General features: G+C 69.9%; 418 protein-coding genes, 6 tRNA genes and 11 pseudogenes (2 of these 435 only partly in view). 227 read left to right on the forward strand and 208 right to left on the reverse strand.

The genetic code is table 11. The features are described from left to right. Positions 1-547, reverse strand: the 5' portion of a protein-coding gene (locus ACYVF7_RS55790; protein WP_460356192.1) for a 3-oxoacyl-ACP synthase III family protein. Its footprint begins 434 nt before the window's first position; only the first 547 of its 981 coding nucleotides appear in the window; its start codon is at positions 545-547; its stop codon lies off the left edge, out of view. 545 nt (positions 548-1,092) lie between these two features. Between ACYVF7_RS55790 and ACYVF7_RS55795 the strand changes: the two genes are divergently transcribed. Both ACYVF7_RS55795 and ACYVF7_RS55800 read left to right on the forward strand, forming a co-directional pair. Further along, the gene (locus tag ACYVF7_RS55795; RefSeq protein WP_460356194.1) at positions 1,093-1,707 is read left to right on the forward strand and encodes a helix-turn-helix transcriptional regulator; all 615 of its coding nucleotides are present in this window, start codon (positions 1,093-1,095) and stop codon (positions 1,705-1,707) included. 17 nt (positions 1,708-1,724) lie between these two features. Next, a complete protein-coding gene (locus ACYVF7_RS55800) occupies positions 1,725-3,389 on the forward strand; it encodes a condensation domain-containing protein (protein ID WP_460356196.1) in 1,665 nt (554 codons plus the stop codon). Positions 3,390-3,519: 130 nt separating this feature from the next. Here ACYVF7_RS55800 and ACYVF7_RS55805 read toward each other — a convergent pair whose 3' ends face one another. Next, positions 3,520-8,835, reverse strand: a complete 5,316-nt coding sequence (locus ACYVF7_RS55805) for an SDR family NAD(P)-dependent oxidoreductase (protein WP_460356198.1) — start codon at positions 8,833-8,835, stop codon at positions 3,520-3,522. A 9-nt stretch (positions 8,836-8,844) separates the two neighbouring features. Beyond that, the gene (locus tag ACYVF7_RS55810; RefSeq protein ID WP_460356201.1) at positions 8,845-14,001 is read right to left on the reverse strand and encodes an amino acid adenylation domain-containing protein; all 5,157 of its coding nucleotides are present in this window, start codon (positions 13,999-14,001) and stop codon (positions 8,845-8,847) included. A 349-nt stretch (positions 14,002-14,350) separates the two neighbouring features. Here ACYVF7_RS55810 and ACYVF7_RS55815 point away from each other — a divergent pair, with 349 nt between their 5' ends. Genes ACYVF7_RS55815 through ACYVF7_RS55830 form a run of 4 tightly spaced genes read left to right on the forward strand, consistent with a single transcriptional unit; the run spans position 14,351 to position 24,506 of the window. Next, positions 14,351-17,422, forward strand: a complete 3,072-nt coding sequence (locus tag ACYVF7_RS55815) for a non-ribosomal peptide synthetase (RefSeq protein ID WP_460356203.1) — start codon at positions 14,351-14,353, stop codon at positions 17,420-17,422. After that, positions 17,419-18,177, forward strand: a complete 759-nt coding sequence (locus ACYVF7_RS55820) for a thioesterase II family protein (RefSeq protein ID WP_460356205.1) — start codon at positions 17,419-17,421, stop codon at positions 18,175-18,177. Before ACYVF7_RS55815 ends, ACYVF7_RS55820 begins: the two co-directional genes overlap by 4 nt. Further along, entirely contained in the window at positions 18,170-19,057 is an 888-nt protein-coding gene (locus ACYVF7_RS55825; protein WP_460356208.1) for a condensation domain-containing protein, read from the forward strand. The genes ACYVF7_RS55820 and ACYVF7_RS55825 overlap by 8 nt, the downstream gene beginning before the upstream one ends. Next, on the forward strand, positions 19,050-24,506 hold the full coding sequence (locus ACYVF7_RS55830; protein ID WP_460356211.1) for an SDR family NAD(P)-dependent oxidoreductase: 5,457 nt from the start codon (positions 19,050-19,052) through the stop codon (positions 24,504-24,506). The genes ACYVF7_RS55825 and ACYVF7_RS55830 overlap by 8 nt, the downstream gene beginning before the upstream one ends. Before the next feature lie 105 nt (positions 24,507-24,611). Here the strand turns inward: ACYVF7_RS55830 and ACYVF7_RS55835 are convergent, their stop codons facing one another. The 8 genes from ACYVF7_RS55835 to ACYVF7_RS55870 form a co-directional block, all read right to left on the reverse strand. Further along, entirely contained in the window at positions 24,612-25,424 is an 813-nt protein-coding gene (locus tag ACYVF7_RS55835; protein WP_460356213.1) for an ABC transporter permease, read from the reverse strand. Further along, on the reverse strand, positions 25,421-26,188 hold the full coding sequence (locus ACYVF7_RS55840; RefSeq protein ID WP_460356216.1) for an ABC transporter permease: 768 nt from the start codon (positions 26,186-26,188) through the stop codon (positions 25,421-25,423). Before ACYVF7_RS55840 ends, ACYVF7_RS55835 begins: the two co-directional genes overlap by 4 nt. After that, positions 26,185-27,153: an ABC transporter ATP-binding protein gene (locus tag ACYVF7_RS55845; RefSeq protein WP_460356219.1), complete on the reverse strand. Its 969-nt coding sequence runs from the start codon at positions 27,151-27,153 to the stop codon at positions 26,185-26,187. Before ACYVF7_RS55845 ends, ACYVF7_RS55840 begins: the two co-directional genes overlap by 4 nt. A 33-nt stretch (positions 27,154-27,186) precedes the next feature. Then, positions 27,187-28,377: a GNAT family N-acetyltransferase gene (locus ACYVF7_RS55850; protein ID WP_460356221.1), complete on the reverse strand. Its 1,191-nt coding sequence runs from the start codon at positions 28,375-28,377 to the stop codon at positions 27,187-27,189. 2 nt (positions 28,378-28,379) lie between these two features. Continuing rightward, on the reverse strand, positions 28,380-30,686 hold the full coding sequence (locus ACYVF7_RS55855) for a lantibiotic dehydratase (protein ID WP_460356224.1): 2,307 nt from the start codon (positions 30,684-30,686) through the stop codon (positions 28,380-28,382). A 48-nt stretch (positions 30,687-30,734) separates the two neighbouring features. Next, entirely contained in the window at positions 30,735-31,379 is a 645-nt protein-coding gene (locus ACYVF7_RS55860) for a helix-turn-helix transcriptional regulator (RefSeq protein ID WP_460356226.1), read from the reverse strand. A gap of 297 nt (positions 31,380-31,676) precedes the next feature. After that, on the reverse strand, positions 31,677-34,001 hold the full coding sequence (locus ACYVF7_RS55865) for a lantibiotic dehydratase (protein WP_460356229.1): 2,325 nt from the start codon (positions 33,999-34,001) through the stop codon (positions 31,677-31,679). A gap of 144 nt (positions 34,002-34,145) precedes the next feature. Then, positions 34,146-34,382: a hypothetical protein gene (locus ACYVF7_RS55870; RefSeq protein WP_460356231.1), complete on the reverse strand. Its 237-nt coding sequence runs from the start codon at positions 34,380-34,382 to the stop codon at positions 34,146-34,148. 606 nt (positions 34,383-34,988) lie between these two features. Here ACYVF7_RS55870 and ACYVF7_RS55875 point away from each other — a divergent pair. Together ACYVF7_RS55875 and ACYVF7_RS55880 are read left to right on the forward strand one after the other, a co-directional pair. Further along, a complete protein-coding gene (locus tag ACYVF7_RS55875) occupies positions 34,989-36,269 on the forward strand; it encodes a cytochrome P450 (protein WP_460356234.1) in 1,281 nt (426 codons plus the stop codon). Positions 36,270-36,332: 63 nt separating this feature from the next. Next, the gene (locus tag ACYVF7_RS55880; protein WP_460356236.1) at positions 36,333-36,761 is read left to right on the forward strand and encodes an aldo/keto reductase; all 429 of its coding nucleotides are present in this window, start codon (positions 36,333-36,335) and stop codon (positions 36,759-36,761) included. Between the two features lie 146 nt (positions 36,762-36,907). On the opposite strand, the gene ACYVF7_RS55885 is transcribed toward ACYVF7_RS55880, so the two are convergent. The 4 genes from ACYVF7_RS55885 to ACYVF7_RS55900 form a co-directional block, all read right to left on the reverse strand. After that, complete coding sequence (locus tag ACYVF7_RS55885; RefSeq protein WP_460356239.1) at positions 36,908-37,102, reverse strand: hypothetical protein; 195 nt, start codon at positions 37,100-37,102, stop codon at positions 36,908-36,910. 313 nt (positions 37,103-37,415) lie between these two features. Further along, the gene (locus ACYVF7_RS55890; RefSeq protein ID WP_460356242.1) at positions 37,416-38,369 is read right to left on the reverse strand and encodes a peptidase inhibitor family I36 protein; all 954 of its coding nucleotides are present in this window, start codon (positions 38,367-38,369) and stop codon (positions 37,416-37,418) included. A 148-nt stretch (positions 38,370-38,517) separates the two neighbouring features. Continuing rightward, on the reverse strand, positions 38,518-39,354 hold the full coding sequence (locus ACYVF7_RS55895) for a peptidase inhibitor family I36 protein (RefSeq protein WP_460356245.1): 837 nt from the start codon (positions 39,352-39,354) through the stop codon (positions 38,518-38,520). 41 nt (positions 39,355-39,395) lie between these two features. After that, positions 39,396-40,235: a peptidoglycan-binding domain-containing protein gene (locus tag ACYVF7_RS55900; protein ID WP_460356246.1), complete on the reverse strand. Its 840-nt coding sequence runs from the start codon at positions 40,233-40,235 to the stop codon at positions 39,396-39,398. A gap of 286 nt (positions 40,236-40,521) precedes the next feature. Between ACYVF7_RS55900 and ACYVF7_RS55905 the strand changes: the two genes are divergently transcribed. Beyond that, positions 40,522-40,947, forward strand: a complete 426-nt coding sequence (locus ACYVF7_RS55905) for a hypothetical protein (protein WP_460356248.1) — start codon at positions 40,522-40,524, stop codon at positions 40,945-40,947. Positions 40,948-41,016: 69 nt separating this feature from the next. After that, on the forward strand, positions 41,017-42,021 hold the full coding sequence (locus tag ACYVF7_RS55910; protein WP_460356250.1) for a helix-turn-helix domain-containing protein: 1,005 nt from the start codon (positions 41,017-41,019) through the stop codon (positions 42,019-42,021). On the opposite strand, the gene ACYVF7_RS55915 is transcribed toward ACYVF7_RS55910, so the two are convergent. Both ACYVF7_RS55915 and ACYVF7_RS55920 read right to left on the reverse strand, forming a co-directional pair. After that, complete coding sequence (locus ACYVF7_RS55915; RefSeq protein ID WP_460356253.1) at positions 41,961-42,296, reverse strand: helix-turn-helix domain-containing protein; 336 nt, start codon at positions 42,294-42,296, stop codon at positions 41,961-41,963. The two genes, ACYVF7_RS55910 and ACYVF7_RS55915, sit on opposite strands and share 61 nt — an antisense overlap. Before the next feature lie 89 nt (positions 42,297-42,385). Continuing rightward, entirely contained in the window at positions 42,386-42,865 is a 480-nt protein-coding gene (locus tag ACYVF7_RS55920) for a hypothetical protein (RefSeq protein WP_460356255.1), read from the reverse strand. 523 nt (positions 42,866-43,388) lie between these two features. On the opposite strand from ACYVF7_RS55920, the gene ACYVF7_RS55925 reads away from it, so the two are divergent. Both ACYVF7_RS55925 and ACYVF7_RS55930 read left to right on the forward strand, forming a co-directional pair. Beyond that, positions 43,389-43,517: a hypothetical protein gene (locus tag ACYVF7_RS55925; RefSeq protein WP_460356257.1), complete on the forward strand. Its 129-nt coding sequence runs from the start codon at positions 43,389-43,391 to the stop codon at positions 43,515-43,517. A gap of 90 nt (positions 43,518-43,607) precedes the next feature. Beyond that, positions 43,608-43,805, forward strand: a pseudogene (locus tag ACYVF7_RS55930) (hypothetical protein); the annotation flags it as partial. Between the two features lie 22 nt (positions 43,806-43,827). Here ACYVF7_RS55930 and ACYVF7_RS55935 read toward each other — a convergent pair. Then, on the reverse strand, positions 43,828-44,451 hold the full coding sequence (locus tag ACYVF7_RS55935; protein WP_460356259.1) for a TetR/AcrR family transcriptional regulator: 624 nt from the start codon (positions 44,449-44,451) through the stop codon (positions 43,828-43,830). 101 nt (positions 44,452-44,552) lie between these two features. On the opposite strand from ACYVF7_RS55935, the gene ACYVF7_RS55940 reads away from it, so the two are divergent. From ACYVF7_RS55940 to ACYVF7_RS55950, 3 genes are all read left to right on the forward strand, one after another. Then, positions 44,553-46,052, forward strand: a complete 1,500-nt coding sequence (locus ACYVF7_RS55940) for an MFS transporter (RefSeq protein WP_460356262.1) — start codon at positions 44,553-44,555, stop codon at positions 46,050-46,052. Then, positions 46,052-46,435: a VOC family protein gene (locus tag ACYVF7_RS55945; protein ID WP_460356265.1), complete on the forward strand. Its 384-nt coding sequence runs from the start codon at positions 46,052-46,054 to the stop codon at positions 46,433-46,435. Before ACYVF7_RS55940 ends, ACYVF7_RS55945 begins: the two co-directional genes overlap by 1 nt. A 212-nt stretch (positions 46,436-46,647) precedes the next feature. After that, positions 46,648-47,394, forward strand: coding sequence for a hypothetical protein (locus tag ACYVF7_RS55950; RefSeq protein WP_460356268.1), 747 nt, complete (start codon positions 46,648-46,650; stop codon positions 47,392-47,394). Positions 47,395-47,800: 406 nt separating this feature from the next. On the opposite strand, the gene ACYVF7_RS55955 is transcribed toward ACYVF7_RS55950, so the two are convergent. The 5 genes from ACYVF7_RS55955 to ACYVF7_RS55975 form a co-directional block, all read right to left on the reverse strand. Next, positions 47,801-48,109 (reverse strand): DUF4235 domain-containing protein, encoded by a 309-nt coding sequence (locus ACYVF7_RS55955; protein ID WP_460356271.1) that lies wholly within the window; start codon positions 48,107-48,109, stop codon positions 47,801-47,803. Continuing rightward, entirely contained in the window at positions 48,109-48,573 is a 465-nt protein-coding gene (locus ACYVF7_RS55960; protein ID WP_460356273.1) for a DUF3618 domain-containing protein, read from the reverse strand. The genes ACYVF7_RS55955 and ACYVF7_RS55960 overlap by 1 nt, the downstream gene beginning before the upstream one ends. 47 nt (positions 48,574-48,620) lie before the next feature. Next, positions 48,621-48,887 carry a phage holin family protein gene (locus ACYVF7_RS55965; RefSeq protein WP_460358598.1) on the reverse strand — a complete coding sequence of 89 codons (267 nt, stop codon included), beginning with the start codon at positions 48,885-48,887 and terminating at the stop codon, positions 48,621-48,623. A gap of 1,318 nt (positions 48,888-50,205) precedes the next feature. Next, a complete protein-coding gene (locus tag ACYVF7_RS55970; RefSeq protein WP_460356274.1) occupies positions 50,206-51,384 on the reverse strand; it encodes an outer membrane protein assembly factor BamB family protein in 1,179 nt (392 codons plus the stop codon). A gap of 20 nt (positions 51,385-51,404) precedes the next feature. Continuing rightward, positions 51,405-51,968: a helix-turn-helix domain-containing protein gene (locus ACYVF7_RS55975; RefSeq protein WP_460356276.1), complete on the reverse strand. Its 564-nt coding sequence runs from the start codon at positions 51,966-51,968 to the stop codon at positions 51,405-51,407. A 60-nt stretch (positions 51,969-52,028) separates the two neighbouring features. On the opposite strand from ACYVF7_RS55975, the gene ACYVF7_RS55980 reads away from it, so the two are divergent. From ACYVF7_RS55980 to ACYVF7_RS56000, 5 genes are all read left to right on the forward strand, one after another. Continuing rightward, the gene (locus ACYVF7_RS55980; RefSeq protein WP_460356278.1) at positions 52,029-53,489 is read left to right on the forward strand and encodes an aldehyde dehydrogenase family protein; all 1,461 of its coding nucleotides are present in this window, start codon (positions 52,029-52,031) and stop codon (positions 53,487-53,489) included. A 19-nt stretch (positions 53,490-53,508) separates the two neighbouring features. Further along, complete coding sequence (locus tag ACYVF7_RS55985; RefSeq protein ID WP_460356280.1) at positions 53,509-54,465, forward strand: threonine ammonia-lyase; 957 nt, start codon at positions 53,509-53,511, stop codon at positions 54,463-54,465. Between the two features lie 50 nt (positions 54,466-54,515). Then, on the forward strand, positions 54,516-54,917 hold the full coding sequence (locus ACYVF7_RS55990) for an NUDIX hydrolase (RefSeq protein ID WP_460356283.1): 402 nt from the start codon (positions 54,516-54,518) through the stop codon (positions 54,915-54,917). A 1,342-nt stretch (positions 54,918-56,259) separates the two neighbouring features. Further along, positions 56,260-57,210: an ATP-binding cassette domain-containing protein gene (locus tag ACYVF7_RS55995; RefSeq protein WP_460356285.1), complete on the forward strand. Its 951-nt coding sequence runs from the start codon at positions 56,260-56,262 to the stop codon at positions 57,208-57,210. Positions 57,211-57,248: 38 nt separating this feature from the next. Then, a complete protein-coding gene (locus ACYVF7_RS56000; RefSeq protein ID WP_460356287.1) occupies positions 57,249-58,070 on the forward strand; it encodes an ABC transporter permease in 822 nt (273 codons plus the stop codon). A gap of 88 nt (positions 58,071-58,158) precedes the next feature. On the opposite strand, the gene ACYVF7_RS56005 is transcribed toward ACYVF7_RS56000, so the two are convergent. From ACYVF7_RS56005 to ACYVF7_RS56025, 5 genes are all read right to left on the reverse strand, one after another. Then, positions 58,159-61,239, reverse strand: a complete 3,081-nt coding sequence (locus ACYVF7_RS56005; protein WP_460356289.1) for a BTAD domain-containing putative transcriptional regulator — start codon at positions 61,237-61,239, stop codon at positions 58,159-58,161. Between the two features lie 129 nt (positions 61,240-61,368). Beyond that, positions 61,369-62,238, reverse strand: a complete 870-nt coding sequence (locus ACYVF7_RS56010) for a GNAT family N-acetyltransferase (protein ID WP_460356292.1) — start codon at positions 62,236-62,238, stop codon at positions 61,369-61,371. Positions 62,239-62,330: 92 nt separating this feature from the next. Then, the gene (locus ACYVF7_RS56015) at positions 62,331-63,062 is read right to left on the reverse strand and encodes a maleylpyruvate isomerase family mycothiol-dependent enzyme (protein ID WP_460356294.1); all 732 of its coding nucleotides are present in this window, start codon (positions 63,060-63,062) and stop codon (positions 62,331-62,333) included. 355 nt (positions 63,063-63,417) lie between these two features. Beyond that, entirely contained in the window at positions 63,418-63,768 is a 351-nt protein-coding gene (locus ACYVF7_RS56020) for a serine hydrolase (RefSeq protein ID WP_460356296.1), read from the reverse strand. Positions 63,769-63,884: 116 nt separating this feature from the next. Further along, complete coding sequence (locus ACYVF7_RS56025) at positions 63,885-65,345, reverse strand: EamA family transporter (RefSeq protein ID WP_460356298.1); 1,461 nt, start codon at positions 65,343-65,345, stop codon at positions 63,885-63,887. 125 nt (positions 65,346-65,470) lie between these two features. Here ACYVF7_RS56025 and ACYVF7_RS56030 point away from each other — a divergent pair, with 125 nt between their 5' ends. Further along, positions 65,471-65,626 carry a hypothetical protein gene (locus ACYVF7_RS56030; RefSeq protein WP_460356300.1) on the forward strand — a complete coding sequence of 52 codons (156 nt, stop codon included), beginning with the start codon at positions 65,471-65,473 and terminating at the stop codon, positions 65,624-65,626. A 43-nt stretch (positions 65,627-65,669) separates the two neighbouring features. Then, positions 65,670-65,873 (forward strand): annotated as a pseudogene (locus ACYVF7_RS56035) (transposase); the annotation flags it as partial. Between the two features lie 234 nt (positions 65,874-66,107). Here ACYVF7_RS56035 and ACYVF7_RS56040 read toward each other — a convergent pair. From ACYVF7_RS56040 to ACYVF7_RS56060, 5 genes are all read right to left on the reverse strand, one after another. Continuing rightward, positions 66,108-67,172 carry an integrase core domain-containing protein gene (locus ACYVF7_RS56040; RefSeq protein WP_460356303.1) on the reverse strand — a complete coding sequence of 355 codons (1,065 nt, stop codon included), beginning with the start codon at positions 67,170-67,172 and terminating at the stop codon, positions 66,108-66,110. A gap of 240 nt (positions 67,173-67,412) precedes the next feature. Beyond that, positions 67,413-68,840, reverse strand: coding sequence for a site-specific integrase (locus tag ACYVF7_RS56045; RefSeq protein WP_460356305.1), 1,428 nt, complete (start codon positions 68,838-68,840; stop codon positions 67,413-67,415). Continuing rightward, on the reverse strand, positions 68,837-69,436 hold the full coding sequence (locus ACYVF7_RS56050) for a GNAT family N-acetyltransferase (protein WP_460356307.1): 600 nt from the start codon (positions 69,434-69,436) through the stop codon (positions 68,837-68,839). Before ACYVF7_RS56050 ends, ACYVF7_RS56045 begins: the two co-directional genes overlap by 4 nt. Before the next feature lie 528 nt (positions 69,437-69,964). Continuing rightward, positions 69,965-70,441, reverse strand: coding sequence for a hypothetical protein (locus ACYVF7_RS56055; RefSeq protein ID WP_460356310.1), 477 nt, complete (start codon positions 70,439-70,441; stop codon positions 69,965-69,967). A 74-nt stretch (positions 70,442-70,515) separates the two neighbouring features. Continuing rightward, positions 70,516-71,181 (reverse strand): TetR/AcrR family transcriptional regulator, encoded by a 666-nt coding sequence (locus tag ACYVF7_RS56060; RefSeq protein WP_460356313.1) that lies wholly within the window; start codon positions 71,179-71,181, stop codon positions 70,516-70,518. Between the two features lie 194 nt (positions 71,182-71,375). Between ACYVF7_RS56060 and ACYVF7_RS56065 the strand changes: the two genes are divergently transcribed. The 4 genes and pseudogenes from ACYVF7_RS56065 (at position 71,376) to ACYVF7_RS56080 (ending at position 76,272) form a co-directional block, all read left to right on the forward strand. Beyond that, positions 71,376-74,588 carry a bifunctional cytochrome P450/NADPH--P450 reductase gene (locus ACYVF7_RS56065; RefSeq protein WP_460356316.1) on the forward strand — a complete coding sequence of 1,071 codons (3,213 nt, stop codon included), beginning with the start codon at positions 71,376-71,378 and terminating at the stop codon, positions 74,586-74,588. A gap of 143 nt (positions 74,589-74,731) precedes the next feature. Next, positions 74,732-75,406 (forward strand): annotated as a pseudogene (locus tag ACYVF7_RS56070) (alcohol dehydrogenase catalytic domain-containing protein); the annotation flags it as partial. A gap of 226 nt (positions 75,407-75,632) precedes the next feature. Further along, positions 75,633-75,770: a hypothetical protein gene (locus ACYVF7_RS56075; RefSeq protein WP_460358667.1), complete on the forward strand. Its 138-nt coding sequence runs from the start codon at positions 75,633-75,635 to the stop codon at positions 75,768-75,770. Positions 75,771-75,909: 139 nt separating this feature from the next. Further along, entirely contained in the window at positions 75,910-76,272 is a 363-nt protein-coding gene (locus ACYVF7_RS56080) for a hypothetical protein (protein ID WP_460358668.1), read from the forward strand. Here the strand turns inward: ACYVF7_RS56080 and ACYVF7_RS56085 are convergent. After that, positions 76,223-78,340: an ATP-binding protein gene (locus tag ACYVF7_RS56085; RefSeq protein ID WP_460356318.1), complete on the reverse strand. Its 2,118-nt coding sequence runs from the start codon at positions 78,338-78,340 to the stop codon at positions 76,223-76,225. The genes ACYVF7_RS56080 and ACYVF7_RS56085 overlap by 50 nt on opposite strands. A 406-nt stretch (positions 78,341-78,746) precedes the next feature. On the opposite strand from ACYVF7_RS56085, the gene ACYVF7_RS56090 reads away from it, so the two are divergent. The 5 genes and pseudogenes from ACYVF7_RS56090 to ACYVF7_RS56110 all read left to right on the forward strand — a co-directional run bounded on the left by ACYVF7_RS56090 (position 78,747) and on the right by ACYVF7_RS56110 (position 82,156). Next, positions 78,747-78,837 (forward strand) — tRNA-Lys (locus ACYVF7_RS56090). Between the two features lie 32 nt (positions 78,838-78,869). Continuing rightward, positions 78,870-79,028: pseudogene (locus tag ACYVF7_RS56095) on the forward strand (response regulator transcription factor); the annotation flags it as partial. A 141-nt stretch (positions 79,029-79,169) separates the two neighbouring features. Beyond that, positions 79,170-79,778: an RNA polymerase sigma factor gene (locus ACYVF7_RS56100; RefSeq protein ID WP_460356319.1), complete on the forward strand. Its 609-nt coding sequence runs from the start codon at positions 79,170-79,172 to the stop codon at positions 79,776-79,778. Continuing rightward, the gene (locus ACYVF7_RS56105) at positions 79,775-80,872 is read left to right on the forward strand and encodes a CU044_5270 family protein (protein ID WP_460356320.1); all 1,098 of its coding nucleotides are present in this window, start codon (positions 79,775-79,777) and stop codon (positions 80,870-80,872) included. The genes ACYVF7_RS56100 and ACYVF7_RS56105 overlap by 4 nt, the downstream gene beginning before the upstream one ends. Before the next feature lie 144 nt (positions 80,873-81,016). Further along, on the forward strand, positions 81,017-82,156 hold the full coding sequence (locus ACYVF7_RS56110) for a L,D-transpeptidase (protein WP_460356322.1): 1,140 nt from the start codon (positions 81,017-81,019) through the stop codon (positions 82,154-82,156). A 306-nt stretch (positions 82,157-82,462) separates the two neighbouring features. On the opposite strand, the gene ACYVF7_RS56115 is transcribed toward ACYVF7_RS56110, so the two are convergent. The 3 genes from ACYVF7_RS56115 to ACYVF7_RS56125 form a co-directional block, all read right to left on the reverse strand. Then, positions 82,463-83,050: a dihydrofolate reductase family protein gene (locus ACYVF7_RS56115; RefSeq protein ID WP_460356324.1), complete on the reverse strand. Its 588-nt coding sequence runs from the start codon at positions 83,048-83,050 to the stop codon at positions 82,463-82,465. 4 nt (positions 83,051-83,054) lie between these two features. Next, positions 83,055-83,657, reverse strand: coding sequence for a dihydrofolate reductase family protein (locus ACYVF7_RS56120; protein ID WP_460356326.1), 603 nt, complete (start codon positions 83,655-83,657; stop codon positions 83,055-83,057). Between the two features lie 239 nt (positions 83,658-83,896). Then, positions 83,897-84,721, reverse strand: a complete 825-nt coding sequence (locus tag ACYVF7_RS56125) for an SCO6745 family protein (protein WP_460356328.1) — start codon at positions 84,719-84,721, stop codon at positions 83,897-83,899. A gap of 431 nt (positions 84,722-85,152) precedes the next feature. Here ACYVF7_RS56125 and ACYVF7_RS56130 point away from each other — a divergent pair, with 431 nt between their 5' ends. After that, positions 85,153-86,526, forward strand: coding sequence for a serine/threonine-protein kinase (locus tag ACYVF7_RS56130; protein ID WP_460356330.1), 1,374 nt, complete (start codon positions 85,153-85,155; stop codon positions 86,524-86,526). A gap of 197 nt (positions 86,527-86,723) precedes the next feature. Here ACYVF7_RS56130 and ACYVF7_RS56135 read toward each other — a convergent pair whose 3' ends face one another. The 12 genes from ACYVF7_RS56135 to ACYVF7_RS56190 all read right to left on the reverse strand — a co-directional run bounded on the left by ACYVF7_RS56135 (position 86,724) and on the right by ACYVF7_RS56190 (position 100,695). After that, positions 86,724-87,401, reverse strand: a complete 678-nt coding sequence (locus tag ACYVF7_RS56135; protein ID WP_460356333.1) for a DUF1963 domain-containing protein — start codon at positions 87,399-87,401, stop codon at positions 86,724-86,726. A gap of 168 nt (positions 87,402-87,569) precedes the next feature. Next, positions 87,570-87,788, reverse strand: coding sequence for a hypothetical protein (locus ACYVF7_RS56140; RefSeq protein ID WP_460356336.1), 219 nt, complete (start codon positions 87,786-87,788; stop codon positions 87,570-87,572). A gap of 230 nt (positions 87,789-88,018) precedes the next feature. Beyond that, positions 88,019-89,350, reverse strand: a complete 1,332-nt coding sequence (locus tag ACYVF7_RS56145) for a lipase family protein (protein WP_460356338.1) — start codon at positions 89,348-89,350, stop codon at positions 88,019-88,021. A 267-nt stretch (positions 89,351-89,617) separates the two neighbouring features. Next, the gene (locus tag ACYVF7_RS56150; protein WP_460356340.1) at positions 89,618-91,978 is read right to left on the reverse strand and encodes a CHAT domain-containing protein; all 2,361 of its coding nucleotides are present in this window, start codon (positions 91,976-91,978) and stop codon (positions 89,618-89,620) included. Beyond that, positions 91,978-93,477, reverse strand: coding sequence for a CATRA conflict system CASPASE/TPR repeat-associated protein (locus ACYVF7_RS56155; RefSeq protein ID WP_460358600.1), 1,500 nt, complete (start codon positions 93,475-93,477; stop codon positions 91,978-91,980). Before ACYVF7_RS56155 ends, ACYVF7_RS56150 begins: the two co-directional genes overlap by 1 nt. After that, positions 93,470-93,838, reverse strand: coding sequence for a hypothetical protein (locus tag ACYVF7_RS56160; protein WP_460356342.1), 369 nt, complete (start codon positions 93,836-93,838; stop codon positions 93,470-93,472). The genes ACYVF7_RS56155 and ACYVF7_RS56160 overlap by 8 nt, the downstream gene beginning before the upstream one ends. 6 nt (positions 93,839-93,844) lie before the next feature. Further along, positions 93,845-95,155 (reverse strand): DUF697 domain-containing protein, encoded by a 1,311-nt coding sequence (locus ACYVF7_RS56165; RefSeq protein ID WP_460356345.1) that lies wholly within the window; start codon positions 95,153-95,155, stop codon positions 93,845-93,847. Position 95,156: 1 nt separating this feature from the next. Next, the gene (locus tag ACYVF7_RS56170; protein ID WP_460356346.1) at positions 95,157-96,950 is read right to left on the reverse strand and encodes a ThiF family adenylyltransferase; all 1,794 of its coding nucleotides are present in this window, start codon (positions 96,948-96,950) and stop codon (positions 95,157-95,159) included. Then, positions 96,947-97,849 carry a hypothetical protein gene (locus ACYVF7_RS56175; protein ID WP_460356349.1) on the reverse strand — a complete coding sequence of 301 codons (903 nt, stop codon included), beginning with the start codon at positions 97,847-97,849 and terminating at the stop codon, positions 96,947-96,949. The genes ACYVF7_RS56170 and ACYVF7_RS56175 overlap by 4 nt, the downstream gene beginning before the upstream one ends. A gap of 122 nt (positions 97,850-97,971) precedes the next feature. Continuing rightward, a complete protein-coding gene (locus ACYVF7_RS56180; protein WP_460356351.1) occupies positions 97,972-98,841 on the reverse strand; it encodes a response regulator in 870 nt (289 codons plus the stop codon). Continuing rightward, on the reverse strand, positions 98,829-100,067 hold the full coding sequence (locus tag ACYVF7_RS56185; RefSeq protein WP_460356353.1) for a sensor histidine kinase: 1,239 nt from the start codon (positions 100,065-100,067) through the stop codon (positions 98,829-98,831). The genes ACYVF7_RS56180 and ACYVF7_RS56185 overlap by 13 nt, the downstream gene beginning before the upstream one ends. A 169-nt stretch (positions 100,068-100,236) precedes the next feature. Beyond that, the gene (locus ACYVF7_RS56190) at positions 100,237-100,695 is read right to left on the reverse strand and encodes a hypothetical protein (RefSeq protein WP_460356355.1); all 459 of its coding nucleotides are present in this window, start codon (positions 100,693-100,695) and stop codon (positions 100,237-100,239) included. Between the two features lie 39 nt (positions 100,696-100,734). Here ACYVF7_RS56190 and ACYVF7_RS56195 point away from each other — a divergent pair, with 39 nt between their 5' ends. Beyond that, complete coding sequence (locus ACYVF7_RS56195; protein WP_460356358.1) at positions 100,735-101,463, forward strand: hypothetical protein; 729 nt, start codon at positions 100,735-100,737, stop codon at positions 101,461-101,463. A 346-nt stretch (positions 101,464-101,809) separates the two neighbouring features. Further along, positions 101,810-102,400 carry a DUF4232 domain-containing protein gene (locus ACYVF7_RS56200; protein ID WP_460356361.1) on the forward strand — a complete coding sequence of 197 codons (591 nt, stop codon included), beginning with the start codon at positions 101,810-101,812 and terminating at the stop codon, positions 102,398-102,400. A 124-nt stretch (positions 102,401-102,524) separates the two neighbouring features. Here ACYVF7_RS56200 and ACYVF7_RS56205 read toward each other — a convergent pair whose 3' ends face one another. From ACYVF7_RS56205 to ACYVF7_RS56225, 5 genes are read right to left on the reverse strand one after another with little or no spacing between them, the layout of a single operon-like run. Continuing rightward, complete coding sequence (locus ACYVF7_RS56205; protein ID WP_460356363.1) at positions 102,525-103,709, reverse strand: ABC transporter permease; 1,185 nt, start codon at positions 103,707-103,709, stop codon at positions 102,525-102,527. Then, a complete protein-coding gene (locus ACYVF7_RS56210; protein ID WP_460356366.1) occupies positions 103,706-104,377 on the reverse strand; it encodes an ABC transporter ATP-binding protein in 672 nt (223 codons plus the stop codon). Before ACYVF7_RS56210 ends, ACYVF7_RS56205 begins: the two co-directional genes overlap by 4 nt. Then, positions 104,374-105,498, reverse strand: a complete 1,125-nt coding sequence (locus tag ACYVF7_RS56215; protein ID WP_460356367.1) for a peptidoglycan-binding protein — start codon at positions 105,496-105,498, stop codon at positions 104,374-104,376. The genes ACYVF7_RS56210 and ACYVF7_RS56215 overlap by 4 nt, the downstream gene beginning before the upstream one ends. 2 nt (positions 105,499-105,500) lie before the next feature. Beyond that, positions 105,501-106,028, reverse strand: coding sequence for a hypothetical protein (locus ACYVF7_RS56220; protein ID WP_460356369.1), 528 nt, complete (start codon positions 106,026-106,028; stop codon positions 105,501-105,503). Positions 106,029-106,063: 35 nt separating this feature from the next. Further along, the gene (locus ACYVF7_RS56225) at positions 106,064-107,497 is read right to left on the reverse strand and encodes a sensor histidine kinase (protein WP_460356371.1); all 1,434 of its coding nucleotides are present in this window, start codon (positions 107,495-107,497) and stop codon (positions 106,064-106,066) included. A gap of 78 nt (positions 107,498-107,575) precedes the next feature. Here ACYVF7_RS56225 and ACYVF7_RS56230 point away from each other — a divergent pair, with 78 nt between their 5' ends. Then, complete coding sequence (locus ACYVF7_RS56230; protein ID WP_460356373.1) at positions 107,576-108,268, forward strand: response regulator transcription factor; 693 nt, start codon at positions 107,576-107,578, stop codon at positions 108,266-108,268. On the opposite strand, the gene ACYVF7_RS56235 is transcribed toward ACYVF7_RS56230, so the two are convergent. Next, the gene (locus tag ACYVF7_RS56235) at positions 108,244-109,692 is read right to left on the reverse strand and encodes a hypothetical protein (protein WP_460356374.1); all 1,449 of its coding nucleotides are present in this window, start codon (positions 109,690-109,692) and stop codon (positions 108,244-108,246) included. The genes ACYVF7_RS56230 and ACYVF7_RS56235 overlap by 25 nt on opposite strands. Before the next feature lie 517 nt (positions 109,693-110,209). Here ACYVF7_RS56235 and ACYVF7_RS56240 point away from each other — a divergent pair. Next, complete coding sequence (locus ACYVF7_RS56240; RefSeq protein WP_460356376.1) at positions 110,210-110,941, forward strand: S1 family peptidase; 732 nt, start codon at positions 110,210-110,212, stop codon at positions 110,939-110,941. A 476-nt stretch (positions 110,942-111,417) separates the two neighbouring features. Then, positions 111,418-112,818 carry a cytochrome P450 family protein gene (locus tag ACYVF7_RS56245; protein WP_460356379.1) on the forward strand — a complete coding sequence of 467 codons (1,401 nt, stop codon included), beginning with the start codon at positions 111,418-111,420 and terminating at the stop codon, positions 112,816-112,818. A gap of 46 nt (positions 112,819-112,864) precedes the next feature. On the opposite strand, the gene ACYVF7_RS56250 is transcribed toward ACYVF7_RS56245, so the two are convergent. Continuing rightward, a complete protein-coding gene (locus ACYVF7_RS56250) occupies positions 112,865-113,362 on the reverse strand; it encodes a helix-turn-helix transcriptional regulator (RefSeq protein WP_460356381.1) in 498 nt (165 codons plus the stop codon). Between the two features lie 39 nt (positions 113,363-113,401). Then, positions 113,402-114,016, reverse strand: a complete 615-nt coding sequence (locus tag ACYVF7_RS56255) for a glyoxalase (RefSeq protein WP_460356384.1) — start codon at positions 114,014-114,016, stop codon at positions 113,402-113,404. A gap of 380 nt (positions 114,017-114,396) precedes the next feature. Between ACYVF7_RS56255 and ACYVF7_RS56260 the strand changes: the two genes are divergently transcribed. Then, complete coding sequence (locus ACYVF7_RS56260) at positions 114,397-115,677, forward strand: cytochrome P450 (protein ID WP_460356386.1); 1,281 nt, start codon at positions 114,397-114,399, stop codon at positions 115,675-115,677. 1 nt (position 115,678) lies between these two features. Here ACYVF7_RS56260 and ACYVF7_RS56265 read toward each other — a convergent pair whose 3' ends face one another. Beyond that, entirely contained in the window at positions 115,679-117,172 is a 1,494-nt protein-coding gene (locus ACYVF7_RS56265) for an FAD-dependent monooxygenase (protein WP_460356388.1), read from the reverse strand. Positions 117,173-117,278: 106 nt separating this feature from the next. Between ACYVF7_RS56265 and ACYVF7_RS56270 the strand changes: the two genes are divergently transcribed. After that, positions 117,279-118,010, forward strand: coding sequence for a TetR/AcrR family transcriptional regulator (locus ACYVF7_RS56270; protein WP_460356390.1), 732 nt, complete (start codon positions 117,279-117,281; stop codon positions 118,008-118,010). A gap of 46 nt (positions 118,011-118,056) precedes the next feature. Here ACYVF7_RS56270 and ACYVF7_RS56275 read toward each other — a convergent pair whose 3' ends face one another. The 6 genes from ACYVF7_RS56275 to ACYVF7_RS56300 form a co-directional block, all read right to left on the reverse strand. Next, positions 118,057-119,292: an RNA polymerase sigma factor gene (locus tag ACYVF7_RS56275; RefSeq protein ID WP_460356392.1), complete on the reverse strand. Its 1,236-nt coding sequence runs from the start codon at positions 119,290-119,292 to the stop codon at positions 118,057-118,059. Next, positions 119,289-119,612 carry a YciI family protein gene (locus tag ACYVF7_RS56280; RefSeq protein ID WP_460356393.1) on the reverse strand — a complete coding sequence of 108 codons (324 nt, stop codon included), beginning with the start codon at positions 119,610-119,612 and terminating at the stop codon, positions 119,289-119,291. The genes ACYVF7_RS56275 and ACYVF7_RS56280 overlap by 4 nt, the downstream gene beginning before the upstream one ends. 53 nt (positions 119,613-119,665) lie before the next feature. Further along, the gene (locus ACYVF7_RS56285; RefSeq protein WP_460356395.1) at positions 119,666-120,031 is read right to left on the reverse strand and encodes a dihydrofolate reductase family protein; all 366 of its coding nucleotides are present in this window, start codon (positions 120,029-120,031) and stop codon (positions 119,666-119,668) included. Positions 120,032-120,076: 45 nt separating this feature from the next. Beyond that, entirely contained in the window at positions 120,077-120,439 is a 363-nt protein-coding gene (locus ACYVF7_RS56290) for a hypothetical protein (RefSeq protein WP_460356397.1), read from the reverse strand. A gap of 78 nt (positions 120,440-120,517) precedes the next feature. Next, entirely contained in the window at positions 120,518-120,922 is a 405-nt protein-coding gene (locus ACYVF7_RS56295; RefSeq protein WP_460356400.1) for a cupin domain-containing protein, read from the reverse strand. Positions 120,923-121,016: 94 nt separating this feature from the next. Beyond that, positions 121,017-122,321: an FAD-binding oxidoreductase gene (locus tag ACYVF7_RS56300; protein WP_460356402.1), complete on the reverse strand. Its 1,305-nt coding sequence runs from the start codon at positions 122,319-122,321 to the stop codon at positions 121,017-121,019. 116 nt (positions 122,322-122,437) lie between these two features. On the opposite strand from ACYVF7_RS56300, the gene ACYVF7_RS56305 reads away from it, so the two are divergent. The 3 genes from ACYVF7_RS56305 to ACYVF7_RS56315 all read left to right on the forward strand — a co-directional run bounded on the left by ACYVF7_RS56305 (position 122,438) and on the right by ACYVF7_RS56315 (position 127,067). Then, entirely contained in the window at positions 122,438-124,657 is a 2,220-nt protein-coding gene (locus ACYVF7_RS56305) for a BTAD domain-containing putative transcriptional regulator (RefSeq protein ID WP_460356405.1), read from the forward strand. Further along, a complete protein-coding gene (locus ACYVF7_RS56310) occupies positions 124,632-125,744 on the forward strand; it encodes a hypothetical protein (protein WP_460356407.1) in 1,113 nt (370 codons plus the stop codon). The genes ACYVF7_RS56305 and ACYVF7_RS56310 overlap by 26 nt, the downstream gene beginning before the upstream one ends. Positions 125,745-125,840: 96 nt before the next feature. Beyond that, the gene (locus tag ACYVF7_RS56315) at positions 125,841-127,067 is read left to right on the forward strand and encodes an amidohydrolase family protein (RefSeq protein WP_460356409.1); all 1,227 of its coding nucleotides are present in this window, start codon (positions 125,841-125,843) and stop codon (positions 127,065-127,067) included. Here the strand turns inward: ACYVF7_RS56315 and ACYVF7_RS56320 are convergent. Further along, a complete protein-coding gene (locus tag ACYVF7_RS56320) occupies positions 127,046-127,825 on the reverse strand; it encodes a hypothetical protein (protein WP_460356411.1) in 780 nt (259 codons plus the stop codon). The genes ACYVF7_RS56315 and ACYVF7_RS56320 overlap by 22 nt on opposite strands. 860 nt (positions 127,826-128,685) lie before the next feature. Between ACYVF7_RS56320 and ACYVF7_RS56325 the strand changes: the two genes are divergently transcribed. From ACYVF7_RS56325 to ACYVF7_RS56335, 3 genes are all read left to right on the forward strand, one after another. Continuing rightward, the gene (locus ACYVF7_RS56325; protein WP_460356413.1) at positions 128,686-129,276 is read left to right on the forward strand and encodes a TetR/AcrR family transcriptional regulator; all 591 of its coding nucleotides are present in this window, start codon (positions 128,686-128,688) and stop codon (positions 129,274-129,276) included. 97 nt (positions 129,277-129,373) lie between these two features. Then, the gene (locus ACYVF7_RS56330; protein ID WP_460356416.1) at positions 129,374-132,463 is read left to right on the forward strand and encodes an MMPL family transporter; all 3,090 of its coding nucleotides are present in this window, start codon (positions 129,374-129,376) and stop codon (positions 132,461-132,463) included. Between the two features lie 231 nt (positions 132,464-132,694). Continuing rightward, the gene (locus ACYVF7_RS56335) at positions 132,695-133,534 is read left to right on the forward strand and encodes a YceI family protein (RefSeq protein ID WP_460356419.1); all 840 of its coding nucleotides are present in this window, start codon (positions 132,695-132,697) and stop codon (positions 133,532-133,534) included. A 98-nt stretch (positions 133,535-133,632) separates the two neighbouring features. Here ACYVF7_RS56335 and ACYVF7_RS56340 read toward each other — a convergent pair whose 3' ends face one another. Next, positions 133,633-135,972 carry an MFS transporter gene (locus ACYVF7_RS56340; RefSeq protein ID WP_460356421.1) on the reverse strand — a complete coding sequence of 780 codons (2,340 nt, stop codon included), beginning with the start codon at positions 135,970-135,972 and terminating at the stop codon, positions 133,633-133,635. A 333-nt stretch (positions 135,973-136,305) separates the two neighbouring features. On the opposite strand from ACYVF7_RS56340, the gene ACYVF7_RS56345 reads away from it, so the two are divergent. Continuing rightward, positions 136,306-137,145, forward strand: coding sequence for a GH25 family lysozyme (locus tag ACYVF7_RS56345; protein ID WP_460356424.1), 840 nt, complete (start codon positions 136,306-136,308; stop codon positions 137,143-137,145). 95 nt (positions 137,146-137,240) lie between these two features. On the opposite strand, the gene ACYVF7_RS56350 is transcribed toward ACYVF7_RS56345, so the two are convergent. Together ACYVF7_RS56350 and ACYVF7_RS56355 are read right to left on the reverse strand one after the other, a co-directional pair. Next, positions 137,241-138,002 carry an isocitrate lyase/PEP mutase family protein gene (locus ACYVF7_RS56350; protein WP_460356425.1) on the reverse strand — a complete coding sequence of 254 codons (762 nt, stop codon included), beginning with the start codon at positions 138,000-138,002 and terminating at the stop codon, positions 137,241-137,243. Between the two features lie 64 nt (positions 138,003-138,066). Continuing rightward, the gene (locus ACYVF7_RS56355) at positions 138,067-139,488 is read right to left on the reverse strand and encodes an MFS transporter (protein WP_460356428.1); all 1,422 of its coding nucleotides are present in this window, start codon (positions 139,486-139,488) and stop codon (positions 138,067-138,069) included. A gap of 167 nt (positions 139,489-139,655) precedes the next feature. Here ACYVF7_RS56355 and ACYVF7_RS56360 point away from each other — a divergent pair, with 167 nt between their 5' ends. The 5 genes from ACYVF7_RS56360 to ACYVF7_RS56380 all read left to right on the forward strand — a co-directional run bounded on the left by ACYVF7_RS56360 (position 139,656) and on the right by ACYVF7_RS56380 (position 146,288). Continuing rightward, the gene (locus ACYVF7_RS56360) at positions 139,656-140,654 is read left to right on the forward strand and encodes a sigma-70 family RNA polymerase sigma factor (protein ID WP_460356431.1); all 999 of its coding nucleotides are present in this window, start codon (positions 139,656-139,658) and stop codon (positions 140,652-140,654) included. Between the two features lie 152 nt (positions 140,655-140,806). Next, a complete protein-coding gene (locus ACYVF7_RS56365; RefSeq protein WP_460356433.1) occupies positions 140,807-141,910 on the forward strand; it encodes a hypothetical protein in 1,104 nt (367 codons plus the stop codon). A gap of 139 nt (positions 141,911-142,049) precedes the next feature. Next, positions 142,050-144,239, forward strand: coding sequence for an MMPL family transporter (locus tag ACYVF7_RS56370; RefSeq protein WP_460356436.1), 2,190 nt, complete (start codon positions 142,050-142,052; stop codon positions 144,237-144,239). Positions 144,240-144,366: 127 nt separating this feature from the next. After that, positions 144,367-145,614: a sensor histidine kinase gene (locus ACYVF7_RS56375; RefSeq protein WP_460356438.1), complete on the forward strand. Its 1,248-nt coding sequence runs from the start codon at positions 144,367-144,369 to the stop codon at positions 145,612-145,614. Continuing rightward, positions 145,611-146,288, forward strand: a complete 678-nt coding sequence (locus ACYVF7_RS56380; RefSeq protein WP_460356440.1) for a response regulator transcription factor — start codon at positions 145,611-145,613, stop codon at positions 146,286-146,288. Before ACYVF7_RS56375 ends, ACYVF7_RS56380 begins: the two co-directional genes overlap by 4 nt. A 66-nt stretch (positions 146,289-146,354) precedes the next feature. On the opposite strand, the gene ACYVF7_RS56385 is transcribed toward ACYVF7_RS56380, so the two are convergent. From ACYVF7_RS56385 to cseB, 4 genes and pseudogenes are all read right to left on the reverse strand, one after another. Then, a complete protein-coding gene (locus tag ACYVF7_RS56385; protein ID WP_460356444.1) occupies positions 146,355-147,512 on the reverse strand; it encodes a trypsin-like serine protease in 1,158 nt (385 codons plus the stop codon). A gap of 124 nt (positions 147,513-147,636) precedes the next feature. Further along, a pseudogene (locus ACYVF7_RS56390) lies at positions 147,637-147,933 on the reverse strand (trypsin-like serine protease); the annotation flags it as partial. Positions 147,934-148,218: 285 nt separating this feature from the next. Further along, positions 148,219-149,487, reverse strand: a complete 1,269-nt coding sequence (locus ACYVF7_RS56395) for an ATP-binding protein (RefSeq protein WP_460356447.1) — start codon at positions 149,485-149,487, stop codon at positions 148,219-148,221. 1 nt (position 149,488) lies between these two features. Beyond that, the gene (gene cseB, locus ACYVF7_RS56400) at positions 149,489-150,205 is read right to left on the reverse strand and encodes a two-component system response regulator CseB (RefSeq protein ID WP_460356450.1); all 717 of its coding nucleotides are present in this window, start codon (positions 150,203-150,205) and stop codon (positions 149,489-149,491) included. 128 nt (positions 150,206-150,333) lie between these two features. On the opposite strand from cseB, the gene ACYVF7_RS56405 reads away from it, so the two are divergent. After that, positions 150,334-151,089 (forward strand): hypothetical protein, encoded by a 756-nt coding sequence (locus ACYVF7_RS56405; protein WP_460356453.1) that lies wholly within the window; start codon positions 150,334-150,336, stop codon positions 151,087-151,089. An 18-nt stretch (positions 151,090-151,107) separates the two neighbouring features. Here ACYVF7_RS56405 and ACYVF7_RS56410 read toward each other — a convergent pair whose 3' ends face one another. The 4 genes from ACYVF7_RS56410 to ACYVF7_RS56425 are packed head-to-tail and all read right to left on the reverse strand — an operon-like array spanning position 151,108 to position 154,780. Beyond that, positions 151,108-151,698: an O-methyltransferase gene (locus ACYVF7_RS56410; RefSeq protein WP_460356456.1), complete on the reverse strand. Its 591-nt coding sequence runs from the start codon at positions 151,696-151,698 to the stop codon at positions 151,108-151,110. 33 nt (positions 151,699-151,731) lie between these two features. Beyond that, a complete protein-coding gene (locus tag ACYVF7_RS56415; RefSeq protein ID WP_460356457.1) occupies positions 151,732-152,655 on the reverse strand; it encodes an SMP-30/gluconolactonase/LRE family protein in 924 nt (307 codons plus the stop codon). Beyond that, entirely contained in the window at positions 152,655-153,533 is an 879-nt protein-coding gene (locus ACYVF7_RS56420; RefSeq protein ID WP_460356459.1) for an NmrA family NAD(P)-binding protein, read from the reverse strand. Before ACYVF7_RS56420 ends, ACYVF7_RS56415 begins: the two co-directional genes overlap by 1 nt. 2 nt (positions 153,534-153,535) lie before the next feature. Then, positions 153,536-154,780 (reverse strand): MFS transporter, encoded by a 1,245-nt coding sequence (locus ACYVF7_RS56425; protein WP_460356462.1) that lies wholly within the window; start codon positions 154,778-154,780, stop codon positions 153,536-153,538. Positions 154,781-154,868: 88 nt separating this feature from the next. On the opposite strand from ACYVF7_RS56425, the gene ACYVF7_RS56430 reads away from it, so the two are divergent. The 4 genes from ACYVF7_RS56430 (at position 154,869) to ACYVF7_RS56445 (ending at position 157,893) form a co-directional block, all read left to right on the forward strand. Beyond that, positions 154,869-155,768 carry a LysR family transcriptional regulator gene (locus ACYVF7_RS56430; RefSeq protein ID WP_460356464.1) on the forward strand — a complete coding sequence of 300 codons (900 nt, stop codon included), beginning with the start codon at positions 154,869-154,871 and terminating at the stop codon, positions 155,766-155,768. Between the two features lie 69 nt (positions 155,769-155,837). Then, on the forward strand, positions 155,838-156,290 hold the full coding sequence (locus ACYVF7_RS56435) for a TetR/AcrR family transcriptional regulator (RefSeq protein ID WP_460356468.1): 453 nt from the start codon (positions 155,838-155,840) through the stop codon (positions 156,288-156,290). Then, on the forward strand, positions 156,287-156,454 hold the full coding sequence (locus ACYVF7_RS56440) for a hypothetical protein (protein WP_460356471.1): 168 nt from the start codon (positions 156,287-156,289) through the stop codon (positions 156,452-156,454). Before ACYVF7_RS56435 ends, ACYVF7_RS56440 begins: the two co-directional genes overlap by 4 nt. Beyond that, positions 156,451-157,893, forward strand: a complete 1,443-nt coding sequence (locus tag ACYVF7_RS56445; protein WP_460356473.1) for an MFS transporter — start codon at positions 156,451-156,453, stop codon at positions 157,891-157,893. The genes ACYVF7_RS56440 and ACYVF7_RS56445 overlap by 4 nt, the downstream gene beginning before the upstream one ends. Before the next feature lie 63 nt (positions 157,894-157,956). On the opposite strand, the gene ACYVF7_RS56450 is transcribed toward ACYVF7_RS56445, so the two are convergent. Then, a complete protein-coding gene (locus tag ACYVF7_RS56450) occupies positions 157,957-158,619 on the reverse strand; it encodes a DUF4232 domain-containing protein (RefSeq protein ID WP_460356476.1) in 663 nt (220 codons plus the stop codon). 386 nt (positions 158,620-159,005) lie between these two features. Here ACYVF7_RS56450 and ACYVF7_RS56455 point away from each other — a divergent pair, with 386 nt between their 5' ends. After that, positions 159,006-159,623: a DUF4189 domain-containing protein gene (locus ACYVF7_RS56455; RefSeq protein WP_460356479.1), complete on the forward strand. Its 618-nt coding sequence runs from the start codon at positions 159,006-159,008 to the stop codon at positions 159,621-159,623. 47 nt (positions 159,624-159,670) lie between these two features. Here the strand turns inward: ACYVF7_RS56455 and ACYVF7_RS56460 are convergent, their stop codons facing one another. Next, positions 159,671-160,342, reverse strand: coding sequence for a response regulator (locus ACYVF7_RS56460; RefSeq protein ID WP_460356481.1), 672 nt, complete (start codon positions 160,340-160,342; stop codon positions 159,671-159,673). Positions 160,343-160,346: 4 nt separating this feature from the next. Further along, positions 160,347-161,465, reverse strand: a complete 1,119-nt coding sequence (locus ACYVF7_RS56465) for a sensor histidine kinase (RefSeq protein ID WP_460356483.1) — start codon at positions 161,463-161,465, stop codon at positions 160,347-160,349. 197 nt (positions 161,466-161,662) lie between these two features. Here ACYVF7_RS56465 and ACYVF7_RS56470 point away from each other — a divergent pair, with 197 nt between their 5' ends. Continuing rightward, positions 161,663-163,153 carry a nitrilase-related carbon-nitrogen hydrolase gene (locus ACYVF7_RS56470; RefSeq protein ID WP_460356485.1) on the forward strand — a complete coding sequence of 497 codons (1,491 nt, stop codon included), beginning with the start codon at positions 161,663-161,665 and terminating at the stop codon, positions 163,151-163,153. Between the two features lie 65 nt (positions 163,154-163,218). Here ACYVF7_RS56470 and ACYVF7_RS56475 read toward each other — a convergent pair whose 3' ends face one another. Next, positions 163,219-164,946 (reverse strand): serine/threonine-protein kinase, encoded by a 1,728-nt coding sequence (locus tag ACYVF7_RS56475; RefSeq protein ID WP_460356487.1) that lies wholly within the window; start codon positions 164,944-164,946, stop codon positions 163,219-163,221. Between the two features lie 153 nt (positions 164,947-165,099). Here ACYVF7_RS56475 and ACYVF7_RS56480 point away from each other — a divergent pair, with 153 nt between their 5' ends. From ACYVF7_RS56480 to ACYVF7_RS56490, 3 genes are read left to right on the forward strand one after another with little or no spacing between them, the layout of a single operon-like run. Continuing rightward, positions 165,100-166,047, forward strand: a complete 948-nt coding sequence (locus ACYVF7_RS56480) for an SMP-30/gluconolactonase/LRE family protein (RefSeq protein WP_460356490.1) — start codon at positions 165,100-165,102, stop codon at positions 166,045-166,047. Continuing rightward, a complete protein-coding gene (locus ACYVF7_RS56485; protein ID WP_460356493.1) occupies positions 166,044-168,086 on the forward strand; it encodes an NAD(+) synthase in 2,043 nt (680 codons plus the stop codon). The genes ACYVF7_RS56480 and ACYVF7_RS56485 overlap by 4 nt, the downstream gene beginning before the upstream one ends. Positions 168,087-168,115: 29 nt before the next feature. Continuing rightward, the gene (locus ACYVF7_RS56490; protein ID WP_460356495.1) at positions 168,116-168,547 is read left to right on the forward strand and encodes a nitroreductase family deazaflavin-dependent oxidoreductase; all 432 of its coding nucleotides are present in this window, start codon (positions 168,116-168,118) and stop codon (positions 168,545-168,547) included. 67 nt (positions 168,548-168,614) lie between these two features. Here the strand turns inward: ACYVF7_RS56490 and ACYVF7_RS56495 are convergent, their stop codons facing one another. Continuing rightward, on the reverse strand, positions 168,615-169,058 hold the full coding sequence (locus ACYVF7_RS56495; protein WP_460356498.1) for a GNAT family N-acetyltransferase: 444 nt from the start codon (positions 169,056-169,058) through the stop codon (positions 168,615-168,617). Between the two features lie 46 nt (positions 169,059-169,104). Between ACYVF7_RS56495 and ACYVF7_RS56500 the strand changes: the two genes are divergently transcribed. Then, the gene (locus tag ACYVF7_RS56500) at positions 169,105-169,686 is read left to right on the forward strand and encodes a helix-turn-helix domain-containing protein (RefSeq protein WP_460356501.1); all 582 of its coding nucleotides are present in this window, start codon (positions 169,105-169,107) and stop codon (positions 169,684-169,686) included. 3 nt (positions 169,687-169,689) lie between these two features. Here the strand turns inward: ACYVF7_RS56500 and ACYVF7_RS56505 are convergent, their stop codons facing one another. Together ACYVF7_RS56505 and ACYVF7_RS56510 are read right to left on the reverse strand one after the other, a co-directional pair. After that, a complete protein-coding gene (locus tag ACYVF7_RS56505) occupies positions 169,690-171,309 on the reverse strand; it encodes a serine/threonine-protein kinase (protein WP_460356503.1) in 1,620 nt (539 codons plus the stop codon). Between the two features lie 210 nt (positions 171,310-171,519). Continuing rightward, positions 171,520-172,464 carry a helix-turn-helix transcriptional regulator gene (locus tag ACYVF7_RS56510; RefSeq protein ID WP_460356506.1) on the reverse strand — a complete coding sequence of 315 codons (945 nt, stop codon included), beginning with the start codon at positions 172,462-172,464 and terminating at the stop codon, positions 171,520-171,522. A gap of 89 nt (positions 172,465-172,553) precedes the next feature. Between ACYVF7_RS56510 and ACYVF7_RS56515 the strand changes: the two genes are divergently transcribed. Further along, the gene (locus ACYVF7_RS56515) at positions 172,554-172,958 is read left to right on the forward strand and encodes a VOC family protein (RefSeq protein WP_460356508.1); all 405 of its coding nucleotides are present in this window, start codon (positions 172,554-172,556) and stop codon (positions 172,956-172,958) included. A gap of 160 nt (positions 172,959-173,118) precedes the next feature. Here the strand turns inward: ACYVF7_RS56515 and ACYVF7_RS56520 are convergent, their stop codons facing one another. Then, positions 173,119-173,463: a DUF7144 family membrane protein gene (locus ACYVF7_RS56520; RefSeq protein ID WP_460358602.1), complete on the reverse strand. Its 345-nt coding sequence runs from the start codon at positions 173,461-173,463 to the stop codon at positions 173,119-173,121. A 210-nt stretch (positions 173,464-173,673) separates the two neighbouring features. Beyond that, complete coding sequence (locus ACYVF7_RS56525; protein WP_460356510.1) at positions 173,674-174,825, reverse strand: acyl-CoA dehydrogenase family protein; 1,152 nt, start codon at positions 174,823-174,825, stop codon at positions 173,674-173,676. 158 nt (positions 174,826-174,983) lie between these two features. Between ACYVF7_RS56525 and ACYVF7_RS56530 the strand changes: the two genes are divergently transcribed. Next, positions 174,984-175,253 (forward strand): PspC domain-containing protein, encoded by a 270-nt coding sequence (locus ACYVF7_RS56530; protein ID WP_460356512.1) that lies wholly within the window; start codon positions 174,984-174,986, stop codon positions 175,251-175,253. Between the two features lie 4 nt (positions 175,254-175,257). Here ACYVF7_RS56530 and ACYVF7_RS56535 read toward each other — a convergent pair whose 3' ends face one another. Both ACYVF7_RS56535 and ACYVF7_RS56540 read right to left on the reverse strand, forming a co-directional pair. Then, positions 175,258-176,523: an MFS transporter gene (locus tag ACYVF7_RS56535; protein ID WP_460356514.1), complete on the reverse strand. Its 1,266-nt coding sequence runs from the start codon at positions 176,521-176,523 to the stop codon at positions 175,258-175,260. A gap of 110 nt (positions 176,524-176,633) precedes the next feature. After that, on the reverse strand, positions 176,634-176,975 hold the full coding sequence (locus tag ACYVF7_RS56540; protein WP_460356517.1) for a metallopeptidase family protein: 342 nt from the start codon (positions 176,973-176,975) through the stop codon (positions 176,634-176,636). A 28-nt stretch (positions 176,976-177,003) separates the two neighbouring features. On the opposite strand from ACYVF7_RS56540, the gene ACYVF7_RS56545 reads away from it, so the two are divergent. From ACYVF7_RS56545 to ACYVF7_RS56585, 9 genes are all read left to right on the forward strand, one after another. Continuing rightward, the gene (locus tag ACYVF7_RS56545; RefSeq protein ID WP_460356519.1) at positions 177,004-178,566 is read left to right on the forward strand and encodes a metallophosphoesterase family protein; all 1,563 of its coding nucleotides are present in this window, start codon (positions 177,004-177,006) and stop codon (positions 178,564-178,566) included. Positions 178,567-178,662: 96 nt separating this feature from the next. Continuing rightward, positions 178,663-178,735 (forward strand) — tRNA-Glu (locus ACYVF7_RS56550). A 34-nt stretch (positions 178,736-178,769) separates the two neighbouring features. After that, a tRNA-Asp gene (locus tag ACYVF7_RS56555) sits at positions 178,770-178,844 on the forward strand. Positions 178,845-178,868: 24 nt separating this feature from the next. Then, positions 178,869-178,945: transfer RNA gene (locus ACYVF7_RS56560), tRNA-Phe, on the forward strand. A gap of 295 nt (positions 178,946-179,240) precedes the next feature. Continuing rightward, complete coding sequence (locus tag ACYVF7_RS56565; RefSeq protein ID WP_460356522.1) at positions 179,241-179,573, forward strand: DUF6247 family protein; 333 nt, start codon at positions 179,241-179,243, stop codon at positions 179,571-179,573. Next, a complete protein-coding gene (locus tag ACYVF7_RS56570) occupies positions 179,574-180,146 on the forward strand; it encodes a tetratricopeptide repeat protein (RefSeq protein ID WP_460356525.1) in 573 nt (190 codons plus the stop codon). A gap of 110 nt (positions 180,147-180,256) precedes the next feature. Further along, entirely contained in the window at positions 180,257-180,724 is a 468-nt protein-coding gene (locus ACYVF7_RS56575) for a hypothetical protein (protein ID WP_460356528.1), read from the forward strand. After that, entirely contained in the window at positions 180,721-181,077 is a 357-nt protein-coding gene (locus tag ACYVF7_RS56580) for a hypothetical protein (RefSeq protein WP_460356530.1), read from the forward strand. Before ACYVF7_RS56575 ends, ACYVF7_RS56580 begins: the two co-directional genes overlap by 4 nt. An 82-nt stretch (positions 181,078-181,159) precedes the next feature. Further along, positions 181,160-181,221, forward strand: a tRNA-Ser gene (locus tag ACYVF7_RS56585). A 174-nt stretch (positions 181,222-181,395) separates the two neighbouring features. On the opposite strand, the gene ACYVF7_RS56590 is transcribed toward ACYVF7_RS56585, so the two are convergent. Beyond that, positions 181,396-182,280 (reverse strand): helix-turn-helix transcriptional regulator, encoded by an 885-nt coding sequence (locus tag ACYVF7_RS56590; protein WP_460356533.1) that lies wholly within the window; start codon positions 182,278-182,280, stop codon positions 181,396-181,398. Positions 182,281-182,500: 220 nt separating this feature from the next. Here ACYVF7_RS56590 and ACYVF7_RS56595 point away from each other — a divergent pair, with 220 nt between their 5' ends. Beyond that, entirely contained in the window at positions 182,501-183,295 is a 795-nt protein-coding gene (locus ACYVF7_RS56595) for an SDR family oxidoreductase (protein ID WP_460356536.1), read from the forward strand. A gap of 542 nt (positions 183,296-183,837) precedes the next feature. Next, the gene (locus ACYVF7_RS56600; RefSeq protein ID WP_460356538.1) at positions 183,838-185,121 is read left to right on the forward strand and encodes a M48 family metalloprotease; all 1,284 of its coding nucleotides are present in this window, start codon (positions 183,838-183,840) and stop codon (positions 185,119-185,121) included. Positions 185,122-185,376: 255 nt separating this feature from the next. Here the strand turns inward: ACYVF7_RS56600 and ACYVF7_RS56605 are convergent, their stop codons facing one another. The 3 genes from ACYVF7_RS56605 to ACYVF7_RS56615 all read right to left on the reverse strand — a co-directional run bounded on the left by ACYVF7_RS56605 (position 185,377) and on the right by ACYVF7_RS56615 (position 187,893). Beyond that, on the reverse strand, positions 185,377-186,081 hold the full coding sequence (locus ACYVF7_RS56605) for an SDR family oxidoreductase (protein ID WP_460356540.1): 705 nt from the start codon (positions 186,079-186,081) through the stop codon (positions 185,377-185,379). Between the two features lie 228 nt (positions 186,082-186,309). Beyond that, the gene (locus ACYVF7_RS56610) at positions 186,310-186,651 is read right to left on the reverse strand and encodes a hypothetical protein (RefSeq protein WP_460356542.1); all 342 of its coding nucleotides are present in this window, start codon (positions 186,649-186,651) and stop codon (positions 186,310-186,312) included. Between the two features lie 312 nt (positions 186,652-186,963). Then, positions 186,964-187,893 carry a LysR family transcriptional regulator gene (locus ACYVF7_RS56615; RefSeq protein WP_460356545.1) on the reverse strand — a complete coding sequence of 310 codons (930 nt, stop codon included), beginning with the start codon at positions 187,891-187,893 and terminating at the stop codon, positions 186,964-186,966. Positions 187,894-187,994: 101 nt separating this feature from the next. Here ACYVF7_RS56615 and ACYVF7_RS56620 point away from each other — a divergent pair, with 101 nt between their 5' ends. Both ACYVF7_RS56620 and ACYVF7_RS56625 read left to right on the forward strand, forming a co-directional pair. After that, positions 187,995-188,207 carry a hypothetical protein gene (locus tag ACYVF7_RS56620; RefSeq protein WP_460356547.1) on the forward strand — a complete coding sequence of 71 codons (213 nt, stop codon included), beginning with the start codon at positions 187,995-187,997 and terminating at the stop codon, positions 188,205-188,207. Positions 188,208-188,562: 355 nt separating this feature from the next. Beyond that, on the forward strand, positions 188,563-189,870 hold the full coding sequence (locus ACYVF7_RS56625) for a M20 metallopeptidase family protein (RefSeq protein WP_460356550.1): 1,308 nt from the start codon (positions 188,563-188,565) through the stop codon (positions 189,868-189,870). A 311-nt stretch (positions 189,871-190,181) separates the two neighbouring features. Here the strand turns inward: ACYVF7_RS56625 and ACYVF7_RS56630 are convergent, their stop codons facing one another. Continuing rightward, complete coding sequence (locus tag ACYVF7_RS56630; protein WP_460356552.1) at positions 190,182-192,419, reverse strand: DEAD/DEAH box helicase; 2,238 nt, start codon at positions 192,417-192,419, stop codon at positions 190,182-190,184. Between the two features lie 51 nt (positions 192,420-192,470). Here ACYVF7_RS56630 and ACYVF7_RS56635 point away from each other — a divergent pair, with 51 nt between their 5' ends. Further along, complete coding sequence (locus ACYVF7_RS56635; RefSeq protein ID WP_460356554.1) at positions 192,471-192,935, forward strand: hypothetical protein; 465 nt, start codon at positions 192,471-192,473, stop codon at positions 192,933-192,935. Positions 192,936-193,002: 67 nt separating this feature from the next. Continuing rightward, positions 193,003-194,067 carry an LLM class flavin-dependent oxidoreductase gene (locus ACYVF7_RS56640; protein ID WP_460356557.1) on the forward strand — a complete coding sequence of 355 codons (1,065 nt, stop codon included), beginning with the start codon at positions 193,003-193,005 and terminating at the stop codon, positions 194,065-194,067. 99 nt (positions 194,068-194,166) lie between these two features. On the opposite strand, the gene ACYVF7_RS56645 is transcribed toward ACYVF7_RS56640, so the two are convergent. Beyond that, the gene (locus tag ACYVF7_RS56645) at positions 194,167-194,931 is read right to left on the reverse strand and encodes a hypothetical protein (protein WP_460356558.1); all 765 of its coding nucleotides are present in this window, start codon (positions 194,929-194,931) and stop codon (positions 194,167-194,169) included. A gap of 289 nt (positions 194,932-195,220) precedes the next feature. On the opposite strand from ACYVF7_RS56645, the gene ACYVF7_RS56650 reads away from it, so the two are divergent. The 3 genes from ACYVF7_RS56650 to ACYVF7_RS56660 are packed head-to-tail and all read left to right on the forward strand — an operon-like array spanning position 195,221 to position 197,227. Further along, positions 195,221-195,424, forward strand: coding sequence for a hypothetical protein (locus tag ACYVF7_RS56650; protein ID WP_460356560.1), 204 nt, complete (start codon positions 195,221-195,223; stop codon positions 195,422-195,424). Positions 195,425-195,470: 46 nt separating this feature from the next. Further along, positions 195,471-197,087: a trypsin-like serine peptidase gene (locus ACYVF7_RS56655; protein ID WP_460358603.1), complete on the forward strand. Its 1,617-nt coding sequence runs from the start codon at positions 195,471-195,473 to the stop codon at positions 197,085-197,087. Then, positions 197,084-197,227 (forward strand): hypothetical protein, encoded by a 144-nt coding sequence (locus tag ACYVF7_RS56660; protein ID WP_460356562.1) that lies wholly within the window; start codon positions 197,084-197,086, stop codon positions 197,225-197,227. Before ACYVF7_RS56655 ends, ACYVF7_RS56660 begins: the two co-directional genes overlap by 4 nt. 255 nt (positions 197,228-197,482) lie before the next feature. Here the strand turns inward: ACYVF7_RS56660 and ACYVF7_RS56665 are convergent, their stop codons facing one another. Next, the gene (locus ACYVF7_RS56665) at positions 197,483-198,502 is read right to left on the reverse strand and encodes an AraC family transcriptional regulator (protein WP_460356565.1); all 1,020 of its coding nucleotides are present in this window, start codon (positions 198,500-198,502) and stop codon (positions 197,483-197,485) included. Between the two features lie 208 nt (positions 198,503-198,710). Between ACYVF7_RS56665 and ACYVF7_RS56670 the strand changes: the two genes are divergently transcribed. Next, positions 198,711-199,025 (forward strand): EthD family reductase, encoded by a 315-nt coding sequence (locus tag ACYVF7_RS56670; RefSeq protein WP_460356567.1) that lies wholly within the window; start codon positions 198,711-198,713, stop codon positions 199,023-199,025. A 164-nt stretch (positions 199,026-199,189) separates the two neighbouring features. On the opposite strand, the gene ACYVF7_RS56675 is transcribed toward ACYVF7_RS56670, so the two are convergent. Together ACYVF7_RS56675 and ACYVF7_RS56680 are read right to left on the reverse strand one after the other, a co-directional pair. Next, entirely contained in the window at positions 199,190-199,951 is a 762-nt protein-coding gene (locus tag ACYVF7_RS56675) for an ABC transporter permease (RefSeq protein ID WP_460356569.1), read from the reverse strand. 16 nt (positions 199,952-199,967) lie between these two features. After that, positions 199,968-200,951, reverse strand: a complete 984-nt coding sequence (locus ACYVF7_RS56680; RefSeq protein ID WP_460356570.1) for an ATP-binding cassette domain-containing protein — start codon at positions 200,949-200,951, stop codon at positions 199,968-199,970. Between the two features lie 61 nt (positions 200,952-201,012). Here ACYVF7_RS56680 and ACYVF7_RS56685 point away from each other — a divergent pair, with 61 nt between their 5' ends. Next, a complete protein-coding gene (locus ACYVF7_RS56685; protein ID WP_460356572.1) occupies positions 201,013-201,648 on the forward strand; it encodes a TetR/AcrR family transcriptional regulator in 636 nt (211 codons plus the stop codon). A gap of 9 nt (positions 201,649-201,657) precedes the next feature. Here the strand turns inward: ACYVF7_RS56685 and ACYVF7_RS56690 are convergent, their stop codons facing one another. Then, the gene (locus ACYVF7_RS56690; protein ID WP_460356573.1) at positions 201,658-201,975 is read right to left on the reverse strand and encodes a N,N-dimethylformamidase beta subunit family domain-containing protein; all 318 of its coding nucleotides are present in this window, start codon (positions 201,973-201,975) and stop codon (positions 201,658-201,660) included. A 182-nt stretch (positions 201,976-202,157) separates the two neighbouring features. Here ACYVF7_RS56690 and ACYVF7_RS56695 point away from each other — a divergent pair, with 182 nt between their 5' ends. After that, a complete protein-coding gene (locus tag ACYVF7_RS56695) occupies positions 202,158-203,885 on the forward strand; it encodes a DUF4082 domain-containing protein (RefSeq protein ID WP_460356575.1) in 1,728 nt (575 codons plus the stop codon). On the opposite strand, the gene ACYVF7_RS56700 is transcribed toward ACYVF7_RS56695, so the two are convergent. Next, positions 203,882-205,021: a cytochrome P450 gene (locus ACYVF7_RS56700; protein ID WP_460356577.1), complete on the reverse strand. Its 1,140-nt coding sequence runs from the start codon at positions 205,019-205,021 to the stop codon at positions 203,882-203,884. The genes ACYVF7_RS56695 and ACYVF7_RS56700 overlap by 4 nt on opposite strands. Positions 205,022-205,224: 203 nt before the next feature. Beyond that, a complete protein-coding gene (locus ACYVF7_RS56705) occupies positions 205,225-206,775 on the reverse strand; it encodes an alpha/beta fold hydrolase (RefSeq protein ID WP_460356578.1) in 1,551 nt (516 codons plus the stop codon). 133 nt (positions 206,776-206,908) lie between these two features. On the opposite strand from ACYVF7_RS56705, the gene ACYVF7_RS56710 reads away from it, so the two are divergent. The 6 genes from ACYVF7_RS56710 to ACYVF7_RS56735 all read left to right on the forward strand — a co-directional run bounded on the left by ACYVF7_RS56710 (position 206,909) and on the right by ACYVF7_RS56735 (position 211,165). Continuing rightward, on the forward strand, positions 206,909-207,979 hold the full coding sequence (locus ACYVF7_RS56710) for an acyl-CoA dehydrogenase family protein (protein WP_460356581.1): 1,071 nt from the start codon (positions 206,909-206,911) through the stop codon (positions 207,977-207,979). Positions 207,980-208,167: 188 nt separating this feature from the next. Beyond that, a complete protein-coding gene (locus ACYVF7_RS56715) occupies positions 208,168-208,302 on the forward strand; it encodes a hypothetical protein (protein ID WP_460356582.1) in 135 nt (44 codons plus the stop codon). Then, a complete protein-coding gene (locus tag ACYVF7_RS56720; RefSeq protein WP_460356585.1) occupies positions 208,299-208,529 on the forward strand; it encodes a hypothetical protein in 231 nt (76 codons plus the stop codon). The genes ACYVF7_RS56715 and ACYVF7_RS56720 overlap by 4 nt, the downstream gene beginning before the upstream one ends. 196 nt (positions 208,530-208,725) lie before the next feature. Then, positions 208,726-209,292, forward strand: coding sequence for a hypothetical protein (locus ACYVF7_RS56725; RefSeq protein WP_460356587.1), 567 nt, complete (start codon positions 208,726-208,728; stop codon positions 209,290-209,292). A gap of 32 nt (positions 209,293-209,324) precedes the next feature. Continuing rightward, on the forward strand, positions 209,325-210,518 hold the full coding sequence (locus ACYVF7_RS56730) for a sensor histidine kinase (RefSeq protein ID WP_460356589.1): 1,194 nt from the start codon (positions 209,325-209,327) through the stop codon (positions 210,516-210,518). Beyond that, positions 210,515-211,165 carry a response regulator gene (locus tag ACYVF7_RS56735; protein WP_460356591.1) on the forward strand — a complete coding sequence of 217 codons (651 nt, stop codon included), beginning with the start codon at positions 210,515-210,517 and terminating at the stop codon, positions 211,163-211,165. Before ACYVF7_RS56730 ends, ACYVF7_RS56735 begins: the two co-directional genes overlap by 4 nt. A gap of 243 nt (positions 211,166-211,408) precedes the next feature. On the opposite strand, the gene ACYVF7_RS56740 is transcribed toward ACYVF7_RS56735, so the two are convergent. Continuing rightward, positions 211,409-211,531, reverse strand: a complete 123-nt coding sequence (locus ACYVF7_RS56740; RefSeq protein ID WP_460356594.1) for a hypothetical protein — start codon at positions 211,529-211,531, stop codon at positions 211,409-211,411. Positions 211,532-212,075: 544 nt separating this feature from the next. Here ACYVF7_RS56740 and ACYVF7_RS56745 point away from each other — a divergent pair. Beyond that, a complete protein-coding gene (locus ACYVF7_RS56745; protein WP_460356597.1) occupies positions 212,076-213,107 on the forward strand; it encodes a hypothetical protein in 1,032 nt (343 codons plus the stop codon). Positions 213,108-213,186: 79 nt separating this feature from the next. Here ACYVF7_RS56745 and ACYVF7_RS56750 read toward each other — a convergent pair whose 3' ends face one another. From ACYVF7_RS56750 to ACYVF7_RS56765, 4 genes are all read right to left on the reverse strand, one after another. After that, a complete protein-coding gene (locus ACYVF7_RS56750) occupies positions 213,187-213,771 on the reverse strand; it encodes a dihydrofolate reductase family protein (protein WP_460356598.1) in 585 nt (194 codons plus the stop codon). 114 nt (positions 213,772-213,885) lie between these two features. Continuing rightward, entirely contained in the window at positions 213,886-214,506 is a 621-nt protein-coding gene (locus ACYVF7_RS56755) for a methyltransferase family protein (RefSeq protein ID WP_460356600.1), read from the reverse strand. Between the two features lie 113 nt (positions 214,507-214,619). Further along, positions 214,620-215,522 (reverse strand): fructosamine kinase family protein, encoded by a 903-nt coding sequence (locus tag ACYVF7_RS56760; protein ID WP_460356601.1) that lies wholly within the window; start codon positions 215,520-215,522, stop codon positions 214,620-214,622. 2 nt (positions 215,523-215,524) lie between these two features. Further along, entirely contained in the window at positions 215,525-216,178 is a 654-nt protein-coding gene (locus ACYVF7_RS56765; protein WP_460356603.1) for a class I SAM-dependent methyltransferase, read from the reverse strand. A gap of 284 nt (positions 216,179-216,462) precedes the next feature. Between ACYVF7_RS56765 and ACYVF7_RS56770 the strand changes: the two genes are divergently transcribed. From ACYVF7_RS56770 to ACYVF7_RS56780, 3 genes are all read left to right on the forward strand, one after another. Continuing rightward, positions 216,463-216,882, forward strand: coding sequence for a hypothetical protein (locus ACYVF7_RS56770; protein WP_460356605.1), 420 nt, complete (start codon positions 216,463-216,465; stop codon positions 216,880-216,882). 179 nt (positions 216,883-217,061) lie between these two features. Further along, a complete protein-coding gene (locus tag ACYVF7_RS56775) occupies positions 217,062-217,886 on the forward strand; it encodes a patatin-like phospholipase family protein (RefSeq protein ID WP_460356608.1) in 825 nt (274 codons plus the stop codon). Between the two features lie 6 nt (positions 217,887-217,892). Next, complete coding sequence (locus ACYVF7_RS56780; RefSeq protein ID WP_460356610.1) at positions 217,893-218,939, forward strand: 1-acyl-sn-glycerol-3-phosphate acyltransferase; 1,047 nt, start codon at positions 217,893-217,895, stop codon at positions 218,937-218,939. Here the strand turns inward: ACYVF7_RS56780 and ACYVF7_RS56785 are convergent. Continuing rightward, complete coding sequence (locus tag ACYVF7_RS56785) at positions 218,901-219,338, reverse strand: MarR family winged helix-turn-helix transcriptional regulator (protein WP_460356611.1); 438 nt, start codon at positions 219,336-219,338, stop codon at positions 218,901-218,903. The two genes, ACYVF7_RS56780 and ACYVF7_RS56785, sit on opposite strands and share 39 nt — an antisense overlap. A 101-nt stretch (positions 219,339-219,439) precedes the next feature. Here ACYVF7_RS56785 and ACYVF7_RS56790 point away from each other — a divergent pair, with 101 nt between their 5' ends. Both ACYVF7_RS56790 and ACYVF7_RS56795 read left to right on the forward strand, forming a co-directional pair. Continuing rightward, positions 219,440-220,306: a CE1 family esterase gene (locus ACYVF7_RS56790; RefSeq protein ID WP_460356613.1), complete on the forward strand. Its 867-nt coding sequence runs from the start codon at positions 219,440-219,442 to the stop codon at positions 220,304-220,306. A gap of 36 nt (positions 220,307-220,342) precedes the next feature. Then, positions 220,343-220,915 (forward strand): YbhB/YbcL family Raf kinase inhibitor-like protein, encoded by a 573-nt coding sequence (locus ACYVF7_RS56795; protein WP_460356616.1) that lies wholly within the window; start codon positions 220,343-220,345, stop codon positions 220,913-220,915. A gap of 34 nt (positions 220,916-220,949) precedes the next feature. Here ACYVF7_RS56795 and ACYVF7_RS56800 read toward each other — a convergent pair whose 3' ends face one another. After that, the gene (locus tag ACYVF7_RS56800; protein ID WP_460356618.1) at positions 220,950-222,170 is read right to left on the reverse strand and encodes a hypothetical protein; all 1,221 of its coding nucleotides are present in this window, start codon (positions 222,168-222,170) and stop codon (positions 220,950-220,952) included. 422 nt (positions 222,171-222,592) lie between these two features. Between ACYVF7_RS56800 and ACYVF7_RS56805 the strand changes: the two genes are divergently transcribed. Further along, entirely contained in the window at positions 222,593-223,534 is a 942-nt protein-coding gene (locus tag ACYVF7_RS56805) for a CPBP family intramembrane glutamic endopeptidase (protein ID WP_460356620.1), read from the forward strand. A 133-nt stretch (positions 223,535-223,667) separates the two neighbouring features. Beyond that, positions 223,668-226,415: an alpha-amylase family glycosyl hydrolase gene (locus ACYVF7_RS56810; protein WP_460356623.1), complete on the forward strand. Its 2,748-nt coding sequence runs from the start codon at positions 223,668-223,670 to the stop codon at positions 226,413-226,415. Positions 226,416-226,536: 121 nt separating this feature from the next. On the opposite strand, the gene ACYVF7_RS56815 is transcribed toward ACYVF7_RS56810, so the two are convergent. Next, positions 226,537-227,508, reverse strand: coding sequence for an ArsR/SmtB family transcription factor (locus ACYVF7_RS56815; RefSeq protein WP_460356626.1), 972 nt, complete (start codon positions 227,506-227,508; stop codon positions 226,537-226,539). A 70-nt stretch (positions 227,509-227,578) separates the two neighbouring features. Here ACYVF7_RS56815 and ACYVF7_RS56820 point away from each other — a divergent pair, with 70 nt between their 5' ends. Continuing rightward, positions 227,579-228,814 carry an MFS transporter gene (locus ACYVF7_RS56820; protein ID WP_460356628.1) on the forward strand — a complete coding sequence of 412 codons (1,236 nt, stop codon included), beginning with the start codon at positions 227,579-227,581 and terminating at the stop codon, positions 228,812-228,814. Here the strand turns inward: ACYVF7_RS56820 and ACYVF7_RS56825 are convergent. Then, the gene (locus tag ACYVF7_RS56825; protein ID WP_460356631.1) at positions 228,748-229,770 is read right to left on the reverse strand and encodes an RCC1 domain-containing protein; all 1,023 of its coding nucleotides are present in this window, start codon (positions 229,768-229,770) and stop codon (positions 228,748-228,750) included. The genes ACYVF7_RS56820 and ACYVF7_RS56825 overlap by 67 nt on opposite strands. 298 nt (positions 229,771-230,068) lie before the next feature. Beyond that, positions 230,069-230,929: an RCC1 domain-containing protein gene (locus tag ACYVF7_RS56830; protein WP_460356633.1), complete on the reverse strand. Its 861-nt coding sequence runs from the start codon at positions 230,927-230,929 to the stop codon at positions 230,069-230,071. Positions 230,930-231,324: 395 nt separating this feature from the next. Between ACYVF7_RS56830 and ACYVF7_RS56835 the strand changes: the two genes are divergently transcribed. Beyond that, positions 231,325-232,839, forward strand: a complete 1,515-nt coding sequence (locus ACYVF7_RS56835) for an alpha/beta hydrolase (protein WP_460358604.1) — start codon at positions 231,325-231,327, stop codon at positions 232,837-232,839. 65 nt (positions 232,840-232,904) lie between these two features. Here the strand turns inward: ACYVF7_RS56835 and ACYVF7_RS56840 are convergent, their stop codons facing one another. Together ACYVF7_RS56840 and ACYVF7_RS56845 are read right to left on the reverse strand one after the other, a co-directional pair. Next, positions 232,905-233,687 carry a phosphatase PAP2 family protein gene (locus ACYVF7_RS56840; RefSeq protein WP_460356635.1) on the reverse strand — a complete coding sequence of 261 codons (783 nt, stop codon included), beginning with the start codon at positions 233,685-233,687 and terminating at the stop codon, positions 232,905-232,907. Between the two features lie 204 nt (positions 233,688-233,891). Next, positions 233,892-234,581: a phosphatase PAP2 family protein gene (locus tag ACYVF7_RS56845; RefSeq protein ID WP_460356637.1), complete on the reverse strand. Its 690-nt coding sequence runs from the start codon at positions 234,579-234,581 to the stop codon at positions 233,892-233,894. A 200-nt stretch (positions 234,582-234,781) separates the two neighbouring features. On the opposite strand from ACYVF7_RS56845, the gene ACYVF7_RS56850 reads away from it, so the two are divergent. From ACYVF7_RS56850 to rodA, 4 genes are all read left to right on the forward strand, one after another. Beyond that, positions 234,782-235,489 (forward strand): hypothetical protein, encoded by a 708-nt coding sequence (locus ACYVF7_RS56850; RefSeq protein WP_460356639.1) that lies wholly within the window; start codon positions 234,782-234,784, stop codon positions 235,487-235,489. Positions 235,490-235,717: 228 nt separating this feature from the next. Next, positions 235,718-236,110 (forward strand): hypothetical protein, encoded by a 393-nt coding sequence (locus tag ACYVF7_RS56855; RefSeq protein ID WP_460356641.1) that lies wholly within the window; start codon positions 235,718-235,720, stop codon positions 236,108-236,110. A 105-nt stretch (positions 236,111-236,215) separates the two neighbouring features. Then, positions 236,216-236,800, forward strand: coding sequence for a carbonic anhydrase (locus tag ACYVF7_RS56860; protein WP_460356644.1), 585 nt, complete (start codon positions 236,216-236,218; stop codon positions 236,798-236,800). 243 nt (positions 236,801-237,043) lie between these two features. Further along, positions 237,044-238,231: a rod shape-determining protein RodA gene (rodA, locus tag ACYVF7_RS56865; RefSeq protein WP_460356647.1), complete on the forward strand. Its 1,188-nt coding sequence runs from the start codon at positions 237,044-237,046 to the stop codon at positions 238,229-238,231. Between the two features lie 57 nt (positions 238,232-238,288). Here rodA and ACYVF7_RS56870 read toward each other — a convergent pair whose 3' ends face one another. After that, positions 238,289-239,944, reverse strand: a complete 1,656-nt coding sequence (locus tag ACYVF7_RS56870; protein WP_460356649.1) for a carboxylesterase/lipase family protein — start codon at positions 239,942-239,944, stop codon at positions 238,289-238,291. A gap of 150 nt (positions 239,945-240,094) precedes the next feature. Between ACYVF7_RS56870 and ACYVF7_RS56875 the strand changes: the two genes are divergently transcribed. Beyond that, positions 240,095-240,574: an SRPBCC family protein gene (locus ACYVF7_RS56875; RefSeq protein WP_460356651.1), complete on the forward strand. Its 480-nt coding sequence runs from the start codon at positions 240,095-240,097 to the stop codon at positions 240,572-240,574. Here ACYVF7_RS56875 and ACYVF7_RS56880 read toward each other — a convergent pair. After that, entirely contained in the window at positions 240,555-241,322 is a 768-nt protein-coding gene (locus ACYVF7_RS56880) for an arylamine N-acetyltransferase family protein (RefSeq protein WP_460356653.1), read from the reverse strand. The genes ACYVF7_RS56875 and ACYVF7_RS56880 overlap by 20 nt on opposite strands. A 58-nt stretch (positions 241,323-241,380) precedes the next feature. After that, positions 241,381-242,097: a L,D-transpeptidase family protein gene (locus ACYVF7_RS56885; RefSeq protein WP_460356655.1), complete on the reverse strand. Its 717-nt coding sequence runs from the start codon at positions 242,095-242,097 to the stop codon at positions 241,381-241,383. Positions 242,098-242,167: 70 nt separating this feature from the next. Between ACYVF7_RS56885 and ACYVF7_RS56890 the strand changes: the two genes are divergently transcribed. After that, a complete protein-coding gene (locus ACYVF7_RS56890; RefSeq protein WP_460356658.1) occupies positions 242,168-242,806 on the forward strand; it encodes a DUF1707 SHOCT-like domain-containing protein in 639 nt (212 codons plus the stop codon). A 131-nt stretch (positions 242,807-242,937) separates the two neighbouring features. On the opposite strand, the gene ACYVF7_RS56895 is transcribed toward ACYVF7_RS56890, so the two are convergent. Further along, complete coding sequence (locus tag ACYVF7_RS56895; RefSeq protein ID WP_460356660.1) at positions 242,938-244,605, reverse strand: MFS transporter; 1,668 nt, start codon at positions 244,603-244,605, stop codon at positions 242,938-242,940. Positions 244,606-244,761: 156 nt separating this feature from the next. Further along, positions 244,762-245,403, reverse strand: coding sequence for a TetR/AcrR family transcriptional regulator (locus ACYVF7_RS56900; protein WP_460356662.1), 642 nt, complete (start codon positions 245,401-245,403; stop codon positions 244,762-244,764). Positions 245,404-245,482: 79 nt separating this feature from the next. Here ACYVF7_RS56900 and ACYVF7_RS56905 point away from each other — a divergent pair, with 79 nt between their 5' ends. Further along, a complete protein-coding gene (locus ACYVF7_RS56905; RefSeq protein WP_460356664.1) occupies positions 245,483-246,223 on the forward strand; it encodes a rhomboid family intramembrane serine protease in 741 nt (246 codons plus the stop codon). A 35-nt stretch (positions 246,224-246,258) separates the two neighbouring features. Here ACYVF7_RS56905 and ACYVF7_RS56910 read toward each other — a convergent pair whose 3' ends face one another. Continuing rightward, positions 246,259-246,750: a 2-thiouracil desulfurase family protein gene (locus ACYVF7_RS56910; protein ID WP_460356667.1), complete on the reverse strand. Its 492-nt coding sequence runs from the start codon at positions 246,748-246,750 to the stop codon at positions 246,259-246,261. Positions 246,751-246,838: 88 nt separating this feature from the next. On the opposite strand from ACYVF7_RS56910, the gene ACYVF7_RS56915 reads away from it, so the two are divergent. Continuing rightward, positions 246,839-247,729, forward strand: coding sequence for an alpha/beta fold hydrolase (locus ACYVF7_RS56915; protein ID WP_460356670.1), 891 nt, complete (start codon positions 246,839-246,841; stop codon positions 247,727-247,729). A gap of 4 nt (positions 247,730-247,733) precedes the next feature. Here the strand turns inward: ACYVF7_RS56915 and ACYVF7_RS56920 are convergent, their stop codons facing one another. From ACYVF7_RS56920 to ACYVF7_RS56940, 5 genes are all read right to left on the reverse strand, one after another. Beyond that, positions 247,734-248,837, reverse strand: a complete 1,104-nt coding sequence (locus ACYVF7_RS56920) for a DUF711 family protein (protein WP_460356673.1) — start codon at positions 248,835-248,837, stop codon at positions 247,734-247,736. Positions 248,838-248,839: 2 nt separating this feature from the next. Beyond that, complete coding sequence (locus ACYVF7_RS56925; RefSeq protein ID WP_460356676.1) at positions 248,840-250,279, reverse strand: DUF7059 domain-containing protein; 1,440 nt, start codon at positions 250,277-250,279, stop codon at positions 248,840-248,842. Positions 250,280-250,281: 2 nt separating this feature from the next. Then, positions 250,282-251,145 carry an N-acetylmuramoyl-L-alanine amidase gene (locus ACYVF7_RS56930; protein ID WP_460356679.1) on the reverse strand — a complete coding sequence of 288 codons (864 nt, stop codon included), beginning with the start codon at positions 251,143-251,145 and terminating at the stop codon, positions 250,282-250,284. A 114-nt stretch (positions 251,146-251,259) separates the two neighbouring features. Then, positions 251,260-251,496: a hypothetical protein gene (locus ACYVF7_RS56935; protein WP_360888543.1), complete on the reverse strand. Its 237-nt coding sequence runs from the start codon at positions 251,494-251,496 to the stop codon at positions 251,260-251,262. A gap of 340 nt (positions 251,497-251,836) precedes the next feature. Further along, positions 251,837-252,874, reverse strand: coding sequence for a LacI family DNA-binding transcriptional regulator (locus ACYVF7_RS56940; RefSeq protein ID WP_460356682.1), 1,038 nt, complete (start codon positions 252,872-252,874; stop codon positions 251,837-251,839). A 226-nt stretch (positions 252,875-253,100) separates the two neighbouring features. On the opposite strand from ACYVF7_RS56940, the gene ACYVF7_RS56945 reads away from it, so the two are divergent. Next, positions 253,101-253,802, forward strand: a complete 702-nt coding sequence (locus ACYVF7_RS56945; RefSeq protein WP_433179525.1) for a TetR/AcrR family transcriptional regulator — start codon at positions 253,101-253,103, stop codon at positions 253,800-253,802. A 327-nt stretch (positions 253,803-254,129) separates the two neighbouring features. Here the strand turns inward: ACYVF7_RS56945 and bldC are convergent, their stop codons facing one another. Together bldC and ACYVF7_RS56955 are read right to left on the reverse strand one after the other, a co-directional pair. Then, positions 254,130-254,333 (reverse strand): developmental transcriptional regulator BldC, encoded by a 204-nt coding sequence (gene bldC, locus ACYVF7_RS56950; RefSeq protein ID WP_141956617.1) that lies wholly within the window; start codon positions 254,331-254,333, stop codon positions 254,130-254,132. A 306-nt stretch (positions 254,334-254,639) separates the two neighbouring features. Continuing rightward, complete coding sequence (locus ACYVF7_RS56955) at positions 254,640-255,506, reverse strand: hypothetical protein (protein WP_460356686.1); 867 nt, start codon at positions 255,504-255,506, stop codon at positions 254,640-254,642. Positions 255,507-255,837: 331 nt separating this feature from the next. On the opposite strand from ACYVF7_RS56955, the gene ACYVF7_RS56960 reads away from it, so the two are divergent. From ACYVF7_RS56960 to ACYVF7_RS56985, 6 genes and pseudogenes are all read left to right on the forward strand, one after another. Continuing rightward, the gene (locus ACYVF7_RS56960) at positions 255,838-256,905 is read left to right on the forward strand and encodes a Glu/Leu/Phe/Val dehydrogenase dimerization domain-containing protein (protein WP_460356688.1); all 1,068 of its coding nucleotides are present in this window, start codon (positions 255,838-255,840) and stop codon (positions 256,903-256,905) included. 236 nt (positions 256,906-257,141) lie between these two features. After that, the gene (locus ACYVF7_RS56965) at positions 257,142-257,369 is read left to right on the forward strand and encodes a DUF3073 domain-containing protein (protein WP_360888558.1); all 228 of its coding nucleotides are present in this window, start codon (positions 257,142-257,144) and stop codon (positions 257,367-257,369) included. Positions 257,370-257,955: 586 nt separating this feature from the next. Further along, positions 257,956-262,065 carry a carboxypeptidase regulatory-like domain-containing protein gene (locus ACYVF7_RS56970; protein ID WP_460356691.1) on the forward strand — a complete coding sequence of 1,370 codons (4,110 nt, stop codon included), beginning with the start codon at positions 257,956-257,958 and terminating at the stop codon, positions 262,063-262,065. 321 nt (positions 262,066-262,386) lie between these two features. Then, the gene (locus ACYVF7_RS56975; RefSeq protein ID WP_460356694.1) at positions 262,387-262,725 is read left to right on the forward strand and encodes a hypothetical protein; all 339 of its coding nucleotides are present in this window, start codon (positions 262,387-262,389) and stop codon (positions 262,723-262,725) included. A gap of 186 nt (positions 262,726-262,911) precedes the next feature. Beyond that, positions 262,912-263,517: a carbonic anhydrase gene (locus tag ACYVF7_RS56980; protein WP_460356696.1), complete on the forward strand. Its 606-nt coding sequence runs from the start codon at positions 262,912-262,914 to the stop codon at positions 263,515-263,517. A gap of 28 nt (positions 263,518-263,545) precedes the next feature. Continuing rightward, positions 263,546-265,022, forward strand: a pseudogene (locus tag ACYVF7_RS56985) (SulP family inorganic anion transporter). Positions 265,023-265,139: 117 nt separating this feature from the next. Here the strand turns inward: ACYVF7_RS56985 and ACYVF7_RS56990 are convergent. Then, positions 265,140-266,669, reverse strand: coding sequence for an MFS transporter (locus ACYVF7_RS56990; RefSeq protein ID WP_460356698.1), 1,530 nt, complete (start codon positions 266,667-266,669; stop codon positions 265,140-265,142). 243 nt (positions 266,670-266,912) lie between these two features. On the opposite strand from ACYVF7_RS56990, the gene ACYVF7_RS56995 reads away from it, so the two are divergent. After that, positions 266,913-267,848, forward strand: a complete 936-nt coding sequence (locus ACYVF7_RS56995; RefSeq protein WP_460356701.1) for an RNA polymerase sigma-70 factor — start codon at positions 266,913-266,915, stop codon at positions 267,846-267,848. 34 nt (positions 267,849-267,882) lie between these two features. Here ACYVF7_RS56995 and ACYVF7_RS57000 read toward each other — a convergent pair whose 3' ends face one another. The 5 genes and pseudogenes from ACYVF7_RS57000 to purF form a co-directional block, all read right to left on the reverse strand. Beyond that, positions 267,883-268,299 (reverse strand): NAD(P)-dependent oxidoreductase, encoded by a 417-nt coding sequence (locus tag ACYVF7_RS57000; RefSeq protein WP_460356703.1) that lies wholly within the window; start codon positions 268,297-268,299, stop codon positions 267,883-267,885. Between the two features lie 112 nt (positions 268,300-268,411). Then, positions 268,412-268,579: pseudogene (locus ACYVF7_RS57005) on the reverse strand (NAD(P)H-binding protein); the annotation flags it as partial. Positions 268,580-268,705: 126 nt separating this feature from the next. Then, complete coding sequence (locus ACYVF7_RS57010; RefSeq protein ID WP_460356706.1) at positions 268,706-269,383, reverse strand: SanA/YdcF family protein; 678 nt, start codon at positions 269,381-269,383, stop codon at positions 268,706-268,708. 164 nt (positions 269,384-269,547) lie between these two features. Next, on the reverse strand, positions 269,548-270,591 hold the full coding sequence (purM, locus tag ACYVF7_RS57015) for a phosphoribosylformylglycinamidine cyclo-ligase (RefSeq protein ID WP_460356708.1): 1,044 nt from the start codon (positions 270,589-270,591) through the stop codon (positions 269,548-269,550). Then, positions 270,588-272,024, reverse strand: coding sequence for an amidophosphoribosyltransferase (gene purF / locus ACYVF7_RS57020; RefSeq protein WP_460356710.1), 1,437 nt, complete (start codon positions 272,022-272,024; stop codon positions 270,588-270,590). The genes purM and purF overlap by 4 nt, the downstream gene beginning before the upstream one ends. A gap of 200 nt (positions 272,025-272,224) precedes the next feature. Here purF and ACYVF7_RS57025 point away from each other — a divergent pair, with 200 nt between their 5' ends. Next, the gene (locus ACYVF7_RS57025) at positions 272,225-272,581 is read left to right on the forward strand and encodes a DUF4190 domain-containing protein (RefSeq protein ID WP_460356713.1); all 357 of its coding nucleotides are present in this window, start codon (positions 272,225-272,227) and stop codon (positions 272,579-272,581) included. Between the two features lie 206 nt (positions 272,582-272,787). Beyond that, positions 272,788-273,360, forward strand: a complete 573-nt coding sequence (locus tag ACYVF7_RS57030) for a hypothetical protein (RefSeq protein WP_460356715.1) — start codon at positions 272,788-272,790, stop codon at positions 273,358-273,360. 33 nt (positions 273,361-273,393) lie between these two features. Here ACYVF7_RS57030 and ACYVF7_RS57035 read toward each other — a convergent pair whose 3' ends face one another. Continuing rightward, entirely contained in the window at positions 273,394-273,843 is a 450-nt protein-coding gene (locus ACYVF7_RS57035; RefSeq protein WP_460356718.1) for a sterol carrier family protein, read from the reverse strand. A 184-nt stretch (positions 273,844-274,027) separates the two neighbouring features. Here ACYVF7_RS57035 and ACYVF7_RS57040 point away from each other — a divergent pair, with 184 nt between their 5' ends. Continuing rightward, positions 274,028-275,170, forward strand: a complete 1,143-nt coding sequence (locus ACYVF7_RS57040) for a S8 family peptidase (protein ID WP_460356721.1) — start codon at positions 274,028-274,030, stop codon at positions 275,168-275,170. Positions 275,171-275,464: 294 nt separating this feature from the next. Continuing rightward, entirely contained in the window at positions 275,465-276,313 is an 849-nt protein-coding gene (locus ACYVF7_RS57045; protein ID WP_460356723.1) for a hypothetical protein, read from the forward strand. A 6-nt stretch (positions 276,314-276,319) separates the two neighbouring features. On the opposite strand, the gene ACYVF7_RS57050 is transcribed toward ACYVF7_RS57045, so the two are convergent. Further along, positions 276,320-276,463 (reverse strand): hypothetical protein, encoded by a 144-nt coding sequence (locus tag ACYVF7_RS57050; protein ID WP_460356726.1) that lies wholly within the window; start codon positions 276,461-276,463, stop codon positions 276,320-276,322. Positions 276,464-276,485: 22 nt separating this feature from the next. On the opposite strand from ACYVF7_RS57050, the gene ACYVF7_RS57055 reads away from it, so the two are divergent. Beyond that, the gene (locus ACYVF7_RS57055; protein ID WP_460356728.1) at positions 276,486-277,328 is read left to right on the forward strand and encodes a helix-turn-helix transcriptional regulator; all 843 of its coding nucleotides are present in this window, start codon (positions 276,486-276,488) and stop codon (positions 277,326-277,328) included. Positions 277,329-277,373: 45 nt separating this feature from the next. Here the strand turns inward: ACYVF7_RS57055 and ACYVF7_RS57060 are convergent, their stop codons facing one another. Further along, positions 277,374-278,801, reverse strand: a complete 1,428-nt coding sequence (locus ACYVF7_RS57060; RefSeq protein WP_460356730.1) for an MFS transporter — start codon at positions 278,799-278,801, stop codon at positions 277,374-277,376. An 83-nt stretch (positions 278,802-278,884) separates the two neighbouring features. On the opposite strand from ACYVF7_RS57060, the gene ACYVF7_RS57065 reads away from it, so the two are divergent. Next, positions 278,885-279,553, forward strand: coding sequence for a TetR family transcriptional regulator (locus tag ACYVF7_RS57065; protein ID WP_460356732.1), 669 nt, complete (start codon positions 278,885-278,887; stop codon positions 279,551-279,553). A gap of 43 nt (positions 279,554-279,596) precedes the next feature. Here the strand turns inward: ACYVF7_RS57065 and purL are convergent, their stop codons facing one another. The 4 genes from purL to purS all read right to left on the reverse strand — a co-directional run bounded on the left by purL (position 279,597) and on the right by purS (position 283,507). Beyond that, positions 279,597-281,882 carry a phosphoribosylformylglycinamidine synthase subunit PurL gene (purL, locus tag ACYVF7_RS57070; RefSeq protein ID WP_460358605.1) on the reverse strand — a complete coding sequence of 762 codons (2,286 nt, stop codon included), beginning with the start codon at positions 281,880-281,882 and terminating at the stop codon, positions 279,597-279,599. Positions 281,883-281,959: 77 nt separating this feature from the next. Further along, positions 281,960-282,637 (reverse strand): phosphoribosylformylglycinamidine synthase subunit PurQ, encoded by a 678-nt coding sequence (purQ, locus tag ACYVF7_RS57075; RefSeq protein WP_460356735.1) that lies wholly within the window; start codon positions 282,635-282,637, stop codon positions 281,960-281,962. A 53-nt stretch (positions 282,638-282,690) separates the two neighbouring features. Next, entirely contained in the window at positions 282,691-283,134 is a 444-nt protein-coding gene (locus ACYVF7_RS57080; protein WP_460356737.1) for an ATP-binding protein, read from the reverse strand. A 130-nt stretch (positions 283,135-283,264) separates the two neighbouring features. Continuing rightward, a complete protein-coding gene (purS, locus tag ACYVF7_RS57085) occupies positions 283,265-283,507 on the reverse strand; it encodes a phosphoribosylformylglycinamidine synthase subunit PurS (RefSeq protein WP_252845398.1) in 243 nt (80 codons plus the stop codon). 121 nt (positions 283,508-283,628) lie between these two features. Here purS and ACYVF7_RS57090 point away from each other — a divergent pair, with 121 nt between their 5' ends. The 11 genes from ACYVF7_RS57090 (at position 283,629) to ACYVF7_RS57140 (ending at position 293,863) form a co-directional block, all read left to right on the forward strand. Next, on the forward strand, positions 283,629-285,476 hold the full coding sequence (locus ACYVF7_RS57090) for a pentapeptide repeat-containing protein (RefSeq protein ID WP_460356738.1): 1,848 nt from the start codon (positions 283,629-283,631) through the stop codon (positions 285,474-285,476). 40 nt (positions 285,477-285,516) lie between these two features. After that, positions 285,517-285,801 carry a hypothetical protein gene (locus tag ACYVF7_RS57095; RefSeq protein WP_460356740.1) on the forward strand — a complete coding sequence of 95 codons (285 nt, stop codon included), beginning with the start codon at positions 285,517-285,519 and terminating at the stop codon, positions 285,799-285,801. Continuing rightward, a complete protein-coding gene (locus tag ACYVF7_RS57100) occupies positions 285,783-286,196 on the forward strand; it encodes a DNA-binding protein (protein WP_460356742.1) in 414 nt (137 codons plus the stop codon). The genes ACYVF7_RS57095 and ACYVF7_RS57100 overlap by 19 nt, the downstream gene beginning before the upstream one ends. A gap of 71 nt (positions 286,197-286,267) precedes the next feature. Next, complete coding sequence (locus tag ACYVF7_RS57105) at positions 286,268-287,878, forward strand: hypothetical protein (protein ID WP_460356743.1); 1,611 nt, start codon at positions 286,268-286,270, stop codon at positions 287,876-287,878. A gap of 217 nt (positions 287,879-288,095) precedes the next feature. Continuing rightward, positions 288,096-289,217 carry a pyruvate dehydrogenase (acetyl-transferring) E1 component subunit alpha gene (gene pdhA, locus ACYVF7_RS57110; RefSeq protein WP_460356745.1) on the forward strand — a complete coding sequence of 374 codons (1,122 nt, stop codon included), beginning with the start codon at positions 288,096-288,098 and terminating at the stop codon, positions 289,215-289,217. Positions 289,218-289,265: 48 nt separating this feature from the next. Further along, positions 289,266-290,243, forward strand: a complete 978-nt coding sequence (locus ACYVF7_RS57115) for an alpha-ketoacid dehydrogenase subunit beta (protein ID WP_460356746.1) — start codon at positions 289,266-289,268, stop codon at positions 290,241-290,243. A gap of 2 nt (positions 290,244-290,245) precedes the next feature. Beyond that, positions 290,246-291,646, forward strand: coding sequence for a dihydrolipoamide acetyltransferase family protein (locus ACYVF7_RS57120; protein WP_460356748.1), 1,401 nt, complete (start codon positions 290,246-290,248; stop codon positions 291,644-291,646). 152 nt (positions 291,647-291,798) lie between these two features. Continuing rightward, positions 291,799-292,215: a prevent-host-death protein gene (locus ACYVF7_RS57125; protein ID WP_460356751.1), complete on the forward strand. Its 417-nt coding sequence runs from the start codon at positions 291,799-291,801 to the stop codon at positions 292,213-292,215. A 218-nt stretch (positions 292,216-292,433) separates the two neighbouring features. Beyond that, positions 292,434-292,637 carry a hypothetical protein gene (locus tag ACYVF7_RS57130; RefSeq protein WP_460356754.1) on the forward strand — a complete coding sequence of 68 codons (204 nt, stop codon included), beginning with the start codon at positions 292,434-292,436 and terminating at the stop codon, positions 292,635-292,637. A gap of 153 nt (positions 292,638-292,790) precedes the next feature. Further along, on the forward strand, positions 292,791-293,294 hold the full coding sequence (locus ACYVF7_RS57135) for a SigE family RNA polymerase sigma factor (RefSeq protein WP_460356756.1): 504 nt from the start codon (positions 292,791-292,793) through the stop codon (positions 293,292-293,294). Then, positions 293,291-293,863 (forward strand): permease-like cell division protein FtsX, encoded by a 573-nt coding sequence (locus ACYVF7_RS57140; RefSeq protein ID WP_460356759.1) that lies wholly within the window; start codon positions 293,291-293,293, stop codon positions 293,861-293,863. The genes ACYVF7_RS57135 and ACYVF7_RS57140 overlap by 4 nt, the downstream gene beginning before the upstream one ends. Positions 293,864-293,999: 136 nt before the next feature. Here the strand turns inward: ACYVF7_RS57140 and ACYVF7_RS57145 are convergent, their stop codons facing one another. The 3 genes from ACYVF7_RS57145 to ACYVF7_RS57155 all read right to left on the reverse strand — a co-directional run bounded on the left by ACYVF7_RS57145 (position 294,000) and on the right by ACYVF7_RS57155 (position 295,995). After that, complete coding sequence (locus tag ACYVF7_RS57145) at positions 294,000-294,509, reverse strand: RICIN domain-containing protein (RefSeq protein WP_460356762.1); 510 nt, start codon at positions 294,507-294,509, stop codon at positions 294,000-294,002. 55 nt (positions 294,510-294,564) lie between these two features. Beyond that, positions 294,565-295,002, reverse strand: a complete 438-nt coding sequence (locus tag ACYVF7_RS57150; RefSeq protein ID WP_460356764.1) for a hypothetical protein — start codon at positions 295,000-295,002, stop codon at positions 294,565-294,567. A 171-nt stretch (positions 295,003-295,173) separates the two neighbouring features. After that, on the reverse strand, positions 295,174-295,995 hold the full coding sequence (locus ACYVF7_RS57155; RefSeq protein WP_460356767.1) for an endo alpha-1,4 polygalactosaminidase: 822 nt from the start codon (positions 295,993-295,995) through the stop codon (positions 295,174-295,176). A gap of 70 nt (positions 295,996-296,065) precedes the next feature. Between ACYVF7_RS57155 and ACYVF7_RS57160 the strand changes: the two genes are divergently transcribed. From ACYVF7_RS57160 to ACYVF7_RS57170, 3 genes are all read left to right on the forward strand, one after another. Then, positions 296,066-296,671 carry a hypothetical protein gene (locus ACYVF7_RS57160; RefSeq protein WP_460356770.1) on the forward strand — a complete coding sequence of 202 codons (606 nt, stop codon included), beginning with the start codon at positions 296,066-296,068 and terminating at the stop codon, positions 296,669-296,671. Positions 296,672-296,824: 153 nt separating this feature from the next. Continuing rightward, positions 296,825-297,916, forward strand: a complete 1,092-nt coding sequence (locus tag ACYVF7_RS57165; protein WP_460356772.1) for an ABC transporter ATP-binding protein — start codon at positions 296,825-296,827, stop codon at positions 297,914-297,916. Beyond that, the gene (locus ACYVF7_RS57170) at positions 297,913-298,095 is read left to right on the forward strand and encodes a hypothetical protein (protein ID WP_460356773.1); all 183 of its coding nucleotides are present in this window, start codon (positions 297,913-297,915) and stop codon (positions 298,093-298,095) included. The genes ACYVF7_RS57165 and ACYVF7_RS57170 overlap by 4 nt, the downstream gene beginning before the upstream one ends. 46 nt (positions 298,096-298,141) lie before the next feature. On the opposite strand, the gene ACYVF7_RS57175 is transcribed toward ACYVF7_RS57170, so the two are convergent. Genes ACYVF7_RS57175 through ACYVF7_RS57190 form a run of 4 tightly spaced genes read right to left on the reverse strand, consistent with a single transcriptional unit; the run spans position 298,142 to position 301,997 of the window. Continuing rightward, on the reverse strand, positions 298,142-298,912 hold the full coding sequence (locus ACYVF7_RS57175) for an alpha/beta fold hydrolase (RefSeq protein WP_460356775.1): 771 nt from the start codon (positions 298,910-298,912) through the stop codon (positions 298,142-298,144). Positions 298,913-298,965: 53 nt separating this feature from the next. Then, the gene (locus ACYVF7_RS57180) at positions 298,966-300,210 is read right to left on the reverse strand and encodes an RNA polymerase sigma factor (protein ID WP_460356777.1); all 1,245 of its coding nucleotides are present in this window, start codon (positions 300,208-300,210) and stop codon (positions 298,966-298,968) included. Then, complete coding sequence (locus ACYVF7_RS57185) at positions 300,207-300,539, reverse strand: YciI family protein (protein ID WP_460356779.1); 333 nt, start codon at positions 300,537-300,539, stop codon at positions 300,207-300,209. Before ACYVF7_RS57185 ends, ACYVF7_RS57180 begins: the two co-directional genes overlap by 4 nt. Positions 300,540-300,548: 9 nt before the next feature. Continuing rightward, complete coding sequence (locus ACYVF7_RS57190; RefSeq protein ID WP_460356781.1) at positions 300,549-301,997, reverse strand: MFS transporter; 1,449 nt, start codon at positions 301,995-301,997, stop codon at positions 300,549-300,551. A 152-nt stretch (positions 301,998-302,149) separates the two neighbouring features. Between ACYVF7_RS57190 and ACYVF7_RS57195 the strand changes: the two genes are divergently transcribed. Further along, complete coding sequence (locus ACYVF7_RS57195; RefSeq protein ID WP_460356783.1) at positions 302,150-303,217, forward strand: sigma-70 family RNA polymerase sigma factor; 1,068 nt, start codon at positions 302,150-302,152, stop codon at positions 303,215-303,217. On the opposite strand, the gene ACYVF7_RS57200 is transcribed toward ACYVF7_RS57195, so the two are convergent. After that, on the reverse strand, positions 303,204-304,229 hold the full coding sequence (locus ACYVF7_RS57200; RefSeq protein ID WP_460356786.1) for a LacI family DNA-binding transcriptional regulator: 1,026 nt from the start codon (positions 304,227-304,229) through the stop codon (positions 303,204-303,206). The two genes, ACYVF7_RS57195 and ACYVF7_RS57200, sit on opposite strands and share 14 nt — an antisense overlap. Positions 304,230-304,387: 158 nt before the next feature. Between ACYVF7_RS57200 and ACYVF7_RS57205 the strand changes: the two genes are divergently transcribed. From ACYVF7_RS57205 to ACYVF7_RS57215, 3 genes are all read left to right on the forward strand, one after another. After that, positions 304,388-305,296: a nitrilase family protein gene (locus tag ACYVF7_RS57205; protein WP_460356789.1), complete on the forward strand. Its 909-nt coding sequence runs from the start codon at positions 304,388-304,390 to the stop codon at positions 305,294-305,296. 152 nt (positions 305,297-305,448) lie between these two features. Beyond that, positions 305,449-306,789, forward strand: a complete 1,341-nt coding sequence (locus tag ACYVF7_RS57210; protein ID WP_460356793.1) for an amidase — start codon at positions 305,449-305,451, stop codon at positions 306,787-306,789. Further along, the gene (locus ACYVF7_RS57215; RefSeq protein WP_460356796.1) at positions 306,779-307,789 is read left to right on the forward strand and encodes an alpha/beta fold hydrolase; all 1,011 of its coding nucleotides are present in this window, start codon (positions 306,779-306,781) and stop codon (positions 307,787-307,789) included. The genes ACYVF7_RS57210 and ACYVF7_RS57215 overlap by 11 nt, the downstream gene beginning before the upstream one ends. A gap of 52 nt (positions 307,790-307,841) precedes the next feature. Here ACYVF7_RS57215 and ACYVF7_RS57220 read toward each other — a convergent pair whose 3' ends face one another. Next, on the reverse strand, positions 307,842-308,834 hold the full coding sequence (locus ACYVF7_RS57220; RefSeq protein WP_460356798.1) for an MBL fold metallo-hydrolase: 993 nt from the start codon (positions 308,832-308,834) through the stop codon (positions 307,842-307,844). 147 nt (positions 308,835-308,981) lie between these two features. Then, complete coding sequence (locus ACYVF7_RS57225) at positions 308,982-309,869, reverse strand: serine hydrolase (protein ID WP_460356800.1); 888 nt, start codon at positions 309,867-309,869, stop codon at positions 308,982-308,984. A 50-nt stretch (positions 309,870-309,919) separates the two neighbouring features. Here ACYVF7_RS57225 and ACYVF7_RS57230 point away from each other — a divergent pair. Then, positions 309,920-310,045, forward strand: a pseudogene (locus ACYVF7_RS57230) (LysR family transcriptional regulator); the annotation flags it as partial. A gap of 118 nt (positions 310,046-310,163) precedes the next feature. Further along, positions 310,164-310,874 carry a LysR family substrate-binding domain-containing protein gene (locus tag ACYVF7_RS57235; RefSeq protein WP_460356802.1) on the forward strand — a complete coding sequence of 237 codons (711 nt, stop codon included), beginning with the start codon at positions 310,164-310,166 and terminating at the stop codon, positions 310,872-310,874. A 28-nt stretch (positions 310,875-310,902) separates the two neighbouring features. Here ACYVF7_RS57235 and ACYVF7_RS57240 read toward each other — a convergent pair whose 3' ends face one another. The 3 genes from ACYVF7_RS57240 to ACYVF7_RS57250 form a co-directional block, all read right to left on the reverse strand. Continuing rightward, positions 310,903-311,136, reverse strand: coding sequence for a DUF6458 family protein (locus ACYVF7_RS57240; protein WP_460356804.1), 234 nt, complete (start codon positions 311,134-311,136; stop codon positions 310,903-310,905). 292 nt (positions 311,137-311,428) lie between these two features. Further along, a complete protein-coding gene (locus tag ACYVF7_RS57245; protein WP_460356806.1) occupies positions 311,429-312,256 on the reverse strand; it encodes a hypothetical protein in 828 nt (275 codons plus the stop codon). Between the two features lie 8 nt (positions 312,257-312,264). Continuing rightward, a complete protein-coding gene (locus ACYVF7_RS57250) occupies positions 312,265-314,097 on the reverse strand; it encodes an acyl-CoA dehydrogenase (RefSeq protein ID WP_460356809.1) in 1,833 nt (610 codons plus the stop codon). A gap of 260 nt (positions 314,098-314,357) precedes the next feature. On the opposite strand from ACYVF7_RS57250, the gene ACYVF7_RS57255 reads away from it, so the two are divergent. The 4 genes from ACYVF7_RS57255 (at position 314,358) to ACYVF7_RS57270 (ending at position 318,800) form a co-directional block, all read left to right on the forward strand. Further along, positions 314,358-316,016, forward strand: coding sequence for an APC family permease (locus tag ACYVF7_RS57255; RefSeq protein ID WP_460356811.1), 1,659 nt, complete (start codon positions 314,358-314,360; stop codon positions 316,014-316,016). 28 nt (positions 316,017-316,044) lie between these two features. Continuing rightward, positions 316,045-316,227, forward strand: coding sequence for a hypothetical protein (locus tag ACYVF7_RS57260; protein WP_460356813.1), 183 nt, complete (start codon positions 316,045-316,047; stop codon positions 316,225-316,227). A 96-nt stretch (positions 316,228-316,323) separates the two neighbouring features. Next, positions 316,324-317,811, forward strand: coding sequence for a hypothetical protein (locus ACYVF7_RS57265; protein WP_460356816.1), 1,488 nt, complete (start codon positions 316,324-316,326; stop codon positions 317,809-317,811). 23 nt (positions 317,812-317,834) lie between these two features. Beyond that, entirely contained in the window at positions 317,835-318,800 is a 966-nt protein-coding gene (locus ACYVF7_RS57270; protein WP_460356819.1) for an SDR family oxidoreductase, read from the forward strand. A gap of 14 nt (positions 318,801-318,814) precedes the next feature. On the opposite strand, the gene ACYVF7_RS57275 is transcribed toward ACYVF7_RS57270, so the two are convergent. The 4 genes from ACYVF7_RS57275 to ACYVF7_RS57290 all read right to left on the reverse strand — a co-directional run bounded on the left by ACYVF7_RS57275 (position 318,815) and on the right by ACYVF7_RS57290 (position 320,982). Further along, positions 318,815-319,687 carry a maleylpyruvate isomerase family mycothiol-dependent enzyme gene (locus ACYVF7_RS57275; RefSeq protein ID WP_460356822.1) on the reverse strand — a complete coding sequence of 291 codons (873 nt, stop codon included), beginning with the start codon at positions 319,685-319,687 and terminating at the stop codon, positions 318,815-318,817. Positions 319,688-319,737: 50 nt separating this feature from the next. Then, positions 319,738-320,337: a rhomboid family intramembrane serine protease gene (locus tag ACYVF7_RS57280; protein ID WP_460356825.1), complete on the reverse strand. Its 600-nt coding sequence runs from the start codon at positions 320,335-320,337 to the stop codon at positions 319,738-319,740. A 151-nt stretch (positions 320,338-320,488) separates the two neighbouring features. Next, positions 320,489-320,746, reverse strand: a complete 258-nt coding sequence (locus ACYVF7_RS57285) for a WhiB family transcriptional regulator (protein ID WP_433179453.1) — start codon at positions 320,744-320,746, stop codon at positions 320,489-320,491. Beyond that, complete coding sequence (locus ACYVF7_RS57290; RefSeq protein ID WP_460356828.1) at positions 320,746-320,982, reverse strand: hypothetical protein; 237 nt, start codon at positions 320,980-320,982, stop codon at positions 320,746-320,748. Before ACYVF7_RS57290 ends, ACYVF7_RS57285 begins: the two co-directional genes overlap by 1 nt. Positions 320,983-321,071: 89 nt before the next feature. On the opposite strand from ACYVF7_RS57290, the gene ACYVF7_RS57295 reads away from it, so the two are divergent. From ACYVF7_RS57295 to ACYVF7_RS57320, 6 genes are all read left to right on the forward strand, one after another. Next, positions 321,072-321,521 carry a GNAT family N-acetyltransferase gene (locus tag ACYVF7_RS57295; RefSeq protein ID WP_460356830.1) on the forward strand — a complete coding sequence of 150 codons (450 nt, stop codon included), beginning with the start codon at positions 321,072-321,074 and terminating at the stop codon, positions 321,519-321,521. Between the two features lie 130 nt (positions 321,522-321,651). After that, the gene (locus ACYVF7_RS57300) at positions 321,652-322,392 is read left to right on the forward strand and encodes a hypothetical protein (RefSeq protein ID WP_460356832.1); all 741 of its coding nucleotides are present in this window, start codon (positions 321,652-321,654) and stop codon (positions 322,390-322,392) included. Further along, complete coding sequence (locus ACYVF7_RS57305; protein ID WP_460356834.1) at positions 322,389-323,036, forward strand: glycosyltransferase; 648 nt, start codon at positions 322,389-322,391, stop codon at positions 323,034-323,036. The genes ACYVF7_RS57300 and ACYVF7_RS57305 overlap by 4 nt, the downstream gene beginning before the upstream one ends. Further along, the gene (locus ACYVF7_RS57310) at positions 323,033-323,536 is read left to right on the forward strand and encodes a glycosyltransferase (RefSeq protein ID WP_460356836.1); all 504 of its coding nucleotides are present in this window, start codon (positions 323,033-323,035) and stop codon (positions 323,534-323,536) included. Before ACYVF7_RS57305 ends, ACYVF7_RS57310 begins: the two co-directional genes overlap by 4 nt. A gap of 124 nt (positions 323,537-323,660) precedes the next feature. Next, the gene (locus ACYVF7_RS57315) at positions 323,661-324,248 is read left to right on the forward strand and encodes an SLATT domain-containing protein (protein WP_460356839.1); all 588 of its coding nucleotides are present in this window, start codon (positions 323,661-323,663) and stop codon (positions 324,246-324,248) included. Between the two features lie 238 nt (positions 324,249-324,486). Then, positions 324,487-326,805, forward strand: coding sequence for a WD40/YVTN/BNR-like repeat-containing protein (locus ACYVF7_RS57320; RefSeq protein ID WP_460356841.1), 2,319 nt, complete (start codon positions 324,487-324,489; stop codon positions 326,803-326,805). Between the two features lie 105 nt (positions 326,806-326,910). Here ACYVF7_RS57320 and ACYVF7_RS57325 read toward each other — a convergent pair whose 3' ends face one another. From ACYVF7_RS57325 to ACYVF7_RS57340, 4 genes are read right to left on the reverse strand one after another with little or no spacing between them, the layout of a single operon-like run. Continuing rightward, positions 326,911-328,137, reverse strand: coding sequence for an ABC transporter permease (locus ACYVF7_RS57325; RefSeq protein ID WP_460356843.1), 1,227 nt, complete (start codon positions 328,135-328,137; stop codon positions 326,911-326,913). Next, positions 328,134-328,865, reverse strand: coding sequence for an ABC transporter ATP-binding protein (locus tag ACYVF7_RS57330; protein ID WP_460356845.1), 732 nt, complete (start codon positions 328,863-328,865; stop codon positions 328,134-328,136). The genes ACYVF7_RS57325 and ACYVF7_RS57330 overlap by 4 nt, the downstream gene beginning before the upstream one ends. A gap of 20 nt (positions 328,866-328,885) precedes the next feature. After that, positions 328,886-330,091 (reverse strand): efflux RND transporter periplasmic adaptor subunit, encoded by a 1,206-nt coding sequence (locus ACYVF7_RS57335; RefSeq protein ID WP_460356847.1) that lies wholly within the window; start codon positions 330,089-330,091, stop codon positions 328,886-328,888. Positions 330,092-330,105: 14 nt separating this feature from the next. Further along, on the reverse strand, positions 330,106-330,651 hold the full coding sequence (locus ACYVF7_RS57340) for a hypothetical protein (RefSeq protein WP_460356849.1): 546 nt from the start codon (positions 330,649-330,651) through the stop codon (positions 330,106-330,108). A 158-nt stretch (positions 330,652-330,809) separates the two neighbouring features. On the opposite strand from ACYVF7_RS57340, the gene ACYVF7_RS57345 reads away from it, so the two are divergent. The 3 genes from ACYVF7_RS57345 (at position 330,810) to ACYVF7_RS57355 (ending at position 334,400) form a co-directional block, all read left to right on the forward strand. After that, complete coding sequence (locus tag ACYVF7_RS57345) at positions 330,810-331,463, forward strand: response regulator transcription factor (RefSeq protein ID WP_460356852.1); 654 nt, start codon at positions 330,810-330,812, stop codon at positions 331,461-331,463. A 5-nt stretch (positions 331,464-331,468) separates the two neighbouring features. Beyond that, positions 331,469-332,716, forward strand: a complete 1,248-nt coding sequence (locus ACYVF7_RS57350; RefSeq protein WP_460356854.1) for a sensor histidine kinase — start codon at positions 331,469-331,471, stop codon at positions 332,714-332,716. A gap of 265 nt (positions 332,717-332,981) precedes the next feature. Next, positions 332,982-334,400 (forward strand): amidase, encoded by a 1,419-nt coding sequence (locus tag ACYVF7_RS57355; protein WP_460356856.1) that lies wholly within the window; start codon positions 332,982-332,984, stop codon positions 334,398-334,400. 77 nt (positions 334,401-334,477) lie between these two features. On the opposite strand, the gene ACYVF7_RS57360 is transcribed toward ACYVF7_RS57355, so the two are convergent. Then, a complete protein-coding gene (locus ACYVF7_RS57360) occupies positions 334,478-335,311 on the reverse strand; it encodes an alpha/beta fold hydrolase (RefSeq protein ID WP_460356858.1) in 834 nt (277 codons plus the stop codon). Positions 335,312-335,428: 117 nt separating this feature from the next. On the opposite strand from ACYVF7_RS57360, the gene ACYVF7_RS57365 reads away from it, so the two are divergent. Further along, positions 335,429-336,229: an MmyB family transcriptional regulator gene (locus ACYVF7_RS57365; RefSeq protein ID WP_460356860.1), complete on the forward strand. Its 801-nt coding sequence runs from the start codon at positions 335,429-335,431 to the stop codon at positions 336,227-336,229. Positions 336,230-336,236: 7 nt separating this feature from the next. On the opposite strand, the gene ACYVF7_RS57370 is transcribed toward ACYVF7_RS57365, so the two are convergent. From ACYVF7_RS57370 to ACYVF7_RS57380, 3 genes are all read right to left on the reverse strand, one after another. After that, the gene (locus ACYVF7_RS57370) at positions 336,237-337,679 is read right to left on the reverse strand and encodes a hypothetical protein (protein ID WP_460356862.1); all 1,443 of its coding nucleotides are present in this window, start codon (positions 337,677-337,679) and stop codon (positions 336,237-336,239) included. Positions 337,680-338,451: 772 nt separating this feature from the next. Continuing rightward, positions 338,452-339,129 (reverse strand): tyrosine-protein phosphatase, encoded by a 678-nt coding sequence (locus ACYVF7_RS57375; protein WP_460356864.1) that lies wholly within the window; start codon positions 339,127-339,129, stop codon positions 338,452-338,454. Between the two features lie 63 nt (positions 339,130-339,192). Beyond that, the gene (locus ACYVF7_RS57380; protein WP_460356866.1) at positions 339,193-340,740 is read right to left on the reverse strand and encodes an AMP-binding protein; all 1,548 of its coding nucleotides are present in this window, start codon (positions 340,738-340,740) and stop codon (positions 339,193-339,195) included. A gap of 90 nt (positions 340,741-340,830) precedes the next feature. Between ACYVF7_RS57380 and ACYVF7_RS57385 the strand changes: the two genes are divergently transcribed. The 3 genes from ACYVF7_RS57385 to ACYVF7_RS57395 all read left to right on the forward strand — a co-directional run bounded on the left by ACYVF7_RS57385 (position 340,831) and on the right by ACYVF7_RS57395 (position 343,142). Continuing rightward, complete coding sequence (locus tag ACYVF7_RS57385) at positions 340,831-341,517, forward strand: TetR/AcrR family transcriptional regulator (RefSeq protein ID WP_460356868.1); 687 nt, start codon at positions 340,831-340,833, stop codon at positions 341,515-341,517. A gap of 66 nt (positions 341,518-341,583) precedes the next feature. Further along, complete coding sequence (locus tag ACYVF7_RS57390; protein WP_460356870.1) at positions 341,584-342,105, forward strand: SigE family RNA polymerase sigma factor; 522 nt, start codon at positions 341,584-341,586, stop codon at positions 342,103-342,105. Continuing rightward, positions 342,102-343,142 carry a hypothetical protein gene (locus tag ACYVF7_RS57395; protein ID WP_460356873.1) on the forward strand — a complete coding sequence of 347 codons (1,041 nt, stop codon included), beginning with the start codon at positions 342,102-342,104 and terminating at the stop codon, positions 343,140-343,142. The genes ACYVF7_RS57390 and ACYVF7_RS57395 overlap by 4 nt, the downstream gene beginning before the upstream one ends. Before the next feature lie 84 nt (positions 343,143-343,226). Here the strand turns inward: ACYVF7_RS57395 and ACYVF7_RS57400 are convergent, their stop codons facing one another. The 8 genes and pseudogenes from ACYVF7_RS57400 to ACYVF7_RS57435 form a co-directional block, all read right to left on the reverse strand. Continuing rightward, a complete protein-coding gene (locus ACYVF7_RS57400; protein ID WP_460356876.1) occupies positions 343,227-344,615 on the reverse strand; it encodes an endo-1,4-beta-xylanase in 1,389 nt (462 codons plus the stop codon). An 85-nt stretch (positions 344,616-344,700) separates the two neighbouring features. After that, positions 344,701-345,729, reverse strand: a complete 1,029-nt coding sequence (locus ACYVF7_RS57405; RefSeq protein WP_460356878.1) for a lytic polysaccharide monooxygenase auxiliary activity family 9 protein — start codon at positions 345,727-345,729, stop codon at positions 344,701-344,703. Between the two features lie 176 nt (positions 345,730-345,905). Then, positions 345,906-346,601, reverse strand: coding sequence for a cupin domain-containing protein (locus ACYVF7_RS57410; protein WP_460356880.1), 696 nt, complete (start codon positions 346,599-346,601; stop codon positions 345,906-345,908). Then, positions 346,598-348,540, reverse strand: a pseudogene (locus ACYVF7_RS57415) (DUF6807 family protein). The gene ACYVF7_RS57410 and the pseudogene ACYVF7_RS57415 overlap by 4 nt, the downstream one beginning before the upstream one ends. Next, positions 348,537-350,804, reverse strand: a complete 2,268-nt coding sequence (locus ACYVF7_RS57420) for an ABC transporter permease subunit (protein WP_460356882.1) — start codon at positions 350,802-350,804, stop codon at positions 348,537-348,539. The pseudogene ACYVF7_RS57415 and the gene ACYVF7_RS57420 overlap by 4 nt, the downstream one beginning before the upstream one ends. Before the next feature lie 31 nt (positions 350,805-350,835). Beyond that, the gene (locus ACYVF7_RS57425; RefSeq protein WP_460356883.1) at positions 350,836-351,744 is read right to left on the reverse strand and encodes a carbohydrate ABC transporter permease; all 909 of its coding nucleotides are present in this window, start codon (positions 351,742-351,744) and stop codon (positions 350,836-350,838) included. After that, positions 351,741-352,934, reverse strand: coding sequence for an ABC transporter substrate-binding protein (locus ACYVF7_RS57430; RefSeq protein WP_460358607.1), 1,194 nt, complete (start codon positions 352,932-352,934; stop codon positions 351,741-351,743). Before ACYVF7_RS57430 ends, ACYVF7_RS57425 begins: the two co-directional genes overlap by 4 nt. Beyond that, positions 352,859-353,092: a twin-arginine translocation signal domain-containing protein gene (locus ACYVF7_RS57435; protein WP_460356884.1), complete on the reverse strand. Its 234-nt coding sequence runs from the start codon at positions 353,090-353,092 to the stop codon at positions 352,859-352,861. The genes ACYVF7_RS57430 and ACYVF7_RS57435 overlap by 76 nt, the downstream gene beginning before the upstream one ends. A gap of 263 nt (positions 353,093-353,355) precedes the next feature. Here ACYVF7_RS57435 and ACYVF7_RS57440 point away from each other — a divergent pair, with 263 nt between their 5' ends. The 4 genes from ACYVF7_RS57440 to ACYVF7_RS57455 all read left to right on the forward strand — a co-directional run bounded on the left by ACYVF7_RS57440 (position 353,356) and on the right by ACYVF7_RS57455 (position 359,536). Beyond that, positions 353,356-354,375, forward strand: coding sequence for a LacI family DNA-binding transcriptional regulator (locus ACYVF7_RS57440; protein ID WP_460356887.1), 1,020 nt, complete (start codon positions 353,356-353,358; stop codon positions 354,373-354,375). 176 nt (positions 354,376-354,551) lie between these two features. After that, a complete protein-coding gene (locus ACYVF7_RS57445; protein WP_460356889.1) occupies positions 354,552-356,972 on the forward strand; it encodes a beta-xylosidase/alpha-l-arabinosidase in 2,421 nt (806 codons plus the stop codon). Beyond that, positions 356,966-358,981, forward strand: a complete 2,016-nt coding sequence (locus tag ACYVF7_RS57450; protein WP_460356891.1) for a beta-galactosidase — start codon at positions 356,966-356,968, stop codon at positions 358,979-358,981. Before ACYVF7_RS57445 ends, ACYVF7_RS57450 begins: the two co-directional genes overlap by 7 nt. Before the next feature lie 114 nt (positions 358,982-359,095). Continuing rightward, positions 359,096-359,536 (forward strand): peptidase inhibitor family I36 protein, encoded by a 441-nt coding sequence (locus ACYVF7_RS57455; RefSeq protein ID WP_460356894.1) that lies wholly within the window; start codon positions 359,096-359,098, stop codon positions 359,534-359,536. 68 nt (positions 359,537-359,604) lie between these two features. Here the strand turns inward: ACYVF7_RS57455 and ACYVF7_RS57460 are convergent, their stop codons facing one another. Next, positions 359,605-360,993: a hypothetical protein gene (locus tag ACYVF7_RS57460; protein WP_460356895.1), complete on the reverse strand. Its 1,389-nt coding sequence runs from the start codon at positions 360,991-360,993 to the stop codon at positions 359,605-359,607. Positions 360,994-361,143: 150 nt separating this feature from the next. Between ACYVF7_RS57460 and ACYVF7_RS57465 the strand changes: the two genes are divergently transcribed. The 3 genes from ACYVF7_RS57465 (at position 361,144) to ACYVF7_RS57475 (ending at position 362,811) form a co-directional block, all read left to right on the forward strand. Then, positions 361,144-361,683: a SigE family RNA polymerase sigma factor gene (locus ACYVF7_RS57465; RefSeq protein WP_460356897.1), complete on the forward strand. Its 540-nt coding sequence runs from the start codon at positions 361,144-361,146 to the stop codon at positions 361,681-361,683. Next, the gene (locus tag ACYVF7_RS57470; RefSeq protein ID WP_460356898.1) at positions 361,680-362,414 is read left to right on the forward strand and encodes a hypothetical protein; all 735 of its coding nucleotides are present in this window, start codon (positions 361,680-361,682) and stop codon (positions 362,412-362,414) included. Before ACYVF7_RS57465 ends, ACYVF7_RS57470 begins: the two co-directional genes overlap by 4 nt. Before the next feature lie 115 nt (positions 362,415-362,529). Next, complete coding sequence (locus ACYVF7_RS57475; RefSeq protein WP_460356899.1) at positions 362,530-362,811, forward strand: hypothetical protein; 282 nt, start codon at positions 362,530-362,532, stop codon at positions 362,809-362,811. Positions 362,812-362,832: 21 nt separating this feature from the next. Here the strand turns inward: ACYVF7_RS57475 and ACYVF7_RS57480 are convergent, their stop codons facing one another. Beyond that, positions 362,833-363,246: an organic hydroperoxide resistance protein gene (locus tag ACYVF7_RS57480; RefSeq protein ID WP_460356902.1), complete on the reverse strand. Its 414-nt coding sequence runs from the start codon at positions 363,244-363,246 to the stop codon at positions 362,833-362,835. A gap of 81 nt (positions 363,247-363,327) precedes the next feature. Here ACYVF7_RS57480 and ACYVF7_RS57485 point away from each other — a divergent pair, with 81 nt between their 5' ends. The 4 genes from ACYVF7_RS57485 to ACYVF7_RS57500 all read left to right on the forward strand — a co-directional run bounded on the left by ACYVF7_RS57485 (position 363,328) and on the right by ACYVF7_RS57500 (position 366,305). Further along, on the forward strand, positions 363,328-363,897 hold the full coding sequence (locus ACYVF7_RS57485) for a TetR/AcrR family transcriptional regulator (RefSeq protein ID WP_460356905.1): 570 nt from the start codon (positions 363,328-363,330) through the stop codon (positions 363,895-363,897). A 27-nt stretch (positions 363,898-363,924) separates the two neighbouring features. Continuing rightward, the gene (locus ACYVF7_RS57490; protein ID WP_460356906.1) at positions 363,925-364,413 is read left to right on the forward strand and encodes a hypothetical protein; all 489 of its coding nucleotides are present in this window, start codon (positions 363,925-363,927) and stop codon (positions 364,411-364,413) included. Positions 364,414-364,506: 93 nt separating this feature from the next. Beyond that, positions 364,507-365,055, forward strand: coding sequence for an RNA polymerase sigma factor (locus ACYVF7_RS57495; protein WP_460356909.1), 549 nt, complete (start codon positions 364,507-364,509; stop codon positions 365,053-365,055). Further along, the gene (locus ACYVF7_RS57500; protein ID WP_460356912.1) at positions 365,055-366,305 is read left to right on the forward strand and encodes a hypothetical protein; all 1,251 of its coding nucleotides are present in this window, start codon (positions 365,055-365,057) and stop codon (positions 366,303-366,305) included. The genes ACYVF7_RS57495 and ACYVF7_RS57500 overlap by 1 nt, the downstream gene beginning before the upstream one ends. 60 nt (positions 366,306-366,365) lie before the next feature. Here the strand turns inward: ACYVF7_RS57500 and ACYVF7_RS57505 are convergent, their stop codons facing one another. Next, the gene (locus ACYVF7_RS57505) at positions 366,366-368,093 is read right to left on the reverse strand and encodes an immunity 49 family protein (RefSeq protein ID WP_460356914.1); all 1,728 of its coding nucleotides are present in this window, start codon (positions 368,091-368,093) and stop codon (positions 366,366-366,368) included. A 126-nt stretch (positions 368,094-368,219) separates the two neighbouring features. On the opposite strand from ACYVF7_RS57505, the gene ACYVF7_RS57510 reads away from it, so the two are divergent. Together ACYVF7_RS57510 and ACYVF7_RS57515 are read left to right on the forward strand one after the other, a co-directional pair. Continuing rightward, a complete protein-coding gene (locus tag ACYVF7_RS57510; protein WP_460356917.1) occupies positions 368,220-368,756 on the forward strand; it encodes a SigE family RNA polymerase sigma factor in 537 nt (178 codons plus the stop codon). Next, on the forward strand, positions 368,753-369,922 hold the full coding sequence (locus ACYVF7_RS57515; RefSeq protein ID WP_460356919.1) for a hypothetical protein: 1,170 nt from the start codon (positions 368,753-368,755) through the stop codon (positions 369,920-369,922). The genes ACYVF7_RS57510 and ACYVF7_RS57515 overlap by 4 nt, the downstream gene beginning before the upstream one ends. A 60-nt stretch (positions 369,923-369,982) precedes the next feature. On the opposite strand, the gene ACYVF7_RS57520 is transcribed toward ACYVF7_RS57515, so the two are convergent. After that, the gene (locus tag ACYVF7_RS57520; protein WP_460356921.1) at positions 369,983-371,872 is read right to left on the reverse strand and encodes a bifunctional metallophosphatase/5'-nucleotidase; all 1,890 of its coding nucleotides are present in this window, start codon (positions 371,870-371,872) and stop codon (positions 369,983-369,985) included. Between the two features lie 159 nt (positions 371,873-372,031). Between ACYVF7_RS57520 and ACYVF7_RS57525 the strand changes: the two genes are divergently transcribed. Then, entirely contained in the window at positions 372,032-373,039 is a 1,008-nt protein-coding gene (locus tag ACYVF7_RS57525) for a permease (protein ID WP_460356922.1), read from the forward strand. Further along, a complete protein-coding gene (locus tag ACYVF7_RS57530; protein ID WP_460356925.1) occupies positions 373,036-373,761 on the forward strand; it encodes a TIGR03943 family putative permease subunit in 726 nt (241 codons plus the stop codon). Before ACYVF7_RS57525 ends, ACYVF7_RS57530 begins: the two co-directional genes overlap by 4 nt. An 82-nt stretch (positions 373,762-373,843) precedes the next feature. Here ACYVF7_RS57530 and ACYVF7_RS57535 read toward each other — a convergent pair whose 3' ends face one another. From ACYVF7_RS57535 to ACYVF7_RS57550, 4 genes are all read right to left on the reverse strand, one after another. Continuing rightward, positions 373,844-374,563 carry a YoaK family protein gene (locus tag ACYVF7_RS57535; protein ID WP_460356927.1) on the reverse strand — a complete coding sequence of 240 codons (720 nt, stop codon included), beginning with the start codon at positions 374,561-374,563 and terminating at the stop codon, positions 373,844-373,846. Further along, positions 374,560-376,485, reverse strand: a complete 1,926-nt coding sequence (locus tag ACYVF7_RS57540; RefSeq protein WP_460356929.1) for an acyclic terpene utilization AtuA family protein — start codon at positions 376,483-376,485, stop codon at positions 374,560-374,562. The genes ACYVF7_RS57535 and ACYVF7_RS57540 overlap by 4 nt, the downstream gene beginning before the upstream one ends. A 195-nt stretch (positions 376,486-376,680) precedes the next feature. Beyond that, complete coding sequence (locus ACYVF7_RS57545) at positions 376,681-377,652, reverse strand: threonine ammonia-lyase (RefSeq protein ID WP_460356932.1); 972 nt, start codon at positions 377,650-377,652, stop codon at positions 376,681-376,683. A gap of 373 nt (positions 377,653-378,025) precedes the next feature. Next, positions 378,026-378,181, reverse strand: a complete 156-nt coding sequence (locus ACYVF7_RS57550; RefSeq protein ID WP_460356934.1) for a hypothetical protein — start codon at positions 378,179-378,181, stop codon at positions 378,026-378,028. 155 nt (positions 378,182-378,336) lie between these two features. Here ACYVF7_RS57550 and ACYVF7_RS57555 point away from each other — a divergent pair, with 155 nt between their 5' ends. The 7 genes from ACYVF7_RS57555 (at position 378,337) to ACYVF7_RS57585 (ending at position 385,727) form a co-directional block, all read left to right on the forward strand. Then, complete coding sequence (locus ACYVF7_RS57555) at positions 378,337-380,106, forward strand: HSP90 family protein (RefSeq protein WP_460356937.1); 1,770 nt, start codon at positions 378,337-378,339, stop codon at positions 380,104-380,106. A 96-nt stretch (positions 380,107-380,202) separates the two neighbouring features. Next, positions 380,203-381,291, forward strand: coding sequence for a hypothetical protein (locus ACYVF7_RS57560; RefSeq protein WP_460356938.1), 1,089 nt, complete (start codon positions 380,203-380,205; stop codon positions 381,289-381,291). A gap of 254 nt (positions 381,292-381,545) precedes the next feature. Further along, the gene (locus ACYVF7_RS57565; protein WP_460356941.1) at positions 381,546-382,883 is read left to right on the forward strand and encodes a hypothetical protein; all 1,338 of its coding nucleotides are present in this window, start codon (positions 381,546-381,548) and stop codon (positions 382,881-382,883) included. Between the two features lie 36 nt (positions 382,884-382,919). Beyond that, on the forward strand, positions 382,920-383,222 hold the full coding sequence (locus ACYVF7_RS57570; protein ID WP_460356943.1) for a hypothetical protein: 303 nt from the start codon (positions 382,920-382,922) through the stop codon (positions 383,220-383,222). 108 nt (positions 383,223-383,330) lie between these two features. Further along, positions 383,331-383,846, forward strand: coding sequence for a UTRA domain-containing protein (locus ACYVF7_RS57575; protein WP_460356945.1), 516 nt, complete (start codon positions 383,331-383,333; stop codon positions 383,844-383,846). A 27-nt stretch (positions 383,847-383,873) separates the two neighbouring features. Continuing rightward, positions 383,874-384,239: a cupin domain-containing protein gene (locus ACYVF7_RS57580; protein ID WP_460358609.1), complete on the forward strand. Its 366-nt coding sequence runs from the start codon at positions 383,874-383,876 to the stop codon at positions 384,237-384,239. A gap of 132 nt (positions 384,240-384,371) precedes the next feature. Next, positions 384,372-385,727 carry a pentapeptide repeat-containing protein gene (locus tag ACYVF7_RS57585; protein ID WP_460356947.1) on the forward strand — a complete coding sequence of 452 codons (1,356 nt, stop codon included), beginning with the start codon at positions 384,372-384,374 and terminating at the stop codon, positions 385,725-385,727. 30 nt (positions 385,728-385,757) lie between these two features. On the opposite strand, the gene ACYVF7_RS57590 is transcribed toward ACYVF7_RS57585, so the two are convergent. Then, the gene (locus ACYVF7_RS57590) at positions 385,758-387,347 is read right to left on the reverse strand and encodes an nSTAND1 domain-containing NTPase (protein ID WP_460356949.1); all 1,590 of its coding nucleotides are present in this window, start codon (positions 387,345-387,347) and stop codon (positions 385,758-385,760) included. Between the two features lie 510 nt (positions 387,348-387,857). On the opposite strand from ACYVF7_RS57590, the gene fxsT reads away from it, so the two are divergent. Then, entirely contained in the window at positions 387,858-390,359 is a 2,502-nt protein-coding gene (gene fxsT, locus ACYVF7_RS57595; protein ID WP_460356952.1) for an FxSxx-COOH system tetratricopeptide repeat protein, read from the forward strand. Positions 390,360-390,400: 41 nt separating this feature from the next. Here the strand turns inward: fxsT and ACYVF7_RS57600 are convergent, their stop codons facing one another. The 3 genes from ACYVF7_RS57600 to ACYVF7_RS57610 form a co-directional block, all read right to left on the reverse strand. Continuing rightward, on the reverse strand, positions 390,401-391,768 hold the full coding sequence (locus ACYVF7_RS57600) for an HEXXH motif domain-containing protein (protein ID WP_460356955.1): 1,368 nt from the start codon (positions 391,766-391,768) through the stop codon (positions 390,401-390,403). Between the two features lie 248 nt (positions 391,769-392,016). Next, the gene (locus ACYVF7_RS57605) at positions 392,017-393,240 is read right to left on the reverse strand and encodes a cytochrome P450 (protein ID WP_460356957.1); all 1,224 of its coding nucleotides are present in this window, start codon (positions 393,238-393,240) and stop codon (positions 392,017-392,019) included. After that, complete coding sequence (locus ACYVF7_RS57610) at positions 393,182-393,655, reverse strand: hypothetical protein (RefSeq protein WP_460356958.1); 474 nt, start codon at positions 393,653-393,655, stop codon at positions 393,182-393,184. The genes ACYVF7_RS57605 and ACYVF7_RS57610 overlap by 59 nt, the downstream gene beginning before the upstream one ends. 59 nt (positions 393,656-393,714) lie before the next feature. On the opposite strand from ACYVF7_RS57610, the gene ACYVF7_RS57615 reads away from it, so the two are divergent. After that, positions 393,715-394,323 (forward strand): TetR/AcrR family transcriptional regulator, encoded by a 609-nt coding sequence (locus tag ACYVF7_RS57615; RefSeq protein ID WP_460356960.1) that lies wholly within the window; start codon positions 393,715-393,717, stop codon positions 394,321-394,323. Between the two features lie 3 nt (positions 394,324-394,326). Here ACYVF7_RS57615 and ACYVF7_RS57620 read toward each other — a convergent pair whose 3' ends face one another. Both ACYVF7_RS57620 and ACYVF7_RS57625 read right to left on the reverse strand, forming a co-directional pair. After that, positions 394,327-394,842, reverse strand: coding sequence for a hypothetical protein (locus ACYVF7_RS57620; RefSeq protein ID WP_460356962.1), 516 nt, complete (start codon positions 394,840-394,842; stop codon positions 394,327-394,329). Positions 394,843-395,032: 190 nt separating this feature from the next. After that, positions 395,033-395,734 carry a choice-of-anchor P family protein gene (locus ACYVF7_RS57625; RefSeq protein WP_460356965.1) on the reverse strand — a complete coding sequence of 234 codons (702 nt, stop codon included), beginning with the start codon at positions 395,732-395,734 and terminating at the stop codon, positions 395,033-395,035. Positions 395,735-396,055: 321 nt separating this feature from the next. On the opposite strand from ACYVF7_RS57625, the gene ACYVF7_RS57630 reads away from it, so the two are divergent. Continuing rightward, positions 396,056-396,505: a group II truncated hemoglobin gene (locus ACYVF7_RS57630; protein ID WP_460356967.1), complete on the forward strand. Its 450-nt coding sequence runs from the start codon at positions 396,056-396,058 to the stop codon at positions 396,503-396,505. A 14-nt stretch (positions 396,506-396,519) separates the two neighbouring features. On the opposite strand, the gene ACYVF7_RS57635 is transcribed toward ACYVF7_RS57630, so the two are convergent. From ACYVF7_RS57635 to ACYVF7_RS57645, 3 genes are all read right to left on the reverse strand, one after another. After that, positions 396,520-397,035 carry an FBP domain-containing protein gene (locus ACYVF7_RS57635; RefSeq protein WP_460356968.1) on the reverse strand — a complete coding sequence of 172 codons (516 nt, stop codon included), beginning with the start codon at positions 397,033-397,035 and terminating at the stop codon, positions 396,520-396,522. Positions 397,036-397,423: 388 nt separating this feature from the next. Beyond that, positions 397,424-398,191 (reverse strand): glycosyltransferase family 2 protein, encoded by a 768-nt coding sequence (locus ACYVF7_RS57640; protein WP_460356970.1) that lies wholly within the window; start codon positions 398,189-398,191, stop codon positions 397,424-397,426. An 89-nt stretch (positions 398,192-398,280) separates the two neighbouring features. Continuing rightward, positions 398,281-398,553 carry a hypothetical protein gene (locus ACYVF7_RS57645; RefSeq protein WP_460358610.1) on the reverse strand — a complete coding sequence of 91 codons (273 nt, stop codon included), beginning with the start codon at positions 398,551-398,553 and terminating at the stop codon, positions 398,281-398,283. On the opposite strand from ACYVF7_RS57645, the gene ACYVF7_RS57650 reads away from it, so the two are divergent. Continuing rightward, positions 398,468-398,653: a hypothetical protein gene (locus ACYVF7_RS57650; protein WP_460358670.1), complete on the forward strand. Its 186-nt coding sequence runs from the start codon at positions 398,468-398,470 to the stop codon at positions 398,651-398,653. The two genes, ACYVF7_RS57645 and ACYVF7_RS57650, sit on opposite strands and share 86 nt — an antisense overlap. A 447-nt stretch (positions 398,654-399,100) precedes the next feature. Here ACYVF7_RS57650 and ACYVF7_RS57655 read toward each other — a convergent pair whose 3' ends face one another. Genes ACYVF7_RS57655 through ACYVF7_RS57665 form a run of 3 tightly spaced genes read right to left on the reverse strand, consistent with a single transcriptional unit; the run spans position 399,101 to position 400,494 of the window. Next, positions 399,101-399,589, reverse strand: a complete 489-nt coding sequence (locus ACYVF7_RS57655) for a hypothetical protein (RefSeq protein WP_460356972.1) — start codon at positions 399,587-399,589, stop codon at positions 399,101-399,103. Beyond that, the gene (locus tag ACYVF7_RS57660) at positions 399,586-399,966 is read right to left on the reverse strand and encodes a hypothetical protein (protein WP_460356974.1); all 381 of its coding nucleotides are present in this window, start codon (positions 399,964-399,966) and stop codon (positions 399,586-399,588) included. The genes ACYVF7_RS57655 and ACYVF7_RS57660 overlap by 4 nt, the downstream gene beginning before the upstream one ends. Before the next feature lie 27 nt (positions 399,967-399,993). After that, positions 399,994-400,494 carry a hypothetical protein gene (locus tag ACYVF7_RS57665; RefSeq protein ID WP_460356976.1) on the reverse strand — a complete coding sequence of 167 codons (501 nt, stop codon included), beginning with the start codon at positions 400,492-400,494 and terminating at the stop codon, positions 399,994-399,996. Between the two features lie 385 nt (positions 400,495-400,879). Between ACYVF7_RS57665 and ACYVF7_RS57670 the strand changes: the two genes are divergently transcribed. Continuing rightward, positions 400,880-401,194, forward strand: coding sequence for a hypothetical protein (locus ACYVF7_RS57670; protein ID WP_460356978.1), 315 nt, complete (start codon positions 400,880-400,882; stop codon positions 401,192-401,194). Between the two features lie 68 nt (positions 401,195-401,262). Here ACYVF7_RS57670 and ACYVF7_RS57675 read toward each other — a convergent pair whose 3' ends face one another. Further along, entirely contained in the window at positions 401,263-401,553 is a 291-nt protein-coding gene (locus tag ACYVF7_RS57675; RefSeq protein ID WP_460356980.1) for a hypothetical protein, read from the reverse strand. Positions 401,554-401,686: 133 nt separating this feature from the next. On the opposite strand from ACYVF7_RS57675, the gene ACYVF7_RS57680 reads away from it, so the two are divergent. The 5 genes from ACYVF7_RS57680 (at position 401,687) to ACYVF7_RS57700 (ending at position 406,722) form a co-directional block, all read left to right on the forward strand. After that, entirely contained in the window at positions 401,687-402,289 is a 603-nt protein-coding gene (locus tag ACYVF7_RS57680; RefSeq protein WP_460356981.1) for an RNA polymerase sigma factor, read from the forward strand. Positions 402,290-402,325: 36 nt separating this feature from the next. Then, entirely contained in the window at positions 402,326-402,796 is a 471-nt protein-coding gene (locus ACYVF7_RS57685; protein ID WP_460356984.1) for a peroxiredoxin family protein, read from the forward strand. A gap of 179 nt (positions 402,797-402,975) precedes the next feature. Further along, entirely contained in the window at positions 402,976-404,157 is a 1,182-nt protein-coding gene (locus ACYVF7_RS57690) for a tyrosine-type recombinase/integrase (RefSeq protein ID WP_460344262.1), read from the forward strand. A gap of 610 nt (positions 404,158-404,767) precedes the next feature. Then, positions 404,768-406,300, forward strand: coding sequence for a tyrosine-type recombinase/integrase (locus tag ACYVF7_RS57695; RefSeq protein WP_460344265.1), 1,533 nt, complete (start codon positions 404,768-404,770; stop codon positions 406,298-406,300). Beyond that, positions 406,297-406,722, forward strand: a complete 426-nt coding sequence (locus ACYVF7_RS57700) for a DUF6262 family protein (RefSeq protein ID WP_460344268.1) — start codon at positions 406,297-406,299, stop codon at positions 406,720-406,722. Before ACYVF7_RS57695 ends, ACYVF7_RS57700 begins: the two co-directional genes overlap by 4 nt. On the opposite strand, the gene ACYVF7_RS57705 is transcribed toward ACYVF7_RS57700, so the two are convergent. Next, positions 406,715-407,167: an nSTAND1 domain-containing NTPase gene (locus ACYVF7_RS57705; protein ID WP_460344271.1), complete on the reverse strand. Its 453-nt coding sequence runs from the start codon at positions 407,165-407,167 to the stop codon at positions 406,715-406,717. The genes ACYVF7_RS57700 and ACYVF7_RS57705 overlap by 8 nt on opposite strands. Positions 407,168-407,326: 159 nt before the next feature. On the opposite strand from ACYVF7_RS57705, the gene ACYVF7_RS57710 reads away from it, so the two are divergent. Genes ACYVF7_RS57710 through ACYVF7_RS57720 form a run of 3 tightly spaced genes read left to right on the forward strand, consistent with a single transcriptional unit; the run spans position 407,327 to position 408,106 of the window. Then, positions 407,327-407,560, forward strand: a complete 234-nt coding sequence (locus tag ACYVF7_RS57710) for a hypothetical protein (protein ID WP_460344274.1) — start codon at positions 407,327-407,329, stop codon at positions 407,558-407,560. Next, positions 407,557-407,742, forward strand: coding sequence for a hypothetical protein (locus ACYVF7_RS57715; protein WP_460344277.1), 186 nt, complete (start codon positions 407,557-407,559; stop codon positions 407,740-407,742). Before ACYVF7_RS57710 ends, ACYVF7_RS57715 begins: the two co-directional genes overlap by 4 nt. Next, complete coding sequence (locus ACYVF7_RS57720) at positions 407,729-408,106, forward strand: hypothetical protein (protein WP_460344280.1); 378 nt, start codon at positions 407,729-407,731, stop codon at positions 408,104-408,106. The genes ACYVF7_RS57715 and ACYVF7_RS57720 overlap by 14 nt, the downstream gene beginning before the upstream one ends. A gap of 251 nt (positions 408,107-408,357) precedes the next feature. On the opposite strand, the gene ACYVF7_RS57725 is transcribed toward ACYVF7_RS57720, so the two are convergent. The 3 genes from ACYVF7_RS57725 to ACYVF7_RS57735 all read right to left on the reverse strand — a co-directional run bounded on the left by ACYVF7_RS57725 (position 408,358) and on the right by ACYVF7_RS57735 (position 411,694). Next, positions 408,358-408,924 carry a hypothetical protein gene (locus tag ACYVF7_RS57725; protein WP_460344283.1) on the reverse strand — a complete coding sequence of 189 codons (567 nt, stop codon included), beginning with the start codon at positions 408,922-408,924 and terminating at the stop codon, positions 408,358-408,360. A 144-nt stretch (positions 408,925-409,068) separates the two neighbouring features. Then, a complete protein-coding gene (locus ACYVF7_RS57730; protein ID WP_460344286.1) occupies positions 409,069-410,520 on the reverse strand; it encodes a serine/threonine-protein kinase in 1,452 nt (483 codons plus the stop codon). A 97-nt stretch (positions 410,521-410,617) separates the two neighbouring features. Next, on the reverse strand, positions 410,618-411,694 hold the full coding sequence (locus ACYVF7_RS57735) for an IS110 family RNA-guided transposase (RefSeq protein WP_460344289.1): 1,077 nt from the start codon (positions 411,692-411,694) through the stop codon (positions 410,618-410,620). Between the two features lie 968 nt (positions 411,695-412,662). On the opposite strand from ACYVF7_RS57735, the gene ACYVF7_RS57740 reads away from it, so the two are divergent. After that, complete coding sequence (locus tag ACYVF7_RS57740) at positions 412,663-414,273, forward strand: serine/threonine-protein kinase (protein ID WP_460356987.1); 1,611 nt, start codon at positions 412,663-412,665, stop codon at positions 414,271-414,273. Positions 414,274-414,398: 125 nt separating this feature from the next. Here ACYVF7_RS57740 and ACYVF7_RS57745 read toward each other — a convergent pair whose 3' ends face one another. The 3 genes from ACYVF7_RS57745 to ACYVF7_RS57755 form a co-directional block, all read right to left on the reverse strand. Further along, positions 414,399-415,661 (reverse strand): NAD(P)/FAD-dependent oxidoreductase, encoded by a 1,263-nt coding sequence (locus tag ACYVF7_RS57745; RefSeq protein ID WP_460356989.1) that lies wholly within the window; start codon positions 415,659-415,661, stop codon positions 414,399-414,401. A gap of 123 nt (positions 415,662-415,784) precedes the next feature. Beyond that, positions 415,785-416,987, reverse strand: coding sequence for a PucR family transcriptional regulator (locus ACYVF7_RS57750; RefSeq protein WP_460356991.1), 1,203 nt, complete (start codon positions 416,985-416,987; stop codon positions 415,785-415,787). Positions 416,988-417,103: 116 nt separating this feature from the next. Beyond that, the gene (locus tag ACYVF7_RS57755; protein WP_460356992.1) at positions 417,104-417,640 is read right to left on the reverse strand and encodes a helix-turn-helix domain-containing protein; all 537 of its coding nucleotides are present in this window, start codon (positions 417,638-417,640) and stop codon (positions 417,104-417,106) included. A 265-nt stretch (positions 417,641-417,905) separates the two neighbouring features. Between ACYVF7_RS57755 and ACYVF7_RS57760 the strand changes: the two genes are divergently transcribed. The 10 genes from ACYVF7_RS57760 to ACYVF7_RS57805 all read left to right on the forward strand — a co-directional run bounded on the left by ACYVF7_RS57760 (position 417,906) and on the right by ACYVF7_RS57805 (position 425,840). After that, complete coding sequence (locus ACYVF7_RS57760; RefSeq protein WP_460356994.1) at positions 417,906-418,211, forward strand: DUF3311 domain-containing protein; 306 nt, start codon at positions 417,906-417,908, stop codon at positions 418,209-418,211. Further along, on the forward strand, positions 418,208-419,704 hold the full coding sequence (locus tag ACYVF7_RS57765; protein WP_460356996.1) for a sodium:solute symporter family protein: 1,497 nt from the start codon (positions 418,208-418,210) through the stop codon (positions 419,702-419,704). The genes ACYVF7_RS57760 and ACYVF7_RS57765 overlap by 4 nt, the downstream gene beginning before the upstream one ends. Next, the gene (locus ACYVF7_RS57770) at positions 419,701-420,063 is read left to right on the forward strand and encodes a TIGR04076 family protein (RefSeq protein ID WP_460356997.1); all 363 of its coding nucleotides are present in this window, start codon (positions 419,701-419,703) and stop codon (positions 420,061-420,063) included. The genes ACYVF7_RS57765 and ACYVF7_RS57770 overlap by 4 nt, the downstream gene beginning before the upstream one ends. After that, positions 420,060-421,073, forward strand: a complete 1,014-nt coding sequence (locus tag ACYVF7_RS57775; protein WP_460356998.1) for an LLM class flavin-dependent oxidoreductase — start codon at positions 420,060-420,062, stop codon at positions 421,071-421,073. Before ACYVF7_RS57770 ends, ACYVF7_RS57775 begins: the two co-directional genes overlap by 4 nt. 185 nt (positions 421,074-421,258) lie before the next feature. Further along, entirely contained in the window at positions 421,259-421,495 is a 237-nt protein-coding gene (locus ACYVF7_RS57780; protein WP_460356999.1) for a hypothetical protein, read from the forward strand. Continuing rightward, positions 421,492-422,919: a sodium:solute symporter family protein gene (locus ACYVF7_RS57785; protein WP_460357001.1), complete on the forward strand. Its 1,428-nt coding sequence runs from the start codon at positions 421,492-421,494 to the stop codon at positions 422,917-422,919. Before ACYVF7_RS57780 ends, ACYVF7_RS57785 begins: the two co-directional genes overlap by 4 nt. Next, entirely contained in the window at positions 422,916-424,355 is a 1,440-nt protein-coding gene (locus tag ACYVF7_RS57790; RefSeq protein ID WP_460357002.1) for an amidase, read from the forward strand. The genes ACYVF7_RS57785 and ACYVF7_RS57790 overlap by 4 nt, the downstream gene beginning before the upstream one ends. 30 nt (positions 424,356-424,385) lie before the next feature. Continuing rightward, positions 424,386-424,832 carry a hypothetical protein gene (locus ACYVF7_RS57795; RefSeq protein WP_460357003.1) on the forward strand — a complete coding sequence of 149 codons (447 nt, stop codon included), beginning with the start codon at positions 424,386-424,388 and terminating at the stop codon, positions 424,830-424,832. A gap of 129 nt (positions 424,833-424,961) precedes the next feature. Continuing rightward, a complete protein-coding gene (locus ACYVF7_RS57800) occupies positions 424,962-425,411 on the forward strand; it encodes a nuclear transport factor 2 family protein (RefSeq protein ID WP_460357006.1) in 450 nt (149 codons plus the stop codon). 84 nt (positions 425,412-425,495) lie between these two features. Next, positions 425,496-425,840 carry a hypothetical protein gene (locus ACYVF7_RS57805; RefSeq protein WP_460357009.1) on the forward strand — a complete coding sequence of 115 codons (345 nt, stop codon included), beginning with the start codon at positions 425,496-425,498 and terminating at the stop codon, positions 425,838-425,840. Between the two features lie 31 nt (positions 425,841-425,871). Here the strand turns inward: ACYVF7_RS57805 and ACYVF7_RS57810 are convergent, their stop codons facing one another. Further along, complete coding sequence (locus ACYVF7_RS57810) at positions 425,872-426,291, reverse strand: hypothetical protein (RefSeq protein WP_460357011.1); 420 nt, start codon at positions 426,289-426,291, stop codon at positions 425,872-425,874. A 134-nt stretch (positions 426,292-426,425) separates the two neighbouring features. Between ACYVF7_RS57810 and ACYVF7_RS57815 the strand changes: the two genes are divergently transcribed. Beyond that, positions 426,426-426,551, forward strand: coding sequence for a DUF6210 family protein (locus ACYVF7_RS57815; protein WP_460358611.1), 126 nt, complete (start codon positions 426,426-426,428; stop codon positions 426,549-426,551). Positions 426,552-426,887: 336 nt separating this feature from the next. Here the strand turns inward: ACYVF7_RS57815 and ACYVF7_RS57820 are convergent, their stop codons facing one another. Further along, positions 426,888-427,370: a hypothetical protein gene (locus ACYVF7_RS57820; RefSeq protein ID WP_460357014.1), complete on the reverse strand. Its 483-nt coding sequence runs from the start codon at positions 427,368-427,370 to the stop codon at positions 426,888-426,890. Between the two features lie 500 nt (positions 427,371-427,870). Here ACYVF7_RS57820 and ACYVF7_RS57825 point away from each other — a divergent pair, with 500 nt between their 5' ends. Continuing rightward, positions 427,871-428,305 (forward strand): hypothetical protein, encoded by a 435-nt coding sequence (locus ACYVF7_RS57825; protein ID WP_460357016.1) that lies wholly within the window; start codon positions 427,871-427,873, stop codon positions 428,303-428,305. A 308-nt stretch (positions 428,306-428,613) separates the two neighbouring features. Here the strand turns inward: ACYVF7_RS57825 and ACYVF7_RS57830 are convergent, their stop codons facing one another. Together ACYVF7_RS57830 and ACYVF7_RS57835 are read right to left on the reverse strand one after the other, a co-directional pair. Further along, the gene (locus ACYVF7_RS57830; protein WP_460357018.1) at positions 428,614-428,892 is read right to left on the reverse strand and encodes a hypothetical protein; all 279 of its coding nucleotides are present in this window, start codon (positions 428,890-428,892) and stop codon (positions 428,614-428,616) included. Positions 428,893-429,329: 437 nt separating this feature from the next. Beyond that, positions 429,330-430,037: a hypothetical protein gene (locus ACYVF7_RS57835; protein ID WP_460357019.1), complete on the reverse strand. Its 708-nt coding sequence runs from the start codon at positions 430,035-430,037 to the stop codon at positions 429,330-429,332. An 18-nt stretch (positions 430,038-430,055) separates the two neighbouring features. Between ACYVF7_RS57835 and ACYVF7_RS57840 the strand changes: the two genes are divergently transcribed. Beyond that, positions 430,056-431,294: a serine hydrolase domain-containing protein gene (locus ACYVF7_RS57840; protein WP_460357020.1), complete on the forward strand. Its 1,239-nt coding sequence runs from the start codon at positions 430,056-430,058 to the stop codon at positions 431,292-431,294. Positions 431,295-431,607: 313 nt separating this feature from the next. Here the strand turns inward: ACYVF7_RS57840 and ACYVF7_RS57845 are convergent, their stop codons facing one another. After that, a complete protein-coding gene (locus ACYVF7_RS57845; protein WP_460357023.1) occupies positions 431,608-432,126 on the reverse strand; it encodes a hypothetical protein in 519 nt (172 codons plus the stop codon). A gap of 170 nt (positions 432,127-432,296) precedes the next feature. Here ACYVF7_RS57845 and ACYVF7_RS57850 point away from each other — a divergent pair, with 170 nt between their 5' ends. Continuing rightward, positions 432,297-432,602, forward strand: a complete 306-nt coding sequence (locus ACYVF7_RS57850; protein WP_460357025.1) for a hypothetical protein — start codon at positions 432,297-432,299, stop codon at positions 432,600-432,602. 533 nt (positions 432,603-433,135) lie between these two features. Here ACYVF7_RS57850 and ACYVF7_RS57855 read toward each other — a convergent pair. Further along, positions 433,136-433,378 carry a hypothetical protein gene (locus ACYVF7_RS57855; protein ID WP_460357028.1) on the reverse strand — a complete coding sequence of 81 codons (243 nt, stop codon included), beginning with the start codon at positions 433,376-433,378 and terminating at the stop codon, positions 433,136-433,138. Between the two features lie 540 nt (positions 433,379-433,918). Next, positions 433,919-434,943: pseudogene (locus ACYVF7_RS57860) on the reverse strand (IS256 family transposase); the annotation flags it as partial. A gap of 73 nt (positions 434,944-435,016) precedes the next feature. Between ACYVF7_RS57860 and ACYVF7_RS57865 the strand changes: the two are divergent. Then, the gene (locus ACYVF7_RS57865) at positions 435,017-436,828 is read left to right on the forward strand and encodes a transposase (RefSeq protein ID WP_460348116.1); all 1,812 of its coding nucleotides are present in this window, start codon (positions 435,017-435,019) and stop codon (positions 436,826-436,828) included. A gap of 132 nt (positions 436,829-436,960) precedes the next feature. On the opposite strand, the pseudogene ACYVF7_RS57870 reads toward ACYVF7_RS57865, so the two are convergent. Both ACYVF7_RS57870 and ACYVF7_RS57875 read right to left on the reverse strand, forming a co-directional pair. Continuing rightward, positions 436,961-437,197 (reverse strand): annotated as a pseudogene (locus tag ACYVF7_RS57870) (transposase); the annotation flags it as partial. Between the two features lie 2,000 nt (positions 437,198-439,197). Then, positions 439,198-439,983, reverse strand: coding sequence for an HAD family hydrolase (locus tag ACYVF7_RS57875; RefSeq protein ID WP_460357031.1), 786 nt, complete (start codon positions 439,981-439,983; stop codon positions 439,198-439,200). 32 nt (positions 439,984-440,015) lie between these two features. Here ACYVF7_RS57875 and ACYVF7_RS57880 point away from each other — a divergent pair, with 32 nt between their 5' ends. From ACYVF7_RS57880 to ACYVF7_RS57935, 12 genes are all read left to right on the forward strand, one after another. Next, positions 440,016-441,224, forward strand: a complete 1,209-nt coding sequence (locus ACYVF7_RS57880; protein WP_460357033.1) for a helix-turn-helix domain-containing protein — start codon at positions 440,016-440,018, stop codon at positions 441,222-441,224. Positions 441,225-441,360: 136 nt separating this feature from the next. Next, positions 441,361-441,897 carry a hypothetical protein gene (locus ACYVF7_RS57885; RefSeq protein WP_460357035.1) on the forward strand — a complete coding sequence of 179 codons (537 nt, stop codon included), beginning with the start codon at positions 441,361-441,363 and terminating at the stop codon, positions 441,895-441,897. Next, entirely contained in the window at positions 441,894-442,118 is a 225-nt protein-coding gene (locus ACYVF7_RS57890; protein ID WP_460357037.1) for a hypothetical protein, read from the forward strand. Before ACYVF7_RS57885 ends, ACYVF7_RS57890 begins: the two co-directional genes overlap by 4 nt. A 44-nt stretch (positions 442,119-442,162) precedes the next feature. After that, positions 442,163-442,882 carry a GntR family transcriptional regulator gene (locus ACYVF7_RS57895; protein WP_460357039.1) on the forward strand — a complete coding sequence of 240 codons (720 nt, stop codon included), beginning with the start codon at positions 442,163-442,165 and terminating at the stop codon, positions 442,880-442,882. 135 nt (positions 442,883-443,017) lie between these two features. Beyond that, the gene (locus ACYVF7_RS57900; RefSeq protein WP_460357042.1) at positions 443,018-443,431 is read left to right on the forward strand and encodes a plasmid replication, integration and excision activator; all 414 of its coding nucleotides are present in this window, start codon (positions 443,018-443,020) and stop codon (positions 443,429-443,431) included. Continuing rightward, positions 443,431-443,685 carry a hypothetical protein gene (locus tag ACYVF7_RS57905; protein ID WP_460357044.1) on the forward strand — a complete coding sequence of 85 codons (255 nt, stop codon included), beginning with the start codon at positions 443,431-443,433 and terminating at the stop codon, positions 443,683-443,685. Before ACYVF7_RS57900 ends, ACYVF7_RS57905 begins: the two co-directional genes overlap by 1 nt. Beyond that, positions 443,685-443,984 (forward strand): hypothetical protein, encoded by a 300-nt coding sequence (locus tag ACYVF7_RS57910; RefSeq protein ID WP_460357046.1) that lies wholly within the window; start codon positions 443,685-443,687, stop codon positions 443,982-443,984. Before ACYVF7_RS57905 ends, ACYVF7_RS57910 begins: the two co-directional genes overlap by 1 nt. 90 nt (positions 443,985-444,074) lie before the next feature. Continuing rightward, positions 444,075-444,233 carry a hypothetical protein gene (locus tag ACYVF7_RS57915; RefSeq protein WP_460357048.1) on the forward strand — a complete coding sequence of 53 codons (159 nt, stop codon included), beginning with the start codon at positions 444,075-444,077 and terminating at the stop codon, positions 444,231-444,233. After that, complete coding sequence (locus ACYVF7_RS57920) at positions 444,233-445,678, forward strand: FtsK/SpoIIIE domain-containing protein (RefSeq protein WP_460357051.1); 1,446 nt, start codon at positions 444,233-444,235, stop codon at positions 445,676-445,678. The genes ACYVF7_RS57915 and ACYVF7_RS57920 overlap by 1 nt, the downstream gene beginning before the upstream one ends. Positions 445,679-445,800: 122 nt before the next feature. Next, positions 445,801-447,426, forward strand: coding sequence for a replication initiator (locus ACYVF7_RS57925; protein WP_460357054.1), 1,626 nt, complete (start codon positions 445,801-445,803; stop codon positions 447,424-447,426). Further along, entirely contained in the window at positions 447,426-447,641 is a 216-nt protein-coding gene (locus tag ACYVF7_RS57930; protein WP_460357056.1) for an excisionase family DNA-binding protein, read from the forward strand. Before ACYVF7_RS57925 ends, ACYVF7_RS57930 begins: the two co-directional genes overlap by 1 nt. Next, the gene (locus tag ACYVF7_RS57935; RefSeq protein WP_460357058.1) at positions 447,641-448,852 is read left to right on the forward strand and encodes a tyrosine-type recombinase/integrase; all 1,212 of its coding nucleotides are present in this window, start codon (positions 447,641-447,643) and stop codon (positions 448,850-448,852) included. The genes ACYVF7_RS57930 and ACYVF7_RS57935 overlap by 1 nt, the downstream gene beginning before the upstream one ends. A gap of 53 nt (positions 448,853-448,905) precedes the next feature. On the opposite strand, the gene ACYVF7_RS57940 is transcribed toward ACYVF7_RS57935, so the two are convergent. Further along, positions 448,906-448,979, reverse strand: a tRNA-Gly gene (locus ACYVF7_RS57940). Positions 448,980-449,176: 197 nt separating this feature from the next. On the opposite strand from ACYVF7_RS57940, the gene dcd reads away from it, so the two are divergent. The 4 genes from dcd to ACYVF7_RS57960 form a co-directional block, all read left to right on the forward strand. After that, positions 449,177-449,752: a dCTP deaminase gene (gene dcd / locus ACYVF7_RS57945; protein ID WP_460357060.1), complete on the forward strand. Its 576-nt coding sequence runs from the start codon at positions 449,177-449,179 to the stop codon at positions 449,750-449,752. A 41-nt stretch (positions 449,753-449,793) separates the two neighbouring features. Then, positions 449,794-450,468 carry a hypothetical protein gene (locus ACYVF7_RS57950; protein ID WP_460357063.1) on the forward strand — a complete coding sequence of 225 codons (675 nt, stop codon included), beginning with the start codon at positions 449,794-449,796 and terminating at the stop codon, positions 450,466-450,468. 397 nt (positions 450,469-450,865) lie between these two features. Beyond that, the gene (locus tag ACYVF7_RS57955) at positions 450,866-452,014 is read left to right on the forward strand and encodes a quaternary amine ABC transporter ATP-binding protein (protein WP_460357066.1); all 1,149 of its coding nucleotides are present in this window, start codon (positions 450,866-450,868) and stop codon (positions 452,012-452,014) included. Continuing rightward, on the forward strand, positions 452,007-452,260 hold the beginning of the coding sequence (locus tag ACYVF7_RS57960) for an ABC transporter permease/substrate binding protein (protein ID WP_460357068.1). The gene runs 1,507 nt beyond the window's last position; only the first 254 of its 1,761 coding nucleotides appear in the window; its start codon is at positions 452,007-452,009; the stop codon falls past the right edge of the window. Before ACYVF7_RS57955 ends, ACYVF7_RS57960 begins: the two co-directional genes overlap by 8 nt.

Consider the following 452,260-nt stretch of genomic DNA (forward strand, 5'->3'; position numbering starts at 1 on the left):
CGGCCTCCATACGCATGAAATCCGCGTACCGGCCGTCGCTGATGGCCTCCGTGACCAGCCACCGGCAGGAGCCGTGGCCGCGCCTGGCGACAGCGGCGGCCGCGCCGTCGGAGCCGAGCGACGTGGTGGATTTCCAGCGGTCCCAGTACTGCTCGCAGACGCGGTTGGTGCCGATCAGCAATGCCATGCCGTAGTCGGGGTGGGTGGCGAACTTTCCCGCGACCGCGTCGAAGCTCATCACGCCTCCGCCGCACGCCTGGCTGATGAGCATCGTCTCCGCTCGGTGGGCGCGCAACCGGGCCTGGACCGACGCGGCGGCGTCCCAGTAGAGATATTCGGGGATGTCCGAGAGCGCGAGGACGAGCAGATCGACGTCGTCGGGATCGGTCCGCGCGTTCCGCAGGGCCTGCTCGCCCGCCTCCACCGCGAGATCCGTGGCGCCGACCCCGGGATCGGCGCGATGGTATGAGCGGTAGCCGTGCGCTGTTCCGTCGATGGGCACGGTCGCGGGAAGGGCGTGGCCGAACGCCGTCAATCCGAATGACATGTGAATCCCACCGCGAAGTGCTCGCGGTCGGTGCGGGGCGTCACGAACCCTCCCACCTCCCGGGCCGCCTGATCTCCTGAGCACGCGGTGCATCACCGCGAGATCATTATTGGGGTGCCACCCCGCGGATGCGGCGTCACGATTTCGCGTGACGTGCCGCAGCGCCCCGCCAAAAGCAGAATCCGGCTGCCGCTGGCGCCGCCCGCACCATCGCGCCGAGCACCACCGGGCGCGCACCGGGTCGCGACAGGGGACCGAGTCACCCGGCCGGCCTTCTTCGCGTCCCGGCAACGGAGCCCTTTTCTACGTGAGGTTGATTTTTCAAGCGTCTCGCAAAAAGGTTCTCCCTTGTCCCCTAAACAGGTTCCCCTTGTCCCCTGAACAGGGGATGAGTGACATGGAGATCGCATTGCCCTCCGGAGATCGCGTTGCTATGTTGATGATCATCATCTCCCGGTGATGAATGGAGGGTGCGTGGTCCCGCTCACGAGACTTCACTGGCGCACGCGGGGGAATGCTCGAAGCGCGCACACGCGGTGCGACAAATGAAAATCGGAATTATCGATTCTGCTCCTATCTATCGCCACGGGATCGCACAGATCCTGGGGCAACACGGATTCGCCGTGTCGAGCGCCATGTCACCGGAGGATATTTCCCTCGACACGGTCGACCTCCTCATCCTGGGCAACTGCGTCATAGACTCGAGGATGACGGAGACGATGGAGGAGTTCCGCCGCGACTCGATGGACGGGGTCACGGTCCTGCTCATCGTCGACGAGACGCGGCCGAACCCGCTCCCACTGGATTTGCAGTCCGATGTTTACGGGATGATAAACAGGGAGGCCGATATGGACCTTTTGGTCCAGGCGGTCCGTGTCATCTCGAAAGGGGATCGGTTTTTTCCGGATATGACAAGGCCGATGGCCGAACGTGAGGACCGGGGCGCATGCGACCCGCTTTCCCCGCGCGAGCGCGAAGTCCTGTTCCGGATAGCGCGCGGATTCACCCACGGGCAGATCGCCAGGGGTCTCGGCATCAGCCCGCACACCGTGGACACTTATGTCCGACGCATCCGCACGAAACTCGGTGTCGGCAACAAGGCCGAACTCACCCGAGCGGCCCTGCTGTCGAATTTCACATCGATACAGCACGTGTCGTGAATCGGCCCGAGGAAGCAATGGGCACACTCCCGCTGAGCCGGCAGCAGTACGGCATCTGGATCCTTCAGCAGGCCGCTCCCGAGAGCGCCGTCGCGAACATCACCTTCGCCTTCCGGACCGCAACGGCGCTGCGGTGGTGGCCGCTGAACGAGGCCGTGACAGGGCTGTTCGCCCGGCACCGCGCGTTGCGCACGAGGATCCCCCTCGTCGACGGGGTACCGGTCCAGGACGTGGCCGGACCCGACGCGCCGGATCTAGCGTTGGAGGTCCGCTCCGTGACCGAGCCCGACCTCCTCGGCGAGCTGCAGGCGTTCGCCCGTAAGCCGTTTGATCTGGCCACTGAATTCCCATTCCGGGTCTGCCATTTCGTACTGGATCCGGGGGGCAGCGCGGTCGGCTTCGTGCTGCATCACATCGTCGGCGACGCGTTCTCGGGCGAGATGCTCATGGAAGAGTTGACCCGGATGTACGACGGGATCGCCCGGCACAACGCGATCCCCGACGACTTGGGCCGCCCCTTTCCCGGGATCACCGCTCCCGCGAAGTCCGAGTCCTCGCTGCGATACTGGCGCGAACGCCTGGAGGGGGTTCGGCCGGGAGCGATGACCCTTCCGGGCAGCCGTCCCCGTTCGGCCCGCCTTTCGTTCGCGGGCGACACCTACCGGACGGAGTTGTCGGACGAAGCGCGGGAGTCGCTCGACATGCTCTCCCGCCGCTTCCACGTCACCCCGAACATGGTGATGATGGCGGTCTTCCTCATCACGCTGATGCGCGAGGGGCTGGGGCCCGACCTGACAATCGGCGTCCCGGTGAACACTCGTGACCCGCGCAGGTACGGCGTCGGACTCGGGGTGAACACCCTGGCGCTGCGTGTCCGGGCCGAGCCCCAGAACACCCTCGGCGAGGTGATCCTGCGCACGCGGGAGACGTTCCTGGAGGGGCTGGCGCATTCCGACGTCTCGGTGGAGAGCGTCCTCGACGATCTCGGCCATCGTTCGGGCGACTGGCGGTCGCCGCTATTCCGGCAGGTCTTCAACTGGCGGTCGTTCCAGCCCGCCTCGGTGATCGAGGGCGATGCGCCGGAATTCCTGGAAGTGCCGAGCAAGGAGAGCCAGTTCGACCTGCAACTGGTGGTCGTGGCCGACGAGACGGCGGTGCAGATCAACGTCATCTACAGCACCGACGTGCACGAGCAGCGGCAGATCTCGGCGCTGACCGGGCGGCTGGACGCGCTTCTGGTGGCGGGCGCCGCCACCCCGGACACGGCGGTGGGCGGCCTCGACACGGGCGCTGCCACCCCGGACACGGCAGTGGGCGGCCTCGACATCGGCGCCACCCCGGGAATCGAGGACGGTGGCCCTGAGGCGGCCGCGGACACGCCCTCCCCCGATGGCGAGCCGGCGGACACCGGGGACCGTGGCCCTGTGGCCGGGGGACCCAGCGAGGAGATCACCAGCTGGCTGCTCGCGTGGGTCGAGGAGTTCCTCGGCCGCCGGATCGACCCGGGGCTGCACATGTTCGACCAGGGGCTCACCTCGTCCCGTGCCGTCGAGCTGGTCGGTGCCGTCAGCGAGAAGTACGCCGTGGAACTGGGCATCCGCCCGATCTTCGAGGCGGGTACGGTCATCGCGCTGGCCGAGGCCGTCACGGTCGCGCTGGGCGATCGGTCCCCCGCCTCGTAACCGGCCGCGGACGACCCCACCCTGCCCGTCCTTTGTGACGTGGCGGATGGCGGTCGCCATCACGCAGGCCCGTGGGCCTCCCTGTCCGGCGGCCTCGGCCGAACACGGCCGCCGGACGGGTGCACTCCGATCAGGACGTCTCCTCCTGGAGCACCGCGGCGAGTTCCCCGAAGGTCGGGTTGTCGAACAGGACGGCGACGCTCAGTTCCCGCCCGAACTCGGAACGGATTCGGTCCGTGAGGTCGATCGCGCTGAGCGAGTTGCCGCCGACCTCGAAGAAGTCGTCGTCGGCCGCGATGTCCTGCCGTCCCAGCACGGCGGCCCACACCTCGCGAAGCCGGTCCTGGACGGCATCCCCTGGTCCGGCGACACGGTCGGCCACCGGACGCGGCCCGGGCGACGGCACCGGGCTGAGAACCGGCGCCGACGGAACCGGGTCCGGTACCGCGCTCGGTTCGGGCCGGGTGACGGACGCCGGGACGACGGCGAGCGCGACCGGGGCGCCCTCGCGGAAGGGGCGGACGACTACCTGCCGTGGCACGGGTGTGCCGAGCAGGTCGAAGAGGATCCGCAGTCCGGCTTGCGGCTCGATGCCCGCGCCGGCGGCGGGCCCGCGCGCCGGGCTCGCCGTGGAATCGTCCGCCTGGCCGGCCGCGGAGTCCTCGATGTTCATCAAGCGGTCGCGGTCGATGCGCCGCATCGTGAAGCCCTCGAACTCGGCCACCACCCGGCCGTCCGGGGCGATGAGCCGGATGTCCGCGAGGATCAGGCCTTCGGCGGCGGGCCTGCGCGTGATGTGGCTGTCGAAGGTCGCCGGCAGCGGGCCGTACAGCACGGCCGAGCGATACATGAAGGGCAGGGCGGCCTCGTCGCGCTCGGGGTCACGAGCGGACGACAGGGCCGTGTCGAGCAGCGCGGGATGCAGCCGGTGTTCGGTCAGATCGGAGAGAAACGCCTCGGACAGCGACAGCGAGACGAGCTTCTCCATCCGGTCGTCGCCCGACGGGTAGGCCAGGCCCGTGGCGTGGTCCCAGCGAGGGCCGAAGCTGAAGATCCGGCCGCTCAGCGGCACCGGCGGGCATCGTTCGGCCATCCGCGTGCGCAGCGCGTCGAGGTCGGTCGTCGGGGCGGGCCGGTCATCCGCTCCGATCTCACCGATGACGTGCAGGACCTCCGCGCCACCGGCCACCGGCGCGGACCGCAGTTCGAACCTCCAGCCGTCGCCCTTCGGTATCAGCGTGACCCGCACCCGGCGGGGCGCGCTCACCGTGAGCGGACTGGCGATGGTCACCTCGCGCATCCGTACCGCACCCGTCTCGGCCTGCGGGAAGCGGTCGAGGAACGCCGTCAGCGCCAGCTCCAGCAGGCCTGTGCCGGGCATCACCGGCACGCCGTTCACCCGGTGCTCGTCGAGGAACGGGTTGTCCGCGGCGCTCAGCGTGGTCTCCCAGTCCTGGGACGACTCTCCGAGATCTCCTCGCCCGGCGGGCGATGCCGCGGCCATTCCGACCTCGGCCCACGCGGGCCAGGCGATGCTGAGCACCTTGGTCCGGCCGATGCCCGCGGTCTGCGCGTAGGCGTCCAGGAAGGCGTTCGCGGCGGCGTAGTCGCCGCTGCCGACCAGCCCGTCGACCCCGGCGCGGCTGGCGAACGCCACGAAGAAGTCCAGTGGCGGACGGTCGGCGAAAAGGTCGGTCAGCACGACCGTACCCATGACCTTGGGCCGCAGCACCTCGCGCACCGCGGCGGGCTCCCGGAACAGCATCATCCCGTCGCCCGCGACGCCGGCCAGGTGGAACACTCCGGTGACCGGGCCGAAGTGCGCGGTGGCCGTATCCAGGACCCGCCGCATCGCCCGTGGGTCGGCCACGTCCGCGGCGAAGGTGCGCACCTCGGCGCCGACGGACCTGAGCTCGGCCAGATCGGCCTCGCGGGCCTCGCCGGACCTGCCCACCAGAATCAGCCGCGGGCCCCGGCCGGTGCGGGCCAGCCCCTTGGCCAGGGCGAGCCCGAGACCGCCCAGCCCACCGGTGATCAGATAGACCCCGCCGGGAGGGAACGGTGAGGGGCGTTCCGGAGCCGACGGGGTATAGGGACGCTCGGTCCTGACCCAGCGGCGGTCCCGGCGGAGCGCGACCACGCCGGTGTCCCGGACGCGGAGTTCGCGCACCAGCTCGTCCTCGCTCACACCGGACGCGAGATCGATCAGGCGGCAGGACTGACGCGGCATCTCCTGGGCCAGGGTGCGGACCGCCCCGTGCAGGCACGCCTTGACGGGGTCCAGGAGCTCGCCGCCCGAGACGTCGACGGACCGGTCCGTGAGCACCAGGAGATCCGGGGCGGGACCGCTCCCCGCGGCCCGATGGCCCTGCTGCACGAGATCGAACAGGCTGAGCACGGTCAGGTCGAGCTGCTCCGGCGCCGACTCGGCCGTGGGTGGCGCCCACCCGCCGACGGCCCAGGCGTGGACGAGCAGGTCCACCGGACGGCCGTTGCCGGCCACGGTCCGCAGGACGCGGGCCAGATCCTCGCTCTCACCCTGCCGCACCCTGAACTCCACGCCCAGGTGCTCGAACGTCTTGCCGGGCCGTACCGGGATCACGTGCAGGCCCGCCTGCTGGAGTGCGAGCAGCAACGGCAGCGCGTCCTCCTGCCGAGCGGGGAGCAGCGCCACCGCGGTCGTGTCCTGGTAGGGCCCGACCTTTTCCGGAAGGCGCTCGGTCCACTGCAGCGTCGACAGCGGCGACACCGGCTCGGCCTGGTCCATCACCGGAGCCTTCTGCGGTTGCGGGGTGGTCGTCTCCGGCTGCGTGGGAACCGCCCAGTAGCGGCTGCGCTGGTACTGGTATCCGGGCACGGGAACCCGCTGGTGCGGCTCGCCCTGCCGGAGCGCGGGCCATTCCAGGTCATGCCCCCGGATCCACAGCGACCCGGCGGTGGTCAGCGCCTCTCGCATATCCGCTTCGGGTTCCGCGCCGCGCCTCGGCAGCGTGGCGAAGACCGTGTGCCGGCCGTCCGACACGTCGGAACGACCGCGCATGGCCGCGCCGAGCGTCCGCTCCGGCCCGACCTCGAGAAGGGTCCAGTCCTGGTCCCGCAGCAAGGTGTCCAGGGCCTGGTCGAAGACCACCGGCGCGGTGAGCTGGTCCGTCCAGAAGGACGGGCGGGCCGCCTCCTCCTCGGTGAGCAGGGCCCCGGTGGCGGCCGAGTACAGCGGCACCGTCGCCGGGCTGGTGGTGATGCCGTCGAAGGATTCGGCGAACTCGGCCGCGGCCGGCCCCATCATCGGGGTGTGGAAGGCGTGCGCGGTCGCCACCCGCCGCGCGCTGAGGCCCCGCCCGGCCAGCATCTGCGCCGCCACGTCGATCGCCTCGACGGTGCCGCCCAGGACCGTCTGCTCCGGGCTGTTGACCACCGCCACGCTGACTCCGTCCGGGAGGATCCCGGTGAGCTGTTCCGCCGAGGCACGGACGGCCAGCATCGCCCCGCCGGGCATCGTGCTCATGGCCGCGGCCCGGGCCGCCACCAGCCGGGCGGCGTCGGGAAGGGTGAACACGCCGGCCACCGTGGCGGCGACGATCTCCCCGACGCTGTGCCCGACCACTGCGGCCGGCCGGACGCCCCACGACGACCACATCTGCGCGAGCGCGTACTCCACCGCGAAGAGCAGGGGCTGCGCGACACCGGTGTCCTGGAGGGTGCCGTCGTCTCCATCCAGCCAGGCAGCGCGGAGGGTGCCCCCGGCGTCCAGCAGGTCCATGCAGCGGTCGAAGGCTTCGGTGAAGGCCGGGTCGGTCCGGTAGAGACCGGCGGCCATCCGGGCATGCTGGGCGCCCTGCCCCGGAAACACGAAGGCCAGCGGACGCGGTGCTCCGGCGACGTTGTACTGGACGTCACCGGCCCCGCCGTTCAGCGCGGCGACCGCGGCGTCCGCCGAGTCGCAGACCGTCGCGGCGCGGACGGGGAAAGCGGTCCGGCCTGACTGGAGGGTGGCGACGGTATCGGCGAACGACTCCTGGTCGGCGCCGGCGAGATGGCCGGCGAGCTTGGCCTGGTAGGCGCGCGCGGCGTCTTCGGTGCGCGCCGACCACACCAGCAACCGGGGCCGTGGCCGACGGTCGAGGACCGTACGCGGCGGCGCCTCCTCCAGGACGGCGTGGACGTTGGTGCCACCGAAGCCCAGCGAGTTGATGCAGGCCCGGCGTGGCCTGCCCTCGTCACGCGGCCACGGCCGGGGCTCGGTCACCAGATAGAAGGGCGAGCCGTCCAGTTCCAGCTTGGGGTTCGGCTCCCGGACGTGCAGGGTCGAGGGAAGGAGCTCCTGCTCCAGCGACATCGCGACCTTGATGAGCGAGGCCACTCCGGCGGCATGGCCGAGGTGGCCGACGCTGCTCTTGACCGACCCGACCCCGCAGTAGCCGATCGGCAGGTCGCGGCCGGCGGCCGACCGGCGGAAGGCCTCCCGGAGCGCCATGAACTCGATCGGGTCGCCCAGCGGGGTGGCCGTTCCGTGCGCCTCGACGTAGTCGATCGACTCCGGCTCGACCCGGGCGATGCCCAGCGCCTCGACGACCGCCGCCATCTGGCCTGACACGCTGGGGGCCGAGAAGCCCACCTTGTCCGCCCCGTCGTTGGTGACCGCCGTGCCGCGGATGACCGCGCGGATGTGGTCGCCGTCCTCCAGGGCGTCCGACAGCCGCCGCAGCACCACGGCTCCCGCTCCGGTGGAGAAGACCGTTCCGGTGGCCTCGCTGTCGAAGGAACGGCAGTGCCCGTCCCGGCTCAGCGGCCCGCCGGACGACCACAGGTAGCCCTGGTCCTTGGTCTCCACCTCCGTGCCGCCCGCGAGCGCCATGTCGCACTCGCCGTTCTGCAGGGCCTGGACCGCCAGATGGACGGTCAGCAGCGAACTGGAGCAGGCCGTGAGAACGGTCATGCTCGGCCCGGTCAGGTCCAGCTTGTACGAGACGAGCGTGGACACGTAGTCGGGGTAGTTGAACACGCCGGCCTGCAGGTCCCTGCTGCCGGCCGAGACGGACTCGTTCTTCCCCAGGTTGTGTGACAGGTACTGGCTGTGACCGGTCGCCGCGAAGACCCCTACATCGCGGACCGCCGTCGGGTCGTGCCCGGCGTTCTCCAGTGCGGAGTGGGCGCACTCCAGGAACATTCGCAGCTGCGGGTCGCACAGCAGCGCCTCACGCGGCGTCATACCGAAGAACTCGGCGTCGAACATGTCCATGTCTGGCGCGTCGCCGTTGACCTTGACGTAGCGGGAGTCGCGCACCGACTCGGGAGAGACCCCGGCGGCAAGGAGCTCCTCGTCGGACATCGTCCGCAGCCCTTCCCGGCCATCGTGGAGGTTGTCCCAGAACTCCTCGACGTTCCGCGCCCCAGGGAACCGCCCGGCAAGGCCGACGATCGCTATGGGCTCCACGAAATCGCTCACCTGAACGCCTCACTCTCTGTAAACGAAACGGACGGCCGTGCTGGTGCGCCCCTCCCGGCGGCTGGGGTGGACGCGGGCACCCCCGTGTTCACTCGCTCTCCCCCGCTTCCCTGACCGACCTGCGCAGGCGGCGCCGCGCGATGGCCGCCTGTTGGCGCCGGCACGGACGGCATCGGGCGGGACCGCGGAGCCGGTGTCCGCGTCGCCGGCGAGGTGCCGGGCGAGGGCGTCGAGATTGGGGTAGGCGAACAGCGCCGTCACCGGGAACGACCAGGCCAGCCCGGCGGTGCTCCTGCGGTACAGCTCCAGCAGCGTCATCGAGTTCAGGCCCGCCTCGAAGAAGTTCTCCCCGGGGCCCAGGGGCCGGCCGATGACGGCGGCCGCGGCCTCCGCCATCCGCGGCACCGCCGGATGCGACGTTCCGGTCCGCACGCCAGGTACCCGCTGTCCTTGGATAACGGCCCGCGGCCGGGCCTTGTGGGTGACTCCGAGAATGAAGTTCCCTACCACGGAGATCGAGACCGGCACCGCGTGCGCGGGCAGCCGGCCGATCAGGAACGTGCGCAGTTCGTCCTCACCGATCGGCGAGCCGGCCGTCGCCTGAAGCGTGAGGACTTCGATGCCCTGCCGATCTTCGAGGACCGCGATGGCGTCGCGGACGGCAGGATGGCGCCTGGTCATCGCCTCGACCTCTCCCAGATCGAGGCGATGACCGCCGATCGAGACCTGCCGGTCCTTCCTTCCGTCCAGGACGACGAGCCCGGACGGGTCGTACCGGCCCAGATCACCCGTACGGAACTTCCGCACACCCGGCTGCGGATCGGCCTGGAACCCATCGGGACGGGCGTCGGCGACGAGAAGGCCCTCCGCAAGGTTCCGGCTCCGCACCACCACCTCCCCGCGCTGGCCGATTCCGGCGGGCCGGCCGGTCTCGGTCATGACGAGCAGACGGCCGCCCGCGCAGCCGGCGCCGACGGGCACCTGTCCGTCCCCGGTGACCGGCGCATCGGACGGCAGTCGGTGGCACGACACGAGCTGCGGGGTCTCGGTCGTGCCGTAGGCGTTGACGATCTCGGCGTCGGTCACCGCCCGCAGCCGCCGCACCAGCCGTCCGTCCAGCGGAGCACCGCCGAGGACCAGGAGGCGCAGCGCGTCCAGCCGGAGGCCGGACCGCGCGCCGCTCAGGAGCAGTTCCATCAGGGCCGGGGTGGCGTGCAGGACCGTGATCCCGGAACCGGCCAGCCACTCGGCCAGGAGCCCGGGATCGGCCGTGATCTCGCGCGGCGGCACGTACAGGCGGGCTCCGGCGATGAGTGGGGCGAACATGTCCCGCAGAATCGGATCGTGCGCGGGCCCGGCGACGAGGGCGAATCGGTCGGTGGTCTCGATGCCGAAGCTCGCCCGATACCAGCGCAGGAAATCCCGCAGCGGCCCATGCCCTACGGCCACGGGTACGGGATCGCCCGTGCTGCCCGAGGTGAACAGGACGTGACTCGGCCCGCCCGCGGCTGCCTCGTCCGCCGCCGGCGCGCCGGGACCCTGCAGGTCGGCGAGCGACACCGTGCCCGGACCGGCCGGACCGGTGAGCGACACCGTCAGCCGTGGTGCCAGTGACCGTTCGCTCGCGGCCTTCCGCACGGCGGGGAGAGCGTCGTCCACCAACGCGACCCGGGCGCCGGCCAGCCAGCCGGCGAGCAGCGCGATCGGCAGGCCGGGGCTGCGGACGGCCCGCACCACCACGGTGTCCCCGCTGCCGACGCCGGCCCGGCGCAGGCCGCCGGCGACCTCCCGGGCGCGCCGCCACAGATCGCCGTAGCTCAGCGTCTCCCCTTCGGCCGGGCCGACGACCGCGACGGCATCGGGCGCCGCGGCGGCGACGGCGGCCACGTCGGCCGTGACGGCGCGGCGCTCTCCCGCCTCGGGCACGGTCTCGTCCGGGCGGGGAAGGCGGGCGGCGGCCCGATCGGTCACCAGGTCGATGGCGGCCAGGTCGATGTCCGGTGCGGCGAGGATCTGGCGGGCCACGGACGTGCACTGGGCGAGGATCTCGGCCGTGACCTCGTCCGGGCACCGGTCCGCCGCGCCGATCAAGTGCAGGCTCAGGCCGTTCGCACCACGGCTCAGGTAGAGGTTGAGGTCGAACAGCGCCGAGCGTGGCGGCCCGGTGACGTCTTCGGTGACGAGGCCGGCCAGATGCGGGGGCGGCGCAGCGTCGGTCAGGTCGTTCAGCCAGACCTGGAAGATCGGGTTCCGTCCGAGGACACGAGGCGGGCGGACCGCGTCGACGATGGTGTCGAAGGTGACGGCCGAATGGTCCATCGCCTCGGTGAAGCGCGACCGGGAGTGCGCCAGCAGATCGCCGAAGGTGCGCAGGCCGTCCAGGTCGAGGCGGATGGGCAGGCTCTCCACGAAGAACCCGGCGGTGTTGAATTCGGCCTCGGTGCGACGGCGTGAACTCGGCACGCCGACGAGGACGGTGCGCTGTGCGGTCCAGGCCGACAGGATATGGCCGAGCACCGCGAGGAAGAACGTCGCGGGCGTGGCCGCCCGGCCCCGCAGGTAGTCGGTGAGGCGGTCGGTGAACGCCGCTCCGAGCCGCTCGGTGACCGGCGCACCGGCCGTGCCGGAGCGTACGGCCGACGGGCGGCGGAAGGGCAGAGCCAGTTCGGGCGGCGCGCCGGTCAGCCTCCGCCGCCAATGATCCAGGTCAGCGGTCCATCGGGAATTCCCGACCTGACGAGCCGCACTGCGGGCGTAGTCCGCGTAACGGTCAGCGGGTCGCAACTCGGGATGGGCGCCGGATACGGCCTGCGAGTAGTCGGCTCCCAGCCGTTCCAGGAGGATGTCCACCGTGCGCTGGTCGGCGATGAGGTGATTGAGGACCAGCACAAGACACGACCGGGGCTCGGCGGTTGAGCGCAGCAGACTGACCCTGGCCATCGGGGCCCGCCCGTCGTCGATCACGGTGCTCCCGGCCTCCCGGACGAACCCGTCCACGGCCTCGTCCGACAGGATCCCGGCCGTCTCGGCGACCGCCACCTCGATCGGTGCGGCCGCGTCGTAGACCAGCGTGGCGTCCTCGGTGATCCGCGCGCGGAGCACGTCGTGCCGGTCGGCCATCGCGCGCACGGCACAACCGAGCGCCTCGATGTCGACCTCGCCGGTGAGTCGCAGGGCCGCGACCACGTTGTAGGCCGCCGGATCATCGTGCACCTGCCCGAGCAGCCACAGCCGGCGCTGCTCGGGCGCGAGCGGCGACCGCCGCGGCGATCCGGCAGGAGCCGCCGGTGGGCGGGCCGGGGTCGGCTCCGCGTCGGCGGCCGGGAGGTCGGTCGGGGTCGGTTGGTCGGTCGGGGTCGGTCGGCCGGGGGGACATGATTCCCGCAGCCCGGCCAGCGAGATGTTGCGGTCCAGCAGCCGGGACAGGGGGATCTCCACGCCGAACTCGGCTCGGATGGCGGCCAGCAGCCGGATCGCCCGCAGCGAGGTGCCGCCCGCGCTGAGAAAACCGGTCGTCTCGTCCACCGGCCCGGTCAGATCGAGGGCCTCGGCCCAGGCCCTGCCGACGGCGTCCCCGGTGGCCGCGCACGCCGCCCGGCCGGACCACCACCGGTGCGCCTGTTCTACGAGGCGGCGCCGATCAAGCTTGCCGCTGCTGGTGACCGGGAAACGGTCGAGCCGGTACACCGCGGACGGGCGGAACGCGGCGGGCAGGCGCTCGGTCAGATGCCCTCGCACGCGGTCGTCGGAGACTGTGGCCTCCGCCGACAGCGCGGCCACCAACACCGGTCCGGCGCTGCCGGGGACGGCGACGACGGCGGCCCCGCCCGTCAGCTCCCCGAGGACCCTCTCGGTCTCCAGCGGCTCGACCCGGACCCCGCCGATCTTGACCTGCTCGTCCAGCCGGCCCAGGTAGAGAAGCCCGTCCTCGGTTCGGCGGACCCTGTCGCCGGTGCGGTACCAGCGCTCTCCCGCCACCGTCGGGAACGCGGCGGCGGTGAGTTCCGGCCGGCCGGCATAGCCCAGGGCCAATTGGACGCCCGCGATCCACAGCTCGCCCGGCTCCCCGGCCGCGACCGGCCGCCCGTCCCGGTCCATCACGCCGAGGCGGGTGTTGTCGACCGGGAAGCCGATGGGCACGGGATCGGAAGCCGTCAGGTCGGCGGGAACGTCCCAGTACGTGACGTCGATGGCCGCTTCGGTCGGCCCGTAGAGGTTGTGCAGCGCCGCCCCGGGCCAGCGGTCGAGGGCCCGGCGGGCCACGGGCGCGGTGAGCGCCTCGCCGCTGCAGAAGATATGCCGCAGCGTCCGTACGCCGCCGCAGGCGGTCCCGTTCAGCATTTCCGCCAGCATGGACGGGACGAAGTGGCAGACGGTGATCTCGCGTTCCGCCATGATCGCGGCCAGCCGTTCCGGGTCGCGGTGCGCCCCGGGCGGCGCGAACTCGCAGCGCGCACCGGCGATCAGCGGCCAGAACACCTCCCACCCCGACGGGTCGAAGGTGAAGGGAGTCTTCTGCAGCACCCGGTCCCGGGCGTCCAGCGGATAGCGCCCCTGCATCCAGCGCAGCCGGCTGCACAGGGCCTCGCTGCCGAGCACGACCCCCTTGGGCTCACCGGTCGACCCGGACGTGAAGATCACGTAGACCGGCCGGCCGGGAGGCACGGGAGCCAGGGACGCCGGGTCGGCGTCCCGGTCGAAGGCCAGTGGAATCTCCACGGTGGGGAGTTCATGGTCACCGGGGAGCCGGCCGACCTCGTCGGCGACGGTGGCCACCGGGGCGACCCGCCGTACCATGGCGGCGATCCGAGCGGCCGGCTCATCGGGATCGACGGGCACGTAGGCGCACCCGGCCTTGAGTATGCCCAGCAGAACGGCCGCGGCCCACACACTCCGCCGCGACGGCACCAGCACCGGCCCCGGCTCGCGGATCACTTCGCGGAGAGCCGCGGCGATGGCGTCACTCGCCAGTTCGAGTTCACGTCCCGTGAAGGAGAGCTCACCGTCAGCGCAGACCACACGGTCCCTGGTCTCCGCGTAACGCGAACGGATCAGGCCGGGCAGCCCGCTGGGCGCGTCGACGGACACGGCCGGCCCGTCCATGGGGAGCGGGCTCACCGACGGCCGGCGGCCCGGTTCACCACTCGCCGCAATTTCATTGTTCATCGGCCGCCAATCCCGGCAAGCATTCCTGAGGTGCATCCGCCGCCACGTTTCGCCCCGGGAATGTATTTGAGCGTCGCGGGTCGGCACGAGTCCCCGGTTCACGCGACTCGGCCGGAAATCCGTGCAGGCCTGGCACCTGTCCCCAGAAATCGCGACAGGCATCCGGAGCGGCGGACCCCTACAGTGCGATCCTGGCCTTTACGCCGCAATTCCCCCCATATGAATGCCATGGTTCGTCGTCACAAGTTTCTGGAGTGGGGAACCGATTTGTCGACTCCTGAATATGCCGCCGGACGGCCGCGCCTCGGCCGGTTCGTCACGATGACCCGTCCCCGCCCGGAACGCTGACGTGGCCGATCCGACGGTCTCCACCCAGGAACGGGCACTGTGGACGCTGCACCGGCTGGCCGACGGGCGAGGCATCTGCAACGTCGGATTCGCGCTGCGGGTGGACGCCCGCCTGCGCTGGTGGCCGCTGCGTGAGGCGCTCAACCACCTGGTTCGCCGGCATCCCGCGCTCCGCACGGTGATCCGTGGCGACGGCTCGCAGTTGTACCGGCGGTCGCTCTCGCCGGACGAGGCGGCCATCCCGCTGGAGACTCTGGCGTGCACCGAGGAGGAACTCGCCGAGAAGATCCGGCTGCTGACCGGCGAGCCCCTCGATCTCGACGACGGGCCGCTGGCCCGGGCGTACATGATCATGCTGCCCGAGGGGGCCGTGGTCTGCTTCGTCCTGCACCACCTCATCGCGGACTGGACCACGGTCCTGGCCGTCATCGGCGAGACGGCCCGGCTGTACGACGCGTTCGCCATGGACGAGCCGATCCCGCCGGATCTCGCAGAACCCGTTCTCCAACGGCACCGTCCCGAGCCCACCCAGGCGGATCTGGACTACTGGGTCGGCCACCTCACCGGCGTTGACGCGTCCCGGCAGGTGCTGGGCTGCGCGCGGCAGGTTCCGAGCCGGCCGACCTTCGCGGGTGGCAGGGTCGACCGGAAGCTCGGGCCCGAGGCGGTCGCGGCCGTCTCCCGGCTGCGCGCCCGGACCCGGTCGACCCACAACATCGTCATGCTCGCCGCCTTCTACCTGCTCCTCGCCCGGCACGGAGCGGGCCCCGACCTGGTGGTGGGCGTCCCGGTGGACGCCCGGAGGGCCGACGCGGCGCAGGCCCTCGGCTATCACGTCAGCACGCTGCCGATCAGGCTGCCGGTCGACCTGGACGCCGACTTCGCAGCTCTCGTCACCGCGACCCGTTGGTCGTTCCTCGAAGGACTCGACCACGGCAGAGCCTCCTTCGAGCAGATCCAGCACCTGCTGCCCGCGCGGTCGCCGGACTGGCGCACACCGCTGTTCCGGCACTCCTTCAACTACCGGCCGGTGTCGGCCGCGGACGAGATGACGATGGCCGGCCTGCCCGTCCGACAGCTGGAGGTCGATCACGGCCTGAGCCGGCTCGATCTGGAGCTGGTCGTCTTCGCCGACGGCGACTCGCTCCAGCTGGCCGCCGTCTACAGCACCGAGGCCCACACCGAGGAGGAGATCGCGGCGTTCCTGGCCCGCTACGAGAGCCTGCTCGTGGCCGTCGACGCCGCGGGAGCCGTCCCCGTGGGCGACATCGATCCGGCGAGCGAGGCAGACCGCGACGTCCTCGCGACGGTGAACGCGACCGGCCGCCGGTGGTCCGCCGAGCATGGGGACGGGCTCCTCGGAGAGATCCTCGCCCAGGCCGACCGCGATCCGGAGGCGCTCGCGGTCGGCGACTGGAGCTATCGCAGGCTGCTCGCGACCGTGTGGGGTCTGGCGTCGGATCTGCGACGGTGCGGAACGGGCGCCGGTGATGTCGTCGGCCTCTGCCTGCCCCGCGGCCCCGCCCTCGCGGCATCGGTCCTGGCGGTGTGGACGGTGGGCGCCGCCTACCTTCCGCTCGACCCGGCGCTTCCCATCGAGCGCGGCGCGTACGAACTCGACAACGCCGGCGTCGGGGTGCTGATGGCCGATGCCGACCGGCCCGACCGCTACGCCGCGGACCGCACCGTGCTCCTCGTGGACGACGTCCGCGCCGGCGACCCGATCCCACCGGTGCCTTCAGGCCCGCTCGCCTACGTCATCCACACCTCCGGTTCGACGGGCCGTCCCAAGGCCGTGGAGGTCACGCACGACGGCCTCGCCAACGTCGTCCGGCACTTCGCCGAGGTGTTGAAGGTGACGCCCGGCGACCGCGTCCTGTGGATGACCACGTTCTCGTTCGACATCTCGGCGCTCGAGCTGCTCATCCCGTTGATCACTGGCGCCCGGATCGTTCCCGTGTCCGACCACGCCCGGCTGGCGAGCGGCGAACTGGCCACCCTCATCGAGGCGGAGGACGTCACCGTCGCGCAGGCGACACCGACGATGTGGCGGCACCTCGGCCCTGCGCTCGGCGAACGGCTGCACGGCATGCGGGTGGTGTGCGGGGGCGAGCCGCTCACCCCCGCGCTCGCCGAGACGCTGCTGTCGTACGGCTGCCGGCTCTTCAACGCCTACGGACCGACAGAGACGACGATCTGGTCCACTGCGGTGGAGCTGTCGCGTCCGGTGCCCGCGCGCGTCCCGCTCGGCGGCCCCATCGCCAACACCTCGCTGATCGTTCGCGACGAGGCCGGGCGGCCCGCCCCTCTCGGCACACCCGGCGAGCTGTGCATCGGTGGCACCGGCGTCGCGGCGGGATACCGCGGAGACCCCGACCGCACCGCCGACCGATTCCGGGTGGACGCCGTCCAAGGCCGCTACTACCGCACCGGCGACCTCGCGACGATGCGGATCGACGGGACGCTGGAGTTCCTCGGCCGGAACGACCGCCAGGTCAAGATCCGCGGCAGCAGGATCGAGCTGGGCGAGGTCGAGGCCGTGCTGGAACGGCACCCGGACGTGGCAGAGGCGGCGGCCTTCACCCAGGCCGACGCCACTGGCGAGCTGCGGCTGCTGGTGGCCTGCCGCCCCGCCACCGACCTCAACGGGCAGGCCGCCGACCTGGCGGACCGGCTACGCGAGCACGCGAGCCGGTTCCTCGGGGCCGCCGCCGTACCGTCACGGTTCCTCACCTTCGACCGGCTTCCGCTCACCGGCAACGGCAAGATCGACTATTCCGCCGTCGCCCGGGCCGCGGACGCCGACCCCGGGCAGCCGCCCGAGCTGCCCGAGTTGCCCGACGACGCGATCCTGCGGACGCTCGTGGAGGCGTGGCGCGAGGTTCTCGGCGACCACCGCGTCGGCGCGGACACCCATTTCTTCCTCCACGGCGGGCACTCTCTCGACGCCGTACGGCTCGCCGAGCGAATCCATGCGGACCTCGGGGTCGACGTCGAATTCGACGCGGTGTTCACCGCGCCGACGCCGGTACAGCTCGCGGCGCTGCTGACTGAGGGCGGAGACACGGCATGACCAACGACGACCCGGCCTGGTTCGTCCCGCTCACACCCGATGACGGGCAGCCGCTGTTCGCTTTCCCGCACGCTGGTGCGGGGTGCGCCCAGTTGGCCGACTTCGCCAAGCAGGTGGCCGGACACGGCCTGACCGTAATGGCGGCGAACCTCCCCGGACGGCAGGCCCGCCTCGCCGAAGCGCCCCCGACCGATATCGCCGGCCTCGCCGACACGCTCGCGGACGCGCTCGCCGCCGAGGTCGGCGACCGGCCCTACGCCCTGTTCGGATACTGCGGCGGCGCCCTGCTCGCCTACGAGACGGCGCGCCGGCTCCAGGCCCGTTCCGTCCCGATGCCCACTCGGCTGATCGTCGTGTCGTTCGAAGCGCCTGACATCGGCCTGCGTCCCCGCAGGGTCTCCCGGCTGCCTTCGCACGTGCTGTGGACATACCTGCTGGACAGCGGGGCCGTCCAAGAGGACCACGGTCAGAATGCCGCGCTGCGGCGGGTCGCCGAGCCCGCGATCCGCGCCGACTACGCGATGCTCGGCACTTACCACCACCAACCCGGCCCCCCGCTGACGATCCCCGTGACGGTCTGCTACGGCGAGCGGGACACCGGCACGCCACGCGGCGCGCTGCTCGGCTGGCGTCGCCTCACCACCGGTCCGGTGGACCTTCGCGGGCTGGACGCCGGTCACTGGCTGCTGACCGACACCGGCGAGCGACTCGCGGAGATCACTGCGGAGGCCGTACGGCAGCATGGCGATGGATAGGCAGGGGCCGCGGCCTCCCGAGCCGGTCCAGGCGACGGCTCCGCAGCCCTCTCAGCGACCCATCCGCGACACCGGGGCGTCGAACGCCGCCATCGCGATCGAGTTGATCGGTCCGGTCCGCTGGTGGCCGTTGCAGGAAGCGGTGAACTGGCTGGTCGCCCGCCATCGTGCCCTGCGTTCGGAACTCGGTCTGGACGGGACGGCGGTGCGACGCAGGGTGCGCCCCGCCGACAGCCTGAATCTGGAACTGGACGTCCTCGCTGGCGACCCGGTCGCCATCGAAGCCGACCTGCGGGAGTACGCCCGGACGCCGTTCCGGCTCGACCGGCCTCCGCTCTGCAGAATCGGCCTGTTCACGCTCGCTCCGGATCGGAGCGTGATCTGCCTGGCCGTGCCGCGCGCCGCCGTCGGCGTCGCGAGCCTCGGCGCGCTCGCGGCGGAGCTGGCCGAAGGGTATCTGGAGATCGCCGAGCACGGTGAGCCGAAACCGCGGCCCGAGCCGACCGACCCGGAACCGGACGAATCCGCCATGACGATCTGGCGCCGGCAGGCCGGGGGTGGCTCCCCCGCCGCTGAGCCCGTGGACGGCGGTCAGGAAGCGGGCGAGGTCGTGATACCCGCGCCGGAACGGGATCCGCGCACCAGGACGACCGAGGCCGTCGTCGCCGACGTCGTCCGGGAAACGGTCGGCTTCGATATTCCGACCGAGGCGAACTTCTTCGAGGCGGGCATGAACTCGGAGCTGGCGGTCGCGGTCTACATACGGCTCCAGCAGGAGCTCCGCCACGAGTTCCCCGTCACCGACCTCTTCAAATATTCGACCCGCCGGGAACTCGCCGCCTACCTGGAACGATCACGAAGGGACCATGGTGATGGCTGAGGCCGCCACAGCGATGGCGATCATCGGACTGGCCTGCCGGCTGCCCGGTGCACCCGACCTGGAGAGCTTCTGGCGCAACCTGGTCGCCGGCGAGGAGTCGATCACCTTCTTCGACGCCGCCGAGCTCGAGGCGGCGGGGGTGCCCAAGGACGATCGCGAGAACCCCGACTACGTGCCGGCCGCACCGCAGATGCCCGACGCCGACCGCTTCGACGCCGGCCTGTTCGGGATGACAGCCGCCGAGGCGCGGATCTGCGACCCGCAGCTGCGGGCGTTCCTCGAGATCTCCCACTCGGCGCTGGAGAACGCGGGATTCGACGCGTTCCACGTCGCCGGCAGGGTCGGGGTGTTCGGCACCACGGGCGTCAACGACTACCTCCGGCGCGCGGCGGAAGCACAGCCCGGCCTGTTCCAGGACAGTCCCGGCATCTCGCTGTACACCCTCAACAACGCCGACTACCTGGCGACACTCACCTCCTACAAACTCAACCTGAGCGGCCCCAGCATGACCGTGCTCACGGCCTGCTCTAGCTCGCTGGTCGCCGTGCATCTCGCGGCGCAGGCCCTGCGCGCGGGCGAGTGCGATGTGGCGATCGCCGGCGGCGCCTCCATCGAACTGCCCCTCGGGCACGGGCACCGCTGGTCACCGGGCAGCGTGCTCACCAGGGACGGGCACTGCAGGCCGTTCGACGCGTCGGCGTCCGGCACCATCTTCGGCAGTGGCGCGGGAGCCGTCGTGCTCAAGCGACTCGAGGACGCGATCACCGACGGCGACCGCATCGCCGCGGTGATCCTCGGCAGCGCCGTCAACAACGACGGCGCCGGGAAGGTCTCCTTCAGCGCGCCCAGTGTCACCGGGCAGGCGACGGCGATCGCCGATGCCATGCGGAACGCGAACGTACGGCCGAGCGAGGTCGACTACGTCGAGGCGCACGCCACCGGCACCGACCTCGGCGACCCGATCGAGGTCGCCGCGCTCACCGAGGCCTACACCGAGCTCGGCGATGAGGCGCTGCTCCCGGGCTCGACCGCGCTCGGCTCGGTCAAGTCGAACATCGGCCACATGAACGTCTCCGCCGGCGTGGCCGGTCTCATCAAGACCGTCCTCATGCTGGAGCGGGAGTACCTGGTACCGACCATCAACGTCAGCGAGCCCAACCCCAAGCTGGCGCTGGACAAGACCCCGTTCCGGCTGGCGACCGAACTGGAGGCATGGCCGCGCCACGATGGCCGGCCCCGGGTGGCGGCCGTCAGCTCGCTGGGCATCGGCGGCACCAACGCGCACGTCCTGCTCACCGAGGGGCCCGTCGCCGAACCGGCACCGGGCGACGGCCGACCCAGAATCATCCCCTGGTCCGCCAGGACGCCGGCGGGTGTGGCCCGCCTCGGCCGCGACATCGCGGACTTCCTGCTGGCCCACGGCGAGCCGGTGTTCACCGACGCGGTCGCCACGCTGCAGCACGGCCGTACCGCCCACCCCGAGCGGGCGGCGGTCGTCTCCTCGTCGGCCGCCGACGGCGCGGCGGCGATCAGTCGCGGCACCCCCGCCGTGATCACCGGGCGGGACCGGGGCGCGGTGCGGCGGACGTTCCTGTTCCCCGGGCAGGGCGCGCACCGGCCGCGAATGGCCATGGGACTCTACGGCCGGGTGCGACCCTTCAGCGTGGCGATGGACGAGTGTCTCGAACTCTTCGAAGCCCTCGGCGTCAGCCTCAGCGGGCCGTGGTCGGCCGAGACGCCGGACCACCGCACGGAGCTCGTCCAGCCGCTGCTGTTCTCGGTGGAGTACGCGCTCGCCGCGATGTGGCGCGCCTGGGCCGGCGAGCCGGACGCCGTCCTCGGCCACAGCCTCGGGGAACTCACCGCCGCCACCGTCGCGGGCGTGTTCGAGCTGTCCGACGCGGTGCACCTCGTGGCCGCCCGGGCCGAGGCCATGGCGGCGGCTCCGGTGGATGGAGCCATGGTGGCCGTGTCCGCGCCGCCGGAGGAGATCGCGGGCATGCTGCCCGACGGGCTGTCCACGGCGGCGGTCAACGGGGCGGCACAGACCGTCGTCAGCGGCCCCGGCGAGCTGGTCGACGAGCTGATCGCCACGCTCGGCGACGCGGGCATGGCCACGCGGCGGCTCTCCGTCTCGCACGCCTTCCACCATCCCGGATGGGCGGACGCGGCAGAGCGATTCGGGCGGGCCTTCGAGACCGTGAACGTTCGCCCTCCGGCGGTCCCGCTCTACTCCGGCCGTACCGGGCTCGCCGTGACCGACGAGCAGGTGAACGATCCGGAGTTCTGGACCGGTCAGCTCATGGCCCCAGTGCTCTTCTGGCCCGCCCTCGGCGCACTGCTCGAGACCGGCGACCACACTCTCCTCGAAGTGGGGCCGGGCACGACGCTCACCTCGCTCGCCCGCAGCCACCCCTCGGTGGCGGACGGCCGGACGGTCGCGATCGCCGGGTTCGGTGACGCCGACGGCGACGAGGCCGGCGCGTTCAAGGCCGCTGCCGAGCTTTGGGTCGGCGGGACGGCCATCGACTGGGAGGCTGCCCAGCAGCCGCCACCGCTGTGCAAGGTGCCGGTCCCCGGATACCCCTACGAGCGGGAGCGCCACTGGGTCGACCCGATCGCGCCCGCCGAGCTCGCCGAGCCTCCCGCGCCCACGGAAACGGTCGCGTCCACGGCGGCCGCCGAGCCCGTCACGGAGCCGGCCACGCCCGTCATCGAGGAGGCCATGCCGACCGCAGAGACACCGGACCCGGTCACCTCACCGCTGAGCGTCGTCGAATGGCTCCCCGCCGACCAGACCGAACGGCCGCCCCGCGGTGAGGGTCTCGCGTTCGTGGTGCTGCCCGCCGATCCCGATCTCGCCCTGACGGTCGTGCTGGCGGTGGAACGCGCCGGATACCGGACCGTGCGCGTACGACCCGGCGACGCGCCCGGTGAACGCGACCACGAATTCCGGATCCGGCTGGGCGAACCGGACGACCTGCTCGCCGTCGTCGGCGACCTCGCCGAGCGCGGCGTACACCCGGACCTGCTCGTGCACGCGGTCGGCGTCGACCCGGCGCCGGCGCTGTCCGCCGCGGCGCTCGGCGACGCACTCGACGTGAGCGTCCACAGTCTGATGGCGCTCATGCGCGCAGCGCTACGCCTTCCCGCCGGGCGCCCCCTGCCTCGGCTGGCCGTCCTCACCCGCGGAGCGGCGAACGTTTCGGGTGGCGATCCGATCGATCCAGCGAACGCGGCCGTGCCGAGCCTCGTGCGCACCGTGCTCGCCGAGACCCCGAGCATGCGGGGCGGCGTCATCGACATCGGTGCGCGCGTGGGCGCGGCCGAGATCGCGGCGGAGCTGGCGACCCCGTCCCCAGCCGAGTTCGTGGCGCTGCGAGGCCACCGCCGGTGGGTACCCGCCGAGGTCCCGCTCCCTCTACCGGAGCCGGGGCCGGAACCGACGCGGCAGCGCGGTGTCTACCTGATCACCGGTGGGTTCGGTGGGCTCGGGCTCGCGCTGGCCCGCCAGCTCGTCGGCACGGGCATCCGGCCCCGCCTGGTGCTGCTGGGCAGACGCGATCCCACCGTCCCCGACGCCGACCAAGGCGATCCTTTCGTGACTCGCGGCAGGGCCGCCGTGGCCGAGCTGATCGCGCTGGGCGCCGAGGTCCTCACCATCGCCTGCGACGTCGCGGAGCCAGGGGCCGCCGAGCAGGCCATCCAGGCGGCGGAGAAGCGGTTCGGGCCGGTCAACGGCCTGTTCCATCTCGCCGGCGTCGCCGGGGACAAGATGATCGCGTTCCGGGATCCGGCCGACGTCGCCGCCGTGCTCGCGCCGAAGACCGCGGGCACGCTGCTGCTGACCGAGGCGTTCGCGCGCCGGGCCCCGCTGGACTTCGCGGTGTTCTTCGGCAGCCGGGCCGGCACCGACGGGCTGGTCGGCAGTGGTGACTATGCCGCCGCCAACGGGTTCCTCGATGCCGCCGCAGAGGTGTCGCCGCTGGCCGAGGGCCGCGTGCTGAGCATCGGATGGCCGATCTGGCAGGGCGAGGGCATGGCCGACCGCGACGGCGTCGACCTCATGGGGCTCGCGCGCATGGTGGCCGGCCTCGCTGAGGACAACGCCCCCGCATTGGAGTGGGAGGCGGAGTACGGCGCGGCCTCCACCTGGCTGCTGGACGAGCACCGCTTCGGCCGGACCCCGCTGTTGCCGGGAACCGGATATGTGGATCTCGTGACCGGGCTGTTCCTGGACAAGCTGTCCGCACCAGGCCAGGCGGTAGAGCTGTCGGACGTCGTCTTCCGCTCTCCGTTCCTCGACGCGGCACCACGCACCCTGCGGGTCGTCTTCACCCCCGCCGGGGACGGGTACGACTTCGCCGTCTCCTCCCGGCCTGCCGGCGAATCGGAGGCCCCCTGGAAGGACCACGCCACCGGCCACGCGGCATCGACGTCGGAGCCGCAGCCCCAGGTGGACCTGAGCGCACTCCAGCAGCGGATCGCCACCGGGGGCGCGCGGACGGCCGAGAAGGCCCCCGCGAACACGAGCATCACCATCGGTCCCCGCTGGAGGAACATTCCGGAGTCCTGGCAGTCGGGCCAGGAGAAGCTGCTGCGGCTCGCCCTCTTCCCCGGCTTCCTGCACGACCTGTCCGAGCATCGCCTGCACCCCGCTCTGCTCGACACCGCGACCGCGGCGGTGCGCGCCTCGGACGAAGGCGCCTACCTGCCGTTCCTCTACCAACGCCTCGTCATTCACGCCGACCTGCCCGCGGAGTTCTACAGCCACGTCCGGCGACGGTCGTCGGCGGAGGGCACCGCGTCCGGGGACATCGACCTCATCGCGCCGGACGGCTCGGTCCTCGTCCGCATCGAGGGCTTCTCCATGCGCCCGGCCACGTTCGAGGACGAGGACGAGGACGAGGGCGGAACCGATGACCGCCCCGCGAGTCCGCCGGCGGCGGAGCAGCGCCACGGTATCGAGCCCGAAACGGGGATGCGCCTGCTCATGTCGCTCCTGTCGGCGCACGGGCCCAGAAGCTTCCTGGTCCGTCCACATGAGGACGGCGAACCGGTCCCGCTCCAGGTCCGGCAGCCCGCCAGGGTAACGGTGACGGTGGCGGAAAGCGTGACCGCTGCGGCAGCGGTGACCGCCGGAGCAGTGGTGACCGCCGGAGCAGTGGTGACGGCCCCGCAGCCGCCGGCACCCGTCGCGGCGGCCAACGGGGAACGCGGTACGGTGAGTGACCGACTGGCGAAGCTGTGGGAGCGCACCATCGGCGTCGCGCCGTCGGGCGACGACGACGACTTCTTCGACGCCGGCGGCAACTCGCTGTCCGCCGTGGAACTCGCGGGGCTCCTCAGGGCCGAGTTCGGGACCGAGGTCGGGATCGGCCTGCTGCTCGACGTCCGTACGTTCGGCGGCCTCCGGGAGATCGTGACATCACCGGACGCGGTGGCCTGACCCCGAATCGCTCATCCTTCGTCCAGCGAGCCCACACCGACGCCGGCGTGGGCTCGTCGGCTTGGCGGGAGCAGTGGATCGGGCGTTCGATGGCCTCGCGGGCCCTCAGCCCAGATCGAGCCGGCCCGCGTGGCGATCGCGATCGATCCAGCGGGCGAGCAGGACGTACGCGACGGCGAACCAGGCGGCGCCCGTCAGCAGTTCCAGGCCGACCTGCAGGAACACCGTGGTCCAGGAGCCTCTGGCGACGATCTCGCGCACGGCGTGCAGGCCATGTGTGATCGGCAGGCAGTCGCTCACCACCCGCACCGGCCGGGGCCAGAACGAGATGGGGACGTTGACGCCCGCGAAGACGATCACCGACAGGTAGCCGAGGCTCACCGCCCCGGTCTCGAGGAAGGAGAAGCGGTACACCATGGTCGCGACAAAACAGCCGTAGCAGTACGCGGTCATCGACACGATGACGAGCACGGGGAAGATGGCCAGCGAACTGGGCCACGGCACGGGCACCCGCAGGGTGAGGATCAACGCGAGAAAGACCAGGGTCGAACTGCATGTCGCCATGACGATGCGCATCATCGGCCGGCTGAACAGACAGAGCACGTGGTTGCCGGGAGTGCCGACGAGCAGCCCCAGCACGCCGAGATAACGTTCCGTGGCCGCCGTATTCGCGATCACGGAACCCTCCAGCGCGATGACGCCGAGCACGTTGCCGATGAGCATGAAGTCGACCAGCCGCTGTCCCTCGACGTATTTGCCGACGAGGCTGAAGAACAGAACCTGGAAGGCGAGGCGGACGACCCATCCCGTGAGCCAGACCCGCAGCTGGAACGTCTCGGCGAACTCCTCGTATCCCGACCGGGCCGACGCGGCGACGACGGCGAGCGCATTCGGATGGAAGATGCGGTGGACGCTCATGTGCTCAACCGCCCTGTGGTCCGGAGATTGCGCAGGATGCGGGCGAGCAGCAGTGCGCTGAGGGGGAACATGACGAGATCCAGCCCCAGTTCGGCGAGCAGTTGCGGGCCCGCGGACGACAGCGGCCCGGGCCTCAGGCTCCCGCGCGTGAGGTCGGCCCCCCACGACAGGTACACGCACCGCGACAGCGGCCGAAGCCAGAACGGCAAAAGGGACACCGGCGTGAAGAATCCCGCGAGGACGAACAGCGGATAGTTCATGTAATTGGGCAGCGTCGCCGCGTTGCGTGAGAGGCCGATGACCGCGGCGACGACCGCCCCGGCAGAGACGCTCCCCAGCGCGGTGGCGAAAAGCGCCGCGGCGAACCACATCGGGTGGTAAACCGTCGGGCGCGCCTGGAACACGACGATCCCGACGCCCCAGGCTTCGCCGTAGGCGAGCAGGCCGATGAGTGTCGACATCGTCAGCCGGCCCCACAGGTATCCCGAGAAGGACGCTGGTGCGGCGAGCAGCAGCTCGAGCATCCCGACGCCCTTGTCACCGGCGAGGGACATCCCGCCGAGGGTGAGCGTCACCGACCACAGACCGGACAGGGCCGGGGCGAGGAGCGCGGCGCCGACCAGGTCGTGGCGGTCGGCCACCGCGACGACCGTGAGGAACACCGCGGTGGTGAACGGGATGGCGACCAGCACGCCGACCTCGCTCGGCCGGGCCAGGAAGATGCGGAGCTGGTAGGAGAACCCGGCGAGGTAGCCGCGGATCACGCGTCCAGCATCCTTCGCTCGGTCAGGTGCAGGTACACCGACTCCAGCGGGACGGCGACCGTTCGTACCCGAACGGCGCCGTGTGCGAGCAGCGTCTCGATCACCGGCCGGATCGTGTCCGCTCCGGTCAGCCGGATATGCGCGCAACCGCCGGCGTCGCGGTTGACCTCGGCCACCCCGTTCAGCCGCGACACCGCGTCGAGCGCGGCGTCGGTCGCGTCGTCCACGTCCACCTGAAGGACCTCGGCGATCAGGGACGACAGCGCCGCCGGAGAGTCGGTGACGAGGATACGCCCGCGGTCCATGAGCGTGACGCGGTCGCAGATCTGCTCGGCCTCGGAGGTGTCGTGGGTGGTGACGACGATCGTCTTCCCCTCGGCGGACAGTTCGGCCACCAGCGCGCGGAAGTCGCGCCGCGCGGCGGGATCGACGCCGTCGGTCGGTTCGTCGAGGAAGAGCACGTCGGGATCGGGCAGCAACGCGCGAGCGAGGTGCAGCCGCTGCCGCATTCCGCGCGAGAAAGTGCGCACGGGTGAATCGGCGCGGTCCAGCAGGGCGAAACGCGCCAGCACGGCGTCGCATCGGTCCTTGACGTCGGCCCGCGGAATGCCGAGCATCGCCGCCCAGAAACGCAGGGTCTGCTGGGCGGTGAGGAAAACATGGAATCCGCGCTCGCCGCCGAGCGCGACCCCGATCCGGGCGCGGACCCGCGCCGCATCGGCGACGACGTCGTGACCGAGCACGCGCGCCGTGCCGGAGGTCGGCAACAGGGCCGTCGACAGGATTTTCACCAGCGTGGTCTTGCCGGCCCCGTTCGGCCCGAGGATGCCGTGCACCTCGCCTCGACGGACGGACAGCGAGATGCCGTCCAGCGCGACCCGTGGCGGCTTTTTCGACTCGCGCCTGCCTTGGCCGGAATAAACTCGGCGTAGGTCCCGTACCTCGATGGCGGGCGCGTCCACCATTTCTGAACCGTGCGCGAAAGCCACCCTCGCAGCCTACCGGAATTCTCCGGCCGCGGCGATTGCCGCAGCATATCCGAGCGCCTTTTCTCGCATTGCCGCGAGTTCCTCGGCGGGTGCGTATTCGCCGCAGTCGGCGGCGATAATGCGCAATACCTCGTCGGTGGCGTGGCGGACGCCGTCGGGACGCAGCACTTCCCGGCCGTTGCACACGCTCACATGCCACAGCGGCTCCAGACGGGCGCCGCGGCGGAGCTTGGCCGCGAGATTGCTCGGACCGAGGTGAACTCCGTCCAGTCCGCGCTCGTAGCACAATTCCAGCGCGTGCCGGAACATGAGGTGGAACAGGATGGGGGTGGCGGTGGTGCGGAGTCGGTCCACGAGCGCGATGTTGCGCCCCCAGAGCCGGCCGCCCCACTCGTACCAGAGGGCGAAGCCCACCGGCAGCCCGTCCTCCTCGACCACCACGAGCATCTCGAAGTCGGCGGCGTGGCGGCCCAATGCGCCGAGTTCGGCCGTCACGTCGTCCATGGTGCGTTGCGAGCCGTGGCGCGCGACCGCGTGCTTCAACAGCGGCGCGAGTGTCGCCGCCTCGTCGGCGAGACACCCGGGACGGAACCGGATGCCGGGCGCGCGGAGGGCCCGCCGGCTCTCGGCGGCGAACTTGGCCCGCCGGGACGACCCCACGGTGGCGAGGTAGTCCTCGATGCCGTCGCCCGGTGCCGGGAGGAAGCAGTCGGGCATGGCCGACAGTAGCGGCACGATTGGAGCACCGTCGCCGGCCGCACCTGCCGCCAGGAGGTCGGCCGCCGCTGACGTCAGATGCAGCGCGTACACCCAGGGCCTGCCGTGCTCGGCGGCGAGCCGGGCGGCCTCGCGGAGGACGGCCCCGGCCGCCGCCGCGTCCGGTTCGCCCGCCAACTGCGTACGGTACCCGCGGCGCTGGCCGAGGAGCAGATACGGCTCGGGCGGCCGGAACGGGTACATCACGTCCGGCCGGTACACGGTGTTCGGCTCGTGTGAGGGAAGGGCGAAGGGGACCGTGATCGCCGGGCGCCCCGCACTTCTGGCGACGAAGTGCCGTTGCGGGTCATTGCCGAGGTCAGAGCAGACGGCGAGCCATGGCGGCGACGAATAGAACCCGTTCGCAGGCCGGTCGAGCAGTCCCGCCGCGTCACCCAGGTCGGCCAGGCCGTCCGCCACCGTGATCCGATTTGCCGGCGCCATGGTCACCTTCCGATCGGATCATGCGGGCTGCCGTCCACGGCGACCAAGCGGATCTCGCTGGTGTACCGCTCTCCCGCCGCGTCGGTCAGCCAGAGTTCGTCGGCTCGCGGAAGCATCTCGCTGACGCTCACCCTGGTGCCGGGGTCACGGGCCACCGCGGCATTCAGCGACCGCCGCAACTGCTGATGCAACGGGACCGGGGGCGCGTCCGCGAGGTCGATCAGGAACGGTTTCGGCTCGCCGGCCACCCGGACGAACGCGTACCGGGGGACGCCGAGCGCGCGCAGGGTATCGACCGGGGCGGCGGCGAGTTCGGCGGCGGTGGTGCGCCAGGTCTCACGCTGCATGACGCACCGCCCGATGGTCACGCGTGGCAGATGGTCCCGGTCGGCGGGCAGGAGCGCGAACCGTTCGGCCACCGACCATGACAGGAACTCGCCGAAGAACTCGACGGCGTCGACGTCCATCCGGCCGTCCGAGGAGATGGCGCGCAGGCTGGATGTGTCGCGCCCGCCGACCCGCCGGATCACAATGTCCGCACCGGGAACGGGCGGCTCGCCGGCTGGCAGGGTGTCGGCCGGTTGCAGGCCCCAGAAGAGGTACTTGCCCGGTGGATCCAGCGTCGTCGGCGGATACGAGCGCTGGTTCACCGTGGGCCACCAGCGCGGCCAGGCGGGCAGGACGCGGCCGTCCGCGTAGTCCTCCGCCACTGCGGCCAGCAGTTCGTCGCGTACGGGCACCCCGCCGTTGAAGGTCCGGTTCTCCAGCGTGTTGATCGCGACATGCAACTCGCCCAGGACCCAGTACGGCGGACGTCCGTCGGACGGGACGGCGAGCAGGGTGTCGGGCGAGTGGTGACGGGCGGCGCTCCATCCGAAGCCGCGCGCCGGGAACGCCGACGCGACCGCGTCCTCGAGTTCGTCGGCACTCCGCTGCACCTGACGCTCCGTGGTGCCGACATCAAGCACCGCGGCCCACGATTCCCGCATGCGGCGCAGCAGGCCGCCAAGGCCGTCCTCGGCGGTGGGTTCGAGAGTCGGTCGCAGGGCCTCCAGGCAATCGAACGCCGGGAGTTCGCCGACGCCACGCCGGTCGAGTTCGCCGTCCAGGTGGCGTCGTACCTGGTCGGCCAGGCACGCGGTGAGCCATCGGACACTGTCGAGCACCAGCCGCAGCGGCCCGGCCAGTTCGTGGAACAGGTCCATTCCGATGCGGACGTCGGCGTCCCGGGTGCTGTCGGAGTAGACGATCCGCCTGCCCCGTGCGAGGGGGTCCTTCGCTACCGAGCGACGGGGCCGGCCCGCGGTGAGCTCGCCGAAGGAGGCGTCGAGATCGTCCAGCGCCGTCAGCAGCCGCGGCACGATGTCGCCGTCGCCGGAGGCGAAGCGGGGGACGGGAATCCGGTCGAGCGCGGCGCAACCGCGTTCGAGTGCGTCGAGGTCGCCGGTCATGCGCTGCCGCGCCGCGGTGTCCTCGACGCGGTCGAGGACGTCACGCACCCCGCGTTCCGGTCGATCGTCCAGGCTGGTGATAATGCCCCAGTCGAGCACGTAGTCGGCGTTCAGGCGCTCGATCCGGGCGCTGCCCTCGACCCGGTCGAGCCCGAGCCGCTCGACGAGCCGTGCCGCGGACCGCCGTCCGTCCGCTCCGGCGAACAGGGCCGCGTCGACATCGTCCAGGAGCACGGTTCCCCCCTGCCGGTGCAGAGCGTTGCCGCGCAGTACGGCACTGCGGTCGCGCGTCACCGGCAGGTGCCAGCGCAGCTCCGGGTCGCTCACCCATGTGCCGACGAGCCGCTGAATCGCCCACGGTTCGAGTCGCACGCGCAGCCGCGTGACGACCTCGGGGCCGGGACGGTACTGCAGACCGCATTCGTCGGTCGACCAGCGCGCCAGCCCGGTGGGGCCGAAGAAGCCGATCGTGTCGTTCTTCGCGGCGTAGCGCTGGAGGTAGGCGGCGAGCGTGCGGCGGTGGCTGGACTTCAGCTTCGTCGCCTGGCCATGAAGCGCTTCGGCATGCTTGCGGCCGAGCCATTTTCGCACGATGTCGGGATTCTGCCAGGTCACCGCCGCCACGAAGGCCGGTTCGCGCAGCGCGGCGAGAAGCCGGTCGTGTTGTTGCCCAGGCGGGCCGATGGTCGTGCCGCCGTCCTGTGCGGACTCCGCGCTCGCGGCTCCATCCAGGACGAGACGCGCGGGCAAACCGGCACCGCGCAGCCCCGAAAAGCCCCAGATGCTCCAGCCGTTCCCGAGCTGAAGCCGGGCCATCGACGCGCGGGTCACCGGGCGCGGATCCTCAATCGCTGTCATTGCCTCGCCTCCGGGACACGGCAGATCCCACCGACTTCTCCCATACGTTTATCCGACCCGCTCCTGGGAATTGAAATAACTCACAGCGGGCGCCGGGGTCGGGAGACAGTTGTGTTCCATCGCGGCGCGGGTGAGGTCGGCCTTGTTCCCGAGCCGCAGCTTCTTCCGGACACGTTTCACATAGGTGTCGACGGTGTGCTGGCTGATCCCGAGCATCCGGGCCACCTGACCATGCGTATGCCCCGCCGCTATATGCGCGAGAACTTCGTTCTCTCGCGCGGTCAACACCGAGGACCCCGCGAGCACCTCAGGTTTTGCCACAGGCACGGAAACCTCTTCGACCGAAACAAAATGGCCGCGCGAGGCCACTGTGAAGACAGCCGACACGAGCGTCTGCAGTGGCACGGAACAGTGCACGTAACCGAATACACCCGAGCTGAAGTAATCCTGGATCACCGCAGGCTCGGACGAACTCCCGAAAACGAGGACAGGATTAATCTCGGCTTCCTGCCGGACGAGATCTCGCGTGGCTCGTTGACCGTCCGCGACAACGACCGCGAGGTCAAAACTCATCCCCTTCGCCGGCACCCCGTTGATGGCCACTACGGCATGAAGGCCAGGCACGGAATCGAAGAACTTCGTCAATCCGAAGGCATGGAGAGGATAAGGGCTTACGACTTTGATTGCGATCATCTGAGATTCCCGATACTCGCACACCGGTCAACCCGCAACACCCTATTGGCGCCGGACCTAAATGTAGCCATCGAAGATCATCACGGCAAGCGTTCGCTCGATCAGGAGCAGACACCGGTTGCCCGAGGCATGCTTCTCAGCATACGAGAAGGCGTTTGTACCGATACAAACCGTTGACCCCGGAAAACGTCGTCACACACCTCCCCCGACCACGGCCCTCATCTCACAGAATGAGAACGAGCTATCCGCAAAAGCGGTGCATACGTAAAGTTTTTTTTACTAGCCCTGTCACCCATTTCAGGGACTTGCCGCAGGGCCGATGTCATCCTTTTCTCGTACACGGACCACCGGCATGGTCTCTTGTGTGTCCACCGCGACCACCCGGAACTCGGAGGTATACCGCCTACCTGCGGCGTCGGTGAGCCAGAGTTCGTCCGGTCCGGGCAGCATCTCGGTGAATTCGACCTGCGACGCCTGTGCGTCGCCGCCCGCCCGGACACGCCGGACGACCCGCACCAGGTTGTCCACCAAAAGCGGGGCACACAGGTCGATGTACATCGGCTTGGGCTCCGCCGCGGTCTTCACGAAGAACCTCCGCGGTATCCCCTGATTCTCGGCCCACGTCCGGAGATCCAGGTATCGAGCGTGGTCTTCGCCCGAGGGGCTCACCGGCACGTCCGCCGCCGAAAACCGCCACGACTCACGGCACAGCACCAGGTCATCGATGCGCACCCGCGGCACGTGCTGATCCGGGGGCCGCGGCCTGAAACAATTGACTACCAAAGCGGTCAGGAATTCTCCGAAGAACTCCGTCACCGGGGCTTCCCAGCCACCCTTCCGGTGCTGCCCCAGCAGAACGCCGTCGCGTTCCACAACGCTCAATTCTGCCGATGGCGTCGACGCGGCCCCCTCGGGATGACCTTGGTCGGCGCCGTAGGACCAGTAGCGGTAGAGACCCGGTGGGTCGAGCGCGGTCGGCGGATAAGTCCGCGCTGTGACCTCTGGAGCACTGTTGGGGTAGACCGGGACGATCCGGCCTAGCTTCATGTCCGCGGCCGTGGCGGCGCGCAGTTCCTCCGGTGAATCCGCCTGGGTGAGGAACACTCGGCTTTCCAGAGTGTTCAGCCCGACGTGGAGTTCACCGAGTACCCACAGCCACCCGCCGTCCGGGCGCCGGGCGAGCAGGAGGTCCGGGCTGTGGTACCGCGCAGCGGACCACCAGAGCGGAAGCGAAGGGAAGAGCGATTTGGCCAGGCGTGCGGCCGCGTCGCTGTGCACCACGGTTTCGCGTTCGCCGGAGCCGGAGAGCTCGAGGATCTCTTTCCAGCGGAGCTGGAAGTCTTCGACGATCTCCGCGGTCCAACCGCCGGCGTCGGACAGGATGTCCGCCGAGGCGAACTGCAGTGCGCCAAGTGTCACGTGATCCGACCGACGACTCAACGTAGCGAATCGTTGACGCAGTTCGCGGTGTGCAGCCGCGCCGATCTCCGCGGCGAGCCAGCGCGCGGAATCCAGGACGATGGCCAGAGGCGCGGCGAGTTGATCGCGAAGGACCGGGCCGAATTCGACGTCCAGGTCACGTCTGCAGTCCAGGTAATGCGTGGTCCGGCCGTATCTGAGGCCGGAGCTCGGGGCCACGGCCGCGGGGTTCCGCCGCGGTGGCGCACCAGTGAGTTGCGCGAGTACGTCGTCGGCAGCCGCGAGGGCCGAGGCCAGCTCGTCCGGCCCCGCCTCTGTGATCTTCCGCTTGGCCGCGTCCAGCGCGTCCAGCCCGGCGGCGAGTTCGGCACGGGCGGGGAGAGCAACCGGCAACTCACTCACGTGCCTGCGTAGATGCATTTCCGGCCGCTCATCGCAGGGGATCTGAAACCCGATCTGAACGATTCCCCTCTCACCCAGCTCGAGCAGCGCCTTCAGTGCCTCATCCCGGATGCTGCCGGGCTGTGCTCGGGACGCCTCTGCGGCCACCTCGCCGCAGCGGCGCCGTCCATCGAGCGCGGACAACAGCGCCGTGTCCAGACCGTCCAGTCGCACTGGGCCGCGTACCGCGCGGTGGAGCATGACCCCGTCGAACGAGCTCGACGGATCCAGGCGTACGGGCAGGAACTCCTGGAGATCGGGTCGGTCACGCCAGGCATCCGCGATCGCTTCCGCAGCCCAAACCTCCAGGTGAACACTCTGTCGCCGGATGCCGCCAGCACCGCGCCAGACCATATCCGCCCCGGTGGAGGTGAACCGGGCCCACCCCACCGCGCCGAAGAACCCGATGGTGTCATTTCGTGCGCAGTATCGCTGGGCATAGCGGGCGATCAGCGCTGCCCTGCGACGCCACCGCGACGGCCTCGAGCGTTCGCCCTTGCGCAGCGTGGCCACGTACTCCGCGGCCCAGTTACGCATGAGCTCCGGATTCTGCCAGGTCAGCGCGCTACGAAAGTCGTCGGACAAGAGGACGGCGTCGATGTCCCCCGCATCCGGTCCGGTGAGGGCGTCGAGCATCTCGATGGGCAGACCGGCGCTGCGTACCGCCGCGATACGCCAAAGCCACCAGTCGTGCGCCAAGGGGACCAGATGCCGCTCGGATTGCTCCGCAACGGCCCCCTCACGGCCCAGGCCGATCGTCATCTACGCACCTCCCGCGAGCGTCACCACATCATGGATGAATCTCGGGAGGCCGGACACGTCACGAATAGCCAGTACAGATCAACATGGCGTTTCGCTGAACCCTCGCCGGCGACGGCCTTCGAAAGGCCCCGTCGCCCTCCGGGATCAGGGGCTGAACGTCAGGAAAAGTGACTGGCCGGGCGGATCGATGCTCGGCCATGCCCCGGACACGTCGACCGCCCCGCCCGAGCAATCGTCGCTCTGAAAGGCCAGCACATCGAGGGTCGTGTTGCTGACCGAAGAGGAGAATGAGTCGATGCCCAGATCCCGTGCCGCCAGGCAGCGGCGCAATGGAAGGGCGACGGTGCGGCGTACGCCGCTGTAGTTCTCACCGGTCCACACACAAACCGTGGACGGGCACGACACCGTGGTCGTACGGACGCCTGCGGTCGCTGCTCCGTCCGGCGCAAGTCCGCAAATGAGTGCGGAGAGTAGAACAATCGACTTCCGCCCAGCATTCATCCAGGCCCCTTCCTCGCGGGACGCCGATACCCGCCGATGTCGTCCCGAGGTACGACCTCTTGGCAGCGCAACTCGACGGCGCACGGCGGCATGATCAAATCATCGGAACGCGTGATCCACAAGAGTCCTGCCCGCCTCTGGCGATGACGGGCCGAGGTCGGTGACCCGGCTGCGGGTGGCCGCAGTCCTGGAACGGATGTCACCCCTTGACAGCCCAGATCGCAAACCTATGATGATCATCGTTGCCCGAATAACCATAAAGACAACTGAGCGCAATAGTGCGGCCATCCAGCCTCTACAGGAGCCTTATTGGATTCGATGACAAGAGGGGGGGTGTTGGCATTGAAGCTCTACGTTAAGGCAGTGATTCGCCGCCTTGGGCGCGCGAGGGTAAGTAACGTTTACCTGCACGAGGTATGCCATTAGGCAATGAGGGCCGGGTCGGTGCTTGCAATGACCGACCCGGCCTTCGATGAGAGGTGACGGGTGCAACGAGAAGACGTTCCAGGACCCCGAGGACGGTGGCTGGTCGGCCAGGTCTCTGAATATGAAGAAAACAAACTTGAATGGCTACTGAACAACAGAGCCAGGTACGGAGATATCGTCAGACTCGCCCCTAACGCAGTCGTCGTTTTTGACGCCGCCGTAGCACTCGATGTCCTGCGCCAGACGAACGATGTGTTCTACCTGGATGACGGAGCACTCGGCGGCACTCGAGCCAAGGCAGCGCAGTTGGCGGGCCTGCCGGACTGGATGCGAAGACGAAGGCTCGCCACTCGCAGCACGGCGAAATTCACAACAACCACGCCGGCTGAACGCCTTGCCGAAATCATCAAAGCCGAACTCCAACACCACGAAGGACAGACGAAAGATCTTTTCGCCGCCAGTACAGAGGTGTGCGGAAATGCGATCGTTCGATACTGCATCGGCGGCACTGCCGGATCCGCGGAGATCACGGAAGTGACCAGTGCCTGCATGGCAGCGTTCCAGTCGACACTGGAGGGGCTACAAAGCCGTGCCCCACGGGTCAGGTGGCTTCCCCGACGAACAGCCAAACAAGCGGCGTCCGCCAATAAGACGCTAAACGACCTCATTGCGGATCAAGTGGCCCGCCGACGCGCAGAACCACCACGTGAGGTGCCGCGCGACCTTTTGGACCAGGTTCTCTTGTCGACGGACAATGATACTGATGCGATTGCCGCCCTGCGCCTGATCATTTTCACGGGCGTCGGTCCACCCGGAGCAGCAATGACGTGGACGCTGATGCGCCTCGCCGAAAATGCCGAGCTGGCCGAATCCATAGCTCGGGAAGCGCCGATCTTGGACCTGGCCAAGGCGGCGCGCTCCCAGAGCACACCATCCGTGATCAAGTTCTTTAAAGAAGTCCTGCGGATGCATCCGCCGCAGTGGATCCTGAGTCGGACCGTTACTCGTGCAGCAGAGGTCGGTCCGTACACTCTGCAAGCGGGGCAAGAGATCCTGATCTGTTCTTACCTCATCCACCGCGACGAGCGGTGGTGGAGCGATCCTGACGAATTCATACCTGATCGCTGGTCAACACCGAACCCACCTCCTGCCTATATTCCTTTTGGTCGAGGCCCTCGCACTTGCCCAGGGGCCACTCTTGCGGAAAATCTTCTTCTCACGGCCACATCGGTACTCGCCCAAAAATACACGGTACGCCTTTGTGCCGATGGGCCGGCTAATCCGAACTTCGGCGGGCTCCTTCTCCCTGCGGCCCGCCAAGGTGCATGGTCAAAAAAATAGTGTTCGTCCATACGGTGCACGACACCACCGCCATAATCGCGGCCGACACCATCCGAACCACCGGTGGGCTCGCGGATGGCCGGCGCCGGGGACACTCTCGAGGAGGCGCGCCACCGCCGCGCGATCGAGCGCAACTTCCGCGTGGTCGATGAGGCGGAAGCGATCGCGCGCGACAACGGTGCGACGATCGCGCAGGCCGCGCTCGCCTGGCTCCTCGGCGTCGAGGGCGTCGTCGCGCCGATCGTCGGCCCCCGCACCTTCACCCAACTCCAGGACCTGCTCGGAGCGGCGGACGTCACGCTAACGGAAGCGGAGCAGATGAGGCTGGCCGCGCACACGCCGCCGCCGGAGATGTACCCCTACCGAATGCTTTCGCAGCAGCTCGGCCTGGGGGAGCTCGCGCAACTGAACCGCAGCCGCTCTCAGCTGAAGCCCGGATGCACCCGTCCTGGGGCTGGGAAGTCGCAGAGCGAGAATGACCTTAGGCGGTGACCGACTCGGTGACCGCGGTGGGCGGGTCGCGTCCACGCGGGTGGTGTATGAGCCAGCCTCCGCGTGATCCCGGTTCGTGCTGGGGGCGTGGCTCGCCCTGTATCCGCACGGCCTCATCGTCGTCGCCGCGGTCGAGGCGGTGCAGCTCACCGATGTCCCGCGTCCCACCGCGCCCTATCGCAGATACGGACGTCGAGCTGGGTCTGGTTCGGGATCACCAGCGCCACGATCGCCGGGTCGGTCGGTGGCCTGCCCGGCCCGCGCCGCGGATAAGTCCACTTGCGGGCGATCAGGCGCTGGTGCCATCGCACCAGGGTGCCCGGCGTCACTAGCCGATGCATCCGTAGCCCCGTCGGCAGCGCCCGGGCCAACGCCGACAAGAACGCACGATCGGCCCATGAAATCCGAGGGCGCCCCAGACACCGCCCCGACGGCCCCCGGGCCGCCGGGGTGCCGTCATTTCCAGGCCCCTATCAGCGGTCACATCTCCCGACCGTTCGGCGAGGGCACGGTCTGACTTCAGGACTCACGATCGGTCCAGGCGCCAGGAGTGCTCACCCACCAGTGGCTACCAGGCACCGGGTCGACCGGCGTCGGGCGACCCGGTGGCTTCCATTAGGCCCCGTCGGGAGGTGCTCACCTCCATCATCTCGGTCAGGAGTTGAGGGCGATCCCCCGGTAGTAGTACTTAAGGATCCTGGAGTAGCTCCAGCCCGCTCCGGCCTTGTCGCGAGAGCCGTACTGCGACATCCAGTTCCCGTTGACCCAACCGCTGCACGCCGTCGTGGTGGAGCAGTACTGGGCCTGCAGGATCTTCCCGTTGCGGGTCATCCGGGTGCTCCACGTCGCGTCCACCGCGGCATTCGTCGACGCCTTCGCGGAGCCGGGCCTGTACACCTGGCTCGACGTGTTGTCGGTGACGTCGTAGCACTGGCCCGACGGCGTCTTGCTCGCCGAGTGCAACGCCCAGTACCAGCCGAAGCTCTTGACGGCCATCGCCCCGGCCCGGAGGGACTCCCTCGGCCAACTCGACACCCACTCGTTGGGCAGGACGTTCTTGACGTAGGTCTTGAACGCCACCCGGTCCACGCGCCCGAGGGACACCCGGTACACAAGGATCGTCGTGGGCAGTTTGCTGTTCGTACCGTCGGTCTTGCACCCGGTCGGCGGCGTGGAACTCAGGAACCGGTGCGAGGCGTTCTGGTTTTTCAGGCCGGAGTTCAGGTTGCCTTTGGCGCCCGGCTTGAAATCCTGGTACCTGCCGCCGTAATTGCTGTTGAAGTAGACCCGGACGGTCTTGCTGCTACGGTTCCAGACCGAGGCGGCGCTGTTCTTGACGCACTTGCCCTTACCGGCACCCGAGCCCTTGAAATCGAAACATGAGGGCTGCTTCGTGCCGTAGTCGGCCACCGAACCGGTGAAGTCCGACACCGAGCCCTTGTTGCCGCTATTGAAGTAGAGGCAGAACTCGCCGCTCTCACACCTGCCGTTGCGACTCGCCGCCGAGGCGGGCGATTCGCTGACGAGGACCGTCCCACTGATCGCCACCACGGCAGCGGCGGTCGTCGCGGCGAACCGCGAGAACAGCCGTCCAGCTCGTATCGACACTGTTGTCCTTCTCTTCTGTGGCGACGATCGCTCCGCCAAGCGTCATCGCCGGGAGGATTCTCTTGAGCGTTTTCATCGGGGTCCTCCGCCTTTCTGGCGGTGCCGGCCCGGCGCCTGGTCGGTAGGTGTGCCGGGGCCGCGCCATCGGTCAGTGATTGGCCTGGAACCAGGGCTGGGTCCAGCCGAGGTAGGGCTTGCCCCACTTGCTCTTGATGGCGGCGATGGTGGTGACGGTGAGGGTGCCCTTGCCGCCGATGTCGTTGGAGACGAACTTGCCGCCGCCGATCGAGATCATCACGTGGCCGTAGCCGCCGGAGAAGAAGGCCAGCCCGCCCGCGGGAACGTTGGTGCTGCCCGGGTGCTTGTAGCGGGACGGCACGGCGAGCCAGTGACGGTAGGCGCTGGCCGAGCCGGACGCCGAGAAGCCGTACGCCAGGCCCACCACGTGGTCGCAGCGGTTGGCGTAGTCGCTGTGGTACGTGTGCGTTATGTGCGACTTGGCCCACGCGACCGCCTGAGCGCACGTTCGCCGGTCACCCAGGCCGGCGGTCGAGCACTTCGACGTGCTGCCGGGGGCGAATTCGTGTGAGGCGTTCTGGTTTTTCAGGCCGGAGTTCAGGTTGCCTTTGGCCCCCGCCTTGAAATCCTGATACCTGCCGCCATAATTGCTGTTGAAGTAGACCCGGACGGTCTTGCTGCTACGGTTCCAGACCGAGGCGGCGCTGTTCTTGACGCACTTGCCCTTACCGGCACCCGAGCCCTTGAAATCGAAACATGAGGGCTGCTTGGTGCCGTAATCGGCCACCGAGCCAGTGAAGTCCGAGACCGAGCCCTTGTTGTTGCTGTTGAAGTAGTAGCAGAAGTCGCCGCTTTCGCACTTACCGTTGCGGCTCGCCGCCGAAGCGGGTGATGCGGTAGCGAGCACCGACCCGCCGAGCGCCACTGCGGCGGTCGCCACGGTGAGGATCTTGTTGAGGGTTCTCATACTGTTCTCCTTCTTTTTGTGGAGCCTGGGATTCGGGTGGGTCAGCGCTTGTACTCCTCCCAGGTGCGGATGGTCACCTTGGGTCCGTCGTCGGGGCCGCGGTTGGCGAGCCCGTTGCGGCCGAGGTAGTAGTCACCGATCTGGTTCTGGGCCTGGGAGGAGAGGTCGGTGTCGTTGATGGCGGTGGCGTGGATGTGCCAGGGCCAGTTGCCTTGTTTGGGGTTGCGCACCCAGGCGGCGAAGCCGACACGGCGCAGGGCGCGGGTGACCGCGATGCGGGTGGCCGAGCTCATCCCTTTGACGTTGACGTCGATGACGCCGCCGCCGTCGTGGGTGCCGGCGGAGGTGGGGTCACCGCCGGGGTTGTAGGAGCCCTGGTCCAGCACGAGTTTGCGGCCGAGCAGCCGCTGTGCCTCGTTCAGCATGCTGCGCGTGCGGGTGTTGATGACGTACTTGCCGACGTGCACGCGGGCACCCGGGGTGATGACGTGGGTGACCTTGAAGCGGCCGGCTCCGAGTTTGACGAGCGACGTTTTGCCCGGCAGGCCGCTGGCCTGGAGGCCCTTGTAGCCGAGCGACTTCTGGTATTTCGCGTAGGCGGCGATCGTTGTGGTGCCGAAGTATCCGTCCACCCACTTCTTGTCGAGCAGGTGCCGGTCGCGCAGCGCCCGCTCAACAAGAAGGACGCTGGCCTTGGCGCCCGGGGTCAGCTTGGTGTCGGACCGCCGCGGGTCGATCTGGGCCGCTTTGACGAGGGCTTCCATGTTCACGCTCGGAAGGGCCTTGCCGTCGATCGTCTGTGCCGACGCCTCGGCGGCTCCAGGCAGAGAGGCGAACAGGACGGCCGCCGCGAGGGCAGCGGCGCATGAGGACAGCTTCATCGTTCTCCTGGTTGCAGGCGGGGGCGACGCCCAAGGCGAAGATCACTGGGCGTTCCATTCGGAAATTGCAGGTCAGGCCACTTGTATGGAGCTGGAACGCTCTATCGTCTATGGCGGATGGAGCCATTAATCTCGGGCGAGCCCGACGCCTTCTACCTTGCCGAGGGATTGCCTTTATGTCCTTGGCGGTGCGTCCACTCTTCTTGGCAATACGTCCACTTGTCGGCTCAGCGCCTGAAGCCGATAGTCCCTGGGCGGGGCGCCGTAGGCGGTACGGAAGGCGCGGGTGAAGTCGGCGGCGCGAGGGAAGCCCCAGCCGGCGGCGATGGCGTGGATCGAAACGGTTCGCCCTGTCCTGTCATGGACCTTCTTCATCGCGCCGACCCTCAGGAACAGGGCGGCGAGCACGGCTTGCGTGTTCCGCAAAGACGTTCATGCGTGCGAAGGGCCGGAAGAGCATGAAGGTCATGGCCACCGGACGGTGACCGACGGCGCGGAACTCACCCGCGACCAGCTGATCGCGTACGCGCCTCCGGCCCGCGAGAACGTCACCGCCGGCGAGATGCGGATCGACGATCTCCTCGTCGACGGCCACCGGTTCGCCGCGTCCAGCCGGCATCCGCCGCGCCGCAGGCTGATTGCTCATCCCCGTGACCGTCGAGGTGCTCTCCGTGTACGCAGAGATCGTCGAGGAACGGCGGTGAGCCGGTAGAGGGCGTACAGCCGATGTCGGGTGGCGCGTTCGAGGAACCATACGGTCCGGTACGGAGTCCGAACATTCATGATCGAAACGGCCTTCCACAGCGACGACCTTCCGCCGCAGGACCGCTTTGCCGCCTTCGATGAGCTGCAGCTCAACAGCGCACACCCGATGCAGTTTCGCCATTCGGAATCGGAGAACTTCCACGCCGTCGCGCGGACGCTGGACCTGGCAGACATCAACGTGGTGGAGCTGACCTGCTCGCCATCTGAAGTGCGGCAGACACCTCGGCTGATGCGCGAGTGCGACCCAGATCTGTACTGTGTGCTGTTCCCAATGCATGGACGGCTCATGATGAGCCAGCTCGGCCGTGAAGCCGTGCTGGGCACGCAGGATTTCGCGCTGTACGACAGCCGGCACCCTTTTCAGGCACGAATCGTCGGCGACGGCGGGATGGCGTCGCTAGTGCGAGTGCAAGTGCCCCGGGCGCTCCTGCCACTGCCAAGTCGTCAACTCGACAACATTCTTGCGGTGTCCCTCTCCGGACAGGACGGTGTCGGCGCACTGCTCACGCAGTTCCTCACCCGCCTGATCGCGGACTCCGCTTCCTACCGGGCGATAGACGTTCCCCGGCTGGGCGGTATTGCCGTCGACCTGATGACCGCGTCGCTTGCCCACTATCTCGACGACGGCGCCGCGACCCCGGACGACTCCGGCCAGCACGGCCTCTTGCTGCGCATCGAAGCGTTCGTCCAGCGGCACCTGCGTGATCCGGAGTTGACGCCGCGGTCCATCGCCTCCGCCCATCACATCTCGGTCTCTTACCTGCACCGGCTGTTCGAGCAGCGCAGCACCACTGTCTCGGCTTGGATCCGCCGACAGCGCCTCGAACGAGCCCGCCGCGACCTCGCCGATCCCGCGCTGCGGTTCACTCCCGTCCATCAGATCGCGGCTCGCTGGGGATTCAACGATCACAGCACCTTTACCCGGGCCTTCCGCGCCGTCTACGACCTCTCGCCCAGGGACTACCGCGGCCACATGCTCGCGCCGTCCGGCGTGGCGCCACGCCGGAAGGTCGCGCGGTAGTCCCTTGGGCCTCGTCCGGTGTGCTTTGCGAAGAGAGCAGCGAAGGTTCCGGAGTCCTTGTACCCGACCGCGGTGCGGATGCCGGCGACGGTTCGGTCCGTGGTCTCAAGGAGGTGGCGGGCGCGACGGACCCGCGACGACTGCAGGTACTCCAGCGGGGTCTGGCCGGTCTCATCCGCGAAGCGCCGCAGCAGTGTCCGGGTGCTGACATTGAACGTGTCCGACAACGCGGCGAGGTCGTATCGGGCGGCGAGGTTCTGGTCGAGCCGGCGCATGACCCTGGTGGTGGTGCGGGAATTGCCTGGACAGCAGACCGCGCAGACACCGGCCGAACATGGGCCGTGCCGTGTCCGATGGCGCTGCGTCAGCAGTTGAGGGAAGGGCTTTCCACGTCCCAGACGACGGTCGTGCCGCCGTCGGTGGCCCATACCCTGGCCCAGTAGCAGACCGAGGAGGGGACGAAGAAGAATCCGTTCGGTGGCGCGATGTACTGCCAGTTGGGAGAGGGTCCGACCACCTGGCTGTTGGTCGATCCGTCCCAGGTGATCGGCGAGGTCCGTGTCTGCGAAGTCCCCACCTGCACGTAGAACCTAATGTCGGTCTGCGGCGACAGCACCCAGGCCTCGGCCCGCCAGGCGTCGTCGTGCGAGCCGTCGACGTTCACGGCGTAGTTGATGCACGGCCGGACGGCGATGCCCTTGTAGCTGGAGTAGTACGGGTAGTCCCGGCAGGCCGTGGGGGCGGCCTGAGCGAAGGGGGCGGTGACCGCGGTCGCGCCGAGGACTCCCCCGGCCGCCGCAAACACGCCGACGAGACGGGTGAGGGTGCGGCTGCTCGGTTTCACGTGCGCATTCCTTCTGATAGATGAGGAAGATGACGGTTTGACGCCGGCGCAAGCGGCCGGGCGTCAGCAGTAGGTCTTGCTGTAAGGCGGGCATCGGGGTACATCCCCCGAACTCCGTCCCCGTCAGGGCTGTCCTTTCGTTGCGCGGGAACGGGCTGCATACCCCACGGGACGCTACGGACACGGGTCCGTCGGCCGTCCTAGATCCGTCCTAGTGCGAGGTCGGCCGGGGGATGACCGGCGCTGATCGTGAAGTGCCGGGCGCGACAGGGCACAGGATCAGACGAAAGCCCCCCACCTCCGCTGAACTGCGAAAAGCACGACCACGTTCGCGTCGCATTCGACGCTGGACCTTGGACGACAGGCTCAGCCGGCGCGGAGCACGCGAAAGCGCTGGGGGTCCGCCGGATCCCGGTCGACGACCCGGACCGGCGGCCAGGCCCAAGGCGTCATGACGGGACATAGGGCGATGGTCGTCAAAGGAGGATCGTCGCGGGTCACCTGACCCGCGGGCGGGTCGGGGGTGGCGAGCACCGGCGGCCCGCGACCGGGCGTCGTCGCTGCGGTCGAACAGGACCTGACCGAGATCCAGGAGCTCGACCTGGTGAAAGTCGTAGAACAGAAAGCGCAGAGCGCCTGCTCCACGCTGTGAGCCCCGGTGCTGGTGGACGACACCGGCCTAACGTGCGACGCATAATCATCCAGGCTCAACGGCCGGTCTGGGTGCTCCGTGGGTGCCCGTATGTCGCGGTACCACCCGACAGCACCCGGTACGCCGTCAGGGCCGCGACGCGCCGTAGGCAGGACACCTGGCCGGCTGGCCCGTCACGGGCGTAAGCGGACCGTACGGGCCGAGTGCACCAACCGGATGCTGATCTACAACGAACGGCATGCCCTCACCGTGCTGACCGAGTACGCCCGGCACTACAACGCTTACCGTCCGCACCAGTCGCGTGACGATCTCAGGTGTCGTGCTGGAGTTCTTGTAGATCGGCCAGCTTTAGGGCGGGGCCGCCGAGGGGTGGCGCGGTCCGGTCGGCGCGTAGGCCCGCGAGGAAGAGGTCGGCGTGCCGGTGGGCGAGGGCGCTTTGGATCTCGTCGGGGATCGGCCCGGGCAGTGGCCGTGACAACCGGGTGAGCACCAGACCGATGTCGCCGAACACCACGTCCTCGCGGAGCCGGCCCGTTTTGTGGGCATCCTCCAGCAGTTCATCGACGAGCCGCGCCGAGGTGGTGCGGGCGACCTGCAGCTCCGGTTCGTCCAGATCGAGCGTGACCAGGAGCGTCGGGATCACCGCAGAAGTCCGCAGGTCCAAGACGGCGTGGACGTAGGCGGCCAGCGCGTCGAGCGGATCTGGATGGTCCCGCCGAGCCTGCCGTACGGCCTCGATCGTGCCGGTCAACGCGTGGAGGACGACGGCGTGCATGAGCGTGCCGCGATCGGTGAAGCGCCGGTACAGCGTGGCGATCCCCACCTCCGCGCGCCGGGCTATCTCCTCCAGCGACGCGCCCGGGCCCTGCTCGACGAACACGTCCCGCGCCGCCTCCAGCAGCCGCTCGTGGTTGCGCTGCGCGTCGGCTCGCATCCTCCCCCTCCCTGACTCGGCCACCCTACCACTAGACGGAGGGGACCCCTTCGCTTATCTTAGCGGAGGACAACCCTTCGCTTATGAGCGGACGAATGCCGATGACCGACGTACAGGCGACAGGCGAAACCCGGCCGCGAGGGCCAGGCAGGCCGGACCGCCGCTGGTTCGCGCTCGGCGTGATCGCGACCGCCCAGCTCATGACTGCGCTGGACGCCACGATCGTGAACATCGCGCTGCCCTCAGCCCAGCGGGCGCTGGGATTCAGCGACGCCCAGCGACAGTGGGTGGTGACCGCCTACACCGTGTGCTTCGCCGGCCTGCTGCTGTTCGGGGGGCGGGTAGCGGACGCGGTTGGCCGGCGCCGAGCCTTCCAGATCGGGCTCGCCGGGTTCGGGCTCGCCTCGCTGCTGGCCGGACTGGCGCCGACACTGCCGGTCCTGGCCGCCGGACGCGCCCTGCAAGGGGCATTCGCCGCACTGATCGCGCCGACCGTCCTGTCGTTGCTCGCGGTCACGTTCACCCAGCAGCGCGAGCGGACCCGGGCCTTCGCCATCTACGGGGCGGTGGCCAGCAGCGGTGCCGCTGCCGGGCTGCTACTCGGCGGCATCATCACCGACTACCTCGACTGGCGCTGGTGCCTGTTCGTCAACGTGGCCATCACCGGCGCGGTGCTGACCGGCGGCCGCTTCGTACTGCCCGATCCACCCCGATTCGGCTCCGCCGGCCTCGACGCCACCTCGGCCGTACTGGCCACCGGCGGGCTGGCGGCCCTGGTGTTCGGATGCACCCAGGCCGCCATGCACGGCTGGGCGCAGCCGCTCGTCCTCGGCGCGCTGCTGGGCGGGGCGGTCATGGTGGCCGCGTTCGCCCTGCGGCAGGCGCGGATTCCGGGCCCCCTGCTCCCGCTGCGCATCCTCGCCGACCGCAACCGCGCCGGCGCCTACCTCGCCGCCGGCACCGCCGTCGTCGGCGCGTTCGGCATGTTCCTCATGCTGACCTACCACTTGCAGGTGGTGCTGCACTACTCGCCCGTCCGCACCGGGCTGGCCGTGCTGCCGATGACGCTGGCGAACGCGCTCAGCGGCTACCAGCTGGGCAACCGGCTGATGCCGCGCCTCCCGGCGCGGGCCCTGATCGCCGGCGGGCTGCTGATCGCCGCCACCGGGCTGGCCCTCATGACCCAACTGACCCCGCACAGCGGGTATCTCACGACCATCCTGCCCGCCCAGGTACTGATCGGGACCGGCATGGGCGCGCTGTTCCCGCCGGCGTTCCAACTCGCCATCAACGGCGTCACCCAACAAGACGCGGGCGTGGCATCCGCCGTGATCAACGCCGCCACCCAGGTCGGCAGCTCCATCGGCACCGCCATCCTGAACACCCTCGCGGTCACCGCCACCGCCACCTACCTCACCACCCACACCCCGAGCCTGCGTCAAGCGGCCCTCGTCCGCGGCTACGCGACCGCGACCGCCTGGGCCACCGGCCTACTCGCCGCCATGGCCGTGCTGGTGTACCTCCTCATCCCCGCACCACGGCCACAACCCACCCAGCACGAACAACCGACCCACACCCGGCCGGCCAAGGAGGGAACCTAATGTCCATCCAGCTCAACCACACCATCGTCCCCGCGCACGACCCGGAAGCCTCGGCGCGGTTCCTGGCCGGCATCCTCGGACTCCAGGTCGGCCCGCGGGTGGCGCACTTCACGCCCGTCACGCTGGCCAACAGCGTCACACTCGACTTCGACGCTTATGACAAGGTCGATGAGCACCACTACGCGTTCCTGGTCAGCGAAGAAGAATTCGAGACCGCGTTCGCCCGCATCCAGGACGCGGGCATCACTTACTACGCCGACCCGGCCTGCAAGCAAGCAGGGCAGACATACGCCAGTAAGAACGGCAACCGAGGCACGTACTTCCGCGACCCGAACGGCCACCTCATGGAGATCCTCACCCCCACCCCGGGACAGCCTGCATGAACGGCCCGGTCGCCCACCTCAGCTCGTCGTTCTGTCCATCTTCAAACCGTGGGGCAAGACCATCTTCGACAGGCACTCTCGGCTGACCGACCGCTGATCAGGCGCGCGACGTGGTGAGCTCGGCCGGCACACGCGCCGCAGGGACGACGCGCCCTCGGCGGGACGCACATCACCGTCCGCCTGCCGGACAACAACAAAAGGAAGCACCGACGATGACCACCACAGCCCACCCCAAGAGGGGCCGGGGAGCCCAGCACCCCGGGCCACCGCTGGGCGCCCCGGCTACTCTGTCCGTGGCGCTGTTCGTCGCGAGCCTGGTCACCGGACCGCTCCTGGGATCAGGAAGCCCGCCATCGCCGTTCTCGAGCCCGGCCGTCATCCAGCATCACTTCTCAACGAGCGCGACGGCCTCACAGGTCGGCGGATTCCTGCTGTTGATCTCCGCCATCGCTCTGGCGATCTTCACGGCCATCACATGGTCGAGGCTGGATTATCTGGCGCCGAACGCACCCGGGCCCGCGATCTGCGGGATCGGCGGCGTCCTGGCATCGCTCTTCCTGTCGATCAGCGCGCTGATCCAGTGGTCGCTCTCCCGGCCGAGCGTCATCGACCAGCCGACGCTGGTACGTGCGCTGCAATACCTGATGTTCTTGTTCGGAGGCCCAGCACACACCATCGCGCTCGGCGTTCTCGTCTTCGGGATCGCCATCACGACGAGGTACCTCCACCGAGTGCCCAGATGGCTGCCGGTCGCCGGCATGGTGATCGCGGTCATCTCGATCTTGTCGACCGTCCCCCTCCTCGTACCGGCGTCGGCACCGCTGATCCCGCTTGGCCGGTTCACCGCCTTGGCCTGGATCATCGCGATGGCCGCCCTGATACCGAGGAACAGGACCGGCCGGGGGGCGACGACCGGCCGAGCGAGCCGTACCCCCGATCAGGTCCGTAGCCCTTCCTGAAACAAGGGTCCATGCCCGTCTCCCGCCCCCTGTTCAGGCCGCTTCCTGAGATTTATGACCTTGCGCCGGACGGCCCGGCCCCGTCCAGGCCACTGATCGACGCCGATGCTCGACCTTCGCAGCGGCTCGTCGGCGCGGGTGCTCCGTGGGTGCTCGTATGTCGCGGTACCGCCCGGCAGCATCCGGTACGCCGTCGGCTGATACGCCGCGAGAGAAATGGCGAACGCGGACCAAACGGCACGTAGTGGTACTGGGGAATAGGATGCGGTAGCGCGCCAAGCAGGGAATCCTCGAAGGGCTGTGGACTTTTAATCCATAGGTTCTGGGTTCGAGTCCGAGGCGCCCTACCACTCATCTGGCCTGTGACCTGCGATTCCTTGGTCGTAGCGGATCTTACGGTGATCGTTTAGGGGGTGTGGGTGCTCCCTGGGTGCTCTTTGGTCGTGATCTTGTCCGGCGTGGCCATTGTCGAGAGACATCGTGCTATCAGGTAGCCGTGGTCGAGAGCGGCCTTGACGCCACCGGTGATCGCGCCTTGCAGCCCGGCCGCGGCCAGCACCTCGACCCAGCTTCGTTCCAGGTTCCCGGCATCCGGGGCATCGTCTTGACCGGAGACCAGATTCCAGGTCTGCTTGAACAATGCCCCGGCGATCAGGCCCCCGGCCATGCCCAGGACCGCCGAGACCGGCCGGGAAACCGCATCGGATCGGCTCATTAGCTGCTCCCGCGCCGCCACAGCCACAGTCCGGCCGCCGTGCACGCTCCGGTTGCGGCGTACAGCACGCCGGGACGTTCCCGCGCGGCCTGGGCGGTCTGGCCGGTGGCGCGCACGGCCGTGCGGCGGGCGGGTTCGGGAATCACCTGGCCGGCCTTGGCGGCCGTTCCGGTGACCTGCTCGCGGATCTGCGGCGCCTTATCCCGCGCCGTGCGGGTCAGCGTGGCGGGCGCACCGGTGGCCTGCTCGCGCAGCTGGGCGGCCTTGTCTTTGACGCGGGAGGGCACGTCGGCCTTGGCGGCCAGTTCCTCGACGGTCTCCCCCAGCTCCTGGCGGGTCGCGGCGATCTGGTCCTCCAGCGCCTGCCACTCCGTGCCCTGGCCCTTGCCCTGGCCTTGGGCCGGGGTGGTGCCGCTGGAGGCAGCCGTGGGGGTGTTCTTGGCCGTGTTCGTTTTCCCTGGCACTGTTGCTGGTTGGGTCCGAGAGCCCTGCGGGCGGGGGGTGTTCTGGCTCATCGGGGGTGCCTTCCGTGAAGGTGGTCGTTGATCTCCTGAACGTCGGCGCGGACCGAGGCGGCGGTCTGAGCCGGTGCCGGTGGCGTCGCCCGGCCCAGCTTCTTACGGCCGGACAGGGTCAGCACTGCGCCAGCGGCCAGCAGCACCATGCCGACGACCAGCGCGGCCGCCCACACCGGCCACACCAGCGCCAACGCCGCGGTGGCGGCGGCGACCAGCGCTCCGCCGCCGTAAAAGGCGATGACGCCAGCGCCGCCGAACAGCCCGCGCCCTGGTCGGCGTTCTTGCCCTTTTGCGCCAGCTCTGTCTTGGCCAGCGCCAGTTCCTGACGCGCACCAGCTCGCTGATCTGCCGGCTGGCCTGAGCGATCAGGTCCGCCGTCGAGGCATCAGCCGATGATGCGCCGGGCTGCGTCGAGTCGGCTGATCGGGTGCCGGAACGGTGATCGTCCCTAACGCTCACCATGCCTGCATCCTTTTCTTCCGCTTGCGGGGGTTGGTGTTGTTCGGTTGATGGGACGGGTAGCCGGCGATCAGCCGCCCTACACGATCTGTCACGAAGGCGCATCTGGGCAGGGCCTGGGCGTGGGGGCTGATGCCTCCAGCCTGGGCTTCGGTATGGCCCGGGGCGCGGTCGTATCGCTGCTGTGGCGGCCGGCGCGCGCCGGATGGGTCAACTGCCTCTGCTGCGCCGCGCTGGCGCGGATGGCTCCGACCACTTCAGCCCGGCCACACGACGCCTTGAATGATGACTGCGTGTATGGCTCCGAATGTCGAATGAATGACAACTCCCCGTCAACCAGTTGATCACATAACGTCACGATGGACAATCCGCGACAATTATGAAACGCGCGCCAGCTCTTGCCGATATCACAGCCCGGCCGTAAGATGATCTTGAAGAATCGACAATGTGCGGAAGGGACTTCCATGCGCATACGCACTATCCTTGCGAGTACAGGAATCGCCTCGATGGCACTCACCGGGATGACCACTCAAGCCGCCCATGCGGCGGCGTGGCACTTCACCGGAAGTATTTACCTGCACAAGTCTGAGTGCGTGGATGACGGTCAGACGTATGAGCGTGAAGGCTTCCCGTATAAGTGCATATACGGCAAGTTCCCGCCAACCGGTCAAAACATGTACTGGCTTTACATCTACAACTAACGCTTATTCGATCCGACAAATACAGGGCGTGGCCGTGTGGATCGGCACCGCGGACGTCTGACCGTCCTCCAGTTCAGACGGAGGACCGAGCTGCGGCCACGGTGTTGGAGAGCCACGCCGGCCGAGAGGCGCACCGGCCGCCCCGACACGTCCCTGGACACGTGCTGGCGGACATCTGTGAGCGTCGGTGGGCGGTCCTGAAAGTGCTGGCTGGTGACCAGGGTTTGTGCTGGTAGGCGGTCAGTGGAGTGCCGTGTGGTGGACAGGTCGAGTGCCGGTCTGGCGGACAGTGAGTGTGCTGTCCCGATAGCTCGTCCGGCCAGGTCTGGAGTGCGGCCGTGACGGGATGAGCTCTCTGCGATCGTCGGGCGGGCGGGCTGGCGCTTTCACCGCGAGCGCTGGCGCCTTGGTCGAGCGGTTACTTCTGAAGATCGTGAGCAGTGTGAAGATCGGGGCGCTCAGCCAGCAGGGTCGCGTTGTCGTGGGGGCTGATCACGACGATGCCGTCGGTAACGGCGCCGAGGAAACTTGCGCCTCTTTCGGCGGAAGGCAGTGGCATCTTGCCAAGTACCGCACCGGTGCGCAGGTCGAGCACGGTCAGTTGCGTGGTGTCGTCGGTGACCACGTCTAGCGCGTATACACGGCTACGTGTGGCCGCGATGCCTCTTGGGCCTTGGGGGACGAGCATGCGCTTGCGCCACAAAGGCTTGCCGGTCTTCGGGTCATCGGCGCACACGTTCCCCAGGGTATCGGGGCCGCAGCTGCTGATCTGGATCCCGCCGCTGAACGCCGCTGGATCCCGATCCCAGTGACGTCGGTTAGTCACCTGGCCTGTCTTCGGGTCGAGGGAGGCGGTCACTTGCACATCGGTTCCGACGACCAGCGTCCCATCGACGGCCCAGACGCCGGTGAACGGGTCCTGAGAATCGCCGTTGCCGTTGACCCGGGTTCCGGGAAACAGGTCCGTGAAAGCGCGGGTCCATCGTCTGGCGCCGGTCACCGAGTCGAACCCGAGCACCGGAGCGGGAAGAGACCCTGCATCGTCGCAGATGACGGCAATGATCCCCGAGGTGGCGGCGAGCGGATAACCCCAGCGGCCGCAGTTCGCCGGCCAGCGTTGCATCCAGCGCACCTTTCCGCTCGTGCGGTCGAGCACGGCCATCCCGGTCTCCCCGACGATCGCCCTTGCTCCCGCACCGGCGTCGGGAGTGAGGGATGCGGTGGGGAATTTGGTTACGTCGCCGATGGCGCTGGGAATCTCCCGGGACCATCCGATCCGGCCTGAGCGCACATTGATCATCGTTAGGCGTCGGTTCTTGCGGACGAACACGTCACCGGTCGCAGGATCGGCTGCCAAGGGGTCCCCACCTGGCGCATACCGCCAGTAGACCTTGCCCGTAACGATGTTCACGGCGCGCACACCATCGCGGGCGGCCACCACCGCGATCCCGCGGTAAATCACCGGATCCTGTGCCCTGGCAACCGGCTGTGCCGAGTGCAGTGGTGGCTCCACCGCGACCGGCGGAGGGAAGGCCCCGTAAGGACCCCGCACCGCCGGGTCGCCGGGCAGCAGGAAGATCGCGCCGACCGGGACCATGCGGCATCACATTCCTCCGGTCAGTGACGTGGTACGTCGAAGGGGGTCTGGATCACCAGGATTCCGCGGGCGTCGTCTCTGATCGCCTCGTAGATGTGGGGGACGTCGGCGCGGTAGCGGACGAAGTCACCGGCACCCAGTTCGATCGGCTCGTCCTCGGGTCCGATGCGGACGGCGCCGTCATGGACGAGGAAACACTCGATCACACCGGCCTGGTGCGCGGCCGAGTGCTGGGGGGTTCCCGAGCGGATGACCAGGTCGTACAGGTCGGTGCGCAGGCGGTTGTCGAGGTGGCCGACCAGGCGGGCGTCGACCGCGGTGCCGCTCGCCCGGGGACCCTCATCGGCTCGCAGCACCGTGGCGGCGTACGGACCGGCGTCGGCGATCAGGTCGGCCAACGATGCGTCCAGGACCTTGGCCAGCGCGTACAGGGTGTCGAGCGTGGGATTTCCCTTCCCGGCCTCGATGGCGGTGAGGGTGGCGCGCGCCACACCCGACCGGCGGGACAGCTCCACGGTCGACAGATGCCGCGCGGCGCGCAGACGGCGCAGGTTCTCGGCGACGACGTTGACGGGATCACTCATATTGCCTACTTTAACGGACATTGATGACTGTTGCATTGAACGTTGGGAGGCGGCAGGGTGGTGACGGCGACGACCAGGTGGCGACCGCCTGGCGGATGGATCGCGTCCGGCCGATGGCGGGACGACGGGAATCCGCTGGCAGTATCCGACCAGCAGAACGGCGCACGCGTCGACACGGTCGTGGACGTCGCGCCGGAGGCGGTCGACCAGGTAGTGGCGGCGGCGTCGGCCTCCGTCCCCGCAGCCGCAGAGGTCCCCGCCCACGAACGGCGCCGGGTCCTCGCCGAAGCGGCAGGACGCGTGGAGCGCGATGCCGAGTCGTTCGCCCGGACGCTGGCCGCCGAGGGAAGCAAGACGGTCCGCGAGGCCCGCCGAGAGGTGGCGCGCTGCGTGACCACGCTCCGCCTGGCGGCCGAGGAGGCAGGACGCCTCACGGGGGAGACCATCGCCTTCGACAGCGTCGAGACGGGCGTGGGCCGGATCGGTTGGTGGATGCGAGAGCCCGTCGGGGTGGTCGCGGCGATCACTCCGTTCAACGACGCGCTCAATCTGGTCGCGCACAAGATCGGACCGGCGATCGCAGCCGGGAACGTCACGGTCCTCAAACCGTCCGAACACACGCCCTTGAGCGCGCTGCGCCTGGCCGAAGCACTGCTGGACGCGGGCCTTCCGGGAGACATGCTCTCGGTCGTCCCCGGAGGCGCTCCCACCGCCCGGGCGCTGGTCGCCCATCCGGCGGTCGACGCGGTGTCCTTCACCGGCGGCTACCGTACGGGCGCGGAGATCGCGCGATCGGCCGGGCCGAAACGCATGGTGATGGAACTGGGCGGCAACTGCCCGGTGATCGTATTGTCCGACGCCGATCTGGAGTCCGCCGCGGCGGCCACCGCGGCCGGAGCGTTCTCGGCGGCCGGTCAGAACTGCCTGTCGGTCCAGCGCGTCTACGTCGAGCAGAGTGTCGCGCCCGAGTTCACCGAACGGCTGGTCGTACGGACCGAAGCGCTGCGCTGCGGCGACAAGTACGACGAGCTCACCGACGTGGGACCGCTCATCGACGCGCGCGCGGCACGCCGGGTACGGGCGTGGATCGACGAAGCTGTGCAAGCCGGAGCGCGCCTGCGAGCCGGCGGAGACCTCGACGGCGCCTTCATCCGGCCGGCGGTCCTCGACCTGGTCCCCCCGGACGCGCGACTCCTGCGCGAGGAGGTCTTCGGGCCGGTGGTGTCGGTGGTCCCCGTAGCCGGGCCGGCCGAGGCGGTCGCGATGGCCAACGACTCGCTCTATGGCCTGCACGCCGGCTTGTTCACCCAGGACGTCGGGCTCGCGTTGGCCCTGGCCTCCCGGCTCCGGGTCGGAGGCGTGATGATCAACGACAGCAGCGACTTCCGGATCGACTCGATGCCGTTCGGCGGCCGCGGGCATTCCGGCGTCGGGCGGGAAGGCGTCCGATACGCCATCGAAGCGCTCACCGAACCGAAGGTCGTCGCGGTGCGCGTCCCGTCCTCCGCGCCATCCGCCTGACACGCCGTAGGAGAACAACGTGTCCGACAGCTTCGTCGATGTGGGCAACATCGAGAAGGCCGCCGCCTGCATCAATCCCCTCTTCCGCGACACCCCGCAGTTCCTGGCCGAACGCCTGAGCGGCACGCTGGGCGCGCAAGCCCTGGTGAAGGTCGAGACGGTCAATCCGATCCGCTGCTTCAAAGGACGCGGCACCGATTTCCTGGCCCGCACTCGCCCCCGCGGCGACGTCCTGGCGTGCGCCTCGGCCGGCAACCTGGGACAGGGACTGGCCTTCGCGGGCCGCGAACACGGCCTGGCGACCAAGATCTTCGCTGCTTCCACCATCAATCCGCACAAACTCGCGGCGATGCGCGCCCTCGGCGCCGACGTCCACCTCATCGACGGCGATTTCGACGCCGCCCGGCAGCAGGCCGCCCGCGCCTGCGAACGCCACGGCTGGACACTGGTCGAGGACGGCACCGATCCGCCGCTCGCCGAAGGCGCCGGCACCATCGCCGTCGAACTGACGGCCGGCCACCGACCAATCGACTGCGTCCTGGTACCGGTGGGCAACGGTTCCCTGGCCTGCGGCGTGGCCGCCTGGTTCAAGGCCGTCGCTCCCGCGACCCGGATCATCGCCGTCGGCGCCGGCGGAGCGCCCGTGATGGAACACGCCTGGCGCACAGGCGACACCACTCCCAGCGTCGCACCCACGACCACCATCGCCGAAGGCCTGGCCACACGCGTACCCGCCCCCCGCGCCGTGGAGGGCATGCGCGCGACGGTCGACGACTTCATCCTCGTCGACGACCGGCAACTGCTCGAAGCCATGCGTCTGCTCATCGACACCACCGGCCTGATCGCCGAGCCGTCCGGCGCCGCGGCCCTCGCCGGCGCCCTCGCCGTGCGAGACGAACTCGCGGGCGGCACGGCCGCCCTGGTCATCACCGGTGCCAATATCGACCACCGGCTCCTGCCCCAAGTGATCCGCTAACCGGCTGAGACGTGCGACTAAGCGATCATCGACCGCTGAAAGGGCTCGGAATGACTCCGACCATCGACAAGATCGCCTTGATCGTTCTGCGGGGCCGCAAGATCCTCGCCACCCGCTCGCGCGGGAAGGATATCTACTACCTGCCGGGCGGCAAACGCGAGCCCGGTGAGAGCGACCTCGACACACTGACGAGAGAGATTGCCGAGGAGCTGACCGTGGCCGTCGTCCCGGCCACCGCCGTACGCTTCGGCACCTACGAGGCGCCGGCGGACGGCCGGTCCGACGGCACCCGGGTACGCGCTACCTACTACACCGCCGACTACCTCGGAACCCCGACGGCCGCAGGCGAGATCGAGAAGATCGCCTGGCTGACATACGCCGACCGCGACCGTCTGGGCTCCGCCGCCCAGCTCCTCTTCGAGGACCTGAACCGAACCGGTCTCCTCACCTGACGCGCCCACGATCGCGGTTGTGTTCAGACCGACCCAGAGCGCCAGCGGGCGCTCGTCGCGCGCCGGGGCCAAGCCCCGGGTTCGCCCTCACGAGCACGCAACGAGCAAGCACGGCCTCAGGTGATCACTGACCATTGCTCGAGGCACCGTCCGGCTGCGCCCTCACTGTCGCGGCCACCGGCTCGCGGCTGACGCGCGTAGGGAGCGGGAACTCTGACGTTGCCTCTCCCTACGGCTCCGTGTGCGCGAACCCGGGAGGCCGGCAAAGCATCTTGCAGGGAAAACCGCCCCGGCTCGCATAAATCACGCACTGCGAGCGCGTCGTGGGCTGGTTGAGTCGGCCGGAGGGGACGGACCGAGAGCAATCCCGGCACCGCGCCTCAGGCCGACTCAACCACCGAACGGGAGTGCACCGAGAGCCCTGTACAGGCTGTCGCCCCGCGCCCACGGGGATGGTTCCGCCTTCCACTCCTGCTCCGCGCGCTGGCGAGCGTCGGCCCTGCGCCTGCGGGGATGGTTCGGCGCGGCGGCCGAATCGTCGATGGACAGCTGTCGGCCGCTCTCCGCAGCCTTCGTCACGCCCACCGCGGAGAAGCGATCCCGACAAGATCGCGACAAACTCGAACCCAGAACCTATGGATTAAAAGTCAACAGTTCTGCAGCAATTCCCTAATCGATGCGCTACTACGTCCTGTTTCACAGTACCACTACGTGCCATTTGGTCCGCAGTCGCCATTCGCTTCACGATACATTGGCTCGGCGGCGTACCGGGTACTGCCGGGCGGTACCGCGAGATATGAGCACCCGCCGAGCACCCAACCCCACCCGGGCGGATGACTATATATGCAAGAGCAGGCCTCCGAGAACGCTCGCCGTCAGTAGCGCCGGGTCAGACCGTAACCAATTAATGACGTCGTGAGGCCATCCCCGTGCGCGGGAACAGTACTGCTCGGCAGACGTTTTGCGGCACGGGCGGGGACCACTCCCACGTGGGTAGGGAACTCATGTTCCGCCGAAGCCGACGTAGACACCGCCGACGTAGACACCGCCGACGTCCGATCGTGCCGGTTCGGGCCATCGCACCGGCACGGTCGGGCGTTCCTCCGAGGGGCATGACCCGCGAGCTCGAGGACGTCGTAGATGCTCACGTCGGCGCCGAGCAGCGGGCATGCAGTGTCGAGAGACAGAGCCGATCGCTCTGGACGGCCCCCGCAGTGAGCCGCTGACAGTGGCTGATGACTGGTGCGGCGGCTGTTGGCGGCTGTTAGTGGGATGTCGGTGGGTTGTTGGCGGGGGGCGGCAGTCTCTGGGTGTCGGAAAGAACGGCGGAAGGAGAACTGAGATGGCACTCGCGATCGAGGCCCGCGGACTGGTCAAGAAATACGGCGACATGGTCGCGTTGGACGGCGTCGACCTAGCGGTCCCGGCCGGGAAGGTGGTCGGCGTGCTCGGGCCGAACGGGGCCGGCAAGACGACGACCGTGCGGATCCTGGCGACGCTGCTGCGGCCGGACGGTGGCCGGGCGTTCGTCGGCGGGCACGACGTGATCGCCGACCCCGTCCGGGCACGGAGCTTGATCGGGCTGACCGGACAGTACGCCTCGGTCGACGAGGGGCTGACCGGCCGGGAGAACCTGGTCTTGCTGGGACGGCTGCTGGACGCGTCCAGGCGCGACGCCAGGAAGCGGGCCGCGGAGCTGCTGGAGCGGTTCGAGCTGACCGACGCGGCCGACCGTCCCATCGCGACGTTCTCCGGCGGCATGCGCCGCCGCCTCGACCTGGCCGCAAGCCTGGTCGGGCACCCCAAGGTCCTCTTCCTGGACGAGCCGACCACCGGCCTCGACCCCCACGCCCGCAACGAGGTCTGGGACGTCGTCCGCGGCTTGGTCGCCGACGGCTCGACCGTCCTGCTGACCACCCAATACCTGGAGGAAGCCGACCAGCTGGCCGATCGCATCACCGTGTTCGACCACGGCAGGGTCGTCGCCGAGGACCGTCCGGACGAGCTCAAGCGCCGCATCGGCGGCCAGATCCTCCAGGTCAAGCCCACTGTCGCCGCTGACTACGAGCAGGTCGTCCAGATCCTGGTCGAGCTCACCGGCCAGACTCCGGCCAGGGACGCGGGCACCGGCCTGCTGACCGTCCCGGCGCCCGACCAGCTGCTGGTCTGCGCGCTGGCCAGGCGGCTGGATGGCGCCGGGATCGCCGCGGACGAGCTGGGGCTGCGCCTGCCCAGCCTGGACGAGGTCTTCCTCGCCCTGACCGGACACGCCCCCGCCCCCGTCGCCGTCTGACCGCCCGAACCACCTGAACCGCCGGAAAGGAACCTGACATGAGCGCCCCGACCATCGCTCAGCCCGCTCCCTCGCTGCCCCCGCTCCGCATCGGCCCAGCCAAGGCCGTCCGGCACGGCATCACGCTCGCCGGACGCGGCATCGCCAAGTTCGCCAAGTCCCCGCTCCAGCTCACCGACGTGATCCTCACGCCGATCCTCATGCTGGTGATGTTCGTCTACCTGTTCGGCGGGGCGATCGGCGGTGGCCACACCCACGCCTACATAGAGACGCTGGTCCCCGGGATCATGGTGATCACCGTCCTGCAGGCCAGCATGGGCATCGGCGTCGCGCTCACCACCGACGCGAGCACCGGCGTCTTCGACCGGTTCAGAGCGATGCCGATCGCCCGCTCCGCCCCGCTGATCGGCGCCGTCCTGGCCGACCTGGTGCGCTACGTCATCGCCCTCGTCACCCTGTTCGGGCTGGCCCTGATCATGGGTTACCGGACCGGCGCGAACCCGGCCGCCCTCGCCGGCGCCGCCGTCCTGCTGGTGGCCTTTGGACTGAGCTTCGCCTGGCTGTCGGTCTTCCTCGGGATGCTGGTGAAGTCACCCTCCGCGGTCTACGGGATCATGTCGATCGCAGTCTTGCCCTTCACCTTCGCCAGCAACGTGTTCGTCGCGCCCAAGACCATGCCGGGCTGGCTGAAGGCCTGGTCAGGCGTCAACCCGGTCAGCGTGATGACCGACACCATGCGCGGCCTGCTGGGTGGCGGCGATGTCGCCGGCCCCCTCACCGGAGCCCTGATCTGGATGGCCGCGGCCATCGTGATCTTCTTCCCCCTGTCCATGCGCGCCTACCGCCGCAGCGCCACCTGACGAACCCACGAACCACCGGCCGGCCCCCTCGGGCCGGCCGGTTCATGGTGTCTCCACGCGCCCCATGGTCGGCGCCGGACCGCGGCGATCAGCGGAGGACGGCGGTGAGATCGGCCAGGCGCTCCAACGCCGCTGGACGGGCCAGGGTGGCGCCCTCGCGATAGGCCGCCAGGTAGCCGCCCTCGCCCAGCGTCTCGACGAGCCCCACGACGAGCCTCCGCACGACGATCTCGCCTTCGTCGAACGCGCCGCGGATCGCCTCGCTCATCCCAAGCGCGAACGCCGACCCCTGAGCGTCCCCCTCGAGGAAGAGCAGTTCGCTCACCTGCTCGGCGGCCCAGGCAAGCCCGTTGCTCTGCCCCCGGGCGAAGTTCGGCCGGACGGCCCGGGGCAGCAAGGCCCGTGCGCCGGCGGCGTCCCGCTCCCACAGGCGGTTCATCAGCCGGGTCCCCGCCATCAGATCCCGCGCCATCTCCTCCGGATAGGGCAGCCGGTGGACGACGTCGCTCATCCGGTCGACCACCTCGTCGGCCGCCACGATGTCCCCGGAGCGCCGGTACAGGTTCGCGAGGCTGAACAGCAGGCTCGCCTCCCGCCGCCGGTGCCCCAGCTCACGGGCCCGCCGCTGCAGCGCCGAGACGTCCGCGCCTCCGCCGGCCAGGTCGCCGCTGCGCATCCGCTCGCGAGCCAGGCGCGTCCGCGTCCAGAAGAGATAATCCTCGGTGCCCAGCTCGGCACTGACCGCGACCGCCCGCTCGAACAGCTCGACCGACCGGCCGAACTCGCCGCGCAGCGACGGCAACCGCCCGACGGCCAGCAGGCTCATCACCAGCCCCCACCGGTCGCCGACCTCCTCGAACCCGCGCAGCGCCTCAAGGCTGGCGTCGGCGCCGGTCCGCAGGTCGCCCTGCTCGACCAGCATGAAGTTCCGCGCCCAGTGCGCGCTGGCCCGCACCCACGGGTCGGACGAGGCCAGCGCGTCCTCATAGGAAGCGCTTCCACCGACGAACGCCTGCTGCGCCAACCGCAGCAGATGCGCCGGATGGATCTCCCTCGCGCCCTCCGAGCCGTAGCCGGAAAGACGGAACGGGCTGAACGCCGCGAACCGCTCCAACTGAGTGTTCATCCCCCGATTACCCCAGTACCAGAACAGGGCCCGGACGTACCGGGAGGCGAGCTCGGCGTCCCCGCCGTCCACGGCCGTCCGCAGCGCATAGACCATGTTGTCGTGCTCGGAGTCGAACAGCGCGATCGCCGCCAGCTGCTCGCGCGTCCGCAGCAGCGGCGCCTGCTCCTCGGCCAGACCCAGGAAGTAGGCGGCGAACTTCGGCAGGACCTCGTCGCCCGCTTCCACCAGCTTCGCCGACGCATAGGCGCGTACGGTCTCGAGCATCCGATACCGCTCGCCGACTGCGTCCACCAGCGACTTCTCGACCAGCGAGTTCACGACGTACAGGACGTCGTCGGCCCGCAGCGAAGCGTCCGAGCAGACCCCTTCGAGGGCGGCGAGTGTCGCCCCGCCCGGAAAGACCGACATGCGCCGGGCGAGCAGCCGCTCCTGCTCGTCCAGCAGGTCCCAGCTCCATTCGACGACCGCGAGCAGCGTACGCTGACGCGGCAGCGCGCTGCGGCTGCCCGAGGTGAGCAGTCGGAACCGGTCGTCCAGGCGCCGCGCGATCTGCTCGACGGTCATCGCCCGCAGCCGGGCCGCGGCCAGCTCGAGCGCGAGCGGCATCCCATCCAGACGTCGGCAGATCTCCACGACCGCGCCGGCCGTCGAGACGTCCAGCGCGAAGCCCGTCCGCACCGCCGCGGCCCGCTCGACGAACAGCCTGACCGCGGCGGACTCGGCGGTCTCGGCGAGATCGACCGGTTCCGATCCCCAGGCGGAGTCGAGCCCGGCGCCGGGCTCCCTGGGGGGCAGGCCCAGCGGGCCGAGATGGAACAGCGACTCACCGGTGATCGCCAGCGGCTCGCGGCTGGTCGCCAGGATCCGCAGCTGCGGCAGCCGGTCGAGCAGCTCGGCCGCCAGCTCGGCCGACGCTTCGACCAGATGCTCGCAGTTGTCCAGCACCAGCACCGCGTCCCCGACGTCCAGCAACTCGACCAGCCGGTCGGCAGCCCTCGCCTGCTGCGGCTTCCCGTCATACAGTCCCCGATCAGCCGATCCGAGCGCGCCGAGCACCGCGTCGCCCAGCTGGTCACCCGAGCCGACACCGGCGAGGGGAATGAACCAGACGCGGCCTCGGGCATAGGCCGGGTCGCGGGTGACGGCTTCCAGGCAGATGCGGGTCTTGCCGGCGCCGCCGGGGCCGACGATCGTGACCAGCCGACCGCCGGTGACCAGGCCTGCGAGCTGGGCGAGCTCGGTCTCGCGGCCGACGAAGCTGGTCAGCTGGGCGGGCAGCCGACTCGGCGCCGCCGCAGGGGCCGCCGAAGGACGGTCCAGCTCCCCGCGAAGCAGGGCCAGATAGACGCTCTGCACCTCGGGGGAGGGGTCGACGCCGAGTTCGTCGTCCAGCCGTTGCCGTAGCTCCGCGTAGACGGCCAGGGCGTCCGACTGCCGTCCCGCCGCCGACAGCGCCCGCATCCGCAGCTCCGCCAGCCGCTCGCTCAACGGCCGCGCGACCGCCGCCGCCCCGAGATCGGCGAGCACCTCGGCATGCCGGCCGAGCCGGATCTCCGCCTCGAACAGGTCCTCGGCGGCCGCGGCGCGCAACTCGTCCAGCCGTGCGGCCGCGACCTGCGCGAACGGAGCCTCCTGAACGTCGGCCAGCGCCGCGCCCCGCCACAGCGCGAGCGCCGCCCCGAGTGCCGACGACGCCTCCTGATACCGCCCGGCGGCCAGCTCACGCCGCCCCTGCCCGGCCAGCTCCTCGAACCGGTGCGCGTCAACGTCCTGGTGAGCCATCGGCAGCCGGTAGCCGCCTCCGGAGAACTCGACCGATCCGGCCTCGCTGAGCGCCTTGCGCAGGCGCGACACCAGCGCCTGCAGGGCGCTCGCCGCTCCGGCCGGCGGTGCCTCGCCCCACAGATCGTCGACCAGCCCCTCGGTGGTGACCGCCCGTCCCCCCGCCAGCGCGAGCCGGGCCAGCAGCATCCGGACCCGGACACCGCCGATCTCGACCGGCGCCCCCGCGTCATCAAACCCTCGAACCGGACCAAGCATGACAAATTGCACGAGGTAAGCCCTCCAATCCGTGTGGATGCGGTGCGCGCCTTTGGGACAGGCCGACCTTGTGAGTGCCCGTAATTCGGCCACGCCGTCAGACCGGTTGGTCTGACGGCCCTTGATCGTTTAAAGGCGTCGGGGTACGACCGGCCGCAGTGCCACTGATCCGGTGACGTCGAGGCGGTATTCGTTGGTGCGGTGGTGCAGCCGGAAGCCCAGGTGCCCGTTGGCGGCCAGCAGGTCGGCCTCGTGCCCTGCGGGGTCAGTGGCAACCGGGGTGACCTGCGGATATTCGTCGTACAGAGTGCGCAGCATCGCCGCTTTGACCCACAGATCGAGTCCGAGGCCACGGTGTCCACCGACCAGCGGGTGGTCGTGCTGGGTGACGTGTGAGCCGGTGCCGCCAGGGATCACCACTTCGGTGCAGCCGATGACCTCGCGGCCGTGCTCGGCGGTGACGGTCAGCAGCACGTCGCCGGGGATCGTGCCGTTCTGGCCGGGCCGGGCGATCTCCGCCGTCCCACCCAGCCGGTAGCCGGGGTGCTCGACGGCGACCAGTTCATCCAGCCAGCCCGGATGCACCTCACGCAGGCACAGCAGCAGGTGATGCAACGTGCGGACCCGGGTCAGGCCGCGGCGCAGGCAGTAGATATCGCCTGGCCCGCCGGCGGGCGCGGCCAGGATGACGCCTTGGCGTCCGCGGGCGCGGGCCTCGGCGGCCAGTGCGGTCAGCAGCCGGCTGCCGATGCCGTGGCGCCGGTGGGCCGGATGGACGTGCACCTGCGTTTTCGCGGTGGCGGCGGGGCTGGACAGGCACAGCACCGCCAGCCCCACGACTTGGTCGTCCACGGTGGCCGCCCACGCGACCACCGGGCCGGTGGCCAGTCGCGTACGGAACCGTTCGAGATCCGGTGGCGCCATGCCGGGCAGGTCCTGGGCCATGGACGCGGCGACCACCGCATGCCAGGCCCGAACCTGCCCGACCGCATCCTTCAAGCACATCTCGCCGACAGGCGCGGCCCGGTCAGGCCGCCCTGCGGCACGGCCACCGCCGAACCGTACGGAGCCGGCAACGTCCTCCCCGCCGATCACGAGGGAGTCAGGGCCTGGCCCCAGCCGGGGGTAGGCGGCTGCGGCCAGGCCGGCGGGGTAGGCAGGTTCTGGCCAGGGCCGGGGGCACGGCCGGCGAGCCAGCCGAGCAGCACGTGCCCGGCGGCGGCGACAGCGGGCCCGCCAGGGGTGAGCTCCCACCGAAGGCCCAGATCGAGCGCGTCGGCCAAGCCGAGCGGGAAGCGTTGCGCCTTGAGCGTGGCGAGCGTGTCGTCCAGAGCCCAGGCGACATACGGGCCCGGCCAGTCGGACGTACGGTAGCCGCAGTGCAGGTCGACATGGTGGGTCTGGAGTTCGCGGAGGCACCGTCGCAGCGTGAACCAAGCCGGATGCCGCCAGCCCGCCAGCGCCGTGACCAGCCGATCCCAGGCGTCGGCGGGCATTGCCCTGGCCTCTCCTAGGTAGCGCTCCAGGGCGAGACGCAGGTCGGCGGCTAGTTCGGCCCCGGCTTCGCCGTTGGAAGGCGGGGGTGTGGTGCCCGGCCTCCTTCCCAGGGGAGCGCGTCCGCACGCCGAGCGCAGCAACCAGGTGTAGGCGTCGGCACTGCGCGCGACATGAACGAGCACCTGACCGCGCGTCCAGCCGGGGAGCGCTGACGGGGCACGCACTTCGGCGTCGGTCAGGGCGGATGCGTCGGCGAGGAGTCGGCCGGCGGACCGGGAGACCTGCTCGAGCAGGCTGTCGATGGTCTCCAGTTGCGGCGCTGTCATCGGATCACCGAGGACAGGAGCCGGTGGCCGAGATTCACGCCGGTGATGACCATGGCTGTCCTCGCGTCGGCCAGGCCCTTCTCGGCCTGCTCCCATTGATGTGACCGGCAAGTATGACACCCCACATGACTATTAAAACGGACATCCCTATCCATCAAGATAGGCAGGACGGTCGCGCCGGTCAACGTCGTCGCCGCGAACCTGCGCCACCCGCGCGCCTGTCAAAACCTGTCGACGACGCGCGCCGATCCGGCGTGACCCACGCCAGGCTGCGATCTATGCTTTGGCGCGGGGCAGCTCGGTTACGGCGATGGCGGCGGCACGGCCGTCGTCCGTGGCGGCGTTGGTAGTGGAGTCAGGCGAGGCCGCCGCAGCTGAGGGGGGTGCTGGAGAGGCCGAGCCCATATCTGGCACCCGGCCCCAGCTCAGGTGCGGCGACAGTGGTGCGCATCTGCTGGAGTTGAGCGGGTCTCAGCAGCTCGCCGGCGAGAAGTGCGCTGAAAAAGCCGTCGAGGTCGCTGGGCGTGGAGATCATCTGACCGGCGGCCCAGCCCCAGGAGGGATCCAGCTCGGTGACGTCGCTCAGTGGCCTCTTGAGGTCGTCCGTCGTATACCCGTGGGGGTGAGGTTCGCGGACGGTCTGGTCACCGACGTTCGGGAAGTAGGTGTGGCGCAGCCCGATGCGATTGATCACCGAGAAGCCCATCCGCGCGTCATGGCACTCAGGAACACCAGCGTGGCTCCCTGGGGCGGGGTCGGCTTACGCCGCTCCTTACGAGCTTGGTCTCGGCCGCAGCCCGCGGGAAGGCCTGTGGGGCTCGGTCAGCTGGACTCGGGCAGCGCGGCCTGGAGCGCGTTGAGTGTTCGGGTCAGCCAGGCGCGTTCGGCGGATGAGGTCGTCCGGGCGATGTGCTGGATACCCGCCCGGAAGGGGGAGACCGATTCGTCTTCGCCGAGCGCCCGGTCGTCCTCAACGAAGAATCCCCGCTGTGGGTCTTCCAGGAACTCCAAGCGGCGGTGGAGGACGTCGGCTTGGGCCGGGGTCGGTAGCAGATGCAGGAAAGCCAGGACCACGAAGTACTTGTTGCGATCGGTGATGTCCAGGTCGTCCGGGTGCATCAGGCGGCTTTCCAACTCGGTGCGTCCGGTGCCGGTGAGTTCGAACACCTGCCGTGCGGGTCCGCTCGAGCCGGGGGCAGGTGTGCGGCTCACCAGCCCTCGGTGGCCCAGCCGTTGTAGAGCCGGATACAGGGAGCCGTCGCTGACCGGTCGTGCGTGTCCCATCAGCTTGGTGATGCGCTTGCGCAGTTCGTAGGCGTGCATGGGCTTTTCCGCCAGGAAGCCGAGGACGGCGAGTTCGAGGATGGCTCCTACCTCCCGATGCGAATGCGGCCGGCGCGCCGGGCGGGACGGCGCGCGGAACGCCGCGACGGCTACCACCACGATCCCGGCGGCCGCCAGCCGGGGCGGGGACAGGCGTTCGCCGAGCACGATCGTACCCAGCAGCAGGGACACGACCGGCGCGGTGAACGACACCAGCGACGCCTGGACGGCACTCACCCGTTGGACCAGGGCGGTGTTGGCGAGCCAGCCCAGCCCCGAGCAGAAGACGCCCAGGGCCAGGACCGCAGCCCATGGACCCGGCTCCCACCGGACGGCGGAAAGCCGCGCCGCGGCGAACGGTGCGGTGATGAGGACCGCGACCGTCATCTGGGCGAAGGTGAGGGCGAACGCGTCGACGTTCCGCAGCCGGGACCGGACGAGCAGGTTGCCCGCGGCGTAACTCACCGCCGCCGCCAGCGGAAGAGCCGCCCACGCCGCCGACCCGGCAGTGCCGTCGGCGGTCATCGCGATGGTTCCGCCCAACGCCGTGAACAGACATGTCCAACGTCGCGGCCCCATCCGCTCGGCAGGGAACAGCAGATGGCCGCCCATGGCGATCCACATCGGAGTCGTGGCCAACAACAACGACGTCGGGCCGGTCTGCAGGTGGTGCTCACCGACGGCGATGAGGAGGGACGGCAGTGCGGCGCTGAACAGGGCCACCAGCAGGATGTCGCCCGGTCTGGTCATCATCAGCCTGCTGGGCGCGGTGAATGCCTCCGCGGAGCCGCGCCGCGCCCACGTCACGGCGAGCAGCGTCACGGCGGCGAGCGCGAACCGCGCCCAGGTCAGCACATCTGCTGGCAGGGCACGTGCCGCGATTGAGATCAGCAGGAACGGGACACCGAGCGCCAGCGTCACCCACACCGCCAGCGCTCCGTTCGACCAAAGACGGACCACGCTGGGGAGGCTAACTCGATTCGAGTTACCTGTCCACAGGTGTTGAGCAGCTTGACGCGAGTGTTCTGGCCCTCGGCCTGGCCAGAGTTCCAGGGGAGCGTGAGTCCGGCGGTGAACTGCCTCAGGTGGGGCAGGTCGTCGTCGCAGACGGCGTCGATCCATTCGAGCAGCCGATCTCCGTGCTGGTGGCGAAAGTGCGGATGTGCTGGACGGTGGCCTTGAGCTCGGGGCAGGCCGCCCGGATCTGCTTGAGTTCCAAGGCGATGTCGGCGTGCCGGTGACGGAGCCTCGGCGGCGGGCGCGGGCGTATGTGCGGGGCCTTCTGTCGAGCATCTCGGGGACCCGGGTGGGGTGCTGATCGTGGACGAGACGGGGTTCTTGAAGAAGGGCGTCAAGTCGGCCGGGGTCCAGCGACAATATTCGGGGACTGCGGGCCGGATCGAGAACTGTCAGCTGGGGGTGTTCCTGGCCTATGCCACCGGCCGGGGCTGCACGTTGATGGACCGGGAGCTATATCTGCCCATGTCCTGAACCGGCGATACGGACCGGTGCACATCCACCGCCGCCGAGTCATCCGGTTCGACCGTGGCCAGTACGTGCGGTGCGGCTGCGGCGCAGGCACGTCCGCAGGCCAGCAGATGCTCGGCGATGGCATGGTGCAGGGCGCGTCGACCCGAGGGCGGCAGGTCCTCGTACACGGCCTGGCGCAACAATTCGTGCCGGAACCGCACCACGCCTGTGGGTGCCGAATATTGTGTCACCTCATGCGACCTGGGTGTATTCGTGGAGGAGGCCGCCGAGCCGGTCGCGTCGGATGACCTTGATGTCGGCGTCGACGTGATCGGGCAGTGCCCGCAACGGGCTGGCCTGATTCAGGGACCGGTGCGGACGATGAGTGTTGAAATGGGCCTCGTACGCGGTGAGTACCTTGCGCAGGTGGCGGGCGTTGATGATGAGGATCCGGTCAAGGAGTTCGCGGCGTACGCTGCCAACCCACCGTTCCATGATCGCGTTCATCCGCGGTGCCTGCGGAGCAGTTAGCACCACCCGGATGCCCTCGGCCTTGAACACCTCATCGAATGGGCCGGTGAACTTGCTGTCCCGGTCCCTGATCAAGAAACGGAAGTCGCTGGCCCGATCGCCCAGGTCGAGTATCAGGTTGCGGGCTTGCTGGGCGACCCAGCCGGCCATCGGGTTCGCTGTGACACCCAGTACGTGGACGCGGCGTGTGGCGTGCTCGACCACGGCGAAGCAGTACAGGCGGGCGAGTGCGATCGTCTCCACACTGAAGAAGTCGCAGGCCAAGATCCCGGACGCCTGGGCTTTGAGGAACTGTGTCCAGGTCAGGTCACCGCGTCGAGGTGCGGGATCGAACCCGGCCTTCTTCAAGATCGCCCAGACGGTAGCTGGGGAGACCTTCCGGCCTAGCCTGGCGATCTCTCCGGCGATGCGGCGATATCCCCAGGTCGGATTCTCGGTCGCCAACCGCAGGACCAGGATCCGGATCGTGGGCCGGGTGGATGGTCGTCCCGGCGCGTGCCTTGGGTAGGTCCAGCGTCGTTTCACCAGGTCGGCGTGCCAGCGCAGGAGCGTCCGGGGTGTGACGAACAGATGCTGCCGGCGGGTCCGGGGCAGTAGCCGCGCGAGCGCGGAAAGGATCGCCCGGTCCGCCCACGACGGCCGGGGAGTGGCGACCTGGCGGCGAAGCACCGCGAGCTGATGCCGTAACGCCAAGATCTCTACGTCCTTCGACGCCTGTGATCGAGCGAGCAGCGCGATCCACCCGAACACACGCACAGTGATCAAGTACAACAGCCGCAGAGCCATCCACCGATCGTGCCGGGGGCCGAGCCGCTGAGCGCGGCGAATCCCCAGATCAGGCCCGGGGACACGATATTCGGCACCACACGCCGCCACAGCGGTTGGAGCGAGCAGGGGCAGGGGACCGGGGCGAGTGGGCCCGTCGATGGTCAAGGCGCTGCGTCATGGCCGGGACGCCGACCCGGGCTGCGAACCCCGTAGCCCGGGCTTTTAATCCATAGGTTCTGGGTTCGAGTCCCAGGCGCCCTACCAGTCCTGACCTGCGGTTTCGCCTGCCCAGGCGGAGCTGTGTTGTTCGTGGTGGGGCCAGGGTGAGGCCGTGGTGGGGCCGAGCCGTTCACCATGTCGCGGCGGTCGGCTTCCCTGTACACGCCGGTGGCCGCTTGTTGGGCATCGGTCGAGGGCGCGTCCGCGCGGAGCGCTGATTCGGACGAGCGGGCGTGTGCTCGGTCGGCGTGGGTGGTGTGCTCCGGGTGCGTAGCGTCCGGCGTTCAGGATGAGCCGGGCGACGTCTTCGGCGGTTTTGCGGGCGATCTCGGGCACGACGGTGATGTAGGTGTCGGCGGTCAGCACGATGCTGGAGTGCCCGAGTTGGTCTTGGACGACTTTGAGGTCGGCGCCGGCTTGCAGGGCCAGGCTGGCGACCCCGTGTCGTAGGTCGTGGAGGCGGACGGGTGGTAGGCCGCTGGTGGCCAGGAGTTTGATGAAGTTGACCGACAGGCCATCGGGGCCGAGCGGGCGTCCGCAGGTGTTGGTGAACACGTAGCCGCCGCCGTCGGTGCCCAGGGCGGCGAGTTCGGCTTGTTGCCGGTGGCGGTGGCGGCGCAGGGCGGCGACGGTGGTGTGGTCCAGGGCGATGGTTCGGCGGCCGGCGTCGGTCTTGGGCGGGCCTTGGACGAGAGCGTTGCCGATGCGCTGGGTCTGTGAGGCGATGACCGCGATGCCGGCCTCCAGGTCCAGCCAGGATCGCCGCGCCGGCCCGCTCGACCGCCCGCCTGGGGGCGGGCAGGTGGATGTGGAACATCGGCGTCTGCGGAGGGTCAGGGTAGGCGTGGGCGTCGCCGTCGGCGTTGACGGCCTCCGCGATGGCGATCGCGTGGGCGCGGTAGGCGGGCATGCGGGAGGCCAGGGTGTCGAGGCCTGCCAGAGCGGCCAGGGCCAGCGGCCAGGCGTCGGCGATGCCGCCGCCGAGCCGCTGCCGCCACACCCTCGCGGCGCGTATGGTGTCCGCGTCCGTGGCCGGGGGAGTTCCCAGACCACCGCGGCCGGCAGCTCCCCGATCGCCGCCAGGTCCGCGGTCCGCATCAGCTCATGGGGATCCCCGGTGCGGTGGAACCACATCCCGTGGACGGCGCTGTAGCCCTGCTCCTCCCAAACGTCCAGGTGGGACTGCGGATGGGCGGCGAAGGCCCGGCGTCCGCGCCGGTCGGCGTGGACCCTCAGCGCGACCTGCTGCGCCATCGTCCCGGTGGGGAAGAACAACGCGGCCGGTTTGCCGAGCAGATCGGCCAGCCGCCGTTCCAGGACGGCGACCGGACCGTCGGGACCGTCCGGCGGGGTGTCCTCGTCGACCAGCGCGAGCATCCGCTCGAGCATCACGCGGGGCCGGCGACGGATCGGGGCGTGCAGGAACAGCGAGCGCCGCACGGGCGAACCGTGATCGGTCGCGGTCACCGTCCCTCGCCTTCAACGGATCCCGTCACCTGGAGGGCCAGGGCACCCTCGCGCGGGTGATGCGGCGACAGGAACACCACGATGTCCTCTGCGTCTCCCCGCACGTCCGTGACCTGATGCCAGCCGCACCTGCGGTAGAACGGCACGGTCACCGGTGACCGGGTGGAGATCAGCAGCCACGTGCCCCGACCCTCGTCCAACCCGGTCATCGTCGCCGGCAGACGCGGCCCGATACCCTGGCCTTGTGCCCGTGGGGAGACCGCGAGTTCGTCGATCTGCTGGGTACCGATGAGCCAGTCGGCGACCCGGTCAGGCCCGAGCTTGCTCAGTACGTCGCCGTACCGGCGATCGGTGGGAAAGGGAGCCAGGGTCCGCCACGCCGTGGCGAAGCCGACGGGTCGGCCATCGCCTTCGGCGACGATGGCGGCGAAACCAGGCCGGTGGACGGTCGTGCGCAGGCGTTCGATGAAGGCCGCGACGTCGGCTTCATCCTCGTTCCATGGCGGTGCGCAGAACGCCTCCCGGTACAGGCCGGCGAGAGCCTCGAGCTCCGCCAGCGCGGGCGGCCCATGGTGAACGGTGATGTCGATCGGCAACCAAGCCTCCTGGGAACGCGGGCGTGAAGCCCACAAGGAGAGAGCACGTGACACAACAGCTCGCCGCGCCTCCACGGCCATCGCCATCCCCAAGACCACGCTCGCGGCCGAGATCGAACGCGTCTGCGCCGGGTTGCCGGAGGCCGATCCGCTGCTCATCGCCAGGGCCGAAGATCTGGCCGAGGCCGCACGACGGGCCGCGACGCTGGTCATCACCGACCCGGTCTACTCGACGGCAGCGGCACGGCTGTTGGCCCGATCGACCGCGGAGGAGACCGGGCCGGTCACGTTCGCCGAGTCCGTGGCGGCGGCGCATGGGCAGGGGCTGCTGAACGAGGAGACCGCCGGGTTCATCGGCTGGGGCGGACATCACGGATGTCCGCCCCAGCCGCCTTGGAAGAACTGCTGGGCAGGGTGCTTCGTACGGTGCGGGCCGCGGCGGTCACGTTCTTCAGGGACGCGCGGACTTCAGGCCAGCCACGGACGCACGAGAACTGACCCTCAGGGGAGACGGGTCGTCGCCCTCCGTCAGAACAGCACTCCGTTGAGGAGAGTGGCCACCGCTATCAGAGCGACTGCGGTGCCGGTCTCCGTCACCGCGATGAGCAGCCCCAGGTATTTGCGACTGACGACTCGGGACAAGCTGATCAGGCTGTTCTCGTGGTGCCTGGCGGCGGTGGCCTGGTCGGCGAGTACCTCCCGTACGCCCGCCGGGCTGAGCCGGGCGTACAGCCGGATGGAGCCGAGGTGCGGGCTGATGACCGTGAGCAGTGTGAGGGTGGCGGATGCGAGCATCAGTCCGGCCACGCTCAGCAGGACACGGGCCAGGTCCGGGCCGTGACCCACCTTGGTCGCTATGAAGGCGAGGCCGGCCATGGTGAGCGTCGTCAGGGTCGCGCACTTGGCGTCGACGCGCGTCAGTTCGCCGCGTACGGCCGTCAATTCGACGCTGAGCAGTGATTCGGCGCTGGTCGGCGTTTCGGGGCCGGCCGGTGTCTCGGCCATGGTCGGGGGTCCTTCTCGTCGGTCTGTGCGCATAGGCGGCAATGCGTCGGCCGCGAGGCCTCGGTACCGCGGACTCAATGGTCGGCGCCCTGGCCGTCACGAGCGGCGGTGACCTGGATCTCCAGGCCCGTGATGATCGTGTCCAGCGCCAGGCGGAAGATGTGGGCCCCATCAGGGCCCGCATCCGTGGGCCCGTCTTCGCCGGCGGTGAGGTCGGCGGGCTTGAGGTGCGACCACTGGTGAAGCGCACCGTTGAATTCGGCGGTGAGGACACCGATGACGACGGCGCACATGAGAGCAGCCATCTGCGGGATTTCGGAGCGCGGTACCCCTGCGGCGTCCAGGATCTCGGTGAGCGCGACCCAGAACGGGTCTTCGGGCTGGATGAAGTCCGGCCGGCCGAACGAGTAGGTCATGAGTTTGGGGTGGCGGTGCGCCAGCGTCCGGAAGTCCGTGGCGAGCAGGCGGATGCGTTCCTGCCAGGGGGCGTCGTCCAACGTCACGGTGCGGAACCGGGCGCCGACCATTCTCGCCACGCCGCGCAGCAGGGCGTCCTTGTTCGGCACGTGGTGGTACAGCGACATCGGGTTCGCGTCCAGCTCGCTTGCGAGTTTGCGCATGGTGAGCGCCTCAACCCCGTCCGCGTCGATGAGTCGCAGGGCGGCCGTGTAGATCCCGGCCTCGGTCAGCGGCACATCTCTCTTCCTGGTTCCCCGCGCGGGGCGCTTCACCTTTTCCATACTCCGTACGGTATCAATTTCATACAGCGTATGGAACTGATCTAGGTCGCATGGCCAGGTGGGGTGCCGATGCGGCCGGGCTTGCACTCCACTTCCATACATCGTATGGTTTAGTTCCATACGATGTATGTTTCTATGGGTGCGCCGCAGCATCGACCGGCGCCCTCGCCCATGCCAGCGCGAAGGAGCAAGCCATGACCGCGAACGACCTGCGACCCATCCGGTCTCCGCGCGGGATCCCCCTCCTCGGACACACGCCGCAGATCCCTGGCACCAACCCGGTCGCGTACTTCGGTGAGCTGTCCGAGCAGTTCCCGGAGGGCATCTACAGCATGAAGATCGCCGGTATCGAGCAGGTCTTCGTCTACGACCCGGACCTGGTGGCCGAGATCTGCGACGAGACGCGGTTCTTCAAGCAGATCGAGAAGACGCCACTGAACCATGTCAGGGACTTCGCGGGGGCCGGCCTGTTCACGGCCCACCAGCACGAAGAGGAATGGGGCATGGCGCACCGGATCCTCCTGCCGGCCTTCAGTCAGCGGGCCATGAAGAACTACTTCGGGCAGATGCTGGAAATCGGCCAGAACCTGGTGGGCAAGTGGGAACGCACGGCGGGTCAGGCGGTCAACATCACCGACGACTACACCCGCCTGACGCTGGACACCATCGCCCTGTCCGGGTTCGGCTACCGCTTCAACTCCTTCGACGCGGAGGAACTGCACCCCTTCATCAACGCGTTGCTGGGCGCGCTGGTGGAGTCGCTACGGCGCTCGCAGGAGCTTCCGGCGATGACCAGGCTCCGCAAGGCCGACGCCGAGAAGTACCGCGCGAACATCCAGCTGATGCGCGAGCTGGTCGAGAGCGTGATCAAGGAGCGCCGTGCGGGCATGGGCGGCGGTGAGGATGACCTGCTGGGTCTGATGCTGCAGGCCACCGACCCGGAGACCGGCAGACCGCTGGACGCCGACAACGTCCGCGACCAGGTGCTGACGTTCCTGATCGCCGGTCACGAGACCACCAGCGGTCTGCTGTCGTTCGCCACGTACTCGCTGATGCGCAACCCACAGGTGCTGGCTCAGGCGTACGCCGAGGTAGATCGGCTGCTGCCCGGCGACACGGTCCCGGACTACGACACGGTCATGAAGCTGGACGTCGTCCCGCGGATCCTGGAGGAGACCCTGCGTCTGTGGGCTCCCATCCCGATGATCGCCAAGGCTCCGATCGAGGACACCGTCATCGGTGGCCGCTACCAGCTGAGGAAGGGAATGCGGGCCAACATCCTCGAGGGCCCGCTGCACACCCACCCCAAGGCGTGGGACCGCCCGGAGGAGTTCGACATCGACCGGTGGCTGCCGGAGAACCGGGCCGAGCAGCACCCGCACGCGTACAAGCCGTTCGGCAATGGCGTACGTGCCTGCATCGGCCGCCAGTTCGCGCTCACCGAGGCCCGTCTGGCCCTGGTGCTGGTGCTGCAGAAGTTCAAGTTCTCCGACACCGGCGACTACAAGATGAACGTCCGGGAGGCGCTGACGCGCAAGCCCGGCGGCTTCGAGCTGGTCGTCCGCTCCCGGCACGTGCACGACCGGACCGTCTTCAGCGTCGCGGACCCGCAGGGCGACGATGACCAGCAGCAGGCCGCCGTCAGCGGTGTCGGGGTTAACCTGACCGTCGCCTACGGCTCCAGTCTGGGCTCGTGCGAGGACCTGGCGCGTACCATCGCCGACCGCAGCGAACGTTCCGGGTTCGCCACCACGCTGATGAGCCTCGACGAGCTGGGCGACGACCTGCCCACCGAGGGCCTGCTCGTCATCGTCACCGCCAGCTACAACGGCAAGGCGCCCGACAACGCGCAGCGTTTCGACGACCTGATCGCCGCCGGGCTGCCCGAGGGATCGCTGTCGAACGTGCGGTTCGCGCTGCTGGGTGCCGGCAACACCCAGTGGGTGGCGACCTACCAGGCCTTCCCCAAGCGGATCGAGGCCGCCCTGCTGGCCGCCGGCGCCACCCCAGTGGTCGAGCGCGGCATCGCCGATGCCGCCGGTGACTTCGACGGCATGGCCACCCGCTGGATGGACACCCTGTGGGCGACGCTGGCCGAGGAGTACGCCGCCGACACCTCCGACGACGGCGCCCCGCGCTACCAGGTACAACTGCTCACCGAGGCCGCCGTGCGCCCCGCGATCATCTCTGAGCAGGCCTACCCCCTGACCGTGATCGCCAACGAAGAACTCGTGGTCGACCCGACCGGACTGTGGGACTTCGGCGTCGAGCCACCGCGCCCGTCCGCGAAGTCGGTCACCATCGAACTGCCCGAGGGCGTCACCTACGACACCGGCAATCACCTTGCCGTCTTCCCCAAGAACGAGCCGCAGCTCGTCGACCGTACGCTGGCCAGGCTCGGCGTCGACCACGACCAGGTGCTGCGGCTCGACCAGCCCGGCGGTGGCAGGACGCACCTGCCGGTGGGCACGCCCGTCACCGCCGGCCTGCTGTTCACCGAGTTCCTGGAACTGCAGGACGTGGCCACCCGAAGCCAGATACAGAGGCTCGCCGAGTACACCGATTGCCCCTGGACCCGTCCGCAACTTCAGGCCTATGTCACCGACACCGAGGAAGCCGAACAGCGTTACCAGGGCGAGATCCTCAACAAGCGCATGTCGGTACTCAACCTCCTGGAGCGCTTCCCGGCGGTCGACCTCCCCCTGGCGGTCTTCCTGGAGATGATGGGGCCCATCCGTCCCCGCTTCTACTCGATCTCCTCCTCCCCGCTGGCCGGCCCGCACCACGTGCGCCTGACCGTCGGCCTCCTCGAAGGGCCGGCCCTGTCCGGCGACGGCCCGTACCGCGGCGTGTGCTCGTCCTACATCGCGGGCCTTGAGCCCGGTGACGTGATCTACGGCTACGTGCGCGTCCCTTCCCCGACGTTCGCCCCGCCGGCGGACCCGAGCACGCCGATGATCCTCATCGGCCCTGGCACCGGGATCGCGCCGCTGCGCGGCTTCTTGGAGGAGCGCGCCTGGCAGCACGCCAACGGCACACCCGTCGGCCTTTCGCAGGTGTTCGTCGGTTGCCGCCACCCCGAGCATGACTACTTCTACCGGCACGAGATGCAGTCTTGGGAGCAGGCCGGGATCGCCCAGATTCACACCGCCTTCTCCGCCGTCGCAGGCCACCCACACCGTTTCGTCCAAGACGCCGTCACCGCTGCTTCCGACACCGTGTGGCAGGCCATCGAGGACGGCGCGTGCGTCTACATGTGCGGGGACGGCCGCCACATGGCGCCGGCCGTCCGCGAAGCCCTCGTCTCCCTCTACCGCAGCCACACCGCCGGCGACGACGAAGCCGCCCGGCAGTGGCTCGCCCAACTCGAATCCGACGGCCGCTACCAGCAGGACGTCTTCGCCTGACCCGCACACGCCGAGACCCGCGGCGCACATCACCAGCGTCCGCGTCCCCGCCCCTCCAGCACGCCGGCGGGGGATGACCTGTCCTCCTCCGTCGGCGAACCATCGAAGATCATCACGCACAGAAAGCACGTCACATGGACACCATGCTCGCCGGACGCTTCCATCTCGACACCAAGAAGTTCGCCGTGGAAGAGGTCCCCATCCCCGTGCCCGGCCCCGGCGAGGTCCTCATCGAGGTCAAGGCCGCAGGCGTCTGCCTGTCGGACGTACACCTGATCGACGGCACCCTCGTCCCGCTGTTCGCCACCTCCGACACGGTCACCGTCGGCCACGAGGTCTCCGGCGTGATCCACGCGCTCGGCCCCGACCTCAAGCGCGGCCTGTCCGTCGGCACCCGCGTCACACTGGAGGCCGGCAAGACCTGCGGCCAGTGCGCCGACTGCGTGCGCCGCCGCCCCTGCACCCGGATGCTCACCGCCGGCATCGACTACGACGGCGGCTGGGCCCAGTACACCCTCGCCCGCGAGGACACCCTCGTTCCCATCCCCGACAGCCTCCCGTTCGACCAGGCCGCGATCATTCCCGACGCGGTCTCCACCCCCTACGCCGCCATCGTCGCCACCGCAGGCGTCCGTCCCGCCCAGTCCGTCGGCGTGTGGGGCGTGGGCGGAGTAGGCGCGCACAACGTACGCCTAGCCCGCCTCGTCGGCGCCGCGCCGATCATCGCCGTCGACCCGCTGCCCAGCGCGCGGGAGCGCGCCCTGGTCTTCGGCGCCGACCTCGCTCTGGACCCGGCCGCCCCTGACTTCGCCGACCAGGTTCGCGCGGCCACCGCCGGGCGAGGTCTGGATTACGCCTTCGACTGCGCCGGGCATCCCGGCGGTCCGAGAGCAGGCCGCCTCCACACTCGGCCTGGGCGGCTCCCTGATCCTGGTCGGAATCACGCCCAAGCCGCTCACCATCACCGAAGGCCTGACCTTCAACTACCTGTGCAAGCAGGTTCGCGGCCACTACGGCGGCTTCCCCGAGTCCGTCACCGAACTCGTGCGGCTGACCGCAGCCGGCCGCCTCGACCTGGCCCCGTCCATCACCGACCACCTCCGGCTGGCCGACGCCGCCGAGGCCGTCCACCGGTTGGAGAACAAGATCGGCGATCCGATCCGCCTCATCCTCGTCCCCTGACACCGGCGACCGGGTCCGCTTCGTACCCACCCGAGCGGGGATCATCAACCTGTGGGACTACCGGGACGAGGAGTTCTCCTTCGCCGGTGGCCGGATCCTGCGCGGCGCCAACGGCTCCGGCAAGACCAAGGCCCTCCAAGTGCTGTTCCCGTTCGTGCTGGACGGCCGTATCGACCCCAAGCGGTTGAATCCGTTCGCGTCCGAGGACCGCACGATGAAGTCCAACTTGCTCTACCGGGGGCAGGACAGCGCGTACGGGTACGTGTGGCTGGAGTTCGCCAGCCCGCTCACCGGCGAGGCCGTGACCGTCGGCGCCGGGCTGCACGCCCAGAAGCACCGGGACCAGCCGAAACGCTGGTACTTCGTGACGGATGCCCGGGTCGGCGCGGACTTCTCCCTCGGTTACTCGGGGTCGACGAGCCGCAGGACGGAGGCGGCGAGGGTGTCTGCGGTCAAGATTTCGGCTTCTCATGGACGTCCGGTGTTCGCGACTCGCGGGTGAGCGCGTATGCGATGGCCTGGTCGATGGGAAGCCTGGTGCCCTCGTCGAAGAGTTCACCGAACGTCTGCTCTCCCAGGGCTGCTCGGGTCTGCCGGCTGCAGATCTCGTGGTGGACTGCCAGGTGCCGTTTGGTCGGGGGCTCGGCGGTGAACCGCCAGATCGCATGGGCGCAGCCGAGCAGCCGTGCGGCGCGTTCTGGGTTGTTCTCGGCCGCGGCGTTCCAGGCAAGGACTTCCAGGCAGTGCGCGATGCCCCACCGGTCGATGGGCGGCACGGTCGCTGCGAGCCTTTCCCGGATCAGACGGATGCCGCGCTCGTGGTCGCCGGTGAGCCACTGGGCGACGCCGTGAAGTCCCAGGGCGTGTGCGCGGGTCACCGGTGCGCCGGCTCTGTCAGCCATCTCCAGGCACCGCTCGCCGAAGACACGGCGACGGTCGGCGTCGCCGAGCAGAGCGGTACCGTCCATCAGGTAACGCAGCGTGTTCCACGCGCCCACGCGGTCATCGAGCGCCCACAATCGTGGCAGGACGTCCTCCAGAAGCGTGACCGCATGGTGCACGTCGCCGCAGCCGAGCGCGAGGATGCCGCGAAACAGGCTGCCACGGGTCCGGGCGGAAACGTCATCCAAGCGTTCGGCCAAGACGAGGGACTCGTCGATCAACGACCGCGCCGTCTGCCATTCGGCCAGCAGGAGAGCCAGCCATGCGTCGGCTTGCAGGGCCCTGACCCGTGCCAGGCTGGGATCAGGGTTCAACGACAGGGCACGATCGAGCCAGTAACGTCCCTCATGATGGCGGACCGACATGGTGAAATACGTCTGAAGGTTGCCGGCCATCTCCAGCCCAGCCCATGCCTGTCCGGGCTCGGTCATGCAGAACTCCAATGCCGCGCGCAGATTGGCGTGCTCGCGTGCGAGCCGACCGAACCCCTCCAGCTCTTCCGGGGTCAGGAACTGCTGCTCCGCCCGGCGGGCGACTTCGGCAAAGTGATCCCGATGACGCATCCGCACGAGCGTGATCTCGCCGGAACCGGCCAAGAGCTCCTTCCCGTACTCCCGGATCGGCTCCAGCATCCGGTAGCGGGCCCTTCCCCCGATCACCGTGCAGGTCAGCACGGACTTGTCCACCAAATCAGCGACGAGTTCCACCACCTGAGCGGCGTCGATCCCGGCATCGGAACAGACATGCTCGGCATCGTCGAGTTCGAACCCGCCGTTGAAAACCGACGCCCGCATCCACAGCCGCTGCTCTGGCGGCGAGCACAGGCGGAAGCTCCAATCGATCGCCGCCCACATCGTTTGCAGCCGCGGCATGGCCGCCTGCGCACCCGCACCCAACGTCTTCAACGGGTGTTCCGTCAGCCGGGCCAAGATTCCCTCGACCGGCATCGCTCGCACCCGTACCGCGGCCAACTCGATCGCCAGCGGGACGCCCTCCAGCCGCCGGCATACCTCAGTCACCGCCGCACTATTGGTCTTGGTGAGGGTGAACCCCGGCCGTGCGATCGCCGCTCGCTGGCCGAACAATCGCACCGCGTCGTTGCGGGCCGGCGACGATCGCGCTGGAGGCACCGGCAACGGTGCCACTTCCATCAGCCATTCTCCGGTGATCCCCAACGATTGCCGGCCGGTCGCCAAGACCCGCAGGCCCGGCGCAGCCGACACCAGGCCGGTTACCAACCGTGCGCAAGCGTCCACCAGATGCTCGCAACCGTCCAGCACCAGCAACAAGTCCTTGTCCGCCAGGAACAGCGTCAGCCCGTCCGCCGTGGCAGGCTCCAATTCGCCCGGCATCCCCACCGCATCAGCGACCGCCTGCCCCAGGAACCGGGCATCATCCAGCGCGCCCAATTCCACCAGCCATACGCCATCGAGAAAGGCGTCAGTCATCTGCTGGGCCACCCTCAACGCCAACCGGGTCTTCCCCACGCCCGGCCCACCGGTCAAGGTCACCAGCCGATGGCGCCGAAGCAACCGCTTGACCGCAGCCGCCTCGCCCCTCCGGTCGACGAAACTCGTCAATTCAACGGGTAGATTCCCCGCGGACCGCGCCTTGCGGGCACCCGCCATGGCAGCTCACCTCCGTGCCGGCTGACCTCCGGCCCCGCGACGAGCGAAACGGGAACCACTCATCGGATTCTTCCCGGCTACGCAGGCAGAAGAACCTCAAAGCCGCCGTTGGCCGCACACGGGCGCGACCCGTGACGACCTACGTTCGGGTCGCGCCCCCGGAGCGCGCGCGAAGGAGGGGACCCGAGGACAGACATGATCGAGCGCCTCGGGGTGGGCGGAGGCCCTGGTCTGCTTAGCAGGAGGTTCGGTGCATGGTCATCCACGCCCAACGGCCGGTTTGGGTGCTCCGCGGGTGCTCGTATGTCGCGGTACCGCCCGGCAGCACCCGATACAGAATCCGACCGGTGCACCGCAAAGCGAATGGCGAACGCGGATCAAATGGCACGTAGTGGTACTGTGAAATAGGACGCGATAGTGCGTCGAGTAGGGAATTCCTCCAGAGCTGTGGACTTTTAATCCATAGGTTCTGGGTTCGAGTCCCAGGCGCCCTACCACTCATCTGGTCGCTGAGGGTTCGGCTGATGCCGGTCACGTCCGTGCGGAGATCGCCACCGCCATGGTCCTCAGCGAGCACACGGTCAAGACCCACGTCAGCAACGTGCTCAGCAAACTGGGCCTGCGCGACCGTGTCCAGGCCGTCATCGCCGCCTACGAGTCCGGCCTCATCGTCGTCGGCTCCTCCTGACCGCCCCTGGCACGGGCAGACGGCCGGAGCGGGTGCCGCGGGACCACCTGCGCCACGACGACCACACGTCCCGATGGCGTGAAGGGTCGCCCGGCGTTCGGTTGAGAACAAGGCGACACATCCCCCATCAGAGGACCTCACATGGACGTGAGCCACGCACCGGATCCCGCGGCGGCCTCGCTCGGCGACGCGGCGGTGATCGCAGAGTCGTGGCATGAGCCTGAGCTGTTCGCCGAGATCTTCCATCGGCACTTCGCCGAGATCCATCGCTACGTGACCCGCCGGCTCGGTCCGGACGCCGCGGACGACATCGCCGCCGAGACGTTCCTCGCGGCGTTCCGCCGGCGCGAACGGTTCGATCCCGAACGCGGCGCCGTAGGGCCGTGGCTGTACGGCATCGCGACGAACCTGATCGGCCTGCATCGGCGGGCGGAGAAGCGGTTCTACCGGGCGCTCGCCAGGACACCCGCGGACGATGTGACGTACGGCCACGACGAGCGGGTCACCGCGCGGGTGACCGCGGGTCGTGTGGGGGCCGAACTCGCGGAGGCGCTGGCCGGGCTGTCCGCCGGCGACCGGGATGTGCTCCTGCTCGTGGCGCTCGCCGACCTCACTTACGAGCAGGTGGCACAGGCGCTCGGCCTGAAGTACGGCACCGTGGCGTCACGGCTGAACCGGGCTCGAAGAAAACTGCGGGAGGCGCTGGGCGGGGTCGACCCCACACTGATCAACGAGGAGTCGTCGTCATGAACGAGATGGACCTGGTCCGCGGGCTGCTTCGCGAGCCGCCTCCCCCGTCGCCCCGGACCACCGAACAGGCGCTGCGCCGCCTGGAGAAGGACCTCACCGGACCTCGCCGCCGTACGTCCCGGCCAGGCCGCCGGTGGTTCGCGGTCGGCTTCGCCGCCGCCGGTACGGCCGCCGCCGTGGCGGTCGCGGCCACTGTCACCGGCGGCTCGGACGCTCCGGTCTCGCCCCGCTCGTCCCGGCCCGTCCAGCTCTCCGCCCGGGAGATCCTCCTCAGCGCCGCGAGTTCGACCGCGAAGGCGCCTGTGACGAGCGGCGGCTACTGGCTGACCAGCGAACAACAGGGCACTGCCGTGGTCGTCGGACGGCCGTCCGACCGCTACGTCATCGAGCGCCGGATGCTGCTGAAGCAGTGGGTCGGGATCGGGCGGCGGCCGTCCTGGCAGGTCACCCGCGAGCTCGGCGCGCGTCCCCAGGGCGAGGCCGACCGGGCCGCATGGCGGAGGGCCGGATCACCCACGCGATGGACGTTCCCCGCGCCGTACACCCCTTGGACGAGTGGCGCCTCGCGGTGGAAGACCGAACGGCTACCTGTCCAGTTGACCTTCACCGCCGGCTCCGTCCAGGACGTACGGCGGCTACCGGATGATCCTGCCCAGCTCCGTACGTACTTCATGAAGAGGAAGAACGACTCCGAAGGGCACAACTCCCCCACCGAGTGGCTTTTCTCCAGCGCTTGGGAGGTCCTCCTGTCCGACCCGGCCTCAGCAAAGGTACGCGCCGCGGCGTACCGGATGCTGGCCGAGCTTCCCGGCATCCGGAGCGTGGGCCGCACGACGGACCCGCTCGGGCGCCCGGGCGTGGCCGTCGCCCTCGGCGACGGTGCTCCGAACGACCAACCGTCGACGGAGGAGCGCATCGTCGTCGATTCCGCGACGGGCGCCCTTCTCGCAGAGGAGACGGTGCTGGTCCGACCGGCGACCGGGCGGGCGGCGTCCGATCTCTCATCCGATCTGTCGGTGGAGTCGGCGCGCCCGGGCACGGTCCTGAACTACCGCGCGCTCCTCACGGCCACATGGACCGACACCGCCCCCTGAGCCGGCGCTCGCCGGGTACGGGACGACCGCCCGCGCCCGGCGAGCCGGAGTCCGGGCTCTTGCCGGCGGCCGGTTCAGACTGCCTGGCCCTGAACGCCCCTGACCTTCTACTTGAGTTCGTAGCACATCCTGGAGTCCCCTCGAATGAAACTCACCTATCTGGTTGCGACGGTGACCCTGGCCGCCGCGGCGGGTTGTTCGGCCAACGCGGCCGACACCAACGGCCGGGACGGGATCGCCGGGCCGGACGCGACGGTGCGGATCAGCGCCGCGGGCAACGACGTCCGCCCGGACCAGGGCGTCACGGTCACCGTGTCCGGCGGCACGCTGGAGACGGTCACCGGCGTTGCCGGTGCCTTCAACGCTGACCGCACAGCCTGGAAGACCACATGGACCCTCAAGCCCGGTGCGTCCTACAAGGTCACCGCCACGGCAAAGAACCAAAGGGGCAAGGTCACCACGGTCACCAGCGCGTTCCGTACGGCCAAGGCGAAGCAGACCGTCGGGATCGCGGACGTAACACCGATGCCCGGGGAGAAGGTCGGCGTCGGAATGCCCATCATCGTCGACTTCACCGGCCCCGTCGCCAACCGGGCGAATGTCGAAAAAGCGCTGGAGGTCAAGAGCAATAAGGGCGACGAAGGCGCCTGGAGCTGGAGCACGGACCGGCGAGTCGTGTACCGGACCAGGAAGTACTGGCATGCCCACCAGAAGATCTCCTTCACGGCGCACCTGACCGGTGTGCGGGCCGCCCGCGACACCTACGGAGTCCGTGACGTCTCCCGGTCCTTCAGCATCGGCGACTCCAACGTCACCGTGGCGAACGCGAAGACCCACTACATGACGGTGAACCACGACGGCACGGTCCGCAAATTCCCGATCAGCGCCGGAAAGGGCAACCTGCAATCCACCATCACGACCAACGGGATCCACCTCACGAAGGAGAAGACCCCGGTCGTGACCATGACAGCGACCTGCCACGGCCAGCCCGGCTGTGACGACTACCAGGAGAAAGTCAACCTTGCGGTGCGCATCACCGTGGGCGGGGAGTACGTACACCAAAGCGTCGGTGCGTACTACTACCTCGGCAAGCAGAACGAGAGCCACGGCTGCGTCCGCACGAGCCCCGAAGGCGCCGGATATTTCTACGACATCTCTCAGCGCGGCGACATCGTGGACGTGACCGGGACGACGCGCCCGTTCGCCGATGAGCCGTACGCCGACGACTGGAAGTACTGGACGGTCTCCTGGAACCGATGGCTCGCCGGCAGCGCCCTGCACTGACACCGCCGCCTGTCGACACCCGCCCCGATCACTTCTGGGGAGGACCGGTAAGAACGGGAGCAGCGGCCGGAACTACTCGTGGGACGCCACCCACTCACCGAAAGGCGCGTGGCGCCCACCTTCTCGAAGAGAGTTCTGTGGAAAAAGAAGGAAGTTCTGCGGGCGGCCGCCTGCTGTGCTTCCCGCGCACGCGGGGGTGGTCAAGGACTACGGCTATCGCCGATACATCGGTACGCGGGTTCGGCGCTCCGCGCCCGGTGGACCGCCGGCGGCGGGCCGCGCTCTGATCGGGAGGGACTTCGCGGGTCACGGGCGGCGGATGCGGTAGCGCAGATGTGTGACGTGTTGCGTGAGTTCCTCGACCTGCGGAGTGGTCAACCGGCGGATCGGGTCGAGTTCGATGTGCTCGGCCGGCAGGCCGTCGAACAGCCGGCGTCCCTGTTTGAGCAGGACCGGTACGACGTGTAGTTCCAGTTCGTCGAGCTGCCCTGCCCGCAGCAGCGCCTGCGCCGCCCCGGCGCCGTGCACCATCACGTCGCCGTCTCCGGCCGCGGCGCGGGCCTGTGCGGCGCACTCGCGGACATCGGTGAGGTAGCGGACGCTGCCCGGTGGCGGGTCGTCCGGGACGTTGTGGGTCAGTACGAAGACGGGGACGCCGTCGTGGTGGTCGCCCTGCCAGCGGTCGGCGTGTTCGTAGGTGCGGCGGCCAGAGATGACGGCGCGGGTGGCCAGCGCCTCGGCGTAGACCTGTCCGCTTGGTCCCGGGTCGTTGCGCCGGTCGAGCCAGTTGAAAAGGCGGAACCCACCGATGCCCATCGGCGTGTCCGGGCTGTCCTGCGGCCCGGTGACGTAGCCGTCCAGGGACATGGTCATGTACAGCCGGATGAGTGTCATCGCCTCAGCCTCCCGTCCGCACGCGGTAGCGCAGATGCGTCACGCCCGGTCCGTCCGCGGCACGGAGCAGTTCGAGTTCGAGGTGGTCGGGTGGCATGTCCTCAAAGAGCGGTTCGCCCTGTCCGATCAGGACCGGGACCAGGTGAATCTGCAACTCGTCGAGGACGCCTGCGGCGAGTGCCAGCCGGGCGGTGCGGGCTCCGTGGACCAGTACGTCCTTGTCGCCGGCCACGTCCTTGGCCATGTTCATCGCGGCCGTTACGTCGCTCACATAGGTGACCCTGGGCCATTGCAGCTCGGGATCGGGCTGATGGCGGCTCAGGACGAAGATCGGCACGCCATCGTGGTGGTCGCCGCCCCAGCCGTTGGCGAGCTCGAACGTCCGCCGGCCGACGACGACCGCCCCGGTGGCCATGACCTCGTCCATGACCTCACGGTTCACACCCGCCAAGTGATCGAGGTCTCTCCTGTGATCGGCGTCGGCGTCCGGCAGAAACCACTCATGCAGCCGATGCCCTTTGTCGCCGAGCCCGTTGCCCGGCGCCGCGTTCGGCCCGGCGATGAACCCGTCCACCGACATCGACATGTACAGCACGGTCTTACTCACGTTCCTGGTCCTTAATCAGTTCTTGGAGTTGCCATCCGGCAGACTCCTGGCAGGTGAGCGCTCTTGGGTCCTGGACGTTGAGTCCTGAGAGCTACGACGCTGGTCGCTACCGCTTCGATGGGCCCATCGTCCTTGACCGCGGCGGCGCCGTCGGCTGCGCCGTGCGGGTGACCCGCGCAACGACCTGCTCATCTCGGTGGCCGAGCCGGGGGTCGTGGCCGTCGCCCGCATGCGCCCGCTCAGTCGTCGACGGCCTCTACCGCGGCGGCGATCGGCTCGAGCCCGGCGACCAGCTCGTCGAGCTCGTCCGCCCTGAGCACGTCGTACGCCGGCGCCGCCAGCTCGTCGGTGAGGGCCTCGATCCGCTCCTTGGTCTCCCGGCCGGCGTCGGTGAACCCGCCGGCGGCGTCCACGAGGCCGCGGCCGCGCAGCCCGTCGACGACGGCGGCCAGCTGTGCCTTGGGCAGATGGTGGATCCGGCCGAACTCCTCCGCCCTCATTCCGAGGGAGAGAGCAAGGAGGACGTGGGCCTCGGTGCCGCCGATGCCGTGGGCGAGGAGGGCGGCGTTGTGGCCGTCCCCTCGATGCTCCCGCAGCAGCGTCGCCGCGTGCCAGAGCCTGGCCACCGGCTCCTCGGGCACGTCGAGCGCCCGGAGCCCGGCGTACAGCGCTCGGCCCTCGATCGGCGCGCTGACCGCTGCTCGGGTGGCGAGGTCGGCGACCCGCACCAGACCTGGGGAGTCGGCGAGCCCCCCGATCATCTGCCCCAGTGCGGCGGCGCTGCCCCGCTCGCGCACGGCGATCGCCTCCTCCGGGGTGATCTTCCCCCAGACCCACGGGATGTGGCGCGCCACCTCGCCGTCGGCGAAGTTGTAGAAGACCGCGTGCACCACCTCGGCCGGTGCCAGCCCCAGTGGCGCGGCCCGGCCCGCGAAGTATCCGTCCCAGTAGTTGCGCATGCCGAGGGCCAGGAACGCCTCGTTCGGCACCTTGGAGAAGGTGACGGTGGCGATCGGCTCGACGAGCTCGAACATGCGGTGGACCTTGGCCTGTGGGTGCGGCATCGGTCGCATCTCCTGTGGTCGTGGCAGCGCCCCTGGTGGGCGGCCTCTCACCCTTGCTACGAACGACGCGGCCCTGATCCGACAGCTCCGGTCGATTCTTCCGGGCAGTTTTTGGGTGTCACACGGACTCGGTCGCCGCTTGGTCGCCGTGGTCTGGTTTCTCGCGGCGGATCCGGTCGATGGCCTTGCGGTTGGTGGTGGTCAGCCAGGCGCCGGGGCTGACAGCACCTCGAGATGGCCCCAGCCTCCGCAGTGATCCCGCAGCGAAACGCCAGGTCACCGGGGTGGAGGGGTGATGGCAGCGCTCAGCGGGTGAAGCCGATGACCCCGCCCACCGGGCGGGGTTCCGTGATCTCCAAAGCTACTTCCCGGAAAAGCCGCTTCCTGAAAGGATCCGGTTACGCGAACACGGGTGTTCTTCTGACAAAGGGGTGCGGACGGTGGATGCTGATTATCTTCTGGGCGGCCGGTACCGGCTGGTCCGGGAGATAGGCGCTGGGGGGTTCGGCCGGGTGTGGCAGGCGCGCGACGAGGAGTTGCGCGTCGATGTCGCCGTCAAGGAGGTGTGGCTGCCGCCGGCCACGTCGGCCGCCGACCACGGGGAGCGGCTGGCCCGCGCCAAACGCGAGGCCCGCAACGCCGCGAAGCTGCGCGGCCACCCCAACATCGTCGCCGTGCACGACGCCCTTACCGTCGACGACGCGCCCTGGATCGTCATGGACCTGGTGCGCGGCCACTCATTGGAACAGCGCATCGCCAAGCGGGGGCGGCTGCCCGCCGGCGACACCGCGCGCATCGCCGCCGCGTTGCTGGACGCCTTGGCCGCCGCCCACGACGCCGGGATCACTCACCGCGACGTCAAGCCCGCCAACGTCCTGCTCGCCGACGACGGCCGTGTGCTGCTCACCGACTTCGGCATCGCCGAGCACCACGCCGACACCGGCCTGACCGCCTCCGGCACCATTGTGGGCTCGGTGGAGTACATCGCGCCCGAACGCCTCGACGGCAAGGCCGCCGGCCCCGCCAGCGACCTGTTCTCCCTCGGCGCCACGCTCTTCCACGCCGTGGAGGGCGCCTCCGCGTTCCGCCGTGACACCCCCACCGCGACCATCACCGCCGTCCTCCTGCGCGACCCCCCGCCCCCCGCCCACGCCGGGCCGCTCACCACACTCATCACACGACTGCTGGACAAGGATCCCCGCGCGCGCCCCGACATCGCCGAGGCCCGCCGTCTCCTCGACACCCCCCAAGCCGGCGAGTCCACCACCAAGCTCGCGACCAAGCGACTCACCACATCCACCGCGACGAAGGCTCCGCCCACCGCCTCCCGGACCAACTCCGACGACAGCAAGTCCTCAGCCCGGCCGAGCCCGGCGCCGAAAAAGGCGCCCCCGAGGAAAAATCCCGATCCCCTCCGAAGCATCTTGGGCGTCATCGCGCTTGTTATTCTCGGGATCATTTTCGTACCCAAAGTTATCCACCACATCAATACGTCGGGGACGCGCGCCGGATGCGCAGAAGTCAGGACCGCCTGGGAGCATCACAACCAGGCGGTCAGGGCCAGGACTGATCTTAATGTCGCTCCGGGCTACCGACAGTTGGGCGATGACATGGATTCGGCGGCGCAGAAGGCTACCGACCCTAACGTCAGATCGACGATCCAGGATCTCGCTGACGCCAGTCACGCAGTAGCCGATGACGTGGACCGAGAGCATGCCAGCGGCAACCCGGATGCCAGTGATTACAACCGCGACATGACGAAATGGGCCACTGCCAATAACAAACTCATAGGGGTCTGTCAATGACTACCGAACTCCGGCCCGCCGCTCCTGCGCTACGAAAAGCACTGAACGTTTTCAACTGATCGATCCGTAGTTCCTCAAGATCTCGGAACCGTTGAGTTCCACACAGGGTGACCTGGCCAGGAAGGGCTCGATGCATAGTTTTCCAAGCCCAACGGCCGGCGTCGGTCATGGTCACCTGGGACGCCGACAGATCACGGTCAGGAGTCTTGTACGAGCAACCGTCCCTGCTTGGCGTCCGGCGAGACGAACACGAACGCCGTAGGCGCAGCACCGAGATTGAGGTGAAATGGCTGGAAGTTCGGACTCAGCTGCAACATCAGCTTCCAGGGGCCGCCGTCAGGCCAGTCATCGCCTTGAAAGAACGCGGGCGTCCCACCGATCTTGTCGCTGCTGATCTGCTCCCAGTAGTGATCGTGATCGTCGGCCGGCGGCCTCGCGCGGTCGTGCTGAGGACGGAAGTCGGGATCCTTGTCCGGCTCGAGCCGGACGGTGTATTCGGCGTCGGACCCGTCCTCGACGTGGTACAGGCTGGGTCCGGTGGCCAGCGGAAGCGTTGAACCGCCGTAGATACCGCCCGGCTGCACGATGACCGCGTTCGCACCCTCGTCGGGAAAAGCGATGTCGGGGTCGAAGAACACCTCGTCGCCATACTCCGCGTGGGTCACGAAGACGTACGCCAGCTTGCCTCGCCCCGCGTCGCCGAGCACCGGCCCGAGCTCGATCTGGCAGACGAACCGCATCGGCTCCTCCCACGCGTCGTTGACCGGCCACTGCGGCTCGGAAAGCCACACCGGCTGCCCCCCGAACTTGGTGACCGGGGTGGTGATCGGCACACTGGCGGGAACGAACGCCTCGATCCTCAACGTCGCTACCATGAGCGCCCTCCTCGCCGTGACGGCCCAGGATTCTGCCACTCCCACGGCTACTCGCCACAGCCGCTGGCTCTCCTGGTCGGTCGAACGTATGTGGTCAGCGCACCAGCGATGCCTCGCGGTGCTTCCCACGTGACGTGACGTGGCGGCCGCGACGGTGGTCGCCGATGGCTAGGACGTCCACCAGCGCCGTAGCGTCCCGCAGGCGCCGTCCTGTTCGATCTCCCCGATCGCCGGGCGGCCCTGCAGGGTGGTGGAGATCCGGTGGACTCGACCCTCCCACGTCCGAAGGACGCGGACGGCGTACCGGTCCCCCCGCCACGTGATGGCGGCCGGTCGGCCGTCCGGCGTCGTCTCGATGTCGATCGGGTCGTCCAGCAACACGGGCATGCCGGGAGCGTAGTCGAACCTTCGTTCGATCACACGGAAGGGGCGGCGTGTCCTCCGCCTCGCGTACTGACGTGTCCATGTCAATACGCTTCGGTGCTCCGCCGGGCGCGGGCCAGGATGGCAGGAAACCAACCCTTTACGATTAGTAGTCGAAACTGGAGGAGGGGCAGTGCGGCCATCCCGGTCGGTAGCCCGCCGCCGAAGTGGCCGCACGTTCCAAGCGGTTGGCGTCAGTGGACGATTCGCTCCATGACCCAGTCGACCAGTGGCATGGTCACCTGACTGTGCATGGTGTTCTCGCTGTCGCACTTGAACTCATCGAGCGCGCTTTTCACACCGTCCGCCTCGACATTCTCGTACGGATCGACGTCCCACTCGGCCGGGTCGTAGTCCAGCGCGACCGCGCTCACGGAGGGGACGAAGCAGCTGAACTTGTACGTCTCCGGGATGTCGGCCCCGAGTTCCTCGGCGATCTGGCCGAAGGAGTCGAGGGTGCCGCCGGGCACGCCGTCGAGGCCGGGGACGTACGAGGTGAAGCCCCGGCGCACCTGGCCGGCGGCCCGCATCTCACCGATCGGCTTGCGCTCGCCGCCGTCGGGCTGGAAGTTCGCCTGGGCGTAGACGACCAGCGGTATCTGGTATTTGAACACCTCCACGCCGGGCGGCAGGTCGCGGCCGATGCCGATGCCGGCGCCGTTGGCCACGCCCAGCTTGTGCGGTCGCTCCGGGAACTGGCCGAGCTCGCGCAGTTCACTCAGGAACTGCGTGCGCAGTTCGCTGGAGGTGGCGACGGGGCCTTCGTACTTCGCGTCCGGAATCCATGCGTACAGCAGTTGCTGCGCGGCGGGGCTCCTGATCAACTCGGCCTTCTTGACCTTGCCGGGTGCGGTCGGCAGCGATTCAAAGAAGTAGGCCATCTGCTGGAGGACCAGCGGGATCCAGGCGCCGTTGTGCGGGGAGTCCCAGGACAGGTAGGTCGCGGTCTGGTGGTCCTGGTTCTGCTTTTCCATCTCGGCGAGGGCGTAGCGGGTGATGATGCCGCCCATGCTGACCCCGCCGACGATCAGCTGCGCGTCGCCGCGCCGCCGCTGGATGGCCTCGTTGATGGCACTGATCACCACGCCGGCGTTGGCCTGGATGTAGGTGTGCCGCTGCTCGAAGCCCACCAGGATGACATCGATGCCCGCAGCGAGCAGCTGGTCGAGGAAGCCGACCTCACTGCCCGGGTAGGGCGCGTTGAAGTGGGCGAACAGCCCCGGCAGGTCACTGGGACCGTAGTTGAAACCGTCCGCGAAGATGAACGGACGCTCCAGCTCGTCGTGGCCGTCGGCGAGATAGACCGCGGCCTCGCCGACGGCCACCTCCCGCCGGTACGGTCGGGCGGACCGCAGCGGCCAGGTGTGCTCCGGGCGCCGGTCGCCGGCGCGCGCCACGCCCGTCGGGGCGCCGAACCACGGCCCCGGAGGCAGATTCTTGGCGAACTCCGCCACCTTCTCGGCCGAGGACTTCTCCTCGGCCTGATTCCACGTCAGCTCGACGTCGATCCTGGCTTCCTGTGCCATGAGGACTGCACCGCCTCTGTGTAGGTGTTGTTTACGGGGCCGTCATAGCGCGCCGCGATTCACCTGCGAACGGGCTGGCACTGCACGGGAGTTGTCATGGCTCCCGCAGATGATGAGGTCCGCTTCCCACTCCTCACGGTGACTCACCGTGACGGCGCCATCACTTAATGTGCCCTACATTCGTGCGAGGAAACGGGAACGACTTTCTAGTCAGAGAAGGCGTGTAGGGCAAATGCGGCTAGAGGCCACGTGGACAAATATCAAACGTCAGGGCAGGCCGTGGAGGACGAAAGAGGCCCATATCGCCGGGTCGGGATAGTGGGCGCGTCCTTTCAGGAGGGCGGTTCTGAGGGCGGCGGCCGGCGATTCGGTGACGCGTCTTTCTTCGTGGAGCCAGGTCGTGATGCGGGCGGCCGGCGCCGGGGGAACATCTCGGAGCGTCGCGACGACCGACGCGGCGCCTGAGATGAAGAACGCGCGGACGAGGCCGCGCACGCCTTCGGTCGTGATCATTCCGAGGCCGGAATGGCAGGCCGCCAGGACGACGAGGCGGGCGCGGACGGGTTCGGCCGCGATCATGTCCGAGGTGAGCTGGCCGTCGTCGTCTCCCGTCGGGGTGAGCGCGATCGCGCCCGGCGGCCGGTCCAGTCGCGGGCGGGCGTCGAGGGACGCGTGGGCGAAGACGTGGATCGGATCCGCGTCGTGAAGCCGGTTACGGATCTCGGGCACCGTGCACGCCGCGCCCAGGACCGGTTCCGCCCCGTAGAGGGCCGCGATGGAGGACGTGGCCGAGGCGCTGAGCGGGGACGCTTCGTCGTACCCCCCGTCCGGGCGCGGGAGCCGGGCTCCTGTGGGGGCACCGATGATCAGTGGTGTGGCGGGGGGACGGGAGGCGGGCTCGCTCGCCAGGATCTCAAGGAGCGAGGCGGATGGAGCGTACGCCACGGGGTGGCGGTCGATGAGCTGGGCTCCGTCCGCGAGGGTGAACGCGGCGAAGGGCATGCTCCACAGGAGCCAGTTCGGCAGGACGATGACGGTCTGGTCCGGTCGGAGGAGTCCTTCGAAGGGGCGTAGCAGCAGGGGGCCGAGGTCGGGGATGTCGCGGCTGTCGGGAACGGTGGGGCCGGTGCTCAGCACGTCCCGAAGGGCGGCGCCGGTGACGCTCTGGTGCGAGCGCCGCCCGTCGGACGCGATCGCCCACATGTGGAGTTCGCGCAGGTGTTCCAGCGTGGAGAGAGGATTGACGCCGAACGCGCTGTCCGTGAACGTGAAGTGCGGCTGGTAGAAGAGCAGGCACGCGTTGAGACGCCGAGCCAGTTCCTCGATTCGCCGGTGTCCCGGTGGATCCGTGGGGAGCTCTTCCGCTCGGAGGTGGGCGGCGCGTGCGAGAGCGGTCAGCGGGCCGGAGCGTACGCGTTCAGCACTCTCCAGAGCGCCGAACGGGTCGCCTGCCGCCAGCCGCAGTTCCTGGACGGCGTGCGAGAGCGGGTAGGCGATCTGGTCGTGCAGCCCGGCCATTCCAGGTTCGTCCGGGGCACGGGTCCGCAGAGTCTCCCAGAGCGCTTCACATTCGGGGAGGTAGGCGGCGGCCTGTTCAGGCCGCCCCGCGTCGAGGTGTACGCGGACCAGGTTCATCAGCGCGACGGCGACGCCGCGGCCATCACCCGTCGCGCGCTTGAGCCGCAGGCTCTCGTCCAGATGCTCGGCGGCCATCTCGAGCCGGCCTTGCCGCATCCGCACCAGTGCGCGCAGGTTGAGGACCTGGGCGCGTCCTGCGAGGTCGCCGGCTGCGGCGCGGGCGAGCCAGCGGTCGGTGAAGTCGATGGCCGTTTCGTGACGACCGGCCCGGCGTGCGACCTCGGCGGCGTTGAGGAGGCCTTGCCGATGCAGGATCGGCAGGTGTTCCGCGCCTCGCAGGGCCTGGTCGACAGCGGTCGCGGCCTCGTCGTGCCGTCCGATCGCGCTGAGCGCCAGGGCGAGGTTGCCCTGGATCTCCGCCGTCTCGTTCCGGGGCGGATCAGGGAGCCGTCCGAGATGCTCTTGGGCGGTCTGTGCCCATTCCACGGCTCGTTCGGGCTGCCCGAGGCCCAAGCTGACCCTGCCGAGCTGGGAGGCGGTGAGCGCGGCGGGCTCGTCCTGTCGGCCGTCGACGGCGAGACCGTACGCCTGATCCAGCACCGTCAGCGCCTCGTCGTGCAGCCCCGCGCGCAGCAGCGCCTCGCCGAGGTTGCTCATGACGGCCCATCGCGTCAATGGAGCAGGCGGTTCCCGCTCACCGAGCAGCGCCAGGGCGCGCCTGCCGTCCTCCGCGCCCTCGACGTATCGGCCGGCGATGACCCGCGCCTCGCCCCGCTGAGCCAGCGCCGACGCGAGCAGCATCCGGTCGCCGAGCCGCTGGGCCAGTACGATCCGGCGCTCCGCGCAGGTGGCTTCGCCCGTGGCGTCACCGAGCATGGAGTGCGCGACGGCGACGACGAACAACGCCGCGTCCAGCTCACGGAGGTCTCCGGATCTTTCGGCCGCCAGGACCGCCAGCCGCCCGGTGGTCAGGGCGGCGGCGAGACGGTCATGGTGCAGCGCGTCCGTGGCCCGCTTCCGCAGTACGCGAGCGATCCGGCTCGTCGTCATTACGCCGCCCTTCCACAGCGATCCGGCTCGTCGTCATTACGCCGCCCTTCCACAGCGGTCCGCCTGCCGCCGCGCGTCCTGAAGACGTACGCGGCCAGCTCGATCACGAGCAGACCGGCCCCCGCGGCCAGGACCGACGCCGCCAGCGACTGAGCGAAAGACGGAGGGGCGCCACCGCGTAGCGAGATCGCCGACCAGCCGAGCCAACCGAGCGTGCCGCCGGCCAGCGTGCCGGCGATCCGCTCGAAGCCACCCAGCCGATTGGTGTGTCCGAGACGCTCCGCGACCAGCGGCAGCGCGAAGGCCAGACCCGCCAGAACGGCGATGAGCGGGGCGTGCAGCCGGCGCGGTAGCGGCACCTTGTACTGCAGAGCCTGGACGACGGCGAGCGCCATGAGCAGGGTCCCTAGAAGTGAGGTCTGCAGGACGGTCAGCCGGCGCGAGTGTTCGGCGAGCCGCTCGGTGATCACCGCGCGGGCGGCCTGGCCGACCTGCACCGCGCTCTCGAGGGTGGCCTCCAGGTATCCGATGTCCGCGCCGAGTTGTTGATCCAGAATGCAATGGATTCGCTGATCGCGATCGAGGAACGTGTCCCGCGATGGGGCACCGGCGGTCACGGTGGCGTTCATCTGATCGGCCGCGATCTTCGCGCTGATCCGCATCTTGCGCAGGTCGCGCAGCGCGGCGACCAGCCCGGCGGTGCTGTTCACCGCGCCGGCGAGCTCCGCCTGGCCTTCGGTCAACTCCGCCAGGCCCGAAGCGGTGTGTTCGGAACGATCGAGCATGCCGACCAGCCGGTCGGTGGCGGCGTCCACCCGCCGGCCCGCCTCCCGGAACCACAGCGACCTGTTACGGACCCACGTCGCGTGTCGTATTTTGGCGGCGGACAGGAGGTACCGGGCAAGGGGCTGCAACGTGACACGCTCTCCGGTCGTCCACGCCCAGGCGTACATGTCCCGTTCGTGGGCATCGTCGGTCAGCATGGCAAGACGCCGTACGGGCGGCCGCCCGGGGATCCGACCCTCCGGCAGTTCCCAGAGCACGATGCCGTCCTCGCGACGGAAAGGGGTGCCCACAGGCGCGTCTTCGCGTGCGAGCCGTCCGCCGACCGGTTCGTCGAGCGGCCGGTCCGACACTCCGAGGAAGATCCGGACGGTTCCCAGATCGCCGGTCGCGTCGCGTGGCCATTCTTCGTCGAGTTCGCGCCATTCGCGGGCCGCTTCGGGCGAAAGGACCGCCATGAAACCGACGACGTCATGTTCTTGATAGAGGACGGCCTGATAGACCCCGGGGCGATCGACCCCGCACGTCGCCAGGACCGTGAACTCGTCGCCCGGACGAAGATCCGACGGGACGTCGGCCGAGGTGCCCGCCACCAGGCCACGCGTCTCGCCCAACGCGGCGAAGGCGGCCCACAGGCGCTCGGCAGATCGCCTCCACCGGCCTGTCGGCTCGCCCACGCCGCAGAACGCGTGGACGAGGAGCGCCTGCTCACGCATCGTCACGCGTACGGCCCTTCGCCCGCGAACGGGTGATCGCCGCTCCCACCCGTTCGACGGTCTCGTTGACCACCCGGGGCATCGCCACCGGATCGGCGGAATCGCGGACCGAGGCGGTCGGGCTGATCGGAGGTGCTCCCAGCACCGGCCCGGCCAGTTCGATCCGGCTCAGCGAGAGCCGCGCGCCATGGACGTCGCGGGCGGCGAGCGCGTCTCCCAGGGACTCGAGCTCCGCGTTCACCGCGGCCCATGCCTCGGCCGCCAGCCGCCAGCCGCGCAGCCGGCCGATCAGCTCGTCGGTGTCGGCGAGGGTGTCCTCGAAGGTCGGCGTTCCGCTCCCCATCCGGCTCGTCGCGCTCATCGCGGATCACCGGTCCAGCGTCGGGTCGGCGGGCTGGGGTCCTTCGCCGGGCGCAGTGCTCCCCCGGCGCTTGAAGTAGTGCTGGAAGAGTCGCAGGGCGAAGGGGGTGTCCAACTGGGCCAGCAGGGCCGGGCGCCGGAGCAGGAACTCACAGACGTGCATCCAGGCGTGGCCGACCGCGATCGCCAGGGTGAGCGCCGTACCCGCGTTCACGGCGCCGATGACCAGATTCATCACCGGGACGAACTTGCCGAGCTGTTTCACGCCCTGCCGTTTGGCCACCTGTTTCCCGGCCTCCTTGGCGACCTGTTCCGCGCCTTCCTGGGCGACCGCCCGCCCGGCGAGCCGCCCCGCGGCGTTCGTGACGGCCTTCTGGCCGGCGACCTTGGCCCCCTTCTGTCCGGCGCCGACGCCGACCGCCGCCATGGCGGCGATCGTCACGACCTGCTTCCTGTCGATGGGCAGGCCGTAGCAGAGGCTGATCTTGGCGATCATCACGGCGATCGCGGCGGTGACCCCGCCGACATCGGTGAGCGGCACCGGGACGGCGGCGGTCGCCCCCGCGCCGGCCGTGATGTAGCGGAAGTTCTTGATCACCTTTTTGGCGTCTCTGCGCTGGGGCGAGAAGTCCAGGCGCTGGCCCGCCTTGAGCGCCCTGGCCGCCTCCGGCGCGATGGCGAGCGTGGCCCGCAACAGCTCACGGAGCCCGTGCTCGGGGATCGTCGGCCCGCCGATCTGCCGCATCGGCACCGAGTTCACCAGGAAGACCCGCCCGCCCGCGGAGAGCGGCAGATCAAGGCTCTCGATGTGCCGGGCGAGACGGAGCGCGCCCTCGTCCACGTCGTCACCGAGCCGGGCGACGTGGGTGAGCACCATGATGACGGGCAGATCGAGCGCGTGCATCGCCCGCACCATCGCTTCGTGACTCTCCAGGAACCGGCTGGTTTGGGAGTTGACCACGAACCAGGCCGCGTGGATGCGCGCCTCGCGCGGGCCGATCCGGGATTCGGTGACGACCCTGTTCATCTCCGCGATCATCTCGTCGAGGCCGTCGTGGCCGACCTCGAAGCCCCGGTTGTCGTAGATCGTGATGATGTCGTCGTCGTGGCGCCGGTACCGCTGGACGTGCTTCGTGACGGGCCTGCCGATTCCCGTCTCCGCCAGATCCATCCCGAAGATCGCATTGACCAGGGTGGTCTTGCCCGCCCCGGAGTCCCCGAAGACGATCGAGTTGAACCGTCCCAGCTTGGCCAGCTCCTGGGCGTACGCGGCACTGACAGTGGCGATCAGCGCGTCCAGGTCGAGTTCCTCGTACATGTCACTCCGTTCGCTCGGCGCCGTCCTGCGTCGAATCCTGCGCGGCCTGCTTGAGGCCGGCGATGATGGAGGCCAGTTCGTCGCCGCGCGCATCGGTGCTCGGCGGCACCCGGTGTTCCGGGTCTCCGCAGATCGGGCACCGGGGGTCGCGGCGGATCACCGCCCAGATGCTCTGGGGTGCGTGTTGGTGCGGTTCGGGGGCGATGACCTGGGGGAAGAACTCCCAGCGCGGGCTGGTGGAGACGATCCCCAACGTCCTTCGGTCGCGGAGCAGGCCGACCAAATGCTCTCCGGCCGGGGTGCTCGGACCGGCCAGCAGGCCGACGGCGACGGCGGCGGCGCAGCTGGAGACGATGTTGATGGCCGGACCGAGCGCGGCCTCACCGACGAGCCTGCCGTTCAGCCCGTAGTCGCGCGCCGGACGGTAGTCCGTGGCGGTCGACCTGGCCCCGACGGCGCAGTTCCAGCAGGCGGTCTCCGTCGCGGGGACGCTGATCACGACCTCTCCCGCGGCGGCCCTGCGGTAGAGCGCGCACGAGACCATCGGGATCCCGGCGGCATAGGCGTGGTGTGACAGTCGCGCCTGCTCGGCCATGTCGTCGGTCGCCCCCACGACGAGATCCGCGCCGGACAGCAGCCCGGCCAGATCCAGGTCGCCGAGGGCCGCGACGTGCTCCTCCACCCGTACGGCAGGGTCTATCGCCCGTAGCCGACGGGCCATCGCGGTCGGCTTGGCCACGCCGAGGTCCGCCGACGTGTAGACGCTTCGGGCCAGGTTGGGGCCTTCCACGCACTCGGGGTCGATCACCGTGAGCGTGCCGACCCCGCAGCGGACGAGATCCTCGGCGATTCTGCTTCCCACGGATCCCAGGCCGGCGACGACGACGCGGCGTTCGGTCAGGTCCCCCAACAGCGGCCAGACCCGCTCGACGGCCTCGCCGGTGCGGCGGCCGGCGGCGGTACGAGCGAGCGCGGCGAGCTGCCCCGCGGCCGCGCTACCGGGATCCCACGGAGAGGGCAGCGCGGCCATCGCCGGGCGCCCGCCCGCGTCCCGCTCCCACCGCACCGCGAGCGGTCCCACCAGCGGGTATTCGCCGTCCACCAGCAGCGCCGCGGTGTGGTCGGAGGGTACGGGGAGCACGAGCCTGGGCCGGTGATTGACGTTGATGATCTGCGGCAGGTCGTCGCGTTCGCGGGCTCTCGCCCTCTTGCCGACCCAGTCGCGGACGGCGGTCGCGGAGGGCAGGTCGACGTCCGTGGTCCGCAGGTCGGCCGTGAGCGGCACCGTCCTGCCCTCGACCCGGCGCAGAACGTGGTCACCGTCCTTCCCGCGCCGCAAGGTGTGCAGCGACATGCGGTACCCCGATCCCAGATCCAGGTCGGCGGGGCGCAGCGGGCCGCGCGTCACCACCGCGATGGTCAGCTCGTGGAGATGGGGGTTGATGTCCAGCATCCGTCCCGTACTGCGCACGTCGGTGCCCGAGGGGTCCGGGGCGGCGTACGGATGGGTGTGCACGGTCCCGATGAGTCGGCCGTGCCGGGCGGTCTCCAGCAGACCGACGGTGGTGGACAGCTCGGCGGAGATGTCCCAGCTCGCCCCGCTGTACCGGCCGCTGGTGTCCTCGACGAGCAGGTGGATCAGCGAGCCGACCGCGAGCAGGGCACCGCCGCGTTCGGGCGGCACCGCGCACAGCCGCTCGCGGATGGCCGTGACGACTCCGTCGCTGAACCGTACGGGAATCGCGGCGACGCGGGGGAGAACGCCGGGCGTCGCTTCCGGCTTCCTCCGGCTCATTTGCTGAACTTCGGGTTCTTGCCCGCCATGCGGAGCGAGGTGTACGCCATCCACTTGGCGGCGTGCGTGCGCACCTCGGCCAGGGTGGCCGCGGCCCGGCCGCCGGGCCCGCAGATGATGGGAAGCTTCCGGCTCCCGACCCTGACCTTGATCATGTGCGGGCGGTGGCCGAACTTGTCGTCCATGTCCGGGTAGATGGGGGCGATGCGGAAGGCGTTGCCGTCCTCCGGGGAGCGGAACGCGAAGAACACGAAGGGCCGCTGCCCTGGGTACTTCGGCGTCATCTGGAACTTCCAGCCGGCCACCTCGCCGGTGAAGACCGGCTCCCACCGTTCGACGTTGCCGGGGTCGAGCCGGCGCAGGAGGTTCACGTCGGCCTCGGTCGGCCCCTCGTTGACGGCGGCCATGCGTTCCTGGGGGAGCTTGGAGAGCGGCTGAGCGGAACCGTCGGATCCGGTGACCACGAACTGGCCGCCCGGCTCCAGGAATACGTCGGGGCCGCCCTCCTCCTGGGCACGGATGAGGTCGCGGATCTCCTGCCAGCTCGCGGCGGCCGCCATGCGCTCCTCAGGCAGCTTCGACAGGGGGACCGTGGACTGCTCGGCGCGGTCGTCGGGGGCCCCGCCGCCCGTGTCCTGCGGCGACTCGTGATCCTCCTGCCGCTCGCGCTCGACGCGGATCAGGATCAGGGACGGCACTCCGCCGGTGACGAGTTCCACGTCGTTGGCCGAGGCCGCCGGTGGCGTCACCGGGACGGCGAGCTGGGAGTGGTCCTCCACGGGGACGAGCTGGGCGTGATTCTCCGGGGGGAGATCGAAGAGGATGGGCTCGGCCGCCTCGGACGTTTCCGGCGGGGAGCCGGTGCCGGGCAGAGAATGGGACGAAGACGTGTCGGGCATGGTGTCCTCCTACGGTTCGGACTCGTCTGTGACCGCCGACCTGCCAGGTGCCGTATCGCACGTGGTCCGGCCTTGAATTCGAGTGTCGGCAGTGATCGGACGAGGGAGAACACCAGATTTGGTCAATCCCCACTCAGCGGGGCGTTCTCGGCGCAGAGCCCCAGTTCCTTGGCCCACAGGCGGGCCGCGGCCCGCTGTTCCAGGCGCTGACCGGTCGCCCACAGCACCCAGTGCGTACCGTCCCGGGCCACAAGGCCGGGGTGAGCGTCGACGTACTTCTGCAGAATCAGCTTCAGGTGGTTATTGAGCTTGGTGCGATTTATTCCAAGAATTGCGGCGATATCAAGGGCGTATGTGGCATCGCCACAGCCCACGAGCCGGGCGATCCTGCGCTCGAGGGGCGAGAGTTCGTGCCGGGCCACGCTCCGCACCACCGCGGCGAAGATGCGGTTGAACACGGCCTGAAGGTCGGAGGGCGTCCGGTCGTACCGCTGGGCGACCTGCCGGCCCGACTCCCCCGCGGCGAAGGACCTGAGCACGGCGAGATCACCGGAGCCCAGCCCCGTCTCGGCTCCGCGCAACTCGGCGTACAGCAGGGCGGCCAGCTCGGTCGACAGGTACAGCTCCCCGGCGGCCACCGCCGTGATCGCCTCGGCCAGTCTCGCGTCCGGTGCCGAGGTGTCGAGATATCCCTGGGCGCCCGCCGCGATCGACTCCAGCACCTGGCGCGGCGGCGCCTGCGCGGAGATCAGCAGCACCCGCCAGCCGGTGGCGCGGAGCCGGCGAACCGCCTCCGCGCCCGACAGCCGACCGCGCAGCTGGATGTCGCACAGCGCGACACCTACGCCGCCGACCGGCGGCACCTTCGCGACATCGCCGTACGGGGCCAGGACACGGCAGCCCCGCGGGGACAGGAGCTTGTCGAGTCGATCGGCCAGCAGCCTGACGAACATCTGGTGATCGTCGATACAGACGACGGTCAGCCCTCGCATGCCTGGTCTCCCGGCCACTCGAACCGGACCGTGGTGCCGACACCGGGAGCCGACGTGATCTCGTACCGGCCACCGCACTTCTCCACCGCCGGGAAGGTCCGGCCGAGCCCGTCCCCACGGCGGACCGTGGCGGGATCGAACCCCGCCCCGTGGTCCACGACGCTCACCACGAACCGGCCGTCCGAGGCCTCGGCCAGCAGGTGCACCTCAACGTCACGCCCCGCGTACTTATGGGCGTTGGAGAGCGCCTCCCCCGTGGCGGCCACCATCACCTCGGCGACCCCGGCGGGCGGCTCGGCGTCGATGAAGAACTTCGGGTGTACCGGCAGCCTGAGCTCGAGAAACGTGTCGGTCAGCTCGATGAGCTGCGCGGTGATGGAGAAGTCTCGATCGTTCACGGTCCCCAGCAGGGCACGGGCGGCGAGTGCGGCGCGCCGGATCAGACGCCGCGCCTCGGGGGGAAGCTCCGGGTCGGCGGAGAGGCCGTCCAGGATGGGCAGTTGCCGGTCGTGCAGGCCGCTTCGCATGCGCTCACGCTGTCGTTGTAGGTCGAGGAGTCTCTGCTGTTCGGCGGCCACGGCCTGTGCGCGGCGCTGGTCGGCGGTCGCCTGGGCGGTCCGGGCGGCCATGGTCCGCAGCAGGTAGGAGACGTAAAGGCCGACGGTGTACCACATGACGAAGCCGAGCAGGTCAGAGCCCAGCTTCAGCGTGACGTCCGGGTAGATCGTCACTCCCCACGACACCCACATCAGCAAGACCGCGGCGACCGTCAGGACGCGGAATCCGATCGCGAAGGCCACGGTCAGCGAGGCGATCAGGCTGAAGGGCACCACCTCGGTCATCACCACGTTGCGCAGCTCGGGCGCTGCCGCGCGGGAGCCGATCGCCATCAGCGCGATGCAGAAGCCGACGTCCACCGCCGCCAGCAGCCGGTCGCCCCGAATGGTGTGTCTGGTCCAGACCCGGTGGACGAACCAGGCCGCCTCCACAACGGAGGCCGCGAGCGCGACCACGGCAAGCGACGGATGCACCAGCCTGCCCCAGCCGAACAGCGGGATGGCCAGGAACGGAACCATCATCGCGCGAACAAAGGCCGCCATCCTGGCCAGTCGCCGCTCGTTCTCCGCGACGATGCCTTCCTCGTCGTCCTCGACGTCAGGGATATGGGCCCAGTCCAAGGCGCTCATGCCCTGGGAAACGCGCTGCCCAAAACCGATCTTTGTCACAGACGATCTCCCCTCGGCGACTTTCATCAATAGGACGCTTCAGGTGCACATCTGGTTGCGCAGCGCTTCCACTCTGGAATCCGTGGAATTTCGCATATGAATAGTTTATCGATCACTCTCGCATTTCGGTCATGCGAGAATCAACTACCCGGAATCTCCGGAAATCGAGTCACATCTGCTCGTTACGGGAACCGGCTGTTCGCCGACCCGCCGGCTGCTCTACGACCTGCCTGTCGGCGACGGGGTTCAGATCGATGTCTTCTGCGCCTGACGGAAGCAGCCGGTCGATCCGCAGGAGCAGGGCGGCCAGCAGGTGGCGGAGCAGGGCGACGGACATCGCAGGTACGGGTGCGGAGCGTTCGGCGGCGATCTGGTCGATCGTGGCGAAGATCGCGGTGAGGTCGGGTTCGGCCGCGGGCCGGCAGGGGGAAGCGAGCCAGTCGGACAGGCGCGGGCCCGCGCCGCGAACGACCGTGCATCGGCCGTTCGCGACCGCGGACGAGTCGTGTGGCTGCGACGCGCCTGACCTGGGCGAATCGGCACGGTCGCACAAACCTGAGAAAACCCTGAGAATCCACACAACCTTGACGACCCTCCGAGCATCTTTACTCATGAGACCTTCGATCATGAGTGCGCTGTGCGCTCATCCGAACTCCGGAGAGGCCCGATGGAGACCAGGAAGCGGCGCCGGTTGCCCGCGCTGATCGCCGGGACGGTCGTCGCGAGCGGCATCACCGCCGCGGCCGCCGTGGCGCCCTCCCGCCCGACGCCTCGGGCCACGGCCTCCGCCGCCGAGAGGGTGACCGCCGGCTCGCATGTCACGCCTGCGCACGCCACCAAGGTGGCCGCCGGCCCCCACGTCACGCCCGCACGCGCCACCAAGCCGGCTCCCGGCCCCCACGTCACGCCCGCACGTGCCACCAAGCCGACTCCCGGCTCGCAGGTCACGCCTCGGCGCTCCGCCAAGGTGACCTCCCCTCCGGCGGCCGCGCCGCCGGTGAGCGGCGACGCGCGGGTCTGCGCGGCCGAGCAGGGCAAGTACCGCGCCACCGTCGTGACGACGTTTCCCGTCGTCGGTGACATGGGAGCTCCGAAGGGCCGACAGGGAGGCACCCTCGTCGTCATGGGGTCCACCGTGTGCGGCACCGTGTGGGTCGAAGTGAAGAAGGACGCGAAGTACGACAAGCGGGCATACCCCACCAGCGCCTCGATCGCCACCTACGCCACGGTCACCGACCGTTCGAAGGTGGGCGAGAGCCACCGCGAGGCCATCACGCGCGCGGTGCTCTCCACGAAGGCGATCCCCCTCCGCGCGCACGGCCGGATCGAGGTGAAGGCCGGGTGGGCCGGGAAAGACTTCCGCTTCACCGGCCCGGTCCACGTCATCCGCTACTGACCGTCGGCCTCGTCGACCTTTTGTGCATCGACGAACCGGGCTCCATGGAACTCGAACGAACGCGGCACTGACCTGCCATTCCAGGCACTGACCCGGTTTTCCCTAATAAGATGCTTTGCTGGCCTCCCAGGTTCGCGTGACATCCATCACGGCAGAAAAAATAGGGAATCTGGATCTTCCTGTGAACCTCAACGGCATTACCGGACATCGAAGTTATTAGTCGAGCCAGTAAGTAACCGGAGAGGTTATTCCCATGCAGTTCAAGCGCCTTCGTACGACCGCCGCTCTGGCTTTTGGTGGCGGGATGGTCGCCCTCGCTCTCACCGGCTGCAACATCGACAGCAAGGTGTCGACGTCGTCGGGTTCGACGTCGTCAGGTCCGTCGGCGTCGAGTTCGACATCGTCGGGTTCATCGGCGAAGACGGCACCGGGAGCCAATAGCACCCACGGCGGGAAAGCGGCGGCGACGAACACCAATCAGGGTGACACGCCGAGCTGCATGGCATCCGAGCTCAACGCCGATCTGCAGATTCAGGATTCCGGCGCCGGACTGGAAGCGGAAATGGCAGCGGAAAAGGCGATCGCCACGCTGACCATCACCAACCGGTCGAGCGAAACCTGCTACCTGCCGGCCTGGACACCGCTCGGGAAGGGCGGGGAGAACAACTACACCGCGATTCCCGCGACCCAGGTGAGCTACCCCGGTGCCGGCACGACCATCACGCTGCGGCCCGGACGTTCGGCCTTCGCCGGAACCAAGTGGCACACCACCAAGGGCTGCCCCGGCGGCGTCACCGACGGCCTCGGCGTCGCCTGGCACAGCACCTGGATCCCGCTCACCTACCACGGCCTCGACGACGGCTACCAGCCGCCGATCTGCGACAGCCTCACCCTGGGCACACTCCAGCCCACCATGAACGGCGTCAACTTCAGCTGACCCGCCCCGAACATAACAGGCCAGGCATACGGGGTCGTAGGGAGCGGGAACGTGAGAGTTCCCGCTCCCTACGCGCGTCAGCCGTCCCGCCCGGCCGCTCCGCGCCGGCGTGCCGTGGCCGGGGTCATCTGGCCAGGGCCTGGGTGGGGGAAAGGCGCGCAGCCCGGGCGGCCGGGTACAGGCCGGCGATGGTGCCGATGAGGATGGTGCCGGCCAGGCCGAGGGGCAGGGCCGTGGCCGGGATGACGGCCTCCCAGTGTTCGTACCGGGCATAGCCGACGGTGACGAGGGTGCCGAGGGCGCAGCCGGCGAGACCGCCGAGAAGCGCGAGGGCGAGGGATTCGCCGATGAACTGGCCGGCGATGTGCCGTCGGGTCGCCCCGAGGGCGCGGCGCAGGCCGATCTCACTGCGGCGTTCGAGCACCGAGATGACCATGACGTTGGCGATGCCGATCGCGCCGACCAGGACGGCGACGGCGCCGAGGCCGAGGAAGAGGCCGTTGAAGGTCTTTTTGGCGGCGAGCCGGGCGCTGAGCGCGGCCGAGGGCTGGCCGGCGCTGACCAGGTCGGGGTGGGCGGGATTGGTGGCGGCGGCGAGGGTCCTGGCGGCCCCTCCGACGTGTTCGGGGTCAGTGCGCAGGTAGATGGTGGAGGCCGAGCCGTCGATGCGGAAGGCCCGCTCGGCTTCGGCGAAGCCGATGAGGGCGGAGCGGTCGATGTCGGGGGCCAGTTCGATGGGGGCGAGGATGCCGACGACCGTGAAGGTCTTGCCGCCGAGCCAGACCGCGGTGTCGGGGCGCAGGGCGGTGATGCCGAGGCGCTGGGCGGCCACCGCGCCGAGGACGGTGACGGGGTAGTTGCCGGTGGCGGCGTTGAGGAAGACGCCCTGGGCGACGTGGCCGCGCAGGACGGAGGGCAGGTTGGGACGGGCCGCCTTGATGCCGATGCCGCCGGTGATGATGGAGCCGATGTGCTTGTTGCGCAGGACGGTGCCGGATACCGGGGCGATGCCGGACACCTGCTGGACGTACGGGGCGTTGGTGAGGGTCTGTTCGGCGGACAGCGGGAGGGTGGACTGGTCGCCGGTGAGGCTCTTGCCGGGCTGGACGGTAAGCAGGTTGGTGCCGAGCCGGTCGAGCTCGCGCTGAAGGCCGGCCGCGCTGGACTGGGAGATGCCCAGGACGCAGACGATGGCGGCGATGCCGATCGCGATGCCGAGGACGGAGAGGGCGGCCCGGAGTTTTCGGGCGCCGATGCCGAGGAGCGAGACGCGGACCAGATCGGCGGCGGCGAGGCGGCTGGATCTCATGTCGGCTCCGGGTGGATGCGGCCGTCGCGGATGTGGATCTCACGGTCCATGGCGGCGGCGACGTTGGGGTCGTGGGTGATGACGATGAGAGTGGTGCCGTCGTCGTGCAGCTCGCTGAGGAGTTTGAGGACGGCGGCGCCGTTGGCGGTGTCGAGGGCGCCGGTGGGCTCGTCGGCCAGCACGAGGGCGGGCCGGCCGACGAGGGCGCGGGCGATGGCGACACGTTGGCGTTCGCCGCCGGACAGCTGGGCCGGGCGGTGCCCGAGCCGGTCGCCGAGGCCCACCCGGTCCAGGACCTCGGCGGCCCGACGGCGGCGTTCGCGCAGGGGGATGGCGGTGTAGAGGAGGCCGTCGGCGACGTTGTCCAGCGCGGTGCGGTGGTCGAGCAGGAAGAACTGCTGGAAGACGAAGCCGATGGTGGCGGCGCGCAGCCCGGCGAGCCGCCGGTCGGTCAACGCGGCGGTGTCCTGGCCGCCCACGACGAGCGTGCCGGAGGTCGGGCGGTCGAGGATGCCGATGAGGTTGAGCAGTGTGGACTTGCCGGAGCCGGACGGGCCGAGGATCGCCACCTGCTCGTCGCGTTCGATGGTCAGGTCGATGCCGTGCAGGACCTCGACCGGCCCCGGATAGGTCTTGCGTACGTCGTGGAGCTCGATGACCGGACTCACTGCGGGATCGCCACCCGGAGGCCCTCGGTGATGCCTGGGCCGGAGATCTCCACCTGGCCGGTGCCCGCGCCGTTGGTGGCGAACATTCCGGTCTTGACCGCGACTCGCTGTATGGTTCCGCCGTTGGTGACGTCCACGGCGTACCCGCCGGTGGAGAGGGTGACGAGGGCGGTGACCGGTACGGCGAGGACGTTCTTGGCGCGCCCGCGGGTGAAGTCGACGGTGACCGGGGCCTGGTCCAGGCCGCCGGTGGCCTTGGGTCCGGTGAGCCGTACGGTCACCGCGATGGTGGCGTCGCCGCCGGAGTTCGAGCCCGAGTTGCCGTTGTCGTTGCCGCCGTTCTGCGCGCCGGAGGAACCGCTGCTGCTGGTGGCGGTGGTGCTGACCTGGGTGATGACGCCGGGCGTACTGCTGCCGTCGGGCAGTTCGACGGTGACCTTGTCCCCGGCGTGCGCGAGGTCGCTGTCCGCGGGCAGGTGCACGGTGGCGATGCGGGTGGTGCCGGTGACGTCGATGAGCTGGGCGCCCGCCGCGATCCGGTCACCGGGCTTGGCGTGCTGGGTGCCGATCCGGACCGCGCCCGGCAGGAACACCAGGTCGGCCAGGGTGACCTGGCCGGTCCTGGTCTGCCCGTGCGCCTTCTGCCAGCGCATGACGGCGGCCTGGGTCGCGACGGAGAAGTGATCGTCGATGGTCATGTCGTGGTACGGGTCGTACCCGAGGGTGCGCAGGTTGTTCTCCAGCTGCTTGACGTCCTTGCCGCCGGAGACGCCGACGGCGAGGGTGCGCGACAGCGGCACGGTGCCGTAGAAGAGCCGGACCGGGTGCAGGCCGACGCCGTACAGCTTCTGATCACGGGTGACGGTGGTGCCTTCGGCGGGCTCGGCGGTGAGGACGCCGGACGCCGACGACTGGAGGGTGCGGGCCCCGTCGAAGCCGAGCGTGCCCTGCTCCTGGTCGGTCTCGACGAGGTCCGTACGGGTGACCACGGCGGTCGTGGTGCCCGCGGACGGTCTGGGGGCGGCGGTCGCGGTGGGCTTGCCGGCGGCCGCCCACAGACCGCCGCCGACCAGCAGGGCGATGCCGCCGACGGCACTGAGCGAAATTCCGAGGCGCCTCATGGCTACCGCCCGTTCGGCTTGGGCCGGGGCGTGACGCCGCAGGCTCGCATCGCCCTGTCGACGGCTTCCCTGTTCAGGTTCTTACCGACGTCGAACTTCGCCCCTCCGCCCGAGGGCGCCGGGGACGGGTCGGGGAAGTTCGGCACGCCGTGCTGCCGGACGCAGGCGGCCATCTTGAGCGCCTTGTCGTAGTTCGCGCTGGAGTCCTTGTTCTCGTGAGTGAAGACGCCGTCCAGGTACTTGCCGCAGATCTTCACGACCTTCTGGACGATCGGGCTCTGCTTCGTGAGGCCGGGCGGTGGGCTGATGTCGATGTCGCCGTCGGCGTTCACCTTGGGGTCGGCGACGTTGGGGATGCCGTTCTTGCGGGCGCAGTCGACGAACTGGCGGGCCTTGGCCTCCTTGGCGGCCGTGCCGAGCGTCGGCGAGCTGGACACCGCCGGCCTGGAGCCGCTGGAGCCGCCCGAGCCGCAGGCGGTGGCACCGCCGGTCACCAGGACGGCGGCGGTGGCGAGATACAGGATTCGCATGCCGGTGAGCCTCGGGTGCGGGGCTCGGGACGGGCTCAGCTTCCGGTCAGAATCCGGTCAGACTCCTGAACGGTCGGCAGCTCGATCCGGAACGTCGCGCCCTCCCCGGGCGCACTGGTGACCTGGACCGTGCCGCCGTGGGCTGCCACGATCGAGGCGACGATCGCCAGACCCAGCCCGGAACCGTCGCCGTAGAAGCGGTCGAAGACGTGCGCGGCACGCTCGGCGTCCATGCCCGGCCCTTCGTCCGCCACCTCGAGGACGCCCGGCGCGGCGGTGACCGTGATCGGCGTGCCCGGCGGGGTGTGCCGGCAGGCGTTGGACAGCAGGTTCGCGGCGACCTGCCGGAGCCGGTTCTCCTCGCCGCGGACGTACAGGCCCGCGGTGGCCTCCAGCTCGATGGTCCGGTCCGGAGCCGCGAGCCGGGCGTCGTCCACCGCGTCGGCGGCGATCGTCGCGAGATCGACCCGCGTCGGGCGCAGCGGGCGGCCCTCGTCCAGCTCGGCGAGCAACAGCAGTTCCTCCACCAGCCCGGTCATCCGGGCCGCCTCGGCCTCGATCCGGCTCATCGCCCGGGCCAGGTCCTCCGGCCTGTCCTGGGCCCCGCTGCGGAACAGCTCGGCGTACCCGCGGATGGAGGTGAGCGGCGTGGACAGTTCGTGCGAGGCGTCGCCGAGGAGCCGCCGCATCCGCTGCTCGGACTCCACGAGCCGGTCGACGTACCGCTGGATCTGGCCGAGCATGGCGTTCAGCGCCAACCCGACCCGGCCCACCTCGGTCCTGGGGTTCTTGTCGGGCACCCGCCGGGTGAGGTCGCCGCCGGAGATTGCGTCGGCGGTGGCCGCGATCCGGGCGAGCGGGCGCGCGGTGACCCGCGCCATGACCAGCGCGAGCCCGGCTCCGATCACCACGATGATCACGCCGAGGACGAGCTCGATGACGGTCAGCTCTCGTAGGACCCCGTCGACCGGGGCTGTCGGGATCGCCAGGGTCACCAGCACCGGGGTGTCACCCTCGTCCATGGTCGCCGTCAGCGCCCGGTAGTCGCCCTGGCCCGTCGAGGCGGGGACTGGCTCATTCGGGGCGGCGGGCCGCCCGGGTGAGAAGTCCGGCCGAGACCCCATCCTCATCTTGGCGGCGAACTGGCGGTCGAGCAGGGTGCCGTTCTGGCTGCGAACCTCGATGACCAGACCCGGCGGGAAGACCGCCACGTCGGAGCCCCGCGGGACCTGCAGGATGTCGGCATCCGCCTTCTGGGGAAGCGCGAGGTCGAAGAGCCGGTCCAGATCGTGCTGGTCCTTGTCGGTGGCGAGGACCTGCCGTACGGTGCCCGCCACCGCCACCAGCTGCTGGTCGAGCTGCCTCTCCAGGTCGCCCGTCATCAGCCTGTTGATGCCCACGCCGAAGGCGGCGAGGCCGAGGACGAGCAGGCCGACGAGTCCGGCGAGGATGCGCAACCGTAGCGACATGCCCCCATGGTCGCCTCACCGGCTCATAAATCAGTCAGAAAAGGTGCGACGGCCCCGTGATCGGGTCACCATGGCCGGGTGGTGACATCTCCGGCGCGGCTACTCGTGGTGGACGACGAGGAGAACATTCGCGACCTGGTCGCGACCAGTCTGCGCTACCAGGGCTACGAGGTGGCCACGGCGGCCGACGGCCGGTCGGCGCTGGCACGGGCGGAGGCGTTCCGCCCCGACCTCATCGTGCTGGACGTCTCGCTGCCCGACATCGACGGCTTCCGGGTGTGCGACCGGCTGCAGGGCCTCGGGCAGGCACCGCCGATCATCTTCCTGACCGCACGCCGCACGCTGGAGGACAAGCTCACGGGCCTGTCCTCCGGCGGCGACGACTACATCACCAAGCCGTTCAGCCTGCAGGAACTGCACGCCCGGGTACGGGTGGTGCTGCGCCGTACCCGGGCCGCGCCGGACGCACTCCGCCGACTGCGGGTCGGCGACCTGGAGCTGGACGTCGATACCTGTACGGTGCGCCGCGCGGGCGACCAGGTCACCCTCACCCCAACCGAGTTCAAGTTGCTGCGCTGCCTGATGGAGCACGCGGGCCAGGTGCTGTCCAAGGATCAGCTGCTCGACCTGGTCTGGAACTACGACTTCGACGGCAACGCACAGGTCGTCGAGACGTACGTCTACTACCTCCGCAAGAAGCTCGACCGGACCGGCCCACCGATGATCCACACGGTCCGCGGCTTCGGCTACGCGCTGCGCGCCGGGTCATGAGAACGTCTCACGCGACCTCCGGTTGTCCAGGAATGCCTGCATCTTTCGCTGTAGTTCGCCGTTGGGCTCGGCTGCCGCGGCAGCGCTGACCCAGTCCCGGCCGGCTGCCGGCCCTCTGCCGGCCAGGTCGTCAATATCTGAAGAGCACGGCGCCGTATCCGGACCACTCGATTGGACAGGGAGATCCGAAGCAGTTCGAGACCGATCCCGGGATGATCGTCCAGGCCGTTGATGATGGCCTCCAGCGCACGGTCGGGTGCGTGTTCGGGTCCAAAACCTTGGCTGTCGGCGGGGCCACTGGCGAGCGTGTCGAGTGGGAGCACTCGCATGGCCAGCGTGATCACGGAAGTGATGGTCTCGCTGTCGGAGTGGTTGACCGCCCATTGCCAGGCATAGGCGTTGAACGGTTCTCGTTCCAGATGGTGGAGCGCTTGGGGAAGCACCGGCATGTCAAGACGGCCCGCACAGGACAGCGCGACGTTGAAGCCGTACGGGCCGGTGCCGCACGGATCGCTCAGGTGCGTGAGCACCAACTCCCGCCAGGCAGGTCTGGCCAGTAGCGCCTCGTAGCGACAGGCCAGACGTTCGGGCTCGCCCTCGGGCCAGGCGACGTCCCTGTCAGACCTCAACGCACACCGTCTGACGGTGAGCAGGTGATCCAGCATGCCCAGCGTCGGCTCGGCTGTGCTGACGAGTTCGGCGTAGCGGTGCAGGGCGGGCACGCCGTCGTCGTAGTCGGTCATGTCCTTGGCCGGGCCGCCAAGGGCAAGCGCGGCGAGAATGCCACCGGCGCCTTCGAGCAGGGCCTTGTCCACATCGGGTCCGAGGAGGGCGGTGTAGAGATCCCCGGTTGTCGCGGCGAGATGAGCGAGGTACTCGTTCATGACGTCGTTGCGGAATCCCTCGCGGAGCAGCCATGCCTTGATCTCAGGATCGTCGCTGCCCTCCAGGCGTTCCACCGCGTGAATCCGCCCCCAGCCCTTCACCCGCCGCGCCAGCTCGTAGGTGGCGCGCTGCCGGTCGGGTTGGGTCTTCATGAGGGCCACCACGGCATACAGGGTGAGCTCTTCGAGCGCGCCGAGCAGAAGCAGCAGCTCGCGGTCGCGTTCGTCCCCGCATTCCCCCAGCACCACGATGCCCAGCTTGACGGTGTTGCGTGCCGAACCGTACTCGGTCAGATGACGCGCCACCCCATGCAGAGGTTCATGGGGCAGATTTCGTGCTCGAAGCTCCCTGACCAGGTCGTCCGCGAGGTCGACCGCGGACTGTCGGGCGAGGACCTCATGCAGCCGGGCCAGGGATGCGGGACCGGGTGACGCGGACACGATCGCTTCGAGGAGATCGACCACTTCCCTGGCCGCCGCTGGTTCTGACGCGATGCCGAAATGGTGGGTCCGGACGCCATCGAGCACCACGCTCGTCATGAGGGGTCCGTCGTCGCCGCTGTCGCGAGGCGGTTCGTCGGGGAGTGGATAGCCGCCATCGGGCCAGGGGCCAGGGCCGTGAAGTGCATTCAGAGCAAGAGCGTGGGCCAGGAAAGTAGTCCGGTCATCAACGGGACCACAGTCCAGCTCCCACTCGCCGGGCTTCACCGGCTGGGGCGCAGGACGCCCTTTCCGTAGAAGATCATGTACCGATCTTGGCACCCGCCGAGCAGAACCGCAAAAGGCATCGGGCGCGGAGCATCGTGCACGTGGCCACCATGTCGTTCCGATCGGATGCCGTACGTGTCCGCAGCAGGCGCCAACGGCGGCGGCCGGTATCGCCGGAGTCGGTTGCCTGCTCGGTGGGGTGCCGCAGGCGCATCCGGCGGTGGCGGTCTTGCCGAGGGTGTCGGCGCCGGCCGGTGGAGGGCGAACTACGCGTAATCGGAACTTTTTGGTCTGACGGCGTATTTACACCACCGGTAAGGCCATGCCCCGAGAAGAGGAGCTGTTCCGGATGGCGCGTCGCGTTCGTGTGCTGTTGGTGTCCGCGTTGTTGCTGGTGACGGGCTCGGTGCTGGTGTCCGGGCCGGCCTCGGCTGTCATCGGCGGGTCGAAGAGCACTTACGGCCCATGGGCGGTACGCATGCTCATCGACGGCAAATCGGTGTGCACTGGGACGGCGGTCACGAAGCAGTGGATCATCAGCGCCTCGCACTGCTTCTTCGAGCAGGCGCAGGCGGTCGCCGACAAGCGGATCTCGTTCCGGGTCGGCAACCTCGACATGCGTAAGGGCACCACTGTCCGCCCGGTGGGCAAGCGGGCGGGGAACGCGCGCGCCGACATGATGCTCATCAAGGTCTCGCCGATGAAGATCCGCCCGGCGCGCCTGGCCAAGGCCCACGTCCACCCCGGTGAGATCGTGCGGCAGTACGGGTGGGGCGCCACCTGCACCAAGGATGAGAACACCTGCCAGTCGCCCGTGCTCAAGCAGTCGACGCTGCGGGTCGTACGGTCGGACGCCCGCCGCTGCGAGGGCTACGCCGAACCGGGCGGCACGGACTTCTGCCTGGAGAAGGTGTCCGGGATTCCCGCCGGCGGCGACTCTGGAGCCCCGGTGATGAGCATCGGCGCACACGGCAAGGAGACCCTGCTCGGCGTCTTCTACGGCTCCGACCGGGAGAAGATGGCCGGGGCCGGGGAGATCGCCCAGCAGCTCGCCTGGATCCACAAGGTCACGAAACGATAGGGCAGAGCGCACCCCCTGAGGCCGGTCTCCGCGCGGGGACCGGCCTCAGCGCATGGTCGTCCCGATCGCGTGCCCGCCCGGTCGAACACGCTGATATTCCTGTTCAAAGGCGTTTATTCGATATTTCAGACAGCCACCGCGGCGAAGTCGGCGTCCGCGGAGACGGCCACGAAACGCCGGCGACCCTTGGCCGCCCCGTCGGACGATATTCTCAACCGCACCTGACCCGCGCCGTTATCACAGGTCCGCACATTTCACCGGCTGTTCTATGGAATCAGCCGACGTGCGCAGCGCCCCCGACGTGAGCCCTGGCACTTACGTGCCAATTTGCGACGACAAGATCGCCGAGTGTAGCGTTGCCGAATTCGGTCGCGCGGCCGGTGATCAAGATGGATCGCCGACCCCGGCACGAAGCATCGGGCGCCCACCTCGCTGTTGTTCGGCTACCCCCTCGCCGACACTCGTCAGGAGCGCATATGACCTTGCCCGATTCCAATCCGGCCCTATCATCAGACGGCTCGAAAAACGATGAGCGTCTTGCGCTGTACGGCCCGGAGTTCGCCGCCGATCCCGAAAGCGTGTACCGCAGGCTCCGTGCGTACGGCCCCATCGCCCCGGTCGAACTGGACCCGGGCGTACCAGGAATGCTCGTCACGGATTACGACGTCGCACTTGAAATCTATCGCGACCAGGCGAGATTTCCCCGCGACGCCCGCCGCTGGCAAGAGGGAATTCCGCCCGAATGCCCGATTCTGCCGATCATGGCGTACCGGCCGACGTGCAACCTGACCGACGACCCCCTCCGATTCCGGCTGCGCAACGCCGTGACCGACGTCTTGGACCGGGTCGACCCGACTGCGCTGCGCACCTTCGTCGAGCGCAGCGCGGACCGGCTCATCGGCCGGATGCGGCTCCGGGGTGAGGCGGACCTCCGCACCGAGTACTCCCTCATTCTGCCGCTGCTGGTGTTCAACGAACTGTTCGGCTGCCCGGCCGAGCTCGGCGACCGGATGGTCGATGCCATTCAGGAGGTCCTCAAGTGGGAGAACTCCGAAGAGGCGAACATGACGCTCGCCATGTGCGTCCTGGAGCTCATGGCGCTCAAGCGCGAGCACCCCGGCCAGGACATGACGACGGGGCTGATGGACCACCCGGCCGAGCTCACGGATGAGGAGGTCGCGCACCAGATCGTGATGCTCGTCGGCGCGGGCAGCGAACTCGTGCAGAACCTGATCATCAACACGACGCGGTTGCTGCTGTCCGACGAGCGGTTCGCGGGTGATCTGTCCAGCGGGAGTCTGCTCGTCGAGGACGCCCTCGAGGAGGTCCTGTGGACGGACCCGCCGCTCGCCAACTTCGGAGCCACCTACCCGGTCGAGTCGTTCGACTTCCACGGCGTGCGACTGCCGGCCGACCAGCCGGTCATCATCAGCTTCGCGGCGGCCAACAACGACCCGTCGACCCGGGCCGAGGACCGGGTGGGCAACCGCGCCCACCTGGCGTGGGGCATCGGGCCGCACGTCTGCCCGGCTCAGGGGCAGGCGCGCATCATCGCGACGGTCGCCATCGAGAAGCTCCTCGATGGGTTGCCGGACATGGAGTTGGCCGTCCCCGCCGAGGAGCTCACGTGGCGACCCGGTTGGATCCAGCGCGCCCTGTCCTCACTGCCCGTACGCTTCTCGGCCCCGCCCGAACCCGCGCAGGCTCCGCCGGGAGCGCCGTACCCGGTGCCCGTACCGGGTGGCGACTACGCCCCGCCGACTCCGACCGCCCCCTCCGCTGCCCAGGGGGCACCGGCACTCCGGTCATCGACGCCCCAGGCGCCGGCCCGCTGGTGGCGCCGCCTGGCGAACTGGTGGAACGGTAACGCGGGCTGACACCGTCGGCAGGAGAGCGCGCAGCGCGGGCCGCACCGGCCTGTGTCTACTCGTCCAGCAGCGTTGCCAGGGCCTTCGCGACCCGCCGCTGCGGCTCTCCGGCTCGTACTTCTCTACCCTCTGCCGGTCCGGTCGCCTGCTTCGCCACACGCGACGGCGTTCCCGCCGCGGCGCCCGCCGCCCGGCGTCGGTAGACGCTGGGCCGCATGCCCACCAGCTCGGTGAAGCGGGTGCTGAAGGTGCCCGGCGACGAGCAGCCGACCGCGAAACAGACCTCGGCGACACTGAGGTCACCGCGATGGAGCAGCGCCATCGCGCGCTCGACCCGCCGCGTCATCAGATAGGCGTACGGCGCTTCACCGTAGGCGAGCCGGAACTGGCGGCTGAGGTGCCCGGCCGACATGTTCACGCCGCGTGCCAGCGCCTCCACATCCAGCGGCCGCGCGTACTCCCGGTCGATCCGGTCCCGGACCCGGCGCAGCCGCGCGAGGTCGCGCAAGCGCTGCGCTTGGGTGAGTGCGCGCGCCCACGAGGGGTGACACAAGGGAGAGCTCCTTTCATCGATGTCCGCGCGCGCCTCAGCTCACCGCGATGCCGCCTCCCACGCGAACCCGTCCGGGTCGGTGAACGGGCCGGCGCCGCCGCCGATCGTGATCCGGTGCGATCCGGTGCCGTCGGGAGAGACGCCGGCGTCCTTGGCAAGGGCTCGGCGCCCGTAGAGCGCCAGCTTGACGGCGCTCGAGTCGGTGGCGAACTGGACGTACTTGCGGCCGAAGCTCTTCGCCACGGTGAGGCCGTGATCAACGTAGAACCGCTTGCTCGCGGCCACGTCCTCGGCTCCCAGCAGGAGCACGATCTCGTCGATCTGCCGGGTGGCCGGGCCGGTGTCCTTCTTCGCCGAGGTCGCGACCTTCCAGATCGTCCCGTCCGGGGCCTGCACGACGCCGCCGTAGCCCCACAGCGACTTCGTGACCGGCTTCACCGACGAGGCGCCGGCCTCGAGTGCGGCGTCGATGAGGCTGTTGACGTTGGCCGGCTGGGAGACCGTGAGCGACAGCGTGAACCCGCGGAAGCCGGTCGTCGGCGCCTCCGAGGCCCGCAGGCGTATCTGAGTGTCCAAGCCGAAGGCCTCGGTGTAGAAACGGTCGGCGGCGGTGGGGTCTGCCACCTCAAGGGTGACGGATTCGATGGAGATCATGCCGATCAGGTTAGGAACGGCACGGTGACCCGCGCTTCTCGATTCCTGACCGGTCTGGGCACCGGTCGCGCCGCGCACGCCGCCGACCATCTCCACGCGGACCAGGCCGCGCTCGTCCGCCGACTCCACTACCTCAGATCTACCGGGAAATCTGAAGAGCCTTGATCCAAAACCCGAGGGGTGGTCTACCCTCTCCGGAGACCGCCAGAGCGTTAGCCAGGCGCTCAGCGAGGTGCCGTGGGAGGACGTACCGGTGCGGAACAACAGTGATCACTCAGGCGGCCGTCGAGGTGGTGGTACGGCCTGACCGCGCCGCCCATGAAATCCTCCCGGCATCGAGCGCCGGGTGATCCTGATCGCAGTCTCCTGGAAAGCAGGCCATGTCTCCACTGGACCCGACCGCCGACGCGACGATCCGGCCCCTGGGCCCTCCGTCCCCGGCTCACCCGGACGCCGTTCCCCTGTACGGATCGAGTTACGAGCGGGAAGATCCCGCCCGGATGTACGGGGAGCTGAGGAAGGATCACGGGGCGGTCGTGCCCGTGCTGCTCGTGGGTGACATCCCCGCCTGGCTGGTGATCGGGTACCGCGAGCTCCACCACGTCGTCGGCGACTCGAAGCTGTTCGCCCGTGACTCCCGCTACTGGAACCAGTGGGATCGGGTCCCGCCCGACTGGCCGCTGATCGCGTTCGTCGGCTACCAGCCCTCCATCCTGTTCACCGCGGGGGCCGAGCATCGGCGGCGCAGCGGGGCGATCAGCGACGCCCTGGCGGAGGTCGACCAGTTCGAGTTGCGGGCCCAGTGCGAACGGTTCGCCGACGAGCTGATCGACGATTTCGCCGGCAACGGCGAGGCGGAACTGCTGACGCAGTACGCGTACGCGATGCCGGTGCTGGCCGTCGCGGGGATCATGGGCATCCCCTCGGGCCAGATCCAGGCCGTCGCCCGGGACGTCGTCACGGCGCTGGACGGCGGGGAGGGCTCCCTCGAGGCCTTCGGGCGGGTCGCCGCCGCGATGTCCCAGCTCGTGCAGGCCAAACGCCTCGAGCCCGGCCCCGACGCCGCCTCGCGCATGGTGGCCCACCCGGCGGGCCTCACCGATGAGGAACTCGCTCAGGACCTGATCATCATGATGACGGCGGGACAGGAGACCACGTCCAACTGGATCGGCAACACCCTCCGCCTGATGCTGATCGACGACCGGTTCTCCCTGACCCTGGCGGGCGGTCGCCAGAGCGTGGGCCAGGCGATGAACGAGGTGCTGTGGGACGAATCGCCCGCGCAGGGCACCGTGGGCCGCTGGGCCACCCGTGACACCCACCTGGGCGGACGGCACATCAAGGCCGGTGACCTGCTCGTCGTCGGGCTGGCCGGAGGAAACGCCGATCCGCAGGTACGGTCCGGGCTCCACGTCGGCGCAGGGGGCAACCACGCCCATCTGTCCTTCTCCCACGGCGACCACGGGTGCCCCTACCCGGCTCCGGAGATCGCCGAGGTCATCGCCGAGACCACCGTCGAGGTGCTGCTGGACCGCCTTCCGGACGTGAGGTTGGCGCTCCCGCCGAACGAGCTCCAATGGCGGTCGTCCTTCCAGGTCCGTGGCCTCACGGCGCTGCCGGTGGAGTTCTCCCCGACGCCCCCCGCCGGCGCTTCCCGATAGGTCACTCCCCCAACCAGCGTGTCAGGGCGGCTTCCAGGCCGGCGGTGTCACCGGCGCCGTCGGCCGACGCCCACGCCACGAAGCCGTCGGGACGCACCAGCAAGCCGCTCACCCCGGCGCCCTCCGAACCACCCCGGACCAGCTTCAGACGCCCGGCGTACGGCTTGGCCAGGGCCGCCAGTTCGTCGTCCCCGGCGAGATCGACGAGCAGGGCCCGGCCCTCATGGGTGTGGTCGGCGAGCCGTGTGCCGTCGTCCAGCCGCAGGTCGGGCATTGTCGCGCCGACCAGCGGATGGCCCTCCCCCAGGTCGTAGCGCTGCCACAGACCGGAGATCCGCTTCACGTAGTAGGTCGCCCCGTCCCGGGTGCCGAGGAAGTCGGAGACCACGCCCCTGAGCGCACGGGCGTCGCCGCGCATCACGGCCACCTGCGCACGCGTCCAGTCGAGCACCCAGGCGCCGATCGGGTGCCGTTCGCCGGTGTAGGTGTCGAGCAGGCCGTCGGGCGCCCACCCTCGTACGGTGGCGGCGAGTTTCCAGCCCAGGTTGACGGCATCGCCGAGCCCCAGGTTCAGGCCCTGGCCGCTGAAGGGCGAGTGCACGTGGGCGGCGTCCCCGCAGAGGAGCACGCGACCGCGCCGATAGTTCGTCGCCTGCCGCGCGTTGTCCGTGTAGCGCCCGGCGCTGATGACCTCGGTGACGCGGACGTCGACGCCGCTGACGCGCCGCAGACTGGCCTCGATCTCGGCCGCGGTGACCGGTGCCTGCCGGTCCGCCGGGGGGCCGTCGAACTCGACGGTGACCACACGACCCGGCGGCCGGTAGACGTAGACGCCGGTGGGGGTGTGCTGCCAGCCTCGCCCCAGGCGCTCCGCCCCCTCCACGGTGGCCACCGCCTGGCGGCCCGTGATCTGGGGGTCGGTCCCGGGGAACTCGAAGCCCGCCAGGCGCCGGACCAGGCTGCGGCCTCCGTCGCAACCGACGAGCCACGCCACGCGTACGTCGTCTCCGCCTTCCAGGTGGACGGTGACGCCGGCCTCGTCCGCGTCGAACCCACGCACCTCGACCCCGCGCCGGACCTCGACGCCGAGTTCTGCCGCGCGCTGACCGAGGATCCGCTCCACCTCGGCCTGCGGGACCATGACGTACCAGCCGTCCGGGCCACGGCCGCGCAGGCTGGGATCCTCCTCGTCGACGGGGTCTGCCGGGACCTGAATCCCGCCGAAGTGCCCGACGGAAGGCGCCCGCCCCGAACCGGGGGCGTCGGGGTACAGCCGCCGGACCACCGCCTCCAGAGCGGGGAGCAGGCCGCGCCGTTCGAAGGCCTCCGCGGAGGCGATGTTGATCGCTCCGGCCTTGACGGCGGTGTCGAGCTCCTCCCGCCGTTCGACGACGAGCACCCGGGCCCCCGCCAGCCGCAGTTCGGTCGCGAGCATCAGGCCGACCGGCCCGGCGCCGACCACGAGCACGTCGTGGTCCATCCGTTTCATCGACATCTGGTCCTCTTCTCTCCGCTGGAGTACTGACACGAACACTGTTCTATTTAGGAACAGTGTTCGTGTCAAGCGGAACTATGCTCGTACCTCGTCTAGACTGTGTCGCATGGCATCGCCTCCTCACCGACGGCGCGCGGCACGGCACCAGCAACCCCTGGCCGACGACACCGGCGCGACCCGTCGCGGACCGTCGGCGGGGCGCAAGAAGCCCATCACCGTCGACGCCATCATCGAGACCGCGTTCGGCATCATCGAGCGCGAGGGATATGACGCTCTGACGATGCGACGAGTGGCCGGCGCCCTCGAAACAGGTCCCGCGTCGCTCTACGCCCACGTGGTCAACAAGGAGGACCTGGACGACCTCCTCATCGGACGGCTCTGCGCCGAGATCGAGCTCCCCGAACCGGACCCGCGCACCTGGCGGGAGCAGATCATCAGCGTCTGCGCGCAGCTCCGCGACCAGTACCTGCGCTACCCCGGCATCTCCCTGGCGGCACTCTCCGTGGTCCCGACGAACCAGGAGACCCTGCGCGTGAGCGAGGGCATGCTCGGCATCGTGCTGGCGGGGGGCATCGCCCCGCAGACGGCCGCTTGGGCGATCGACGCCCTACTCCTCTACGTCAACGCCTTCTGCCGCGAGACCTCCCTGATCGGCAGGCACGCCGACCAGGAAGGGCGGGCCGTCAGCCGCGACGAGATGCTGCGCCGATTCGCCGCGCTGCCCGACACCTTCCCCAACACCAAGCGCCACGCGGCCGAGCTGACGTCCGGCACCGCCCTGGATCGATTCGAGTTCACCATCAACGTGATCCTGGACGGTCTCGGTCATCGCAAGTAGGGCCTGCGACCGGTGAGGTCGCGTATTCGATCGGGATCCGTGGGCGCTACCGCAGTTGGTCGCGGCGGCGGGTCAGGTAGGCGGTCTCGGCGGTGTTGCCGGCCAGTTCGATGGCTTTGTCGTAGGCCGCGCGTGACTGCTGACTTCGGCCCAGCAGGCGCAGCAGGTCGGCGCGGGTGGCGTGGTAGGCGTGATAGCCGGCCAGCTTGTCCTCAAGACGGTCGATGGCCGCCAGGGCCACCTGCGGGCCGTCGAGTTCGGCGACCGCGATGGCACGGTTGAGGGCGATGATCGGGGAGGGGTCGAGGCGGACGAGCTGGTCGTAGAGGGCGAGGACCTGTGACCAGTCGGTGTCGCGGATGTCGCGGGCGGAGGTGTGCACGGCGTTGATCGCGGCGAGGATCTGGTAGCGACCCGGGGCCGCCCCGGCGGCGGCAGCGGCGAGGCGCTCGCGCACCAGCCGGTGACCCTCGGCGATCAGCGCCGCGTCCCAGGCCCCACGGTCCTGCTCGTCGAGGGCGACCAGTTCGCCGCCGGCCGAGACCCGGGCGGTGCGGCGGGCCTCGGTGAGGAGCATCAGCGCCAGCAGCCCGGCCACCTCGCCGTCGTCCGGCAGGAGGGCACGGATCAGGCGAGTGAGCCGGATCGCCTCGGCGGTCAGGTCGTGACGCACCGGGTCGGTGTCGGGGCCGGTCGCCAGGTAGCCCTCGTTGAACACCAGGTACAGGACGGCGAGTACGCCGGAGACGCGTGCCGGGAGATCCTCGGCGGACGGCACCCGATAGGGGATGCGAGCCGCCTTGATCTTGGCCTTCGCGCGGGTGATCCGCTGCCCCATGGCACTCTCGGCCACCAGGAAGGCGCGGGCGATCTCGGGCACGGTCAGACCGCCGACCATGCGCAGCGTCAGCGCCAGGCGGGCCTCCATCGCCAGCGCCGGGTGACAGCAGGTGAAGATCAGCCGGAGCCGGTCGTCGTCGATGGCGCCGACAGGCTCGGGCGGGTCGTCGTCGTACACCATCTGAGCCTCCTTGTGCTTGTCGTCGCGCTTGTTCTCGCGCCGGATCCGGTCGATGGCCTTGCGGGCCGCGGTGGTGGTCAGCCAGGCGCCGGGGTTGGGGGGTACGCCGTCGGCCGGCCACCGCTCGACGGCGGTCGCGAACGCCTCGGCGGCCGCCTCCTCGGCGATGTCGAGGTCACCGAAGCGCCTGGTCAGGGCGGCGACCACCCGGGCCCACTCCTCGTGGTGGACCCGGGTGATCGTTTCCTCGACGTCGCTCACTGGAACGGCCGCACCTCGATCTTCCGATCGCAGACCTTCGACGCCTCGGCGGCGAGCTTGAGCGCCACATCCAGATCGGGGGCCTCCCACACCCAGACGCCGGCGAGGTACTCCTTCGACTCCACGAAAGGCCCGTCGCTGAACACCGCCTGCTCGCCCCGGTTGTCGATGACCGTGGCCGTGTCGGTGTCCGCGAGTCCGCCCGCGAAAACCCAGTAGCCCTCGGCGATGAGTCGTTCGTTGAACGCGCTGATGGCAGGCTGCCGGTCCGTGCTGCCGGGATTGCTCTTGTCATCGATCACAGAAACCAGGTACTGCATCTGAAGATCATCTCCTGTGGTGTGCAGACAGCGTGGTTCGGTGGTCAGGGATTTCAAGCCGTTGGCGCATACTGCGGGCGCCCGGCCGGCCGGTAGACCTGGATCGTCACTCCCTTGGAGTCGACGCGCGACTCGACCAGGTCGAGCGCGAGATCCGGGCCCGCGTCGGGGAACAACCGCGCGCCCTGGCCGACGACCACCGGGACGGTGATCAGAGTCATCTCGTCGACCAGATCGTTCTCCAGCAGCCACCGGGTCAGGATGCCACTGCCGTGCACCTGCAGCTCGCCCCCGGGCCGGGCCTTCAGTTCTCGGACGGCGGCCGCGACGTCTCCGGACAGGACGGTCGTGTCCGACCACACCGGATCGGTGAGCGTGGTCGACGCCACGTACTTGGGCCGTGTGTTCAACGCTTCCACGACGGATTCCCAGCCAGGGGCGTCCTGGACCGTAAAGGTCCCCCATCAGCCGGCGAACAGCTCGTAGGTCCGCCGCCCGAACAGGAACGCCTCGGCGCGCTGGTAGGTCTGGTTGATGAACGCGTGGGTCTCGTTGTCGCCCTTGCCCCGGGCCCATCCGCCGCGCTCGAATCCGTTCCTGCGGTCCTCATCCGACGCGCCGCCGTTTCCCTGCGTCACTCCGTCGACGGTCACCTGAGTCACGGTCGTCAGCTTCATGATCGCGGTTCCTTCGCCTTGGCGCCGCCCCTCGTGGGCGGCCTCACCCCTGCTACGAAGACCACCGCCCCGATCCGACACCGCCTCCCGGATTTCTTCGCGGAACTTTCCGGGACGCCGCGCGAGGGCGACCTCGTCGGTGGCGCTCATCGTGACGGAACGGTGGGTGGCGCTGACTCGACTTCATCGGCGCGCCAACGCCGACCACCGTTCCGTCGGCCATTGCGGCTAGGCGACCCGCAGGTGTCGGCGTTCGGCCAGCTCCTCCGCGCTGACCACGGTCAGAACCGGGGTGCCGGGCGGCGCGAACATGGTCACCACCAGCTGCGACTGCGCGTCCGCGAGGTTGTTACCGCCCTGGATGTGGATCACGTCGCCCCCGGGCTCGAACAGGGCGTCGCCGGCCTTGAGCACCCGGGGCGGCTGCCCCTCCAGCTCGAAGAGGATCTCGCCCTCGGTCACGTAGCCGAAGATCGGCCCGGGGTGCCGGTGCGGGGGCGCGCCTGGGTCACCGGGCGCCAGGGTGATCCGGATGGTCCTGGCCTCGGCGCCGGCGGCGATCCGGGACTCCGCGTCCGGCAGGCTCGCGAGAACCTCGACGCCCGGGGGCAGGTGTGCGTTCTCAGCACTCATGTATTTCCCTCCAAACAGAGACTGTCGCCAGCAAGGACCGGACGACCTCCCCGTTTGTGACAGCCTCCTGGTGCGTTGACCGTGCCGAGGCCGGTCAGCCGAGGACGGGGAAGTTGCTGCGGAAGGTGCCCTGGGGGTCGCGGTCACGCTTGAGGGCGCGGAGCCGGGCCAGGGTCTGCGGGGTGAAGGCACTGGCGGCGCGCTCCCCCGGTGCCAGCATGGTGAAGGGCTTGCGTCCGGTGGTGTACGCGGTGAGGGCCTCGGCGATGTGGTGCTGGCGGTCGCGGACGGCGTCGCCGTTCTGGCCGGGGACGCCGAACAGGTAGAGGGCGTACGGCTCGTCCAGGTGACCGGCGGCCGTGTCCGACGGGCGGGCCAGCGCGCCGCCGAGGTGGCGGAGCTGGACGCTGAGCAGCGGGTCGATGGGGCGTTCCAGCAGTGCGGCGGCGACCTCGTCGGTCAGCCCGGTCAGCAGCTCGGCACGGGACCGGCCGGGCCCGGGGTCGGTGGGTTCGGCGGTGATGGAGCCGAGGTCGGCGACCGGAAGCAGGCCGCGGGAGTCGGAGAGGCGGCCGGAGATCTTGTCGAGGGGGCGCAGCAGCGCCTCGGCGTCGCCGCCGTCGCCGAGGAAGGTCGCGTCGACCGCCACCAGCGGGGCGGCCCCGGGGAACCGCAGCAGGTCGTACCAGACGGTCAGCTCGTCGGGTGCGGCGCCGGTGATCTCGCGGTAGGCGTCCAGCACGGCGGGGGCCTGGTCGGCGGGCCACAGCATCCGGCCGCCGTACAGGACAGGCGCCGGGTGCAGCGCGAACTCGATGGCGGTGACGACGGCGAAGTCTCCGCCACCGCCGCGCAGCGCCCAGAACAGGTCGGGGTCGGTCGCGGCGGTCACGCGGGTGCGGGTGCCGGTGGCGTCGACGACCTCGAAGGCGCGGACGCTGCTGGAGGCGAAGCCGTGCTCGCGGCCGAACCAGCTCAACCCGCCGCCCAGCGTGTAGCCGGTGATGGTGACCACCGGGCTGCTGCCGGCGAGGCCGGTCAGGCCGTACGGGCTGGCGGCCTTCAGGACGCTGCCCCATGTCACTCCGGCGCCCACCCGGGCGATCCGCGCGCCGGGGTCGATGTCCAGGCCGTCCAGGCGGGTCGTACGCAGCAGGATCACCTCCCCGGTGTTGCCCGTGGCGCCGTGGCCGCTCGGCTGGGTGGCGACGGTCAGCCCGGCCAGGCGGGCGTACCGGACCAGGGCGGCCACGTCGTCTGCGTCGGCGGCCTCGACCACGGCTCGTACGGGCTGCTCGACCGCGAGGTTCCAGGGGCGGCGCGCCGCGTCGAAACCCTCGTCGCCGGCTGCGAGCACCTTGCCGCGCAGCACCTTGTGCAGTTCGTTCCTGATGTCCATTACGTCGCTCCCTTCGTCGTTACCCGGTTTCACCTTGTCCGGCGGCGTTTGGGACCCGACTGGGGCGGAGTTGGGGTGCCATAAGGTGACTGTTCGGCTGTTCGGTGAGGATGGTTATGACGACGGAACTGCAGTTCCGGCTGTTCGGCCCTCTCGAGGTGACCGCCGGTGAGCGCGGTGTCCTCGATCTCGGCACACGCAAGCAGCGGGCCCTGGTGGCGATGCTGGCGCTGGAGCCCGGACGGGTGGTCTCGCTGGACCGGCTGATCGAGGAGTTGTGGGCCGGAGAGCCGCCCGCCGGAGCGACCCGGACCTTGCAGGCCTACATCGCGCCCCTGCGCAAGACCCTCGAGCCCGAACGCCCGCCGCGGACCCCGCCGAAGGTGCTGCTGACCCGTGACCCGGGATACCTCCTCGCGGTCGCGCCGGGGCAGGTCGACCTGTGGCGGTTCACCGCCTGGGCGGAGGAGGGCCGGGCTGCGCTCGCCCGCGAGGCGTACGACACGGCGGTCGAGACGCTGGAGCGCGCCCTCGGCCTGTGGCGTGGGGATCCCCTGGTGGAGTTCGCCGAGCAGGAGTTCGCCCGGCCCGTCATCACCCGGCTGGCCGAGATCCGCGCCGCGACCCTGGAGAACCACGTCGACGCCCGGCTGGCTCTGGGTGAGGCCGCCTCCCTGGTCCCGGGGCTGGAGGAGCTCGTCGAGCAGGAGCCGTACCGGGAGCGCGCCTGGGCCCTGCTGGTGCTCGCGCTCTACCGGGCCGGCCGCCAGGCCGACGCGCTGGCGGCGCTGCGCCGGGTGCGGGCGCGGCTGGCGGACGAGCTCGGCCTGAGCCCCGGGCCGGAGCTGCGCGAACTGGAGCGCGCGGTGCTCGACCAGTCGCCGGAGCTGCGCCCTTCCGCGCCGCAGCCGACGCCGCGCGTTCCCGCAGCCCAGCCGACGCCGCACGTTGCCGCGCCCCAGCCGACGCCGCACGTTCCCGCAGCCCGGCCGGTCGGCGCCGACCGGCCCGAGCCCGAACCCGACCAGGAGCGGTTGATCGCAAGGTCGCCCCAGCTCGCGCTGGTGGAGCGGCGGCTGGGCGAGGCGCGGGGCGGCCGGGGCGGCACCGTCCTGATCACGGGTGAGGCGGGGATCGGCAAGACCCGGCTCGCCCAGGCCGCAGCCGACCTGGCCGCGGCGCGCGGCTTCCGGGTCGCCTGGGGACGGTGCGTGGACGGCACCGCACCGGCCTTCTGGCCATGGACGCAGATCCTGCGCGAGGCCGGCGACGAGTCGGGGCTGCTCTCCGCGAGGACGTTCGACCCCGGTCAGGATCCCGGCGCCGCGCTGTTCGGCCTGTACGACAGGGTCGTGGACGTCCTGGTAGAAGACGCTGCGCCGGTGGCGATCGTCGTCGACGACCTGCACTGGGCGGACGTCTCGTCGCTGCGGCTGCTGGACTTCGTCGCCGCGGCGACGGTACGGCACCCTCTGCTGCTGCTCGTCACCTCCCGGCCCGAGCCCGGCGACCACCCCGACGCGCTGCGCGACACGCTCGCCGTGCTGTCGAGGTCCGGCGAGCGGCTGGAACTGGGCCCGTTCACCGCCGGCGACGTGGCGTCCTACCTGCGCGCCAGGCGGGTCTCCGACGAGCCCGGCCTGGTCGCGACGCTGGTGGAGAGGACCGGCGGCAACCCCTTCTACCTCGGGGAGGTCCTGCGCCTGCGCGGGAGGGAGGAGGTGCCGAGCGGCGTACGGGACGTGATCGAACACCGCGTCGCCCGGCTGCCCGAGGAGACGCGCGCCATGCTGCGGTCGGCCGCCGTCGCCGGCCGCGACGTCGGCGTCGAACTGCTGGAGGCCGTCACCGACACCTCGGCCGAGCAGGTGATGGCCGCGCTGGAACCGGCCGTCGCGACCGGGCTGCTGGCCGAACCGCGCCGGCGCCGACTACCGGTTCTCGCACGCCCTCGTCCAGGAGGCGCTGTACGCCGGGCTCGGCCGGGTGGAACGGTCCCGGCTGCACCTGCGGGTGGGCGAGGCCCTGGAACCGGTGCTGCCCGAAGCCCAGTCGGCCACCCTGGCGCACCATTTCGCGAAGGCGGCCCGCCTGGGCGGGGCGGACAAGGCGGTCAGGTACGCCACCCGCGCGGCCCGGCACGCGGCCGGCCAGCTCGCCTACACCGAGGCCGTCGACTTCTGGGACCTGGCCCTGTCCGCTCTCCCGCCCGGCAGGGACGCCGAACGTGCCCGGCTCCTCACCGAACGAGGACAGGCCCACCGCGCCGTCGGACGGCCGCAGGACGCGCGGCGCGACTGGGAGGAGGCGGTGCGGCTCGCCCGGGGGATCGGTGACCGGGAGACGCTGATCCCGGCGGTCACCGCCATCGGCGGACCGTCCCTGTGGAACTGGCGCCCGTACGGCGTCGTCGACCGCGACATGGTCGCCGTCATCGAGGACCTGCTGGACGGCCCGCTCTCCGACGCCGACCGCGCCGCGCTGCTGGGCGCCCTCGCCCTGGAGCTGCACTACGGCCCGCGGAGCGCCGAAGGGGAACACCACGCCCTCCAGGCCCTGACGATCGCCCGCACGGTCGGCGACGCCCCGCTCCTGGCCCGCACGATGAACAACTACCTGCTCGCGGCGTTCCGGCCCGGCCGCAACGCCGAGCGGCGCGCGGTCGCCGAGGAGCTGGCGAACCTGCCCGGCCTGCCGGTCAGCGGCGAGGTCACGGCGCGGGTCTTCCTCATGTCCTGCCTGCTGCGCGACGGAGACCTGCCTGGCTGGGACCGCGAGCTGGCCCGCTGCGAGGCGCTGCTGGCCACGGCGCCACGGCCGGAGCTGGAGTCGATGGTGCGCATCGCGCAGACCGCCCGCAGCACCCTGGACGGCCGGTGGGACGAGGCCGAGTCCCTGCTCGGCCGGTACGGCGCCATGCGGTTCGGCTCGACGGTGTGGGGCAGCACGTTCCGGCGGCTCGTCACCACGTACACCTGCCGGCGCGCCCAGGGGCGGGTGGCCGAGATCCTCGACGAGCTCGTCACCGCCGCCGCCGATCCGCAGCTGGTGCCTCTGCGGCCCGTCGCCGTGCTCGCGGCCGTCGAGGCCGACCGGCCCTCGCTGGCCGGTGAGCTGATCGGCCGTTGGGGAACCGAGATCCCCGACGACTGGGTGGCCGACTTCCTTCTCCCGGTCTGGGGCCTGGTGGCCGCCCGTCTCGGCACTCCCGACCCCCGCGACCTGTACGAGCGGCTGGCCCCGTACGCGGAGCAGCTCGTCGTGGCCGGCATGGGCAGCGCCTGCTGGGGCTCCACCCACCTGGTGCTGGCCGAGCTGGCCGGCCGCCTGGGCGACCAGGACGCCGCCCGCGCCCACGCCGACGCGGCGCTGCGGACGCACCGGCGGCACGGGCTGACCTACTGGGAGTCACAGACCAGCTAGGCCAATCCGATCCCAGCTCGACCCCAGCCGGTCCAGGCCACTGTCGTCGTGCGGGACGCCGTCCGGGCGTCCTCGGAAACGGCTGGAGAGCGACAGATGAGCACTGTGATCGGCGATGTCCGCGTGTTCGACGGGGAGAAGGTGCTGCCCAGCGCCGACGTCCTGATCGAGGACGACCGCATCGCGCAGGTGGTCCGGCCCGGCGCGCTGCCGCCCGCCGTCCTGGCGTCGGCCACCCGCGTCGACGGCACCGGACGCACCCTGCTGCCGGGCCTGATCGACGCGCACACGCACGCCTTCGACGGCAGCCTCGCCCAGGCCCTCCGGTTCGGGGTCACCACCGAACTCGACCTGTTCGCCATGCCGGGCAACGTCGCCCGGCTCCGCCGCACCGCCGCCACCGACGACGCCGCCGACGTGCGTACCGCCCAGGTCGGCGCCACCGCCCCGGGCGGCCACCCCATCCAGATCATGGGCGAGCTGTACGGTCCCTTCGACACCGTGGCCCGTCCCGACCAGGCCGAACCCTTCGTCCAGGCCCGGCTCGACGGTGGCGCCGACTACCTCAAGATCGTCATCGACGACGGCTCATCCGGGGGCGGCTCCCTGCCCTGCCTCGATCCCGCCACCGTCACGGCCCTGGTCGAGGCCGGGCACGCGGCCGGGCTGACCACCATCGCGCACGTCGCGACCGCCCGCGACACCGCCGTCGCGCTGGACGCCGGCATCGACGGCCTGGCCCACATCCACACCGACGGCGACGGCGAACGCATCGCGTCCCTCGCCGCCGCGTACGGCGTCTTCGTGATCGGCACCCTGTCCTTCACCGAGGCCATCACCGGCACCGAGGGCCGCGAACTGTGGCGGGACGACCGCGTCTGGAGCCGGCTCGACGAGCGGGCCCGCGCCGCCGCCACCGCGGACCTCAGCGGCTTCCCCATCGACCCCGACGGGATCGTCAACGCCCTGGAGACCGCCGCCGCCATGCACGCCGCCGGGGTCCCCCTCCTCGCCGGGACGGACGCCAACAACGGACCGCACGGCGGGTTCCTCGCCCTGCACGGCGCCAGCGTCCACCGCGAACTCGTCCTGCTCACCAAGGCCGGGCTCAGCCCCGAACAGGCGCTGGCCGCGGCCACCAGCGTCCCGGCCCGGCACTTCGGCCTGACCGACCGCGGGCGCGTCGCCCCCGGCCTGCGCGCGGACCTCGTCCTTGTCGACGGAGACCCCACCACGGACATCACCGCGACCCGCGCCATCACGGACGTCTGGCGCCGCGGCGCCCGCCACCAGGGGGTCGATCAGAGGCGGTTCCAGGCGTAGGTGGGCAGGGAGTGGGTGCTGGCGATCGGCTTCCACAAGGCGATCACCTGGCGCTTGGCAGGACCGGCCTTGTCGTTGGCGGCGATGGCGTTCTTGTACGCCCCCGTCAGCGGGGCGACCTTGGCGCCGCAACCCCGTGCCCGCACCCCCTGCGCCCACGTCAGGTACGCCCGATCGGCCTTGAGGGAGTGCTGGTACGCGCCGATCATCGACTGGCGGAGTCGCGGTCCGGCGGGCAGCCGGTCGACCTTGAGGCCTCTCGTCTGGGAGAGCTCCTGCTGCCGATCCCGGACGACCTGCTGGAAACCGGCGACGCCCGCGGACACGTCATCGCACGTCCGCAGGCGGGCCGGCAGATGCCCACGCGCCACCTGACCGGACTTCAGGACCTGGTCGACGGCGGCGGCCTGCTGCGCGGCGCCCTCGGCACCCGGCTTCTGCTGCGCGGCGGGCGTCTTGGCCGCGGATCCCCGTGTCAGGACGAAGGCCAGGCCTCCGAAGAGCACGACCGCGACGGCGATCCCTCCCCCCAGCAGCAGCATCCGATTCCGTCCCATGCCGCTCCCCGACGGGGACTCCGCGGTCTCCCCGGCGACCGGCGGAACGGCCTGGTCCCAGCCGCCCGGGTATCCGGGCGGCGGCATCGGACCAGGCCCCGGCGGGCCGAAACCCGGTCCATTGGCGTCGGGCGCGTACGGCATCGGGTCCGTCCCCGGCCGGCCGAAGCCCTGTCCGGCGGCGTCGGGCGCGTACGGCATCGGGGGGCCGAAACCCTGTCCGGCGGCGTCGTACGCGTTCGGCGTCGGGCCTGTCCCCGGAGGGCCGAGACCCTGACCGGCGGCGTCGGGCGCGTACGGCCCTGCACCGGGCCCCGGAGGGCCGAGACCCTGGCCCGCGGCGTCGGGCGCGTACGGCCCCGCACCAGGCTCCGGCGGGGCGGGATTCCACCCGGCTGGGGGATATTCGGGCGTTACGGGGCCGGCAGCCGGAATGTCCAGGCGTTGCGTGGCATTACCGGGATCGGGCTCGCCGGTGCCGCCGGCCGCAGGATGGTCGGGCCGTACACTCCCAGGAGTCTCCGGCCCCACGTCCCAGACCTGGGCCGGCAGTGGCTCGGTTCGCGGGTTCGTCGACGAGTCAGCGGTGAAAGGCGGTTGTGAGCCGGAATGCTCCTCCGCCGGTGGGAGCGCCGCACCGCACTGTGTGCAGGCGGGCAGTCCTGAGGGCACCTCGATCTCGCATGCCGGACACTTCATGCATGATCCTTCCTCGTTGACCGTTTCGCACGAGGAAGAACATTGTGCCGTTCGGCTGCGGTGAGTGGTCGCCCGGGGCCGAACCGTCGTCGAGGGGGTCAGGGCGTGGCGGGATTCCACAGGTCGAAGGCGTTGGGCTGGCCCGCCTTGAAGCGGCGGTCATCGTCGTCGTAGAAGCCCTGAAACTCGGTGTGTGGCGTTGCGCACGCAAACAAACATGACTGTCTTCCAGAGATCCCGAACAGACGTGATGCAGCACACGTACGAAACGGTTTCGTTTCGCTTACTCCCGGGGTATCTTCATGGACGTGCGGAGGCGCCGTACGGAACACGGCGCCGTTCGGAGCTGAAGGGTGAGTGGCATGACTGAGGTCGCAGCGCCGCGTCGCAGTCGGATCACGCCTGAGCGTGAGGCCGAGCTGTACGAGGCCGTGCTCACTCTGCTCCGCGAAGTCGGCTACGACTCGCTCACCATGGACACCGTGGCCGCACGCACCCGGTCCAGCAAGGCGACGCTCTACCGCCAGTGGGGCGGCAAGGCCGAGCTGGTCGCCAAGGCGATTCGCCACGGCAAACCGGGCCGCATCGCCGACGTCGACACCGGGTCGCTGCGGGGCGACCTACACGCCCTCATATCCCACGAGGACGACCCCGCCATGGAACGGAGCTCCTCGCTGATGCGCGGTCTGGCCATGGCGATTCACCACAACGCGGACCTCCGGAAGGCGTTCCGGGAGCAGCTCATCGAACCGGAGATGGCGGAGTTCCGCCGGGTGTTCCAGCGTGCCGTCGACCGCGGCGAGGTCCGCGCGGACAACCCCGCGCTGAACTACATGGTGCACATGCTGCTCGGCGCGTTCGCCGCCCGTGACCTGATCGACGAGGAGCCGCCGACGCAGGCGTTCCTCCATTCGTACCTCGACGCCGTGGTCCTGCCGGCTCTCGGCGCCTGACCCTTCCCCTTCTCCCACGTCCCAAGCCGTACCTGACGCGGCCGCTCACGTCGTCGCGCGGTCCGCCATGCCCTGAACCGACCGGGGGTACCTCTCCGTGGCCACCTTCCTCTACAGACTCGGCCGATTCGCCTTCCGGCGACGGCACTTCGTCGCACTCGCCTGGGTGTTGCTGCTGACCGTCGTCGGCGTCGCGGCGGCCAACGCACCCTCCGCCGGCGGATCGTCCTTCTCGATCCCCGGCACCGAGGCCCAGAAGGCCTTCGACCTGCTGGACCAGCGCTTCCCCGGCATGAGCGCGGACGGAGCGACGGCGCGTGTCGTCTTCAAGGCCCCTGCGGGCCAGAAGATCACGAGCGCCGCGAACAAGGCGTCCGTCGAGCAGACCGTCAAGGAGCTCGGTGGAGGCGCCGAGGTCGGCGCCGTCACCGACCCGTTCACGTCGCACGCGGTGAGCCAGGACAGGACGATCGCGTACGCGCAGGTGAAGTACACGGTCGCGTCCATGACGATGAAGGACTCGACCAAGGACTTCCTGAAGAAGACGGTGGAAGAGTCCCGGCACGCCGGGCTGACCGTCGAGGTCGGCGGCGACGCGCTCCAGGCGACGCCCGAGACAGGATCGGGAGAGATCGTCGGCGTCGCCATCGCGGCGGTCGTCCTCGTCATCACCCTGGGCTCGATCGTCGCGGCCGGGCTGCCGCTGCTGACCGCGCTCATCGGCGTCGGCATCGGCGTCGCGGGCATCACGGCCCTGGCCAAGGCACTCGACCTGGGCTCCACCACTTCCACGCTGGCCATGATGATCGGCCTCGCCGTCGGCATCGACTACGCCCTGTTCATCGTCTCCCGCTACCGGGCCGAACTGGCCGAGGGCCGCGAGCGCGAGGAAGCGGTCGGGCGGGCCGCCGGCACCGCGGGCTCGGCGGTGGTCTTCGCCGGGCTGACGGTCGTGATCGCGCTCGTCGGCCTCGCGGTCGTCAACATCCCGATGCTGACCAAGATGGGCATCGCGGCGGCGGGCACGGTCGCGATCGCGGTGCTGATCGCGCTGACGATGATCCCGGCGCTGCTCGGGTACGCGGGACGCAGGATCCAGCCGGCCGGCGAGAAGAGCAGGCTGCTGGGCGGGAAGAAGGCCAGGCACTCCGCGGGAGCCGAGGCCAAGCCCAACATGGGCACCCGCTGGGCGACCTTCGTCGTCCGCCGCCCGGCCGCCGTCCTGCTGCTGTGCATGATCGGCCTGGGTGTGGCGGCCGCTCCGGTGAGCCGGCTTCAGCTCGGGCTGGGCGACGATGGCACGCAGCCGACGTCCACGACCCAGCGGCGGGCGTACGACCTGCTATCGGAGGGCTTCGGACCCGGCTTCAACGGCCCGCTGATGGTCGTCGTCGACGCGAAGTCCAGCGGCGACCCGAAGGCGGCCGCCACCACGGTGGCCGACGGCATCAGGGGACTGGGGGACGTCGCGACGGTCACGCCGGCGATGTTCAACAAGGCCGGCGACACGGCGACGATCACCGTCATACCGGCTTCGAAGCCGTCATCGAAGCAGACCGAGGACCTGGTGCACGCCATCCGTGACAAGGCCGACGGCGTCAAGGCCGACACGGGCGCGCGGATGCTGGTCACCGGCACGACGGCGATGAACATCGACTTCTCGCAGAAGCTGTCCGACGCGCTGATCCCGTACCTGAGCCTGGTGGTCGGCCTCGCCTTCCTGCTCCTGATGGTGGTCTTCCGCTCGATCCTGGTCCCGCTGAAGGCCGCGCTGGGCTTCCTGCTGTCGGTGCTGGCGGCGCTGGGCGCCGTGGTCGCGGTCTTCCAGTGGGGCTGGCTGGCCGGCCTGTTCGGCGTCGAGCAGACCGGGCCGATCATGTCGATGATGCCGATCTTCATGATCGGGGTGGTCTTCGGCCTGGCCATGGACTACGAGGTGTTCCTCGTGACCCGGATGCGCGAGGCGTACGTCCACGGTGAGCGGCCCAAGCAGGCCGTGGTGACCGGCTTCAAGCACGGCGCCCGGGTGGTCACGGCCGCCGCGATCATCATGATCGCCGTCTTCTCCGGCTTCATCGGCGCCAGCGAGTCGATGATCAAGATGATGGGCTTCGGCCTGGCGATCGCGGTGTTCTTCGACGCGTTCATTGTCCGGATGGCCATCGTCCCGGCGGTCCTGGCCCTGCTGGGCAAGGCGGCCTGGTGGCTCCCGAAGTGGCTGGACCGCGTCCTGCCCAACGTGGACGTGGAGGGCGAGGGCCTGCGTGCGCGGGCCGAGGTCTCGGAGATCTCGTTCGCCGAGCCGCAGCCCGTACGGGAGCCGGTGCTGGTCGGCGCCGGGGCTCCGCAGGCCCAGCTGCAGCCGTTGGCCGCGTACGCCTCGGCGGGCGGCGGGGACGCCGTCCCGGCGGCGGGCGGGCCGTCCATCGGCGGTCAGGTGCGCGGTTCGGAGGGCGCGGGCGTCGGCGGAGCCACGCTGACGCTCGTCTCCCTCACCGGGCGCCAGCTCGGCCGGGCCGTCGCCCGGACCGACGGCCGGTACAGCCTCGACGCGCCGGGCTCCGGCTCGTACATCCTGATCGCGGTCGCCGACGGTCACCAGCCGCAGGCGTCCACCGTGGTGGTCTCCGACGGCGCGGAGCCCGTGACCTACGACGTGCTGCTGGCCGGGACCAGTGGGCTGGCCGGCACCGTGACCGACGCGGACCGCCACCTGCCGGTCGAGGGCGCGATGGTCGCGGTGACCGATGTGCGCGGCGAGGTGGTCGCGAGGGCCGAGTCCGACCACAGGGGCACCTTCCTGATCACCGAGCTGCCCGCCGGCGACGTCACCGTCGCCGTCAACGCGGCCGGCCACCGGCCCACCGCGCTGCCGGTCCTGATCTCCGGTACGGGCATGACCCGGCTGGAGGTCGTCCTGCGGTCCGGTGTTCAGCTGCAAGGCGTCGTACGGGCCGGCGTCGGCCGGAACCCGCTGCCGGACGCCCGGGTCACCCTGGTCGACGCGGCGGGCAACGTGGTCAGCACCGCCACCACCGGGTCGGACGGCGCGTACGCCTTCACCGACCTGGACGCGGGCGAGTACCTGCTGATCGTCGGCGGCTACCCGCCGATCGCCACCGCGCTCACCGTCGACGGCACGGGGACGGACGGCTTCGACCTGGAACTGAGCCACCCCGAGGGGTGACACCCGGCCCGCCGGTCCGTACGGCCACGCGGGCGTGCGGGCCTGCGGCCGGGGTCCCGGCCCGGGTCGGCCCCGGCCCGGGTCGGCCCCGGGCCGGGGCGGCCTGACCGGGGCGGCCTGACCGGGACGGCCTGACCGGGACGGCCTGACCGGGACGGCCTGACCGGGCCCGACCGGGGCGGCCTCGGCCGGGCCCGAAGCACATCACAGGACTTCGAGGGGAGAGCGACCATGAGCACCACCGGAACGGGCGGCGGCCTGCGGGCCCGGGTCCGTACCAAGGACGGCTGGGCCGTCCCGCACGCCGCGCTGACCGTCACCGACATGACGGGACAGCAGGTGCTGCGCGAGACGGCGTCCGACGAAGGCGTCGTCCGGACCGGCGACCTGGCGCCCGGCACGTACACGGTGATCGTCACCGCCGTCGGCTACAGCCCGGCCGCCTCCACCGCCATCGTGACCGCCTCAGGCGCCGATCTCGGCTCCCTCACCCTGGCCCGCGCCGGTGGCGTCGACCTCCCGCCGCCCGGCCCCTGGACCATCGACCCGGCCCACTCCTCCGTACGCGCGATCGCCCAGCATCTCGGGCTGACCAGCGTGCACGGCCGGTTCATGGAGTTCGGCGGCCGGATCGAGATCGGCGAGAACCCGCTGGCGTCCGGCGTCGAGGCGGTCATCGAAGCCGCCTCGATCGACACGGGCAACCGGATGCGCGACGGTCACCTGCGTTCGCCGGACTTCCTCGACGCCGAAGTCCATCCCAAGATCACCTACCGCAGTACGGGCATCACCCCGGCGGTCGGCGAGGCCCGCTGGACGGTCCACGGCGAACTCGCCCTGCACGGCGTGGTCCGCCCCGTCGACCTGGACCTGTCGTACCTCGGCACCGGCCCTGACCCGTGGGGCGGAATCCGGGTGGCGTTCCGCGCCGCCACCGAACTGCGGCGTGAGGACTTCGCGATGAACTACAACCAGGTCGTCCAGGCCGGGATCGCCGCCGTCGGCACGACTCTGCGGGTGGAACTCGACGTCCAGGCCGTCCAGGGCGACCAGTTGCCACCCGCCTCCTGATGCCGCAGGGGCCCGGTCAGGCCCCTGAACCGCCCGGGGCCCGGACGCCGCAGCGTCCGGGCCCCGGGCATGACCGTCCGGTGGGGATGAGCCGTGGCCTACGCCTGCTCGTGGCCCAGCAGGATGTCGACGCCGTCCTGGCCGCCGCTCAGCGTGATCGGTGTGGCCACCGGCGGGTAGCCACTGGCGATCACGGTGTACTGCTCGCTGGACAGGTCGGTGAAGGAGTAGCTCCCGTCGGCTCCGGTGGTGCGCGTCCCGACGACGTTGCCCGCGGCGTCCAGCAGGGTGACCCGGGCGTCGTCCAGCGCCCGGCCGTCCCGGGTGTGCACCGTCCCCCGCAGGCTCGCCCCGCCGAGAAGCTCGATGTCGCAGCGGGTCACCTCGGCGGAGACGGTCGCCGGCTCGGCGGCCGGGCGGTGGCCCGGCGCGCTGACGGTGACCGTGTAGTCGCCGGGCAGCAGGTCGTCGATCCGGTAGCCGCCGTCGTTCCCGGTGACGGCGGAGGCCGCCACCTCGCCGCGCTGGTCGGTGGCCACCACCACGGCGCCGGGCACGGGACCGCCGTCCCCGCCGCGGACCGTACCGGCCACGCCGCCTGTACTGGCGAGCATCACGAGATCGTAGGAGATCGGTGCGCCGGTCACGGTCAGGGTGGCGACCTGTGGCTGGTGACCGGGCGCCGAGCCGATGAGGACGAGGGCGCCGCGCTCGAAGGTGTCCACCGCGTACGAGCCGTCCTCCCGCGAGGTGGCACGGGCGACCTGGTGGCCCGCCGAGTCGAGCACGGTGATCGCGGTGCGCGGCACGGGCGCGCCCGCGCCGTCCCGTACCCGGCCACGGATGATGCCCGCTCCGGCCGTCTCCGGGCGCGCGGGCGCGGGACCGGCCGGTGTGGGGGCCGCGGCGTGGGTCCGAGCCGGGGAGTCCTGCGCGGTGTGGGTCTGAGCCGGGGAGTCCTGCGCGGCTGCCGCTCTGGAGTTCTTCTTGCGGCGGAAGAACAGCACCGTGACGAACGCGGCGAAGGCGAAGAAGCCGGCCGACCACCAGTAGGCGGTGGAGAAGCTGTGCAACGCCGCGTTCGCCTTGACCTGCGGGTCGGTCAGGTGGTGCTTCGCGTAGTGGGTGGCGGCGCTGGTGGCCAGGGTGTTGAGCAGCGCGGTGCTGACCGAGCCGCCCACCTGTTGTGTGGTGTTGACGGTCGCCGAGGCCACGCCCTGGTCGCTCGCCTGCACGCCCAGGGTGGCGTAGCTCATGGCCGCGGGCATCGCCAGCCCGATACCCCCGCCCATCATCAGCAGCGGCGGAAGCACATGCTTCGCGTAGGTGCTGTCCAGGCCGAGACGGGTCAGCCAGACCATGCCGCCCGCCGCCAGCAGCATGCCGACGGGCACGATCACCTTGGGGCCGATCTTCGGCACCAGCAAGTTGACCGACAACTGCGCCATCACCATCAGCGCAGCCACCATCGGCAGGAAGGCCAGGCCGTTCTTGACCGGCGAGTATCCCAGGGTCCCCTGCAGGTAATAGGTGAGGAAGAGGAAGACGCCGAACATCCCGGCGGACGAGATGAGCACGGTCGACAGGGCGCCGGCGCGGTCGCGGTCGGCCAGCACGCGCAGCGGCAGCAAGGGGTGCTTCGCCCAGCGCTGCCGGAGGAAGAACGCCACGAGGAGAACGCCGCCTCCGGCGAGGAAGCCCCAGGTCATCCAGTTGCGCCAGGAGTGCGTGTCCGCGTTGGCGAAGCCGTACACGACGCCGAACAGCCCGCCGGAGGCCAGGAGGACACCGAAGACGTCCAGCTTCGGCCGGTGGGTCGGGACGGAGCGGCTGATGAAGGCGATCGCACCGATCAGCGCGAGGACCGCGATGATGTCGTTGACGTACAGCGTCCAGCGCCAGTTCAGGTACTCGGTGAGCAGGCCGCCGAGGACCAGGCCGACGGCGGCGCCGGAGCCGGCGATGGCGCCGAATATGCCGAACGCCCTGGCGCGTTCCTTGGGTTCGGTGAACGTCGTGGTGAGCAGGGAGAGCGCCGCGGGTGCCAGCAGGGCGCCGAACAGGCCCTGCGCCACGCGCGCGACGACCAGCATGGTGAAGCCGTTGGCCGCGCCGCCGACCGCCGAGGCGGCGGCGAACCCGACGATGCCGATGATGAAGGTCGTCTTGCGGCCGAAGAGGTCGGCGAGCCGCCCGCCGAGCAGCAACAGACTGCCGAAGGCCAGGGAATACGCGGTGACGATCCACTGCCGCCCGGTGTTGTCGAACTCCAGGGCCTTCTGGGCGGACGGCAGCGCGATGTTCACGATCGTCGCGTCGAGCACCACCATCAACTGGGCCAGGCCAATCACGGCCAGCGCGAACCAGCGATGCTTCGCGTGCGGGTGCGCCTGGCCGGACGGCCTGGTCAAGGCGGCGTCGACCTGGGTGGATGACATGGACTTCCCCCCTCACTGGGCTCGTATGGCTCAGTGGTGCGTCGCTATCGATGTGATCCGAAACGGATTCGTACCGTAACGCTAGGTACCCAGACTACGAAACGCAATCGTTTCGATCGCCCTCACGCCATTTGTGGTGCAGGTCACGGGCTGGGGCGGCTGTGGTCAATCCCGCTACACAGCCCGCCATGATCATTTTTCGGGATGATCGGTAAGAGCGGCAGCAGCCGCCGGAACCACTGATGGGACGCCGCCGACTCACGGAAGGAAGGAGCGTTGCGCGCCGGCTCCCCTGATCAGCCTGTCACTGTTTCCTCGCAAAGGAGCGTTTCCATGCGTTCAACTCGGCGCACGCGCCGTCTCGTCACCACTCTCGCCGCCGGGACGGCGCTCGCGTGCGGTGCGCTGACCGCCGGCACGGCGGCGGCCGCCACGCCCAGACCCGGTGGCGGGCTCGCCCACCCCGACCAGGACCACGCCGGAGGCGCGGCCGCACGGCACGGGCAGTCGGTACGTGCCGCGGCCGCCCCGGACGGGATCCCCGGCCTGGACGTCAGCGGATGGCAGGGCAACGTCGACTGGAACGCGGTCAAGGCCAACGGCGCGGAGTTCGCGTACGTGAAGGCGACCGAGAGCACGACGTACCACAGCTCCTTCTTCCCCCAGCAGTTCAACGGCGCCCACGACGTGGGCATCGTGCGGGGTGCCTACCACTACGCGATCCCCAACAAGGCGAGTGGTGCCGCCCAGGCCGACTACTTCGTCGACAACGGCGGCGGCCAGACCGGCGACGGCCTGACCCTGCCCGGCGTGCTCGACATCGAAGACGACCCCTACACCGACACCGACGGCACCAACAAGTGCTTCGGCCTCACGCCGGACCAGATGACCGGCTGGATCCGTGACTTCCTGAACGAATACCACGCACGTACGGGCTGGAACGCGGTCATCAACACCTTCACCGAATGGTGGAACGACTGCACCGGCGGCTCCACCGAGTTCGCCGCCGACCACCCACTGTGGATCAACAACCACGGCGACACACCCGGCCCCCTGCCCACCGGCTGGACCAGGCAGGCCATCTGGCAGTGGGCCGACAACGGCGTGTTCCCCGGCGACCAGGACGTCCTCAACACCGACACCTACAAGAAGCTGCTCGCGCAGAAACGCTGAGCGATGCGCGTGGCCGCTCCGCATGGGCGGGAGCGGCCACGCGCCTTGGCCGTCTGCCCGGCGCCGGACCGGCCCCGGGCCCCGGCCGTCGTACGTCAGGTCAGCAGTTTCTGGACGGTGGTCCTCAGGTCGGCCATGGCCGCACGGTGGAAGCGCGGGCCGTACGACACCCGCGCCACGCCCAGTTCCCGGAGCGTGGCCAGGTCCAGATGTTCACCTGTGTTGCCGTTGACCGGGCCGGGTATCTCGGCGACGAGGGCGACGACGTCGCGCTTGTCGCGCACGCCGATCGGGTAGACGCAGTCGGCGCCGGCGTCCCGGTAGAGCCGGCCCCGTCGTACCGTCTCCGCGACCCGGTCCGGCCCGGGTATCCCGCCGGCCGGCAGGAAGGTGTCGACGCGGGCGTTGATGACGATCGGGACCCCGGCATCGTCCGCGGCGGAGCGGACGCCCGCGAGCCATTGGGCGTGCGCACCGGCCTCGGCCAGGCCGCCGGCCCGGTGATCGGTGTCCTCCAGGTTGCAGCCGACCGCGCCGATGTCCAGCAACCGCTCCACCAGTTCACGCGGCCGCATGCCGTATCCCGCCTCGGCGTCCACCGTGACCGGGACCGGCACCGCCCGGGCGACCCGCCCCGCCGCGGCGAACATCTCCTGCCACGGCGCTCCCTCACCGTCGGGGTGACCGAGCATCGCCGCGATCGCGGCGCTGGAAGTGGCGACCGCGGGAAACCCCGCGTCGGCCACGATCGTCGCGCCGGCCGCGTCCCACACGTTGGGCAGCACGAGCATCTCTCCGCCGTGCAACTCGCGGAGCCTTTCGGCGTGAGTCTTCAGATCCGCCATGTCAGCGGCCATCGATTTCCTCCATGTCGAAGAGCGGCACGCCATCGGGCGCGCGGATTTTTCGCGGCTCAGCGGATCAGCGGGTCAGTTCGGGTTCCGGCCGGGGTACGGCCGGCGTCGGCGCCTGCCGGGCCATCCGGCTCCGTCCGGGAATGAACAGACCGGCGAGCGCACCGGCCAGCGACAGTGCGCCGCTGACGGCGATGGCGGGCGCGAAGCCGTCGGAGAAGGTTCGCGCGGTGCCGTAACCGCCCTTGGCGGTGAACACCGCGGCGAGAACCGCCACGCCGAACACCGCGGCGAACTGCCGCAGCATGTTGAAGACGCCGGAGGCCTTGCCGATCTCCTGCCGCACGACGGCGTTGATGACCGAGGTCTGCGCGGCGGGCATCGCCAGGCTGGCTCCGGCGCCGGCGACGACCATCGGCGCGATCAGCTGCGCGTATCCCAGCGACGGCTCCGCGACGAGCCCGATCCACCCCATCCCGGCGGCCTGCATGGTCAGTCCGGCGACGATGAGCGTACGGGCCCCGACCCGGTTCACCAGCGCCCCCGCGACAGGCGCCACCACGGTCACGGCCCCCGTCCATGGCATGAGCTGGAGCCCGGTGGCCATCGGGCCGTCCCCCAAGCCCGTCTGGAGGAACTGGGCCATGAAGAACAACGAGCCGTACAGCGACGCGTACAGGAAGAGCCCGGCCGTGTTGCCCGCGGAGAAGCCGCGCGAGCGCAGCAACCGCATCGGCACCATCGGCTGCCGGACGCGGAGCTCCCAGGCGACGAACGCCGCCAGCAGTACGGCCCCGGCCACCAGCGCGCCGTCCACCTCGAACGCGCCCCAGCCGACGCCGCCGGCGCGGATCAGGCCCCACACCAGCCCGAGCGCACCGCCGGTCACCAGCACGACGCCGCCGAGGTCGAAGGAGGTCCCGGCGCCGCGGCTTTCCGGAATGCGCCGGAGCACCAGCGGGATGACGACCAGGCCGATCGGCACGTTGAGCCAGAAGATCCACTGCCAGGCCAGCCCCTGGGTGACGACCCCGCCGACCACCGGACCGGCGACCACCGCCAGCCCGGTGAGCCCGGCGAAGATCCCCAACGCCTTGGCCCGCCGCGCGGGCGGGAACCCGTCGCTCAGCAGCGCCATCGCCAGCGGCATCACCAGCGCGGCCCCGCACCCCTGGACGGCGCGGGCGACGATCAGCCAGCCGATGCCGGGCGCCGTCGCGCACGCCGCCGAGGCCGCCGTGAACAGCCCTAGTCCGGCCGCGAACATCCGTCTGCGCCCGAACCGGTCGCCGAGCGCGGCCCCGGTCATCAGGAGTACGGCGAAACTCAGGCTGTAGGCGTTCACCGTCCATTCGAGCTGTTCCATGGTGGCGGACAGGTCCAGCCGGATCCTGGTCAACGCGGTCGCCACCACGGTGGCGTCCAGTGCCACCATCAGCGACGCCGCCGCGGTCAGGCCGAGCAGCCAGCCGCTTGTCTTCTGCGCCATGCGCGGTCCTCTGGGGTCTGCCGCCCGGACCGTTCCGGGCCGTCGACGAGGTAGACACCACGACGCCCGAAAGTTGGTCGCCCGCCGACCGCCCAGTTCACGACCCGGCCGGTGTCGATACTTGAGATCGGCCAGGAAGGCCGGAGACGTGACGCGGGGGTGGAGTCGTGGCAACCGACCTGATCACCAGGGCGCGGACCGGAGATGAGGAGGCATTCCGGGAGCTCACCGAGCCGCACCGTCAAGAGCTGCAGGTGCACTGCTACCGGATGCTCGGCTCCTTCCAGGACGCCGAGGACGCGCTGCAGGACACGCTGCTGGCCGCCTGGCAGGGCATCCAGAAGTTCGAGGCGCACGCCTCGATCCGTACCTGGCTCTACCGGATCGCCACCAACCGGTGCCTCAACGCGCTGCGCGCGGCCAGCCGGCGCCCCGCCAAGGAGTGGGCCATCCCGGGGATCGAACCGCCCGAACCGACCCGGCTCAGCGAGGTCGTGTGGCTCGAGCCCTTCCCCGACGCCCTCCTCGAGGGCGCGATCGACGTGCCGCTCGGCCCGGAGGCCCGCTACGAACAGACGGAGGCGATCTCCCTGGCCTTCGTGACCGCGCTACAGGTCCTGCCGCCTCGCCAGCTCGCCGTCCTCATCCTGCGCGACGTCCTCGGGTTCCACGCGAACGAGGTGGCCGACATGCTCGACTCGACCGTCGGGTCGGTCAACAGCGCCCTCAAGCGGGCCCGCGCCGGCCTCCAGCACCACCTGCCACCGGCCGGCGGGCACGAACCCGCTCCCGGCTCGCCCTCCGAACAGGCGCTCGTGGAAAAGTTCGTCCGCGCGTACGGATCCGGCGACGTCGACGGGCTGGTCGCGTTGCTCACCGACGACGTCCGCGTCTCCATGCCGCCGATCCCCCTCGAGTACCGAGGCCGGGACGCCGTCGCCCGCTTCTACGCCGCAGTCATCCGCCCGGACCGGACCTATGACCTCGTGCCGACCCGGGCGAACGGTCAGCCCGCACTCGCGGCCTACCTCCACGCCCCCACCGGCGTCCGCCACGGGACCGGCCTCCTCGTCCTCACCGTCACGGGCGACACGATCCGCGCCATCACCCGCTTCGACAACAGCGTCCTCCCGTCCTTCGGACTACCGCGATCACTCCCCGCCTGATATCCGGCCGATGACGGTGTCCGCGGTCGACTGGTGGGGCGATCGATGAAGCTGTTGCGCCAGGGAAGCCTTCCCTCACTCCATGGCCATCACTGTGAGTAGTCGATCCGTTGCAATGTGTACTCCGTAAGGGATCCACAACGGGAGGGAACATGATGCCGACCATCGCAGCGGCCGTTCGTACGAGGCGCTCCCCGGGGGCGGCCGTCAAGGCCATCGCCGCGGCCACCGTGGCGGGTGCGACCGCTTCGGTTCTGGTGCTGGGAACGGCGCCGCGTGCGCATGCCTTCGGCACCGTCGGTCATCTGGCCGAACACGAGCGCATCACCCGGGCGGCTCTGGGGTGTGATTCGGGCGGCGGCTCCGGCTGCTTCCAACCGCGGTCGCTGGACCAGGTCGCGGGCAAGAAGGGGACGTTCGGGGCGATCGGCTCGCCGGACAACCCGCTGACCGGGGAGATCTTCACCTCGGCGGCGCACTGCGACAACGCCGACTACGTCGCCGGCCCCCAATACCGCCCGCAGGACCGGGTGCGAGCCACGGCCGCCCTGCTGGAGTGCGTCAACTACGCTCGCGCCCGCGTACGCGCCGGCCTCCGGCGGGCCGCCGACCTGCTCGACGGCCAGGGCCGCATCAAAGCGCGCGAGGTCAGCCTCGACCGCTCGCTGTTCCCGCCGCACCCGGCCGACTGCTTCTTCAACCGGGTATCCGGTCGGGCCAAGTGCGACGTCATCGAGGAGTTCGGGCGCGCCCTGCACGCCGTCCAGGACTTCTACTCCCACAGCAACTGGTCCGATGAGGCCGCGTCCGGACCGGTGGACGTGCACAACCCGCCCGGCGGCCGGCAAAACGTCATCAACCCGCTGTTCGCCCTGTTCGGGCCCGAGCCGACCGCCGCGCAGGTGCCCAGCTGGCTGAGCACCGGCTGCTTCGACGCCAAGGCCGCCGGCAGCGGCGAACGGTTCGGGTGCGTCGACGACGGACGGACCCGGCTCAAGCACGCCTGGATCAACAAGGACCACGGCGTGATCGACCCTCGTACGGGCGCCACCACCTGCACCGAGGGCAACAAGAACGTGTGCACCTCACGTGGCCAGGTCGATGACGACTTCGCGCACGCGGTACGCCTGGCCATCGCCGACACCCGCCGCCAGTGGAACGACTTCGCCACCGCCGTACGGCGGGCCTACCCCGGACGCGGCGACCGCATCGTCTGCGCCCTCACCCACGACGACCCCACCAAGACCTGCCCCTGACACCTCCGCGAAGGCACTACACGCACGCGTCGGCGTACTGCGTTCTCAGTAGTCGCAGTGTCGGCAGCCGCACGACGACGGGCGGGTCTCTCTCGGACAGGCTCGAGGACGTACCTCGAGATCTGATGGGAGACCCGCTGTGGCTTCATTCCTCTATCGGCTTGGCCGTCTGGCCTTCCGGTGGCGATGGCTCGTCGCCGTGTTCTGGGTGGCCGTCATGGCCGCCGTCGGATTCAGCGCCACCAGGGCCTCCGAGGCGCCCGACGACGGGTTCGCCATGCCGGGCATCGAGTCCCAGAAGGCGTTCGACCTGATGGACCAGCGTTTTCCGGGCTCCCAGGCCGACGGGGCGAACGCCCGGCTGGTCTTCGTCGCCCCGAGCGGACAGAAGGTCACGGCGGCGGACAACCGGAAGACGATCGACAAGGTCGTGGCCGAGGCGGCCCACGGGCCGCAGGTCGCCGGTGCGGTCTCCCCGTTCCAGGCGCACGCGGTGAGCAAGGACGCCTCGACCGCGTACGCGACGGTCTCCTTCAAGGCCAAGGCCGCCGACCTCACCGACGCGAGTAAGACGACCCTGAAAGACGCCATCGCTCAGGCCAGGGACGCGGGCCTGACCGTCGAGGTCGGCGGGGACGCGCTCGCGACCCGGCCCGCGGCGGGCGGGCCGTCCGAGGGCATCGGCATCGCCGTGGCCGCCGTCGTGCTGCTGATCACCTTCGGCTCGCTGGCGGCCGCCGGGCTGTCGCTGCTGACCGCGATCCTCGGCGTCGGTGTCAGCATGGCCTCGATCCTGGCGCTGGGCACGACCTTCGGGCTGTCCGCGACGACCGGCACCCTGGCCACGATGCTCGGCCTGGCGGTCGGGATCGACTACGCCCTGTTCGTCGTCTCCCGTTACCGCGAGGAACGGTCCAACGGGCATCTGCCCCGCGAGGCCACCGGGCTGGCGGTCGGTACCGCCGGATCGGCGGTCGTCTTCGCCGGGCTCACCGTGATCATCGCGTTGGCCGGGCTCTCGGTGGTCGGCATTCCGCTGCTGACCAAGATGGGTCTGGCTGCCGCGGGGGCGGTCCTCCTCGCCGTCTTCATCGCGCTGACCCTGGTCCCGGCCCTGCTCGGATTCTGGCCGGACGCCGTGCTCTCGCGCTCCGTCCGCAAGGGTCCGAAGCGGAGCGGCGCGCCTCACGGGCGCAGCCGCTGGGCCGCCTTCGTACTGCGGTTCCCCATCCCCGTGCTCCTCGCCGGCACCGCGGGCCTGGCCGCGATCGCGCTTCCGGTGACGCACCTGCAGCTGGGCATGCCCGGAGACGAGGCCAAGCCCACCTCCACCACCGAGCGCCGCGCCTACGACGACCTCGCCAGAGGGTTCGGCCCGGGCTTCAACGGTCCCCTCGCCATCGTCGTAGACGCGAAGGGGGCCGGGGACCCCAAGGCCGCGGTGAAGACGATCTCCGAGAAGATCGGTGCCACCGCCGGGGTCGTCTCCGTCTCACCGGCCCGGTTCAATCCGGCGGGCGACACCGCGGTCTTCTCCGCGGTACCGGCCACCAGCCCCACCGACCAGAAGACCAAGGACCTCGTCAAGGTCATCCGCACCGAACGCCCCGCCACCGAGTCCGCCACCGGAGCGACCTTCGAGGTCACCGGCAGCACCGCGGTGAACATCGACGTCGCCGCCAAGGTCCAGGACGCGCTGATCCCCTACCTGGCGGTCGTGGTGGGCCTGGCGTTCCTGCTCCTGCTGGTGGTCTTCCGGTCCGTGCTGGTGCCCATCAAGGCCGCCGTGGGCTTCCTGCTGTCGGTGCTGGCCGCCCTCGGTGCCGTCGTCGCGGTCTTCCAGTGGGGCTGGCTCGCCGGTCTCCTCGGCGTGCACCAGACCGGCCCGATCATGAGCATGATGCCGATCTTCCTGGTGGGCATCGTCTTCGGGCTCGCCATGGACTACGAGGTCTTCCTGGTCACCCGCATGCGCGAGGCGTACGTCCACGGAGAACCCGCCGGCCAGGCGGTCGCCTCCGGGTTGCGGCACAGCGCCCGGGTGGTGGTCGCCGCCGCACTGATCATGATGGCGGTCTTCAGCGGGTTCATCGGCGCCGGTGAGTCCATGATCAAGATGATCGGGTTCGGCCTGGCCATCGCGGTCCTCTTCGACGCCTTCGTCGTACGGATGGCGATCGTGCCCGCCGTCCTCGCCCTGCTCGGCGACCGGGCGTGGTGGATGCCGCGCTGGCTGGACAGGCTGCTCCCTCGTATCGACGTCGAGGGAGAGGCGTTGAGCCACGGAGCCGCCACCTCCCCGCCACGGCTGCCCGAACCCGTCCACTAGGCCCGAGGCCGCACGGCCGCCCCAGGTGGCCGTGCCGCTTCTCCCGGCAGGACGCCTCGGTGGCTCTCCTCGCATACCGTCGAATCGTCGTCCACGCTGGTCACAGCACCGACAGGAAGTCCCTTCAATGATCACAAGCCGGTGGCGAGGCCTCCGCGCCCAGCTCCGCCCCGTCGACGTGGTGGCGTCGCTGCTGCTGTTCGCCTGCTCCTTTCCCGGCAGCGTGGTCGGGCTCCCCGGCAGCACGGGCCACCTCGGGGTCGCGTGGTGGCCCGGCGTGCTGCTGGCGGGCATCTCCTGCATCGCCCTGCTGTGGCACCGCGGTCGCCCCCGCGCCACCGTCGCCGTGACCACCGCCTGCGCGGTGGCCATGGCCGCGCTGGGCTACCTGCTGACGGTCCTGCTGCTGGGACCGCTCATGGCCGCCCTGTACTCGCTGGCGACCCAGATCGACCGCAGGTCCACCCGGCTCTACGCCCTTTCCACCGCCGCACTGCTCGTGGTGAGCACCGACCTTCTCCTCGGCCCCAGCGGTCACCCGGTAGACGCGAAGGTGGCCGGCGGTCTCACCGTCCTGCTTCTCAGGGGGGTCGGACCCGCCGCCTGGCTGCTGCTGCCGACCGTGCTCGGCAGTGCGGTCCGGCTGCGGCGGGCCTACCTGGAGGAGGTGAAGGCCCGCGCCGAGTACGCCGAGCGCACCCGCGAGGAGGAGGCCCGGCACCGCGTCGCCGCCGAGCGCATGCGCATCGCCCGCGAACTGCACGACGTCGTCGCCCACCACCTCGTCCTGGCCAACATGCAGGCCGGCACCGCCGCGCACCTGGTACGCACCCACCCCGACCAGGTCCAGAAAATCCTCGCGGACCTCTCCGGCACGACCTCGGCGGCGCTGCGCGAGCTCAAGGCCACCGTCGGGCTCCTGCGCCAGGCCGACGACCCGGCCGCACCCATCGAGCCGGTCCCCGGGCTCGCGCGGCTGTCCGACCTGACTGGTTCCTTCGAGCCCGCCGGGCTCAAGGTCACCGTCAGCACCGAAGGGGAGCCCAGGTCGCTGTCCCCAGGGGTGGACCTCACCGCGTTCCGGATCGTGCAGGAAGCGCTCACCAACGTCACCAAGCACGCCGGCACGTCGGCGGCGCAGGTGAACCTCGCCTACTCTCAGGACCGGCTGACCGTCACGGTCACCGACGACGGAGGCGCACCGGCCCCTTCCGGTCCGGCGCCGAACAGCGGCTTCGGCCTCGTCGGCATGCGCGAACGCGCCCTGTCGGTCGGGGGCCGCCTGCGGACGGGTGCCCGCCCCGAAGGCGGCTTCCAGGTCACCGCCGAACTCCCGCTGCACCCCACGTCCCTGGAAGAAGACCGAATCCGATGACCATCCGTGTGCTGCTCGCCGACGACCAGGCCCTCCTGCGGCAGACCTTCCGGATCCTGATCGACTCCTGCGCCGACCTGGAGGTCGTCGGCGAAGCCGCCGACGGCAGGGAGGCCGTGGAGCAGACACGCGCCCACCACCCCGACGTCGTCGTCATGGACATCCGCATGCCCGGCACCGACGGCCTGACCTCCACCACCGAGATCTGCGCCGATCCGGACCTGTCCGCCACCCGCGTCCTCATCCTCACCACCTTCGAGATCGACGAGTACGTCGCGCGGGCCCTGCGCGCCGGCGCCAGCGGCTTCCTCGGCAAGGACATCGCCGCCGACGACCTGCTGGCCGCCATCCGTACGGTGGCCTCCGGCGACGCGCTCCTGTCCCCTGCGGCCACCCGCGCGCTCGTCACCCGCTTCCTGGCCGCCCCCGAACCCGGTGGCCATCTCGTTCCGCCCGAGCGGCTGGCCGCGCTCACCGACCGCGAGCGCGAGGTGATGGCCCTGGCCGCGCAGGGGCTCTCCAACGACGAGATCGCCGAGAAGTTCGTCGTCAGCCCGCTGACGGTGCGCACCCACGTCCACCGCGCCATGGCCAAACTGCACGCCCGCGACCGCGCCCAACTGGTCGTCATCGCCTACCAGTCCGGTCTCGTCCACCCCGCCGCCGAACGATGAGACGACGAGTCGGAGAATGCGGCTACGCGTTCAATGACGCCGTCACCGGGGTGGCCGTCGTGGTGGTCAGGGGCGGGGCGTGGCACTGGTGAGGGTGCAGCCCTGGCGGGACAGGTTCAGCTTCGATCCCTTGGTCAGACAGGCTGCGATCATGTAAACCTGCTGGCCGTAGCCACGGCCCTGCGTGGAGGTCACGGCTCCGTCCGGGCCCACCTCGCAGGGGTTGTTGTCGGTGCACTGCTCGCCGGCGTCGTTGTGGGTGTTGTGGATCCCCACGACCGTGGCGCCGTCGGGGGCCAGCAGCGCCGAGCCGGATGTGCCGTGCCAGGGGTCGCAGTCTTTGCTGGTGGTGTAGCGGATCGAGTCGTCCTGCTGGTAGCCGCCCTCCCGCAGGTGCGTGACCACGGCCTCGGCGGTGCAGTTCAAGCGGACGCTGGGGTAGGCCATGGTCAGCGAGTCGCCCGCGCTCACGGGGGTGGAGGTGAGTTGGAAGACTTTCGCGCCCTCGGCCCTCAGCTGCGCGTAGGTCTTGTCCAGGCGGTAAAGCGCGATATCGGTGCCGGTCATCGTCGCGTACACCAGCCGGTTCGCGCGGGCGGTGGTCTGGGGGTAACCCTGACGGTCGGCGATGGGCACCTCGCGGTCGGCGGGCTGGTCCACCAGCGCGGCTCCGGGCGCGGGCCGCTGTCCCTGCACGCAGTGACCGTTGGTCAGCATCAGCGCCGGGTCCTTCGGCCGGGAGGCGGGGGTGCGGACCACTGAGCCCACGCAGTCGTTCAGGTCCACCGCGCCTTCCACGTTCGGGATCTGGTCATCGGGGGGCACGTTGGTGCCGGTGATGATGCCGTTGATCCAGTCGGCGTGCTTGGTGACATCGGTGAACAGCGTCGGCGCGTTGTCGCCGCCGGGGCCGCTGACCACACCGGCCACCGCCCACTGGCCGCCGTCGCGGACGAGCGCAGGCCCGCCGGAATCCATGTTGCTCGCGGCGACCCCGCCGTCCCGGCTACCGACGCACAGCTCTCCGCTGGGCGCGGCTGACGGACACGTCGAGATCGGCTGCACTACGGTGTCAGCCTCCCGCAGCCGCGTGGGGAAACACGCCGGATTGTTGCTGTCGTCGCAGGTCATGCCCCAGCCCATGATGCGGACGGGCGTGTTCTCCGATGGCGTGGTCGAGGCGATCCGCACGGGCTTGGCCCGAACCGGGGTCCGCAGGTGCATCAACGCGAGGTCCCTGCCCCAGAACCCCCCCCTCATCGCGGTTGGTCGCCAGCCGGTAGTAATGGTCGACCTCGGCGACCTCGCCTCCGGACGTGGTGTTCAGTGACCCGATCCGGACCTTCCAGCCACGCGGGACACCCACCTTCGCGCCGGTCGGGTTCCTGCCGGCGCAGTGGCTGGCTGTCAGTACCCATCGCGGCGCAAGGACCTCCACCCCACAGCCGTGTCCATCCGGGCGCGGCGGCCGGGGAAAGGACGGCTGGAACGAGCCCATGAACGAGTAAGCCCGGGTTGACTCGGTGCCACCCACGATGGCCTGCGCCGGAAAGGCGGCCATCAGGGTCGCGGTCAGCGCCAGGGCAACGGCTGCCAGGGCCAGTACGGCAGAGGCGGCCGATCGCCGGGGACGGGCAGGGTGCATGAAGACCTCCGGGGACTCGCATGCGGGATTCGCATGCACCAGCCACTTTGAAAGCCAAAGGTGTCCGGTCCGCCGCGACACTGTCTCAGTGACCGCTTAGGTGTGTATCGGCCCTGTATCACTGACGTTCGCCGCCGGACAGCTGGTTTGAGCTTGTGGTGGAGGCGGCCCGCCAAGTTGACGCGGGTCAGGCTCGCCACGGCCCGGCGCCTCGGAGCTTCGGAGCGCCGACGAGGCTCCGGCCCCGGGGCGCGGGTCCCAGCCTCGGGGGCGCGGGTCCCGGCCTCAGAGCCGGTCGTCGGCCGGTAGGTGAAGCGTGGCGATCGCGCCACCGTCCGGTGCGTTGCCGAACGTCAGGCGACCGCCGATCACTCCCGCCTGCCCGGTGGCGATGGTCAGGCCCAGGCCGTGGCCCTGGCCGCGTTCGGCCGCGCCGGTGCGGAACCGCCCCGGCCCGTCCACCAGCAGCGCCTCGGGGAACCCGGGACCGTGGTCGCGCACGACGATCGTCGCGCCGCTCACGGTGACCTCCACCGGAGGGCTTCCATGGCGGTGCGCGTTGATGACCAGGTTGGCGACGATCCGGTCGAGCCGACGCGGATCGCTATACGCGACAGGGGCACCGGTCACCGTCAGCCGCGCCTCCGCTCCCGTCCGGCGTACAGACTCCTCGACAACCTGGTCCAGCGGCAGCGAAGCGAGGTCGGCCTGCTCCACGCCCGCGTCGATGCGCGTGATCTCCAGCAGGTCTTCGACCAGCGACCGCAGCGCCCGTACCCGGTCGCGTACGAACTCGGTGGCCTCGCCGTCGGGAAGCAGCTCGGTGGAGGTGACCAGGCCCATCAGCGGAGTGCGCAGCTCGTGGGCCACGTCGGCGGTGAACCGCTGCTCGCTGAGCAGGCGTTCCTGCAGCGCGCCCGCCATCGCGTCGACGGCCACCGAGATCTCGGTGATCTCGTCGCCGCCCCGGCCGCGACGGCCACCCGTCATCGCCCGCGCGTCCAGGTCGCCGTCCGCGATGCGCCGTGCGGTCCGGGCGACCCGCCTCAGTCGCCGGTTGGGCAGCTCGGCGGCCAGCCCGGCCAGGGGCACGACGACCGCCAGCACGGCCAACGAGGCCTCGACGACGTGCCGGTCGAGGGCCTGCAGGCTGAGCTTCGCGCTGGTCATGTCCATCCGCACGAACAGCAGCCGGCCGTCGACTCGCTGCGCCGCCCACATCCAGGGGGTGTCCGGCCGCCGGTCGTCGTACCAGGTGGCGTACTGCCCCGATCTGTTCACCCGCTCGATCAGGGCGGGCGGGATCAGTCGCGGGTCGCCTTCGTCCGGGGATGCGGTGCCCGTGCGCCGGTAGGTCGCCACGTCCTGCTGTAGTGCGACGTAAGCCCGTCCCCTGGCCTGGTTCATGAGCCACCCGAGGGTGGTCTTGTGGACCAGTAGCCCAACGGCCAGCGCGACCGCACAGCACGCCACAGCCGCCAGCGCGGCGATCCTCCAGCGGAGCGATCGCCAGTTCAGCAGGTCGGGTGTCCGTCGGACGATGGCGTTTCCCACGTCAGCGCCGCAGCTTGTAGCCGAAGCCGCGGACCGTCTCGATCCGCTCGGCACCGATCTTCCTGCGCAGCCGCTGAACGCACAGGTCGACGACGCGGCTGTCACCGTCCCACCCGTAGTCCCAGACGTCGCGCAGCAGCGTTCGCCGGTCCAGCACGATCCCCGGGTTCGCCGCGAACGCCAGGAGCAGGCGCAACTCGGTGGGCGCCAGGGCCACCGGCTCACCGGCCCGGCGCACCTCCAGACCTCCCGGATCGATGGTCAGATCCCCGAAGACCAGATCGGAGGCGGGCTCCGGGGGATCCCCGGAGGCCGGCCGGAACGCGGCTCGGCGCAGCAGGGAACGGATCCTGGCGACCAGCACGGAGGTGTCCACGGGCTTGACGACGTAGTCGTCGGCCCCCGCCTCCAACCCCGCCACGACGTCCAGCCCGTCACCGCGCGCGGACATCATCAGGATCGGGACCTGGCTCCACTCCCGGACCTTCCGGCACAGCCCGATACCGTCCAGCGCCGGCAGCATCACGTCCAGCAGAAGGACATCGTGCCGCTGCTCCCGGTACGCCTCCAGGCCCGTGAGGCCGTCGCCCGCCACGCTCATCCGGTAGCCGTAGCGCTCCAGCGCCATCGCGACGGTCTTCCTGATCACCTCGTCGTCCTCGACGAGCAGCACGGTGACCGGAGCCGACGAACCACTACCGACGTCCGAAACCGACATTGCCCCCCAAGGGTCCTCGCAGGCCGAGCCCACTTCGTACGCGCCGAAGCTACCCGGAAACCGTAGGGTTCACCTACCTTCGGCGGCACATGGCCGCGGACGCCGGTGATGATCGATAACGTGGCGGGATGAGTGACGCGATTCCCCGGCATGTCCTGTGCGTACTCGGCTCCGGGCTGGACCTTTCGGAGATCGAACGGATCGCCGCCGACTTCGGCGGTTTCGTGCTCGACCGTGAGTACTCCGAGACCGAGCCCGATCCTCGGATGCCGAAGGCGTTCGAGGCCAGCATGGCGGGGGCCTCGTTCGACGAGGCGGACTGGGACGCCGTCGAGTCCCACGACACCGTCGGCTACCTGCTGTCCGCGCCGATGATGCGGGAACTGGCGGCCGACACTTCGCGGCGGCTGCTGGCCGCGACGGCCGCTCTGTTGCGGTCCGGCGCCACCGCGGTGAAGAACGAGAGCAGCGGAATCGCGCACGGCCGCGACCGCTGGCTCGCCCTGGCCGACCGGGCGGCCGATGCCGAAGACGAGGACCTGGCCGATGCGCTCGTCACCGCCTGGGTGAAGCGGCCGATCTACGACGGCGAGGTGCTCTACAGCTGCGGCATGCACCTGCTCGGCGCGCCCGAGGTGGAGATCGAGGTCGACGAGGAGCAGCTGACCGAGGACGGCGTGCCGGATCTGGTCGCGCACCTGGACACCCTGGCGACCTACCTGCTGACCGATCCGCGCGCGGCGGAGATCGAGGACGGCGCCGGTTTCCGGATGGCCGAGGACGCCCCCCGATGGGTGCTGCGCACCGGCCCGCACGACCGCTGTGACGAGGACGACCTGTTCTTCAACCCCTACGGATACGTCCGGCTGACCCGTCCACGGTGACGCCGGCTTCGTCCGGCGCTATCCGCCGGTACGGCGCCAGGCGAGGTGCAGGCCCTTCCCCACGGACACGGTGCTCCCGGTGACCCTGCCGTCCTCGGCGACGAGGGCGAGGAAGCCGGTCAGCTCGTCCGGACTGGGAGCGAGCACGTTGTCGACCGCCAGCACCCCGCCCGGACGAAGTACGCGAACCGGGTGCGGCCACCAGTTCGTGTACTCCGTCCGCTCGGCGTCCAGGAAGAGGAAGTCGACACTGCCGTCCGGCAGCTCCGCCAGGTGGCGACCGCCGTCGCCCTGGATGAGGTGCACGCGTTCGGCCAGCCCGGCCCGGCGGAGGTTCTCGCCGGCCTCGTCGGTACTCGCGGTGTCCACGCTCACCACCGTGCCACCGGTGTCGGCGGCCGCGTCGGCGAGCCAGATCGTCGAGTAGCCGTTGGACGTCCCGATCTCGACGATGTCGCGCGCACCGGTCATGCGTACCGCCAGGGTCAGCAGCTCGGCGGCGTCGGGCTCGAGGTTGCGCCGTCGAAGCAGCCGGTCCGACTGTCCGGCATCGTGGGCCGATCCGTCCGCGTAAAGCTCATCGAGCAGTGCCCGGCGACGGTCATCCATGACGATCAGCAACCTCCGGCTCTCGGCCGCCGCTCAGGGGCGGGGAATGGCGACGGCAGTGTACGGCGTATCCCGGGTCGGCGGCGTGTCGAAGCGGGCGTTGGGAAGGTACAGCCGGGTCCCGAACGCGGCAACGGTCGCCGGCACGTCGAACAATCGGGGAGCACCCACCCGCCGTACGACGTGGCCGTCGGTGCCCGCCGCGTTCAGCCGCAGCACGGCCACGACGTTGCGCCGGTTCTGCACCGCGTACAACGTCCGGCCGCGCAACAGCAGGCCGTCGCCGTCCGGCAGCGACTCGCCGTGCAGGTCCACTCGGCGGGTCGCACCGGACGGGTCCACGCGGAACAGCCCGCCGGTGTTCGACTGCACGACGATCAGGCCCCGGCCGTCCGGGGTCGGCGTGATGCCGTTGGCGTTGAAGCCCGCGCCGTACACCAGATCCCCGGTGAGCGGGATCCGCACCGCGGCGGCGGGCAGCCGTCCGCCGCGCAGCGGCAGCTTGTAGAGCACCGGGTTCGTGGAGTCGGTGATCCACGCGGCGCCCTGGGTGAGGATGACGTCGTTGACGAACGACGGGCCGGTGGCCAGCCGGTACGAGGCCAGCACCCGGCCGGTGCGGGCGTCGACGACGCGCGCGTCGCCGCCCGTGCCGCCCGCCACGAACAGCCGTCCGTACGGGTCGAGCTTCATCCCGAGGGACGGCGTGCCGGGCCCGCGGCTGACGATCGCGCCACGTCCGGTGCGCAGGTCGGCGCGGTAGATGGAGCCGTCGGCCATGGAGCCGATGAAGGCGAACGGGCCGAGGCCGGTGGCGATGCCCTCGGGCTGGAAGCCCTTGGGCAACGAGATCGATGTCGGGAATGTCCCGACGGATGTCGCCCTCGCGGAACCGCCCGTAACGACGGCCAGTGTGAGCGCGGCGAGAATCGCCCCGGGGACCCTGATCGATCGCATCACTTGACGTCCTCCCTGGTGAACGCCGCGGCGTGGTCGCGGGCGAAGTCGGCGATGTCACGCGGCGGGCGGCCGAGAAGGTCGGCGACCGTGCCGGTGGTGAAGTCTCCCCACTGGGAGGCATACGCCTGCGCGTACTCCTCGAGCATGTCGGCGATCCATCCCGGGACGCCGTAGCCGAGCAGCGTCTTGCGCTTGGCGTCGTCGCTGACCGGCAGGTACGTGATGGACCTGCCAAGGGCGAGACTCAACTGGCCGGCGACCTCGTCGAACGTCAGCGAGCGCGGGCCGGTGAGGGTGTACGTCTCGCCGTGGTGGCGATCCGGGTCGTCGAGGAGCACGCGGGCGGCGCACTCGGCGATGTCACGTACGTCGATCATGCCGAGCCGCGCAGCGGCCATGTTCAGCGAGAACGTGCCGGTGGCGGCGATGTCGCCCGCCTCGTTCAGCAGGTTCTGCATGAACCAGTGCGGACGCAGGATCGTCCAGCGCATGCCGCACCGTTCGGTCTCCCGGTCGGACAGCGCGTGCAGCCTGCCGCTGCGGTTCGGCGCGTCGTGTGCCGCGCCGACGGCGGACAGGCGCACGACGCGCTCCACGCCGGCCTGCCGCGCGGCCCACACGACGTTCATGTTGTGCTCCGGAGTGCGCGGGCCGTTCGGCGTGAGCAGCCACACGTCCTGCACGCCCTCGAAGGCGGGCGGCAGCGACCGGGCGTCATCGAGGTCGCCGACGAAGACCTCGGCGCTCCGCGGGCCGCCTGCTCTGGGCTCTTCGCGGACGAGTGCACGAAGGTCCACGTCGGCCCCTTCCAGCGCGTTGATCAGCGCGGTGGACACGGTTCCGGTGGCGCCGGTGATCAGCACGGTGCGTGACACGTTCATTCTCCCTTGGTGGTGGCGGGGATACGGGCCAGGTTGCGGACGACGTCGGGCGCCGCCCGGTCGACGGCGACGCGGCGCTCCAGGACCCAGAGCACGACGGTCCCGGTCGAGAAGGCGGCGCCCAGGACGCACACGCCGGTCCAGCCGCCGTGCACCCAGACCACCGAGGCCAGCCCTGACCCCACCGCGCCGCCGACGAAAAAGGTGGTCATGAAGGCGGAGTTGATCCGGTTGCGGGCCTCGGGCCGGAGCGCGTAGAGGACGTTCTGGCTGCTGTTGAGCACGGCCTGATGCGCCAGGTCCAGCGCGATCACTCCGGCGAACAGCAAGGCCGGCGAGCGGGCGCCCGCCGCGGTCGCCGCCCAGGACACCACCAGCAGGACCGTCCCGACACCGCAGACGATCTGTACGTAGCCGCGGTCGGCCAGCCGCCCCGACACCGTGGCGGTCAGCGCACCCACGGCGCCGACCAGGCCGAAGAGGCCGATGGCCGACTCCGACCAGCCGTACGGCGGCCGCACCAGCAGGAAGGTCAGCGCCGTCCACAGCACGCTGAACGAGGCAAAGCTCAACCCGGCGATACCCGCCCGCCACCGCAGCAACGGCTCGTACCGGAACATGGCGACCGTCGAGCGCAGCAAGCCGGCGTAAGAGCGGCCTTCGCCGTCTCCGCCGAGCCGGGGCAGGAAGGTGCGCAGGAGCACGGCCATCAGCGCCATCAGGGCCGCGTTCACCCAGTAGACCGTGCGCCACCCGCCCAGCTCCGACAATGTTCCGGACGCGGTGCGGGCCAGCAACAGGCCGAACATCAGCCCGGTCATCACCGTGCCGACCACCCGCCCACGCTCGGCCGGGGCGGCCAGCGTCGCCGCGAACGGCACCACGACCTGCGCTCCGACCGAGGTCAGCGCGGTCAGGGCCGTACTGGCCAGGAGCACCGTGCCGTTGGAGGCCGTCGCCGACAGCAGCAGGAACACCGCGGTCGCCGCGTAGAGCGACACGGCGAGCCGCCGCCGCTCCATCAGGTCACCGAGCGGCACCAGCAGGATCAGCCCCAGTGCGTACCCGACCTGTGCGGCCGTCACCAGCAGCGCCGCCGACGACGGCCCGATCCTCAGTTCCCGGCCGATCAGGTCGAGCAGCGGCTGCGCGAAGTAGTTGCCCGCGACCGCCAGTCCGGTCGCCGTCGACATGAGCAGCAGCAGCCCCCGCGACAGGCTGTTGTCCGTGTGAGATCTCATCGCCGTCATGGCCCCAGCCTCAACGAGAGAGCATCGATGAGTCCAACGCATGTTTGTCATCGAACCGATCGTGATTCACGATTGATCCATGGAGCTTCAGCAGATGCGCTACGTCGTCGCGGTCGCGGAGACGAGCAACTTCACCCGCGCCGCCGAGCAGTGCATGGTCGTCCAGTCCGCGCTGAGCCACCAGATCGCCCGGCTGGAACGCGAGCTCGGCGCCAAGCTGTTCGACCGCACCAGCCGCCGCGTCCGGCTGACCCCCGCCGGCGACGCGTTCCTCCCCGCGGCCCGCCAGGCTCTCGAGGCGGCCGACCGAGCCCACGCCGAGGTGGCGGCGGCCCTCGGCGAGATCCGTGGCCGGCTCGCCATCGGCGCCATCCCCACCGTCACGGCGGTCGATCTGCCGGCCGCGCTGAAACAGTTCCACCTGCGGCATCGGCAGGTGCGGATCAGCCTTCGCTCGGGCGCCAGCGAGGAGCTGATCGAACGGGTACGGCAGGGCACCCTGGACGTCGCCTTCCTCGGGCTTCCGCCGGGCGCACGCCCCCAGGGCGTCCGCAGCCGCGAACTGGCGCGCGGCGACCTCGTCGCCATGGTGGCGCCCGACCACCCGCTGGCGGACGAGGAACGCATGGACCTGCAACGGCTGTCCGATGAACCGTTCGTCGACTTTCCGCTGGGCAGCGCCGCGCGGGCCCAGACGGACGAGGCGTTCGCGGCGGCCGGAGTCCGGCGCGAGGTCGCCTTCGAAGTGACGACCGTGGACTTCATGGCCCGGCTGATCCGGCAGGGACTGGGCGTCGGGATGATGCCCGCCGCCTTCGTGTCCGACCTCCCCGACCTGCGGGTCCTTCGGCTTCGCGACGCTCCCGCCCGCATGGAGCACCTCATCTGGAGTCGCTTCCCGCCGTCCCCTGCCGCCGCGGCCTTCCTGTCCGCCCTCGGCATCTCGGCAGCGGAATCCTCGGAATCGCCCGGCGCGTGAACGCCCGGCGAGTGCTCTTGATACGGGGCGCCGGTAGACACTGTCTACGGCGACTGGTAGACAGTGTCTATGGAGTCGGAGGAGAGTCTTCGGGACCGGCTGGTCGAGGTCGGGGTGGAGCTCGTGCTGACCGAGGGCGTCGCGTCACTGGGGCTGCGGGAGATCGCCCGCAGGGCCGGTGTGTCGCACGGCGCGCCTCGCCGGTACTTCCCCACTCACCAGGCGTTGCTGTCGGCGATCGCCCAGCGCGGATTCGCCGAGCTGGCCGGACGGTTCGCCGAGGCCGTGGACGAGGCCGCGTCGCCGCGCGCACGGTTGCGGGCGCTGGCCTCCGCGTACGTGCGGTACGCGCAGGAGTGTCCCGGCATGTTCGAGCTGATGTTCCGGCACGATCTGCTCCGTGGCCAGGCGCGCGCGGCCGGCCCCAGCTGCGGGAGGCGACCCTGCCGATGTTCGGCCGGATCGTCGAACTCGTCGCCCGCTGCCGGGAACAGGATGAGGGGAACCGCCCGGCGGCGGTGACCGCGGTCGCGCTGTGGGCGAACGTGCACGGCCTGACCCAGCTGTGGGGGTGGGGCAGCATCGGGCTGGCGCTGGGCGAGGACGACTCTCCGCGGACCGGCGACCGGCTCGACCGGCTCATCGACGCGGTCATCGACGCCCACCTGGGCGAGGCGAACGCGTGAGCGGCGCGGTACGGCGGCGCCTGGCCCTGGTGACCAGCGCGGCGGGCGCGATGCTGGTCGCCCTGGACGGCACGGTGCTGGTCATGGCCCAGCCCAGCATCCGGCACGACCTCGGCGCCAGTCTGGCGCAGACGCAGTGGACCAGCACCGGCTACCTGCTCCCCGTGGCCGCGTTGCTGGTCGTCGCCGGACGCCTGGGCGACCGGTACGGCCATCAGCGGCTGCTGCTGTGCGGCGTGGTCGGTTTCGCGGGGGCCTCGGGCGGGATCGCGCTCGCCCCGGGCATCGGCTGGGTGATCGGTCTACGCGTGGTGCAGGGAGTGTTCGGCGCCCTGCTTCAGCCGGCGACGCTGGCGTTGCTGCGCCTGGCCTACCCGGCGGACCGGCTCGGCACGGCGGTCGCCGTCCGTACCAGCGCCATCGGGGTCGCCTGTTCGGCAGGGCCGGTCCTCGGCGGTGTGCTGGTGGCGCACCTGGGCTGGCGCAGCGTGTTCGTGGTCAATGTGCCCGTCGGGCTGGCGATCGCCGTGGTCGCCACGGCGGTACGGGTGCCCGCATCGGGGCGGCAGGAGTCCGCGGGCCGCCGGATCGATGCCGTGGGTGCGGCGCTGGTCGCGGGTGTGCCGGCCGTCTTGGTGTACACCCTGGTCGGCGTCCCGGCACACGGCTGGACCGGCGGGCCGACCCTGGCCGGCCTGCTCTGCACCACGGCCGGCGCGGCACTCCTGGTCGTCCACGAACGCCGCACCGCCCAGCCGATCGTGCCGCCCGCGGTGGCGCGCTCGGTCCCGGTCATGGCCGCCATGGCGCTTCTTCTCCTCACCACCGGCGGCATGTTCGGAGCCCTGTTCGTGGCGACCTTCCTGCTCCAGGACATCCAGGGGCTCAGTCCCGTGTCGGCGGCGCTGCGCGTCCTGCCGCTGACGGTGCTCATGGTCCTCGGCGCACCACTGGCCGGCGTCGCGGTGCGCCGGTACGGGCCGCGCCGCACCGCCGTCGTCGGCTCGGCCCTGCTGGCTCTAAGCATCGGTCTGACCTCGACCGGCACGGGGGCCGTGAGCGGCATCTGCTTCGCGCTGATGGGCGCCGGCTTCGCCGCCGTGATGGTCACCGCCACCGGCACCGTCGTCGGCGACGCCCCCGCCGGGTACGCCGGAGTCGTCGGCGGACTCAAGCAGACCGCCGTGAACGTCGGCCCGACCCTCGGCATCGCGGTCGCGACCATCCTGCTTCAGGCGGAAGGGTTCCTGACCGCCGGCTCTCCCACGCTGCGGGCGGCGTCCGCGTCCGCCCAGGCGGCACGGCCGGCGCTGCTGGGACTGACCGTGGTCGCCGCACTCGGGCTGCTCCCCGCCCTGCTGCTGCCGACGCGGTCGGGCACCGCTCCCCGGCGTCCTGAGCGGACGGCGGAACCCGCTCTCGACCGGGCCGCCCCATAGAAGGGGATCACGCCGAAAGGCTCGCACCTGTCGCGTCCATGCGGACAGGTGCGAGGCGTCGGGTCAGGTGAAGTTGACGCCCTGCATGCTGGGCTGGATCGTGCCCAGGGTGAGGGAGTCGCAGATCGGCGGCCGCTGACCGCCCAGGCCGCGGAAGGTGAGCGGGATCCAGGTGCTGTGCCAGGCGACGCCGAGCCCCGAAGTGGTGCCGCAATTCGGGCCGGTGTGCCACTTCATCCCGGCGAAGACCGATCGGCCGGGGCGCAGCGTGATGGTGCTGCCGCGGCCGGGGTAGTTGGTCCGCGTCGCGGGAAGCGGCGTGTAGTCCGGGCCGCCGGTACCGATCGGCGCCCATCCGGCCGGGACGAGACACGTCTCACTCGACCTGTTGGTCAGAATGAGCGTGCCGTTTCCCTGTTCCTCGGACATGGAATTCTGCACCTGAATCTCGGCACGCATTTCCGAGCCCATGCAACTCGGTGTGTCGCCCTTACCGGCGGACGTCGGCCTGCTGCGCGTGTGGCCGCTTCCGGTGGCGCCGGAGGAGGAGGCCGGCGGTGCCGACGCGGTCGAGCCGGACGACGAGTCCGGCGAATTCCCCGACGCCGACGCGCTTCCGTTGAAGTTGCAGGCGCTGAGTGCGAGAACGGCCATTCCGCCACCACAGGCCAGAACAGCGGCGGTACGCAGACGCTTGAGCTCCATTGGTACGGCCTCCTCGTACATTTACTTATTTGCGAACTACTGGGTTCGATGTCCCCAATGGGAGTACGAGTTCGCCGTAATACCGAACTGATTTGCCCCGCCCGGCGTGAGGGTTATCACACGAACTTCCGCCTCATGATCATCCGGAGGGGGTGCCCGAGCGGTCGGCGGCGAGTGATCATCCAATGGCGGAGAGCGGCGTATCGCTCGGCGAGCTCCTGAGGCCAGGCGGCGGGTGGGCACGGCGGCGTCCTGCACGCCGAGGGGGCTGCCGGCCCGTCAGAACGGATGGCGACCACCGGGGCGACCTGGAACCGAGTTGCCGGAAGTGACGTCTTAGCCCTGCTTCGTAATCATGAACCGATACGATCTTCCGGACACTGACGCATTTGGGGAGTGGGTCACCCGTGCAACCCCCGCAGCCGCCGTACGGCGGTCAGCCGCCCTCCTACGGGCCTCCCGGACCACCGCCGCCCGGGCCCCCGGGATGGGGACCGCCGGGTCCGCCGCAGCGGCCGAACAACAACGCGGCGGTCATCGTCATCGTCGTCGTCGCGGCCTTCGTGCTGCTGCTCGGCGGCGGCGCCGTCCTGTTGCTGGCGTTCGACTTCGGCTCCTCGGGGCACAGGTCGGCGATCGCGAGTCCCACGGTGCCGGACTTCCCGACGCCGCCCAGCTACAGCCCGCCGGCGGTGCCCAGCTACACGCCGTACTCTCCGCCGGACACCTACTCCCCGCCGCCTCAGAACTGGGGAGCCATCGCCGTGGCGAGCGACGGCAGCGTCGGCAAGGCCTGGGATTACAGTTCCGCGTCCACCGCCCAACGGCGAGCGATGAACGAGTGCCCCCGCTCCAGCTGCAAGGTCCTCACGACCTTCGTCAACGGCTGCGGCGCCATCGCGTACAACCCCCGTACCAACAGGTACTGGGGCGGTCACGGCGACACCCGGACCGTGGCCGAGAGCAACGCCATCTCCAACGCGGGCGGCGGCCACTGGACCACCTGGGTGTGCACCACCCGATAGGGGCCCCGAGCTCAGACACGTCCTGGGGGTGTCCGGACCGGACACCCCTAGGGGGCCGCGCCCTCGTGGTCGCCGGGGACGACCAGGCCGGACTCGTACGCGAAGACGACGGCCTGTGCCCGGTCGCGCAGGTCCAGTTTGGTCAGCAGGTTGCTGACGTGGGTCTTCACCGTGTGCTCGGTGACCACGAGATCCGCCGCGATCTCGGCGTTGGACCGGCCGCGCGCGAGCAGCCGCAGCGTGTCCATCTCCCGGTCGGTCAGCTCGCCGAGGCGCTGCCGCAGCCGGGGCCGGGCCTGCCCCCGACCGACGAACTCGGCGATCAGGCGCCGGGTGATCGCGGGGGCCAGCAGTGACTCGCCCTCGGCGACCAGTCGGACCGCGCGTACGAGGTCGTCGCGCCGCACGTCCTTGAGCAGGAAGCCGCTGGCTCCGGCGCGCAGGGCGTCGTAGACGTACTCGTCGACGTCGTACATCGTCAGGACGAGGACCTTGGCGTTCGTCCTCCGGCACACCTGCGCGGTGGCCTCGACGCCGTCCATGCCCGGCATCCGGATGTCCATGAGCACCAGATCCGGCTCCAGCTCGACCGCCTTGGCGACGGCCTCGGCGCCGTCGGCCGCCTCACCGATCACCGTGATGTCGTCATGGGCGTTGAGGATCATCGCGAAGCCGCCGCGGAACAGGTCCTGGTCGTCGGCTACGAGCACACGCAGCATGCCGTCAACCGATCGGCAGGGTCGCGGTCAGGGTGAACCCCGGGTGCCCCGGCCGGACGGCCAGCCGGCCGCCGCAGGCCGTGACCCGCTCGCGCATCCCGATCATGCCGTGTCCCTCCCGTAGCTCCCGCGCGCCCCGGCCGTCGTCGGCGACCTCGATCTCCAGGGTCTCACCGGACCAGCGGAGCCGTACGCGGACGGTCCTCGCTCCCGCGTGCCGGATCGTGTTGGTCAGCGCCTCCTGGACGATCCGGTACGCGGCGATGTCCACGTCGGCGGGAAGGCGCCGTGGCTCACCGTCCATGTCGGTGGAGGCGTCCAGGCCCGCCCGGCGGGCGTTGTCCAGCAGGGTGGGCAGCGCGTCGAGCCCCGGCTGCGGACCTCGGGCCGGACCGGAACCGACGTCGCTTCCACGCAGCGCGCCGAGGATCAGGCGGAGCTGGCCGACCGCGTCCCGTCCGGCCTCCGCGATCGCCTCGAAGACCGCCTCGGCCTTCTCCGGGTGATCGCGTACGACCAGCGGGCCGGTCTCCGCCTGGATCACCATGAGGCCGACCGAGTGGGTCACGATGTCGTGCATGTCGCGGGCGATCCGGGTGCGTTCGCGTTCGACCGCGGCGACGCGTTCCTCACGGACGCGGCGTTCGCGCTCCCGTTCGGCGTCCCGGGCGGCCCGCCGGGCCCGCGCCCCGACGCCGACGGCGTACGCGGCGACGATCGCGGTGACGAGGTAGCGGTAGGTCTCCAGATCCTCGTGCGGGACGACGAGCGACACGGCCACACCGACGGCCAGGCCCACGAGGCCCGCGGCGCGCCGTGCCCGGGAGAGATCCCGCGCCGCGAACGTGTAGGTCCACACGAGGACGCCGTACGGCAGGAGCAGCAGGGTCCCGGGCAGCGACTTCGCCGCGATCGCCAGGATCGTCGTCGCGGAGCCCACGACCGCCCCGACGGTGAGAAGGGCGCGGCGCCGCCACAGCATCGGCACCGACATCAGGGCGGCGAGCACCGTGAACCACCACGGCTGCCGCTGCGGGACGATCGCCGGCGTCACCGTCATCACGGTGACCGCGATGGCGATCGCGACGTCGGCCCGCGACGGATTGAGGATGTTCGCCCGCATGACCTGCTCCGGGATGTGAGAGGGACCCGGAAAGACTAGGCGCGCGGCACCCGCCGTCACCTCCCTCCCCCGGCCGAGGGCCCTCTCACTCCCGCGAGCGAGACGGTCTGCCCGTGCGGACGGCACGCGGATCGCTCGCGTCGGCGATGTGCGTCCAGACCGGATCCGGGACCGTCGGGGCGGCTGAAGGAGGCCGCATGATGAACTCACCGATTCGGCGTCTCGCCGTGGTGCTCGCCGCGACCGCGCTGTCGACGACGCTGTTCCTTTTCGGCACCGGGCTCACGCCGGTGCCCTGGCTCACCTGGCTCGCACCGCTGCCGGTGCTCGTCCTCGCCTCCCGCGTCGGCGCTCGCCCCGCGTTCTTCGCGGCGTCGGCCGCGTGGCTCGGCGGCGAGACGACGATGTGGGGCTACTTCCTGAACACCGTGCGGGTCCCGCCGCCGATGGCCGTCACGATGATCGTCGGATCGGCGCTGCTGTTCGGGCTGGTCGTTCTCCTGTGGCGGGCGCTGATGCTGCGAGGGCGTCCGCTGACGGCCGCCGCGGTCGTGCCGGCGGCGTGGGTCGCCGTCGAGTACGCGGTCTCGGTGGTGTCACCGAACGGGGCATGGTGGAGTCTGGCCTACACCCAGGCCGGCGTCCTGCCCGTCCTGCAGACCGCCTCGCTCACCGGACCGTGGGGAATCACCTTCCTGCTCCTCGGAGTTCCCTCGGCCGCCGCCGCGCTCCTCGCACCAGGGGCGGCCGGGTGGGCGGCGGGGCGGATGCGGGTGGCGGTCACGGCCGCGGTCGTCCTCGCCTTGGCGGTCGGGTACGGCGCCTGGCGGCTGCGCACGCCGGACGGCGAAGGCGCCGAGAAGGTGGCGCTGCTCGCGACCGACCGGGACGGCTGGGTCCCGGTCGCCTCGCCGGAGGGACGCGCCCTTCTCGGGCAGTACCTGGCGCGCATCCCGGACGTCGCCGCACGCGGCGCGCGGGTCGTGGTCATGCCGGAGAAGGCGTTCATCGCCGACGACGCGACGCTGCCCGCTCTGACGGCACCGCTCGCACGGCTCGCGGCCGAGCGGCACGTCGACATCATCGCCGGGCTGATCCTCAAGCGGGCCGGCGTCCTCCGCAACACGGCCATCGACGTCCCCGCCGACGGGAGCCGGCCGGTCGAGTATTTCAAGCACCATCTCATCCCCGGCCTGGAGAGCGACTTCCAGCCCGGGACCCGGAAGGCGTTCGTGCCGGGCTCGGGCACCCGCTGGGGGATCGCCATCTGCTTCGACCTGGACCTGCCCGGCCTGGTGCGCGACTACCGCAAGAGCGGCGCGACCACGCTCTTCGTGCCCGCCTGGGACTTCGACCGGGACCGCTGGCTGCACGGCCGGATGGCGGTGACCCGGGGAGTCGAGAACGGGCTGACCGTGGCACGCGCGGCGCGGAACGGCGATCTGGTCGTGAGCGACGCGCACGGCCGGATCCGGGCCGAGGCGCACAGCGCGGACGCGCCGTTCGTCTCCGTCGTCACCGCGCTGCCCACCCGCTCGGCCGACACGGTGTACACGAGGTTCGGCGACTGGTTCGCCTGGGTCTGCGCCCTCCTGCTCCTGGCCGGACTCGCGTCCCTCGCCCGGACTCGGCGTACGGCGGGCACCCACCATTCGCCGCCCGTACGCGCCGCCTCACCCACGCGGTAGGTCTCAGCCGTCGCAGCGCGGCACGGTGACCGGGACCTCGCGCGAGCGAGGCCCCGGACCAGTCCTCAGGTGACCTTGGCGCAGAGGTTGCCGCCGCGGAAGTCCCAGGAGCGGGAATCGCTGGGGCAGTCGCCGTTGGTGAGGCCGGTGACCTGGAGGATGTAGTCGAAGGCCTTCGGGACGGTGCTCTTGTCGCATCCCCACGAGGTCATCAGGCCGTGGTTGTTGATGGCGATTCTGCCTTTTTGCGAGCCCTTCAGGCCCAGGAAGCATTCACCCACGCGGAGCCGACGTTCCAGGCAAAGGCTGATCGTCTTCCCTCCGCCGTCGTAGCTCCAGGTCGATCTCCCGTCCACGGACTTGGCCTCGCAGTCACTGAAACTGTCGTGGTCCATCACCTTGACCACGCGCACGTAGGCGTCCGTCCGGTCACAGTCGACCGCGTTCGGCTGGTCCGTGCTCCAGTTGTCGACCTCGTACGGGTCCATGTACGCGTCCAGGCAGTCGCCGGCCGAGATGGCCTCGAACGCCTCGAGGGAAGGGTCGGGGGTCGGGGTGGGGTCGGAGGTCGGCGTGGTGGGATCGGGGGTCGGGCTGTCCAGCCCGGCGCTGGACGTCTGGGACGCGGTCGGCGAGGCGGTTCCGGAACCCGACGCGCTGGTCTTGTCCTTGTGGTCGACGAGGAACCAGATGACCGCGACGAGCAGCAGGACACCCACGACGGCGGCCACCCCCGCGCCCGATGAGGTCTGCGCCGGCGGTTTACCCGAGGGGACCTGTGGCGCGTAAGGAGGTGCCGGGGGACGCTGCGGCGGAAGCAGGGCCGGCGGTGTGGCGCCGGGGGGACGCGGCGGCGGGGACCCCTTCTCGGCGGCGTCCACCTCGGTGACCATCGGCGCGGCGGTCAGAGCCTCGGTCTCGGTCACCCGCGTGTTGATCATCGTGGTGACGGGTGTGGGCAGTGACAGACCGCCGCCCGCCGCCAGCTTTGAACAGCGGTCGAGGAATTCTCCGACGCCGGGCCGGTCGTCCGGGTTCTTCGCCAGGCCGTCCGCGATCAGCGGGAGCAGCGACGCCGGTACGCCCGTCAGGTCCGGGTCCTCGTTGACGACGCGGTAGCCGAGGGCCTCGCCCGGCCCCTCGCCGAACGGTCGCCGTCCGGTGGCGGCGAAGGCCAGCACGGCGGCCAGGCAGAACACGTCGCTGGCCGGCCCGACCTCGCGGCCCCGGTACTGCTCGGGCGACATGTACCCGGGCGTGCCGACCACGGCGCGGGTGGTCTGCGAGGTGGCGTCCATCGCGCGGGCGATGCCGAAGTCGATGATCCGGGGCCCGTCCGCGGCGAGCAGCACGTTGCCGGGTTTGAGGTCCCGGTGAATCACGTCGTGGGCGTGGATCGCCGTCAGCCCTTCGGCCAGACCCGCGCCGAGTGCCGCCACCGACCGTTCGGGCAGCGCGCCGTGATCGTCGACCGCCTCCTGCAACGACGGGCCGGCGATGTACTCCGTCACGAGCCACGGCGGATCGGCGTCGGTGTCGGCGTCCACCACGTGCGCGGTGTGAAAACCCCCGACGCGCCGTGCCGCCGCGACCTCCTGCCTGAACCGCCGCCGGAACTGCGGATCCTCGGCGAAGTTCGGGTGGATCACCTTGACCGCGACCGGACGTCCGCCCTGCGAGCGGCTCAGGTAGACGCGCCCCATCCCGCCGGCCCCCAGCCGCGCCAGCAGCCGGTACCGACCGACCCGCTTCGGGTCGCCCGGATGGAGCGGCTTCAGCCTGTCGCTGGACACCTGTGCAACCCTCTACAAACAGTTATGTTCTTTTGAGTCGCCCGCCACGATGCCCCGGCGTCGCGGCACTGTCAAGACTTGATCTTGGACCGCGCGGGGTGCCCTCCCTATCGTGCGATGGATGCGGCAGGTACCTGGATGGGGAGGACGCGCATGACCAGCGAGCGCCCAGCGCTGTACGAGATGCTCGACGACCGGTTCCGGATGAGCGGTGACGACGACCTGGATGTCCTGTACACCGGTTGCCGCTGGGCCGAGGGCCCGATCTACCTGCCCGCCTGGCGGCAGTTGATCTGGAGCGACATCCCCAATGACCGGATGCTGCGCTGGGACGAGGAGACCGGCGCCGTCGGCGTCTTCCGCCGCTCCGCCGGGCACACCAACGGCAACACCCTCGACCGCCAGGGCCGGCTGATCACCTGTGAGCAGGGCAACCGCCGGGTGACGCGGACCGAACACGACGGCACGGTCACGGTGCTGGCCGACCGCTGGCAGGGCAAGCGCCTGAACAGCCCGAACGACGCGACGGTCAAGTCCGACGGCTCGATCTGGTTCTCCGACCCGGACTTCGGCATCAGGAGCGACTACGAGGGCTATCGCGCGCAGAGCGAGATCGGCTCGAACAACGTCTACCGCGTCGATCCCGCCACAGGCGAGGTACGGCTGGTCGCCGACTGCTTCGGCGCCCCGAACGGCCTCGTCTTCTCGCCCGACGAGCGGCGGCTCTTCGTCTCCGACACCCGGGCGGGCTTCATCCGGGTCTTCGACGTACGCGATGACGGCACGCTGTCGGACGGTGAGATCTTCGCCGAAGCCGCCGCCCGTACGGCCGCCCGCTTCGACAACATCCGCTTCGACGACGCCGGCCGGCTCTGGGTGGCCGCGATGGCCGACGGAGTGCACTGCTACGATCCCGACGGCACCCTGATCGGGCGGCTCGTCATCCCCGAGACGGTTGCCAACATCACCTGGGGCGGAGCCAAGCGCAACCGTCTCTTCATCACCGCGCAGACCAGCCTCTACTCGGTGGTCCTGGGTGTCACGGGAACACACCCGACCGGACCGGGACGCAGGCCCTGGCTGGATTCGGAGTCCCAGTGAACTTCTGGTCGATCTATCAGCACGGCTTCGCGCGAATCGCCGCGTGCACCGGCCATGCCGCCATCGCCGACCCGTCCGCCAACGCGGAGGCGGTGCTGCGGCAGGCGCGCCAGTGCGCGCAGGAGGGAGTCGCCGTCGCGGTCTTCCCGGAGCTCTGCCTGACCGGCTATTCGATCGAGGACCTCCTCTTGCAGGACGCGGTGCTCGACGAGGTCGAGGAGGCGCTCGAGACCGTGGTGGCCGGGTCGGCGGAGCTGATGACGGTGCTCGTCGTCGGCGCGCCGCTGCGCCATCGCCACCGGATCTACAACTGCGCGGTGATCGTGCACCGCGGCCGGATCCTCGGCGTCACGCCCAAGTCCTTCATCCCGAACTACCGGGAGCTCTACGAGCGGCGGCAGATCGCCGCGGGCGACGACGAGCGCGGCGGGACGATCCGCCTCGGCGGCGCGACCGTGCCGTTCGGCGTCGACCTGCTCTTCGCGGCGGAGGACGTCCCCGGTCTGGTGCTGCACGTGGAGATCTGCGAGGACATGTGGGTGCCGGTGCCGCCGAGCGCCGAGGCGGCGCTGGCCGGCGCGACCGTCCTCGCCAACCTCTCGGGCAGCCCGATCACGGTCGGCCGGGCCGAGGACCGCCGCCTGCTGTGCCGCTCGGCGTCCGCGCGCTGCCTCGCCGCGTACGTCTACGCGGCGGCCGGACTGGGCGAGTCGACCACCGACCTGTCCTGGGACGGCCAGACCATGATCTACGAGAACGGCGTCCTGCTGGCCGAGACCGACCGGTTCCCGCTCGACGACCAGTACGCGGTGGCCGACGTGGACCTCGACCTGCTGCGGCAGGAGCGCCACCGGATGGGCACCTTCGACGACAACCGCCGCGTCCACGCCGCGCGTACCGGAGGCTTCCGGGAGGTGGGGTTCCGGCTCGACCCGCCGATGACGGACCTCGGGCTGAAACGCCGGGTCGAGCGGTTCCCGTTCGTGCCGGCCGACCCCGACCGCCTCGCCCAGGACTGCTACGAGGCGTACAACATCCAGGTCGCGGGTCTGCAGCAGCGGCTGTCGGCGATCGGCGACCCGAAGGTCGTCATCGGGGTGTCCGGCGGCCTCGACTCCACGCACGCGCTGATCGTCGCCGCCCGGGCGATGGACCGTGCCGGCCGTCCGCGCAGCGACATCCTGGGCTTCACCCTGCCCGGCTTCGCGACCAGCGAGCACACCAAGGACAACGCCCACAAGCTGATGCGCGCGCTCGGCGTCACCGCGGCCGAGCTCGACATCGCACCGACCGCACGGCTCATGCTCGAGGAGCTCGACCACCCGTTCTCCTCCGGGGCGCCGGTGTACGACATCACCTTCGAGAACGTCCAGGCCGGGCTGCGCACCGACTACCTGTTCCGGCTGGCCAACCAGCGCGGGGGCATCGTGCTCGGCACCGGTGACCTGTCCGAGCTGGCGCTCGGCTGGTGCACGTACGGCGTCGGCGACCAGATGAGCCACTACAACGTCAACTCCGGGGTGCCGAAGACGCTCATCCAGCACCTGATCCGCTGGGTCGTCGGCAGCGGGCAGTTCGACGAGGAGACCGGCGAGACGCTGGCCGCGATCCTCGACACGGAGATCAGCCCGGAGCTCGTACCGGGCGAGGAACTGCAGTCCACCGAGTCCAAGATCGGCCCGTACGCGCTGCACGACTTCACGCTCTTCCACGTGCTGCGCCACGGTTTCCGGCCGTCGAAGATCGCCTTCCTGGCCTGGCACGCCTGGCACGACCGGGACGCGGGCGCCTGGCCGCCCAACTTCCCCGAGTCCAAGCGGGCGGCCTACGACCTGGCGGAGATCCGGCACTGGCTGGAGGTCTTCTGCCGCCGCTTCTTCGCGTTCGCGCAGTTCAAGCGGTCGGCCATGCCGAACGGGCCGAAGGTGTCGGCCGGCGGCTCCCTCTCGCCGCGCGGCGACTGGCGCGCGCCGTCCGACAGCACGGCGCGGGCCTGGCTGCGCGACCTCGCCCGCTGGGACAATTCCGACGCCGAATGAGCCGGCTGATGACCTGAGAGGAGCGGACCGTGGCCAAGACCTACCGTGTCGGGGCGGGCACGAAGTTCATCAATCTCGTTTTCGGGGTGATGACCCGCCGCGGGCTGGGCAAGGACTACCGGCACATCCTGACCGTACGGGGCAGGAAGACCGGTGAACCGCGCTCGACCCCGGTCGACGTCATGCGGAACGGCGACGAGCGATGGCTGGTGGCCGCCTACGGCGTCACCAACTGGGTGCATAACGCTCGTGTCGCCGGAGAGGTTCAGATCGCCAGAGGGCGTTACCAGGAGACGTTGCGCGTCGTCGAGCTGGCCCCCGAGGACAGCGTCCCCGTCCTTCGGCAGTACCTGCGGGAGGTCCCCGTCACCCGTGCGTACTTCGACGTCACGCTCGACTCGACCGACGAGGAGTTCCTCGCCGAGGTGCCGCGCCATCCGGTGTTCCGGCTGATCTCCTAGTCCGCGGTCAGGGCCCGCTGCATGAGCACCGTGTCGATCCAGCGCCCGTGCTTGTGACCGACGCCGGTCAGCCGCCGGCGTGGGTGAAGCCGAACCGCTCGTGCAGCGCGACCGAGGCCCGGCTCCCGCTGTCCGCGATGACCGCGATCATCTGGCGCATGTCCGCCTGGGCGCACCGGTCCACCAGGGCGCCGAGCAGCGCGCTCCCCAGGCCCCTGCCGGTCAGGTCCGGGGCGAGATAGATCGAGTTCTCCACCGTGTGGCGGTAGGCCGGCTTGGGACGCCATGGCGCGGCGTAGGCGAAGCCCGCCACCTCACCGGACGATTCGGCGACCAGGAAGGGCAGCCCCCGGGCGGTGAGGTCGTCGAGCCGCCGCCCCCAGTCGGCGACCGTCGGCGGGGTCTCCTCGAAAGTGGTGACGGTGTGGGAGACATAGTGCGCGAACACCTCGGCTACGGCCTTCAGATCTGCGTGAACCGCGGGACGGATGATCACCTGGGGAGCTGTCACGACGCGCTCATTTCTCTATAGCGAAATCTAATGACATTATAGAGGAATGCTGGATCTCGTGGCGTTGGGCAGGCTCATCCAGGCGTTGCGGCACGACCGGAGCCTGACCCTTCAGCAGCTGGCCGAAGCGGCGGACGTGAGCGTGAGCATGCTGTCCTCGGTCGAGCGCGGTCAGAAGGCGCCCACGATCGTGGTTCTCGCCCGCATCGCGGACGGCCTCGGCGTGCCCCTCACCGATCTCGTCGCTCAGCCCGACGACGACCGGGTCATCGTGCGCCGCGCCGCCGACCAGGACAGCATCGACGAACGCGGCGGGTGGCGGCGGACGATCCTGTCACCGGTCGTGCCGGGAGTGAACTTCGAATGGATCCGTACGACGCTGCCGCCGGACTGCGACGCCGGCCGCTTCCCGGCGTACGCCCCGGGCTCCCACGAGTACATCGTCGTCGAGTCCGGCACCCTCCGGCTGACCATCGCCGACACGGCCATCGACCTGACCGAGGGCGACTCGGCCTACTTCGCCGCGGACGTCACCCATGCCTACGCCAACACGGGCTCCAGGCCGTGCACGTACTACGTCGCCGCGCTCATCATGCGCCCCCGCGCAGCCCACCTGCCCGGCCGGTGAACGTCAGAGCTCGTTCCACCTGTAGATCGTCAGGTGTTCCTTCCCCGCGATCGGGGTCCACAGCGCGACGACCCGCCGTTTGGCGGGGCCGGCCTGGTCGTCGGCGGTGAGCGCCCGCTGCAGGTCATCGGTCTTCGGCGCGTTCTGCGTGCCGCAGCTCAGCGCCGCCACCCGCTGGGCGTACGTGAGGTGGGCCTGGTCGGCGTCGAGCGAGGACCGGTACGCGTCGACGATGGCCTGCCGCAGCTCGGCGCCCTGCGGCAACCGGTCGACATGCAGGGTCTCCGCCTTGGCCAGTTCCCGCCGGCGGTCCCCCACGAGCCGCTCGAACGCCGAGACCGAGCCGGCGACGTCATCACAGGTCGCCGAGAGTTTCCCGGCCAGCGGGTTCCCCGCCGCCAGGTGCGAGCCCAGCAGCTCACTGACCGCCTTGGCCTGGATGGCGCCCGGTCCTCGATGGAGGATCCCGCGAACCGCCATCGTCGCCGCGACGGCCACGACGGCGACCGCCACGGAACACAGGATGACCACGCGCCGCCTCCGGCGGCCCAGCCTCGCCACGCTGTGCGTCTCGCCGGACGCGCGTTCCTCTCCGAGTGGAGCCTGTCGTGACAGCGGCGAGGTGTCAGGACCGGGATCGCCTGGCACCCGTGCCGTGGCCTTCCCGGACGGTCGGGCACCGGACGCCCCGGCCGTCAGGGCGCTCGGTAGCGGAGCGATCCTCGCGGGGTCGGCGAGCGCGGTGCCTTCGGCCAGCATGACCGTGGTGGCCGGCTCACTGCCGGCTGGCCTGGCGACCGCCTCGCTGCGCCGGAGAAGACGCAGCAGCACCTGCTGGGCCGAGGGGCGATCGTCGGGGTCCTTGGCCAGGCAGTCGACGACGAGATCGCGCAGCGGCCTCTCCAGACCGCCGAGGAAGGGCTCATGGGTCAGAATGCGGGAAGCGACGGCGTCGAGGGTGTCGTCGCCGAAAGGCGGGTGCCCGCAGGCCGCGTAGGTGACGGTCGACGCCCAGGCGAAGACGTCGGTGGCGGTCGTGATGAGACCGTCGGTGAGCTGCTCGGGCGCCATGTACGGCGGGGTGCCGAAGATCCGGCCGGGCGCCGTGGCGCCGGCCTTGAACGCGCGCGCGATGCCGAAATCGATCACCCGCGGCCCGTCCGGGCCGATCAGGACGTTGTGCGGTTTGAAATCCCGGTGCACGATCCCGGCGTCGTGGATGGCGACGAGCGCGGTCGCGGTCGCGATCGCCAGTCGCTCCAGATCGGCGCCGTCCCGCGGCCCCTTCTCCGAGATCAGCCGCTGCAGGGACGGACCGTCGACGTACTCGCTGACGATGTACGGAGGGTCCCCGGTCACGTCGGCGTCCACCACCTGCGCCGTGCAGAAACGAGCGACCTCCTTCGCCGCCGCGACCTCCCGTACGAAACGGGCGCGTGCCGCGTCGTGGATCGCCAGGTCCTGCCGGAGCATCTTCACCGCGAGGCGCCGCGGGGACTCACCGGCGTCGTCGGCCCGTCGCGCCAGGTAGACGACGCCCTGGCCGCCCGACCCTAGACGTCCCATCAGCTCGTAGGGGCCGAGGCGCCGTGGGTCGCCGGACAACAGAGCTCGAGTGGTCACCGCGCGATCCTCCACACCGCCGAAACATCCTGCGCGATCGAGAAATCCGGTGAGCACTTCAGGCGCCCAAGATCGTCTCCCGCTGGGGAGTGTGACGCTGACTCGGTGCGGGCCGTTCGGACACCTCCGATAACAAAATGATCTCTGGAGTGGGTCGGGGCGTGATCGATGGCCGCCGCTCGGCCTGCGGTTCGTACGAGGGCGGCCGGGTCAGTCGGTGTAGCGGCCGACGAGTTCGGCGCCGATGCGGGCGAGTTCGTGCTGGACGGAGCGGGGTTCGACGACTTCGACCAGCGCGCCCCAGCCGGCGAGGTGGCGGGCGATGTCCAGAGGCGTCGGCGCGGCGAGGCGGACCCGTACCCGCCCGTGGTCGGGTTCGCCGTCGACGTGGCAGTGCCGTCCGAACCGGTCACGGAGGATCGGCACGTACCGCTCCTCGATGAGCACCGTCGCCCAGGTACGCGACCGCCGCTGTTCGATCTCGTCGACGACCTCCTGCCAGGCGACGGTGAGGGCGAAGTCGTCGGGGCGTTCGGCGGGCTGGTCGGTCGGTTCGGCCTCGATGATCCGGTCGACGCGGAACGTCCGCCGTCCTCGTTCGGTCCCCGCGAGCAGGTACCAGACGTCGTCCTTGTCGATCAGGCCCCACGGGTCGATCAGCCGCACCGTCGGTTCCCCGGTGCGGCCGGCGTAGGTGAGGCGGACCTTGCGGCGGCGGATCACGGCGGTCTGCAGCAGGTCGACCGTCGCGGGCCGGGGGCGGTCGCGTTCGCCCCACCGGACGGGGTCGACCATCGTGGCGTCGGTGGCGGCCTGGGCGTCGGCCCGGAAGGTCCGGGGCAGGGCTCCCATCAGCTTGCGCAGCGCCGCCCTGGCCGCGGGCGAGACGTCCGCCGCGGGGCCGACGAGCAGGAACAGCGCCTGTGCCTCGGCCGCCGTCAGACCGCTGAGGTCAGTGCGGGCCCCGCCGACCAGGGACCAGCCGCCGCCGCGACCGGGCTGGGGATAGACGGGAACGCCCGCCGCCGCGAGCGCCTCCAGGTCCCGGCGGGCGGTGGCGACCGACACCTCGAGTTCGGCGGCCAGTTCGGCCGCGGTCACTCGGGCACGGGTCTGCATCAACAGCAGGACGGCCACGAGGCGGTCGGCGCGCATGACCCGGCATTCTCCACCAAAGTGCTCAGTAGATGAGCACTTTGCCGCGGAGGATGAGTGATGTCATCCAACGAGAAGGGAATCATCCGATGCTGCGAGGCCTCACCACCGTCAGCTTCTACGCCGACGACGTCACCGCCGCCGCCCGCTGGTACACCGAACTGCTCGGCGTCGAGCCGTACTTCACGCGCCCGGTCGGGGACACGCTCGCGTACGTCGAGTTCCGCGTCGGCGACTACGAGCACGAACTCGGCATCATCGACCGCCGCTTCGCCCCCGGCCCACGCCCGGATGAGCCCGGCGGCGCGGTCACCTACTGGCATGTGGACGACGTCGACTCCGCCTTCGCGCGGCTGCTGTCCCTGGGCGCCACTGAGCATGAGAAGCCGGTCGAGCGCGGTCCCGGATTCGTCACCGCCTCCGTGGTCGACCCGTTCGGCAACGTCCTCGGCGTCATGTACAACCAGCACTACCTGCAGGTCGTGGAGCGATAGCCGATCCGAGCGACGGGCGCGAGTCGCTCGAAGCGGGTGCGACGGCTTGGCCGCGAAGCCGTGCGCACGCCGCTCCTCGGCGAGCGGCCCGAAGGCCGTCGCCGAAGCCTGCCGCGTCGCCCCCGGCGGAACGCCGACACGGAAGCCGTGGCGGACGCGGTCAGGCGGCCCGGGAACCTCGGGGTGGGGCGGTCAGCGCGTACACGACGATGACGGACATCGCGATGACGAGCACCGACCACACCGGAAATGCTCGCAGGAAGACCAGATGGCCGAGCGCCGCGAGGACGGCCAGCACCACGCCGGCCGCACGCGCCCACATCTGGCCGGCCATGATGCCGAGCCCGACGATGATCTGGACGGCCCCGAGGATCAGCCAGATCCACCCCCAGGTGGTGAAGTTGAGAATGAGGATGTCGCGGACGGTCACCTGGTAGTAGTCCGCCCGCAACAGCGCGACCAGTCCGTCGGTCAGGTTGAAGAACCCGGTCACGATCGCCAGGATGCCCGGCGAACGTCAGCCATCCCGAGGTGATCGTCATGCGGTGCGTCGTCATGATCCGACCTCCCTTGGAGCGGCGGTTCGCGGGTCGATCGGATCCGACTCGGCCCATCGCCGAGAGCAGACATTCCCGTACGTGACCGTAGGTCAAACGCGGAATACCACTGCCGTGATCAGGTCATATGCGGCAATTTGCCGGACCTTGGCGGCCGGTCAGCGGTAGGCGGGCAGGCCCGTGATCGCCTCGCCGAGCACCAGCGTGTGGATCTCCTGGGTCCCCTCGTACGTCAGGACGGACTCGAGGTTGGTCATGTGCCGGATCACGGGGTACTCCAGCGTGACGCCGTTCGCGCCGAGGACCGAGCGGGCCTGGCGGGCGACGTCGAGCGCGGCCCGTACGTTGGCGAGCTTGCCGAACGACACCTGCTGCGGCGTGACCTTGCCGGCCTCCTTCAGCCGTCCGAGGTGGAGGGCGACCAGGCCCGCCTGGCCCAGCGCCACCTCCATCCAGGCGAGCTTCTCCTGGGTGAGCTGGAACGCCCCGATCGGCCGGCCGAACTGCTCGCGCGTGCGGGCGTACTCGACGGCCGTCTCGTAGCACGCACGGCCCGCTCCGACCGCGCCCCAGATGATGCCGTACCGCGCCTCCGACAGGCAGCCGAGCGGCCCCTTGAGGCCCTTCACGCCGGGCAGCAGCGCGTCGCCGGGCAGCCGTACGTCGTCGAGGGTCAGCTCCGAGGTCACGGACGCGCGCAGCGACAGCTTCTTGTGGACGTCCCGGGTCGTGAAACCACGCGTACCGCGTGGGACGAGGAAGCCGCGCACGCCATCGTCGGTACGCGCCCAGACGACCGCGACGTCGGCGATCGAGCCGTTGGTGATCCACATCTTGGAGCCGTTCAGGATCCAGTCGGAGCCCTCGCGCTTGGCGTGCGTCCGCATGTTCGCCGGGTCGGAGCCGTGGTCGGGCTCGGTCAGCCCGAAGCAGCCGATGGCCCGGCCCGCGGCCATGCGGGGCAGCCACTCCTGCTTCTGCTCCTCCGAGCCGTACTTGTGGATGGCGGTCATGGCGAGCGACCCCTGCACGGACACGAAGCTGCGCAGCCCGGAGTCGGCGGCCTCCAGCTCCCGGCAGGCGACCCCGTACGCGACCGCGCCGGCCCCGGGGCAGCCGTACCCGGACAGGTGCATGCCCAGGAACCCCAGCTCGCCGAGTTCGGGGGCGAGCTCGGCAACGGGGAAGACCCCCTCCTCGAACCAGTCGGCGACGCGCGGCTCGATCCGGTCGGCGGCGTAACGCCGGGCGGTGTCGCGGACCAGGCGCTCCTCATCGGTGAGCTGATCGTCGACGCGCAGCAGATCCATCGGTCCTCCCAGGGTCTTCCCGGACGTCGAGACGGCGAAGGGGCGCCTCGCAGGCAAAGCGTACGTCGATGTGGCGATCCGGCGATCAGGGGGCTCTCAGGGACGCGTCAGGGCAAGCCCCCATGGCGATCCGCGCCCGCTGCGGGCACGATCGAACCATGAGCGAGAACACCTTCCACACCGACGGCAGCGAACCGCGCCGTCTCAGCCGCACCCGCGACGGGCGCATGATCACCGGCGTGTGCGCCGGTGCCGGCCGGTACTTCGGCGTCGACCCGACGATCGTACGGATCGTGCTGGCCGTCGTGACCGTCCTGACCAGCGGCGCGGGCATCCTCCTGTACGTCGCCGCCACGCTGATCATCCCGGAGGAGGGAAAGGAGACCTCGATCGCCCAGGACCTGATCAACAAGCAGACCCGCGCCTAGGGCCCTAGGCGGCGGCGCTCATCGCCCGCTCCTGGCTCGACGCGATCACCTCTCCCCTGATCCGCGTCCACGACATCGCGAGCATCGTCGCGGCGGACAGGCCGGCGATCCCCGCCAGGGCGACGACGGGCTCGGGCCCCAGCGCCTGGGTCAGCGCGCCGCCGATCAGGATGCCGATGCCCTGGCTGGCCAGGATGCCGGACTGCGCCAGCCCGAACGCCTGGCCGCGCCCGGCGGGCGGCACGGCGGCGACGTACGCGGCGTTGGCCGCGATCTGGTACGCGCTGCCGACGCCGGACAGCGCCAGCAGGACGATCACGGCCCACAGGGGCGGCCGCAGCCCCGCGCCCACCAGCGGTGCGCACGACAGCATCGCCATCCAGCCCATCAGCCGCAGACGGTCGTCGGGACGGACGAACCGGCTGTAGGCGAACGCCCCGGCCGCCATGCCGCAGGGCATCGCCGACATCAGCAGCCCGACGATCACGGGGCTCGCGCCGAACGTCCTGGCGTACGGCGCGGCGAGCCCCTCCGGCAGCACGTAGAACCCGCACAGCCACGCGAAGCACACCAGGGGCCGGAGCGTACGGTCGCCGAACACCAATCGCGCGCCCTGGCCCGTGATGCTCCACAGCGACGGGCGTTCGCGGCCCTCGGGGCGCGGCGCGGGCCGTGGCCGTACGCCCGCCAGCAGGATGGCCGCCGAGATCGCGAACGTGGCCGCGTCGAGCGCGAGGGCGTGGTGCGCGCCGACGGCGAAGATGACCGCCCCTCCCACGAGGAAGCCCAGCGTCTGGGTGAGCTGGTGGGTGATGTTGTTGATCGCGGAGCCGACGACGTACATGTCGCCGGGCAGTACCTCGGTCAGCAGGGCGGCGCGCGCGGCGGTGAACGGCGCGCCCAGGAGAACGGTCCAGAAGATCAGAAAGCACAGCGCCGCGAACGGCATGCGGTGCAGCGCCATGAGCGCCACGATGCCCGTCCGCGCGGCGTCACAGACGATCATCACGCGGCGGCGCGGGACCAGGTCGGCCAGGACCGACAGCACCGGCCCGCCCATGATCGACGGAAGATAGGTCAGGGCGTACGCGACCGCCGTCCGCAACGCCGAATGGGTGTTGTTGTAGACGAGCACCGCGAGAGCGATCTGGGCGAGCTGATCGCCGATGTACGACAGCGTCTGGGCGAGCCAGATCGAGCGGAACTCACCGACTCCGAAGACCTCCCGATAGGTCACCTGGCGATCGAACGGCCGCCGATGTCTGCCCACGCGCGCTCCCCTGCCGGTGAACGTCGTCCGGCCGCCACCCGCAGACGGCCGGTTGCGCGGATTATCTCACGCTCCGTTCAAAGAAGGTGACCCAACGTGCGCAATCGGGATCACCAGCCGAGTTCGTGCAATCGCTCATCGTCGATGCCGAAGTGGTGGGCGATCTCGTGAACGACCGTTATCCGTACCTCTTTCACCAGGTCATCGCGGGTCCGGGAGATCGCCTGCAGGGGCCGGCGGTAGACGGTGATGCGGTCCGGGAGATACCCGGCGTACGTGTCGCCGCGCTCGGTCAGCGGCACGCCCTCGTACAGTCCGAGCAGTCCGGGTTCGGGTGAGTCGTCCTCGACCATCACCACGACGTTGTCCATCAGAGTGGTGAGAGCCTCGGGGATGGTGTCGAGGGCCTCGGCGACCAAGTCCTCGAACTCCGCCCGCGTTATATCGATCACGTTGTCATTGTGCGTGGAGGAGGTACGGATGAGCATAGGTACCAACGTGTTGACCCGAGCATGGAACGAACTGCGGCAGTTCACGTCACGGGGCCGCGTGCGCCTCGCCGGACGCGTCACGGCGGTCATCGCCGTCGGCCTGATCGGCGGCTGGATCGGCCTCCTGGTCGGCGGGCAGGCCCAGACCGACGTCGGCCCCGCCGACGTGAACTTCGCGCTGCATCCCTCGACGTCCGGCGGCACGGTCATCGACATCCCCCCGCTGGGCACACTGCGCCTGGACAGCCACTCCGGCCCGGTACGAATCGAGGCCCAGGTGACCCGCCTCCGCCCCGAGCGCGCCAAGACCCTCATCGAGGACCCCGCGGCCTTCGACCGCCTCTCCGACACGATCGGCGGCGACGTACGGCACGCGTTCGTCGTCATGGCGGTCAAGGCCACCGTGGCCGCCCTCGCGTGCGCGGCGCTCGCCGGCTTCCTCATCTTCCGCAGCTGGCGGGGCGTGTTGTGGCCCACCGTCAGCGCCTTCAGCGGCCTGCTCGTCGTCGGCCTGATCGGCGGCCTGACGTTCAACCCCGAGTCGGTCGCCGAGCCGCGCTTCACCGGCATCCTCGCCAGCGCCCCCCAGGTCGTCGGCGACGCCAAGACGATCGTGTCGCGCATCGGGGCCTACCGGGAGCAACTGGCCCGGCTCGTCGGCAACATGTCCCGCCTGTACGACGTCACGTCCACCCTGCCGACGTACGAACCGGACCCCACGACCATCCGCGTCCTGCACGTCTCCGACATCCACCTCAACCCGGTCGCCTGGGGCGTCATCCGCCAGGTCGTGAGCCAGTTCCACATCCAGGTCGTCATGGACACCGGCGACCTCACCGACCACGGCACCAAGACCGAGGACAAGTTCGCGAACACCATCAGCAAACTCAAGATCCCGTACGTCTTCATCCGCGGCAACCACGACTCCGTCTCGATCGAGAAGGCCGTACGCCGCCAGAAGAACGCCGTTGTCCTCGACGACCAGATCGCGGACGTCGGCGGCCTCCGGATCTTCGGCACCCCCGATCCGCGCTTCACCCCCGACAAGACCACCCGCGGCGACCTGGTGGGCGCCCAGGAGATGCTCGGGTACGGCCGGACCGCGGTACAGAGGCTGAAGTACCTCGGCAAGACCCCCGACATCGTCCTCACCCACGACCCGAACGAGGGAGCGGCGTTCGACGGCACCACCCCTCTCATCCTGGCCGGCCACACCCACCAGCGCTCCACCCGGCTCCTGCCGAGCGGCACCCGCCTCTTCATCCAGGGCTCGACCGGCGGCGCCGGCCTACGCGGCCTCGAACACGAACAACCCACCCCGATCGAGATGTCGGTCCTGTACTTCAACCGGGCCACCCACCGCCTGCAGGGCTGGGACGACATCAAACTGGGTGGCCTGGGTCTCACCTCCGCCCAGATCGAACGCACCCTGGAGGCCAAACCGGACCGCCCGATCATGCCGTCACCTGCACAATCACCGTCGGGATCACCACTCACCCCGACCCCGTTCAACCCCTCACCACGCCCGTCCCAGGCGGGCCGCCCGCGGTAGGGAGGGAATCACTTTGGTGGTTGGGGCGGTTGTCCCCTATGCTGACGGAGTCCCCGACGGCAGGCGCCAAGGGCAACGGCGGCCAGGTCCGTCGGAGTCCCCATCGTCTAGCGGCCTAGGACTCCGCCCTTTCAAGGCGGCAGCGCGGGTTCGAATCCCGTTGGGGGCACGGTATCCTTCCGGGGGTACTACAGAAGAAGCAAGGTCCTGTGGAGCAGCTAGGAGTGCTCGCCACCCTGTCAAGGTGGAGGCCGCGGGTTCAAATCCCGTCAGGACCGCTGAGGCGCCGTTCGGCGCCGTGCGGGCAGGTAGCTCAGTCGGTACGAGCGTCCGCCTGAAAAGCGGAAGGTCGGCGGTTCGACCCCGCCCCTGCCCACCACATGTGACCTGCAGGAATAGCCCTGAGACTCCAAATCTCGGGGCTTTCTTGTGACAGCAACCGCCACCGAAAGCGGCCGTCCGCTCCTGACGTTTCCATCGCGGACCAGCCGTGGCTCGCCACGCCTGGAGATCGTTAAGTTGATCGACTCCACCCGCAAGGCGGTCAGCAAGTCCGACTGGTTGCTCCTCCGGTTCGTGCCGTAGTCCCACGTCACCGCATCTCCAGGACTGCTTGAACCGTCGGCTGTCTCGGTTGAGCTCTGTAAGCTCTACAGCAGGGAAAGGAGGCCAGGATGACCGCACAGCCACACGACTTCGTCCCTGGTGCAGCTCCCGATCCAGCCAAGAGCCTGCGCGCCATCCGGGCCGCCCTGGTGGTACCCCAAGACCGTGAGGCGTTCGACGCCGGCCTCAAGGCGGTCCTGGACGAGGTCAGGGTGAACCTCGATCTCGGCGTCCTGAACGACTTCGTGCATCGCTGGTGGATATCGGCCTGCGACTCGACACGTGACCCCGAGGGCCGCCGCCGCATGCACGCCCGAGCCCACCAAATTCTCGCCGGGGAACCGGCTCCTCAGACCAGACCGTGGCGCGAGATCCTCGCCGAGCGTGAGAGCGGTCGGTAGGTGTATCGCCTCAGCCTGGACCCGGTCGCCGAGGACCAGATCAAGGCCGCTCCGCAGGAAGCCCTCCGCCCACTCGCCGAGTTGTTCACCCTGCTCGAGACGGCCCCCTGGAGCGGACAGCCGTTCAACCCCGCCAATCCGCGAGGCAACATGCTCACCCACGAGTTCGGCGAACTCGGTCTTGCGACCTACCTCGTCTTAGAAGAACAGCGCGAGGTGTACCTGCTCTTCCTTGAAGAAGACGGCCTGCTGGAAGAAGCAGAGCAGTGCTACCGGATCGCCGCCGAAGTGAACTACCCAGCCGCACGCAACCGCCTCGCCTGCCTGCTCAAGGAAACCGGGCGCCGCGAAGAGGCGGAAACCTGGCATCGCCGCGCGTTGGACAAGCGAGCCGAGTCATGTGACGTCATAGGCGACGACGACTACGCGGCGAACACGAACATCATGTACAACCTCGCAGTGCTCCTGGAGGAGACCGACCGGCCACAGGAAGCGCTGGACCTGTACCATCAAGCGGCAGCGAGGGGCGACGCCGAAGCCACCCAGGACATCGCCCGGCTCGAGAGACGATGAGAACCGCTCAGGGTTGGCTTCGGAGACCGCCTCGCCGTCCCCACCCCGACCAAGCACCTACTGGCTCGCCGACCAGGGACATCAGAACACGATCTGAATATACTGGCGGCATGAGCACCACCGCGGACGCAGTGACCTTCTCCGATCTCTCCCGCAATCCCAAGTCAGTAGCTGAGCGCGCCGCACGCCTCGGTCGACTCCGGGTCACCCACCGCGACGCGCCTGACTTCTACCTCACGGCCGCCGACCGTGAAGAGCAGCGAGACGAGACACTGACGACCGCGTCGCGGATCTTCCTAGCGCTCATGAAACACGATCCCAGTGCGCGGGCACTACTACTCGCCATGCCCGACGTGTTCCCCTGGGTACGCCACCTCAGCACCGAAGAGGTGCGCGCCTTCACCGTGGAACTGGTCGACGCGCTGTCTGATGCGGCCGAACTCGACCTGGATATGAATGCCCAAGAGGTCATCATCGGCTGGCGTTCCACCGCACGCATCAAGGCGGACCGCACACAGTACGAGGAGGCGCTTCAGCCGACCTCCGGGGACTTCGGTCCGGTCGAGGTCACGCCTTGAGCCCCAAACGCGGAGACAGTGCGACAGTCCCGCCACCAGATGACGAATGGGATGTCAGGTTCGGCACCAGCGAGGCGGTACGGGGGTGGGAAGAGCTATGCCGCCTCGCCCTGTCGAACACCCGCCGATGCCTGGACGCCCTGCGCACCGAGCCACGTTCCCGCACCAACCACGAGCGACAACATCGACTCCGCGGAGATCTCGCAACCCACCGGCACAATGGCCGTGACCTCGAACAATGGGAGTACGAGGTCACCAGCGGTGGACGCGTGCGCTACGTCATCAACGATGACGACCGCACGGTGTGGATCGTCTACGCATCCCCACGCCACCCCAAGGACACCGACCGCTGACGGCAACCGTGACGGCAACGTCGACAACGGTGAGCAGCCGCCGACACGCCGAGACCAGCATCCACCTCAGCCTGGAGCCCGTGAGCAGGGTGGTTGCTACTCCTGAAAAGCGGAAGGTCGGCGGTTCGACCCCGCCCCTGCCCACCTCTAAGGCCAGTAGAAACGCCCCGAGCGGAATAGCTCGGGGCGTTTCTGGTCTCACTTGTGGTCTCAGTTACCCCTTTAAGCCGCCGGTGCCGGGCTCCGGTGGGGCCGTCGTCCTTGCCTTTGCGTGCCGTAGCGCCGCTGTCTCGCTCTTAGCTAGCGGGGTGACGATTGTCAGCGCTGAAGTGCGGTCGAGCCGGTCCAGCTGGCCAGAAGATCGAGTGCCTGGCGTTCGGGTGAGTCGGGCGCGGGCGAGTAGACGGTGATACAGAGCCCGGGGTCAGCGGGCAGGTCGAGGGCTTCGTAGGGCAGGGCTAGGTCCCCGACGAGCGGGTGGTGGAGTTGCTTCACGCCGGAGCGGGGGAACTTCACGTCGTGCCTAGCCCAACGCTGGGCGAACTCGTCGCTCTTTGTGGAGAGCTCGCCGATCAGGTCCGTCAGGCCCTTGTCTCGCGGCGAGCGGCCGGTCTCGGTGCGCAGGAAGGCGACCGAGTCGTTGGCGGCTTTCTCCCACTCGGACCAGAAATCGGCGGAACCAGGATCGAGGAACAGGAACCGCGCGGTGTTGACGGGACCACGCTGCGCGAACAACGGGGAATCGTAGACTGGGGCGTACAGAGCCCGGCCGAGAGAGTTGGCGGCGAGGATGTCGAACCGTCCGTTGCGGATGTAGGCCGGCAGGTCGGTCATCGCGTCGAGCATCCGCAGAATCACCGGTCGGATCCGCCCAGGCGCAGCGGGTGGTCGGCGCTCGGACGCCGTGGCCGCGCGGGCCAGGTCGTAGAGGTAGGCCCGCTCGGCATCGTCGAGCTGAAGTGCGTGGGACAAGGAGTCCAGCACCGAGTCCGAGGCGCCGCTCAAGTTCCCGCGCTCGAGGCGGATGTAGTAGTCAATGCTCATCCCGGCCAGCAGTGCCACCTCCTCCCGGCGCAACCCGGTCACACGTCGATTGACACCGAAGACGGGCAGCCCTGCCTGCTGCGGCGTAATGCGGGCGCGACGAGTACTGAGGAACTCCCGCACCTCGTCGGCCTGCTCATGCCTCTCGCTGTCGGTCACATCACCACCGTAGGTCGTGCGGCGGTGTGCTGGGAGGTACTGCCGTTACCCGGAAGAGCAGTAACTCCCACCCGCGCACGAATACGGGCTTCATGGGAGGGACCCAGCAAGGCAGAGAGACCCTGCACAGCTTCGAGAAGTCAGCCGGCAAGCTCGGCGTCGAACACATCGACCTGCTGATCCTCCGCCAAGCCCTCCCGTACACCTAGAAGGACCGCAAGTGGTAGACAACCAATTCACAACGCATGCAGAGCTTTTCGATCTGAGTGGAAAGCGCGCGCTCGTCACCGGTGGCACCAGAGGCATCGGAATGATGATCGCGCGTGGCCTTCTCCAGGCGGGCGGCCGCGTGGTCATCAGCTCACGCAACGCAGAAGCGTGTGCTCAGGCGCAGGAGCAGCTGTCCAAATTCGGTGAGGTGCGGGCCATCCCCGCCGACCTGTCCCGCCACGACGAGTGTCGGCGACTGTCCGACCTCGTCACCGCCGACGCGGAGCGTCTCGACATCCTCGTCAACAACGCGGGCGCCATGTGGGACGAGCCGCTGGCGACGTTCCCAGACGCGGCCTGGGACACGGTCGTCGACCTCAACCTGAAGTCGCCGTTCTGGCTAGTCCAGGCGTTGCTGCCCGCACTTCACAGGGCGGGCACCGCCGACGATCCCGCGCGGATCATCAACATCGGCAGCATCGCCGCCATCCACATCCCCCAGCGGCCCAACTACTCGTACTCCAGCAGCAAGGCCGCGCTGCATCAACTCACCAGAGTGCTCGCCAGGGAAGTAGGACCGCAGCACGTCACCGTGAACGCCGTGGCGCCGGGACCGTTCCCGTCGACGATGATGGCTGCAACGCTCGATGAGTTCGGCGAGGTGATCGCGGCGTCGGCCCCACTACGCCGGATCGGACGCGACGATGACATGGCGGGTGTCGCCGTGTTCCTCGCCAGCCGGGCAGGCGCATACCTAACGGGCGCCGTGATCCCCGTCGACGGCGGCATCGCCACAACCGCGTAGGCCGCCTAGGCGAGGACATCATCGACGCCAACGAACCGACACCGGGATTACCGAACGCGTGCAGCGTTTGGTCGTGCGCGTGCGGCCCCGACTGCGGCGACCGTCTCCCGGCAACGCTCCGGCCGCCGCGGTTCGACCCCGCCCCTGCCCACCACACGTGACCTGCTGAAACAGCCCCGAGACATCGCGTCTCGGGGCTTTCTTGTGACGACAACCGCGAGGCAAGCGACCGTCCGCTTCTGGCATCACGGTCGCAGACAGATCGCCGAGCTGAGCACCGGACCCACGTACAATGGCACCGACTCAGAGGAGATCTCGCAACCCACCGGCACAACGCCGCGACCTCGAACAATTGGCGGTACGAAGTCGGCAGCGGCGGTCGCACTCCTCGATCTGCCAGGCGCGCGTGACCGAGGTTGGCCAGTCGGCGCGGTGCTGGCCACGACCCGGCCAGCGAGTTGCGAGGCGCTCGTCCGCTTATGGAGCGGTTCGAACCGGGGCCCGCCTTTTCGCGGCTTTCTGGTTAGGACATGATTCCGGGCATGTCGACTGAAGCGGCGGCGACGACGTGTCCAAAGTGTGAGCAGGTCGTGGTCGAGAATGAGGGCTACCGCACGTGGTGCCCGGCGTGTAACTGGAACCTGACCGATGATTTCGGGCGACCGCGACGTGGTTTCGTTCGCCGTCGCTTGGATCGTGCCTCAGATCGATTGGTCGTCTCCCTCTATGAAGACCTTCGCGCGGACGGCGTGTCCCGGCCTGGCTGGGACGCGGCCCGTATCGCCTCGTACCTGATCGCCAGCGGCGTCCACCTGCTTACCGCGGCTCTTGTTGTGACCGCGGTGACGGCGAGCGTGGTGTCTCCGGTATTTCCCGTCTTCGCGCTGAGCCTGCTGCTGTTGGCCATCGCGTTTTTCATCCGCCCGCGCTTCGGCCGTATCCCCAAAGGCAAGATGCTGCTGACGCGACCGGACGCGCCGGAGCTTTATCGGCTCCTGGACCGTGTCGCTGAAGAGGTAGGTGCTCGGCCGGTCGACGTGATCGTCGTCGATCGCCTCTTCAACGCGTCCTACACGGCCGTCGGTTTGCGACGCCGACGGATCGTCACGATCGGGCTCCCCTTGTGGAACTCGTTGTCCCCGCAGGAACGGCTCAGCGTCCTCGGACATGAATTCGGACATGGCGTCAACGGGGATAGTCGCCACCTGCTGGTTGTGGGAACGGCCCTGGAGAGCCTGCGGCGTCTGTACTCCCTGCTTCGGCGCGATCGGGGGTGGGAGGTCCGTTACGCCGGGTCATTCATCGCCATGCTGGGTCTTGCCCTGAGACTCGTGAAGTGGCTGCTGCGACTACCGGTGGCCGCCACTTACCTGGCACTATCCATGCTTACCTTGCGGGCCGGTCAGCGCGCGGAATACCTGGCCGACCGACTGTCGGCCGCCGCCGCGTCTCCTGCGGCCGCGGCCGACGCATTGGACAAGGTCAGGACGATCGAAGGAACCCTGCTCCCCGCCATCAGCTATCAGGCCGCCTTCCCACAAGAAGTCCGACTGTGGAACAAACAGCGGGAACTCATCGCCCGGATTCCAGACCTCGAGCTTGAGCGTCGGCGCCGCCTCTCCGCCATCGCCGAACATCGGGTCGACGCGAGCCACCCGCCGACCCACCTGCGCATCGACCTGCTGCGCGAACTCGCTGCCGTCGAACCGAAAATCTCGCTGACCGCTCAAGAAGTCGAGGCCATCGAAAGGGAACTGGCCCCCGCGTACGGGAAGATCGCGGTGGAGCTTGCCGCCCCCTACCGCGCCGCCCACTACGAATCTTGAGGCGGTACGTATGGTTCGACACATCAGATGCGGTCACGGATCTTCCTGGCCCTGATGAAGCACGACCCGAGCGCCCGCGCGCTGCTGCTCGCCATGCCTGACTGGCGAAGCCTCCGGTAAGAGGGTTCATCGACCAAGAAGAACCTCATATCCGGAGACCTCGTTGACCACACCAACCCGGGTCGACCACCGTCGCTCTAGCGTTCCCGCGTACGCGGTTGCGTGCCCTTCGGCCTCAACCCCATCCGCGTGACCTTATTCAGATACGCGGATGATGTCGGGCTGCTCGGGGCCGTGTGGGATGTCGAAGGTGTCCTCGCCGGTGCGCAGCAGCCGGAGCACGATGCCGGCCACGTACGCCGGTCGATGAACCACCATGCCCGGCCGGGGTGGCACGCCATCCTTGAAGATGCCGTCGCCGAATTCGGTCGCAGTCACCGAGGGCAGCAGCAGCGACACCGCGATCCCGTCCGCGGCCAGTTCCTCTCGCAACACCGAGCTGATCATGTTCACCGCCGACTTGGTCGCCGCATAGGCCCCCACCCCGGTCGCGACCCGGCGTGTGGTGCCCGAGCTGACGTTCACGATCCGCCCGAAACCCCGCTCGCGCATGGCCGGCAGCACCGCCTGGGTGACGTCGACCACGCTCGCCACGTTGAGGTCGAGGATCTTGCGGTACTCGGTGATATCGATGTCGGCGATCGGCCCCTGGATGCTGGCACCGGCGTTGTTCACCAGGCCGTCGATTCGCCCGTGCTGGTCCAGTGCGGCCGCGACCAGGTCGCGCACCTGCGTAGCGTCGGTTACGTCGGTGGGCACCGCCAGCGTCCCGTCGAGTTCTTCACTCAACGCGGCCAGCCGGTCGGCCCGGCGCGCGGCCAGTACCGGGTACGCCCCGGCGGCGTGCAACAGCCGCGCGGTGGCTTCACCGATCCCGGACGACGCGCCCGTGACGATCACCGTCCGGCCGGTCAGTTCAATCAAATCCGTCATGATTCAACGTGTACCAGAACGCCGCGCCAGACGAGCGGTGGGGAACTTGAATACCAGCACGCCACATGACCTGCAGGGGCGTATTATCGACACTCGCACCGTTCTCAGGAAGCTCATGCGGTAATCATGAGGTTCAGGTGCGCGACAAAAAAGGTACGTGGCGGCGGGAGCACGCGGAGCGCCGCCACGTGAATATCAGTTGAAGTGGATTCCTTCGAACACTACTCCAGCCGGACCGAAATACAATTCCTGGTAGTTCCTGAAGCGCACGTGCCTGCCGTCACTCGCTCGGACGAGGTATCCGCTGTTGTTACCGGCCCGGATGAGGTCGACGGCGAAGCCCATGTCGTACGTGACGTTGTGTCCTTCGAGGCACTCGCTCATGGGCGTGCCGCCGTTGGTGCTCGATGCGTGCAGAACGAAGAATGTGTCGGGAGTGCAGTTGACATCCGCGTGCGCCGGGGACGCGACCATCCCCGCCGACACGGCGGCGATACCCGCTGCGGTCATTCCGGCCGCGATCGCTCGTTTGAGCATTAGGGCTCCTTCCAAAGCCTCCGTAGCCTTCACATAACAAGACGTGGGCATACACAGAAAGGTTTACGCCGATTTTCACGCAGCTCACCGAAGCCCGGCATCCGGTCGGTGCATTCGCGACAGCCGGCACCTGCCGGCGTTCGGCGAACGGTTGCGGCCCGCGCCGTTGGAGCGGGTATGCCTGAACTGAGTCCTAGCGCGTGACCTTCGTACAGCGGTTTGATGGGCAGCCGGGGAGTTCGTAAGCGTTGGGGCCTGACGGCGAGACGCCACCTGAAAGCGCGAAGCACGGCATCGGCTCTGGGCAGGAAGCTACACCTCTGACCTGATCAGCTCGGATGCGGACGCGAGCCTGGGTCCGAGTTCACGGGCGAGCCGCGCGGCCAGCGCGCGGAAGGCCTGGACCTGAGGGCGCGTGTCGTCTCGGCGGCTGGCCAGCGCGCTCTGCGCCCACGGCGCGTCGATCACGGGCACGAAGCTGATGCCGGGCCAGCGGTAGAGGCGCGAGAAGGACTGCAGCGCGGCGCCCGTCCCCTGCCCGGCCGACACGCTCGTGAGCACGTCCTGGATGCTCGCCACCTCGCCGACGCCGCAGCGCGGCGGGATGCCGTTGCGGGCCGAGGAGAAGTACAGGTAGTCGGTGAACACCCGAGGCGCACCCTCCGGGATACAGACAAAGAGCAGGTCGAGCACATCACTCAGGCGTACGGCGTCCGCGTCACCGAGCGGACCGGCCGACGGCACGATGAGCACGCGGGGTTCGGTGGTGAGCACGTCGACGCGGAGACGCTCGTCGTCGGGCGGCGGGCGTACGAACGCAACGTCGGCCTTGCGCTCGATCAAAGCGGTCGTGTGCTCGGTGAAGGTGATGCCCTCGACGCTGAGTGGGGTGTTCGGCCGCGCTTTACGGAAGGCACGCAGGATGGCGGGCGTCAACTCGGCGGAGCCGGGGGCCATCACCCCGACGCGCAGCGGAAGATTTTCGTCGGTATGCAGATCGCTGATGGCGTCGGAGGCGGCGTTGGCTGCGGCGAGCATCGTACGGGCGTGTGGCACGAGGCGCTCGCCCGCCGGTGTCAGGGTGATCGGTGAGCGTTCGAGGAGTTGAACGCCCAGCTCACGTTCAAGCCGCTGGATGTGGCCCGTCACCGCGGGCGGCGACAGGAACAGCCGGGCGGCGGCGCGGGCGAACTGCCCTGTCTCGACGACCGCCAGGAACGACGCTAGCTGCCGTAGTTCCACGTCACTCAATGTAGTCGCCAACGAGTGTCCGATACATCCCCTCGATTCACCATTCGTGAATCTAGTCCGCTGCCCTGGCGGCTTCGCGCTATACCGGAGACATGACCGCGAACGCGTTCCCCGAGCGCCGCGCCGCCTTTCCGGAGACCGTGCCGCCCCGTAGGTGCGGCGTGAAACAGGGCGTCTCGGCGACCGGCAAGATCACGGCACCGGCCCCCTCCCTCGGTGCCGGAGAGGGCCGGCGCGTTCGTCGTCTACGCGGCGGTTTCACCCAACTCGCCGCGAGCTCGCTCACCATCGCCACCGCATCCTGACCGCCCACCGACCGGCGCATGCGCCCCCACGCTCGCCGTGGTCAGGTCCGCCGCACGCGGTGGCGGTGGTGAGCGCGGCAATCCCGTGCTCCGCGCTCCCTGGCGGCAACCGGTGGCGCGCGCCGTGCGCCGTGCGCCGTGCGCCGTGACCTGATCATCTTCCCGCCACCAGACGAGAACCGCAGGGGTACCTGCTGGCCACCCGCGAGCTGGGCGAGGCCGACTGGGTCGTCCCCGACCACGTCACCGCGACGCCTGGCGGCCTGACGCTGACCGGAACAGTGGACCTGAGTACATCCCCGGACGGTGCCTGACCGTATCGAGGGCGTGGCCCGGGAGCCGTAGCGTCCGGGGCATGACTGATCGCCGCCCTGGAAACCCCGCCCTGACCCGCCGGAGCGTGCTCGGCAGCGCTGTCGCGCTCGGCGCGGGAGGCGTCTTGACCACCGGCATTCCAGCTCAGGCGGCCGAGCCGTCCAAGCTTGAAGGTCAGATCGACGCCCTCGCCGGACGGCTCGATGCCGACGTGATCGCCATGCGCCGCGACATCCACCGCCACCCCGAACTGTCGGGCGGCGAGGTCCACACCGCCGCCCTGGTCGCGGACCGGCTGCGCGCCGCCGGCCTAGAGGTGACCACGGGCGTGGGCGGCCACGGGGTCGTCGGCGTCCTACAGGGCAAGAGGCGAGGCCGGACGATCGCCTACCGGGCGGACATGGACGCCGTGCCGCCAGACTCGCAGATCAACGGCGGTCCGGACCCCGCGCACGTGTGCGGCCACGACCTGCACACCACGATCGGCGTCGGGGTCGCCGAAGTGCTGGCGCGCCTACGGACCCGGCTCCACGGCCGGGTGGTGTTCCTCTTCCAGCCGGGGGAGGAGGCCCTCGCCGGCGCGCAGGCGATGATCTCCGACGGCGTGCTGGAGCGGACGAGGCCGGACGAGATCCACGCGCTGCACTGCGGTCCCTTCCCGGTCGGCACGTTCTCGGTCACGCCGCGCACCGGGCTGCCGGGTTTGGACCACGGCAGCATCACGCTGACCGGGCCCGATGCGCCCGACCGGGCCGAGCGGCTCGTCGCCGACATCAGCGCGCTGTCGACGGTCGCGTTTCCGCAGACGTCCGCCGACCTCGAACGGCTCATCCGGGAGGTGGAGACGCCGCACGGGCCGCTGGCCCGGTTCGTCTGGATGAGGGCCGGCGCGCGTCCCGACGCCAACGGCGACGTCGAGGTGCGCGCGATGTACCGGTGCTGGCCGCAAGAGCGCGTCCCGGAGATCCGCGACCAGCTGCGTCGCCTGACCGGCCGGTACCCGGACGCCCGCATCGAGTTCCCCGCCGACGCGTTCCCAGCGATGGTGTGCCCGCCGCGTCCGGGACGGGAGGTCCGCGACTACCTGGCGCGCCGACTCGGCCGTCCGGCCGTCACGACCATGCACGCGGCGATCCCGTTCAGCGGCGAGGACTTCGCACTGTTCCTCCGCCGCGTCCCCGGGACGTTCAGCTTCCTCGGCGTCCGGCGGCCCGGCGCGGACATCACCACCGCGTACCCGCACTTCGGCGCCTTCGATCCGGACGAGCACGCCATCGGCGTCGGCGTCCGCGCGATGGCCGGCTGGCTCACCCATCGCACCGGGACCGGGCGTTCTACACCTGGGTGACAACGGCTCGGAATCCACCAGGGAAATGTCGTTCATCGCGATCGCTCTCTCTGGGACCACCGGCCGTATCTGCTTGCGATTGACGGTCTCCGTAACCACGGTGTTGGTGTTCCCGACCAACCGGGAGATGTTCTCGATCGGTGCGTCATGGGCGGAGAGCAGCGATACGAAGCTGTGCCGCAGCTCCCAAGGCGTCCACTCCTTGCCCACCAGGCCAGCGAGGTCGAGAACGACGCGGAAGTCGCGCCGGACGTTCCCCGCGCTGAGCGTTCATCGAACGCGACGACGTGCGGCCACGAAAGCTCTGCGGGTCACGCCGCCTTGAGGCGCTTCTGTTCCGCGGCCACGATTTGGCGCCGCAGTTCGGTCTCGGAGCCCGTGTCCACCGCGTCCGGCGTCGCGTTCGCCATGTCGCTGCGGCGCGCGTACTCGTCGAACGCCTCGCGCTTGTCCGCCAGCAGCTCGAGGACTCGCTGGTCGATGCTGTCCCCGCACAGCAGCCGGTGCACGTCCACGCGGCGCACCTGGCCCATCCGGTGCGCGCGGGCGATCGCCTGCTCCTCGATCGAGGGCGTCAGCTGCGGCTCGGCGATGATGATCACCGAGGCGGCCTGGATGTTCAGGCCCACGCCGCCCGCCTGGATCTGGGAGACCAGCACCGCAGCCCCCTTGGCGGCAGTGAACTCGTCCACCATCGCTTGGCGGTTCGTCGGCGGGATGTCCCCGGTCAGCGGGCCGATGACATGCACGCCGGGGACGCCATGACGCCCGGAGCCCAGTACCTGTGTCACCGTGTCCAGCACGTCGCGGAAGTACGAGAACACCACGACCTTGCGCCCGCCGTCCGCGGCCTCGCTGACGATCTCCACCAGCCGCCGGAGCTTCGGCGATCCCTTCACCGTCCCCGGGCCGAACGCCGCCCGGCGCATCGCCATGAAGTTCCCCGCGAGGACCGCCTTCTGGTACGCCCGCAGCGCCGGTCCCTCGAGTGCCACCCATTCCTGTGTCTCCAGCCGCGGCGGAAGTTCGCTGAGCACGTCTTCCTGGTTGCGCCGCAGGTAGACCGGTGCCACAGCCTCCCGGAACTTGGTGCCGTCCAGCGCCCCGTCCGGTATGTCCAGGTTCTCGGCGAGCTCCGGGCGCAGGTGCCCGACCAGCACTCGGAACTCCCCCACCTTGTTCTCCATCGGCGTCCCCGTCAGGAACAGCACCCGGCTGCTCCGCGCCGCCCATTCGCTGACCGCCTGCGTGCGAAGCGCAGTCGGGTTCTTCACGTAGTGCGCCTCGTCGACGACCATCATCGCCACAGAGACGTCCAGGTCCTCCGGCATGGCGCGCAGCACCTCGAATGTCGTGACCGCCACGCCACCCCTGGCCGCCCACTCCTGCTGGGTCGCCTCCCGCTTCTCGCCAGGCCCGTGCACGCGGCGGACCTCCAGCAGCGTGTGCCGCTCAACCTCGCGAGTCCAGTTGACGACCACGCTCGCCGGGCAGACGACCAGGAAGTGCGTCGCGCCCTTGGCCGCGAGGTGGCACATCGCGGCGAGCGACTGCATCGTCTTACCAAGGCCCATCTCGTCGCCGAGAATCACCCGCTCCTGAACCAGCGCGAACTTCGCGCCGAACAGCTGGTAGCCACGCAGCGAGGTCTTGAGGCGGGACTGGTCGAGGGGGAACACGCGGACCTGCTCGGCGATATCGGCGGGGAGGAATCCCTGACCGGCCTCTTTGACCGGGTCGAGCCCCCCAACCTCGATCAACAGGCCGTTGTAGATGACCGGGCGGGCGAGGTAATCGCTCCATAGCCGGGCAGCCCTCGGTGTCTTTCCGGCCTTCTCCAGCCGGGACTCGGCTGTGGACAGGCGCTTGCGTACCGCAGTGACTTTCTTGGAACTCAGGGTGGCGTCCAGCTGGACGAGTGCGTCACGAGCTTCCTGCCTCTTCCGCTTGGAGAATGTGAAGAGCATTCCCCAGCGGCTCGCGCCGCGTGCCGCAGGGCCGAGGTAACCCCCGAGCTCACCCGCCAGCGGGCCCGGGTCCGGGCCCTTCATCACGGACCTGGTGCGTTCGTAGCGGCGCAAGGCGGCGATGAGAGCGGTCTGCTCGGGGGTACGGGCGTCTGGTTCGATGCGGACGCGGGTGCTCTCCTCGACGGACTCCCGCATCTGCCATGCGGCGGCCATGATCCGCTTGGCCGTCTTCCGGCGTACTCGGGGGATTCGCCTGAGTGCTTCTGCGCCGGTCGTGAGGACCGCGCCGACTGTGTCGATGCCGGCGTCCCTGACGGGGGCGAACGTGACCCGGCCCTGGATAAGCTCCCGGAGCCGGTCCACCGGCATCGTGTCCAGTTCGCCGGTGACAAGCTGATCGCGCACCACCTCGTACGCCCGTCGCGCGATCTCGCGGGACTCCCCCGGCGCGGCCAGGACCGCCTCGATGGCGTCGTGGACCGCGCGGCCATCGGAGACGATAGCGCGGGCCGCCCTTCCCGCGCGGAGCTCGGCCTTCGCAGGCGCCGTTTCACTCGTCAGTTCCGCTGTGCGTGCCAAAGTGGTCGAGAGTCTACGCATCGGAACCGGCGATCGGCGCGAATTGCGAAGATGGAGGACATCGCGGACATGTTGGCTTCCGACGCGCGCTGGCGTCGGCGGATGCGTGCTCGCGCCAGTCAGCTTGCCGCAGGGGAGGCCGTCCCCGCGGGTAGACCATGGCGCGCGATCAGCCGCAGTCCTGCACGCCAACCCGACACCGCCGCCGAACACCGGCTCGTCGCCCGGCTCACCGACGCCCTGGAACGCGCCGACCTGGACGCCCTGATCGAACTGCTCGTCACCGACGTGAGACTTTCCATGCCCCCGGCCATGATGGAATATCGCGGCATCGAATCAGCGCGGCGCGTCTACGCCGCCGCCACCTTCCGCCCCGGCCGCGCCTACCGCGTGGTACCCACCCGCGCCAACGGCCAGCCCGCCATCGGCTTGTACCCGGCAGACCCCCACGCCGGTGTCTACCGCGCCTACTGTCTCCTGGTCATCACCACCGCCCCTGTCTACCCCTCACGGTGAACGCGCTGAGCTGTTGACCTGTCATGCTGGGCAAGGTCGATTCGATCCCTTGTTCCTTGGGGGTTTGATGCGTGCAGGCGTCGTGGTCACCGCGCACCCCGGTGTGGAGGACCTCGCCGTACAGGCCGAGGAACTGGGCCTGCACAGTTTCTGGGTCAACGACACCCCGATGGTCCACGGCGACCCCTTCGTCGCCTTGAGCCTGTGTGCGAAGGTCACCAGCCGCATCAGGCTCGGCATCGGCGTGACCTCACCGGCGCTGCGCTCGGCCCCGGCCGCCGCGAGCGGGTTCGCCAGCCTCAACGCCCTGGCGCCGGGCCGGATCATCTGCGGAGTCGGCACCGGAAACACCGCCCGGCGCACGCTGGGCATGCGGCCGACCACGGCGGCCACGCTGGAGAACTTCACCGCCGCACTGCAGGACCTGTGCGCCGGACGCGCCATCGAGTACCACGAAGGTGACCGGGTCCGTGACGTCCGTTTCCTGCACGCCGGAGCGCACGTGAACACGGCAGACCCGATCGAGTTCGTCGTGGCCGCGCTGGGGCCGAAGGCCGCCGCCGTCGCCGGCCGCCGCGGCACCGGCCTCATCTCCTTCGGCCTGCTGGACCCCACCGCCTGGCACGCGCTGCACGACGCCCGCCGCCACGCGGCCCACGGCACACCCCGCGACCCCGAATCCCGTACGGACTCCTACGTGGTCACCGCGCTGCACATACTCGACGAGAAGGAGGATCCCCACGGCGACGCGGCCCGGGACGCGACCGGCCACCTCGTCCTGTCCCTGCTGGCCTTCGCCGCCGACACCGCAGCCGACACACCCGCCTTCGCCGAGCAACTCGGCCCCGCCGAACGCGCAGCGATGCAGCGACTCCTCGACCGACGCGGCACCACCGCCACCGCGCCCGACCGGCACACCAAGCTCTACCCGGGCTACCTCGGACGCATCGCACCCCAGGACCGCGACCTGATCCTGCCCTCGCTGATGAACACCCTGGCCTTGGTCGGCACCCGCGACGACCTCCGCGCCCGCATCGCCACCCTGGAACAGGCCGGCATCGACGAACTCCTCATCCAGCCGGTGATCGACCCACCCACCGAGATGGCCCAGCTCGCGAAACTCCTCACCTGAGCGGACCTGCGGACCGCGCGCACGCGTGGAGACACACGAATCCCTGCCGGTGGACGGGACGGAACGCTACGGGGACCGCGTCGGCGAGGGAGCCGCGCCTCAGATGTGGCTCCTGCGACGCAACCGTGCCCTCCGGACGATGACCAGCCCACCCGCACCGGCCGCCGTCACCAGTGCGCCACCGACCGCCCAGGCAGTGATGTTCCCGCCGCTGCGGTGGCCGCCCGTACGGGCTGCGGCGGGCGTCGCGTGCCTGGTGCCACAGTCGCCCGTGCCAGGCCGGGCGGGTCCGACCCGGAAACGCGCCCACACGTGGCGGTCGTACATCTCTCGCTTGCGACCGTTCCTGTACCGGTAGACGGCGTACAGCCCAGGTTCGGCGTCGCAGCGGATGGTGGCAGTCGTGGTGAGGACCGCTTTCGCTCCGCGCAGTACAGGGGCGTCAGCGAAGGCCGGGGAGACCAGGATCAGTTCGCCGTCGTGTCCTTCGTCATCGTTGTCGGTGACCAGGATGCGGTCACCGGGACGGAAGCTCCGCACGTCCCAGTCTGATTGTGGCCACGGCCGGTCAGCGGGCCACTGTTCTTCCTGCGGATCGGGAGGCAGCTTCTTCACCTTCGCGCGGCACTGTTCCCTTACGGCCTCATCGACCGAGGGAACACGAACCTTGGCCCAACGTGCGGGAGTCGCCGCATTGCCCGCGCTGATCCCGACGGGATAAGTGCCGGGCTCGGCGTCACACTTGATGGTCACCACGGTGGTCAGAACCGGGTTGTGCATTCGAATTATCCCGGGCTTGACGAACACCGCCGAGACGACCTTGTCGTGATTGTTACCGACGATCCGCCCCGCGTCCATGGTCACGGTGAGCGAATCACCGGGGCGGGCAACGCGGACCACGCCGAAGGCCAGCGGTGGAGGTTCGAAAGATGCGATAGCGACCGAACCTAGCGTAACCGGAAGGGACAGCACCGCCGCGATGGTCGCGCTGGAATGCCTCATGATCATCCCACTTCCGTAAACGAAGATATGACGCTAGCGTCACGTATCGTGTCGAGCTTACGGCGGCCGACGGGGGCGTTGCCTTGTTCTGCCACCGCACCAGGGAGTCAATATTGCGTTCTCGATGGTTCCCGATACTGAGCGTGAGCGTATGCGCGAGCATTTTGCTAAGTATCGGGCCGGCCAGGGCCGCGATCAGCACCGCGTCGCCACCCACCCCAACGGCCTCGGCACCCGCCACCGCCACGAAACCACCGGTGCGGAAACCGAAGACGCAACGGCCCGGCGCCTCCCCGCCTGCATCGGTCCCCGCACCATCGGCCATGCCGGGCAACGGGAAACCGAGCAGGGATGACGGGGCGACGCTTCGTGAGGACGAGAAGTACTGGACGGCCGAGCGGATGGCCAAAGCCGTCCCTGTCGATGCTCAGCGCGGCACCGCCTCAGCCGCTCACCGGCGCCTGGCACCCCCGCCACCGGACACCGAAACGGGCACGTATTACGGCGGCATACCGCAGGTGGGCACGTTTTTCTTCAATGATCCGGAAACGGGCGATACGCACTGCACTGGCAGTGTCGTGCACAGCGACAAGCACGACCTGGTACTGACCGCCGGACACTGCGGCGTCGGCATCGCGAGAGCCGCACATGCGATCTTCGTTCCCCAGTACCGATACCCCAAGACCGCTGCCGATCAGCCCCACGGCGTCTTCCCGGTGAAGAAGACCTACCTCGACCCCCGGTATCAGGCGAACACCAAAGCGGCCGTGTCCGATCTGGACCTGGCGTTCGTCCGCGTCGGCGCCAACGACAAGGGCGATGCCGAGGAGGTCGTCGGGGCACTGACCTTCACACCAACGACCAGCTTCAACCACAACGTCCGCGTCATCGGCTACCCCGGCAGCCATAACTCCCAGCACCAGGCGTTGTACTGCGATGTCGCCACGTCGCGGCTGTCGGGCTTTCGGCAGATGAAGATGCTGTGCAAAGGCTTCTACGGAGGTGTGTCGGGCGGCCCGTGGATCGAGGACGGCAACAAGGTCATAGGAAACGTCGGCGGCTACAACGGCGGCGGTAACGACGCCGACGACGACTGGATCACCTACGCGCCGATCTACGGCAAGGACGCCGTGGACCTCTACAACGACGCCAACGCCGACCGTGCTCCAGGCCCGAAGCCGCCGTACAATCCGCCAGGCGACAGCCCCAAGCTGCCCGGCGGAGGCGGTCTGTGGAAACACGCCAAGCTGATGGCCTCCGGTGACTTCTCTGGAACCGGGCACAGCGACCTGTTGGTGATCTGGTCCGACGGCGAGGTCACCCTCTATCCCGGCGATGGCAAGGGAGGGTTCAACCCCGAACGGCAGTTGCTGGCGCCGAGCGAACTGTGGACCCATCCCGAGACCATCACCGGAGGCGACTTCGCCGGCGGCAACCAGTTCGACCTGTTGGTCCGATGGTCCGACGGCGAGGTCACCCTCTATCCGGACGTGGGCACCCGCGGGCTGAACAACGACGGCACACAGATGGCCCCCAAAGGCTCCGTCTGGAAGGACGCCGTCCAGATCGCCGCCGGCCGTTTCGTGGCCGACAGTTACGTCACCGACCTGGTCGTACGCTGGATCGACGGTGAACTCACTCTCTACGGTCACGTCGGCGCCGGCACCTTCGGGCAGGAGACCCAGCTCGAACCGCCCAACGGCACCTGGAGGAACGCCACCCTGCTCACCAGCGGCCAGTTCGCCGGCAACCAGAAATGGGACCTGATGGTCCGGTGGGTCGACGGCGAACTCGACAACTACGTGGGCACGAACGCCTCCGGCCTCGGCACCGAACAGCGCATCTACGACCCCAACAAGCTGTGGACCCACGACACGGTCATGTCCACCGGTGGCTACACGGCCAACGGCCTGGCCGACGACCTCATCATCAGGTGGTCCGACGGCGAGACGACGATGTACGTCGACACCCGTGCCGACCGCATCGGTACCGAGGTCATGCTCGTACCACCGGAATGACCGGCGGACTCGGCGGCTCGTCCTGGCCGGGCGTACGGGACGTCACGGTCGCCCCGACGTCGCAGCCGAGTTCGCCCGGCCCGGGCGGCTCGCCAGGGCAGATCAACGTGAAGACGGCGACGCAGGACCTCTGCCGGTGAACGCGGCCGTCCACGACAAAAGCCCCATTAGTCCGCAAAAGCGGCATTTGACCACTAGCCTGCCAATGGGATGTCAGGTTCGGCACCAGCGAGGCCGTACGAGGCTGGGAAGAGCTCTGCCGCCTAGCCTTGGCGAACACCCGCCGATGCCTGGACGCCTTGCGTGCCGAACCACGTTCCCGCACCAATCACGATCGACAGCACCGGCTTCGCGGAGATCTGGCAACGCACCGGCACAACGGTCACGAATGCGCATCAGCCTCCTCGTAGGTCTCGTCGCCAGCGGGTTGGTGGCGTGCCGTAGCGGTTCTTGAACGCGCGGCTGAATGCCGCCTCCGACGTGTAGCCGACCCTCTGCGCGATGAGCGCGACCGGAAGGGAGGTGTCGCGCAGCAGGTCGGTGGCGGCGTCCAGGCGTACGTGCGCGAGATAGGCGGCCGGCGGCATCCCGACGCGAGCGACGAACCGCGCGGCGAACGACGACCGGGAAAGGTTGCACGCTCGGGCCAGCTCCTCGACCATCCAGTCGTGGCCGGGGTCTCGGTGGATGGCGCTCAAGGCCAGACCGATCTGCGGGTCGAGCGCACCGGGCAGCCAGTTCGGTTCGGCGTCCGTGCCGGCGGCCCAGGCGCGCAGAATCTGGATGAAGATCAGATCGAGGATGCGGGCGACCATCACCGCCGATCCTTGAGAGGGCGATTGCATCTCGAGTACGAGCATCCTGCGGGCGACTTCGAGCCCCTCGAGCGCTGGGCCGTGGGCGCCACGCAGGATGATCACGGCCGGGAGGCTCCCGAGCAGGTGGCTCGCCCGCGGGTCGCCGATCGTGAATGTTCCGCAGAGCCAGCGCGCCGGCCCTGGTGCGTCGTTCTCGGCCGCGCCGGCACGCACGGTGGATTGCACGCGCTTGCCCGCGTCGCTGATGTGGTGCGGGTCGCCGCGTGGGAGCAGGACGACATCGCCGCGGCTTACGTGCTCGGCGTGCGGGTCTCCGTCGACCCGAAGCACGAGTTCGCCCTCTTCGATGATGTGCAGGCTGCCGATATCGACGAAGCCGATCGAGAAAGTCCGCGGCGGAGCGTACGCGACGATCCGTTCTCCGCTCAGACGGACCCTCCGGAGCAACTCCGAGAGCAAATCGTGCGACTGGCTATCTGCGTCGAGGCCGAGCGCGGCATCCTCAAGCGCCGACGGATCGGCAAGCTCATGCGGCGATCCGAGCAAATCCGCTGACGTCGCTGGACGATCAGCAAAGTTTCCCGGCGGAGCGGTCATGGTCGCTGCCCATTCCTCTAACTACGATCAACAAACAGTGAGTGGGGCCAACAAACGGCAGGATTTTGGACCACGCTGGGCGCTCTGTCATGTGCCGACTTCTTCTATCCGAGAAGCGGCCGTGCTAGCGAAAGTTCGCCTGACGTCATCGCCCAAGCTTGGGCCTGCTCGCTTGTATCGACCGAGACTAACAACCAGGAGATCGTCCATGACGGAAAAGCCGACCAAAATCAGCTTCGTCTATTCCAACCCCACCGACCCGGACGCCTTCGAGGCAGCTTACTCCGAGCAGCTCGCGCTGGCGCGCAAGCTCCCCGGCCTGACCCGGCTGCAGACGTCGAAGGTCTGGCCCAAGGAGGACGGCAGCCCGACTCCGGCGTACCGGCTGTTGGACCTGTACTTCGCCGACTACGCGGCGGCCAGCGCCGCCGCCGCGGAGGCGGGTCCCCTCGTCGCCGCCACCCGCGAGCACGCCACCGGGGGCGTTGTGATCGCATTCGCGGAAGTCCTCGAGGACGCCTAGGCCGAACAGGACGGATTTCAGTCCCGTCGTCACTGCGGTGACCAATGGCCGGGAGGGGGCAGGTCCCCCTCCCGGCCCACCCCCACACGCTTCAGACTTCGGCGGCGATCACCGAGGGAAGGCGTTGATGCAGGCGTAAGCCGCCCCCTCGCAGGATCTTGAGACTAGACCCCGCGGCGCATGCTGCGGGTGCCGAGAAAGAGCCCGACGGCCGCGAGGGCACAGGCGGCGATCAGGCCGTACAGGGCAGAAAGATCGGCGAGCTTACCGGCGAAGAGAGCGCGCTCGGCGCGTACGAGGTAGGCGATCGGGTTCAGCTTGGCGATGGCCCGTAGCCATTCGGGACCGTCCTCGATCGGCAGCAGCACGCCGGAGAGGAGAAGCAACGGATACGTCAGCACCTGGGTGACGGTCCAGAAGAGGGTGCCGTTGGGTCGGGCGGCGATCGCGAGCGCGAAGGACAGGCCGCTCAGACCGATGCCGAATATCACGAGCAGCGCCAGCCCGGCCAGCGCGCCTGCGGGGTAGAGCCGAAATCCCAGGGGTAGGGCCAGTGCGACGATGAGCGTGGCCTGTACGAGGAGGATCACCGACTCCTTCATGGTCCGGCCGATCAGCATCGCGGTGCGGCTGAGGGGCGTGACCATCATCCGCTCGGTCGCACCGCCGATCAGTTCGACCAGCAGGGAATGCCCAGCCGCCATCGGACCGAACAGGCCCATCATGACCAGGATGCCGGGCGCGAACCACTGCCAGGAAGAACCGTTGGAGGCGCCGTATCCGCTCGCACCCTTCAGTAGCCAGCCGAACAGGAACATGAACAAAAGAGGCTGGGTCATCGAGAACATCAGACTGAGTGGCTGGCGTAGTTCGGGGGTGAATTCGCGGGAGAACACGATCGCGCTGTCTCGAAAGAACTTGACCATGCTGCGGCTCTCCGCCCTAGGAATGGTTGCCGTCGTCTTGATCGGTCTCGTCGCCTTCGCGCAGGCTGCGTCCAGTGAGGGTCAGGAATACGTCGTCCAAAGTGGACCGCCGGGTCTCGGCGGTGACGGCATCGATGCCGACGGCGTCGAGCGTGCGCAGGTACTCGGGTAGCGCGGTTTCGGCGCGGGGTACGCGGAGCCGGACGGTCGTCGCGTCGGTCTCCACCGCGGCGACCGCGGGCATCCGTTCGGCGACCACGGTGGCGGTCGCCGCCTCCGTCGGATCGGCGACGGTGACCACGACCTGGTCGCCGGCGAGTTCGCGCTTCAGCCCCTCGGCCGTACCGTCGGCGATGATCCGGCCGCGGTCGATGATCAGCACCCGCTCGGCCATCCGGTCGGCCTCGTCAAGGTAGTGGGTGGTCAGGAAGAGGGTCATGCCGTGTTGTTCGCGCAGGCGCAGGACGTGCTCCCACAGGTTGGCGCGACTCTGCGGATCGAGACCGGTGGAGGGCTCGTCCAGGAACAGCAGCCGGGGATGGTGGAGCAGGCACATGGCCACGTCCACCCGCCGACGTTGCCCGCCGGAGAGGGTTGCCGGCTTACGGGCGGCCAGCGGCTGCAGATCCAGGAGATGAAGCGCCTCGTCGGCGCGCTGACGAGCGTACGCCCTGCTCAGGCCGTAGCTGCGCGCCTGAGTGATCAACTCGTCTCGAACCAGGAAGTTCTCGCCCGCGCTGCTCTTCTGCCCGACGTAGCCGATGGCCGAACGCACCCGGGTGGGATCGGTCAGGACATCGTGGCCCGCGACGCGCACCCGGCCGGAGGTCGGCGGAAGCAGGGTGGTGAGCATGCGCAGCAACGTCGACTTCCCCGCGCCGTTGGGCCCGAGGAGTGCCACCAGTTCACCGGGCTCGACCTGGAGGTCGATGCCCCGGACGGCTTCGATGGTTCGCTTTCTCACCCGGAAGTGCCGGGCGAGACCTTCGGCGTGGATCATCAGCACCCCTCGTCGACTTTATGGAACATCGATGTTCCATAAGGGGACGCTAGCGTTCCAGATGAAGATCGGCAACTGTAAGCTGTCCGAAATGAGCGGCACCGCAAACACGCAGGCGGGAACTCGCAACCGCACGCGCCGCGCCATCCTGAGCGCGGCCTCCTCAGTGCTCGCCCGCAACTGGTCGGCGACACTCGCCGAGATCGCCGATGCCGCCGAGGTCGGCCGGACCACCCTGCACCGCTACTTCCCGGACCGGGAAACGCTGATCAAAGCCGCGGTGGACGACTCGGTCGAGATGATCACGGCATCCACCACCGAGGCCGCGATCGAACACGGACCGCCACTGGAGGCCATGCGCCGGCTGGTGGCGGCGATGGTCGAGGTCGGCGACCGGCTGATGTTCGTGTTCGGCGATCCGCGCGTGCTGGAGACCTACGGGGCGACCAAGACCGACGCACCACTAGAGGACGCGGTGGTCTCGCTCATCCGGCGGGGACAGGATGAGGGGGTATTCGACCCGGAGGTGAGCCCCGTCTGGATCAGGCACGCGCTCTGGGCACTGGTTTACACCGGTCTTGAGGAGGCGGAAAGCGGACGCCTACCCCGCCACGGCGTCACCGCGACGGTCATCCGCACCTTCGAAAATGGAATCATGCTGCGTCGATCGAACGAGGGCCGAGCGCTGCATGGTTGAGCAGATGCCCTAGCTCGATCCCGCGTACACCACGTCGACCCAGTAGTTGGTGGACTGGTAGGTCCCTGTGGGGAACGCGCTCGTGGCGCCGTAGGCGTACACACCGTTCCCGCCGTAGGAGTTGTACGCCTGCCACGTGGCGTCAGACGTCTGCACCAGAAGGTCCGAGTGACGCGTGTCGTCCCTGACGACGAAGACCATATGACCGGCCTCACCGGTCACGTCTTGACGCACCAGCTTCGCGATGTAGACGCCGGAGACCGCGCTTATCGAGTTAAGGCCTCCAAGCAAGTAACACGCACGGGCATGAAGAGCTAAAGTCCGCACTAAAAAAACCCATTAACTGGAGCCTTTGTTGATCGAATGAACGCACATTTGCTACCGCTCTAAGCGCACACATCGTCGCATGTCATGACGGCTCACAGCCGAGTGCTGACATTCGTACGATATTTCACGCCCTGATCGTGGCTGTGCGAGTTCCGGCACGAGGATTTGAGGAGTTGTGTCACATGTCGATGTTCCGTCGCAACGCATCCAATGACGCGGTCGGCTCGACCACGCCAGAGCGCGGGGTGAATGCTCAGCAGCGTCCAGGAACTCTGGAACCGGCAGCGAACCGCAGCAGCGTACGCCCCTGGAACGCGACCGTGGATGATGCAGAACGCCCGCCTAGCTCACGAAGCATCGCTCGTTCCTGGCTGTCCGCCGCGCTGACAGCCCTGCTTCTGATGGGTGCCATCGTCATGACACCAGGAAGTGCTCAAGCACAGTCGGTGAGTATCGGTAATGCAGCGCCGTTCGCGGTCCTGGCCGGATCAAACGTCACCAACACCAACCTCACCCGGGTCATCGGAGACCTCGGGACGAGTCCCGGCTCTACGGTCACCGGTTTCCCGCCCGGCACCATCAACGGCACCATCCACGCCGGCGACTCCACCGCGGCCAACGCCAAAGCCGACGTCGTCACCGCCTACAACAACCTCACCGCGATGACACCGAACGCCACCTTGCCCGCAGAACTAGGCAACACCACCAGAACCCCCGGCGTCTACGACTCCACCACCGGCGACTTCCAGATCAACGGAACCCTCACCCTGGACGCCCAAGCCAACCCCGACGCCATCTTCGTCTTCAAAGCCACCACCCTCACCACCGCCATGTCCAGCACCATCACCCTCACCGGAGGCGCCCAGGCCAACAACCTCTACTGGGCCATCAGCGACTCCGCCACCCTCAACACCTTCACCACCTTCCGCGGCAACCTCATCGCCAACAACGCCATCAACGTCAACAGCCGAGCCAACCCCATCGGCCACCTGTTCACCCTCAACAACGCCATCACCATCACCGGCGCCACCAGCCAACCCCCCACCCTCATCCAACTCCCCGACGACCGCCCCACCACCACCACACTCACCTCCAACAACAACCCCGCCAGAACCGGAGAACCGGTCACCCTCACCGCGACCGTCCAGCAAAACAGCGGAACCCTCACCCCCCAAGGAAACGTCGCCTTCAAAGACGGCAACACCACCATCGGCACCGCCTTCTTCTACAGCACCACCCAACCCGCCACCCTCACCACCAGCACCCTGACCGCCGGCCAACACAACCTCACCGCCGTCTACCTCGGCGGAACCACCTTCGACGGAGAACAACCCATCCACTGGGCCCCCAGCACCTCACCCACCACCAACGAAACCGTATCCACCAGTTTGTGGACGAGTACCGACGTTCCGGATGTCCCGTCTCACAACGACGCGTCGGCGGTCACACTGGGTGTCAAATTCACGGCGTCGACGAGCGGGACCGTGACAGGTATCCGGTTCTACAAAGGTTCACTGAACACCGGAACTCACGTGGGAAGTCTGTGGAGTGCGAGCGGGACGCTGCTGGCGAATGCGACCTTCACCGGCGAGTCGGCATCGGGCTGGCAGCAAGTGAACTTCACGGCACCGGTGGCGGTGACGGCGAACACTACGTATATCGCTTCCTATTTCACATCCTCGGGATTTTATTCTGTGACGCGGCCGTATTTCACCAGTGCGTACACCAACGCTCCTTTGACCGCGCCGGCCAGCGCCGATTCCGGCGGGAACGGCGTGTACGCCTACGGCGCCACGAACGCCTTCCCCACGGGGACCTACCAGCTCACCAACTACTGGGTCGACGTGGTGTTCGTGCCGGCATCGGCCTCAGCCAAGAAGGCCTGCGCCAAGAGGCGGCATCGCGGCTAGGGCAGAAGAGGGCTCCAGACGAGGGGAAGACTCGCGACGCCGACCAGTCCGGCCGGCCAGAGGGCCGCTGGGCGAACACCGTCGGCGAGTTGGTAGCCGGGGATGAGGCGGTGCCATTCCTCCAGGACCGCCTTCATCTCCAGCCGTGCGAGATGAGCCCCGAGACAGAAGTGCGGCCCGGTGCCGAAGGCCAGATGAGGCTGGCGGCGGTGGAAGTCGATGGTGTCGGGCTCGGAATGCTCCGAGGGGTCTCGGTCGGCGACCGCGACGGCGACATGGACGGAGGAACCCGCGGTGACCCGGTGGCCGCCCAGCTCCACGTCCTCAACAGCCACGCGGGGAAGGGTCAGGATCGGGCCGTCGATACGCAGGAGTTCCTCGATCGCGTCGGGGATCGTGCCCGGGTCGTCGACGAGCTGCTGCCGTAAGTCCGGCCGGGTGGCCAGGATCGCGAAGGCGTTCGACAGGGCGTCGGTCACGGTGTCGAGCCCCGCGAGGACGAATTGGAAACACATGCCAAGGAGCTCATGGTCGGTGAGGCGGTCGTCGCCGGTGTCGGCGAGGAGGACGGCCAGCAGGTCGTTCCCGCCGCCCTCCGCGCGGCGCGCCGCGATGTGCTCGACCAGATAGCCGAAAAGCTCATGGGCGGCCTTGGCGACGGCCTCGGAAGGAGCCTCGGCTCCGAACTCAGGAGACGAGCTGAGGATGGCGTCCTTCCAGGCGATCAGGCGATCACGGTCGGCGAGCGGCAGTCCGAACATCGTCAGGAACACCTGCGCCGGCAGCGGTACGGCGATGCTCGAGACGAAGTCGCAGCGGCCCGCGTCTGCGACATCGCCGACCAGCCTGACGGCGAGCGCCCTGACCTCGGGCTCCATCGCCCTGATCCGGCGCGGGCTGAAGTGAGGTTGGAGCAGGCGCCTGTAGCGAGTGTGCTCGGGCGGGTCGAACGCGATCGGCAGCATCGGCACCGGGCTGCCGGCACTCTCGTAGGCCCGCTTGGAGGAGAAGAGCTCCGGATGCCGCAGGACGTACTCGGCCGTCTCCCGTGAGATGGCCGCCACCCCGGTGGTGATCCTGGTGACCGGTCCCCGCTCGCGAATCCTGGCGTAGGCGGTGTCCCGGTCCTCGCTCACCGGGAGCCTTTCGATTGAAAGAGGCTGCTGGACGCCGGCTTCACCATGGTCGGTCATCGGGAGGGTCCTCACTGCCGCCGAAGCCCCGGATCCGACAAATCTAACAAGCGACCGATTGACCGAGAAGTACATTTTATTAAGGCCAGTCGGGGACACCGTTCGATCCACTTCCGTCAGGTCCGGGGTCCGGCTTGTTGTGGGTCCTATGGGGTCGGCACCTTCGCTCCGCCACAGCCGTGATCGATCCGGCCGGTGGTGAAGTAGGCCACCACGTCTGCGGCGCATTCGGGCACGCGTGTGGCCGATACGTGGACGTCGTCGTCGACGGTGTAGACCTTGCCGCCGATGGCGGCCTGCGTCTGCAGCGTCCACTTGTAGGCCGACATGATGTCGTAACGGTGTCCGGACAACACCAGCGATCCTCCAGTGCGGTGTACCCGGGTCTGTTGTACGGGCAGCGGCCAGCCGGCGCATCCGGCGCCGAAGTAGGAGGTCGTCACCGGGTAGCGCTTGAGGCGCTGCTGGTAGGCGGTCCAGGCGGCGGAGAAGCCGTGCCGGCTCTGATCTTCGTTGCAGATGGTCGCCCGGTTCATCGTCATGTTCACCATCTCGGGTGCGCCGGGGACGGGCTTGGCCGGTTCGGCGCCGAAGATCTTTTTGACGGTGGGCGGTGCTTGGGGGCCGGTCGCGGCCCGCAGCTCGGCGAGCGCCCGGCCGGCCTGCGGCCATTGGGGTGAGGTCGTGCCGGCGAGTTGGGCGATCGAGGCGCCGTCGATGGGCCGGTTCAGGTCGGTGAACGTCCTGGGGCCGGCGTCATAGTCGTGGCGCAGCTTCAAGACCGCGGCCCGTACCTGCTGTGTGGTGGTGCCCAGGCCGTACGTCGTGTGGTAGCGCGCGAGCCACGCCGCCATACGCGCGAAGTTCCGCTCTGTGGCCTCGGCGACCCCCTTGTCGTGCTCGTCGAAGCTGGTGTACGGCGGCGCCGGGCTGTCCAGGAAGACGCGTCCCGTACGGCCGGGGAAGAGGCTGCGATACACCGCGCCGAGCCAGGTGCCCCAGGAGAAGCCGAGGATGTTGAGTCTGCGCTCACCGAGTGCGGCCCGCACCCGATCCAGGTCCCGGGCCACATTCGCGGTGGTGAGCTGCCCGAGGAAGGCCGGATCGGTCCGCCCGCACGCGGCGTTGTCCGCCGCCATGGCCTCGTAGATCCGCTTGGCCGACGCCTTGGTCAGCGGTCCGGGTCCCGCACCGGGAGGAGGCGTACTCTCGCAGTTGGTCTTGGTGCTGTAGTTCACCCCACGGGGATCGAAGCCGATCAGGTCGTACCGGTCGTTGAGCCGGGCGATCACCTTGTTCCTGAGCGTCAGACTGATGGGGTCGAGATATCCGCTGCCGCCGGGCCCGCCGGGCGCCATTGCCAGCGCGCCGAGCCGGTGCTCGGTGTCCACGGCGCCCAGCCGGGTGACCGCGATGCTGATCTTCCGGCCGTCCGGGTGGCGGTAATCCAGTGGCACGCTGACCGTCCCGCACTCCAGGCGTTTCAGCTGCGCGCGGAACTGCGGAATCTGCTCGCTGGGGGCACCCAGGCTCGCGATCACCTCATCGGAATAGGTGGGGCAGGGCCTCCAGTCGACGGCCGAACCCGACCGACTCGCCACGCCGGCAGCCGGCACCGCGGTGCTCAGTGTCGCACTGCCCAGCGTCAGCACCACGCAGGCCAAACCGCCCACGCCACCGACCGTCGCACGTCTCATAACGAACCCTTTCCTCGTGGCGACACGAATGCCGAGGAGACTGCCAAGGAGCCGGTCACAGCGACGTCACAGAATCGGTCACCGCCTCGGGCCGATCGGACATGGTCGTCGGCGTCCGCGACTGGTTGAGTCGGTGGGCGTGATACCTGACGCCATCGCTCACGACCAGGCCCGCGTCCTTCTCCGGAATGCCGAAAAGACCGAGCAGCGGGATCGCCCGACCGCCGAAAGCCTTGACGTCGTACGCCGTCATGGCGGGTTCGCGCTCAGGACGCCCGAGCGGTTCGGCGGGGCCTGGGCCGACGCCATCACCGTCGCTCGCCACCTGTCGGGGGTGGGCCGGTACTGCCCGTCCACCGCCTGGATCGCCGGTACCTGTGCGACCGCCAAGACCTTCACTCACGACGTCTTCGGCGACGCGGTACCGCCCGATTGCTACGCCGACCCGGACGCGCTCGCCTGCGGATCCGGTCTGGCGGCGGGCGACGGAGAGCCCGAGCCGGGCGGCATCCGGGTCAGCGGCCGTTGGCCCTACGTCTCCGGCTGTGAGGACGCGTCGTGGGCCGGCCTCGGGCTGACGGTCAACGGCGCGTACGTGTTCGCGGTGATTCCCATGGCCGACCTGGCCGTCGAACGGACCTGGCACTCCGCCGGCATGCGCGGCACCGGCAGTCACACCGTCGTGGCCCGGGACCTGCTGGTGCCGGCGGAGCGGGTGAGTCCGGCGAAACCACCGGCTCACGCCGCCACGGTGTTCTACCGAATCACGGTGCTCGCCCCGGTGGTGGGCGCGGCACGCGGCGCGCTCGACATCGTGAACGAGATGTTCGCCTCGGATCGCAAGCCGCACATGACGGCGTACGCGCGGATGGGCGATTCGCCGGCGGCGCGGCACTGGCTGGCCCAGGCGACGCTGCTCGTGGACCGCGCCGAACGCACCATGCTCGCCGCCGCGCAGGCCATCGACGCGGACGACATCACGGAGACCGACCACGCCCGGCTGAGAATGGACCTGCCGGACGCCGCCCGCGACTGCCGGGCCGCCGTGGAGCTGATGCTGGACCTGCACGGCGCGAGCGGCTTCGCCACGACCAACGCGCTGCAGCGGTACTGGCGGGACATCGCGGTCGGCAGCCGCCACGCGCACCTACGGGCCTACATCGCGGCGGAGGACTACGGCCGGGCTCTCGTCGCTGAAAGCTGATCGTCGGCGGACCGCGACGGAACGGAAGGACCGAGGCGCAACCTGCGCGTTATGCCCTGATTGTGGGCATATGGGTGTTTTGTGGCGAGAATCGCTATACTCCCCGAGCTGTACGCCATCAAGTCGGCCGTGTGGATGGGATTCATCCGCGTACAAGCGTGGCTGGCCAACCACTCGGAGGTCCGCCCGTGATCGACATCCGTCTCTACTGCGCTCCGGTCGCCGGCGTGGAAGGGCGGCGACGCCGCGCCGGCGCACTGCCCCGCTCGGCCCCGCGCTCCCGTCTCGGCGTACCCCTCGCCCTGGCGGCGGTGGTCGTGTGAGCACCTTCATGATCTGGGGCGTCCTCATCGGCATCGCCCTCGCCGCCGGCGCCGTGTTCTGGCGCGTCCGCGCGCGTGACCACGCGGACGGTGATGACCCGGACGTTAGTTGGTTCGGCCAGCTGGGCGAAGGGTCCGGAGAGGACACCTTCCTCGACCGGCGTTTCGCCGCCGGCGACGCCAGCCGACGACGCATAGCGCGAATCGGCGAGCGCCGGCTGCCATGACCGTCGTCGTGGCCACTTGACGGACGTACGGCCCACGGCGAGGGCACATGAACATCGACGACAACGCCCCCTGAACTCGCGCCGGGTGGAGTCGGATGTCCACCCGGGATACGGCGGCTGACCCACGACGATGGGGCCGCCGGCTTCCTAACGTGGCGGCGTCCAGTTGACGTACCCCGCGGAGGAGGTGGGATCGGTGAGCGGTCCCGTCGAGATCATCCTGATCATCGGTGCGGTCGGCTACATCCTGGCCCGCCGTCTGCTCGGCGAGCCCGCCGAAGCCAAGCGCCTGCTGCTACTCCCCGCCGTGCTCGCAGCCGTCGGGTTGACCGATCTGGCCAAGGTGCCCCAGTCCCCGGTCTCCATCGGATTCCTGGTCGGCTCCACCGCGCTCAGCCTGGTGCTGGGCCTGCTGCGCGGCGCGAGCATTCGCGTGTTCGCCGAGGACGGCATCGTCCATCTGCGCTACACGGCCACGACCGTGGTGTTGTGGGGGATCAACCTCGCGGTCAGGTTCGGCGCGAGCGTCGTGCTGGGCGTGGTGGACCCGACCGCGGAGCACGCCGCCGGCAGTGGGCTGATGCTCACGCTCGGTGCCGGCATGGTGGTGGAGGGGCTGGTCGTACTGTCCAAGGCGATGCGCACCAGCGGCCGGGTCATCTGGGCGAAGGGGCGCGACGGCGCACCGCACACGATGTCGCCCCTGCTGGACGGGTTGCAGCAGAAGGCGCGGATCCGCGATCCGCACCACCCTGACCGATGACCGTGACCGATAGGGGCGGACAATGTCCGGCGATGAACACCGAGCCGGACAACACCGGGATTCCCGTCGGCGACGCGCCGGCGGGAACCTCGGCACGGTTCCCCGACGAACTGATCCGCCCGTTCGTCATCGGGACCCTCTCGGTGCTCAGCCTGATCCAGCTCATCGAGCGCCCGCCGGTCCGGCTCCCCGGACTTACCTGGGGCTTGGTGGTGGTCACCATCGCCGCAGGAGCCGTGTCGTCGATCGTGCCCTGGCGTCGCCTGCCGAGCCGGATGCAGATAGCGCTGGTGTCGCTGTTCATGGCCGCCGGCGCGCTGTTGTTCCCGCTGTCGGGGACCACGGCGGCCGACGCGTTGGTGTTCCTCGCCTCCGTCACCGCTGGCGAGAAGCTGGCCTCCCGGCGGGCCGCGTTCACCATCGTCGGGGCCGGGACCGCCATCGCGGCCACCGCGACCTGGGTCGCCATCGACCTGCTGCACGTACCGGACGTGGGGACCTGGTGGGTCTCGCTCATCGTGGGCCTGCCCCTCTACATCGGCCTCGCGCGCCGGGAACGGGCCGACGCGGTGGCCGCCTCCGACCTCGCCGCCCGGCAGAGCCGGCGCGCGGCCGCGTCCGAGGCGCGGGAGGCCGCGCTGGAGGAACGGGGCCGCATCGCCCGCGAGATCCACGACGTACTCGGCCACGCCTTGTCCGGCGTCGCCATGCAGTTGGACATGGCCGACGCCCTGCATGCCGAAGGCCGCGACCAGGACGCCAACGAGGCCGTACGGCGAGCACGGGCCCTGGCGGTGTCCGGGATCGGGGAGACCCGCCGCGCGATCCACGCGCTGCGTGAGGACACGTTGCCGCTTCCTGAGACCATCGCCCAGATCGCGCGCGGGAGCACGGCCGGATTCGAGATCCGGGGTGAGCCCGGCGAGGTTCGGGTCGAGGTCGCTCAGGCCGTCATCCGCACCGCCCAGGAGGCGATCACCAACGCGCATCGGCACGCGCCCGGCGCCGAGGTGCACCTGCTGCTCGACTACTCCGACCGGCTGATCCGGCTCGCGGTCACCGACGCCGGAACGGCCGAGCCCGGCACCCGGCCGAATCACTCGGGCAGCGGGATGGGCCTGGTCGGGATGCGCGAACGTGCCAGTCTGCTCGGGGGCACGCTGTACGCCGGCCCTGCCGAATCGTCCGCCCCAGGCTGGACAGTGCGATTGGAGTTGCCTCGATGACGTCGATCCGGCTGCTGGTCGTCGACGACCAGGCCGCGATCCGGGACGCGCTCGCGGTCATGCTCGACCTCGACCCGGACATCACCGTCGTCGGCACCGCCGCCAACGGCGAGGAGGCGGTCACCGCGGTCGGCGAGCTCGACCCGCAGGTCGTACTCATGGACCTGCACATGCCGGTCATGGGCGGGGTCGAGGCCACCAGCCGGATCCAGGCCGCCCGGCCCGGCCTGCCGGTCGTGGTGCTGACCACCTTCGAGGACGACGAGTCCATCCTCGCCGCGCTGCGCGCCGGCGCCCGCGGCTACCTCACCAAGGACTCGGACCGTACGAAGATCGTCCAAGCCGTACGCGGCGCACACGCCGGCCAAGCCGTCCTCGACCCCGACGTGCAGTCGCGGCTGCTCGCCCTCGCCACCCGCGCCCCCGCGCCCGAGCCGGACACGGCTGTGCCCCTGACCGCGCGAGAACGCGAGATCCTCGACCTCATCGGCCAGGGTTTGCGCAACAACGAGATCGCCCGGCGGCTGTACATCACCGAAGCCACCGTGAAGACCCACATCAACAATCTGTTCACCAAGGCCGATCTGCACTCTCGCGCCGAGGCCGTACGGTTGGCCCTCACCCTCGCCGGGAGCGAACAGCCTTAGGTGGAGATCGGGTGGAGAGACCTCGACCCGCCCGACCTCCACCCCATCTCGGTTCACCAACCGATGTGGGAGACATGCTCGGATTCCTCAATTGTGGCCGCAACAGAGCGAAACCGCGAATCTGAAAGGCCGCAGCCATGGACATGGGCGTATGGATTCTGAATCTGGGCGTACTCTTCGTCGTACTGGAATCCGATCTCGGCACGCGGAAAGTCACCAAAGCTCGCGTTCTCCGCCCGGTCATCAGCGCCGCGCCATCGTGCCGATCTTCATCGACAAACTCGCCACCAGCGGGTACGGCCTGATGCTGGAAATCGCCGGCACGGCCGCCGGGCTGTTGCTGGGCCTACTGACCAGCGCCTTCATGCCCGTACATGAAGGTCCTTCTCCAGGTCAACGCCAGGACGGCACTGACCGGAATCGGCCGAGCCCGTTCAGGTCTTTTCGTCCGAATCTAGACTGCTTTACCGGTTGAAAATGCGTTAATATACCCCGTTGCCCGCAATGCAGCGCGCATCAGCGTGCTCCTTCCAGGCTTCTTCCGGAGGCAGTCATCTTGAGCATGTCCTTGGGTAGACATTTGCGTTCCGCTCTCGTTTCCGTCACTACGCTGAGTGTCGCGTTGGCCGTAGCCTCTCCCGCGATCGCGGCGAGCGCGGCACCGCCCACGCCGATTGAGCTCTTCAACGGAGATCGGACCTGCTCGACGGACGTCAACGCGCCTACCTACCTCTGGGGCGGCGGAGGCGTCCTCATCGAAGGCCTCTCCTCGGAGACCGATGGCTCCGGCCCATTCCTCACTGAGAATTTTCAGGTCTGGCCAGTCAGCGATCCAACGCAGACGACCGCCCTGTCCAACCAATACGTGGTCTCCGGATCGGAGGGGTCGGTCACCGTACCGGCCCGCAGTTTGTCCGATGGGCAGACCTACGCCTGGCAGGCGCAGGCTGTTGGGGAGGGTGACCCCTCCGCGTGGTCGGCGCCGTGCTATTTCACGGTCGACAACACCAGACCCTCGAATCCGCCTACGATCAGCTCGTCGAACTACTCCCAGGACGGCTTGAACCAGGGAGGGGCGCCGGTCCAGGTCACCCTCGGCTCCAACGGTGTCAGCGATGTGGCGGGCTACGTCTTCTCTTGGGTGGGGACCCTCCCGGTGGCGGGTGGGGCGAACATCGGCTCCCATGGAATCCCCGAGCCGATCGACCCGTACACGAACACGGCCTACTTTGCCCGTGCTTCCACGCTGGGCGGCTCCACGACGCTGAGTCTGATTCCTCCGACCGGCGCGGGTCCGATGACGCTCACCGTGGCGAGCCTCGACCGGGCCTACAACGAGTCGTCGGAGGCCACCTACCGCATATCCGTCAAGTCGACGGCCCCAACGATCAAGCAGTTGGACCCGAACCCCGAGTTCGGCGAACAGACTGAATTCCTTCTTCAACCCGACCCGGGGTTGCAGGCAGCGAGTCCGGTGGTCGGCTACACGGTGCGGTTCTCCGGACAGACAGACCAGACGATCAACGTCAAGGCCTCGGCCGACGGCACTGGAACGGTACGGGTCACGCTCGACGGCAGCATGGAGGACTCCATGTTCGTGACCAGCAAAAGTTCGGACGGGTGGGTGAGCGACAGCACCTTCTGGAACCACACGTTCGACACGACGCCCACCGTAAGTTCGGACGTCTACCGGGAAAACCAGTCGAGCGGAGGTGTGGGAGTCCCGAGCACCTTCACGTTCGCCCCGAAGGTGAAGCACATCGTGAGCTACACATACTCCTTCAACTACGGGCAGACCGTCACGGTCGACGCCGGTGATGATGGCGCGGCCAAGATCAACTGGACGCCGAGCCAGGGTGGCTTCTACGACCTCGAGGTCTACGCCACCACCAGAGACGGGCTCCAGGTCACGCCGTACGACTATTACTTCACCGTCAGCTAACGCCCGTTCAGAGCTGAGACGGCCGGTGACGTGTTATTCACACACCGGCCGTCACCGGTCGTCCGGAGATGACGCCTGATCAGTTTCCGGCGGACTGATAGGTGGCGACGATCACTCCGGTGCCGGTCGTCACGGAGTCGACCAATCGGAAGGTCGACAGCTCCGAGCCGGAGTCCGGGAACAGTCGTCGGCCGGAGCCGAGCGTCAGCGGGTGGATCAGAAGGATGAACGTGTCGATGAGTGGCAGTAGCGACCGGACCAGCACCCCGCTGCCAAACACCACCAGGTTCTCCCGCAGTTCCTCTTTCAACCGGCTCACCGCGTCAGCGGCGTCGCCCTTGAGGAGCGTCGAGTTCTGCCAGGCCAGAGGCTCGGTCAGGGTGGTCGACGCCACGTACTTCTGGACTCGGTCGAGGGCCTCGGTGAACGGGTTCGGTGCCTGCTTCGGCCAGTAGTCGGCAAAGCGCTCGTACGTCGTCCGGCCGGCCAGCAGGGACCACGAGTTCGACATGTGCGCGCCCATCACCTCCTGCATGGCCGGGTCCTGGCCTCGGTTCGCCCAGCCGCCGTGCCGGAAGCCATCCCGTGGGTCCTCCTCGGGGTGCCCCGGAGCCTGCATCACGCCGTCAAGCGTCAGGTGCTCGATCACGATGAGCTTGCCCATGCCGCGTCTCCTTCGTCGTCGTTCACCGGCGTCGCCGGCCTCATCACCTACACGAACGACAGACCGCCGGATCGACACGGCGTCGGAGGAGACCACCCGCCCCCGCGGTCGGTCCTACAACTGCCGGCCGGCCGGACGGGTCCACGGGATCAGTGCCGGGACGCGGGCGCGGTAGGCCTCGTAGGAGGCGCCGAACTCGCCCGCCATCAGGCCATCCTCGATCCGCACCCGGCGCAGCAACCAGGGGACCGCGACCGCCAGAAGAATGATCCAGATGCCGAAGCCGCAGGCCAGCATGCCGCCGATGGTCAGGCCGAGGAGACCTGTGTAGATGGGATGGCGGACCAGCCGGTACGGACCGTCGGTACGCAGTTGATGGTGTTCCTGGAGCATCGGGATGCTGGCCCACATGGTGCCCAGGACCCAGCGGGCCCAGAGCAGCAGAGCGGTGGAGGCCAGGGCGATCAGGGCGCCCAGGAGCGCCAGTTCGGGCTGCCAGTACCGCAGATGACGCCAGAAGGAATCCGGAAAACGTCTCACCACCGCGATGAACACGCCGACGCCGACCATGAGCAGCGCCCGGCGGGTCAGGCTGCGACGCTGGCCACGGACCCAGCCGCCCAGGCCGGCTTGATTTTTCATACCGAAATAGACGGCTCCCAAAGCCCAGGCCACAACGAAGATCAGGACGCAGGCGCCGATGAGAGCGACGAGTACGGAATGAAGTGAGTCCATGACCAAAGGCTGCTCCGCCGGCGAAGTAGGTCACCACCACCCACAGGCTGAATCGAAAGGCTCCACCCATAGGTGAAGTCCCGTCGCTGCCCGGCGCGCCGGGTGGGACTGGTTCAGTTACGGACGTAGAAGGGCGCGAGCGTGCTCCGGGCGTCGGTGATGGCGCGGGTGGCGTTGGGGCCGAAATGCGCGATCACACTGAGTTGCTCGCGCAGATGGAGCACGGGCATGCGGGCGGTCCAGCCGGCCGGCGAGGGGTTGAGTTCCTGGTAGCGGGCGAAGAATCGCTGAGAGGCCGCGGGGCGGGAACAGCACCACAGCATGGACAGGTCGACTTCGGCCCAGGTACGGGAGATGGCCGGGTCGATGACGGCGATCCGGCCGTCGGACCGGCTGAGCAGGTTGGCCGCCCACAGATCGCCGTGGGTCAAGACCGCCGGCATGGCGGGGATCACCTCGGGTAGGCGGGCGCACAGGCGTTCCACGGCTCGGCGGTCGGCGGCGGTGAGGGCCTGCTCGACGAGTGGCTCGGCCAGGTAGCGCAGCAGCCGGTGCTGGGCGAAGAATTCGTGCCCGTCGGCGCGCCAGGTGTTGACCTGCCGGAGTCGGCCCAGGTAGCCGTCGTGGTGCCAGCCGAACCGGTCGCCGGCCGTGCTGCGGTGCAGGGCGGCCAGGTCATCAGCGAACGCCTCCCAGGAGCGTTCGCTGTCATCGCGGTCTGCCAGTGCCTCCAACAGCAGCAATCGCCTGGTCACTGCCAGGACCCGCGGGGTCGCCGCATGGCCGCTCCCGGCCAGCACGGCCAGCCCGTCGGCCTCGATCTGGAACAGGCCGGGGGCCGCGTCGGCGAGGGTCTTGCCGACCATGTGCGTGCCGTCCGCACAGGCGATCAGCCAGGTGTCGGCAACGGCCCCGCCGGACAGCCGCCGCACCACGCGGGCACTGCCGGCTCGCCCGAGCGCGCGAAGTTCGCTGTGCAGGACGCCGTCGATGGGTTCTTCTGCCCGCGATGACATCGTCAGTCAAGGTACTGCGCAGGACGCGCCTCGCCGCGAATCCAGTCGCTGCCGTCCTGGCGAATCTGACCGTCCCATCCCATGTCCCGCAGCCGGTCTTGCAGGGCCTCAGGATCCACGAAGTTCTTCACGATCTGGAACGTGCTGCCGTCTCGCAACCGCCGTTCGACGATTTCGTTGGCGTCCGAAACGTAGGTTTCTTTCTCGCGGACATTGACGTGCTCGTCGATGAACAACACTCGTCCGTCCTCGGCGAGGAGACGCCGCAGCATCCGCCAGAACTGTTCGAACCGGCTCGTCGGCACGTGGGAAAGCCAGGCCGAGAAGAAGATCACATCAAACCGGCCGTCCGTCGTCCACGAAAAAACATCGGCGATCTCGAACGTGACGTTGCCCGACCTCACTCGATCACGAGCGATGGCCACCGCCTCGGGCGCCGCATCGATCGCCACGACCGTGTCGGCCACGGCCGCGAGCGCCTCTGTCCACAGGCCGGTTCCGCAGGCGATCTCCAACACTCGTCCGCTCGGACGCATCCGCGCGACCAGCCGCGCGATGCGCTCACGAGCCGCAGCGACATCCCCGTACGCGGTCACGTCGTACTCGCTCGCACGGCGACGGTAATAACCGACCTGATCGGCCAGAACCTCGTCCATGCCATACAGATCATCACGCTGCGGCGGCCGAGTCCAGCTATGAGAGGCCGCATCCAATAGAGGCCTGGCAGCACCTCTCAGAGAGGAGCCTGCCGCCACGGAAACTGACAATGTGCTACCGAACAAACGCGGAGCGCTGAGCTTGTTGACACTCTGTCGAAGTAGGAGATTTCCGGCGAACTTGACCAAACCACCTATATGACTAGATGGTGGCACGATGTCGCAGGAGCCATCGATTCGTGTGCCTGCGGCTACCAGAGGACTCGAGGAGAGGAGAAGACCGAATGGTCTTCCTAGGAATCGTCCTGGCCGCCGCCGCAGTAGCAGTGGGTGTCGGCATCATCACCGAGAACTCGTCATCCGCCTCGCTCAGCATCTTTGGCCATCATGTGCCCGGAGTACACACCAACGCACAGGTATTCATCGTCGGAGGGATCGTCTCAGCGTTCGTCATCGTGGGCCTCGCGATGTCGTTGCTCTCACTACTACGTTCCATGCGCGTCCGCCGCGAGCTCCACGACCTGCGGGATGAACGCGAGGAGTCGATGTCGGCGCTGGTGACGAAGAATCAGCAGCTGGAGCGGGAGCTGGCCCGCACCCGCGTCGGTGCTGGGAGCGTGTCGGCGACGGGCCAAGTACCCGTCACCGCCCAGCAGGGTCGTGCCGCGGAACCGGCCTCCCAGTTCTTCGACCAGTCCGTGTGACCCACCGCCTCCTACGCGCAAGAGCCGCTACAAGCGGCGTCTCTTGCGCGTAGGAGGCGGTGTCACTCCTGGAAAGCGGAAGGTCGGCGCTCCGGTCCCCGCCCACCGAACATGACCTGCCATCGATCGCCTCGCTCGGGGTAAGAGGGGTGCGCTGTGGTCGTACGACGGGAGGCGCTGTGGATCACCCCAAGACCGCGTTCGTACTGGGTGGCGGCGGGCTGCTGGGCGCGCATGAGGTCGGCATGCTGCGGGCGCTCGCCGAGGCGGGAATCCGGCCGGACCTGGTCGTCGGGACCTCGGTCGGCGCGTTCAACGGGGCGTTCGTGGCCTCGGACCCGGCGGACGCCGTCGACCAGTTGACCAAGGCGTGGCAGGGCGACGGGGCGGGGTCGGTGTTCGCCGGCTCGTTCTTCAGCCGCGTGTCGACTCTGATCCGTTCCGGCACGCACCTGCACTCGGCCGACCTGCTGGCGACCGCGCTGGGCGAGCTGATCCCCGTCGACCGGATCGAGGACCTGGCCGTGCCGTTCCACTGTGTGGCCGCCAACGTCGAACGCGCCGAGGCGCGGTGGTTCAGTCGCGGGCCGCTCGTCCCGGCGGTGCTGGCCTCCTGTGCCGTCCCCGGTGTTCTTCCGCCGGTCCGCATCGGCGACGAGCACTTCTACGACGGCGGCCTCGTGCACAGCATCCCGGTCGGCCGGGCCCTGCGGCAGGGGGCTCGGACGGTGTACGTCCTGCAGGTCGGCCGTATCGAGGCGCCCCTCACCGCGCCGACCAGGCCCTGGCAGGTGGGACTGGTCGCCTTCGAGATCGCCCGGCGGCACCGGTTCGCGGAAGAGATGGCCGAACTTCCCGATGACGTCACCGTCCACGTCCTGCCCACCGGGTCGACCGGCCAGGGCGCGGGCCTGTCCCAGTTGCGCTACCGCGATGCCTCACGGGTCGAGTCGAACATCGAGCGGGCGTACGCGGCGAGCCGTGCGTACCTGTCGGACCAGTGACCCTCCATGCTCCCCCCACGGTTCGTCAGGCGCCTGGTCCTTCCGCCGCTGCTGTTCGCGGTGGCGATCGCGGCGGTGGCGGTCTCCCCGCTGCTCCTGTTCATCGGCGTGGTGGCCTCGCGCGGCCGCCGTCGGTTCCTGCGGATAGCGGTCATCTCGATCTACTGGCTCGCCCTCGAGTGTGTCGTACTCACGGCGTGCCTGTTCCTGTGGGTGATCCGCGGCTCCTTCGAGACCGTACGCACGCGGCACTACGCGCTGTGCGGATGGTTCCTCACCCGCGTGTACGGCGTCGCCGTCCGCGAACTCGGGCTCGTCGTCGAGATCCAGGAACCGCTCGAGGCGGCTGCCGAGCGCCCAGTGATCGTGCTCAGCCGGCACGGCGGGCCCGGCGACTCCTTCCTGATCGTGCATTACCTGCTCAACGTGTACGCGCGCCGGCCCCGGATCGTCATGAAGGCCGCCCTGCAGCTCGATCCCTCGGTCGACGTTCTGCTGAACCGGCTGCCGAACGCGTTCGTGCCGAGCGGCCCCGCGCCGCGCGAGCGGATCGTCGAGGAGATCGGCCGCCTGGCCACCGGGATCGGCCCCGCGGACGCGCTGCTGATCTTCCCCGAGGGCGGGAACTTCACGCCGCGGCGCCGGGTGCGTGCCATCCGCCGGCTGCGCCGCCAGGGCCGGCCGCATGAGGCCGAGCGCGCCCGGAGGATGGCGAATGTCCTGCCCCCGCAGCCGGCCTCGCTCGCGGCGATCGACGCCGCGCCGGGCGCCGACGTCGTGTTCGTCGCCCACACGGGGCTCGACGACATCATGACCGTCGCTGACGTCTGGCGACGGATCCCCCTGGAACAGCCGCTACGCGCGCAGTGGTGGCGCGTTCCGTGCGAAGCGATCCCCGGGGACGACCGGGAGCGATGGCTCTTCGACTGGTGGCAGACGATCGACGCCTGGATCGCGGGCAACCGGCCGCAGCCCACCGCCACGGATCACCAAGGCACCGCCGGGAACGCGCCGTCAGTCGAGGAGGCGGCGGAGCAGGACGAGCGATTTTGAGAGTTGCGCCCGCTCGGCGGCGTTGAGTCGGCCGGCGATCGCGTCCGTGAGGTTCTCGTGGCCGGCGTCCCGGCGTTCGGCCAGCAGGCGCTTGCCGTCGTCCGTGATGACCAGGAGTTTGCGTCGCCGGTCGCCGGGGTCCGGTGCGCGCCGTACGAGTCCGCGGTCGACCAGGCCGGCCACGGAGACCGCGACCGACTGGTGAGTGATCTTGTCCAGCCGGGCCAGGTCGGCGACGGTGTGCGGGCCCTCGCGGTCGAGGCGCTTCAGGAGCGAGACCTGCGACAGCGTCACTTCGCGAGCCGGCGATACCGCCCGGACCTGCCGGACCAGCGCGCCGACCAGGAACTGGAGCTCATCGGCGATGGCCGCGGCGTCCGACCCTCCGTCAACCTCCACCGCTTCTTCTCCCATGCTTGCCGCGTTCCGTCTCATGTCCGCTAAAGTACAGGAAAACTGCGCAGTCTAGTTGCGCATACTGGCGGGGAGTGAGGCGCGTGGTGAGCGATGACGTCGCTGGTCGGCTGAAGATCGGCGGGAGGGAGCGCGGCTTCACGATCCGGCTGCCCCGGGCAGCGCCGGATGACCGGCGGATGCCGCTCGCGCTCGTTCTGCACGGCAACCATTCGGACGCGGGCGGATGGATGATGCGTGAGTGGACGACCTTCGACGAGCAGGCCGATGCCTGGGGTCTGGCCGTCGTCTACCCGGATGCGTGCGATGGGTGCTGGGCGGACGGCCGTGGTGTCACGACGTCCGACGAGGCGGGCGTGGACGACGTCGCCTTCCTCCGCGCGATCATCGACTGGTCGGCCGAGCGGTACGGCACGTCGCCGGATCGGGTCGTGGTGGCGGGGATCTCGGGCGGCGCCTTCATGGCCCACCGGATGGCGATGGAGGCGAGCGACCGGGTGGCGGTGCTGGCGGCCGTCGCCGGTGGGCTGCCCGCGGCCCTGCGCGACCTTCAGCCGTCGCACGCGGTGTCGGCGATGCTGATCCACGGCACGGCCGACAAGCTCTCACCGATCGACGGTGGCCACTCCCGCCACCGCGGCCCGGACGGCGAGCTGCGCGGTCGCATGCTCTCGCTGCAGGAGACGGCCGAGCACTGGCGCGCCGTCGACCGGTGCCCACCCGGACCAGGCGAGACACACACCACCGAGCTCTCCAGCCGCACCACGACGGACGGCGGCGTCGGCGGCACCCAGGTCGTCGCCTGGACGGTGTTCGGAGGCGGCCACACCTGGCCGGGTACGCCGACCCCGCCCGAGTGGGACGAGCCGGCCACCGAGGAGTTCGACGCGGCCGAGGAGATCTGCCGCTTCGCCCAGCCCCTGCTCGTCTCCGCCGACGCCCGGCGGCTCTGACCCACCCCCCTTTGGACGAAGACGAAGGAGAAACCCATGGCAGTGATCGGCAAGATGCTGAAGAACCGGCGGGCCGGGCAGACGGGCCTCGCCTGGAACTCATCGAACCTGGCCGGCGCGGACACGCTGACCCTGACCAGCCCGGATTTCGAGAACGAGGAGACGCTCCCGACCGTCCACGCCTCGAAGCGAATCGGCGGCAAGGACCTGTCACCGGCCTTGAACTGGTCCCCGGCGCCTGAGGCCACCGGGCAGTTGCTACTGGTCGTCGAGGATCCCGACGCGCCCACGGCCGCGCCCTTCGTTCACTGCGTCGCCCTGCTGGACCCCACGGTGACAGGTCTCGCCCAAGGGGCGCTCGACGCCGAGAACCCCGCCGACGGCGTACGCATCCTGCGTTCAGGCATGGGCCGCGGCTACCACGGCCCGGCGCCGATCAAAGGTCACGGCCCGCACCGGTACGTCTTCCAGCTCTTCGCTCTCGCCGAGCCGGTCACCGCGGCGTCGAGCGGCGCCGCCCTGGACTCCGCCAAGCCACGGGACGTGCTGGCGGCCGCGGGCGGCGTCCTCGCCCGCGGCCGTCTCGACGGTTTCTACGAACGCTCCTGAGCCGTCGGCCGAAGGCGCGTGATCCTCGGCTCGGTCACAGAGTGCGGCTGGTGGAGGACTGGAAAGCACCCTGGGTCGGGAAGGTGACCTTGAAGTAGTAGCCGTGGCTCTTGGACACGGAGAACTGGAAGGCGCCGTCCCGGCCGAGGGTCGCAGTCCGGTAGGAATGCCAGGTCTTCGAACCCCGAGCCCGGTAGTACAGGCGGACCTTCAGACCACGCAGAGAGGAGAAGGTGGGCTGACCGTTGTACCAGTCGGCCACCATTCCGTTGATGTAGCTCCTCGACGACCTGCGGCTGATGGACGCGGTCCTGAAGTGCGTCTTGTCGGTGACGGTGCTGGTGACCGTACCGGTGCTCGTGGACGTCATGGTGTCGGATGACGCACGCACCCGTGCCTGCCAGTCGGCGGTGCCGAGATGAACACCGGCGACGGTACGGAAACGGCCGTCCGCGTCGGTGTACGTGGCGTTGTCCTTGTGCCAGGTGGTGGAGCCTTTGGGCCGGTAATAGAGGTCGACCTCGCCGTAGATCAGGCCGACCCAGGAATCGCCGTTCCAGCGCTCCACCGTGCCGGTGGCGTAGTAGCCGGAGGAATAGGCATGATGCGCCTCGTCGTGGGACGGAAGGCCGAAGCCGACGACGCGTGTCTTGGACACACCGTCGATCCCGTTGTAGTCGGCTCTGGTGTAATCCGGGAACCACCCTTCCTGGTAGGTGTCCTCCAGGGTGTTGTCGATTTTCCACTCACTGGTCCCGCTCACCCGCTCGGTCAGGCTGAACCGGCCATCGGCGCCGCTGGTCGTCGCGTAGGTGAGCGTCTCCTGGGTAGAGCTGGCCGGCTCCATCGTCAGCGTGAGTGCAGCACCCTGGAATGCCTGCCAGGCACCGTTGACCTGCACCTGCATCGTGCCGGAGAAGGTGACCGGCGTTCCGGCCGGTACGGAGGCGGGCACCGGGTCCAGCACGAGCCGGCTCGGCACATGCGCGGCCTGCAGCAATATCCCCCAACCCGGGGTGCTGCCGGGTTCCAGCCCGGTGTCGCCCGGGAACCTCGCCCAGACACTTCCACCGCTCGGCAGCGTCGTGGTGATCGTGAAGCGCCCGTCGGATCCGGTCGTTCCGGTGGCCACCGTCGTCTTCGTGCCCGCACCGGATGGTGTGAACTCGATCTGCACCGGCTCATTGGCCAGCGGGTCCTTGGTGCGGGCGTCGACGAGCTCGCCGGTGAAGGTCACCGGCTGCTGATACGCCACCGTGCTCGCCGAACTGGCGAAATCGATAATGGCGGTCGACCGTGTCTCGTCTGCGGCCGCGGGAAGGGCCGAGGAAATCAACACGGCGCTCGACGCGGCGAGGGTGGCCAAAGTCCGGAGCATGTACGACCTTAATTCAGTTGATAAGTGGCAAGATCGTACAAGTCGGCGGACACCTTGACGCCGCCATGAACGGCAAATCTTGCCACTTTCCCGATTCGTGATCCTTGTGGCAGAAGCGCGGGCGGGCGGCCGCCGCGATGTCCGGTAGCTGACCTGGCGATTTCCAGCCTGCACCACCTCGGCGGGGCAGGGCGCTGGAGCATGTTCGGGCAGGTGACGGGAGCGACCCGGGGGGTCGCGCGGTGATGCGATGTTCCCGTTCGCAAGACCGCCCCGCCACCCCCTGGAGGGTCCTCCCGATGAGCACGTCGATCGCGCCGACGCCACCCGGCAACGCAGCCCACGCCCCCGCCCTGGAACATAGGCGCGGCCCGTTCGGGGCCGTCCGGCGGCACCCGCTGGTCGCGTTCTTCGTCCTGGCGTACGCCGCGAGCTGGCTGGCCTGGCTGCCGTACGTGCTGTCCGCCGACGGACTAGGGGTCCTGGCCTTCCACTTCCCGAAGGTGCTGGGCACGAACCAGATCACCGGCGTCCTCCCCGGCGCGTACGTCGGGCCGCTCGGCGCGGCACTGGTGGTCACGGCGATCACCGGCGGGCGGGAGGGGCTGCGCGGCTGGCGACGGCGGCTGCTCCGGCTGCGGGTGCGCTGGTACTGGTACCTGATCGTGGTGACCGGTGTCCCCGCCCTGCTGGTGGGCGGCACCTTCGCGCTGCCCGGTGCCGCCGACGGCATCCGGACGCCCTCGATCGCGGTCGCCGCCGCCTACCTGCCCATGCTCCTCGTCCAGGTCCTGACCACCGGTCTGGCCGAGGAGCCCGGCTGGCGCGACTTCGCACTTCCGCTGATCCAGCGCCGCCACGGGGCGGCCCTCGGCACCCTGATCCTCGGCGTGGTCTGGGCCTTCTGGCACCTCCCGCTGTTCTTCACGAGCTGGTCGCTCGCCGGCACCCGGCCCGACACGGCCCACTGGTGGCTCACGGTCGGCACCTTCGTCGCGATGGCCGTGGCGATCAGCTACCTCATCACCTGGGTGTTCAACCACACCAACGAGAGCCTGCCCGTCGCCCTGCTCCTGCACGCGGGCAACAACACCGTCGCCAGCCTCGTCCTGCCGGAGTTGTTCAAGAACACGCAGGACTCGTGGATGCTCACCGCCGGCACCATCGGCTACGGCGCCGCCACGGTCGTACTCCTCATCGCCACCCGCGGCCGCCTCGGCTACCGCGGCCCCCGCGACTGACGCCCGGAAGACGCGCCAAGGCTCCACCGGTGGTCCCGGTGGAGCCTCCAGACCACCATCGGCCACCGAAGATCTTTTAACTGGGCGTGCGGTGAATTACCGTCTTGGCACCCACGAGCCTGGAGTCCGCACGATGCGCAACTCGGTACGCACCGCCCTCGCCGCAGCCGCGGCCACGCTCGGCGTGGCCGCGGCTGCGGCCCTGCCGGCCAACGCCGAACCCGCCCCTCGAGGCGGAGCCCTGCACTCGCTCCGCAGCCCGGACGAGAACTTCTACTTCGTGATGGCCGACCGCTTCAAGAACGGCGACGCGGCCAACGACACCGGCGGTCTCGGGAACGACCGGCTGGTCTCCGGGTTCGACCCCACGAACAAGGGGTTCTACAACGGAGGGGACCTCAAGGGGATCGCGTCGAAGCTCGACTACATCCAAGGGCTCGGGACCAACGCGATCTGGCTGACCCCCAGCTTCAAGAACAAGGCCGTCCAGCTCGAGGACGGACCGTCGGCCGGCTACCACGGTTACTGGATCACCGACTTCACGCGGATCGACCCGCACCTCGGCACGAACGCCGACCTGGCGGCGCTGGTCAAGGCCGCGCACCAGCGCGGCATGAAGGTGTACTTCGACATCATCACCAACCACACCGCCGACGTGATCGGATACAAGCAGGGGGCGCGCACGGCGTACGTCTCCAAGGACCAGAAGCCGTACCGCACCGCCGACGGCAAGCCGTTCGACGACCGCGACTACGCGGGCACCTCGACCTTCCCGAAGCTGGACCCGAACACCTCGTTCCCGTACACGCCGGTTCTCGACGAGAGCGAGAAGCACCTCAAGAAGCCGGACTGGCTCAACGACGTGACGCTGTACCACAACCGCGGCAACACGACGTTCACCGGCGAGGACTCGCAGTACGGCGACTTCTTCGGGCTCGACGACCTGATGACCGAGAACCCGCGCGTCGTGCGCGGGTTCATGGACATCTACGAAACGTGGATCAAGGACTTCGGGATCGACGGCTTCCGCATCGACACGATGAAGCACGTCAATGACGAGTTCTGGCAGACGTTCGGGCCGGGGCTCGTGCGGTACGCGCGGGCGCACGGCAAGCCGGACTTCTTCATGTTCGGTGAGGTGGCCCTCGACGGCAGCGACGCGGCGGCGAAGAGCCTCACCTCGCACTACACGACGCACGACAGAATGCAGGCGGTCCTGGACTTCCCCTTCCAGAGCGCCGCGCGCGACTTCGCGTCACGGAGCCGGGGCAACGCCGCGCTGACGACGTTCTTCCAGAACGACGACTGGTACACCGACGCGGACTCCAACGCCTATGAGCTGCCGACCTTCCTCGGCAACCACGACATGGGACGCATCGGCTACTTCCTCAAGAGCGACAACCCGAACGCCCAGGACGCGGAGCTGGTCGCCCGGGACCGGCTCGCGCACGAGCTGATGTACTTCTCGCGCGGCAACCCGGTCGTCTACTACGGCGACGAGCAGGGCTTCACCGGGGCGGGTGGGGACCAGCTGGCGCGGCAGACGATGTTCGCCAGCAAGGTGCCGGAGTACCTCAAGGACGACCTGCTCGGCACCGACTCGACGCACGCGGTCGACAACTTCAACCCCGGCCACCCGCTCTACCGTACGATCCGGGAGCTCGCGGCGGTCACGAAGCAGCACCCCGCCCTGCGGAGCGGCGCGGAGCAGGTGCGCTACGCCTCCGACGGTCCCGGGATCTTCGCGTTCTCCCGCGTCGACCGTGAACAGCAGCGCGAGTACGTCGTCGCGTTGAACAACGGGACGACGGAGCAGTCGGCCGCCATCCCGACGTACGTCGCCGGCGGCGGCTTCACGAAGGTGTACGGCACCGGGGCGGCCACGCTGCGGAGCAAGGGCGACCGGACCCTCGGGGTGACCGTGCCGCCGCTGTCCGCGGTGGTGTACCTCGCGGACGGCCGGATCCCCGCTTCCAAGGCCGCCCCGGCGATCCGGCTCGACGCGCCCGCGCCCGCGGACGTGTCCCACGGCCGCATGCGCGTCGGCGCGAACGTCGCCGGCTCCTCGTTCGCCGAGGTGACGTTCCAGGCCAAGATCGGGAACGGCCCGTGGCAGCCGATCGGCACCGATGACAACGCGCCGTACCAGGTGTTCCACGACACCAGCGGCTACCGGACCGGCACCCCGCTGCGCTACCGCGCCGTCGTCCTCGACAACGCCGGTCACACCCGCTGGAGCGACGTACGGTCGACGGCCGTGCCGGCGCCGTCGGTGACCGTGACCGCCCCGAAGGACGGCGGCACCGTGACCAGCATCGACCCGGTGACCGTCCAGGCGGGCATCGACCCGGAGCGGGCGACGCAGTCGGTACGGTTCCAGCGCAGCGTCGGCGGCGGCGCCTGGGAGGACCTGGGCACGGACACGTCCTCCCCGGATTACGTCGTCACCGACGACGTCTCGAAGCTGCCGCTGGGCACGCACGTCCGGTACCGCGCCATCCTGATCGAGCCCGGCTCGCGCCCGGTCACGAGCGCGCCGGTCACGGTGACGACCGCCGAGCCCAAGCCGGCGCGGGACCACGTGACGCTGGCCGGGTCGCTGCAGTCGGAGATCGGTTGCGGCGGCGACTGGGACCCGGCCTGCGCGAACAGCCGGCTGTCCTTCGACACGACCGACGGCCAGTGGCACGGCACGTTCACCCTGCCCGCCGGCGACTACGAGTGGAAGATCGCGATCAACGACTCGTGGACCGAGAACTACGGCGTGGGCGGGGCCGCCGGCGGTGAGAACCTGAAGCTCGCCGTGCCGGCGGGCGGCGCCGAGTACCGGTTCACTTGGAACCAGGTCACCCACGTCCCGTCGGTCGAGAAGGTCTCCTAGCCGGTCTCGGCCCGTGTCGTTCCCTCGCCCGGGGAGCGGCACGGGCCTCGGCCGACGGCAGGACCGACGGGCACCGGCGGCGAGCGTCAGGCGTACGACCGGCCGGCACCGGCGGCGAGCGTCAGGCGGCGGTGTCCAGGAGGGAGTCGGCGATCGCCGTACGGGCGTAGAGGACCGAGCGGCCGGCGCGGTGGGCGCTGACCATGCCCGCGTCACGCAGCGCGGTCAGGTGCTGGGACACCCCGGCAGCGGACATGCCGGTGCGGTGGGCCAGCTCGGTCGTGGAGGCCGGCGCCGCCAGCTCGATCAGCAGGAGCGTACGGGAGCGGCCGAGGACGGCGGCGATCGCGTCGGCGCGGCGCACCGGGCGGTGCTCCCACAGCGTGCCGACCGCCCGGGCGGGGTAGGCGAGCTGCGGCGGCTCCGGCGGACGCGACCAGCTGAACACGTGCTCCGCGAAGGCGGACGGGATCAGCACCAGCCCCGGCCCCGCGGTCTCCCGTGAGAGGGAACAGCACCGGCGGACCATCCGCAGGGTGTTGTCGTCCCACCGCAGCGTCGCGTGCAGGTCGTTGAACAGGTGACCGGTGCCGCGCTCGGCGACCTGCCTGGCGCGGTGGAACACGTCGGCGTCCAGCACGGCCCGGATCCTCGCCCAGTACGGGGCCAGGGCGAGCTCCCAGTACGTCTCGATCTCCGCGCAGACCTGGGCGAGGCGGTCCTGCGGATCCGCGCGCAGCGCCGCGAGGCGCGAATCGCCGGCCGTGAAGTGGTCGAGGTCGCTCCGGATGTACTCGGCCGGAGTGGCGCGGATGACGGCCAGCTCGGTTTGGAGTTCGGGCGTCGGCTCGACGGGCGGCGGGGTGAGGAAGTCGGCGAGGTACCCCTGGGGCGGGATCAACCGGGCGAGCCAGCCGTCGTCGAGCCCGGCGGCGGCCACCCGCGGTCGTACCTGCTCCAGCCAGACGCGATGCACCGGATGCGGGGAGCCGGCGATCAGGAGCCGGAAGCTGGCGACGACCTCCCAGATCGGGGAGATGGCGAGCCGGGTGAGCGCCAGGTCGTCCGCGGAGAAGGCCAGTTCGGACTGCATGGGCGCTCCTCGCATTCGGCCATGGCTTAATCAATGGCCGTGAGTCTACGGCAGCCGCACTATTTCGGTCATGCTCTCCACCTTCAGCGGGCTGCCCCGTACTGTCTGGATCATCTTCGCCGGGACCATCGTGAACCGGATCGGCTACGTCGTGACGCCGTTCCTCGTTTTCTATCTGGCGTCGCGCGGCGTCTCCACCCGGCAGGTGCCGTACGTGCTCGGCGCGCTGGGGGCGGGCAACCTGATCGGGCCGGCGCTCGGCGGGCTGCTCGCCGACCGCGTCGGGCGGCGGCCCACGATCCTGGCCGGGCTGCTCGGTACCGCCGCCGCCCAGGGCCTGCTGTACGCCGCCCCGAACGTCCTCATCCTGGCCTTCGCGGCCGTGCTCCTCAGCGGGGCGGGCAGCATGGTCAGCCCGGCCACCGGTGCCCTGATGACCGACGTGGTGCCGGTCGAGGGACGCCGCAGGGCGTTCTCGCTGTTCCACTGGGGCGTCAACATCGGCACGGCGGTGGCCGGCGTCCTCGGCGGGTTCCTCGCCGCGCACGGCTATTGGCTGTTGTTCCTCGTCGACGCGGTGAGCTCGCTGGCGTTCGCCGTCATCGCGGTGACGCTGCTGCCCGGAGGGCGCGGCAGGACGGCCCGCACCGGCACCTCCACGAGCGGAGCGGGGTACGGCGTGGTGTTGCGGGATCCGCTGATGCGGGCGCTGCTCCCGCTGTTCGGGATCGGGCTGATGATCTACTCGCTCACCGAGGTGGCCCTGCCGCTGGCGATCCGCGACGACGGGCTGTCGGCCGCCACGCTGGGCGTGATGGCGACGCTCAACGCCGTCCTGGTGGTGGTCCTGCAGCCGGTGGCGCTGCATGTGCTGTCGCGGTTCCCGCAGGTGCCCGTGTTCGTGGCCGGCAGCGTGCTGGTGGCGGTGGGCATCGCCCTGACGGGGGTCGCCCACAGCCTCTGGGCGTACGCGGGTACGGTCGTGCTGTGGTCGGCCGGCGAGGCGGCGGTCGGCGGCGTCGCGGGCGCGATCGTGGCGGGCATCGCGCCGGAGGACGCCCGCGGCCGCTACCAGGGCGCCTTCCAGTGGGCCTGGGGCATCGCCCGTTTCATCGCCCTCTCCGTGGGGGCGGGCGTCTACGCGTCGGTCGGGCCGGCCACGGTGTGGTGGTTCAGCGCGCTCGCCGGCACCGCGGCGGCCCTGGGGGTCGGCGCTCTGGCTCCGACGATCGCCCGCCGTCAGGCCCTGCCGCTGCCGGCGGAGCCGCCGTCGGAGACACTCAGCCCCGTGCCCGCGTCGGCCTGATCCCCACGTCTGGTCAGAATGACGTGCCCGTACTCGACGACGGTGCCGTCGGACCGCAGGGCGAGCACGAAGTCGTTGCCGCTGGAGAGGGCGGTGATGCCCCGCAGCCGCGGCGGGCTCGCCTGGCCGAACTCGTCCCGGCCCCAGCCGACGACGGTGCCGTCCCACCGCACCGCGTTGACGAACCCGGCGCTGGCGGAGACGTCCCGGATCCCGAAGACCCGGCGGGCGGAGGTGACCTGGCGGAACTCGTCGCCTCCCCACGCCGCGACGGTGCCGTCCGTCCGGAGGGCGACGGCGAAGTCGCTGCCGGTGCTGATGGCGGTGATGCCGCGCAGGAAGCGCGTCAGACTGGACTTGCCGAACTCGTCGTTGCCGAACCCGACCACGGTGCCGTCGCTGCGCAGCGCGAGACCGAAGTCGCCACCGGCGGAGACGGCGATGAATCCATGATTGAGGCGGTTGGCCGAGCTGACCTGCCGGAACTCATCGCCACCCCAGCCCACGACGGTGCCGTCCCACTTCACCGCCAGGGCGAAGTCGCCGCCCGCCGAGATCCCCCGGACGCCGCGCAGCCAGCGCGGCGGACTCGCCTGACCGAACTCATCGCGCCCCCAGCCGACGACCGTGCCGTCCGTACGCAGCGCGATGGCGAAGTCGTTCCCGGCGGAGATGGCCATGATGCCGCGCAGCCGGCGCGCGAAGCTGACCTGCCCGAAGTTGTCCCTGCCCCAGCTGGCGACCGTGCCATCGGTGCGCAGCGCCAGCGCGAAGTCGACGCCCGAGGAGACGGCGGTGATGCCGTGGAGCCGGATGGGCGGGATCGGCATCGGCCGGCCCGGAAGCGACGGCCTGGCCGACGCGGGACCGGGGGCGGCACACGTCAGCAGGGTTATGGCCGCGGCCGCCGCGCGCAGCACCGCACGCCGCCGTGGCGTTCGCGTTCTCTGCCACATGACGATCAGGCTCCCTACGAGACCGGCCGCATGGATGCGACGAATGACGGATCGACACTCCATGCTCTCGCGCGATCACCGAGAGACACGATCGATTCCGGTCACGACAACGTCAGCAGCCGGAAAGGGAACGTCGTGAGTCCCGCGATCCACCGGCGAAAGATCCGCTCCCGTCCCGCTTGTCCGCGATCTCGCTTAGGGGCAGCTCGCCCTTCTCATACCGTGTCAATCGACCTTCGACCGGGTTGGTCGATCCTCGGATCACCCGTCGTCAGGCCCCTGCGGCACCGGCCGCGCCTCACGTGCCCGAGATCACGACCGAGCCGTCCCCCGCACGCTGAGGCAGCACGACGTGGCCGAACTCGACGACGGTGCCGTCGGCCCGCAGGGCGAGCGCGAAGTCGTTGCCGGTGGAGATCGCGACGACACCCCGCAGCCACCGCGGCGGACTCGCCTCACCGAACTCGTCGTTGCCCCAGCCGACCACGGTGCCGTCCCAGCGCACCGCGTCGACGAACGCGGCGCTGGCGGAGACCCCCCGGATCCCGAAGACCCGCCGGGCCAGGGTGACCTGGCGGAAATCGTCGGCGCCCCAGCCCACGAGAGTGCCGTCCGTCAGGAGGGCGAGGCCGAAGTTGGTGCCCTTGGTGATGGAGATGGCGCCGCGCACGAAACGCGCCAGGCTGGATTTGCCGAACGCGTCGCTGCCGACGCCGACAATGGTGCCGTCGGTGCGCAGCGCGAGGCCGAAGTCTCCGCCGGCGGTCACGGAGGTGATCCCGGAGAGACGGTTCGCCGAGCTCACCTTCCGGAAGGTGTCGCTCCCCCACGCCACCACGGTGCCGTCCCACTTGACCGCCATGGACCAGTCGCCGCCGGCCGAGATGCCCCGGACGCCGCGCAGCCAGCGCGGCGGGCTGGCCTGACCGAACTCATCGCGCCCCCAACCGACGACCGTGCCGTCCGTACGCAGTGCCAGCGCGAAGTCGTTCCCGGCGGAGATGGCCGTGATGCCGCGCAGCCGGCGCGCGAAGCTGACCTGGCCGAAGTTGTCCCTGCCCCAGCTGGCGAGCGTGCCGTCGGTGCGCAGTGCCAGCGCGAAGTCGACTCCCGCGGAGATCGCGGTGATCCCGTGGACCCGGACGGGTGGGATCGGCATCGGCCGATCCAGGAGTGACGGCCCGGCCAACGCCGAGCCGGGGGCGGCACACGTCAGCAGGGTCACGGCGACGGCCACCGCGCACCGCCCTGGTGTCCGCGTTCTCGGCCACATGACGATCAGGCTCCTACGAGATCGGCCGCACGGTGGATGCGACGGATGACAGATCCGCACCCCATGCTCTCGCGCGATCACCGAGAGACACGATCGATTCCGGTCACGACAACGTCAGCAGCCGGAAAGGGAACGTCGTGAGCCCCGCGATCCACCGACGAAAGATCCGTCTCATCCCCGTTTGTCGGCGATCTCACTAAGATCATCTTCGCTCGAGATCACGCCGTCTCGTCCGACGGCGCCGTTACCCCCCACTTTCAGGAGACGTACGGGTGCGAAGAATGACGGCGGCGATGGCCGCCCTGATCGCCGGTGCCACGGCCATGGTCGCCGCCCCCGCGACCGCCGGCGCGGCGTCGAAGCCGGCGGCCCTCTCGTGGCACGACTGCGGCGGCACACAGAAGTCCGACTGCACGACGATCAAGGTGCCCGTCGACTGGGCGAAGCCGAAGGGCGCGACGTTCGACCTCGCGGTCGGCCGGCTGCCCGCCCTCGACCCGAAGCACCGGATCGGCATCCTGCTCGTCAACCCAGGCGGGCCGGGCGTCTCCGGCATCGACTCGTACATCATCGGCCGGAACATCGCGGACGACAGCGTCCTGCGGCAGCGGTTCGACATCGTCAGCTGGGACCCGCGCGGCGTCTCGCGCAGCCACCCGGTCCAGTGCAGCAAGGACCTGCTCGACAAGGCGCCGACCGACTTCCCGAGCACGCAGGCCGAGTACAAGAGCCTGCTGGCCTACAACGCGAAACTCGGCGCCGACTGCCGCGCCGACACCGGGCCGCTGTTCGACCACGTCGACACGGTCAGCACCATCCGGGACATGGACTCCATCCGCGCGGCGCTCGGCGAGAAGAAGATCAGTTACTACGGAGGGTCGTACGGGACGCAGATCGGCCAGCAGTACGCCGAGCTGTTCCCCAGCCGCATCCGCGCGATGACGATCGACTCCAACATGGACCACAGCATCACGTCGGCGTACCGGTACCTGGAGACCGCGACACGTGACTTCGAGTCGTCGTTCAACGCCTTCGCCGACTGGTGCGCCCGTACGAGCGGCTGCGCGCTGCACGGCCAGAACGTCCGGGCCGTGTGGGACGGCCTGTACGCCAAGGCCGAGAAGGGCACGCTGACCGAGCCGTCGGACGGCCAGAAGATCACCCCCAACGGGCTGCGTGAGATCGCGTTCAGCCCGATGTACCGGCCGGGCGAGCGCTGGGCGATGCTGGCCAACCACCTCGCGGCCCTCGCGGACGGGAAGTCCACCGCCAGTGCGCTCTCCTCGCCCGCCCGGCCCGCCCACGCGGACCTGGGTGAGAACTCCTACCAGGCCATCTGGTGCCAGGACTGGAAGTGGCAGGTGAGCGGCTTCGCCGAGCTGCAGCGCTACCGGAAGAACCTGGCGAAGATCGCACCGCACACGCGCATGTCGCAGTTCTGGAGCGACATCACGAGCTGCCTCGGCTGGCCGTCGAAGGTGACGAACCCGCAGCACCGCCTGTCGGTCAAGGCCGGGACGTCCATCCTGGTCACGGCGAGCAGGTACGACGTCGCCACGCCGCACGTGTGGAGCACGGCGGTGGCCAAGCAGATCCCCAGCGCCAGGCTCCTGCAGTACGACGGGGTCGGTCACGGCGACTACCGCAACAGCCCCTGCGCGAAGGGCTACATCGAGACCTACCTGACCTCGCTGAAGCTCCCCGCCGCGGGCACGCACTGCGCGGCCGTCTGGCCCACCGGCACCGCTCCGACCGTGAAGGCCGCCGAGGAGCCCTCGCGGCCGGTCCACTCGTAACACACGGCACCGAGGAGACCCCGGGCGGACGCCGCCCGGGGTCTCTCCTCGTCCGGGCGCGGACGTCAGGCGGATCGGGCGTGGTCGTCTCCGGCGATCGAGGCTCCCGCCTCGGGGTCGGCACCCTCGCGGAGCGGATCGGCCGGGCGCCGGCCCTCGCCTCGCCGCCACGCCTCGAACGCCGCCGTGGTGGCCAGCACGATCGCGACGCCGAGGATCCAGCCGGCGACGACGTCGCTGACGTAGTGCACGCCGAGCAGCACGCGGCACATCCCGGACACCACGCTGAGCACCGCCGCGGCCGTCCAGGCGACCGCACGCCAGGCGCCGCGCAGGACCGGCAGCACGATGAGCACGATCGTCGCGGTGCCCACCACCGTCATCAGCGCGTGCCCCGACGGGAAGGACGCCCCGCCGGAGTGCGCGATCGGGCTGAGCAGCGTGGGGCGCGGCCGTCCGACAGCCGTCTTGAGTCCCGCGGACACAACACCCGCCACCAGCACGTTCACGGCGGCCCACGCGGCGAGACGCCGCGCGCCCCGGACGAGCAGCCACACCGCCAGCGCCAGGACGATCACGCGGAAGACCCAGGGGTGGAAGACGTACGCGGTGGCCCGCAACGGCCCGGCCAGCGCCCGGTGCCGCAGGACGAAGGTGTTCGTGTCGACGGTGGCGACGTCGTCGAGATGCCGCAGCGGCGCCCACCGGGCGTTCACCAGGGCCAGCAGGACGACGAAGGGCACCGCGACGAGGAACACGGCGGCGCAGGCCAGCGTCAGCCGCAGGCCGAGCCGCCCGTCGGGGCTGAACCGCCGGCGCGTCCACCGGCGCACGCTTTTCGGCCACATGTCCGAGCCCCTACCCTCCGCTCTCCCGCCGTACCGCATCGCACTGTCCCTCCTGAAGAGGAACGTACGACGTGGCACCGGCGTCGCCGGCGAGGACTCGCGGCGATCGGCACCGCCCGGCGGCAGGCGTACGCGCGGCACCGGCGTCCCCCATCAGAGGACCCGAAACGTACGGCACGCCGTCGGCACCGCCCGGCGGACGGGTCAGTGTCGCTCGGTGGGGACCCGAGACGTACGGCCGGCGTGGTGCCGTCCGGCGGCGGGGGTCCCGACGTCCTCCAGGCCGCGCCGGATGCGGGGCAGGTCGAGGAAGCCGGAGACCAGCAGTGCGGCGGTCACCGCCGTCAGGCACCCGCCGACGACGTCGAGCAGGTAGTGAACGCCGAGGTACATGCGGGCGACCGCCACGACGCCGGCGAAGATGACTCCGGCCGCCATCGCCACGGGCCGCAGTGCCCCGCGTACGAGCATGCCCAGCAGCAGCGCCGCGGCGGCGGCGACGGTGGCGTGCCCGCTCGGGAAGCTCATCGCGTTGTCCGGCAGGATGAGCCACAACCGCCTCGGCGGCCGGTGCTCGGCGACCAGGGTCTTCACCGCGAAGGCGATCGCCAACGCGCCGACCATCACGCAGGCGGTCAGTAGCGCGTCGCGGCGGCGCCGCAGCAGCCACAGCACCGCGGGCACGACGACCGCGGCGACGAGACCCACCTCCGCCTGAGCGGCGAGCGTGGCCGCTTTGGCGACCAAGGTGAAGACCGGCGCCCGCAGCGTGGCGAGACGCTCGTCGAGCCGGATGTCGGCTCGGGTCAAGGTCGACGTCTTCGCGATCAGGCCCAAGGCGGCCACGGCCACCAGGAGCAGGACGCCACCCGTGATCTTCCCCCGGCTCGACACGTTCCGTCCTTCCGCTCGTTCCAAGACGTTCATCGCGCCTTCATGATCAGGACACGTTATCGCCGCAGTCGGCGTGGTGCGCGGCAGACGCGGCACGCGGGGTGAGCGATCGACGACATGCGCGGCCGGCTCGGGGTTCAGAAGGGATTCATAGATTCCTCTCAGCGAACGTAGCGGCGTCGCTAATACGGTCACCGGCCATGACCGAAACGGCCCTGTCCGGGTCCGACGCCCCCGCGGGACCACCCGCGCGGCCGTTCTTCCGCTCGGACCCCTCTGTCCTCCTGCTGGTGGCGACCGTCGTGGTGGCCGTCGCCGTCGCCCCGATCGAACTGTCGACCGCCTTCGGGCTGCCCGCCCACGCGCTGTTCCTGCACGTCCCCGTGGTGCTCATCCCCATCCTGGCGGGCGTCGTGATCGCCCTCGCGGTCCGCCCGGTCTGGCGGGTGCGGTACGGGCTCGCGGCGGGGGTCTTCGCCATCGTGACGATGGCGGCGACCATCCTCACCGCCGGCGCTGGCGAGAAGCTGCGCGACGAGCGGATGGCGCGGATGAAGCAGTTCGGCGGCGGCGCCGCCCGCGCGCCCCAGGGCGGCGCGCCCCGAGGCGGTGGCGGCGAGGCCTCGCTGCTGGAGCGGCACGCGGACCTCGGCGGGGAACTGCGCATGCTCGTGCCCCTGCTCACCCTCTTGCTGGTCGTCCTGGTGATCCTCGCGAGGTATCGCGCGGCCACGTCGGAGGGCCTCCTGGCCCGCCCCGTGATCGGCACCGCAGTGGCGGCCGTCGCCGTCGTGGTGGCGATCGTGTCCGCGATCTGGGTGGTGCGCGCCGGCCACCTCGGCGCGGAGATGACCTGGCACAGCGGTGACGCGCGGCCCACGGGAGGAGCGCCCCGTCCGGGATCGTGACCTCCGGAGATCGAACGCCGAGGACCGGGCCGGACCGACCGGCCCGGTCCTCGGCATGTCAGCCACCGGACACGCACTAGCCGCACCGACACCTCTGCGTCGCCACGCGTGTAGACCCGTGACGACGGTGGCAACATAGAGTCGTCGATTGAACACTCTTGGTAATTGATTGGAGGCGGGTTGGCCCGGAGGCGGCGAACGGGGGGCGGTGCGCTCCGGACGGCACGCGTGGCGGCCGTCATCCTGTGGGCGCTGACCGTGACCGTCGTCCTCCTCCTGCACGGCACGTCTCCACACGGCACCCACTCGGGGGGCGCGCTCGTGTCCCTCCGGGCCGATCGGCCGGCCCTCGACCTCTGCCAGGTCGCCCGGTCGGCGCATCACCTGCGCTCCGACCCCGGCGGCGGAGGCCGGCCCGTTCCGTGGGGCCACTGCGACGCCACCCTGCACCGTCTGCCCGCGCCGCCCTCCGACCATGGCGGCCAGCCGCTTCGGGGCTGCTCCGGGCCGTTCACCGAGGCGAACCCGGCCACGCGTTCGGCCGCGCCCCACCGGATCGCGCGGTCGACCCGGCTCGTCGCCGACGCCGCACCGGCCCGGCTGCAGGTCTTCCGCTGCTGATCGGCGGTCCTCCCGTACACGCGCGACCGTGCATGCGCGACCGTGCACGCACGCGTGACGGGAGCTCCGGTCACTTCACCCGTCAGCAGCGCGAAGGACAACACCATGCAGTCACTGATCGACCATGCCCGCAGTTTCCATCAGCAGGTCGCCACGCGGCGGGGGCAGTTCCCCCCACCTCAGCACGGCAGCAGGCCGCAGGCGATCTTCGTCTCCTGCTCCGACGCCCGCGTCGTCCCGGCGCTTCTCACCGGCTCCACTCCGGGGGACCTGTTCGAGCTCCGGACGGCGGGGAACGTCATCCCGCCCCACCGGATGGGACGGCTGACCGCGGAGGCGGCCACCCTCGAGTACGCCGTGGTGGTCCTCGGCGTCCCGGACCTCATCGTGTGCGGTCACACCCGGTGCGGCGCGGTGCGCGGCCGTACCAGCGGTCGAATCCTCCGTCAGGCCCCGACCACGCGATTCTGGCTGTTGCACACGCACCGGTGGCGCGGGATCCCCGAACAGGCCAAGGAGGATCCGGGGCGTTCCCACCTCGTCGCCCAGCTGGACAAGCTCCGGCGCTATCCGTGGGTGGCGCGGCGCCTCGCCAACGGCACCCTGCGGCTGCACGGCTGGTTCTTCGACGTCGAGACCGGCGCGGTGTGGCGGCACAACCCGGACACGGATGCCTTCGTGCCCCTGTGACCCCCGGCCGGCGGCCCGCGCCCTTCCGCCTCAGCGGCGTTCGCACCACCCGAGAGTATGCTCACAACGTAACGGATCAGTTACAGAGAGACGCCATCGGCGGGCTCGGCTCCCGCCCGGCCGTCCGGCTCGCCGGGGACGGCCAGGAAGGGCCGGGCGGCCCGGGGCCCACCGCGTCGTCCGACGCCGGTGGGCCCCGGCGGCCGACGGCCGGGGCCCGTCGGGGGGCGGGCGGGGGGTGCCATGTTCGGGATCCACAACTCGGTGACGACGGCGTCGCGGCGTCCGCTGCTGCGCCGGCTGGCCGCGCACGAGTCGCCGCTGCGCCGGATCGACTGGGTGCTGGTCAGCGCCGTGGTCATGCTGACGCTGATCGGCACGCTCCTGGTGTGGTCGGCGACCCGCCCGGCCCTGCTGAGCGCCGGCCGCGACCCGCAGAGCTTCCTCAAGAAGCACCTGCTGACGGTGGCGATCGGACTGGGGCTCGCCGCGGTGGTCGCGGCGCTGGACTACCGGCTCGTCCGCGCGTACGCCCCGGTCCTCTACGGCCTGTCCTGCGTCGGGCTGATCCTCGTCCTGACCCCGCTCGGCTCGACGATCAAGGGGCATCACTCCTGGATCGAACTGGGCGGTGGTTTCCAGCTCCAGCCGTCGGAGTTCGCCAAGGTCGGGCTCGTGGTGGTGCTCGCCGTACTGCTCGGGGAGCCGCGCGACGCCCAGACCGCGCCCGACACGCGCGACATCGTGGCGGCCCTCGCCCTCGCCGGACTGCTCGCCGCGTTGATCATGATGCAGCCGGACCTCGGGACGACGATGATCCTCGCCGTCGTCGTCCTGGCGATGGTGGCGATCTCGGGGGCTCCCAAGCGCTGGCTGCTGGCCATGGTGGGCGGAGCCGTGGGCGGCGGGGTCGCCGCATGGCGGTTCCACCTGCTCAAGCCGTACCAGATCAACCGGTTCATCGCCTTCGCCGACCCGGCGGCCGACCCCAAGGGCGCCGGTTACAACGCCGCGCAGGCCCGGATCGCCGTCGGTTCGGGTGGCCTGACCGGGCAGGGGTTGTTCCGGGGGCAGCAGACCGGCGGCCACTTCGTTCCCGAGCAGCACACGGACTTCATCTTCACGGTCGCCGGCGAAGAACTCGGTTTCCTGGGCTCGACGCTGATCGTCGTGCTCGTCGGCGTCGTGCTCTGGCGCGGCCTGCGCATCGCCGCCCTGTGCGCGAACGGCTTCGGGATGCTCGTCGCGACCGGCGTCGTGTCCTGGCTGGCGTTCCAGACGTTCGAGAACATCGGGATGACGATCGGCATCATGCCGATCACCGGGGTGCCTCTCCCGTACATCTCCTACGGCGGGTCGGCGACGCTCGCCAACATGATCGCCTTCGGCCTGCTCGAGGCCGTGCACCTGCGACAGCGGCGGTTCCGCTGACCCACGCCGTACGGCCCCGGCACCGTCGCGGTGCCGGGGCCGTACGAAGGTGTCCGATCAGGCGGTCTTCCAGAAGGCGCACTGGTGCTCGGTGGCGTCGTCGACCGCGCCGATCCGGGCCGGTGCCAGCGTCTGGACGTGACGCGCGCCGGGCGCGTACGCCGGCCAGCCGGGGGCGCCGTCGGCGAGCGGCGTACCGCCGTGGGCGAACGCCGTCCAGTAGCCGATCATCGTCGCCGCGAGCCTCCGCTGGGCGGCGGACAGGGTGACCGGGGTGCCGTCCGGCCGGTTCACGTCGAACAGGAAGGTCAGGTCGGAGATGTGCGAGGCGCCGGCCGGGAACCCGGCGGGGAAGGCCGTCCAGGTCGGCGCGTCCGGGTCGGCGAACTCGTACGCGTGCACCGGCGTACGGCGCGCGATGGCGTCCGCGTCGCGCAGGACCGGGCAGACGGTGGTCCGGTCGGTCTCGATCGCCGCCCAGGCCAGCGCCGGTGCCCACTGGGCGCCCGCGGCCGCGTAGGCGGACGGCGGGTAGTGGCGGCGCACCTCGGCCGCCCGCGCCCCGTACGCCTGGTCGGTGAGCTCGACGTACCGTTGCTCGGTCATCGGCGTTCCGCCGATCGCCGGGTTGACCAGGGCGGCGGTGACCATGCGCCCCTCGTCGCGGGTGTGGCCGATGACGACCGGCACCTTGGTGAACCTCCCGGCGCGGATGGCCGCCTCCGGATCCCGGGGCAGGGTCGGCGTGCCGTACGCCGCGCTGCCGAACTCCTCGGTGTGCGCCAGGAGCCGGTCCGTGCCGAGTCCGCGCAGGCAGGCGATCGCGTCCGCCTGGTCCTCGCAGCCAAGGGTCTTGGACAGTGCCCCGCCCTGCGCGTCGACCTCCGCCAGCGGCAGCCACTTGGTCGAATCCGTCGCCGCCGGGGCCGACTGTCCCGGATAGAGGGTGGGGGTGAAGCTGCCGCAGCTCGCGCTCTGGATGACGACCTTGTCGAACAGGCCTTTCGCGGCCGGGGAGGTCAGTTGCGCGCACGTGCTCTTCGCTCCGGCGGACTGGCCGAAGAGCGTGACGTTGCGGGCGTCTCCGCCGAAGGCGGCGGCGTTCCGCCGGATCCAGCGCAGCGCCGCCTGCTGGTCCTGCAGCCCGAACGTGCCCGACCCCGGCAGCCCCGCGTGACCGAAGAACCCGAAGATCCCGAGCCGGTAGTTGACCGTGACCACCACGGCGTCGCCCTGCGCCGCCATCCGGCGCGGCTCGAACTGGCTGCCGGACCCGGTCGTCAGGTCGCCGCCGTGCAGGAACACCATCACCGGCTTCCTGCGCGCCGCCGAGGCGTCACGGGGCGTGGTGACGTTGAGGGTCAGGCAGTCCTCGCTGACCGTGCTGCCCACCGGCTTGTTGTACGGGCCCTGGGCGCACACCGGGCCGGGCTTCGTCGCGTCCCGAGGCTGGGACCAGGGGGTCGCCGGCCGGGGCGGCGTCCACCGCAGCGCGCCGACCGGGGGCGCCGCGTAGGGGATGCCGGAGAACTCCCGCACGTCCGATCCGGCCGTGCCCAGCACCGGACCGGACGTCGTGGTCACGAGCCGTCCGTCCTCCACCGTCCGCGGGCTCCCGAGGGCCGGGGCCGCCGTGAGCGCCGCCGCCAGCACGCCTGCCGATGCCGCGATCCCGATCCTGGCCGCGTTCCGCATGTTCTCGTTCGTCGTCATGACCGGAAGCCTGGGCGACGGCGCTGACCGACCATGGACCGTCCGCTGACAGTCGACGCACCGCCCTGTCAGCGAGCCCACCCAATGGACACGCCCTGGTGTGCGACGGCGTGTCGCGAGATCGTGGGGGCGACACCCCTGGAGGTCGGTATGGCGCGCGACGGGCGAAGGTTCTCGGTCAGGGCGACGGCGCACAGCCGGGCGGATGCCGCGACACTCTTCCGGCTGGCGGCGGACGGCGCCCGCTGGTCCGAGTGGGCCGGTCTGTTCGCGCCCCGGTCGTGGTGGGAGCGGCAGGGCGATCCGCCGCCCGGCGGGATCGGCGCGGTCCGGCGCCTCGGCCTCTGGCCGGTCGTGGTGCGCGAGGAGACGGTCGCCTACGAGCAGGACCGGCTGCACGGCTACGCGATGCGCACGCCCGTCCCGGTCCGCGACTACCGGGCGGAGGTGCGGTTCGAGCCCCGCGACGGCGGCGGCACGGACGTCGTCTGGGAGGGGACGTTCGCCGAGCTGATCCCCGGCACCGGCCCGCTGGCCGAGCGGGTGGTGCTGGCGATCGTCCGCTCTCTCACCCGCCGCCTCGTACGGGCGGCCGAACGCCAGGACGCCCTCAGGACACCGGGCTCCTGACCTCGGGCACACGGTCGAGCTCGACGCCGAAGTGGGTGCGGTAGGCGGCGAGCACCTCGGCGTCGTCGCCGAGTTCCTGTTTCGTGCGCTCCTCGCCGACCGTACGGGTGAGGGTACGGCCGCTGAGCGTGATCCGGCCCGTCCCGGTGAGCATCGAGCACACGAGGGACCGCGTGAAGTGCGACTCCGGCGACGTACGGTGCCACCAGCAGCCCGCGGCGAAGTCCCGGAGCGTGCGCGGGCGCGTCTCCAGGCGGTACACCGGCCTGCCGTCCTGCAGTACGTCGAGGTCGCCGTCGGGGGTCTCGACGATCCGGAAGACGCCCGCCGGGTCCGCCTGGTCGCCGCGCTCGTCGATCCGCAGGGGATGGTGGGAATGGCTGCCGAACCCGACGTCGGCCAGCCAGGGCCCGACCCGCAACGCCATGTGGTCGTACGGGATGCCGAGGCCGTCATCGCCGAACACCCGCGCGGCCAGCAGGGTGACGTCGTAGCCGAGCCCCGACAGCAGCGCCCCGAACGCCCCGTTCAGTTCGTAGCAGAACCCGCCCCGGTTCCGGTCGACGACCTTGGCGACCAGGGCCTCCTCGTCGAGGACGATGTCCTCACCCAGGTGGATGGCGAGGTTCTCGAACGGCACGGTGCGCAGGTGGCGCAGATGCAGGTCGCGCAGTGCTGCGGCGTCGGGCCGCGCGGGCCGCTCCGCGCCGATGCGGGCCAGGTAGCCCTTCACTCGGGTTTCGTCCATGCCCTCATTCATCCACGCCGAGACGGCGCCCCGCCATCGGCCGTGGGTCGTAGGGCTATTAGCGGAACAGCGCGCTCTTCGGGCCCATGATCATCCGGTCGTTGGGGACGAGGGTGCGCATGACGGCGCGCAGCTGCGGCTCCTTGATCGAGATGCATCCCGCGGTCGGGGTGACGCCGCCGACGTGGAAGAAGATCGCCGAGCCGTACCCCGCCTTGGCGTGCGGCCGGTTGTAGTTGATCACGACCGCCTGGTGGTACGGCCCGCGGCGCGCGGTGGCCGACAGGTCCTCGTCCGTGGAGCGGCACTTCGCCGCCGCGTAGTAGTCGTTGTAGTGGCTCTTGCCCGGCGTGGATCCCCAGCAGTCGCCGCTGCTGTGCAGGGTGCGGTACTTCAGCTTGGTTCCGGGGTTGCCGAGGCCGAACGCCTCGGTGAGCGTGAAGGAGCCGGTCGGCGACTTGCCGTCGCCCTCCCGCTTGGCGCCCGGCCGGGCGAAGGCCTTCGTCCCCGCGCGCCCCGTGGTGGCGCTGACCTTCTTCCAGGACTTCCCCTGCTTGACGCACTCGGTGACCACGACGTGGTTCGAGGAGTACGCCGAGGAGATCGCGAACACCACGTGCTTCGCGGACCCTGTGGAGTACTTCAGCCTGCCGTGGTTCGCGGCCGAGCACGGGTTGAAGGTGGCTGCCTGCGCGGCGACCGGTGCGAGAGCGGTGAGCGCGGCTCCGCCCGCGAGGGCGATCGATGCGAGAACGGCGGTTCGTTGCTTTTTCACGGTGAAATCCCCCAGCGTGTTTGCGACTGACAGCCTACGCATCGACAAGCAGCCCATCTAGGGTGTGGCCATGACGAATCTTCCGGAGCGGCGCGAAATGCGCATCTCCGACGCAGAGCGCGATCAGGTCGCCGCGGTGCTGCGGGAGGCGGCGGGAGAGGGTCGGCTGGACTTCGAGGAGCTCGACGAACGCCTCACGGCGGTCTACGCCGCCAAGACGTACGGCGAGCTGGAGCCCATCACCCGTGACCTGCCGGAACCCACAACCCGGCCGGCCGTCGCCCAGGGCGACCGGTTCGGAGGCACGCCCGGATCGCGGACGTTCCTCGGGATCATGAGCGGCTTCCAGCGCAAGGGCGCCTGGGTCGCTCCCGAAGAGCTCACCGCCGTGGCGTTCTGGGGCGGCGGGCAACTGGACCTGCGCGAGGCGCGGTTCGAGTCCCGGCAGGTGACGATCCGGGCGTTCGCCGTGATGGGCGGCATGGAGATCATCGTCCCGGAGGACGCCGAGGTCCACGTGAACGGCATCGGCATCATGGGCGGCTTCGACCACCGCGCGAGCGGCGTGGGCGCCCCGGGGGGACCGAAGATCGTCATCACCGGGTTCGCGTTCTGGGGTGGGGTCGGCGTGACCCGCAAGGCGAGCGACGCCGAGCGGCGCCGCAAGCTGGAGGAAGGCGACGCCGAACGGCGTTCCATCGAGGACTGAGCCCGGCGCGCCCGGCTCCGTTCGGCCGGCCCCCGGCGGCCCGACTGAGCCGGGCGCGCACCCGGCAAGTGCCGTACGCGATGCCCAGTGAAGGCCCGCTTTCGTGGCGGCCCTCACCGAGCACCGATGGCTCACTCCTGCGGACGCGCGTGCCTCGGCAGCAGGAACACCGCGAGGAAGGTCAGGCCGAGCAGGCCGGCCTCCACCCACAGCGTCAGCTTCATCGCCCCGGTGAACCCCTTCCGCAGCGCCGTCCGCCCGACCTCGGCAGAGGCCCGCTGCGCCGGTACGCCGGCCGCGCGCACCTGCCCCTCGGCGCGGAGGCAGGACGCCGGGACGGACTCCGCGTCCTTGGCCACCGCCCGGTCGTGGCCGCAGTCGCGCAGCGCGGCGACGAGCTGGTCCCGCTGCGGGCCGGAGACCCCGGCCGCGGCGAACGCCTTCGGCGCCACCGTGTCGGTCGCGGCGGCGACCTGGCCGCCGAGGATGCCGAAGAAGATGGTGCCGAGCACGGCGACGCCGAGCGAGCTGCCGAGCTGCTGGATCGAGGTGAGCGCGCCGGACGCCGAGCCGGTCTCGTGCTGCTCGACGCCGGCGAGCACGATCTCGAAGAACGGCCCCATCAGCAGGCCCATGCCGGTGCCGGTCACGATGAGGGCGGGGATGAGCTCCCACGGGCTGACATCGGTGCCCGCCAGGCGCAGGGTCAGGATGATGCCCACGACGCCGAGCGCCATCACGAGCGCGCCGACGTGGATGACCAGCCGGCCGAACCGCTGCACCGCCTGCACGACACCGAACCCGATGACGACGCCGACCGACCACGGCACCGTGGCCAGGCCTGCCCGCAGCGGCGAGTAGCCGAGACCGATCTGCAGGAAGAGGCTGAAGACCAGAGAGAACCCGGCTATCCCGGAGAAGAACACGACCCCGACGATCAGCCCGCCCGTGAAGCCTCGCTTTCGGAACAGGCTCGGCACGATGAGCGGATCGCCGCCCGCGCGCTGCCTGCGGCCTTCGTACCACCCGAAGAGGCCGAAGGCGGCGACCCCGCCCGCGAGCATGAGGAACGTCCACGCCGGCCAGTCGAGCTCGCGGCCCTGCAGCAGCGGATAGACGAGGAGCACGGACGCCGCCCCGGCGAACACCACGCCGACGAGGTCCAGCCTGGGCGGTCGCGCCGACCGGGACTCGGGCAGGAACCGCAGCCCGCCGACGAAGGCCAGGAGCCCGAGCGGCAGGTTGATGAGGAAGATCATCCGCCAGCCGGTGCCGAAGAAGTCGGCGTCGATCAGCCAGCCGGCGAGGATCGGCCCGCCGACCGATGACAGGCCCATGACCGGGCCGAACATGCTGAACGCCTTGGACATCTCCTCCTCGGCGAACATCTCCTTGATCATGCCGAGGCCCTGCGGGAGCATGACCGCCCCGAACAGCCCCTGCAGCCCGCGGAAGGCGACCAGCGTCTCCGGCGACTGCGCCAGCGCGCACAGCAGCGAACCGGCCGTGAAGCCGAGCGCGCCGATCAGGAACATCCGTTTGCGCCCGACGACGTCGCCCAGCCGCCCGCCGGTGAGCAGGCCGATCGCCATGGCGAGGGTGTAGGCGGCGCCCAGCCACTGCACCGTGCTGACGCCGCCTCCGATGTCGGCCCGGATCGACGGCGCGGCGATGCTCGTGATCATGGCGTCGAGCATGTCCATGACCTCGGCGGCCAGCAGGACGAAGAGCGCTGCCCAGCGCCATCGGTACGCGGCCGGGAGGGCGGCCCCGACCTGGGACTCATCGGTCGCGGTCATCATCTTCTCCGATCGACTACGCTATTGCTCGTTTTCAGAGAAGATATATCGCGTCCTTGGAACGATCAAGACATATCGCGTTTTACTCGAATCGACCGCCTGAGAAGGATCGCCGGGCGCACCACCCGGCAATCCCGTGAGAGCGCCGGCGCCGCGTCACGGGCCGGCACAGTAGTCGCGCAGACCCGTCTCGAGGAGGTCGAAGGCGCTCTCGGCGTCGGCCACCGCCTCGGGATAGACGTCGTCGGCGCTCTCACCATCGAGCAGACGGCGGACGTTCCGAGCGACAAGGGTCTCCCGCGCGCCGATGAACTGGGCCGCCGCCACGTGCGCCAGAACATCGGCCGACCCCGTGCACCTCGCCAGTTCCTCGCCGAGCAGTTGCCGACTGCGATGACCGAGGGCCAGCGCACGCTGAGCGAGGGACGGGGTGTCGATGAGGAGACGCTGCACCCCGAGCACCCCGGGGAAGTCGTTCAGGCCGGTCGCGGCGTCACGTTCGGCGAGCGCGGCCAGGAAGGCGTCGCGCAGCGCCGCCACTGCCGATTGCCCCGGAGCACGGTCGCGGACCACGCGCGCCGGTTCGCCGACGTGCTCCTCCATCGGCCGCAGCACGAGGTCCTCCTTGGTCGGGAAGTAGTTGAAGACCGTCATCTTGGAGACATCCGCCGCGGCCGCGATCTGGGCGACGGTGACGTTGTCGAATCCACGTTCGACGAACAGGTCGATGGCGGTCGACCAGAGCACACGGGCCGTCTGGAGCTTCTTCCGCTCGCGAAGTCCTGGGGTCGAGGTCATGGCCCGACTATACCCAGTCAAATATTAATCTGACCAAAAGTTTTGACTCAGTACAAGAATCTCCTTTACAGTCATCCGCATGACAACGCTCTCCTCGCAGAAGCGCCGGAGCGCCGCCCTCGCGTCGCTGCACCGCCGTCCCGTCCTCACCGCCGTGATCTTCGCCGTGACCGCCGTGGTGAACCTCGCCCAGCTCGCCGTGCCCCGGCTGCTCACCGAGCTCCACCGGACTCCGGCAGAGGTGCACGGACAGTGGTGGCGGGCGTTGTCCTCACTTTTCGTGCAGGACGGAGGCATCGTCGGAACCGCCTCCAACCTCGCGTTCCTGGCCGTCATCGGGGCGGTGGCCGAGCAGGTGCTCTCCCGCCCCCGCTGGCTCCTGCAGTACTTCGGCGTCGGCATCGCCGCCGAGTTCATCGGCTACGCCTGGGATCCGGTCGGCGGCGGCAACTCCATCGCCGTGTGCGGGCTCGCCGGCGCCGTCGCGTTCGCGCTGTGGCGTGGCGACCCCCGACTGCCCGCCTTCACCTCCCAGGCTCAGATGATGTGGTGCGGCGTCCTGATCGGCACCATCTCCTCCGGACTGCTCATCCCCGGTGTCATCGGTGGCGCGGTCGCCGGCAGCCTGGCGGAGCGCGGCATGCGGAACGGCGTCCCGGTGCACCGCGTCCTCGCCGCCGCCACGCTGGTCGCCGCGATCGTCCTCGACGTCTTCCAGAACATCCACGGCGGCGCGCTCACCCTAGGCCTCGCGCTCGCGCTCGTCACCGGGCTCCCCTACCACCGAAGCACGCCCCAGAGCGTCGCCCCCGCACGATGACCAGTGGGGCGGTCGTACGACCCGGAGACGAACCTTCAGCGTTCGAGATCGGTCAGGTGCGCGGCGGCCTCGTCGATGGCGTCCTCGGCGAACACCGCGATCCCATGGCGTTCGAGCAGGGCGGTCGTCACGCCTTCCCCCGGAACGGCGGCACCGCTGAAGGTGCCGTCGTAGACCCGTCCGACGCCACAGGACGGGCTGCTCTCCTTGAGGATCGCCATGCGCACGCCGTTCACGCGCGCCTCCTCGAGGGCCTGCCGCGCGCCCTCGAGGAAGTAGGTCGTGACGTCCTCGCCGCCGGGTGTCACCACCCGGGCCCGCCCGTCCAGGACGTCACCGCCGAGGCCGCCGCGGATCTCGGCGGGCGGACGCGGCACGGGCAGCCCGCCGCGCACCTCGGGGCAGACCGGCACGAGACGCCCCTCAGCCCGCCACCGCTCGAACAGGCGGTGGTCACTGCGCTTGCCGGTGCCGTCGTACCGCACCGGCCGGCCCAGGAGGCAGGCGCTGACGAGGATGCGTTCCATCACGTCAATCCTAGGTCGACCCAGGAATACACGGATGTGACCACGGTCTCATACCTCGTCGTCACCTGGTTCTGCCAAGCTTGCGATCATGAGTTCGATGCAGGCGGATCTCCGGCGGGGACTCTCCTTCGTCCGCAGGGTCGGCAGAGTCGATGAGGCCGTCGTCGAGCCTCCGCTCCCGCCCGCGCGGGTCGTCCAACTGCCCCGGCGCGGCGAGGTCACCGTACGGGTCATCGAGGGCCCGGCGCCCGTCCTCCTGCTGCACGGCTGGGCGCTCACGGCCGACGTCAACTTCTGCCATCTCATGCCGCACCTGTCCCAGGGCATGGTGGCGATGGACCACCACGGGCACGGGCGAGGGCCGAGCCGACCCGGGAAGTTCCGCGTCGACGCGGCGGCGGACGACCATGCCGCGCTGCTGGACGCGCTGGGGATCGAGGAGGTCGTCGTGTGCGGCTTCTCCCTCGGCGGCCCGGTGGGACTCGAACTCGCGCGGCGCCACCCGGACCGCGTCGCCGGACTCGTGCTGCAGTCCACGGCCCTGCGCTTCGACAGCCCCACCGACCGGGTGACCCGGCCCCTGCTGAAGGCCGCCCGGCCGCTGACGCGTTTCGACATCGGCCGTACCGCCCCGCTGCGCTACTTCAGCGACACGCGCAAGCGCAGCGCGGAGACCGAGCGGCTGTGGCCCTGGCTGCGCCGCGAGCTCGTACGGGCGCATCCCCGCGCGATCGTGGACACCATGCTGGCCGAGTACGAGTTCGACTTCCGTCCGCACGCTCCCCTGGTCGCCGGCCTGCCCACCGCCGTCGTGGTGACGACCCGGGACCGCGCGGTGCCGCCCGCCGACCAGCGTGAGATGGCGCGGCTGCTGGACGCCGAGGTGCTCGAGATCGACGACGACCACGACGTCTTCCTCGCCGACCCCGAGACGTACATCGCCACGACCCTGGAAGCGATCCGGCGCGTCAGCGCCTGAGGTCTCACCAGCGGGCCGTGGTGTTCGTCAGGTACTCCGAGGTGAAGGCGGTGCGGTCGCCCGCGCGCGTGCCCGGGACCGGGAACAGCCGCGCGGACAGCGGCTTGCCGAGGCGTACGGCCAGGGCGGTGACGTCCAGGAGCAGCCGGGCGAGGGCGTCGGGCGAGGAGTCGCCCGGCAGCGGCACGGTGTCCAGGCCGGTGCCGCAGACCGAGGAGTACGCCAGCAGGTCGTGCAGGCCGATCCGGCCCTCCTCCCAGCGCCGGGCGAGGACGACATCCTCCATCACCGGCAGCATCAGCCCGTTGTAGCCGCAGGTCGGCAGGCCGGTGCCGCGCAGCCCAGCGGTCAGCGCGGCGGCGACGGCGAGCGTGCCGGGCGCGCCGAACTCCCCGGTGATCTCCTCGAACGCCGCGCCGATGCTGTCCGTGCCGTTCGGGGCCGGGGACAGGTCGATGCCGCCGAACCGCACCCCGAGCTCGGCCGCCACCCGCTCGGCGAGGCGGACCACCGGCGTGGCCTCCTCGGTGAGGGCCGCGGCGAGGCGTTCGGTCAGGCCGTCCAGTCCGTCCAGTCCCCCCTTGGCCGCGCCGACCGCGATGCTCGCGCCCTGCAGGCCGACCGTGAGGTTCGCCGTCCCCTCGTGGTAGGCGGCGGGGAAGAACGGGCCGCCCGGCGGGACGCACGCCAGCGCCGCGAACCGGAAGTTGCCGAAGCCCTCTTCCGTCTCGTTCGCCAGCCGCAGCATCGCCTCCGCCGCGGGCCGGGCCGCCGAGGTGTTGCCGTCGAGGCGGACGGTGAGGTTCAGGGCGTCGTTGCCGATGAGCAGGTCCGGGATCGTCTCGACGCCCGACGTCGCGGGGCCGAGCGAGCAGTACGTGAGGCCGGCGTCGTCGAGCGCGGCCTGCAGGTCACGCGCGTACGCGACGGTCGGCGTCATGTCGTCGAACACGGGACGGGTCGACAGCCGGAGGGTCTGCACCTCGTGACCCGCCTCGCGGAAGACCGCCTCCGCGCGGCGCAGCGCGTCCGCGCCCTTCGCGACGACGTCGGCGGCCAGCGGGTGCGGCTCGGGCACCCCGAGCGTGAGCGTACGGATCGGGACCATGCTCAAATGATGTCAAAGAACCCGTCGGCCACGAGATCGGGCAGCACCGCGAGGGCACGGTCCCGTACGGCTCCGGCGTCGGTCTCGGTGAGCTGGGCGATCGCCTCGAGCAGCGGGCCGAGGGGCAGGTCGCCGTCGCAGGCCCCGGCCAGCGCGGCCTCGACCGTGCCGACCTGCGCGACGCGGCGCAGCCCGTGCGTCTGCCGGAGCAGGATCCGCTCGGGGTCCTCCACTCCGGGCGGGCCGATCTGTTCCTGCACGATGCCCGGCGCGGTGCGCAGCGTCGTCGACGAGGTGAGCCGCGGCCGGGCCCGTACGACGTCGCGAACGTAGGCGCCGACCGGCTGGTCGACGGCGTGCCGCAGCTCCTCGACCCGGACGTCCGCGCCGCCGGAGTTGTGCAGGGTGATCCAGCCGAAGCCGATGCCGGTGACCTTGTGCGCCTCGAAGTAGTCGAGCCAGGCGTCGTAGCGCTGCCGGTACTCCGCCGAACCGGCGTCCCGGGAGTCGCGCAGCCACAGCTCGGCGTACTCCGCGGGGTCCTGGACGTCGCGTTCGACGACCCAGCCGTCGACGCCCTCGATCCAGTCCGCGACGCGTTCGCGCCAGTCCTCGCCCTCGACGTGCAGCCAGTTGGCGAGCAGCTGGCACCAGCCGTCCGGCGCGAGGTGGGCCGGCGCCTGCCGGACCAGCCGTCGGCAGAGCTCGTCGCCCGGCAGCCCGGACTCGCGGTATTCGAACCGGAGGTCCGGCGAGATCACGAACGGCGGGTTGGACACGATGAGGTCGAACGTCCGGCCCTCGACGGGCTCGAACAGCGAGCCGTTCAGCAGCTCGGCCTCGATCCCGGACAGCGCGAAGCCGAGCCGGGCGAGGTGGAGGGCGCGCGGGCTGACGTCGGTTGCGGTGATGCTCCCGGCCCGGTCCGCGAGGTGGACGGCCTGCACGCCGGATCCCGTCCCCAGGTCCAGGACGTCGCCCACCGGACCGCGGAGGACCAGCTGCGCCAGGTTGCCCGACGCTCCGCCCTGGCCGACGACGTGGTCGGCGCGGACCCGGTCGCCGCCCGGCCGCGCCGTCAGGTCGGAGACGATGTGGCCCCGGGCGGACGGCGGGTCACCGGGCACTCCGGACGCGGACTCCACCGGTTCGACGTGCAGGAGCGCGCGGACCTCTCCGCCCGACCGCTCGACCAGGCCGAGGGCGGCCAGGTCCTCGAACGGCAGGGCCGACTCCGGAACCGGCACCTGAAGCCAGAACAACCGGACGAGCGTCTCCAGGGTCGTGCCGCCCCGGGTGGCCCGCAGAGCCGGGACGATCTCGTCGCGGGCCAGCGCCGCCCCGCCGACCGGGCCGAGCAGGTGCCGGACCCCGGCGACGGTGTAGTCGGCGTGCTCGAACAACCCGCGCACGCGCTCGGCGGCGCCCTGGTCGACGGACATCCTCAGCCCAGGTACTTCACGAAGCCGTTGGCGAGGGCCTCGGCCATCTTCTGGCGGTCCTGCGGGCTCTTCATCTTCGCCGCGTCACCGGGGTTGCGCATGTTGCCGCACTCGATGAACACCGCCGGCCGCGTCGAGACGTTCAGCCCGCCGAGGTCGCTGCGGACGTCGATGCCGTTCTTGCCGAGGTAGCTGGAGTACGGGATGCCGGTGCCCTGGTGGAAGGCGTCGCGCATGTCCCCGCCGAGCCGCTTGGACGGCGCGATGATGGACTCGTTGTGGCCCTTGATCGGCGCCGGCTCGATGATGTGGAAGCCGTGGCCCTTCGCGGGCGCGCCGTCGCCGTGGATGGCCAGGACCGCGTCGGCGTGGGCGCGGTTGCCGATCCGGGCGCGCTCGTCGACGCACGGGCCGACGCCCGTGTCGCTGGAGCGGGTCATCACGACCTTGGCGCCCTTCGCCCGCAGGATCTTGGCGAGGCGGTTGGCGACGTCCCAGGTGAACGCGTGCTCGCTGTAGTCATCGTCGGTCGAGGTGCCGGTGGTGTTGCAGGCCTTCCACCCGTTGTAGACGTTGACCTTCTTGTTGATGATCTCCGGGTGCTTCGCGTTGCCGCCGTTGTGGCCGGGATCGACCACGATGACCTTCCCGGCGAGGGAGCCGTTGGACGCCTTGCTCGGGGACCCGCCGCCCGGCGACGGCTCTCCAGGAGCGATGCCGGGCTTGGAGGAGGACGCCTTGGTCGACGGCGGAGCCGCCGACGCCGAGGACGAACTCCCGGTCCCACAGGCCGTCAGCGCACCCGCGAGCACGGTCATGACCAGGGCGCTCAGCGCCCTGCCGGAACGAACCGTGGAATAACGCATCACGCCCAGTGTGCCAAACGCCGGGTAATGCCGTGGCCTTCCCCCGGAATCGCCGAGTGGCCGCCGCCGCTCCCTCCGCGCTGAGTCACGCGACGGCGGCCACGATCGGGCGGGTCAGCGGACGACGCTCTCCTTGCCGAGCAGGGCCGCGAGGGCCCGCGCCTCGTCCGCGTCCAGGCCGAGCACCACACGGGGCCGTCCCCACGGGTGGTCGATCGAATGGGCCACGTACCCGGCGACGGACTCGGTGACCTCCTCGATCAGGCCGCGGGCGTGCCGCCACTGCGACCACGCGCGCTCCAGCTCACTCGCCGCGCGCTGCGCGGATGACACCAACTCCGGATCACGCACGATCGGCCCCCAGGTTCCGGTGAATCGCCCAGCCCGCCGCCCGGCGGTCTCCGCCTCGGCGCCCCGGCCCTCCCCCCGGTAGGGCCGGCGACACTCCCGATGGCGACCCGCCGGGCGGCCGGTCACGCACCCATTAAGGCGGCCGTGTCGCCCCGCGGTACGGGGGTTCGGCGAGCCTTGGCGACGCCCTTACCCATCGGAGACCCCGCCGGGACCCGGCAGGCCCTCCAGGTAGATCAGCGATGCCGAACGTAGATCTCACGACGGCGCAACGCGCACGCCGAGCGCGCTGCGGGGCTCGGCGTGGGGGCTCGAGTCCTCGGCGTGGAAGCTCAGGTCCTCAGCGGGGGGCGGGGCCGGTGGTCGAGCGGATGACCAGGTGTGGTGTGACGAGGGTCTGCCGGGGGTGCCGGAACGGGTCCTCGATGCGGGCGCAGAGGCGCTCGGCCGCGACCCGGCCCATGTCCCGGCGGGGCTGGTCGACGCTCGTCAGGGCGATGTGGCGGATGGCGGCCAGGTGGGTGTTGTCGTATCCCACGATGGAGATGTCGGCGGGGACGCGCAGTCCGCGTTCGTCGGCGGCGGACAGCACGCCGGTGGCGACGAGGTCGTTCGGCGCGAAGATCGCCGTGGGGGGTTCGTCCCGGGCGAGCAGCTTCCGGGCGGCGCGGTAGCCGCCCTCTTCTGTGAAGTCGCCGGACTCCACGACGATCCGGTCGGCCAGGCCGTGCCGGCGCATCGCCGACTCGTACCCGGCCCGGCGGTAGTGCGCGGTGGTCGAGGGGGCGCCCTCGATGTGGGCGATCCGGCGGTGGCCCAGCTCGACGAGGTGGTCGACCGCGAGCCGGGCGCCGAGCTCGTCGTCGTCGACGACGATGTCGACTCCCTCGATGTCGCGCTCGCCCACGACGACGACGGGGACGTTCTTCGCCGTCTCGGTCAGGGTGTCCGGCACGACGCTGAGGAGGACGAGCCCGTCCACGCGCATCTCCAGGAACGCCTCGACGGCCTCCGCCTCGAACTGCGGGTCCCAGCGGCCGCTGCCGACCAGCATGCGCAGTCCCGCGCCGTGCAGGCTCTCCTGCAGCCCGTCGAGGAACTCGGCGAAGAACGGGTTGTGCAGGTCCGCGACCAGCGCGCCGATCAGCCGGGTGCGTCCCTCGACCAGGCTGCGGGCGACCGCGTTGGGGCGGTACCCGAGCTCCCGGGCCGCCTTCAGCACGGCCTGCCGTCGGGCCTCGCTGACGTGCGGCGACCCGCGCATGACGAGAGATACCAGCGATTTCGACACGCCGGCACGCTCGGCCACGTTACGGATCGTCGGCTTCGCCGCCGGCACCTTGGGCACGGCCGCCTCCTGGCGTGGGTCCTCGGGCATGGGGGTTCTCCTGTCCCAGCGACCGCCTGAATCAGGGACAGATACCGGCGGACCGCCGCAAGGGAGGAGATGCCATGATGCCCTTACATCGCCTCCGACGCCCGTGACACTGAGTAAGGGGCATACCCGAGAGGGATTTCGGGCCGGGTCACTACGTCGCGCCCCCGCGTTGACCAGCCCGCGAGGGAACCACCGGACGGAAAGCCCGCTCCGATACGCTTCCAATGTGGCTGATCGCGCAACCGCTCCGGAAGGCCAGGCGGGACCGCCCAGGCGTTCTTCCGGCGCGCGGCCGGGAAGGCGGCGCCTCAGCGTCGACGAGCGCCGCGAGGAGCTGATCTCGGCCGCCCTCGAGCTGTTCAGCGACCGGCCGCCCGAGGAGATCTCGATCGACGACGTCGCGGACGCCGCCGGAGCCTCCCGCGCGCTGGTCTACCACTACTTCGGAGGTAAGCAGGAGCTCTACCTCGCCGCCCTGCACACCGCCGCCCGGCAGCTGAACGATCTGCTCGAGCCGCCGACGGAGGGCCGGGGCCTGGAGCGGCTGGCGGTGTCGCTGCACCGCTACTTCGACTTCGTCGAGCACTACGCCGCGGCGTTCGTCGCGCTGCTGCGCGGCGGCCCGGCGTACCGGACCGGCGAGATCGGCGAGGTCATCGAGGGCATTCGCAGCCTCGTGATGAGCCGGATCATCGCCGCCATCGGCGTGGAGGAGCCGGGCCCCATCCTGCGCATCACGCTGCGCTCGTGGATGGCCTCCGTGGAGACCGCCGGCCTCGACTGGCTCGAACACCGTGACATACCCCGCGAGGAGCTCGAACGGCTCCTCGTCGACCATCACGTCGTGCTGCTGGACGTCGCCGCCCGGCACGACCCCGAGGTGGCGGCGTTGTTCGAACGCCTGTCCCGGGAATCCCGGACCGGCTGACCGCCCTCAGGTCGCGACAGCCCTCAGGTCCCGACAGGCACCGAGTCCTGACCGGTCCGAGTCCACCGACTCATGGGTGTGGATGCCCCGCCCGGTCTCGGGCGGGGCATCCATCACCTGGAGTCCGTGCAACCCCCCGGCACGGTCCCGAACGAACGGGACCGGTCGAACCTCACGGAATCTCCCCGACCTTTCGCGAGCGGCGGTGACCCGCCAGCCCGCGGCTCATGCGACACGCCCGGCGCCCTGCCGGCCGTGCGCCCCCCAGTCGAACCGTCGCCGACGGGTCCGTGCGGCTCGCCGACGACTGATCGGGGTCTCTTCCGACTACTCCGACCGCTGCTGCGGGATCCCCCCCAGCAGAGCGCGGACCTCGGCCTCGCGGTAGCGCCGATGTCCTCCCAGCGTCCGGATTGACGTCAACTTCCCGGCCTTCGCCCAACGGGTGACGGTCTTGGGGTCGACGCGGAACATCGTCGCCACCTCTGCCGGCGTCAGCAGGGGCTCGGCCTCTGGCGTACGAGCTGACATTTGTGCGGCCTCTCCTCCGTGGACCGATGACAGCGATCCAGCGTTTGAACCTCGCGCGTGCCACTGATGTCTCTTATGGTCTGGATGGACCACTTTGACATCACAAGACGTAACCATGCCACCACTGAGCGCAACAGGCAAGTCCCTGATAGCAACTCTGTGATTTTTGGTGGTCGAGTCACGCTGCGTGATTCTAGCGACACGTATAGTCGCATCGCGCGGTGATTCGGCTAATTTTGCTCACTTCACACGATGGAACGGCTTGCCGCCGACGCGTGACCTGGTCTCGGAGGCGCGGAATCCTGCTCAGTTGGCGGATTCGAGAGCTCGTACGACCCGCCACCGGGCGATCACGCGCTTGTGCATCGCGACCGCGACCTCGGTCTGCCCGGTCTCCAGCCCCATCACGGCCGCGGCGATCTCCGCCACCGACTCGTCGGCCCGCAACGCCGCGTCGTCGAGCAGATGCACCAACCCGCCGTAATCGAGCTCCACCAGAGAGTGGGGGTGGAACTCCTCGAGCCAGCGGCCCACCGACTCGACGTCGCCGAGGTCGAACCCCTCGCCCACCTGGCGCCGCAGGACGCCCCGGGCGCGCGCGACACGCCGCCGCGCCTGGGCCATCGGCGTGACGTAGATCAGCGTACGGGTCGGCGTGGCGGTCGTCGGGCCGCCGGACCCGGCCTCCGCCTGCCCGCCGAGCACGAGCCACCGCTCCTTCGCCACGAACGGAAGGAACCAGGCCAGCGGGACCTGCCAGGTGCTCGACAGGATGTGCGGGGTCAGCGACCCCGACTCGCGTTTCCAGCTCTCGAACGCCGCCTCCGCCTGCTCGGCCACACGGGGCGGCACGAACGCGCCCGTCAGCCGATCGGGCATCTCCGCGCGGAACCGGTCGAACGCCAGCCACGACCGCAGGCGCGTCTCCCACGGGCAGACATAGGTCACGCCCTCGACACGCCGGACGTACGCGTCACCGCTCTCGCGCGTCGGCACGACGATGGGCGGAACCGCGATCATCCGCCACAGCGCGCGAGTATGCTCGACGCCCAGCGCCCCGACCCGCCGCGGTCGATCCTCCGACTCGGCGTACGCCGACCACCGGGCGCGCTCGGGCTCGGGATAGGCGGCCAGCGGTTCGTACACCCGGAGGTAGGCGGCGTAAGGCAACACGATCGCATCGTGACACGACACGGCGCAGAACGCTCGTCGTCAGGGCCGCCGAGATCCTCCTGAGACCTCACCGGCTCACTGCCGCGTGCTCACCCACCGCTCTCGCGTCCTCACTCGTCGGCTCGCTCGGGCTTACTGCCGCTCTCGCCTCGTGTTCCGTCGTGCCGCTGCCTGCACTCCGGCCCCGGTACGCCTACCCTGAACCTGTCGGACTCATGCCCCGGCGCCGGTCACGGCCGTGCGATCCACGGTTTTCGCCGCCGGCGCCGGGTATTCCGCTCGTGCCTCACCCCGGCCACGGGCAGCGTGTGCTCAGAGAGGAGCCACCACAGTGACGAAGGTCTTCGGCACACCCCACGAACAGGTCGTCTTCTGTCACGACGAGACCAGCGGCCTCAAGGCGATCATCGCCATCTACTCGACGGCCCTGGGTCCCGGGCTCGGCGGCACCCGCTTCTACCCCTACGGCTCCGAGGACGAGGCCCTCTCCGACGTCCTCAACCTGTCCAAGGGCATGGCCTACAAGAACGCCCTGGCCGACCTGGACCTCGGAGGCGGCAAAGCGGTCATCATCGGCGATCCCGCCACGGATAAGTCCGAAGCGCTGCTCCGGGCGTACGGGCGATTCGTGCAGTCGCTGAACGGACGCTACTTCACGGCCTGTGACGTGGGCACCTTCTCCGAGGACATGGACGTCATCGCGCGCGAGTGCGACTACGTGACGGGCCGTACGGTCGCGCACGGCGGGGCCGGGGACTCCTCGATCCTCACCGCGTACGGGGTCTTCCAGGGCATGCGGGCGGCGGCCGAGCGCGTGTGGGGCTCGCCCACGCTGCGCGGCCGGCGCGTCGGCGTCGAGGGTGTCGGCAAGGTCGGTCACCGGCTCGTGGAGCACCTGCGCGAGGACGGCGCGGACGTGGTGATCACCGACGTGAGCGCGGCCGCCGTGGCCCGCGTACGGGCGCGGCACCCCGAGGTCGACGTGGTCGAGGGCCACGCGCCCCTCGCGAGCGCCGACATCGACGTCTACTCCCCGTGCGCGCTCGGCGCGGCCCTCGACGACGAGACGGTCGCCACGCTGCAGGCCAAGATCGTGTGCGGCGGGGCCAACAACCAGCTCGCCCACCCGGGCATCGAGAAGCAGCTCGACGACCGGGGCGTCCTCTACGCGCCCGACTACGTCGTGAACTCCGGCGGCGTGATCCAGGTCGCCGACGAGATCGAGGGCTTCGACTTCGATCGGGCGAAGCAGAAGGCGAGCGGGATCTTCGAGACGACCCGAAGGATCTTCGCGATCGCCGCCGACGAGGGCGTGCCGCCCGCGGTTGCGGCGGATCGGCTCGCCGAGCGACGGATGTCCGAAATCGGCCGTCTGCGGACGATCCTTCTTCCCCGGTGATCGCCACACGCTGGGGATCTACCTCTGTTGGAGGCCGCCGGAGCGTCGACCGGAATGGTCGGCTAAGCTCTAGACCAGCCGCCGCCGTGTAGACGACGTACCGAGCTGGGCGCAAAACGGGTACGGTTGTATCCGTAGCCGATGCGCGGGGTGACGTCGCGCTCGGTTGCGGATGCGTAAGCGAGCGTAAGTGGGGCCGAAACGACGGGTCCCCGACCATCGAGGGGGTCGAGCCAATGGGGCGCGGCCGAGCCAAGGCCAAGCAGGTCAAGGTTGCTCGCCGGCTGAAGTACAACAGCGGCGGAACGGACCTGGATCGCCTGCGCGGTGAGCTGGGCGTCAACCAGAACTCGCAGGATGACCATGACCCCTACGACGACGACTCGTCGTACGAAGACCTCGCGTCGCGCTATGCGGACTACGCCGAGGACTACGACGAGAAGGACGGCACGGGTAAGAGCTGAGTGCCGTCTCGGCGTCTGAGCAACCCGGTCGCCCGGCCGACCGAGGCCTGAGGGGTATGCCGGGGAGTGCGACCGAAAAGCGTCCCCGCCAGCACGGCGGGGACGCTTTTCGCGCGTGCCCGCCGACTCCGGCGTAGTGGCGTAGGGGCGCGGGTTCTCTTCGCGTTCGCGCCTGCAGCGATTTCGCATGTCCTGATCCTGGGTCGGCCGTACGGTTCCGCGTTGAGGCATTGGATGCTCCCGGTGACCGGTCCGCTACACGGCCAAGTTTGCGGGCCGTCGTTTGTAGGGGCCGCCACTGGCACGGTCCACAGAAATGTGCTGAATGGCGAAAAAACTCACGCTTGGTAACTTCTCTCCGTTTTGAGCGTTTTTTCAGCAGTTTTCAAGCTGACAGCCACCTTGACTTCCGGCCAACTGCGGACATGATCTTTGTCAGCTCCTGGGTGACGATCGGCGTGTACGAGACCCGCGATCCGGGTCGAGCCCCACCCCGCCAGGAGAGACGTACATGCTCCAACCCCCCAGCCGGCGGCGGTCTCGCCGCCTGCCCCATCCACCCGCGGTAAATCCCCCGGGTGGGCGCGTGGGCGCCCTGATCGTGGCGCTCATGGTGGCCGTTCTGACGGCCGTCACGGTCCCGGCGGCGTCCGCCTCCGGCATCCCGGCCAAGCGACCCGTACCGCACACGAAGGCGACGAGCCCGACTTCCCCTGGACTGCACCCGACGAGCCGGGTCTGCGCCAAGCCGTCCCGGGCGGGCGAGATGGCGTGCCTGTCGTTCGTCCGCGACGACGTGGTCGGGCCGAAGGGCGTGCAGCCGAAGAGCACACCGGCCGGATGGGCGCCCGCCGATCTGGTCGGCGCGTACGCCCTGCCCGCGACCGGGGCGGGCCAGACGGTCGCGATCGTCGACGCGTTCGACAACCCGAACGCCGAGGCCGACCTGGCCGTCTACCGGCAGCAGTACGGGCTGCCGGCGTGCACGACGGCCAACGGCTGCTTCAAGAAGATCGACCAGCGCGGCGGCACCAGCTATCCGGCGCCGGACGCCGGATGGTCCGGGGAGATCGCGCTCGACATCGACATGGTCAGCGCCGTCTGCCCGAGCTGCAAGATCCTGCTGGTCGAGGCCGACGACAACGGCATGGACAACCTCGGCACGGCGGTGAACCAGGCGGTCGCGCAGGGCGCCAAGTTCGTCTCCAACAGCTACGGCGGCGGTGAGGGCTCCGACGAGGGCCAGGCCGACGACGCCTACTTCAAGCACCCCGGTGTGGTCGTCACGGCCAGCAGCGGCGACGACGGGTACGGCACGAGCTACCCGGCGGCCTCGCCGTACGTGACCTCCGTCGGCGGCACGTCCCTCGTCAAGGACTCCTCCTCGCGCGGCTGGACCGAGACGACGTGGAGCGGGGCGGGCAGCGGCTGCTCGGCGTACGAGGCCAAGCCGTCGTTCCAGCAGGACACCGGCTGTTCCAAGCGGTCGATCGCCGACGTGGCGGCGGTGGCCGACCCGAACACCGGCGTCGCCGTCTACAACGGCGGCTGGCACGTCTACGGCGGCACGAGCGTGTCCTCGCCGATCATCGCGTCGGTGTACGCGCTGGCCGGCGTGCTGGCGGCGGGCTCCTCGCCGAACGCCCTGCCGTACGCGCACCCGGGCGACCTCAACGACGTCACGAGCGGCTCCAACGGCAGCTGCACCCCCGCCTACCTGTGCACGGCGGGCAGCGGGTACGACGGGCCGACCGGGCTCGGCACGCCGAAGGGCGTCGGGGCGTTCAAGTCCGGGCCGCACGGCATCGTCACCGGCACGGTGACCGACGGGACGGCCCCGCTGGCCGCCGCGAAGGTCAAGGCGGGCGATGCGACGACCACGACGGACGGCCAGGGCACCTACACGCTCAGCGTGCCGCCCGGGACGTACGACGTGACCGCGAGCAAGTTCGGGTACTCCGCGAAGACCGTCGGCGGCGTCCAGGTCGACGACGGTCAGACGGTGACCGAGAACCTCGCGCTGACCGCGAAGGCGCGCGTCAACGTGACCGGTCTGGTCCGGGACGGGTCCGGCCACGGCTGGCCCGTCTACGCGACCGTCCGTGTCAAGGACGAGCCGACCGCGGTCGCCTACACCGATCCGAAGACGGGCCGGTACGCGCTCAGCCTGCCCGCCGACGACACCTACGCGCTCCAGGTCGACCCGCTGTACCCCGGGTACACGCCGGACACCCAGGACGTGAAGGTCGGGTCCGCCGACGCGACGCACGACGTCACCACGGTGGTGGACCAGACGACCTGCAGCGCGCCCGGGTACGGCTACCACTACGCGGGCACGACCCAGGGCTTCGACGGGACGGCCGCCCCGACGGGGTGGACGGTCGACGACAAGGCCGGCAAGGGCCAGACCTGGGCGTTCAACGACCCGGGCGGTCGCGGCAACAAGACCGGCGGCGCCGGCGGGTTCGCGATCGTCGACAGCGACAAGTACGGCTCGGGCAACAGCCAGGACACCTCGCTGATCAGCCCGGTGACCGACTTCACCGGGAAGAACCATCCGGTCGTGTCGTTCCGCAGCGACTACTACGGCTTCTCCGGGCAGGTCGGCGACGTGGACCTGAGCGTCGACGGCGGCCAGACGTGGACGACGGTGTCGCACCACACGACGAGCGTGCGCGGGCCCCGTACGGAGACCGCCGACCTGTCGGCGGCGGCCGGCAAGAGCGCGGTCCAGGTGCGGTTCCACTTCACCGGGAAGTTCGGCTACTGGTGGCAGGTCGACGACGTCTTCCTGGGCGACCGCACGTGCGACCCGGCCTCCGGCGGTCTCGTCGTCGGCCAGGTCCTCGACCAGAACACCGGGGCGGGCGTGAACGGCGCCAAGGTGACGTCGGCGGACCGGCCTGCGGAGAGCGCGACCTCGGCCGCGACGCCGGACGACCCCAACCTCGGCGACGGCTTCTACTGGCTGTTCTCCTCGGTCACCGGAGGCCACAAGTTCACGGCGTCGGCGAGCGGCTACTCCGCCAAGGACGTCACCGCGAACGTGGCGGCCGGCTGGGCGACGGCGGCCGACTTCTCGCTGCCCGCTCCCCGGCTCACGGTCACGCCGACCCAGCTGACGAAGACGGTCGCGTGGCAGGGCCAGGGCAGCGCGACGCTGACCCTGAAGAACACCGGCTCCGCCCCGGTGACCGCCAAGATCGGTGAGCAGCCGGGCGACTACCACCCGGCGACGCAGGGCGCGCCCCTGCAGCACGTGAAGGGAGACTACGCGCAGGGTCGCCTCCGGCCCGACAAGGCGGCGAAGGCACGAACGAAGGCCGCGGCCGCGTCGCCGTACGCACCGCCGTGGACGAGCATCGCCGACTACCCGTCGACGATCATGGACAACGCCGTCGTGAACGTCGGCGGCAAGGTCTACTCGATCGCCGGCGTCGACTCCTCGTCCGTCCTGAACAAGGCGTACGTCTACGACCCGACCGGGCAGGCGTGGTCGCCGATCGCCGGTCTGGGCACCGCGCGGGAGGCCCCGGAGGCGGCGACGGTCGGCGGCAAGCTGTACGTCTTCGGCGGCTGGGGTTCCACCGGCGCGGCGGTCGCCAAGACCGAGATCTACGACCCGGCGACCGGTGCCTGGTCGGCGGGTGCCGACAACCCCAAGCCGTACGCCGGTGCGGGCGTGGGCGTCGTCGGCGGCAAGGTCTACGTCGTGGGCGGCTGCCTGGACGCCTGCGGCGCGAACGACGTGCAGGTCTACGACCCGTCGGCGAACTCCTGGAGTTCGGCGGCGGCCTACCCGGAGAAGACCGCGTGGCTCGCCTGCGGCGGCCTCGGCGGCAAGCTGTACTGCGCGGGCGGCTCGTCGGCCAGCGTCAGCAGCAAGCACGCGTACGTCCTCGACCCGTCGAGCGGGACCTGGTCGTCCATCGCCGACCTGCCGATCGACCTGTGGGCGATGGGCTACGCGGCGTCCGGCGGGCAGCTCCTGGTGTCCGGCGGCGTGACCAACGGCACCAGCACCCTCACCAACCAGGGCTTCGCCTACCACCCGGACTCCGACTCGTGGACGGCCCTGCCCAATTCCAACAACACCCTCTACCGCGGCGGCGCCGCCTGCGGCCTGTACAAGATCGGAGGCTCCACGGGCGGGTTCAACGCCGTGAAGAGCGGCGAGGCCCTGCCCGGATACGACCAGTGCACCGCGGCAGGGGCCGACGTCCCCTGGCTGTCCGAGGACACGACCGACGTGACGATCCAGCCGGGCAAGAGCGCCAAGGTCACGGTGACGTTCGACGCGAACGTCGCCGCGATCACCCAGCCGGGGACGTTCACGGCGCAGCTGACGGTGGACGCCAAGACGCCGTACGGTGTGGCGCCGGTGCCGGTCACGCTCGTGGTGAAGCCGCCGTCGACCTGGGGGAAGATCACCGGGACGGTGACGGGAGCCGGCTGCACCGGCGCGGCGGCGCCGCTGGCCGGGGCGACGGTGCAGATCGACAGCTGGACGGCGAGCTACACGCTCAAGACCGACAAGAACGGTCAGTACGTGCTGTGGCTCGACGTCCGCAACAACCCGCTCACCCTGATCACGGCCAAGGACGGCTGGGCACCGCAGACCAGATCCGTCAAGATCGTGAAGCTCGCGTCGACCACGGCCGACTTCGCGCTCAAGCCGGACCACACCTGTAGTTGACGGTCGGCTCGTGCGGGCCGCGGGACATCGCTCCCGCGGCCCGCGCGGCTTCGCGCGGTTCCACGACGAGGGGCCATCCAGACCGTTACGAGTCGCTGACCGCATGTAACTTCCCGGTTAAATCACCCTGACTGAGCAGTGGCGATTATCACGGTTCATCCGGAAACCTCCCTAAAAACCGCTGGCCAGCACCCAACCGACCACGAAATGCGGCCTCCCCATCACGCAGTGTTCCGGGTTAGGCTGACCCCGGTCGAATCAAGTCAGAACTCGAGTCGGGGGGACGTCGTGTTCAGGGCGCGCGCAGGTTGGATCGCAGCGGTGCTGCTGATCGCCCTGGCGTTCCTCGGCGGCCCCGACCTGCTGACCGACCACTCCCATACCCCGATGGCGGCGACCACCGCCGCCGCAGAGCGCGACCACCGGGCGGGCGAGGAGCTCGACAGCCCCGACTCGACGGTCGAGCACCTGACGCTCGGCCGCCGGCGGGTGCCGGGGCTCCCGCCCTCCTCTCAGGACGACCGCGCCGCCGCACCGATCGGACAGGTCGGCGTCGCCGCCGACCTGGCATCCGGATCCGCCGGTCCGATCAGGGACGGCCACGCGGAGCGTCAACCGTCCGCGTCCTCACCCGAGTCGCTGCAGGTATTCCGCTGCTGAGCCACGTCCAGCGCGGCTGACCGCCCGACGTTTCCCTTTTCTCCGCTGATTTCTCCGCAGACGGCGTGATTCTCGCGCCGCCTGGTTGACGCCTGCCCGCGATGGCCCAGCGCCGTGCCTCGCGTGCCAGGTGCTCCTCGTCCTTCCCTGACATCGGTTCCGATGACCCCGAAGAAAGGCTGTGCCATGCAGTCGCTGATCGACAATGCCCGCCTGTTCCCGAAGCGAGCGGCCGACCGGCGTACGGATCTCGGTCGCCTCGCCGAGGGCCAACGCCCCGAGGCGCTGTTCATCACCTGCTCCGACTCGCGCGTGGTGCCCACGCTGATCACCGGCACCGGCCCGGGCGAGCTCTTCGAACTCCGCACCGCCGGGAACATCGTTCCCGTCCACGACGCCGAGCGGGTGACCGCCGAGGCCGCCACCATCGAGTACGCCGTTGAGGTCCTCGGGGTGGCCAACATCATCGTCTGCGGGCACTCCCACTGCGGGGCCGTGGGCGCGCTCCTGAGCGCCGGCGACCTGACCGCCATCCCCTCCGTCCAGCGCTGGCTCGCCGACACCGAACCGCACGACCCGGTCCGGGCCGCGATGACCGACGCCGACGGCGCCTCCATCACCTCCGCCGTACAGCGGCACGTCCTGACCCAGCTGGACCGGCTCCGCACCCACCCGAGCGTCGCCGCCCGGGCGGACGACGGGCGGCTCGCGCTGCACGCCTGGTTCTACGCCATCGACACCGGCGTGGTCAGCGCCCACCGCCCGCAGACCGGCACGTTCCCGCCGCTCTGATCCCCTCTGACCCTGAAACGAGGTGCCCATGGGACTGTCGTTCACCAGACCTGACACCCTGCGCCAGGACTTCCTCTCTTCGATCGTCGTCTTCCTCGTCGCACTGCCGCTGTGCATCGGCGTCGCCGTCGCGTCCGGTGTCCCGGCCGAGCTCGGCCTGATCACCGGCATCGTCGGCGGCCTGGTCGCCGGTGCCCTGCCGGGCAGCAGCCTCCAGGTCAGCGGCCCCGCCGCCGGCCTCACCGTGCTCGTGTACGAGGCCGTGCAGGAGTACGGCCTGCGGACCCTCGGGGCGATCGTCATCGCCGCCGGCCTGATCCAGCTCGTGATGGGGCTGCTCCGGTTCGGCCGCTGGTTCCGCGCGATCTCCATCTCGGTCGTGCACGGCATGCTCGCCGGCATCGGCCTCGTCCTGGTCACCGGGCAGGTGCACAGCCTGTTCGACAACAAGTCGCCCGGTGCCGCGACGGCCAACGTCGCCGGACTGCCCGGCCTGCTCACCGAGTCGGCCACCGAACCGGCCGCCCTCGCCGCCGGTGCGATCGGGATCGGGACGATCGTCGTACTCGTCGGCTGGAAGCACGTGCCGAAGCGCCTTCAGGTGGTCCCGGCCGCGCTCGTGGCGGTCGCGCTGGCGACGCTGATCACGATCGCGTTCGACCTGCCGGTCAAGCGCATCGAGGTCAAGGGCCTCCTCGGCTCGATCCAGCCGCCGGGCCTGTCCGAGCTCGGGGCGATGGCGTCGGTCGGCATGATCGGCACCGTGGTGGCGTTCGCGCTGATCGCCTCGGCGGAGAGCCTGTTCAGCGCGGCGGCCGTCGACCGGATGCACCACGGTCCCCGGACCGACTACGACCGCGAGCTCATGGCGCAGGGCGCCGGCAACGCCATCTGTGGCCTGCTCGGGGCCCTGCCGATGACCGCCGTCATCGTACGGAGCGCCACGAACGTGCAGGCCGGCGCGTACGAAGGCGTCGCGGATCCTGCACGGGGTATGGCTGCTCGCCTTCACTGTGGCCTTCCCGGTGGCGCTCAAGTACATCCCGGTGACCGCCCTGGCCGCCATCCTCGTGCACGCGGGCTGGAAGCTGCTGTCGCTGCGGGAGGTCGGCCGGCTCTGGCGGACCGAGCGCGGTGAGGCGGTCGTCCTGACCGGGACCGCGCTGGCGATCGTCGTCACCAACCTGTTCGAGGGCGTCCTCATCGGCCTGCTGCTGGCCATCGTGAAGACCGCGTGGGACGTCTCCGACATCCACATCGACGTGGACGAGGAGTCGGACCCGATCGTGATCCGGCTCAGCGGGAACGCGACGTTCCTCCGCCTGCCGAAGGTGCTCGACACGCTGGAGACGATCCCGCACGGACGGGCGGTCGAACTCGACCTGTCCCGCCTGCGCCACCTCGACCACGCCTGCCGTACGGCACTGCAGGCGTGGGCGGCGCAGCACGACGGCCGGGACGAGAAGTCCTCCGTCCGAATGAAGGAGCCGGCCCTGGCCGGCTGACCTCCGAACCGCCGGTCAGGGGCCCGCCGGCGTCGCCGCGCCCCTGACCGGTCTCCGCGGTCGCCTCCGGGTTCCGGCTCAGGGGGTGTTCTCGTGCGGTTCAGCGACGGGTCACCCTCATGCCGCCGTGGTCCGCGGGGACGGCTCTCGGGCAGGGATGTCCGCGGGCCTGGTCAGCGGGCCGCGGCGCAGCAGCGCGCCGCAGATGACGGCGCCGGCCGTGTAGATGCCGGCACACCACCAGAACACCGTGGTGTAGCTGTGGATCGCCGCGGCCTGGAACAGCTGCGGTGTCGGCCGTCCGTGCAGGTGGCCGGCCAGGTAGTCGGTGGTGGCGCCGGCCGCGATGGTGTTGAGCAGCGCGGTGCCGATCGAGCCGCCGAGCTGCTGCCCGGTGTTGATGCTCGCCGAGGCCACCCCCGCGTCGCGCGGTGCCACGGCGAAGGTACCGGTGGCGGCCACCATGCCGAAGATGACGCCGTTGCCGGCACCGGCCACCACGAGCGGCCCGAGCAGCGCCGAGGCGTAGCCCGAGTGCGCGCCGATCCTCGTCAGCCAGACCATGGCGACCGCGTTGAGCAGCATGCCGGCGATGACCATCGGCTTTGGACCGAGCCGCGGCAGCAGCCTGGTGTTGCCCACGTTGGCCATGACGCCGCTGAGCGCCACCGTCGGCAGCATGGCCAGGCCCGAGCGGACCGCCGAGTACCCCAGGGTCACCTGCATGTAGTAGACGAGGAACAGGAAGACGCCGAACGTGCCGGCCCCGACGACCAGGACGGTGAGGTAGGCGCCGCCGCGGTTTCGGTCGAGCACGACGCGAGGTGGCAGCAGCGGGTGCGCGGTGCGCGTCTGCCGGACGGCGAAAATGATCAGCAACGCGACGCCGGCCGCGAGGAAGCCCCAGGTCGAGGGCGTGCGCCAGCTGTGCGACGCGGCGTGGGAGAAGCCGTAGACCAGGCAGAACATCCCGCCGGACACCGCCGCCACGCCCGGGACGTCCAGCCGGCCGCCCGGCGTCCGCTCCTGTCTGCCCACCAGCAGCACGCCTCCGGCGATCGCGATCGCGGCGAGGACCACGTTGACGTACATGCACCACCGCCAGGACAGGTAGGAGGTCAGCGCACCGCCGAGCAGCAGCCCCAGGCCCCCGCCGGCGGCCGCGACCGCGCCGTACACGCCGAACGCCCTGGCCCGCTCCTTCGGGTCCTTGAAGGTCGTGGCCAGCAGCGACAGGGCGGACGGCGCCAGCAGGGCGCCGAAGACCCCCTGGCAGGCGCGCGCCGTCACCAGCATCGAGAAGTTCACCGCGGCACCGCCGACGGCGGAGGCGGCCGCGAAGCCGACGAGCCCGGTGAGGAAGGTCACCTTGCGGCCGATCAGGTCGGCGAGCCGCCCGCAGAACAGCAGCAGGCCTCCGAACGACAGCGCGTACGCGGTCACGACCCACTGCCTATCGGCGGGCGTGAAGTTCAGCGCGCGCTGCGCCGACGGCAGCGCGAGGTTCATCACGGTCAGGTCGAGGACGACCATGACCTGGGCGACGGCGATGACGGCGAGGATCAGCCACCGTCTCGGATCCTGGTCCGTCGTCCGGACGGCCGCTGGGTCCGGCCCGGCCGTGTGGGTCGCGGTAGGTGCTGCCACGAACATCTCCCTGTCAACGTCGGACGGATTGAGGTGCCGGCGCGGTCACTACGCCGGTGACGACTGTTGTGCGCCGCTCGGATCGTCCGCTCGGCGTCCTGACGAACACGAGACGCCGGCGCCCTGAACCCTGTGACAGCAGCGATGGTGTGACGTGGACCACCGGCCGCGGGTGTCACAAAGCGGTCGGGACCGGCGTCTTGTGCGTGGGGTAGTGCTGAGAGCGGCAGGCAGGAGTCGGGCATGAGCGAGCGCAGCGAACGGACCAAGGACGCGGCCGAGCCGCTCGATCACGCAGACCTGGACGCCGCCACCGAGGCGTTCGTCGCCCACCGCAATCTGCTGTTCACCGTTGCCTACGAGATGCTCGGCTCGGCTACCGACGCCGAAGACGTCCTGCAGGAGACCTGGATGCGGTGGGCGGGCGTCGATCTGGCCACCGTGCGGGAACCGCGTGCCTTTCTGGTGCGGATCGTCACTCGGCAGGCGCTCGACCGGCTGCGTACGCTCGGTCGGCGTAAGGAGTCCTACGTCGGCCCCTGGCTGCCAGAGCCGCTATTGACCGCGCCGGATGTGGCCGAGGACGTGGAGTTGGCCGACAGCGTCTCGATGGCGATGCTGCTGGTACTGGAGACGCTCGCGCCGACCGAGCGGGCGGTGTTCGTCCTGCGCGAGGTGTTCGACCTGGACTACGACGAGATCGCCGAAGCCGTCGACAAAACCCCGGCCGCGGTCCGCCAGATCGCGCACCGGGCCCGGACACACGTCGCAGCGCGCCGACCACGCGGGGCCGTCTCCGCGGCCGAGACCCGAGACGCGCTTGAGGCCTTCCAGCGGGCGATCGAAACGGGCGACCTGCAGAGCCTGCTCGACATCCTCGCGCCGGACGTCGTCGCTCTGAGCGACGGCGGGGGAGTCAGACATGCCCTGCTGCGGCCCGTCGTGGGGGCCGCCAAGGTGGCTCGCTACATGGCCGCCCGCTGGTACGAGCGCGGCGTCGAAAGGACGGTCGAGCCGATACAGGTCAATGGTGGCCCGGGGCTGCTCGTCCGAGTCAACGGGGAGATCGACACCGTCATCGCGGTGCGCGTCGACGACGATCTCATCACCGGGCTCTACGGCGTACGTAACCCCGAGAAGCTGTCGCGTGTGGAGCGGGAGACCCCCGTGAGCCGCTGAGGCCGGCACGGCCCGCGTGCGGCCGCGAGCCGGCTCAGCTCTTGGCGAGCGCTTCGCGGCGGATCCACTGGAGCAAGGTGGGGTTGTCGACGGTGGTGATGACGCTGACCGTGGTGCGAAGGTGGCGGTCGTCGTCCAGCAGGGCCAGCATGCTCGCCGCCAGGTCCACACGGGCCGTGAACCTGCCGTCGGCGTGGCCCTCGACAAGGGTGTAGTCCGTGACCGACGGCAGGTGGTAGAGCCCGCTCGGGCGCACGATCGTCCAGTCCAGATCGCTGGCCCGGACCAGCGTCTCCATCCGCCGCATGTCGTCGTAAAGCGTCTTACCCAGCACCTGCGTCACGTAGGGCAGAAGCACCCGGTTGAACAGGAACCCGCCATCGGAGTACGGGTGCGGGTCGACCCCGCTCGAACTGACCACGGCGAGCCGGCGCACCCGATGCCGTTTCATCGCGGCGACGATATTGGTCGCTCCACGCGAATAGGTGCTGATCGCCTCCTTGCCCGGCGGGCACCCCGAGCGTCGACAGCACCGCGTCCCGCTCCGCCACGGCGGCGTCGACGGCCGCCGGGTCGAGCACGTCGGCACCGACCACCTCGAGCCGATCGTGGTGCAGCGGAAACGAGCCCGGCTGCCGGGTGACCGCGGCGACCCGATGTCCGGCGGCGAGCGCCTGGCCGGTGAGCAGGCGACCGGTGGGCCCATTGGCTCCGAAGACCGCGATACGCATGGCGACTGTCCTCCCCTGGCTACTACGCCTTCTGGACGGTCCGGGAAGCCGGGCGTAGCGGGCGATCCGGTTTTCGCTACCCGAGACAAGACAGCACCGCCGCCTGTGACATCGGTACGGAAGGGCTCAGTTGCCGGCCGCCTCGAGCGCGCGGCGGATCCCGGGCTCTCGCGGGCCGAGGAAGTACGGACGCGGACGCACCGTCAGCGTGTACGTCGCCTTGACCGCGGCCGGGACCTCCCGAAGGTAGAGGGCGACGGTCGCCGTGGCCGCGTACCGGGTGCTGTCGTCGCCGACGCCCCATGCCTCGATGCCGGCCGCGCGGCACAGGGTCATGGCCCGCGGCAGGTGGAAGTTCTGGGTGACGACGATGGCGCGGTCGACGCCGAAGATCCGCTTCGCGCGGGCGCACGAGTCCCAGGTGTCGAAGCCCGCGTAGTCCAGGACGATCCGCGTCTGCGGCACGCCCTCGGCGACCAGGACGTCGCGCATGGCCGACGGCTCGTCGTAGTCCTTGCGGCTGTTGTCCCCGGTGACGAGGAGCACCTTGACCTTGCCCCTCCGGTACAGCTCCGCGCCCAGCTTGAGGCGCTCGAGGAGCATCGGGGTCGGCTTGCCGCCGATGACCCCCGCGCCGAGGACCAGTCCCACGGGCACCTGCGGGGCCCGCGCCGGGTCGGTCCAGTACCGGCCCGACTCGGTGTACGACCACGCGGCCGGAAGGAGCAGCGCGTACCCGCCGAGCGCGCACAGCACGGACAACGGCGCCCGGCAACGCCACACGGCAACCCAGAACCGCCTCATACCCGGATAGATGACCCGGTCGGTGGGCGAGTTCGCGGATCCCCCAGGGACCGGCCGGATCCGGCCAGACCGGCCGCGCCTGACCCAGCCCGAATCAGGTCGGAGCGGTCGAGCCCGGGTCGGGTCGGAGCGGTCGAGCCCCGGTCGGAGCGGCCGAGGCCGGGTCAGACCAGGCGGGCTTGGCCCGTGCCCTCGACGATCTCGCCGAGCACCCAGGCGGGCAGGCCGTGCTCGGACGCCGTCCGGAGCGCGGCGTCGGCGTCGGACGCGGCGACGACGGCGGCCATGCCGACGCCCATGTTGAAGGTCTTGTCCATCTCCGCGCGGGGCACCCGGCCGTACGTCTCCAGCAGGCCGAAGATCGGCGGGGGCGCCCAGGAGGAGCGCTGGAGGACGGCGTCGCAGCCGGGTGGCAGCGACCGCGCGAGGTTCGCCGCGAGCCCGCCGCCGGTGATGTGCGCGAACGCGTGCACCTCGGACGCGGCGATCAGCGCCAGGCAGTCCTTGGCGTAGATCCGGGTCGGGGTGAGCAGCTCCTCGCCGAGCGACCGGGGCAGCTCGGCCGGCGTCTCCTCCAGTGCCAGCCCGGTCTCCCGCAGGATGTGCCGGACCAGGGAGTAGCCGTTGGAGTGGATCCCGGAGGAGGCGAGGCCCAGCACCACGTCACCGGGCCGTACCCGGTGCGGGCCGAGGACCTTCGACGCTTCGACCACGCCCGTGCCGGCCCCGGCCACGTCGAACTCGTCGGGCTCCAGCAGCCCGGGGTGCTCGGCGGTCTCGCCGCCGACCAGGGCACAGCCCGCCAGGGAGCAGGCCTCGGCGATGCCGCCGACGATCGCGGCGATCCGCTCGGGGACCACCCGACCGCAGGCGATGTAGTCGGTCATGAACAGCGGCTCGGCGCCGCAGACGACCAGGTCGTCGATGACCATGCCGACCAGGTCGTGCCCGATCGTGTCGTACACCCCGAGGCGCCGCGCCAGGTCGACCTTGGTGCCGACGCCGTCGGTGGAGGTGGCGAGCAGGGGCCGCTCGAACCGCGTGAGCGCCGAGACGTCGAACAGGCCCGCGAAGCCGCTGACGTCATCGACGACCTCGGGCCGGCGGGACTTCGCGACGCGGGACTTCATCAGCTCGACGGCGCGCTCACCCGCGGCGATGTCCACCCCGGCCGCGGCGTAGGACGTGGCGGTGGAGTCGTCGGTCACCGGCGGGCCTCTTCGAGCAGGTGCTTGCCCTGGGCGTCCTCGGCGACGTCGATCGGGTAGACGCCGTCGAAGCAGGCCCGGCACAGGCGGCTCTTGTCCTGCTGCGTCGAGGCGATCAGCTCGTCGAGCGAGATGTAGCCGAGCGTGTCGGCGCCGAGGGACTGGCGGATCTCCTCGACCGAGAGGTTGCCGGCGATCAGCTCGGCGCGGGTCGCGAAGTCGATGCCGTAGAAGCACGGCCAGGCCACCGGCGGGCTGGAGATGCGGACGTGCACCTCCTTGGCCCCCGCCTCGCGGAGCATCTTCACGATCGCCCGCTGGGTGTTGCCGCGCACGATCGAGTCGTCGACGACGACGAGGCGCTTGCCCGCGATCGCCTCGCGCAGCGGGTTGAGCTTCAGCCGGATGCCGAGCTGGCGGATGGTCTGCGACGGCTGGATGAACGTCCGGCCGACGTAGGAGTTCTTCACGAAGCCCTGGCCGTACGGGATGCCGGACTCCTCGGCGTACCCGATCGCCGCCGGCGTGCCGGACTCTGGCGTCGGGATGACCAGGTCGGCGTCGACCGGGTGCTCGCGGGCGAGCCGGCGGCCGACGTCGACGCGGGTGGCCTGGATGCTGCGCCCGGCGATCGAGGTGTCGGGCCGGGCGACGTAGACGTACTCGAACAGGCAGCCCTTGGGCTCGGCGACGGCGAACCGCGTGGACCGTACGCCCGCCTCGTCGATGGCGAGCAGCTCGCCCGGCTCGACCTCGCGGACGAACGTCGCGCCGACGATGTCGAGGGCGGCGGTCTCGCTGGCGACCACCCAGCCGTGCTCGAGGCGGCCGAGCACGAGCGGGCGGATGCCCTGCGGGTCGCGCGCGGCGTAGAGGGTGCGTTCGTTCATGAAGACGAGGGAGTAGGCGCCGCGGGCGAGCGGCAGCACCTCCAGCGCGGTCTCCTCGACGCCGCCCTCGCCACCGGCCAGCAGGGCGGTGAGCACCTCGGTGTCGGTGGTGGCGGTCAGCTCCCCGGCCGGGACGCGGGCCGCCAGCTCCGGCGTGTTGATGAGGTTGCCGTTGTGGCCCAGCGCCAGGCTGCCGGACTCGGTCGAGCGGAACGTCGGCTGGGCGTTCTCCCAGACGCTCGATCCGGTCGTGGAGTAGCGGCAGTGTCCGATCGCGATGTGCCCGCGCAGGGTGTTGAGCACGGACTCTTCGAAGACCTGGGACACCAGGCCCATGTCCTTGAAGACGACGATCCGCGCGCCGTCGCTGACCGCGATGCCGGCCGACTCCTGACCCCGGTGCTGCAGGGCGTACAGACCGAAGTAGGCGAACTTGCTCACCTCCTCGTCGGGTGCCCAGACGCCGAAGACCCCGCAGGCGTCCTGGGGGCTTCGATCCCGGGGGTCGAGGTCGTGGCTCAGCCGTCCGTCTCCACGCGACACATGGCCAGTGTAGGCGGCATTCACCGAGCCCCCTCCGCCGCGGGTGGGCGACGCCCACTCCGCCGGGCCGGGATGGCCGTTCCAGGCGGGGTAAACCGGCGGGCCGGAACGGGCGGCGGACGTGGTTCCCCGCACGTGGTCGGCGTGCCGCGCCGCCTCACCCGGCGCCGATCCATCACGATGGGTGTCCGGGAGGTGACATGGTGTATCAGCCGGTGCGCGAGGTGCCGCAACGCCACAGGGGGCTCGGCATCGCCGCGCTCGTCCTCGGCATCGCCGGGCTCCTCACGCTGTGGCTCTGCGGCCTGGGCGTCCTGCCCGCCCTGGCCGGCGTCGTCGTCGGCGTCATCGCGGTGGTTCAGCGGAACGGCCGTGGCATGGCCGTCGCGGGCCTGATCCTGTCGGCGCTGACACTGGCGCTCGCGATCGCCTTCGCCGTCTGGTTCTACGGCCGGATCGCGCCCTGCTCCGACCATGCCCGCTATCCCACGAAGCAGGCCCGGGACGAGTGCCTCCAGAAGCGCGTCCCCTTCTTCAAGGCCACGCCCCACCCCTGAGCGGGCGACGGAGCACCGCCGTCTTGACAGGCCTCGGGGCCAGAGGGAGCATGACGGCGGGCGTTGATCTACCGCCCAACCTCCTTCGCCCCTCCCCGGCAGGGTCGCTCGGTGGAGGCAAAGGGGATCCCTTCCTCGGATCGCTGGTCATCCGCCCGCCACGGGCTCGTTCGCCGGGGGTCGGGTCGCGTGGTGTCGAGGGCCTGATGACGGCGAACAAGAACTTCAAGCGACGTGTCCGCGAGCGCGCCCGGCGTACGGGCGAGTCCTACACCGCTGCTCTCAGGCACCTTCGACGTCTGGACGCCAAGGAGCAGTCCATGCAATCCATGCAGTGGCAGCGCATCGAGAAACCCGACTTCGGCTACGCGGTCCAGGTCCCCCGGAACTGGGAGGAGCGGGAGCCGAACCTCAAGAACAGCCCGTGGGAGACCGCGCGGTTCGTCGACCCCGGTGACCGGCGGCACAGCCTGATCGTCTTCCGGCAGCCCGTACGGCCCGGGCGTTCCGCCGCCGAGATCGCCGAGGGCGCGCAGCAGTCGCTCGCCGGGGTCGGCTTCGTCGACTTCGAGATCAGCGACGTGACCGTCGCCGGGCGGGCCGGCGCGCGGCTGAACTGCGCGCGCCACGACGCCGGCCGGACGTGGGCGGTGCGCGAGTACTTCGTCGTCCAGGACGGCGTCTCGTTCTGCCTGGGATGCGGGTCGTCCGTCCCGGGCGAGGACGATCCGCTCTTCGGAGTGCTCGCCGAGCGCCTGGAACTGCTCGAGCTCGGCTGATCCCGGGCCGGCGGGCGAGCCCCGCCGGCCCCTTTATCGATCATTCGCCGAATACGGCGTGACAGGCAGATGGGCGGACAGATCCGCCCGCGATCCGCTCGCCGCGATCCGGTCGGTGGCGTCCGTCCAGGCGAGCCGGCCGGTCGCGAGCAGGATCCACGTCTTCGGATCGGTCTCGATGACGTTCGGCGGGGTGCCGCGGGTGTGGCGCGGGCCCTCGACGCACTGCGCCGCGGCGTACGGGGGCACGCGCACCTCCACCGAGCGCCCCGGCGCCTCCCCGGCGAGCCGGTCCAGCAGCAGTTTCACGGCCAGGCGTACGGCCGCGCGCTCGGGTTCGGCGCCGGCGGCGTACGCGGCCACCACCGCGTCGATGAGGGCGTCGGCGAGGCGGGCCGCCGGGCCCGCGTAGGGCTCCTCGCCGAGCGCGGCGAGTTGGTCGTCGAGGGCGGCGCGCAGCCGCTCAGGTGTGGGTCTGGCCATGGCAGAACCGACGCTACCGGCTGAAACAGTGCCCACCGACCCGTGGGACACGCTAAATTGCCTTAGTCCCCCATATGCCACTAAAGACCACTTGCCACACCTGTACTGTCTTGTGGTTGTTTGGTTACTCGCAGCCGGTGGCCCCCTCCCGGCCCGCGCCCCCCACTCGAAGGAGAGCCCCCACGTGAGGGTCCGAGCCAGAAGACTCGTGATCGCGTCCTCCGCCGTCGCGATCACGGCAGCAGCCGTCCCCGCCTACGCCGCCATCACCGCCCCCACCGCCCACGTCGCGGTCGCATCCGCCTCGACCCAGGCCGTGCCCGGGCAGTACATCGTGACGCTGAAGCACACCGGCGCCCGCCTGTCGAAGCTCACCGGCCTGCGCCGCCTCCACGACTTCGGTGACGGCTTCGCCGCCAAGCTGACACCGTCGGAGCTCAAGAAGGTGCAGAGCGACCCGAACGTCGCCGCCATCGAGCCGGACCAGGTCATCAAGATCAACACCACCCAGACGCCCGTCAACTGGGGACCGGACCGGATCGACCAGCACAAGCTGCCGCTCTCGCACTCCTACACCTACAAGCACACCGGCTCGGGCGTCGACGCCTACGTGATCGACACCGGCATCGACACCACCCTCAGCCAGTTCCAGGGCCGGGCGAACACGGTGTACGGCAAGGCGGACTGCAACGGCCACGGCACCCACGTGGCCGGCATCATCGGGTCGAAGACGTACGGCGTCGCCAAGGGCGTCAGCCTGCACGGCGTCCAGGTGCTCGACTGCTCGGGTCAGGGCAGCACCTCCGACGTCATCGCCGGCATCAACTGGGTGATCAAGCACCACGGCGCCAAGTCGGTCGCCAACCTATCCCTGGGCGGCGGCAAGTCCACCGCGCTGAACAACGCGGTCACCAGCCTGTCGAAGTCCGGAGTGTTCGTCGCCGTCGCCGCAGGCAACGGCGACGAGAACGGCAACCCGGTGGACGCCTGCAAGACCTCGCCGGCCAGCGCGGCGAGCGTCGAGGCCGTCGCGGCCAGCACCTCGACCGACAAGCGCACCTCGTGGACCAACTACGGCAAGTGCGTGGACATCTACGCTCCCGGTAGCAACATCAAGTCGACCTACCCGGGCGGCACGGAGGTCCTCAGCGGCACGTCGATGGCCACGCCGTTCGTGACCGGTGTCGCGGCGCTCTACAAGTCGACGTACGGCCAGAAGTCGTTCGGCACGGTCCAGACGTGGATCCACTCGCACGCGACCCTGAACGCCATCAAGAACAACAAGCCGAACACCCACAACCGGCTGCTGTACAAGAGCACCCTCTGATCCGCTGATCCACGAGAAGGCCGCCGCCCCACCGGGGTCGGCGGCCTTCTCGCGTCTGAGTTTCCGCCCGGAGCCGTCTATCCGCTCTAGCCGGTGGCGCATCCCCTCATCTGCCAACTCGTCTCCGACCTGATCACCATGCAGACGCCCGCCAGTCCTGAGCTGTGCGAACTGGTGCAACGCGTCGACGCGTAAAAAGCACCATCCAGCTTCACCAGCGATTGCCGCCTCTTACGGCAGCAATCGCTGAAGAGGCGGGGAACGCCAACGATCAAGGAGTGGGCTCAGCGGTGGGTGCCGGGGCTGGCCAACGATAGCGGTCGTCATCTGAGCCAACCTGCCGATGATCTGTCCCTTGATGTACTGGGCGGTGCCGTCGGTGCCGGTCGAGGTGTGGTGCTGGACAGCGACGGCGCACGAGGGCATGACCTGCTCACCGCCCACGCTCCTGACCTGGGGCACGTCCCGACCGCGGCAAAGGAGGCAACCACCCCGCTGCTCCATCACGAAAACCATCGAACGATCCAACCGTCACCTAAAGTCGCGACACGTTACCGAGAATGGCGCAACGTGAAAAGGACCAGAAAAACAGCAATCGGACTAGCATTGGCTGTCGTTGTTTCGTTTTTCGCCATCTTCGGCGTCTTCGCCTACGAGAAATTCTTCAATGCGAGCACGGTCACGATGGGAAAGGCGATTCCGCTGACCGAGGGATCCGGACCGAATGGTGAGCGGTGGCAGCTGGTCGCCCGCGTCGAACACAAGCATCACTCCAGTGGCGATAAGACGCGGCTATGCCTCAACCTCATCGTTGGGGGTGAGCAGTCTGCCGGCGGATGCGAGTTCGATGCACGACCGTCCTATGGTTACTGGAGCTCAGGAAAAGGGCCCGGTTATTCGAACTTCTTTCTGGGGCCCGTGCCGACAAACGCAACCCAGGTCCGCCTCGCTGGCCCGGGGCTGAAGACCTATGTGGTGCCGACCTCACCGCTCCCGGCAATGAAAGGGATACCACAAGGCCGCTACTTCATCGTCGACTCCGACCCGGACGGTAGCGTCACGGCACGGAACGATGGTCGGCGATACTGGACGGTGACCCCGCTTGACGCCCATGGGCGGTCGGTGTCCTTCCGCGACTTCTGATCGTGCTCATGGTGAGTTCGTAGGCCGCAGGAACCAAAGCGAGTAGAGCGCGCGCAGCTTGCCCTCCAGCTCGCTCAGTCCGCCCCACGACTTCTCGACGGGGATCGCGTCGTCGACCCGGTGCAGGTAGCACCCTGCGCGCTGGTCCACTGAATGCACCGATACTGGACCAATGGACCAGAGCATCGGTGAGTTCCTCCGCTCTCGGCGCGCCCGCATCCAGCCTGGCGACGTGGGACTGCCCGAGTACGGCCGGCGGCGGGTGCCCGGCCTGCGCCGCGAGGAACTGGCGCAGCTCGCCGGCGTCAGCGTCGACTACTACGTACGCCTGGAGCAGGGGCGCAGTCCGAGCGTGTCCGACGCCGTGCTCGACGCGATCGCCCGCGCACTGCGCCTCGATGGGACCGAGAGTGCCCACCTCCGCAACCTGGCGCGCCCTGACCGGACGACGCGCACGGCACAGCGGCCACAGCGCGTACGGCCCGGGCTACTCCGCATGCTGGAGATGATGCGGGACATTCCGGCCTTCATCCTCGGCCGCCGAATGGACGTCCTCGCCTGGAACCCGCTGGCCGACGCCGTGACCGGGTTCTCCGGCCTGGATCGGCCCAACGCGGCTCGGCACGCCTTCCTGTATCCGGCGGGCCGCGCCCTGTACCCCGAATGGGAGGCCGTCGCCGCGGAGACCGTCGCGTACCTGCGCCTCCACGCCGGCCGGTACCCGGACGACGCGCGGATGGCCGACCTCGTCGAAGAGCTTTCGGCGGGTAGCGAGGCGTTCCGCCGCCTCTGGGCCGGTCAGGACGTCGTGGAGAAGACGCACGGCCGGAAGCTGATCCATCATCCGCGGGTCGGCGAGCTGGAATTCCGCTTCGAGACCTTCGCGCCTCCCGGCGACGAGGATCAGCTGCTCGTCGCCTACACCGTGGCGGCCGGCTCGCCCGCCGAGGAACGGCTGAGGCTGCTGGCCGCCGACCAGGCCGCCGCTCCCGCGTACGTCCTGACGTCGACGTGATCCCTGGCGCTCACCGCGGTGAGCGCCAGGGGTCAGCGGGTCAGCTCATGCGGCCGGCTCCAGCACCGGCTCGGTCCCCACGGCGGCCTGACTGCGGGTGCGCAGGGTGTAGAGGCTGAGGGGGACGCCGATGGAGACGATCGCGGCGCCGACCAGGATGGCGAGCTGGTAGCCCGACAGGAAGGCGTGGATCGGCGTGGAGCCGCCGCGCAGGACCGCGGACTGGCGTGACGTCAGGATCGCGCCGATGATCGTGACGCCGAGGAGGCCGGAGACCTCGCGGGAGGCGTTGAGCACGCCGGAGGCCGCGCCGGCCCGCGCGGGCGGGAGCACACCGATGACCGCGTCGGTCAGCGGCATCATCGTGAAGCCGGAGCCGATGCCGAAGGCCACGAACGCGGGCAGCAGGTCCATGAAGCTGCCGCCCTCGCCGACGAACGAGACCATGACCATTCCGACGACGTTGAGGGCGAGACCCGCCGCGACGGTGAGGTTCGTGCCGAGGCGCCGCGCGACCGTCCCGGCGAACGGCGCGATCACGATCATCATCAGCGCCATCGGGATGATGGACGCCCCCGCCTTGGTCGGGGAGAAGCCCAGGATGTTCTGCAGGTACATCGCGGTGAAGAGGTAGACGCCCATCACGCCGAAGCCCCACAGGACCATCGCGCCGAGGCCGCCGCTGAAGACGCGCTCTCGGAACATCGACAGGTCCACCATCGGGTCGTCGGTGCGGGTCTCGACCACGATGAACACCGCCGCCGAGACCGCGGCGAGGGCGAACGCGCCGAGGATCAGGGCCGAGGTCCAGCCCCGGTCGTGGCCCTCGATCAGCGCGTAGGTGACGGAGAACAGCGCGACGGCGGAGGTGAGCAGGCCCGGAGCGTCCAGGCGGCGGCGTACGGCCTCGTCGGTCTCGCGCATCGAGAAGGCGATGATGGCGATCGTCACCACGCCCACGGGGACGTTGATCAGGAAGATCCAGCCCCAGTGCCAGCGCTCGGAGATGAACCCGCCGGTCAGCGGCCCGAGTGCCAGGGCGAGCGCGCCGACCGCGCTCCACACCCCGACCGCCCTCGTACGCTCGCGCGGGTCGGGGAAGGTCGAGGAGATGATCGCGAGCGTCAACGGCGCCGACGCGGCCGCGCCCACCCCTTGCAGGACCCGGGCGACGATCAGCGTCGTCTCGTTCCCCGCGATCCCGGCCAGGAGCGACGCGGCGGTGAAGACGGTCAGTCCGGCCAGGAACAGCCGGCGGCGGCCGTACACGTCGCCGAGCCTGCCGCCGACGAGCATCAGGCCGGAGAAGACCAGGATGTAGCTGCTGACGATCCACTCCAGCCCGGACAGCGTCAGGTGCAGGTCGCGCTGGATGGACGGCAGCGCCACGTTGACGACGTTGTTGTCCAGATAGGTCATGAAGGTCGCCAGCGCGACCCCGGTCAGGGTCCACCAGCGTCGACGAGATTCCATCGTCCCCAACTCTCCTATACAGCGTTCTTATACGTCGTACATGTACCTCGTATAGGGAAGCTTGTACGGCGTATAGTTGTCAAGTGGCCGCAGATGAGGAACGGGCTCGCCTGAGCCGGGAGACAGTGGTGGACGGCGCCCTGGCGCTCGCCGACGAAGAGGGGCTCGAAGGGCTGACGATCCGCCGGCTCGCCCAGCGCCTGGGCGTCACGCCCATGGCGCTCTACTGGCATTTCAAGAACAAGGACGAGCTGCACGTCGCGCTCGTCGACCGCGTGTGGTCGCTGGTCGACACGAAGGTCGACCCGGAAGCACCGTGGTACGACCGGCTCCACGCGTTGATGGCGTCCGCCGTGAGCGTGCTACGCGCGCATCCGAGCGCCGCTCGCCTGCTGATGGGCGCCTGGATCGACGCCCCGCGCTGTTACGACTCCATGGAGGCGGCGCTGGCGATCCTCGCGGAGGGCGGATTCAAGCCCGAGACGGCGGCCGCCATCTCCAAGTACGGCCTCCGCACGGCGATCACGCTCGTCATCGGCGACGCGCAGGTCAAGCCCACGATGACGGACGAGGAGGTCGCCGAGATCCATCGCCGCAAGCGCATCATGCTCGAGACGATGTCCCCCGAGCGGTACGGCCACGTCATCGCCGCCGCGTCCGCGCTCGCCGCCGGGCAGGACTCCGACGCCGAGATCGCTCTCGGGATCGACATCTTCATCGCCGGCGTCCGGGCCCTGGCCCCGAACGGCTGACCGCGCCGCGCCGGGCCTGGCCCGGCGCGGCGCGGTCGCTCGATCAGCCGAACAGCGCGGGCAGGGCGCCCTGGTGCACCTCGCGCAGCTCGCTCAGCGGGATGGAGAACAGGCCCTCCACCTCGAAGGCGTCGCCGCCGACCGTGCCCAGTCGGCGCACCGGGACCCCGGCGGCCTCGGCGAGGGCGGCGACCCGCTCCTCGTGCTCCGGGTAGACGGCCACGACGGCCCGGGCCACGGACTCGCTGAACAGCTCGGTGAACGGGTCGTCCGGCAGGCTGACCACGCAGCCGAGCCCGCCGCGCAGGCAGGACTCGACCAGCGACTGCGACAGGCCGCCGTCGGACAGGTCGTGGGCGGCGCTCAGCACGCCTTCCCGCGCCCCGGTCACGAGCACGGACGCCAGTGCCGCCTCGGCCGCGAGGTCGACGCGCGGCGGCAGCCCGCCCAGGTGCTGGAACACGACGTTCGCCCACTCGGAGCCGCCGAACTCCGGCCGGGTCTCGCCGAGCAGCAGCAGCGTGGTGCCCTCGACGTTGAACGACATCCGCACCCGGCGGTCGACGTCGTCGTGCACGCCCAGGACGCCGATCACCGGGGTCGGGTTGATCGGGGTGCTGCCCGTCTGGTTGTAGAAGCTGACGTTGCCGCCGGTCACCGGGACGCCCAGCGCCTGGCAGCCGTCGGCGAGACCCTCGACGGCGCGCGCGAACTGCCACATCACGCCCGGGTCCTCCGGCGAGCCGAAGTTGAGGCAGTTGGTGACCGCGAGCGGCCGCGCGCCCGTGGTCGCGACGTTGCGGTACGCCTCCGACAGGGCGAGCTGCGCGCCGGCGTACGGGTCGAGCCGCGCGTAGCGGCCGTTGCCGTCGGTGGCCAGCGCGATGCCCTGCGGCCCGTCGCCGATGCGGATCACGCCGGCGTCCTCCGGCATGGCCAGCACGGTGTTGCCGAGCACGAACCGGTCGTACTGCGAGGTGACGAACGTCTTGTCGGCGAGGTTCGGCGAGCCGATGAGCCACAGCACCGTGTTGCGCAGGTCCTCGGCGGTGGCCGGGCGCGGCAGGCGGCCCGGGCCGTCGGCCTGCAGCTGCCCCAGGTCGGCCGGCGGCTCGTACGGCCGCTCGTACACCGGGCCGTCGTCGGCGGCGGTGCCCGGCGGGATGTCGACGATCGTCTCGCCGTGCCAGGTCATCCGCAGCCGGCCCGTGTCGGTGACCTCGCCGATCACGGTGGCGGGGACGTCCCACTTCCGGCAGACCTCGAGGAAGCGCTCGACCTTGGCCGGCTCGACCACGGCCATCATGCGCTCCTGCGACTCGCTCATCAGGATCTCTTCGGGCCGCAGCGTCGCGTCGCGCAGCGGGACCTTGTTCAGGTCGATGTCCATGCCGCCGGTGCCGGCAGCGGCCAGCTCCGTGGTCGCGCAGGACACGCCCGCCGCGCCGAGGTCCTGGATGCCGACGACGAGGTCCTCGGCGAAGATCTCCAGGCAGCACTCGGTGACGACCTTCTCCATGAAGGGGTCGCCGACCTGCACCGACGGCCGCTTCTGGTGCGACTCCTCGTCGAAGGTCGCGCTCGCCAGCACCGACGCGCCGCCGATGCCGTCCGGCCCGGTGCCCGCGCCGAAGAGGATCACCTTGTTGCCGGGACCCGGCGCGATCGCCCGCTTGATGTCCTCCGGCTTGAGCACACCCACGCACAGGGCGTTGACCAGCGGATTCGCGGCGTAGCAGGGGTCGAAGACGACCTCGCCGCCGATGTTCGGCAGGCCGAGGCAGTTGCCGTAGCCGCCGACGCCGCGCACGACGCCGTCGAGCACCCGGCGTGTGTCCGAGGCCTCCGGCGGACCGAAGCGCAGGGAGTCCATGACCGCGACCGGCCGGGCGCCCATCGAGATGATGTCGCGGACGATGCCGCCGACGCCGGTGGCCGCGCCCTGGTACGGCTCGACGTACGACGGGTGGTTGTGCGACTCGATCTTGAAGGTGACGGCCCAGCCGTTGCCGACGTCGACGACCCCGGCGTTCTCGCCCATGCCGACGAGCAGCGCGTCGGTCTCGGGCGCCTTGTCGGCGAACTGCCGCAGGTGGACGCGCGAGCTCTTGTACGAGCAGTGCTCGCTCCACATGACGGAGTAGATGGCCAGCTCGGCGGAGGTGGGCCGCCGGCCCAGGATCTCCCGCACGCGGGCGTACTCGTCGTCCTTCAGGCCGAGCTCGGCGTACGGCAGCTCGCGCTCCGGCGTGCGCTCCGCACGCTCGACGGTGTCCGTCTCGACCGGCGGCGCGGCGGGCTGCTCCGCCGCGGGCTCCGAGGCCGCCAGGTCGGGGTCGGTCGCCGACGGGCCGGCACCGGGCCGCTCGTCGCCGGACTCGTTGACGGAGGTGTGGGCCTGCTCAGTCACTGGTGCACCAACTTCTTGAGGACAGAGGTGAAGAAGCCGAGCCCCTCGGTGGAGGTGCCGGTCAGCGCCTCGACCGCGTGCTCGGGGTGGGGCATCAGGCCGACGACGTTGCCCGCCTCGTTGCAGATGCCGGCGATGTCCCGCAGGGAGCCGTTGGGGTTGACGTCGACGTAACGGGCGACGACCCGACCGGTGGACTCCAGCTCGTCGAGGGTGTCCTCGTCGGCGACGTAGCAGCCGTCCATGTTCTTGATCGGGATGACGACCTCCTGGCCCTGCTCGTAATCGGTGGTCCAGGCGGTGTCGGCGTTCTCGATGCGCAGGCGCTGGGCGCGGCACACGAAGTGCAGGCCGGCGTTGCGGGTCAGCGCTCCCGGCAGGAGGTGCGACTCGCACAGCACCTGGAAGCCGTTGCAGATGCCGAGCACCGGAAGGCCGTCGCCGGCGGCCGCGACGAGCTTGTCCATGAGCGGGGCGAACCGGGCGATGGCGCCGGCGCGGAGGTAGTCGCCGTAGGAGAAGCCGCCGGGAAGAACGACCGCGTCGACACCGAAGAGGTCGGCCTCGGCATGCCAGAGGGACACCGGCTCGGCGCCGGCGAGGCGGACCGCGCGTGCGGCGTCCCGGTCGTCCAGCGAACCGGGAAAGGTGATGACGCCCACACGGGCTGACATGGGCACACTCCGATCAAGGAACGGTCGGGACGTGCCCCAGCTTATCCGGGGGTCTACCCTGCGGTTTTCAGCAGCTCGGGCTCGAGGAGGCGCATCGGGGACTCCTCCTGCCAGCTCAGCCTCTTCTGGAGGTAGACGACCGTGCCCGCGTCGGGGCGACTGTCGAAGGTGACGTCGTCGACGAGCGCCTGCATGATCTTGATCCCCCGCCCGGACTCCGAATCGGGCCCCGCGCCTTTCTGCTTGTCGCTTTGGAAGCCGTGGCCCGTGTCGGCGACCTTCAGCACGCAGTGGTCACCGGCGATACTGGCGATCACTTCATAGTGGGACGCCGAATCAACGTGCTGCACGACATTGGTGCAGGCTTCGGATGCGGCCACGAGAAGGTCGGCAATACAGGCTTCCGAAACCCCCAACCCGCGCAGCGTATCGCCCAGGACCCGTCGGATCACCGGGATGCTGAGAGTCTCACGCGGCAAGTCGAGTGAGAACTTCATATCCACCGGACACCTCGTGTCATCTTGACCCCTGACCTGGGGTCGGCCCCGTCTGCTGATTCTTTCAACGAAGCTAAGGCTTCCCCGGTGGAAACTGGCGTAATCGCGGGACCGAGCTAACTTTAGGCGACTATTCTGCGCGGAGTTCGAACGTCTCGATGACGGGGTTGGCCAGCAACGTCTCGGCCATCTTCCGGACACGTTCGGTGGCCGCTTCGTCGGCCGGCCCTTCAACTTCGATCTCGAAGCGCTTACCTTGGCGTACCCCGGTGACACCCTCGAAACCGAGCCGCGGCAACGCCCGGGCGACGGCCTGACCCTGGGAATCGAGAATTTCCGGCTTCAACATGACGTCGACGATGAAACGCGCCATGGCAACCCCCTCTGATCTGCAGCTACGGCACCGAAGCGTACGGCAACGCCGCGACGCCGGTGACGCGAACCCTCGCCCGATGGGATCGTTAGGCCCGATCCCCCGCCCCCGAGGAGTCGTCATGCGCGCCGAGGAACTCACCGAGCCGGAATCCGCTCTCTGGGAAGCGTTCCCCACGGCGCGGACGGTCGACCTCGGCGGCCAGGGCGAAGTGCGTGCCGAGGTGATCGCGGCCCTGCTGCTCGGCGCGCGACCACCCGAGCCGGGACGGGTTCCGGCGGTCCGGCTGACGGGCGCGAAGATCATCGGACGGCTCGACCTGTCCTTCGCCGACGTGCCATACGCGGCTCTGCTGCGCGACTGCGAGTTCGCGGAGACGCCGAGCCTGTACGGCGCTCGCCTGCGCCAGGTGAATCTCACCGGCTCGCGGCTGCCGGGTCTGCAGGCGTCCGATGCCCATATCGATGGCCTGCTCTGGCTGAAAGACTGCCGCTTCGACGGCCCGGTGACGCTCGTCGGCACTGAGGTCAACGGCGCCCTGTCGCTGGGTTCGGCTCGGATCGACGGCGCGGGGCCGCTCCGCGCGGATGACCTGATGGTGTCCCGTGACCTGGTCGCGGACCATATGCGGGCCTCGGGGGAGGTCCTGCTCCGCGGCGTCCGAGTGCAGGGCACCGTCATCCTCGACGGCGCCCGGCTGTCCTACCCGAACGGCGTCGCGCTGAATCTGGACCGGGCCCGGGTGGACGGCGCCGTCCAGCTCGGAGACGGCCTGCACGCCGAGGGCATGGTCAGCCTGCGATCGGCCGTGATCGGCGGCATGCTCGATCTGAACGGCGCGGAGCTGGTCAATCCCTCAGGCATAGCGCTGCGCGGACACCTGGTCACCGTCGGGAGCAGCCTGCGCGCCTCGAAGGGCTTCCACGCGCAGGGGCTGATCTACCTCGACGCCGCCCGTGTGAACGGCTCGATCGTCCTCGACGGGGCACACCTGTCCAACCAGGGCGGCATCGCGCTGGCGGCCTCCCGGGCCGAGATCACCGGCGGCCTGTTCGGCAAGTACGGGTTCGTCGCCGACGGGGCGATCCATCTGGTCGACACCCGGGTCGGGGCCAGCGTCGACTTCTCCGGCGCTCGGCTCACCGCGCCGGGGACACGCGCGCTCAAGGCGCACGGGATCAACGTCGTCGGCGTGGTCGACTGCTGCGACGGTTTCACCGCCGAGGGCCGGGTCTCGTTCGCCGGCGCTCGGATCGGCGGTGACCTGTGCTTCGACGACGCGACGATCAGCGCTCCCGGGGAGGCCGCCATCAGCTGCCGGCAGGTGCGCGCCGCCACGCTGCGGCTCAGGACGCGCGGTGTGGACGGCGCGGTCGACGTACGGCACGCGCGCGTCGAGGTGCTCCGCGACGCTCCGAAGGGCTGGCCGCCGGGCTCCCGGCTCGAGGGCTTCACGTACGAGACGGTCGAGGATCCCGGCGCGGGCGCCGACCGGCTCGGGTGGCTGGACGGCGCCGACGGGTACCAGCCGCAGCCGTACGAGCAGCTCGCCGGCGTCTACCGGCGGCTGGGGCAGGACGCCGACGCCCGTACGGTGCAGCTCGCCCGGCAGCGCCGCCGGCGGCGTACGCTGCCGCGCTGGCTCGCCGTCTGGGGCCTCGTGCAGGACTGGACGGTCGGCTACGGCTACCGGCCGCAGCGGGCGCTGCTGTGGCTGGCCGGGCTGCTGGCCGTCGGCGTCGTGGCGTTCGGCGCCCACCACCCGCCGCCGCTGAAGGCGGGCGAGGCGCCGCCGTTCAATCCGTTGCTGTACACGCTCGACCTGCTGCTGCCGGTCATCGGCTTCGGCCAGGAGGACGCCTTCGGGCCGCGCGGCTGGCAGCAGTGGCTGGCCGCGGCGCTCGTCGCGTCGGGCTGGATCCTCGCCACCACCATCGCCGCAGGCGTCTCGCGGGTGCTCTCCCGTTAATGGCCGAGGCGAATTCCTACTTCTTTGATAATCTCACTCCATGAGTGAGCAGGCCTACAACGTCGGCGAGGGCCCAGCGACCAGGGTGAGTCTCTCCCTACCCGAAGGGACGGCCGAAGCGATCCGCCAACGGGTCGGCAAGCGCGAGTTCTCCGCCTTCATCACCGAAGCGGTCGAGCGCGAGTTGCGCGGCCAGATCCTGGATGAGTACCTGGCCGACTACGAACGCCGCAAGGGGCCGATCTCGGCACGAGAACAGGAGCAGGCGCGCCAGGTCTTCGACGAGGTGTTCGCCGAGGAGGGTAATTGGCCCGCCGCAAGCTGAGCCACGAGGGCACCCTCGTTCTCGACTGTGAGGGACTGTCGAAGCTCGTCAACGATCACGAGCGTGTCGTCGCGTTGGTCACGGAATCCCGCAAAAGAGGCATGGAGGTGGTGGTCAACGCGCTGACCATCATCGAAACCGCCCATCGCCGGACCGACAATGCGCGGCTGGCCTGGATCCTCTCAGGTGTGCGGATCGTCCACGTCGGCGAGGAGGAGGCCAAGGCCGCCTCGACGATGCTGATCAACGCCGGGTTGCACGGCCACAAGTACGCGATCGACGCCGCCGTGGCCGAGATGGCCGTACGGCAGCGCCGTCCGGTCGTGCTTCTCACCTCGGACATCGACGACATGACGAAACTCTGCGGTGATCGGGTGCGTCTCGTTTCCGTGTGAGCGATCGCAGCGGGCGGGGCGTCGGCGCGATATACATGAGGGTTCTCTCGTCTTCCCCCGGAGTTCGTCTAATGCTGAGTGATGAGCTGACCCCACCCGAGCGCGTGCTGTGGGACGCGTTCCCGCGCGGTGAGACGGTCGACCTGTCCGGCGGCGACCAGGACTTCGACAGCACGAACGCCTGGGGCCCCGAGCGCACCATCCGCGCCGAGGTGATCTCGGCGCTGCTGCTCGGCGCGCGGGAGACCGAGCCTGGTCAGGTCGCCGCGGTTCGCCTGACCGGCGCGCGGATCGCCGGGACGCTGAACCTCGGGCACGCCCACGTGACCGTGCCGCTCGCACTCACCGGCTGCCAGCTCACCGACGCCCCGCACCTGTACTGGGCGCAGCTGCGCAGCGTCCACTTCATGCGCTGCCGGCTGCCCGGCCTGGTCGCCTCGGGCGTGCGCATCGACGGGCACCTGTGGCTGGAGGGCAGCCACGTGTACGGCGGCGTCTGGCTCGACAGCGCGCACATCACCGGCATCCTCAACCTGACCGGCGCTCACCTGTCCCACCCGGGCGGTGACGCGCCGCTGCTGGCCGACCGCCTCATCGTGGACAACAACGTCTACTGCGACCAGGGGTTCACCGCCGAGGGCGAGGTCCGGCTGCCGGGCGCGAACGTCGGCGGGCAGCTGATCTTCCGCGGGGCGCGGCTGCGCAACCCCAAGGGGCAGGCGCTGTACGCCAGCCGCCTCTCGGTGGCGGCCAACGTCTTCTGCGACGGCGGGTTCAGCGCCGAGGGGGAGATCCGGCTGCGCGGCGCGCGGATCGGCGGTTACCTTTCCCTGGTCGGCGCGTCGGTCTCCAACCCGGCACGTGCGGCGCTCAACTGCGACGACATGAGCATCGAGACCGACATCTACTGCTCGGACGGCTTCCACGCGGAGGGCGTGGTCAGCCTGGCGGGCGCGCACATCGGCGGCCTGTTCAACCTGCGCGGCGGGCGCCTCAGCAACCCGGCCGGCGTGGCGCTGAACCTCCAGCGGGCCCAGGCCGAAGAGGTGCTGCTGCGGACCGCCGAGCCCATCAAGGGTGTCGTCGACCTGAGCTACGCGCACTTCAAGCTGCTGCGCGACGACCCGCTCTCCTGGGCGCCGAGGTACCAGCTCGACGGTCTCACGTACGAGATGATCGACCCGCCGCTGGTCGCGAAGGAGCGGCTGAAGTGGGTGCACCGCGACACGGACGGCTACATCCCGCAGCCGTACGAGAAGCTCGCCGAGACCTACCGTGCCCTCGGGCACGACGGCGAGCGGCGCACCGTGCTGCTCGCCAAGCAACGGCACCGCCGTACGACGCAGCCGGTGCCGGGCCGGGTGTGGGGCTACCTCCAGGACTGGACGGTCGGCTACGGCTACCGGCCGTTCCTAGCCACCGCGTGGCTCGTGGCGCTGCTGGCGTTCGGCACCATCGTCTTCCAGCACCACCCGATGATCCAGGAGCCTGGCCACAACACGCAGTTCAACCCGTTCCTCTACACGCTGGACGTGCTGCTTCCGATCGGCTCGCTCGGCCAGGAGGGGGAGTTCGCGCCGCACGGCATCTACCTGTGGATATCCGACGCGCTCGTCGTCGCGGGCTTCGTCCTCGGTTTGACCGTCGCCGCCGGCGCGACGCGCGTGCTGTCCCGCGACTGATTCACGTTTACCGAATCGGAGCGTGATTCGCGTTGGTGGCAGGGCACAACCTTGCGGGTACGAATCCGTAGAACCCGAGGCTTGCGCCCGGGTACGAGAGGTCTGTCACGATGACGACTACGTCTCCCGCAACCGCCGGGATCCGCGGGAAGGGTGACGCGCAACCAGGCCGACCGCGGCGATCCCGCGAAGGCCCTGAACGCACGAGGAGTGGCACGTGATCGTCGACGCCGCGCGCGGTGCGCCCCTGGGCACCGACGCACAATCTCCCCCATCGGAGCTCGTCCAGCTGCTCACCCCTGAGGGCGAGCGGGTCGAGCACCCCGACTACGACGTGAACCTGACCCCCGACGAGATCAAGGGTCTCTACCGGGATCTGGTGATCGTTCGCCGGATCGACACCGAGGCGGTCGCACTGACCCGCCAGGGCGAGCTGGGCATCTGGGCCTCACTGCTCGGCCAGGAGGCCGCGCAGATCGGCTCCGCCCGCGCCCTGCGGCCGGACGACATGGCGTTCCCGAGCTACCGGGAGCACGGGGTGGCCTGGTGCCGGGGCGTCGACGCGCTCGACCTCCTGGGCCTGTTCCGCGGCGTCAACCACGCCGGGTGGGATCCAAAGCAGCACAACTTCCACCTCTACACGATCGTCATCGGCAGCCACGCCCTGCACGCCACCGGCTACGCCATGGGCATCCAGCGGGACGGCACCGAGGACGCCACGATCGTCTACTTCGGCGACGGCGCCACGAGCCAGGGCGACGTCAACGAGGCGTTCGTCTGGTCGGCCGCGCAGAACGCCCCGATCGTCTTCTTCTGCCAGAACAACCAGTGGGCGATCTCCGAGCCGCTCGAGAAGCAGTCCCGGATCCCGCTGTACCGGCGGGCCGAGGGCTTCGGGTTCCCCGGCATCCGCGTCGACGGCAACGACGTCTTCGCCGTTCACGCCGTGACCAAGAAGGCCCTCGAGAACGCCCGCAGCGGGCAGGGCCCCACGCTCATCGAGGCGTTCACCTATCGGATGGGCGCCCACACCACGACCGACGACCCGACGCGCTACCGGCTCCAGGCCGAGCTGGAGTCCTGGAAGCTCAAGGACCCGATCGAGCGCGTCAAGGCGTACCTCGTGAAGAACCAGATGGCCGATCGCGAATTCTTCGACGCGATCGAGGCCGAAGCCAAAGAGGTCGGCTCGGACCTGCGGAAACGGTGCCTAGAATTGCCCGACCCCGAGGCGATGGCGATCTGGGAGAACGTCTATGCGACCGAGCACTCGCTGCTCGCGGAAGAACGCGACCAGTTCATGTCCTACCTGGCGTCGTTCGAGGATGTGTCCCGATGAGGGGGCGGCCGGCCCAGGCCGGGGGTACGCGCGGAGGGGAGTGCGACGGTGAGCGCTGAGACGCTGACTCTTTCCAGGGCCATGAACGAGGGCCTTCGCAAGGCCATGGAGAACGACCCGAAGGTCCTCATCATGGGTGAGGACGTCGGGAAGCTCGGCGGTGTGTTCCGGGTGACCGACGGCCTGCAGAAGGACTTCGGCGAGGCCCGCGTCATCGACACGCCGCTGGCCGAGTCGGGCATCGTCGGCACGGCCATCGGCCTCGCGCTGCGCGGCTACCGGCCGGTGTGCGAGATCCAGTTCGACGGGTTCGTGTTCCCGGCGTTCAACCAGATCACCTCGCAGCTCGCCAAGATGCGGATGCGTTCGCTCGGCACGCTGGAGCTGCCGGTCGTCATCCGCATCCCGTGCGGCGGCGGCATCGGCGCCGTCGAGCACCACAGCGAGTCGCCGGAGGCGTACTTCACCCACACCGGCGGCCTGCGCGTCGTCGCCTGCTCGAACCCGGCCGACGCGTACACGATGATCCAGCAGGCCATCGAGTGCCCCGACCCGGTGATCTTCTTCGAGCCGAAGCGCCGCTACTGGGACAAGGCCCCCGTCGACCAGGACCTGTCCAAGGCCGCCCCGTTCGACAAGGCCGTCGTCGCGCGTCCGGGCGAGGACGTGACCGTGCTCGCGTACGGGCCGATGGTCAAGACCTCCCTGGAGGCCGCGCAGGCCGACGAGCAGCACTCGATCGAGGTCATCGACATCCGCTCCCTCAACCCGCTCGACGAGGAGACGGTGCTCGCCTCTGTACGCCGGACCGGCCGGTGCGTCGTCGTGCACGAGGCCCCGGTGTTCAACGGGTACGGCGGCGAGCTGGCCGCGCGGATCACCGAGAAGTGCTTCTACCACCTGGAGGCACCGGTGCTGCGGGTCGGCGGCTTCTCCACGCCGTACCCGCCGTCCCGTCTCGAGGACCACTACCTGCCCGACCTCGACCGCGTCCTGGACGCCGTCGACCGGACCTTCGCGTGGTGAGCATGGGCGAGCTGAAGCAGTTCAAGCTGCCAGACGTCGGCGAGGGCCTGACCGAGGCCGACATCGTCAAGTGGCACGTTCATCCGGGCGACACCGTCGAGGTCAACCAGACGATCGTCGAGATCGAGACGGCCAAGGCCGTCGTCGAGCTGCCCTGCCCGTACGAGGGGACCGTCGCCGAGCTCCTCGTCGAGGAGGGCACGACGGTCGACGTCGGCGTGCCGATCATCTCGGTCGCCGTCGGCGGCGACGTCCCGGCGCCCGTGGCCGAGACAGCGCCCGCCGAGGGCGCTCGGGAGCCGGGCATGGAGGGCAGCCCCGCCCCGGCGGTCGACCCCGCCGCCCCGGAGCAGAAGCGCGTCCCGGTGCTGGTCGGCTACGGAGTGAAGGCGGGATCCGCCAAGCGCCGGCCGCGCAAGGCGGCGCCCGCCGCGTCCGGCGGCCCGGCCGCGGCGGTCGCGACCGCCCCCGTACGGCCGGAACCCACCGCCCCGGCGCCCGCCGCTCCGGAACGACCGGCCGGGGGACGCGTCGCGGTGCTGGCCAAGCCGCCGGTCCGCAAGCTGGCCAAGGACCTCGGCGTCGACCTGACCACGATCACCGGCACCGGCCCGCAGGGGTCGATCACCCGGGACGACATCCGGCAGGCCGCCGAGGCCCCCGCGACCGCTCCCACGACGCCCGTACGGGTTGCGGGCGAGCGACACGAAGAGCGCATCCCCATCCGGGGCGTGCGCAAGCACACGGCGGCGGCGATGGTGCAGTCGGCGTTCACCGCGCCGCATGTCACCGAGTGGCTGCAGGTCGACGTCACCGAGACGATGAACGCCGTCAAGCGGCTGCGCGACCTGCCCGACTTCGAGGGCGTCAAGGTCTCGCCGCTGCTGCTCGTCGCCAAGGCGCTCCTGCTGGCGGTCCGGCGCAACCCGCTGGTCAACTCGGCGTGGGACGAAGAGGCCCAGGAGATCGTGGTCAAGCACTACGTGCACCTGGGCATCGCCGCCGCGACCGAGCGCGGCCTGATCGTGCCGAAGGTCCGTGACGCGCACGACCTGTCGCTGCCCGACCTGGCCCGCGCGTTCGCCGACCTCGCCGCCACGGCGCGGGCCGGCAAGTCGACCCCGGCCGACCTGTCCGACGGCACCATCACGATCACCAACGTCGGCGTCTTCGGCATCGACGCGGGCACCCCGATCCTGACGCCAGGCGAGTCGGCGATCCTCGCGTTCGGTCAGATCAGGGACATGCCCTGGGTACACGAGGGCGAGATCCAGATCCGCAAGGTGACGACGCTCGCGCTGTCGTTCGACCACCGCATCGTCGACGGCGAGCTCGGCTCCGCCGTCCTCCGCGAGGTCGGCGCCATGCTCGAGGACCCCATGCGCATGCTCGCCTGGGGCTGACGCCGAGGGTCTCCGGGTCGGCACAGGCCCGGAGACCCTTGCCGATGCCGTAGCGGGCGAGTGATCGCCCCTATCCCTGCGAGGTACGTTGAGTACTTGACGTACGTGCCGTGTTCACAGAAACGGCATAATCAGTAACAGGGAGTGGCACCATGTCGTCTGTGCACTACGAAAGCTACACGGAGGCTCGCGCCCACCTGAAGGATCTCCTCGACGCCGCGGAGCGCGGGTGCACGGCGACGGTACGGCGCGACTCCTCGCTGGCGGCGGTTGTGGACGCCGATCGGTTGCGGCACTTTCTCGCCGTGGTGAGCCCGGTTCGCGCCCAGGTCGTGGCGGAGGCCGGCGGCTGGTCGGTGTTCCTTCCCGGCATACCGGTGTCCGCCGACGGTGTCACCTTCGACGAAGCGATCTCGGAGATGGTCGATGCGCTCCGTGAGTACGCGGGCGACTGGCAAGAGCGGTTGCGCGACGCTGCCAATCACCGTCAGCACTGGGGCCTGGTCCAGCTGATCAACCTGAGTGACGACGACCAGCTGCGCGACTGGCTGATCGGGGACGGTAAATGACGTGGCCGCAGCCCACCCGGGAGGCCCACGAGCGTTTCTGCGTCACTGAAGGCTGGCGTCGGGTACGCGATGCACGCGGGCGTACGGGCACGCATCACGTCACCTATGAGCTCGACCTTCCGGACGGCTCAGTCCTTCGCACCCGGATCTCCCATCCAGTGGATCGCAGCGGATACGGAAAAGGGATCTGGGCCCACATTCTCCGTGACCAACTCGACGTGCCCGAGCAGGAGTTCTGGGCCTGCGTCCTGGACGGAGAGAAACCCGACAGGGGTACTCCGCTCCCGGGCAAGGAGGCCCTTCCGGCCGAGATGGTTCACCTCCTCATTGCCCGAGTCGGACTCTCGGAGAAGGAGGTCGCCGAGATGACGCGGGAAGAAGCCATCGTCCGGCTGCAGCAGTACTGGATCGACGGCATCTGAGATGACCGCATCGAGATCAGGTGGCGACGACCGGGCGAGCATCCGCGGTCTCTGAATCCCGTTCGGTCGCCGTCCGACGGGAATGAATGGGAGCATCGGCAAGGTCACGCAGCATTCCTGGCCGTGAGGCGTCTCTGGAATGTGGACATCGAAATGGTCTCTTCCGCGCGGGCGCCCGCCGACGTCGACGAGCTGTACCGCGAACACTCCGTCGGGCTCATCCGGCTGGCCATGTTGATGGTCGGCGACGGCCCGACCGCCGAGGACGTGGTCCAGGAGGCTTTCCTTGGGCTGCATGACAAATGGCGGTCCCTGCGCGACCCCGCCGCCGCACTGACCTATCTGCGGTCGGCCGTACTGAATCGCTGTCGTTCCGTGCTGCGTCGCCGGGCCGTTGCCGGGCGGTTCCGGCAGCCGTACCAGCCACCGGCGTGGTCGGCGGAGGACCAGGCGATGGACGCACAGGACCGGCGCGCCGTACTCACCGCGATCGCGCGGCTGTCCCGCCGCCAGCGCGAGGTCCTCGCCCTGCGTTTCTACTGCGACCTGCCCGAAGAAGAGATCGCCCGCACTCTGAAGATCAGCCGCGGCACCGTGTCGGCCACAACCTCCCGGGCCCTCGCCGCTCTCGCCAAGCTCCTGGAGGACGCCCGATGAGCACGCTCGAAGACCGTGTCCGGGACGCCTACTCCATGGCCGACGGCTGGGGACCGGCCGCGCCCCCGCCCCTGCGTCGTCGTTCCGCACGCCGTAGCCGGCTGCGGTTCGCCGCTCCCCTGGCGGCCGCCGCCGGGGTGACGGCGGTGGTGTTCCTGGCGGTCGGCCTTCCGCACCGGGCGCCGGAAGAGACCACCCCTCGCGGCACCGGCCCGCTCGTGGCGCCGCGACCATCCGGGGAGGCCCAGGTCGCGATCTACCTCTGTTCCAAGATCTCCGCCAACCCTTCCTGCCATCGGCAGGACGCCACTCGGGCGCAGCAGGACGCGGTCGACGCCGCGCTGAAAAAGCTCCCGCAGGTACGTCGCATCGAGCACATCACGTCGGCGGAGGCGTACGCCGAGGCGAAGAAGCAATTCGCGGGATCGAAGATCGGGGACACCATCCGCCCAGGGGACATCCCGACCTCCTTCCGGGTGACCCTGCGGCGGCCCGCCGACCGCCAGGCGATCCTGAAGGCGTTGATGGGTCGGCCGGGTGTGGATCAGGTGGTAACCGGATCACGGTGACCCGGATTCGTGGGGGTTCTCCCATCCCTCAGGCGAGGGTGAACCCCCACGAACGCGCCGCCGGCGGCTCGAACGCGATTCTCACGCCGTCGTGCCGATCAGCCGACTCCGCGCAGGGTGTCGGGGCGAAGACGACTTACGCCTTGAACCAGATCTGCCTGCTGGGAACGGGGTAGCCCTGCGTCTCCACGATCACCTTGGAGTACTTCGTGGCCCCCTTCTCCGAGAAGTACACATACGGCTTTGACATGTGCATGATCGTCAGCCACTCGCCGCCCTTGTCGGGAGTACCGCCGGTGGTATCCCACTTCTGGTTTGCAGCGTTCCGGCTACAGGTTTTCTGGACGAGATAGTCGCCGCTGTTCACCTTTTTGTTCGAGCCGAGCGCGATGTCCAGGCACTTGCCACTGGCGACATTGACGAGGTGATTTCCCCACTTGACCTGAAAGTGAGTTTGCCGCTGGTGGTGGGCGCTGCCACCGCAGCTGTCGATATAAACGTCCGCCCCTGAGGTCGCGATGCACTTCCACGACTTCTCGTTCTGCAGGTAGAAGCTGCTCGCGGCGTGGGCCGGCGTGGCGGCCAGAGCGGGGACCAGCAGCGTGGTCACGGTCGCCACGGCGGCGGCCAGACTCCGTTTGCGCATAGCCCGTCCTTTCTCATCCGAGTTCATAACTTGCCCCTGGCGACACAGGCCCGGGTCAGCTCCGCCAGGGACCGTTGACGTGGTGCACGGTCTTGCCGATGGTGATCGTGCCGAACGACCGGTACTTCCCGGTGAGCGAGGTCTTCACCGGCCCGACGTAGTACCTGGCGGTGCCCACCTTCGCGGGAGCCCTGTCCTTGAACTGGAGTCCGATCATCATTTCGTGCTTCGAGCGCGTGTAGTTCCCGGCGGACCGGACGATCGCGCAGACATCTCGATGCTTGGAATGCGGGTAGGACTTCACGTAGACATACACGTAGGCGTACGTGGTCTTGCCGCTCTTGATGGCCACCTTGTCTCGCGGCGTGGTGGACCAGCTCTTGCCGCACGAACCGTGGACCGCGGCCTCGGCCGGGGCCGCGGTGACCGCGGCGAAACCGGCGAGTGACAGAGCGGCGACCACCGATACGGTCAGCCTCTGACGAATACCCATCTTTTTGTTCCCTCGCTCGGGCCATAATGCGGCTAACCGGTATGAGCGGAGCGAGCTTAGCGATCGGCCGTTTTCCGAGGTAGATCGGCGGCGATAATTGGGCCACCGGTCCCAAACGCGACCGGGACCGGGGCCCTATCGTCGGACCACTGCGCGCCTGATCGCCGTAGGTCAGGGGCAGGTCTGGCGTTTGGCGGTGAGGTCGAGGGTCTTGCGGATGGAGCTGAGCCGCAGACGCTTGGACTCGGGGCAGAACTTGCTCAGCGGCAGGTTGTACTCGGCGTGGAAGACGGGCTTTCCGGCCTTGATGAACGGCTTGAGATCCGAGCACTCCTTGTACTCCGCGCACTGCTCGTTCACCGCGAAGTCGAAGTCCTTGACCAGGGTCGGGATCTGGTCGAGGTCGTTCTTCAGCCCGACCGCCAGGCCCTTCTGGTGGGCGACGCGCGCGAGCATCCGGTTGAACGCCAGTTGATGCTTCGCGGTCAGCGGGAAGCCCGACTTGTTCTGGTAGGCGTCAACGTTGTCCGGCTCGACGCCGTCGAACCCCTTGGCCTTGCACTGATCCAGGCGCGCGGCCCAGATGCGCTGCAATACGTCGATCTTACGGATGTCGACCCAGCGTTCGTTCGGCCACCCGTCGAGCTTCTTACCGAGGATCGACGCGGGGAACTTGTTGTAGTCGGGCCGCCCTTTCTCCGCCGAGCCGATGCTCACGTAGCAGATGACCTTGCGGCCCTGTTTGTGTAGCGCGGTCACGGTGGATTTGGGCGTCTCGAACATGTCGACGTCGAAGACGCTCGCCTTGACCGACGTGTCGATCTTGCCGCTGAGCTGCCACTGCCAGCTGACGCCGGCCTTCGGCCGCCACCAGGAGGCCGCCTGGGCCGTCGCCGACGACGCGCCGTGCGCGGACACGTCCTTGGCCCCCGTGCCACTGCAACCGGCGAGCGACAGGGCCATCAGGGTGAACAATACGTACCGATGGCGCATCCGTGACATAAGCGATCAAGCTACCCCGCCCCCGCCCGGCCGTCAGGCGTTCGGCGAATCGGAGGGACCCATGCCGCCGTGGTGGCTCGTCGTCGCCTGGATCGCGGTCGTACCCCTGGCCGTCGTGATGCTCGTCGACCCCCGAAAGTTGTGGAGCGTACCGGCGAGGGCTTGGGCCCGCGACCATCCGGACGACCGCTACACGCGGTGGTGGGAGGCCAGTGCCGCCTGGCGGGGTCTCGCCGCGCTCGCCGTCGTGGCCCTCGCCACGATCAGCTGGGTCGACCACGCCCATGCCACGGCGGAGCCTCGCCTGCACGGTACGACGTCGAGCGAGAAGGTGCGGGCGGAACCGGGATCCGCGCGTCCGGTCGCGATCGAGCCGGACGCGTACTCCGGGAACGGCACACGCCTGCGTGTGATCTGGCGGTCGTGGGCGGAGCGGATCGGATGCGTGCTCGACCACGTCACCGTCGCCGAGACCGCGTCGCGGGTGACGGTCACCGTCTATGAGGGCGGCGCCGACCAGAACAGCGAGAACTGCGCCGACGGCGGTCACCCGTGGGGCGGGTTCGGGCCGTACACCACCCGCTACACCGACGTCACGCTGCATACTCCGCGCCGCGGCCGCCAGGTCGCGACCGCCGCCGGCGCCCCGCTCCGGCGGTACCAGTGACGCGCGCTCGCTCCGTACCTGCTCGCATCCTGTCGAATGATCCCGAATTGTGACACGGGTCACTGGTATGAACGCGCGTGATCGTGGAAACCCTCCGTCGACTCGGTAAAGAGTCCTGCGGTACGGCTTCCGCTTCCACGGAGGGATCAACGGGTGAGGCTCTCGCTGGAGGCGGTGACCAGGGTCTACGGCGACGTACGGGCGTTGGACGACCTGTCACTGGAGATCGCGGACGGCGAGTTCTTCGCGCTGGTAGGCCCGTCGGGCTGCGGCAAGACGACCCTGCTGCGGACGATCGCCGGCCTGGAGACGGCGACGTCGGGGACCGTACGGATCGGCGACCGTGACGTCACCCACCTGCCGCCCGGCGACCGCGACGTCGCCATGGTGTTCCAGGACTACGCGCTGTTCCCGCAGATGACGGTGGCCGACAACATCGCCTATCCGCTGCGCCTGAAGAATATGCCGCGCGCCGAACGCCGCGCGAAGACCGCCGGCATCGCCGCCGAACTGGCCCTCGACTCGTATCTCGACCTCCGCCCGGCCCAGCTGTCCGGCGGACAGCGGCAGCGGGTCGCGCTCGCCCGGGCGATGGCCGCCGAGCCGGCCGTCTTCCTGTTCGACGAACCGCTGTCCGGCCTCGACGGCCAGCTGCGCTTGGAGGCCCGGACATTCCTGAAGAGGTTCCAGCACGATCTGGGAGTCACCACCATCGTCGTCACCCACGACCAGGCGGAGGCCCTCGCACTGGCCGACCGCATCGCGGTCATGCGATCCGGCCGCGTTCGCCAGCTCGGCACCCCGCGCGAGGTCTTCCAGCGGCCCGCGAACATCTTCGTCGCCGGCTTCATCGGCTCGACCCCGATGAACCTCCTCGAGGGCGAATGCGTCCCCGGCGACGGCGACCCGGCCGGCTCGTGGACCGACCAGATCGACGTCGCGGGCGTACGGCTGCCGGTGCCCGAGGAGGCCACCGGGCTGGTCGGCCCCGGCGACAAGGTCATCGCCGGCATCCGCCCGGAATACCTTCGGGAGGCGGAGGACGGCATCGAGGGCCGGGTCGAGATCGTGGAGAGCCTCGGCACCACGTCCCTCGTCACACTGGCGACCGCGGGCCCGAACGTACAGCTCACCGTTCCGGAAGACCGCGAACCGGCGATCGGCTCCACCCTGTGCGTAGCCCCACGACCCGGCCGAACACTCCTCTACAACCCCGACGACGGCGACCTCATCGAGACACCTTGAATTTCGCGAACGGGCCCCTCTACCTGCTCATCGACCCGGTCGACGAGCCCACCGCGATCACGCTGTTCAGCGAGCCGAGCGACGACGGATACCGCACGATCGATCGCGTGGTCGCCGGCGAGAAGCTGCGTCTCCCGGAGCCGTTCGGCCTCATTCTCGACACCGCTGCACTGCGGTGAGGAGGCCGGTCCCGCCCCCGTGCGGGCGAGACCGGTCCCGGAATGGTCAGGAGAGGAAGGACGCGAGGGGCGGGGCCAAGACGTCCCAGGAGACGTTGTGGTTCTGGCCGTCGAGGGTCGTGTGCCGGCCGGACGGCAGGGCGTCCAGCAGGGCGACGGCGGCGGCCGGAGCCCACGCGCCGGTCTCGGAGCCGGTCAGGACCAGGGTCGGGATCTCGACCTCCGCGAGGCCGGCCGGGAGACGCCCGTCGCTGACGATGGCGGCGTCGTAGGCGAGGGTGGGGGCGATGACCTCCATGGACGCCCACATCGGGGCCTGACGCATCTGGTCGATCACGACGGGTGGCATGCCGACGAAGCGCATGAACAGCGCCATGGCGTCGCCACGACGGTCTTCGGCCAGGCAGGCCGTCAGCTCGGTGACGTACGCGCGGGCGCGCCGGGGCGCGTCGGCGTCGAGCTGGATCGGCGGCTCCCACAGGGCGAGCCGGGTGACCGGCAGGCCCGCGGCCGCCGCGCGCAGCGCCAGGATCGCGCCCGAGGAGTTGCCGAACACGGCCGCGGAGCCGCCGGCCTCCGCGATCAGCGCGGCGAGATCCTCGATCTCGCGCTCGACCGCGTACGGCGGGGTGTCTCCGCTGTCGCCGCGGCCTCGCCGGTCGTAGTTGAGGACCGTGTGTCCGGCCGACAGCAGCTCGGCCAGCGGTGAGTGGACGCCGCGGGTGCAGGACGCGCCGCTCACCAGGATGATCGGGCTGCCCGACCCCAGCCGGTCGAAGGCGATCGCGGTGCCGTCGGCGGAATGTGTGACGTTCATGGTCTCGGCCTTTCCAGTGTTCCGATCTCACCCCACCTACGAACGGCCTCGCGTCAGACGGACAGCCCACCGGCGGAGATCTCGGCGAGTCTCCGCTCCAGGTAGCGGCGCTCCGGCCCGGTGGGCGCCAGAGCCAGGGCCGACCGGTAGGCGAGGGCCGCCTCGGGAAGGCGTCCCTGCCGGCGCAGGAGGTCGGCCTGGGCGGCGGGCAGCAGGTGGTGGTCGCGCAGCTCGGGCTCCAGAGCCGCCAGCAGGGCCAGTCCCCGTGCCGGGTCGACCATCCCCACGGCGATCGCCCCGTTCAGCCGGACGATCGCGGATGGGACGAGCGCCTCGAGACGGCGGTAGAGGGCCGCGATCTCAGCCCAGGGCGTCTCCTCGAAGGAGGGCGCGGTCGCGTGGCACGCGGCGATCGCGGCCTGGATCTGGTACGGCCCGGCGCGCCCGTGGCGCAGCGCGTCGTCGAGCACCGCTGTGCCCACGGCGATCCGTTCGTGCTGCCACCGGGAGCGGTCCTGTTCCTCCAGCGGCACCAGTTCGGGGCCGTCGAGCCGGGACGGGCGCCGGGCGTCATGGAGCACCATCAACGCCAGCAGCCCGGCGGCCTCCGGCTCCTCCGGCATCAGCCGGACGAGCAGCCGGCCCAGCCGGATCGCCTCGTCCGAGAGGCTCTGCCGGATCAGCGCGTCACCGCCGCTGGCCGCGTACCCCTCGTTGAACAGCAGGTAGAGGACGCCCAGCACGGAGTCGAGCCGTTCGGGCAGCAGCTCCGGGGACGGCATCCGGAAGGGGATCCCCGCGTCACGGATCCGGCCTTTGGCCCGGGTGAGCCGCTTGGACATGGTGCCCTCCGAGACCAGGAAGGCCCGGGCGATCTCGGCCGTGGTCAGGCCGGCCAGGGTCCGTAGCGTGAGCGTGACCCGGGCCTCGAACGGCAGTGCGGGATGGCAGCACGTGAACATGAGCCGCAGCCGGTCGTCCGGGAACGCATCCGCCGTAGGCACGGCAAACGCATCCGCCGTGGGCACGGCGGAATGCGCGGCCAGTTCGCGCGTCTTGGCGACGCCCACGGCGGCGCGGCGGAGCCGGTCGATCGCCTTGTTGCGCGCGGTCGTGGTGAGCCACGCGCCCGGCCTCGGCGGGATCCCCTCGGTCGGCCACCGCTGGAGCGCCTGGGTGAAGGCGTCCTGCGCGCAGTCCTCGGCCAGGTCCCAGTCGCCGGTCAACCGGATGAGCGTCGCGACGACCTGGCCCCATTCCTCCCGGAACAGAGCCGCGATCGTCGACTCGACGTTCACTGCTGTACGGCTCGTAGCTCGATCGTCCCGTGGCGCGCCACCGGGTGGGTCCGGGCCGCCTCGAGGGCCTCTTCGCGCGAGGCGTACTCGATCAGGCTGAAGCCGGCCACGACCTCCTTGGACTCGGCGAACGGGCCATCCGTGAGAAGGACCTCCCCGTCGCGGACGCGGACGGTCGTGGCGTCCGCCGGTGGTTCCAGCCCACCGGTCGTGATCAGGTTTTCGCCCCGGGCCGCGGCCCAGGCCTTGCAGGCGGGCAGGAAGTCCGGGTCGGCGAGCATCGCCTCGTACGCCGGCCCGTCTCCGCATATCAGCAGCAAGTACTTCACGTTCCGAGCCTAAGGCGACGCGGTTCGGGCCGTACGGGCGAGCGCGATCGCCGGGACCACGCCGATCGCCGCCAGCAGGGCGAGCCAGTAGCCGGTGATGGCCATGGCGGTCGCGGACGCGTGCGCCGAAGCGGCGTGGTCCCGCAGCGACAGGAACACCGTGCCGAAGACCGCGACGCCCAGCACCTGGCCCAGCTGCATCGTGGTGGTGAGCAGGCCGCTGGCGGCGGCCGCCTGCGAGAGCGGGACGTGCAGCAGCGAACGGGCGAGCAGCGGACTGACCGCCAGGCCCATGCCGACCCCGTCCGCCGCGAGCGCCGCCCACATCAGCGCGCCGCCGCTCGCGCCGGAGCGTACGGCCGCCGAGATGCCGAGGTAGGCGACGGCGCACAGGGCCAGCCCGGCGGGCGGAAGCACGCGGTGGGCGACGGCCGGCAGCGCGCGCCAGTAGAAACCGACGAGGCCGAACGCCGCGGCCATCGGAAGATAGGTGAGGCCGACCCGCAGGGCGCTGTCGCCGAGACCGGCCTCCAGGTGGAGGGTGCAGACGAAGAGGAACCCTCCGTAGCCCACCTGCATGGCGGCGAGCGCGCCGATCCCGGCTCTGACACCAGGGTTGCGCAGCACCGCCGGGTCCAGCAGAGGATCCCCACCGCGTCCCGCGACGCGCCGTTCGACCGGAAGGAGGATCCCGGCCAGGACGATTCCGGCGGCGACGGAGCCGAGGCTCCACGCGGGCCAGCCTTCCTCACGGCCGAGGACCAGCGGCAGCACGATCAGGAACACCGCCGAGGTCGCGATCGCGAGACCGAGCACGTCGATGCGGCGGGCCGTGCCCGGCTCGTCGGCGGGCACGAGGCGGGGCACCAGGAGGGCGAGGACGACGCCGAGCGGGACGTTGACGAGGAAGGCCGGCCGCCAGGTCAGCCCGAACAGGTCCGCGCTGACGAGCAGCCCGCCGATCACCAGGCCGGCGACCGAGCCGAGCGACAGCACCACGCCGTACGCGGACAGCGCCTTCGCGCGCGCCGGGCCGGTGAATCGCGTCTGGATGAGACTCATGATCTGCGGCACCATGACCGCCGCACCCGCGCCCTGGAGGAACCGGCACGCGATCAGCACCCCGGTCCCCGGCGCGACGCCGCAGGCGAACGACGTCGCCGTGAACACGACGACGCCGAGAAGGTACATCCGCCGCCGGCCGTACAGGGTGCCGAGCCGCGCTCCGGTGATGAGCAGCATCGCGTACGCCGCGGTGTAGCCGCCCACGACGAGCTGGAGTGACGCGCCCGAGGCGTGCAGGTCGGCGCCGATGGCGGGCATCGCGACGTTCACGATGAAGACGTCCAGCAGGCCCATGAACTGGCCGAGCAGCAGCACGGCGAGCATGAGCCAACGTCGGCCCTCCCGCTCGTGGGTCGCTTCGGCGCGCTGCGACGCGAGCACCGGTCTGGTCATGTCCGTCTCCGTTCGGTAGGTCGCCGTTGGCGGCTCTGGGGAGAGCCCGCCGGTACATACCGAGCGGCCGGGCCCGATTCATCGGTTCTTCCGTCGCCGCGGAGCGATGAGTTCGCCTCTCCCACGGAGTACGTAAAGGCGAGGAGGTATTCATGGGCGTGGTGGTGTGCGACCGGGACCTGGCAGAACGACGGCTCACCGGTTCAGGGGAAGGCGTGACACAGGTGCCGGTCGGCGAGGACTTCGAGCGCCGGGCCGATCCGTACCGGTCGGAGCTGCTGGCGCACTGTTACCGGATGCTCGGGTCGGTCCACGAGGCCGAGGACCTCGTCCAGGAGACGCTGCTGCGGGCGTGGCGGGCGTACGAGCGGTTCGACGAGCGGCGCGCGTCGCTGCGCACCTGGCTGCACCGCATCGCGACCAACGCCTGTCTGACCGCGCTGGAGAAGCAGGCCCGCCGGCCGCTGCCGTCGGAGATCGGCGCTCCCGGCGACGACCCCGAACAGCCGCTCGTGCCGGGGCACGAGGTGCCCTGGCTGCAGCCGCTTCCGGACGCGATGCTGCGGACCGACCCGAACGACCCGGCCAGCGTCCTCGTCGCCCGGGGCAGCCTCCGGCTGGCGTTCGTCGCCGCCATACAGCTCCTGCCTCCGCGGCAACGCGCCGTGCTCATCCTCCGCGACGTCCTCGACTGGTCGGCCGCCGAGGTGGCCGGCGCCCTCGAGACCACACCGGCGGCCGTGAACAGCGCGCTCCAGCGCGCCCGATCCCGGCTCGCGGAGGCCGCCGTGGGCGAGGACGAGATCAGCGAGCCGACCGACCGCCGGCGCCGCGCGCTGGTCGACCGCTATGTCGCGGCGCTCGAGAACGCCGATCTGGCGGCGCTCGAACGGCTGCTGACCGAGGACGCCATCCTGGAGATGCCGCCGTTCCTGAACTGGTACGTGGGCCAGGCGGACTACATCGGCTTCATCGCGCGCTGTTTCCGGCTCCGGGGCACCGGCTGGCGGATGTTCCCGGTCGGCGCCAACGGTCAGCCGGCCGTCGCCGCGTACGTCCCGGGCGACGACGGCGTCCACCACCTGCACACGCTTCAGGTGTTCACGGTGGCCGACGCGGGGATCGCTCGTACGACGGTGTTCCAGGACCCGGACGTGTTCGCCGCCTTCCGCCTGCCGCCGACCGTGGACGCCGGCTCCGGCCTGCTCAGCGCCCGGTGACGGTCGAGGCGCGCGGCGCCAAAGTGGGAGGCAGGCGCTGTGACTCGGCCTTCTCTCCGGCCATCAGCCGGATCAGCAGCTCGAGGGATCGCCGGCCGATCTCGCGCATCGGTACGGCGACGCTGGTGAGCGGGATCGGCAGCTCCGCGGCCAGGGGAGTGTCGTTGTATCCCATGATCGCGATATCCGTTCCGACGCGCAGACCGTGATCGCGGGCCGCGCCCAGGGCGCCGATCGCCGCGAAGTCGTTCACCGCGAAGATGGCCGTCGGCCGGTCCGCGGATCGGAGCAGCTCGTCCGCTGCGGCTCGACCGCCGGCGGTGTCGAACGGCGAGTGCAGCACACGCGTGCCGGGGATGTCGATGCCGTGGTCACGGTAGTGGTCGACGAACCCGGCGGTACGGTCGGCGCCCGTGCTGGCGAACGGCAGGCCCGCGATGACGGCGACCTCGGTATGGCCGAGGCCCAGGAGGTGCTCGGCCGCCAGCCGTCCGCCGAGCCGGTCGTCGGGCGTGACCGAGGGATGCAGGCCTGACCTGCGGTTGGCCAGGACGAACCGCACTCCGTCCGCGGCCAGCCGGTCCAGGAATCCGTCGTCGAGGCGGGCGTCACCGAAGATCAGGCCGTCGACGCGGCGGGCGAGGAGCGTCTTCGTCCGCGCTCGCCGGTTCTCCTCATCGTCCAGGCTGTTGGCGGCGATGGTGGTGAGCCCGCGCTCACCGGCGGCTTCGTCGATGCCCTCGTAGATCGTCGCGAGCACGAGGTCGGACACGCGCGGGACGAGGACTCCGATGAGCCTGCTGCGTCCGGTCCGCAGACCGCTACCGTGGGGATCGGGCTGGTATCCCAGCTCGGCCGCCAGGCGGCGGATGCGTTCGGCGGTGTCGCCGGAGGCCGCGCGCGCGCCGTCCTCGGCCGGGCCGTTCAGCACCCGGGAGACGGTCGAGACGTGGAGCCCGAGCTGATCGGCGATGGACCGCAGCGTCACCGGGCGAACCTTCGGATCCGCCACGAACGCCTCACCTCCTTACGGCACCGGCTCACCCTACGCCGATGGTCGATGCACGTGGGCGGGATCTTCTCGGCACCTCTTGACGGCCTCCGGGTGTCGCGTTCATGCTAACCCAAACGTTTGGCCCAAACGTTTGGGCAACGAGAAGGGAGCCCACGATGACGACGACCACCTCTCCGCACGAGCCGGCCGCTGGCCCGGCGCGTGTCGCCGTGCTCCAGTTCGACCCGCAGGTCGGCCCGGAGAACCGCGGCGCCAACTCCGAACGGGCGCTCGCCCTGGCGACCCGGGCCGCCGAGGACGGGGCCACGCTGATCGTCCTGCCGGAGCTGGCGACGACGGGCTACAGCTTCCGCGACCGCGCCGAGGCCTTCGAGCACGCGGAGAACGTCCCGGACGGCGAAACGGTCAAGACCTGGGAGTCCTTCACCCGGCGGCACGGCGTGCACCTGGTCGGCGGCCTCGCCGAACGCGACGGAGTGCGCCTGTACGACACGGCCGTCCTCGTCGGCCCGGACGGATACGTGGGCCACTACCGCAAGGCCCATCTGTGGAACCGGGAGAAGCTGTGGTTCACCCCCGGTGACCTGGGCTTCCCGGTGTTCGAGACACCGATCGGGCGGATCGGCCTGCTCATCTGCTGGGACATCTGGTTCCCCGAGGTCCCCCGGCTGCTGGCCCAGCAGGGCGCGGACATCATCTGCAGCGTCAACAACTGGGTGTGGACGCCACCGCCGATCTTCGATGAGAGCGGCCGGTGCATGGCCTCGTACCTGACCATGACCGCCGCGCACGTGAACAACGTGTTCATCGCCGCCGCCAACCGGGTCGGGTCCGACCGTGGCGCCCGCTTCCTCGGCTGTTCGCTCATCGCCGGGACCAACGGCTGGCCCATCGGCCGGGTGGCGGGCGCCGAGGAGGAGACCATCCTCACCGCCGACATCGACGTCGTCTCCGCCCGCAGCGCCCCGATCTGGAACCAGCTGAACGACCTGATCCGGGACCGGCGCACCGACCTGTACGATCCGATGCTCGGCTACACGCTGAGCCCCGCGGCCCCGCGCTGATCGGGCGGCCGCGATGACCACGACGATCCGCGAACGTCCGCACGCTCCGCGACTGTGGGCCGCCGCCGGTGCGGTCGTCGCCCTCGCCGCGCTGCTGGGCCTGTTCCCCGGCCTCCGGCACTCATGACCTCGCTCACTGAGAGGAAGTCTCCTTGACCACACCTCCGGCGGCCTCGGGCCACTTCGCCGGCCGGTCGCTCAGCGACCTCGCCTCGGATCTGCGACAGCGACGGAGCACGGCGGTCGACCTCGTGCGGCACGCGCTGAACGCGATCAGCCGCCTCAATCTGGCCGTCAACGCCTTCGTGACCGTGGCCGCCGACGAGGCATTGGCGGCGGCCTGGCGGGCGGACCGTGAACTCGCCGACGGCGTCGACCGGGGTCCCCTGCACGGGATACCGATCGCGGTCAAGGACGTCATCATGGTCGCGGGCCGGCCCGTGAGCATGGGTTCACAGCACTACGCGGGCCACGTGGCCACCACCGACGCGGCCTGTGTCCGGCTCCTCCGCGAGGCGGGCGCGATCGTGGTCGGCCAGACGACCACCCACGAGTTCGCCTACGGCCCCACCGGAGACCGCTCGGCCAACGGCCCCTCCCGCAACCCGCGCGATCCCGCGCGGATGACCGGCGGCTCCAGCGGCGGAAGCGCCGCCGCCGTGGCAGCGGGAATGGTCCCCCTCGCCGTCGGCACGGACACCGGCGGCTCCGTACGGATTCCGGCGGCTCTGTGCGGGATCGCGGGATTCAAGCCCGCGTACGGCGTGATCCCCACTGACGGCGTCTTCCCGCTGTCCACGACGCTGGACCACGTCGGTCTGCTCGCCGCGAGCGCGCAGGACTGCCGGATCGCCTACCGGGCACTCGTCCCTGACCGGACCTCACCGGAGGGCCGCGCACCCCGCGTCGCCTGGCTCGACACCGGCCCCCTGTTCCCCGTCGACGCCCGCGTCCTGCACTCGGCGCTGGGGTCCTCGGTGGGTAAGGACGAGCTCCGTATCCCGCCGGGAGTCGCCGAAGAGCTGCGTGAGGCGTTCACCGCCATCCAGAGCGGCGAGGCCGCGGCCGTACACGCCGACCGCCTGGCCGAGCGCCCCGACCTGTTCGACCCCGAAGTCCTCGAACGCCTCCGATCGGCCGCCGCCGTGCCCGCCTGGAAGTACGTCCGGGCACTGCGGGCACGACCCCGGCTCGCCGACGCCGTCGACGCGCTCTTCGAACACCATGACGTCCTCGCGCTGCCGACCGTGCCGCTGACCGCACCGCTCATCGACCAGCGGGACACCCTGCTGGACGACAGGCAGGTGCGCGTACGCGACGCCCTGCTCGCCCTGACCAGCCCATGGAACGTACTGGGCCTGCCCGCGCTCACCATCCCGGCCGGGACGGTCGACGGCCTGCCCACCGGGCTACAGCTGATCTGCCGGACCGGCCAGGAAGAGCTGCTCTTCGAAACGGCCGCGCTCACCGTTGGAGAACCCCATGCCCACTGATCACGAGATCCTGGAACTGCCCGGCTTCGCGCTGGAGAACGGCGGCACACTGCAGCCGGCCCGGCTCGCCTACCAGACGTACGGCCGGCTGAACTCCAGTAAGACCAACGCCGTCCTGTTCCCCACCTGGTTCGCCGGCGACCACCACTCCAACGAATGGCTCATCGGCGAGGACCGGGCACTGGACCCGCGCGAGTACTTCATCATCGTGCCGAACCTGTTCGGCAACGGCGTGTCCTCTTCCCCTTCCAACACCCCGCACGATGCCACCGGCTTTCCCGCGATCACCATCCGCGACAACGTCCGAGCCCAGCACGCTCTGGTCACCGCGCACTTCGGCATCGAACGGCTCGCGCTCGTCCTCGGGTGCTCCATGGGCGCCCTGCAGACCTATCAATGGGCGGTCGGCCATCCCGAGATGGTCGCCCGCGCACTGCCGTTCTGCGGGGCGCCGAAGACCTCGCCGCACAACGTCGTGTTCCTCGAAAGCCTGCGGGCGGCCCTCACCCTGGACGCCGCGTACCAAGGCGGGCGCTATGCCGCCCCACCGCTGGCGGGGATCAGGGCGTTCTCCCGGGTGTACGCCGGTTGGGGCTTCTCGCAGGCCTTCTACTGGGAGGAGACCTACCGGGAACTCGGCTTCGCGACCCTGCAGGACTTCCTGACCGGATTCTGGGAGGCCAACTTCATCGACCAGGACGCCAACGACCTGCTGACGATGCTGTGGACCTGGCAGCACGCCGATGTCTCCACCACCCCCGGAATGGAAGGCGACATCAAACGCGCCCTCGGCTCCATCACGGCGAAGACCCTCGCCCTCCCCGCGGAGAAGGACCTGTACTTCCCGCCCGAGGACGAGATCCGCGCCGCGCAGTACATTCCGGGCGGCGAGGTCCGGGTGATCCCCGGGATCTGGGGCCATCTGACCGGCGGAGGCGCCGACCCGACCGGCGCCGCCTTCATCGACACCGCCGTCCGCGACCTTCTCGCCACGGAGTAGCCGTACCCCGAGTCGCCCCACGGCGTGATCCGGCCGTGGGGCATCGCGGGGGTCAGCCGAAGTCGTACGGGGTGAGGTACTCCGGCAGTACGACCTTGGTGCGCGGGCTGACCTTTCGCACCGTGGCGACGAAGGCGTCGAGGTGCGGCTTGACATCCGGATCGGGCTGCGGGGGATTCGTCAGCTCCGTCTCGAAGTTGTCCCAGTGGACCGGGACGACGACCGAGGGTCTGCCCAGCGCCGTGATGATCCGCTCGGCGTACTCGTAGGTCGAGCCGCTCGCCTGCATCGCGATCATCGCGACGTCCGGGGAGAGACCGGACACGTTGCGTTCCACGAAGTCGCTACCGCCCATGAAGAACACCGAGGGGCCGTTCTTGACGGTCACCTGGTAGGCGAGCGTGTCGCCTTCGGGCAGGTCCGCCACGGTCCGCGGCTTGTCCGGGCGAGTGAGCCGCACGCCCGGCAGCCCGATCGAGTACGCCTTGTTGCGACTGTGCAGCGAGGCGACCACCTCGACGGTATAGGCGCCGAAGTCGAGGACCTCGCCGCCCTTGACCAGGCCGAGCTGCCCGGACGGCACCTCGGAGGCCAGCGCCAGGTTGTAGGTCGTCATCGTGCCGATGACCCGGGCGCCCGTCCTCTGGGCGATGTACGGGACGTCGTTGAAGTGGTCCCAGTGCGAGTGGGTCACCAGGACCGTCTCCGGCCTGCCGACGTGCTCGTCGACGGTCCCGGTGGCCACCGAGAGCTTCGTCGCCGGATCGAACGACCCGGTGAACATGCCGGTCTTGTACCGGCTGAGGTACGGGTCGACGAGCAGGGTCCGCGACCCGACGTCGATCCTCCACCCCGCCGTCCCGAACCAGCGGAACGTCACGGCGGTGCTCTCGCCGCTCACGCGAGTCGCCGCCGCCTGCTCTCCGGTCGCCGCCCGCTGCTCCCCCGCCGCCGACGCCGCGTACGCTCCCACGCCCGCCACGACGGTGGCACCGACGGTCGCGCTCCGCAGGAAACGCCGCCGGTCGACTCGCTGTCCGGACACCCTGATCTCCCCCTTTGATGGGCCGAGCGGTTGATCAGGCGGCATTCGACCACCGAGCCGCCGGCCACGTCCAAGATCAGCGAGACCGGTCGCTCATAGGAGAACGGATATCGGACGACGTCGGAAGGGCGGTGCGGCAGTGTCATTTCATGGGCGAAAGGTGCGCAACGCGTCGACCGCGGCGCGGGCGGCCTCGCCCATCGCCAGGTCGACGTCGATCCGACGCGGGTCCAGCCGCTCGGTCCGCGCGAAGATCGCGATGGCGTACCGGCGGCCGTCGGGATACTCGGCGACCCCCGCCTCGTTGTGCAGGCCCGGCAGGGTCCCGGTCTTCGCGGCGACGCGCACCCCCGCCGGGAAGCCACTGGGAATCCGCGTCCAGAAGACCTGATGCCCCATCAGCTCCCGGACCATGGCGCACGCCGCTTCCGGACCGGCCTCGTCACGCCAGATGAGGCGCAGCAGCCGGGTGATGTCCCGGGCGGTGCTGGACGTGGTGCGCTCCGGATCGAAGACCCGCAGCGCCCGTACGCGCTCTTCCGGAAGAGTCGGGAAGATCCCGGCGAACTCCGCCTCCGTCCGCGCGCCGACGTCGGCGAACACCGACGCCAGAAGCTCGCGCGGCCCGCCGATCACCCGCGTGCGCGTCAGGCCGAGCTCGTCCGCCAGCAGCGGCAGAGTGTCCGGGCCGATCCGGCGCATGAGCAGATCGGCGGCCGTGTTGTCGCTGATCGACATCGCGAAGTACGCGAGGTCGCGGAGCGACGCCTCGACGTCGTCGGCGCACCCGGCCATCCCCCAGCCGCCGAGCCGGTCCTCGGCCCGTACGAGCACGCGCTCCGCTGGGTCGACCTGGCCGGCGACGACCTGCCGGGCGAACTCGAGAACGAGAAGGATCTTGAAGACCGACGCGATGACGACCTGGTCGTCCACGCCGATCCCGACCTCCCGGCCGTCGTCGACGTCGACCACGTGAAGGCGGGCGCTGACGCCGACCGAGTCGAACTTCCGGGCGATGAGATCCTCCGTCCGCACCCGCTCACGCTATCGCCGTATGGTCCTTCGGCCTGCCTTATCGTGTCGGCGTGGATCTCGCGCGGCATCTGCGGTACTTCGTCGTCACGGCCGAGGAACTGCATTTCGGCCGGGCCGCGGAGATCATCGGCATCGCCCAGCCGCCGCTCAGTCAGTCGATCCAGCGGCTCGAACGCGAGCTCGGCGTCGAGTTGTTCGACCGTTCGCGGCGCCAGGTGGAGCTGACCACCGCCGGCGCTGCTCCTCGACGAGGCGCGCGACCTGCTGGCCCGCGAGCGACGGCTGCGCACGCTGATGCGGAAGGCCGCCGACGGCGCACTCGGCACCCTGCGCGCGGGCGTCCCGCCGGAGACACCGGCGGTGTCGTTGCAGGCACTGTCCCGGCGGCTCACCGAAGAGGTCCCCGAACTCGACGTCGACCTGCAGGAGCTGACGACCGCCGAGCAGCTGCGCCTGCTCGCCTCGGGACAGCTCGACGTCGGCCTGGTGCACCATCCGGTGGAGGCCGCCGACCTACGGTTCGGCCCGGCCGTCGACATCCCGCTGGGAGTGGTCCTGCCGCGCACGTCGCCACTGGCGCGGCTGCACGAAGTCGGGCTGGGCGACCTCGCCGGTCACGGCCTCATCCTCGCCCCACGGGCGACGGCGCCCGGCTGGCACGACCACCTGCTCGAGGTCTGCCGGAACCACGGCTTCACCCCGTCTGGGCTCCGGCACGCCCGCAACCCGGAGTTCCTGCTGGGACTGGTGCTCGGCGGACACGGCGTGGCGTTCGAGCAGGAGATGCTGGCCCGCCGCGAGCCACGCGTGGCCTGGCGCCCGCTCACGAACCGTCCCCTGCTGCGGAGCGTTTCAGCGGCCTGGCCCGCGGACACGGCCCACCCTGCGGCACCGAGGTTCGCCTCGATCGCGGCGGACGTCATCGCCGCCGAGTGCGCCCCGCTTCCACCGGCGGCTCCTGTGATGTCGCGCCCGTGGTCGGTCGTCTACACCGCGGGACGGTGACCGAGCCCCGGTCCGTCGCTCGTGGAGTTCACTCCGGGCGGGAGGGCAGGTTGCCGTTGCCGCGATCCTCGGTGAAGACGTCGCGCGCCGAGTTCTTGGGCTGGCGGTTCATGAGGACGAGCTGCAGGATGAACGACGCACCGCCCACCGCCATGAAGATGACCCCCAGGGCGGGCAGATCTATGCCGCTGATGTGCGCCTTGATCGCCCACTTGAAGATCGCACCGACGGTGATCAGGAAGATGCTGACGCCGAACCCCACCGTGCCTCCGACCCAGGCCGATCTGCAAAACCCAACTACGAGTAAACACCCGTGCGCTGCGGCGCACCACCCTACCGGCCCCGTAGATCACTCACCCCGCCGAACCCGTGCGGCTTCCGTCGCATCGGCCGGCTCTGGCTTCCCGCTCCGGCAAGGTGGCCTGACCGCCGGCTCCGAGGACGACCGTCGCGATCCGGTCCCAGACGTAGCGGTGCCCCACGCGCTCTTGGCTGACCAGATCGATCGCGTCGATCCGGACGCATCTGGAGGAGCTGGTGAGCACTCGTCTAAATCAGAGGCGGGCTTCCAGGCGGCTCATCAGCGGCGCGTAGTCGTACTGCGGGAATACGGAGGGGAACGTCTCCAGCATGTTCGTCAGGCTCTCCACATGCGAGCGGAACTCACGGTCGCGTAGGGACGCGTCGACGAACAGCATCTGCCAGCCGAAAGCGCCCTTCGTCAGACGCAAGGTATCCAGGTAACCGCAGTAATCGAGCTCCATCCTGAGAAACCCTTGCGTGTTGTCCTCCGCGTCGTACAGGTACCGGTCCTGATACCAGATCTCCAGCTGATCCTTGTGCGGCTCAATGCGAATGAAGGCCGCTTCACCCGTCGCTCTGACAGGGGCGAAGTCGATCATCCGCAGCTCGGACATCAACCGGCGCTCGCGCTCCGACGCCAGGTCGTTGTGGCGCGGGGGATCCCTGAGAAGGGCCCGGCACAGATGCGGGAGGCAGAACTCACCGTTGAATTCCCGCTTCGGGTCCGCACACGACCACTGGCAGGAGAGCGACCAGAACCGCAGCGCGCAGTTCTTGAGTTCGGCGCTGAGCCTGACGTGTTCCCACTCTTCTTTCAGCTGGGACAACGGATCGAAGTCGGCCAGCGGGAATGACATGCGCTCCTGTTCACAGGTCACGTCGAAGAGGGGGCTGTCACTCAACTCCCTGACTGATTCGACCTGCAGTTCTTCGCTTCGCGTCAGAGGTTCCATCGAGTGCTGTTCTACCGTGCTGCCGCCGGTTTGTCCGCTCAACGTGGAAGCACGACCTGCCCCGAAACCCGAAACGTGCGAGGTCCCGGCGCCGACGGGGATCGGCGCCGGGACCTCGGTGAGCACTCTTCGGGTCAGAAGGCCTCTTCGGGGAGGTCCATCAGGTCGCCCGTGGTGGCCTCGGCTATGGCGCGCTCGGCGGCGATCTTCGGCAGCTGGGTCGCGCAGAAGAACTGTGCGGCGGCGACCTTGCCGGTGTAGAAGGCGCGGTCGGCGTCGGAGACGTCGCCGCCCAGCTTGGCCAGCGCGACCTCGGCCTGGCGGCAGAGCAGCCAGGCGATGACGACGTCGCCGAGGGACATGAGGAGGCGGGTCGTGTTGAGGCCGGCCTTGTAGATCTCCTCCGGACGCTCCATGGAGCCGAGCGCCCAGCCGATCATCGGGTTGAGGATGCCCTGGGCGTCCTCGAGGGCCTTGCCGAGCAGGGCGCGCTCGTTCTTCAGCCGGCCGTTACCGGCGTCGCTCTCGACGAACTCCTTGATCTGCCCGGCGAGGTGCTGCAGCGCCTCGCCGTTGTCCCGCAGGATCTTGCGGAAGAAGAAGTCCATGCCCTGGATCGCCGTGGTGCCCTCGTACAGCGAGTCGATTTTGGCGTCCCGGATGTACTGCTCGAGCGGGTAGTCCTGGAGGAAGCCGGAGCCGCCGAGGGTCTGCAGCGACTGGGTCAGCACCTCGTACGCCCGCTCGGAGCCGACGCCCTTGACGACGGGCAGGAGCAGGTCGTTGACCTTCTCGGCGAGCTTGTCCGGCTCGCCGGCGGCCTCCGCGAGCTGCACCTTGTCCTGGTAGCTGGCGGTGTAGAGGACGAGCGCCCGCATGCCCTCGGCGTAGGCCTTCTGCAGCATGAGGAGGCGGCGTACGTCGGGGTGGTGGGTGATGGTGACGCGCGGGGCGGCCTTGTCCGTCATCTTGGTCAGGTCCGCGCCCTGCACGCGCTCCTTGGCGTACTCCAGCGCGTTGAGATAGCCGGTGGACAGCGTCGAGATCGCCTTCGTGCCGACCATCATGCGGGCCTGCTCGATGATCATGAACATCTGCTTGATGCCCTCGTGGACGTCGCCCACGAGGTAGCCGATGGCCGGGTGCTTCTCGCCGAAGGTGAGCTCGCAGGTCGTGGAGACCTTCAGGCCCATCTTCTTCTCGACGTTGGTGACGTAGACGCCGTTACGCTCGTGGAGTTCACCGGTCTCGGTGTCGACGAGGTACTTCGGCACGATGAACATCGACAGGCCCTTGGTGCCCGGCCCGGCGCCCTCGGGGCGGGCCAGCACGTAGTGCAGGATGTTGTCGGCCATGTCATGCTCGGCGCTGGTGATGAAGCGCTTGACGCCCTCGATGTGCCAGGTGCCGTCGGGCTGCTGGACCGCCTTCGCACGGCCGGCGCCGACGTCGGAGCCCGCGTCGGGCTCGGTCAGCACCATGGTGGAGCCCCAGTGCTTCTCGATCGCCATCTCGGCGAGCTTCTTCTGCTCCGGGGTGCCGATCTTCCACAGGAGCCAGGCGAAGCTCGGGCCGCTGGAGAACATCCAGATGGCCGGGTTCGCGCCGAGGATGAGCTCGCCGACGGCCCAGTGCAGGCTGCGGGGGGCGTTCATGCCGCCGAGCTCGGTCGGCAGCTCCAGGCGCCACCACTCGGCCTCGTTGAAGTGGGCCCGGAAGGACTTCTTGAAGCTCTCGGGCATCGTGACCGTGTTGGTCTCGGGGTCGAACACGGGCGGGTGGCGGTCGGCGTCCTCGAACGACTCCGCGAGCACCCCGGTGGCGAGGCGGTTCACCTCGTCCAGGACGCTGCGCGCGGTGGCCTCGTCGACCTCGCCGAACGGTCCGGTTCCCAGGACCTCCTGACGGCCGAGCACCTCGAAGAGGTTGAACTCGATGTCACGCAGGTTGCTCTTGTAGTGCCCCATGAACACCCCGTTGCTCTCGGGCGGGCGGGTCGCACCCGGTTACGTACCAGTCAGTAACACGATGATGTTACCCGCCAGTAGCCGGACAGACAAACTCTGTCCCGAAAAATGGCCGTTTCTATAGGAACGGGCGGTGGCAACTGCGGGATGTCTCCAAGTGACGGCGGCTCGGATACCCGGGTGATCGTCGGACAGGACAGCGGCCTCATCCGCCGTGGTCCCGCCCCCTCCGCGACCTCACGGGCCGGAAGGAGGAGCCCATGGTCACGGAAGCGCACGCCGGAAGGCTCCGGCGCGAGGTCGGCCTCATCGGCCTGACCTTCTTCTCCCTCGGCTCGATCATCGGATCGGGCTGGCTCTTCGGCGCGATGAACGCCGCCAAGCACGCAGGACCGGCCGCCGTGCTCGCCTGGCCACTGGCCGGCGTCATGCTGCTGACGCTCGCGCTCATCCACGCCGAGCTCGGCGGCATGTACCCGATGGCGGGTGCGACCGTACGGTTCTCGCACTACGCCTTCGGCGGCTTCGGCGGCTTCACCATCGGCTGGGCGAGCTGGATCTACTCGATGGCCATCGCGCCGATCGAGGTGCAGGCGTCACTGACGTACGCCTCCGCCATCGAGCCCCTGCACTGGCTCACCCACAAGGTGCACGGCACGGCGGTCGTCACCTTCCCGGCCGGCTACATCGTCGCCGCCCTCCTGATGCTGATGTTCACGATCATCAACGCGTTCGGGGTCAAGGTCTTCGCGACGGCGAACACCTACTCCGTCTGGTGGAAGATCGCCATCCCGCTGCTCACCGTCGTCACCTTCCTGTTCTTCCTCCACCCGGCGAACTTCACCGCGCAGGGCGGCTTCTTCCCCAGCTCGACCAACGGCATCAAGGGCCTGTTCCTCGCCCTGCCGCTGGGGGTGATCTTCGCCGAGCTCGGCTTCGAGTCGGCCGTCGAGATGGCCGGCGAGGCGCGCAATCCACGCCGTGACGTGTGGCGCGCCGTCATCTACTCGACGCTCATCGGCATCGCCATCTACACGCTGCTGCAGGTGGCGTTCCTCGGCGCCCTCCACCCGGGGGACATCGCACACGGCTGGCCGAACCTCAGCTTCACCCACGACATCGGCCCGTACGCGGGTCTGGCCACCGTGCTCGGCCTGACCTGGCTCGTCGTCCTGCTGTACGCCGACGCGTTCATCTCACCGACCGGCACCGGGCTCATCTACACCGGCACCCAGGCGCGTCTGCTGTACGGCATGGGCCGCGAGCGGTACATCCCCGACCGGTTCGCCTTCGTGAACACCCGCGGCGTGCCCATCTACGGCATCGTCTTCGGCTGGATCATGGGGGTGATCCTCTTCCTGCCGTTCCCGGGCTGGGAGACGCTGGTCTCGTTCATCACCTCGGCGGCCGTGCTGATGTACACCGCGACCCCACTGGCCATGGCGCACCTGCGCCGGGCCGACCCGTACCGGGACCGGCCGTTCCGGCTGCCGGCCGCGTCGGTCCTGAACCCGCTCGGCTTCGTCTTCGCCTCGCTGCTGCTCTACTGGGCGAGCTGGCAGACGGTGTGGCGGCTGCTCGTCGCCGTGGTCGCCGGCTTCGTGCTGCTGGCCATCTCGTACTACAGCCGGCCGCCGGCGGAACGACCCAACCTGGAGATGCGGCACTCGGTCTGGATCTGGCCGTACCTCGTCGGCATGGGGATCATCTCCTACTACGGCGCGTTCCCCGGCGAGGGCGGCCTGTTCAGGTCGCACGAGGTGCTGCCCTTCGGGTGGGACTTCCTGGTCGTCGCGGCCTTCGCGCTGGTGATCTACTACTTCGCGCTGGTGACGGCCCTGCCGTCCGAGCGCGTCCAGGAACACGTCGCGCGGGACGACTTCGAGGTAGCGGTGGAGCCGACGGCGCGCGCGGCCTGACCGGCCCGGAAATCCGAAGGTCACCGCCGTGCTCCTGCGCGCCGCCCACTCCGACGTCCTGCCCATCCAGGTGGAAGGCGCGCTCGGCCTCACCTGCGACCACCTGATCGACCGGCACCGCGACCTCGTACGGGGCCTGGCCGAATCCTGGCCCGGCGGCGACGACGAACCCGACCGGGCCTGGCTCGTCCTCGACGCGCTCGAGGACTGACGCGCGGCCCCGCACTTCGCCCGATTGGACCGCATCCGTGTCGTACGTAACATTCGCCGCAATAGCGGTGATCGAAAACGCCTACGATGACGGTCTGTGCCCGATTCCCTCGCTTCCGTCGCCGCCTGGCTGGGCGGCCGCCGCCCTCGCCTGACCCGGGCCGAGCAGCGGCTCTGGGACGCCTATCCGACGGGGGCTCTCGTCTCGCTGGGCGACGAACGGCCATCGACCGGCGGCTCCCCGGACCGTACGATCCGGGCCGAGGTGATCTCGGCACTTCTCCTGGGAGCGTGCGAGCCGAAGCCGGGGAACGTGCCCGCCGTACGCCTCCGCGGGGCGCGCATCACCGGGATGCTGAACGTCTCCGGCGGCGAGGTCGGCTGCGAGCTCCGGCTGGAACGCTGCGTCCTCGACGAGGCACCGGACTTCTCCAACGCGCGCGCCCGGCAGATGCGCCTCAACGGCTGCCGACTGCCCGGCTTCGACGGCGGCGGACTGCGGACGGAGGGCTACCTGAGCCTGTCCGAGTCGCTCATCGACGGCGAGGTGCGGCTGATGCGCGCATCCCTGTCCGGCGGCTTCCGCATGAACGACGTGCGGCTGCACAACCCCGGCGGCCATGCCCTGTCCGCCGGCGGCCTCACGATCGACGCGGGCGCGTTCATCCGCAACTCGGACATCACCGGCAGGATGCGCCTCACCGGCGCTCGCATGACCGGCGGATTCTTCCTGTACGGGACGACGCTGCGCGACCCGGACTGCGTCCTCGACGGCGACAACATGATCGTCCAGGACCGAATGGAGTGCAGCGCGGGCTTCACCGCCGAAGGCCCGATGCGCCTGCGCGGCGCGCGGATCGACGGCACGCTCTCGTTCGACCAGGGCGCGATCCGCGCGCCCGGCCGGCGCGCCCTCCACCTCAGCCACGCCAACGTCAAGGAACTGATCCTCATCCCCCGCGAGCCGATCCAAGGAGAGGTCACGCTCGGGTACTCGCGCATCGACGTGATCCTGGACCGGCCCGAGGTCTGGCCGGAGCTGTTGCGGCTCAACGGGCTCGTGTACGAGACGCTGCGCGGCGAACCCGAGGAGGGCCAGCGGCTCGACTGGATCTCCCGCGACCCGCATGGGTTCCGGCCGCAGCCGTACGAGCAGCTCGCCGCCTGGCTGCGCCGGATCGGCCGGGACGACCTCGCCCGCAAGTGCCAGCTGGCCAAGCAGCGGGCCCGGCGACGGCAGCTCGGCCGGATCAGCCGGGCCTGGGGCGTCCTGCTCGACTGGACGGTCGGGTACGGCTACCGGCCCTGGATCGCCGCGGTGTGGCTGATCGTGCTCGTCGCCGTCGGCACCGTGGTCTTCAGCGTCGACCACCCGCATACGATCAAGCAGCCGGACGAGCGACCGCGCTTCCACGCGCTGATCTACACCCTCGACCTGATGCTGCCCATCGAGACGTTCGGGCAGCGCAGCGCGTGGGACCCGATCGACTGGTCCCGCTGGCTGGCCTGGACCCTCACCGGCACGGGCTGGATCCTCGCCACCGCGCTGATCTCCGGCGTCGCCCGGGTGCTGCGTCCTTCCTGAGCACCTGGGGGACAATGGGACCTGTGGGAACGTACCTGATCACCGGGGCCACGGGCGGCATCGGCGGGGCGGTCGCCGATCTGCTGTACGGCGCCGGCCACTCGCTGATCCTCGTCGGACGGTCGACCGAGCGGCTGGCCGAGACCGCCGCACGGCTCACCGCCGAGTCCGGACCGACGACGGCGCCGGGCACCGCGACCGGGCCCGAACCGACGACCGGCCCGATCATCGCGGCGGGGCCCGACCCGGCGACCGGCCCGCTCACCGCAGCGGGACCTGAACCGGCGACCGGCCCATTCGGCGCGGCGGGGTCCGACCCGCGTACCGCGGCCGGGCCCGACCCGACGAGCGGCCCACTCTCCGCAGCGGGATCCGACCCGGCGACCGCCCCGCTCACCGCCAACGGGTCCGACCCGGTGACGGCCTCGCAGGCCGTCCCGAAGGCCGACGGCCGCGTCCGTACGATCGCGCTCGACCTGTCGGAGCCCCTCAGGCTGGAGGCGTCGCTCGCGGACGTCGACGTGCCGCCGCTGGACGGTCTGGTCCACAGCGCGGGCGCGGTCGAGCTGGGCACCGTCGCCGAGACGCAGCCCGACGCGTGGATCGAGCAACTGCTGGTCAACGCCGCGGCCCCCGCCGAGCTGACGCGACTCCTGCTGCCGGCACTGCGCGCCGCCCGTGGCCACGTCGTCTTCGTCAACTCCGGGGCGGGGCTGCGCGCCAATCCCGGCTGGAGCGCGTACGCGGCGAGCAAGCACGCGCTGAAGGCCCTGGCCGACTCGCTGCGGGCGGAGGAGCCGGAGATCCGGGTGACGTCGGTGTACCCGGGGCGTACGGCGAGCGAGATGCAGCGCAAGACCCGCGCCCAGGAGGGCGGCGAGTACGACCCGGCGGCGTACATCTCGGCCCGGACGGTCGCCACGGTCATCGTGAACGCGCTGATGACCCCGCGCGACGCGACCGTCACCGACGTCAGCGTGCGCGGCTGACCCGCCGTCCGCGTCTACTCGGAACTCTCCGAGTGCCTCGGGTTTTGTGGCGCCCAGATGATCGACACGATCTGGAGTGCCGCTGTTGCGAGGTGCGGGTCACCGTCGACGCGGGCGTGCTCGGCCGCCTGCTCGGGAGTGATGCCGCGGGTGCACAGACGCCAAGTGGTATCGGCGTCGAGCTCGAGTCGCGCGGTGGGCTGGGGGTGCGGTTGATGGTGCAGCCGCCAGCGGTCGGGGCCGCGGGTGCAGATCCAGTCTCCGCCGCCGGGTCCAGTCACGTTCACCTGGAGGGTGGCGGCTTGCGGGGCGGTCACGTCGCACAGCGTGTGCGGCAGGCCCCGCATGAAGGTGTCGATGACGGGGCCGAGGTAGTGCGGGTCGGTGAGTCCGCTCCGGCCGGTGGCGTCGCAGATCTGCTGCTGGTGGGTCCAGTACTCGGTGTATTCGCGTGCGACGTCCAGCCAGTAGGGATGCGGGCCGCGACCGGCCCAGCGCACCGGGCCACCGAGGGCGTCCAGGTCGACGGTCTGCCAGAACTCCACGATCTGGTTCCCGAAGGCCGACAGGAGCTCGATGAGCATCGGCGGGCTGATACGACGGGCCGCGGTCACCCACTCGTCGTTGATCCGATCGAGGAAGGCGGGGAACGCCTCGCCGTCGCGCGGATGCAGCACGTGGAAGCCGTCGCGGTGGATGGACAGGCGCCCGATGTGGTCGCCGAGCACGTGCGCGGCGACATCTTTGACGCTCCATCCGGGGCAGATCGTCGGCTTGGCCCACTCGTCGGCGTCGAGTCGGCGCAGCAGGTCGATGAATGCGACCTGCTGCTCGGCGAGTACGGGCCGGACGTCGATGGGCGGTCCCAACCAGGAGGTGTCGGTCATCGTGTCCTCTCAGGCGGTGCAACCGTGCTCAACGATCGGTTGGCACCGGCTCAGGCGCGCTGCCTGGTCAGGCGGGCGGCGACGACGCCGCCGATCAGTCCGAACAGGTGGGCCTGCCAGGAGATGCCCGGTTGTCCGGGCAGCACACCGAAGATCATCGTGCCGTACACCAGGGCGATGGCGACGCCGAGGAGGATGTCCAGCACCCGGCGTTCGAAGAAGCCGCGGGCCAGCAGGTAGCCGAAGTAGCCGAAGATCAGCCCGCTCGCGCCGACGGTCACGACGTTCGAGGGGGACAGGAACCACACGCCCAGCCCGCTCACCACGATGGTGATCACGCTGACGGCGATGAAGCGGCCCAGGCCGCGCAGCGCCGTCAGGAACCCGAAGATCGCCAGTGGCACCGAGTTGGCCACGATGTGGTCGAGGTTGGCGTGCAGGAACGGCGCCGTGAAGATGTGCCACAGCGCGTGCACGTTGTGCGGCTGGATGCCGTACTGCCTGGTGAGGTCGCCGCCGTAGTTGGCCACCTCCACCGCCCAGCAGGCACCGAGCAGCGCCACGGTGATGAACACCGCGCCGAGTGCCCGGGAGGCGTGGTGAACGATTCCGCCCTCGGGGGAGCGCACGGTGGTGGGGAGGTCCGCCATAGCGCAAAGGTACGTCGTGGTCCGTCGGCGTGGAATAAGGATGGGAGCGCTCTCCGGCTCCGTTCCGGACGGGTGCCGCCGGGCGGCGCGGCTCAGCGCGCCGTCGGGCGGCGTCGGTTGCGTGGCTCGGCGCCAGGCGGGCGCGGGTGGCTCAGTGCCAGGCGGGTGCGGCGGGGAGCGGCTTCAGGCGCAGGTAGCGGCGCTCGTCGGGGGTCGTACCGCCCCAGACTCCGACCGACTCGCCGGCGCGGAGGGCCCAGGCCAGGCAGTCGGACACCACGGGGCAGCTCGCGCACACGCGCTTGGCGTCGGACACCTGGTCCAGCGCCGGCCCGCTCGCGCTCACGGGGAAGAAGAGCTCGGGGTCGACACCCTGGCACGCCGCGAGGTCCGTCCAGTGCTCGATCATTACGATGCCTCCAGGTCGAACAAGGCCGCGAGGGTCTCGGGGCGCGTCTCGGCGCGTCTCCGGACCGGCAGCAGCCGATCGATGATCTGCTGGAGCGAGGTCTCCACGACCCCGAGGTGCTCGTCCGCGAGCGAGGGAACGCGGCGGGCGAGCCGGGCGAGTTCGTTCGCGACCAGCTCCTGACAGTGGCGGTCCAGGAGCCGGCTGGGAGCATCCGTCATCGGGGGTGCGGTCACGCCGCCTCCTGAGCGCGCTATGACGAATCGTAGTACTACCAACTGTAGTACTACGAGTAGTCGTGTCAATTCTCACTAAAATCTCGTCCGTGACCTCTGACGTGACCTTCCGTACCGCCACCAAGGACGACGTCCCCGCGATCGTGGCGCTCCTCGCCGACGACGCGATCGGCGCCGGCCGCGAGGGCGACATCGACGCCTACTGGACGGCCTTCGCCGCCATCGACGCCGACCCGCGCAACCACCTGATCGTGGCCGACATCGACGGCGAGGTCGCCGGCACCCTGCAGCTCACGTTCATCCCGGGGCTCAGCAGAAAGGGCACCGAACGCGCCCAGATCGAGGCGGTCCGCGTCGGCAGCGCCCACCGGGGCCGTGGCCTCGGCCACCAGCTGATCGAGTGGGCGATCGGCGAGGCCCGGCGGCGCGGCTGCGGACTCGTCCAGCTGACCTCCGACAAGCGGCGCGGTGACGCCATCCGCTTCTATGAGTCCCTAGGATTCGAAGCGACCCACGAGGGCATGAAGCTGCCCCTGTAAACCGCGGTCGACGACCGCGCGTCCTGAGTGGGATCACGCACGTGAACGCACCCGGCGCTTAGCCGCGCGTTTACCCGGGTGTTGGTTACATGTCCGGTCACTCCGGAAGGACGAAGGGATTCCCACAGCGATGGTCGTACTCGCCGCGTCGGCACGTCTCGACGCAGACGATGTCCTGTGGATCCGCTGGGCCGAACCACCGGCCGACGCCGCGACGCTCACGCTCCGGCGGGAGGACGCCGCGCACACGGTGTCCCTCGACGGCGACGCGGCGGACCTGTCCCGCCTGGACCTGACCGAGGGCACCTGGTCGGTGCACGCGTCCGGCGCCGAGGTCACCACGACCGATCCGGGCTTCTCCCTCGACGGCCTGATCGAGTACGCGCGACGGTCCCGTGGCCGCGCGCTGAAGACCTTCCGCGCCACCTCCGGCGGGCTCCGCGTCGACGTCCGCGCGGCCGAGCGGTACGCCGAGGTCACCGCCGTCCACCCGGGTGAGGAGAAGCTGACGTTCGAGGGGTTCCTCGCGTACGGGGCGACGCTCGCCGACGAGCGGATCGTCGCCACCCGGCGTAAGACCGGGGACACCGTCACCGGCGAGGTGACCGTCACCGGCGACCGCTGGGAGGCGGAGCTCCCGAACGCCCCCTTCGCGGTGGAGACCGAACGCGGCTTCTGGGACCTCGAGCTCGGCGGGCTCACCGTCGCGACCTGGCTCGACGACATCCCGCAGAAGAAGAACAAGGTGCGGTTCCCGGCCCGGCACGTCCAGCGTGACGCCGACCGCGTACGGGTGCGGGCGTACTACACCGACAAGGACCACCTCGCGATCGCCACCACGGTCGTCGCGAACGCGGAGGCGTCGACATGAAGATCTCGATCCTCATCATGAACGCCTACGGCATGGGCGGCACCGTCCGTGCGACGTTCAACCTCGCCGATGAGCTGGCCCTGCGGCACGACGTCGAGGTCGTCAGCGTCTTCCGGCACCGCAACCGGCCGTTCCTGCCGCACTCGGACAAGGTACGGCTCACCCACCTGGTCGACCTGCGGCCCGCGGCGAAGAAGTGGTGGCGGTTCGGGTTCGCGTCCCGGCTGGAGAAGCCGAGCACGCTGTTCCACCCCGATGAGCGCGCGTACAGCAACTTCAATGCCGAGAGCGACCGCGCGCTCAAGAAGTACCTCGCCGAGATGCAGACCGACGTCCTGGTCACCACCCGGGCGGGGCTCAACATCGCCGCCGCGCAGCTGGCGCGCGACGGCGTCATCCTGGTCGGCCAGGAGCACCTCCACTTCGGCGCGCACAAGCCGGGGATCCTGGAGGAGATCCGCACCTGGTATCCCAAGCTCGACGCGGTCATCACGCTGACCGACGCCGACCACACCGAGTACGCGCGGATGCTCGAGGACCACCCCACGCGGGTGTACGCCATCGGCAACGGGCTGCCCGACACGCCGCGCCCGCAGTCCCGGCTGGAGAACCGCGTCGTCCTCGCCGCCGGCTGGTCAAGGTGAAGGGGTACGACCGGCTGCTCGACGCGTTCGCCAAGGTCGTCGAGAAGCGCCCGGACTGGAAGCTGCGCATCTACGGCGACGGCACGCAGGGTGAGAAGCTGAGCAAGCGGGCGCGCTCCCTCGGCCTGCACAACAACGTGGCCTTCATGGGCTCGACCAGCGACGTCGAGGGCGAGCTGGCCAAGGCCTCCATCCACGTCATCACCTCCCGCTTCGAGGGCTTCGGGATGACGATCGTGGAGGCGTTCGCGGCCGGGGTTCCGGTGGTGTCGTTCGACTGTCCGCAGGGCCCCCGGGAGATCATCACGTCCGGCCAGGACGGCATCCTCGTGCCGGACGGCGACATCGACGCGTTCGCCGACGCCCTGCTGTCGCTCATGGACGGCCCCGACGAGATGCGGCGGCTCGCCGAGAACGGCAAGGAGACGGCGCTCCGCTACCGGATCTCCGAGGTCGCCGACCGCTGGGACGAGGCGTTCGCGGACCTGCGCGGGCGGTAGCCCCAGCGACGTAGTCCATTCCTCGGTCAAGGGCGTTCCCCCTTTTCGTCGTGACCCGCTCATCGCCGCCACGACCCGCTGAATCATCGGCGTCATCATCGGCGAGTAATCAAGGGGAAACGCCATGGTCGACAACGAACTCTTCATCGGAAGCGAACCCGCGTGGCGCGTGACGGTCGCCGCCGAGCTCTACCGGATCGAGGAGCACTGCTCGCACTCGGCACGCGCCCAGGCCGAGACGGTGAAGATCTGGCGCGTCCTGAACCTGTGGCTCGGGTCGACCGCCGTCCTGGCCGCCGGGGTGGCCGGCAGCCTCGTCCTGGCCGGCGACCGCTTCCCTCTCGTCGCGGGCGGGCTGGCGCTGGGCGCCGCCCTGCTCGCCACGGTCGTCAGCATGGTCGCCCCCGGCCGTAAGGAGAACCAGGCGGCCGAGGCCGCCAAGGCGTACCGGTCGGTCGAGACGGCCGCGCGGCAGTCCCGCGAGGTCGACCTGCCCGGCCACGCCTTCATGCAGGCCCGGCAGGTCCTCGACGAGCTGACCGGCCGCTGGCACGCGGTCATCCGCAACGCCCCGTCCGCGCCCGCGTGGGCCCAGCACCGCGCCGAGCGCAAGCGGTACGTCGAACGGGCCGAGGAGGTCATGACCGAGCGCATGAGCGACATCGTCCGCGTCTTCCAGACCCCGCACCGGGCGGCCGACCAGCCCGCCTGAGTTGGGCGCGTGTGGTCGGCCGACCAGCCCGCCTGAGCTGCGCCCGTATGGTCGAACGGCACCGCCGTAAAACGGATTCTTTTCCGCGTTTCCGCTGGTCGATCCGGCGATTCGTGAAAGGCCGTCGAACGGCGAATCGAATCGTTGACGGTCTCGACACGCCGGTGTGAGCGTCGTCCTTGATCGGCAGTCTGGGTGCCCACCCTCCCGGAAGCGCTGCCGAGAGAGGAGTTCGTCAATGCGCAGGAATCCGGTCGGCGCGCTCACGGCCGCGCTGGCCGCCGCGATCCTGGTCCTGGCGGGTCTCGCCGGCCAGGTCGCCTCCGGCGGCGCGGCCTCCGCCGCGGAGTCGTACACCTGGAAGAACGCCCAGATCGGCGGCGGCGGGTTCGTCCCCAGCATCGTCTTCAACCAGTCGCAGGCGAACCTCGTCTACGCCCGCACCGACATCGGCGGCGTGTACCGGTGGAACCAGAGCACGAGTTCCTGGACCCCGCTGCTCGACTCCATCGGCTTCACGAACTGGGGATGGATGGGGGCCGCGAGCCTGGCCACCGACCCGGTCGACCCGAACCGCGTGTACGTCGCCGCCGGCATGTACACCAACAGCTGGGACCCGAACAACGGCGCCATCCTGCGGTCCACGAACAAGGGCGACAGCTGGACCGCCACGTCGCTGCCGTTCAAGCTGGGCGGCAACATGCCCGGCCGCGGCATGGGCGAGCGCCTGGCCATCGACCCGAACAAGGACAGCGTCCTCTACCTCGGCGCGCCGAGCGGCAACGGCCTGTGGCGGAGCACCGACTACGGCGCCACCTGGGCGAAGGTCACGTCCTTCCCGAACCCCGGGACGTACAAGCAGGACCCGAGCGACTCCTCCGGCTACCTGAGCGACAACCAGGGCGTCGTGTGGGTGACGTTCGACAAGCGCAGCGGCAGCTCGGGCAGCGCCACCCAGACCATCTACGTCGGCGTCGCCGACCCGCAGAACACCGTCTACCGCAGCACCGACGGCGGCTCCACGTGGCAGCGCGTCGCCGGCCAGCCGACCGGCTACCTGGCGCACAAGGGCGTGCTCGACACGACCAACGGCTACCTGTACCTCGCCACCAGCGACAAAGGCGGCCCGTACGACGGCTCGAAGGGCCAGGTGTGGCGGTACAACACCGCGACGGGCGCGTGGACCGACATCAGCCCGATCCCGGTGTCGAGCTCCGACAACTACTACGGCTACAGCGGGCTCACCGTCGACCGGCAGCACCCCGGCACCCTCATGGTCACCGGCTACAGCTCCTGGTGGCCGGACACGATGATCTGGCGCAGCACCGACAGCGGCGCGACCTGGACCCGCGCCTGGGACTGGAGCAGCTACCCGAACCGTACGTTCCGCTACACGCTGGACGTGTCCTCGGTGCCGTGGCTGACGTTCGGCGCGAACCCGCAGCCGCCCGAGGTCACACCCAAGCTCGGCTGGATGACCGAGGCACTCGAGATCGACCCGTTCAACTCCGCGCGCATGATGTACGGGACGGGCGCCACGATCTTCGGCACGACCAACCTCACCGACTGGGACGCCGGGAAGCAGATCTCCATCAAGCCGGTGGTCAAGGGCCTGGAGGAGACCGCGGCCCTGGACCTGATCAGCCCGCCGTCCGGCGACGCGCACCTGCTGTCCGCCCTCGGCGACGTCGGCGGCTTCCGCCACACCAACCTCGACGCGGTCCCGTCGATGATGTACACCCAGCCCACCCTCACCACCACGACGAGCCTCGACTACGCCGAGACCAACCCCGGCTGGATGGTCCGCGTCGGCGACATCGACAAGTCCTCCAGCGCGAACGCGAACGTCAACCGCATCGGTTTCTCCACCGACGGCGGCGCGAACTGGTGGCAGGGCAGCGAGCCGCCCGGCGTGACCAACGGCGGCACCGTCGCGGCGGCGGCCGACGGCAGCCGGTTCGTGTGGAGCCCCGACGGCACGGGCGTGTACTACGCGGTCGGCTTCGGCAACTCCTGGACCGCCTCGTCCGGTATCCCGTCCGGCGCGCGGGTGGGCTCCGACCGGGTGAACCCGAAGAAGTTCTACGGCTTCTCCGGCGGCCGGTTCTACGTCAGCACGGACGGCGGCGCGACCTTCACCGCGACCGCCGCGTCCGGCCTGCCGTCCTCCGGCAACGAACGGTTCAAGGCGGTCGCCGGGCACGAGGGCGACATCTGGCTGGCCGGCGGCTCCGGCTCGACGTACGGCCTGTGGCACTCGACCGACTCGGGCGCGACGTTCACCAAGCTCGGAGGCGTCCAGGAGGCCGACAACGTCGGCTTCGGCAAGGCCGCGCCGGGCAAGACCTACCCGGCGCTGTACATCATCGCCAAGGTCGGCGGCGTGCGCGGCGTCTTCCGGTCCGACGACTCCGGGACCACCTGGGCGCGGATCAACGACGACGCCCACCAGTGGGGCAACATCGGCGCCGCCATCACCGGCGACCCGCGCGTCTACGGCCGCGTCTACGTCGCGACCAACGGCCGCGGCGTCATCTACGGCGACCGGACAGGCTGAACGGCAGGGAGCACCGGGAGCGTCCAGCCGGCGAGGTGCCGGCCGGACGCTCTCGTACTACGTTGACGATCATGACGCCCCAACGTCTCTCACCGCTGCTACGGGTCAGACCGTTCGCAGGGCCTCGGTGGGAGCCATGCGGGAGGCGCGGAGGGCCGGGAGCAGGCCGGCGAGGGCGCCGATCAGGATGGCCGAACCGATGCCGCCCGCCCAGGCCTCCGGTGGGATGACGACCGCCCAGTGCTTGGTCGCCGCGTAGACGACGGTGGCCAGGACGCCGGCCGCCACGCCGGCGGCCCCGCCGAGGAAGGCCAGCGCGATCGCCTCCGACAGGAACTGGGTACGGATCTGTCCCCGGGTCGCGCCGAGCGCGCGGCGCAGGCCGATCTCCGACCGGCGTTCGAGCACCGAGATGATCATGATGTTGGCCACGCCGACCGCGCCGACGATCAGGGCGACGACGCCGAGGCCCAGGAACAGGCTGTTGAACGCGCCGCTCGCGGCGGCCCGTGCGGTGAGCGCGTCGGAGGGCTGGCTGATGTCGACCTCGTTCGGCGACTCGGGGTTGGCGGTCTGGGCCAGGACCTCGTGCACCGCGTTGACCTGGTTCGTGTCGCACCGGACGTACATCGTGCTCGGCGGGCCGTTCGCGGCCTTGCCGTGGACGATGCTCGTGTAGTTGAGGTAGCGCTGGGCGGCCGGGTAGCCGACCAGGGCGCTCGTGTCGATGTCGGGTGCCAGCACGGCCGGTTGGAGGATCCCGGCGACGTAGAACCACTGGCCGCCCAGCCAGACGCGCTGCCCCGCGTGGACTCCGTCGATCCCGAGCCGCTGCGCGGCGACGGCGCCGAGGACCACGACGGGCTTCGTGGCGGTCGCGGAGTTCAGCCAGCGTCCCTGGGCGACGCTGGTGGCGATCACCGGTAGCAGGTTGAGGCTGGTCGCCCGTACCGTGAGCGCGTTCGTGCTGACCGGAGGGATCAGCGGGCTGCGGTAGACCTTCGCGGTCTCGACGGTGGCCGTGTCCGCCACCTGCTCGACGGCCGCGAGCCGCGAGATCCGCGCCGGCGCCTCCTGCGGCAGCTGGGCCGCCTGCCCGGAGAAGGACTGTCCGCTCTTGGCCGTCAGCAGGTTCGTGCCGAGCCGGTCGATCTCGTGCAGCAGCCCGGCCTGGGACGAGGAGGACAGCCCAAGCACCGCGACGATCGCGGCCGTGCCGATCGCGATGCCGAGCGCCGACAGCGCCGACCGCAGCCGCCGGGCCCGGAGCCCGACGCTCGCCACGCGCGCCTGGTCGCCGAACCTCAGCCGGGCGGGGGCCGGGGCGGTCATGATCGGGCCGCCGCTCGTACGGCCGGCCGGTCGCCGGCACTGTCGGAGGTGATCAGTCCGTCGCGTACGTGCACCTGGCGGGGCAGGCGGTCGGCCAGCTCCGCGTCGTGCGTGATCACGACGATCGTCGCACCGTCGGCGTTGAGCTCGTGGAGGAGCTCGACGATCGACGCTCCGGTGGCGCTGTCGAGGTTGCCGGTCGGCTCGTCGGCGAGCACGATCGCCGGCCGGCCGACGAGGGCGCGGGCGATCGCGACCCGCTGCCGCTGGCCGCCCGACATCTTCGTGGGCCGGGAGGAGGCGCGCTCTTCCAGTCCCACGCGGGCGAGCGCCTCCATCGCCCGTCTCCGCCGTTCGCGGACCTCGACGCCGGCGTACAGCAGGCCGTCGGCGACGTTGTCCAGCACGGTGGAGTGCTCGGCCAGGAAGAACTGCTGGAAGACGAAGCCGATGCTGCCGGCCCGGAGCGCGGAGAGCCCGCGGTCGTCGAGGCGGTCGATGTCGACGCCGTCGATGCTCACCGTGCCGGTGGTCGGCCGTTCCAGCGTGCCCATGACGTGCAGCAGCGTGGTCTTGCCGGACCCGGACGGGCCCACGATCGCCACCAGCTCGCCCTTCCGTACGGTCAGGCTCACCCCGCGCAGCGCCCGTACGGGCGGCTGCTCGCCGTACGTCTTGGTCACCGCCGTCAGGTCGAGGGCCGGTGGTTCACCACTGAGAACCGGCACTGATCTCCGTCGTATCGGCCTCATGAGGCGGGCACCACCACTCGGTCGCCCTCGGACAGGCTCCCCGCCACCTGGACGAGGCCGTCCGCGTTGTCGAACAGCCCCAGCGTGACCGGAACGACGCTGTGCGCGCCCCGCGCGTCGACCTTCTCCACCGAGTAGCCGCCGCCGGCCTGGCCGCTCAGCGCGGTGACCGGCACGATCAGCGCGTCCTTCACCCCGGCGGCGGTGATCTCGACCCGGACGGGCGCCTGGTCGAGCGTGCCCGCGTCCTTCGGGCGCTGGAGCGTCACGTACACCGGGATCGTCGCGCTGGTGGAGTCCGAGTCCTTGTCCCCCGACGAGCTCGCCACGGCACCGATCCGGTCGACCTTCCCGGACGTCGTCCGGTTGTCCGGGAGGGTGATCTGTACCTTGTCGCCGGCATTGACCTGCGACTGCTGTGAGGCGTCCAGCTTCACGGTCACCTGGCGGTCGGTCGAGGTGGCCTGCGCGACCTGCTCTCCGGGCCGGGCGTTCGTGCCCAGCCTGGCCATCGCCTTGGTGATCCGAAGCGGGCCGGGCAGGAACACCGCCGCACCGAGCTTCAGCGACCCGGTCTCGTCGGCCCCGATCTTGTCCTGCAGCTTCTCGAGCGCCGCCGCGGTCTCCGCACCGAAGTACTTCGAGTCGGGGTCGAGCTCCGAACGGTCGGCGTACCCGAGTTTCACCAGGTTGCGGTTCAGCTCGCGCACGTCCTTGCCGCTCTCCCCCTCCGACAGGTCACGGTAGGCCGGCCACTTCCCGCAGAGCAGGACCACCGGAGCGTCGCCGACCCAGTAGAGGACCTTGCCGCACTTGATCTCGTCGCCGGTGCTCGGCACCCAGGTGTAGACGCCGGTGGCGTGACCGACGACCGAGTAGGGGGTCCCGTCGTCCTGAGCGACGTACGAGAGGGTGCCGTTCTGATCGACCTGCGACGACAGCGGTCCCCGCCGTACGGTGGCCAGCGACGAGGCGCCCGTCGTCGGCGGTGGCGACTTCCTCCCCTCGCCGAACGGCGCGGCGGCGATCACGATGCCCGCCGCGACCGCCAGGACCAGGACGGTGACACCGACGCGTACGAACCGGCGCCGCCGCCTCTTCGGCTTGGGCGTGGCGACCTCGGAGGACTGCGGTTCGCCTGCCCGGTCGGGCACGGTCGCGTCGCCGGTCTCGGCCTCCCGGCCGGGGACGCGCGTGCTCACCGGGCCGTCCGAGCTCACTGGGTACCGCCCGGGAGCTGCTTCTGGCACGTCTTCTGCGCGGCCTGGAACTGCGGCGAGTTCGGATCGATGCCCGAGCCTTCCTTCATGAGGAGCTTCCCGCCCTGCGGGTCGGGGAAGTTGGGCACGCCGTTCTTCCGCATGCACTGGGAGAACTTCAGCATCCCCGGGTCGGCCTGGCCCCCACCGACGGCTCCCTGTGGCGCGAACGCCTTGCACGCCTGCGCGGCGGCCTTGAACTGCGACGACTCGGGGTCCAGTCCGCTCCCCTTCTTCCCGGTGAGCATGACCCGCCCGTTCGCGTCCGGGTCGGGGAACTCCGGCACGCCGTTCTTGCGCATGCACTCGGCGTACTGCACCGCCTTCGTCGAATTCCCGCCGGCCTTACCAGGCTGGGCCGCGGCGGGACTCGAGGTCTTGGCGGAGCCCCCGGAACCGCCCCCGCAGGCCGTGAGACCCATCCCCGTGATCACGATCGCCGCGGCCAGTGCCCAGGCTCGCCGCGTTCTCGCGCTGACCCGGGTGCCGTATGCGTTGTCCATGTCGTCGACCTCTCCGCGATGTGGATGCCCCGGAGCCCTCGCGGCCCGGTGCCTGAGGTCGTTTCTACGGATCGGGCGGTCACATCACGGTCCTCGTCGCTGTGACGCCGTTGTGACCAGGCATCGGGCATCCTGGCGTCCATGCGAGAGGTGCGCGGATGAGGCTGCTGGTCGTCGAGGACCAGGTAGAGCTGGCCGACTCGGTGGCGCGGGTGCTGCGCCGGGAGGGCATGGCGGTCGACGTCTCGTACGACGGCCAGGACGCCCTCGACCGTACGGCGCTGACCGACTACGACGTGGTCGTGCTCGACCGGGACCTGCCCGGCGTGCACGGCGACGACGTCTGCGCGGCGCTGATGGCGGAGGGACGGCACACGCGGGTGCTCATGCTGACCGCGTCCGGCACGATCGCGGACCGGGTCGAGGGGCTCAGCCTGGGCGCCGACGACTACCTGCCCAAGCCGTTCGCCTATGCCGAGCTGGTCGCGCGGGTCCGGGCGCTGGCCCGCCGCGCGCAGCCGGCCCTGCCTCCGATCCTGTCCCACGGCGACCTGCGGCTCGATCCCGCGCAGCGGACCGCCTTCCGGGCGGGCGAGCGGCTGGCCCTCAGTCCGAAGGAGTTCGCGGTGCTGGAGTACCTGCTGGCCGCCCGAGGCCGCGTCGTGCCCGCCGAGGAGTTGCTCGAACGGGTGTGGGACGAGGCGGCCGACCCGTTCACCACCACGGTCAAGGCGACGATCAACCGGCTGCGGTCGAAGCTCGGCGCCCCGCCCGTCATCGAGACCGTCCCCCGCGGCGGGTACCGGATATGAGGCCCATGCACCTGCTCGCACCGCACCGCCCGCGCACGGTACGCCTACGTCTCACCCTCCTGTACGGCGTGCTGTTCGCCGTGTCGGGCGCCGTACTCCTCACCATCACGTACCTGCTCGTCCGGCACGCCACGGGCCCGAAACGGTACATCTACCGGACGGGACTGACTACGGCTCCCGCGCCGAGCACTGACATTTTCCAGAACCAGCCGATACCGCCGGAGATGCACGAGTTCAAAGCGCGGATGGACGCGGAGGCGGCCCGGCAGCACGCTGCCCAGATGCACGCGCTGCTCGTGCAGTCCGGGATCGCGCTGGCGATCATGGTCGTGGTCTCCATCGTCCTGGGGTGGCTGGTCGCCGGCCGGGTGCTCCGGCCGCTGCGCACGATGACCACCACGATCCAGCAGATCTCCGCGCGCAACGTCCACGAGCGGCTCGCGGTCGCGGGCCCGCGTGACGAGCTGAAGGACCTCGCCGACACCGTCGACGGCCTCCTCGGCCGGCTGGAGACGGCGCTGGGCGCGCACAAGCGTTTCGTCGCCAACGCGGCACACGAGTTGCGCACCCCGCTCACCCTCGAACACGCGCTGCTGGAGGAGACGCTCACCGACCGCGAGGCCACACTCGCGTCGTTCCGGGCCACGTCGGAGCGCGTACTGGTCATCAGCGAGCAGCAGGAACGCCTGCTGGAGGCGCTGCTCACCCTCGCCACCGGCGAACGAGGACTCGACCGCCGGGAGCCCTTCGACCTGGCGGAACTCGTGGACCAGGCGCTGCTCGCCCCTCGTCCGGGGATCGAACGGCTCGGCCTCCGGATCGACGTACGGACGTCGCCCGCCCCGATCGCCGGTGACCCGGCGCTCGCGGAACGCCTCGTGGCCAACCTCATCGACAACGCGGTGCGCTACAACATCCCTGATGGGCGGGTGGAGATCCGTACGGCGATCGAGTGGGGGCGCGCCGTGCTGTCGGTGCGCAACACCGGGCCCGGCGTCCCGCCGGACCAGGTGGACGACCTGTTCGAGCCGTTCCAGCGCCTCGAGGGTCGCACCGCCCGGGGCGACGGCGGCCACGGCCTCGGCCTGTCGATCGTCCGCGCCATCGCCGCCGCCCACGACGCCACCATCACGGCGCACGCCCGGCCGGAAGGCGGCCTGGACATCGCGATCCGGTTCCCTTCCGACGGCCCGGCACCCGCGTCGTACGAGCAGCTTGGTGAGGACGAGGGTCGACAGACTGTGGCGAAGTAGCCCGCCGGGCCGGCGGTCGCCTGTATTTCGGTTGACGGCGGGAACCGGCCTTGTGAAGCTGACCCTGATGTCCCGAGCGTAGAAACACCTCGATCGCCGGCAGGGGATGCTCCCGGAGCCAACGGCCCGGTTGAGACCGTCGCCCTGTCGATGCCGCCTGTCGTGGCAGCGGTTCGCTTCGCCGGACGCTGCCGACCGAGGGTTCCCGCACTACGGAACCCTTCCGCGATCGACGCGGGCGTCGAGGACGCCAGAGGGACAAATCATGGAACTTCACGAGTACGCGCGGTACGACGCGATCGGGCTTCGGAACCTGATCAGGGCGGGAGAGGTCACCGCCGAAGAGGTGGAAGCCGTGGCGCGCGAGGCCCTGACCGTGGCGAACGCCGAGGTGAACGGCCTGGCGCTGCCCCTGTTCACCGCGGCGCTCGACCATGCTGAAACCGGGCCCTTCGCCGGGGTCCCGTTTCTCATCAAGGACCACGGGCCGATGGCTCAGGGAATCCCGTTCTCCATCGGGAGCCGGGCCCTGCAGGGCGTCGTTGCTCAACATGACAGCGATTTGATGGCCCGCTTCCGGGCCGCCGGCCTGGTCACCCTGGGCCTCACCACCGTGCCCGAGATGGCGATCAGCTTCTCCACCGAATCGGTCAGATACGGACCGACACGCAATCCGTGGGATCTGGAACGGGGCGTGGGCGGGTCGAGCGGTGGCGCGGCCGCTCTGGTCGCGGCCGGTGCCGTTCCTGTCGCTCATGGCGGCGACGGAGCCGGATCGCTCCGGATCCCGGCAGCCTGCTGCGGTCTCGTCGGCCTCAAACCAAGCCGAGGTCGCGTCCCATGCGGGCCCGACCTGGGAGAGCCGATGCTCGGGATGGCCTACGAGTTCGGCCTGACGCGGACCGTCCGTGACGCCGCTCACCTGCTCGACGCCGTCCAGGGACCGGGCATCGGCGACAAGTACACCGCCCCACCTCCACGGGGCAGATACGCCGACGACCTGGGAGTCGAGCCAGGACCGTTGCGGGTGGCGGTCACCACGGCGGCGTGGTCGGGAGCGTCCGTGGATCCGCAGGTGGCAGCGGCGACGGTCCGGGTGGGCCGGACACTGGAGCAGATGGGCCACACCGTCGCCGAGGCCCGCCCGGCCCTCGACTGGGACGACGTCATGCACTGCACGACGGCAACGGCCGTGGCGATCGCCTCCACACTGCTCCTGGCTCCCAGGCAACCCGACCCGGCCAAGCTGGAAGCGGTCTCCAGGCGGCTTCTGGGGGTCGCGAAGGAATACAGCGCGCTGGACATGCTGGCCGCCTTCAGCGCACAGAACCGCGTGACCCGGTCAGTGGGCGCGTTCCACACCGAGTACGACCTGCTCATCACACCCACACTGGGCCGGCTCCCGGCGCCTCACGGCACGCTCCGGTACGACGATCCCGACCACACCCTGGCGAGCTGGCTAGAGTCGATCTTCGACTACGGCCCGTTCACCATGGTCTTCAACATCTCCGGTCAACCGGCGATCAGTCTGCCGCTTGGTCAAAGCGACAACGGACTGCCGATCGGAGTGCAGATCATCGCGCCCTACGGCCGTGAAGACCTGCTGTTCCAAATCGCGAGTCAGTTGGAACAGGCGATGCCCTGGGCCTCTCGAACCCCTCAATTCGCCATCGGAAGGTACTGATAAGCCGCTTCGGGCCCGGTCCGGCAGGCGGCCCGGGCCCGCGGTCACCGGGCATCGCGTACGGTCACGCGCGCTCCTCAGTGGGGCAGGGTGCCGATGAAAGCGAGCACCTCCGCGTTGTATCGGTCCGGGTCGCTCATGAAGAGGCCATGTCCCGCGCCGTCGATCACCACGAGCCTCGAGTCGGGTAGCAGAGCATGGGTCCTGCGCCCGGTCAGGTCGATCGGCGCCGAGCGGTCGGCGTCGCCCTGGATGACCAGAGCCGGCACCGTGATCTTGGTGAGCTCGTCGCGCTGGTCCGCGTTGATGAATACCTCGTTCGTCGACAGCAGCACCTGCAGCGGCGTATCGAAGAACTGGCGCCGAGTCCAGTCGGCCAGCCCCGCCGAAACCTCATATCCAGGCCCGAACCAATCAGCGTGCGAGGTGCCTTCGACGAAGGCACCGATATCGCGGCGCATGACTTTCCGGACTTCCTCGGCGGTCGCCGCCTCGACGGGACCCTCCGGGTTGTCATCCGTGCGCAGCAGGAATGGCGTGGTAGGGGCGGTCAGGACCATTCCCGAGACGCGCTCGTCACCGTGGCGGGACAGGTGGCGGACCACCTCGGCCGCACCCATGGAGTGTCCGACCAGCACGACGTCGCGCAGATCCAGGTGCGTGAGCAGGTCCGCCAGGTCGTCGGCGAGGCGATCGAGGTCGTAGCCACGTCCGGGCAGATCGGACCGCCCATGGCCGCGCCGGTCGAATACGACGCAGCGCATGCCGGCGGCGAGAAAGGCGGGGATCTGGTAGTTCCACATCCCACTGTTGAGCGCCCAGGCGTGGACGAACACGACGGTGCGTCCGCTGGCCGCACCCGCTTCCGCATAGAAAAGGCGAGCGCCATCCGTGGCGTCGAAGAACGGCATTCTTGCTTCCCTTCACGAGTAGGCGGAACTCGGCCATCGTGCGGGCCTGGGAGGTCGGAAAGCGAATACCTGACAGGTACTCGTTCTCGCCTATCCGCCCGGATACCATCACGTTCCGTGACAGTTGTGACCGTCGGGCGCCTGATTCGCCGACGGCGGGGCCTGACCGGGCGCAGCCAGATGGATCTGGCGCATGAAATCGGGATCTCACCCCGCCACCTGAGCTTCGTCGAACTGGGCAAGTCGAACCCGAGCCCCCGCCTGCTCATGACGATCGCCCGGCATCTCGACCTGCCGCTGCGCGAGCGGAACGACTGGCTACTGGCGGCCGGCTACGCTCCCCGCTACCCGGAGACGCCGCTCACCGACCCGATGCTCTCCCGCGTTCGAGCCTCACTGCAGGCGTTGCTGGACGCACACGACCCGTTCCCCGGCGCCGCGATCGACCGGCAGTGGAATGTGCGGCTCACCAACCAGGCCGCGCGCCGGCTGGTCGCCGGCATACCGGAAGAGGTCCGCGGTGTGCCGACCAACATCTACCGCACCGCGCTGCACCCCGCCGGCTTCGCCGGCCGTACCCGGAACTTCGCGGAATGGTCCGCCTACCTCCTGCACCAGCTCGACCGGTCCGTCATCCGGACCCAGGACCCGGCCCTCGCCACACTCGCCGACGAGATCGCGACCTGGCCCGGCATCCCGGACCGCCAGACCTGGAGCCGCCTGTCCGAGGACGACGCGGACGACCCCGTTCTGCCGTGGCGGCTGGAGGTCGATGGCGAGGAACTGTCGATGTTCACCATGCTGAGCACATTCGGAACCCCGCTGGACGTCACCCTGTCCGACCTGTCCCTCGAACTGTTCTTCCCCGCCGACGAGGCCACCGAGACCGCCCTCCGCCGCCGCGCGCAGACCGGCTGACAGCCTGTCAGCCTGAAGTCCTGGCACGAGGCAGCGTTCGGTCGAGCTCCCGGAGGAGAACCTTCACCTCGGGCGATCGGCGGGCGTGCGGGGCCAGTTCACGGCGAAGCCGCTGGAGGAGGCCCACGCCGCGCGCCGAGGTGACGCCGGGCAGTCGGTTGATGGAATGGCGCGCCGCGGCCACGGCCTGGTCCAGGTCGCCGGCTTGGGCATGGGCCAGGCCGAGCCATGCTCCGTGCCGGAACGCCGATCGCTGGGACACTCCGGATGGATCGGTGTGGGCCCTGCCACGCAGAAGAGCCTCGGCGTCGGTCAGGAGACGACCCCGGTGCGTGGGCATCCGCCGGGCCAGCACGACCAGGCCTCGGCCGGCGATGGCCTCGAGCTCTGTCCGGGTGACGTAACTCGCCCACTGCGGCGCGACCTCGCCACGGGCCTGCGCACGTTCCAGCAGGTCGAGCGTGCGTTCTCGGGATCGCTGGAAGGTCGCGAGATCCCCTGCGGCCGCGTTGGCGAGACTGCTTCTCGCGGTGATGAGCGCCTGCACCGTCATGGGAGCCTGTGAGGCGGCCTCCTGCGCGGCCGTGGCCAGTTGCAGCGCGTCGCCCATCTTGCCGATCTCCGTTGCCTGGTTGCTCATCAGGCCCAGGATGCTCGCGGCCAGCGCGCGGTCACCGGCGGCGTGAGCCGCCCGAAGACCCATGAGGTACCAGCGCTGCGCCTCACCGTCGCGGGAAGAGTCGAACGCCATGAACCCCGACGTCTGGGCCAACTGGGCAAGGGCAGCGGTGAGGCGCCGACCCGTTCGCGCGTCATAGCGGGAATGGCGCAGTAACCGCGACACGCAGGCGAATTGGTCGGCGACGAAGGCTGAGGCGGCGCCGCCATGACGCTCGTCCAACTGCTGGCATCGACTGACGATGTCCTCGACCAACTGGAGTACCGGCTCGGTGACCAGGCCGCCCTCTCGCGCGGCCGATGCGAGGGACGGGACCGAGGAATCCGACCACTGCCACACGTGACGCGTCAACGTGGTGCCGGAGATGGCCATGAACGTCCGCCGGGTCAGCATCGGATGCGACCACTCCTCCAGGAGACGCAGCAATCCGCTCGCGTCCCAGGGTAGATCCATCCGGTGGTCGGCAGGCAAGAGCAACGACGAACGCGGAGCCCCACGCGGCCATACCTGCTCGAACGTCAGGTCGCGGCCAGTGGCCTCCGCCAGAAGCCAGACGACGATCTCGGGGACCGGCGCATGAGGGACTTCCCCGCGGTTGATCCAACGGTATGGGGTTTTGGCGTGCAATTGGCGACTTTTGCCAGGGATCACAACGAGAGCCGCATTTACACGGCGGGCAAGAATTTCCGGACGCCATCCGATTTGTTCGAGCAAATCCTTCAAGAATGCGTTCGGCGCGCCGGCTCCGCTATGGGTCACGGCAGCGGACATGAGGCCTCCCCGGGAACATGGTCACCGCAGGCGATAACGCTTACCACGAAGTTACCTAAAACCGCGGGCCGAAGTCGGAATCACACCAACCACACCATCGGGACGCACGTCCACACCGCCCTCGCCTGCTTGGAACGCATCCATCGGAGCTCAATGCCGGAAGGTGGAAGCGTCATTCGGAGCACGGAAGGGCGGCAATGGACTCATCAGCAGCTGATCGTCGTACCGCAGCGGACAGTACTCGGGAAATCCGCGCACTCGTTGAATTGTGCCAGGCGTTGGCGGGATCGGGGCTTTATGTCGGATTAAGCGACGCTCGACCGGCCCTGTCGGTTCGCGCCGGTCTCGCCGGAAAGAGACTGTGGATCAGCGTCGAAGGCGAGACGTTCGTCTGGCGTCGTACGGATGAGGTGCGTCATGCCGCGGGCGACCCGGCAGGTGCAGCCTCCGAGATCGTGGCATACCTCGACGGGCGGCCGGACGACCGCCCGTGAGCGCCGACGCGATGATGGTCCTGCGCCGGAGGTTTCCGGGGACGCTGATTTGGTTCGGCCCGTACACCAAGTCGTGGTGGGCTTTGATGCCGCCACCGGTCGGGTGGCGGCTTATCGAGGCGGCGGATCCCGAGGAGTTGACCCGCGCGATCATCTACGCCGCGTCATGGCCCTGGCCGGCGGGCGGTTACCGGGCCCACGCAGAGTCGCCCCACCGGCGATGACGCGGCGTCGACCGGGACGTCGAGCGGCGAGCGTGCGGGTGCCGTCTTGTCGCGTTAGAGCAGCCGGGAACGTACGGCCTTGATCTCGCTTTCCTGCAAACCGGCCTCGCTCAGGTAAGCGGTGGCGTCCAGGGAGCCAAGAACGGCCAGCAGGGCCTCCCGTTCGGTGGTGTTGTAGCGCGTAAGGACCTCCAGCGTGCAGTAGCGCGGATTGTTCAGCGCCACCCACTGGTTGCTGAGCTCGTAGTCGGCGATGATCTCCTCGGGCACGACGCCGGCGAGCAGAAGCAGCAACCCGCTGACGAGACCGGTTCGATCCCGCCCGCCCGCGCAGTGGACCAGTACACCCCCCGGCTCGGCCTGCGCCACCGCCCTGATCGCCGCTACGCACCGTTCGGCCTTCCGTTCCAGGAAGACCGGATAGTAGAGCGGGGTCCCGCCGATGCCTTTGGCGTTGATGGGCTCCCACATCGCGGTGTCGGCCGTGTCGTCCAGCGGGACGTGCACACAGGTCAACGGAGGCGGTGGAGGGACAGTACGCTCCGCCGCGTCCCGTAGATCCACGATCGTCCGGACGCCGGATGCGATCAGTTGGGACCAGCCTCGCGAGGTGAGCCGGTCCGGCATACCCGATCGCACGACGGCGCCCGGACGGGTCGCACGTCCGTCACTCGTCCTTAACCCGCCAAGGTCTCGGGCGTTGATGGACCCTTCCCACTCCAGATAGCGCATGATCCTCGGATGCCTGGCGGCATGAGGAGGTTCCAGAACCCCACCCCGGCGTAGGTCGTTGCCTCAGGTTTCGGTCATCGCGGATCGGGTCGTCGAGGCGGCACGGGCCCTGAGGGCCGTCTTGTCCGGCTTGCCGAGGGGGGTGACCGGGAGGTCGTCGAGGACGGTGATCGTGACCGGTACGGCGTCGGCGGGCAGGCGGTCGGTCGCCCAGGAGCGTAGGGCGGCCGGAGTGATGCCGGGTGGGCGGACCGTGATGAAGGCGTGGATGGCCTCGCCGGTGCGTTCGTCCGGGACGCCGACCACGGTGGCCTCTCGGACGGCGGGGTGCTCGGTGAGCGCGTCCTCGATCGGGCCGGCGTAGTGGTTGTAGCCGTCGACGATGATCATGTCCTTCAGCCGGCCCACCAGGTGGAGGTAGCCGTCGTCGTCGAATCGGCCGAGGTCGCCGGTGCGGAGCCGGCCGTCCGGCAGTACGGTCTGGCCGGGGTCGGCCGGGCGGTTCCAGTATCCGGTCATCACGCCCGGTCCCTCGACGCAGACCTCCCCGACCTCACCGGGTGGTGCGGGCGTGCCGTCGGTGCGCCGTAGCGTGACGGTGACGCCCGGCATGGGGCGGCCGACCGAGGCGAGGAGGTCGGGGCGGCCGGCCAGGGCGGCGGCGTGGTCGGCCGGCCGCAGTGTCGCGATGGCCGGTGCCTCGGTGGTCGCGTACGTCTGCATGAACCCGGGGCCGAGCAGCTCCAGGGCCTGACGCAGCCGGGCCGGGGCGACGGGGGAGCTGCCGTACATGACGAACTTCAGCGGGGCCAGGTCCCCCTCGGCGTGGTCGAGCAGGCGGTACAGCCATGACGGGTACAGGTAGGTGATCGCCGCCGGGGCGTCGTGCACCGCGGCGACGAACCCGGCCGGGTCGAACCCGTCCATGATCTCCACGCAGGCACCCAGGCGGAGCATGTTCAGCGCGGCGTCCCCGGAGCCGTGCGCGAAGGGCGTCGCCAGCAGGAATCGCGTGCCCTCCGGCGGCGTATCGGCCCCGGCCGACGCCCATGCCTTCGTGGACGCCCCGAGGCCCGCGAACGTGGCGGGCACGCCCTTCGGGCGGCCGGTGGTGCCGCCGGTGTACAGGATGCGGGCGATGTCGCCCTCCTGGGCGCACACCGGGACGGGCTCGTCGGACTCACCCGCGGCGACGGCCGTGAGGTCGACAAGCGAGTACACCAGCGGGACGCCCGCGCTCTTGGCCAGGTCCGCGACCGGCCCGATCTCGAGGTCGGACACGAGGGCGGTGGCCTGGGTGTCGGTCAGCAGGTGCCGCAGCTCGTCCGCGTCGCCGACGGTGTCGGGGAACACCGGGGTGTAGCGGAGCCCGAGCAGGTGGGCGGCGAGCCTGAGGGTGAACGCCTCCGGGCGGTTGCGGGTGACCAGCATGAGGCCCTGGCCCCGGCGCAGTCCCTGCCGCTCCAGGAACCGCGCGGTCCGGTGGACCGTGGCGAGCAGCTCCCGGTAGGTGATCGAACGCCCGTCGTACCGCAGCGCCACCGCGTCCTCGTACGCGGCGAGCGCCGAGAGCGCACTCGTGACGTACCACGCCGGCAAGTCGTCGGTCATGCCCGCCCCTTAATCTAATGCCATTGGATTTTCTTCGGGCGCTACATTACGGACGGCCCGAACGACCGGCAACCCCAGGGGAGGAACCCGATGCCGCCGCGACGCGGCCGCCCGCCGGCGGCGGATCCGAAGCTCCGCCCGGAGGCGATCGTGGCCGCCGGGCTGGACACCCTGCAGGCCGAAGGGCTGGACGGCCTGACCATGAACAAGGTCGCCGCCCGGCTCGACGTGCACGCCGCGTCGCTGTACTGGCATGTACGGAACAAGGAGGAGCTGCTCGACCTGCTCGCCGACGCGGTGGCCGACGTGCCGGACCTCCCGGCGTACGACGGCGGTGACTGGCGTGCCGGTCTCTCCGAGATCATGCGCGCGCTGCGCCGGCACCTGCTCGCGTATCGGGACTCGGCCCGGCTGCTCTCCGGCCGGTTCGCCGCCGGCCGTGGCCAGCTGCGTACGGTCGAGGCCGTGCTCGGGGCGCTGCGCGGCGCGGGGCTCTCCGACCGCGACACCGCCTACGCGCTGTACCTGCTGACCACCTTCCTGATCGGCTTCGTCGGCGGTGAGCAGGCCCCGCTGTCGGCCACCGTCGCCGCCGGCCGGACTCCCCGCTCCTACCTGGACGACCTGCGCGACCGGCTCGCCGCGCTGCCCGCCGAGGAGTTCCCGCACACCGTCGCGCTGGCCGGTGACCTCACCGCCCCGGACCTCGGCACCCGGTTCGAGTTCGCGCTGGAGCGGGTGCTCGACGGCATCGCCGCCCTTCCGCAAGACCGCTGACGCACGGACTCAACGGATGGGCGTCCTCGCGACGTTCAAGAGGAAAGGCGAGAGATAGGGGTGCCGGTGGGCTTCGAGGAGTTTCTGGTCGCGCGGCTGCCCAGGCTTCTGCGGTTCGCCACCGCCCTGACCGGTGACCCGCATCGAGCGGAGGACATCGTGCAGGACGTGCTGATCAGGGCGCAGCGCCGCTGGCGGCGGATCGGCGCGATGGCCTCACCCGAGGCCTACCTGCGGCGGATGATCACCAACGAGTACCTGTCGTGGCGGCGACGCCGCTCCTCCAGGGAGATGCCGGCCACCGACGGGGTGCTGGACGCCGCCATCGAACCCGACGACGGGCATGCCGGACAGGTCGAGGAGCGTGACGCCGTCTGGTCCGGGATCATGTCGCTGCCGCCACGGCAGCGCGCGGTGCTCGCCCTCCGCTACTACGAGGGCCTGTCCACTGCCGAGATCGCCGACATCCTCGGCTGCTCCGAGGCGACCGTGCGCTCGCACGCGTCCCGGGCGCTGGCCGAGCTACGGCTCGATCCCCGAGGGGACCTGGATCCGCACGACCACGCCGTGAGGGGAGACCTGCGATGACGACCGACGAGGTGATCCGTCAGGCATTCGAGCGGCAGGCGGAGAACGCTCCCGCGGCGGACCGCGTTCTGGCGGACCTCCGCGTGAGAATGGGCCGCGCCCGCCGACGCCGCGTGGCGACGCAGGGCGTCATGGCCGCCGTGGTCTCCGGTGCGGCGGTCGCGGCCGCCGTCTGGGTGCCGTCCGGCGGGCCGGAGTCGATCGGCCGTCGGGTCCAGGCCGGCCCGCGGCCGGCCCCGGTACGACTCCTGTACCGGCCGGGCTGGTTGCCGCAGGGCTTCACCGAGGTCGCTCGCGAGGTCGGCCAGGGACGGTCGAATGGTGTCCAGATCCGTACCTGGGCCGACCGCTCGTTGACGGAACGGCCGGCCGACAACGCGCTGGTGCCGAGGGTCGACATGGAGGTCGAGCCGCCCACGCGGGGTGGGCGAGAGGACCAGCTGACGTCGCTCCGCCGTCAGACGGGCAGCACGACGGTGGACGTGAACGGGCACGAGGCGCGGCGTTGGCAGGACAGCTCGGGGCAATGCATGATCGCTTGGCGGCCCACCGCCCAGACGGTGCTGTCGGTGACCATGAGCGGCCTCATCGACCCCTGCGCCGACGCGCTGCGCGTGGCCCGATCGGTCGGGCCGGACGACCGGGCGACGGTCGTCCCGCCGTTGCGGGCGACCTGGCTGCCGACGAGGTACGCCACGGACCATGTCGTCGTGAGCCGGACCGGCTCGGGCTGCCGCGCGGAACTCGTGGCGATGAGCGCGCTGCGGGCGATAAGCGCCGAGGTCGGCGAGGGACGTCTCCCCGCCCAGGGGACGCCGCTGCGGATCGGCGGAAGGCCCGCTCGGTCCTACCCCATCGACGCCGTCTCGACCAGCGGAGAACCGAGCGGCGGCATGGCCGTCGCGGTGGACCTCGGTGCCGGGCGCGTGCTCACCGTCCGTGACTACGAGGGAGGCCCCTCGCTGAGCCCCCGGATGCTCGGTGAGGTCGCCGCCGGCGTCGAGGTCGGTGACACGGCCGGCGCCTGCGCCTGGTGACGTCGAGGTGATCCTGCGGAGTCTTCGGTCCTCCGCGTGCGAAGACTCCGCAGGATCACTGGCCCGGGCCCCACCGGGCCGGTCTCAGGTGCAGGCGGTGCCGTTCAGTGTGAAGGCGGTCGGTGCCGTGTTCGTACCGGTGTAGGAGAAGTTGGCGCCGACCGAGGTGGACGCGCCGGCGGCGAGGGTGCCGTTCCAGCTCGCGTTGGTGACCGTGACGTCCTTGCCGGACTGCGACCAGGTGCCGTTCCAGCCCTGGCTGAGCGTCTGGTTCCCGGCGTAGGAGTACTTCAGCGTCCAGCCGCTGATGGCCGAGCTTCCGTTGGTGATGGTGACGGTGGCGGTGAAGCCCGTACCCCAGTCGTTCGCCGAGTAGGCCACCTTGCAACCGGTCGACCCCCCGCCGCCACCGCCGCCGGAGCCGCCGAGCGCGTTGTAGATGGCGCCGTACACGTCCGGTTTCTTGTTGAGGTTGTCGTCCCAGGGCAGGGCCGAGCCCTGGCCGCTGAAGACACCGGGGATCCAGGAGTACTTGTCGGTGTAGTCCCAGATCGTGATGCCGACGCAGCGGGGCACCGTGAGGCACGCCTTGACGACCTCGGTGTAGTACTGCGCCTGCGTGGCGACCTTGGTCGCGTCCGCGGGCAGCACCATGCGGACGTCCAGTTCGGTGATGGCGACGTCGAGGCCGAGGTCGGCGAACCGCTGGAGGTTGCCGGGCATGTCGGTGGGGAAGCCGTACTGGATCGCGAGGTGTCCCTGGAAGCCGACGCCGTCGATCGGCACGCCCTGCGCCTTCAGCGACTTGACCAGGTTGTACATCGCGTCGCTCTTCGCGCCGGCCCCATCGATGTTGTAGTCGTTGATGTAGAGCTTGGCGTTCGGGTCGGCGGCGCGGGCGGCCTTCAGCGCGGTGGCGATGTAGCCGGTGCCGAGCGTGTCGTACCAGAGGTCCGACCGGTAGGTGCCGTCGTCGTTGAACGGCTCGTTGACCACGTCCCAGGAGTAGACCTGGCCCTTGTAGTGGCCGGCGACGTTGGCGATGTGGTTCTGCAGGATCGAGGTGAGCTGTGCGGCCGTCCAGTTGCCGCTGGTGAGCCAGCCCGGCAGTTGGTTGTGCCACAGCAGCGTGTGCCCGCGGACGATCTGGTTGTGCGCCTTGGCGAAGTTCACCACCGCGTCGCCGCCCGCGAAGCTGAACTGCCCCTGCGACGGCTCGGTGGCGTCCCACTTCATCGAGTTGCCGGGCGTGATCGCGCCGAACTCACTGCTGCCGAGGATCTCGGTGTACGGGGTGTCGGACAGCTCGGGGTTGTCGGTCGCCGAGCCGAAGTACCTGCCCTGTGCCTGGGCGAGCTGGTTCAGTGTGGACGCGGCGGACGCCGGCCGCACCGCCAGCGCGGTGACGGCCAGGAACACGCCGAGCGACAGCGCCAGGACGGCCACGAGTCTCGGCCGGAGTGGCGACGGCATGGTGGATTCCTCCTCATGTGCAGGTGCTCATGACGCGGCGCGGGGGAGATCACGGTCGATGTCCCCCGCGCCGCGGCAAACCGTCCTAGGGGCTCGTACAGGTGAGGGTGGGTGTGCTCGCCGTCCCGTTCGCGACCAGCCCGAACGTGGTCGACGCGCCGACCGCGACATTGCGGTTGTAGTCCACGTTCCGTACGGTCGCGAGGTCACCGCTCATGGTGAGCGTGCCGTTCCACAGGCTGTTGATGGTCTGGCCGCTCGGCACGATCCAGCTCACCGTCCAACCGTTCAGCGTGCTGGTGCCGGGGTTGCTCACCGTCACCTCGGCCTGGAAGCCGCCGGACCAGCTGCTGACCGTCTTGAACGTCGCCGTGCACGGCACGGTCGTGCCGCCGCCACCGCCGCTGGTGTCGCCGACGCCGGTCACCTCACCGTTGCCGCCGTCGAAGACCACGTCGGAGCAGCCGTAGAACGTCTCGTTGCTGTCCGAGCGCTTCCAGACGGAGTAGATGATGTGGCGTCCGGTCTTGTTCGCGGGCAGCTTGCCCGACCAGTAGTAGTAGCCGTCGACGCTGCCGGTCGGCCCGGTGTCCGCCGGGTGGTCGGCCACGAGGAACGGGTCGGTCTCGATCTCGTCCCAGGTGAGCGGCTTGGTCGGGTCCCAGCCGTCCTTCGTGACGTACAGGTAGAACCAGCCCGGGTGCGCCGCCCACTTGTTGTAGCGGAAGTCGAAGTTCGCACCGCTGGTCAGGTGGGTGACCGGCCAGTTGGCGTTCGGCAGGTCGAACCCGGAGTAGTTGGTGTTGCCGCCGCTGCACAGCTGCCCGTCGGGGACGAACCCGCGCGTACGGCCGGCGCCGTCGGAGCGCAGCACGGCGAACCAGTTGTAGAGGGAGTTGGCCCCGCTCTGGGCGACGGCGGCCGCACACGCCGGGTTCTTCGGTTTGATCTCCCCGGTCGACGTGAGGCCGTCCTTCCAGCACAGGAACGTACGGGCGCCCGGCTGCATGAACGCCCCGTGGGCCCACGCCGAGGGCCCCGTGAACACGCTCATGACCAGGATGGACACCATTCCTAGGGCCGCGGCGAGCGCGCTTTTCCGTCGCTTTCTCACGACACCGTTTCCCTTCGATCCGCCCGCGGATCCGGGCACGGATGTCCGCGGGAGTTCGGCGCGGTGGGAGCGCCTCCTCAGGATCGGTTCGCGATCTCGGAGGGGTCAACGACGGCGGTGCGGGCGGCGACGCGACCTGCGGGTTCGCTCGCTGCCCGGTGAAAGCAGATGAAAGGTCAGAGCACGTACGTGTCGAGGCGGCCGCACATGCCGAAGGCGCGCTCGGGCGGCGGCTCCAGCCGGTGGACGGCCGCGTCCGTGAGGTGGCCGATGTCGCCGTCCCGGAGGCGGCTCAGGTGCTCGCCGGTCCGCTCGGCCTCGGCCAGCGCGCCGGCCCGCCAGCGCTCCTCCCACTCGCCGAACAATCCCTCCTTGAGCCGTACGGCGGAGCGGTAGAAGTCGTGCAGCGCCGCCGGATCGCCGCCGGACAGCCGCTCGCGCAACACCGCGAAGCCGTCCAGGGCCAGGTCGCGGCGGTGTCGCGCCGTGGCCTCCCGATCGGGACGCAGCGCGGCGGCCGACCCGTACGCCTCCGGGTCGGCGAGGATCTCCGGCGGGAAGGTGAACACCGCGTCGCCGGCCTCGGGCAGGCCGCTGTTCTGCATGATGACGACGATGTGCAGCCCGCCGTCGCCGTTGACGAGCCGGTGGATCGTCCCGGGCGTGAACCAGGCGACCGTCCCCGGCCGCAGCGGGGTCTCGGCGAACCCCGTGCTGGTCAGCGTCTGCACGCTGCCCTCGCCCGCCACCACGACGTACGCCTCCGCGCACGTCAGGTGGACGTGCGGGGAACCACCGCACAGCCCGTCGGCGGTCGGCCAGTCGTACACGCGCAGGCCGGAGACCCCGACGGCGCCGGGCAGCGGGCTCACCACGGGTGGTCCTTCGCGTAGGCGTCCAGGCGGCCACGGTCCCACGCGCCGTCGGCGACGACGATCCGGTACCGCACGCGCAGCGTCTCGCCCGGCGGCAGCGCGAACTCCTCGGCGAACGCGAGCGACGGGTTGACCGCCGGGAACGGCGTGTTCCGGACGAACCAGTCGCTGCCGTACTCGGCATCGTCGAAGAACATCAGCGTGGAGGCGCGGTCGACCTCGTCGTGCCGGCCGACGTACGCGAGCCAGGCCGCGGGCCGCCCATCATCTCCGGGCCGCCCCGGCCCTCCGCGGCGATGATCTCCCCGTCGGTGAAGGCGCGCGGGCCGCGCCAGAACAGGCCGCTGTACCCGGCGGCGGGACGGCCGTTCGTCGTGGGGCTGCCGAAGACGAGCGCCTCCTCCCGTACGTTGGTCAGCTCGGTGGCGAACTCCAGCGCCCACGAGTCGTCCTCGACGTCGCGGACGGTGAGCTCGCGCAGCTCGTACACCCAGTGCTCGCCCGCCTGGGTGTGCCAGGTCAGCCGTTCCGCGATCCGCCCGCCGTCGGCCTCGGTGAACTCCTCGTGCCGCATGACGCCGATGTTCGGCAGGTCGACGTAGCCCTGGTCGCGGACGTAGCTGCCGCCGCCCCAGAAGTTCTCGCCGGACAGGTGCGACACGGTCATCTGGACGCCCTTGTGCCAGCGGTGGTCGTGCGGCCGGTACGCGGTGACGACGTCCCCGGCGAGCGTGCGGACCGGGTGCAGGTACGGCTTCGGCCCCTCGAAGGGCGGCATGTCCGGCCGGTAGACGTACTGGAAGAGCTCCACGCCCCGCTCGTGCACGGCCAGGGTGTGGTTGCCGATGTGCTCGAGCCTCACAGGTCCATCCCGGGGTTCATCTCCTGGTAGAAGGGGTCCGTCTCGTCGATCTCGCCCCGGCGTACGGGACGGCCGGTGAGCGCCGACTTGTAGAGCGCGGCGATGAGCTCCAGGGTCTGCCCGGCCGCCCGCGCCGCTGGTCTCCGGGCGTTCGCCGCGCTCGTACGCGTCGAGCAGGTCGGCGAGGAGCGCGGCGTGCGAGCTCGGGACATCGGCCTCGGGCGTCCGCCAGGCGGCGATCCGCGCCTCGTCGGTGACGTGCGGCGCCGGGGTGTAGGTCCAGTCCGCGTTCTCATAGCCGTACAGGTGCGACAGTTCGACGGTCGCCTCGGTGAGGTCGAACCGCAGCCGGCTCTCCTCGCGCGGTGACAGCACACTGTTGACGATCGACGCCAGCGCGCCGTTCTCGAACCGGACCGACGCCAGGGACACGTCCTCGGTGTCGATGTCCCGGTCGAGCCGTCCGGCCATGGCGCGCACCTCGGCCCAGTCGCCGAGCGTGGCCAGCAGCAGGTCCATCTGGTGGATGCCATGGCCCATGGTCGGCCCGCCGCCCTCAGTGTCCCACCGGCCGCGCCACGGCACGTCGAAGTACGCGTGGTCGCGGTACCAGGTGGTCAAGCACACCGCGACGAGCGGCCGGCCCAGCTCGCCCTCGGCGATGAGGCGGCGCAGGTGACGGGCGCCGGAGCCGAACCGGTGCTGGTAGACGACGGCCGCGTACGGGCCGCCGTCCCGCTCGGCGGCGGCCATCGCGTCGTACTCGGCGAGCGAGAGGCACGGCGGCTTCTCGCACAGCACCCACGCGCCCGCCCGCAGGCAGGCCGCGACCTGCGCCGCGTGCAGGTGCGGTGGCGTGCAGACGTGCACGAGGTCGGGGCTCGTCGCGGCGAGCATCTCCGCCAGGTCGGTGTAGGCGGCGGGGATGCCGTGCTCGGCGCAGAAGTCCTTCACGCGGACGGGATCGATGTCGACGGCGGCGACGATCTCGGCGCGGTGCGCCTCCGACCGCAGCGCGGGGACGTGACAGATGCCCGCGATCCCTCCGGTGCCGACGATCGCGGCCCGGATCACTTGAGGACGACCGTGGTCAGCGAGCGGGGGGCGAGGTCCACCGACAGGTCGTGGCCGTGGACGCGCGCGGCGGCCACGGGCGTCACGGAGTGGTCCTGGTCGGTGAGGTACGCCCGGGCGCGTCCGGCGCCCGCGTCGAGCCTCAGGTCCGTGGTGGTCTTGGCGGTGCCGGTGTTGAGGATCTCGACGACCTTCGTGCCGTCGGCGTTGCGGTAGGCCGAGATCTGCAGCGCCGGGTCGGACGCGGTGACGGCCACCCGGGTCGCGCCCGGGCGGATGAACCGGCTGTACGCCGCGAACGCCCAGAAGCGCTTGGACACGTGGTACGCGTCGCCGTCGAGCTGGATCAGTGCGCGGGTCGCCCCGACGGAGGCGGCGAGCCAGTAGACGTACGCGCCGGCGTCGCCGTCCGTCATGGTCCGGTGGATGTTCTCCGCGATCGCGAAGCCGGAGTACTCGCTGCCGTCGTCCCAGTTCTCGTTCCAGGTGCTGCCGCCCGGACCCCACTCCGACAGCCAGGTGTGCTTCCGGGTCGGCTGCGGTGAGGTCACCGGGCTGGAGTAGGCGTGGCCGGTGATGGTCGTGACCCACTTGGCGGCCTGCGGGTCAGCCTCGATGGCCTTGGTGTACTCCTTCTGGCCGTCCCAGCCGGTGTGGTCACAGCAGGACAGGTTCACCCCGGCCTTCTTCGCAAGGGGGCCTAGGACCTTGACGAACTCCACGGCCTGCGCGGGCGTGAACCGCATCGAGGCGTACGAGACGGTGATGTCCGGCTCGTTGGTGAAGCCCAGGTCGGTGAGCCTGACGCCTTCCTTCCGGTAGAACCTCGCGTACTGGACCAGGTACTTCGCGTACGCCTTCCGCCAGTCGCCGCTCGCGCAGTTCGTTCCCTGGAGGCCGCAGAGGGTGCCGCCGTTCGCGTCGGTGCCGTTGTCCTTCATGAAGCCGGGAGCGCTCCAGGCGTCCGCGTAGAACCGCTTCACCCCGTACGGCCGCGCCTGCTGGGCGAGCCAGACCTGGCCGCCGTCGTCACCGTCCCAGACGTACTTCGGCGGCGCGTCCGGGCCGCCCGGGTCGGCGGGCTCGATCGAGTGCATGTGGTCGTACACGTTGTCGGCGGACGAGCCGATGCCGAGCCGCAGGATGGAGGCGCCCGCGCCGGTCTTCCGGCCGAACAGCAGGTCCACGACCTCCTTCTGCTTGGGCGCGGAGAGCCCCTGCAGCCCGTGGATGACGGCGGCCCGCTGGAACGCCTCGGAGAATCCGAACCCGTCGATCGGCTGCAGCTTCGTGCGGAAGTCCACGCGGCCGGGCGGCGCGGCCTGGGCGCTCGCCGGGAGGGCGAGGGAGCACGCGGTCGCCACGGTGAGGGCGAGGGCAAGCGATCTGCGCATGAGGGAAGAGCTACTTTCCGCCCACGCGGCCAGGCCGGCGATGAGCCAACGACGCGCGAACAGGTAGACGACGAAGATCGGGAGGGCCGACAGCGTCACGGCGGCCATCAGGTCGGGCACCTTGGAGCCGAACTCGTTCTGGAAGTTGAACAGGCCCAGCGTCTGGACGCGCTGCTCGGGGGACTGGGTGAGGATGAGGGGGAACAGGAAGCCGTTCCAGGCGTTGAGCGCGCTGTAGACCGAGATGGTGGTGAGGGACGCCCGGCTGAGCGGCAGTGCGAGACTCCACATCAGCCGGAGCGCCCCACCCCCGTCGATGGTCATCGCCTCGTACAGCTCGCGGGGCACGTCGCGCAGCGCCGACGACAGCACCAGCACGCTGAGCGGCAGCCCGAACGCCACGGTCGGCAGGATGATCGCGGTCGGCGAGTCGTACAGGTGCATCCGGGTGATCAGCAGGTAGACGGGGATGATCGTGGCCTGCGCGGGGACGGCCAGGCCGGTCAGGAAGATCCGGAAGGTCGCGGAGACGATCCGGCTGTGTGACCGCACGATCGCGTATGCGGCGGGGAAGGCGAGCAGCACGGTCAGCACGACGCTCGCCACCGTGACGACCGCCGTGTTGACCAGATAGCGGGCGTATCCGCTGTCGAAGACCTCGCCGAAGTTGCCGAGGGTCAGGCTGTGCGGCGGGGACAGCGGGCCGCCGTCGAGGTAGGCGTCATTCGGTTGGAAGCTGTCCTTGACCATGATGTAGATCGGCACGCCCACGAAGGCGAGCCACACCAGGGCCGCCGCCCCGGCCGCCCAGTTCGGCCGCCGCAGGCGCCGCCGCGTACGGCCTCGGTGCCGGCCGGACGCGACCGGCACGGGCCTCTCTTGCCGGAGTACCGCCATGGCGTCAGATCCCCTCCAGCGTGCTGCGCATCTTCCCGAAGCCGGAGAAGCGGACGATGAGCAGCGACAGTGCCGTGCCCAGCGCGGCCAGGACCAGCGCGATCACGCTCGCGTACCCCATCTGGAAGCTCTGGAAGCCGCTGAGGTACATGCGCTGTGGCAGGACCATCGTCGCGGTGCCCGGCCCGCCGTTGGTGACGATCAGGATGGTCTCGAAGTAGGTCAGCGACCCGACCAGCATCAGCACCGACGACGTGACGATCGTGTGCCGCAGCTGCGGCAGCGTGATGTGCCAGAACTGCTTCACCCGGCCCGCGCCGTCGATGAGCGCCGCGTCGTACAGCATCTGCGGGATCTGCCGCGCCGCGCCCTGGTACAGCAGGGTGTGGAACGGCACGAACTGCCAGGCGATGACGACGACGATGGCCGCCACCGCCCCGCGCTGGCTGCCCACGATGTTCCCGTCCGGGAAGCCGATGTAGGGCCCGATCGTCGCGGCGAGCCCGAAGTTCGGATCGAGCAGCACTCGCCAGGTGATGGCGACCGCGGCGGTCGACATCAGCAGCGGTAGGAAGAAGATCGACGACAGCACAGCGCGGTTGAGCTCCCGGCCCGCCGCCCATACGCCGAGCAGCAGGGACAGCGGGGTCTGCACCAGCCAGCACAGCACCATGAAGACCAGGCTGACCCGCAGGGACTCCCAGACCGCGTCGTCTGACACCACGCGGTGCCAGTTGGCCAGGCCGTTGAACTTGGGTGCGCCGAGGCCGTTCCACTGGGTGAAGGACAGGACGGCGGTCAGGAGCAGCGGCACCCCGGCGAACACTCCGAAGAACAGCGCGGCAGGGACGATCCACACCACACCCGGCCGCGCCGCCCGGTCCGTACCCGCGACGGCGCGTGCCGCGGTCACTTGACCGCGTCCAGGGACTGCACGAACTGCTCGGGCGTCATCTTCTTGAGGAAGACCTTCTGCAGGCCGGTGTGCAGCGGGTCGGTGAACGCGTGCGGCAGCGCCTGGTCCCAGGACAGCGTGAAGCTCGGCGCCTTCTGCACCATCTGGTAGACGTACTTGGCGAACTCCGGATTCGGCGAGGCGGACAGCCGCGACTCCAGGCCGCTGACAGCCGGAACGTCACCCGCCTTGATCAGCTTGTCGACGTACATCGGGTTGGCCATCTCCTTCTTGAGGAAGGCGGTGGCGGCGGCGATGTCCGCCGACTTGCTGCTGATCGAGAAGTAGTTGGTGGGGTTGCCGACGACGCTGTTGGGGTCGCCCTTGCCTCCGGCCACCGTGGGGAACGGCGCGAAGTTCAGGTCCTTCTTGGCGAAGTCCGGGTGCTTGTCGACCTGATTGGACATCTCCCAGGTGCCCATCAGGTGCATCGCGGCCTTGCCCTTGGCGAACAGCAGCCCGGCGCCGTCGTTGACGTAGTTGACCGACGCGAAGTTGGTGCCGAACGCGCGCCGGTCGACCAGGTCCTGGATCCGCCGCAGGGCGTCGAGCATCGCCGGCTGCCCCCAGCCACCGGGTTTGCCGGCGAGGACGTTCTGGAGGATGCCCTGGAACACCGTCGGCCCGCCGATGCGGTCGACGAGGTACTCCAGCCACATCAGGTTGGGCCACGCGTCGACGTGGCCGAGCGCGAACGGCTGGATCTTGTTCGAGTCGAAGTACGTGACGAGCTTGAGCAGGTCGTCGTAGGTCGCCGGGGGCTGCTGGCCGTGCTGCGCGAACAGCGTCTTGTTGTAGAAGAGCAGCACGGGCTGCATGCCGCGCAGCGGGATGCCGTAGTACTTCCCGGCCGCCTTCCCGGCGTCGAGCACCGACGGCAGGAAGGAGCTCTTCCAGGTCGGGTCGCTGGCGAGCTGCGAGCTGAGGTCGACGAGCCGGCCGCTCTGGGCGTAGTCCTGGATGCTGCCGGTACCCCAGTTGAAGAGCAGGTCCGGCGGGTTCGGCGAGCCCATGCCGATGCGGAGCTTGTCGGTGTAGTCCGCGCCGCCGGAGGTGGCGATGGGCACCAGCTTCAGCCTGGTCTTCGAGGACTTGTCGAAGTCGTCGAGCGCCGCTTGCTGGATGGGGTTCTGCCCCGCGTCCTGCAGGACCCAGACCTGGAGGGTCTTGCCGCCTCCCTTGCCCCCGGAGGGCCCGGACGTTCCGCAGGCGCTGAGAAGGGGGCCGCAGGCCCGGCGATCCCGGCGACTCCGGCGACTCCGGCGGCCGAGAGGAAGGTGCGGCGCGAGAGCGGTGTGTCGCCCATCGGTCCTCCTTGCGTGGGGTACGGCAGTGACGGGCGTTGCGACGGCGTGTCGCTACTGTTTCGAAAAAATGTCGATAAACCGGTTGCTGCCGTACCTTAAGAAAGCGCTTCACAGCGGTCAACCCTTCGCGGACATCTTTCTGAGGTCAGTATTTACCGAGCTAAATGGGGCTAGGCACCTTCGAAAGTTTGCGATACCGTTCACACCGGCCGAGCGGCGAAGGAGTGCACGTGAGACGTCAAGCCGGACGATGGGCAGCCGAGTGAGCGGCACGACCGCCCGTCCCACGCTCGCCTTCATCGCGTCCGAGGCGGGCGTCTCCCCGGCGACGGTGTCCAAGGTCCTCAACGGCCGCACCGACGTCGCGCCGGCGACCCGAGAGCGGATCACCGACCTGCTGAAGGCCCACAACTACCTTGCCCCGGGCGGGCGGCGGGCGCGCCGGTCCGGCCTCATCGACGTCGTCATCGGCGGGCTGGACAGCCCCTGGGCCGTGGAGATCCTGCGGGGCGTCGAGGCGGAGTGCGCCGAGCGCGGCGTCGGCACCGTCGTCTCCCTCGTCCGCGGCGATGACGCCCGGCCGTCGAGCTGGACCTCCCTCATCGGTCTGCACGGCAGCGACGGAGTGATCATGGTGTCCTGCCGCCTGACCGCGGACCAGCGCGAACAGCTCGAAAGCGCCGGAGTAGGCCTTGTCGTCATCGACCCGATCGAGCCGCCGGGCCCCGGCCTGGCGAGCGTCGGCACGACCGACTGGGCGGGCGGCCGGGCGGCGACCGAGCACCTGATCTCACTCGGGCACCGGCGGATCGCGGTGATCGGCGGTCCCCCGGACATGCTCTGCACCCAGGCGCGGATCGACGGCTACCGCACCGCGCTGGAGCGCGCCGGGATCGAGGTCGACCGGCGGCTGATCCGGTACGGCGGCTTCCAGCACGAGGGAGCCTTCCGCGCGACGCGCGACCTGCTCACGCTGGAGGACCCGCCGACCGCTGTCTTCGCCGGCAACGACGAGCAGGCCATGGGCGCCTACGAGGCGGCCCGGCAGGCGGACCTGCGCGTACCGGACGACCTCAGCGTCGTCGGGTTCGACGACCTTCCGCTGTGCCAGTGGCTCTCCCCACCTCTGACGACGGTCCGCCAGCCGCTGGAGGAGATGGGGCGGACAGCGGCACGGAGCATCTTCCAGCAGCTCGACGGCGAGCCACTGGTCAGTCCCCGCGTGGAGCTCGCCACCGAGCTGCGCGTCCGCCTCTCCACCGCGCCGCCACCCGGCGCCTAGGGGTGTCCGGTGGATCCACGTCCGACTGCGCGGCGTCCAGAGCCCGCTACGAACAAGACCCACCGCACACCCCCCTGAACGCGTGCCCGTGGGCCTCGATGCGGTGGGAGCGCGAGGCCCACGGGACACGCCCGGTCCACACGACCTTCGATCGGCAGACGGGAGCCCCACGACATATGGCCGACACGCGAGGCGCACAAGCGGAGTCACGCGCCACAGGAGAAGTCGCCGAGACGCGCGCCGCCCGTGAGGGAACCGAGGCCGTCCGCGACACCGCCCACCCGACCGAGCCCTGGCGCGATCCCCGGCGGCCGGCCGCCGAGCGCGTCGCCGACCTACTCGGCCGGATGACCGTCGAGGAGAAGGCCGCCCAGCTCGTCGGCTACTGGACCATGTCCGCCCGCCCCGGAGAGGAGGTGGCCCCGCTCCCGGACGACTTCGGCGAGCCGCCCGCCCTCGAGGAGGTCATCACGGCCGGACTCGGCCAGCTCACTCGCGTCTTCGGCACGGCGCCGGTGCCCCCCGCGGAGGGCGCGGCACGGCTGCGGGAGCTCCAGGCCCGGGTCGCCGCCGGCAACCGGTTCGGCATTCCGGCAATCGCCCATGAGGAGTGCCTGACCGGGTTCATGGCCTTCTCGGCGACGGTCTTCCCGTCGCCGCTGGCCTGGGGGGCGACGTTCGACCCCGGCCTGGTGGAGGAGATGGCCGCCGCCATCGGCGGCAGCATGCGGCGGGTGGGCGTCCACCAGGGTCTCGCCCCCGTCCTCGACGTGACGCGCGACCCCCGGTGGGGCCGCACCGAGGAGACGATCGGGGAGGACCCTCATCTCGTCGGTCTCGTCGGCGCCGCATACGTACGCGGGTTGGAACGTTCCGGCATCGTGGCGACGCTGAAGCACTTCGCCGGGTACGCCTCCTCGCGAGCGGGTCGCAACCACGCGCCCGCCGCGCTGGGCCCCCGTGAGCTCGCCGACGTCGTCCTCGAACCCTTCGTGCTCGCGCTCCGCGAGGGCGGGGCGCGCTCGGTCATGCAGTCCTACGCCGACGTCGACGGAATCCCGGCCCACGCCGACGAGCGGCTGCTGACCGGCGTGCTCCGCGAGGAGCTCGGCTTCACGGGCATCGTCGTGTCCGACTACTTCGGGATCTCGTTCCTGGAGGACGAGCACGGCGTCGCCGGCTCCCTCGACGAGGCCGCCGCCCTCGCCCTGCGGGCCGGCGTCGACGTCGAACTGCCCACGGTCCGCTGCTACGGCGCGCCCCTGGTCGAGATGGTGCGGAGCGGCGCGATCCCCGTCGAACACCTGGACCGCTCGGTGTCCCGCGTCCTCACGCTCAAGTGCGACCTCGGCCTGCTCGACGGCGAGGTCGACGCGCCACCACCAGCGGAGTCGCTCGATGGTGACCGTGATCCGTTCGACTTCGACCCGCCCGGGCACCGGCGGCTCGCGCGGCGGATCGCCGAGCAGGCCGTCGTGCTGCTCGCCAACGACGGCGTTCTGCCGCTGCGGGCCCGCCGGATCGCGGTGACCGGCCCGCTCGCCGACGAGCCCCGGGCCATGCTCGGCTGCTACTCCTTCCCCAACCACATGACCGGCCAGTTCCCCGACATGCCGCTCGGCGTCGACATCCCGACCGTCGCCGACGCGCTCCGCGCCGAGCTTCCGGAAGCGGAGATCGACCTGGCGGCCGGCCACGGCGTCGAGGTCGCCGACGACGCGGACATCGCCGCCGCCGTCGCCGCAGCCCGCCGGGCGGAGGTCTGCGTACTCGCGCTCGGCGACCGCGCGGACCTGTTCGGCCGGGGCACCTCGGGCGAGGGCTGCGACGCCGAGACCCTCGCCCTGCCCGGACGACAGGCGGAGCTCGCCGACGCGGTGCTCGCCACGGGCACACCCACAGTGATCGTGATGCTCTCCGGCCGCCCGTACGCCCTCGGCGACATCGTCGACCGGGCCGCCGCGATCGTGCAGGCGTTCTTCCCCGGCGAGGAGGGCGGCCCCGCCGTTGCCGGCGTGCTGTCGGGCCGCGTCGAGCCCTCGGGACGGCTGCCGGTCAGCGTGCCGCGCGGCCCGGGCGGCCAGCCGACGACATACCTGCACTCGCGGACCGGCGGGCCCTCCCGCTGGAGCTCGATCGACCCGACTCCGCTGTTCCCCTTCGGGCACGGCCTGACCTGGACCCGCTTCTCGTACGAGACCCTCGAGGTGGATCCCTCGGCGCCGACGGACGGGACCGTCCGCGTCACCGCCATGGTGCGCAACACCGGCGACCGCCCCGGCACCGAAGTGGTGCAGCTGTACCTGGGCGACCCGGTCGCCTCGGTCGTACGGCCGGTGCGGTGGCTCGCCGGCTGGGCGCGGGTACGGCTCGAGCCGGGCGAGGCCGCTCGCGTGACGTTCACCGTGCACGCCGACCGGACCGGGTTCACCGGCGCCGACCTGCGGCGCGTCGTCGAACCCGGGCGGATCAACGTGGCGGTCGGCGCGTCCAGCGGGGACCTGCCGCTGAACGGGTCCTTCACCCTGACCGGCCCGGTGCGCGTGCTCGGGACGGACCGCGTCCTGACCGTCCCGGTAGAGGTGACCGCGTGCTGAGCGACGGGAGGCCGGGGCCGAGAATCGACGCGCTGCGGGAACGCCTCGGCGGACTCGCGTACGGCGGCGACTACAACCCCGAGCAGTGGCCCGAGAAGACCTGGGCCGAGGACGTCGCGCTCATGCGCGAGGCCGGGGTCAACCTCGTCACCGTCGGGGTCTTCTCCTGGTCCGCGCTGGAGCCCGAGCCGGGCCGGTACACCTTCGACTGGCTGGACCGGGTCCTGGACCTCCTCGCGGAGAACGCCATCGCGGTGGACCTGGCCACGCCGACGGCCGCGCCGCCCGCCTGGATGATCGCCGCGCATCCGCAGGTGCTGCCCATGCTGGAGGACGGGAGCCGGCTGACGTTCGGCGCGCGCCAGCACTACTGCGCCTCCTCACCGGTCTACCGCGCCGGCGCGGCCGCCCTGGTCGAACGGCTCGCCGCCCGCTACGCCGAGCACCCGGCGCTTGCGTTGTGGCACGTGGGCAACGAGTACCCGGGGGTCGACGGCTGCCACTGCCCGGTGTCGGCCGCGCACTTCCGCCGCTGGCTCGCCGGCCGGTACGGCGACCTCGACGCGCTGAACGACGCGTGGGGCACGGCGTTCTGGGGCCAGCGGTACGGCTCGTGGGACGAGATCAACCCGCCCGGCCCGGTGCTCGGGGATCCCAACCCGTCGCAGGTGGTGGACTTCCGGCGGTTCAACGGCGACGCGTCGCTGGAGTGCTTCACCGCCGAACGCGACATCCTGCGGCGCCACACCCCGGACGTCCCGGTCACGACCAACTTCATGGCCTCCTACAAACTGCTCGACTACTGGAAGTGGGCGGCCGAGGAGGACGTCGTGGCGCTCGACGCCTACCCCGACGCCCGCGACCCGATCGGCCAGGTCAGAGCCGCGCTGAACTTCGACCTGATGCGGTCGCTGCGCGGCGGGCGGCCGTTCGTCCTGATGGAGTCGTCGACCGGGCCGATGAACTCCCGCCGCCGCAACTCGGCGCGCCCGCCGGGGCAGCTACGGCTGCGGTCGCACCAGGCGGTGGCCCGGGGGTCGGACTCGGTGATGTTCTTCCAGTGGCGGGCGTCGCGGTTCGGGGCCGAGAAGTTCTTCTCCGCGATGGTCCCCCACGCCGGGACCGACTCGCGCGTCTGGCGGGAGGTCCGCGCGCTGGGGGCGGAGCTGCGCGACCTCGCGCCCGTCGCCGGCTCGCGGGTCGACACCGGCGTCGCCATGGTCTGGGACTGGCCGAGTTGGTGGGCGCTGGAGCTGCGCGGCCGCCCCTCCACGGACGTGGCCTTCCACGACCAGGCGCTCGCGCACTACCTGCCGCTGTGGCGCGCGAACATCCCCGTCGACATGGTCGCGCCCGACGCCGACCTGTCCGGCCACCGGCTCGTCGTCGTGCCGAACCTCTACGCGGTGACGGACGCCGCGGCGGCGAACCTCACCCGCTTCGTCGAGGACGGCGGCCACCTCGTCATGTCGTACTTCAGCGGCGTCGTCGACGAGGACGACCACATCCGCCGCCCGAACGCCTTCCAGGACCTCTTGGGCGTGCGGATCGAGGAGTTCAACCCGCTGCAGGTCGACGAGACCCTGACGCTGAGCTGGTCCGACGGGTCGGCGAGCACGGCCGCGGAGTGGCAGGACGTCATGCGCGCCGAGGGCGCCGAGGTGCTCGCCGTCTTCGCGGACGGATTGTTCGGGCGGAGCCCGGCCGTCACCCGCCACGCGCACGGCCGGGGCACGGCGACGTACATCGGCACCCGGCTCGACGACGCGCGGCTGCGCGCCCTGCTCCTCGACGCCGCGTCCACGGCCGGAGTGCGCCCCGTCGCCGACGTGCCCGACGGTGTCGAGGCGGTACGCCGGGGCGACCACCTGTTCCTGCTCAACCACACGGATGAGGCGGTCACCGTCGCCCTTCCCGGCCCCCGCGTCGACCTGCTCACCGGCACGAGGCACGAGGGTGAGATGCGATTGGGCCCCCAGGGGGTCGCGGTCTGCTCCCCGGCGAGGTAGCCGGACTGTGACCGCACCGACATCCCCGATCAATCACTGACAGCGGTTAGTCGGATACTCAGAGTGAAAGATTGATGAGGAGCACGCATCCGCACACCAAGGAGGGCCCCGTCGATGCACCTCATCAGCCCTATCGGACGCCTACTGACCGGCGCGTTCGCCCTCGCCGCGATCGGCGCCGTCACCACGGCGGTCAACTCGGTCGACGCGGCTGCGCAGGCCGCGAGCGTGCCACCTGGCGTGGTCCAGTTGCACGACGGCGCGACCTGTCCGCCTGCCATGCTGTGTCTGTACCGCGATTACGGCCGCCAGGGCCCGGCTTACGGCATCGGTGCCGGTTTCCATATCAACCTGAGGCAGTTGCCCATGGCCGCCGGGGTCGGCGGTACCACCGCGGCGAACAACGTCTCATCCTGGGTCAACAACACGCGCGACCTCGCCGTGCTGATCGATCTGGACCGCAGGACCACACGTCATCTGCGGCCCGGCCAGAGCCTGGAAGAACCCCCCGAGACCAACGACACCGTCGACGCGGTGGCCTGGCTCGTGGGCTGAGGCCCGGCGCCTGCTCCACTGGGCCCCGGGCGGCACGGCCGCCCGGGGCCCACGTCACGCGTGAGGGATCAGCCGGTGTGGCGGAGGCGGGCGACGGTCAGCGTGCGGGACTTCGGGGACCTGCCGAGCGGGGACGCGTAGTTCGGGGCGGCGTTGACGAACGCCCAGACCAGGTCGTGGTTCGGCAGGACGGCGATGTCGCCGGCGAGCTGCGCCTTGACGACCGTGTCCTTGCTCACCCAGTTGCCGGAGTAGTCGGCCAGCCGCAGGTGTGTGCCGGTGAACCGGCCCGTGCAGGTGCCGGCTTTGCAGGAGGCGTTCGCGACGCTCTGCCAGCTCACGAGGATCCGGTTCGGCCCGTACGGGGCGGCGTGCACGTTGACGTGGTCGGTCTTCGGGTCCGCGGTGAGGTAGACGGTCTTGCCGGTGGGCGTGGACTTGTTCTTGAGGAAGTGGATCGCCACCTGGTGCGTCGCCCACTTGGCCTTGACGGTGTAGCCGCGGCCGTCGCCGGAGGGCTTGGCCGAGGCGGCGCCGCGCGAGGAGAACACCGCGGCGTACCGGCCGGCCGACGACCGTACGAAGCCGCCGAACCCGCCGCCGCAGTAGCCCGCCCAGCACTGCTCGCGCTGGAGGACGGGAGCGTTGTTCGGCGCGCCGATGCCGGTGCTCACGAACAGCCCGGACCGCCAGTCCTCGAAGCACAGCGACGCGAACGGCCCGGTCTTCTCCGGCAGCAGCGCGATGCCCTCGTTGTGGCTGCACCCCCAGGACCAGCCGCCCGACGCCCGCTTCCCGGCGCTCGTCACGTAGGCGAGCTTGTCCCCGAAGTGCCCGTCGGCGAAGCCGCCCGCGCCGTGCACGATGAAGTACGCGCCGTACTTGGTACCGTTCCAGGCCAGCGCGCTCCCCAGGGTGGGGGAGGTGTCATGGCTGCTCGCGCCGGTCAGCTTGGCCGCGAACCTCTGCTTCTTGCCCTGGTAGCGGACCAGGTACGCGGCGGTCTCGTGCCACTTGTTCGTGTCTGGGCGGCGGGTGAGCAGCGCGAACCCGCCGTTGTGCGCGACCAGTCCGCCGACCTCGGCGGCGTTCGGGACGACGGTGTCGGCGCCCGACCGCTTCAGGCCCTTGGTCAGCGACGTGACGTGCACGGACTTGCCGTCCGTCCAGGCGACGCGGAAGGTGCCGTCCGGAGCGACGGCGGTCGCGACCCGCGAGTACGTGGGGGTCCCGTTGTATCCGGGCGTGAGGTAGGGCAGGCCGGCCGCGAGGGTGACCTTCGTCGTGGTCAGGCCGGGCAGCGCCGCCTGCGCGGCGGCTCCGTCCGCCGCCGCCTCCGTTCCCGCGCGGCTGTCGGCCGACCGCGGCGTGGCGACGGATCCGTGCCCGAGCGACGGGATGGCGTACAGCAGGCCACCGGCCACGAGTACGCCGGGAATGAGGAGGAGCTTCTTCACCGTGGTCCCTTCGGTTCATCGGTCCGAGGCGTAGTCGCCGCAGGAGAGGCCAAAGGTTGCCGTGTTACGAAAAAAGCTCATTAACACTGCTAATCTCGGCGCGGCCGAGGCCGACGAGCGGACCTCCGCCGAGGTATCCGGGAGCGCGCCGTGAAGTCCGAGGACGACGCAGCAGAGTTCCACGAGTTCTTCGAAGCCCACCACCGCGAGCTGTCACGCCTCGCCTTTCTGCTCACCGGCGACACCGACGCCGCCGACGACCTGACCGCCGACGCGTTCGTCGCGGCATGGAATCGATGGGGCCGGGTCCGCAAGGCCGACCAGCCGCTCGCCTACGTTCGCCGCATCGTGGTCAACCTCGCCGCCAGCCGGGTCCGTACGCTGGTCCGGGAGCGCGCGCGTACCGGACTGCTCGGGGCGATGTTCCGCGATCGTTCCGACGATCCGGACATCCCCGCCGTCCTCGACGTACGGGCGGCGTTGCGGCGCCTCCCGATGCGCAAACGCGCGTGCGTGGTCCTGCGGTACGCCTTCGACCTGTCGGAGCAGGAGACCGCCCGCGTGCTGGGCGTCTCGGTCGGCACGGTCAAGAGTCAGACGTCTCGGGGGGTGGCGGAGTTGGAGAAGGCCCTGGGTGCGTGGCGGTCGCCGCCGGCCCACCCGGCCGGGCGAGCGGGGGAGCTGCGATGACCGAGCCTCCCGGCTGGCTGCGTTCGGCGCTGCGTGAGGAGGCGGACGCGCACGAGCCGGACCGCGCCCGCATGTGGGCGCGCGTGGACGCCGCGACCAGGCCGCACCGGGTCCGCCGGGCCCGGTTCCGCACGATCGCCGCGACCGCGATGGCCGCAGCCGGCGTCGCCGCGGTGGCGGTGACGGTGGTGACCTGGCCTCCCGGCGGGCCGGACACGTCGGCCGTTCCGGCCGGGCACCGTTCCATGCAGACGGAGCGGCCGTCCCCGTCGCCGACCGTCTCGCCCACGGCCCGCATCGTCCGGACGCCGTCCACGGCGCGGGCGACCAGCTCGCCTCCGCCGACGTCCCGGCGGGCGAAACCGGTGACGGTCGCCGCGCGGCTCGACCCGGGCAGCAATCCGTACTGGGCGCAGGAGGACGTGACCGTCACCGGCGACCGCCCGCTCACGAAGCTGCAGGTCACCGTGCGGGTGACGCGCACCGAGGGAGTACGGGCGACGGGTTCGTGGTCGACGCTGCCGGGCGACGACTTCGTCGTCACGGTCGGCGACGAGCGGGGAGCCCTCGTCTACCGGTGGGTGCTGCGGCCCGGCCGGTCGGTGCCGCCCGGCCCGCACGTGTTCGCCGCCCAGTACGCCCGCTCGCCGCACGGGCACGACGCGCACGGCGATCGGTACACGGTGACGGCCTCCGATGGGCGGGCGACCACCGTCGACGGCGGGTTCTGATCGACCGAACCGGTGAAAAAGGTCGGCCAGAACCGATGAACTTTCTGTCCCCTTCCCGCGTACAGCCAGGTGACGGGCCGGCTTCCGGGCCGTCCGAGGCGGAAGGGGTGCGGCGGTGCGACACGCGATCGCTCACGAGGAGGAGATCGAGCTACTCGAGAGACTGAGTAAGGAACTGGCCCGGCTGGGACTGGAGTCGGACCTGAGACGGTCGCTGCCCGGCCTGGCCGTCACGACGGACGTACCGGGCGTGCCGCTGTACATCTTCGTCAGCGAGTCGGGCAACTACTTCGACTGGCGGAACGCCGAGATGCGTCACCCGGTCGGCGACGTGGCCGGCGCGGCGAAGCGGATACGCGGCTTCCTTCGCCGCGACGAGCCCGCCGACCACTCCTGACCGGATGACGCATCGAGCGCCCTACTCGACGACGAGCTCCACCGGGATGTTGCCGCGGGTGGCGTTGGAGTAGGGGCACACCTGGTGCGCGGCCTCGACGAGCTCACGGCCGGTCTCGGCGGGAATGCCGTCGGGCAGCTCGACGCGCAGCGTGACCGAGAGGGCGAAGCCGCCCTTGCCGTTCGGCCCGAGCCCGACCTCGGCGGTGACGGCGGCGTCGGAGAGGTCGACCTTCTTGTTCGCCGCGACGAGGTTCAGCGCGCTCGCGAAGCACGCGGAGTAGCCCGCGGCGAACAGCTGCTCCGGGTTGGTGCCCTCCCCGTCACCGCCCAGCTCGACCGGGCGGGCCAGGGTGACGTCGAGCTTCTTGTCGGAGCTGACCGCGCGGCCGTCCCGGCCGGACGCGGTGGCGATGGCGGTGTAGAGCGTGCTCATGTCCCGTACTCCTTGTCCAGACAGACCTGTCTGTCTTTGTTGAAGCCTAGATTAGACAGACCTGTCTGGTAATGTCAACGCATGGCTCCGACGACCACCGCCTCGCGGCGCGAGAGCCCTGCCCGGCGCCGCGTCCTCGACACCGCGCTCGCGCTGTTCTACGCCGAGGGCATCCACGCGGTCGGCATCGACCGGATCATCGCCGAGGCGGGCGTGGCGAAGGCGACCTTCTACCACCACTTCCCGGCAAAGGACGACCTCGTCCGCGCCTACCTGGAAGAGCAGGTCGACCTCGTCCGGCGGCACGTGACACCGCAGGGCGCCACTCCCGAAGAGCGGATCGTGTCCGTCTTCGACGCCATCGGCGAGATCACCTGCAAGCCGGGCTTCCGGGGCTGCGCGTTCATCAACGCGGCGGCGGAGTACCCCGACCCCGAACATCCCGTACGCCGCGTGGTCGACGACTTCCGCCGATGGTTCCGTGACACACTGAAGGACCTGCTCGTCACCGCCGGCCACCCGGACGCGGAGCGCACCGCGCTGATGCTCCTCGCGCTCCGCGACGGCCTCGCCGTCGCCGGCGACCTCGACGACCCCGCCACCGCCGGTCCGGCCGTACGCTCCGCCGTCAGCCGCCTCATCGGCACCTGACACGGCGGATCTGTAGGGTGACGGACCATGCACAAGATCGCCCGCATGGCCGGATTCCTCGCCGCCCACGGCGTCTGGAGCGTCTCCGACGGGGAGAACCTCATCCCGCTGTTCGGCTACGAGGACACGCGTGGCGATCGCGTCATGGACCGCCTCGTGTTCGATGACATCGCCGACGCCGCGAAAGCCGGCCAGGAGGCGCTGAAGACGGGCCACGAGGACTGGTCGCGCGCGGTGCTCGTCGCCGACGGATACCTGCGCTCCGACGCGCGGCGGATCGACGCACTGCTCATCGACGCCGTCGAATATCTCCCGGCCCGGCAGTCGATGAGGATGGCCATCCCCTACCGGCCGCAACCGCAGGGCTTCGCCGTCTACCGCCCCAAGTTCCTCGCGGTCCCCCACCGCTACGAGTCGGACCAGTCCGAACTGGCCGCGGCGTTCTTCGCCGGTGTCGACTCCCACGAGCAGGCGGCGTCCGTCTGGGACGCCCACCTCATCGATCAGTCCGTCTGACGCTAGGGCGTCGCCCGTCTCATCGATAGCGTCCTCCGGAGCCCCCTCTCGAGAAAAGTTGTGAACGAGGTGGGTTCGGAGGGACTTCTTGGTGTGAACGATCCCGAAGAACGGTTCACCGCCCTCTACGACCGGCACTATCGCAGCGTCCTCGGTTACGTCCTGCTCCGCGCGGATCACGGTGTGGCCGAGGACGTCTCCAGCGAGACGTTCCTGGTCGCATGGCGCCGTCTCGACGAGATGCCCGACCGCGCGCTGCCGTGGTTGCTCGGCGTGGCGCGCAATCTGCTGGCCAAGCAACGTGACTCCCGCCAGCGGAGAAGGGCACTGCTCGACCGGATCACCGCCGGCGCGGCCGCCCGGGACCAGGTGAGCTGGGACATCGCCGACCAGGTCGTCGACAGAGACGCGGCACTCACCGCGCTGGCGTCGATGCCCGAAAAGGACCTCGAGGCGATGGCCCTGGCGACCTGGCACGGCCTGGATCCACGAGAGGCCGCGGCCGTGATGGGCTGCTCGGTCCGCGCGTACCACGCGCGGCTCCACCGCGCCCGAAAGAGCCTGGCCACCGCCTTCTCCGGAGAGCCGAGGGCCCGCGCCGCGGTTCGGAACGCCCGTCACCAGTCCCTGAAGGAGGTCTGATGCCTTACTCGTCCCGACCCGGCGATGAGGATCCCGTGGTCGACCGAATGTTCGCCCGGCTCGAGCCCGACCTGGACGAGACGGTCGAGCGGACGTACGAGCGCCGCCGCACGGCGGACCTGAATCGTGCCCTTCGGACGTCGCACGCCCTCCGAGTCCCCTTCCCAAGGAGCATCCTCATGGCGCGTCGCACGCGTTTCCTCATCGCCGGCGGAGCCGTCGCCGGTCTCGCCGCCGCCGCGATCCTCGTTCCCGGCACGGTCTCCGGGCACACGGCCGGGCGGAAGGCCTCGGTCACCGGGTCCGCACCACAGGCCGGGACCACGCTGAACGCCCACTCGTTCCTGCTGGCGGCGGCCGAGACCGCCACCCACGCACCGGCTCGGTCCGGCCGCTTCTGGTACACCCGCACCCGCACCACCTCGTTCATCAGAGCGATCCAGAGCATCTACCTGGCCAGGATCCAGTCCCTGGAGAAAGAGCTGACGGCCAAGAAGAAGGCGGCCCACGGCGACGCCGGCGCCATCCGGACCGCTGAACGGGAGTTCGACCAGAAGGTCCGGCAGCTCAAACTCCACAGCGAACCGCCGTTCTCCGCGACGTCGTCCGAGACCAGCGAGACGTGGCGCGCGCGCGAGGCCGGAGGCACGAACCGCGACGTGACCAGCCCGGCACCAGGCGCCACCTTCGCCTCGCCACAGGACGAGGCCAAGTGGAAGAGCATGGGGTCGCCGACGCTGGTCGAACCCAGGAAGCGGACCTACGACGACCATTACGATCGGGTCCTGTCGATCCCCAACCCCAGCCTGACCATCAGGAACGTCTCCTCGCTCCCCACCGATGAGGCCGGCCTGGCAAGCCGCCTCGAGAAGCTGTACAAGGAGCGGCCGGGCGGCCGGCCCACCGACACGTTCGCCGTGTACCTGTGGCAGACCGGGACCGACCTCCTCACCGCCCCGATCACCCCCGGCACCCGCGCGGCGCTGTTCCGGGTCATGGCCGGCCGAACGGGGATCACGGCGAAGAGCCAGGTCGGCGACGCCCTCGGCCGCCGAGGAGTCGCCCTGACCGTGACCGCCCCCGGCGACGAGTCCACCCACGGCAACGTCGAGTACCGGATGATCGTCGACCCGAAGACCGCCGACCTGCTGCAGATCGAGGTTCGGGACCAGCGCCCGGTCGCCCTGCTGACCCAGACCTTCGAGCGGATGGGCTGGGTCGACCGGCTCGGGCAGCAGCCGAAGGACTGACCGGCGACCTGTCGGTATGGCCTGTTCCGCACGTCGCGGAACAGGCCATCTCGCGTGAGCTCAGGTCGGAAACTCTCCGCACCATGCCCGATCGACCAGGTACTTCGGCAGGTACGGCGACGCGGTGTCGACGGGGAATTCCCAGTCGTGGGCGAGACACGCCATCGCGAGGGGGCCCAGAGCCACGCGGCTGCGCGGATCGTTGCTCCGTTGACCGTTCCAGTAGCGCTCGTGGTTCGCGAGGGACTCGGTCAGGGCATCGGCGAAGGCGGCCTTGTTGTCGGTGATGAGCCGATGGAAGAGGGCGACGGGCTGGTAGTCGACCAGGTCGAGGAAGTCCCTTGGGGTGCGGGTCGCCGCGTTCGGGTGGGACGTCTCCATGGTGGCGACCAGCTTGGGCACGATGTCGTCCATGGGCCGGCGCAGCCAGTGGCTCTGCAGAGTGTCGATCCAGTGGAAGACGTAGTCGTCTTGGGCACTGGCTCGGCGCAGGTCGTCCAGCGGGACCTGGCTCAGCATCGTCAGCCGGTCCCGCTCGCGGCAGACGAGGGCGAGCCACCAGGCGTCGAGCCAGGCGCGGGCGTCGGCGTACGGTGCGGGACCGGTGGCGGGCAGGGTCAGCACACGGTCGCCGACCCGGCACTCCACGGTGCCCTCCCGCGCGAGGGTGGTGGCGAACATCGCGGAGCCGATCTGCATGGCGCCGACCCAGGCCTCCCAGCTCTCCAGCTTCGCGGCGTCGGGGTCGGCCGCGCAGCGAGCGTGGGCAAGGGCCAGGGCCGCCGCGAAGGCGTCACCAAGACGGGCCGGATCCTGCTCCAGCCGCCCGGTGAACTCCTCCACCACACGCGCCAGTTCCTCGGCGGTGGCCGCCGGACTCACGGTCGAGGTCCCCTGATCCCCGCGCAGCTTCTTCATCATCTCCAGCAGTTCCTGCGGCGGCTGTACGGACAGGGAGCGGCTCTCGTGGTCGAAGACCGTGAGGCAGACCAGGCGTCCCTGGTGCCACCAGTAGAGCCGCGGAGTGAGAGAACCGGGCCCGTTCCGGTAGGCACCCAGGGCGTAGTCGCTCAGGTCGTTGACCGCGTCCACCACGGTGCCGTCGACGATCGGGTGGAAGGCCAGCAGGTGCCTGGTCGGAACGGCGACGAGCGCCCCGGCCTCCGGCAGTGCCCGGCCGGTGACGGCCTGGGCCAGCTCGGGCAGTACGAGCGCCTTGCTCGCGACGAAGTGAGACTCGCCGCTGACCGAGTGCAGCAGCGCGCCCGACGGCCCGCGCGTCTCCATGTGCTCCACCGGCTCGCCCAGCAGGTTCGCGCGGCCCGCCGCCCACAGCTCGTCGAGATCGGCACGGGTCACGTCGGCGTCGCTCAGGATCCGTACGGAGGTGGACGCGTCCAGGGCCAAGGCCACGATCAGGTCCTCGGCCACCGGCCGGGTGTAGCGGAAGTGGTCGGCGGCGTCTCCGGCGAAGGCGTCGCCGGAGACCAACCGCAGGTACGACCGCCGCAGCAGTTCCTCCCGCCCCTCCCCGCCCTGAGACGCACCCTCCAGCCGGGCGAAGTGCTCGGCGACCACCTCAGGCCAGTGCTCCTCCGGAATGGTGCGACACCGCTGCGCCAGCGTCGTCAGCGGGCTGAGCCGCCCGTCATGCGTGACGGCTCCGCCTTCGACCACCGGACGCACACCCCGCCGGGCGAAGTAGTCGGCCGCCAGACCACGCAGGCGTTCGGCCTGGCGCACGGTGAGCATGGGCAGATGGGCATCGGGCGTGTGACCTTGGCGCATCCAACGACCCTAGGGGTGATTTCGCGTGCCATCTGAGCATGGCGGGCGAGCCGGTCGAGAAAACGGTCGCGTGGTTCCAACCTTCACAGGTCGCCTGGCGTGTGTATGAGGTGACGAGGAGGCGGAATGACGCGATTCGACGGGTTGCCGGAGTTCGTGGCGGCCCGGCAGCAGGCGCTGATGCGCACCGCGTACCTGCTGACGGGCGATGGTGATCTCGCCGAGGACCTGGTGCAGAGCGCGCTCGTGAAGGTCGCGGCGCGGTGGGGCCGCGTGGCCGCCGCGGGCGACCCGGAGGCGTACGTGCGCAAGATCCTCTACCACGAGCACATCAGCTGGTGGCGGCGCAGAGGCCGGCATCGGGACCGGCCCACCGCGGATCCGCCGGAGCCGGAGGGCCATCCGGACTTCACCGACGGCATGGTGTCGGCGATCCTCCTGCGCCAGGCGCTGGGCCGGCTCGCCCCGAGGCAGCGCGCCGTGATCGTGCTGCGGTTCTACGAGGACCGCTCCGAGGCGGAGACCGCCGCGCTGCTGGGCTGCTCGGTCGGCACCGTCAAGAGCCAGACCCATCGCGCGCTCTCCCGGCTGCGGACCCTCGAACCCGGGCTGGCCGACCTGCTCACCGACTCCGAGACCGAACCCACGGGGGTGGCCCGATGACCCGTCTTCACGAAGCCCTGCACGACCTCGCCGAAGAGGCGCCCCGACCCGATCTGACCGGCCGCGTGCTGACGCGGGCCCGCCGTCGCCGCCGGGTCCGGCTCCTGACCGCCCCGGCCGTGGCCGTCGGCGCGGCCGCCGCCGTCGCCGCGGGATCGCTGTTCGGCGGCCCCGGGCGCTTCGGTCCCGCCGTCGCACCGAGCGGACGGGTGCTCAACGCCGGTGCGCTGCCCAAGCCGCTGCCCGACCACCAGGTCGAGCCGGTCAAGTACGCGTATCTCGACTGGTGTGGAACGCAGCGAGGCACCAGCACCGGCGGGTGCACCCAGTGGCGCGTGGTCGGCCGGTCCGGCGAGCAGTGGCTGGTGGCCGACTCGCTCGGCTCCTCGGCTTCCGCGCCCGGCGGTTCGTGGCCTCTGGAGATCAGTGCGGATGGACGCCTCATCGCCTACTGCCGGCCGTCTGACGGGCACGTCGTCGTACGGGACCTCCGGTCCGGTCGCGTCACCGTGGTCGACCGGCGGTTCTCCCAGCGGGACGCACCCGCGCTGATGTTCTCCGGTGACGGACGGCGGCTCGCCATCTCGTTCAACACGGCCGGTCCGGAGCACGCCCTGCTGGCCGACACTGCGACCGGCGAGGTCCATGAGCTGCCCGGCGGCTGGGTGATCGGCCTGGGGAAGGATGCCTCGACGGTCACGCTCTCCGAAGACGACGGCAAGCGGACGACCCTCGTGCTCGCCGGGCCGGACGGGAGCCTTCGTCGCCGCGTACGCCTCAGCCCGAAGCTGCACTTCGAAGCGCTGGGGAACGCCGTCGCCTCGGACGGGCACACCCTGCTGGCCCTCCCCGGCCCCGAGAAGAAGGGCCTGAGCGACCCGACCCCGCTCGACACCGTCGTGCTGGTGGACGTACGCACCGGTAAGGAGATCGGGCGGCGGCATCTCCGTCTGCCCGAGGAGACGTCTCGGCTGGCCAACGTCGTCGGGTGGGCCGGTGAGACGAAGATCCTCCTCACGGCATCCGCCATCGTCCCCCGCCGGAAGGAGATCATGAGCGACCGCGCGTACGTCGCCGACCTGAACACCGGGCAGACCCGGCCGTTCGGCACGATCTCCCTGTGGGCGAGCCAGACCGACACGACGTTCGGCGATTTCGAATCCTGACATGCGAGCGCCCCGGGTGCCGTCCCGCCAGGGGACGGCACCCGGGGCGCCGAGGTTCGGTCAGGACAGCGGCGTGATGCGGTCCTTCGCCGGGACGGCGACGCCGGTGGTGCCGGCGGCGCCGAGGTAGGCGACGAAGGCGTCGATGTCCTGGGCTCCGCCGAGCGGGGCGGTGCCCTCGTTGAAGACGGTGAACCCGTCGCCGCCCGCCGCGAGGAAGTTGTTCATCGTGACGCGCAGGCTCGTCGTCGGGGTGACCGTCGCGCCGTTCACCTTGATCTCACCGATCTTGCCGGCGCAGGTGGCCGCGGACGGGTTCGACTGGTAGGTGAGCGTCTTGGAGATCTGCAGGACCTTCTGCGTGGTCTGGCTCCCGCAGCCGGCGAACTGCTGCTCCAGGACGCGCCGCAGCATGTCCCCGGTCATCGTCTTGGTGACGAGGCTGTTGCCGAACGGCTGCACCGTGAACGCCTCGCCGTACGTGATCTCGCCGGGCGCCTCGCCGCCCGAGATGTCACCGGTCTTCAGGTCGGCGCGGACGCCGCCCGGGTTCATCAGCGCGAGCTGCGCGCCGCCCTTGGACGCGTCGGACGTCGCGGCGAGCTGCGCGTCGGCGATCACGTCGCCCAGCGTGGTCTCCCCCTGCGGGGTCGCGTCGCGGGTCAGGTCGCCCTGGATCTTGCCGACGACCTTGTTGGCCAGCGGCGCGGACGCGTCGACGTACTGCTTGACGACCTTGGCCACCTGCGGGTCCGCCTTCGACGGGTCGTCCTTGCGGATGACGCCCGGGCCGGGGGTGTTCAGGGCGTTCTCGACGACCGAGTCGACGGCGTCGGCGGAGACCAGCGTGCCGTTGTGGTTGTCGACCGTGAGCTTGATGTCGCTGAGGATGCGGCCGTACGACGCGGCGCTGGTGATGAGGCGCGTGACGCCGTTCACCGTGATCGTGCAGCGGTACTCGGCGTGCGTGTGGCCCGACACGATCACCTTGATGGACGGGTCCAGCTTCTTGGCGATCGCCTCGATGTCGCTGCCGGCGAGGTTGCCGGCGCAGCCGTTCGGCGCGGTGATCGAGCCGGTCTGGAACCCGCCCTGGTGGATCACCAGCACCGGGATCTTCACGCCCTGGCGGGCGAGTTTCTTGACGGCGCGGTTCGCGGCCGCCGCCTCGTCGGTGAAGTCGAGGCCGGCGACGCCGGTCGGGGTGACGATCGTCGGCGTCGCCTGCAGCACCTCACCGATGAAGCCGATCCGGACGGACCGCCCGCCGGTGGTGGGGAACCGCTTGATCCCGTACGCGGGGAACAGCGTCTTGCCGGTCGCCTTGTCCGTCACGTTGGCGGACAGGTACTGGAAGTCGGCGCCCGGGTAGGTCTTCGTGGTCGTCCACCGGTGGTGCCGCTTCACGGCGTACGGGGCGCCCTTGCAGCCGGTGGGAGCGCAGCCGCCGTTCTGGATCCGCTGCAGCTGGGTCTTGCCCTTGTCGAACTCGTGGTTGCCGACCGAGGAGTAGTCGACGTTCATGAGGTTGGCCATGACCGTGGCCGGTTCCTCGTTGAAGAGCCCGTTGGCCAGGGGGCTGGCGCCGATGTTGTCACCGGCCATCACGGTCGCCTCGCGGGCGCCGTACGCCGCCTGCTTGTCGCGTACCGCCTTGGCCAGGTAGGCCGCGCCGCCCGCGAACTTGCCGTACATGGTCAGGCCGGCGGGCTCGAGGTTGCCGTGGAAGTCGTTCCAGGCGAGCAGGTGGACGTCGGTCGTGCCGTGCGGCCGGTGCTTGCCCGCCCAGTCGACCGTGACCTTGTCAGAGAGCGTACGGGCGCCGGCGATGGTGACCGCGCCGGCCGGCTGCGAGCCGGTGACGGCCAGTGGCGCGGCGACCACCGCGCCCAGCGCGACGGCGATCAGTCCCGCGCGGGTCGCGCGAGAACGCAGGAACGCAGGGAGCAAGGCTTCCTCCGAGGAGCCACGCCGTTACCGGCGAGGGACGCTGATACCGCGGGTACCTTGCCATGATCCGATGTCGGCCGGGAAGCCGCCAGGTTAATTCGTTTTCATGGCGTGACCTCGTGTTGTGACCGATTTGCCGAGGCGCATAGATTGCGGCCTGTGCCGACCCCCGCCTCCCCCTCGGAGGCCCCTCCCGCCGCGGCCGCGCCCCGCCGTGCGCGCGGTGCCGGGCTACCACTGGTCACCGCGCTGATCGTCGCCGCCGTGGTGCTGCGGCCGGTGCTGACCGGGCTGCTCGGCCACCCCGCCATCGCCAACTGGGCGACCGTCTTCGTCGCGATCACGGTCCAGGCCCTGCCGTTCCTCGTGCTCGGCGTCGCGGTCAGCGCGACGATCGCCGCGTTCGTGCCGCCCGGCGTGATCGCCCGGCTGCTGCCCAAGCGTCCCGCGCTCGCGGTGCCCGCCGCCGCGGTGGCCGGCGCGGCACTGCCCGGCTGCGAGTGCGGCTCCGTCCCGGTCGCCGCGCGGCTCGTCTCCATCGGCGTGACGCCCGCGGCGGCGTTCGCGTTCCTGCTGTCGGCGCCGGCCATCAACCCGGTGGTGCTGGTCTCGACGGCGGTCGCGTTCCCCGGCCGGCCCGCGATGGTCGTCGCGCGGTTCGTGGCCAGCCTGGCCGCGTCCGTCGTCATGGGGCTGCTGTGGATCGCGCTGGGCCGCGACGACCTGATCGCCCCGAGGCGTACGCGCCACGGCGAGGAGGACGGCCCCCGGCTCGGGGTGTTCCTCGCGACCGCGCAGCACGACTTCCTGCAGGCGGGCGGCTTCCTCGTCATCGGGGCGGGCACCGCGGCCACCCTCCAGACCCTCGTGCCCCGGAACGTCATCGACTCCGTCGCCGGCACCGGCCCGCTCTCGCTGCTCGTCCTCGGCGTCCTGGCCGTGGTGGTGGCGCTGTGCTCGGAGGCCGACGCCTTCGTCGCGGCAGGGCTCAAACAGTTCTCCCTCACCGCGCGCCTGGCGTTCCTCGTCGTCGGGCCGATGGTGGACGTCAAGCTGTTCGCGCTGCAGGCGGGGACGTTCGGCACCCGCTTCGCCTGGCGGTTCTCGCTCGCGACGTTCGCTGTCGCGGTCACCTGCGCCGGACTCGTCGGGTGGTGGCTCCTTTGACCGAGGACGCCCGCGCGACGACGGTCCTGCTCGTCGGGGCGATGATGGTACGGCTCGCGCTGAGCGGCGCGTACGCCAAGTACGTCCGGACCGGCATGGGCGACGTGCTGCTCGTCGCCGGGATCCTGCTCGTCGTCCTTGGCCTCGTCGGCGTCGCCCGGGCCCTGGGATTCGGACGCGGAACCGGCGCCACGCACGGGGCCGGCGTCGCGCACGGGGCCGGCGTCGCGCACGGTCACGACCACGGCGACCGAGCCGGGTGGCTGCTGCTCGGGCCCGTCCTGGCACTGCTGCTCGTCACACCGCCCGCGCTGGGCAGCTTCGGCGTCGGCCGCAGCGCCGCCGTCGCCGTCAGCAGCTCCGGGCGCACCTTCGACTCGCTCCCCGCCGGCCGTACGGTCCCGATGACGCTCCTGGAGTTCGACGAGCGCGCCGCGGACCACGCCGGCGCGAGCTTCGGCGCGACGCCGGTCCGGCTGACCGGGTTCGTCACCCCGGCCAACGACCGCACCGGTTTCCGCATCGCCCGGTACCAGATCGCCTGCTGCGCCGCCGACGCGGTCGCGGCCGTCGTCCGCGTCACGGGCACGACGGGCGGGTCCCCCGTCCGCGACCAGTGGGTCACGGTGACCGGTACGTTCCAGCGCTCCGCCGACGGCGTCCCCGAGCTGCGCGCCACCAGCCTCACCGAGGTCCCCGCCCCACGTGACCCGTACGAGTAGACACCCCCGGCGACGAACGCGCCGCGGGCCACGCAGCGGGGGCGGCGTGCCGGGTGGCTCCGGCATCACCGTCACGTTCCCGTCACCGCCGGCGGGTGAACAGGCGTCGCCGTCCCCAGACCGCACGGCGCTCGTCGACGACGAACAGGCCCAGGGCGAGCACGAGGACGGCCGCGCAGACCCAGACCGAGCGGGCCCCGACGTGCAGGGTCAGCAGGCCGCCGGCGAACCCGCCCACCAAGAAGCTGAGGATGACCGTCGCGAAGCTGCGGGCCTTCCGGGCCGCCTCGGGGTCGCGGTCGGCCACCACCAGGTACAGCGCCTGCGCGGCCGAACGGAGGTTCCCCGTCGTCATGGTCGTGTTGTACGTCCAGTTGATCAGCGTCCGGAACGTCGACACCTGGACCGACGCCACGAACGCGATGACGACCACCAGCACGCCCTGCGGTACCACGGACGACAGGAACCCGACGGCCACGAGAACGAGGATCTCCAGCACGAGCGCCGCCCTGGCCGGCCACCGGACAACGGCCGCGACCCGTGGGCGGCGCAGGGTCTCCGCCACGCCCACTCCGATCATGAACGCCAGGATCGGCGGGAGGTGCCGTACGGCCGCGCCCCAGTGACCACGGGCCGCCTCCACGCCGAACAGCACGACGTTCCCGGTCTGTGCGTTGGCGAAGACGCCGCCGAGACTGATGAACGAGTACGCGTCGAGGAAACCGCCGACGAGGGCGAGCAGTACACCGAGCTCCAGCGACGCCACCGTACGCCGCCGTTCGGACTCGGTGCCCGGGCTCATCGCAGGAGACGCTCCGGCAGGGGTACGTGGCGGGCGCGCAGCCATTCGCCGAGCGCCTTGGCCTGGGCGTCGAAGCGGCGTGCCTCGGTCGCGCCGCCGTCGAGCAGGCCCCGGACGACGAAGTTGACCGCCCGCAGGTTCGGCAGGACGTACCGCTCGATGGTCAACCCGCGCGTCTCGGGCAGCAGGTCCTGGAGCCGGTCGACGGTCATCGTGGCGGCGAGCCACGGCCAGGCCTCGGGGTCGGAGACCCACAGGCCGACGTTGGCGTTGCCGCCCTTGTCGCCGGACCGGGCGTGCACGAGGCGGCCGAGAGGTCCTTCCACGGTCGGCCCCGGCTCGTACGGGTCTTCCTCCGCGGAGCCGGCCACCTCGGCGGAAGCGAAGATCTCCGCCGTCTCGACGGGAGCACGGACCTCCGCCGACTCGGCAGGCTCAGGGATCTCCGCCGTCTCGGCGGGAGCGGGGAACTCCGTCGGCTGGGCGGGAGCGGAGGTGTCCGCCGGCTGGGCGGGGGCGGAGATATCCGTCGAGTCAGCGGGGGCGGAGATATCCGCTGGGTCGGCGGGGGCGGCGACGAGCTCCTGCCGTCCGTCGGCGTGCACGACCGTGTGCCGCAGGATCCGCTGGGGGACGAGTGTCGGCCAGTACACGCCGTACGCGGAGCCGGCCGTCGGCACGCCCATGCCGTAGATCCCGGGATAGCTGGAGAGGGCGAGTTCGACGCAGAGCGCGGAGAACGCGCGCCCGGCGCTGCGCTGGTCGCCGTCGACGGCGACGTGGAGGAGGCTGGAGCCGGCCATCTGGTCGGCCGGGTCCGTCGCGGGCAGCCCGATGCGGGTGAAGCGCAGGTCGGTGATGCCGGGGTCGCCGTCGAGGCGCGCGTGCACGGCCCGTTCGACCAGCGCGGCCTTGGCGTCGATGTCCAGCCCCGTCAGCACGAACGTGCAGCCGTTGCGCCAGCCGCCGAGCCCGGTCACCGCGACCTTGGTCGTCGGCGGCGGGGCCTGCCCGGCCGTGCCGCTGATCCGGACCCGGTCAGGCCCCTCCCGCACCAGGCGGACGGTGTCGAGGCGGGTGACCACGTCCGGGTTGAGGTAGCCCGGCGCGCCGATCTCGTACAGCAGCTGGGCGGTGACGGTGTCGACCGTGACGGCCCCGCCGGTGCCTTCGTGCCTGGTGATGACGCTCGTGCCGTCGCGGTCGACCTCCGCGATCGGGAAACCGGGGTGGCGCAGGTCGGGGATGGCGGTGAACCCGGAGAAGTTCCCTCCGGTGGCCTGGGCTCCGCACTCGATCACGTGCCCGGCGACGACCGCCCCGGCGAGGGCGTCGTGGTCGTCCGGCGACCAGCCCCACCACCAGGCGGCGGCCCCCGTCACCAGCGACGCGTCGGCGACCCGTCCCGTGATCACGATGTCGGCGCCGCCCCGGAGCGCCGCGGCGATGCCGAACCCGCCGAGGTACGCGTTGGCGGTGAGCGGCTCATGGCCCCAGCTCGTGAACGGCTTCCCGGTGTCCAGGTGGGCCAGGTCGTGGCCCTCGGCCGCCAGTTCGGTCAGGCGGGTGCTGAGATCGTCGCCCTCGACGTGCGCGACCGTGAGATCCACTCCGGCCTCCGCCAGCAGCGCGCGGGTGTCCCGGGCGAGCCCGGCCGGGTCGAGGCCGCCCGCGTTGACGACGACCTTGATGCCGCGCTCGGCGATCTCGGCGGCCACCGGCTCCAACTGCCGGAGGAACGTCATGGCGTACCCGCCGGTGGGCTTCTTCAGGCGGTTCTTCGCCAGCACGAGCATGGTGACCTCGGCCAGGTAGTCGCCCGTGACGACGTCGACCGGGCCGCCGCGCACCATCTCGGCGAGGGCGGTGAGCCGGTCGCCGTAGAAGCCGGAGCAGTTCGCGATTCGTACCGGCCGGTTCATGGGCTGCTCCCGGGTGACGACACCTGTACGGGGACCGGACCGCCTCATTCCCGTCCCGAAAGGCGAAGTTACCGCACGGTCGCCCGGCCCCATCGGACCGGTCCGTGTGGGCTCCTCTGACCGGCGGCGAGGGCACTCTTGCGGGTCAGGGGGATGTGGCCCGCACGCGAGCGCTCGCCGGCCGCGGAGACCGGCTCATCCGGCAGCAGGGTCGGCGGCGGCCAGCACCTCGGCGACCTCGGCGGCCGACGCGTTGCCCCCCGTGCAGACGATTCCGACGCGCCGTCCGGCGAATTCGTCGCGGCGGGCGAGCAGCGCCGCCAGTCCCGCCGCTCCGGCCCCCTCGGCCAAGGTGTGCGCGTGGGTGAGCAGGAGCCGCTGCGCGCTCCGGATCTGCCCGTCCGAGACCAGCACGAAGTCGGTCAGGTGCGCACGCATGATCTGTCGCGGCAGGTCGAACCCGCGTCCGGTCGCCAGCCCCTCGACGACCGTACGGTTGGGCCGGGTGACGCACGCGCCGGTCCGCCAGGAGTCGTACGCGGCGGGCGAGGACTCCGCCTGCACCGCGATGACCTGGCACCGCGGTGCGACCGCCGCGGCGACGATCGACGCCGCCGCGGCCCCGCTGCCTCCCCCGACGGGCACGAACAGCACGTCGAGATCGGGCACCGCCTCGAACATCTCCAGGTACAGCGTGCCGACCCCGCTGATCAGCTCCGGCCCCACGACGCCGATCAGCGTCATCCCGCGTTCGGCGGCGGCCTTCTCGGCGTACTCTTGTGCCTCGCTCATCCCCTGGCCGTGCACCTCGACGTCCGCGCCGAGGGCCCGGAGCGCGCCCACCTTGGCGGGGTTGGGGTTCTCCGGCATCACGATCACGCACGGGACGCCGAAGAGGCGTGCGGCGAAGGCGATCGACTGCGCGTGGTTGCCGGTGGAGAACGCCAGGACGCCGCGCTCGCGCTCCTCGGGCCGCATGCCCGCGAGCAGGGTGATCCCGCCGCGCACCTTGAACGCGCCGGTCGGCTGGGTGTGCTCGTGCTTGACGTGCACGGTGGCGCCGACGACGTCGTTCAGCATGGGAAAGGACCACAGGGGAGTCGGCGGCAGATGCGGTTCGATGGTCCGACGGGCCCGCAGGACGTCGGTCAGCGACAGGTCGGTCATGTCCCCCAGCGTGCCGCGTCGGTGATAGATCAGTCCAATCGATGGTTTCGAGGAATTCAATAGGCCAGATTGATCTATAGCCCCGCGCTTGCGGGGAATGAGCGCGAATAGAGGGGTGGCGAGCCGAGCCGCAGGTAAGAGCGGGCCTCACGGGTCAGCGGCGATCGAGGACCGACTGGCCGACCGGGTTTCACAGCAGAGAGCGGCTGGACCCACCCGCCGCTCACCGCCCGCTCCGTTCCCCGACCTGGGCACGACATACCGCCCGCGACGGTGACCGGGACGTTCCAGCGCTCCGCCGACGGCGTCCCCGACGCATGGCGCCCACCCCGGACGACCACCGTCACTCGATGTCCCCAGGCGCGGGGCGCGTTCACTCGAAGTCGTCGGGGCTGAAGTCCTCCGGATGGGGCGGACCGGTGCTGGGTCCGCTGTCCGGGTCCTCTTCCTCGATGGGCGTCTCCGCCTCCACCGGCGGCGCGCTCCCGACGTCTCGCTTCGCGTGCTGTACTTCGCGCGGCTCCCCCATGTCCGCCTCCTTGCTCCGAACACCCCATGACGGGGCACGACACCCATACCCGCCCCGCGTCTCCCTACCCTCCGTCTCGCGATATCGGAACGCGCGCCGGATAGGCCGCCATTAGGGTGATCGGCAGCAATGCCGATCGATGAGAGGTCAACGGGGTGGACCAGGCGTTCCAAGTCGATCTGCGTGGGGTCGTCGACCTGCTGAGCAGGCACCTGTACTCCAGTCCCCGCGTCTACCTGCGAGAGCTGCTGCAGAACGGCGTCGACGCCATCACCGCTCGCGGCGATGGCCCGGCGCGGATCCGGATCGAGACCGGAGAAGAACTCCGGGTGCACGACGACGGGATCGGCCTGACCGAGGCGGAGGTCCACGAGCTGCTGGCGACGATCGGCCGGTCTTCCAAGCGGGACGAGCTCGGCCTCGCGCGGCACGACTTCCTCGGGCAGTTCGGCATCGGCCTGCTGTCGGCGTTCCTCGTCGCCGACGAGATCACCGTCGTCACCCGCTCCGCCCGGGGCGGCGAGCCCGTACGGTGGACCGGCTTCGCCGACGGGCGCTACCGCGTCGAACCCGGCACCCGCGACGAGCCGGGCACCACCGTGAGCCTGCGGGCCCGGCACGGCGCGAGCGACTGGCTCACCGCCGCGACCGTCACCGAACTGGCCGCGACGTACGGTGAGCTGCTCCCCGTCGAGCTGACGGTCGACGGGCGGCGGATCACCGGCGGCGGCCCGCCGTGGCGCGCGGCGTACCCCGACCCCGGACGTCGCCGGGCGGCACTCGACGAGTACTGCCGGCACCTGTTCGGGTTCGCGCCGTTCGACGTGATCGACCTGGACGTCCCCGAAGCCGGGCTGTCCGGCGTCGCCTTCGTCCTGCCGCAGCCGGTCACCCCGACCGCGCGCGGCGCGCACCGCGTCTACCTCAAGCGGATGCTGCTGGCCGAGGGCGTCGAGGGGCTGCTCCCCGACTGGGCGTTCTTCGTACGCTGCGTGGTCGACGCCGCCGAGCTGCGGCCGACGGCCGGGCGCGAGGCCCTGTACGAGGACGAACTGCTCGACGCCACCCGCGACGCGCTCGGACGGCAGGTGCGGCAGTGGCTCGTACGGCTGTCGGAGACCGACCCGGCCCGGCTGCGCGCGTTCCTGCGCCTGCACCACCTGGGTGTCAAGGCGATGGCGCTGCGCGACGACGACATGCTGCGGATCGTCGACCGGTGGCTGGAGTTCGAGACGTCCGCCGGTCCGATGACCCTGGCCGAGTTCCGTACCCGGCACCGGGACGGCCGCTACACCGCGGACCTCGACGAGTTCCGGCGACTGGCGGCCGTCTCCGGCGCGCAGGGCGTGCCGCTGGTCAACGGCGGTTACGTCTACGACGCCGACCTCATCGAACGGCTGCCGGCCATCGACCCCGACGCCGTCCTGCGGCCGCTCGACCCGTCGGAGCTGACGTCCCACTTCGGCGTGCTCGACCCCGACACCGAGCTGGCGCTGCGCCCCTTCCTGGCCGTCGCGCAGCGGGCCGTCGACTCGCTCGGCTGCGAGGTCGTCGTGCGCGACTTCGACCCGGCGTCGCTGCCCGCGCTGTACATGACCAGCCGGGCCGCCCAGCACCAGGCCGAGCTGCGCGAGGCGCGGGAGTCCGCCGACGCGCTGTGGTCCGACGTCCTGGGCGCGCTGGAGGGGATGGCGTCCGGGAGCGACCGCCCGCAGCTCGTCCTCAACCACCGCAACCCGCTCACCCGCCGCATCACCGCACTGACCGAGACCGGCCTCATCGAACTGGCGGTCCAGGCCCTCTACGGCCAGGCGCTCCTGCTCGGCCACCACCCCCTGCGGGCCGCCGACACCGCCGTGCTCAACCGGTCCTTCCTCGGCCTGCTCGACTGGGCCGTCCACGACCCCACCCCGGAGGGCAAGTGACCGAGCGAAGCGAGGGCACCGGTAAGCACAGCACCCTGGTCACCTCCCCGACGAAGGAGGGCCCATGACCGCGTCTGCTCCGACGAAGGAGGGCCAGTGACTGTCGCCAAGGCGGTCGAGCTGATGAACCGCGCCGGAGAGCTGCCGTACGGCCAGGCGCGGACCATCATGGTGGAGGAGGCGCTGCGCCAGGCGGAGTCCGCCGGCGACGAGCGCCTCGCCTACCGGATCCGCAACCACCTGCGCACGGAGTACGTCCAGAGCGGTGAGCGCGCCAAGGCGTTCGCGGTGTTCGTGCGCTGCCTCGGCGACTACGACCGGAACCCGGACTGGGGCGAGGAGTACGCCCTCTACTGGGGGTTCAAGTCCACCGTCACCGGGCTGACGAAGTTCCCCGAGATCCCGCTCGACCGTACGCTCGCGGTGCTCGACGACATGGAGCGCCGGTACCAGCTGGCCGGCGAGGGGCTGCAGCCGGTCCACATGTGCCGCACGCTCGTCACCCAGCACGTGCACGGCGCGGAGGCCGCCGACGAGTGGTACACCCGGTGGCACGCGGCTCCCCGCACGCGGCTGTCGGACTGCGAGGGCTGCGACCCCAGCATGAAGGTGTCCTACCTGGCCGCGCGCGGCCGGGACGAGGACGCGGTCGCGCTCGCCGAGCCGCTGCTGACGGGAGAGCTCGGCTGCGACGAGCAGCCCCAGACGATCCTCACCGAACTGCTCCCCGTCTTCCTCCGCACCGGCCGCCTCGACGCCGCCGCCGACGCCCACCGCCGCGCGTACCGTGCCCAGCGCGACCGGATCGCGGAGCTGTGGGGGATCGGCGTGCACCTGGAGTTCTGTGCCCTGAGCGGCAACGAGGCCCGCGGCCTCGAACTCCTCGAACGCCACCTCGGCTGGCTCGACCGGGCCCCGACCCCGTACGAGGGCATGCGGTTCGCCGCCGCGAGCGCGCTACTGCTCCGGCGGCTCGCGGAGATCGGCCACGGTGACGTGACCGTACGCCGGCCCACGGCGACCGGCCCGCCGGCGAGGTCCCGGCCGCCGAACTGCGCGAGGAGCTCACCCGGTACGCCGTCGACGTCGCCGCGCGGTTCGACGCCCGCAACGGCACGCCCGAGCAGGGCCGCCTCATCCGCGAGCTGCTCGACGCCGAACCTCTGGTCGAGCAGCTCCCGCTGACCCCGTACGCGCGCCGCGCCGCGACGCCGCCCGCCGCCCCGGCCCCGCGCCAGGACGACCTCACGGCCATCGACGACGTCGACCGGCTGCTCGACCTGGCCGAACGGCACTGGAGGCGGCGCGAGTCCGCCCCGGCGCTCGCCGCCTGGCGGCGCGTCGACGCGATCGGCGGCGACCTCACCCTCGTCCAGCAGGGCCGGCGCGTCGACGGCGAGGGACTCGAACGTCTCCTCGCGGGGGACGCGCAGGGCGCGGTGGACGTGTGGCGGCGGTCCGCTGACCTGTACGTACAGGGCGGGGACGAGGAGCGCGCCCAGGCGGCGTCCAGCAGGTACGCCGCGGTGCTCTGCCAGACCGGCCAGGCCGACGCGGGCGTGCCCCTGCTCCAGACCGCCGTCGCCTGGCTGGACGCCAACGCGACCGACGCCCGGCGGGCCCTCGCCGCCCGAGGCCGGCTGGCCGCCGCGTACGGCGAGGCGGGCCGCGTCGAGGAGGCACTCTCCCTGTTGGACGGAGCGCCCGCGGTGGACGACCTCGACGAACTCGCCGATCTGGAGATGACGCGCGCCCGCATCCTCGCCCCGGCCCGGCGTGACGCGGAGGTCATCGCCGCGCTCCGGCGGGCCGCCGACGGCTACCGGCGGAGCGGGCAGAGCGCGGCCCTCGCCGAAGCCGCTCTCCTCCTCGGTCAGCGGCTGGCCGCGAGCGAGGACGAGAAGGAGGCCGCCGAGGCGGACGCGCTGCTCACCGAGGCCGTCACCAACGCCCCGGCCGACATGCCGGCGTTCCGCGCGAGCGCGTACGCCGTCCGGGGCGGTCGCCTGCTGGCGCGCGGCGACGCCGCCCAGGCCGCCGAGGACCTGATCGAGGCCGTCGCGGTCTTCACCGCCGAGGGCTCCCACCACCAGGCCGCGTACGCGCGGCAGGACCTGTGCGTCGCCTACCTAGACACCGGCCGGTTCCTGGAGGCGGCCGAGACCGCCGAGGAGGCGCTGCCGCTGTTCGAAGCGCACGGCGACACCGACGCCGTGCGCCGGGTCCGGTACCTCCTCGCCAACGCCCAGCGCGAACTGGGCGAGCTCGACGCCGCCGCCGACCACTTCACCCGCCTGGCCGAGGACGAACGCGCCGAGCAGCCCGCCGTGGCCGCCCGCCTCCTCGTCGAGGCCGGCGACCTGCTGAGCCGTCTCGACAAGGACGCGACCGCCGCCGAACGCTTCGCCACGGCGGCCGAGGCGTCCACGGCAGGAGGCGACCCGTACGGGACCGTGCAGGCCCTGCGCCGACAGGCCCTTTGCGTGATGTGGAGCGGACGGACGGAAGACGGCCTGGCCGTCATGGCGAACGCGCGGATCGCGCTGGCCGCCCTGCCCGAGGACGAGCCGGCCGCGCTGACCTGGGAGACAGCCCTCATCGACTTCGACGAGGCACGCATCCTCGGCGCACTGGAGCGCTTCGACGAGGCGATCGCCGGAGCCGAGCGCGCCGCCGCCGCCTTCACCTCACTCGACCAGAAGGAGCCGGCCACGGCGGCGGAGAGCCTCCGCGCCGACCTCGTCGCAGCCCGCTCGAACAGCGGTGACACGGGCTGACGCGGGAGACCGACCCGCCACGAGCGAAGGTGAGGAATGATGGATCCGCAGCAGCGTGTTCTCGAGCAGCGCTACATCGAGGTCGACGATCTCGCCAAGAATCCGGCGCTTCTCGACGGTTGCCCGCATCGGTACGTCTTCGTCGCCGTTCGCCGGAGAGCTGGCATTACGCTCCAGCCTGCACACGGAAACCTCCCGCGGCTGCTGTGGTGCGTCGAGATGCTCGAGACCCGTGGGTGGGAGCCGGTGGCCTGGGAGTTCGGCGGCGGCGCCGAGACCCGAACGGGCGCGCTGATGCGGCGAACCGGGTCCGGCACGCCGGGAGAAGCCCAGTCATGACGACCCGGCCCTCGGTGCGCGGAACCGGCGCGCCGGGAGAAGGAGCCCGGTCATGACGATCCGGCCATCAGCGCACGGAACCGGCGCGCCTGGGGAAGGAGACCTGTCATGACGGCCCCGCCCTCGGCGCGCGGATCCGGCGGGTGGCGGCCGGTCCGTGACCTCCTCGACCGCGTGGAAGCCGACGATCGGGGCGAGGTCACCTACGTCGAGCAACGCCCGGCGCGCTCCGACATCGCCGAGCTGCTCGGCGTCCCCGAGGGTGCGCCCTTGGTCCTGCGGCAGCGGGTCGTGCTGGACGACGATGAGCCGACGGCGTTCGTCGGACTCTGGCTCGACCCGGACGTCGCCCACGCGACCGGGCTCGACCTGCTCGCCCCGGCCACGGCGAGCGTTCGCGAGTCGATCCGGTCGGCGACCGGCCGGGACCTCGGCCACGTCACCGAACACCTCACCGCCCGGCGCGCCACCAGCGCGGAGACCAAGGCCCTCGGCCTCCCCCGGAACGCCCCCGTGCTGGCCGTCCGGGCCATCGTCGGCGACGACGCCGGCCTGCGGGTGCTCGTCGTGGACCTGGCGTTCCCCGGCGAAACGTACGGGTTCACCGACGACTACGCCCTCTGAGGGGTCCTGCTACGGTCGCGCACCGTGGTGGAGAACGTGTACGTGGGCAAGGCCGCCGTGGACGCGGCCGGCGATCGAGGCTGGCTCCTCGGGCATTTCAAGCCGGTCGGCGACATCCGGCACAGCGACGACGTCGAGATCAAGTGGGGCGTGCACCCGCGCGGCGACCGGCGGGCGCGGTGGGCCACCGAGGAGAAGCGCACCGCCCTGCTCGTCCTGATCAGCGGGCGCTTCCGCATGGAGTTCCCCGACGGCGACGTCACACTGACCGAGCAGGGCGACTACGTCGTCTGGGGCCACGGCGTCGACCACTCCTGGCACGCCGAGGAGGAGTCGGTCGTCATGACGATCCGCTGGCCGTCCATCCCCGGCTACGCGATCCCCACCGACTGAGCACACTCCCCGCTGCGCGTGCCGTCGTACGAGGGCAGACACGCGGCGCCGCCGGCGAAGATCGCCGCCACCCGGGCGCTGTTCGTCAAAAGTCACGTATCCCGCTCGATGGGTCGATTTACCGTACGGAATGTGGTCAAGGGGCTTCAGAGCGGAACGCGACCGAAGTGGCGGGCGGCGGCGGGCATACTCGCGGCCACCATCGCCGTCCTCGCCCTGCTGACCTTCCTGTTCTGGCCGCTCGCCGATGCGATCGCCGAGCACGACGCACGTCACGTACCCGCGGCGCAGCGGGCCGAGAAGCTCCAGGCGGCCCGCGACGACGCCCGCGGTCGGCTGGTCCAGATCCTCGCCGGGCTGCTGGCGACCGGTGGATTCATCTACACCGCGCGCAACTTCGCCCTGGCGCGTCAGCAGAGCGAACTCAACCGGATGACCTTGGAGCTGGCGACGCTCCAAGCCCAGCGGCAGCACGAGGACAGCCGTCGCGCCCTGGAGCAGAGTGAGGCGGTCCAGCTCACGGATCGGTTCGCGAAGGCCATCGATCAGCTGGGCGGCGAGGCGATCGACATCCGGCTGGGCGCCATCTACTCGCTGGAGCGCATCGCCCGCGACTCGCCCCGTGACCATCCCGCGGTGATGGAGGTTCTCGCGGCGTTCGTCCGGCGTACTTCCCAGGCGCGCGGCGAAGAGGTCCCGCAGGACCTGCAGGCGGCGATGACCGTCCTGGCGCGCCGGTCACCGGCGGCCGACCAGGGCCGGATCACGCTGCGGGACGCGAAGCTGGCCCGGCTCGACCTGTCGGGTGCCGCTATGGCAGGGGCCGACCTCGCCGGGGCCGACCTGACCGGCGCGAGGCTCACGGGGGCCGACCTGACGGGCGCGGACCTGACGGGCGGACGGCTCGAACAGACGCTCCTGGACTCCGCGCAGCTACGAACAGCCGTGCTCACCGATGCCGTCCTCACCGGGGCGCGGTCGCCGGGGGCCGACCTGACCGATGCCGATCTCACCCGTGCGGACCTGACCAGGGCGACCTTGACGGGAGCGACGCTGTCCGGCGTGCGGGCTGCGGGCGCGGTGCTCCGCGGCGCCGACCTGACGGAGACCGACCTGAGCTCGGCGGATCTCAGCGCGACCGACCTGACCCTGGCCACGATGCGGCGCTGCCTCCTGCCGGGCGCCGTGCTGAGCCGGGCGACGTTGTCCCAGGTACGCGCGGAGAACGCCGACCTGTCCACGGCCAAGCTCGACGACGCCGTCCTCAGCGACGCCCGCCTGTCTCAGGCCGATCTCCGTGGTGCCGACCTCACCGAGGCGAACCTGTCGGGAGCCAGGCTGGACGGTGCGATGCTGGGCGACGCGGACCTGGGCCGGGTACGGCTCGTCGGCCTGGACCTCACCGGGGCGATCGTGTCCTCCGGCGCACGCCTGCCGACCGGCTGGTCGCGAGGCACCACCGACGGGCGAGTACACCGCGCCGCCTGACGAGCAGCCGACGCGCGCCGTCGCCCCTGGTCAGGGGAAGCGTTCGCCGAACTTGGACCGGATCCGGCCGTGCAGGATGCGGGCGTCGTCGTCTTCGGCGGCCGTCATCACGGGGCCCAGCATCGCGGCCGCCGCGGCCGGGTCGCCGGCGTCCGCGAGGGCTCTGGCGAGCTCCGTCTTCATCGTGCGGTCGGCGGGCAGGCGTGCCACGGCCGACCGGAGCAGGCTCAGTCCGCCCGCCGCGTCGCCGCGGCGCAGGGACACCCGTCCGATCGCGGCGAGCATGACGCCGACCGCCGCCTGGTCGCGCCGGGTCTCGAGCAGCATCACGGCACGCTGGTAGGCGTCCTGTGCCTGGGCGAGGTCGCCCCGTGCGAAGGCGATGTCGCCCAGGATGGTGTGCGCGCCGATCTCCGCGTCCACGTCGCGGGCCGGGGACTCGGCGGCCTGCCGGGCCTGGTGTTCGGCCCGCGCCGGGTCGCCGTCCGCGAGGGCGTCGAGGGCGGCGCGCAGCCGTTCGGCGGGCGTGACGAGCGGCGGGTCGAGGTCGTCGGCGCGCCGGGCCAGCCGTACGAGCGGTCGCAGGATGCGGTCGCCGTGCGGCGTGTAGCGGCGAGGGCCGTCGCCGGTCCGTACGCGCAGGACCCAGCGGTCGGTCAGCGCGTCGAGAAGGGTGTGCGGCACGTCGGTGGGTGCCACGGCGCGCGGCGTGCCGTCCGGCGAGACGAAGGTCCGGGCGACCCAGGCGCAGAGCCGTGCCGCGTCGCGGTCGAACGCCGCGGCGACGGCCGCGACGGCCGCCCAGAGTGCCTCCTCGAGGGCGTCGTCGGCGTCCGGTGGTGACCGGTGGTCGACGAGCGACCGCCCGTCCGCGGGCCGGTTCCGCCAGACGTGCGCGCAGACGGCCTGCAACTGCCATGGGCTCACCGTCGGCAGTCGCCGGTGCGTTCGGGCGCCGGCCTCGTCGACGATGTGTGCGGTGGTGAGGTCCGCCACCAGCGCGTCCGCGACAGTGGCGGGGATGGTCCGGCCGGTGCGGTCGAGGGGGTGCCGGATCGCGTCGGACGCCGAGGCGGGCGCGAGTCCCTCCAGCCGAAATCGCGCGGGTGCCGGCGGGTGGAGCTCGGCCAGCAGCGCGTCGACCCGGTCGTCGCGAACGCTGATCAGCAGGTGGACGTCCGGGGCGGCCGCCAGGGCGGCCAGGAACTCCGCGCGCTCGTCGGCGCGCTCTCCCCGGAAGAGGTCTTCGGCCTGGTCGATCGCGACGAGGGCGGGTGCCGAACGTCGTACGGCGTCGCGCAGGAACCGGCCCACCGCGGTGGCCGGGAGGGAGGCGCCCGGCGCGAGCGTGCGCAGGAGTGTGCGGGTGAACGGGTTCCCCGTGGGGAGCGCGGCGTCGGGGACGATCGGACCGCCGGCAACCCGCCCCACGGGGAGAACGTTGGATCCGCCCCGCTGGAGACGCGGTATGACGCCGGCCTGCAGCAGAGAGGTCTTTCCGACGCCTGGCGGCCCGTGGAGAATCGTCAGCCGTTCGGTGCGCCAGAGATCGGTGACAGTGGTGGTCTCGTTCGCGCGGCCACCGAAGAGCAGATCCTCGTCCGCGCGGAAAGGACGCATACCTGGAAACGGGCACCAGGTATCGGACGACCTCAAATCGTCAGCGGCCATGACCGGAACCTCGGCACGGTTGTCACCGCAGCAACAATAGAGGAATACGCCGCCTCGCCGCTCCGGTTATGGCGACCCCCCAATGAAACCAGGGGCACGAACGGCGGATTGGGCGATTCCATGCTCATCACCACGTATCGGGCGGCGCCTCGAAGACTCCCACGGGAGGCTGGCCACCGTACAGCGGATCGGCCGGATCCGCGTCGGCGGCCAGGATCCGAGCGAGCGACTCAGCCCGACAAGACGGCTCAAGTGTGTCGATTTCGGACAGAGATATATCCGTCAAATCGGTCACCTCGGTCTCGACGTCGCACGGAGATTGCGCCATCGCGGCCTTACCCCCCTTCCCACTCCATCGCAATCATCACCGATGAAGGAGGCCTTGACTACTGTCCAGGGAGCTCGAGATGAGAGCATTCCCGTCTACCATGAAGATGTGCTGATTTCCCTGGAGCGAATATGACCGTCTCCGGCGACAGGCCCCAGGTGTGGGGCCGCGTTCCGCCCCGCAACAAGGACTTCACCGGGCGCGAGAGCGCGCTGACGCAGCTCCGTGAGGGGATCAGCGGTGTCACCGCCGTCCTGCCGACGGCCCTGCACGGGCTCGGCGGTGTCGGCAAGACCCAGATCGCCATCGAGTACGCCCATCGCTTCAAGGGCGAATACGACCTCATCTGGTGGATCCCGTCGGATCAGCCCCTGCTGATCGCCTCGTCGATCGCCCGCCTCGCGCCGCATCTCGACCTGCCGAAGGCCAGCGAGACCAGCGTGGCCGAGGCCGCCGAGGCCGTCATCGAGGCCCTGCGCAAGGGCGAGCCGTACGACCGGTGGCTGCTCATCTTCGACAACGCCCACGATCCCGAGTCGATCATGGAGTTCGTCCCGGACGGGCCGGGCGAGGTTCTGATCACGTCGCGCAACGTCGCGTGGAGCAACGTCGTCCGCACGCTCACCGTGGACGTCTTCTCCCGCGAGGAGAGCCGCCGCTTCCTCGACCGGCGCGTTCCAGGCATCGGCGGCAACGACGCGGACGCGCTCGCCGACGCGCTCGGCGACCTGCCGCTGGCCCTCGACCAGGCCGGCGCGCTGCAGTCCGAGACGGGCATGCCGGTCGACGAATACCTCGAGCTGCTCCAGCACCAGACCGGCAAGCTCCTCGCCGAGGGCCGGCCGATGGCGTACGACGTGCCGCTGACGGCGACGTGGACGCTCTCGGTGTCCCGGCTGCGCGAAGAGCAGCCCGACGCCGTGGAGGTCCTCTACCTCCTGGCCTTCTTCGGGTCCGACCCGATCCCGCGCGACGTCCTCGGCGCCGCCCGGGGCACGCTCGAGTCGCCGCTGTCGGACATCCTCTCCGACCTGCTGCGGTTCAGCAGGGCCGTCGGCGCGCTCGGCCGCTACGCGCTCGTGCAGATCGACCGGGAGAACCAGACGCTCCAGGTCCACCGGCTCATCCAGGCACTGCTCCGCGAGGAGGTGAGCGAGGACGACCGCCGGCGGTTCCGGCAGAGCGTGCAGCGGCTCCTCGCCGCCGCGGCGCCGAAAGACGCCGACGACGCCGCCACCTGGCCGCGGTACGCGCGGCTGCTGCCGCACGTGCGGCCCGCCGAGGCGGTCCAGGCGTCCGACCACGACATCCGCTACCTCATGCGGGGTGTCGTGCGCTACCTCTACCAGTCCGGCGACGCGCCGGCCGCGTACGCCCTCGGGCGCGAGTGCCTGGAGCTCTGGTCCGCCGACCCCCATGCCGATCCAGAAGACCTGTGCGCGATCAAGCGCCACCTGAGCATCTCGCTGCGGTTCATCGGCCGCTACCGCGAGGCGTTCGAACTCGGCTCGGAGGCCCTGGCGGAGGCCGAGCAGCGGCTCGGGCCGACCGATGAGGAAACCCTGGTGATGGCGATCAGCCACCCCACCGACCTGCGCGCCATCGGCCAGTTCACCGAGGCCTACCGGCTGAGCGAGGAGGCGGTGACCCGCAGCCACTCCGTCTTCGGCGACACGAACGAGCGCTCCCTCAAGGCCCAGAACAGCCTGGCGCTCGACCTCACGCTGATGAGCCGCTACCGCGAGGCGGAGGAGCTCATCAAGAACGTCTACAACACGATGCGCGACATGTACGGCTCGCCGAACCACCCGACCGCCCAGATCATCATGAACAACCTGGTGCGCGTCATCCGGCTGCGCGGCGACTACGAGGAGGCGCGCGAGCTCGGCGAGGACATCTACGCCGTCGGCGTCGCGACGCTCGGCGCCGACCACCGCACCACCCTCCGGGCCGCCAACGACCTCGCCATCGCGATGCGGAAGGCAGACGGCGCCACCGAGGAGGTGGTGGCGTACGCCGAGGACCTGGTGCGACGCTACCGCCGGCTGCTGAGCGATCAGCACCCCGACAAACTCGCCGGCGACGTCATCCTGTCCAACGTCTACCGGGAGGCGGGCCGGCTGGAGGAGGGTCTCGCCGCCGCCGAGCTGCTCACGCTGGCCTACGGCGAGGTGTACGGCCCGGACCACCCGTTCACCCACGGCTGCCGGGGCAACGAGGCGCTGCTGCTACGGCTGTCCGACCGGGCCGCCGAGGCCCGCGACCTGCACGAGTTCGTGATCGCGCGGCTCACCGCGCTCCTGGGCGCCGACCACCACTACACGGTGACCAACACGCTGGGCCTCGCCGGTGACCTCGCGGCGCTCGGCGAGGTCACCGACGCGGCCGACCTCGGCGAGACCACCCTGCGGCGGCTCCAGAGCCTCCTCGGCCCGGATCACCCGATGACCCTCGGCGCCATGGCGAACCTCGCCCTCGACCTCGCCGCGCTCGGCCGCGACGAGGAGTCCGTGAAGCTACGGGAGGACGCACTCGCGCGGATGCGCACGCGGCTCGGCGGCGGGCATCCCACGCTCCGCCTCATCGCGGGCGGCGAGCGCCTCGACTTCGACTTCGACCCGCCGCCGATGTAGGTCAGGCTCCCGATCACGGGTTCCGGACTTCGCCGCCGGGGCTATGCGGGTCGCGGCCGGTCCACAGGGGTCCGGCCGCTCCAGCGCTCGAACCTCCGGCGGTGCTCCTCAGCGGCGAGACCGGCCAGCTCGGCGGCCCGGTCCGGCACGGTCTCGTGCTGGAGGTCCCGCAGCGTGGCCAGCATCCCGTCCAGGAACCGGTGCCCGAGGGAGGTGAGCGCGGCGCTGTCGCGGATCACCTGGGCGGTCTCGGCTGCCGCGTCCCGCCACCGGACGAACTCCGCGTGCGCGGCGTCGCCGCCGTGCAGATGTCGCTGGCGACGCCAGAAGGCGGCCACGCCGAGATGCGCGTACGTCCCGTGGAGGAGGCCCGTGATCGGGCGCGGGTCCTGACGCCACGGCGCGTAGTAGCGCCGGTCCGAGTCGAGCGAGACCAGGTCCACGAGATGGAAGAGCCCCGTGAGCTTGGCGTGCTGGACTTCGTGGACCAGGGTCGCGGCGAGTGACAACCCGTCGCGCGGCAGGGCCAGGGCGACGCACCCGGGCGTCGTGCGCGAGGTGCCGCTGGCGGGCCAGCCGGCCGACGACAGGGGCGCCACGACCGACAGCAGCGTACGGATCTCCTCGGCGACCTCGGAATGGTGGGTGCGCAGGATCGTCCAGGCGTCCTGGACCACGGCCGACCAGTGCGCGACCTCCCAGGCGCTCAACCGGGGCGCGAGCGTGCTCCCCGGAACGAACCGGTACGGATCGAGGTCGTCGATGAGCAGGCGGAACGCGCTCGCCGGGTGGTCCGCGGTGATGACGCGCAGTCCCTGCCAGTCGGTCGTGTCGCGGCCCAGGTCGGCCGGGATCTCGACCCGCCGCCGCCGTCCCGTGACCCGCGCCCCGGCGGGGCCGACCTCGATTCGGCACTCCGGGCCGTCGACGAGCGCGCGGCCGAGTGACGGGAGCAGCAGGCCGCCGTGTCCGACGGCCAGTCGTGCCTCGTAGGGAAGGCCCGCCCGGACGGCCGCCGCGGCGGCCAGCACCGCCATCCGATCCGGACGCACGTCTCCCTCCCTGTTCAGGGGGTGGGAGTCTCCGCCCACACGCAGGACCCGGGCGTCCCCGTTCAGGGCTCGCGCGTCTCCGCCCGTGTTCAGGGCGCGCAGCGCCGCCAGGGCCCAGGCACCGACGGCCGGGTATCGGATGACGGGGTCGACGCGGTCCGGTGCGGCCTCGTGCATTGTCGCGAGGGCGTGGAAGGCCTCCTTGACGGTTTCGCTCGGCGTCGCGTCGGCGACCGCCTTGAGGAGCATCAGGTGCCTTCCCCGGGCGGCGGAGACGAAGAGCCGCCCCGCCTGTGGCCCACCGCGGCCGGCCGCGAGGTCGTCGAACACCGCCTGCGGAAGGACCAGGCGCTTCATCGCGCGACCAGCCTGGTCGCTCCTCTCCGGGACCCGTCATGACAGCCGGCCTCCCGCCGGCCCGAAACGCCCATGATGCCCTTGAGCCTCCCCGTGCGACGACACCCCGACCTTTTAAGGATGCACCGGCTGATATCTACACATAAAAACTAACTGTGAAACTTGCAGCCCGACACCGGCGTGGTCGGAGCGCCGCCACCCGACCGGTCGCGGGACCCGGTCGGGTGGTCGGCTTTCGGTCCGCTACCTCACGCCACCGTGACGGGAAGGCGCGCCGGGCCGCGAAGGTTCATGCGGCCGTTCCATACGACGTCGTCGTCGAGTGCCAGGCCGGGGAAGCGGGCCGCCAGGCGCTCGAACGCGACGCACGCCTCCATCCGGGCCAGCGACGCCCCGAGGCAGTGGTGCGGGCCCGCACCGAACGACACGTGCTGGTGCGCGTTCTCCCGGTCGAGGCGCAGCTCGCCGGCGTCCGGTCCCCAGAACCGCTCGTCCCGGTTGGCGGCGGCGAGGCTCGCCATCACGAAGGCGCCGGCGGGGATCTCGACGTCCCGTACGGTGATGGGTTCCAGGGTGATCCGCCTGCTCGCCTGGACCGGGCTGTCGTAGCGGAGCAGTTCCTCGACGGCGTTCGGCACCAGGCCGGGGTCCCGGGCCAGGGCGGCGAGGCGGCCGGGGTGGCGCAGGAGCGCGAGCGTCCCGCCCGCGATGAGGTTCACGGTGGTCTCGTGGCCGGCGATGTACAGCAGCAGCGTCTGGGCGACCAGCTCGTCGTCGTCCAGCACGGCGCCTTCGTCCTCCGCGTGGATGAGGGCGGTGAGCAGGTCGTCCGCGGGATTGGCGCGCTTCCAGGCGATCATCTCGGCGGCGATGCCGTCCAGCTCCTTCTCCGCGGCGATGACCGACGCGATGAGGTCGGGGTCGACGACCGGTTCGAGCGACCGTACGACCAGGCCGGTCAGCTCCCGGATGCGCTCGTGGTCGGAGGCCGGCGTGCCGAGCATCTCGGCGATCACGGCGAACGGCAGCGGGTACGCCAGGGCCTCGACGAGGTCCACCCGCCCTGCCCGCTCCATCTCGGCCAGCATGCCGTCGACCAGGCCGGTCACGCGCGGCCGTAGCGCGCGTACGGCCCGGGGCGTGAACGCCTTCGACACGAGCCTGCGCAGGCGGGTGTGGTCCGGCGGATCCCGGTCGAGCATGGACTTGGCGTTCGAGCGCGGCGAGCGGTCGCCGTACGTCTCCGCCCGCATCTGCCGCAGCGGGCCGTCGGCGACGTTGTCGTCCTCGACCGACAGGCCCGCCCGCAGCAGCCATGCGACGTCGTCGTACCGCGTGAGCAGCCAGAACCCGAACGGGTGCTCGTACACCGGCGCGGCATCCCGCACCGCCGCGTACTGCGGATAGGGGTCGTCAGTAAAGCCAGGCGCGAACGGGTCGAAGAGCGGTACGGAAGGCGCACTTTCGGGCATGGCTGATCCCCTTCTCTGGGAGCGGACGGTACGCCGGCAGGCCGATGGGATCCACCCCGGTCGCGCTGAGCACGGCGTGCCGGAAGCGGGCCTTTCCCTCGGCGAGCGCGGGGTGATCGGCGTACTCCGCCAGCAGACGCCGGAACGCCGGGTACACCTCGGCGACCGAGGCGAGTGCGTCGGCGACCGCCGTCTCCGGATCGCCGGGAGCCTCCTCGATGACCCCGTCCAGCTGGGTGTAGGCGGCGGTGAGGTAGCGCCGCTGGACATCGCGCAGAAAGTGGTCGAGACCCCCGTACTCGGCCACCAGCTCGGCCTCCCGCTCCGTGAGCGCCCGCGCGCCCTTCTTCTCGTACGCGGCGGCGAGGTCGTGCACCAGCCGATACCTCCGCCGAGCCCGGTCCCATTCGGTCATGGCACACTCACCTACCCATCGTCGGTCACATACACAGTGTATGTAGTTAGACTTAGCGTATGTCCGGTGTCAAGAGCCGACGCGAGCAGTACTCCGAAGCCACGAAGGCGGCGCTTCTCGAAGAGGCGACCGCGCTCTTCACCGAGCACGGCTACGCCGGGACGTCCCTGGAGCAGGTCGCCGCGGCGAGCCAGGTCACCCGCGGCGCGGTGTACCACCACTTCGCCGGCAAGCAGGCCCTCTTCGAGGCCGTGCTGGAGGCACAGGAGAATCGCGCCATGGAGGAGGTCGCCGCCGCCGCCGCGCGCGCGACCGATCCGTGGGAGGCCGCGCTCCTCGGTCTCGACGCCTTTCTCGACAAGTGCTGCGACCCGGCGTACGGGCGGCTGGTCTGGCAGGAGGGGCCGACCGCGCTCGGCTGGTACCGCTGGCGGGAGTGCGAGCAGAAGTACGCCTACGGCGTGGTCGAGCACTTCATCCGCTCTCTCATCGACGCGGGCTACTGGCGGGCGACGGAGAGCATGGACACCACGGTCAGGTTCGCGTTCTGGATGCTGGGCGGGGCCGGCATGGCGCTCACCGAGACGCCCGAGGCCGACAGGCCCCGGGTTCGCGATGAATGGTCCCAGCTGATTCGCCGCAGTATCGCCGGCCTGCGCAGCCAGTGATCGTCAGCTCGGCGCCGACTCCAGCGTGCGGCGGATGTCCCACTCGTGGTGGTACGCGTCGTGCGCGTTGGTGGCCGCCACGTCCGGCGTACGCTGCTCGCCACGGTCGGGATGCCGCAGGACGACGCCGGCGTCCATCGCCCGCTCCACCGCCTCCACCCATGCCGCCGCCGCGTGCCGCAGCGACCACAGCGCACCCGCCACCGGAACCCGGTCGTAGGCGCGCGCCCGGGCGAGCAGCCCGTCGTCGTAGCCGGTGATGTCCCGGCCGCCGCCGAGCGCCGCGGCCATCAACCGCTCGGCCCAGATCCGCAGGTTGTCGGTGACGTGGCAGACGTACGCCCCGGCGGTCCAGTCGAGGTCCGGATGGCGGAGCGCCGCGTCCCGCCCGTCGAGCAGCGCGGCGTATCGCCCCGGTACGGCCCCCACGAGGGCGACGTTCTCCTCGTACGCCGTCGACCAGTCGTAGCCGCACTCCCGGCACGGGTCGCCGAAGAGCGCCCTGCCCCACGCGTTCACCGCGGCCGACCCGCGAGCCGGACACCGATCGCAGCGATCACCGTCCCAACCTATGACCGGATCGCCCCCGACGGTAGGCCACTCGGCCGGAGTACCAGGCGTTCCGGGCCGTACGGGACGCGTCCGTAGCCCGCCCGGGCCGGGAGGGGACCCGTGCACTGGTCCCCTCCCGAGGCCGGGCGGTCGCCGCTCAGCCGGTGACGGGCAGGTTGCCGGGGACGGGGGTGGGCTTGGGCGCCTGGCCCGGAGGCGTGGTCGGGTGGCTCGGCCCCGGGATCGGCTTACCGGTGGGCTGGCCGGGCGGCGGGGTGGGCGGCTGGCTGGGGGTGCCGGAGCCGCCGTCGCTGCAGGTGGCGGAGGAGACGCTGATGGTCTGGGCGTCGGTCAGACGGACCTCGATCGCGGTGACGGTGAGGCTGCCGTCGGGGTTGCGCACCTGCTTGTTCAGCGTGACCCCGACGGTACCCACGCCCTGGACGGGGATGTTCAGCGCGCTGTTCGGCGCGGCGTGCGCGGCGAGCCGGTGGGCGCCGACGCGCGCGTCGGCCAGGTTGGAGGTGCCGGTGCCGCCCTTGCAGGTGGCGGTGACGAGGTGGGCGGTCAGGGCGGCCTTGGCGACCTCCAGGTCGACCACACTGGCACGGCCGTACGCGGGCTTGGCGGTGGTGTGCAGGACCTTGACGTCGACGAGGGGGTTGGCCGGCAGGCTCACCAGGCTCTTGTCGGCGGTGGCGGTGACGGCGGGGGTCTGGGGGATGGCGACCAGGCCGGTGGCGGCCAGGCCGTAGGCCGAGCCCGTACCGGTCGCGGCGGAGGCGGTGCCGGTCAGAACCAGGGGCGTGGCGAGCGCACCGGCGATGGCCGTCGAGGCGACAAGACGTGTCAAACGCAAGGTGTCCACTCCTTCGGGGAAGACGTCCGCGCGGTGAGCGCGGATCGGACGCGGCCGCCCCTCGTGGCGCGGTTAACGGAGGACGGCCAAGGAAGGGGAAGACACCGCCGAAAGCGGCCGAGGCCCTACGTCTTTCCGGCAGATGCCTTCCGCCCTCCATTACGCGCGACCCCCGTCTCGGGTTGCACGCTCGGACGCATCGCTACGAGGTATTCGATCTGCCTTGCAACCCATGGCCGCGCGAACGCGGATGTGCCACATTGATGGCCTCGCCCCCCACTCGCCGGGAGAGCTTCTCCTCAGCGGCCCGGAGGTTCTGGCATGCCGAGCCTTTATGAACACGCCGGCGGAGACGAGCTCCTCCATCGGCTCGAAGAGATCTTCTATGCGAAGGTCCTCGCCGACCTTTCGCTACGGTCCCTGTTCCCGGAGCGCAGGCCCCGTCACGTCGAGCATCTGACCTGGTTCACGGCCGAGTCCTTCGGCGGGCCCGACCGTTTCACCAAGGAGCTGGGCTTCGAGTACATCATCCGGGTGCACCGCCACCTCGACATCACGGAGGAGCAGCGCCGGCGTTTCGTGACGCTGTACATGGAGGCGCTCGACGAGGCAGGCCTGCCCGATGACGAGGACTTCCGTACGGCGGTGCGTGAGCACATCGAGTTCGGCTCGCAGGTCGCCGTACAGAATTCGCGGGCTGAGACCGACGCCGATCTGCACCCCATCCGCCAGGTCCCCCGCTGGACATGGCCGGGGGACGACGACGCGTAGCCCGGTATACGGGGTCAGGCCCGCGTCGTCTTCTCGCGTACGACCTCGTCCAGGAAGGCGTCCAGGTTGGTGCTCATCCGGTCGATCTGCTCCTCGATGCTGAGCGACTCGGTGAACCGTGTGACCAGCGCCGACTTCTTCTTGCCTCGTACATAGAGGGGGCAGGCCAGGTCGCCGCAGATGTACTTGCCGACCGTGTTGCCCTCACGCCCGGCGGCGCCCGCCCGGCGCGCGGCGAAGAGGGAGACCCCCGACCCGGCATGTGACGTCAGGCAGAGGGAGCAGACCGTCGTCTTCACGAGGCTCCTTCGGGTCTCCGATGCGACGCGCAACGTGACACCGAGCAGCCCGTCGCCTCGTTCGACGATCAGATAGCCGCGGTCCGGCGCTCCCGGATCTCGCCAGCCGAGGAAGTCCAGGTCGTCCCATGGCAGATCGGCCAGCCCCCGAGGCAGGTGGAGCTTGCGCGCCTCGCCCTTGGAACAGTTGACGAAGGAGCCTCGTATGTCGTTCTCACCGATCGGTTTCATGAGGCGTAACCTAACGAGCGGAATGCCGGGTGTCGCATGATTAATCGGCATATCGCCTGATAAGGGCCTGCCCCACGCTATCCGCGGCTTTCCAACACGGCCAGGTATGCCACGGCCGAGGTCGCCTCGGCGACCCCAAGACGCTCGAAGAGGACCACGGCCTCCCGAAGGCTGGTGATGGCCCGCATCCGGTCACCGCACCGTTCCGAACAGCGGGCGATGCCTTCCAGGGCTCGCGCCTGACGACCCCCGTGAGTCACCACCACCGTACGAGGCGCCATTGCCGTCGGTGATGGCATTGCTCGTCCGCATTCGGCCACCGACCGGACTGGCGAGGAGACACCGGATATTGGCTGATCAATCGGCATATCGCAGGGCAAGCGGCCGGTCAGGGGCGCCAGGCGTACGGCTGGTCAGGACCGTGCAGCGCGGCGAGGGCCGCCGCGCGCTGCTCGAGGATCCGGACGCGCGCGGTCCACTCCGCCTCGTCGAGGTGGGCCGCCTGGCCGGTGGCCTGACCGCCCCACTTGCGGTACAGCATGCTGGGCTCGGCACTGAAGTAGCCGTCGCTCACCGCGTCGGCGGCGAGCAGCAGGCCGGTGTCCTCCGAGGCGGGCAGTGCCATCCACCCGCCGAGCGCGAGGAGCGGACCGCGGCGTATACACAGGGTCGCGGGGACCACCGGCAGCCGATGGCCGGCTTCCTTCCACAGGCGGAGGAGCGTTCCACGGGCGATCCGGCCGGTCGGCGGCCCTCCGCCGACCCCCACACGTGAGCCGTCGGGAAGCAGATCGAGCGCGCGGGACGTCGCCCATGCGATGTCCGGATGGCGCTCCATGACCTCGATGTCGCGAGCGAGCGCACCGGGCGTCAACAGGTCGTCCGCGTCGAGCACCTTGACCAGTTCGCCGCGGGTGCGGGACAGCGCGAGGGTCCGCGCGACTCCCGCCCCTCCGCGCCGCCCGTGGCCCAGGCTCACCCGCGGATCCTCGGGCAGCAACGCTGCCACAGCGCCGGTCTCGTCGTCCTCCTGGACCACCCACTGCCACACCCATCCCGGCGGGAGTTCCTGCACGAGGATCGACTCGTACGCTGCGCGCAGGAACTCCGGAACCGGCTCGTACGCGGCCGTAATGATCGAGATGACGCGCGTCATCACCCTCCCGCCGTTCGGCAGTGCCGTTCGCCCACGCCAGAGATCATCCCGGATTCGCGGGCAACACGGTCAGACGGTCGCGCGGGTGGTCATCTCCTCTGCCAGGAGCAGGGCCGACAGCCAGGGGAAACGGTCGATGGCTCACCGCCCGTGCCGGGGGGATGAGGCTCGAACTCCCTCGGCCCGAACAGCACGCGAATCCCCTCGGCCCGGAGTTCGTCGACGCTGCGGCGGAAGGCCCGGCGTCCCGCCAGCGCACTGTTCACGAAGGGCAGCATGACGACGGGAATCCCGAGCCCCGGCGCCTCGGCGAGGACCCCGAGCGCGTACGTGTCGCTGATCCCGGCCGCCGTCTTGTTGATGGTGTTGTACGTCGCGGGCGCGACGATGATCGCATCGGATCTCGGCGAGCGGGGCTGTCCCGGCTTCCGGTATAGCGGCAGGACTGATGCGCGCGTTTGACCGAGGCGACCGATGCGCGAAGAGCGCTCAGATCCGTACAAGCGTGTTCGGGAAGAGTCCCCGAAACGTCCGCCGTACCGGCGAGAGCCGCGGCGAATGCGTCGACACCGGTGAGTGACGCGTCCCCGCACGGAAGGTCGGCGAGGACGGCCTCGAGGAGACCCGCCGCCGCGAGACGGTGGAACGTACGCCTCTGCACGGACTCGCCATCCTCATCGGTCGCGTACGGACTCCCCTCAAATGAACCGAAAAGTGCCGGATCAGCCAACCACCCGGAGAGCCCGGCTTGTGGCGGTGTGCGGAAGGACCGCGGGGCGAGGCCGAGGGTCATCCGCGCGTCGTCCGGCATGTTCAGGCCGTCGGCCTCGACCCCGACGAGCTGACACGAGCCGTCCTCCAGTGCGCCTCCTGGCCCTGGCCACCGACCTGATGCGGGGACCCGAGACCTCACGTGTTCGACGGCGACTCAGAGGACCGGCCGCCGGAGTGACTACGCCATGCGGCCCTCAGCGCTTCGAGTTCGACGCGGGGAAAGGGGTGTCCCCAGGTGTCGTGGTAACCGGTCTCACCGTACTTGTGCGCGACTTCGTCAAAGGCGCGGATGAATGCTCGGGCAACGGTGTCGACGGTCTGCCGGCTCGACCACAACTCGGTGCCGGCTCTGCCGCGCTTGGCACCATCGGTTAGTTCGAAAAGTTGGACGCGGACATCGTTACGGTCGCGATGGAACATCCACCGAAAGGTGGTGGGTTCGGCCTCGAACTGGGCGCGGGTCTCCTTCTCGCCCAGGATCAGCCGGGCGACCGCTGTCAGCAGGTCTTCCGGCGCAGTGGTGATATAGGACGCGGTGGCTTCGGCCTCGGCCTGGTCGTCAGCGACGATACAGTCCGCCCATCCGCGTCCCGCCAGGGTCCATGTGAGCGACATCCTGTTCATCGGCACTGCTGTCCGGCCGCTCGATAGTCGTGGTACTCGGAGCAGACGACGCCTTGGTTGACCCACCTGCCGGGGCGGGCGCCCAAGGCGCGTTCGGCGAGGTCGAGGGCTTCCTCTGGTGTCGTGACGACGGCGACCAGCTTGCCCCAGGTCTCCTCATCGGGGTCGAGGGGCGGGAATTCGGTGATATCCAAGAAGGTGTCAGTGCCCACATCCTCGACTTCGCTCAGGTAAACGGTTATGCCGTCGCGGCCGGGTGCGAGTGCGACCCAACGGATCCCATGGCGGTCGCCGTCTTTAATGCCACCGAGGAACTGTTCGATCTCCTTACCTCGGTGAAGCGCCCCAGAAGCGAATGCTCGGGTCAGATGCCGCACCTCGTCGTCTCCTTTTCTCGCTCACAATCATCCTGAGGTGTGGACGCCACTGACCGGCGGTAGGAGATCACGTCGCAACGGAGCGTCCTCCACGCCCAACTCCCTCCTGGCCGTTTCCATGAACGCCCACCGGAGTTCCCCTTTGGGCGTCGCCCCTTCCGTGCGAGACTCGCCGCGAACGAGACGGTGCAGGGCGAGCGTGTAGTCGTGGGCGGCCTGGGCGAGTTCGGCCGAGCACACGAGTTCGCAGGACTTCTTGGCCAGCCACAGTGCGTGGAGCTGATCCATGACCTCGTCGTCTTCGGGATGACGCCCGGTGAAGGCTTGGCCGTCGAGGAGCAGTTCGACGCTCTGAGCGGCGGACAGGAAGCCCAGGATCGCCTCCTTCCGCTCGCCTCGCTCGGCGGCCAACTGCTCCCGCCGCTGACGACGCGCGTCGACCCGTGTGGTGAGGTACTGGCCGACCAGAGTGCCACCCGATCCGAGAGCCACACCCGCCAACGGCAACAACGTCGCAGACCACGTCACGACCGCCATGTTCCGGCAATGAGTGCAGCCGCGCTACTCGGACGAGGATTCAGGCCGGGAGGGGGCGGGCGAACGCACCAGACGCAGGTAGGAGTCACCGAAGTGCTCGAGTAGTTCGGCTTCGGCCGGGGGCGCCCAATCCGGGGCACCGGCGCCCCGGAACCTGGAGATCACCCAACCGACCTGCCGGAACGCGTGGCGGTCCCGATCGCGGCGACGATGAACTCCTTGAGCGCGGTCCAACTCGGCAGCCCGTGCTCTCGGGCGATGGCCAGGTGCGCGGCAAACCCCCGATTTCCGCGGCTGCGGCAAGCCGTCTCGTCCACAGGCGTCCAACTCCGCGTACTCGACAACGAGTTCAGCGTCAGCGTGGGAAACTCGGACCGTGATCATCCGCTTTGTCATAGCGCTGCTTGGCTGGATTTTTGTCGGAGTGCTGGTCGCAGCGGTGGACAGTGCTCAAGTACCGCCGGATTACTCGTCGATCGTCGGTTATTGCGTGCTGTTCGTCGCCTGGACGGTGAGCTACTGGATACGCGCGCGCTCCGGAACGGCGCGGCGTTGGTGGTGGCTGGGCGGAATCCCCGAGGTGGTTCTGGTGCTCTTCGATCGGCGGAGGCAGCGCACCCGGCAGAGGACGGCCGAGTTCGGACAGATGCAGGGAGACGCATTCGGCCGGCCCGAACACGGGGACCGCTGACAAGGCGGCTTTCGTCGGTTACCGCCCGGAATGATGGACAGGCGTAAAGGGGTGCGGCTCTCGGCGTTTCAGTCGTCGGACACGGCCCAGTACTCCGGCGTCGGATCGAGCAGTTCCGGGTGCTCCCGCCCGTACGAGTCCCCGTGAATCCTCGACATCGCCCAGTGCCACGAATGGTCGTGGAAGACGAGCCCGCGGTACGGCGCGTCGCTCGCCTCGTACGGATAGTGCTCCAGAGCCGCCGCCTCTGCCCGGGCCGGTGTGAGACCTCCGTACCGCCGCATCACCCACGCGTAGCCGCGACGCTCCGCTCGAAGGCAGGCGAGATATTCGTCCTCGTCCCAGGCGTCCCAGGCCACGACTCCACGGTAAACCGGAGCGCCCGAGGGATGTGTACCGGTCCGGCAACGGGAGATCAGCGTGGAGGCCGGTCGCGGGGTGATCTCCGGGTCTACCGAATCCTTTCGCGGTGTGGGGGCCTCTTATGAGGTGATGGCCATGCTGGGGAGGGAGATGGACGTGGCTGACCGTTCTTGGGTGAACGCGCGGCTCATCAAGGCCGCGCAGGCCGGCGATCGCGAGTCGATCACCGCGGTGCTCGATGGCGCCCATTCTCACGTACGGCGCTTCGCGGAGCATCTTTGCGCGTCCCCGCAGGACGCCGAAGACGCGGCGCAGGAAGCGCTGATCATCCTCTACCGGAAGATCGGCTCACTGCGCGCCACCGGCGCGTTGGCATCGTGGATGTTCCGAATCGTCCGGAACGAGTGCCTGCGCCGCGCTCGAGTGCTGTTCGAGCGCCATGACGAGGCCGAAGCCGGCCTGGCGACGTCAGCCGAGGACGAGGCCATCCGGCGCCTGGAAGCCGAATTCGTCGCGCAGGCGATCCAGGAGCTGCCCGATGTGCAGCGCAAAGTGTTGATCATGCGGGATGTCCTGGGCTACCCGGGGCGGAGCGTCGCGGAGGCGCTCGGCTTGAGCAACGCCGCGATGAAGTCCCAGCTGCACCGGGCCCGTAACCGGCTCCGGCTCAGCCTGGACGGCATGACCGGCCCCGCCGAAGGTCCGCATGGGCCCGGAGAGACCAGCGTCTGACCTGCGCATAACCCACGTTCGAAGGGGAAGTTCGCCATGCTCGAAACCGGATCGCCCGCGCCCGACATACTGCTGGAGGACACCGACGGCCGGGCCGTGCGCCTGTCCGACTACCAGGGCGAGAATGCCGTACTGATCTATTTCATGCGGTCGACGTCGTGCCCGGTCTGCAACAGGCACGTCCAAGATCTCATCCGGCGCCGCGACGAGTTCGCGGCCGACGACGTGCGGGTGCTGGTCGCGCTTCCCGCGGACCGTCGGGAAGCGTCCGCGTGGAAGGACAAGCGCCAGGTCCCGTTCCCCGTGCTCGTGGGCCGCCGGGGCACCCCACACGAGATGATCGGCCTGAGCAGGAAGGTCTTCGGCTCGATGCAGCAGTCGGGCAGCGTCCTCGTCGATTCGCAGGGCATCGTCCGCCACGCTCACGGCGCCACCATGCCCACCGGCGGCTACGACAAGAAAGGGATCGCCGCGGCCATCCAGGGTCTCCGCGCGAAGGGTGCCTAGACAAACCGTCTCAGAGCGTATTGTGCCGCCCTGGAACGGCCTGTTCCAGGGGCCGCACGTTATCCACGGGACCTGAGTCAGTCGCATCTATGTCATGAACGACCGCTCTTGGTGACGTTCTGTCATCGTTGTTGCCTTCTTATCCATGGGAGTGCAGCAACAAGAAGGAGTGATGCCTGGTGGCCTACAGTCTTGCCTTGCGTCCTGCGGGTGGGCGGCGGACGTGGACGGTGGTCGACGCGGACTACCGGACGGTGGCCCCGATCGAGGAGTGGTTGGAGGCTCATCGGTACCTGTGGTCGCCGAACACGGTGCGGGGCTATGCGACGTCGCTCGCGCAGTGGTGGACGTTTCTGGAGGAACGCGGTGAGACCGGCGGGTGGCGGGAGGTCGGCGTCCCGGCGGTGACGGGATTCTTGTCGTGGTTACGGAACGGCCGGACGGTCGAGCACTCGCTCGTCGACCCGGAGGACGTGCCCTCGCCGGAGACGCTGGAGGCTCGGCTTGCGGCGCTGATCTCGTTCTATCGGTGGCAGGAGGCGGTGTTCGGGGTCACGGTTGCGGGCCGGCTGCTGCGTGGGGCGCCACGGCGGGCTCCGGCTCGGGGACTGCTGGCGCACCTGGACGCCCGGTCGGCTCCCGCACCGTCTTGTCTCGTGAGGGTCCGCCGCAGCCGGCGCCGGGACCGGCCGCCTCTGCTGCTGCCGCAGCAGATTCAGGCGATCCTGGACGGCTGCGCTGTCTTCGACACCGCGACCGGCGAGTGGGCGGGCAACCTGCGGGACCGGCTGATCTTCGCCCTCCTTGCCGAGAGCGGCATGCGCCTGGGCGAGGTGCTGGGTATGCGGATCAGTGACTTCGTCATGGGTCGCGGGGATATCGCATTCATCGACATCGTGCCGCGTGAGGACAACGCCAACGATGCTCGGGTGAAGATGATGCGGCCCCGGCGGGTCTATGTCAGTGCCGATCTGGAGCGCCTGTTCGCCGACTACCTGACCATGGTGGCCTGCCGGGCCACCGAGTTGGGGTTGGAGGTGAGGCCGGACTTTCCGCTGCTGGTGAATCTGGCGCGGCCGCCGCTGTTGGCCGCGCTGCGTGAGGGGACGGTTCGCGACAAGGTCACGGCGTTGAAGAAGAGGGGGATCGGCCCGGCGGGGTGGACGCCGCACTGGTTCCGTCACAGCCATGCGACCGCGCTGCTGCTGGCCGGGACACCGGACTGGGTGGTTGCTCGGCGGTTGGGTCACGCCCACGTCCAGACCACGCTCGACCTTTACGGCTGGGTCCGCGAAGACGAGGCACTGCGGGCCGCGGCGAACTGGGTGTCCTACGCCGGCGGCTGGCGGGTGCAGCGGTGAGCAGTGAAGGCCCTCGCAGGCTCGGTCCTGCCGAGCACCTCGAGGAGGCCCAGCGGCTCTGGGAGGATCTCCCGCCGGCCTGGCGGCGCCTGGTTCTCGGCCCGGACCTCGACGGCTGGGAGGCCAGGGGGTGCGATCAGCGGCGGGTCGACTTGTCGGGGCTGTCCGATCCGTTCCCCGCAGAACTGGCCTGGATGGCGTACTGGCAGGTTACCGACGGCACCAAGGTCTCGAGCGAGGCGTTCAGCCATCTGGCTCTCATCCTGCGCCACGCGGCCCGGGACAACCATCCCTTCCCGGCTTCGATGCGTGCCCTGGACTGGGAGGCGGCGTCAGTGCTGCAACGCCGGTACTACGCCGCTCGCTGGGGACGGCTCCCACCCGAGCACGGCGCCCGCAGCACGCTGCGGGCGGTGTTCAGGTTCCCGCGGCTGGCGCTGCTGGCCCGCTGCCATGACGGGCCCTGGTGGGAACTGGACGATTGGCAGCCTCGGTGCGACCGGAGGATCCCGTTGTCGGCACGGAGCCGGCGGCGAACTACGGATGCTCGCCTGGGAAAATCGCTCTTTCCTGGTTGCGGGCCGCGGCCAAGTGGCACCTGGGGACGGTCTTGGAGTCGGGCACCCTGCGCTGGTCGACGGTCAGCCAGGAACGGATGGGCAGCATGCAGCGCCTGGACCGGTGGCTGACCGGCACCTTCGACGATCCGCGCCAGGTACTTGACGATCCACGCGCGGCGGCCGAGCAGGCCGCCGCGTTCGGTCGCTGGGACGCCGACCCCACCAACCGCATCACCACCGAACACCACCGCACCACGGCCGTTGAGCCTCGGCTGATCAACGACGACCTGCGGGCGGTCGCCGAGCTGTTCGCCTTCATGGCAGCCAACCCGACCGAAGCCCGCAGCGTGCTGGGGCCCTCGCCCTGGGAGCAGGTCACCCAGGCCCACGCCGACAGCTGGTTCCGTCAGGTCACCCGCATCCCGCGCCAGGCGCTCTTGGGCGCCCACCAGTACGTCGATGACCACGCCCTCGGACAGATCACGGCAGCGCTCCCACTCCTTGGCCTGCCGCAAGGCCAGCACATGCAGATCACCCGGGGCGACGGGCAGCAGATGAACGCCGAAGGCGTCGACGACCCGCAGGTCATGCGCATGATCCTGCTGCAGATCCTCACCGGACGGCGCGCCAGTGAGATCCGAACCTGCGACTTCGACTGCCTGTCCCCGGTGCCCGACGGGACCGTCGAGACCGCCGAGGGCCAGGACGTCGTCCGGTTCACCTACGCCCAGAGCAAGATCGACATCGCACCGGACAGCATCCTGGTCGACCGTGAGGTCACCGCGGTCATCGAGGAACAACAGGCGTGGGTCCGCCAGCGGTTCCCCGGACTGACCCCGGGCCGGCTGTTCCTGCAGCTCAGCGGGAACAAGAATGGCACCAAGCCCTATCCGCAAGGCACCTATAACTACAGGCTGCGCCAGTTCAGCGACCTGATCCAGATCCGCGACAGCAAAGGCCGGCCCGTCCGCCTCAGCCACACCCACCGGTTCCGGCACACCAAGCTGACCCGGCTCGCTGAACTCGGCCTGCCCGTTCATGTCCTGCAGCGTTACGCCGGGCACGCCAGCCCGTCGATGTCGATGCACTATGTCGCGCAACGCGAAGAGCACGCCGAACAGGCGTTCTTGGCCACTGTCAAGTTCAAGGCCGACGGCACCCGTCTGAACCTCTCCCGACAAGATCACGACAGCCTGCACCTGTTCGACCGCGCCGATCGGTTTCTGCCCCACGGCTGGTGCCTGCTGCCGCCGCTGCAGACCTGTGACAAGGGCAACGCCTGCCTGACCTGCTCGGTCTTCGTCACCGACGAAACCCACATCCAGACCCTCACTCGGCAACTGGCCGAGACCGAGTCCCTGATCGAACGCACCACCACCGCCTTTCACCAGCGCCACGGCCGTCCGATGCCCGACGACAACGTCTGGCTCGCCCAACGCCACGCCGAACGCGACGCCCTGGCCCGCTTGCTGGCCTCCCTGCAGGCCACACCACACCGGGCGGTGCAGGGCGCCGGATGCCGCACCACCGGCCCGGTCCCCCTCACCCTCGACCTGTCCCGCCATCGAAAGCCACGATCATGACCACCCGTGAACGACGCATCGCCACCCTGACCGCAGCCGCCCAAGCCAAGTCACAGGCCAAGACCAAGGCCGCCGAACAAGCCATCCGCACGCTCGTCAAGCGAGGCGAGCCGATCACCTTCCAGGCCGTCCAACGCGAGGCCGGAGTCTCCCACGCCTTCCTCTACGGCCACCCCGACCTCCGCGGCCGCATCGAGCGGCTGCGCGCGCAAGCCCGCCCGGCCCCGCCAGCACCCAGCCAGGAGGAAACCGACAACACGATCATCGCGACCCTGACCAGCCAGATCACCCACCTCAAGAGACAGCACCGCCAGGAAATCCAAGCTCTGCGGGCCGCCCTGGAACAAGCTCACGGAGAGAACCTGGAACTGCGGCGTCAACTCGCTCGTCGAGGCCTTCCCCGGCAAGATGCGATTACTTGAACGGCGGAACATAGTGGCGACGGGCGCCGCCGCGCCGCCAGTAGCACGGCGATGAACAGCGTACGTCCGCCGAGTCATGGCAGAGGGTGAACACCTCCTCGAACTGGTCCATGACCACCAGCAGTTCCGCCTCGGGCGGCTGGTCGACCAAGGCCTGGCGGACGATGCGATTCAGGCCGCGCACCTCGGTGGCCAGCTCATCACGCACCTGCCCCGGGGCGAGGCTGCAGAGGTGAGCGAGGTGCATCGCGCACTCATCCAGCGGATGCACGCCCGGCGTCAACAGCACCACCAAGGGGCTCTGGTCGCCGGCTGACGCCCGATCATCTTGCATCCGAGGGATCAGGCCAGCCCGCAACAGCGAGGACTTGCCCACCCCCGAGGCGCCGAACACCGTCACGAACCGGCGCTGCGCCAGCCGCGCCACCACCTCCTCCACACACATACGGCGCCCCACGGCCAGCCGAGTCGCCACCCTCTCCGCCGTCTCCGCACTCTGCGGCCTGCGCTCCCACTCCTCGACATCGCCGCCGCACGCCCGCACGTACGGCAGGGTCGGCAGCTTCCGGCCGCCAGCGGCATCCGACAGACTCCCCGCCGAGTAGTGCGCACGCCGTGCCAAGTCCCGGTACTGCGGGCTGCCCGCTTTCACACGCAACCGGCGCAGATCCGCGGCGAACGGCAGCAACGGGCCGTCGCCGGCCTCGACGGCCGTTCCGGGCGCGGCATCACCGGCGCCGAGACCGCCATCGCAGCCGTCCGGGATCTGGCCACCGGCGCCGCCCTGGACGACGCCGCCCTGGCGGCGTTCCTGGACGACAACGGCGGACTGCTGTGAGCCCGCGACGGGACGCCGCCGGCTGGACGCAGGCGGAGACCGACGTCGCGGACGTGATGATGTGGCTGCTCAGCAACCACGGCCAGGAGCTGTCCTACGACGACATCGGCAAAGGGGGTCGGGATCAAGAGCAAGCCCCGGCTGCAGCGGGCGGTCCGGCTGGTGCGGGTGATCGCCGCTGACCGCGGCGACCGGCTGGAGCGGTTCATGCCGTCGGCCGACCCCAGGCGCCGCCGGGTCTTCACCACCCGCTACATGCGCCAAGGCAACGGGGACGAGTTCAGCGCCCGGGATGCGATGGCGGCCGCGCGAGCGGCGATGACGTCGGTGAAGGACATGCACCGCGCGACCACCTTCGAAGCCGCCAACCCCCACTCGATCGCCCGGACCGAGTTCGGGGCGATGGCCCAGGCCGCCGAGGAGTGCATCACCAAGGTCGCCGGAATCGACAAGCTCGGGCCCCAGGCAGTCCGGCGCGAGAACACCAGCCTGCTCACCCAGATGATCGCCGACCTCGAAGCCCGCCTCACCGAAGCCGCAGGCTGAACCATGTCCACGATCCGGCTCGCCACCGAAGACGCGGTCGAACCCGCCGAACTGCTCCAGTTCGTCAAGGACTGGATCACCGCCGACGACCAGACCAAAGCCTCCTTCGCGGATTCGGCGGCACCGCGGGCTACGACGCGGCCGACCTCGGCACCGACACGGTCCCAGACTCAAATTATGGAGGCCTTGAGCTGGTTGTGCGCTATGACGATCGAACGTCCAGCTCCTGGACGAGCTCGTTCTGTTCTTCGTTAGTCCCAACGATTAGAATAGTGAAGTCTGCGACGGCACGACTGCGCAGCATGGACGTACCCTTCCATATTCCCTCCGAGGGTAGTCCAGTTCGAGTAGTAAACTCTATCCTTCTGCGGACGCTTGCTCGTCTCGTGCGTGCAGTAATCATTTTGAGTATCTACTGGCTTTCCATCTTCGGTGAACTGGGCCTCTTCCGCCCCACCGCTGCGCGGAATCGTCCAAACGCGTGCGAGACGAATCTCTCTATCAGAGACGATTATCGTCTGCTTCTTCTTGGCGGCCTCCACGACAGTGCACCCCAGATGCTGTCGCCAATGTCTGTCGTCGGCCGCGTCACTCATCGTCCCGTATTGCTTTTTATACTCTTCCCTTATTGGCTTTTGCCATAGCGCATTTCGTCGCATCTTCTCTTGTCGTTTTCTATTTTCCCGTGCCCCCGCTGTCTCTTCCGGCGCCCCCACCGTCTGTTCCGGCGCCCTCGCCGTCTGTTCCCGCGCCCCCGCCGTCTCTTCCTGCGCCCTCTTTTCTCGCCTTGCCTGTCGCCACGCCGCATATCTGTTCATCAATTAACTCCAAATCTTTCAATTATTCGAAACGGGCATAATGCGTGGAAATGCTGCGGTGTCGACCCCTGTGAACGCACCCCGAGCTGGCCTCAAATCCTGCCGAGCTCGGTGCGCGAATCCGCCAGCCGAACAGTGAGGTGATCACGGACGGGGTGGCGTGGCGGTGGTTGGTCCGTACGACTTCACGCTGGCGGCGATCGCCGCCGTGATCGCCGTCAGGACGCCGAAGATGATCGTCAGCCCCATGGCGACGCCGTTGCTCTTGTGGAAGCCGAAGACCCACCTGAGCTGAGCACCGAAGGTCGTGCTCCCCAGTAGCGGCTGCGCCACCAAGATCGCCACTACGTAAAGCACGCAAAGCGCGCACAGTGTCCACGCGCCGGAAATCCTGCGGGCGAGCGTGAACCCCGCTGCGACCAACAGCGACCCGGCGCCGATGACGCCGGTGAGCACGTTCTCCAACACCAGGCTGGACCAGCGACCGGTCGGCCCGTTGGCGTAGACGACGTTGTAGAGCGCGGACCAGACGAGCATGCCGGCGGTGAGCAGCGCCAGGATGCCGGCGATCACCGCCGCCGCGACGTTTTCCCTCGGCCTAGGGGGCGGCATGCCAGGGTGCGGGGGTGGGCTGGATGGGTGCCAGGCGAACTGGCCGGGGCCGTGGGAGGTCTGACCGTAGGGGTTGGGGCTGGGCTCCAACGGCGGGCTTGGCGCGGCCAACAGCGGCGGCATGGCGCTCTCGACCGCGGTGGCGCCGGCCGCCAGGAGACCATCGGCGTCTCCCGGTGCCGTGCCGAGACCGAGCAGGGCGAGCAGGACGTGCGGTGCGGTCGGCCTGTGGGCGGGCTCCTTGGACAGGCATGCGGTGACCAGCCCGGCCAAGGGCTGGGGAAGCAAGCTGGTGTCGGGGGCGGCATGCAGGATGCGATGCATCACCGCGGGTACGGTGTCGTCCCCGAAAGGGGAACGACCGGTCGCAGCGAACAAGATGGTGACACCCCAGGCGAACATGTCGGTCCATGTGCCGGACTCCTGGCCGCTCACTTGTTCGGGCGCCATGTAGGCGGGAGTTCCGACGACCTGGCTCGTCATGGTGGAGGTGCCGTCAAGAGCCCTGGCGATGCCGAAGTCGATGACTCGCGGACCGTCCTCACCCATCAGCACGTTCGGTGGCTTGAAGTCGCGGTGCACGACTCCGGCCTGGTGGATCGCCGCCAGCGCGGTGGCGGTGCCGATGGCCAGCCGCTGCAAAGCGGCACCTGTCCGCGGCCCCTCGTCACGGACGAGTTCGTACAAAGACGGGCCGGGCACGAACTCGCTGACGATGTAGGGCTGATCGCCATGGATGTCGGCCTCCAGCACCCGGGCAGTACAGAACTCGGCGACCCTCTCCGCGAACCCCAACTCACGCACGAACCGCTCACGCGCCTTCGGATCACGTGCGACATGAGTGCGCAGCAGCTTGACGGCCACCTCCCCACCGTCCAGCCCGCGCCCGGCATACACGACGCCCTGGCCACCCTCCCCGAGACGGCCGGTCAGCTCGTACCGTCCCAGCCATTCGGGATCGTCGGGTTGCAGTGAAACAGCCATAGTTGTCTATTTGACCATGCCGGAGCCCTCCGCCGAGCAGAGATCATCCAAACTCGCGGCGGCCCGCGATCTCCGGGGCGGATGCTCCTATGGTTCGTCAAGCAGCAGGAGCGAGATCGTCCCGGGTGGTCGAGGGTTGCAGTAGTGCGTAGATCTCTCGGGCGATGTGGCGCTTGAGGCAGCGGATGATCTCTTTCTTGTCCTTGCCTTGCTTAGTGCGTCGTTGCACGTAGTCGCGGGTGCGTGGATCGGTGGCCATGCGGGTGATCGCGATCCGCCACAGCGCGCAGTTGGCGTCGCGGTCACCGCCGTGGTTGAGCCGGTGCCGGTGGGTCTTGCCAGAGGAGGCCGGCACCGGCGCAACCCCGCACAGCATCGCGAACGCCGCCTCCGAACGCATGCGTTCGGGGTTGTCGCCGGCGGTGACCAGCAACTGTCCGGCGACATCGGGACCGACCCCATGGACCTGGACCAACGCGGCGTTGATCTGGGTGATCAAAGGCTCGATGAGCTCATCGAGATCACCGATCTCCTCGGTGAGGCGCTGGTGAGGGCGGGCCAGGCTGCGCAGCGCGAGCTTGACCGCCATCGCCGGGTCATCGCACCGGGTGCGGTCGGGGCGTAGCGCCGCGCAGGTGCTGACCAGCTCGCGGGTGGACAGACCACGCAACTGGACGCGGACCTGCTCCGGTGCGGTCACGACCAGCGCCTTGATCTGACGCTGGGCGGTGGCGCGCTGAGTGATGGCGCTGCGCCGGGCGACCCGCAGGTTCCGCAGCGCTTCGACCCGCCCATCGCGATGCTTGGGCACGCCGGTACGGATCTGAGCGAGCGCGGCGCGGGCGGCGGCCTGGGCATCGAGGGGGTCGGACTTGCCCTGCCAGCGGCGTGCCTTACGGTCGGGACGATCGATCTCGACCATCGCCACCTCCTGCTCGCGCAGGTAGCGGGCCAGGCCGGCGCCGTAGACGCCGGTGCCTTCGATCCCGACCAGGACCAGTGCCCCGAACGAGCGCAGCCAGGCCAGCAGGGCGGCGTACCCGGCGCCGGTGGCGGGGAACTGAGCCGATCCCAGGATCCGCCCGGCCGAATCGACCGCCGCCGCGGTGTGAGTGTCGGCGTGGGTGTCGACGCCGCCGGTGACCTCGACCGGGTCCTGTGTCATCGTGGTCATTGACCGTCCTGTTCTCATCGACCGGGCAGGGCGGCACGCACCAGCCGGGCGATACGGACAAGACAGTGATGGGGCCTCTGGCCAGGCTCCTATTAGGTCACGCGCCGCGTCCGGTGAGTGCCGGTGAGCGCCTCCCGGCCAGGGACGGCAGATCCGGTTGAGGACACCATGGTCAGTCAGGCGATGGGCCAGACCCCACCGGGAGGCACTCACCTACATCCTCACTGTCAGCCGAGGTTGGCGAGCTCGCGCACCCCTGCGGCCTGGGTAGCAGTAGCGATCAAGAAGTTTCGATCGCATATGGCCCTGACCTGCGCCTGCGAGGCCCTCGGCCGATGTACGCGCCATGATCGCGGTGCCCGTAGCGTCTTCCCGCGCGCCCACTCCACCACGGCCGAAGACGAGGTGAACACCTCCGCCAGCTCCCGCGCCGGCACCCGGCCCTTCAGGCACCAGCACCGGTCATCGCACGGATGCTCGGCTACACCGACCAACAGACCAGCCGCATCGCCACCGCCGTCGGCAGGCCATGGAGCCGCTACGCCCCAGGCGACGACCACTCTCCGTGACAACCATCCGGTTCAATACCCGCGAATAGGCGACAGTCGATTACGCGAGGTCGCCAGTGTGGCTCCCGATGAACGGGCAAGATCTGCGGATCAACTTCACCTACGTGCCTTACATGACTGACAGGCCACCAAGCCGCTGACCTGCAGGTTCACTCAACGACCCCAGATAACGGCGGCGTCCGCGAGACCGAGACCGACTTCGGCCTCAACTACATCCTCCGCAAGCCACTGCCCTGAAACCACGATCCGACGAACAGCGCCTCAAAACCGCAACCAACCCGCCAAGTTCCTGCGATCTCATCAACATCCTGATCTGCAAGAACAACAGCACTTCAAGATCAAACCGTGGATAACGGGCGGAACCTGCAGCACCACTGAGCTGAGCGATATCTTCCCGCCATGCCAAGTTCCGCGGAACGGACCATCGCAGGGCGTTACCGGCTGCTGGACTCGCTTGGCCGTGGCGGGATGGGGATCGTCTGGCGCGCCCGGGACGAGTACCTGGAGCGCGACGTCGCGGTGAAGGAGATCCTGCTCCCCGACGGTCTGGATGACGCGACCCGTACGGGCTTGCTCGAGCGGTTCGTTCGCGAGGCGAGGGCCGCCGCCCACCTCGACCACCCGGCGATCATCAGCGTGTACGACGTGGTCACCGAGGACGACCTGCCGTGGATCGTCATGCGCCTCGTGCGTGGCGGGTCACTCGACGGGCTGGTCCGAGAACACGGCCCGCTCCCCCCGGACCGCGTCGCGGCGATCGGCCTGCAGATGCTCGACGCGCTGGGCACCGCCCACGCCGCGGGAATCCTGCACCGAGACGTCACACCGAGAAACGTGCTGGTCGGCGATGACGATCGCATCGTCCTGACCGACTTCGGCATCGCGGCGATGGAGGGCGCGACGGCGCTGACCCAGACCGGGGCGCTGATCGGCTCGCCCGGGTACATAGCGCCGGAACGTCTACGCGGACACCCGGCCGGCCCCGAGTCGGACCTGTGGTCACTCGGCGCCGTGCTCTACTTCGCCGTCGAGGGCGGGCCCGCATACGCGGCCGGCGAGATCCCCGCCCTGATCGGCATGGTCCTCACCGAGGAACCTGCGCCGCCGGCTCAGGCCGGACCCCTCGCGCCGATCCTGAAGGGTCTCCTGATCAAGGATCCGGCCGCGCGGCTGAGCGCCGAGAACGCACGGCGGCGGTTGCGAGCGGTGACCGAGGCGAGCGCCGCCGCAGGTCCCGCGCTGGGGGAGCTCACCACGTTGAACCCCGCGTCCTGGCAACGGCCCGCAGCGTACGACGCATCGGAGACGCCTCACGAACCGATGCCGGTTCAGGCCGCGTACTCGGGCCGCCCGGCTCCTGAGGGTCCCCACCGGGCGGCACCCGCACCGAACGCTGCGGGGCCGTTCATCCCCTCTCCCCCCGCGTTCGGCCCGGGTACGCGCCCGGTCAAGCCGAACGTTTCGACGAAGCCATTGAGGATCGCTTTGACCTGCGCACTCGTGGTGTTCGTGGGGGTGGCCGGCGTCGTGGTGAACCTGGCCTGGAACCCGTTCCGCATCATTGGCGAGGGGAGGTTCTCCGCAGCTCCGCCCTGCGGCGGGGTCACCCCGGCCGTCCTCGACAAGGTGATCCCACAGCCACGTCACGCGGTCGGCGATCACTGCGAATGGTGGAGTGTGGCCAATGGGACACTCGACCTCCAGGTCCTGTCCACCACCCGCTACACCCGGTCGTTGTGGCACTCGGCGGAAGACCGCGCGCATTCCAGGATGAACGATCTTCGCAGTGCCGACCCGGCGAGAAACGAGCTGGCCGTCGGCGACGAGAACGCCATCACCACGGAATCCGGCGAAGACATGAACGGCACCGGCACGACCGTCATCTCGTTCCGGGTGAGCAACATCATCGTGCAGATGATGCTCACCAGCCCGAAGGGCTCAGCGGTCGCGTACTTCGGGGTGATCGGCGCCGCGCGCGACGTTGCCCGCTCCCTCGCGAGCCGCCGCTGACCTGCGGCCTCATCGTTTCGATGCCGGTTGTGCTCGGCTCTCGGTGACGTCCGTTCGCCGAGGCTCGCAGGGGTCGGAACAACGAAGAGTCTCGGCGATGAGTCGACGACGATGCTCCGGCGGGCTCAGCGGAGCGGGTGCAGAGGTGTCAGTTCGGGGACCGGCCTGCCGGTCGTGATGGTCTCGGCCAGCAGCCGTCCGGTCAGCGGTCCGAGGGCGATCCCCCACATCGTGTGGCCGCCGCAGACGAAGACGCGCGGGGACCTGGTCGGGCCGACCAGCGGAAGCCCGTCCGTACTGCAGGGGCGGGAACCGACCCACTCGTCGGTGCGCGCGTCCCAGTCGACGTCGCGCAGCATCGGCCGGGCGGCGGCGATGACGGCGCGGACGCGGCGCGGATCCAATGGCCGGTCGGGGGCGGTGAACTCCATCATCCCGGAGACGCGGACGCGTCCGTCGCCCAGCGGTGTGCAGACGACGTGCCGTCCGGGGAAGTAGGTCGGGCCGGACGGCAGCAGGCGGCCGGAGACGCTGAAGCTGTAGCCGCGGCCGGCCTGGACCGGAGTCCGTACGCCGAAGGCGCGGGCCAGAGGGGTGAGCCAGGCACCGGCGGCCAGCACCACGGCGTCCGCGCGCAGGGTCGTACCGGCGGCGGTGGCGACCACCGCGGCGTCGCCGGTGTCCCGCACCGACCGTACCGGGGAGTCCTCGACGATCCGGCCGCCGCGGGCCCGTACCGAGCCGGCGAGGGCAGCGATGAAGGCGGGCGGGTCGATGTAGCGCTGGCCGTGCAGGAACAGGCCGGGACCGGCCGCGTCCGACAGCGCGGGCTCGGCGTCGCGCACCTGGCCGCCGGTCAGCGGCTCGTAGCCGACGTCCTGCCCGGCAGCGCGGACCTGCTCCAGCTCGTCGACGAACGCCTGCCGCTCCGTCGCCGTACGGCAGACGATCAGGAAGCGGTCGGAGGAGACGGTCGGCTCCTTGACGCCTCCGTCGGCCAGCGCGTCGTACGCGTCGAGCGCCCGCCGGTTGAGCGGGGCGAGCGCGCTCATCGACACCCGCCACCTGCGATCCGTGCAGTTCCCGGCGAGCGCCGCGAGGAACCGGCCGAGCTTCGGATCCGCGCGCGGCGGGACGTACAGCGGCGACGCCGGCGACAGCAGTTCGCGCAGTCCGGTACGGAGCATGGCGGGCGCGGGGAGCGGCACGGCCAGCGACGGCGTCAGCCAGCCGGCGTTGCCCCAGGACGCGCCCGCGGCGACGCGCCGACGCTCCACGACGGTGACCTCGACGCCGCGTTCCTGGAGGAACCAGGCCGTCGCGAGACCGGCCATGCCGGCGCCGACGACGAGCGCGCTCTGCGGGGGACGGGACGCATCGGTACGCATGCCGCTCAGCATGGGCCGGGCCCGGCGGCCGGTGCACTGTACGTACGGCCACAGTCCGGCGACCGGGGTTTGTACGGAGGGACCAAAGGGTCGGAGCGGCGAGGATCCGGGTAAGGGGGGAGGTCAGTCGGCGGAGGAGCGCAGCGCCCGCAAGCGGAGCTGCAGCCGCAGTTGGAACTTGGTGTCGGTGTCGGCGAGGTCGATGTCCGCCACGTCGCACGCGCGGCGGAGCCGGTACCGCAGCGTGTTCGGGTGGATGTGCAGTTCGGTCGCTGCCGCGCGGATGTCCTCGCCGCAGGCCAGGTACCGGTCCAGGCTCTCCAGCAGCGCACTGCCCTTACGCCGGTCGTGCGCGGTGAGCACGGTGATCGCGCCGAGGGGGTCGTACCCCGCCGTGTCGGCGAAGTCGATCGCCCGCATGAGCAGCACGTCCAGGTAGACGTCCCGCAGATGCGCCACGGTGCCCGTACGGCTCTGCCGGTGCAGGAGGCGCAGCACGGTCTCCGCGTCGGCGCGGGAGCGCGCGAGGTCGCGTGGCCCGGGAACGGTGGGGCCGACGCCGACCGACAGCCGGGCGCCGTGCTCGGTGCGCGCCTGGAACTCCCGGGCGATCCGCAGCGGCGCCTCATCGTCGGTCGCGGGCACGACCGCGTAGCCGGTGTCGTCGATGGTCGCGCAGATCCCACGGTGGCGCATCGCCGACAGGTGCGCGTCCAGGATCGACTGCGTACGACGTAGCAGGCGGCCATCGTTCGCGCCCACCGTGTCGTCTGCGGGCGGGGTGACCGTGAGGGCGAGGACGGCGAGCGGGCCCGGTGGCAGGTCCAGGCGCTCGGCGGCGTCGGCGGCGTCGAATCCGCCGCCGAGCAGGGTCCGGACCGCGTCGGCGCGTCGCATCGCGTCCGCCTGGCGCGCCGTTTGGCGGCGGAGCAGGTACGGCGCGACCAGCGCGGCGGATTCCATGAGGGCCTTCTCCTGCGCCTGGTCGAGTGGATCGGCGGTCATCGCCCAGATCGAGCCGATGAGTTCGCCGTCCACCCGGACCGGTGCCACGATCCGGGGGAGCAGGCCGAGTTCGGGCAGGTGCGCGACGAACAGCCCGGTGGCGGTCGCCAGCGTCTCGTCGAGGTGCCGGGTGTGCATGGCGTCGATGTGCAGCTGTGGCACGCGCATGCCGAGGATGGTGGCGACGCGGGCGTCGTCGGAGCCCTCCTGGCCGGGAGAGTAGGCGACGACCTCGGAGTCGGTGTCCTCGATGGTGACCGGAGCGCCGACCGTGGTCGCGATCGTGCCGGCGATCGCCCAGAGATCCTCGCCGTCCATCATCAGGTCATTGTCCGATTACGCGCCGTTTCAGAGGTTCCTCGAATGTTACGGCGAGGTCACGGTACGGGTCACGTCGTTCGCGCCGACGAATTCGGCCCGTCGTCCGGCCGCCGCCGCTATGGAGACGGCGGAGTGACCGAGACGATGTACTCCACCTGATCGCCTGACGGGTTGATGTAGCGATGCGGCTGGCGGGAGTCGAAGGTGATCGACTCTCCGGCGGCGATCTGGTGCGTCACCTTGGCGATCTCCACGGTCAGCGTCCCCGCGATGACGTACGCGCACTCGACCGAAGAGTGCGCCCAGGGCTCCTCGCTGGTCGCCACGCCGGGCGGGAGCACCGCGCGCAGCACCTCGAGCTGACCGTTGCCCGGAGTCAGGCGCTCGTATCGGACCAGCCCGCGCGGTCCGCTGAGAGTCGAGCGTTCACCCGGCCGGCTCACCCAGACGGATGGGGCCGCGGCGTCGTCGAACAGAGATGCCACCGATTCGCCGAACACGCCGGCGAGGCGGCGGAGCGTGGCCAGGCTGGGCTCGGTCACGCCGCGCTCCACCTGGCTGAGCAATGTCGGCGAGAGTCCCGCCTCCGCGGCGAGGGCCCGCAGGCTCAGCCCCCGCTTCGTTCGAAGCTCTCGCAGTTGCGTGCCGATCATGGTCCTCCGTACAGCCTGGCTACACGATAGGCCGAATCGGGCGGCCCGTGCACATCCGGCCCGCGAAGAGCCGACCCCTGACCGGCGTCGTGGATGTTCATGCTGGTCACGCCGACGGCTTCACGAACTTTCGGCCGTAAGAACGTCGGCTTCCACGTCTTGACGGACGCTCCTCATGTGTCTAGTTTCACAGCACATCGTCCAGTCGGACTGCACAGCGCCGTCACGTCACCAGCCCGGCCCCGCCCCCCTTCGGGAGAGAACCATGACATCGCCCCAGAGCCGCGCACGACCGCCTACGGCCGGATCCCGCGCTTATCGCTGGCTGCTCGTCCTGCCGTTCATCTGGCAGGTCGGCCTCGTTCCCGTGGTCAACGACGTGTCGTTCGCGCCCTTCAACGTGCCCTTCCCCATGCTCTGGCAGATGCTCGGCGTCATCGCGACGACGGCCGTCGTCGGCCTCGTCTTCCGCTTGGACCGCCGGTCGGGCGTGGAGGCGGAGGAACGCGAGTTCATCGCGTCGACGCAGCCGGCCGTCCGATCGCCGCAGGCGGACGGTGACGCGTCATGACGCTCGTACTCGCCCTCGTCATCGTCCTGGGCACCGCCGTCGGCGCCATCGGCTTCGGGCGGCGTTCGACCGCCCCGAACACCATGTCCGGCTGGGCCGTGGGCGGACGTCGCTTCGGCACCGTGCTCTTCTGGTTCATGAATGCCGGAGAGGTCTACACGACCTTCGCCGTCCTCGGTATCTCCGGATACGCGTGGGCGCTCGGCGCCCCGGCGTACCTCGCCTTCACCTCCGTCTCGCTGAGCTACGCCATCGGCTACTGGCTCATGCCGAAGATCTGGCGGGCCGGGCGCAAGCACGGACTGATCACCCAGGCCGACTTCTTCGCCGCTCGCTACGGCGCCCCTTGGCTCGGTGCGGTGACGGCTCTGGTCGGCATCGCGGCACTCATCGTCTACGTGCAGATCCAGCTGGTGAGTCTCAGTCTGGTCGTACGGCTGACCCTTGGCGGCTCGGTGTCGCCGAACGCCGCAGTCGTGATCGGCGCCGTGCTGATGCTGACCTTCGTGTTCCTGGCCGGACTGCGCTCCGCCGCCTTCTCCGCGGGTGTCAAGGACATCCTGATGATCGTCATCGTCGTGCTGCTGACCGTCACCGTGGCGGGCAGAGTCGGCGCGTCGTCCTTCCTCGACATCTTCCACCTCGTCGAGCAGCGGCATCCCGGCATCGGCAGGTTCCCCGGCCTCGACCCGCATTCGCCGACCACGTCGACCTGGCTCATGACCTCGGCCCTGAACGTGGCACTGGGCAACTGGGTGTTCCCCCACCTCTTCCAGGTGTCCTACTCGGCGGCGTCCGGCACGTCGATCCGGCGCAACGCCATCTGGCAGCCGCTGTACTCACTCGCGTACTTCTTCATCATCCTGCTCGGGTTCGCGGCGCTGGCCGCCGGAACGAAACCGGAGGGCGGGAACCTCAACGCGGCGCTCCTGCAGTTCGTCTCGGACAAGTACCCCGCCTGGATGGTCGGCCTGTTCGCCGGGACCGGCTTCCTGCTCGCACTCGCGCCGGGTTCCGTCCTGCTGCTCACCTCCGGATCGTTGTTCGCGCGCAACGTCGTCGGCCTGGCGAGACGTGAGCTGTCCGACCGCGCCACACTGCTCATCTCCCGGCTCTCCATGGTCGCCTTCGCCGGGCTCGCGGTCTGGCTGACGATCGGTCAGAGCAAGTCGCTCGTCGACATCCTGCTGTACGCGTACTCCGCCATCGGCATGCTCGCGCCCGGCGTGTTCCTCGCCTTCCTGTGGCGCAGGACGTCCGCGATCGGTGTGCTCATCGGCATCGTCGCCGGATTCGTCGCGCTGCTCGCTCCGTTCGCCAAGCACTACTGGGCCGCGCACCTGCCCGAGTGGGAACCCGGCCTGATCGCCATGGCCGTCAACGCGGTGGTGACCCTGGTCGTGAGCCTCGCGACGCCGAAGCCGAAGGGCGACGCCGCAGGCGTGGGCCTCGACCTGTCGGCACGGCACGTGACCGTGGCGGAGAAGGTATGACCGGCACACCGCTCGGCCCGGTGAATCCGTCCGAGGCGTCCGAGACTCCGGTGACGGAGCTGTACGACCTGCGCGTCACCGTGGACCGCATCGAGGGCAGGTCGGTCTGCGGGATGGCGGTCGGCGACTACTTCGAACTCGTTGACAGCGCGCACCTGCGGATCCCCGAAGGCCGGCATTTCTGCGTCTACGCGCTGCAGGCGGTGCTGCCGTTGCTGCCCGCCAAGCAGCGCGCCCTGCCCAGCGGTGACTGGCTGGAAAGGGACACGCTCGTGTGCTGCCCGGATCCCGAAGAAAGGCTGATCATGCGGATCGACCGCATCGGAACATGCCGGCTGAACACGGAGGATGTGACGTGACACGGGTCGAGATCGGCCTGGGCCTGCAGAGCGACAAGCGACCCGGTGACTACGTCCGGCTCGCCGCGCTGGCCGAAAGCCTCGGCTTCGACGTGCTGTCGGTCTTCGGTGACCTCATGTTCCAGCCACCGATCTTTCCGCTGCTCGAGATGGCCCGTGCGACCCGGCGGCTCCGCCTCGGTGCCGCGTGCTGGAACCCGTACTCGATGCATCCCTACGAGATCGCCGGCCAGGTCGCGGCCCTGGACATGGCCTCGTCCGGCCGGGCCTACCTCGGGCTGGCCCGCGGCACCTGGCTGGGCGACATCGGTGTCGGCCAGCCTCGGCCGCTGGCTCATCTGCGGGACGCCGCCGGGCTGATCCGCGCACTGCTCTCCGGAGCGCGGGGCGGCTACCAAGGCGAGGTGTTCCGGCTGGCCCCGGAGGCGCACTTGCGTTATGTCCCCTTTCGCCCCGAGATCCCGCTGTTGATCGGGACCTGGGGTCCGCAGACCGCGGCGCTGGCCGGCCGGATCGCCCGCGAAGTCAAGATCGGTGGAACCGCCAATCCCGCGATGGTCGACGTGATGCGCCGCCGTATCGGCGCAGGCCCGGTCTCGGAGGGCCCGCCGACGGACCAGGTGGGCATCGTGGTCGGAGCGGTGACGGTCGTCGACGAGGACGGCGCGCGCGCCCGGGCCCTGGCGCGCACCGAGGTCGCCATGTACCTCACCGTGGTGGCCGAACTCGATCCCACCATCGAGGTGCCCACCGACCTGCTCGCCCGGGTGAAGGAACGGCTGGCTCAGGGAGACCGCGCCGGCGCGGGCGCGCTCATCCCCGGCGACCTGCTCGACCTGTTCGCGTTCTCCGGCACTCCCGAGCACGTGGCCGCTCAGGCCCAGCTGCTCATCGACGCCGGTGCGAGCCGAGTCGAATTCGGCACGCCACACGGCCTGAGTGCCGACCACGGCGTCGAACTGCTCGGAAAGCGCGTCCTTCCCCTGCTCGACCTCGAACCGTCCCGATGAGCGTCATACGGACGTAGGGCGGGCGTTGTCCGCGCCGACGAATTCGGCCCGTCGTTTGTTGGACCGTCACGACGAGGCGGCGGAGCGTGACTGCGGGTTCAATGCCGCGGAAGGGCGTCTCCCGCGGATCCCCCGTTCGGCCGACGTCCGCGGGAAACGCCCAGCCCCCTCCCGAAGGAGTCGCGATGGATCCCGATCGCACTCGACGGTCCCGGCGCGGACTGCTCGTCTTCCTCCCCCTCGTTCCGACACTGGCGCTGCTCAGCGCGGTCTGGCTGCCCTTCGTCAACACGCCACGGCTGTGGCTGGGCATGCCACGCCTGTTCGTCTGGTGCAGCGCGTGGGTGCTGCTGATCACCCCGGCGCTCGCGGTGGTCGAGTGGGGCCGCCCGCACGCCGAGGACCCGGAGGAACGGTCATGACCAGTACGCTCGCCGTCACCGTCGCGGGCCTCTGCCTGCTCGCCGTCCTGGGTTTCCTCGGCCGCCGCGGCCGTACGATCGACCTCGCCGAATGGACGGTGGGCGGCCGGAGATTCGGCGGCTTCACCATGTGGTTCCTGCAGGCCGGAGAGTCCTTCACCACCTTCACGTTCCTCGGCGTCGCCGGGGCCGCCTTCGCCACCGGCGCCGCCGCCACGTACGCGATCCTCTACATCCCGCTCTCGTTCATCGGCCAGTACTTCTTCGCGCCCGTCCTGTGGCGGCTCGGCCGCCGGCACGGGTACCTGACGCAGGCGGACTTCTTCGCCGAGCGCTACTCGAGCCCGATGTTCGGCCGCATCGTCGCGGTGCTCGGGCTCGTCTTCCTGCTGCCGTACCTCCAGCTCCAGCTCACCGGCCTCGGCCTGGCGGTGCGCCTGGTGACGGGCAGTACGTCCTCGGCGAACCTCAGCATGGTGCTCGCCACCGTCCTGATGGTCGCCTTCGTGCTGTGGTCGGGCATTCGCGGCATCGCCAACACCGCCTACCTGAAGGACCTGCTGATGATCGGGGCGCTGGCGGTCCTCGTCATCGCCGTCCCGGTGCATTACGCGGGCGGCGTCGGCAGCATGTTCCACAAGATCCAGGAGCACAACGCGCAGCTGCTCACCGTGCACTCCGGAGCGTACGACCGCACCTGGTGGCTGAGCAGCGTGCTGATCTCGACGATCGCGGCGGCCTTCCTCACCTCGCCCCACCACTGGGCGCCGATGCTGTCCGCCCGCAGCCCGCGCGTCATCCGCCGGAACGCGGTCTTCCTGCCGCTGTACCAGATCGCGATCATCCTGCCGGTCATCGTCGGGTTCACCGGCCTGCTGGTGCTGTCGCCGAAGACCAAGAGCAACGGCGTGCTCCTCACCCTCGCCGACGGCGCCCTGCCCGGCTGGGCGACCGGCCTGATCGTCCTGGCGGCGGCGAGCTCGGCGATCGTCCCGGCCGCCGCGATGTGCGTCGCGCTGTCGTCGATGGTGGCGAACAACCTCGTACGGCTCCGCGCCGAACGCGCCAAAATGCTGCTCAACCACACGGTGGTGGTCCTGGCGGCCGGCCTCGCACTGGTCCTCGGCATCACGCGCCCGGACCTGCTCGCCAACCTGCAACTGCTCACCGTCAGCGGCTTCTCCCAACTGATCCCGGCCATGATCGCGGCCGTCGGCCGGCGGCGGCTCCTGTCGCTGCCCGCGGCGCTGCTCGGCCTGGCGGCGGGCGAGACACTGGTCGTGTGGGCGACGCTCACCGACACCGACCTCGCGCACGTCAACGCCGGGATCGTCGGGCTGGCGGTGAACGTCGCGGTAGCGGCCGTGGCCGAGCTCGCCGTCCGCGCCGTCGCCCGCCCGATGATCGTTGAGGAGAGTCAGTGACCGACCTGCACTACCTGACCGCCCTGGAGCTCCGGCAGGCGCTCGACCGCCGGGAGGTCTCCGCCCGCGAGGTCGTCACCGCGCACCTCGAACGGATCGAGCGGGTGAACCCGGCCGTCAACGCGATCGTGACGCTGGTCGCCGACCGGGCGCTGAACGACGCCGCGGCGGCCGACGCGCGGACGGCCGCCGGCGAGCAGACCGGGCCACTGCACGGCCTGCCGGTCGCGCACAAGGACATCCACGAGACCGCGGGCATCCGGACGACGTACGGCTCGCCGCTGCGCGCGGACCACGTACCCGAACGGGACGACCTCGTCGTCGAACGGATCCGCGCGGCCGGCGCGATCACCATCGGCAAGACGAACGTGCCGGAGTTCGGGGCCGGTTCGCACACCTTCAACCCGCTGTTCGGGGCCACCCGCAACCCGTACGACCTGGGCAGGTCGGCGGGCGGCAGCAGCGGAGGGGCCGCCGCGGCGCTGGCCGCTGGCATGCACCCGCTGTGCGACGGCAGCGACACCGGCGGATCACTGCGCAACCCGGCCTCGTTCAACAACGTCGTCGGCTTCCGGCCATCGCCGGGACGCGTGCCGAACTGGCCGACCGCCATGGGCTGGACGACGATGAACGTCAAAGGCCCGATGGCCCGTACGGTGGCCGACACCGCGCTCCTGCTGTCGGCGATCGCCGGCCCGGACCCGCGCTCACCCATGGCCCTGGAGGTCCCGGGCGCACGCTTCGGCATGCCCCTCGACCGCGACATGCGCGGCCTGCGCGTCGCCTGGTCACCTGACCTCGGCGGTACGGTGCCGGTCGAGCCGGAGGTGGCCCAGGTCGTCGAGGCGGCGGCGAAGACGTTCGCCGCCATAGGCTGCGTCGTCGAGCGCGCCTGCCCGGACCTCTCGGGCGCGGAGGAGGTCTTCCGCACTCTGCGGGCCTGGCAGTTCGAGGTGATGTTCGGCCCCATCCTGGACACGCGGCCGGAGGCGCTGAAGGACAGCATCCGCTGGAACACCGAGGCCGGCCGCGCCCTCAGCGGCCCCGACGTCGGCCGTGCCGAGGTCCTGCACACTGAGCTGTTCCACCGGATGCGGGTGTTCTTCGAGGCGTACGACATCCTGCTGCTTCCCGTGAGCCAGGTCGCGCCCTTCTCCGTGGACCTCGAATACCCGACCGAGATCGCCGGCGTACGGATGGAGACGTACCTGGACTGGATGCGCTCGGCCTACTTCGTCAGCGCCACCGGCTGCCCGGCCCTGTCCGTACCGGGCGGCTTCACCCCCGGCGGTCTGCCGGTCGGCGTACAACTCGTCGGCCCACACCGCGCCGACTTCGCCGTCCTCCAAGCCGGACACGCCTTCGAACAGGAGACCCGGCACGGCCTACGCCGCCCACCTCTGGCCGAAACAGCCACCACCGAGCACTCCCCGTAAGCAGCCCTCATTGGGATATAGCTTGCATGGATGAGTGATCAACTTTTGGCTGAGGCCCACCGGTTCCTGGACTGGGCGCGGGAACAGGGCGCCGATCTGGACGGGTCCGACGAGAGCGTCTGGTTCGTCCAAGGGGTGCTCGAATCGATGGCGCACGACACTGAGGAGGAGCCGTCGCTGCGTGCGGTCAAGTGCTTGGCGTACTCCGTCTACCTCGCCGAGTTGCTGGCCGATACCTGCCGCGACGTTCGGTGCGTCATCGACGGAGAGGGCATGAGCCTGCGAGAGGTGCTTGCCATCCGCGAGGGCGGACATATTCAGTTCACGCTGTCGTGGGTGCAGAAGTGCATCGACGATCCACAGGCCGACAACGTCGGCTTCAAGTTCGCCGGCGCACTCAGGGACTTCGGTGAGGACGAACGTGCCCGGAATATGTACGCACAGCTGAAGGAGTACAACGAATTCAGCGATCTCTGATCGTTAGTGGATCTCGCGATCGGATTATGCGGCCATAGAGGTCCGAATCCGGGCGCTCCGGCTCGGGCTCTCGGGATGATGGCGGAAAGCCGCCAGCCTCTACGTCCGCGCCCGTCTACGGTCGCGGTCATGTCTCAGCAGAGCCGCACCATCGTCCAGGACGCGTGGAACGCGTTCGCCAGCCACGACGCAGACCGAATCGCCGCGGTCTTCACCGAGGACGCCGAGTGGCTCGCGCCGCCCGGGAACGCCACCGCCGTCGCGCTGGAGGGTCCCAGCCACATGGTCGGCAAGGCGGCGATCGTGCGCTTCCTCGCCGAGGACTTCACCCGTTTCTTCGTACGAGACGTCACCGTCACCTTCCACGGGATCTACGCCGACGGCGAGCGAGTGATCGTGGAGGAGACCATGACGGCGACTCTGGCCAACGGCAACCACTACGCCAACGACTACTGCTTCGTCTTCGAACTCCGGGACGGCCTGATCCACCGGGTCCGCGAGTACATGGACACCGCCCGCGGGCACCGCATGGTCTTCGGCGAGGCCGAGGCGAGCACTCGGCGCGGTGGGCCCGCCTGAAGGGCCAGATGGCAGAATCAGCTTGCCATTCTGGATTCGCCAGACGCTACCGATCAGCTCGGGAAGCCGGGGCAAGGAGCACAGATGGGCGAGAGCGATCCGCACATTCACGTCCAACTGAACGTGATCCACGCCGACGCCGCCGTCCGCCACATGATGGCATCCACCTTTGGCCTCGCCGGCGACCTACCCAGCGTCGTCACCACTGGCTGCGAGCTGAAGGTGCCGTACGCGATGACCTCTCCACGCCCAGAGAGCGTCACCTGTCTGGCCTGCCGCGAACACGCACACCGACAGCACCTCCGCTTCGCCGAAGAGATCGAACGCTTGGGCCGAATGCCAGGAGCGACCATCACCGGCGCCCAGGCCGCCCTGGCCGCAGAACGGCACCGCGAGCTCGCGAAGAGGTTCGCCGACACAGATCGCTGATCGTGAGACCGGCAGGAGAGCCGGCGACGCGTCAGGCAAGCTCCGCGCGGGCTACGTCGAGGAAGTTGGTTTTAGGTCCCTCCAGGTAGTCCCACATTGATATGTCGGCCGGTTCTTCCCATAGGACATCATTGGTCGCCTTGACGTATCGGCGTGCCTGCTCGTGGAGCGTCGGCGTGAACAGGATGTGGATGACCCGTTCGCAGGCCCAGAGATCGTCCATGACGTTCTTGGCGGCGGTCACCCACTCGGAGGTGCCGTCACGGTCCTCGGCCAAGCGCTCTGCCCGCTGGGCGATCTCGATGAACTGGCGCAGGAGATCCAGTTGCTCCGTCCGGCGCGCCTCGGCCAGCGCTTTCGTCTGCCGCTTGTCCTCATTGCGGTTGGCCTGCCGTTGCGTGGTGAGCTGGGTCAGATAGGACAGACCTCCGCCCAGTACGACCCCGATCATGGATGCTACTGACACCCACATCTGTGCCTGCATATCGGATATTTATCAGGTCACCGGACGCCGGGCGATGCTCGGCTGGGGACGCGACAGGCACCGGAGGGGAGGCTCTGGGAATGAGCGATCAACGGTAGGTCCTGAACTCCAGCAGCCCACGGAAATTGGAGCTTGATGAGGAACGCCTTCACGAACTAGACGAGGCATGGACTCCCGTTGTCACTGCCGACGGTCCAGGCATACTCGTCTGGCAGAACTCCGATTAGCGCGCCGAACACGACCCCCGGTGGATGAGACGGCACGGCGCACCACCAGTTCAACGAACCTCAGCGGCCGCCGCTCGTATGAAGTCCCCGACCCGTTCGTCTGTCCGCTCGGCGTGCTCCATCAGCTCGGTTGCGTCTTTGGCATGGTGGATGTCCGCCACGGCGTCGAGGGACTGGTCGGCAAGTTCGATCAGCCGGGGCTCCTCTGCCAGAAGTTGTACGCGGTACCTCGCCCGCAACGCCAGCGAGCGGAGACGTCCTTACTCAGGCATTTGAGGCTGCCGTCTGACGGCCGCGGGCCCGCGACCAGCACTCGAGAAACGCCCAATGTGGCGCTCAGAGTTCGATGCGGGGACTTCGACCATTGATACCTAGGTCGCGACGTACGGCCTGCCGTAGCTGGTCCAGGCTGTCGCCGTAGGCCATGAGCACCGGCTCGTACTGGGCCAGCTGCTCCCCTTGGCCGATGCGGTCCCGGAGCGTTCGCAGGCTTCGGTAGGCGCTGTCTGCCGCCGTGATGACAGGTTCGGGTGCCAGGAGGATGACGTGCTCCCGGGCCTGGGTGATCCGGGCGGAGCGGAATGCGGCGCGGGCTGCGGCCTTGCGGGTGAGGTCTGGTGCGTGCTCGCCGAGGGAGACGGCACGCAGTGCCTCGTTCGCGTCGTGGAGAGCCGACAGGTATTGGACGTAGACGTCTCGTCGCGCGTTGAGCGACTGTCCGGTGCGTTCCCGTCCTGAGCGCAGGTGTTCGGTCAACAGTCCTGAGCCCAGGCCGATGACGGCGCCAACGACGGTGGACAGTACCGGGATCCAGGACATGCCGGACGAGCTTACGGAACGATGAGACGAGACGGTCGGCACGGCTGAAGGGACCGGAGGGACCGGTACCCACGCCGTGCGTCGCATGGTCGAGGTGGTCGGCACGGACCGGGCATGACGCCGCGGACCGCGCCCATCGAACGGCAGCGACGTCCATGAGCCGGCCTCTGTTCGGATCGAGAGCCGGCGGATCCCATGGCCGAACACAAAGGCCCGCTCGATAATCGGATCGGGCCTTGGCTTGAGGCGCCCACGAACGGCCGGTCGGTAACATCCTCAAGACGGACGAAGGGTACCGGCTCCGTTACCGCGCCAAGGGCAGACTGATGCGGGCTCATCGCACACCGTTCATGACCCGTACATATGCCGAACGCTTCCTCTTTCAGCAAATGCACGATGGGGCCGGCCTGGCCCCAGTCGCCGCGTACGGCGTCGCCGGGCAGCGATTCTGAAATCCTGTTATGGTCACTCAGGGGCATTTACCGGATACAGGGGGAAATGTGGCCACGAACAGCAAAAGCCTGCTGGTTATCGCGTCGCTGGGCGTTGTGTCGTTGGGGGCCGCAGGCTGCAACGATGACGACACCGCCGCCAAATCCTCGGCTCCGGCCGCGTCGGCGACCGCGAGCGGGGGCGCGACCAGCGCCCCGGCCACCCCGCCATCCCCCAGTGCGAGCCCGTCCGCCAAACCGGTCGCGAGTCACAAGGTAGGTGACTCGACGGTGGTCCTGATCGACCCCAACGGCAAGAAGTACACCCGCCACGAGATGATCAAGAAGTCGGCCGGGATGGTCCTGTTCTTTGGGAAGGATCACCTTCCCTCCGACTTCTGCGCGAGGTCCTACCGTGATGCCGTCAAGGGCGGCGGCAAGTTCCCCGCCGGCAAGGGCGCCTACATGGACGCGTGCCAGGAGGGCGTGGACGTGGCGAGTTGACCGCCCCACCCCGGCATCGGCGATTGCGACGGTGCCACTGTTGCTGTCACACACGTTTAGCCGGAGATTGTTACCTTCGTCCTCGTGGATTTGCGAGCACGCGCATCCAATGAGCGCGGTGAGGAAGTAAACCCGCCGACCTCGGAGGACATCCGTACGCTCCTGAACGGCCTGACCTCCGCCAATCGGTTCGTCATCGTGGAGCGGCTTGATGCCGAGAACGACGAGCACTACATGCAGGCGTACCTCCAAGATTGCCCGCTCGGCCTGCGCCTTCGCTGTTCCCATCGTCGGCAACGGCCCCCGCGTCAACAGTCCGTGGCGGTCCCCTCGATGAAGTACTCCTGGTCAGATTCGGGCGGAGGGCAGGACAGGATCTCGATCACCTGTGGCCATAGCTCGGGCCGTACCGGATACGAGTCGGCGAACCACTGATCGTCGCCGTAGTCGAACAACTCCCGGACGCGGAGGAACTGCTCGCGAGTGATTGTGAAGCGCCCGACGAGCCGGTCATCGTGAGTGCTGAAGGCCACCAGATCCCAACGGGTGTTCTGGCCGTCGTCGTAACGCGAGGGGTCACCGGTCATGAAGTCGAGTCTGGCGCGCGCTCGGGTACAGCTCCGCAGGCATGGTCTGCTCGGCTTGTCCTGGGACGAAAGGACTTCCCGAACTCCGAGATTGGATCCTGCGGGTTCAGGTAGCGGCTGAGATCTGGCGATCACGTGATCGCTTCGGTTACTGGCGATACAGCGGGGATGGCGTGCGCTTTGAAGGCGAGCGGCCAGCGTGATCAGCGGTGCCGCTATTCCTCGCGGCGGACTCAGTGACGATCATGTGGGTGGGCGAGTTCTGCTTGGCCGCCCGACCGGCACGGCCGGAGGGACCAGCGCTCGCCGCCGCACGCCCGTAGGGCGTGCCGCGGCGAGCGGCCTGCGGCGGCGACGTTCGCCCAGCTCTACGGGGCGAAGTTCCCCAAAGCCGTCAGAAGATCACTGACGACCAGGAGGTGACACTTTTGCTGTCGTCACTTGATCCAACGGGCAGCGGCCTCGTAGGTGGTGGCTGGGGTGCTGTTGAACGCGATGGCCGCATCGGGTGCGTGCCGCCGCACCAGGTTGATTACTTGCTCGAGGAGTTCAACTTGATCGTCTGAGTGCCGCAGGCCACCGCCGACGGTGACGCACTCCCACGGATGGGCTCGCAGCGCATTCCCGACGACCGCTTCCACGTCGTCACTTCCATCGAGGCCGATTAGGCAGGTCTCGACGCCCACGCCATGTTCAGCGAACCTGGTCAGTCCCGCCTCGATCGCCTTGGCCGCCGACTCGGGATCCCACGGCCCGGGCACCCGATACGGATCAAGCCCGATGACGAGGACACGGGGTGAAGCAGTGGTGTCCATGCCTGGACGATACGCGTCGAACGACCCGCGAATCAGGAGGTGCTCGGCGGACGGTGCCGGCCTTCGCCAACCCCGGCCGGTGCTGAGAGCGCATCGGTCCGGGCGCTCGCCCGCGCGACCCCGGCAGCCCTGCGGCGGCGATCGGCCCCCAACCATGACGGGGTCGTCGGCGAGAGGGCGGACGATGACGGCCTCGACCTCGGCACGACGACCAGTGATCTTCCCGGAACGTGTATCGCGGACGTATCGAAAATCGCATACGCCACCGCAACAGTCTTGAGTCTTCAGTGGAGGCAGCGACCACAGCGCATCAATGGTCAGTTCGTCCATCGGAAAAGAACGGTGATCATGGACTCGGATTCTGCAGGTGGTGTCGACCGGCGGCGGCTGCTCGGGTGGGGCGGGTTGGCGGCGGCCGGCGTGGTGGCCGGCGCGTCACTGGTGGGCGCCCAGCCCAGCCACGCTGCCCCGGCCCCAACCGACGACGACCAGATCCCGCCGGACACCCTGCCCGGCGGGGCCTATGACCGGTACGTGGCGAAGCTGGCCGCGGAGGGGAAGTTCTCCGGCGTGGTGCTGTTGTCGCACCGGGGCCGGACGGTGCTGTCCCGCAGCTATGGCATGGCGGACAAGGAGAGGGGGATCGCCAACCACGAGGGCACCGCGTTCAGCCTCAGTTCGGCGGGTAAGCCGTTCCACGCGGTGGCCATCTTGCAGCTTGCGCAGCAGGGCAAGGTGAAGCTGTCGGACACGGTGGGCACCCATCTGAAGGGCTTCGCCAAGGAGATCGCCGAACAGGTGACCATCCACCACCTGTTGTCCGGCACATCCGGGCTGGACAGCCCGGATGAGGACGTGCAACGCGTCTTCCAGAGCCGGGATGAGGTGCACGAGTACTACGAGCAGCGGGCCCGGCAGGCGAAACTGGCGGGCGTCCCAGGCGTTCCCGACACCGCCCACGAGGAGCCGGAGGTCACCATTTCCGCGCTGATCGTGGAGGCCGTGACCGGCAAGACGTACTGGGACTACGTGCAGGAGAACATCTTCAAGCGCTGCGGCATGACCGGCTCGGCGTTCTACACCAGGCCGCAGTGGCTCACCGACAAGCACATCGCGCACCCGTACATGACGCTGGCCGACGGCAGCCGGGTGGACGCCGTCCGCAACCTGGACAAGAGCAGCCCGGACCCGAGCGTACTCGGCAAGAATCCGGGCCGCGCCTTCATCGATGCCCCCGGGGACAGCGGGTTCGCCACCGCGCCGGATCTGGTCCGGTTCGCGCGCGCACTGAGCGACGGCACGGTGCTGGACCGGCCCTGGGCCGACGTGCTCACCGCCGCCAAGATCCCCCATGGGGCCCAGTCGTTCGGGGCCTACGGGATTCCGATTTCCATCGTCAACGGCCAGTGGATGTACCAGCGTGCTGGTGGCAACCCCGGCGTCAGCGCCAACTGGGACATCTACCCATACACCGGCTGGGTCGGTGTCATCCTCGGCAACTGCGACGGCGTGCCGCTGCAGGAGATGATCGGGCAGGAGATGCAGGCCATCACCGGGGCTCCGGCAGGCGGGGGGCCGGGTGGCTGAGCTACCGAGGAGGTCTTGGGCTGGTACCTCAGCCGTAGTTTGTCGGGACCAAGGCGACCCGGACCGCAGGCGCCCCCCGGGCGCCGAAGACCGGAAGCGCCGCGGTAGCCGACCGCCCCAGCCGGCACCGCCATCAGCCACCCACAGCGGTCGTAGGCCCTGTGCCCTGTGACGACACGAGCAGAACTCGCACCGCTGAGGCGGCGTGCTGACAGTCTGATTTCGGCAAGTTGACTCGGCCCCGGTGCGGCATTTTGAGGGCTCCGCCTGCTGGGGTGTGGTGGCTTCGGCCCGTTGATTTGGCCCCGTGAGCTTAAGCGAGCGCCTCGCGGAGAATGCGAACAGCCTTTGGGCCGACTCCGTGCATCGCCAGCAGTTCAGCGTCGGTCAGGGCGGCGACTTGGGCGAGCGTGGTGATGCCTGCGCCGGTGAGGGCTCGGGTGGCGGGCCCTCCGATGGCCTTGGGCAGGTCGCCAACCTCACCGGGCGTCGCAGTGTCCCCAGCGGCCACTCGCGCCGCCAGTCGCTTCGGCGCCCCCGAAAGCCAGGCGCGACGCACCCAGTGGTTGAGCTGCTGACCATTGATGTCCCCGATCGGGACACGCACGCCAACCGACGTCGCGCCGCGCGCCAGCCGCCGCGCTGTCGGATGCGCGGCAAGGACCTCGTCCGCATCCGGCGCAGGGAGTCGGAGCTCCACCATCTTGTCCTTGCCCATCGACACGAATCGCTTCTCGTACACCGTGAATACGACGATTCCTGAGCCAATGACTTGCTCGGCGGTCTCGGGATAGGAAAGGGCAGCCTTGCGAAGCTGGGCAAGGGTCGTCATGGGCCTAGCCTGGCATATCGACTGACGTTGAGTTCCGTGGCTTCTCGTGGGACGTCAGCAGAAAGGACGACCCGACTTCCACCTCAACCGCCCACCCAGCCCGGCCCGTCGGTACGGCCATCCCGGAGCCTGAGGCCCCCGCCTGAGGCGTTTCGGGGCAGAATGCCCCGGTGAGCGATTCTCCGGAGCTGGTGAGGCAGCTTCTCAAGGCGGTTGTGGCCTACACCCAGTTCTTCGATACCTGTGATGACTCCGTGCTTGATGACAACACCGCGATCAAGCAGACGGAGTACGCCGGCTACCTGCTCAATCAGCTAGGTGACACGGATAGACAACGCCTGATCGATGAACTGGCGTCGTTGGCAGCGCTTGAGACGGACCCCTCAGATCGGGAGTACCTACAGACGTTTGCGTACGCCGTCGGTCTCATCGACGAAGAGGGGCGGCTGACGCCGCGCTATCAACCTCTGCGGTGAGTCTTTGTGCGGCATGGCCGCCGGACCGGCACAGCCGGAGGGACCGGCGCCCACGCCGTACGCCCGTAGGACGGGCCGGAGCGGGCGACCTGCGGTGGCGCGCAGCGCCACCGCCTTGATCAGCACACGTCGAACAAGCCCGACCGGAAGATCGCCGATGGCCTCGCCACCTTGGTGGAAGCGGCGCGGTCGGCCGAGGACAACAGTGACGACCAGGACGACGACGGGACGGCGGGACGGAGGGAAAGCTGGTCCCCGTGGCCTAATGGCCCGACAGCCGGTTACCGGCCCTACCAAGATCAAAGCCCAGGTTCGGGATCGCATCCCCGGCCTGGGCTTTCGTCGTATGAAGCGGGTGACGGGAATCGAACCCGCGCTACCAGCTTGGAAAGCGTCCGGATCTTGGCCGTCCTGGGCGCTGACCTGCTCAGTCGTGTGGCCACGAGTGACCGCTGTTGACCCTTGATCGCCGAGGCTAATGGCACGCTAATGGCACGACCGTCCGCTGCCCGGCGGCGGCGACCGGCTCTCGGCTACTCGTAGATCAATGCGGTCGAGAGAACGTAGGCGAAGTACGACCAACTTGCGTCCCCACTGGCGGGCGGCTGTACTTCGAGCTTTGCAGCGAGCGCCTCAAGGAACCGGTCAAGGGTGTCGTTCTCTACCTCTACGCCAGCTTCGATCGCAGCCTGTAGCCGCGTCACGTATGCGACAAGTTCGGCGCGGGAGCCGACGGCGGCAGCGTCACTGGGCAGAGGAAGCACATGAGGGGACATCAGGTCACTATGCCTCGCACCGTACGCATAGCGCTCCCCTGCCTGATCATCCCGTCCGCCGTCGTCCCACCCGCCAGGGGAGCGGGCCAGGGGCCTCCGGTCGAGGTGGAGCGCCCAGCCGGGTTCTGGCTCGATTTTCGTGAGTGAACGGCTCCGGACCAGGCGAACCCGTCCGCTCACCGCCCCGCCTCCTATGGCCCTTTGCTCTGCTTACGTTGAGTACACATCTGGCACGGTCCACCGCCTACTCGGCGTAAGCAGAGCAAAGGCCTTCGGGAACACATGCAGCCTTGCCCGGGGTCTGGGCGACCGTTACCGCGACCGCCACGAAATGTGAGTCAAAACCCCAGCCGGACGAACGACCTCGACCGGAGGCCCCTGGTCTGCTTGACTTCGCCTGGGACGTCGGCGGGCGGGATGATCAGGCTTCCACCTCAACCATCCACCCAGCTCGGCCCCCGGCGGTGCGGCCATCCCGGAGCGGTCACGTCCACGCGGATGGTGTATGAGCCAGCCTTCGCGTGATCCTGTTTCTGCACGTTAAGCGGTGATCGCTTGAGTGGCAGTGTCCTCGGTCGGCGTTTCGCCGGCGACCAGTCGCAGTCGGGCTTTGGCGAGGAATTCCAGGCCCATGTAGCGGCGGGCTTCGGTCCATTCGTCGGTCTGTTCCATCAGCACCGCTCCCACCAGGCGGATGATCGCGGCCCGATCCGGGAAGATCCCGACGACGTCGGTGCGGCGACGGATCTCCTTGTTCAACCGTTCCTGAGGATTATTGGACCAGATCTGCCGCCAGATCTCGCGCGGGAAGCCGGTGAAGGGCCAGCAGGTCATCGCGGGCCTCGTCCAAGTGCGCGGCGGCGTCGGGATACTTGGCCTCCAAGCTGGCCACCACCCGCCCGTGCTGGGCGGCGACTTCTTCGGCGGCGGGCTGGTCGAAGATGGTCCGCACCAGCGTCGCGACCCACGGCTGGGCGGACTTGGGCACCTTGGTCAGCAGGTTCCGCAGGTAATGCGTGCGGCAGCGTTGCCAGGCCGCTCCGGGCAGCGTCGCGCCGATGGCCTCGACCAGGCCGCGGTGAGCATCGGAGATGACCAGTTGGACCCCGCTCAGGCCGCGGGCGACGAGGCCGCGCAGGAAGGCGAGCCAGCCGGCGCCGTCCTCGGCGGAGGTGACCTCGACTCCGAGGATCTCCCGGTGCCCATCGGCGTTGACGCCGGTGGCGACCAGGACGTGGACGTTGACGGTGCGGCCGCCTTCGCGGACCTTTTGCGTGAGGGCGTCCATCCAGACGAAGGAGTACGGGCCTGCGTCCAACGCCCGGTTGCGGAACGCGGTGACTTGGTCATCCAGGACCTTGGCCATCTGACTGACCTGGCTCTTGGAGATGTGCTTGATCCCCAGCTGGTCGACGAGCTTGTCCACCCGCCGGGTCGAGACCCCCCAGCACATAAGAGGTGGCGATGACCGAGACCAGGGCCTGTTCGGCACGGCGACGACGTTCCAGCAACCACTCGGGGAAGTACGAACCGCTGCGCAGCTTCGGGATCGCCAGCTCGATCGTGTGGCTGTTGCTTTTTAGGCACGATCTCCTGGAGGGGCAGGTCTGATGGTCTGGGTGATCGTTGGATGGGCGGGTGGCGAGAGGTTTCCGGCGGGTTGATCGGGATCAGCAGTTTCTGTTGCCGGTGGATATGCGTGAGTGGCTTCCCGGCGATCATGTGGTGTGGGTGCTTCTCGAGGTGGTCGAGCACCTGGACGTCGCGGAGTTGGAGGCCCGGTATGCCCAAGGCGGTCCTGGTCGCCGTGCTTACGATCCGCGGATGCTGCTGGCGCTGCTGATTTATGCGTACTCGGCTGGAATCCGTTCCTCGCGGCAGATCGAGCGGCTGTGCCGGACGGATGTAGCGATGCGGGTGATCTGCGGGCTGCAGGTGCCTGATCACACGGTGATCGCCCGGTTCAGGCAACGGCATCAAGACTCGGTGCGGGCGCTGTTCACTCAGGTACTGATGATTTGCGCGAAGGCCGGCATGGGGCGGCTGGGCGCCATCGCGGTGGACGGGACGAAGATCGCGGCGGACGCATCGAAGAAGGCCACGTGCCGTCGGCAGTGGTTGCAACAGCAGGTCGATGAGATCCTCACGCGGGCCGCAACGGAGGACGCTGCCGAAGACGCCGCGTTCGGACCGGGCGAACGCGGTGATGAGACACCCCAGCAGCTGCGGGGACGGCGTGACCGGGAAGAGCGGCTCAAGCGGGCACTGGCCGATGTGATCGCGGAGGAAGCCGAACGCGGCCTGGACGATGAGGCCGCCGCAGCGAAGGAGCACGCGTTCCTGGAGGCCACCCGTTCCGGCCGCAACGATGTGGGGTCTCGTCCGGTCGGAGCCGACCCCGTGGCGATCGCCGAAGCCCGGCTGCAGGCAGCCCAAAACCGGCTGGCCAAGGAAGTCGCCGCCAAACGAGAACAGATCGCGGTGATGCGCGAGCGGATCCGGCGGTTCGAGGCCGGCGAAGGACCCAAGCCGAATCTCGGGCCGTTCAGTTTCGATGAGAATCGCGGCCAGCAGGTCGCGCGCGCCAAGCGGTGGGTGGCGCGAGCCGAGCGGGAACTGGTGGCCGCCCGGGCGCAGACGGCCTCGCAGCCTTCAGCACGCGAACAGCCCGACCTGACTCCGGTGCCCGGTGGTGGCAGGCACGGGCCGCGCGGAATCAAGACCAAAGATGAGCGCCCGGTCGCACGGCGCAATGTCACCGACCTCGACAGCCGCCTGATGCAAGACCGCAACGGAGGCATGATCCAGGGCTATAACGCCCAGCTCGCGGTCAGCGACGACGGCTTGATCCTCAACCCCCACCTCGTCCAGGACGCCAACGATCGGCGGCAGCTGCAGCCGATGGTCCAAGCAGCCGTCACCGCAGCGCTGCTGATTCACCGCGCACGATGTTCGCGGCAATGCCCGTCCCTGGGCCGGTGCTGCATCGACGCGTCCGCCGAACGCGACGACGGCGGTCACCCGTGGGGCTGCACGGATACGGACTGCCCCTGCCGGGCCGACTGGATCGGCGCCTTGCTGTTCGATGCCGGCTACTGGACCCAGGACAACCTCACCGCTCCCGGCCCTGACCGGCTCATCGCGCCCGGCAAGAACGGAGAGCTGCCCCAGTCCGGCGAGCACCACGACCCACCACCCGAGGACGCCGACCCGGCCACCGTCATGGTCCACCGCCTGGCCACCGAAGAAGGTGCGGCCCTCTACAAACGACGAGGCGCCACCGTGGAGCCCGTCAACGGTCACCTTAAAGACCGCACCGCTCTACGTCGCTTCGCGCGCCGGGGCCTGCGCGCCTGCCAAGCCGAACTCACCTTCGCCGCCATGGTCCTCAACCTCGGCAAGCTCTGCCGCCTGGACTCAGCCCGACGCGCAGCAGCACTCGCCACCTGACCTGGTCAGCACCCCAGCGGACGTATCCGCGTCCCGGCCGCCGCGACCACGTCTATGATCGCCAGGCTGCCCATTCGCCCGGATCCGCCTCCCGAGCGTCCCAGCCGGCCTCGGGGTCAGGCCGCCGGGAGATAAAGCAACAGCCACCGTGCCGGCCCGGGTGTCCCAGCCCCGCTTCCGATAGCCGTTGCGGCGGTTCACCCGCTCACCTGAGCGCTGCCCGTACTCGGCCCCACAAAAGGCATCGGCCTCGGCGCTCATCAGCGCTTCGGCCATGGTCTTGACCATCTTCCTCAGCAAATCCGGCTCACACGCCCCGATCTGCTCGGCGAACCAGCCCGCAGGGTCCACACTGTTGTCCACGGCCATCGCGTTGGTCTCCTTCGATCTTGACTTCGCATCTCGAAGGATCACGCGATGGCCGTCTCAGTTCACGGCGCCACGCCTCTGATCAGCGGAAACTCGTACACCACGTCCGTGGACGCAACCCCCGGAGCCTGAGGCCCCCGCCGGAGGCACCTTAATTGCTTTGGTGCGCAGGGATCAGAGCGGCATCATCACCGTATGCCCTCGCGTAACCGTCGCCTTCCCCGCGGGCAGTCCTGGCCGGCCTCACTCACCGATGTGATCGATGGGCTAGGCGACGCCCAGTCTCTGGTGAAGCAGCCTCGCTTCGAGACGGGAATGTGGGCCGGGACCGTACTGGAAGCGCGTTGGGTTCCTTCCCGGTCGTTCAACTACGGAGGCGAAGGGGTCCCTCCGGGCTCAGCCGGCATCTACGTCATCGTGCACCCAGTCCGGTCGACCGACCGGGTTGCCGTGCGTTCGCTCGTGCGCTCGCAGGGCTTGCCCCAGCTCCGGGAGTGGGTGGAGCAGACACAGACGGCGGCTGAGACGGGGAGGTGGCGTCACCATGACGGTTACTGGCGCTACGCCGCCGGGAAGTTGTTGTTCGCCGGCGACCGGCCGGAATGATCGATCAATGGCCGTCCGATCGGCACGGCCGGAGGGACCGGCGCCCACGCCGCACGCCCGTAGGGCGTGCCGGAGCGGGCGGCCTGCGGCGGCGCTTGCGCCGCCGCCTTGACGCCTTGGTGAAGAGCGGCGCGATCGACCGAGGACGACGACGACCAGGACGACGAGGGGACAGCGGGGAAGCTGGTCCCCGTGGCCTAATGGCACGCTAATGGCACGACGGCCAGAAAACAGCCCCTCCAAGATCAAAGCCCAGGTCCGGGATCATGTCCCTGGCCTGGGCTTTCGTCGTGTGGAGTGGGTGACGGGAATCGAACCCGCGCTACCAGCTTGGGAAGTCGATTCCGTTGATCGTTGATCACCTGCGATATCGCTGACGTGCGCGTTCTCGGCGATCTCCCCGTGAGTGACCGTACGCGACCGTGATCGTCCGCTCTGACGGGCACGCAACGGGCACGCCCTGGCGACGCTCGCCACAGCACCGCCCGCCGGGTCATCCCCTCTGCCGTCGTCCCGCCCGTCAGGGAAGCGGGCCATGCCCCAGGGGTGAAGGTGGAGCGCCCTACCGGACGAACGACCTTCGCCCCTGGGGCATGGTCTGCTTGGCTTCGCCTGGGGCGTCGGCAGAGGGGATGACCCGGCTTCCACCCCAACCACTGACCACCCTCACGCTGCGTGCGGTCCGGAGCCATCCCCGAGCCTGAGACCCCCGCCGGAGGCGCATTCTTTTGGCCGCTTGGCCCTGGCCGATGGCGCTGCATAGAGTATGGACAGTCTCGACTATTGCCTTCGAAAAAAGGTGCCGATGCCGCGCAGGCGGCCTCGTGAGCTTCGGCGGCTGGCCCGTCACCGACCTGGTTGGCGCGACATTCCGCACGTCCCTGGTCTTCCTGGCGTCGCTCAGCAAGAGGTGCACCAGATCGAGCTGCGGTCGGCTTCGGATTGGGCACGCTTCGGACTGTGGCCGGGAGCCGTCGCGGATGCTCTTGCCGGGTGGTCTCGGACCTCTCGTTCGCCGGCGGCCTTCGAGTCTCATCCCTGTGCCTGCTGCGGTCGTCCGAGTCGGCGGATCCTCGAAGAGGCCATAAGTCTCTTGTCCACACCCTCAGCACGTGCGCTGGAGGCGCTTGTCAGCCCCCTTGATGAGGAGTTCCTGCGGCGGAGTCTGCCAGACCCGCTCGCGCCCCGTGACTGGCCGTGGTGGCAACGACGATGCGAACGACGGCGGTGACGCGAACGAGTTGGCGGGGCCGCCCGATCGGCACGGCCGGAGGGACCGGCGCCCACGCCGCACGCCCGTAGGGCGTGCCGGAGCGGGCGGCCTGCGGCGGCGCTTGCGCCGCCGCCTTGATCTAATACAGCGAGATTCGGCAAAAAACGTGGCTCGCGTCGCGTCAGCGTTGATGCTGCTCGATGATGGCCGCCGTCAGTGCGGCTGTGTCTGTCAGGTCTGGAAGTGCTTTGGTGGCACCGGCGTGCCGTAGTTCGTCGATGCTGGTCTTTCCTGACGCGACGGCGATGATGTCTGCTCCGCCTTTCAGGGCGGCTTCGACGTCGCTGGGGGTGTCTCCGATGACGACCGTGTTCTCTGGGGTGAAGGTCGCCCCGTGCCGTTCTGTGGCTCGTTGGCGGGCGATGCCGACAAGGTGCGCGCGTACGGAGTCGTCGGTTCCGTAGGCTCCGCTGTCCAGGTCGAGAAGTGCGGACAGGTCGAAGATGCTTAGCTTGGCCTGGGCGGATGGGCGCGGGTTGCCGGTAAGGACCGATTGCACGATCTCCGGCCGGTCGGCGAGTGCTTCGAGAGCTTCGCGGGCTCCGGGCAGGACACGGCCACGTCGGCGCATCTCGTCGGCTCGGGACCGGTATCCCTGGGCCTGGACTTCGGCGAACTTCGGGAAGTAGTCGCCGGGGTCTTCGATGCCGTACATCTCAAGCGTGTCGCGGAAGATCACCTGTTCGGTTCGGCCGGTGACGTCGGCAAGTTCGTCGATCTTGCGGCCGGTGACCTGCTCGAACGCGTCGCGGAAGACTTCGCTTCCGACTCCGCCGGTCTCGATCAACGTGTGGTCGACGTCCCACAGGATGAGCTTGCTTACCGTCACCTGCACGCCTCCGCTCCTTGGCGCATCTGAGATCCCAGGCTCCCACACGCCGCTGTGACTGCTTACGCTGAGAGCCACTGCCCCGATTCCCGTCCCCCTGGGGAGCATGCGTGAGCCCATCGGATGAGATCCGGATCGGTGAAAGGCTGCGCTTCTACCGGCAGGGTCGCGGCAAGACTCAGGCGGCCGTCGCTGGTCTGGCTGGCGTGACCGAGGATTACCTGTCGCAGATCGAGCGTGGCTTGAAGACGCCCACGATCACGCTGCTTCACCAGTTCGCGCGCATCCTCGGTGTGCGGGTGGCGGTGCTCCTGGGCGAACCAGAGTTTGAGCAGAACGGCACGGTTCACCCCGTCGCGTCGAAGATCAACCGAGCGATGATGTCCTACGGGTCGACGGGTGAGCCGGTGGACCTGGCGGAGCTGCGCGGCCGTGTCGATGCCGCATGGGAAATCTGGCAGACCTCGCCGAACCGCTACACCGAAGGTGCGGCCCTACTCCCCGACTTGATCACCGACGTCCAGCAGGCGGCGCGGTCCTTCCGCGCACCGGGCGACGCGAGCGAGCGGCGGGAGGCGGCCCGGCTGTCGACGGACATGTACTTTCTGCTGCGGACCTTCGCCAAGCGCATCGGTCGCACAGACCTGTCCTTGCTGGCTGCTGACCGTGGCATAGCCGCTGCTCAAGACTCCGACGATCCAATACGGCTCGCGGCGGCTCAGTGGAACCTGGGTCATATCCTCCTCGCCCAGGACGAGTCGGAAGCAGCCGAGGAGACCGCGATCCGCGCGGCCGAGGAACTGAAACCTCGGCTGAACGACGGTCCCGATTGGGCGGCGATGTACGGGTCGCTGTGGCTCGTGGCCGTGGTGGCGTCGGTCCGGCAGGGGGACGCGTGGACGGCGCGTGACCGGCTCCGCGAGCATGCCCTGCCAGCAGCCAAGACGTCGGGTGAGGGCAATGTGATGTGGACCGTCTTCGGCCCGACCAATGTGGACCTGCACGCAATGAGTGTGGAGATGGAAGCAGGCGAATCCGCCGAAGGGCTGAGCATCGCCGACCGGATCGACGTCACCAACTCCCCCTCGCGGGAACGACAGACCACCTTCTATCTTGAGCTTGCGCGGCTGAACGACCAGCGCCGCGACGACGCAGCGGTGTTGCTCCACCTGATGAGCGCCGAGGCCAGCGGGCCGGAGGACATGCGATACAACCTGCTGGCCCGCGATCTGGTTCGTGGCCTGCTGAAACGCGCCCGCCCCTCCCTCGCTCCCCAGGTGCGCGCACTCGCCAAACGCATCGGTCTGGTCGTGTCGTAACGACCCGAGCCGGTGGGCTACCCGAACTGAGAGTTCGGGTTGGCGGCCTGTTCCGCTCCTAGTGTCCCGTTCACGTTCTCCGTTTCGGGCCAAGGAGTGGGGCATTGACGAACCTTCCAGAGATCGCCGAGGGCGCATGCTGCATCGCCTGTCGGGGGCGGGGCTGGAAGTACGTACGGCCACGGCGACGGCTGGCGTTGGCGTCCATAGACGGACGGGACACGCCCGCGAACCGGAAACCGTGCTCATGGTGCGACGGCACGGGACAGGCCGCGACGGCGGCGTGATGAGCTGCGGGACCGGTGGCTGTCCAATCCACACCATCACCGCCTCCGCCATCGGTCCCGCGTCCGACCAGAAGGGTGCTTCGGTGGACAGTGCGGAACAGCACAAGCGCAAGATCCGTCTCCTGACCGACCTCGTGCGGGAGTTGGTCGGCTTCGGGTTTCAGGTAGGGATGAGTGACGCGCGTCCGGCCGCGTTCATCCGCTCGGCGACGGGGCGGCCCAGCGTCGTCATCGCGGTGACTGGGGACTACTTCGAGTGGAACTCGGGGACTGACAGCCATGTCACCACCGATCCGGCGGGGGCGGCGGCTGCCATAGCCGCGCATGCCTGGACTCTCGCGGGAGACGCGTGGCTCTCCGGCAAGCGCTCGGGTGGGACCTCGTGAATCCCGACCCGCTGACCGTCCTGGCGCGCCGGTTTCCGGGCGTGATGATCTGGTTCGGCCCGGCTACGCAGTCGTGGTGGGCGATGCTGTGGGTCTCCGGCCGATGGCGGCTGGTGGAAGCCGTAGACGCCGACGAGTTGACCAAGGCGATCTTGTCGGCGGCCACCTGGCCGTATCCCGCTGCCCTGTGGACCTCACCGGTAGTCGTGACGGCGAGATGACCTGCCGCTAGGCTGTTGACCAGTCGAGTTGATGGTAGGTCGTCATGGAAGACATGGACTACGCGCCGCCCAAGTACATCCAGATCGTGCAGACGATCCGGCGGCGCATTGAGGACGGCACGTATCCGCCGGGGTCCATGCTCCCCTCAGAGACGCAGATGATCCGTGAGTACGGCGTCTCCCGGCCGACCGTCGTCAAGGCGCTGGACACCCTCAAGCTGCGGGGCGTGATCGAACGCGAGCACGGGCGCGGGTCGTTCGTTAAGGCGTCTCTGGGCACTGCTGAGGATCATCAGCGTCCGACTCGTCCGCTGCTGGATGAACCCCTATCCGGTGCCCTCGTGACGCTCGATCGGCGTCCGGCTCCGGCTTCTGTAGCGGCCCTGCTGGAGGTGCCGCCGAACTTCCCGCTGCTGCTGCGCCAGCACGTGACGTTCCAGAACGACACCCCGGCTGAGCTGGTGTCTTTCTGGATCCTGCCGCATATCGCTGAGGCGGCCGGCCTGGATGCCGACACCCCCTCATCGGTGGGTGTGCGTCAGCGGTTGCAGTCGGCGGCGAACGTCCGGCTCGGCCGCGTCACGGAGCGGTTGACCGCGCGCCGCCCAACCACCGAGGAAGCCAAAGCGCTCAGCATCGGCAAGACCGCGCCGGTGCTCGGCGTCCTGGCTGCGGTGCACGAGGTGACCGGCCGTCCCCTGCTCGTCGTTGAGCTGGTCCTGCCGGGCGAGCTGCATGAGCTTGAGGACGAATACACCCTCTGATCAGCACAAACCGGGAGTGTGACCCAGATCACTCCCAAATGATCCAAACTCGACTTGTCGAGCTGTTGATTGCGACATACCTTCGAATCACTCGACAGCACGAGTTGTCGGGAAGTCGATCGAAGAGGATGTCTCATGGCATTGCAGGGTCCGATCCCCGTGGACTTCGGGTTCGTATTCCCCTACGGGGCGTTCATCCGGGGTGAGGTCGAGCCGGTGCGGGACTTCGACAAGTCCTCCGCTGACAACTTCGTCCAGGCCAAGGATCGGGAGTCGGGGGAGCGGGTGTGGCAGGTCGAGGTGATCGACGCTGACCCGGCCGCCAAGGGCTCGACCAAGGTCAAGCTGTTCGGCGAACACCAGCCGGTCCCCCCGGCTCCGGCGGCGGGGTTCCCGTTCGCGGCGGTGGAGTTCGACGGCCTGACCGTCACCCCCTACGTCGATTCCAAGACCAACCGGCTGGCGCACTCCTTCCGGGCCAAGGCGATGCGCGAACCCAAGGGCGCGGCCAAGACCGCTGCTCCTGCGGCCGGTAAGGCGGCTGCCTGATGTCGGCGGGTCGGGCCTCGGCGCTGTCGCTGCCGGTTCAGACGCGTTCGCGGGCGGAGTTCCGTTCCTACGCCCGGCGGACGCCGGTGTTCACGCTCTCCACGGGCGGGGTGCTGGTCTCCCTGACCCTGCCGGAGCGACTGCGGGCCGAACACGTGGAGTTCGCCCGGCAGATGGCTGAGCAGGCGGCGGCGTACGCGGTCGAGGTCGAGCGGCTGTACCGCAACGGCGCGAGCAGGAAGGCGGCCGCCTGATGGAGAACTCCGGCTACACCTACACGACGCTCACCGGTCGGCCCGGTGAGGCCATGTCTGTCATGACCTCGTTCTACCTGGACGAGACCGTCAGGATCGAGCTGCACGGCGCGGGCGGGACCGGGCCGTTCCTGGGGATCGATCACGGCGACGTCAGCGTGAACATCGGCCCGCGTCCCCACGTCGCGGTGACCGCTCAGGATGTCGCGCTAATCCGCCGGTTGGCGAACGCGTCGGCGGCACTGCTGGCGGAGGTCGAGCGGCTGCACGTCGAACAGTCCGGTCGCGCTGCGGCCTGATGGCAAGCGGGGCGGCTGGAAGCTCTCACCCTTCCGGCCGCCCCTTCGACCTCTCACCCCTGGTCATCACTCCTGGATGGAGACCGATCCATGTCTACCCGATCCAAGCGGCCTCGCTGCACGGTGTGCCGCAACCCGCTTCCCGAGACGACCAAGACCGGTAAGTGCTCGTCCTGCGTGGGGCAGACCGTGCTGTTCCCCAAGCGCCTCGCCGAACGCCTCTCCCGCCCGGTGAGGGGTGGTCGGTGATGGGGTTCGAGATCCGCAAGCAGAACCCGTCGGACAACGTGATAGTTCCGGCAACGAGCGATCCGTTCGAGAGGCCGCGCTGGGCTCCGCCGGTCTGGCACATGCCCCCGGCCCTGGTCCTGGCCATCAACCTGGTCCGGGCGCTGGTGCGCCTGGTCGTCTTCCTCGCCCGCCACTCGATCGCCGTTCTCACGGTCGGCGGCGTCGGCTGGCTGGTCTACGCGGTCGGCTGGAAACTCCCCCTCTTCCTGCTCGGCCTGGCCTGCCTGGGGCTGGGCTGCTGGGCGGCGTACTGGTGGGACTCCTTCCTCCGGCTGGTCGCCCGCCCGGCCCGTGCCCGCTTCCGGCACGTGTTCGTCTACCGGCGGCACTGGCAGCCGGTGATGGTGATGTCCGGGCTGGCGTTCTACCGCAACGCCCGCGAATACCTGCCCGCCATCAAACGCGTCCGCGTGGACGCCACCACGGATCGGGTGCTGGTCAAGATGCTGTCGGGGCAGGCTCCGGGCATCTGGCGGGACCACGCCGAGAACCTCGCGCATGGCTTCGGGGCCGCGCTGTGCCGGATCCGGACCGCGTCCAAGCCGGGGTTCGTGTGGCTGGAACTGGTCCGACGCGATGCGCTCGCGACGCCCTTGCCCGCGCTGCCGGTGCCCGGCTCCGAGCATGAGGTGGACCTGACCGCGCTTCCGGTCGGTAAGCGTGAGGATGCCTCGCCGTGGCTGCTGCGGCTGCTCGGCACACACGTGCTGATCGCGGGGGCGACGGGGGCGGGTAAGGGCTCGATCCTGTGGAGCCTGATCCGCGCGCTGCTGCCCGCGATGCGCGCGGGCCTGGTCCAGGTGTGGGGCCTCGACCCCAAGCGCATGGAACTCGCCTTTGGACGGGGCATCTTCAACCGCTACAGCGACGACGCATCCGGCGGCATGGTCGAACTGCTTGAGGCGGCCGTGGCCGAGATGCACAAGCGGGCCGCCCGGTTCGGCGGCGTCACCCGCACCTTCCTGGCCACCGTCGCAGACCCGTTCATCGTCGTCATGGTCGATGAGCTGGCGTTCCTCACGGCGTACTGCCCGGAGCGGGATCTGCGCAAGCGGGCGGATGCGGCGCTGGCCACCTTGACCTCTCAAGGCCGGTCAGTCGGCATCTGCGTCGTCGGCGCGTTGCAGGACCCGCGCAAGGACGTCATCAACATCCGGAACCTGTTCCCCACCAGGATCGCGCTGCGCCTGGATGAGTCCGACCAGGTCGACATGGTCCTTGGCGACGGCGCGTACGAGCGTGGGGCGCTGGCTGACCAGATCTCGCCCATCCCCCGGGTTGGTGCCGGGGTCGGTTACGTGCGGCTGGAGGAGTCCCCAGACCCGGTGCGGGTCCGGGCCGCGTTCGTCTCGGACGGCGATATCGCCGCGATGGGGGCCTACCTGTCGGCGGAGGCCGCTTGATGCTCAACCGATCCGGGCGTGAGGGGAGCGCTGCCGTCCAATCGCCGCATGGCGACCCGGAGGGCGAACGAAGTGAGTTGGCCGGCGGCGCACCCCGCCACCGACAAGCGACAGGAGGCCAGGTGACCGAGCAGACCACCACCACGCCGGAGGCTCCACACAAGGTCCGGCCGCCGCTGGCCCGTGAGGTCGTCAAAGCCGTGGCCATCGAACACGGCGTGTGCATCCGGCCCGTAGCCATGCGCCGGACCGACCTGGCGACCGGTGAGACCGAGATCGTAAGCATGCCGTGCGGGCACACCCTCGCATCGGTCTGCCCGCCCTGCGCCGAACGCAAGCGCAAGCTTCGCGCCACCCAATGCCGCGAGGGCTGGCACCTCGACCAAGAGCCGGTGATCGAGCGCGCCGACCCCGACGACGAACAACGCTTCTGGATGGAGAAACGCGCCGAGGTCCAGACCTGGGCCGAACGCGCTGAGGCGGCCGGTGAGGATGCCTCGGAGTGGCGAGAGCTGCTGACCGAGATCAACGCCGAACTCACCCAAACCGGCGTCGTCGGCCGACTCCCCACCGACAAACCCGAGCGACCCAAGCGGTCCACCAAGCGCCGCCAGGACGTGCCCGACCTTCCCCGCCGACCCGTGGCCGCCCGGACGGTCGGCAAGGTCTACACCGCCCCGGACGGCAACACCTTCCGGCCGTCGCTGTTCCTCACGCTCACCCTCGACTCCTACGGGCGCGTGAAGAACGACGGCACGCCAGTCGACCCGGCCACCTACGACTACGGCCGTGCGGCTCGGGACGCGCTGCACTTCTCCAAGCTGGTGGACCGGTTCGTGCAGAACCTGCGCCGGTTCGTCGGCTACGACGTGCAGTACTTCGCCGCCGTCGAACCCCAACGCCGGTTGGCTCCTCACCTGCACATGGCAATCCGCGGCACGATCTCCCGCGCAGAGCTGCGTCAGGTCGTCGCCGCGACCTACACCCAAGTGTGGTGGCCGCCGACCGACCGTGTGGTGTACGCGGGGGAGCGTCTGCCGTACTGGGATGCACGACAGCGGGCCTACCTCGACGCCGACACCCACACGCCCCTCACCACCTGGGCCGAAGCTCTCAAGGCGCTCGATGAGGACGACGCCGAACCCCTGCACGTCGGGCGGTTCGGACGGCAGATCGACGCACAAGGCGTCATGGCCGGTACGCCGGAGTCCTCCCGGCTGATCGGCTACCTGACCAAGTACCTGGTGAAGGACATCGCCGAATGCCACGAGCACGAGACGTCCGCCCAGGCCGACCACGCTGACCGGCTGCTAGAGGCGCTGCGGTACGAGCCGTGCTCGCCGACGTGCGCGAACTGGCTGCGCTACGGCGTCCAACCCAAGGGGGCCAAGCCGGGGCTGACGCCCGGCTACTGCAAGGCCAAAGCACACCGCCGCGAATACCTCGGCTACGCCGGACGCCGCGTCCTGGTCTCCCGCAAGTGGTCGGGCAAGACGCTGGCCGATCACAAGGCGGACCGGAAGACGTGGGTCCTCGCCCGGCTGGCTGAGGCCGGTGTTTCGGCAACCGGCCACCCGGCCGCCCCCAGCCGCTACGCCTGGGAACTCGCCCCACCCGACGACCCGGACGTGGGGCCAGTCGAACAGCGCCTACTCGCCTCCATCGCCGAACGCCTGGAGATGCGACGCCAACTCGACCACGCCAACACCACCCTCGACCTTTCGGCAACTGAGAGGGCCGCTGCCTGATGAACCCCACTGACGATCGTCTGCTCACGGTCGAAGAGGCGGCCGAGCTCTTCGGCACCACCCCCCGCTTCCCTCGACGGCTTATCGAGGAACGGCGGATCACCTTCGTCAAGCTTGGCCGTCACGTCCGTATCCCTGAGTCAGCAGTGCGTGAGTTCATCTCTGCTCGGCTCGTCGAACCGCTCACGGTTTCCACCCGTAGGAGGGCTGCCTGATGGCCAAGAAGCGGCGCTTCGGGCGTGTCCGGCAACTTCCCTCCGGGCGGTATCAGGCGCGCTACCCCGGACCTGACGGTAAGGATCACAACGCGCCGTACACCTTCAAGACCAAGCGGGAGGCCGATCAGTGGCTGACGCTCAAGGAAGCGGACATCAAGCGGGGTGACTGGCTGGACCCGTCGGCCGGTGCCATCCCGTTCCGGGAGTACGCGGCCGAGTGGCTCGAACAGCATGAGCTGTCCCCCAAGACGCTGGACCTGTACGAGGGGCTCCTCCGGAACCACCTGAACCCCACCTTCGGGGACATGGGTATCGGTGACATCAAGGAAGAGCACGTTCGTAAGTGGCGGGCCGAACGGCTCAAGGCCGGTCCGAAGCGCGCCAAGCCGTTCGGTCCCGTCACGGTGGCCAAGGGGTACCGGCTGCTGCGGGCGGTCCTGAACACCGCCATGCGGGACAAGCGGATCAAGGAAAACCCGTGTCAGATCGAGGGGGCCGACAAGGAGACGAGTCCCGAGCGGCCGGTGCTGAGCGTGGCCGAGGTCTTCCGGTTGGCCGATTCGATCGCTCCGCGCTACCGGGCGCTCGTCCTCCTCGCCACTTTCGGCAACATGCGGTGGGGCGAACTGGCCGGACTCCGTCGCCGGAACCTCGACCTCGACGCTGGGGCCGTCCGCATCGATGAGACCGTCTATGAACTGGGGCCGCTCGTGAAGGGCACGCCGAAATCCGAGGCCAGCACGCGTAAGGTCGCGATCCCGGACTTGATCATCCCGGACCTTCGCCAGCACCTGGAGGAGTTCGCCGCGCCGGGTCCGGACGGCTTCGTGTTCGTCGGCGTCAGGGGCAACCAACTACGCCGGAGCAACTTCACGGCCCCATGGAGGCGGGCGCTCGACGCGGCGGGCCTGCCTGAAGGCATCCACCTTCACGACCTGCGGCACACGGGCAACACCTTCGCCGCCGAGTCGGGCGCCTCGCTGCCCGAGCTGATGAGCCGGATGGGCCACTCCTCGACCAGGGCGGCGCGGATCTACCTCCACGCTCGGCAGGAGCGGGACAAGGAGATCGCCGCGACGCTGGGCAAGATGGTCCGGCGCGAACTCAAGCGCTCCCAGAAGCCGCAGAAGCCCGGTGACGCGGGCGGCGGGAAGCCTGACGAGCGATCGGGCACGCAACGGGCACGGAAGCGGCGAAAAGCCTCGTGACGAGAGAAGCCCCAGCGTCCGGGATTCATGTCCTGGCCTGGGGCTTTGTCGTGTGGAGCGGGTGACGGGAATCGAACCCGCGCTACCAGCTTGGGAAGCTGGAGTTCTGCCATTGAACTACACCCGCATCGGTCGCCTTCTCCGGAGACCGCCCGCACATGCTACCGGAACCCGCGCCCCTCATGCTCAAGGGTTCCGACGTCCCGCCGGACCGCCCATGGGGCCGGAGAGCCAGAGGTGGTCGCCCGGACCCGTGGGGCGAGGATTCTGGGTGATCCGATCCGGCGTTTACGTGTCGGGGTGATTACCCGGTACTTTCTTGTCGTGCTGCTCTCCGATCGTGATCTCAAGGCCGAGATCGAGTCCGGGCGGATGAAGATCGATCCGTACGACCCCGGGATGGTTCAGCCGTCGAGTGTCGACGTGCGCCTCGACCGCTACTTCCGGGTGTTCGAGAACCACAAGTATCCGCACATCGATCCGGCCGTCGAGCAGCCTGACCTCACCCGGCTCGTCGACGTGGAGTCGGATCAGCCGTTCATCCTGCACCCGGGGGAGTTCGTGCTCGCCTCGACGTACGAGGTGTTCGGCCTGCCCGACGATCTTGCCGCCCGCCTCGAGGGCAAGTCGAGTCTGGGTCGCCTCGGGCTGCTGACGCACTCGACCGCCGGCTGGATCGATCCTGGCTTCTGTGGGCACGTGACGCTGGAGCTGTCCAACGTCGCGACGCTGCCGATCAAGCTGTGGCCCGGGATGAAGATCGGCCAGATGTGCCTGTTCCGGACGAGTTCTCCGGTCGAGGAGCCGTACGGTTCCGAGCGGCACGGTTCGCGTTATCAGGATCAGCGTGGCCCGACGCCGTCGCGGTCCTACCTCAACTTTCACCGCACGCGTATCTGATGGGCGGCGTGTCGGCCAGGCGGCTGCGGAAGGTGCCGGCGGTGGTGCTGCCACGCACGCCGGAGCCGCAGCGGTTGCTCTCCGCGGTTCGGCTGTTCGATCCGGAGGCGGCGCCGGTCGACGGTGGGATCACTTTCGGGGCGGGCGTACGGCTGGCCGGGCCGCATCCGGTTACTCCGGATCTGGCCGCCAAGAGCAACCTTCCGCAGGGTCAGGCGTTCGTGGCCAGCGACTCGGGACCGTTCCAAAACTGGCTGGCGCGCGGGCTGGCGCGCCGGTTCGGCGGGTACGCGCATCTGCCGCAGGAGTTCGTCGCCGACGACCCGACGGAGGTCGTCGTGGTGCACACGCCGCGGAAGGTGTCGCCGGGCGAGCTCGCGGCGCGGATCAGCGCCTTCATCACCGGCTTGGTGCCGGAAGGGCCGGAGAAGGACGGTTCGTTCTTCCTGGCGACGCCGCACGCGCCGGTCAACATCCGCTGCGACGGGCCGGAGGTGCCGAGCCTGCGCTGGTTGCTGCCGTTGGCGCTCGGGCCGATGCGGCGCGAGCCTGGGCTGCACGGGTACCGGTTCGGCATTGCGGGGGAGCGCGACCCTCGGCTCGTACGGCTGGCCGCGACGGCCGCGCTCGAGTTGGCGCAAGGGGTCGGCGGCGTCACCACGGACCTGGACCGATTCCGGGTCTTCGAGCCGGGCGATCCCGGCCTCTATCGCTGATCGAAGAAGGCGCATTTCCCCGATCTTCCCAGCTCAAACCGATCATTAGCGGATTGTGACCGATCGCACACGGATGTGCATTCCTTTTTACCTGGAGATAAAGTGCCTTGACGCATGACCCATTCGGTCGGTTGGCGACCACAAGAGTGACGTGTGTCACATCTTGTTCCCCTGGGTCGTACAGGCGAGCCGACGGAGGGAGCGGGCCGGCGGCTCGCATCGATAGCCGCGCGGTCTGACGGGGACGTACGACCCTCGGGTGACGGCGGCGCGGCCGGACCGAAAGGACGATGTGCCAAGAATCCGCGCGCAACATGTGTCAAAGATCTTCGGCCGACGATCGGCTGAAGCCCTCCGAAAAATCCGTCAAGGCGCCGAACCCGACGAGCTCCGCCGCATGGGCGTGACCGCGGCCGTCGCCGACGTCTCATTCGAGGTCGATGAGGGCGAGATCTTCGTCGTCATGGGGCTCTCGGGCTCCGGCAAGTCCACGCTGATCCGCATGCTGAACGGCCTTCTCGAGCCGACGGACGGCAGCATCGAGATCGACGGGGTCGACATCACCGCCATCGGCGGTAAGGACCTGCGCCGGCTCCGGCAGGAGAAGGTCAGCATGGTCTTCCAGCACTTCGCCCTCTTCCCTCATCGAACCGTCCTGGAGAACGCGGCGTACGGGCTCGAGACTCGGAACGTTCCAAAGCAGGAACGACTGGCGAAGGCCAAGGAGTTCCTGGACTACGTCGGTCTCGACGGCTGGGAGGATCGCTACCCCGACCAGCTCTCGGGCGGCATGCAGCAACGCGTCGGGATCGCCCGCGCGCTCGCCGCCGAGACGGACATCCTGCTGATGGACGAGGCGTTCAGCGCCCTCGACCCGCTGATCCGGCGGGAGATGCAGGACCTCCTGCTCGACCTGCAGGGCGAGCTCGGCAAGACGATCGTGTTCATCACCCACGACCTGAACGAGGCGATGCGGCTCGGCGACCGGATCGCCATGCTGCGTAGCGGGCGCGTGATGCAGATCGGTACGGCCGAGGAGATCCTCACCGACCCGGCCAACGACTACGTCGCGCAGTTCGTCGCCGACGTCGACCGTACGCGCGTGCTCACCGCGCGCTCGGTCATGGAGACGCCGATCTCCGTCGTGGAGCCGAGCGGCGGTCCCCGCGCGGCCGTGCGCGTCATGCGGGAGAACCAGGCGTCGTTCACGTTCGTGGTGGCGAAGGACCGGCGGCTGGTGGGCGTGGTGTTCGCCGAGCCGGCGGCCAAGGCCGTACGGGAGGGCCGCAACACCCTCGACGGGATCGTCGAGAACGGTTACCACGAGGTCGACCCCGACACCGCCGTGGCCGACCTGTTCACGCTGTCGGCGGAGAGTCCGCTGCCCGTGCCCGTCACCGACGGGAACGGCAAGCTCCTCGGCGTGATCCCGCGGGTGACGCTGCTCGCCGCGCTGGGCAACCTGAACGGCAACGGCCACACCGAAAGCGGTGACGCCGAGGAGGAGAGCCCCGCCGCCACCGCGGAGGTGATCGCCGATGCCTAGGATCCCCCTCGGAAACTGGGTCACCGACGCGGTCAACTTCCTGACCAAGCACGGCAAGCCGGTCTTCAGCGCGATCAGCGACGTCGGCGGCGGTCTCGTGCACGGGCTGAGCCATGTGCTGACCGCGCCGCCGTCACTGGCGCTGGCCGCGCTGGTGGCGATGCTGTGCTGGTGGCTGCGCGGCCTGCTCGCGGGCGTCCTGACGTTCGTCGGGCTGATGGTGATCGACGCGCTCGGCCAGTGGAA

The sequence above is a fragment of the Actinoallomurus acanthiterrae genome (genome assembly GCF_054775715.1).

What these genes read in the sequence shown, in the direction of transcription:
- ACYVF7_RS55795 (WP_460356194.1), top strand. Translation starts at nt 1,093, where the DNA reads ATGAAAATCGGAATTATCGATTCTGCTCCTATCTATCGCCACGGGATC.
- ACYVF7_RS55800 (WP_460356196.1), top strand. Translation starts at nt 1,725, where the DNA reads ATGGGCACACTCCCGCTGAGCCGGCAGCAGTACGGCATCTGGATCCTT.
- ACYVF7_RS55810 (WP_460356201.1), bottom strand. Translation starts at nt 14,001, where the DNA reads ATGAACAATGAAATTGCGGCGAGTGGTGAACCGGGCCGCCGGCCGTCG.
- ACYVF7_RS55820 (WP_460356205.1), top strand. Translation starts at nt 17,419, where the DNA reads ATGACCAACGACGACCCGGCCTGGTTCGTCCCGCTCACACCCGATGAC.
- ACYVF7_RS55825 (WP_460356208.1), top strand. Translation starts at nt 18,170, where the DNA reads ATGGATAGGCAGGGGCCGCGGCCTCCCGAGCCGGTCCAGGCGACGGCT.
- ACYVF7_RS55830 (WP_460356211.1), top strand. Translation starts at nt 19,050, where the DNA reads ATGGCTGAGGCCGCCACAGCGATGGCGATCATCGGACTGGCCTGCCGG.
- ACYVF7_RS55835 (WP_460356213.1), bottom strand. Translation starts at nt 25,424, where the DNA reads ATGAGCGTCCACCGCATCTTCCATCCGAATGCGCTCGCCGTCGTCGCC.
- ACYVF7_RS55845 (WP_460356219.1), bottom strand. Translation starts at nt 27,153, where the DNA reads ATGGTGGACGCGCCCGCCATCGAGGTACGGGACCTACGCCGAGTTTAT.
- ACYVF7_RS55850 (WP_460356221.1), bottom strand. Translation starts at nt 28,377, where the DNA reads ATGGCGCCGGCAAATCGGATCACGGTGGCGGACGGCCTGGCCGACCTG.
- ACYVF7_RS55855 (WP_460356224.1), bottom strand. Translation starts at nt 30,686, where the DNA reads ATGACAGCGATTGAGGATCCGCGCCCGGTGACCCGCGCGTCGATGGCC.
- ACYVF7_RS55860 (WP_460356226.1), bottom strand. Translation starts at nt 31,379, where the DNA reads ATGATCGCAATCAAAGTCGTAAGCCCTTATCCTCTCCATGCCTTCGGA.
- ACYVF7_RS55865 (WP_460356229.1), bottom strand. Translation starts at nt 34,001, where the DNA reads ATGACGATCGGCCTGGGCCGTGAGGGGGCCGTTGCGGAGCAATCCGAG.
- ACYVF7_RS55885 (WP_460356239.1), bottom strand. Translation starts at nt 37,102, where the DNA reads ATGCATCGGCTAGTGACGCCGGGCACCCTGGTGCGATGGCACCAGCGC.
- ACYVF7_RS55895 (WP_460356245.1), bottom strand. Translation starts at nt 39,354, where the DNA reads ATGAGAACCCTCAACAAGATCCTCACCGTGGCGACCGCCGCAGTGGCG.
- ACYVF7_RS55900 (WP_460356246.1), bottom strand. Translation starts at nt 40,235, where the DNA reads ATGAAGCTGTCCTCATGCGCCGCTGCCCTCGCGGCGGCCGTCCTGTTC.
- ACYVF7_RS55910 (WP_460356250.1), top strand. Translation starts at nt 41,017, where the DNA reads ATGATCGAAACGGCCTTCCACAGCGACGACCTTCCGCCGCAGGACCGC.
- ACYVF7_RS55915 (WP_460356253.1), bottom strand. Translation starts at nt 42,296, where the DNA reads ATGCGCCGGCTCGACCAGAACCTCGCCGCCCGATACGACCTCGCCGCG.
- ACYVF7_RS55935 (WP_460356259.1), bottom strand. Translation starts at nt 44,451, where the DNA reads ATGCGAGCCGACGCGCAGCGCAACCACGAGCGGCTGCTGGAGGCGGCG.
- ACYVF7_RS55940 (WP_460356262.1), top strand. Translation starts at nt 44,553, where the DNA reads ATGACCGACGTACAGGCGACAGGCGAAACCCGGCCGCGAGGGCCAGGC.
- ACYVF7_RS55945 (WP_460356265.1), top strand. Translation starts at nt 46,052, where the DNA reads ATGTCCATCCAGCTCAACCACACCATCGTCCCCGCGCACGACCCGGAA.
- ACYVF7_RS55950 (WP_460356268.1), top strand. Translation starts at nt 46,648, where the DNA reads ATGACCACCACAGCCCACCCCAAGAGGGGCCGGGGAGCCCAGCACCCC.
- ACYVF7_RS55955 (WP_460356271.1), bottom strand. Translation starts at nt 48,109, where the DNA reads ATGAGCCGATCCGATGCGGTTTCCCGGCCGGTCTCGGCGGTCCTGGGC.
- ACYVF7_RS55970 (WP_460356274.1), bottom strand. Translation starts at nt 51,384, where the DNA reads ATGGTCCCGGTCGGCGCGATCTTCCTGCTGCCCGGCGACCCGGCGGTG.
- ACYVF7_RS55975 (WP_460356276.1), bottom strand. Translation starts at nt 51,968, where the DNA reads ATGAGTGATCCCGTCAACGTCGTCGCCGAGAACCTGCGCCGTCTGCGC.
- ACYVF7_RS55990 (WP_460356283.1), top strand. Translation starts at nt 54,516, where the DNA reads ATGACTCCGACCATCGACAAGATCGCCTTGATCGTTCTGCGGGGCCGC.
- ACYVF7_RS55995 (WP_460356285.1), top strand. Translation starts at nt 56,260, where the DNA reads ATGGCACTCGCGATCGAGGCCCGCGGACTGGTCAAGAAATACGGCGAC.
- ACYVF7_RS56000 (WP_460356287.1), top strand. Translation starts at nt 57,249, where the DNA reads ATGAGCGCCCCGACCATCGCTCAGCCCGCTCCCTCGCTGCCCCCGCTC.
- ACYVF7_RS56005 (WP_460356289.1), bottom strand. Translation starts at nt 61,239, where the DNA reads ATGCTTGGTCCGGTTCGAGGGTTTGATGACGCGGGGGCGCCGGTCGAG.
- ACYVF7_RS56015 (WP_460356294.1), bottom strand. Translation starts at nt 63,062, where the DNA reads ATGACAGCGCCGCAACTGGAGACCATCGACAGCCTGCTCGAGCAGGTC.
- ACYVF7_RS56020 (WP_460356296.1), bottom strand. Translation starts at nt 63,768, where the DNA reads ATGGGCTTCTCGGTGATCAATCGCATCGGGCTGCGCCACACCTACTTC.
- ACYVF7_RS56040 (WP_460356303.1), bottom strand. Translation starts at nt 67,172, where the DNA reads ATGGCTCTGCGGCTGTTGTACTTGATCACTGTGCGTGTGTTCGGGTGG.
- ACYVF7_RS56055 (WP_460356310.1), bottom strand. Translation starts at nt 70,441, where the DNA reads ATGGCCGAGACACCGGCCGGCCCCGAAACGCCGACCAGCGCCGAATCA.
- ACYVF7_RS56060 (WP_460356313.1), bottom strand. Translation starts at nt 71,181, where the DNA reads ATGGAAAAGGTGAAGCGCCCCGCGCGGGGAACCAGGAAGAGAGATGTG.
- ACYVF7_RS56065 (WP_460356316.1), top strand. Translation starts at nt 71,376, where the DNA reads ATGACCGCGAACGACCTGCGACCCATCCGGTCTCCGCGCGGGATCCCC.
- ACYVF7_RS56085 (WP_460356318.1), bottom strand. Translation starts at nt 78,340, where the DNA reads ATGGCGGGTGCCCGCAAGGCGCGGTCCGCGGGGAATCTACCCGTTGAA.
- ACYVF7_RS56100 (WP_460356319.1), top strand. Translation starts at nt 79,170, where the DNA reads ATGGACGTGAGCCACGCACCGGATCCCGCGGCGGCCTCGCTCGGCGAC.
- ACYVF7_RS56105 (WP_460356320.1), top strand. Translation starts at nt 79,775, where the DNA reads ATGAACGAGATGGACCTGGTCCGCGGGCTGCTTCGCGAGCCGCCTCCC.
- ACYVF7_RS56110 (WP_460356322.1), top strand. Translation starts at nt 81,017, where the DNA reads ATGAAACTCACCTATCTGGTTGCGACGGTGACCCTGGCCGCCGCGGCG.
- ACYVF7_RS56115 (WP_460356324.1), bottom strand. Translation starts at nt 83,050, where the DNA reads ATGACACTCATCCGGCTGTACATGACCATGTCCCTGGACGGCTACGTC.
- ACYVF7_RS56125 (WP_460356328.1), bottom strand. Translation starts at nt 84,721, where the DNA reads ATGCCGCACCCACAGGCCAAGGTCCACCGCATGTTCGAGCTCGTCGAG.
- ACYVF7_RS56135 (WP_460356333.1), bottom strand. Translation starts at nt 87,401, where the DNA reads ATGGTAGCGACGTTGAGGATCGAGGCGTTCGTTCCCGCCAGTGTGCCG.
- ACYVF7_RS56140 (WP_460356336.1), bottom strand. Translation starts at nt 87,788, where the DNA reads ATGCCCGTGTTGCTGGACGACCCGATCGACATCGAGACGACGCCGGAC.
- ACYVF7_RS56145 (WP_460356338.1), bottom strand. Translation starts at nt 89,350, where the DNA reads ATGGCACAGGAAGCCAGGATCGACGTCGAGCTGACGTGGAATCAGGCC.
- ACYVF7_RS56150 (WP_460356340.1), bottom strand. Translation starts at nt 91,978, where the DNA reads ATGACGACGAGCCGGATCGCTCGCGTACTGCGGAAGCGGGCCACGGAC.
- ACYVF7_RS56155 (WP_460358600.1), bottom strand. Translation starts at nt 93,477, where the DNA reads ATGCGTGAGCAGGCGCTCCTCGTCCACGCGTTCTGCGGCGTGGGCGAG.
- ACYVF7_RS56160 (WP_460356342.1), bottom strand. Translation starts at nt 93,838, where the DNA reads ATGAGCGCGACGAGCCGGATGGGGAGCGGAACGCCGACCTTCGAGGAC.
- ACYVF7_RS56165 (WP_460356345.1), bottom strand. Translation starts at nt 95,155, where the DNA reads ATGTACGAGGAACTCGACCTGGACGCGCTGATCGCCACTGTCAGTGCC.
- ACYVF7_RS56170 (WP_460356346.1), bottom strand. Translation starts at nt 96,950, where the DNA reads ATGAGCCGGAGGAAGCCGGAAGCGACGCCCGGCGTTCTCCCCCGCGTC.
- ACYVF7_RS56175 (WP_460356349.1), bottom strand. Translation starts at nt 97,849, where the DNA reads ATGCCCGACACGTCTTCGTCCCATTCTCTGCCCGGCACCGGCTCCCCG.
- ACYVF7_RS56180 (WP_460356351.1), bottom strand. Translation starts at nt 98,841, where the DNA reads ATGCGAGGGCTGACCGTCGTCTGTATCGACGATCACCAGATGTTCGTC.
- ACYVF7_RS56190 (WP_460356355.1), bottom strand. Translation starts at nt 100,695, where the DNA reads ATGATCGAAGGTCTCATGAGTAAAGATGCTCGGAGGGTCGTCAAGGTT.
- ACYVF7_RS56195 (WP_460356358.1), top strand. Translation starts at nt 100,735, where the DNA reads ATGGAGACCAGGAAGCGGCGCCGGTTGCCCGCGCTGATCGCCGGGACG.
- ACYVF7_RS56205 (WP_460356363.1), bottom strand. Translation starts at nt 103,709, where the DNA reads ATGAGATCCAGCCGCCTCGCCGCCGCCGATCTGGTCCGCGTCTCGCTC.
- ACYVF7_RS56215 (WP_460356367.1), bottom strand. Translation starts at nt 105,498, where the DNA reads ATGAGGCGCCTCGGAATTTCGCTCAGTGCCGTCGGCGGCATCGCCCTG.
- ACYVF7_RS56220 (WP_460356369.1), bottom strand. Translation starts at nt 106,028, where the DNA reads ATGCGAATCCTGTATCTCGCCACCGCCGCCGTCCTGGTGACCGGCGGT.
- ACYVF7_RS56225 (WP_460356371.1), bottom strand. Translation starts at nt 107,497, where the DNA reads ATGTCGCTACGGTTGCGCATCCTCGCCGGACTCGTCGGCCTGCTCGTC.
- ACYVF7_RS56235 (WP_460356374.1), bottom strand. Translation starts at nt 109,692, where the DNA reads ATGACGAGCGTGGTGCTCGATGGCGTCCGGACCCACCATTTCGGCATC.
- ACYVF7_RS56240 (WP_460356376.1), top strand. Translation starts at nt 110,210, where the DNA reads ATGGCGCGTCGCGTTCGTGTGCTGTTGGTGTCCGCGTTGTTGCTGGTG.
- ACYVF7_RS56245 (WP_460356379.1), top strand. Translation starts at nt 111,418, where the DNA reads ATGACCTTGCCCGATTCCAATCCGGCCCTATCATCAGACGGCTCGAAA.
- ACYVF7_RS56255 (WP_460356384.1), bottom strand. Translation starts at nt 114,016, where the DNA reads ATGATCTCCATCGAATCCGTCACCCTTGAGGTGGCAGACCCCACCGCC.
- ACYVF7_RS56260 (WP_460356386.1), top strand. Translation starts at nt 114,397, where the DNA reads ATGTCTCCACTGGACCCGACCGCCGACGCGACGATCCGGCCCCTGGGC.
- ACYVF7_RS56265 (WP_460356388.1), bottom strand. Translation starts at nt 117,172, where the DNA reads ATGTCGATGAAACGGATGGACCACGACGTGCTCGTGGTCGGCGCCGGG.
- ACYVF7_RS56270 (WP_460356390.1), top strand. Translation starts at nt 117,279, where the DNA reads ATGGCATCGCCTCCTCACCGACGGCGCGCGGCACGGCACCAGCAACCC.
- ACYVF7_RS56280 (WP_460356393.1), bottom strand. Translation starts at nt 119,612, where the DNA reads ATGCAGTACCTGGTTTCTGTGATCGATGACAAGAGCAATCCCGGCAGC.
- ACYVF7_RS56290 (WP_460356397.1), bottom strand. Translation starts at nt 120,439, where the DNA reads ATGAGCGCCACCGACGAGGTCGCCCTCGCGCGGCGTCCCGGAAAGTTC.
- ACYVF7_RS56295 (WP_460356400.1), bottom strand. Translation starts at nt 120,922, where the DNA reads ATGAGTGCTGAGAACGCACACCTGCCCCCGGGCGTCGAGGTTCTCGCG.
- ACYVF7_RS56300 (WP_460356402.1), bottom strand. Translation starts at nt 122,321, where the DNA reads ATGGACATCAGGAACGAACTGCACAAGGTGCTGCGCGGCAAGGTGCTC.
- ACYVF7_RS56305 (WP_460356405.1), top strand. Translation starts at nt 122,438, where the DNA reads ATGACGACGGAACTGCAGTTCCGGCTGTTCGGCCCTCTCGAGGTGACC.
- ACYVF7_RS56315 (WP_460356409.1), top strand. Translation starts at nt 125,841, where the DNA reads ATGAGCACTGTGATCGGCGATGTCCGCGTGTTCGACGGGGAGAAGGTG.
- ACYVF7_RS56320 (WP_460356411.1), bottom strand. Translation starts at nt 127,825, where the DNA reads ATGCCGTACGCGCCCGACGCCGCCGGACAGGGCTTCGGCCGGCCGGGG.
- ACYVF7_RS56325 (WP_460356413.1), top strand. Translation starts at nt 128,686, where the DNA reads ATGACTGAGGTCGCAGCGCCGCGTCGCAGTCGGATCACGCCTGAGCGT.
- ACYVF7_RS56335 (WP_460356419.1), top strand. Translation starts at nt 132,695, where the DNA reads ATGAGCACCACCGGAACGGGCGGCGGCCTGCGGGCCCGGGTCCGTACC.
- ACYVF7_RS56340 (WP_460356421.1), bottom strand. Translation starts at nt 135,972, where the DNA reads ATGTCATCCACCCAGGTCGACGCCGCCTTGACCAGGCCGTCCGGCCAG.
- ACYVF7_RS56345 (WP_460356424.1), top strand. Translation starts at nt 136,306, where the DNA reads ATGCGTTCAACTCGGCGCACGCGCCGTCTCGTCACCACTCTCGCCGCC.
- ACYVF7_RS56350 (WP_460356425.1), bottom strand. Translation starts at nt 138,002, where the DNA reads ATGGCCGCTGACATGGCGGATCTGAAGACTCACGCCGAAAGGCTCCGC.
- ACYVF7_RS56355 (WP_460356428.1), bottom strand. Translation starts at nt 139,488, where the DNA reads ATGGCGCAGAAGACAAGCGGCTGGCTGCTCGGCCTGACCGCGGCGGCG.
- ACYVF7_RS56365 (WP_460356433.1), top strand. Translation starts at nt 140,807, where the DNA reads ATGATGCCGACCATCGCAGCGGCCGTTCGTACGAGGCGCTCCCCGGGG.
- ACYVF7_RS56375 (WP_460356438.1), top strand. Translation starts at nt 144,367, where the DNA reads ATGATCACAAGCCGGTGGCGAGGCCTCCGCGCCCAGCTCCGCCCCGTC.
- ACYVF7_RS56380 (WP_460356440.1), top strand. Translation starts at nt 145,611, where the DNA reads ATGACCATCCGTGTGCTGCTCGCCGACGACCAGGCCCTCCTGCGGCAG.
- ACYVF7_RS56385 (WP_460356444.1), bottom strand. Translation starts at nt 147,512, where the DNA reads ATGCACCTGCGGACCCCGGTTCGGGCCAAGCCCGTGCGGATCGCCTCG.
- cseB (WP_460356450.1), bottom strand. Translation starts at nt 150,205, where the DNA reads ATGTCGGTTTCGGACGTCGGTAGTGGTTCGTCGGCTCCGGTCACCGTG.
- ACYVF7_RS56405 (WP_460356453.1), top strand. Translation starts at nt 150,334, where the DNA reads ATGAGTGACGCGATTCCCCGGCATGTCCTGTGCGTACTCGGCTCCGGG.
- ACYVF7_RS56410 (WP_460356456.1), bottom strand. Translation starts at nt 151,698, where the DNA reads ATGGATGACCGTCGCCGGGCACTGCTCGATGAGCTTTACGCGGACGGA.
- ACYVF7_RS56415 (WP_460356457.1), bottom strand. Translation starts at nt 152,655, where the DNA reads ATGCGATCGATCAGGGTCCCCGGGGCGATTCTCGCCGCGCTCACACTG.
- ACYVF7_RS56425 (WP_460356462.1), bottom strand. Translation starts at nt 154,780, where the DNA reads ATGAGATCTCACACGGACAACAGCCTGTCGCGGGGGCTGCTGCTGCTC.
- ACYVF7_RS56430 (WP_460356464.1), top strand. Translation starts at nt 154,869, where the DNA reads ATGGAGCTTCAGCAGATGCGCTACGTCGTCGCGGTCGCGGAGACGAGC.
- ACYVF7_RS56435 (WP_460356468.1), top strand. Translation starts at nt 155,838, where the DNA reads ATGGAGTCGGAGGAGAGTCTTCGGGACCGGCTGGTCGAGGTCGGGGTG.
- ACYVF7_RS56450 (WP_460356476.1), bottom strand. Translation starts at nt 158,619, where the DNA reads ATGTACGAGGAGGCCGTACCAATGGAGCTCAAGCGTCTGCGTACCGCC.
- ACYVF7_RS56460 (WP_460356481.1), bottom strand. Translation starts at nt 160,342, where the DNA reads ATGCTGCGTGTGCTCGTAGCCGACGACCAGGACCTGTTCCGCGGCGGC.
- ACYVF7_RS56465 (WP_460356483.1), bottom strand. Translation starts at nt 161,465, where the DNA reads ATGCGGGCGAACATCCTCAATCCGTCGCGGGCCGACGTCGCGATCGCC.
- ACYVF7_RS56470 (WP_460356485.1), top strand. Translation starts at nt 161,663, where the DNA reads ATGATGAACTCACCGATTCGGCGTCTCGCCGTGGTGCTCGCCGCGACC.
- ACYVF7_RS56480 (WP_460356490.1), top strand. Translation starts at nt 165,100, where the DNA reads ATGACCAGCGAGCGCCCAGCGCTGTACGAGATGCTCGACGACCGGTTC.
- ACYVF7_RS56500 (WP_460356501.1), top strand. Translation starts at nt 169,105, where the DNA reads ATGCTGGATCTCGTGGCGTTGGGCAGGCTCATCCAGGCGTTGCGGCAC.
- ACYVF7_RS56510 (WP_460356506.1), bottom strand. Translation starts at nt 172,464, where the DNA reads ATGCGCGCCGACCGCCTCGTGGCCGTCCTGCTGTTGATGCAGACCCGT.
- ACYVF7_RS56515 (WP_460356508.1), top strand. Translation starts at nt 172,554, where the DNA reads ATGCTGCGAGGCCTCACCACCGTCAGCTTCTACGCCGACGACGTCACC.
- ACYVF7_RS56525 (WP_460356510.1), bottom strand. Translation starts at nt 174,825, where the DNA reads ATGGATCTGCTGCGCGTCGACGATCAGCTCACCGATGAGGAGCGCCTG.
- ACYVF7_RS56530 (WP_460356512.1), top strand. Translation starts at nt 174,984, where the DNA reads ATGAGCGAGAACACCTTCCACACCGACGGCAGCGAACCGCGCCGTCTC.
- ACYVF7_RS56545 (WP_460356519.1), top strand. Translation starts at nt 177,004, where the DNA reads ATGAGCATAGGTACCAACGTGTTGACCCGAGCATGGAACGAACTGCGG.
- ACYVF7_RS56565 (WP_460356522.1), top strand. Translation starts at nt 179,241, where the DNA reads ATGACCGCACAGCCACACGACTTCGTCCCTGGTGCAGCTCCCGATCCA.
- ACYVF7_RS56575 (WP_460356528.1), top strand. Translation starts at nt 180,257, where the DNA reads ATGAGCACCACCGCGGACGCAGTGACCTTCTCCGATCTCTCCCGCAAT.
- ACYVF7_RS56600 (WP_460356538.1), top strand. Translation starts at nt 183,838, where the DNA reads ATGTCGACTGAAGCGGCGGCGACGACGTGTCCAAAGTGTGAGCAGGTC.
- ACYVF7_RS56610 (WP_460356542.1), bottom strand. Translation starts at nt 186,651, where the DNA reads ATGCTCAAACGAGCGATCGCGGCCGGAATGACCGCAGCGGGTATCGCC.
- ACYVF7_RS56620 (WP_460356547.1), top strand. Translation starts at nt 187,995, where the DNA reads ATGACCGCGAACGCGTTCCCCGAGCGCCGCGCCGCCTTTCCGGAGACC.
- ACYVF7_RS56625 (WP_460356550.1), top strand. Translation starts at nt 188,563, where the DNA reads ATGACTGATCGCCGCCCTGGAAACCCCGCCCTGACCCGCCGGAGCGTG.
- ACYVF7_RS56635 (WP_460356554.1), top strand. Translation starts at nt 192,471, where the DNA reads ATGGAGGACATCGCGGACATGTTGGCTTCCGACGCGCGCTGGCGTCGG.
- ACYVF7_RS56640 (WP_460356557.1), top strand. Translation starts at nt 193,003, where the DNA reads ATGCGTGCAGGCGTCGTGGTCACCGCGCACCCCGGTGTGGAGGACCTC.
- ACYVF7_RS56650 (WP_460356560.1), top strand. Translation starts at nt 195,221, where the DNA reads ATGCGCGAGCATTTTGCTAAGTATCGGGCCGGCCAGGGCCGCGATCAG.
- ACYVF7_RS56655 (WP_460358603.1), top strand. Translation starts at nt 195,471, where the DNA reads ATGGCCAAAGCCGTCCCTGTCGATGCTCAGCGCGGCACCGCCTCAGCC.
- ACYVF7_RS56660 (WP_460356562.1), top strand. Translation starts at nt 197,084, where the DNA reads ATGACCGGCGGACTCGGCGGCTCGTCCTGGCCGGGCGTACGGGACGTC.
- ACYVF7_RS56665 (WP_460356565.1), bottom strand. Translation starts at nt 198,502, where the DNA reads ATGACCGCTCCGCCGGGAAACTTTGCTGATCGTCCAGCGACGTCAGCG.
- ACYVF7_RS56670 (WP_460356567.1), top strand. Translation starts at nt 198,711, where the DNA reads ATGACGGAAAAGCCGACCAAAATCAGCTTCGTCTATTCCAACCCCACC.
- ACYVF7_RS56675 (WP_460356569.1), bottom strand. Translation starts at nt 199,951, where the DNA reads ATGGTCAAGTTCTTTCGAGACAGCGCGATCGTGTTCTCCCGCGAATTC.
- ACYVF7_RS56680 (WP_460356570.1), bottom strand. Translation starts at nt 200,951, where the DNA reads ATGATCCACGCCGAAGGTCTCGCCCGGCACTTCCGGGTGAGAAAGCGA.
- ACYVF7_RS56685 (WP_460356572.1), top strand. Translation starts at nt 201,013, where the DNA reads ATGAAGATCGGCAACTGTAAGCTGTCCGAAATGAGCGGCACCGCAAAC.
- ACYVF7_RS56695 (WP_460356575.1), top strand. Translation starts at nt 202,158, where the DNA reads ATGTCGATGTTCCGTCGCAACGCATCCAATGACGCGGTCGGCTCGACC.
- ACYVF7_RS56705 (WP_460356578.1), bottom strand. Translation starts at nt 206,775, where the DNA reads ATGAGACGTGCGACGGTCGGTGGCGTGGGCGGTTTGGCCTGCGTGGTG.
- ACYVF7_RS56730 (WP_460356589.1), top strand. Translation starts at nt 209,325, where the DNA reads ATGAACACCGAGCCGGACAACACCGGGATTCCCGTCGGCGACGCGCCG.
- ACYVF7_RS56735 (WP_460356591.1), top strand. Translation starts at nt 210,515, where the DNA reads ATGACGTCGATCCGGCTGCTGGTCGTCGACGACCAGGCCGCGATCCGG.
- ACYVF7_RS56740 (WP_460356594.1), bottom strand. Translation starts at nt 211,531, where the DNA reads ATGAAGGCGCTGGTCAGTAGGCCCAGCAACAGCCCGGCGGCCGTGCCG.
- ACYVF7_RS56750 (WP_460356598.1), bottom strand. Translation starts at nt 213,771, where the DNA reads ATGGGCAAGCTCATCGTGATCGAGCACCTGACGCTTGACGGCGTGATG.
- ACYVF7_RS56755 (WP_460356600.1), bottom strand. Translation starts at nt 214,506, where the DNA reads ATGGACTCACTTCATTCCGTACTCGTCGCTCTCATCGGCGCCTGCGTC.
- ACYVF7_RS56760 (WP_460356601.1), bottom strand. Translation starts at nt 215,522, where the DNA reads ATGTCATCGCGGGCAGAAGAACCCATCGACGGCGTCCTGCACAGCGAA.
- ACYVF7_RS56765 (WP_460356603.1), bottom strand. Translation starts at nt 216,178, where the DNA reads ATGGACGAGGTTCTGGCCGATCAGGTCGGTTATTACCGTCGCCGTGCG.
- ACYVF7_RS56770 (WP_460356605.1), top strand. Translation starts at nt 216,463, where the DNA reads ATGGTCTTCCTAGGAATCGTCCTGGCCGCCGCCGCAGTAGCAGTGGGT.
- ACYVF7_RS56780 (WP_460356610.1), top strand. Translation starts at nt 217,893, where the DNA reads ATGCTCCCCCCACGGTTCGTCAGGCGCCTGGTCCTTCCGCCGCTGCTG.
- ACYVF7_RS56795 (WP_460356616.1), top strand. Translation starts at nt 220,343, where the DNA reads ATGGCAGTGATCGGCAAGATGCTGAAGAACCGGCGGGCCGGGCAGACG.
- ACYVF7_RS56805 (WP_460356620.1), top strand. Translation starts at nt 222,593, where the DNA reads ATGAGCACGTCGATCGCGCCGACGCCACCCGGCAACGCAGCCCACGCC.
- ACYVF7_RS56810 (WP_460356623.1), top strand. Translation starts at nt 223,668, where the DNA reads ATGCGCAACTCGGTACGCACCGCCCTCGCCGCAGCCGCGGCCACGCTC.
- ACYVF7_RS56815 (WP_460356626.1), bottom strand. Translation starts at nt 227,508, where the DNA reads ATGCAGTCCGAACTGGCCTTCTCCGCGGACGACCTGGCGCTCACCCGG.
- ACYVF7_RS56820 (WP_460356628.1), top strand. Translation starts at nt 227,579, where the DNA reads ATGCTCTCCACCTTCAGCGGGCTGCCCCGTACTGTCTGGATCATCTTC.
- ACYVF7_RS56825 (WP_460356631.1), bottom strand. Translation starts at nt 229,770, where the DNA reads ATGTGGCAGAGAACGCGAACGCCACGGCGGCGTGCGGTGCTGCGCGCG.
- ACYVF7_RS56830 (WP_460356633.1), bottom strand. Translation starts at nt 230,929, where the DNA reads ATGCCGATCCCACCCGTCCGGGTCCACGGGATCACCGCGATCTCCGCG.
- ACYVF7_RS56835 (WP_460358604.1), top strand. Translation starts at nt 231,325, where the DNA reads ATGACGGCGGCGATGGCCGCCCTGATCGCCGGTGCCACGGCCATGGTC.
- ACYVF7_RS56840 (WP_460356635.1), bottom strand. Translation starts at nt 233,687, where the DNA reads ATGTGGCCGAAAAGCGTGCGCCGGTGGACGCGCCGGCGGTTCAGCCCC.
- ACYVF7_RS56850 (WP_460356639.1), top strand. Translation starts at nt 234,782, where the DNA reads ATGACCGAAACGGCCCTGTCCGGGTCCGACGCCCCCGCGGGACCACCC.
- ACYVF7_RS56860 (WP_460356644.1), top strand. Translation starts at nt 236,216, where the DNA reads ATGCAGTCACTGATCGACCATGCCCGCAGTTTCCATCAGCAGGTCGCC.
- rodA (WP_460356647.1), top strand. Translation starts at nt 237,044, where the DNA reads ATGTTCGGGATCCACAACTCGGTGACGACGGCGTCGCGGCGTCCGCTG.
- ACYVF7_RS56870 (WP_460356649.1), bottom strand. Translation starts at nt 239,944, where the DNA reads ATGACGACGAACGAGAACATGCGGAACGCGGCCAGGATCGGGATCGCG.
- ACYVF7_RS56875 (WP_460356651.1), top strand. Translation starts at nt 240,095, where the DNA reads ATGGCGCGCGACGGGCGAAGGTTCTCGGTCAGGGCGACGGCGCACAGC.
- ACYVF7_RS56880 (WP_460356653.1), bottom strand. Translation starts at nt 241,322, where the DNA reads ATGGACGAAACCCGAGTGAAGGGCTACCTGGCCCGCATCGGCGCGGAG.
- ACYVF7_RS56890 (WP_460356658.1), top strand. Translation starts at nt 242,168, where the DNA reads ATGACGAATCTTCCGGAGCGGCGCGAAATGCGCATCTCCGACGCAGAG.
- ACYVF7_RS56895 (WP_460356660.1), bottom strand. Translation starts at nt 244,605, where the DNA reads ATGACCGCGACCGATGAGTCCCAGGTCGGGGCCGCCCTCCCGGCCGCG.
- ACYVF7_RS56900 (WP_460356662.1), bottom strand. Translation starts at nt 245,403, where the DNA reads ATGACCTCGACCCCAGGACTTCGCGAGCGGAAGAAGCTCCAGACGGCC.
- ACYVF7_RS56905 (WP_460356664.1), top strand. Translation starts at nt 245,483, where the DNA reads ATGACAACGCTCTCCTCGCAGAAGCGCCGGAGCGCCGCCCTCGCGTCG.
- ACYVF7_RS56910 (WP_460356667.1), bottom strand. Translation starts at nt 246,750, where the DNA reads ATGGAACGCATCCTCGTCAGCGCCTGCCTCCTGGGCCGGCCGGTGCGG.
- ACYVF7_RS56915 (WP_460356670.1), top strand. Translation starts at nt 246,839, where the DNA reads ATGAGTTCGATGCAGGCGGATCTCCGGCGGGGACTCTCCTTCGTCCGC.
- ACYVF7_RS56920 (WP_460356673.1), bottom strand. Translation starts at nt 248,837, where the DNA reads ATGGTCCCGATCCGTACGCTCACGCTCGGGGTGCCCGAGCCGCACCCG.
- ACYVF7_RS56925 (WP_460356676.1), bottom strand. Translation starts at nt 250,279, where the DNA reads ATGTCCGTCGACCAGGGCGCCGCCGAGCGCGTGCGCGGGTTGTTCGAG.
- ACYVF7_RS56930 (WP_460356679.1), bottom strand. Translation starts at nt 251,145, where the DNA reads ATGCGTTATTCCACGGTTCGTTCCGGCAGGGCGCTGAGCGCCCTGGTC.
- ACYVF7_RS56940 (WP_460356682.1), bottom strand. Translation starts at nt 252,874, where the DNA reads ATGCCCGAGGACCCACGCCAGGAGGCGGCCGTGCCCAAGGTGCCGGCG.
- bldC (WP_141956617.1), bottom strand. Translation starts at nt 254,333, where the DNA reads ATGTCAGCTCGTACGCCAGAGGCCGAGCCCCTGCTGACGCCGGCAGAG.
- ACYVF7_RS56965 (WP_360888558.1), top strand. Translation starts at nt 257,142, where the DNA reads ATGGGGCGCGGCCGAGCCAAGGCCAAGCAGGTCAAGGTTGCTCGCCGG.
- ACYVF7_RS56980 (WP_460356696.1), top strand. Translation starts at nt 262,912, where the DNA reads ATGCAGTCGCTGATCGACAATGCCCGCCTGTTCCCGAAGCGAGCGGCC.
- ACYVF7_RS56995 (WP_460356701.1), top strand. Translation starts at nt 266,913, where the DNA reads ATGAGCGAGCGCAGCGAACGGACCAAGGACGCGGCCGAGCCGCTCGAT.
- ACYVF7_RS57000 (WP_460356703.1), bottom strand. Translation starts at nt 268,299, where the DNA reads ATGAAACGGCATCGGGTGCGCCGGCTCGCCGTGGTCAGTTCGAGCGGG.
- ACYVF7_RS57010 (WP_460356706.1), bottom strand. Translation starts at nt 269,383, where the DNA reads ATGAGGCGGTTCTGGGTTGCCGTGTGGCGTTGCCGGGCGCCGTTGTCC.
- ACYVF7_RS57025 (WP_460356713.1), top strand. Translation starts at nt 272,225, where the DNA reads ATGGTGTATCAGCCGGTGCGCGAGGTGCCGCAACGCCACAGGGGGCTC.
- ACYVF7_RS57030 (WP_460356715.1), top strand. Translation starts at nt 272,788, where the DNA reads ATGACGGCGAACAAGAACTTCAAGCGACGTGTCCGCGAGCGCGCCCGG.
- ACYVF7_RS57035 (WP_460356718.1), bottom strand. Translation starts at nt 273,843, where the DNA reads ATGGCCAGACCCACACCTGAGCGGCTGCGCGCCGCCCTCGACGACCAA.
- ACYVF7_RS57055 (WP_460356728.1), top strand. Translation starts at nt 276,486, where the DNA reads ATGGACCAGAGCATCGGTGAGTTCCTCCGCTCTCGGCGCGCCCGCATC.
- ACYVF7_RS57060 (WP_460356730.1), bottom strand. Translation starts at nt 278,801, where the DNA reads ATGGAATCTCGTCGACGCTGGTGGACCCTGACCGGGGTCGCGCTGGCG.
- purQ (WP_460356735.1), bottom strand. Translation starts at nt 282,637, where the DNA reads ATGTCAGCCCGTGTGGGCGTCATCACCTTTCCCGGTTCGCTGGACGAC.
- ACYVF7_RS57080 (WP_460356737.1), bottom strand. Translation starts at nt 283,134, where the DNA reads ATGAAGTTCTCACTCGACTTGCCGCGTGAGACTCTCAGCATCCCGGTG.
- purS (WP_252845398.1), bottom strand. Translation starts at nt 283,507, where the DNA reads ATGGCGCGTTTCATCGTCGACGTCATGTTGAAGCCGGAAATTCTCGAT.
- ACYVF7_RS57090 (WP_460356738.1), top strand. Translation starts at nt 283,629, where the DNA reads ATGCGCGCCGAGGAACTCACCGAGCCGGAATCCGCTCTCTGGGAAGCG.
- ACYVF7_RS57095 (WP_460356740.1), top strand. Translation starts at nt 285,517, where the DNA reads ATGAGTGAGCAGGCCTACAACGTCGGCGAGGGCCCAGCGACCAGGGTG.
- ACYVF7_RS57105 (WP_460356743.1), top strand. Translation starts at nt 286,268, where the DNA reads ATGCTGAGTGATGAGCTGACCCCACCCGAGCGCGTGCTGTGGGACGCG.
- ACYVF7_RS57120 (WP_460356748.1), top strand. Translation starts at nt 290,246, where the DNA reads ATGGGCGAGCTGAAGCAGTTCAAGCTGCCAGACGTCGGCGAGGGCCTG.
- ACYVF7_RS57125 (WP_460356751.1), top strand. Translation starts at nt 291,799, where the DNA reads ATGTCGTCTGTGCACTACGAAAGCTACACGGAGGCTCGCGCCCACCTG.
- ACYVF7_RS57135 (WP_460356756.1), top strand. Translation starts at nt 292,791, where the DNA reads ATGGTCTCTTCCGCGCGGGCGCCCGCCGACGTCGACGAGCTGTACCGC.
- ACYVF7_RS57140 (WP_460356759.1), top strand. Translation starts at nt 293,291, where the DNA reads ATGAGCACGCTCGAAGACCGTGTCCGGGACGCCTACTCCATGGCCGAC.
- ACYVF7_RS57145 (WP_460356762.1), bottom strand. Translation starts at nt 294,509, where the DNA reads ATGCGCAAACGGAGTCTGGCCGCCGCCGTGGCGACCGTGACCACGCTG.
- ACYVF7_RS57150 (WP_460356764.1), bottom strand. Translation starts at nt 295,002, where the DNA reads ATGGGTATTCGTCAGAGGCTGACCGTATCGGTGGTCGCCGCTCTGTCA.
- ACYVF7_RS57155 (WP_460356767.1), bottom strand. Translation starts at nt 295,995, where the DNA reads ATGCGCCATCGGTACGTATTGTTCACCCTGATGGCCCTGTCGCTCGCC.
- ACYVF7_RS57160 (WP_460356770.1), top strand. Translation starts at nt 296,066, where the DNA reads ATGCCGCCGTGGTGGCTCGTCGTCGCCTGGATCGCGGTCGTACCCCTG.
- ACYVF7_RS57175 (WP_460356775.1), bottom strand. Translation starts at nt 298,912, where the DNA reads ATGAACGTCACACATTCCGCCGACGGCACCGCGATCGCCTTCGACCGG.
- ACYVF7_RS57190 (WP_460356781.1), bottom strand. Translation starts at nt 301,997, where the DNA reads ATGACCAGACCGGTGCTCGCGTCGCAGCGCGCCGAAGCGACCCACGAG.
- ACYVF7_RS57195 (WP_460356783.1), top strand. Translation starts at nt 302,150, where the DNA reads ATGGGCGTGGTGGTGTGCGACCGGGACCTGGCAGAACGACGGCTCACC.
- ACYVF7_RS57205 (WP_460356789.1), top strand. Translation starts at nt 304,388, where the DNA reads ATGACGACGACCACCTCTCCGCACGAGCCGGCCGCTGGCCCGGCGCGT.
- ACYVF7_RS57215 (WP_460356796.1), top strand. Translation starts at nt 306,779, where the DNA reads ATGCCCACTGATCACGAGATCCTGGAACTGCCCGGCTTCGCGCTGGAG.
- ACYVF7_RS57235 (WP_460356802.1), top strand. Translation starts at nt 310,164, where the DNA reads ATGCGGAAGGCCGCCGACGGCGCACTCGGCACCCTGCGCGCGGGCGTC.
- ACYVF7_RS57250 (WP_460356809.1), bottom strand. Translation starts at nt 314,097, where the DNA reads ATGGGGCACTACAAGAGCAACCTGCGTGACATCGAGTTCAACCTCTTC.
- ACYVF7_RS57255 (WP_460356811.1), top strand. Translation starts at nt 314,358, where the DNA reads ATGGTCACGGAAGCGCACGCCGGAAGGCTCCGGCGCGAGGTCGGCCTC.
- ACYVF7_RS57275 (WP_460356822.1), bottom strand. Translation starts at nt 319,687, where the DNA reads ATGACCGACACCTCCTGGTTGGGACCGCCCATCGACGTCCGGCCCGTA.
- ACYVF7_RS57280 (WP_460356825.1), bottom strand. Translation starts at nt 320,337, where the DNA reads ATGGCGGACCTCCCCACCACCGTGCGCTCCCCCGAGGGCGGAATCGTT.
- ACYVF7_RS57285 (WP_433179453.1), bottom strand. Translation starts at nt 320,746, where the DNA reads ATGATCGAGCACTGGACGGACCTCGCGGCGTGCCAGGGTGTCGACCCC.
- ACYVF7_RS57300 (WP_460356832.1), top strand. Translation starts at nt 321,652, where the DNA reads ATGGTCGTACTCGCCGCGTCGGCACGTCTCGACGCAGACGATGTCCTG.
- ACYVF7_RS57305 (WP_460356834.1), top strand. Translation starts at nt 322,389, where the DNA reads ATGAAGATCTCGATCCTCATCATGAACGCCTACGGCATGGGCGGCACC.
- ACYVF7_RS57315 (WP_460356839.1), top strand. Translation starts at nt 323,661, where the DNA reads ATGGTCGACAACGAACTCTTCATCGGAAGCGAACCCGCGTGGCGCGTG.
- ACYVF7_RS57320 (WP_460356841.1), top strand. Translation starts at nt 324,487, where the DNA reads ATGCGCAGGAATCCGGTCGGCGCGCTCACGGCCGCGCTGGCCGCCGCG.
- ACYVF7_RS57325 (WP_460356843.1), bottom strand. Translation starts at nt 328,137, where the DNA reads ATGACCGCCCCGGCCCCCGCCCGGCTGAGGTTCGGCGACCAGGCGCGC.
- ACYVF7_RS57340 (WP_460356849.1), bottom strand. Translation starts at nt 330,651, where the DNA reads ATGGACAACGCATACGGCACCCGGGTCAGCGCGAGAACGCGGCGAGCC.
- ACYVF7_RS57345 (WP_460356852.1), top strand. Translation starts at nt 330,810, where the DNA reads ATGAGGCTGCTGGTCGTCGAGGACCAGGTAGAGCTGGCCGACTCGGTG.
- ACYVF7_RS57350 (WP_460356854.1), top strand. Translation starts at nt 331,469, where the DNA reads ATGCACCTGCTCGCACCGCACCGCCCGCGCACGGTACGCCTACGTCTC.
- ACYVF7_RS57355 (WP_460356856.1), top strand. Translation starts at nt 332,982, where the DNA reads ATGGAACTTCACGAGTACGCGCGGTACGACGCGATCGGGCTTCGGAAC.
- ACYVF7_RS57360 (WP_460356858.1), bottom strand. Translation starts at nt 335,311, where the DNA reads ATGCCGTTCTTCGACGCCACGGATGGCGCTCGCCTTTTCTATGCGGAA.
- ACYVF7_RS57370 (WP_460356862.1), bottom strand. Translation starts at nt 337,679, where the DNA reads ATGTCCGCTGCCGTGACCCATAGCGGAGCCGGCGCGCCGAACGCATTC.
- ACYVF7_RS57375 (WP_460356864.1), bottom strand. Translation starts at nt 339,129, where the DNA reads ATGCGCTATCTGGAGTGGGAAGGGTCCATCAACGCCCGAGACCTTGGC.
- ACYVF7_RS57380 (WP_460356866.1), bottom strand. Translation starts at nt 340,740, where the DNA reads ATGACCGACGACTTGCCGGCGTGGTACGTCACGAGTGCGCTCTCGGCG.
- ACYVF7_RS57385 (WP_460356868.1), top strand. Translation starts at nt 340,831, where the DNA reads ATGCCGCCGCGACGCGGCCGCCCGCCGGCGGCGGATCCGAAGCTCCGC.
- ACYVF7_RS57395 (WP_460356873.1), top strand. Translation starts at nt 342,102, where the DNA reads ATGACGACCGACGAGGTGATCCGTCAGGCATTCGAGCGGCAGGCGGAG.
- ACYVF7_RS57400 (WP_460356876.1), bottom strand. Translation starts at nt 344,615, where the DNA reads ATGCCGTCGCCACTCCGGCCGAGACTCGTGGCCGTCCTGGCGCTGTCG.
- ACYVF7_RS57435 (WP_460356884.1), bottom strand. Translation starts at nt 353,092, where the DNA reads ATGGGCGACACACCGCTCTCGCGCCGCACCTTCCTCTCGGCCGCCGGA.
- ACYVF7_RS57445 (WP_460356889.1), top strand. Translation starts at nt 354,552, where the DNA reads ATGGCCGACACGCGAGGCGCACAAGCGGAGTCACGCGCCACAGGAGAA.
- ACYVF7_RS57455 (WP_460356894.1), top strand. Translation starts at nt 359,096, where the DNA reads ATGCACCTCATCAGCCCTATCGGACGCCTACTGACCGGCGCGTTCGCC.
- ACYVF7_RS57470 (WP_460356898.1), top strand. Translation starts at nt 361,680, where the DNA reads ATGACCGAGCCTCCCGGCTGGCTGCGTTCGGCGCTGCGTGAGGAGGCG.
- ACYVF7_RS57480 (WP_460356902.1), bottom strand. Translation starts at nt 363,246, where the DNA reads ATGAGCACGCTCTACACCGCCATCGCCACCGCGTCCGGCCGGGACGGC.
- ACYVF7_RS57485 (WP_460356905.1), top strand. Translation starts at nt 363,328, where the DNA reads ATGGCTCCGACGACCACCGCCTCGCGGCGCGAGAGCCCTGCCCGGCGC.
- ACYVF7_RS57490 (WP_460356906.1), top strand. Translation starts at nt 363,925, where the DNA reads ATGCACAAGATCGCCCGCATGGCCGGATTCCTCGCCGCCCACGGCGTC.
- ACYVF7_RS57500 (WP_460356912.1), top strand. Translation starts at nt 365,055, where the DNA reads ATGCCTTACTCGTCCCGACCCGGCGATGAGGATCCCGTGGTCGACCGA.
- ACYVF7_RS57505 (WP_460356914.1), bottom strand. Translation starts at nt 368,093, where the DNA reads ATGCGCCAAGGTCACACGCCCGATGCCCATCTGCCCATGCTCACCGTG.
- ACYVF7_RS57510 (WP_460356917.1), top strand. Translation starts at nt 368,220, where the DNA reads ATGACGCGATTCGACGGGTTGCCGGAGTTCGTGGCGGCCCGGCAGCAG.
- ACYVF7_RS57515 (WP_460356919.1), top strand. Translation starts at nt 368,753, where the DNA reads ATGACCCGTCTTCACGAAGCCCTGCACGACCTCGCCGAAGAGGCGCCC.
- ACYVF7_RS57535 (WP_460356927.1), bottom strand. Translation starts at nt 374,563, where the DNA reads ATGAGCCCGGGCACCGAGTCCGAACGGCGGCGTACGGTGGCGTCGCTG.
- ACYVF7_RS57540 (WP_460356929.1), bottom strand. Translation starts at nt 376,485, where the DNA reads ATGAACCGGCCGGTACGAATCGCGAACTGCTCCGGCTTCTACGGCGAC.
- ACYVF7_RS57545 (WP_460356932.1), bottom strand. Translation starts at nt 377,652, where the DNA reads ATGACCGACCTGTCGCTGACCGACGTCCTGCGGGCCCGTCGGACCATC.
- ACYVF7_RS57550 (WP_460356934.1), bottom strand. Translation starts at nt 378,181, where the DNA reads ATGGGGGAGCCGCGCGAAGTACAGCACGCGAAGCGAGACGTCGGGAGC.
- ACYVF7_RS57570 (WP_460356943.1), top strand. Translation starts at nt 382,920, where the DNA reads ATGATGGATCCGCAGCAGCGTGTTCTCGAGCAGCGCTACATCGAGGTC.
- ACYVF7_RS57575 (WP_460356945.1), top strand. Translation starts at nt 383,331, where the DNA reads ATGACGGCCCCGCCCTCGGCGCGCGGATCCGGCGGGTGGCGGCCGGTC.
- ACYVF7_RS57590 (WP_460356949.1), bottom strand. Translation starts at nt 387,347, where the DNA reads ATGCGTCCTTTCCGCGCGGACGAGGATCTGCTCTTCGGTGGCCGCGCG.
- fxsT (WP_460356952.1), top strand. Translation starts at nt 387,858, where the DNA reads ATGACCGTCTCCGGCGACAGGCCCCAGGTGTGGGGCCGCGTTCCGCCC.
- ACYVF7_RS57600 (WP_460356955.1), bottom strand. Translation starts at nt 391,768, where the DNA reads ATGAAGCGCCTGGTCCTTCCGCAGGCGGTGTTCGACGACCTCGCGGCC.
- ACYVF7_RS57605 (WP_460356957.1), bottom strand. Translation starts at nt 393,240, where the DNA reads ATGCCCGAAAGTGCGCCTTCCGTACCGCTCTTCGACCCGTTCGCGCCT.
- ACYVF7_RS57610 (WP_460356958.1), bottom strand. Translation starts at nt 393,655, where the DNA reads ATGACCGAATGGGACCGGGCTCGGCGGAGGTATCGGCTGGTGCACGAC.
- ACYVF7_RS57615 (WP_460356960.1), top strand. Translation starts at nt 393,715, where the DNA reads ATGTCCGGTGTCAAGAGCCGACGCGAGCAGTACTCCGAAGCCACGAAG.
- ACYVF7_RS57630 (WP_460356967.1), top strand. Translation starts at nt 396,056, where the DNA reads ATGCCGAGCCTTTATGAACACGCCGGCGGAGACGAGCTCCTCCATCGG.
- ACYVF7_RS57635 (WP_460356968.1), bottom strand. Translation starts at nt 397,035, where the DNA reads ATGAAACCGATCGGTGAGAACGACATACGAGGCTCCTTCGTCAACTGT.
- ACYVF7_RS57640 (WP_460356970.1), bottom strand. Translation starts at nt 398,191, where the DNA reads ATGACGCGCGTCATCTCGATCATTACGGCCGCGTACGAGCCGGTTCCG.
- ACYVF7_RS57650 (WP_460358670.1), top strand. Translation starts at nt 398,468, where the DNA reads ATGACGACGGGAATCCCGAGCCCCGGCGCCTCGGCGAGGACCCCGAGC.
- ACYVF7_RS57655 (WP_460356972.1), bottom strand. Translation starts at nt 399,589, where the DNA reads ATGAACAGGATGTCGCTCACATGGACCCTGGCGGGACGCGGATGGGCG.
- ACYVF7_RS57680 (WP_460356981.1), top strand. Translation starts at nt 401,687, where the DNA reads ATGGCCATGCTGGGGAGGGAGATGGACGTGGCTGACCGTTCTTGGGTG.
- ACYVF7_RS57685 (WP_460356984.1), top strand. Translation starts at nt 402,326, where the DNA reads ATGCTCGAAACCGGATCGCCCGCGCCCGACATACTGCTGGAGGACACC.
- ACYVF7_RS57700 (WP_460344268.1), top strand. Translation starts at nt 406,297, where the DNA reads ATGACCACCCGTGAACGACGCATCGCCACCCTGACCGCAGCCGCCCAA.
- ACYVF7_RS57705 (WP_460344271.1), bottom strand. Translation starts at nt 407,167, where the DNA reads ATGTGTGTGGAGGAGGTGGTGGCGCGGCTGGCGCAGCGCCGGTTCGTG.
- ACYVF7_RS57725 (WP_460344283.1), bottom strand. Translation starts at nt 408,924, where the DNA reads ATGAACAGATATGCGGCGTGGCGACAGGCAAGGCGAGAAAAGAGGGCG.
- ACYVF7_RS57730 (WP_460344286.1), bottom strand. Translation starts at nt 410,520, where the DNA reads ATGGCTGTTTCACTGCAACCCGACGATCCCGAATGGCTGGGACGGTAC.
- ACYVF7_RS57735 (WP_460344289.1), bottom strand. Translation starts at nt 411,694, where the DNA reads ATGACCACGATGACACAGGACCCGGTCGAGGTCACCGGCGGCGTCGAC.
- ACYVF7_RS57740 (WP_460356987.1), top strand. Translation starts at nt 412,663, where the DNA reads ATGCCAAGTTCCGCGGAACGGACCATCGCAGGGCGTTACCGGCTGCTG.
- ACYVF7_RS57745 (WP_460356989.1), bottom strand. Translation starts at nt 415,661, where the DNA reads ATGCGTACCGATGCGTCCCGTCCCCCGCAGAGCGCGCTCGTCGTCGGC.
- ACYVF7_RS57750 (WP_460356991.1), bottom strand. Translation starts at nt 416,987, where the DNA reads ATGATGGACGGCGAGGATCTCTGGGCGATCGCCGGCACGATCGCGACC.
- ACYVF7_RS57755 (WP_460356992.1), bottom strand. Translation starts at nt 417,640, where the DNA reads ATGATCGGCACGCAACTGCGAGAGCTTCGAACGAAGCGGGGGCTGAGC.
- ACYVF7_RS57760 (WP_460356994.1), top strand. Translation starts at nt 417,906, where the DNA reads ATGACATCGCCCCAGAGCCGCGCACGACCGCCTACGGCCGGATCCCGC.
- ACYVF7_RS57765 (WP_460356996.1), top strand. Translation starts at nt 418,208, where the DNA reads ATGACGCTCGTACTCGCCCTCGTCATCGTCCTGGGCACCGCCGTCGGC.
- ACYVF7_RS57770 (WP_460356997.1), top strand. Translation starts at nt 419,701, where the DNA reads ATGACCGGCACACCGCTCGGCCCGGTGAATCCGTCCGAGGCGTCCGAG.
- ACYVF7_RS57780 (WP_460356999.1), top strand. Translation starts at nt 421,259, where the DNA reads ATGGATCCCGATCGCACTCGACGGTCCCGGCGCGGACTGCTCGTCTTC.
- ACYVF7_RS57785 (WP_460357001.1), top strand. Translation starts at nt 421,492, where the DNA reads ATGACCAGTACGCTCGCCGTCACCGTCGCGGGCCTCTGCCTGCTCGCC.
- ACYVF7_RS57795 (WP_460357003.1), top strand. Translation starts at nt 424,386, where the DNA reads ATGAGTGATCAACTTTTGGCTGAGGCCCACCGGTTCCTGGACTGGGCG.
- ACYVF7_RS57800 (WP_460357006.1), top strand. Translation starts at nt 424,962, where the DNA reads ATGTCTCAGCAGAGCCGCACCATCGTCCAGGACGCGTGGAACGCGTTC.
- ACYVF7_RS57805 (WP_460357009.1), top strand. Translation starts at nt 425,496, where the DNA reads ATGGGCGAGAGCGATCCGCACATTCACGTCCAACTGAACGTGATCCAC.
- ACYVF7_RS57810 (WP_460357011.1), bottom strand. Translation starts at nt 426,291, where the DNA reads ATGATCGGGGTCGTACTGGGCGGAGGTCTGTCCTATCTGACCCAGCTC.
- ACYVF7_RS57820 (WP_460357014.1), bottom strand. Translation starts at nt 427,370, where the DNA reads ATGTCCTGGATCCCGGTACTGTCCACCGTCGTTGGCGCCGTCATCGGC.
- ACYVF7_RS57830 (WP_460357018.1), bottom strand. Translation starts at nt 428,892, where the DNA reads ATGACCGGTGACCCCTCGCGTTACGACGACGGCCAGAACACCCGTTGG.
- ACYVF7_RS57835 (WP_460357019.1), bottom strand. Translation starts at nt 430,037, where the DNA reads ATGGACGAACTGACCATTGATGCGCTGTGGTCGCTGCCTCCACTGAAG.
- ACYVF7_RS57840 (WP_460357020.1), top strand. Translation starts at nt 430,056, where the DNA reads ATGGACTCGGATTCTGCAGGTGGTGTCGACCGGCGGCGGCTGCTCGGG.
- ACYVF7_RS57845 (WP_460357023.1), bottom strand. Translation starts at nt 432,126, where the DNA reads ATGACGACCCTTGCCCAGCTTCGCAAGGCTGCCCTTTCCTATCCCGAG.
- ACYVF7_RS57855 (WP_460357028.1), bottom strand. Translation starts at nt 433,378, where the DNA reads ATGTCCCCTCATGTGCTTCCTCTGCCCAGTGACGCTGCCGCCGTCGGC.
- ACYVF7_RS57885 (WP_460357035.1), top strand. Translation starts at nt 441,361, where the DNA reads ATGCTGCATCGCCTGTCGGGGGCGGGGCTGGAAGTACGTACGGCCACG.
- ACYVF7_RS57895 (WP_460357039.1), top strand. Translation starts at nt 442,163, where the DNA reads ATGGAAGACATGGACTACGCGCCGCCCAAGTACATCCAGATCGTGCAG.
- ACYVF7_RS57900 (WP_460357042.1), top strand. Translation starts at nt 443,018, where the DNA reads ATGGCATTGCAGGGTCCGATCCCCGTGGACTTCGGGTTCGTATTCCCC.
- ACYVF7_RS57905 (WP_460357044.1), top strand. Translation starts at nt 443,431, where the DNA reads ATGTCGGCGGGTCGGGCCTCGGCGCTGTCGCTGCCGGTTCAGACGCGT.
- ACYVF7_RS57910 (WP_460357046.1), top strand. Translation starts at nt 443,685, where the DNA reads ATGGAGAACTCCGGCTACACCTACACGACGCTCACCGGTCGGCCCGGT.
- ACYVF7_RS57915 (WP_460357048.1), top strand. Translation starts at nt 444,075, where the DNA reads ATGTCTACCCGATCCAAGCGGCCTCGCTGCACGGTGTGCCGCAACCCG.
- ACYVF7_RS57920 (WP_460357051.1), top strand. Translation starts at nt 444,233, where the DNA reads ATGGGGTTCGAGATCCGCAAGCAGAACCCGTCGGACAACGTGATAGTT.
- ACYVF7_RS57930 (WP_460357056.1), top strand. Translation starts at nt 447,426, where the DNA reads ATGAACCCCACTGACGATCGTCTGCTCACGGTCGAAGAGGCGGCCGAG.
- ACYVF7_RS57935 (WP_460357058.1), top strand. Translation starts at nt 447,641, where the DNA reads ATGGCCAAGAAGCGGCGCTTCGGGCGTGTCCGGCAACTTCCCTCCGGG.
- ACYVF7_RS57955 (WP_460357066.1), top strand. Translation starts at nt 450,866, where the DNA reads ATGGGCGTGACCGCGGCCGTCGCCGACGTCTCATTCGAGGTCGATGAG.